General features: G+C 72.3%; 408 protein-coding genes, 1 tRNA gene, 1 other RNA gene, 3 pseudogenes and 1 riboswitch (2 of these 414 cut by a window edge). Of the genes and pseudogenes, 233 read left to right on the top strand and 180 right to left on the bottom strand.

All coding sequences use genetic code 11. The features are described 5' to 3' along the window. The 10 genes from ACFYUV_RS14275 to ACFYUV_RS14230 form a co-directional block, all read left to right on the top strand. Positions 1-192: the 3' end of an SIS domain-containing protein gene (locus tag ACFYUV_RS14275; RefSeq protein ID WP_357970290.1), read on the top strand. The gene continues 843 nt to the left of window position 1, outside the view; the window shows 192 of its 1,035 coding nt (coding positions 844-1,035); the start codon falls outside the window, past its left edge; its stop codon occupies positions 190-192. 51 nt (positions 193-243) lie between these two features. Beyond that, positions 244-480, top strand: coding sequence for a PTS glucose/sucrose transporter subunit IIB (locus tag ACFYUV_RS14270; protein ID WP_352349299.1), 237 nt, complete (start codon positions 244-246; stop codon positions 478-480). Positions 481-490: 10 nt separating this feature from the next. Beyond that, the gene (locus ACFYUV_RS14265; RefSeq protein ID WP_357970292.1) at positions 491-937 is read left to right on the top strand and encodes a PTS glucose transporter subunit IIA; all 447 of its coding nucleotides are present in this window, start codon (positions 491-493) and stop codon (positions 935-937) included. Between the two features lie 180 nt (positions 938-1,117). After that, on the top strand, positions 1,118-1,381 hold the full coding sequence (locus ACFYUV_RS14260; protein ID WP_352321677.1) for an HPr family phosphocarrier protein: 264 nt from the start codon (positions 1,118-1,120) through the stop codon (positions 1,379-1,381). Further along, positions 1,378-3,042 (top strand): phosphoenolpyruvate--protein phosphotransferase, encoded by a 1,665-nt coding sequence (gene ptsP, locus ACFYUV_RS14255; RefSeq protein ID WP_387668763.1) that lies wholly within the window; start codon positions 1,378-1,380, stop codon positions 3,040-3,042. Before ACFYUV_RS14260 ends, ptsP begins: the two co-directional genes overlap by 4 nt. Before the next feature lie 59 nt (positions 3,043-3,101). Beyond that, a complete protein-coding gene (gene nagZ / locus ACFYUV_RS14250) occupies positions 3,102-4,406 on the top strand; it encodes a beta-N-acetylhexosaminidase (RefSeq protein ID WP_387668760.1) in 1,305 nt (434 codons plus the stop codon). A gap of 59 nt (positions 4,407-4,465) precedes the next feature. Continuing rightward, positions 4,466-5,113 (top strand): HAD family phosphatase, encoded by a 648-nt coding sequence (locus ACFYUV_RS14245; RefSeq protein WP_357970302.1) that lies wholly within the window; start codon positions 4,466-4,468, stop codon positions 5,111-5,113. A 31-nt stretch (positions 5,114-5,144) separates the two neighbouring features. Next, positions 5,145-5,654 (top strand): DUF6912 family protein, encoded by a 510-nt coding sequence (locus ACFYUV_RS14240; protein ID WP_357990569.1) that lies wholly within the window; start codon positions 5,145-5,147, stop codon positions 5,652-5,654. 34 nt (positions 5,655-5,688) lie between these two features. After that, positions 5,689-6,315, top strand: a complete 627-nt coding sequence (locus ACFYUV_RS14235) for an HAD family hydrolase (protein ID WP_387668757.1) — start codon at positions 5,689-5,691, stop codon at positions 6,313-6,315. Positions 6,316-6,410: 95 nt separating this feature from the next. After that, complete coding sequence (locus ACFYUV_RS14230) at positions 6,411-7,118, top strand: HAD family hydrolase (protein ID WP_387668755.1); 708 nt, start codon at positions 6,411-6,413, stop codon at positions 7,116-7,118. Between the two features lie 53 nt (positions 7,119-7,171). Here the strand turns inward: ACFYUV_RS14230 and ACFYUV_RS14225 are convergent, their stop codons facing one another. Beyond that, entirely contained in the window at positions 7,172-8,680 is a 1,509-nt protein-coding gene (locus ACFYUV_RS14225) for a penicillin-binding transpeptidase domain-containing protein (protein WP_387668752.1), read from the bottom strand. Between the two features lie 185 nt (positions 8,681-8,865). Here ACFYUV_RS14225 and ACFYUV_RS14220 point away from each other — a divergent pair, with 185 nt between their 5' ends. The 3 genes from ACFYUV_RS14220 to ACFYUV_RS14210 are packed head-to-tail and all read left to right on the top strand — an operon-like array spanning position 8,866 to position 12,669. Further along, a complete protein-coding gene (locus ACFYUV_RS14220; RefSeq protein ID WP_387668750.1) occupies positions 8,866-9,795 on the top strand; it encodes a LysR family transcriptional regulator in 930 nt (309 codons plus the stop codon). After that, a complete protein-coding gene (locus tag ACFYUV_RS14215; RefSeq protein ID WP_387668747.1) occupies positions 9,792-10,649 on the top strand; it encodes a serine hydrolase in 858 nt (285 codons plus the stop codon). Before ACFYUV_RS14220 ends, ACFYUV_RS14215 begins: the two co-directional genes overlap by 4 nt. A 58-nt stretch (positions 10,650-10,707) precedes the next feature. Next, on the top strand, positions 10,708-12,669 hold the full coding sequence (locus ACFYUV_RS14210) for an acetoacetate--CoA ligase (RefSeq protein ID WP_387668745.1): 1,962 nt from the start codon (positions 10,708-10,710) through the stop codon (positions 12,667-12,669). A gap of 10 nt (positions 12,670-12,679) precedes the next feature. On the opposite strand, the gene ACFYUV_RS14205 is transcribed toward ACFYUV_RS14210, so the two are convergent. Continuing rightward, the gene (locus ACFYUV_RS14205; protein ID WP_387668742.1) at positions 12,680-13,315 is read right to left on the bottom strand and encodes a GNAT family N-acetyltransferase; all 636 of its coding nucleotides are present in this window, start codon (positions 13,313-13,315) and stop codon (positions 12,680-12,682) included. Between the two features lie 552 nt (positions 13,316-13,867). Here ACFYUV_RS14205 and ACFYUV_RS14200 point away from each other — a divergent pair. Next, positions 13,868-14,530, top strand: coding sequence for a L,D-transpeptidase family protein (locus ACFYUV_RS14200; protein WP_387668739.1), 663 nt, complete (start codon positions 13,868-13,870; stop codon positions 14,528-14,530). Between the two features lies 1 nt (position 14,531). On the opposite strand, the gene ACFYUV_RS14195 is transcribed toward ACFYUV_RS14200, so the two are convergent. The 4 genes from ACFYUV_RS14195 to ACFYUV_RS14180 form a co-directional block, all read right to left on the bottom strand. After that, positions 14,532-16,043 (bottom strand): FAD-binding oxidoreductase, encoded by a 1,512-nt coding sequence (locus ACFYUV_RS14195; protein ID WP_387668737.1) that lies wholly within the window; start codon positions 16,041-16,043, stop codon positions 14,532-14,534. Between the two features lie 86 nt (positions 16,044-16,129). After that, the gene (locus tag ACFYUV_RS14190; protein ID WP_387668734.1) at positions 16,130-17,737 is read right to left on the bottom strand and encodes an NADH-ubiquinone oxidoreductase-F iron-sulfur binding region domain-containing protein; all 1,608 of its coding nucleotides are present in this window, start codon (positions 17,735-17,737) and stop codon (positions 16,130-16,132) included. A gap of 31 nt (positions 17,738-17,768) precedes the next feature. After that, a complete protein-coding gene (locus ACFYUV_RS14185; protein WP_387668731.1) occupies positions 17,769-18,596 on the bottom strand; it encodes a ferric reductase-like transmembrane domain-containing protein in 828 nt (275 codons plus the stop codon). Between the two features lie 55 nt (positions 18,597-18,651). After that, complete coding sequence (locus ACFYUV_RS14180; RefSeq protein WP_387668729.1) at positions 18,652-20,049, bottom strand: DUF1996 domain-containing protein; 1,398 nt, start codon at positions 20,047-20,049, stop codon at positions 18,652-18,654. A gap of 150 nt (positions 20,050-20,199) precedes the next feature. Between ACFYUV_RS14180 and ACFYUV_RS14175 the strand changes: the two genes are divergently transcribed. The 3 genes from ACFYUV_RS14175 to ACFYUV_RS14165 all read left to right on the top strand — a co-directional run bounded on the left by ACFYUV_RS14175 (position 20,200) and on the right by ACFYUV_RS14165 (position 26,069). Next, complete coding sequence (locus ACFYUV_RS14175; RefSeq protein ID WP_364325670.1) at positions 20,200-20,745, top strand: sigma-70 family RNA polymerase sigma factor; 546 nt, start codon at positions 20,200-20,202, stop codon at positions 20,743-20,745. Beyond that, positions 20,745-20,942 carry a zf-HC2 domain-containing protein gene (locus ACFYUV_RS14170; protein ID WP_387668727.1) on the top strand — a complete coding sequence of 66 codons (198 nt, stop codon included), beginning with the start codon at positions 20,745-20,747 and terminating at the stop codon, positions 20,940-20,942. The genes ACFYUV_RS14175 and ACFYUV_RS14170 overlap by 1 nt, the downstream gene beginning before the upstream one ends. A 258-nt stretch (positions 20,943-21,200) precedes the next feature. Continuing rightward, on the top strand, positions 21,201-26,069 hold the full coding sequence (locus tag ACFYUV_RS14165) for an NAD-glutamate dehydrogenase (RefSeq protein ID WP_387668725.1): 4,869 nt from the start codon (positions 21,201-21,203) through the stop codon (positions 26,067-26,069). Positions 26,070-26,088: 19 nt separating this feature from the next. Here the strand turns inward: ACFYUV_RS14165 and ACFYUV_RS14160 are convergent, their stop codons facing one another. Then, positions 26,089-27,120 (bottom strand): hypothetical protein, encoded by a 1,032-nt coding sequence (locus tag ACFYUV_RS14160; protein ID WP_387668722.1) that lies wholly within the window; start codon positions 27,118-27,120, stop codon positions 26,089-26,091. A gap of 47 nt (positions 27,121-27,167) precedes the next feature. Here ACFYUV_RS14160 and prfB point away from each other — a divergent pair, with 47 nt between their 5' ends. From prfB to ssrA, 6 genes are all read left to right on the top strand, one after another. Further along, on the top strand, positions 27,168-28,286 hold the full coding sequence (prfB, locus tag ACFYUV_RS14155) for a peptide chain release factor 2 (RefSeq protein ID WP_387668720.1): 1,119 nt from the start codon (positions 27,168-27,170) through the stop codon (positions 28,284-28,286). A gap of 379 nt (positions 28,287-28,665) precedes the next feature. Beyond that, positions 28,666-29,355 carry a cell division ATP-binding protein FtsE gene (gene ftsE / locus ACFYUV_RS14150; protein ID WP_020541427.1) on the top strand — a complete coding sequence of 230 codons (690 nt, stop codon included), beginning with the start codon at positions 28,666-28,668 and terminating at the stop codon, positions 29,353-29,355. Positions 29,356-29,375: 20 nt separating this feature from the next. After that, positions 29,376-30,284 carry a permease-like cell division protein FtsX gene (gene ftsX, locus ACFYUV_RS14145; protein ID WP_352321716.1) on the top strand — a complete coding sequence of 303 codons (909 nt, stop codon included), beginning with the start codon at positions 29,376-29,378 and terminating at the stop codon, positions 30,282-30,284. A 23-nt stretch (positions 30,285-30,307) separates the two neighbouring features. Further along, on the top strand, positions 30,308-30,775 hold the full coding sequence (gene smpB / locus ACFYUV_RS14140; RefSeq protein WP_387668714.1) for an SsrA-binding protein SmpB: 468 nt from the start codon (positions 30,308-30,310) through the stop codon (positions 30,773-30,775). A 20-nt stretch (positions 30,776-30,795) separates the two neighbouring features. After that, positions 30,796-32,661 (top strand): penicillin-binding transpeptidase domain-containing protein, encoded by a 1,866-nt coding sequence (locus ACFYUV_RS14135; protein ID WP_387668711.1) that lies wholly within the window; start codon positions 30,796-30,798, stop codon positions 32,659-32,661. A 304-nt stretch (positions 32,662-32,965) separates the two neighbouring features. Next, positions 32,966-33,350, top strand: a transfer-messenger RNA (tmRNA) gene (gene ssrA / locus ACFYUV_RS14130). A 78-nt stretch (positions 33,351-33,428) separates the two neighbouring features. Here ssrA and ACFYUV_RS14125 read toward each other — a convergent pair. Genes ACFYUV_RS14125 through ACFYUV_RS14115 form a run of 3 tightly spaced genes read right to left on the bottom strand, consistent with a single transcriptional unit; the run spans position 33,429 to position 35,763 of the window. Beyond that, entirely contained in the window at positions 33,429-34,832 is a 1,404-nt protein-coding gene (locus ACFYUV_RS14125) for a hypothetical protein (RefSeq protein WP_387668709.1), read from the bottom strand. Further along, on the bottom strand, positions 34,829-35,290 hold the full coding sequence (locus ACFYUV_RS14120; protein ID WP_387668706.1) for a cyclase: 462 nt from the start codon (positions 35,288-35,290) through the stop codon (positions 34,829-34,831). The genes ACFYUV_RS14125 and ACFYUV_RS14120 overlap by 4 nt, the downstream gene beginning before the upstream one ends. A 47-nt stretch (positions 35,291-35,337) precedes the next feature. After that, a complete protein-coding gene (locus ACFYUV_RS14115; protein WP_387668704.1) occupies positions 35,338-35,763 on the bottom strand; it encodes a hypothetical protein in 426 nt (141 codons plus the stop codon). A gap of 98 nt (positions 35,764-35,861) precedes the next feature. Here ACFYUV_RS14115 and ACFYUV_RS14110 point away from each other — a divergent pair, with 98 nt between their 5' ends. From ACFYUV_RS14110 to ACFYUV_RS14100, 3 genes are all read left to right on the top strand, one after another. Then, positions 35,862-36,830, top strand: a complete 969-nt coding sequence (locus tag ACFYUV_RS14110; protein WP_387668702.1) for a GlxA family transcriptional regulator — start codon at positions 35,862-35,864, stop codon at positions 36,828-36,830. Positions 36,831-36,913: 83 nt separating this feature from the next. Next, positions 36,914-37,483 carry a lipoprotein gene (locus ACFYUV_RS14105; RefSeq protein ID WP_387668699.1) on the top strand — a complete coding sequence of 190 codons (570 nt, stop codon included), beginning with the start codon at positions 36,914-36,916 and terminating at the stop codon, positions 37,481-37,483. 16 nt (positions 37,484-37,499) lie between these two features. Further along, positions 37,500-38,006, top strand: coding sequence for an OmpA family protein (locus ACFYUV_RS14100; protein WP_387668697.1), 507 nt, complete (start codon positions 37,500-37,502; stop codon positions 38,004-38,006). Positions 38,007-38,053: 47 nt separating this feature from the next. On the opposite strand, the gene ACFYUV_RS14095 is transcribed toward ACFYUV_RS14100, so the two are convergent. Together ACFYUV_RS14095 and ACFYUV_RS14090 are read right to left on the bottom strand one after the other, a co-directional pair. Further along, positions 38,054-39,142, bottom strand: coding sequence for a S1C family serine protease (locus ACFYUV_RS14095; RefSeq protein ID WP_387668695.1), 1,089 nt, complete (start codon positions 39,140-39,142; stop codon positions 38,054-38,056). Positions 39,143-39,161: 19 nt separating this feature from the next. After that, positions 39,162-40,592: an AMP-binding protein gene (locus ACFYUV_RS14090; protein WP_387668692.1), complete on the bottom strand. Its 1,431-nt coding sequence runs from the start codon at positions 40,590-40,592 to the stop codon at positions 39,162-39,164. A gap of 767 nt (positions 40,593-41,359) precedes the next feature. Here ACFYUV_RS14090 and ACFYUV_RS14085 point away from each other — a divergent pair. From ACFYUV_RS14085 to ACFYUV_RS14050, 8 genes are all read left to right on the top strand, one after another. Continuing rightward, a complete protein-coding gene (locus tag ACFYUV_RS14085; protein ID WP_387668690.1) occupies positions 41,360-42,142 on the top strand; it encodes a hypothetical protein in 783 nt (260 codons plus the stop codon). A 70-nt stretch (positions 42,143-42,212) separates the two neighbouring features. Beyond that, positions 42,213-44,390, top strand: coding sequence for an acyl-CoA dehydrogenase (locus tag ACFYUV_RS14080; RefSeq protein WP_387668688.1), 2,178 nt, complete (start codon positions 42,213-42,215; stop codon positions 44,388-44,390). Positions 44,391-44,467: 77 nt separating this feature from the next. Beyond that, a complete protein-coding gene (locus tag ACFYUV_RS14075; RefSeq protein WP_387668686.1) occupies positions 44,468-45,976 on the top strand; it encodes a hypothetical protein in 1,509 nt (502 codons plus the stop codon). Positions 45,977-46,100: 124 nt separating this feature from the next. Then, on the top strand, positions 46,101-46,232 hold the full coding sequence (locus tag ACFYUV_RS14070; protein ID WP_260477562.1) for a hypothetical protein: 132 nt from the start codon (positions 46,101-46,103) through the stop codon (positions 46,230-46,232). An 82-nt stretch (positions 46,233-46,314) separates the two neighbouring features. Beyond that, positions 46,315-47,538, top strand: coding sequence for a glycosyltransferase family 4 protein (locus ACFYUV_RS14065; RefSeq protein WP_387668684.1), 1,224 nt, complete (start codon positions 46,315-46,317; stop codon positions 47,536-47,538). Then, the gene (locus ACFYUV_RS14060) at positions 47,535-51,674 is read left to right on the top strand and encodes an alpha-(1->3)-arabinofuranosyltransferase family protein (protein ID WP_387668682.1); all 4,140 of its coding nucleotides are present in this window, start codon (positions 47,535-47,537) and stop codon (positions 51,672-51,674) included. Before ACFYUV_RS14065 ends, ACFYUV_RS14060 begins: the two co-directional genes overlap by 4 nt. Then, positions 51,671-53,509, top strand: a complete 1,839-nt coding sequence (locus ACFYUV_RS14055) for a hypothetical protein (RefSeq protein WP_387668680.1) — start codon at positions 51,671-51,673, stop codon at positions 53,507-53,509. Before ACFYUV_RS14060 ends, ACFYUV_RS14055 begins: the two co-directional genes overlap by 4 nt. Next, positions 53,506-54,483 carry a DUF3068 domain-containing protein gene (locus tag ACFYUV_RS14050; RefSeq protein ID WP_387668678.1) on the top strand — a complete coding sequence of 326 codons (978 nt, stop codon included), beginning with the start codon at positions 53,506-53,508 and terminating at the stop codon, positions 54,481-54,483. Before ACFYUV_RS14055 ends, ACFYUV_RS14050 begins: the two co-directional genes overlap by 4 nt. On the opposite strand, the gene ACFYUV_RS14045 is transcribed toward ACFYUV_RS14050, so the two are convergent. Beyond that, on the bottom strand, positions 54,424-55,197 hold the full coding sequence (locus tag ACFYUV_RS14045) for a class I SAM-dependent methyltransferase (RefSeq protein ID WP_387668675.1): 774 nt from the start codon (positions 55,195-55,197) through the stop codon (positions 54,424-54,426). The two genes, ACFYUV_RS14050 and ACFYUV_RS14045, sit on opposite strands and share 60 nt — an antisense overlap. On the opposite strand from ACFYUV_RS14045, the gene ACFYUV_RS14040 reads away from it, so the two are divergent. Then, the gene (locus tag ACFYUV_RS14040) at positions 55,196-57,019 is read left to right on the top strand and encodes an ArnT family glycosyltransferase (RefSeq protein ID WP_387668672.1); all 1,824 of its coding nucleotides are present in this window, start codon (positions 55,196-55,198) and stop codon (positions 57,017-57,019) included. The two genes, ACFYUV_RS14045 and ACFYUV_RS14040, sit on opposite strands and share 2 nt — an antisense overlap. Here ACFYUV_RS14040 and ACFYUV_RS14035 read toward each other — a convergent pair. Next, positions 56,962-58,209, bottom strand: a complete 1,248-nt coding sequence (locus ACFYUV_RS14035; RefSeq protein ID WP_387668670.1) for an acyltransferase family protein — start codon at positions 58,207-58,209, stop codon at positions 56,962-56,964. The two genes, ACFYUV_RS14040 and ACFYUV_RS14035, sit on opposite strands and share 58 nt — an antisense overlap. A 120-nt stretch (positions 58,210-58,329) precedes the next feature. Here ACFYUV_RS14035 and ACFYUV_RS14030 point away from each other — a divergent pair, with 120 nt between their 5' ends. The 6 genes from ACFYUV_RS14030 to ACFYUV_RS14005 all read left to right on the top strand — a co-directional run bounded on the left by ACFYUV_RS14030 (position 58,330) and on the right by ACFYUV_RS14005 (position 63,762). Beyond that, complete coding sequence (locus ACFYUV_RS14030) at positions 58,330-59,250, top strand: DUF3068 domain-containing protein (protein WP_358282858.1); 921 nt, start codon at positions 58,330-58,332, stop codon at positions 59,248-59,250. Next, a complete protein-coding gene (locus tag ACFYUV_RS14025) occupies positions 59,247-60,134 on the top strand; it encodes a decaprenyl-phosphate phosphoribosyltransferase (RefSeq protein WP_358282860.1) in 888 nt (295 codons plus the stop codon). Before ACFYUV_RS14030 ends, ACFYUV_RS14025 begins: the two co-directional genes overlap by 4 nt. Further along, positions 60,131-61,450: an FAD-binding protein gene (locus ACFYUV_RS14020; RefSeq protein ID WP_387668666.1), complete on the top strand. Its 1,320-nt coding sequence runs from the start codon at positions 60,131-60,133 to the stop codon at positions 61,448-61,450. The genes ACFYUV_RS14025 and ACFYUV_RS14020 overlap by 4 nt, the downstream gene beginning before the upstream one ends. A 52-nt stretch (positions 61,451-61,502) precedes the next feature. Further along, positions 61,503-62,243 (top strand): SDR family NAD(P)-dependent oxidoreductase, encoded by a 741-nt coding sequence (locus ACFYUV_RS14015; RefSeq protein WP_387668664.1) that lies wholly within the window; start codon positions 61,503-61,505, stop codon positions 62,241-62,243. Between the two features lie 88 nt (positions 62,244-62,331). Continuing rightward, positions 62,332-63,438 carry a nitronate monooxygenase family protein gene (locus tag ACFYUV_RS14010; protein ID WP_352323097.1) on the top strand — a complete coding sequence of 369 codons (1,107 nt, stop codon included), beginning with the start codon at positions 62,332-62,334 and terminating at the stop codon, positions 63,436-63,438. Between the two features lie 24 nt (positions 63,439-63,462). Beyond that, positions 63,463-63,762, top strand: a complete 300-nt coding sequence (locus ACFYUV_RS14005; protein WP_387668661.1) for a hypothetical protein — start codon at positions 63,463-63,465, stop codon at positions 63,760-63,762. Positions 63,763-63,833: 71 nt separating this feature from the next. Here the strand turns inward: ACFYUV_RS14005 and ACFYUV_RS14000 are convergent, their stop codons facing one another. Further along, positions 63,834-64,307, bottom strand: coding sequence for a carboxymuconolactone decarboxylase family protein (locus tag ACFYUV_RS14000; RefSeq protein WP_387668659.1), 474 nt, complete (start codon positions 64,305-64,307; stop codon positions 63,834-63,836). A 106-nt stretch (positions 64,308-64,413) separates the two neighbouring features. After that, the gene (locus tag ACFYUV_RS13995) at positions 64,414-65,223 is read right to left on the bottom strand and encodes a crotonase/enoyl-CoA hydratase family protein (RefSeq protein ID WP_387668657.1); all 810 of its coding nucleotides are present in this window, start codon (positions 65,221-65,223) and stop codon (positions 64,414-64,416) included. Positions 65,224-65,349: 126 nt separating this feature from the next. Between ACFYUV_RS13995 and ACFYUV_RS13990 the strand changes: the two genes are divergently transcribed. Genes ACFYUV_RS13990 through ACFYUV_RS13970 form a run of 5 tightly spaced genes read left to right on the top strand, consistent with a single transcriptional unit; the run spans position 65,350 to position 71,558 of the window. Further along, positions 65,350-66,912, top strand: coding sequence for an acyl-CoA synthetase (locus ACFYUV_RS13990; RefSeq protein ID WP_387668655.1), 1,563 nt, complete (start codon positions 65,350-65,352; stop codon positions 66,910-66,912). Next, entirely contained in the window at positions 66,902-67,804 is a 903-nt protein-coding gene (locus tag ACFYUV_RS13985; protein ID WP_387668653.1) for a Zn-ribbon domain-containing OB-fold protein, read from the top strand. The genes ACFYUV_RS13990 and ACFYUV_RS13985 overlap by 11 nt, the downstream gene beginning before the upstream one ends. Next, the gene (locus ACFYUV_RS13980) at positions 67,801-68,820 is read left to right on the top strand and encodes a thiolase domain-containing protein (RefSeq protein WP_387668651.1); all 1,020 of its coding nucleotides are present in this window, start codon (positions 67,801-67,803) and stop codon (positions 68,818-68,820) included. Before ACFYUV_RS13985 ends, ACFYUV_RS13980 begins: the two co-directional genes overlap by 4 nt. A gap of 3 nt (positions 68,821-68,823) precedes the next feature. Then, positions 68,824-69,972 (top strand): thiolase domain-containing protein, encoded by a 1,149-nt coding sequence (locus ACFYUV_RS13975; protein ID WP_352323091.1) that lies wholly within the window; start codon positions 68,824-68,826, stop codon positions 69,970-69,972. Further along, positions 69,972-71,558, top strand: a complete 1,587-nt coding sequence (locus ACFYUV_RS13970; RefSeq protein ID WP_387668648.1) for an acyl-CoA synthetase — start codon at positions 69,972-69,974, stop codon at positions 71,556-71,558. The genes ACFYUV_RS13975 and ACFYUV_RS13970 overlap by 1 nt, the downstream gene beginning before the upstream one ends. Before the next feature lie 39 nt (positions 71,559-71,597). Here the strand turns inward: ACFYUV_RS13970 and ACFYUV_RS13965 are convergent, their stop codons facing one another. From ACFYUV_RS13965 to ACFYUV_RS13955, 3 genes are all read right to left on the bottom strand, one after another. Continuing rightward, on the bottom strand, positions 71,598-77,771 hold the full coding sequence (locus ACFYUV_RS13965) for a hypothetical protein (RefSeq protein ID WP_387668646.1): 6,174 nt from the start codon (positions 77,769-77,771) through the stop codon (positions 71,598-71,600). An 84-nt stretch (positions 77,772-77,855) separates the two neighbouring features. Then, complete coding sequence (locus ACFYUV_RS13960; RefSeq protein WP_387668644.1) at positions 77,856-78,485, bottom strand: LysE family translocator; 630 nt, start codon at positions 78,483-78,485, stop codon at positions 77,856-77,858. 21 nt (positions 78,486-78,506) lie between these two features. Next, positions 78,507-79,388, bottom strand: coding sequence for a LysR family transcriptional regulator (locus tag ACFYUV_RS13955; protein WP_387668642.1), 882 nt, complete (start codon positions 79,386-79,388; stop codon positions 78,507-78,509). A gap of 117 nt (positions 79,389-79,505) precedes the next feature. Here ACFYUV_RS13955 and ACFYUV_RS13950 point away from each other — a divergent pair, with 117 nt between their 5' ends. Beyond that, positions 79,506-80,027, top strand: coding sequence for a cysteine dioxygenase (locus ACFYUV_RS13950; RefSeq protein ID WP_387669268.1), 522 nt, complete (start codon positions 79,506-79,508; stop codon positions 80,025-80,027). Between the two features lie 7 nt (positions 80,028-80,034). Here ACFYUV_RS13950 and ACFYUV_RS13945 read toward each other — a convergent pair whose 3' ends face one another. Genes ACFYUV_RS13945 through ACFYUV_RS13930 form a run of 4 tightly spaced genes read right to left on the bottom strand, consistent with a single transcriptional unit; the run spans position 80,035 to position 84,133 of the window. Then, entirely contained in the window at positions 80,035-80,601 is a 567-nt protein-coding gene (locus ACFYUV_RS13945) for a TetR/AcrR family transcriptional regulator (protein WP_387668639.1), read from the bottom strand. After that, positions 80,598-82,862, bottom strand: coding sequence for a YhgE/Pip family protein (locus ACFYUV_RS13940; protein ID WP_387668636.1), 2,265 nt, complete (start codon positions 82,860-82,862; stop codon positions 80,598-80,600). Before ACFYUV_RS13940 ends, ACFYUV_RS13945 begins: the two co-directional genes overlap by 4 nt. Continuing rightward, positions 82,862-83,431 (bottom strand): ATP-binding cassette domain-containing protein, encoded by a 570-nt coding sequence (locus ACFYUV_RS13935; RefSeq protein WP_387668634.1) that lies wholly within the window; start codon positions 83,429-83,431, stop codon positions 82,862-82,864. The genes ACFYUV_RS13940 and ACFYUV_RS13935 overlap by 1 nt, the downstream gene beginning before the upstream one ends. Positions 83,432-83,488: 57 nt before the next feature. After that, positions 83,489-84,133: an alpha/beta fold hydrolase gene (locus ACFYUV_RS13930; protein WP_387668631.1), complete on the bottom strand. Its 645-nt coding sequence runs from the start codon at positions 84,131-84,133 to the stop codon at positions 83,489-83,491. A 169-nt stretch (positions 84,134-84,302) separates the two neighbouring features. Between ACFYUV_RS13930 and ACFYUV_RS13925 the strand changes: the two genes are divergently transcribed. Beyond that, positions 84,303-84,890 (top strand): helix-turn-helix domain-containing protein, encoded by a 588-nt coding sequence (locus tag ACFYUV_RS13925; protein WP_364325557.1) that lies wholly within the window; start codon positions 84,303-84,305, stop codon positions 84,888-84,890. Positions 84,891-85,143: 253 nt separating this feature from the next. Here the strand turns inward: ACFYUV_RS13925 and ACFYUV_RS13920 are convergent, their stop codons facing one another. Both ACFYUV_RS13920 and ACFYUV_RS13915 read right to left on the bottom strand, forming a co-directional pair. After that, positions 85,144-85,914, bottom strand: coding sequence for a phytanoyl-CoA dioxygenase family protein (locus tag ACFYUV_RS13920; RefSeq protein WP_387668628.1), 771 nt, complete (start codon positions 85,912-85,914; stop codon positions 85,144-85,146). 100 nt (positions 85,915-86,014) lie between these two features. Beyond that, positions 86,015-87,370 (bottom strand): dipeptidase, encoded by a 1,356-nt coding sequence (locus tag ACFYUV_RS13915; protein ID WP_358282938.1) that lies wholly within the window; start codon positions 87,368-87,370, stop codon positions 86,015-86,017. Between the two features lie 231 nt (positions 87,371-87,601). Here ACFYUV_RS13915 and ACFYUV_RS13910 point away from each other — a divergent pair, with 231 nt between their 5' ends. After that, complete coding sequence (locus ACFYUV_RS13910) at positions 87,602-88,984, top strand: aspartate aminotransferase family protein (RefSeq protein ID WP_387668625.1); 1,383 nt, start codon at positions 87,602-87,604, stop codon at positions 88,982-88,984. A 52-nt stretch (positions 88,985-89,036) separates the two neighbouring features. Further along, positions 89,037-90,146 (top strand): alanine dehydrogenase, encoded by a 1,110-nt coding sequence (ald, locus tag ACFYUV_RS13905; protein WP_387668622.1) that lies wholly within the window; start codon positions 89,037-89,039, stop codon positions 90,144-90,146. 33 nt (positions 90,147-90,179) lie between these two features. On the opposite strand, the gene ACFYUV_RS13900 is transcribed toward ald, so the two are convergent. From ACFYUV_RS13900 to ACFYUV_RS13875, 6 genes are all read right to left on the bottom strand, one after another. After that, positions 90,180-91,568: a tetratricopeptide repeat protein gene (locus ACFYUV_RS13900; RefSeq protein ID WP_387668619.1), complete on the bottom strand. Its 1,389-nt coding sequence runs from the start codon at positions 91,566-91,568 to the stop codon at positions 90,180-90,182. 56 nt (positions 91,569-91,624) lie between these two features. Further along, on the bottom strand, positions 91,625-92,512 hold the full coding sequence (locus ACFYUV_RS13895; protein WP_387668617.1) for a sulfite exporter TauE/SafE family protein: 888 nt from the start codon (positions 92,510-92,512) through the stop codon (positions 91,625-91,627). Between the two features lie 96 nt (positions 92,513-92,608). Continuing rightward, the gene (locus tag ACFYUV_RS13890; protein WP_387668614.1) at positions 92,609-92,845 is read right to left on the bottom strand and encodes an SHOCT domain-containing protein; all 237 of its coding nucleotides are present in this window, start codon (positions 92,843-92,845) and stop codon (positions 92,609-92,611) included. 140 nt (positions 92,846-92,985) lie between these two features. After that, entirely contained in the window at positions 92,986-93,759 is a 774-nt protein-coding gene (locus ACFYUV_RS13885; RefSeq protein WP_387668611.1) for a class I SAM-dependent methyltransferase, read from the bottom strand. Between the two features lie 59 nt (positions 93,760-93,818). After that, positions 93,819-94,292, bottom strand: coding sequence for a Clp protease N-terminal domain-containing protein (locus ACFYUV_RS13880; protein ID WP_352349439.1), 474 nt, complete (start codon positions 94,290-94,292; stop codon positions 93,819-93,821). Further along, complete coding sequence (locus ACFYUV_RS13875; RefSeq protein ID WP_352326953.1) at positions 94,289-94,486, bottom strand: helix-turn-helix domain-containing protein; 198 nt, start codon at positions 94,484-94,486, stop codon at positions 94,289-94,291. The genes ACFYUV_RS13880 and ACFYUV_RS13875 overlap by 4 nt, the downstream gene beginning before the upstream one ends. A gap of 57 nt (positions 94,487-94,543) precedes the next feature. Here ACFYUV_RS13875 and ACFYUV_RS13870 point away from each other — a divergent pair, with 57 nt between their 5' ends. Further along, positions 94,544-96,022 carry an FAD-dependent monooxygenase gene (locus tag ACFYUV_RS13870; RefSeq protein WP_387668607.1) on the top strand — a complete coding sequence of 493 codons (1,479 nt, stop codon included), beginning with the start codon at positions 94,544-94,546 and terminating at the stop codon, positions 96,020-96,022. On the opposite strand, the gene ACFYUV_RS13865 is transcribed toward ACFYUV_RS13870, so the two are convergent. Together ACFYUV_RS13865 and ACFYUV_RS13860 are read right to left on the bottom strand one after the other, a co-directional pair. Continuing rightward, positions 96,003-96,650, bottom strand: a complete 648-nt coding sequence (locus tag ACFYUV_RS13865) for a response regulator transcription factor (RefSeq protein WP_352349443.1) — start codon at positions 96,648-96,650, stop codon at positions 96,003-96,005. The two genes, ACFYUV_RS13870 and ACFYUV_RS13865, sit on opposite strands and share 20 nt — an antisense overlap. Continuing rightward, positions 96,647-97,756, bottom strand: a complete 1,110-nt coding sequence (locus ACFYUV_RS13860) for a sensor histidine kinase (RefSeq protein WP_387668604.1) — start codon at positions 97,754-97,756, stop codon at positions 96,647-96,649. Before ACFYUV_RS13860 ends, ACFYUV_RS13865 begins: the two co-directional genes overlap by 4 nt. Before the next feature lie 95 nt (positions 97,757-97,851). On the opposite strand from ACFYUV_RS13860, the gene ACFYUV_RS13855 reads away from it, so the two are divergent. Continuing rightward, positions 97,852-99,576 (top strand): gamma-glutamyltransferase family protein, encoded by a 1,725-nt coding sequence (locus tag ACFYUV_RS13855; protein ID WP_387668602.1) that lies wholly within the window; start codon positions 97,852-97,854, stop codon positions 99,574-99,576. Between the two features lie 211 nt (positions 99,577-99,787). Beyond that, positions 99,788-100,465 carry a glycoside hydrolase family 25 protein gene (locus ACFYUV_RS13850; protein ID WP_387668599.1) on the top strand — a complete coding sequence of 226 codons (678 nt, stop codon included), beginning with the start codon at positions 99,788-99,790 and terminating at the stop codon, positions 100,463-100,465. 10 nt (positions 100,466-100,475) lie between these two features. Here the strand turns inward: ACFYUV_RS13850 and ACFYUV_RS13845 are convergent, their stop codons facing one another. Together ACFYUV_RS13845 and ACFYUV_RS13840 are read right to left on the bottom strand one after the other, a co-directional pair. After that, positions 100,476-101,930 (bottom strand): flavin-containing monooxygenase, encoded by a 1,455-nt coding sequence (locus ACFYUV_RS13845; RefSeq protein ID WP_387668597.1) that lies wholly within the window; start codon positions 101,928-101,930, stop codon positions 100,476-100,478. Positions 101,931-102,122: 192 nt separating this feature from the next. Next, on the bottom strand, positions 102,123-102,296 hold the full coding sequence (locus ACFYUV_RS13840) for a hypothetical protein (RefSeq protein ID WP_357990759.1): 174 nt from the start codon (positions 102,294-102,296) through the stop codon (positions 102,123-102,125). Positions 102,297-102,402: 106 nt separating this feature from the next. Between ACFYUV_RS13840 and ACFYUV_RS13835 the strand changes: the two genes are divergently transcribed. Next, positions 102,403-103,185 (top strand): SURF1 family protein, encoded by a 783-nt coding sequence (locus ACFYUV_RS13835; RefSeq protein WP_387668595.1) that lies wholly within the window; start codon positions 102,403-102,405, stop codon positions 103,183-103,185. A gap of 2 nt (positions 103,186-103,187) precedes the next feature. Beyond that, a complete protein-coding gene (locus ACFYUV_RS13830; RefSeq protein ID WP_352349459.1) occupies positions 103,188-103,499 on the top strand; it encodes a DUF3817 domain-containing protein in 312 nt (103 codons plus the stop codon). Positions 103,500-103,524: 25 nt separating this feature from the next. Here ACFYUV_RS13830 and ACFYUV_RS13825 read toward each other — a convergent pair whose 3' ends face one another. The 4 genes from ACFYUV_RS13825 to ACFYUV_RS13810 form a co-directional block, all read right to left on the bottom strand. Continuing rightward, on the bottom strand, positions 103,525-103,716 hold the full coding sequence (locus tag ACFYUV_RS13825) for a hypothetical protein (protein WP_352322643.1): 192 nt from the start codon (positions 103,714-103,716) through the stop codon (positions 103,525-103,527). 105 nt (positions 103,717-103,821) lie between these two features. Beyond that, positions 103,822-105,240 (bottom strand): glycosyltransferase family 39 protein, encoded by a 1,419-nt coding sequence (locus ACFYUV_RS13820; RefSeq protein ID WP_387668593.1) that lies wholly within the window; start codon positions 105,238-105,240, stop codon positions 103,822-103,824. Beyond that, entirely contained in the window at positions 105,237-106,304 is a 1,068-nt protein-coding gene (locus tag ACFYUV_RS13815; RefSeq protein WP_387668590.1) for a protein kinase, read from the bottom strand. The genes ACFYUV_RS13820 and ACFYUV_RS13815 overlap by 4 nt, the downstream gene beginning before the upstream one ends. A 39-nt stretch (positions 106,305-106,343) precedes the next feature. Continuing rightward, on the bottom strand, positions 106,344-107,198 hold the full coding sequence (locus tag ACFYUV_RS13810) for an arylamine N-acetyltransferase (protein ID WP_387668588.1): 855 nt from the start codon (positions 107,196-107,198) through the stop codon (positions 106,344-106,346). Positions 107,199-107,270: 72 nt separating this feature from the next. Here ACFYUV_RS13810 and ACFYUV_RS13805 point away from each other — a divergent pair, with 72 nt between their 5' ends. The 6 genes from ACFYUV_RS13805 to ACFYUV_RS13780 are packed head-to-tail and all read left to right on the top strand — an operon-like array spanning position 107,271 to position 115,806. Further along, a complete protein-coding gene (locus ACFYUV_RS13805) occupies positions 107,271-107,954 on the top strand; it encodes a response regulator transcription factor (RefSeq protein ID WP_387668586.1) in 684 nt (227 codons plus the stop codon). Then, positions 107,951-111,553 carry a DUF4153 domain-containing protein gene (locus ACFYUV_RS13800; RefSeq protein ID WP_387668583.1) on the top strand — a complete coding sequence of 1,201 codons (3,603 nt, stop codon included), beginning with the start codon at positions 107,951-107,953 and terminating at the stop codon, positions 111,551-111,553. The genes ACFYUV_RS13805 and ACFYUV_RS13800 overlap by 4 nt, the downstream gene beginning before the upstream one ends. An 8-nt stretch (positions 111,554-111,561) precedes the next feature. After that, positions 111,562-113,091, top strand: coding sequence for an amidohydrolase family protein (locus tag ACFYUV_RS13795; RefSeq protein WP_387668581.1), 1,530 nt, complete (start codon positions 111,562-111,564; stop codon positions 113,089-113,091). Between the two features lie 42 nt (positions 113,092-113,133). After that, positions 113,134-114,210, top strand: a complete 1,077-nt coding sequence (locus tag ACFYUV_RS13790) for an alanine racemase (protein WP_364325493.1) — start codon at positions 113,134-113,136, stop codon at positions 114,208-114,210. Between the two features lie 9 nt (positions 114,211-114,219). Then, positions 114,220-114,600 (top strand): Rid family detoxifying hydrolase, encoded by a 381-nt coding sequence (locus tag ACFYUV_RS13785; protein WP_352349473.1) that lies wholly within the window; start codon positions 114,220-114,222, stop codon positions 114,598-114,600. A gap of 9 nt (positions 114,601-114,609) precedes the next feature. Then, positions 114,610-115,806 (top strand): hypothetical protein, encoded by a 1,197-nt coding sequence (locus ACFYUV_RS13780; protein WP_387668578.1) that lies wholly within the window; start codon positions 114,610-114,612, stop codon positions 115,804-115,806. Positions 115,807-115,818: 12 nt separating this feature from the next. On the opposite strand, the gene ACFYUV_RS13775 is transcribed toward ACFYUV_RS13780, so the two are convergent. Further along, complete coding sequence (locus tag ACFYUV_RS13775; protein ID WP_387668576.1) at positions 115,819-116,358, bottom strand: TetR/AcrR family transcriptional regulator; 540 nt, start codon at positions 116,356-116,358, stop codon at positions 115,819-115,821. Positions 116,359-116,361: 3 nt separating this feature from the next. Next, positions 116,362-116,976 carry a LysE family translocator gene (locus tag ACFYUV_RS13770; protein WP_387668574.1) on the bottom strand — a complete coding sequence of 205 codons (615 nt, stop codon included), beginning with the start codon at positions 116,974-116,976 and terminating at the stop codon, positions 116,362-116,364. A gap of 102 nt (positions 116,977-117,078) precedes the next feature. Here ACFYUV_RS13770 and ACFYUV_RS13765 point away from each other — a divergent pair, with 102 nt between their 5' ends. The 4 genes from ACFYUV_RS13765 to sigJ all read left to right on the top strand — a co-directional run bounded on the left by ACFYUV_RS13765 (position 117,079) and on the right by sigJ (position 123,265). Beyond that, positions 117,079-119,817, top strand: a complete 2,739-nt coding sequence (locus ACFYUV_RS13765; RefSeq protein ID WP_387668572.1) for an AAA family ATPase — start codon at positions 117,079-117,081, stop codon at positions 119,815-119,817. A 257-nt stretch (positions 119,818-120,074) separates the two neighbouring features. After that, entirely contained in the window at positions 120,075-120,860 is a 786-nt protein-coding gene (locus tag ACFYUV_RS13760) for a hypothetical protein (protein ID WP_387668570.1), read from the top strand. Positions 120,861-121,033: 173 nt separating this feature from the next. Beyond that, positions 121,034-122,326 (top strand): ArsB/NhaD family transporter, encoded by a 1,293-nt coding sequence (locus tag ACFYUV_RS13755; RefSeq protein WP_387668567.1) that lies wholly within the window; start codon positions 121,034-121,036, stop codon positions 122,324-122,326. Positions 122,327-122,383: 57 nt separating this feature from the next. Next, the gene (gene sigJ, locus ACFYUV_RS13750) at positions 122,384-123,265 is read left to right on the top strand and encodes an RNA polymerase sigma factor SigJ (RefSeq protein WP_387668565.1); all 882 of its coding nucleotides are present in this window, start codon (positions 122,384-122,386) and stop codon (positions 123,263-123,265) included. Here the strand turns inward: sigJ and ACFYUV_RS13745 are convergent. Then, positions 123,262-124,686: an MFS transporter gene (locus ACFYUV_RS13745; RefSeq protein ID WP_387668563.1), complete on the bottom strand. Its 1,425-nt coding sequence runs from the start codon at positions 124,684-124,686 to the stop codon at positions 123,262-123,264. The two genes, sigJ and ACFYUV_RS13745, sit on opposite strands and share 4 nt — an antisense overlap. Before the next feature lie 69 nt (positions 124,687-124,755). On the opposite strand from ACFYUV_RS13745, the gene ACFYUV_RS13740 reads away from it, so the two are divergent. After that, on the top strand, positions 124,756-125,244 hold the full coding sequence (locus ACFYUV_RS13740) for a winged helix-turn-helix transcriptional regulator (RefSeq protein ID WP_387668560.1): 489 nt from the start codon (positions 124,756-124,758) through the stop codon (positions 125,242-125,244). A gap of 34 nt (positions 125,245-125,278) precedes the next feature. On the opposite strand, the gene ACFYUV_RS13735 is transcribed toward ACFYUV_RS13740, so the two are convergent. Both ACFYUV_RS13735 and ACFYUV_RS13730 read right to left on the bottom strand, forming a co-directional pair. Further along, on the bottom strand, positions 125,279-126,127 hold the full coding sequence (locus ACFYUV_RS13735; RefSeq protein ID WP_387668558.1) for an NAD(P)H-binding protein: 849 nt from the start codon (positions 126,125-126,127) through the stop codon (positions 125,279-125,281). Then, positions 126,124-127,155, bottom strand: a complete 1,032-nt coding sequence (locus ACFYUV_RS13730) for a saccharopine dehydrogenase NADP-binding domain-containing protein (protein WP_387668555.1) — start codon at positions 127,153-127,155, stop codon at positions 126,124-126,126. The genes ACFYUV_RS13735 and ACFYUV_RS13730 overlap by 4 nt, the downstream gene beginning before the upstream one ends. A 67-nt stretch (positions 127,156-127,222) precedes the next feature. Here ACFYUV_RS13730 and ACFYUV_RS13725 point away from each other — a divergent pair, with 67 nt between their 5' ends. Further along, positions 127,223-127,825, top strand: coding sequence for a TetR/AcrR family transcriptional regulator (locus ACFYUV_RS13725; RefSeq protein ID WP_387668552.1), 603 nt, complete (start codon positions 127,223-127,225; stop codon positions 127,823-127,825). On the opposite strand, the gene ACFYUV_RS13720 is transcribed toward ACFYUV_RS13725, so the two are convergent. Continuing rightward, positions 127,811-128,365: a hypothetical protein gene (locus ACFYUV_RS13720; RefSeq protein ID WP_387668550.1), complete on the bottom strand. Its 555-nt coding sequence runs from the start codon at positions 128,363-128,365 to the stop codon at positions 127,811-127,813. The two genes, ACFYUV_RS13725 and ACFYUV_RS13720, sit on opposite strands and share 15 nt — an antisense overlap. A gap of 109 nt (positions 128,366-128,474) precedes the next feature. Between ACFYUV_RS13720 and ACFYUV_RS13715 the strand changes: the two genes are divergently transcribed. The 16 genes from ACFYUV_RS13715 to ACFYUV_RS13640 all read left to right on the top strand — a co-directional run bounded on the left by ACFYUV_RS13715 (position 128,475) and on the right by ACFYUV_RS13640 (position 144,526). Next, on the top strand, positions 128,475-129,815 hold the full coding sequence (locus tag ACFYUV_RS13715) for a lanthionine synthetase LanC family protein (RefSeq protein WP_387668548.1): 1,341 nt from the start codon (positions 128,475-128,477) through the stop codon (positions 129,813-129,815). Positions 129,816-130,162: 347 nt separating this feature from the next. Beyond that, on the top strand, positions 130,163-130,681 hold the full coding sequence (locus ACFYUV_RS13710) for a flavin reductase family protein (RefSeq protein ID WP_352349501.1): 519 nt from the start codon (positions 130,163-130,165) through the stop codon (positions 130,679-130,681). After that, positions 130,678-131,589, top strand: a complete 912-nt coding sequence (locus ACFYUV_RS13705) for a glutathione S-transferase C-terminal domain-containing protein (RefSeq protein ID WP_387668545.1) — start codon at positions 130,678-130,680, stop codon at positions 131,587-131,589. Before ACFYUV_RS13710 ends, ACFYUV_RS13705 begins: the two co-directional genes overlap by 4 nt. Continuing rightward, positions 131,586-132,908: an NtaA/DmoA family FMN-dependent monooxygenase gene (locus ACFYUV_RS13700; protein ID WP_387668543.1), complete on the top strand. Its 1,323-nt coding sequence runs from the start codon at positions 131,586-131,588 to the stop codon at positions 132,906-132,908. The genes ACFYUV_RS13705 and ACFYUV_RS13700 overlap by 4 nt, the downstream gene beginning before the upstream one ends. Continuing rightward, a complete protein-coding gene (locus ACFYUV_RS13695) occupies positions 132,905-134,074 on the top strand; it encodes an LLM class flavin-dependent oxidoreductase (protein WP_387668541.1) in 1,170 nt (389 codons plus the stop codon). Before ACFYUV_RS13700 ends, ACFYUV_RS13695 begins: the two co-directional genes overlap by 4 nt. After that, the gene (locus tag ACFYUV_RS13690) at positions 134,071-135,105 is read left to right on the top strand and encodes an LLM class flavin-dependent oxidoreductase (protein ID WP_387668538.1); all 1,035 of its coding nucleotides are present in this window, start codon (positions 134,071-134,073) and stop codon (positions 135,103-135,105) included. Before ACFYUV_RS13695 ends, ACFYUV_RS13690 begins: the two co-directional genes overlap by 4 nt. Next, on the top strand, positions 135,102-136,190 hold the full coding sequence (locus tag ACFYUV_RS13685) for an LLM class flavin-dependent oxidoreductase (protein ID WP_387668537.1): 1,089 nt from the start codon (positions 135,102-135,104) through the stop codon (positions 136,188-136,190). Before ACFYUV_RS13690 ends, ACFYUV_RS13685 begins: the two co-directional genes overlap by 4 nt. Before the next feature lie 144 nt (positions 136,191-136,334). Continuing rightward, a complete protein-coding gene (locus tag ACFYUV_RS13680; protein ID WP_387668536.1) occupies positions 136,335-137,957 on the top strand; it encodes a TIGR04028 family ABC transporter substrate-binding protein in 1,623 nt (540 codons plus the stop codon). Next, positions 137,954-138,883 carry an ABC transporter permease gene (locus ACFYUV_RS13675; RefSeq protein ID WP_358283006.1) on the top strand — a complete coding sequence of 310 codons (930 nt, stop codon included), beginning with the start codon at positions 137,954-137,956 and terminating at the stop codon, positions 138,881-138,883. Before ACFYUV_RS13680 ends, ACFYUV_RS13675 begins: the two co-directional genes overlap by 4 nt. 26 nt (positions 138,884-138,909) lie before the next feature. Continuing rightward, positions 138,910-139,668, top strand: a complete 759-nt coding sequence (locus ACFYUV_RS13670; RefSeq protein WP_387668533.1) for an ABC transporter permease — start codon at positions 138,910-138,912, stop codon at positions 139,666-139,668. Further along, positions 139,665-141,212: a dipeptide ABC transporter ATP-binding protein gene (locus tag ACFYUV_RS13665; RefSeq protein ID WP_387668530.1), complete on the top strand. Its 1,548-nt coding sequence runs from the start codon at positions 139,665-139,667 to the stop codon at positions 141,210-141,212. The genes ACFYUV_RS13670 and ACFYUV_RS13665 overlap by 4 nt, the downstream gene beginning before the upstream one ends. Next, positions 141,209-142,201, top strand: a complete 993-nt coding sequence (locus tag ACFYUV_RS13660) for a putative FMN-dependent luciferase-like monooxygenase (RefSeq protein WP_387668528.1) — start codon at positions 141,209-141,211, stop codon at positions 142,199-142,201. Before ACFYUV_RS13665 ends, ACFYUV_RS13660 begins: the two co-directional genes overlap by 4 nt. After that, positions 142,198-142,782 carry a CMD domain protein gene (locus ACFYUV_RS13655; protein WP_387668525.1) on the top strand — a complete coding sequence of 195 codons (585 nt, stop codon included), beginning with the start codon at positions 142,198-142,200 and terminating at the stop codon, positions 142,780-142,782. Before ACFYUV_RS13660 ends, ACFYUV_RS13655 begins: the two co-directional genes overlap by 4 nt. After that, entirely contained in the window at positions 142,779-143,345 is a 567-nt protein-coding gene (locus tag ACFYUV_RS13650; RefSeq protein WP_357990849.1) for an alkylhydroperoxidase domain protein, read from the top strand. Before ACFYUV_RS13655 ends, ACFYUV_RS13650 begins: the two co-directional genes overlap by 4 nt. Continuing rightward, a complete protein-coding gene (locus ACFYUV_RS13645) occupies positions 143,342-143,962 on the top strand; it encodes a VOC family protein (RefSeq protein WP_387668522.1) in 621 nt (206 codons plus the stop codon). The genes ACFYUV_RS13650 and ACFYUV_RS13645 overlap by 4 nt, the downstream gene beginning before the upstream one ends. 24 nt (positions 143,963-143,986) lie before the next feature. After that, a complete protein-coding gene (locus ACFYUV_RS13640; protein WP_387668520.1) occupies positions 143,987-144,526 on the top strand; it encodes an OsmC family protein in 540 nt (179 codons plus the stop codon). Positions 144,527-144,558: 32 nt separating this feature from the next. Here the strand turns inward: ACFYUV_RS13640 and ACFYUV_RS13635 are convergent, their stop codons facing one another. The 3 genes from ACFYUV_RS13635 to ACFYUV_RS13625 all read right to left on the bottom strand — a co-directional run bounded on the left by ACFYUV_RS13635 (position 144,559) and on the right by ACFYUV_RS13625 (position 146,816). Then, positions 144,559-145,656, bottom strand: a complete 1,098-nt coding sequence (locus tag ACFYUV_RS13635) for a YeiH family protein (protein WP_387668517.1) — start codon at positions 145,654-145,656, stop codon at positions 144,559-144,561. Further along, positions 145,656-145,790 carry a hypothetical protein gene (locus tag ACFYUV_RS13630; RefSeq protein WP_387668515.1) on the bottom strand — a complete coding sequence of 45 codons (135 nt, stop codon included), beginning with the start codon at positions 145,788-145,790 and terminating at the stop codon, positions 145,656-145,658. The genes ACFYUV_RS13635 and ACFYUV_RS13630 overlap by 1 nt, the downstream gene beginning before the upstream one ends. 129 nt (positions 145,791-145,919) lie before the next feature. Next, positions 145,920-146,816: a TauD/TfdA dioxygenase family protein gene (locus tag ACFYUV_RS13625; RefSeq protein ID WP_387668513.1), complete on the bottom strand. Its 897-nt coding sequence runs from the start codon at positions 146,814-146,816 to the stop codon at positions 145,920-145,922. Positions 146,817-146,936: 120 nt separating this feature from the next. Here ACFYUV_RS13625 and ACFYUV_RS13620 point away from each other — a divergent pair, with 120 nt between their 5' ends. The 9 genes from ACFYUV_RS13620 (at position 146,937) to ACFYUV_RS13580 (ending at position 154,413) form a co-directional block, all read left to right on the top strand. Beyond that, positions 146,937-148,091 (top strand): LLM class flavin-dependent oxidoreductase, encoded by a 1,155-nt coding sequence (locus ACFYUV_RS13620; protein ID WP_387668511.1) that lies wholly within the window; start codon positions 146,937-146,939, stop codon positions 148,089-148,091. Beyond that, positions 148,054-148,950 carry an amino acid ABC transporter permease gene (locus tag ACFYUV_RS13615; protein ID WP_387668509.1) on the top strand — a complete coding sequence of 299 codons (897 nt, stop codon included), beginning with the start codon at positions 148,054-148,056 and terminating at the stop codon, positions 148,948-148,950. Before ACFYUV_RS13620 ends, ACFYUV_RS13615 begins: the two co-directional genes overlap by 38 nt. Then, entirely contained in the window at positions 148,947-149,702 is a 756-nt protein-coding gene (locus tag ACFYUV_RS13610) for an amino acid ABC transporter ATP-binding protein (RefSeq protein ID WP_387668506.1), read from the top strand. The genes ACFYUV_RS13615 and ACFYUV_RS13610 overlap by 4 nt, the downstream gene beginning before the upstream one ends. A 15-nt stretch (positions 149,703-149,717) precedes the next feature. Next, positions 149,718-150,701, top strand: a complete 984-nt coding sequence (locus ACFYUV_RS13605; protein ID WP_387668504.1) for an ABC transporter substrate-binding protein — start codon at positions 149,718-149,720, stop codon at positions 150,699-150,701. Then, entirely contained in the window at positions 150,698-151,162 is a 465-nt protein-coding gene (locus tag ACFYUV_RS13600; RefSeq protein WP_387668502.1) for a GNAT family N-acetyltransferase, read from the top strand. Before ACFYUV_RS13605 ends, ACFYUV_RS13600 begins: the two co-directional genes overlap by 4 nt. Before the next feature lie 83 nt (positions 151,163-151,245). Next, a complete protein-coding gene (locus ACFYUV_RS13595) occupies positions 151,246-152,310 on the top strand; it encodes an ABC transporter substrate-binding protein (protein WP_387668500.1) in 1,065 nt (354 codons plus the stop codon). Between the two features lie 12 nt (positions 152,311-152,322). Beyond that, positions 152,323-153,129 carry an ABC transporter ATP-binding protein gene (locus tag ACFYUV_RS13590; RefSeq protein WP_358283036.1) on the top strand — a complete coding sequence of 269 codons (807 nt, stop codon included), beginning with the start codon at positions 152,323-152,325 and terminating at the stop codon, positions 153,127-153,129. Then, positions 153,126-153,989 (top strand): ABC transporter permease, encoded by an 864-nt coding sequence (locus ACFYUV_RS13585; protein WP_387668497.1) that lies wholly within the window; start codon positions 153,126-153,128, stop codon positions 153,987-153,989. The genes ACFYUV_RS13590 and ACFYUV_RS13585 overlap by 4 nt, the downstream gene beginning before the upstream one ends. Before the next feature lie 13 nt (positions 153,990-154,002). Then, positions 154,003-154,413 carry an Rrf2 family transcriptional regulator gene (locus ACFYUV_RS13580; protein WP_358283040.1) on the top strand — a complete coding sequence of 137 codons (411 nt, stop codon included), beginning with the start codon at positions 154,003-154,005 and terminating at the stop codon, positions 154,411-154,413. A 9-nt stretch (positions 154,414-154,422) separates the two neighbouring features. Here ACFYUV_RS13580 and ACFYUV_RS13575 read toward each other — a convergent pair whose 3' ends face one another. Further along, positions 154,423-155,070, bottom strand: coding sequence for a response regulator (locus ACFYUV_RS13575; protein WP_387668494.1), 648 nt, complete (start codon positions 155,068-155,070; stop codon positions 154,423-154,425). After that, complete coding sequence (locus ACFYUV_RS13570; protein ID WP_387668490.1) at positions 155,067-156,203, bottom strand: sensor histidine kinase; 1,137 nt, start codon at positions 156,201-156,203, stop codon at positions 155,067-155,069. Before ACFYUV_RS13570 ends, ACFYUV_RS13575 begins: the two co-directional genes overlap by 4 nt. A gap of 179 nt (positions 156,204-156,382) precedes the next feature. On the opposite strand from ACFYUV_RS13570, the gene ACFYUV_RS13565 reads away from it, so the two are divergent. The 3 genes from ACFYUV_RS13565 (at position 156,383) to ACFYUV_RS13555 (ending at position 159,141) form a co-directional block, all read left to right on the top strand. Beyond that, positions 156,383-157,429 (top strand): DUF418 domain-containing protein, encoded by a 1,047-nt coding sequence (locus ACFYUV_RS13565; RefSeq protein WP_387668488.1) that lies wholly within the window; start codon positions 156,383-156,385, stop codon positions 157,427-157,429. Positions 157,430-157,510: 81 nt separating this feature from the next. Beyond that, positions 157,511-158,020, top strand: a complete 510-nt coding sequence (locus tag ACFYUV_RS13560; protein WP_352349556.1) for a SigE family RNA polymerase sigma factor — start codon at positions 157,511-157,513, stop codon at positions 158,018-158,020. Continuing rightward, positions 158,017-159,141: a hypothetical protein gene (locus tag ACFYUV_RS13555; protein WP_387668486.1), complete on the top strand. Its 1,125-nt coding sequence runs from the start codon at positions 158,017-158,019 to the stop codon at positions 159,139-159,141. Before ACFYUV_RS13560 ends, ACFYUV_RS13555 begins: the two co-directional genes overlap by 4 nt. Here the strand turns inward: ACFYUV_RS13555 and ACFYUV_RS13550 are convergent. The 4 genes from ACFYUV_RS13550 to ACFYUV_RS13535 are packed head-to-tail and all read right to left on the bottom strand — an operon-like array spanning position 159,136 to position 163,052. Then, the gene (locus tag ACFYUV_RS13550; RefSeq protein WP_387668483.1) at positions 159,136-159,978 is read right to left on the bottom strand and encodes a TIM barrel protein; all 843 of its coding nucleotides are present in this window, start codon (positions 159,976-159,978) and stop codon (positions 159,136-159,138) included. The genes ACFYUV_RS13555 and ACFYUV_RS13550 overlap by 6 nt on opposite strands. Before the next feature lie 5 nt (positions 159,979-159,983). Beyond that, positions 159,984-160,820, bottom strand: coding sequence for a carbohydrate ABC transporter permease (locus ACFYUV_RS13545; RefSeq protein WP_358283051.1), 837 nt, complete (start codon positions 160,818-160,820; stop codon positions 159,984-159,986). After that, a complete protein-coding gene (locus ACFYUV_RS13540; RefSeq protein WP_358283053.1) occupies positions 160,814-161,701 on the bottom strand; it encodes a sugar ABC transporter permease in 888 nt (295 codons plus the stop codon). Before ACFYUV_RS13540 ends, ACFYUV_RS13545 begins: the two co-directional genes overlap by 7 nt. A gap of 28 nt (positions 161,702-161,729) precedes the next feature. Next, positions 161,730-163,052, bottom strand: coding sequence for an ABC transporter substrate-binding protein (locus ACFYUV_RS13535; RefSeq protein ID WP_387668478.1), 1,323 nt, complete (start codon positions 163,050-163,052; stop codon positions 161,730-161,732). Between the two features lie 286 nt (positions 163,053-163,338). On the opposite strand from ACFYUV_RS13535, the gene ACFYUV_RS13530 reads away from it, so the two are divergent. The 3 genes from ACFYUV_RS13530 (at position 163,339) to ACFYUV_RS13520 (ending at position 166,434) form a co-directional block, all read left to right on the top strand. Further along, positions 163,339-164,340, top strand: a complete 1,002-nt coding sequence (locus ACFYUV_RS13530; protein ID WP_358283057.1) for an SIS domain-containing protein — start codon at positions 163,339-163,341, stop codon at positions 164,338-164,340. 89 nt (positions 164,341-164,429) lie between these two features. Continuing rightward, on the top strand, positions 164,430-165,302 hold the full coding sequence (locus ACFYUV_RS13525; RefSeq protein ID WP_387668475.1) for a PfkB family carbohydrate kinase: 873 nt from the start codon (positions 164,430-164,432) through the stop codon (positions 165,300-165,302). A 43-nt stretch (positions 165,303-165,345) separates the two neighbouring features. Then, positions 165,346-166,434: a LacI family DNA-binding transcriptional regulator gene (locus tag ACFYUV_RS13520; RefSeq protein ID WP_387668472.1), complete on the top strand. Its 1,089-nt coding sequence runs from the start codon at positions 165,346-165,348 to the stop codon at positions 166,432-166,434. Between the two features lie 15 nt (positions 166,435-166,449). Here the strand turns inward: ACFYUV_RS13520 and ACFYUV_RS13515 are convergent, their stop codons facing one another. After that, positions 166,450-166,737, bottom strand: coding sequence for a DUF3040 domain-containing protein (locus tag ACFYUV_RS13515; RefSeq protein WP_357970689.1), 288 nt, complete (start codon positions 166,735-166,737; stop codon positions 166,450-166,452). 360 nt (positions 166,738-167,097) lie between these two features. After that, positions 167,098-167,706: a Dps family protein gene (locus ACFYUV_RS13510; protein WP_387668468.1), complete on the bottom strand. Its 609-nt coding sequence runs from the start codon at positions 167,704-167,706 to the stop codon at positions 167,098-167,100. Between the two features lie 184 nt (positions 167,707-167,890). On the opposite strand from ACFYUV_RS13510, the gene ACFYUV_RS13505 reads away from it, so the two are divergent. Continuing rightward, positions 167,891-168,025: a hypothetical protein gene (locus tag ACFYUV_RS13505; protein WP_352349578.1), complete on the top strand. Its 135-nt coding sequence runs from the start codon at positions 167,891-167,893 to the stop codon at positions 168,023-168,025. 96 nt (positions 168,026-168,121) lie between these two features. Here the strand turns inward: ACFYUV_RS13505 and ACFYUV_RS13500 are convergent, their stop codons facing one another. Together ACFYUV_RS13500 and ACFYUV_RS13495 are read right to left on the bottom strand one after the other, a co-directional pair. Further along, the gene (locus ACFYUV_RS13500; protein WP_387668465.1) at positions 168,122-168,562 is read right to left on the bottom strand and encodes a PPC domain-containing DNA-binding protein; all 441 of its coding nucleotides are present in this window, start codon (positions 168,560-168,562) and stop codon (positions 168,122-168,124) included. A gap of 37 nt (positions 168,563-168,599) precedes the next feature. Continuing rightward, the gene (locus tag ACFYUV_RS13495; RefSeq protein WP_387668463.1) at positions 168,600-169,139 is read right to left on the bottom strand and encodes a hypothetical protein; all 540 of its coding nucleotides are present in this window, start codon (positions 169,137-169,139) and stop codon (positions 168,600-168,602) included. Between the two features lie 98 nt (positions 169,140-169,237). Here ACFYUV_RS13495 and ACFYUV_RS13490 point away from each other — a divergent pair, with 98 nt between their 5' ends. Further along, on the top strand, positions 169,238-172,582 hold the full coding sequence (locus ACFYUV_RS13490; RefSeq protein WP_387668460.1) for a WD40 repeat domain-containing serine/threonine-protein kinase: 3,345 nt from the start codon (positions 169,238-169,240) through the stop codon (positions 172,580-172,582). Positions 172,583-172,693: 111 nt separating this feature from the next. Then, the gene (locus tag ACFYUV_RS13485) at positions 172,694-175,795 is read left to right on the top strand and encodes a BTAD domain-containing putative transcriptional regulator (protein ID WP_387668458.1); all 3,102 of its coding nucleotides are present in this window, start codon (positions 172,694-172,696) and stop codon (positions 175,793-175,795) included. Between the two features lie 106 nt (positions 175,796-175,901). Here the strand turns inward: ACFYUV_RS13485 and ACFYUV_RS13480 are convergent, their stop codons facing one another. The 5 genes from ACFYUV_RS13480 to ACFYUV_RS13460 all read right to left on the bottom strand — a co-directional run bounded on the left by ACFYUV_RS13480 (position 175,902) and on the right by ACFYUV_RS13460 (position 183,975). After that, on the bottom strand, positions 175,902-176,876 hold the full coding sequence (locus tag ACFYUV_RS13480) for a hypothetical protein (protein ID WP_387668455.1): 975 nt from the start codon (positions 176,874-176,876) through the stop codon (positions 175,902-175,904). Further along, entirely contained in the window at positions 176,876-178,276 is a 1,401-nt protein-coding gene (locus ACFYUV_RS13475) for a phenylacetate--CoA ligase family protein (protein ID WP_387668453.1), read from the bottom strand. Before ACFYUV_RS13475 ends, ACFYUV_RS13480 begins: the two co-directional genes overlap by 1 nt. Before the next feature lie 253 nt (positions 178,277-178,529). After that, entirely contained in the window at positions 178,530-179,909 is a 1,380-nt protein-coding gene (locus ACFYUV_RS13470) for an FAD-dependent monooxygenase (RefSeq protein WP_387668450.1), read from the bottom strand. 54 nt (positions 179,910-179,963) lie between these two features. After that, positions 179,964-183,077 carry a hypothetical protein gene (locus ACFYUV_RS13465; protein ID WP_387668448.1) on the bottom strand — a complete coding sequence of 1,038 codons (3,114 nt, stop codon included), beginning with the start codon at positions 183,075-183,077 and terminating at the stop codon, positions 179,964-179,966. A gap of 115 nt (positions 183,078-183,192) precedes the next feature. Further along, a complete protein-coding gene (locus ACFYUV_RS13460; protein WP_387668446.1) occupies positions 183,193-183,975 on the bottom strand; it encodes an SAM-dependent methyltransferase in 783 nt (260 codons plus the stop codon). A gap of 98 nt (positions 183,976-184,073) precedes the next feature. Between ACFYUV_RS13460 and ACFYUV_RS13455 the strand changes: the two genes are divergently transcribed. After that, positions 184,074-184,853 (top strand): hypothetical protein, encoded by a 780-nt coding sequence (locus tag ACFYUV_RS13455; RefSeq protein ID WP_387668443.1) that lies wholly within the window; start codon positions 184,074-184,076, stop codon positions 184,851-184,853. Positions 184,854-184,862: 9 nt separating this feature from the next. On the opposite strand, the gene ACFYUV_RS13450 is transcribed toward ACFYUV_RS13455, so the two are convergent. After that, a complete protein-coding gene (locus tag ACFYUV_RS13450; protein ID WP_387668441.1) occupies positions 184,863-185,462 on the bottom strand; it encodes a TetR/AcrR family transcriptional regulator in 600 nt (199 codons plus the stop codon). 72 nt (positions 185,463-185,534) lie between these two features. Here ACFYUV_RS13450 and ACFYUV_RS13445 point away from each other — a divergent pair, with 72 nt between their 5' ends. Then, complete coding sequence (locus ACFYUV_RS13445; protein ID WP_387668438.1) at positions 185,535-186,338, top strand: class I SAM-dependent methyltransferase; 804 nt, start codon at positions 185,535-185,537, stop codon at positions 186,336-186,338. A 71-nt stretch (positions 186,339-186,409) separates the two neighbouring features. Then, entirely contained in the window at positions 186,410-189,571 is a 3,162-nt protein-coding gene (locus tag ACFYUV_RS13440; protein WP_387668436.1) for a hypothetical protein, read from the top strand. Positions 189,572-189,665: 94 nt separating this feature from the next. Here ACFYUV_RS13440 and ACFYUV_RS13435 read toward each other — a convergent pair whose 3' ends face one another. The 5 genes from ACFYUV_RS13435 to ACFYUV_RS13415 form a co-directional block, all read right to left on the bottom strand. Beyond that, the gene (locus tag ACFYUV_RS13435) at positions 189,666-191,105 is read right to left on the bottom strand and encodes a cation:proton antiporter (protein WP_387668434.1); all 1,440 of its coding nucleotides are present in this window, start codon (positions 191,103-191,105) and stop codon (positions 189,666-189,668) included. 50 nt (positions 191,106-191,155) lie between these two features. Further along, positions 191,156-192,364, bottom strand: a complete 1,209-nt coding sequence (locus ACFYUV_RS13430) for a CynX/NimT family MFS transporter (RefSeq protein ID WP_387668432.1) — start codon at positions 192,362-192,364, stop codon at positions 191,156-191,158. A 71-nt stretch (positions 192,365-192,435) separates the two neighbouring features. Next, positions 192,436-193,323 carry an ATP phosphoribosyltransferase gene (gene hisG, locus ACFYUV_RS13425; RefSeq protein WP_387668430.1) on the bottom strand — a complete coding sequence of 296 codons (888 nt, stop codon included), beginning with the start codon at positions 193,321-193,323 and terminating at the stop codon, positions 192,436-192,438. 43 nt (positions 193,324-193,366) lie between these two features. Continuing rightward, positions 193,367-194,071 carry an SDR family NAD(P)-dependent oxidoreductase gene (locus ACFYUV_RS13420; RefSeq protein ID WP_352349610.1) on the bottom strand — a complete coding sequence of 235 codons (705 nt, stop codon included), beginning with the start codon at positions 194,069-194,071 and terminating at the stop codon, positions 193,367-193,369. Further along, positions 194,058-194,777: a phosphoribosylaminoimidazolesuccinocarboxamide synthase gene (locus ACFYUV_RS13415; RefSeq protein ID WP_387668426.1), complete on the bottom strand. Its 720-nt coding sequence runs from the start codon at positions 194,775-194,777 to the stop codon at positions 194,058-194,060. The genes ACFYUV_RS13420 and ACFYUV_RS13415 overlap by 14 nt, the downstream gene beginning before the upstream one ends. A gap of 224 nt (positions 194,778-195,001) precedes the next feature. Between ACFYUV_RS13415 and ACFYUV_RS13410 the strand changes: the two genes are divergently transcribed. The 5 genes from ACFYUV_RS13410 to ACFYUV_RS13390 are packed head-to-tail and all read left to right on the top strand — an operon-like array spanning position 195,002 to position 201,461. Further along, complete coding sequence (locus ACFYUV_RS13410; RefSeq protein ID WP_387668424.1) at positions 195,002-196,279, top strand: aminotransferase class III-fold pyridoxal phosphate-dependent enzyme; 1,278 nt, start codon at positions 195,002-195,004, stop codon at positions 196,277-196,279. Then, positions 196,272-197,327: a Gfo/Idh/MocA family oxidoreductase gene (locus tag ACFYUV_RS13405; RefSeq protein WP_352349616.1), complete on the top strand. Its 1,056-nt coding sequence runs from the start codon at positions 196,272-196,274 to the stop codon at positions 197,325-197,327. The genes ACFYUV_RS13410 and ACFYUV_RS13405 overlap by 8 nt, the downstream gene beginning before the upstream one ends. Before the next feature lie 28 nt (positions 197,328-197,355). Next, complete coding sequence (locus tag ACFYUV_RS13400; protein WP_387668421.1) at positions 197,356-199,179, top strand: ABC transporter ATP-binding protein; 1,824 nt, start codon at positions 197,356-197,358, stop codon at positions 199,177-199,179. A gap of 21 nt (positions 199,180-199,200) precedes the next feature. After that, positions 199,201-200,979: an ABC transporter ATP-binding protein gene (locus ACFYUV_RS13395; RefSeq protein ID WP_387668419.1), complete on the top strand. Its 1,779-nt coding sequence runs from the start codon at positions 199,201-199,203 to the stop codon at positions 200,977-200,979. Next, positions 200,976-201,461, top strand: coding sequence for an NUDIX hydrolase (locus ACFYUV_RS13390; RefSeq protein ID WP_387668416.1), 486 nt, complete (start codon positions 200,976-200,978; stop codon positions 201,459-201,461). Before ACFYUV_RS13395 ends, ACFYUV_RS13390 begins: the two co-directional genes overlap by 4 nt. On the opposite strand, the gene priA is transcribed toward ACFYUV_RS13390, so the two are convergent. Then, the gene (priA, locus tag ACFYUV_RS13385; protein ID WP_387668414.1) at positions 201,458-202,195 is read right to left on the bottom strand and encodes a bifunctional 1-(5-phosphoribosyl)-5-((5-phosphoribosylamino)methylideneamino)imidazole-4-carboxamide isomerase/phosphoribosylanthranilate isomerase PriA; all 738 of its coding nucleotides are present in this window, start codon (positions 202,193-202,195) and stop codon (positions 201,458-201,460) included. The genes ACFYUV_RS13390 and priA overlap by 4 nt on opposite strands. A gap of 183 nt (positions 202,196-202,378) precedes the next feature. Between priA and hisG (ACFYUV_RS13380) the strand changes: the two genes are divergently transcribed. From hisG (ACFYUV_RS13380) to ACFYUV_RS13330, 11 genes are all read left to right on the top strand, one after another. Next, on the top strand, positions 202,379-203,245 hold the full coding sequence (gene hisG, locus ACFYUV_RS13380; RefSeq protein WP_387668412.1) for an ATP phosphoribosyltransferase: 867 nt from the start codon (positions 202,379-202,381) through the stop codon (positions 203,243-203,245). Then, the gene (locus tag ACFYUV_RS13375; protein WP_387668409.1) at positions 203,242-204,048 is read left to right on the top strand and encodes an HAD family hydrolase; all 807 of its coding nucleotides are present in this window, start codon (positions 203,242-203,244) and stop codon (positions 204,046-204,048) included. Before hisG (ACFYUV_RS13380) ends, ACFYUV_RS13375 begins: the two co-directional genes overlap by 4 nt. A 148-nt stretch (positions 204,049-204,196) precedes the next feature. After that, positions 204,197-205,216, top strand: a complete 1,020-nt coding sequence (locus ACFYUV_RS13370) for a BMP family protein (protein ID WP_387668407.1) — start codon at positions 204,197-204,199, stop codon at positions 205,214-205,216. Further along, complete coding sequence (locus ACFYUV_RS13365; RefSeq protein WP_387668404.1) at positions 205,213-206,304, top strand: ABC transporter permease; 1,092 nt, start codon at positions 205,213-205,215, stop codon at positions 206,302-206,304. Before ACFYUV_RS13370 ends, ACFYUV_RS13365 begins: the two co-directional genes overlap by 4 nt. Beyond that, positions 206,301-207,521: an ABC transporter permease gene (locus tag ACFYUV_RS13360; RefSeq protein WP_352349634.1), complete on the top strand. Its 1,221-nt coding sequence runs from the start codon at positions 206,301-206,303 to the stop codon at positions 207,519-207,521. The genes ACFYUV_RS13365 and ACFYUV_RS13360 overlap by 4 nt, the downstream gene beginning before the upstream one ends. Further along, positions 207,521-209,623: a N,N-dimethylformamidase beta subunit family domain-containing protein gene (locus tag ACFYUV_RS13355; protein WP_387668401.1), complete on the top strand. Its 2,103-nt coding sequence runs from the start codon at positions 207,521-207,523 to the stop codon at positions 209,621-209,623. The genes ACFYUV_RS13360 and ACFYUV_RS13355 overlap by 1 nt, the downstream gene beginning before the upstream one ends. 1 nt (position 209,624) lies before the next feature. Beyond that, positions 209,625-210,536: a 6-phosphogluconolactonase gene (locus tag ACFYUV_RS13350; protein WP_387668398.1), complete on the top strand. Its 912-nt coding sequence runs from the start codon at positions 209,625-209,627 to the stop codon at positions 210,534-210,536. Continuing rightward, positions 210,533-211,462: a PfkB family carbohydrate kinase gene (locus tag ACFYUV_RS13345; protein ID WP_387668396.1), complete on the top strand. Its 930-nt coding sequence runs from the start codon at positions 210,533-210,535 to the stop codon at positions 211,460-211,462. Before ACFYUV_RS13350 ends, ACFYUV_RS13345 begins: the two co-directional genes overlap by 4 nt. Next, positions 211,459-212,184 (top strand): GntR family transcriptional regulator, encoded by a 726-nt coding sequence (locus tag ACFYUV_RS13340; RefSeq protein ID WP_387668394.1) that lies wholly within the window; start codon positions 211,459-211,461, stop codon positions 212,182-212,184. The genes ACFYUV_RS13345 and ACFYUV_RS13340 overlap by 4 nt, the downstream gene beginning before the upstream one ends. A 58-nt stretch (positions 212,185-212,242) precedes the next feature. After that, positions 212,243-212,938, top strand: a complete 696-nt coding sequence (locus tag ACFYUV_RS13335) for a response regulator transcription factor (protein ID WP_387668391.1) — start codon at positions 212,243-212,245, stop codon at positions 212,936-212,938. A 48-nt stretch (positions 212,939-212,986) separates the two neighbouring features. Next, complete coding sequence (locus tag ACFYUV_RS13330; protein ID WP_352349644.1) at positions 212,987-213,919, top strand: 2OG-Fe(II) oxygenase family protein; 933 nt, start codon at positions 212,987-212,989, stop codon at positions 213,917-213,919. A 42-nt stretch (positions 213,920-213,961) separates the two neighbouring features. Here ACFYUV_RS13330 and ACFYUV_RS13325 read toward each other — a convergent pair whose 3' ends face one another. Further along, positions 213,962-214,687, bottom strand: coding sequence for an alpha/beta fold hydrolase (locus tag ACFYUV_RS13325; RefSeq protein WP_387668388.1), 726 nt, complete (start codon positions 214,685-214,687; stop codon positions 213,962-213,964). A 185-nt stretch (positions 214,688-214,872) separates the two neighbouring features. Between ACFYUV_RS13325 and ACFYUV_RS13320 the strand changes: the two genes are divergently transcribed. Further along, on the top strand, positions 214,873-215,826 hold the full coding sequence (locus ACFYUV_RS13320) for an alpha/beta hydrolase (protein WP_364325251.1): 954 nt from the start codon (positions 214,873-214,875) through the stop codon (positions 215,824-215,826). Between the two features lie 11 nt (positions 215,827-215,837). Further along, positions 215,838-216,524, top strand: a complete 687-nt coding sequence (locus ACFYUV_RS13315) for an alpha/beta hydrolase (protein ID WP_387668384.1) — start codon at positions 215,838-215,840, stop codon at positions 216,522-216,524. A gap of 9 nt (positions 216,525-216,533) precedes the next feature. Here ACFYUV_RS13315 and ACFYUV_RS13310 read toward each other — a convergent pair whose 3' ends face one another. Both ACFYUV_RS13310 and ACFYUV_RS13305 read right to left on the bottom strand, forming a co-directional pair. Further along, positions 216,534-218,867 (bottom strand): ATP-binding protein, encoded by a 2,334-nt coding sequence (locus ACFYUV_RS13310; protein ID WP_387668381.1) that lies wholly within the window; start codon positions 218,865-218,867, stop codon positions 216,534-216,536. A 55-nt stretch (positions 218,868-218,922) separates the two neighbouring features. Next, entirely contained in the window at positions 218,923-220,122 is a 1,200-nt protein-coding gene (locus ACFYUV_RS13305) for a serine hydrolase domain-containing protein (RefSeq protein ID WP_387668379.1), read from the bottom strand. A gap of 144 nt (positions 220,123-220,266) precedes the next feature. Here ACFYUV_RS13305 and ACFYUV_RS13300 point away from each other — a divergent pair, with 144 nt between their 5' ends. Genes ACFYUV_RS13300 through ACFYUV_RS13290 form a run of 3 tightly spaced genes read left to right on the top strand, consistent with a single transcriptional unit; the run spans position 220,267 to position 223,690 of the window. Continuing rightward, entirely contained in the window at positions 220,267-220,608 is a 342-nt protein-coding gene (locus ACFYUV_RS13300) for a YciI family protein (RefSeq protein WP_387668377.1), read from the top strand. Continuing rightward, positions 220,601-221,845: an RNA polymerase sigma factor gene (locus ACFYUV_RS13295; RefSeq protein WP_387668374.1), complete on the top strand. Its 1,245-nt coding sequence runs from the start codon at positions 220,601-220,603 to the stop codon at positions 221,843-221,845. Before ACFYUV_RS13300 ends, ACFYUV_RS13295 begins: the two co-directional genes overlap by 8 nt. Positions 221,846-221,875: 30 nt before the next feature. Beyond that, the gene (locus ACFYUV_RS13290; protein ID WP_387668371.1) at positions 221,876-223,690 is read left to right on the top strand and encodes a glycoside hydrolase family 15 protein; all 1,815 of its coding nucleotides are present in this window, start codon (positions 221,876-221,878) and stop codon (positions 223,688-223,690) included. Positions 223,691-223,718: 28 nt separating this feature from the next. On the opposite strand, the gene ACFYUV_RS13285 is transcribed toward ACFYUV_RS13290, so the two are convergent. After that, positions 223,719-224,285 (bottom strand): YbhB/YbcL family Raf kinase inhibitor-like protein, encoded by a 567-nt coding sequence (locus tag ACFYUV_RS13285; RefSeq protein ID WP_387668370.1) that lies wholly within the window; start codon positions 224,283-224,285, stop codon positions 223,719-223,721. A gap of 266 nt (positions 224,286-224,551) precedes the next feature. On the opposite strand from ACFYUV_RS13285, the gene ACFYUV_RS13280 reads away from it, so the two are divergent. The 3 genes from ACFYUV_RS13280 (at position 224,552) to helR (ending at position 228,406) form a co-directional block, all read left to right on the top strand. Then, positions 224,552-224,824 (top strand): GlsB/YeaQ/YmgE family stress response membrane protein, encoded by a 273-nt coding sequence (locus tag ACFYUV_RS13280; RefSeq protein ID WP_387668368.1) that lies wholly within the window; start codon positions 224,552-224,554, stop codon positions 224,822-224,824. Positions 224,825-224,994: 170 nt separating this feature from the next. Continuing rightward, entirely contained in the window at positions 224,995-225,990 is a 996-nt protein-coding gene (locus tag ACFYUV_RS13275) for a sporulation protein (RefSeq protein WP_387668365.1), read from the top strand. 238 nt (positions 225,991-226,228) lie between these two features. Continuing rightward, complete coding sequence (helR, locus tag ACFYUV_RS13270; protein ID WP_387668362.1) at positions 226,229-228,406, top strand: RNA polymerase recycling motor ATPase HelR; 2,178 nt, start codon at positions 226,229-226,231, stop codon at positions 228,404-228,406. Between the two features lie 37 nt (positions 228,407-228,443). Here helR and ACFYUV_RS13265 read toward each other — a convergent pair whose 3' ends face one another. Both ACFYUV_RS13265 and ACFYUV_RS13260 read right to left on the bottom strand, forming a co-directional pair. After that, positions 228,444-229,640: an NAD(P)/FAD-dependent oxidoreductase gene (locus ACFYUV_RS13265; protein ID WP_387668360.1), complete on the bottom strand. Its 1,197-nt coding sequence runs from the start codon at positions 229,638-229,640 to the stop codon at positions 228,444-228,446. Between the two features lie 94 nt (positions 229,641-229,734). Beyond that, a complete protein-coding gene (locus tag ACFYUV_RS13260) occupies positions 229,735-230,679 on the bottom strand; it encodes an RNA polymerase sigma-70 factor (RefSeq protein WP_387668357.1) in 945 nt (314 codons plus the stop codon). Positions 230,680-230,755: 76 nt separating this feature from the next. On the opposite strand from ACFYUV_RS13260, the gene ACFYUV_RS13255 reads away from it, so the two are divergent. The 3 genes from ACFYUV_RS13255 to ACFYUV_RS13245 all read left to right on the top strand — a co-directional run bounded on the left by ACFYUV_RS13255 (position 230,756) and on the right by ACFYUV_RS13245 (position 235,154). Then, complete coding sequence (locus ACFYUV_RS13255) at positions 230,756-231,616, top strand: alpha/beta fold hydrolase (RefSeq protein WP_387668355.1); 861 nt, start codon at positions 230,756-230,758, stop codon at positions 231,614-231,616. Positions 231,617-231,756: 140 nt separating this feature from the next. Then, positions 231,757-232,317: a hypothetical protein gene (locus tag ACFYUV_RS13250; RefSeq protein WP_387668352.1), complete on the top strand. Its 561-nt coding sequence runs from the start codon at positions 231,757-231,759 to the stop codon at positions 232,315-232,317. Beyond that, positions 232,317-235,154: a M48 family metalloprotease gene (locus ACFYUV_RS13245; RefSeq protein WP_387668350.1), complete on the top strand. Its 2,838-nt coding sequence runs from the start codon at positions 232,317-232,319 to the stop codon at positions 235,152-235,154. The genes ACFYUV_RS13250 and ACFYUV_RS13245 overlap by 1 nt, the downstream gene beginning before the upstream one ends. 54 nt (positions 235,155-235,208) lie before the next feature. Here ACFYUV_RS13245 and ACFYUV_RS13240 read toward each other — a convergent pair whose 3' ends face one another. Both ACFYUV_RS13240 and ACFYUV_RS13235 read right to left on the bottom strand, forming a co-directional pair. Then, entirely contained in the window at positions 235,209-238,355 is a 3,147-nt protein-coding gene (locus tag ACFYUV_RS13240) for a BTAD domain-containing putative transcriptional regulator (protein WP_387668347.1), read from the bottom strand. A 144-nt stretch (positions 238,356-238,499) separates the two neighbouring features. Further along, positions 238,500-240,515 (bottom strand): CehA/McbA family metallohydrolase, encoded by a 2,016-nt coding sequence (locus tag ACFYUV_RS13235; protein ID WP_387668344.1) that lies wholly within the window; start codon positions 240,513-240,515, stop codon positions 238,500-238,502. Between the two features lie 1,690 nt (positions 240,516-242,205). Here ACFYUV_RS13235 and ACFYUV_RS13230 point away from each other — a divergent pair. Continuing rightward, positions 242,206-242,598, top strand: coding sequence for an NPCBM/NEW2 domain-containing protein (locus tag ACFYUV_RS13230; protein WP_387668342.1), 393 nt, complete (start codon positions 242,206-242,208; stop codon positions 242,596-242,598). Between the two features lie 316 nt (positions 242,599-242,914). Here ACFYUV_RS13230 and ACFYUV_RS13225 read toward each other — a convergent pair. Beyond that, positions 242,915-242,986: transfer RNA gene (locus ACFYUV_RS13225), tRNA-Arg, on the bottom strand. A 114-nt stretch (positions 242,987-243,100) separates the two neighbouring features. On the opposite strand from ACFYUV_RS13225, the gene ACFYUV_RS13220 reads away from it, so the two are divergent. The 4 genes from ACFYUV_RS13220 (at position 243,101) to ACFYUV_RS13205 (ending at position 245,234) form a co-directional block, all read left to right on the top strand. Further along, positions 243,101-243,487, top strand: coding sequence for a response regulator (locus tag ACFYUV_RS13220; RefSeq protein ID WP_352349704.1), 387 nt, complete (start codon positions 243,101-243,103; stop codon positions 243,485-243,487). Between the two features lie 122 nt (positions 243,488-243,609). Continuing rightward, positions 243,610-244,272: an AIM24 family protein gene (locus tag ACFYUV_RS13215; protein ID WP_358283169.1), complete on the top strand. Its 663-nt coding sequence runs from the start codon at positions 243,610-243,612 to the stop codon at positions 244,270-244,272. Positions 244,273-244,378: 106 nt separating this feature from the next. Continuing rightward, a complete protein-coding gene (locus ACFYUV_RS13210; protein ID WP_352349708.1) occupies positions 244,379-244,678 on the top strand; it encodes a winged helix-turn-helix domain-containing protein in 300 nt (99 codons plus the stop codon). Further along, a complete protein-coding gene (locus ACFYUV_RS13205; protein ID WP_387668339.1) occupies positions 244,668-245,234 on the top strand; it encodes a YbaK/EbsC family protein in 567 nt (188 codons plus the stop codon). Before ACFYUV_RS13210 ends, ACFYUV_RS13205 begins: the two co-directional genes overlap by 11 nt. Positions 245,235-245,324: 90 nt before the next feature. On the opposite strand, the gene ACFYUV_RS13200 is transcribed toward ACFYUV_RS13205, so the two are convergent. Together ACFYUV_RS13200 and ACFYUV_RS13195 are read right to left on the bottom strand one after the other, a co-directional pair. Then, positions 245,325-246,161, bottom strand: coding sequence for a universal stress protein (locus ACFYUV_RS13200; RefSeq protein WP_387668336.1), 837 nt, complete (start codon positions 246,159-246,161; stop codon positions 245,325-245,327). Between the two features lie 2 nt (positions 246,162-246,163). After that, a complete protein-coding gene (locus ACFYUV_RS13195; RefSeq protein WP_352349714.1) occupies positions 246,164-246,514 on the bottom strand; it encodes a hypothetical protein in 351 nt (116 codons plus the stop codon). A gap of 59 nt (positions 246,515-246,573) precedes the next feature. On the opposite strand from ACFYUV_RS13195, the gene ACFYUV_RS13190 reads away from it, so the two are divergent. Continuing rightward, entirely contained in the window at positions 246,574-248,817 is a 2,244-nt protein-coding gene (locus tag ACFYUV_RS13190) for a glycoside hydrolase N-terminal domain-containing protein (RefSeq protein WP_387668333.1), read from the top strand. Here ACFYUV_RS13190 and ACFYUV_RS13185 read toward each other — a convergent pair. Beyond that, positions 248,777-249,397 (bottom strand): class I SAM-dependent methyltransferase, encoded by a 621-nt coding sequence (locus tag ACFYUV_RS13185; RefSeq protein ID WP_387668331.1) that lies wholly within the window; start codon positions 249,395-249,397, stop codon positions 248,777-248,779. The two genes, ACFYUV_RS13190 and ACFYUV_RS13185, sit on opposite strands and share 41 nt — an antisense overlap. Positions 249,398-249,432: 35 nt before the next feature. Next, positions 249,433-249,545, top strand: a riboswitch (TPP riboswitch). On the opposite strand from ACFYUV_RS13185, the gene thiC reads away from it, so the two are divergent. After that, a complete protein-coding gene (thiC, locus tag ACFYUV_RS13180; protein WP_387668328.1) occupies positions 249,538-251,016 on the top strand; it encodes a phosphomethylpyrimidine synthase ThiC in 1,479 nt (492 codons plus the stop codon). Its footprint overlaps the riboswitch before it by 8 nt. A 9-nt stretch (positions 251,017-251,025) precedes the next feature. On the opposite strand, the gene ACFYUV_RS13175 is transcribed toward thiC, so the two are convergent. The 3 genes from ACFYUV_RS13175 to ACFYUV_RS13165 form a co-directional block, all read right to left on the bottom strand. Continuing rightward, positions 251,026-251,877 carry an SDR family oxidoreductase gene (locus tag ACFYUV_RS13175; RefSeq protein WP_387668325.1) on the bottom strand — a complete coding sequence of 284 codons (852 nt, stop codon included), beginning with the start codon at positions 251,875-251,877 and terminating at the stop codon, positions 251,026-251,028. Positions 251,878-251,992: 115 nt separating this feature from the next. Continuing rightward, a complete protein-coding gene (locus tag ACFYUV_RS13170; protein ID WP_387668323.1) occupies positions 251,993-252,826 on the bottom strand; it encodes a hypothetical protein in 834 nt (277 codons plus the stop codon). Between the two features lie 132 nt (positions 252,827-252,958). Next, entirely contained in the window at positions 252,959-253,756 is a 798-nt protein-coding gene (locus ACFYUV_RS13165; protein WP_387668320.1) for an SDR family oxidoreductase, read from the bottom strand. A 129-nt stretch (positions 253,757-253,885) separates the two neighbouring features. On the opposite strand from ACFYUV_RS13165, the gene ACFYUV_RS13160 reads away from it, so the two are divergent. From ACFYUV_RS13160 to ACFYUV_RS13140, 5 genes are all read left to right on the top strand, one after another. Continuing rightward, on the top strand, positions 253,886-254,251 hold the full coding sequence (locus ACFYUV_RS13160; RefSeq protein ID WP_387668318.1) for a hypothetical protein: 366 nt from the start codon (positions 253,886-253,888) through the stop codon (positions 254,249-254,251). An 18-nt stretch (positions 254,252-254,269) separates the two neighbouring features. Then, entirely contained in the window at positions 254,270-255,661 is a 1,392-nt protein-coding gene (locus ACFYUV_RS13155; protein ID WP_387668315.1) for an ATP-binding protein, read from the top strand. Then, positions 255,658-256,320: a response regulator transcription factor gene (locus ACFYUV_RS13150; RefSeq protein ID WP_387668312.1), complete on the top strand. Its 663-nt coding sequence runs from the start codon at positions 255,658-255,660 to the stop codon at positions 256,318-256,320. The genes ACFYUV_RS13155 and ACFYUV_RS13150 overlap by 4 nt, the downstream gene beginning before the upstream one ends. A gap of 87 nt (positions 256,321-256,407) precedes the next feature. Continuing rightward, the gene (locus ACFYUV_RS13145; protein WP_357991601.1) at positions 256,408-256,938 is read left to right on the top strand and encodes a DUF4956 domain-containing protein; all 531 of its coding nucleotides are present in this window, start codon (positions 256,408-256,410) and stop codon (positions 256,936-256,938) included. After that, a complete protein-coding gene (locus ACFYUV_RS13140) occupies positions 256,935-257,696 on the top strand; it encodes a polyphosphate polymerase domain-containing protein (RefSeq protein WP_387668309.1) in 762 nt (253 codons plus the stop codon). The genes ACFYUV_RS13145 and ACFYUV_RS13140 overlap by 4 nt, the downstream gene beginning before the upstream one ends. On the opposite strand, the gene ACFYUV_RS13135 is transcribed toward ACFYUV_RS13140, so the two are convergent. Further along, positions 257,691-258,914, bottom strand: coding sequence for an acyl-CoA dehydrogenase family protein (locus ACFYUV_RS13135; protein ID WP_387668306.1), 1,224 nt, complete (start codon positions 258,912-258,914; stop codon positions 257,691-257,693). The genes ACFYUV_RS13140 and ACFYUV_RS13135 overlap by 6 nt on opposite strands. A 68-nt stretch (positions 258,915-258,982) precedes the next feature. Between ACFYUV_RS13135 and ACFYUV_RS13130 the strand changes: the two are divergent. Continuing rightward, positions 258,983-259,159 (top strand): annotated as a pseudogene (locus ACFYUV_RS13130) (TetR family transcriptional regulator); the annotation flags it as partial. A gap of 447 nt (positions 259,160-259,606) precedes the next feature. On the opposite strand, the gene ACFYUV_RS13125 reads toward ACFYUV_RS13130, so the two are convergent. The 5 genes from ACFYUV_RS13125 to ACFYUV_RS13105 all read right to left on the bottom strand — a co-directional run bounded on the left by ACFYUV_RS13125 (position 259,607) and on the right by ACFYUV_RS13105 (position 265,466). Further along, complete coding sequence (locus ACFYUV_RS13125) at positions 259,607-260,602, bottom strand: acyltransferase family protein (protein WP_387668303.1); 996 nt, start codon at positions 260,600-260,602, stop codon at positions 259,607-259,609. A 73-nt stretch (positions 260,603-260,675) separates the two neighbouring features. After that, entirely contained in the window at positions 260,676-262,670 is a 1,995-nt protein-coding gene (locus ACFYUV_RS13120) for a DUF6807 family protein (protein WP_387668301.1), read from the bottom strand. Then, complete coding sequence (locus ACFYUV_RS13115; protein ID WP_387668299.1) at positions 262,661-263,710, bottom strand: mandelate racemase/muconate lactonizing enzyme family protein; 1,050 nt, start codon at positions 263,708-263,710, stop codon at positions 262,661-262,663. The genes ACFYUV_RS13120 and ACFYUV_RS13115 overlap by 10 nt, the downstream gene beginning before the upstream one ends. Continuing rightward, positions 263,707-264,579: a 5-dehydro-4-deoxyglucarate dehydratase gene (locus ACFYUV_RS13110; RefSeq protein WP_387668295.1), complete on the bottom strand. Its 873-nt coding sequence runs from the start codon at positions 264,577-264,579 to the stop codon at positions 263,707-263,709. The genes ACFYUV_RS13115 and ACFYUV_RS13110 overlap by 4 nt, the downstream gene beginning before the upstream one ends. Then, a complete protein-coding gene (locus tag ACFYUV_RS13105) occupies positions 264,576-265,466 on the bottom strand; it encodes an NAD(P)-dependent oxidoreductase (RefSeq protein ID WP_358283203.1) in 891 nt (296 codons plus the stop codon). Before ACFYUV_RS13105 ends, ACFYUV_RS13110 begins: the two co-directional genes overlap by 4 nt. A 192-nt stretch (positions 265,467-265,658) precedes the next feature. On the opposite strand from ACFYUV_RS13105, the gene ACFYUV_RS13100 reads away from it, so the two are divergent. From ACFYUV_RS13100 to ACFYUV_RS13075, 6 genes are all read left to right on the top strand, one after another. Next, complete coding sequence (locus tag ACFYUV_RS13100; protein WP_387668292.1) at positions 265,659-266,612, top strand: LacI family DNA-binding transcriptional regulator; 954 nt, start codon at positions 265,659-265,661, stop codon at positions 266,610-266,612. A gap of 206 nt (positions 266,613-266,818) precedes the next feature. Then, positions 266,819-267,778, top strand: a complete 960-nt coding sequence (locus ACFYUV_RS13095) for a carbohydrate ABC transporter permease (RefSeq protein WP_387668288.1) — start codon at positions 266,819-266,821, stop codon at positions 267,776-267,778. Next, positions 267,762-268,628, top strand: a complete 867-nt coding sequence (locus tag ACFYUV_RS13090; protein WP_387668286.1) for a carbohydrate ABC transporter permease — start codon at positions 267,762-267,764, stop codon at positions 268,626-268,628. The genes ACFYUV_RS13095 and ACFYUV_RS13090 overlap by 17 nt, the downstream gene beginning before the upstream one ends. A 45-nt stretch (positions 268,629-268,673) precedes the next feature. Next, positions 268,674-269,948 (top strand): ABC transporter substrate-binding protein, encoded by a 1,275-nt coding sequence (locus ACFYUV_RS13085; protein ID WP_387668283.1) that lies wholly within the window; start codon positions 268,674-268,676, stop codon positions 269,946-269,948. A 10-nt stretch (positions 269,949-269,958) separates the two neighbouring features. Continuing rightward, positions 269,959-271,239: a Gfo/Idh/MocA family protein gene (locus ACFYUV_RS13080; RefSeq protein ID WP_387668281.1), complete on the top strand. Its 1,281-nt coding sequence runs from the start codon at positions 269,959-269,961 to the stop codon at positions 271,237-271,239. Continuing rightward, the gene (locus ACFYUV_RS13075) at positions 271,232-272,332 is read left to right on the top strand and encodes a dienelactone hydrolase family protein (protein ID WP_387668278.1); all 1,101 of its coding nucleotides are present in this window, start codon (positions 271,232-271,234) and stop codon (positions 272,330-272,332) included. The genes ACFYUV_RS13080 and ACFYUV_RS13075 overlap by 8 nt, the downstream gene beginning before the upstream one ends. Here ACFYUV_RS13075 and ACFYUV_RS13070 read toward each other — a convergent pair. From ACFYUV_RS13070 to ACFYUV_RS13040, 7 genes are all read right to left on the bottom strand, one after another. After that, positions 272,304-274,088 (bottom strand): ABC transporter substrate-binding protein, encoded by a 1,785-nt coding sequence (locus tag ACFYUV_RS13070; RefSeq protein WP_387668276.1) that lies wholly within the window; start codon positions 274,086-274,088, stop codon positions 272,304-272,306. The two genes, ACFYUV_RS13075 and ACFYUV_RS13070, sit on opposite strands and share 29 nt — an antisense overlap. Positions 274,089-274,107: 19 nt before the next feature. Then, positions 274,108-274,371: a DUF2160 family membrane protein gene (locus ACFYUV_RS13065; RefSeq protein WP_352350473.1), complete on the bottom strand. Its 264-nt coding sequence runs from the start codon at positions 274,369-274,371 to the stop codon at positions 274,108-274,110. An 11-nt stretch (positions 274,372-274,382) separates the two neighbouring features. Then, positions 274,383-275,135 (bottom strand): carbohydrate ABC transporter permease, encoded by a 753-nt coding sequence (locus ACFYUV_RS13060; protein ID WP_364326154.1) that lies wholly within the window; start codon positions 275,133-275,135, stop codon positions 274,383-274,385. 62 nt (positions 275,136-275,197) lie between these two features. Further along, a complete protein-coding gene (locus ACFYUV_RS13055; protein ID WP_387668274.1) occupies positions 275,198-276,178 on the bottom strand; it encodes a carbohydrate ABC transporter permease in 981 nt (326 codons plus the stop codon). Then, a complete protein-coding gene (locus ACFYUV_RS13050; protein WP_387668271.1) occupies positions 276,175-277,305 on the bottom strand; it encodes an ABC transporter ATP-binding protein in 1,131 nt (376 codons plus the stop codon). The genes ACFYUV_RS13055 and ACFYUV_RS13050 overlap by 4 nt, the downstream gene beginning before the upstream one ends. Continuing rightward, positions 277,298-278,389, bottom strand: a complete 1,092-nt coding sequence (locus ACFYUV_RS13045) for an ABC transporter ATP-binding protein (protein ID WP_387668269.1) — start codon at positions 278,387-278,389, stop codon at positions 277,298-277,300. Before ACFYUV_RS13045 ends, ACFYUV_RS13050 begins: the two co-directional genes overlap by 8 nt. A gap of 116 nt (positions 278,390-278,505) precedes the next feature. Next, positions 278,506-278,934 carry a MarR family winged helix-turn-helix transcriptional regulator gene (locus tag ACFYUV_RS13040; RefSeq protein ID WP_387668267.1) on the bottom strand — a complete coding sequence of 143 codons (429 nt, stop codon included), beginning with the start codon at positions 278,932-278,934 and terminating at the stop codon, positions 278,506-278,508. A gap of 64 nt (positions 278,935-278,998) precedes the next feature. Between ACFYUV_RS13040 and ACFYUV_RS13035 the strand changes: the two genes are divergently transcribed. Next, on the top strand, positions 278,999-279,388 hold the full coding sequence (locus tag ACFYUV_RS13035) for a VOC family protein (protein ID WP_387668264.1): 390 nt from the start codon (positions 278,999-279,001) through the stop codon (positions 279,386-279,388). 14 nt (positions 279,389-279,402) lie between these two features. Here the strand turns inward: ACFYUV_RS13035 and ACFYUV_RS13030 are convergent, their stop codons facing one another. Next, positions 279,403-280,185: an SDR family NAD(P)-dependent oxidoreductase gene (locus ACFYUV_RS13030; protein WP_387669267.1), complete on the bottom strand. Its 783-nt coding sequence runs from the start codon at positions 280,183-280,185 to the stop codon at positions 279,403-279,405. Between the two features lie 106 nt (positions 280,186-280,291). On the opposite strand from ACFYUV_RS13030, the gene ACFYUV_RS13025 reads away from it, so the two are divergent. Then, entirely contained in the window at positions 280,292-281,866 is a 1,575-nt protein-coding gene (locus tag ACFYUV_RS13025; RefSeq protein WP_387668261.1) for a DUF4434 domain-containing protein, read from the top strand. Between the two features lie 15 nt (positions 281,867-281,881). On the opposite strand, the gene ACFYUV_RS13020 is transcribed toward ACFYUV_RS13025, so the two are convergent. After that, positions 281,882-282,559: a TetR/AcrR family transcriptional regulator C-terminal domain-containing protein gene (locus tag ACFYUV_RS13020; protein WP_387668258.1), complete on the bottom strand. Its 678-nt coding sequence runs from the start codon at positions 282,557-282,559 to the stop codon at positions 281,882-281,884. Positions 282,560-282,639: 80 nt separating this feature from the next. Here ACFYUV_RS13020 and ACFYUV_RS13015 point away from each other — a divergent pair, with 80 nt between their 5' ends. Both ACFYUV_RS13015 and ACFYUV_RS13010 read left to right on the top strand, forming a co-directional pair. Beyond that, positions 282,640-283,068, top strand: coding sequence for a hypothetical protein (locus ACFYUV_RS13015; RefSeq protein ID WP_387668256.1), 429 nt, complete (start codon positions 282,640-282,642; stop codon positions 283,066-283,068). Next, complete coding sequence (locus ACFYUV_RS13010; protein ID WP_387668254.1) at positions 283,065-283,589, top strand: nitroreductase family deazaflavin-dependent oxidoreductase; 525 nt, start codon at positions 283,065-283,067, stop codon at positions 283,587-283,589. Before ACFYUV_RS13015 ends, ACFYUV_RS13010 begins: the two co-directional genes overlap by 4 nt. Here ACFYUV_RS13010 and ACFYUV_RS13005 read toward each other — a convergent pair. Beyond that, complete coding sequence (locus tag ACFYUV_RS13005) at positions 283,575-284,456, bottom strand: arginase family protein (RefSeq protein ID WP_387668251.1); 882 nt, start codon at positions 284,454-284,456, stop codon at positions 283,575-283,577. The genes ACFYUV_RS13010 and ACFYUV_RS13005 overlap by 15 nt on opposite strands. Before the next feature lie 28 nt (positions 284,457-284,484). On the opposite strand from ACFYUV_RS13005, the gene ACFYUV_RS13000 reads away from it, so the two are divergent. After that, entirely contained in the window at positions 284,485-285,024 is a 540-nt protein-coding gene (locus ACFYUV_RS13000) for a CGNR zinc finger domain-containing protein (protein WP_387668248.1), read from the top strand. Between the two features lie 19 nt (positions 285,025-285,043). On the opposite strand, the gene efeB is transcribed toward ACFYUV_RS13000, so the two are convergent. From efeB to ACFYUV_RS12965, 7 genes are all read right to left on the bottom strand, one after another. Beyond that, positions 285,044-286,315 carry an iron uptake transporter deferrochelatase/peroxidase subunit gene (gene efeB, locus ACFYUV_RS12995; RefSeq protein ID WP_387668246.1) on the bottom strand — a complete coding sequence of 424 codons (1,272 nt, stop codon included), beginning with the start codon at positions 286,313-286,315 and terminating at the stop codon, positions 285,044-285,046. Positions 286,316-286,321: 6 nt separating this feature from the next. Continuing rightward, positions 286,322-287,461: an iron uptake system protein EfeO gene (gene efeO, locus ACFYUV_RS12990; RefSeq protein WP_387668244.1), complete on the bottom strand. Its 1,140-nt coding sequence runs from the start codon at positions 287,459-287,461 to the stop codon at positions 286,322-286,324. Between the two features lie 11 nt (positions 287,462-287,472). Further along, positions 287,473-288,306 carry an iron uptake transporter permease EfeU gene (efeU, locus tag ACFYUV_RS12985; RefSeq protein WP_387668242.1) on the bottom strand — a complete coding sequence of 278 codons (834 nt, stop codon included), beginning with the start codon at positions 288,304-288,306 and terminating at the stop codon, positions 287,473-287,475. A gap of 123 nt (positions 288,307-288,429) precedes the next feature. Next, positions 288,430-289,797 carry a glycoside hydrolase family 5 protein gene (locus ACFYUV_RS12980; protein ID WP_387668240.1) on the bottom strand — a complete coding sequence of 456 codons (1,368 nt, stop codon included), beginning with the start codon at positions 289,795-289,797 and terminating at the stop codon, positions 288,430-288,432. 2 nt (positions 289,798-289,799) lie between these two features. Then, positions 289,800-290,645, bottom strand: a complete 846-nt coding sequence (locus tag ACFYUV_RS12975; RefSeq protein WP_358283240.1) for a carbohydrate ABC transporter permease — start codon at positions 290,643-290,645, stop codon at positions 289,800-289,802. After that, positions 290,642-291,601, bottom strand: a complete 960-nt coding sequence (locus ACFYUV_RS12970) for a carbohydrate ABC transporter permease (protein WP_387668238.1) — start codon at positions 291,599-291,601, stop codon at positions 290,642-290,644. Before ACFYUV_RS12970 ends, ACFYUV_RS12975 begins: the two co-directional genes overlap by 4 nt. After that, complete coding sequence (locus tag ACFYUV_RS12965) at positions 291,598-292,890, bottom strand: extracellular solute-binding protein (RefSeq protein ID WP_387668235.1); 1,293 nt, start codon at positions 292,888-292,890, stop codon at positions 291,598-291,600. Before ACFYUV_RS12965 ends, ACFYUV_RS12970 begins: the two co-directional genes overlap by 4 nt. 152 nt (positions 292,891-293,042) lie before the next feature. On the opposite strand from ACFYUV_RS12965, the gene ACFYUV_RS12960 reads away from it, so the two are divergent. After that, positions 293,043-294,053 carry a LacI family DNA-binding transcriptional regulator gene (locus ACFYUV_RS12960; protein ID WP_358283246.1) on the top strand — a complete coding sequence of 337 codons (1,011 nt, stop codon included), beginning with the start codon at positions 293,043-293,045 and terminating at the stop codon, positions 294,051-294,053. 175 nt (positions 294,054-294,228) lie between these two features. Here the strand turns inward: ACFYUV_RS12960 and ACFYUV_RS12955 are convergent, their stop codons facing one another. The 3 genes from ACFYUV_RS12955 to ACFYUV_RS12945 all read right to left on the bottom strand — a co-directional run bounded on the left by ACFYUV_RS12955 (position 294,229) and on the right by ACFYUV_RS12945 (position 297,648). Further along, positions 294,229-294,942, bottom strand: coding sequence for an RloB family protein (locus ACFYUV_RS12955; protein ID WP_387668231.1), 714 nt, complete (start codon positions 294,940-294,942; stop codon positions 294,229-294,231). Continuing rightward, on the bottom strand, positions 294,894-296,168 hold the full coding sequence (locus tag ACFYUV_RS12950) for an ATP/GTP-binding protein (protein ID WP_387668229.1): 1,275 nt from the start codon (positions 296,166-296,168) through the stop codon (positions 294,894-294,896). Before ACFYUV_RS12950 ends, ACFYUV_RS12955 begins: the two co-directional genes overlap by 49 nt. Positions 296,169-296,271: 103 nt before the next feature. Then, the gene (locus ACFYUV_RS12945) at positions 296,272-297,648 is read right to left on the bottom strand and encodes an FAD-binding oxidoreductase (RefSeq protein ID WP_387668226.1); all 1,377 of its coding nucleotides are present in this window, start codon (positions 297,646-297,648) and stop codon (positions 296,272-296,274) included. 46 nt (positions 297,649-297,694) lie between these two features. Between ACFYUV_RS12945 and ACFYUV_RS12940 the strand changes: the two genes are divergently transcribed. Further along, positions 297,695-298,048 carry a nucleotide pyrophosphohydrolase gene (locus ACFYUV_RS12940; protein ID WP_364325070.1) on the top strand — a complete coding sequence of 118 codons (354 nt, stop codon included), beginning with the start codon at positions 297,695-297,697 and terminating at the stop codon, positions 298,046-298,048. Positions 298,049-298,071: 23 nt separating this feature from the next. On the opposite strand, the gene ACFYUV_RS12935 is transcribed toward ACFYUV_RS12940, so the two are convergent. Next, the gene (locus ACFYUV_RS12935; RefSeq protein WP_387668224.1) at positions 298,072-299,550 is read right to left on the bottom strand and encodes an MFS transporter; all 1,479 of its coding nucleotides are present in this window, start codon (positions 299,548-299,550) and stop codon (positions 298,072-298,074) included. An 89-nt stretch (positions 299,551-299,639) separates the two neighbouring features. Here ACFYUV_RS12935 and ACFYUV_RS12930 point away from each other — a divergent pair, with 89 nt between their 5' ends. Beyond that, complete coding sequence (locus ACFYUV_RS12930; RefSeq protein ID WP_387668221.1) at positions 299,640-302,765, top strand: BTAD domain-containing putative transcriptional regulator; 3,126 nt, start codon at positions 299,640-299,642, stop codon at positions 302,763-302,765. 63 nt (positions 302,766-302,828) lie between these two features. On the opposite strand, the gene ACFYUV_RS12925 is transcribed toward ACFYUV_RS12930, so the two are convergent. Together ACFYUV_RS12925 and ACFYUV_RS12920 are read right to left on the bottom strand one after the other, a co-directional pair. Next, the gene (locus ACFYUV_RS12925) at positions 302,829-303,281 is read right to left on the bottom strand and encodes an SRPBCC domain-containing protein (protein WP_358283260.1); all 453 of its coding nucleotides are present in this window, start codon (positions 303,279-303,281) and stop codon (positions 302,829-302,831) included. A 4-nt stretch (positions 303,282-303,285) separates the two neighbouring features. Next, the gene (locus ACFYUV_RS12920) at positions 303,286-304,494 is read right to left on the bottom strand and encodes an MFS transporter (RefSeq protein ID WP_387668219.1); all 1,209 of its coding nucleotides are present in this window, start codon (positions 304,492-304,494) and stop codon (positions 303,286-303,288) included. 107 nt (positions 304,495-304,601) lie between these two features. Between ACFYUV_RS12920 and ACFYUV_RS12915 the strand changes: the two genes are divergently transcribed. Together ACFYUV_RS12915 and ACFYUV_RS12910 are read left to right on the top strand one after the other, a co-directional pair. Beyond that, entirely contained in the window at positions 304,602-305,816 is a 1,215-nt protein-coding gene (locus ACFYUV_RS12915) for an amidohydrolase family protein (protein WP_387668216.1), read from the top strand. A 91-nt stretch (positions 305,817-305,907) separates the two neighbouring features. Continuing rightward, a complete protein-coding gene (locus ACFYUV_RS12910) occupies positions 305,908-306,606 on the top strand; it encodes a helix-turn-helix domain-containing protein (protein ID WP_387668213.1) in 699 nt (232 codons plus the stop codon). Here the strand turns inward: ACFYUV_RS12910 and ACFYUV_RS12905 are convergent. Genes ACFYUV_RS12905 through ACFYUV_RS12890 form a run of 4 tightly spaced genes read right to left on the bottom strand, consistent with a single transcriptional unit; the run spans position 306,572 to position 308,836 of the window. Next, positions 306,572-307,213, bottom strand: coding sequence for an alpha-ketoglutarate-dependent dioxygenase AlkB family protein (locus ACFYUV_RS12905; RefSeq protein ID WP_387668210.1), 642 nt, complete (start codon positions 307,211-307,213; stop codon positions 306,572-306,574). The two genes, ACFYUV_RS12910 and ACFYUV_RS12905, sit on opposite strands and share 35 nt — an antisense overlap. Beyond that, positions 307,210-307,653 carry a hypothetical protein gene (locus ACFYUV_RS12900; protein ID WP_387668207.1) on the bottom strand — a complete coding sequence of 148 codons (444 nt, stop codon included), beginning with the start codon at positions 307,651-307,653 and terminating at the stop codon, positions 307,210-307,212. The genes ACFYUV_RS12905 and ACFYUV_RS12900 overlap by 4 nt, the downstream gene beginning before the upstream one ends. Then, the gene (locus tag ACFYUV_RS12895) at positions 307,650-308,351 is read right to left on the bottom strand and encodes a 2OG-Fe(II) oxygenase (RefSeq protein WP_387668205.1); all 702 of its coding nucleotides are present in this window, start codon (positions 308,349-308,351) and stop codon (positions 307,650-307,652) included. Before ACFYUV_RS12895 ends, ACFYUV_RS12900 begins: the two co-directional genes overlap by 4 nt. Further along, positions 308,348-308,836, bottom strand: coding sequence for a methylated-DNA--[protein]-cysteine S-methyltransferase (locus tag ACFYUV_RS12890; RefSeq protein ID WP_387668202.1), 489 nt, complete (start codon positions 308,834-308,836; stop codon positions 308,348-308,350). Before ACFYUV_RS12890 ends, ACFYUV_RS12895 begins: the two co-directional genes overlap by 4 nt. 74 nt (positions 308,837-308,910) lie before the next feature. Here ACFYUV_RS12890 and ACFYUV_RS12885 point away from each other — a divergent pair, with 74 nt between their 5' ends. Continuing rightward, complete coding sequence (locus ACFYUV_RS12885) at positions 308,911-309,723, top strand: alpha/beta hydrolase (RefSeq protein ID WP_387668200.1); 813 nt, start codon at positions 308,911-308,913, stop codon at positions 309,721-309,723. A 132-nt stretch (positions 309,724-309,855) separates the two neighbouring features. Here ACFYUV_RS12885 and ACFYUV_RS12880 read toward each other — a convergent pair whose 3' ends face one another. Continuing rightward, a complete protein-coding gene (locus ACFYUV_RS12880) occupies positions 309,856-310,155 on the bottom strand; it encodes a hypothetical protein (RefSeq protein ID WP_387668197.1) in 300 nt (99 codons plus the stop codon). A gap of 841 nt (positions 310,156-310,996) precedes the next feature. Between ACFYUV_RS12880 and ACFYUV_RS12875 the strand changes: the two genes are divergently transcribed. Both ACFYUV_RS12875 and ACFYUV_RS12870 read left to right on the top strand, forming a co-directional pair. Beyond that, on the top strand, positions 310,997-311,887 hold the full coding sequence (locus ACFYUV_RS12875; RefSeq protein ID WP_387668195.1) for an SMP-30/gluconolactonase/LRE family protein: 891 nt from the start codon (positions 310,997-310,999) through the stop codon (positions 311,885-311,887). Positions 311,888-312,094: 207 nt separating this feature from the next. After that, the gene (locus ACFYUV_RS12870; protein WP_387668193.1) at positions 312,095-312,682 is read left to right on the top strand and encodes a TIGR03086 family metal-binding protein; all 588 of its coding nucleotides are present in this window, start codon (positions 312,095-312,097) and stop codon (positions 312,680-312,682) included. A gap of 196 nt (positions 312,683-312,878) precedes the next feature. On the opposite strand, the gene recQ is transcribed toward ACFYUV_RS12870, so the two are convergent. Then, the gene (gene recQ, locus ACFYUV_RS12865) at positions 312,879-314,717 is read right to left on the bottom strand and encodes a DNA helicase RecQ (protein ID WP_387668190.1); all 1,839 of its coding nucleotides are present in this window, start codon (positions 314,715-314,717) and stop codon (positions 312,879-312,881) included. Between the two features lie 64 nt (positions 314,718-314,781). Next, a complete protein-coding gene (locus ACFYUV_RS12860) occupies positions 314,782-316,002 on the bottom strand; it encodes an MFS transporter (protein ID WP_387668187.1) in 1,221 nt (406 codons plus the stop codon). A 75-nt stretch (positions 316,003-316,077) separates the two neighbouring features. Here ACFYUV_RS12860 and ACFYUV_RS12855 point away from each other — a divergent pair, with 75 nt between their 5' ends. The 3 genes from ACFYUV_RS12855 (at position 316,078) to ACFYUV_RS12845 (ending at position 317,507) form a co-directional block, all read left to right on the top strand. Beyond that, positions 316,078-316,839: an SDR family NAD(P)-dependent oxidoreductase gene (locus ACFYUV_RS12855; protein WP_387668184.1), complete on the top strand. Its 762-nt coding sequence runs from the start codon at positions 316,078-316,080 to the stop codon at positions 316,837-316,839. A 28-nt stretch (positions 316,840-316,867) separates the two neighbouring features. Further along, positions 316,868-317,113 (top strand): type B 50S ribosomal protein L31, encoded by a 246-nt coding sequence (locus tag ACFYUV_RS12850; RefSeq protein ID WP_364325023.1) that lies wholly within the window; start codon positions 316,868-316,870, stop codon positions 317,111-317,113. 154 nt (positions 317,114-317,267) lie between these two features. Continuing rightward, positions 317,268-317,507 carry a DUF3040 domain-containing protein gene (locus ACFYUV_RS12845; RefSeq protein ID WP_358283286.1) on the top strand — a complete coding sequence of 80 codons (240 nt, stop codon included), beginning with the start codon at positions 317,268-317,270 and terminating at the stop codon, positions 317,505-317,507. Here ACFYUV_RS12845 and ACFYUV_RS12840 read toward each other — a convergent pair. The 4 genes from ACFYUV_RS12840 to ACFYUV_RS12825 all read right to left on the bottom strand — a co-directional run bounded on the left by ACFYUV_RS12840 (position 317,415) and on the right by ACFYUV_RS12825 (position 320,135). Beyond that, entirely contained in the window at positions 317,415-317,807 is a 393-nt protein-coding gene (locus tag ACFYUV_RS12840; protein ID WP_387668180.1) for a DUF6343 family protein, read from the bottom strand. The two genes, ACFYUV_RS12845 and ACFYUV_RS12840, sit on opposite strands and share 93 nt — an antisense overlap. A gap of 12 nt (positions 317,808-317,819) precedes the next feature. Further along, complete coding sequence (locus ACFYUV_RS12835) at positions 317,820-318,521, bottom strand: maleylpyruvate isomerase family mycothiol-dependent enzyme (RefSeq protein ID WP_387668177.1); 702 nt, start codon at positions 318,519-318,521, stop codon at positions 317,820-317,822. 17 nt (positions 318,522-318,538) lie between these two features. After that, entirely contained in the window at positions 318,539-319,222 is a 684-nt protein-coding gene (locus ACFYUV_RS12830; RefSeq protein WP_387668174.1) for a DUF4344 domain-containing metallopeptidase, read from the bottom strand. Positions 319,223-319,394: 172 nt separating this feature from the next. After that, complete coding sequence (locus ACFYUV_RS12825) at positions 319,395-320,135, bottom strand: hypothetical protein (RefSeq protein ID WP_358283294.1); 741 nt, start codon at positions 320,133-320,135, stop codon at positions 319,395-319,397. Between the two features lie 190 nt (positions 320,136-320,325). Here ACFYUV_RS12825 and ACFYUV_RS12820 point away from each other — a divergent pair, with 190 nt between their 5' ends. From ACFYUV_RS12820 to ACFYUV_RS12810, 3 genes are all read left to right on the top strand, one after another. Beyond that, a complete protein-coding gene (locus ACFYUV_RS12820) occupies positions 320,326-321,198 on the top strand; it encodes a PfkB family carbohydrate kinase (protein ID WP_387668166.1) in 873 nt (290 codons plus the stop codon). 191 nt (positions 321,199-321,389) lie between these two features. Continuing rightward, the gene (locus ACFYUV_RS12815) at positions 321,390-322,379 is read left to right on the top strand and encodes a LacI family DNA-binding transcriptional regulator (protein WP_387668163.1); all 990 of its coding nucleotides are present in this window, start codon (positions 321,390-321,392) and stop codon (positions 322,377-322,379) included. Positions 322,380-322,427: 48 nt separating this feature from the next. Next, a complete protein-coding gene (locus ACFYUV_RS12810) occupies positions 322,428-323,063 on the top strand; it encodes a hypothetical protein (protein WP_387668161.1) in 636 nt (211 codons plus the stop codon). A 14-nt stretch (positions 323,064-323,077) separates the two neighbouring features. Here the strand turns inward: ACFYUV_RS12810 and ACFYUV_RS12805 are convergent, their stop codons facing one another. Continuing rightward, positions 323,078-323,950 carry a LysR family transcriptional regulator gene (locus ACFYUV_RS12805; protein WP_387668158.1) on the bottom strand — a complete coding sequence of 291 codons (873 nt, stop codon included), beginning with the start codon at positions 323,948-323,950 and terminating at the stop codon, positions 323,078-323,080. Between the two features lie 82 nt (positions 323,951-324,032). Here ACFYUV_RS12805 and ACFYUV_RS12800 point away from each other — a divergent pair, with 82 nt between their 5' ends. Next, entirely contained in the window at positions 324,033-324,794 is a 762-nt protein-coding gene (locus ACFYUV_RS12800) for an SDR family oxidoreductase (RefSeq protein WP_387668156.1), read from the top strand. Between the two features lie 24 nt (positions 324,795-324,818). On the opposite strand, the gene ACFYUV_RS12795 is transcribed toward ACFYUV_RS12800, so the two are convergent. The 6 genes from ACFYUV_RS12795 to ACFYUV_RS12770 are packed head-to-tail and all read right to left on the bottom strand — an operon-like array spanning position 324,819 to position 331,145. Then, a complete protein-coding gene (locus ACFYUV_RS12795) occupies positions 324,819-325,712 on the bottom strand; it encodes an aminoglycoside phosphotransferase family protein (RefSeq protein ID WP_387668153.1) in 894 nt (297 codons plus the stop codon). Beyond that, positions 325,699-326,694: a LacI family DNA-binding transcriptional regulator gene (locus ACFYUV_RS12790; RefSeq protein WP_358283308.1), complete on the bottom strand. Its 996-nt coding sequence runs from the start codon at positions 326,692-326,694 to the stop codon at positions 325,699-325,701. The genes ACFYUV_RS12795 and ACFYUV_RS12790 overlap by 14 nt, the downstream gene beginning before the upstream one ends. A gap of 32 nt (positions 326,695-326,726) precedes the next feature. After that, the gene (locus tag ACFYUV_RS12785) at positions 326,727-328,097 is read right to left on the bottom strand and encodes a GH1 family beta-glucosidase (RefSeq protein ID WP_387668150.1); all 1,371 of its coding nucleotides are present in this window, start codon (positions 328,095-328,097) and stop codon (positions 326,727-326,729) included. Next, a complete protein-coding gene (locus tag ACFYUV_RS12780) occupies positions 328,094-328,897 on the bottom strand; it encodes a carbohydrate ABC transporter permease (RefSeq protein WP_387668147.1) in 804 nt (267 codons plus the stop codon). Before ACFYUV_RS12780 ends, ACFYUV_RS12785 begins: the two co-directional genes overlap by 4 nt. After that, a complete protein-coding gene (locus tag ACFYUV_RS12775) occupies positions 328,894-329,853 on the bottom strand; it encodes a sugar ABC transporter permease (protein ID WP_358283311.1) in 960 nt (319 codons plus the stop codon). Before ACFYUV_RS12775 ends, ACFYUV_RS12780 begins: the two co-directional genes overlap by 4 nt. Beyond that, complete coding sequence (locus ACFYUV_RS12770) at positions 329,850-331,145, bottom strand: extracellular solute-binding protein (protein ID WP_387668144.1); 1,296 nt, start codon at positions 331,143-331,145, stop codon at positions 329,850-329,852. Before ACFYUV_RS12770 ends, ACFYUV_RS12775 begins: the two co-directional genes overlap by 4 nt. A gap of 190 nt (positions 331,146-331,335) precedes the next feature. Between ACFYUV_RS12770 and ACFYUV_RS12765 the strand changes: the two genes are divergently transcribed. Further along, a complete protein-coding gene (locus ACFYUV_RS12765) occupies positions 331,336-332,298 on the top strand; it encodes an alpha/beta hydrolase-fold protein (RefSeq protein ID WP_387668141.1) in 963 nt (320 codons plus the stop codon). Here the strand turns inward: ACFYUV_RS12765 and ACFYUV_RS12760 are convergent. Continuing rightward, a complete protein-coding gene (locus tag ACFYUV_RS12760; RefSeq protein WP_364324978.1) occupies positions 332,282-333,178 on the bottom strand; it encodes a serine/threonine-protein kinase in 897 nt (298 codons plus the stop codon). The two genes, ACFYUV_RS12765 and ACFYUV_RS12760, sit on opposite strands and share 17 nt — an antisense overlap. A gap of 38 nt (positions 333,179-333,216) precedes the next feature. Next, positions 333,217-335,064: a class I SAM-dependent DNA methyltransferase gene (locus ACFYUV_RS12755; protein WP_387668138.1), complete on the bottom strand. Its 1,848-nt coding sequence runs from the start codon at positions 335,062-335,064 to the stop codon at positions 333,217-333,219. A 75-nt stretch (positions 335,065-335,139) separates the two neighbouring features. Here ACFYUV_RS12755 and ACFYUV_RS12750 point away from each other — a divergent pair, with 75 nt between their 5' ends. Both ACFYUV_RS12750 and ACFYUV_RS12745 read left to right on the top strand, forming a co-directional pair. Next, the gene (locus ACFYUV_RS12750; protein ID WP_352349865.1) at positions 335,140-335,910 is read left to right on the top strand and encodes a protein phosphatase 2C domain-containing protein; all 771 of its coding nucleotides are present in this window, start codon (positions 335,140-335,142) and stop codon (positions 335,908-335,910) included. 115 nt (positions 335,911-336,025) lie between these two features. After that, a complete protein-coding gene (locus tag ACFYUV_RS12745; RefSeq protein WP_387668135.1) occupies positions 336,026-337,015 on the top strand; it encodes a CHAP domain-containing protein in 990 nt (329 codons plus the stop codon). Between the two features lie 12 nt (positions 337,016-337,027). On the opposite strand, the gene ACFYUV_RS12740 is transcribed toward ACFYUV_RS12745, so the two are convergent. After that, positions 337,028-338,080: a glucose 1-dehydrogenase gene (locus ACFYUV_RS12740; RefSeq protein WP_387668132.1), complete on the bottom strand. Its 1,053-nt coding sequence runs from the start codon at positions 338,078-338,080 to the stop codon at positions 337,028-337,030. A gap of 126 nt (positions 338,081-338,206) precedes the next feature. Here ACFYUV_RS12740 and icmF point away from each other — a divergent pair, with 126 nt between their 5' ends. Together icmF and tpx are read left to right on the top strand one after the other, a co-directional pair. Further along, positions 338,207-341,413 (top strand): fused isobutyryl-CoA mutase/GTPase IcmF, encoded by a 3,207-nt coding sequence (gene icmF, locus ACFYUV_RS12735; protein ID WP_387668129.1) that lies wholly within the window; start codon positions 338,207-338,209, stop codon positions 341,411-341,413. Positions 341,414-341,553: 140 nt separating this feature from the next. Further along, positions 341,554-342,054 carry a thiol peroxidase gene (gene tpx, locus ACFYUV_RS12730; protein ID WP_352324335.1) on the top strand — a complete coding sequence of 167 codons (501 nt, stop codon included), beginning with the start codon at positions 341,554-341,556 and terminating at the stop codon, positions 342,052-342,054. 21 nt (positions 342,055-342,075) lie between these two features. Here tpx and ACFYUV_RS12725 read toward each other — a convergent pair whose 3' ends face one another. Together ACFYUV_RS12725 and ACFYUV_RS12720 are read right to left on the bottom strand one after the other, a co-directional pair. After that, a complete protein-coding gene (locus ACFYUV_RS12725) occupies positions 342,076-342,975 on the bottom strand; it encodes a TIGR03619 family F420-dependent LLM class oxidoreductase (protein ID WP_387668127.1) in 900 nt (299 codons plus the stop codon). A gap of 9 nt (positions 342,976-342,984) precedes the next feature. Beyond that, positions 342,985-343,791, bottom strand: coding sequence for an SAM-dependent methyltransferase (locus ACFYUV_RS12720; protein WP_387668124.1), 807 nt, complete (start codon positions 343,789-343,791; stop codon positions 342,985-342,987). 142 nt (positions 343,792-343,933) lie between these two features. Here ACFYUV_RS12720 and ACFYUV_RS12715 point away from each other — a divergent pair, with 142 nt between their 5' ends. Then, positions 343,934-344,659, top strand: coding sequence for a helical backbone metal receptor (locus ACFYUV_RS12715; RefSeq protein WP_387668122.1), 726 nt, complete (start codon positions 343,934-343,936; stop codon positions 344,657-344,659). Here ACFYUV_RS12715 and ACFYUV_RS12710 read toward each other — a convergent pair whose 3' ends face one another. Genes ACFYUV_RS12710 through ACFYUV_RS12695 form a run of 4 tightly spaced genes read right to left on the bottom strand, consistent with a single transcriptional unit; the run spans position 344,660 to position 348,921 of the window. Continuing rightward, positions 344,660-345,805 carry an ROK family transcriptional regulator gene (locus tag ACFYUV_RS12710; RefSeq protein ID WP_387668120.1) on the bottom strand — a complete coding sequence of 382 codons (1,146 nt, stop codon included), beginning with the start codon at positions 345,803-345,805 and terminating at the stop codon, positions 344,660-344,662. 2 nt (positions 345,806-345,807) lie between these two features. Further along, positions 345,808-346,653 carry a carbohydrate ABC transporter permease gene (locus ACFYUV_RS12705; RefSeq protein ID WP_387668117.1) on the bottom strand — a complete coding sequence of 282 codons (846 nt, stop codon included), beginning with the start codon at positions 346,651-346,653 and terminating at the stop codon, positions 345,808-345,810. Further along, on the bottom strand, positions 346,640-347,554 hold the full coding sequence (locus ACFYUV_RS12700) for a carbohydrate ABC transporter permease (protein ID WP_387668114.1): 915 nt from the start codon (positions 347,552-347,554) through the stop codon (positions 346,640-346,642). The genes ACFYUV_RS12705 and ACFYUV_RS12700 overlap by 14 nt, the downstream gene beginning before the upstream one ends. Next, complete coding sequence (locus ACFYUV_RS12695; protein WP_387668111.1) at positions 347,551-348,921, bottom strand: ABC transporter substrate-binding protein; 1,371 nt, start codon at positions 348,919-348,921, stop codon at positions 347,551-347,553. Before ACFYUV_RS12695 ends, ACFYUV_RS12700 begins: the two co-directional genes overlap by 4 nt. A 448-nt stretch (positions 348,922-349,369) precedes the next feature. On the opposite strand from ACFYUV_RS12695, the gene ACFYUV_RS12690 reads away from it, so the two are divergent. The 3 genes and pseudogenes from ACFYUV_RS12690 to ACFYUV_RS12680 all read left to right on the top strand — a co-directional run. Next, positions 349,370-350,404 carry a zinc-binding dehydrogenase gene (locus ACFYUV_RS12690; protein WP_358283338.1) on the top strand — a complete coding sequence of 345 codons (1,035 nt, stop codon included), beginning with the start codon at positions 349,370-349,372 and terminating at the stop codon, positions 350,402-350,404. Beyond that, positions 350,401-351,186, top strand: a complete 786-nt coding sequence (locus ACFYUV_RS12685; protein ID WP_358283340.1) for a sugar phosphate isomerase/epimerase family protein — start codon at positions 350,401-350,403, stop codon at positions 351,184-351,186. Before ACFYUV_RS12690 ends, ACFYUV_RS12685 begins: the two co-directional genes overlap by 4 nt. After that, positions 351,117-352,361 (top strand): annotated as a pseudogene (locus ACFYUV_RS12680) (hypothetical protein); the annotation flags it as partial. The gene ACFYUV_RS12685 and the pseudogene ACFYUV_RS12680, both read left to right, overlap by 70 nt. 9 nt (positions 352,362-352,370) lie before the next feature. On the opposite strand, the gene ACFYUV_RS12675 reads toward ACFYUV_RS12680, so the two are convergent. Continuing rightward, positions 352,371-353,489, bottom strand: coding sequence for a zinc-binding dehydrogenase (locus tag ACFYUV_RS12675; protein ID WP_387668108.1), 1,119 nt, complete (start codon positions 353,487-353,489; stop codon positions 352,371-352,373). Continuing rightward, entirely contained in the window at positions 353,482-354,432 is a 951-nt protein-coding gene (locus ACFYUV_RS12670; protein ID WP_358283344.1) for a Gfo/Idh/MocA family oxidoreductase, read from the bottom strand. The genes ACFYUV_RS12675 and ACFYUV_RS12670 overlap by 8 nt, the downstream gene beginning before the upstream one ends. 98 nt (positions 354,433-354,530) lie before the next feature. Between ACFYUV_RS12670 and ACFYUV_RS12665 the strand changes: the two genes are divergently transcribed. The 3 genes from ACFYUV_RS12665 to ACFYUV_RS12655 are packed head-to-tail and all read left to right on the top strand — an operon-like array spanning position 354,531 to position 357,241. Beyond that, positions 354,531-355,505, top strand: coding sequence for a glucosyl-3-phosphoglycerate synthase (locus ACFYUV_RS12665; RefSeq protein ID WP_387668105.1), 975 nt, complete (start codon positions 354,531-354,533; stop codon positions 355,503-355,505). Further along, complete coding sequence (locus tag ACFYUV_RS12660) at positions 355,502-356,620, top strand: glycosyltransferase (protein ID WP_387668103.1); 1,119 nt, start codon at positions 355,502-355,504, stop codon at positions 356,618-356,620. Before ACFYUV_RS12665 ends, ACFYUV_RS12660 begins: the two co-directional genes overlap by 4 nt. Positions 356,621-356,632: 12 nt before the next feature. Then, complete coding sequence (locus tag ACFYUV_RS12655) at positions 356,633-357,241, top strand: response regulator transcription factor (RefSeq protein ID WP_358283350.1); 609 nt, start codon at positions 356,633-356,635, stop codon at positions 357,239-357,241. On the opposite strand, the gene ACFYUV_RS12650 is transcribed toward ACFYUV_RS12655, so the two are convergent. Both ACFYUV_RS12650 and ACFYUV_RS12645 read right to left on the bottom strand, forming a co-directional pair. After that, on the bottom strand, positions 357,182-359,284 hold the full coding sequence (locus ACFYUV_RS12650) for a sensor histidine kinase (protein WP_387668100.1): 2,103 nt from the start codon (positions 359,282-359,284) through the stop codon (positions 357,182-357,184). The genes ACFYUV_RS12655 and ACFYUV_RS12650 overlap by 60 nt on opposite strands. Before the next feature lie 10 nt (positions 359,285-359,294). Further along, on the bottom strand, positions 359,295-360,089 hold the full coding sequence (locus ACFYUV_RS12645) for a universal stress protein (RefSeq protein ID WP_352349903.1): 795 nt from the start codon (positions 360,087-360,089) through the stop codon (positions 359,295-359,297). Between the two features lie 79 nt (positions 360,090-360,168). On the opposite strand from ACFYUV_RS12645, the gene ACFYUV_RS12640 reads away from it, so the two are divergent. Together ACFYUV_RS12640 and ACFYUV_RS12635 are read left to right on the top strand one after the other, a co-directional pair. Next, positions 360,169-360,471 (top strand): hypothetical protein, encoded by a 303-nt coding sequence (locus ACFYUV_RS12640; protein ID WP_358283354.1) that lies wholly within the window; start codon positions 360,169-360,171, stop codon positions 360,469-360,471. Between the two features lie 86 nt (positions 360,472-360,557). After that, positions 360,558-361,106: a phosphatase PAP2 family protein gene (locus ACFYUV_RS12635; RefSeq protein ID WP_358283356.1), complete on the top strand. Its 549-nt coding sequence runs from the start codon at positions 360,558-360,560 to the stop codon at positions 361,104-361,106. Here the strand turns inward: ACFYUV_RS12635 and pip are convergent. Continuing rightward, positions 361,072-362,031: a prolyl aminopeptidase gene (gene pip, locus ACFYUV_RS12630; RefSeq protein WP_358283358.1), complete on the bottom strand. Its 960-nt coding sequence runs from the start codon at positions 362,029-362,031 to the stop codon at positions 361,072-361,074. The genes ACFYUV_RS12635 and pip overlap by 35 nt on opposite strands. Before the next feature lie 66 nt (positions 362,032-362,097). Between pip and ACFYUV_RS12625 the strand changes: the two genes are divergently transcribed. After that, on the top strand, positions 362,098-363,015 hold the full coding sequence (locus ACFYUV_RS12625) for a threonine/serine dehydratase (protein ID WP_387668095.1): 918 nt from the start codon (positions 362,098-362,100) through the stop codon (positions 363,013-363,015). Here the strand turns inward: ACFYUV_RS12625 and ACFYUV_RS12620 are convergent. The 5 genes from ACFYUV_RS12620 to ACFYUV_RS12600 form a co-directional block, all read right to left on the bottom strand. Then, positions 363,006-363,584, bottom strand: coding sequence for a hypothetical protein (locus tag ACFYUV_RS12620; protein WP_387668092.1), 579 nt, complete (start codon positions 363,582-363,584; stop codon positions 363,006-363,008). The two genes, ACFYUV_RS12625 and ACFYUV_RS12620, sit on opposite strands and share 10 nt — an antisense overlap. A 67-nt stretch (positions 363,585-363,651) precedes the next feature. After that, positions 363,652-364,071, bottom strand: a complete 420-nt coding sequence (gene mscL, locus ACFYUV_RS12615; protein WP_352349915.1) for a large conductance mechanosensitive channel protein MscL — start codon at positions 364,069-364,071, stop codon at positions 363,652-363,654. Positions 364,072-364,151: 80 nt separating this feature from the next. Continuing rightward, a complete protein-coding gene (locus ACFYUV_RS12610) occupies positions 364,152-364,367 on the bottom strand; it encodes a DUF397 domain-containing protein (RefSeq protein ID WP_387668089.1) in 216 nt (71 codons plus the stop codon). A gap of 164 nt (positions 364,368-364,531) precedes the next feature. Then, complete coding sequence (locus ACFYUV_RS12605; protein WP_352349919.1) at positions 364,532-364,735, bottom strand: DUF397 domain-containing protein; 204 nt, start codon at positions 364,733-364,735, stop codon at positions 364,532-364,534. 220 nt (positions 364,736-364,955) lie between these two features. Next, positions 364,956-365,804, bottom strand: coding sequence for a helix-turn-helix domain-containing protein (locus ACFYUV_RS12600; RefSeq protein ID WP_387668086.1), 849 nt, complete (start codon positions 365,802-365,804; stop codon positions 364,956-364,958). Between the two features lie 604 nt (positions 365,805-366,408). Here ACFYUV_RS12600 and glgX point away from each other — a divergent pair. From glgX to ACFYUV_RS12580, 4 genes are all read left to right on the top strand, one after another. Beyond that, entirely contained in the window at positions 366,409-368,502 is a 2,094-nt protein-coding gene (gene glgX / locus ACFYUV_RS12595; RefSeq protein WP_352349923.1) for a glycogen debranching protein GlgX, read from the top strand. Next, on the top strand, positions 368,495-370,645 hold the full coding sequence (gene treY, locus ACFYUV_RS12590; RefSeq protein ID WP_387668083.1) for a malto-oligosyltrehalose synthase: 2,151 nt from the start codon (positions 368,495-368,497) through the stop codon (positions 370,643-370,645). Before glgX ends, treY begins: the two co-directional genes overlap by 8 nt. Continuing rightward, positions 370,635-372,380: a malto-oligosyltrehalose trehalohydrolase gene (treZ, locus tag ACFYUV_RS12585; protein WP_387668081.1), complete on the top strand. Its 1,746-nt coding sequence runs from the start codon at positions 370,635-370,637 to the stop codon at positions 372,378-372,380. Before treY ends, treZ begins: the two co-directional genes overlap by 11 nt. Before the next feature lie 202 nt (positions 372,381-372,582). Beyond that, positions 372,583-373,566 carry a hypothetical protein gene (locus tag ACFYUV_RS12580; protein ID WP_387668079.1) on the top strand — a complete coding sequence of 328 codons (984 nt, stop codon included), beginning with the start codon at positions 372,583-372,585 and terminating at the stop codon, positions 373,564-373,566. A 116-nt stretch (positions 373,567-373,682) separates the two neighbouring features. Here ACFYUV_RS12580 and ACFYUV_RS12575 read toward each other — a convergent pair whose 3' ends face one another. The 9 genes from ACFYUV_RS12575 to ACFYUV_RS12535 all read right to left on the bottom strand — a co-directional run bounded on the left by ACFYUV_RS12575 (position 373,683) and on the right by ACFYUV_RS12535 (position 384,787). Then, positions 373,683-375,284, bottom strand: coding sequence for an FAD-dependent monooxygenase (locus ACFYUV_RS12575; protein ID WP_387668076.1), 1,602 nt, complete (start codon positions 375,282-375,284; stop codon positions 373,683-373,685). Between the two features lie 1,561 nt (positions 375,285-376,845). Next, complete coding sequence (locus tag ACFYUV_RS12570) at positions 376,846-377,136, bottom strand: MTH1187 family thiamine-binding protein (RefSeq protein WP_358283378.1); 291 nt, start codon at positions 377,134-377,136, stop codon at positions 376,846-376,848. A 241-nt stretch (positions 377,137-377,377) separates the two neighbouring features. Next, positions 377,378-377,707, bottom strand: a complete 330-nt coding sequence (locus tag ACFYUV_RS12565; RefSeq protein ID WP_352320347.1) for a hypothetical protein — start codon at positions 377,705-377,707, stop codon at positions 377,378-377,380. Positions 377,708-377,717: 10 nt separating this feature from the next. Further along, on the bottom strand, positions 377,718-378,395 hold the full coding sequence (locus ACFYUV_RS12560) for a uracil-DNA glycosylase (protein ID WP_387668073.1): 678 nt from the start codon (positions 378,393-378,395) through the stop codon (positions 377,718-377,720). 69 nt (positions 378,396-378,464) lie between these two features. Continuing rightward, positions 378,465-379,838, bottom strand: a complete 1,374-nt coding sequence (locus ACFYUV_RS12555; RefSeq protein ID WP_387668070.1) for a M1 family metallopeptidase — start codon at positions 379,836-379,838, stop codon at positions 378,465-378,467. 82 nt (positions 379,839-379,920) lie between these two features. Further along, on the bottom strand, positions 379,921-380,820 hold the full coding sequence (locus ACFYUV_RS12550; protein WP_387668068.1) for a carbohydrate ABC transporter permease: 900 nt from the start codon (positions 380,818-380,820) through the stop codon (positions 379,921-379,923). Then, positions 380,817-382,190, bottom strand: a complete 1,374-nt coding sequence (locus tag ACFYUV_RS12545) for an ABC transporter permease subunit (RefSeq protein ID WP_387668065.1) — start codon at positions 382,188-382,190, stop codon at positions 380,817-380,819. Before ACFYUV_RS12545 ends, ACFYUV_RS12550 begins: the two co-directional genes overlap by 4 nt. A gap of 12 nt (positions 382,191-382,202) precedes the next feature. Beyond that, positions 382,203-383,531, bottom strand: coding sequence for an ABC transporter substrate-binding protein (locus tag ACFYUV_RS12540; RefSeq protein ID WP_358283386.1), 1,329 nt, complete (start codon positions 383,529-383,531; stop codon positions 382,203-382,205). Positions 383,532-383,539: 8 nt separating this feature from the next. Then, a complete protein-coding gene (locus ACFYUV_RS12535) occupies positions 383,540-384,787 on the bottom strand; it encodes an ABC transporter substrate-binding protein (protein WP_387668062.1) in 1,248 nt (415 codons plus the stop codon). Between the two features lie 130 nt (positions 384,788-384,917). Here ACFYUV_RS12535 and ACFYUV_RS12530 point away from each other — a divergent pair, with 130 nt between their 5' ends. Genes ACFYUV_RS12530 through ACFYUV_RS12520 form a run of 3 tightly spaced genes read left to right on the top strand, consistent with a single transcriptional unit; the run spans position 384,918 to position 388,416 of the window. Continuing rightward, complete coding sequence (locus tag ACFYUV_RS12530; RefSeq protein WP_387668059.1) at positions 384,918-385,424, top strand: PadR family transcriptional regulator; 507 nt, start codon at positions 384,918-384,920, stop codon at positions 385,422-385,424. Then, positions 385,421-386,149 (top strand): ABC transporter ATP-binding protein, encoded by a 729-nt coding sequence (locus tag ACFYUV_RS12525; protein WP_352349946.1) that lies wholly within the window; start codon positions 385,421-385,423, stop codon positions 386,147-386,149. Before ACFYUV_RS12530 ends, ACFYUV_RS12525 begins: the two co-directional genes overlap by 4 nt. Beyond that, complete coding sequence (locus tag ACFYUV_RS12520; RefSeq protein WP_387646026.1) at positions 386,146-388,416, top strand: FtsX-like permease family protein; 2,271 nt, start codon at positions 386,146-386,148, stop codon at positions 388,414-388,416. The genes ACFYUV_RS12525 and ACFYUV_RS12520 overlap by 4 nt, the downstream gene beginning before the upstream one ends. Before the next feature lie 18 nt (positions 388,417-388,434). Here ACFYUV_RS12520 and treS read toward each other — a convergent pair whose 3' ends face one another. Beyond that, positions 388,435-390,129: a maltose alpha-D-glucosyltransferase gene (treS, locus tag ACFYUV_RS12515; RefSeq protein WP_358283394.1), complete on the bottom strand. Its 1,695-nt coding sequence runs from the start codon at positions 390,127-390,129 to the stop codon at positions 388,435-388,437. A gap of 264 nt (positions 390,130-390,393) precedes the next feature. Beyond that, positions 390,394-392,016 carry an asparagine synthetase B family protein gene (locus ACFYUV_RS12510; protein WP_387668056.1) on the bottom strand — a complete coding sequence of 541 codons (1,623 nt, stop codon included), beginning with the start codon at positions 392,014-392,016 and terminating at the stop codon, positions 390,394-390,396. Positions 392,017-392,132: 116 nt separating this feature from the next. Between ACFYUV_RS12510 and ACFYUV_RS12505 the strand changes: the two genes are divergently transcribed. The 4 genes from ACFYUV_RS12505 to ACFYUV_RS12490 all read left to right on the top strand — a co-directional run bounded on the left by ACFYUV_RS12505 (position 392,133) and on the right by ACFYUV_RS12490 (position 397,383). Continuing rightward, positions 392,133-393,944: a hypothetical protein gene (locus ACFYUV_RS12505; RefSeq protein WP_387668053.1), complete on the top strand. Its 1,812-nt coding sequence runs from the start codon at positions 392,133-392,135 to the stop codon at positions 393,942-393,944. Between the two features lie 16 nt (positions 393,945-393,960). After that, on the top strand, positions 393,961-394,593 hold the full coding sequence (locus tag ACFYUV_RS12500; RefSeq protein ID WP_387668050.1) for an anticodon-binding protein: 633 nt from the start codon (positions 393,961-393,963) through the stop codon (positions 394,591-394,593). 163 nt (positions 394,594-394,756) lie between these two features. Next, positions 394,757-396,097 carry a diaminopimelate decarboxylase gene (gene lysA, locus ACFYUV_RS12495; RefSeq protein ID WP_358283916.1) on the top strand — a complete coding sequence of 447 codons (1,341 nt, stop codon included), beginning with the start codon at positions 394,757-394,759 and terminating at the stop codon, positions 396,095-396,097. Continuing rightward, entirely contained in the window at positions 396,094-397,383 is a 1,290-nt protein-coding gene (locus ACFYUV_RS12490; RefSeq protein ID WP_364324867.1) for a homoserine dehydrogenase, read from the top strand. Before lysA ends, ACFYUV_RS12490 begins: the two co-directional genes overlap by 4 nt. Positions 397,384-397,399: 16 nt before the next feature. On the opposite strand, the gene ACFYUV_RS12485 is transcribed toward ACFYUV_RS12490, so the two are convergent. Genes ACFYUV_RS12485 through ACFYUV_RS12470 form a run of 4 tightly spaced genes read right to left on the bottom strand, consistent with a single transcriptional unit; the run spans position 397,400 to position 403,057 of the window. Further along, complete coding sequence (locus ACFYUV_RS12485) at positions 397,400-399,076, bottom strand: glycosyltransferase (protein ID WP_387668046.1); 1,677 nt, start codon at positions 399,074-399,076, stop codon at positions 397,400-397,402. Continuing rightward, positions 399,073-401,130 (bottom strand): glycosyltransferase, encoded by a 2,058-nt coding sequence (locus ACFYUV_RS12480; protein WP_387668043.1) that lies wholly within the window; start codon positions 401,128-401,130, stop codon positions 399,073-399,075. Before ACFYUV_RS12480 ends, ACFYUV_RS12485 begins: the two co-directional genes overlap by 4 nt. Further along, positions 401,127-402,623, bottom strand: a complete 1,497-nt coding sequence (locus ACFYUV_RS12475) for a glycosyltransferase (protein ID WP_387668041.1) — start codon at positions 402,621-402,623, stop codon at positions 401,127-401,129. The genes ACFYUV_RS12480 and ACFYUV_RS12475 overlap by 4 nt, the downstream gene beginning before the upstream one ends. Then, complete coding sequence (locus ACFYUV_RS12470; RefSeq protein WP_364324855.1) at positions 402,620-403,057, bottom strand: hypothetical protein; 438 nt, start codon at positions 403,055-403,057, stop codon at positions 402,620-402,622. The genes ACFYUV_RS12475 and ACFYUV_RS12470 overlap by 4 nt, the downstream gene beginning before the upstream one ends. 235 nt (positions 403,058-403,292) lie before the next feature. On the opposite strand from ACFYUV_RS12470, the gene ACFYUV_RS12465 reads away from it, so the two are divergent. Both ACFYUV_RS12465 and ACFYUV_RS12460 read left to right on the top strand, forming a co-directional pair. Beyond that, positions 403,293-404,363, top strand: coding sequence for a family 2 glycosyl transferase (locus ACFYUV_RS12465; protein ID WP_387668038.1), 1,071 nt, complete (start codon positions 403,293-403,295; stop codon positions 404,361-404,363). Further along, complete coding sequence (locus tag ACFYUV_RS12460; RefSeq protein ID WP_387668035.1) at positions 404,360-406,006, top strand: glycosyltransferase; 1,647 nt, start codon at positions 404,360-404,362, stop codon at positions 406,004-406,006. The genes ACFYUV_RS12465 and ACFYUV_RS12460 overlap by 4 nt, the downstream gene beginning before the upstream one ends. A 49-nt stretch (positions 406,007-406,055) precedes the next feature. On the opposite strand, the gene ACFYUV_RS12455 is transcribed toward ACFYUV_RS12460, so the two are convergent. After that, entirely contained in the window at positions 406,056-407,444 is a 1,389-nt protein-coding gene (locus ACFYUV_RS12455) for a glycosyltransferase (RefSeq protein WP_387668033.1), read from the bottom strand. Positions 407,445-407,680: 236 nt separating this feature from the next. Between ACFYUV_RS12455 and thrC the strand changes: the two genes are divergently transcribed. The 5 genes from thrC (at position 407,681) to ACFYUV_RS12430 (ending at position 414,211) form a co-directional block, all read left to right on the top strand. Beyond that, a complete protein-coding gene (gene thrC, locus ACFYUV_RS12450; RefSeq protein ID WP_364324843.1) occupies positions 407,681-408,739 on the top strand; it encodes a threonine synthase in 1,059 nt (352 codons plus the stop codon). 44 nt (positions 408,740-408,783) lie between these two features. Next, positions 408,784-409,689 carry a homoserine kinase gene (gene thrB, locus ACFYUV_RS12445; RefSeq protein ID WP_358283417.1) on the top strand — a complete coding sequence of 302 codons (906 nt, stop codon included), beginning with the start codon at positions 408,784-408,786 and terminating at the stop codon, positions 409,687-409,689. Between the two features lie 454 nt (positions 409,690-410,143). Further along, positions 410,144-412,156 (top strand): transcription termination factor Rho, encoded by a 2,013-nt coding sequence (gene rho / locus ACFYUV_RS12440; protein ID WP_387668030.1) that lies wholly within the window; start codon positions 410,144-410,146, stop codon positions 412,154-412,156. Positions 412,157-412,299: 143 nt separating this feature from the next. Next, positions 412,300-413,565 (top strand): sensor histidine kinase, encoded by a 1,266-nt coding sequence (locus ACFYUV_RS12435; RefSeq protein ID WP_387668027.1) that lies wholly within the window; start codon positions 412,300-412,302, stop codon positions 413,563-413,565. Between the two features lie 10 nt (positions 413,566-413,575). After that, positions 413,576-414,211 carry a response regulator gene (locus ACFYUV_RS12430; RefSeq protein WP_387668024.1) on the top strand — a complete coding sequence of 212 codons (636 nt, stop codon included), beginning with the start codon at positions 413,576-413,578 and terminating at the stop codon, positions 414,209-414,211. Positions 414,212-414,251: 40 nt separating this feature from the next. Here ACFYUV_RS12430 and ACFYUV_RS12425 read toward each other — a convergent pair whose 3' ends face one another. Next, positions 414,252-415,331, bottom strand: coding sequence for a hypothetical protein (locus tag ACFYUV_RS12425; protein ID WP_387668021.1), 1,080 nt, complete (start codon positions 415,329-415,331; stop codon positions 414,252-414,254). A 220-nt stretch (positions 415,332-415,551) separates the two neighbouring features. Between ACFYUV_RS12425 and rpmE the strand changes: the two genes are divergently transcribed. The 19 genes from rpmE (at position 415,552) to ACFYUV_RS12330 (ending at position 432,528) form a co-directional block, all read left to right on the top strand. Next, complete coding sequence (rpmE, locus tag ACFYUV_RS12420) at positions 415,552-415,770, top strand: 50S ribosomal protein L31 (RefSeq protein ID WP_352320396.1); 219 nt, start codon at positions 415,552-415,554, stop codon at positions 415,768-415,770. Between the two features lie 85 nt (positions 415,771-415,855). Further along, the gene (prfA, locus tag ACFYUV_RS12415) at positions 415,856-416,908 is read left to right on the top strand and encodes a peptide chain release factor 1 (protein ID WP_358283426.1); all 1,053 of its coding nucleotides are present in this window, start codon (positions 415,856-415,858) and stop codon (positions 416,906-416,908) included. Beyond that, positions 416,905-417,759 carry a peptide chain release factor N(5)-glutamine methyltransferase gene (gene prmC, locus ACFYUV_RS12410; protein WP_352320399.1) on the top strand — a complete coding sequence of 285 codons (855 nt, stop codon included), beginning with the start codon at positions 416,905-416,907 and terminating at the stop codon, positions 417,757-417,759. The genes prfA and prmC overlap by 4 nt, the downstream gene beginning before the upstream one ends. 10 nt (positions 417,760-417,769) lie before the next feature. After that, positions 417,770-418,417: an L-threonylcarbamoyladenylate synthase gene (locus ACFYUV_RS12405; RefSeq protein ID WP_364324825.1), complete on the top strand. Its 648-nt coding sequence runs from the start codon at positions 417,770-417,772 to the stop codon at positions 418,415-418,417. A gap of 88 nt (positions 418,418-418,505) precedes the next feature. Next, positions 418,506-420,884, top strand: a complete 2,379-nt coding sequence (locus ACFYUV_RS12400) for a hypothetical protein (RefSeq protein WP_387668017.1) — start codon at positions 418,506-418,508, stop codon at positions 420,882-420,884. Further along, positions 420,884-421,258 (top strand): hypothetical protein, encoded by a 375-nt coding sequence (locus tag ACFYUV_RS12395; RefSeq protein ID WP_352349993.1) that lies wholly within the window; start codon positions 420,884-420,886, stop codon positions 421,256-421,258. Before ACFYUV_RS12400 ends, ACFYUV_RS12395 begins: the two co-directional genes overlap by 1 nt. Positions 421,259-421,595: 337 nt before the next feature. Continuing rightward, positions 421,596-422,861, top strand: coding sequence for a serine hydroxymethyltransferase (gene glyA / locus ACFYUV_RS12390; protein WP_387668014.1), 1,266 nt, complete (start codon positions 421,596-421,598; stop codon positions 422,859-422,861). 57 nt (positions 422,862-422,918) lie between these two features. Continuing rightward, a complete protein-coding gene (locus tag ACFYUV_RS12385) occupies positions 422,919-424,208 on the top strand; it encodes an MraY family glycosyltransferase (protein WP_358283433.1) in 1,290 nt (429 codons plus the stop codon). A 131-nt stretch (positions 424,209-424,339) separates the two neighbouring features. Then, on the top strand, positions 424,340-424,762 hold the full coding sequence (locus ACFYUV_RS12380; RefSeq protein ID WP_387668012.1) for a hypothetical protein: 423 nt from the start codon (positions 424,340-424,342) through the stop codon (positions 424,760-424,762). Between the two features lie 65 nt (positions 424,763-424,827). Continuing rightward, a complete protein-coding gene (locus ACFYUV_RS12375; RefSeq protein WP_229824207.1) occupies positions 424,828-425,043 on the top strand; it encodes an AtpZ/AtpI family protein in 216 nt (71 codons plus the stop codon). Positions 425,044-425,110: 67 nt separating this feature from the next. Further along, a complete protein-coding gene (atpB, locus tag ACFYUV_RS12370) occupies positions 425,111-425,908 on the top strand; it encodes a F0F1 ATP synthase subunit A (protein WP_358283435.1) in 798 nt (265 codons plus the stop codon). Positions 425,909-425,977: 69 nt separating this feature from the next. Beyond that, entirely contained in the window at positions 425,978-426,208 is a 231-nt protein-coding gene (gene atpE, locus ACFYUV_RS12365) for an ATP synthase F0 subunit C (protein ID WP_132595523.1), read from the top strand. A gap of 33 nt (positions 426,209-426,241) precedes the next feature. Next, on the top strand, positions 426,242-426,793 hold the full coding sequence (locus tag ACFYUV_RS12360; RefSeq protein WP_352320415.1) for a F0F1 ATP synthase subunit B: 552 nt from the start codon (positions 426,242-426,244) through the stop codon (positions 426,791-426,793). Next, positions 426,793-427,602 carry a F0F1 ATP synthase subunit delta gene (locus tag ACFYUV_RS12355; RefSeq protein ID WP_364324810.1) on the top strand — a complete coding sequence of 270 codons (810 nt, stop codon included), beginning with the start codon at positions 426,793-426,795 and terminating at the stop codon, positions 427,600-427,602. Before ACFYUV_RS12360 ends, ACFYUV_RS12355 begins: the two co-directional genes overlap by 1 nt. Before the next feature lie 40 nt (positions 427,603-427,642). Then, positions 427,643-429,292, top strand: coding sequence for a F0F1 ATP synthase subunit alpha (atpA, locus tag ACFYUV_RS12350; RefSeq protein WP_387668008.1), 1,650 nt, complete (start codon positions 427,643-427,645; stop codon positions 429,290-429,292). Between the two features lie 3 nt (positions 429,293-429,295). Further along, entirely contained in the window at positions 429,296-430,198 is a 903-nt protein-coding gene (locus ACFYUV_RS12345; RefSeq protein WP_358283441.1) for a F0F1 ATP synthase subunit gamma, read from the top strand. Between the two features lies 1 nt (position 430,199). Next, positions 430,200-431,648: a F0F1 ATP synthase subunit beta gene (gene atpD, locus ACFYUV_RS12340; RefSeq protein ID WP_358283443.1), complete on the top strand. Its 1,449-nt coding sequence runs from the start codon at positions 430,200-430,202 to the stop codon at positions 431,646-431,648. A 68-nt stretch (positions 431,649-431,716) separates the two neighbouring features. After that, a complete protein-coding gene (locus tag ACFYUV_RS12335; RefSeq protein ID WP_080042501.1) occupies positions 431,717-432,118 on the top strand; it encodes a F0F1 ATP synthase subunit epsilon in 402 nt (133 codons plus the stop codon). A gap of 29 nt (positions 432,119-432,147) precedes the next feature. Further along, a complete protein-coding gene (locus tag ACFYUV_RS12330; RefSeq protein WP_358283445.1) occupies positions 432,148-432,528 on the top strand; it encodes a DUF2550 domain-containing protein in 381 nt (126 codons plus the stop codon). Here ACFYUV_RS12330 and ACFYUV_RS12325 read toward each other — a convergent pair. Continuing rightward, on the bottom strand, positions 432,525-433,115 hold the full coding sequence (locus ACFYUV_RS12325; RefSeq protein WP_364324800.1) for a cob(I)yrinic acid a,c-diamide adenosyltransferase: 591 nt from the start codon (positions 433,113-433,115) through the stop codon (positions 432,525-432,527). The two genes, ACFYUV_RS12330 and ACFYUV_RS12325, sit on opposite strands and share 4 nt — an antisense overlap. Positions 433,116-433,242: 127 nt before the next feature. On the opposite strand from ACFYUV_RS12325, the gene ACFYUV_RS12320 reads away from it, so the two are divergent. From ACFYUV_RS12320 to ACFYUV_RS12305, 4 genes are all read left to right on the top strand, one after another. Continuing rightward, on the top strand, positions 433,243-434,139 hold the full coding sequence (locus tag ACFYUV_RS12320; RefSeq protein WP_387668004.1) for an ABC transporter ATP-binding protein: 897 nt from the start codon (positions 433,243-433,245) through the stop codon (positions 434,137-434,139). Continuing rightward, complete coding sequence (locus ACFYUV_RS12315; RefSeq protein ID WP_387668002.1) at positions 434,136-435,245, top strand: ABC transporter permease; 1,110 nt, start codon at positions 434,136-434,138, stop codon at positions 435,243-435,245. The genes ACFYUV_RS12320 and ACFYUV_RS12315 overlap by 4 nt, the downstream gene beginning before the upstream one ends. Further along, positions 435,246-436,415 (top strand): sensor histidine kinase, encoded by a 1,170-nt coding sequence (locus tag ACFYUV_RS12310; protein ID WP_387667999.1) that lies wholly within the window; start codon positions 435,246-435,248, stop codon positions 436,413-436,415. A gap of 63 nt (positions 436,416-436,478) precedes the next feature. After that, positions 436,479-436,796 carry an STAS domain-containing protein gene (locus tag ACFYUV_RS12305; RefSeq protein ID WP_352350014.1) on the top strand — a complete coding sequence of 106 codons (318 nt, stop codon included), beginning with the start codon at positions 436,479-436,481 and terminating at the stop codon, positions 436,794-436,796. A 168-nt stretch (positions 436,797-436,964) separates the two neighbouring features. Here the strand turns inward: ACFYUV_RS12305 and ACFYUV_RS12300 are convergent, their stop codons facing one another. The 5 genes from ACFYUV_RS12300 to nucS form a co-directional block, all read right to left on the bottom strand. Continuing rightward, the gene (locus ACFYUV_RS12300) at positions 436,965-437,507 is read right to left on the bottom strand and encodes a TetR/AcrR family transcriptional regulator (RefSeq protein ID WP_387667996.1); all 543 of its coding nucleotides are present in this window, start codon (positions 437,505-437,507) and stop codon (positions 436,965-436,967) included. Positions 437,508-437,651: 144 nt separating this feature from the next. Then, positions 437,652-439,124: an aldehyde dehydrogenase family protein gene (locus ACFYUV_RS12295; RefSeq protein WP_387667993.1), complete on the bottom strand. Its 1,473-nt coding sequence runs from the start codon at positions 439,122-439,124 to the stop codon at positions 437,652-437,654. Positions 439,125-439,156: 32 nt separating this feature from the next. Beyond that, positions 439,157-439,717, bottom strand: a complete 561-nt coding sequence (locus tag ACFYUV_RS12290) for a GNAT family N-acetyltransferase (protein WP_387667990.1) — start codon at positions 439,715-439,717, stop codon at positions 439,157-439,159. 3 nt (positions 439,718-439,720) lie between these two features. Beyond that, positions 439,721-441,022, bottom strand: a complete 1,302-nt coding sequence (locus ACFYUV_RS12285) for a carotenoid oxygenase family protein (protein ID WP_387667987.1) — start codon at positions 441,020-441,022, stop codon at positions 439,721-439,723. Between the two features lie 106 nt (positions 441,023-441,128). Beyond that, entirely contained in the window at positions 441,129-441,791 is a 663-nt protein-coding gene (gene nucS / locus ACFYUV_RS12280; RefSeq protein ID WP_387667984.1) for an endonuclease NucS, read from the bottom strand. A 36-nt stretch (positions 441,792-441,827) separates the two neighbouring features. Between nucS and ACFYUV_RS12275 the strand changes: the two genes are divergently transcribed. The 3 genes from ACFYUV_RS12275 to ACFYUV_RS12265 are packed head-to-tail and all read left to right on the top strand — an operon-like array spanning position 441,828 to position 444,278. Next, entirely contained in the window at positions 441,828-443,276 is a 1,449-nt protein-coding gene (locus tag ACFYUV_RS12275) for a 3-hydroxyacyl-CoA dehydrogenase family protein (protein WP_387667981.1), read from the top strand. Further along, complete coding sequence (locus ACFYUV_RS12270; protein WP_387667978.1) at positions 443,273-443,563, top strand: ATP/GTP-binding protein; 291 nt, start codon at positions 443,273-443,275, stop codon at positions 443,561-443,563. Before ACFYUV_RS12275 ends, ACFYUV_RS12270 begins: the two co-directional genes overlap by 4 nt. Before the next feature lie 10 nt (positions 443,564-443,573). Then, positions 443,574-444,278 (top strand): alpha/beta hydrolase, encoded by a 705-nt coding sequence (locus tag ACFYUV_RS12265; protein WP_352324290.1) that lies wholly within the window; start codon positions 443,574-443,576, stop codon positions 444,276-444,278. Here the strand turns inward: ACFYUV_RS12265 and ACFYUV_RS12260 are convergent. Together ACFYUV_RS12260 and ACFYUV_RS12255 are read right to left on the bottom strand one after the other, a co-directional pair. Further along, a complete protein-coding gene (locus ACFYUV_RS12260) occupies positions 444,241-445,368 on the bottom strand; it encodes a sensor histidine kinase (protein WP_387667976.1) in 1,128 nt (375 codons plus the stop codon). The two genes, ACFYUV_RS12265 and ACFYUV_RS12260, sit on opposite strands and share 38 nt — an antisense overlap. Positions 445,369-445,412: 44 nt before the next feature. Beyond that, positions 445,413-446,063: pseudogene (locus tag ACFYUV_RS12255) on the bottom strand (response regulator transcription factor); the annotation flags it as partial. 112 nt (positions 446,064-446,175) lie between these two features. On the opposite strand from ACFYUV_RS12255, the gene ACFYUV_RS12250 reads away from it, so the two are divergent. Beyond that, positions 446,176-446,511 carry a hypothetical protein gene (locus ACFYUV_RS12250; protein WP_352350034.1) on the top strand — a complete coding sequence of 112 codons (336 nt, stop codon included), beginning with the start codon at positions 446,176-446,178 and terminating at the stop codon, positions 446,509-446,511. A gap of 75 nt (positions 446,512-446,586) precedes the next feature. Beyond that, positions 446,587-447,348 carry an SDR family NAD(P)-dependent oxidoreductase gene (locus ACFYUV_RS12245; RefSeq protein WP_387667972.1) on the top strand — a complete coding sequence of 254 codons (762 nt, stop codon included), beginning with the start codon at positions 446,587-446,589 and terminating at the stop codon, positions 447,346-447,348. A gap of 20 nt (positions 447,349-447,368) precedes the next feature. Here the strand turns inward: ACFYUV_RS12245 and ACFYUV_RS12240 are convergent, their stop codons facing one another. Then, the gene (locus tag ACFYUV_RS12240) at positions 447,369-447,812 is read right to left on the bottom strand and encodes a CAP domain-containing protein (protein ID WP_387667969.1); all 444 of its coding nucleotides are present in this window, start codon (positions 447,810-447,812) and stop codon (positions 447,369-447,371) included. 175 nt (positions 447,813-447,987) lie between these two features. Here ACFYUV_RS12240 and ACFYUV_RS12235 point away from each other — a divergent pair, with 175 nt between their 5' ends. Beyond that, on the top strand, positions 447,988-448,740 hold the full coding sequence (locus ACFYUV_RS12235) for an alpha/beta fold hydrolase (RefSeq protein ID WP_387667966.1): 753 nt from the start codon (positions 447,988-447,990) through the stop codon (positions 448,738-448,740). Here ACFYUV_RS12235 and ACFYUV_RS12230 read toward each other — a convergent pair. The 3 genes from ACFYUV_RS12230 to mce all read right to left on the bottom strand — a co-directional run bounded on the left by ACFYUV_RS12230 (position 448,700) and on the right by mce (position 451,867). Next, the gene (locus ACFYUV_RS12230; protein ID WP_387667963.1) at positions 448,700-449,839 is read right to left on the bottom strand and encodes an AI-2E family transporter; all 1,140 of its coding nucleotides are present in this window, start codon (positions 449,837-449,839) and stop codon (positions 448,700-448,702) included. The two genes, ACFYUV_RS12235 and ACFYUV_RS12230, sit on opposite strands and share 41 nt — an antisense overlap. A 124-nt stretch (positions 449,840-449,963) precedes the next feature. After that, a complete protein-coding gene (locus ACFYUV_RS12225; protein WP_352350042.1) occupies positions 449,964-451,253 on the bottom strand; it encodes a DivIVA domain-containing protein in 1,290 nt (429 codons plus the stop codon). Between the two features lie 191 nt (positions 451,254-451,444). Further along, positions 451,445-451,867 carry a methylmalonyl-CoA epimerase gene (gene mce, locus ACFYUV_RS12220; protein ID WP_352350044.1) on the bottom strand — a complete coding sequence of 141 codons (423 nt, stop codon included), beginning with the start codon at positions 451,865-451,867 and terminating at the stop codon, positions 451,445-451,447. A gap of 86 nt (positions 451,868-451,953) precedes the next feature. Between mce and ACFYUV_RS12215 the strand changes: the two genes are divergently transcribed. After that, positions 451,954-451,962: the start of an acetyl-CoA C-acetyltransferase gene (locus ACFYUV_RS12215; RefSeq protein WP_358283483.1), read on the top strand. Its footprint extends 1,173 nt past the window's final position; the window shows 9 of its 1,182 coding nt (coding positions 1-9); it begins with the start codon at positions 451,954-451,956; its stop codon lies off the right edge, out of view.

Here is a 451,962-nt window from a genome sequence, read left to right as displayed (position 1 = left end):
TACACGATCGGCGGCGGCGACGCGCTCGCGCAGGCCGGCACGGCCGCGCTGAACGGCCCCGACCTGCCCGAATGGGTGGCGCCGATGGGCCTGATCATCCCCGGCCAGCTCCTCACCGAAGCGCTGGCCCGGCGCCTCGGCATCGACCCCGACTCGCCGCGCGGCCTCAACAAGGTCACGCAGACGGACTGAGCGAGGCACCTCGTTTAGCCTGGTCACGGAGTTGGAACGAGGGAGGACCGGATGGCGGCGGATGTGAATGCGATCATCGCCGGTCTCGGCGGTGCCGACAACATCATCGAGATCGAGCCCTGCATCACCCGGTTGCGCACCGAAGTGCACGACGCGTCCAAGGTCGATCAGGCCGCCCTCAAGGCGGCGGGGGCGCACGGCGTGATGGCCGCGGGGAACGTGGTCCAGGTCGTCGTGGGGCCCGAGGCGGACACGATCGCCAGCGACATCGAGGACATCATCGGCTAAGGGCGAGACCATGACGACTGTTCTCGCCCCGGTCGAGGGGGCGGCTGTGGGGTTGGCCGCCGTGCCCGATCCGGTCTTCTCCGCGGGCATGGTGGGACCGGGAACGGCGATCGACCCGCTGCGGGGGCCCGGCAAGGCCGTAGCCCCCATAGCGGGAAAAATCATGAAACTGCATCCGCATGCCTACGTCATCGTGGGGGACGACGGCAGGGGCGTGCTGGTGCACCTGGGCATCGACACGGTCCAGCTCAAGGGGAAGGGGTTCCAGCTGCTGGCGGCCGAGGGCGACAGGGTCAGCGCGGGGCAGCCCGTGGTGGCGTGGGACCCGTCCGTCGTCGAGGCCGGCGGACGGTCCCCGGTCTGCCCCGTCGTGGCCCTGGACGCCCTCTCGGAGTCGGTGACCGGCATCGTCCAGGGGGCGGTGCACGTGGGGGACGAGCTGTTCACATGGATGTAGACAGCGTCGGCGCGGTCCCCGAGACCGGCGTACGACGCCTCAGCGGCACGGTCGTACCGGCAGAAGACGTCACAATAGGCGTGCCCCCAGCCACGCCGGCGCCCGGCCCGACCGCGAGCGGCCGGCCGCCATTCACGCAAGGGTCCAGCTGGTCTGGACCGGGTACAGAAGGAGAGGCTCATGGGTGAGCGCAAGGTCACGGTCGCGGCGGAGGTGGGTCTGCACGCCCGTCCCGCGGCGACGTTCGTGAAACGGGCCCAGCTGGCCCCGATGGACATCAGCGTCGCCAAGGCCAGCGGCGGCGGCGCCCCGGTCAACGGCAAGAGCATCCTCGCCATCATGGCGCTCGACGTCCGGCAGGGCGAGACCGTCGTGATCACGGCGGAGGGCGACGGCTCCGAGGAGATCCTGGACGAACTGGCCACGATCGCCGGAGCGCCATGAACCTGCGGGGGGTTGGGGTCAGCCCGGGAATCGGGCACGGCCCCGCGTACGTTCTGACCGCCTCTGTGCCCGAACCCCCCGAGGGCAGCACCTACACCGGTGAGGCGGAGCAGGAGAAGGAGCGGGCCTCGGCCGCGCTCTCACGGGTCGCGGGCGAGCTTGAGGCCCGCGGCAACCAGGCGGGCGGCGAGGCCGGGGAGATCCTCAAGGCCCAGGCGCTGATGGCCGAGGACCCCGGTCTGGTGGTGAAGGTCAGGACCCTCATCGACCGGGGCCTGGCCGCTCCCCGGGCGGTCTTCGAGGCGTTCACGAAGTACCGGGACGTGCTCAGCGGGGCCGGCGGCTACCTGGGCGAGCGGGCCGCCGACCTCGACGACATCAGGGACCGGGTGATCGCCCTGCTCACCGCGCACCCGATGCCGGGGCTGCCGGCCGCCCCCGAGGTGCCGTACGTGCTGGTCGCGACCGACCTGGCGCCCGCCGACACGGCCCTGCTGTCCAGGCGGGACGTGGCCGGGTTCGTCACCGAGCAGGGCGGGCCCACGAGCCACACCGCGATCATGGCCCGGGCGATGGGCGTGCCCGCCGTGGTCGCCTGCCCGGGGGCGACCGGCATCCCCGCCGGCGTCCCCGTCCTGGTGGACGGCACGACGGGTGAGGTGAGCCTGGAGCCGTCCGACGACCACGTGGCCGGGGCGCGGGACGCGGCGGCGGCGAAGCAGGCGGCGATCGGCGCGGCCAAGGGACCGGGCCGGACCGCCGACGGGCACGCGGTGCCGCTGCTGGCCAACGTCGCCGGCCCCGCCGAGCTGGCGGAGGCGCTGGCCGCCGGGGCGGAGGGCGTCGGGCTCTACCGGACCGAGTTCCTCTTCCTCGACCGGGCCGAGGCCCCCGCCGTCGAGGAGCAGCGACGGGCCTACCGGGCGGCGCTGGAGGCCGTGCCCGGCGCCACCGTGGTCGTGCGCACGCTCGACGCGGGCGCCGACAAGCCGCTGCGGTTCCTGCCCGCCCCCGCCGAGCCGAACCCGGCGCTGGGGGAGCGCGGGCTGCGCCTGTTCAGGCGCTTCCCCGAGGTGATGGACGCGCAGTTGCGCGCGCTGGCGGCGGCGGCCGAGGACGCGCCGGCCGAGCTGCTGGTGATGGCGCCCATGGTGGCCACGGCCGAGGAGGCCGGATGGTTCGCCGACGCCTGCCGGGCGCGCGGGTTGTCCAAGGTGGGCGTCATGATCGAGATCCCGTCGGCGGCGCTGCGGGCCGGTCAGCTGGCCGGGGTGGTGGACTTCGTCTCGCTCGGCACCAACGACCTGGCCCAGTACGCCTTCGCCGCCGACCGCCAGCTCGGCACGGTGAGCGGGCTCCAGGACCCGTGGCAGCCGGCGCTGCTCGACCTGATCGCCATGTCCTGCGGCCACGGCAAGCCGGTGGGCATCTGCGGTGAGGCGGCCGCCGATCCGGCTCTGGCGTGCGTGCTGGTCGGGCTGGGGGCGACCACGCTGTCGATGGGGGCGGGGGCGCTGGGGGCCGTACGGGCGGCGCTGGCCGCGCACACGCTGGAGCAGTGCAGGATGGCGGCGCGCACCGCGCGGGCCCAGGTCACGGCGGCGAACGCGCGCGCGGTCGCGCGCACCCACCTGCCGGGGCTCGCGGCGCTGGGGCTGTGAACGGGCCGTTTTCGGGTCGCCGGACTCGTGCGGGCCGCGGCATGGATACCTTGGAAGGCATGTTCAGACGGATCGGCCCGGCAGGGCTCCTGGTGTTGGCGCTGACCGCGTGCGGCGGCGGCGGTGGCGCCCCGGCGAGCGCGGCCCCGGCGGACGACGGGGCCACCCCCGCCGCCACCCCCGCGGCCAGCACGACACCACAGAGCCCGCCGCAGGCCGAGTCCGACCCGGTGCTGCGGGCTCTGCGGCGGATGACGCTGGAGGAGAAGGTCGGCCAGCTGTTCATGCCCGTCCTGTACGGCACCGCCGCCGACACCGTCTCCGGCGAGAACCAGGCCCGCTACGGCGCCCAGACCCCGGCCAAGGTGATCGCCCGCTACCACCTGGGCGGCGTGATCCTCTTCCCGGCGAACGTCAAGTCCACCGCCCAGGTCGTGCAGCTCACCAACGGCCTGCAGGAGGCGTCGAAGAAGGTCCCGCTGCTGGTCGGCACCGACCAGGAGAACGGCCTGGTCTCCCGCATGTCCGCGCTGATGACCGACTTCCCGGGCGCGGCCGAGATCGGCGCCACGAAGGACCCGGCGAACTCCAGGGCCGTGGCCAGGGCGACCGGCGAGGAGCTGCGGGCGCTCGGGGTCAACCTCGACTTCGCGCCGGTCGCCGACGTCAACGTCAACCCGCGGAACCCGGTCATCGGCAGGCGGGCCTACGGCGACGACCCGGCCGCGGTGGCGAAGATGGTCGCGGCGGCGGTCAAGGGCTTCGGCGACGCCAAGGTGGCGGCCACGGCCAAACACTTCCCGGGCCACGGCGACACCTCCGTCGACAGCCACACCGGCCTGCCGGTGATCAAGCACACCATGGCCCAGTGGGAGAGGATCGACGCGCCGCCGTTCAGGGCCGCCGTCGGCGCCGGGGTCGACGCCGTGATGAGCGCCCACATCGTCTTCCCCAAGCTCGACCCGTCGGGCGACCCGGCGACGTTGTCCAAGCCCATCCTGACCGGCCTGCTGCGGCAGAAGCTCGGCTTCAAGGGCGTGATCTCCACCGACGCGCTCAACATGGAGGGCGTGCGCAAGAAGTACGGCGACGGCGAGGTGGCGGTGCGCGCCGTGCTGGCCGGGGCCGACCTGCTGCTCATGCCGTACGACCTGGGCAAGGCGTACCAGGCGGTGCTGGCGGCGGTGAAGTCGGGGCGCGTCTCCGAGGACCGCCTCGACCAGTCGGTGGTCCGGCTGCTCAGGCTCAAGCAGAAGAGGGGCCTGCTGTCGGCGGCGCCCGTCGCGTCGGCGCAGCAGGCGGCCGGCGTGCTGCGCTCGCCCGAGCACCGCAGGCTGGCCGCCAAGGTGCGGGCCGCAGGGTAGGCGCGAAGGCTGATTCGCGGGGTTCTATCCTAGAACCGGATTCGAGCGAGGAGGCGGTCGTGGTCGCAGGGGTGCTCATCGACTGGGGTGGCGTGCTCACGACCAGCCTGACCGACTCCATCGCCCGGTGGCTCGCGGCCGACCGGATCGACGCCGAGCACTACCGTTCGGTGATGCGCGAGCTGGTCGACCACGCCTACCGGGGCGGCGAAGGGCAGAACGTCGTGCACGCGCTCGAACGCGGCGAGCTCGACGGCCCGGCCTTCGAGCGCGACCTGGCCGCGCGGCTGCTCACCGTGGACGGCGTGCCGCCGGTGGCCGAGGGGCTGCTGGAGCGCATGTTCGCGGGCTTCGAACGGGTTGACGCCATGTACGACATGCTCCGCGACGTACGGAAAAATGGTGTTAAGACGTGTTTGTTGTCTAACTCCTGGTCGAACACCTACCCCCGCCACGAATGGGACGGCCTCTTCGACGCGGTCGTGATCTCCGGCGAGGTCGGCATGCGCAAGCCCGAGGAACGCATCTTCCGCCACGCCCTCGACCAGGTCGGACTGCCCGGCGAGCAGTGCGTCTTCATCGACGACATCGAGGCCAACATCCTGGCCGCCCGCGCGCTCGGCATCACCGGCATCCACCACCGCGACGCCGACACGACCCTCACAGAGCTGGAGACCGTACTCCGGCTCACGCTGCGACGGGCATGATGGTGCCCTTGCGATTTCGGAAAGGTTCGTGATGCGCGTCTATCTGCCGTGCACCCTCCCCGCCCTCGCCCGCGCGGTCGAGGCGGGGGAGCTGGGTCCGGCCCCCCTGACCGGTTACGCGGTGACCCCCGCGCTGACCGAGTGGTACGCCTCGGGCGACACCGAGGAACTGGAGTACGTCGCGCTGACCGAGGCGGCCCGCGCCTCGCTGCGCATGCTGGCCGCCGATCGCGCCGACGGCGTGGCCGCCGCGCACCGGCGGGTGGTGGTGGCCGCCGAGGTGCCCGACGGCTCGGTCTCGGCCGGCGTCGACCTGGAGGAGCGGGCCCGCGTGCGCCTGGCCGCGGCCGTCCCGATGGCGAAGGTGGCCGCCGTGCACGTCGACGACCACGACGCCGTCGGCGACATCGAGGCCGCCGTCGAGGCGCTGCCCGCAGCCGACGACGGCGACGACGACGCCCGCTTCACGGTCGACGGCGCCGAGGCCCACGAGCTCATGTGGTACGCCACCCAGGAGATCCCGGACCTGCTGGGTTCATAGGATCGTCACCCTTGTCGAATAAGCTTGCTGGGACATGACAAAACACATCATCTGGGATTGGAACGGGACGCTCTTCCACGACGTCGAGGCCGTCGTCGGCGCCACCAACGCCCTGTTCAAGCCGTACGCGCTGCCTGAGCTGACCGCCGACGGGTTCCGTGCGGTCTACACCCGCCCCATCTGGGTCGCCTACGAGCGGCTGCTCGGCAGGCCGCTGGCCGAGGGGGAGTGGGAGCTGCTGGACGACGGGTTCCACGAGCACTACTTCAGGCTCAGCGCCGCCTGCGGGCTGGCCCCCGACGCCGAGGTGGTGCTCGGGGGCTGGGGCGGCACCCAGTCGCTGTGCTCGATGGCCCCGCACGCCCATCTCGTGCCGATCGTCGAGTCCTTCGGCATCACCCGGCACTTCACCCGGATCGACGGCCTGCTCGGCACCACGGGCGGCGAGAAGGCCGTGCACATGACGGCGCACATCGAGGCCCTCGACCTCGACCCCGGCGAGATCCTGGTGATCGGCGACAGCGTCGACGACGGGCTCGCCGCGCGGCACGTGGGTGCGCGGGCGGTGCTCTACACCGGCGGCATGACCACGCGGGCCGAGCTGGAGGGCACCGGCCTGCCCGTGGTGGACACGCTCGCCCAGGCGCTCCAGTACGCCTGAAGGGGGACATGCCGGATCCGCCGGGGGGCAGCCCCGGCCGGGCCGGGGCCGTACCCTTGCCGGGAACCCCTCAGGAGGTCGCCATCAACCGCCTTGTGCTCTGGAACGTCGATCTCACCCTGGTCGACGTCGCCATCGTGACCCGGGACGCCTACGCCGAGGCGTTCCGCGCCGTGACCGGCCGGCCGCTGGTCAAGCTCGTGCCGCCGCTCGGCCGTCCCGACTCCGAGATCGTCTTCGAGACGCTGGCCGTCAACGGCATCGCGGCCGAGGACGACCACCTGCCGAGATTCCTGGCCGCTCTCGCCCTCGCCTTCGCCGACCGGCGCGGCCGGCTGGCCAAGGAGGGCCGGATGATGCCGGGGGCCAAGGACGCGCTGAAGTCGGTGGCGCGGCTCGACGGCGTCGTGCAGTCGGTGCTGACCGGCACGATCAAGGGCAACGCCGTGCACAAGCTCAAGGCGTTCGGGCTGGACAGGTACGTCGACTTCGAGCTCGGCGGCTACGGCGAGGAGGTCTACCCCAAGGCGACGCTGCTGCAGGTCGCGCAGGGGAGGGCCAAGCAGCGGCTGGGCACGCCGTTCACGGCGGCCAACACGGTGGTGATCGGCGACTCCACGCGCGACGTGCAGGCCGCCAGGATCGGCGGGGCCGCCGTGATCGGGGTCGCCTCGGGGCGGTCGACGGCCGCCGAGCTGCGCGAGGCGGGCGCCGACCTGGTGCTGCCCGACCTGTCGGACGCCTCGGAGGTGGTGGCCGCGGTGGCCGGCCTGACCTCCCCGCTGGACCGCAAGACCGGCTGACTCCCTCCTCCCGGCTGACCTTGCCCGGCTCGCGCGCGCCCTCGTGCGGCCCGTCAGGGCAGGGCGGTGAGGAAGCGGGCGGCGACGGGGGCCGCCACGGCCGAGCCGGCGCCGCCGCCCTCCACGATCACCGCGAACGCCACGTCCCCCTTGTAGCCGATGAACCACGAGTGCGCGGGCGGCTCCTTGCCCGAGCCGTACTCGGCCGTCCCGGTCTTGCCCGCGGTGCCCGCGGGGAAGTGCGCGCCCTTGGCGGTGCCGTCCGTGACGACGGCGGGCATGAGCTTGCGCAGGGCCGACACCACGCCCCGCTCCAGCGGGCGCGGACGGTCGTCGGAGGCCATCTCCTTGGACACGATCCGCGGCGGGATCCAGGCGCCCGAGGCGATGGCGGCGGCGACGGAGGCCATGTTGAGCGGGCTGGCCAGCACCCGGCCCTGGCCGATGGAGGCCGAGGCCAGGTCGGTGTCGTCCTTGGGGTCGGGGAACTCGGCCCGCACGGCGGGCACGCCCGGCTTGATCGGGGTGCCGAAGCCGAAGCTCCTGGCCACCTCGGCCAGCCTGCCGCCGTTCAGCTCGGCCACGCTCATCTCGCCGAACGTCGTGTTGCACGAGTGCGCGAAGGCGTCCTGGAAGGAGAGCGTGCCGTAGTCCTTGAAGCCGGCGTTGTGGAAGGGGAAGCCGCCGATGTTCTTCTCGGCCGGGCAGGTGACCGTCCTGCCGGGCTCGACCCCGTCCGCGACCAGCGCCGAGGCCGTCACGACCTTGAACGTCGAGCCGGGCGGGTACTTTCCGAGCAGCGCCCGGTTGAAGCCGCCGGGCTTGTTGACCACGGCCAGGATCTCGGCGGTCGAGGCGCGCAGCGCCACCAGCGAGGCCGGCTTGGTGACGCCTTCCAGCGCCGCGGCCCCCGCCGCGTGCACCTTCAGGTCGATGGTGGTGCTGAACGGCTTGGTGCCGCCCGGCTTGGCCAGCGTCTCGACCAGCTCGTCACCCTTGTAGAGGCCGATGATGGAGTCGCCGCCCAGGTCGAAGCGGTCAGGGTAGGTCTGCTTGATGCCCTCGACCAGCTGCTGCACCGAGCCGGGGGCGTCCGCGCCGCCGATCTCGGTGCCGTCGGCGGCCAGGACGCGGGTGGAGTCGCGCTTCTGGGCGACCAGGCGCAGCGAGAGGCCCTTCCTGAGCTTGGGGTGGATGGTCGCCGGGGTCCAGGCGACCTTCCAGGCGCCGTCCCGCTCGACCAGCTTGAGCCGGCTGCCGTACGTCCAGTCCCGGGGGCCGGTCAGGCTGGCGTTGAAACCCAGGTAGCCGTCGTCGTCCGGGCCGTCGTCGGCGAAGGGGCCGGTCGAGCGGGAGCGGGCGAAGGTGGCCTGGTCGACCTTGAGGTCGGTGCGGAAACGCCGGTGCCAGGCCTCGAAGTCGGTGGGCGGGTCGGCGACGAGCGCCCGCATCTTCGCATAATCCTGGGCGGACCAGGCCGAGAGGTATTCGTCGGTCGTCTGCTCGGGTGAGCCCTTCGTGCGCAACAGCCAGACCGTGGCCCCCGCCGCCACGATCAGCACGACAAGGACGGTCAGGACCAGCGGCCACCTGCGCCGCCGTCCGCGACGTGGTCCTTCCGGCCGGGCGCGCCCGTACAGTGTCCCCGTTTGTGATGCCATGGCCCGAGAACACCAGAGACGGAGGAGCCCCGTCCAATATTGATATGACGGCTATATAGATATAAATCTGGATATAGTGGCTGGTCATGGACTTGGTCCGGCATCTCCGCTACTTCGTCGTCGTGGCGGAGGAACTGCACTTCGGGAACGCCGCGATCCGCCTCGGCATGGCGCAGCCGCCGCTCAGCCAGCGCATCAAACGTCTGGAGGAGGAGCTCGGCGTGCAGCTCTTCGACCGCTCCGCCCGGCAGGTACGCCTGACCGAGGCCGGACGGCTGCTGCTCGGCGAGTCCCGCGAGATCGTCTCCAGGGTCGAGCGGCTGCGCGAGCTGGCCCGCCGCGGCGACGGCGGCGTGCTCAAGATCGGGGTGCCGCCCGACCTGGCCGCCTCCGTGATCGCCGCCCTGGTCGCGGGCTTCCGCGCGGTCAATCCGGACGTACGGCTCGTCCCCGTCGAGACCTGGACGGCCGACCAGGTGTCCGCCCTGGCCGGAGGCACGATCGACGTCGGGCTCGTCCGCCATCCGGTCGCCGCCCCCGGCCTGGACTTCGGCCAGGTGCTCGTGCAGCCCCTGGGCGTGCTGCTGGCCGGGGACGACCCGCTGGCCGGGGCCGGCGAGGTGCACCTGACCGATCTGGCCGGGCGCGAGCTGCTGATGCCGCCCAAGGAGGGCGAGCCGGGCTGGCACGCCGAGACGCTGGCCGAGTGCCGCCGCCACGGGTACGTGCCCGGCCAGGTGCACCAGGGCGCCGGGCTCGGCCTGGTGCTCGCCGGCCAGGCGGTGGCGTTCGGGCCCAGGGCGGACGTCCCTGGGCTGGCCTGGCGGCCGCTGCTAGGCTCGCCGATCGCGTGCCGGGTCTCCACGGCCTGGCGCGCGGCGACGGGCCCGAAGCAGGACTGGGTCGCCGAGTTCTCGGACGTCGCCGTACGCACGTTGAAGGAGAGCGCCGGGATGACCGACGAGGGCGCCGCGCCCGCGCGGCGGATCAGCCGGAGGCCGGGGATGCTGGCATGAGCGATCCCGACTACGCGGCGCTGTTCCGGATGGCCGGGGTGACGGGCTGGCTGCACGCCTGCGACATCGACTCCGGACGGCAGTCCGGCCACGGCGCCGACGAGCCGATGCCCCTGGCGTCGGTGTACAAGCTGCCACTGCTGGTCGAGTTCTGCCGGCAGGCCGACGCCGGGCGGCTGGACGCGACGGCCCGGACGACCGTGACCTCCGGCCAGCGGGTCTCGGGCCCCACGGGCCTGTCGGCCATGCTCGACGACGTGACGATGTCGCTGCGCGACCTGGCGTACCTGATGATGGCGGTGAGCGACAACACCTCGGCCGACGTGCTGCTCGACCGGGTGGGCATGGACAACGTCAACGCCATGCTGGACGCCTTCGGCCTCGACGGCACCCGGATGCTGCAGAGCGGCCGCGACCTGTACGAGACCATGGAGCTGGACACCGGCCACGGGTGGCCGTACCTGGATCCCGACGACATCTCCCGCATGCGGGCGCTCGACCCCGCGCACACCAACCGCAGCACCCCGCGCGAGATGACCCGCCTGCTGTCCATGATCTGGCGGGACGAGGCCGCCTCGCCGCAGTCGTGCTCCTGGATGCGCGGCGTGCTCAACATGCAGGTGTGGCCCCACCGGCTGGCCTCGGGCTTCCCGTACGACGACGTCGAGGTCGGCGGCAAGACCGGGTCGCTGCCGACGCTGCGCACCGAGGTCGGCGTGGTCGAGTACCCCGACGGCGGCCGGTACGCGGTGGCGGTGTTCACCCGCTCGTTCAGCACGGCGGTCATCCAGCCGCGCGCGGACGCGGTGATCGGCACCGCTGCCCGTATGGCGGTGGACCACCTACGGAGGTAGCAAGTTATGGGGGAGGTCAGGTATGACTTTCCACCTGACGGGCGACAGGATGGGGCACATGGTTGCTGAAGGTGCGCTTCTCTGGGAACCGACCGGCGAGGTCGTGTCCGCCGCCAAGCTGACCCGCTACCTGGAGTGGCTGGGGCGGTCCGGCGCGAGCTACGAGGAGGTGTGGCAGTGGTCCGTCGACCGTCCTGAGGAGTTCTGGACGTCGATCTGGGACTACTTCGACGTCGTCGGGGAGCGTGGCGACGGGCCGGTGTTGTCGGGGGAGATGCCGGGCGCGACCTGGTTCGCGGGCGCCGAGGTCAACTACGCCGAGAACGCGTTGCGGCGCACCGAGGGCACCGCCCTGGTCTTCGTCTCCGAGGACGGCGCCCGCCAGGAGCTGACCCACGCCGAGCTGCGCGACGAGGTGGCCCGCGTCCGCACCGGCCTGGCCAGGCTCGGCGTCACCAGGGGCGACCGCGTGGCCGGCTACCTGCCGAACATCCCGCAGGCCCTGATCGCCTTCCTCGCCACGGCCTCGCTCGGCGCCGTCTGGTCGGCCGGCTCGCCCGACTTCGGGGTGCCGAGCATCGTCGACCGGTTCCGGCAGATCGAGCCCAAGGTGCTCATCGCGGTCGACGGCTACCACTACAACGGCAAGAGCTACGACCGTTCCGACGCCGTGAACGAGATCGCCGCCGAGCTGCCCACGCTGCGCGCCACGGTCTGGATCCCCTACCTGTCGGCGGCCGGCGAGGGCCGCGCCCCCCAGGAGGCCGAGCCGGCCGCCGCGCACGCCCGTTCGGTGCCGCACGGCGAGGTCATCGGCTGGGAGGGGCTGCGGGCCGAGGCGGGGCCGCTGGAGTTCGAGCGGGTGCCGTTCGGCCATCCGCTGTGGATCCTCTACTCCAGCGGCACGACCGGGCTGCCCAAGCCGATCGTGCACGGGCACGGCGGCGTGCTGCTGGAACACCTCAAGTCGCTCGCCTTCCACCAGGACCTGGGCGAGGGCGATGTGTTCTTCTGGTACACCACCACGGGCTGGATGATGTGGAACTACCTCGTCGGCGCCCTGCTGGTGGGGGCCACGCCGGTGCTCTACGACGGCTCGGCCACGCATCCCTCGCCCGCCGCGCTCTGGCGGATCGCCGCCTCGGAGAAGGTGACGTACTTCGGGGTGGGGGCGCCGTACATCATGGCCTCGCTGAAGGCCGGGCTGCGTCCGGACGGGCTGGAGCGGCTGCGCGGCATCGGCTCGACCGGCTCGCCGCTGCCGCCCGAGGGCTTCGCCTGGGTCGCCGCCGAGCTGCCCGGCACGCCGATCGGGTCGTTCTCCGGCGGCACCGACGTGTGCACGGGGTTCGTCGGGGCCACGATGCTCCACCCGATCAGGGCGGGGATCATCCCGTGCCGGTCGCTGGGGGCCAAGGTGGAGTCGTACGACCCCAAGGGCGAGCCGGTGGTCGGCGAGGTGGGCGAGCTGGTGCTGACCAAGCCGATGCCCTCGATGCCGGTGATGTTCTGGAACGACCCCGACGGGCGGCGCTACTTCGACAGCTACTTCGACGTCTACCCGGGCGTGTGGCGGCACGGCGACTGGATCAAGATCAACGAGGACGGCAGCTGCGTCATCTACGGCCGCTCCGACTCGACGCTCAACCGCGGCGGCGTGCGCATGGGCACCAGCGAGTTCTACCGGGTCGTGGAGCGGTTCGACGAGATCGCCGACAGCCTCGTGATCGACACCGGGCAGCTCGGCCAGGAGGGCAGCCTGCTGCTCTACGTCACCCTCGCCGAGGGCGCCGAGTTCGGCGAGCCGCTCGAACGCGCCCTGTGCGCGGCCCTGCGCCAGGAGCTGTCGCCCCGGCACGTGCCGAACGAGATCCGCGTCGTGCCCGGCATCCCCCGGACGTTGTCCGGCAAGAAGCTGGAGGTGCCGGTGCGCAAGATCCTGCTCGGCACGCCCGTCGAGGAGGCGGCCAACCCCGACGCCATGGCCAACCCGGAGGTGCTGCGGCACTTCAGGCCGTGACGGGGAGGGCTCAGGGCTCCAGGCCGAACAGGGGCAGGCAGGCGTCGAGGTTGCGGATCTCGACGTCGGGGGACGGCGACCAGTCCTCGCGGGCCATGCGGAAGCGCCGGGTGACGACCGGCTCGCCCTGGCGCGCGTGGACGGTGACGCCGTCCTCGCGGTAGCCGAGCTTCCTGGTCACCGCCAGCGAGGCGTGGTTGTCCTCGAACGCCTCCGTCACGGCGTGCCGCGCGCCGAGGCCGGCGAAGGCGAGGTGCAGGACGGCCCTGCGCATCTCCGTGCCGATGCCGCGGCCCTGGAACCGCCGGCCCAGCCAGGAGCCCGTCTTGACCTCGCGGGTGACGGGAAAGCTGGCCGCCATGACGCCCTGGGTGCCGACGACCTGGCCCTCGTGCACCACGACCAGCTCCAGCGACCAGTCGTCGGCGGTGAACCCGGCCCAGTTGCGGAAGTGGTACTGCACCGTACGGCGGGCCCGCTCGGCCGGGGGCGCCTCGGTCCACGGGAACATGAACGGCATGAAACCCGCCTCGTGGACGCCCTCGGCCGCTCGGTCGGCCAGGTCGTCGAGGTCGTCGAGGGTGGGATGCCGCAGTTCCAGCCGCGGCGTGGTGATGGAGAGCTCAAAGAGCGGCCAGTTACGCATATTCCGGCATACTTCCAGGCGTAGCCCCGCGTGCGCGACTCGTTTTTTGCCCGGCCTCGAACTTTGCCGGAAAGGATTTGCCGAACGGTGTGCGTTCCAGGTCTCGCCTTGGCTAAGGTTGGGGCTGTTCGGAGGGGTGAACAGAGGCCGGGCGGGTGAACGCGCAGCTCGCTCCCCGGCCTCTGGAGAAAAGGCGGATGCGTCCATGGCGCATCCGCCTTTTCTTTGTTCCGCTGATTTCGCGCGGGTCTCGCCTCGGTCCACGCTTGCTAAAGGTTTGACCGTGCCGTCGCATAAAAGCGATATGCCGGTTTTTAGTGGGATTTGCCAGTGTCGTGAATTGTCGGCGATCTGGGTAGGCGTTGACCTATGATCACAAAGGTTCGGAGAGCGGTTGTTTTCGCCGCTCTCGGGTGTGGTGGGCTTCCCTTCCTGGCCGGTACGCCCGCCGTAGCGGACACGCCGGACAAAGCGGACAGGGCGGACGCGGCGGACACGGTTGACATAGAAGACAGGGCGTACCGGCCAGACAGGGTGGACCGGGCAGAAACGGTGGACCGGGCAGAAAGGGTGGACCGGGCCGACAAGGCGGACAAGGCGGTGCCCGGCGGGGGGATCGTGCTGCGGCCGGGCGACCGTGGCGAGACCGTCAGACGCCTCCAGGAGCGGCTGCACCGGAACGGCTACTACTACGGCAGGCTCAACGGCGTCTACGACGAGCAGACCAAGTTCGGCGTGTGGGCCTTCCAGAAGCACCGGCACCTGCGTCCCCAGGGTGCGGTCGGGCCGGAGGTGTGGCGGGCCTTCGACCGTCCGGTGCGGATGAAGCCGCTGGTCCCGCGCGGCGAGGCGGACCGGGTCGAGATCAACCTGCGCTACCAGCTGCTCATCGTCTACCGCCACCGCCGCCCGGCGCTCATCTCGCACGTCTCGACGGGCGCGCGGGTGAACTACTGCGAGAACGGCCACTGCGGCAACGCGATCACCCCGACCGGCGACTTCCACGTCACCAGCCGCGCGCCGGGCTGGACCGAAGGCCCGCTGGGCACGATGTACGACTCGCTCTACTTCGTCGGGGGCATCGCCATGCACGGCTCGTCGAAGGTGCCGCTGCGGCCCGCCTCCCACGGCTGCGTCCGCCTGCCGCTGCCCACCTCGAAGCGGCTGTTCGACATGGTGAAGATCGGCGAGCCGGTCTATGTGCGGGAGAAGTAGGTCAGACGCCTTGCGGCAGGCGGAACAGCCGGTCGGGGTCGTAGGTGGCCTTCACCTCGGCCAGGCGGGCGGCGTTGGGGCCGTAGTAGGCGCCGCGCCAGCCGGTCAGGTCGGGGTCGACGTAGTTCACGTAGGCGTGCTCGCCGAAGTGCGGGGTCAGCTCGCCGTGCAGCCGGCGCAGCCACGTCCGGTCCGTGCCCTTCGCGTAGTACTGCACGCTGTAGAGCGCGGCCCGGTGCGGGAACGCCGTGGCCGCCGGCTTGACCCGGCCCACCGCGCCGCCGAGCGCGTCCAGCAGCACGGCGTGCCGTCCGCCGCGCGCCACCCCGTCCACCAGGCGGCGCACGCCGTCGGCGGGGAGCTCGGCGTAGGCCAGGTGCGACTTGGCGGCGAACGCCTCCCGCCGCGGTCGGCGGCACTGCGCCACCGGCCGTGACGCGCATCCCGCCATGATCATCATGGCCTCCCGGTACGACGTCGTCCGCACCGACCTCGACGACGGCGCGCCGACCCGCGCGACCAGCGGGGCGAGCAGGCGGTCCAGTGACGCCTTCGTGCCCTCGTACGTGCCGACGAGGAGCACGTCCAGGTCGCGTTCCTCGCGCGCCAGGTGCAGCGAGGACCACAGCTCGTCCGGCGCGGACGGGGCCCACGACTGCCAGGCGCGCACCGCGGCCCCGGCCCTGGACCACGGCCAGTGCAGGAAGAACACGGTCAGGTCGCGGGTGGCGTGGGTGCGGAAGGTGAAGGAGACCGCGACGCCGACGTTGCCGCCGCCACCGCCGCGGCAGGCCCAGTAGAGGCCGGAGTGGTGGGTGGCGTCCGCGGTCAGCAGGCGGCCGTCGGCCGTGACCACGCGTACGGACTCCAGCGTGTCGCAGGTCAGGCCGTACTTCCTGGACACCACCCCGATGCCGCCGCCCAGCGCCAGCCCGGCGATCCCGACCGTGGGGCACGAGCCCGCGGGGATGCTCACGCCGTGCCGGGCCAGCCCGTCGTAGACGTCGACCAGCTTGGCGCCCGCCCCGATCGTGGCCCGTCCGGCGGCGTAGGCGACCGTGTTCATCCGGGACACGTCGATGACCAGGCCGGTCCCGGTGGACCAGCCCGCGTAGGAGTGCCCGCCGGAGCGGGGGGTGACCGCGACGCCGCTCGCGCGGGCGAAGGCCAGGCACGCCGAGACGTCCGCCGGGCTCGCGCAGTAGGCCACCCCGCCGGGTCTGATCCGGTCGTAGGCCGGGTTGACCAGGCGGCGGGCGGCGTCGTACCCGGAGTCGCCGGGCAGCACCAGCGTGCCGGCGAGCCGCCCGCGCAGCCGCGCCCAGTCCGGCGGCGGCGCCGACCGCCCGGCGCCGAGCGCGCCGATCAGCTCAGCGCCGCGCGTGCCGGTGCCGTGGGGACCCGGGCCGTACGGTCCGGCGCCGGACGGCCGGGCGCCGGTGGCCGTCTTCGCGTCGGCGGCCAGCGCCAGCGGCGCGAGGGCGGTGAGGTGGAGAAAGTCGCGGCGGTCCATGGGCGTCCCCCGTCGGTCGTGTCGAACCGATCGATGAGACGCCCGGCCCTCCGGACAAGTTCGTCACAACTACATCACTACCGACATCACCCCGCTGTCCCGCCAAATCCGAAGATGTTGGTACTGGCCCCCACCCGCGTCAGCCCGGGAGCCTTCCGCAGCACGCCGTCCTTGACCAGCCGCAGCGGCGACGCGGGCGGCTTCGGCGCCTCCCCGCTCGTCTGGACGACCCGCAGGGCCAGCGCCGGGCACATCTCGACCGCCCGCCGCGCGTCCTTGACCATCCACCCCGGCACGTTCCGGAACGACGGGAACCCGTAGTCGTCCAGGTCCACGAACTCCGGCAGCAGGTGCGCGCACAGGCCGTGCCCCTGGCAGCGGGTCCAGTCCACCTCCAGCCGGTACTCGGGCTCCACCTCCGGCTCCGGCATCGGCAGCACGCCGCGCACCGGCCGGCCGCACGAGCCGTGCTCCAGGTGCAGCGCGATCTCGCTCTCGAACGCGTCCAGCGCCGACAGCACGAACTTGGCCGTGCCGTCGGGATGGAAGCACGCCCCACGCCGCTCGACGGCCCGCACGCACCGGCGCACGGCGTCCACGGAGCCGGTGCCCTCGGCGATCGCGCACAGGGCCCGCGCCACGTCGGGCAGCCCCAGACGGCAGGGCCCGCACTGCCCGGCCGACTCGGCGGCCAGGTACGAGGCCACCCTGGCCGCCTCGCCCAGCGGGCAGGTGCCGTCACCGAGCGGCACGATGATCCCCGCGCCCAACGTGGCGCCCGCCAGCTTCATGCCCTCCCGCGAGATCACCGCCGACCCGGCCACCTCGGCCGACAGCCACGCGCCGTGGTAGCCGCCGACCAGCACGCCGTCCCCGGCCTCGGCCTCGCACAACGCGAGCACGTCGGCCAGCAGGACGCCGGTCGGCGCCTCGATCACCGCGCCGTTGGCCGCGCCGCCGCTCACCGTGAGCAGGATGGTGCCGGGCTCCTTGCTGGTGCCCACCTCGGCGTACTTCTGGGGGCCGTACTCGGCCAGCAGCGCGAACTGGGCGTAGGTCTCGGTGTTGGACAGCAGGGTCGGCAGCCCGTCCACGCCGCTCGTCGCGGCCCGCCGCTTCCTTCCCGGCGGGATGGCCTCCTCGCCGTTCACGCCGCGGACGAGCGCACCGCCCTCCCCGCTGATGAACCTCTCCGCCAGCCCGACGACCCGGATGGGGATGCGGCTCTCCGAACCGCCCGACACGTTCGCGGCCCGGCGTTCGGCCACGGCCGCCGCCACGGACGACTCGGCCACCTCGCCCTCGACCGTGGCCACGACCACCTCGCGGGCGCCCAGCGCCTCCGCCGCCAGGATGGCGCCGTCCAGCACGAGGTGGGGGTTGCGGGTGAGCAGCATGGCGTCCTTGGAGCTGGCCGGCTCGCCCTCTGCGCCGTTGACCAGCACCACGCTCTCGCCCGTGCCCGCCGCGTCGGCCACGGCCCGCAGCTTGCGGGCGAACGGGAAGGCGGCGCCGCCCCGTCCGCGCATGTCGACCTCGTTCACCATGGAGATGAGCTCGGCCAGTTCGCGCGGCCGCGGCTCGCCGTGCAGCGTCCGGTGCGCGGGCAGGTCGAGCCGCCGGCAGTGGTCGAGCCCGGCGGTCAGCCGCGCCGGGCCCATCCGCAGCACGCGCGGCACCCGGTGCGGGATCACGACCGGCTCCCCTGGGTCGTGCGGCGCGGGTTCATCCGGCCTCCCGGTACCTGCGCCGTGCGTCGGCCAGGCTCACCGGCGCGTCGGCCATTGCCGTGGCAGCCGCTGTGGCCGCGGCCGTCGCCCGCGGCCGCTCGACGGGCACGTCCGCCGCCACCCCGGCCGTCACGGCGGGCGCCTCGACCCTCTCCGGTACGACGGGCGGCCTGCGCAGCGTGGCCAGCACCCGCACGATCAGCGCGGACCCGACCGCGGCCAGGCACGCAACGTACGACCAGGCCACCCAGCCGGCCGGCGACCGGCCGGCCGTCAGCCCGTGCATGATCGCGATGGGCCAGGCCAGGTAGGCGGCCGAGTGCAGCAGCCGCCACAACCACGGCGTGCCCCGCACGGCGAAGCGGCCCCTGAGCATCCCCGTGGCCACCGCCACGACCATCAGGTCGAAGGCGAGCGCGCCGAACCCCACGTAGATCCCGGCGACCGGCACGATCGCCGCGCCCGGCGGCGCGTGTCCCAGGCTGATCATGAGGACGATGTGCGTGACCAGGTAGGCGAGCCCGATGAGGGCGGTGGCGCGGTGCGCGAGCTGGGCCCTGACCCGGTTGGGCGGGGACAGGAACACGCGTTCGGTGGTGACCAGGCCGAGCGCGACCGTCGCGGTCAGCAGCACCAGGGCGAACACGCCCGCGTAGAACTCTAGGAAACTCACTCCTCGGCCGAGCAGCGCGACGCCGCGTTCTGTCCTGGCCAGCGCGAACACCGACAACAGGACGGCCGTCAACGAGGCGCTCGCCCCCAGCCGGACGTTCCTTGTGTCCAGCTTGGTGGGGGCGTGCCGGGGGTGTCGTCTGTGGAGCATCTATTTCCCTCCAAGGTCGGGTGAGGGTACGACTCGGAAGGCTGATGGGGACGTGTCAGCAGCGGCGACCCCGGTTGATGCACGAGACGACGAACTGCATCAGCCGTTCGGGCATGACGTTGGCGAAGTCCGCGTGGTCGGTGACCGGGTTGTGCTTCTGTTCAGGGAACGCGTCCACGGCGAACGACGGACCCTGTGGAACCGTGTAGGCGAGGAGCATGCGCAGTTGCGGAATCGCCCTGGTGCCTTGCGGACAAGCGCCGTTCTGCCCGGGGAAGACCACGTGCGTGCGGTGATTGGCGCTGTCGGTGTTCTGACCGTCCCAGCAGCTGGGGAAATCCAGAATACGAAGAACCTGACTTCCGCGCGGGCAAAGCGGATATTTATCGGGACTTATGCGATTTGTGAATCCTGTGCAGCTCCAGCGGGCGCGGGCGTTCGCGGCGCCGTTGGTGCCCGCCTTGGCGTCGCCGGTGATCAGGCGCAGGAACCTCGGCATCGCGACGACCCTGGAGGTCGCGTTGCCCCGGAACTGCAGGCTCACCGTGCCGGCGCGGATCACCCGGCCCACGTTGCCGTCGGGGTCCTGGGTGTTCGCGTCCACTTTGCGGTCGCGCAGAACTGGCCAGAAGTAAGTGGATTTATCCCCTAGGCGGCAGGTGGTTCCGGCGGCGGCCAAACTCTCGTCGGTGGAGAAGCCGTCCGTGGACAGGTTGCCGACGTAGTCGTGGAGATGGTGGGCGCCGTTGCTCACACCGGGGGCCACGATGAAATTGTCGGGGTTGTTGTGACCATTGCGGTTGGTGCCGCATTGAGCGACGAACGTGCCACGTGAGCCGTTCCTGCCGATACCGGCGTCGAGCCTCAGGGGCTGGACCTGACGGATGTCCACGAAGTCGGTGACGAACGGGCCGAGGTCCTTGCAGTCGTCGTCCTGGGAGGCCGTGGGGGAGGGGGAGGCGGTCCGGGTCGGCCGGGCGCGCCGGTCCTGCGACTGGTCACCGGGGTCCTGCGGGTTCTGGGGATCTTGGGGATTCTGGGGGTCTTGGGGGTCCTGGGGTTCGGTCGTGGGGGTGCGGGGCGAGCGGTCGCGGCGGAACAGGGCGTCGCCGGGGTCCTCCGGCTCCGGCGACTGCGCCGGGTCGCGCAGCACGATCCCGCCGCCCTGCACCTGCTGATCCCCGTCCTGCCCCTGCCGGTCGGGCGCCTGCTGTTCAGGGACCTGCTGGTCCGGCACTTGCTGGTCCGGGACCTGCTGGTCGGGTGCCTGCTCGTCAGGCGCTTGCTGGTCCGGGGCCTGTTGGTCGGGGGCGCGGTCGCGCTGGCGGCGGGAGTCGTCCTGGCTCGCCTGGGCCGGGTCGCAGTGGTCGGCCCGCGCCGGGGCCACGCCGATGACGGCGGCGGACACCAGGCCGCCCGCCGCCACGGCAAGAGCGGTCATGGCCGCGGCCATGCGCCCGGTTCTCATGGTTGTCAGCCGTTGCATGGTGGGAGGTACGCGGGCTTACACCATCAGGTTCACCCATGACCGGAGATAGTTAGAAATAACTGGAGTTATCGGAGTGGCTGCCGGACCGATAACGAAGGTGTAAAGATGTGCCCCGTGCTAGGTCACCTCGACGGCAGGTTCGAGAGTGCGGATGCCGAGGCGGAACATCGCATCGCGGTGCTCTACCAGGAGTTCGGCGGCCCTCTGCTGCGCCACGTACGCAAATCGACCGGAAACGATCTGCAATGGGCCGAGGACGTCGTACAGGAGACGCTGGTCAGGGCCTGGCGAAACTCGGCAAGACTGCAATGGGAACCGAGCCTTTTATGGGCGTGGCTGCTGACAGTGGCCCGCCGCATCGTCATCGACGGACGCCGACGGAAGAGCGCCCGGCCTCACGAGGTCGAGCCGCCCGAAGTCGACCAGATGTCGGTGCCGGACGGCTCCGAACGCGCGCTGTCGGCGATCGTCGTCGCCGACGCGCTGCGCAGCCTGTCCGCCGAACACCGCGAAGTCATTGAGCAGACTTACCTCCGAGACCGTACGATAAGTGAAGCGGCGGAGATTCTGGGGATTCCGCCGGGCACGGTGAAGTCCCGGCTCTACTACGGGATCCGGGCTCTCCGCGAACAGCTGCGTGACAAGGGGGTAGCCGGCTGATGCACGACGGGGTGGCCGCCTACGTCCTCGGCGTCCTCGACGAGGAGGAGCACGAGGCGTTCGAACGCCACCTCGACGCGTGCGAGCGGTGCCAGGCCGAGCTCATGGAGCTGGCCGAGCTTCCCGGCCGGCTCGACGATCTCAGGACCGCCCCCTCGGCCTCCGGCGACGATCCCCCCATGTCGATGTCACGTTGACGTCTATGCCCTTTTCGGGTGATATCGGTACGGCGAGGCACACGCCCGGAATCAGGGCCGGGCGTTCAGGGGGAGGTGTTCGGTGGGCATCGACGGTGATGCGCCCGTTCCCCCCGCGCCGGCGGTCCGGCGAGGAAGGCGACCGGCTGTCGCCCATCTCCCCGGACGTACCCGTCTGCACTACTTCCCCTCGCTATGGGAACGAAGAGCCTGGCTATGAACAGCCATGGCAAACCCTCACAAAGGAGTGAGAGCGAAATGCCGCTCGACGAGGCCAAGGATGAGCTGCTGCAAAGAGCCGCGGAAAGTTGCGCGGTCGGCAGCGAGCACATGAGCGCGGAGGAGGCCCTCTCCTTCCTGCGGTTCTACTACCGCCATGTCGCGCCCGAGGACCTGCTCGACCGCAACCCCGTCGACGTGTACGGCCCGGCGATGTCCCAGCGGCAGCTCGCCGAGGTACGCCCCCAGGGCCGGGCCGTGGTCCGCGCCTACACCCCCACGCTGGAGGAGAACGGCTGGGACCCGGGGCACTCGGTCGTCGAGGTGGTCACCGACGACATGCCGTTCCTCGTCGACTCGGTCACCATGGAGCTCGACCGGCAGGACATCGGCACCCACCTCGTGGTCCACCCCCAGATGCGGGTGCGCCGCGACATGACGGGCCGGATGCTCGGCCGCGGCCAGGAGGACGTCACCGGCCAGATGCTGGTCGAGTCGTGGATCCACATCGAGATCGACCGCCAGGGCGACCCCGCGGTGCTCAGGCGCGTCGAGGCCGACCTGCAGCGGGTGCTCGCCGACGTGCGGTACGCGGTCGAGGACTTCAGGAAGATGCGGGCCCTGGCCGTCCAGACGGCCGAGGACCTCAGCATGAACCCGCCGCCGCTGGAGCCCGCCGAGGTCGAGGACAGCCTCGACCTGCTGCGCTGGCTCGCCGACGGGCACTTCACGTTCCTCGGCTACCGCGAGTACCGGCTGGAGCACACCGACCAGGGCGAGATGCTGAAGGCACTGCCCGGGGCCGCGCTCGGCATCCTGCGCGACGACAAGGTGGGCTCCGACAGCTTCTCCGCGCTGCCCGCGGAGGTGCGCGCCAAGGCCCGCGAGAAGCAGCTCGTGATCATCACCAAGGCCAACAGCCGGGCCACCGTCCACCGCGCGACCTACCTCGACTACATCGGGGTCAAGCTGTTCTCGCCCGAGGGCGAGGTGATCGGGGAGCGCCGCTTCCTCGGCCTGCTCACGCACGTGGCCTACAACGAGTCGATCTCCAGGATCCCCGTGCTGCGGCGCAAGCTGGCCGAGGTGCTCAACGCCGCCGGCCACGCGCCCGACAGCCACGACGGCAAGGACCTGATCGAGATCCTGGAGACGTTCCCGCGCGACGAGCTGTTCCAGACCTCGGTCGCCCAGCTCCTGCCGATCGCGCTCGGCGTGCTGCGGCTGCGCGAGCGCAAGCAGGTCAAGCTGTTCCTGCGGCGCGACGACTACGGCCGTTACATCTCCTGCCTGATCTACCTGCCCCGCGACCGCTACACCACCAAGGTGCGGCTGAAGATGCAGGAGGTGCTGCTCAAGGCGCTCGGCGGCAGGTCGCTCGACTACAGCGCGATGATCGGCGAGTCCGTGCTGGCCCGGCTGCACGTGGTCGTGCGCGGCGAGCGCGGCAAGCAGCTCCCCGCGCCGAGCGTCGACGTGGAGGAGCTGGAGGCGCGCCTGGCCGCGCTCACCCGCTCCTGGGAGGACGACCTGGCCGCCGCCCTCGACGAGATGACCTCCGAGGAGGAGGCCCCCGGGCTGGCCAGGAGGTACGTCTCCGCCTTCCCCGAGGGGTACAAGGCCGACTTCCCGCCCAAGGTCGCCGTGGTCGACCTGCGCCGCCTGGAGCAGCTCGTCGCCGACGGCGAGGAGGTGGCGATCAACCTCTACGAGCCGTACGACGCCGCCGAGGGCGAGCGGCGGCTGAAGATCTACAAGGTCGGCTCGCCGATCTCCCTGTCGGAGGCGCTGCCCCTGATCCAGCGGCTCGGCGTCGAGGTCGTGGACGAGCGGCCGTACGAGATCGACCGGGACGGCGACGCGAGCACCAAGAACGCCTGGATCTACGACTTCGGCCTGCGCTACACCCCCTCCGGCGAGGTGGACAGGAACGACTTCAAGCGGCTCTTCCAGGACGGCCTGAGCGCCCTGTGGCAGGGCCGCGTCCAGGCCGACAACTTCAACGCCCTCATCCTGCGGGCGGGCCTGACCTGGGAGCAGGTCGAGATCCTGCGGGTCTACGCCAAGTACCTGCGGCAGGCCGGCAGCACGTTCTCGCAGCTCTACATGGAACGCGTGCTGCTGGGCAACGTGCGGCTGGCCCGGCTGCTGGTCCGCCTGTTCGAGGCCAAGCTCGACCCGAGGCGCGGCGACGACGTGCGGGTCGACCTCGTGGAGGCGCTCAACGAGGAGATCCTGGGCGCCCTCGACGAGGTGGCCTCCCTCGACGAGGACCGCATCCTGCGGGCCTACCTGGAGATGATCCAGGCGACCCTGCGCACCAACTACTTCCAGACGGTCGACGGGCAGCGCAAGCCGTACATCTCGCTGAAGGTCGACCCGCAGGCGATCAGCGTGCTGCCGCTGCCGCGGCCGAAGTACGAGATCTTCGTGTACTCGCCCCGCGTCGAGGGCGTGCACCTGCGCTTCGGCAAGGTCGCCCGCGGCGGCCTGCGCTGGTCCGACCGCATGGAGGACTTCAGGACGGAGATCCTCGGCCTGGTCAAGGCGCAGATGGTGAAGAACACCGTCATCGTGCCCACCGGGTCCAAGGGCGGGTTCGTGGTGAAGCAGCCGCCCGCCTCCGGCGCCCGCGAGGACGTGCTGGCCGAGGGCGTGGCCTGCTACCGGATGTTCATCTCCGGCCTGCTGGACATCACCGACAACCTGGTCGACGGCAAGGTGGTGCCGCCGGCCGACGTGGTCAGGCACGACGGCGACGACACCTACCTCGTGGTCGCCGCCGACAAGGGCACCGCCACCTTCTCCGACATCGCCAACAGCGTGGCCAAGGAGTACGGCTTCTGGCTCGGCGACGCCTTCGCCTCCGGCGGCTCGGTCGGCTACGACCACAAGGCCATGGGCATCACCGCCCGCGGCGCCTGGGAGTCGGTCAAGTACCACTTCCGCACCATGGGCGTGGACGTGCAGACCACCGACTTCACCGTGGCCGGCATCGGCGACATGTCCGGCGACGTGTTCGGCAACGGCATGCTGCTCTCCCAGCACATCCGGCTGGTGGCCGCCTTCGACCACCGGCACGTCTTCATCGACCCCACGCCCGACGCGGCCCGCTCGTTCGCCGAGCGGCAGCGCCTGTTCGACCTGCCGCGCAGCTCCTGGGACGACTACGACCCGTCGCTGATCTCCGCGGGCGGCGGCGTGTTCCCGCGTACGGCCAAGTCGATCCAGATCACCCCGCAGATGCGCGAGGCGCTGGGCATCGAGGCGGGCGTCAGCTCGCTGGCCCCCAACGACCTGATCAGCGCCATCCTGCGGGCCCCCGTCGACCTGCTGTGGAACGGCGGCATCGGCACCTACGTCAAGGCCGGCTCGGAGTCCCACGCCGACGTCGGCGACAAGGCCAACGACGCGCTCCGGGTGGACGCCGGCGACCTGCGCTGCAAGGTCATCGGCGAGGGCGGCAACCTGGGCTTCACCCAGCTCGCCCGCATCGAGTTCGCCCTGAACGGCGGCCTGGTCAACACCGACTTCATCGACAACTCGGCCGGCGTGGACACCTCCGACCACGAGGTGAACATCAAGATCCTGCTCGACCAGGTCGTGCGCGACGGCGAGCTGACCGACAAGCAGCGCAACCAGGTCTTCACGTCGATGACCGACGAGGTCGCCGACCTGGTGCTGCGCGACAACCACGCCCAGAACGTGGTGCTCGACGCGACCCGCGCCCAGGCGGTCGACATGCTCCACATCCACGCCCGCTACCTGCGCAAGCTCGAACGCGACGGGCTGGTCAACCGCGAGCTGGAGTTCCTGCCCTCGGACAAGACGCTGGCCGAGCGGCGGCAGGCCAGGCTCGGGCTGACCGCGCCGGAGTTCTCGGTCCTGCTGGCCTACACCAAGCTGGTGGCCGACGCCGAGGTGCTGGGCTCCGAGCTGCCCGACGACCCGTACCTGGCCTCCTGGCTGGTGTCGTACTTCCCGTCGGACCTGCGCGAGCGGTTCCGCACGTACATGGACGCCCATCCGCTGCGGCGCGAGATCATCACGACCTGCGTGGTGAACGAGCTGGTCAACGCCATGGGCACCACGTTCATGTTCCGCTTCGCGGAGGAGACCGGCGCCTCCACGTCCGACATCGTGCGGGCGTACCTGGTGGCGCGGGAGGTCTTCGACCTGCCGAGCTTCTACCGGGCCGTGGAGGCGCTGGACAACGAGGTCGACACCGCCACGCAGATCGCCATGCTGCTGGAGGGGCGCAAGCTGGTCGAGCGCGGCACCCGCTGGCTGCTGGTCAACCGGCGTCCGCCGCTCGACCTGGCCGGGTCGGTCGGCTTCTTCCTCAAGGGCGTCAACGGGCTGTCCGCGCACATCCCCAAGCTGCTCACCGGGCCCGACCTGGCCGCCTACGAGGAGCGCCGCGACTCCTTCGTGGCCCGCGGGGTGCCGCAGGAGCTGGCCGAGCGGGTGGCCGCGATGGTGCCCGCGTACTCGACGCTGGACCTGGTCGAGGTGGCGTCCCTGACGGGCCGTCCGGTGAACGAGGTGGCGGAGGTCTACTTCGACCTGGCCGACCGCCTGCAGCTGGCCCGCCTGCGCGAACGCGTCATCGCCCTGCCGAGGGACAACCGGTGGAACTCCATCGCCCGCTCGGCGCTGCGCGACGACCTGTACGCCGCGCACGCGTCGCTGACCCGTGACGTGCTGGCCCACAGCACGTCCGGGCTGCCGCCCGAGGAGCGGCTCGCCCGGTGGACCGACGGCAACGCGGCCGCCGTGGGACGCGCCCGCCAGACGCTGTCGGAGATCTGGGAGAGCGACCACTTCGACCTGGCGACGCTCTCGGTGGCCCTGCGCGCGATCCGCACGCTGGTGGCCGCCAGCAACCTGCCTCACACGGAGGCGTAGGAACCGCCCGGAGGGGCCCTCACTCGCCGCTGGCGCGGGTGAGGGCTCCGTCGTGGGCGACGACCCGGGCGGCGGCCGGGGCCGACAGCGGGGGCACCGCCGTGGCGTACTGGTGGACCTCGGTGAGCTTGAGGCTGCGGCGCACCGACGAGGTCGAGATGGCCCAGCCCGCCTCCGGCGGCACCGGGATGATGTAGGTGTTGTTGGCGACGGTGCGGGTCGAGGTGTTGCGCGACAGCGAGTACTGGATCAGCGCGCCGCCGTCGGCCGTGCGCAGCGCGTAGACCGGCCAGTTGTCGGCGCTGAAGATCGAGTCGTAGCTGAACCCGTCCTTCTTGGCCTTCTCGCGGTCGGTGGCGATCTGCTTGGCCACGTCCGTCGTGTACGGCCCGTCGGCGAGCAGGCCCGCCGTCATCCCGGCCGCCCCGGTCTCGGCCACGCTGGCGTGCACCGGGCCCATGTACTGGGGGCTGATCGTGACGGTCTTGTCGTCGGGCGTCAGCGCCGTGGCGTAGCCGTCGGCGTCGAGCCGCACCCGCGGCAGCTCCTGGCCCGGCAGCAGTTGCGCGGCCGAGCTGAGCAGCCAGTCGTCGCCGCTCTTGGCGAACGTCAGCAGCGTCGGCTGCCCGTTGCGCGTGGCCAGCGCGCTGAACCAGGGCGCCCGCTCGCCCTGGGCGAACCTGGGCACGTAGAGGGTGGGCGTGCCCCAGGCGTAGCGCGGCGGGCGGTCGCCGGTGGACTCGAAGGCGGCCTGCGTGAGCGCCAGCTGCCCGCCGGTGACCAGGTCGGTGTCGAGGAAGAGCCGCCCCGTCACGGGGTTCTCCACGCGCAGCACGTCGTCGGTGGGCAGGATCTCGGCGACCGCCTCGGCCGCCTCCTGACGTGTGACGGCGGGCGGCGGCGCGCTGGGCGAGGGGCTCGCCGCGCCGGTGGCGCCCGCCTTTCCCTGGGGCACCGCCGGGGACGTCTGAGCAGGGCCTGTGCACGCGGTCGCCGCGGCCAGCACGCCGACGGCGAGCGCCAGCATCTTCCCCCGACCGTATGCACGCACCTCGCCATGTTATTCGTGCACGCGAGGGTCGCGTACCCTAGGGAGACGTGGCAGGCATCGATCCGGCAGAAGAGATCAACGAGCTCGCGAACACGCTCCGCAGCATCCAGGACGTGCTCGACCTCGACGCGATGCGCAAGCAGATCGAGGAGCTGGAGCAGCAGGTTGCCGCCCCAGACCTGTGGGACGACCCCGAGCAGGCGCAGAAGGTCACGAGCAAGCTCTCCCATCTCCAGGGCGAGCTCAACCGCGTCGAGGGCGTCGCGCGCCGTCTCGACGACCTGAAGGTGCTCTACGAGCTCGCGGCCGAGGAAGGCGACGACGACACGCGCCTTGAGGCCGACAAGGAGCTGGAGTCGCTCAAGACCGACATCGGCGCCCTTGAGGTGCGCACGCTCCTGTCGGGCGAGTACGACGCCCGCGAGGCGCTCGTCACCATCAACTCCCAGGCCGGTGGCGTCGACGCCGCCGACTGGGCGGAGATGCTGCTGCGCATGTACCTGCGGTGGGCCGAGCGCAAGGGCTACTCCACCGAGGTCTACGACACCTCCTACGCGGAGGAGGCCGGCATCAAGTCGGCCACGTTCACCATCAAGGCCCCCTACGCCTACGGCACGCTGCGCGGCGAGCACGGCACCCACCGGCTGGTCCGCATCAGCCCGTTCGACAACCAGGGCCGCCGCCAGACCTCGTTCGCGGGCGTCGACATCGTGCCGGTCGTCGAGCAGACCGACCACATCGACATCAACGAAGACGACCTGCGGGTCGACGTCTACCGGTCCTCGGGCCCCGGCGGCCAGGGCGTCAACACCACCGACTCGGCGGTGCGCATCACCCACCTGCCCACCGGCATCGTGGTCTCCTGCCAGAACGAGCGCTCCCAGCTCCAGAACCGCGCCTCGGCCATGAACGTGCTCCAGGCCAAGCTGCTGGAGCGCAAGCGGCAGGAGGAGGCGGAGAAGATGTCGGAGCTGCGCGGCGCGACCACCACGTCATGGGGCACGCAGATCCGCAACTACGTGCTGCACCCGTACCAGATCGTGAAGGACCTGCGCACGGGCACGGAGGCGGGCAACCCGTCGGCGGTGCTCGACGGCGACCTCGACGGGTTCATCGAGTCGGAGATCCGCTGGATGCGCAGGGCGGAGTCAGGCGCCACCGACTAGGTGCCTGAGCACCAGCGTCGCGAAGAGCAGCACGAGGAGCAGGACGACGACGAGGGCGGGTGACAGTCCGGCGAAGCCGTGATTGTGCATCCGCTCCCTGTTGGCTCGGCAGAGGGGGCAGCGGCCCTCGATCACGGGGTGGGCGCACTGCGCGCATACGAGGTGTTCACAACTCATGACAGCCCCAAGTCTAGCCGCACAATCGTTTTGTTTCCGTTATGGACGTTCCATGCCAGTCTTCCCCCTAGACTGTCGTCTGGCCAATCGGAACGTCGATCATCAGTAAAGACGGCGCCCCCGATCGGCCGGCGGCGGGAAATGGGCATGTGCCACCCTCGCTTCCGTCCTGACCCCTAGACTGGCATGCCGTGATGCTCTCGTGATCCATTTCGATAATGTCACCAAGGTCTACGCGAACCAGAACCGGCCCGCTCTCGACCACGTCTCCGTCGACGTGGACAAGGGCGAGTTCGTGTTCCTCGTCGGCCCTTCGGGGTCAGGCAAGTCCACGTTCCTGCGTCTGGTCCTGAAGGAGGAGCGGCCCAACTCCGGGGCGATCCACGTCGCCGGCAAGGATCTGGCCCGCCTCTCCAACTTCAAGGTGCCTCACCTGCGCCGCCGCATCGGCTGCGTCTTCCAGGACTTCAGGTTGCTCCCGAACAAGAACGTCTACGAGAACGTGGCGTTCGCCCTAGAGGTGATCGGCAAGCCCAGGCGGTTCATCCGCAAGGTCGTGCCCGAGGTCATCGAGCTGGTCGGCCTGGAGGGCAAGGCCCATCGCATGCCCGACGAGCTGTCCGGCGGCGAGCAGCAGCGTGTCGCCATGGCCCGCGCGTTCGTCAACCGGCCGATGATCCTGCTGGCCGACGAGCCCACGGGCAACATCGACCCCGCGACGAGCATCGGCATCATGAAGGTGCTCGACCGCATCAACCGAACTGGCACCACGGTCGTCATGGCCACGCACGACGCGGCCATCGTGGACTCCATGCGCAAACGCGTCGTCGAGCTGGAGGACGGGAAGATCGTCCGTGACCAGTCGCGTGGCGTGTACGGCCAGGCGTACTGACAGGGAGCGGCAGACACAACATGCGGGCGAACTTCATCTTCTCCGAGGTCTGGATCGGCCTCCGTCGCAACCTGACCATGACGATCGCGGTCGTCATCACCGTGGCAGTCGGCATGGCGATGCTGGGCGTCGGCCTGATGATCAACGCCCAGGTCTCCATGCTCAAGTCCTTCTGGTTCGACAAGGTCGAGATCTCGGTCTTCCTGTGCACCAAGGGCACCGCGATCCCCGAGTGCAACGGCAAGGCCGTCACGCCGGCCCAGACGAAGGCGTTGAAGACCCGCCTTGAGAGCCTCCAGGGCGTCAAGGAGGTCTTCTACGAGGACCAGAGCACGGCGTACGAGAACTTCAAGACGGCCTACCAGGCCAGCCCGACGCTCGTCCAGGCCACCAGGGTCGAGGACATGCCGCAGTCGTTCCGCGTGAAGCTGGTCGACCCCGACAACTACCAGCCGGTGATCGACGCCGTGAAGGGCCAGCCGGGCGTGTCCCAGGTGATGGACCACAAGCAGCTCATCGGCAAGTTCTTCGACCTGCTCGACAAGCTGTCCTTCTACGCGCTGGCGGTCGCCATCGTGCTGGTGCTGGCCGCGGCGTTGCTGATCGGCAACACGGTGCGATTGTCGGCGTTCAACCGGCGCCGGGAGACGGGGATCATGCGCCTGGTGGGCGCCTCGAACCTCTACATCCAGCTGCCGTTCGTCATGGAAGGCGTGATCGCCGGTCTGATCGGCGGCGTCTTCGCGGCCATCATCCTGATCGTGACGAAGGTCCTGCTGTTCGAGGAGATCGCCGGCTACTTCGGCAGCGGCATGGCCCAGCTCGGCTGGGACGCGGTGGCCCAGACCATCACGCTCACCATGGCCATCGGCGTCGTGATCTGTGTGCTGGCCTCGTTCGTGACGCTCCGCCGATACCTCAGGGTGTGAGGAATCGCCGGTAAGGTCGAAGCATGCCACGTGAGACCGGGCGGAAGGTCATCGCCCAGAACAAGCGGGCCCGGCACGACTACCACCTTGAGGACACCTTCGAGGCGGGGCTCGTGCTCCAGGGCACGGAGGTGAAGTCGCTCCGCGAGGGCCGCGCCTCGCTCGTCGACGGCTACGCCAGCATCGACAATGGCGAAGCGTGGCTGCTCAACGTGCACATCCCCGAATACATGCAGGGCACGTGGACCAACCACGCCGCCAAGCGCAAGCGCAAGTTGCTGCTGCACCGCAAGGAGATCGAGAAGCTGGCCGCCATGACCAAGGAGGGCGGTCTCACGATCGTCCCCACGGTCCTGTACTTCCAGGACGGCCGGGCCAAGGTCGAGATCGCCGTCGCCCGGGGCAAGAAGGACTGGGACAAGCGGCAGTCGCTGGCCGAGCAGCAGGCCAAGCGGGAGATGGCGCGGGCCCTGCGGCACCGCAACCGATGAGAGCGGCGGCACTCTAACCGATGACACGCGCGCGCCGCACCCTTGCCGCGACCGTCACCCTGGCGGTCGCGAGCATGACGCTGACCGGCTGCTTCGAGGAGTCCTCGCCGCACGACGCGGTGCGCGACTTCCTCGTGGGCTGGCAGTCCGAGGACTACGCCCTGGCCGCGGGCCGCACCGACGGCGACCCCGCCAAGGTGGGCAAGGCCCTGGCCAACGCCAAGCTGGAGCTCGACGCGGCCTCGTTCCGCTTCAAGATCAAGAGCGTGAGCGTGAACGGCGAGGAGTCCAAGGCCGACTTCCGCGCCGAGGTCGACCTGGGGGAGAACACCCCGCTCTGGGCGTACGACGGCTCGCTGCCGCTGCACCTGGTCGACGGCAGGTGGAAGGTGCGCTGGTCGCCGTCGGTGCTGCATCCGCAGCTCAAGGAGGGCCAGCGGTTCGCGGTCGAGACCAACCCCAAGCCGCGCCAGCCGGTGGTCGACCGGGCCGACGACCCCCTGCAGAACGAGCTCTACGTCTACGTCGTGGGCGTGGTGCCGTCCGCGCTGGGCGACCGGGCCGAGGACGTCGTGGCCAAGCTGTCGGCGATCACCGGCTACGCCCAGGACCGGCTGCTGAGCCGGATCAGGTCCTCGCCGCCCGACAAGTTCGTGCCGCTGGTCACGTTCGGGCGCTCGCGTTACCTGTCGATGAAGTCGAAGCTGGCCGGCATCTCCGGCATCCAGACCGATCCGCAGCCGCAGCCCATCGACCCGGCCGCCCCCAAGCAGATCGTCGGCAAGGTCAGCGCGCTCACCCCCGAGGACGAGCAGAAGCTCGGCGGCCCCCAGCGGGCCGGCGACTCGATCGGCCAGAGCGGCCTGCAGCAGGCGTACCAGGACTATCTGACCGGCTCCACCGAGACCAAGGTGATCACCCTCGATCTCAAGACCGGCCGGCAGGTGGCCAAGCTCAAGGAGTGGCTGGGCCGCCAGAACGTCTCGGTCAAGACCACGATCGACAGCCGCGCCCAGGCGGCGGCCGAGCGGGCGGTGGCCGAGACGGCCACCAGCGCGCTGGTGGCCGTGCAGCGTGACACCGGCCAGATCCTCGCGGTCGGCACCAGCGGGCTCAACCAGGAGAAGGACGCGCTGGCGGGCAGGTTCCCCGCGGGCACGGCCTTCTCGATCGTGGCGGCCGACGCGCTGATCAAGAGCGGCGTCAGCACCAAGCAGCGGCTGGCCTGCCCGGCCGAGCGCACGGTGGGCGGCGCCAAGTTCGTGCACACCAGCCAGACCGCCGGGGTCACGTCGTCGGCCACGTTCCAGGACAACTTCGCCAAGGGCTGCGTGACCGCGCTGGCCTCGCTGGCCCGCCGGGCCAGCGCCGGCGGCCTGGCCGCGAGCGCCAAGGCGTTCGGCATCGGCCAGCCGTGGCGGCTGCCGCTGAAGTCGTTCAGCGGGGCGATGCCCGAACTGTCCAGCGACGCCGACAAGGCCAGGGCCATCGCGGGGCAGACCGTCGAGGTCAGCCCGCTGTCGATGGCGCTGGTCGCGGCGGCCGTGGGGTCGGGCACCTGGCGGCCGCCGGTGCTCGTGACCTCGCCCGCGTCGCCCGATCCGGCGGCGGAGGTCGTCCCGGCCAAGCAGCCGGACGCCGTCCCGATGGATCCGAAGGTGCGCACCGCGCTGACCGCGATGATGCGCGCCGGAGCGGTCGGCAGCCCCGCCCAGGCGGGCCGGGGCAGGGTCTACGGCGTGCGCGCGACGGCGGGCACCCAGGACAAGCCCATGACCTGGTTCGTCGGCTGGCAGGGGGACGTGGCGATCGCCGTCCTGGCCAAGAACTACGACGCGGCGGCCGTCGCGGGCAGCTTCTTCTCGGGCCTTCGTGACTCTGCGTGAAAATCTTGTGACGGCGAGCAACCGTTCCTGGTCGTGGCTGCGTCTTACTGAATGACTGGGCCCGCTCGGGGGGTTGCGGACTCAGTCGCCGTGATGAGATCAGGACTTCATCTCGGGGGAAGTCCTGCCGTCCGGACCGGCTCGACCCTGCCGGTCGGCCCCCGGGAGCGCGTGCTGCTGTGCCACGCTCCCGGGGGTTTCGCCATGCTGGAATTAAGTTGGCGTTGGGGGCGTTGTCCCCTGTAGATTCAGTGTTGCTCGTCTCTGCGTGATGATCAGCGTGAGGCGTGTTGACAACTGCACAGGGGGTGACTGGCTTCGACTTCGATCTTGCAAGCCAGGTGAAGCGGGCCGAGGACTGCGGACATAACCTCGTTAATCCTGTGACCGCAAAACAATAAGTGCCAATTCCAAGCGCACTGAGGTCGGCCAGGGTTCCCTGGCCCTCGCTGCCTAAGTAGCGAAACCTCTGTCAGCCCGGGAGTGCCTTCGGCCCGGTGTCTGGCATCGTTAGAAGGCTCAACCGATCGACCCGGCCACGGGGGAGATCGGGAAATCAAACAGTGGCTGAGCCCGTCGGCGACTCGCCTGCGTGATCGCCGGGGCTGAGAAAAGCACAGCAGGCTGCGCCCGGAGAAGCCCTGACTTGGGATTGAAGGACGCGGGTTCGATTCCCGCCACCTCCACGTGATCAAAAAGCCTCCGACCTGCCGATTACTCGGCGGGTCGGAGGCTTTTCGCTGTCCGGGAGACGTGGGCGTCCCAGCTCAGAACGTGCGCAGCCAGCGGCGGAGGCGGTCGAGGGGGGTGCGCGGCTCCAGCGGGGGCAGCAGGCGGCGCAGCTCGTCGTCGGTGGCCGGGCGGGCGTCGAGCGCGGCCTGGCGCAGCGGCTTCGCGTCCACCCGCAGGCCGCCGAGCACCTGGACGGTCACCGTGCCGCGGCGCACCGCGTAACCGTGCGTGTCCTCGCGGCGGACATAGGTGAGGCCGGAGCCGACTGGGGTGCACTTCTCGGTGAGATAGCACAAGTCGTCGTCGGCTTGGCTCACGGACAACGTGATGTGGACGCTCTGGCCGCCGTTGCCGGTGTGGTCGGAGGGCGTGTAGACCAGGCCCGCCGGGATGCCCATGAGCTGTGGGGTGTAACCCGGGACGCGGGCCGCGTAGTAGTCCCCGGTCTGTTCCTGGTCGCCCAGTTCGCGGGCGGTGGCCGGGCGCAGGCTCCGGGCGGCCGACCGGAGCAGGTCGCGGGGGACGGCGGTGCTGCCCACCACCGTGACGTACCGGCGGCCCACCCGCACCTGGTAGCCGTGCTCGACCGGGCCCTGCCGGTGGACCAGGCCGCCGGGCTCCGCCGTGCAGGATCCGGTCGGCAGGTCGGCGTCCTGCGCGGTGGGCTGGCCGCACACGGCGGCGCCCGGCAGGAGCCGGTCGTAGGCGACGATCCTGACGTACCGGTCGGGCGGGATGGCGGCCGGGTCCGCCGGAGTGAAGCCGGAGCCGCCCAGTCCGCCGCCGTAGTCCCGGTCGTCGGGCCGGTAACCGGGGACGGCGACCACGTACGCGGTCTCCCGGTGGAGGTCGCCCGCCGCCAGGCGTGCCTCCAGGTCGTCCGGCGGCTCCTGGCGCAGCACGGCCACGCCCGCCCCCAGAAGCGCCACGCCCAGCCCGAGCGCGACGCCCTTGTGGCGCCACCCGCGCAGCAGCGTCCCGGCCACGAGGGCGTACGGAACGCCGCCGAGCACGGCCGTCAGCAGCAGGTCGCGGCTCACCCCGAGGCCGGCGACGTCGGTCACCACCCAGCCGAGGGTCCAGCCGGCGGTTCCCAGGCCCAGCACCAGCAGCGCCCACAGGAACCGGCCGCCGCGCGTCGCGCCGAGGACGGACACGCCGCGGGTGGCCCTGATCACGATGACCAGGTAGCCGAGCAGGGCCGCCACGCCCAGTGCGGCGGCGGCGAGGAGCACCGCCTCGTCGCCGGCGAACAGCACGGCCAGCAGGACCAGCCACGCCGTCGGCAGGAAGACCGATCCGGCCGCCCAGGCGGCGACGAGCTGGGCCAGGACCAGCAGCGGCCGCGACGCGACCCCGCCGGGCGGACGGTCGGGCCCGATGTCCGTCAGGTTCTGCCGCTGCTTTCGACGGCCGCCGGGCGGCGCGGGTTCGGTCAACGGGACGGTTCGAGGATCGTCTTGATGTGCTGGTTGCGCATGTTGATGAGGTGGGCCATGTGGCGGCGCAGGACCAGCAGCTCGGCCAGGCGGCCCAGGGGGCCGGCGGGGGCGGAGAAGTCGACGACGTCGGTCATGAGAGTGGCGCCCGCGTGCGGAGCCGCCTCGAAGCGGTGTTCGTGCCGCCAGTGGCGGAACGGCCCGGACACCTGCTCGTCCACGAAGTACGCGGGCCGTTCCCAGGCGCTGATCGTGGAGGTCATCCGCCAGGTGAGGCCGAAGTGCCGGGCCTGCCAGGTGACCTGGTCGCCGAGGCCGAGCAGGCCCGTGGTGACGCCCGCGACGGCGCGTTCCGACGAGCCGGCCATGGACGCGGTGTGGGTCTCGACCGACAGCGACGTGTCGAACAGCACGTCGGGGGGAGCGAAGACCAGGGTCACGGTCTCGAAACGCGCCATGGCGGCATCTTAGGGATCCCCGTGGGCGCGGGGCCGAGGGGGGCGGGCTAGTGGGCGCAGCCGGCGTACTCGTCGAGGCGCCGGAACATGGCGGCCAGCATGAGCGGGAACATCGCGACGTGCGCGACGAGCATCAGGACGCCGCCGTCGATGACGCCGAGCCAGAGCAGCGGATAGAGCGGCACGATCGGGACGAACATCGCCGCGCACATCTCCAGCGTCGCCGGCCAGCGGTGGCCGCGGAAGCGCATCCACACGGCCATGCCCACCGACATGTCGACGGCCATGATCAGGTACGCGAGCTCGGGCGACTCGTCGTGGGAGACGGAGAGGCCGAGGGCCGACTGGAGGGCGCCGAGCGCGAACATGCCGACGAACATGGCGACGATCATCTCCACGTAGTGGAGGGCGAACTTCGACCAGCGGCGTCCGGTCGCGGAGGGGGTCGCGGGTGCAGGGGGCGTCGGTGTCATGGCTTCGACTGTGGCCGGGTGGGGGGACGGGGGCGAGGGGCGAAGCCGTACATGTCTGGAAACTTGGGTTCTTGGTCTTCCGGACCTACAGTCGTGCCATGGAGTACCGGCGGGTCGTGGTCGTCGCCTACGAGGCGGCCGAGCTGCTCGACATCGCGTGCGTCAGCTCGACGCTGGAGAACGCGAACTGGCACGGCGCCTCACCGTACTACCAGGTACGGCTGGCCACCCCCGGCGGTCATCCCGTCACCACGGCCGGCGCGCTGGTGCTGCAGGCCCAGCTCGCGCTGGAGCGGATCACCGGGCCGCTCGACACGCTCATCGTCTCCGGCGGCACCGGCCACGTGGACGCCGCGGCGAACCCGCTGGTCGTCGGCCATGTCCGCAGGCTGGCGCGGGAGAGCAGGCGGGTCGCGTCGGTGTGCACCGGCGCGTACGTGCTGGCCGCCGCGGGACTGCTCGACGGCAGGCGCGCCACCACCCACTGGCGGGAGGCGGCCGACATGGCCGCCCGCTACCCGCGCGTCACCGTGGACCCGGCCCCGATCTTCGTCCGCGACGGCGAGGTGGCCACGTCCGCGGGGGTCACCGCCGCGCTCGACCTCACGCTCGCCCTGGTCGAGGAGGACAACGGCGCCGAACTGGCCAGGACGGTGGCCCGCGGCATGGTCACCTACCTGCAACGGCCGGGCAACCAGGCCCAGATGAGCATGTTCGTCAGCCCTCCGGCGCCCGCCGACGGCCTGGTCAGGCGGATCGTCGAGCACATCAGCGCGAACCTGGCCGCCGACCTCACCGCGGCCACGCTGGCCGCCGCGGCGGGCGTCAGCGAACGCCATCTCACCCGGCTGTTCCTCCGGCATCTGGGGCAGACGCCGGGCAGGTTCGTGCGGCGGGCCCGTACCGAGGGGGCGGCTCAGCTGCTGGTCTCGACCTCGTTGCCCATGTCCGCGATCGCCGTACGGTGCGGGTTCGGGACGGCCGAGACGTTGCGCCAGGCGTTCGTGGACCGGTACGGCATCCCGCCGTCCCGCTATCGGCTGACCCAGTCGTCCGTGACCGGCTGATCGCCATTTATCCCGCCCGAAATGGGCAATCCGGGCTAGGGTGTCTGACTTGAGCCTTTTCTGAGCATTAAGGTGACCAGCAGATGCGAAAGACGATCGTGCTCATCGGGGCGGCCGTCGTCCTGGCAGGGTGTGGCATGTCACCCGGCGGGCAGCCGCAGACCGCCGCCAAGGAGGCGACCACCACCGCTCCCGCGCCGCCGCGGACCGCGCCCGCGCAGACGGCGCCGCCGCAGGCGGACGTGGTCATCGCCACCCGTGAGGCCAAGGTCGGCTCCGGCGACCAGTACGGCAAGGCCCGCGTCGAGATCACCGCCCTGCTGCGCCAGGGCAAAACCGCCACCCTCAACTGGACGATCACCGCCGTCGAGGGCAAGGTCAACGTGCACAACGGCCTGGGCGGCGGCGCGCTCGACTACACGGTCTCCAACGTCTCCCTGATCGACCCGGTGAACGCCAAGCGTTACCGCGTCGCCCGCAACGGCACCGACGCCGACGCCACCTGCGTGTGCTCCGGCACGCAGGGCCAGTTCCTGGAGGCGGGGGAGTCCAGCACGCTGTACGCGGTCTTCGCCGCGCCGCCACCGGAGGTCACGAAGGTCAACGTCGAGATGCCGATGCTGGGCGTGCTCACCGATGTTCCGCTCTCTTAGCCTGGCGTTGGCCCTCGTGCTGACGCCCACGCCGGTCCCGGTCCCGTCCGACGCCGCGGGCCCGGTGGAGGACCTGGTGCTGCCGGTCGAGGACATCGTCGGCGAGGTCGAGTCCATGGACGGCGCGCAGAGCGAGACCAGGCAGGGCCGCGAGGTGACGGTCGCGCTGACCAGCGACGTGCTGTTCGCGCTGGACAAGTGGCGGCTCACGCCCAAGGCCAGGAAGCGGCTGGCGGACGTCGCCGCGAAGGTCGAGGCGGAGGGCGCGGGCGGCGTCGTCAGGATCGAGGGGCACACCGACGACCAGGGGAGCGACGCGTACAACCTGGCGTTGTCGCGGCGGCGGGCGCAGGCCGTGCGCGCGGCCCTGGAGAGCCTGCTCGGCGGCGGGAACGTGACCCTCCAGGCGGCCGGATACGGCGAGCGGCGGCCCAAGCTGCCCAACCTGGTCGGGGGCAAGCCGGTGGAACGGAACCGGGCGAAGAACCGGCGCGTGGAGATCGTCTTCACGGCCCGGCAGTGAGGGGTTGAGGGGTCGGCCTGGCGCTGGCACAGCGGCCGGTGGGGCCGTCACTCGGCCTTGAGCTCGCCGAGGGTCACCGTGACGGTCTGGGTGCCGCCGTCGGGGCGCAGCACCTCCACCTTGACCTGGTCGCCGGGCTTGTAGGCGGTGATCTCCTCCGCCAGCGCGGCCATGGTCGTGGTCTTCTTGCCGTTGATCGAGAGGATCACGTCACCGGCCCGGATCCCGGCCTTCTCCGCGCCTCCGCCCTTCTCCACGCTCGCCACGCCCACACCGCTCGGCTGCCCGGTGGCGCCGATGACCGTGCTGCCGCGGATGCCGAGTGCGGCCCGGTGGCTGTTGGTGACCTTGCCGTTCTTCACGATCTGGGCCGCGATGTCGGTGGCCGTGTTGCTCGGGATCGCGAACCCGATGCCGGGCGCGGCCCCGCCGCCGAGCTGCGGGTCGGTGGCGGCGAGGGTCGGGATGCCGATGACCTCGCCGGCCAGGTTCACCAGCGCGCCGCCGCTGTTGCCGGGGTTGATCGCGGCGGAGGTCTGGATCGCGCCGCTGATGGTGGCGCCCGGTGACTCGGGGCTCTGGGGCTCGCTGACGGTACGGCCGAGCGCCGAGACGATCCCGTTCGTGACGCTGCCCGACAGGCCCAGCGGGTTGCCCATGGCCAGGACGATCTGGCCCACCCGCAGCTTGCCCGAGTCGCCGAACCTGGCCGGGCGCAGCCCGTCGGGCCGATCGACCTTGATCACCGCCAGGTCGCCGGCGCCGAACGCCTTGACCAGCTTGGCCGGCCGGGGAGCGCCGCCGGTGGCGATCGTGACGTTCATCTCGGTCGCCTCGCCGACCACGTGGGCGTTGGTGACGATGTGACCCGCCGTGTCGTAGACGATGCCGGAGCCGAGGCCCACCTTGGTGTTGATCTGCACGATCGACGGCAGGACGTCCGTGATGACCCGCTCGTACGCGCTCTCCAGCGACTGCGGCGCGCTGCCCGGCGCCTCCGCGGTGGCGGTGGGCGAGCCCGGCGTGGTGGTGGCCGGGCTCGCGGTGGCCGTGGAGGTGGACGCCGGGATCGACGGGGACCGCCCGCAGGCGGTGAGCAGTACGACGGCTGCCAGTCCGGCGACGATCTCCCTCATGGGGAGATGTCTGCCCAGCTCAGCGGGAAAGATACGCCTCCCGGACGTCCCGTCTGCTGAGTTTGCCCGTGGGGGTGCGCGGCAGCGACTCGCGGTACTCGATCACCCGGGGGTGTTTCATCCTGGCCAGCCGGGGCGCGCAGTGCCGCAGCAGCTCGGCGGTCAGCTCCGCGCCGCCCGTCACGCCCGGCACGGGCTGGACCAGCGCCACGACCTTGTGCCCCCACTCGGGGTCGGGCACGCCGATCACCGCCACGTCGGCCACCGACGGATGTTCGAGCAGCGCGGCCTCGATCTCGGCGGGGTAGATGTTGACGCCGCCCGAGATGATCAGGTCGGTCCTGCGGTCCAGCAGGAACAGGTAGCCGTCGGCGTCGAGGTAGCCGATGTCGCCGGGGGTGTAGGCGGCGCCGCGCATGGCCGAGGCGGTCTTGCCGGGGTCGCGGTGGTACTCGAAACGGTTGATGCCGCCGATGTAGACCGTCCCGGGTTCGCCGGGGGCCGCCTCGTGGCCGTCGTCGCGGATGATCGTGAAGGCCATGCCGTCGAGGGCCCTGCCGACCGTGCCCGGCCGTTCCAGCCACTCCTGGGACGACACCATCGTCGCCACCGCGGCCTCCGTCGAGCCGTAGTACTCCCACAGGACGGGACCGAGCCAGTCGATCATCGCCTGCTTGGTGGCGGGCGGGCAGGGGGCGGCGCCGTGGTAGAGGTGGGTGAGGGAGGACAGGTCGTAGGTCTTCCGGTCCGGCACGGCGAGCAGCCGGTGGAACATCGTGGGCACCATGAACGCGTTCGTCACCCGGTGCCGTTCGATCAGCGCCAGCGCCTCGGCGGCGTCGAACCGTTCCGGCGCCACGATCGAGTGGCCGAACTGCAGCGCCATCATCGCCTGGCCGTAAGGGGCCGAGTGGTAGAGCTGCGAGCACACCAGGTGCACCCCGTCGGACGGCAGGCCGAAGTGCCGCCAGCTCTTGCGCATCAGGATGGGGTAGAGGTCCTCGGGCGTGAGGTCGAGCAGCCGGCGGCGCACGCCCTTGGGGCGGCCCGTGGTGCCGGAGGTGTAGAGCATCATGGAGCCGGCCCGGCGGTGCTCGGGCGCGGTGTCGGGCCGGCCGTCGGTCAGGTCGGCGACCGTGAGCGCGCCGGGGGAGACGACGACGTCGGCGCCGCAGTCGGCGACGATGTAGTCGATCTCCTCGGCCGTGTAGTGCCAGTTGACCGGCACCAGGTAGGCGCCGATCTGGTAGGTGGCCAGCATCATGGTGAGGGCGTCGAGCCCGTTCTTCAGCACGGTCACCACGGCGCCGCCCGGCCGGACGCCGCGTGCGACCAGGCCGTGGGAGGCTCTGTTGGCGCGGGCGAGCAGCTCGCCGTAGGTCGCGCCGTCGTCGCCGAGCAGGGCGGGACGGTCCGGGTCGGCGGCTGCGATCTCGTAGAAACCCCTCATGTCCGCAGACCATACAGAATTAGATTCTGCTGGGGGAATAGAGGAATTATCCTGCTCTTCGGTGACGTAACCTCAAGGCCATGGCGGACGTCGGCGACGAGAGATCAGCACAGGACACCCAACCTTTTCGCAAGGTCGTCGTGCCGCCTGCCGAGCAAGTCGTGCCGCCCGCGGAGCAGACGGTCAAGATCCCGCGTCCGCCGCGGCCGGGTGCGTCCCAGCCGGTGCGACCGGCTCCTCAGCCGCCGTCCGGCCCGCAGCCGCCGTCCGGCCCGCAGCCGCCGTCCGGCCCGCAGCCGCCGTCCGGCCCGCAGTCGCGTCCCTACCCCGGGGCGCCCTCGGGTCCGCAGGTGCGTCCGCAGCCTCCGTCCGGCCCGCAGGGGCGCCCGCCGCACCCGCCGCAGTCTCCGGGTGGGAACCAGCAGCTCCAAGGGGCCGGCCGGCAGGGGCCGGGCCCGGGGGCCGCGCAAGGGCCAGGACAAGGGGCGGGGCAAGGGCTCGCGCAGGGACCGGGGCCAGGGCCTGCGCAAGGGCCAGGGCCTGCGCAAGGGCCGGGGCAGGTCAACGCGCAAGGGCCTGGGCTTGTGCAAGGGCCAGGGCAGGTGCACGCGCAAGGGCCTGGGCCTGGGCCTGGGCTTGCGCAGGGGCAGGGGCAGCGGCCGGGGCCGGGGAGGGCGTCGCAGCATCAGCCTGTGCAGGTGTGGCCGCCGGGAGCGCCCAGGTCGTCCCAGCCCCAGCCCCAGCCCCAGCCGGGCGCCGTCGGTCCCGTGACGCCGCTCGTCACCAGGCCGCACAAGCGCGGCATCGGGGACATCCCCATCCGCGCGATCTATCTGGCGGGCGCCATCCTCGTCACCGTCACGGCGGTGCTGCTGATCTTCGTCGTGTTCTCCGGCGACGTGCCCACGACCGGCGACCCCGCCGGGACGACGGTCTCCGTCGCCCCCGTGCCGGCCGCGACCGCCACCCCGACCGCCTCCCCGACCCCCAGCGAGACGCCGGTCGCGCTCCCCTCGGTGCCGGCGAGCAAGGCGTTCCCCACGCTGCCGGGCAAGGCGTCCGTGGTGAGCGGGATCATCTCCGACAAGACGAGCGGCATCAGCTACCCGCGCCTGGCCGCGCCCTGGGACGCCAAGTCGTTCGCGCCGTTCACCGTCGCCCAGCGCATCGGCAAGGTGGCGGTGCCGCACACCGTGATCGCCTCGGCCATGTTCCCCGGCGACGCCCCGGAGAAGAAGCCCTCCAAGGACGCCGACTACCGCGAGATGGCCGTCCGCGCGGCCCGCTGGGCGCTGCGCACGCAGTATCCGGCGGGCGCCGAGCTGACCTCCTGGACCGGGTCCGCGAAGGTGCCGGTCGGCAAGGGCTGGTCGCTGGGCTACAAGGTCACCTACGTCTCGGGCGGCAAGACCGAGACCGCTCAGGCCCTGGTGACGGTCGTCGAGGTGGGCAAGACCAAGCCGGCGATGCTGCTGGCCTCGATTCCCGAGAAGAACAAGGCGCGATGGGCTGATTTGAACACACTCGTCCAGCAGGTACGGCCCCTCTAGGCCAGAAGCATGCTCTAGAATATGGTTCTGGGCATCGGGCACTGACTTTGACCTGGCTGGAGGATGAGCAATGGCGATCGGATTGAGCGAGGAGCACGAGGCGCTCCGCGACTCGGTGAGCGGCTGGGCCGAGCGGAACATCCCCTCGGAGCTGCTGCGATCCGGGTCGGACGAACGTCCGCCCTTCTGGCCGGGCCTGGCCGAGCAGGGGCTGCTCGGCCTGCACCTGCCCGAGGAGTCCGGCGGCTCGGGCTACGGGCTGCTGGAGGCGGCCGTCGCCGTCGAGGCGCTGGCCGAGAAGCTCGCCCCGGGCCCGTACGTGCCGACCGTGCTGGCCAGTGCGGTCATCCACGCCTCCAAGCGGCACGACCTGCTCGAAGCCCTCGCCGACGGCACGCTGACGGGCGCCGTCGCGCTGTCCGGCTCGCTCACCGGCTCCCGTGCCGACGACGGCTCGCTGGTCGTGTCCGGCACGGCCGACCCGGTGCTGTCCGGCTCGCTGGCCGACGTGCTGGTGCTGCCGGTGACCACGTCCGAGGGCGAGGAGTGGATCGCCGTCGACGCCTCGGCCGTCACCGTCACGCCGGTCCGGTCGCTCGACCTGACCCGGCCGGTGGCCAAGGTGGAGCTGTCGGAGGCGCGCGTCCCCGCCGAGCGCGTGCTCGACGGCGTGCGGAGCCCCGACGTGCTCAATCTGGCCGCGATCCTGCTCGGCGCCGAGGCCGCCGGGCTGGCGTCCTGGTGCGTCACGGCCGCCGCCGCCTACGCCAAGGTACGCGAGCAGTTCGGCCGCCCGATCGGCCAGTTCCAGGGCATCAAGCACAAGATCTCCCGGATGCTCGTCGCCCTTGAGCAGGCCCGCGCCACCGTCTGGGACGCCACCAGGGCCGAGGGCCGCGAGCTGGAGTACGCCGCCGCCGTCGCCGGGGTGATGGCCCCCGACGCGGCCGTCCAGTGCGCCAAGGACGCGATCCAGACGTTCGGCGGCATCGGCTACACCTTCGAGCACGACGTGCACCTCTACTACCGGCGCGCCCTCACCCTGCGCGCCCTGCTCGGCTCGTCGGCCGAGTGGGCCGCCTCGGTGACCGCGCTCGCGCTGCAGGGCGTCGGCCGGGAGATGGAGATCGACCTGCCCGAGGGCGCCGAGGAGCTGCGCGAGGGCATCCGTGCGGAGATCGCCGAGATCGCCCGCCTTGAGGGCCAGGAGCAGAAGCGGGCGCTCGCCGACCGCGGGTTCGTCATGCCCCACCTGCCCAGGCCGTGGGGCCGCGCGGCCAAGCCGCTGGAGCAGGTGCTCATCGCCCAGGAGCTCAAGGCCGCCAAGGTCAGGCTGCCCGCGATGATCATCGGTGCCTGGGTGGTGCCGTCCATCGCCGTGTACGGCACGCCCGAGCAGCAGGAACGTTTCCTGCCCAAGACGCTCAGCGGCGAGATGATCTGGTGCCAGCTCTTCTCCGAGCCGGGCGCCGGGTCCGACCTGGCCTCGCTGCAGATGAAGGCGGAGAAGGTCGAGGGCGGCTGGCGGCTCAACGGCCAGAAGATCTGGACGTCGGTCGCCCACGTGGCCGAATGGGGCATCTGCATCGCCCGCAACTCCTCCGAGGGCACCAAGCACGAGGGCATCACGTACTTCCTGGTGGACATGAAGGCGCCCGGCGTCACGGTCCGGCCGCTGACCGAGATGACCGGCGAGAACCTGTTCAACGAGGTCTTCCTCGACGACGTCTTCGTCCCGGACGACCTGGTCGTGGGCGAGGTCGGCGACGGCTGGAAGGTCGCCCGCAACACGCTGTCCAACGAGCGCGTCTCGCTGTCGTCGGGATCGGGCGGCACCGGCGCGTCCGTGCCCGACCTGCTCGGGCTGATCGGCCGGCTCGGGCGCGAGCTCACGCCGGCCGAGGAGCAGGAGGTGGCCGGGGTCGTGTGCGAGGGGCACTCGATCAACGCGCTGTCGCTGCGGGTCACGCTCAAGCAGCTGGCCGGGAACGAGCCGGGCGCCGACGCGTCCGTACGGAAGCTGCTGTCCACCTCGCACGCCCAGCACGTCTCCGAGACGGCCGTCGGCCTGCTCGGCGCCCAGGCCGTGGTGGCCGCCGACATGAAGCTCGGTGACGCCGGCTACTGGAACCGGGCGGTGCTCGCGACCAGGGCCATGACCATCTACGGCGGCACCACCGAGGTGCAGCTCAACATCATCGGCGAGCGCATGCTGGGCCTGCCCCGGGACCCCGAGCCCGGTAAGTAACACATGTGAGGCGTCGGCGGCTAATCTCCCTTGTGCCCGGACTGCCGGTCCTGGCACGAGGGAGAGGCGGTGTCACGGTGCGCGAAGGCCGTGCGGGCCGCTGGGGGCCGGCGGCGCTGGGGCTGGGGCTGGCGGTGCTGGCGCTCGGCCCGGCGCTGGGCTGGGGGCTGGTGCTCCGGTACGACCTGCTCTTCGTACCCGATCCGCCCCTGTGGCCCGACCGCGGCGGCTTCCCCCGGGCGGTGCCCAGCGACCTGGTCGTGGCGCTGCTGTCTCGGGCGTGGCCCGTGGAGATCGTGCAGAAGGCGGCCCTGGTCGCCGTGTTCGTGCTGGCCGCGACCGGGGCGGCGGCGCTGGTTCCGCCGGAGCGCAGGCTCGCCCGGCTCGTGGCCGCCGCGTTCTACGCCTGGAACCTCTACCTCGCCCAGCGGCTCATGCTCGGCCAGTGGGCGCTGCTCCTGGGCGTGGCCGGGCTTCCGTGGGCGATCCGCGCGCTCACGCGGGAGCCCCCCGGAGGGTTCGCGCGGTTCGGGCGGCTGGGGGTGGCGTTGCTGCCGGCGGCGGTGGGCGGGTTCCAGGCGATGCTGGTGTCCTGGCTCACCCTGATGCCGATCGCCGTCGCCCGGCGCAGGGTGCCGGTCGCCGCCGGGGTGCTGGTCGCGTACAGCCTGCCGTGGGCGGTGCCCGCGCTCGGCTCGGGCGCGGTGACCGACCCGGCGGGCGTGGACGCGTTCGCGGCCCGCGCCGACGGGCCCTTCGGCGTACTGGGCAGCCTGCTCTCGCTCGGCGGCATCTGGAACGCCGAGGCCGGGCTGCCGGGCCAGGAGGCGTGGTGGACGGCGACCGCCCGGCTCCTCCTGGTCCTCGCCGGTCTGTACGGCTACGCCCGCCTGCGCGCGGCCCCCGAACGGCCCGCCTGGTGGGGCGGCCTGGCGGTGGCGGCGGCCGCCGGGTTCTGCGTCGCCGGGCTGGGCGCGTTCCAGCCGGGACGCGAGGCGCTCAAGTGGCTCATCGCCCTGTGGCCGGGGTTCGGGCCGCTGCGCGACGGCCAGGTGTACCTGGCTCCGCTGGCCCTGCTGACGGCGGTCGGCCTGGCCTCGGTCCTGCGGTCGGGCGCGCTCGCGCTGGTCGGGGTGCTGGCCCCGGTGCTGGCGATGCCGACGTTCGCGCTGGGCGCGTTCGGCCGGCTGGAGGCGGTGACGTACCCGGCGGAATGGACGGCGGTCCAGCGGATCGTGGACGGCGACCCCGCGCCGGGCCCGCTGGTGTCGCTGCCGTGGGGCGCCCATCGGGCCTTCGCCTGGAACGGCGGCCGGGTGGTGCTCGACCCGGCGACCAAGCTGTTCCGGCGCCGGGTGCTCTGGGACGACACGTTGCTCGTCGGCCTGCCCGGCGGCGGCCGGCTGCGGGTGCGCGGCGAGGACCCGCTGAACCGCCTGACCGGTGACCTGCTGGCCGCCGGCGCCTACGGCGACCTGCCCGCCAGGTATCTCCTCATGGCCGCGGGCGAGAACGGGTTCCCGTCCGCGCCGCCCGGCTGGAGAACGGTCTTCGACGGCGAAGAGCTGCGCTTGCTGCGGCGTTGACCGGCTGTTTCATGATGTACCGGAGGGTAACTTGCTTTATCACGGTTTGACCAATGTTATGGATTCAAGACGAAACACGTTCTAGTCTCGGCACACCGCGTCACCGGAAGGAAGGGAGAGCTTCGTGTTGCGACTTCTCGTGGCCCTGGCGATAGGAGCCCTGCTGGCGGTCGGAGCCTCCGTCGCGGTGGTCAACGTGGCCTCACCGTCGCTCACCCCGCCCAACCAGCCGCTCTACAACTACGGCACCAGGTGATCCATCCCGCTTGACGCGGGGCCATACACAGCGAGCACGGAGTGTGGCTCCGCCATGCCCGCATGCCCGCCGACGAGGAGTGATGGTGGTCTTTACCGGTGAGCGCAAGGCGGACACGGCACGGCTGATCGAGCCGCGGACCAACGACGCGACGGCGGGAGAGCGGCCACTCGCGGGCGTCCGCGTGGCGATGCTCAACTTCCGCGAACCCTGCCAGTCCACGGCCGGCGGCGCCGAGGAGTACGCCTGGCAGGTCAGCCGGTTCCTGCTGACCCAGGGGGCCTCGGTCGTGTTCCTCACCGGCCGCCAGCGCGGGCAGCGCCGCGCCGAGAGGCTCGACGGCGTCGACCTGCGCAGGATGGGCAACCCGTACCTCGTCTACCTGCTGGTCCCGCTCTGGCTGCTGATCCACCGGCGGCGCGTGGACGTCGTCATCGACACCATGAACGGCATCCCCTTCTTCTCCCCGCTCGTCGTCCGCCGCCGCACGCCCGTGATCAGCCTCGTGCACCACGTCCACGACCGGCAGTTCCACGCCTTCCTGCCCGCCTGGCTGGCCCGGATCGGGTGCTTCGTGGAGGGCGAGGTGGCCCGGCTGGTCTACCGGCGCTGCCTGACGGTCACCGTCTCGGAGTCGTCGAGGCACGACCTGGCCGCGAAGTTGCGCTGGCTCGCGCCGGTCACCGTCGTGCCGAACGGCTGCGCCGAGCCCGCGCGCAGCGAGCCGCCGGCCGCCGTGGGCGAGCCCGCCCTCGTGTACGCCGGCCGCCTGATCGGCCACAAGCGCATCGAGCGCGTCGTGGACCTGGCCGCCGAGCTCGGCGACGCCTGGCCGGGCCTGCGGGTGCACGTCGTGGGCCGCGGCCCCGAGCGCGACGCCCTGGCCGCCCGGATCTCCGGCCGGGGCCTGGACGGCCGGGTCGAGCTGCACGGCTTCCTGCCCGAGCCGCGCAAGAACGCCCTGCTGGCCGCCGCCCGGCTCAACGTGACGGCCTCGGAGTTCGAGGGCTGGGGGCTGACCGTGATCGAGGCCGCCGCGCTCGGCGTGCCGACCGTGGCCTACGACGTGGCCGGGCTGCGCGACTCCGTGCGGGACGGCGTCACCGGCTGGCTCGTACGGGACGGCGAGAGCCTGGCCGAGGTGGCCGGCCGCGCGCTGGAGGAGCTGGCCGACCCGCGGCGGCGGGCGGAGGTGGCCGCGGCCTGCCGCGCCTGGGCCGGGGAATTTACGTGGGCCCGAACTGGGGCTAACATGACCGGACTTATCCTGGCGAAACTCCAAGATTGCGGCGGAGCCCCTCAGTGACCCAAGCCTCGCCTGGACCCCCGGGGGAACGCGGGGACTCCACCGTCGAGAGCTACGAGGCCCGGATCAGGCACAGGCTGCGGCTGCTCGCCTCCTGTCTGCTGCTCGGCGCCATCGCGTTCAACACCTCGACCGAGAAGATCATCCCCGAGACGAAGCTCGACATGGCGGTCAACCCGCTGGGCTTCCTCGGCCGGGCGCTGCACCTGTGGGACGGCGCCTACTTCGGCCACCTGCAGAACCAGGCGTACGGCTACCTGTTCCCGATGGGCCCGTTCTACGCGATCTTCCTCAAGCTGGGCATGGAGTCGTGGGCCGTCCAGCGGCTGTGGATGTCGCTCGTGCTGTGCGTCGCCTTCCTCGGCGTGGTCCAGCTCGCCCGCGCGTTCGGCGTCGGCGGCCCGCACACCCGCGTCCTGGCCGGCTTCGTGTACGCGCTCGCGCCGCACGCCCAGGCGCTGATCGGCATCAACTCCTCGGAGTTCCTGCCCAGCGCCGTGCTGCCGTGGATCCTGCTGCCGCTGGTCAAGGGGGCCAAGGGCGAGCTGACGCCACGCCGGGCGGCGGCGCTGTCGGCGTTCGCCTTCCTGTTCTGCGGCGGCGTCAACGCGGTGGCCGAGGCGGCCGTGCTCGTGGTGCCGATGGTCTACCTGCTGACCAGGCGCGGCGGGCCGGTCAAACGCCGCCTGATCGCCTGGTGGCTGCCGCTGGTCGCGCTCGCCTCGCTGTGGTGGGCCGTGCCGCTGCTCACGCTCGGCGGCTACATCTTCTCGTTCCTGCCCTACATCGAGACCGCCACCGCGACGACCGGCGTGACGTCGCTGGTCAACGCGCTGCGCGGCACGTCGAGCTGGCTCAGCTTCCTGACCGTGGACGGCCAGACCTGGCTGCCCGACGCCCACCAGCAGTCCACCGTCCCGTGGCTGATCGTGGTCACCGCCGCCGTGGCCGCGCTCGGCCTGGCCGGGCTCACCCTGCGCCGGCTGCCCGAGCGGCCGTTCCTGCTGATCAGCCTGCTGTGCGGGATCGCGATCATCACCACCGGCCATCCCGGCACGCCGCACGAGCAGGTGATGGTCGGGCTGCTCGACGGCCCGCTCGCCGCCTTCCGCAACCTGCACAAGTTCGACGCCCTGATCAGGCTGCCCGTCGCGCTCGGCCTGGCCGGGCTGCTCTCACTGGCCCGCCCGCGCCTGCGCACGCCCCTGACCGTGCTGGCCGCCGGGCTCGTGACCCTGTCGGGCCTGCCCGTCCTGTACGCCGGTCTCGCCCCCGCCGGCGGCTTCACCGCCATCCCCGACTACTGGCGGCAGGCCATCACCTGGCTCAACCGCAACGCCGGCGACGGCATGGTGCTGGCCGTGCCGGGCGCCAAGCGCGGCGAGTACCTGTGGGGCCGCCCCCTGGACGAGCCGCTGCAGGCGCTCTCGCAGGCCCGCTGGGCCACCCACACGATCGTGCCGTGGGGCTCGGCCGGCATCTCGCGGCTCATGGCCGCCGTGGACGACCGCCTGGCCACCGGCAAGGGCTCGCCGGGGCTGGCCGCCACGCTGCGCCGGATGGGTGTGTCGTACCTGGTCGTCCGGAACGACCTGGACCGGGCGACGATCGGCACGGCCTGGCCGGCCCGGGTGCACCAGGCGCTGGAGGACTCGCCCGGCGTCTCGCTCGTGGCCCAAATGGGGCCGGGCGTCGGCATCGCCCAGTACGGCCGGGCCGCCGCCTGGCTGGACCAGCCCTACCCGGCCGTCGAGATCTACCGCGTGGCCGGCGCCGCGCCGCTGGTCGGCACCGTGGACGCCACCCGCCCGCTGCGCGTCGGCGGCGCGCCGGAGTCCGTGCTCTCCCTGGCCGAGCAGGGCCTCCTGGACGACGACCGGCCCGTCCTGCTCAACGACGACGCGGGCGTGGTCAAGGTGCCCGCGCACGACACGATCCTGACCGACACGCTGCGCCGCAGGGAGGTCGCCTTCGCCGACCTGCGCCGCAACGCCAGCGCCACGCTCACCGCCGACGAGCCCCTGCGCGGCAGCTCGCCCTCCAGCGACCTGCTCGACCCCGGCTGGGCGCGGTACGTCTCCACGGCGGGCCTCACCGGCGTCGCGGGCCTCACCGCCTCCAGCTCCGAGGCCGACGTCGGCGCCGCGGCGAACAGCCGCGAGCCCGGCCACCAGCCCTTCGCCGCCCTGGACGGCGACCGCCGCACGAGCTGGCGCTCCACCGGCTGGAACGGCGCCGTCGGCGAGTGGCTGGAGGTGACCTTCGCCGAGCCGCTGACGATCCCCACGATCCAGGTGGCGTTCGAGAACTCGCCGATCGGCCCGCCGCCCAGCGAGGTCGTCGTGGAGACCGGCGCCGGCTCGCTGCGCCAGAAGGTGCGCGCGACCGCCGACCCGCAGGAGCTGGCCGTGCCGAAGGGGCCGGTCGAGCGGCTGCGGGTGAAGGTCGTCGCCACCGCGTACGAGCCGGCGAACCGCCTCGGCGGCCGGGTCGGCATCACCGAGCTGGCCATCCCCGGCGTCCGGCCCGGACGCTCGATCGTCGTGCCCGACCCGCGCGAGGACACCGGCGAGCCGGCCACGATCGCGGTCGCCAGGACCGGCGACGTGCCCGGCTGCGTCCGGGGCTCGGCCGCCTGGAGCTGCGCCAAGGGCCACGAGGTGCTGGGCGACGACGGCAACGGCTTCGACCGCTCCTTCGTCACCGGCAAGGACGGCGCGTACGGCATCTCGGGCCGCGCCACGGTCACCGACCGCGCGACGATCGAACGCCTCAGCACGCTGCCCGGCGACTCCCTGACCGTGCGCGCCTCCTCCACCGCGGTGGACAGCGGCGCGGCGGGCGGCCGCTGGGCCTTCGACGGCGACCCGAAGACGGCCTGGTTCGCCGACCCGCTCGACCCCAGGCCCACGCTGAACGTCGAGCTGGCCCGCGAGACGAAGCTGTCGCGGATCCGCGTCATCACGCCCGACTCCTACCTCGGTGCCCCTCCCGTCCGGGTGACGATCCGCGCGGAGGGCGGCGTCCGGCAGAGCTGGGTCGGCACGGACGGGCTCGTCCGCTTCCCCGAGATGAGGGCCAGGAAGGTCGCGCTGGAGTTCGGCGCGTCCGGCGGCCGGCCGATCGAGATCAGCGACGTGGCCTTCCCCGGCGTGCGGCCGCTCGGCGCGCTGACCGGCTTCAAACTCACGCTGCCGTGCGGCTTCGGGCCCACGCTCACCATCGACGGCAACGAGGTGCACACCGCCGTCACCGGCGGCACCCTGCACGACGTGGTCACCGGCCGGCCGGTGACCTTCGAGACCTGCGAGCGGCTCCAGCTCGTGGCCGGTCCGACCCGGCTGTCGGTGCGGCCGGGGGAGTCGTACCGGGTCGAGTCGGCGATCGTGCGGCACGAGCCGGGCAGCCCCGCGGCCGGGCCCACCGTCATGCGGCGCACGCCGGTCACCACGTGGGCGGCCGGCGAGCGGGTCGTCCAGGTGAACGTCCAGGACGACGCCTACCTGGTGGTCAACGAGAACTTCAACGCCGGCTGGAAGGCCACGCTGGGGGCCGCGGCGCTCAAGCCGGTCCGGCTCGACGGCTGGCGGCAGGCCTGGTTCCTGCCCGCCTTCACGGCCGGGACGGTGACACTCACCTACGAGCCGGACGAGCCGTACCGGGCGGGGCTGGCCGCGGGCGGGGCGCTGGCGCTGCTCGTCGCCGGGCTGGCGCTGGTGGGCAGGGGTCGGCCGGGACGCCATCTGGCGCCCGTCCTGGCCGCCCGGCCACGGATCCGGCACGTCGCGGTGTTCGCCGTGGCGCTCGGCTACTGGGTCGGCGGGCCGGCGGGGGCGGGCGTGGCCGGGGTGGCGTTCGTGCTGGGCGCCTGGTCGCGTCCGCTGCGGGAGGCCGAGCACCTGCGCGGGCGGCGGCGCTGGACCCTGCTGCTCGGGCCGCCCGGCGGGCTCGCGCTCTACCTGGCCGCCACGGTCGCGGTGGCGCTCGGCGCGGGCGGCCTGTGGGCGCAGCTGCTCTGCCTGCCGCTGCTCGGGCAGCTCCTCGTCGAGGTGGCGGCCAGACGCGCGCCGGCCCGGCAGACCACCGTACCGATCACCGTCGCCGCAGGCGGCCCGACCATGACGAGTGTTCCGTGACCGACACGATCAAGCCGCGTCCGGGGACCGTCATCACGGTTCCCGGCCCGGTGGCGCGTGCCGCCCGGTGGGCCCGCCGCCACGGCGTCCTGCTGGCCGGGCTCGTGCTCATCGCCGCCTCGGTGGCGGGCAAGGCGGCCGTCGTCCAGGAGGCGTACTTCAAGGAGGACGACTACGAGTTCGTGGCCAGGGCGATGGAGGGCGGCCTGTCCTTCGACTACCTGACCCGGATCCATTTCGGCCAGTTCATGCCGGGCGGCTTCCTGGTGGCCTGGCTGGTCTCCCGGCTGCACCCCTTCGACTGGGGCTGGGCGGCCGGCACGGTGCTGGCGCTGCACGCCCTGGCCGCCCTGGGCGTGCTGCGCATGCTGCGGGTGGTCTTCGGCAGGCGGCCGGCGACGCTCGTGCCGCTGCTGGTCTTCCTGCTCGCGCCGGTCACCGTGCCCGCGCTGGCCTGGTGGGCGGCCGGGCTCAACACCGTCTTCCTCCAGGTCGCGCTGCCCATGGCGGTCGCCTCGCACTGGCACCACCTGCGGACGGGCCGGCTGCGGCACGCCGTGGCCGCGGCGCTGTGGGTGCTGGTCGGGCTGCTGGGCTTCGTCAAGGGGTTCGCGCTGCCGCTGCTGCTGTTCGCCCTCACCGCGATCTACCACGGCGGCCTGCGCGCCGCGCTGCGCCGCCACCTGGCCGCCTGGGCCATGTACGCGACCGTGCTGGTGGCCTTCGGCGCGCTCTACGTCCAGCGGTCGTTGTCGGCGCCGAACACCGGGGCGCTGCCGATCTTCGACCAGGCCCTGGGCTTCCTGTGGGAGCTGCTGGGCAAGACGTTCGCCACCACCGTGCTCGGCGGGCCGTGGCGGTGGTTCGCGGGCGGCGACTGGGGGGTGGCCTCGCCGCCGCTGCCGCTGGTCATCGCCTCCCTCGTCGTCCTGGCCGCGCTGGTGGTGGTCACCAGCCGGTACCGCAGGCGGGCGGTCCTGGCCTGGGCCACGCTGCTGGGCTACCTGCTCGTCGCGGACGCGCTGCCGGTGTTGTGGGGACGCGTCCACCTGCTGGGCTCGTTCGTGGGCACCGACACCCGGTACGTCGCCGACGCCGTCCCGCTGCTCGCGCTGGTCGTGGGCCTGGTGCTGCTGCCGCTGCGCGGCGAGGAGGAGCCGTACCGCAGGGCGCTGCCGGCGCGGGAGCGGGTGACCGGGGCGGCCGGCGCGATGCTCGGGCTGTTCGCGGGCGCGTCGCTGGTCACGGTGACGCTCTTCGCCGGGTACCTGGGAGCCGAGCGGCGGCACGGCTACATCGAGACCGCCCGCGCCGAGCTGGCCAGGGCGGCCCCCGACAGCGTGATCTACGACCGGCTGGTGCCGACGGAGGTGCTGCCGAACTCGTACGGGACCTACAGCCTGACCTCGCGGGTGCTGGGCGCGCTGGCCACGCCCGCGCTCAGGGCCAGGATGCAGGCGCCGCCCGCCGCGCTCGACGGCCTGGTCTTCGACGACCAGGGCCGCCTGCGGCCGGTGGACGTGCAGGGCATCCCGCTCGTGCCCACGACCCGCGACAGGTGCTGGCCGGTGACCGGCGGGACCGTCCAGGTGCCGCTGGACAACCGCGTCACCCGGGTCGAGGGCACCCTGGTCAGGCTGGGGTACGCGGCCCGCTCCGACACGACGGTCACCCTGTGGATGGGCGACCGCGCCACCGACATGAAGCTGCGCGCGGGCTTCGGCCGGGTCTTCGTGCTGGCCGTGCCCGGCGCGGACCGGATCGTCGTGCACGACGTGCCGCCCGGCCTGTGCCTGGGCGACGTGACGCCGGGACAGGCGGTGCCCCGGCCGTGACCGCCCCGAGCCGAAGGAGCCTCGCGCTGGTGCTGGCCGCCGTGGGGGCCTTCCTGCTGACGCTCATCCCGCTGAGCCGCCTGTACGTCTACGACCGGGTGCTCAAGGCCCCCCTGGAACAGCAGAGCATGACCAGGGCGACCGCCGAGTCGGCCACGTACGTGGACCCGGCGACCATGCGGCAGACGACCGGCGACCTGGTCCAGACCCGGTGGCTGATCGGCGACGTGCTGGCCGGCGACGACGACCGCGCGGTGTGGGGCGAGTCGGTCTCCCTGGCCACCCGCGACGGCCACCGCCTGGACTACCACGAGCGCCGCCTGGCCTTCGACCGGCGTACCGGCGAGATCGTGAACTGCTGCGGCGAGTACCTGGACGAGGACGTCTCCGTCCGGCAGACCGGGCAGGCCTTCCGCTGGCCGTTCAACGCCGAGCGCCGCGACTACCCGCTGTTCGACCTGCGCCTGCGCCGCCCGGTCACGGCCGTCTTCGACGGGGTCGAGCGGGTGCGCGGCGTCGAGACCTACCGCTACGTCCAGCGCACGCCGCGCCGGCTGGTGCCCGGCGAGACGCCGCCGCTGCCGCGCCGCCTGCTCGGCCTGCCCGGCAAGGGCGACGTCGGCCTCGGCCGCTACGCCGAGATTCGGCGCACGTACTGGGTCGAACCGGTCAGCGGCCTGCCCGTCAGGACGCTGGAGGAGGTGACCGAGACGCTGGTCACCGCGGACGGCCGGGGCCGCCTGACCGCCCTGGACGCGGACTTCCGCACCGCCGAGCCGGACGTCGTCGCGGCCCTGGCGACGGCGGCCGCCTACAAGCGCTGGATCCTGCTGCTCGGCACGGTGGCGCCGGTCGGCGGCGGCCTGCTCGGCGCGGGCTGCGTGGCGGCCGCCCTGTGGTTGTCGCGGCGGCGCTCACCTGCGGCGCAGGACGAGGAGCAGGTTCCAGGTGACCAGCTCGCGGATGCCAGGTAGGTGGACGACGTGCCTGGCCCAGCGTGGATGGTAGCGAGGGATCGCGTCGAGGACCTCCACGTCGCCCCTCCTGCGCGCCCAGGCCAGCGGCTTGGCCACGCCGATGGCGTACATGCTCTCGCCGAAGACGTTCTTGGGCGGCTTGCCGTGGGTGCGGGCGTAGCGGCGGGCGGCGTAGTGGCCGCCGAGGTAGTGCCAGGGGGAGGTCTCGTGGCCGCCCCAGGGCGAGAACCAGATCGTGTACGACAGGTAGACCACGCCGCCCGGCCGGGTCACCCGGACCATCTCCTCGGCCATCCGCAGCGGGTCGGGCACGTGCTCCAGCACGTTGGAGGAGAAGCACACGTCCACCGAGCCGGTGGCGAGCGGCAGGTCGAGCGCGCTGCCGAGGACGGCGTCGCGGGGCGGCACGCCGTCGCGCAGGCGCATCTCACCGGCGTCGCAGTCGACGCACAGCGGCCGCGCGCCGACCGCGCGCAGGGCGTCGGCGAAGTAGCCGGGGCCGCCGCCGATGTCGGCCACGGTCGCGCCGGCCAGGTCGGTGTAGGTGGCGAGCTGGGCCACCGTGTCCCTGGCCAGGGTGCCGTAGAAGAAGTCGGGGTCGCTCTGCTCCAGGCGGAAGGCGCGCAGCAACCGGACGGATCTGCCGAGATCCGCTCGGAACGGTTCGGTGTCCACGGCGCGGAGCTTACTGCAGTGGAGGGATACGTCCATGGCTGAAGACGTCAAGCGAGCCGAGCCCTTCCAGATCACCATCCCGGCGGTGCGCACCGGGCCGGTCATCGGCGTGGGCCTGCTGATCGTGCTGATCTCGCTGGTGTTCCGGGCGAGCCTGCTCAGCAAGGCCTACTTCGTCGAGGACGACTTCCTCTTCGTGGCCGGGGCCGGCGACAGCGGGCCGACCTGGGAGTACCTGATGAGGGTGCACAAGGGGCACCTCATGCCGGGCGCGCTCGGCCTGGTGTGGCTGCTCACGTCGGTCGCGCCGTACAGCTGGGCGCTGGTGTCGTTCGTGACCGTCGCGATCCAGGGGGCGGCCTCGGTCATGTTCCTGGTGCTGCTGCGGCGGCTGTTCGGCGACCGGGCGGCGGTGCTCGCTGCGCTGACCGTCTACGCGTTCGCGCCGCTCACCGTGCCCGCCATGAGCTGGTGGTCGGCCGCGCTCAACGCGGTGCCGCTGCAGCTCGCGCTGATCGCGGCGCTGGCCGCGCACGTCAGGTACGTACGCGAGGGCAAGGGCCGCTGGCGGGCCCTGGCCTGGACCGCCGTCGGGATGGCCTTCTCCACCAAGGGGGTGTTCATCCCGTTCGTGGTGCTCGGCGTCAGCAGCGCCTACCTCGGGCGCGGCCTGTGGGCCCGTGCCCTGCTCGCCGAGCTGCGCCGGCCCGTCTGGTGGGCGCACGGCCTGCTGCTGGCCGGGTACGCGCTGCTCTACTGGCTGCGCCGCGACACCGCCGGGGCCGACGCGCTGACCGGCCCGAAGGCCGAGGTGGTCCCGGGGCTGCTGCGCAGGCTGCTGGGCGAGACCTTCCCGACGGGGGCGGTGGGCGGGCCGCTGCGCTGGGGCGGCGTCACCTCGACCGGCGGGCTGGCCGACCCGGCCCCGGTGACCGTGGCCGTGGCGTGGGCGGTGCTCGCCGCGCTGGTCGTGGTCACCTGCGTGTACCGCAGGCGGGCCTGGCGGGCGTGGGCGATCCTGGCGGCCTACGTGGTGGTCGCCGACGCGGTGCCCACCGTGATCGCGCGGGCCACCGCCTGGGACCTGGTCGGCGCCGAGACCCGGTACGTCGCCGACGCCGCGGTGCTCTTCGCGCTCTGCCTGGCGCTGGCCGTCATGCCGGTGGAGGACGAGCCCGACGTCCTGCGCCGGCCGGTGCCGGCGAGCATGCCGGCCGTCGGCGGCGCGCTGACCGCCGTCTTCGTCGTCGTGTCGCTGATCTCGATCAACACCTTCGGCGACACGCTCACCGGCGACCGGGTCAGGACGTACCTGGAGAACGCGAGAGCCTCGCTGGCCGCGGCGGCGGGGGAGGCCGACATCTACTCCCGTCCCGTGCCGCCGGAGATCGTCCTGCCGTGGAACGGGGAGCGCCGGATGACCTCGTACGTGCTGGCGCCGCTGGCCGACGACGCGACCAGGGAGCGTATGCGCGACCCGCGGCCCTCGGCGGAGCCGTACGTGCTGGACGACACGGGCAAGCTCGTCCTGGTGGGGCGGGTGGTGCCGTTCTTCGACGCGGTCAAGGGGCGCAAGTGCTACCCGGCGGGCAAGGAGTTCCCCGTCGAGTCCTTCGGCGGGCCCGGCGTGGTGGTGGCCATGTCGTACGTCAGCCCGCGGCCCGTGCAGGTCGTGGTGGAGGTCGGCGAGGCCCAGCGGGCGGCCACGCTGCCCGCGACCGGCGCCATGGGCGCGCTGTTCTACGTGCCGCACGACGGGCCGGGCAAGGGCATGCGGATCACCGCGGCCGGGGCGCAGGGTCAGGCGTTCTGCCTCAGGGCGGTGGCCTTCGGCGAGCCGGGCCCGGCGGCGCGCTGAGGCACCAGGCGGATCAGCCGCCTGGCCGGCTCCTCGACGTAGCGGTGGGTGAGCCCGGCCATGGTGACCGTGATGGCGGTGACGGCGACCAGGTTGACCAGGAGGTTGCCGGTCCACGGCCGCTGGCCGGTGAAGTCGTACCAGAGGTAGAGGATGACGAACTGCCACAGGAAGACGCCGTAGGAGATCTGGCCCAGGTAGCTCATCACCCGGCCGCCGAGCAACTCGTGCACCCGCGTGGGCCGTCCGGCCGCCAGCGCGGCGGGGGCGACCAGGCAGAAGGCGACGAGCGTGTAGAGGCCCTGCTCGGTGAACGCGGTCCAGATGCTGCCCAGGCCGACCGCGCGCGGCCCGGTGAGCGGCGTGGCGGCGATGAGGTAGGCCAGGCCCGCGATGACCCACAACGTGCCCCAGGAGGAGGCCAGCGCGGCGCTCAGCCGCCGCGCGCGGCCGTCCTCGGCCCTGGCCCAGACGGTCAGCACGGCCAGCGCCATGCCGGGCACGAAGAACGTCCAGGAGCGCGGCAGCCACACGTTCATCCAGGGCCGGTAGTCGGGGAAGTACTCGAAGACCGTGTACACGTAGGACAGCGCGCCGAAGGCGGCCAGGCCGATGAGCAGCCGCCGTCCCCTGGTCCGCAGGTCGGGGTCGCCGCGCAGGGCGAACCTGCGCAGCACCGCCGCCATCAGGGGGAGCGTGAGGTAGAAGGTCAGCTCGACCGCGAGGCTCCACATCTGGCCGAGCCCCTTGGGGCCGAGGCCGTACCACCAGGGGGTGATGTCGTAGGTGTGCACGAGGAACAACATCTGCGCCCACGTCCAGGGGTCGGCGCGGTGCGCGTCGCCCCACAGCAGCAGCGCCACGGCGACCACCAGCCAGTACGCCGGCATGATCCGGAAGAAGCGTTTCCACAGGTAGCGGCGGGTGTCCGGAGCCCGGTCGCCGAGCAGCGCCTCAGCCGCCCACGGCCGGTACAGCAGCAGGCCGGAGAGCGTGAAGAAGATCGGCACGCCGATCTCACCCCTGGACAGCACGCCGCCCAAGAACCCCGGGTCCAGCGCCGTCCCCGCCTCCATGGACACGTGGAACAGCAGGACGGCGAAGGCGGCCACGGCGCGCACGCCGTCGAGCGAGGTCTGGTGTCCTGAGACCACCGACACCCCGCCCGAAGTAGAACCTGTTTCGGTCACGTTTCCGCATCCCTGGTGACGTCGGTCACTCGTCGCAATAACATACCGGCGAGTAGGTAGTTCGTTTCAGTACTTAACCACCCAAACAGGCGTCAGTGCACCTGCGCACATGGAGGGTCCATGAACCGGGTCGTCGTTGGCAGCGTCCTCATCGCCGTCGGGGCATTCCTCATCGTTCTGGCTCCCCTGGTGCGTCTCCAGGTCGCGCCCGCCTTCATGGCCGCCAAGGGCGACCAGTACAGCATCAGCAAGCTGCACGCGACGGGCGCCCAGTACTTCAGCATCCCGGACGGCAAGGTGCTGACCGCCGACCTCGACATCATCGTCACCACCCGCGGCGACGTGAAGGAGGCCAACGACGACCGCGTCGTCTGGGACGAGTTCACCGCCGTCAACGACGTCACCAACAGCAAGCCGGGCATCAACTTCAGCGAGCGGCGCAGCGCCTTCGACAAGCGCTCCGGCGTCGGCCTCAACTGCTGCGGCGCCAGCATCGACAAGGCCCCGGTGCAGCTCCAGGGCCAGATCTACAAGTTCCCGTTCGACGTGGAGAAGAAGACCTACCAGGTCTTCAACGCCAGCGCGGGCAAGGCGTTCGACGCCAGGTTCGTCGGCGAGGAGCAGGTCAACGGGCTGGCCACGTACAAGTTCGAGCAGACCGTCCCCGAGACCAGGACGCAGACGCTGAACGCGCCCGCCGCCTGGTTCGGCATGGGCACCTCGGGCGACGTGCAGCTGAACCGGTTCTACTCCGGCACCGTCACCTACTGGATCGAGCCCACCACCGGCGCGCCCGTCAAGCAGGAGCAGGTGCGCAACGAGGTGCTCAAGAGCCAGGACGGCATCGAGCGCTCCAAGGCGTTCGTGGCCACCGCCAAGATGACCGACGACACGGTCAAGGGCCTGGTCGACAGCGCCTCCGAGGGCAAGAGCCAGATCAACCTGATCAGGACCACGCTGCCGATCGTGCTCGGCGTGGTCGGGGTCGTCCTGCTCCTGGGCGGCCTGCTGCTCGCCCTGCGCGGCCGCCGGTCCGCATGAGCCAGGGCGTGGTCGCCCGGCCCTGGTCGCCCGCGCCCGCGCTGGCCCTGGTCAGGGCGGCCCGGCCGCGTCAGTGGCTGAAGAACCTGCTCGTCCTGGCCGCCCCCATGGCGGCCGGGGTGCTCGGGCAGCCGGGCCGCCTGCTCGCGGCGCTGCTCGTCCTGGCCGCCTTCTGCCTGGCCGCCAGCGGCTCCTACCTGCTGAACGACGCCTCCGACGTGGAGGCCGACCGGCTGCACCCGCGCAAGCGCCGCCGGGCCGTCGCCTCCGGCGCGGTGTCGGTGCGCACGGCCCGGGTGGCGGGCGTCGTCCTGCTGGTCCTCGCGCCCGCGGTCGCCGCGCTCACCGGCGGCTGGCAGTCGCCCGCGGTCGTCGCCGGGTACGTCGCCCTGACCCTGGCCTACACGACCTGGCTCAAGCACCAGGAGGTCGTGGACCTCATCGCGGTCGCCGGATGCCACGTGATCAGGGCCTACGCCGGAGCCGTCGCCGTCGGGGTGCCGGTGACCGGCTGGTTCCTGGTGGTCGTCTCGCTGGCCGCGCTGCAGCTGGTGGCCGGCAAGCGCGAGGCCGAGCTGCGGTCGCGAGGCGTGTCGGGGACGCGGGCCACGCTGGCCGCCTACCCGGCCGCGTACCTGACGCACGTGCGGATCATGGCGTCCGGGGCGATGATCGTCACGTACTGCCTGTGGGCGCTGAACGCGCACGAGAACGTGTTCTACGGGCTCAGCATCGTCCCGTTCCTGCTCCTGGTGCTCCGGCACAACCTGCTGGTCGAGCGGGGCGGCGGCGAGGAGCCCGAGGAACTGGTGATCCGTGACCGGCCCACCCTCGTCTTCGCCGCCGCGCTGGTCGTCCTGGTGGGGCTCGGGATCTACGCGTGAGCACGTTCCTCACCGGCTGGGGCCGCACCTCGCCCACCCCCGCCGTGCTGCGCCGCCCGCGCTCCCTGGACGAGCTGCGCGACCTGGTCGTGGCCGCGCCGGGCCGCGGCGTCGTCGCCCGCGGGCTCGGCCGCTCGTACGGCGACGCCGCCCAGAACGCCGGCGGCCTCGTCCTCGACTGCACCGGCCTGGACGCCTGGAGCTTCGACGAGCGCACCGGCGTCGTGACCGCGGCGGGCGGGGTCAGCCTGCACGAGGTGATGACGGCGCTGGTGCCGCGCGGCTGGTTCGTGCCCGTGAGCCCCGGGACCAGGCACGTCACGGTCGGCGGGGCCGTCGCGGCCGACGTGCACGGCAAGAACCACCACCGCGACTCCTCCTTCGGCGCGCACGTGCGCTCGCTCACCCTGGTGACCGCCGACGGCGCCGCCAGGGTGCTGCGCCCCGGCGATCCGCTCTTCCGGGCGACCCTCGGCGGCATGGGCCTGACCGGGGTGGTGGCCGAGGCGACGTTCGGCTGCGTGCCCGTCGAGTCGTCCCGGATGCGGGTGGACGTGCGGCGCACCGCCGACCTCGACGAGACGCTCGACGTCATGGCCCGCACCGACGACCGCTACCGCTACACGGTGGCCTGGATCGACCTGCTCGCCCGCGGCCGCCGGATGGGCCGCAGCGTCCTGACCAGGGGCGACCACGCGCCGCGTGACGGGGACAAGGTGCCGTCGGTCTTCGCGCCGCGCGCCCGGCTGCACGCGCCGCCGTGGGCGCCGGACGGGCTGCTCAACGGGCTCAGCGTGCGCGCCTTCAACGAGCTCTGGTACCGCAAGGCGCCCGCGAGCGCGACCGTCACGCAGGGCATCGCGCCGTTCTTCCACCCGCTCGACTTCGTCGCGGGCTGGAACCGCATGTACGGCCCGCGCGGCTTCGTGCAGTACCAGTTCGTGGTGCCGTTCGGCGCGGAGGAGACGTTGCGCGGCATCGTCGGGTCATTGTCGGCGCACGGGACGGTGTCGTTCCTGACCGTGCTCAAGCGGTTCGGTCCCGGTTCGGGTGGTCTCCTGTCCTTCCCCGTGCCCGGCTGGACCCTGGCCCTGGACATCCCGGCCGGTCAGCGCGGCCTGAGCGGGCTCCTGCGCGGCTTCGACGAGCGCGTCGCGCAGGCCGGAGGACGGGTGTACCTGGCCAAGGACGCCCGGCTGCGCGCCGACATGATGGCGGCGATGTACCCCGAACTGGAACGATGGCGGAGCATCAGGGACGAGGCCGACCCGGAGGGCCTGTTCCGCTCGGACCTGTCCAGGAGACTACGACTGTGACCACCACTTCTGACGCGACCCGGGCGGCCGCCGCTCCGGGGCGTGGGGCGTCGTGAGGAACGCGCTCGGGGCCGTCGACAGCGTGCTGCTGCTGGGTGGGCGGAGCGAGATCGGCCTGGAGATCGTCCGGCTGCTGGTCGGGCTGGGCGCGACCAGGGTCGTGCTGGCCGCCAGGGGTGAGCTCACGCCGCCGGCGGACCTCGCCGCCGAGGTGCACGTCCTGCCGTTCGACGCGCTGGACGTGGGGTCGCACGCCGCCGTCCTGGCCGGGGCCGTGGAGCTGGTGGGCGACCTCGACGTGGTGATCTCCGCGTTCGGCGTGCTCGGCAGCCAGGACGACTACGACGCCGACCCGGCCGCCGCCGCCGCGGCCGTCGCGGTCAACTACGGCGGCCACGTCTCCGTGGACCTGCACGCCGCCAGGGTCCTGCGCGAGCAGGGGCACGGCACCCTCGTGGTGCTCTCGTCGGTCGCCGGGGCGCGGGTGCGCAAGGCCAACTTCGTCTACGGCTCGGCCAAGGCCGGGCTCGACGGGTTCGCGCAGGGGCTCGGCGACGCGCTGCACGGGTCGGGCGCGCGCGTGCTGATCGTCCGGCCGGGTTTCGTGATCGGCCGGATGACGAAGGGCCTGCCCCCGGCGCCGCTGTCCTCGACGCCCCGCCAGGTGGCCCTGGCCACCGTGCGCGCGCTGCGCGAGGGCGCGTCGTCCGTGTGGGTGCCGCGGGCGCTCGGCCCGGCGTTCGGCCTGCTGCGCCTGCTGCCGCGGCCGCTCTGGCGGCGGCTGCCGCGCTAGAACGCGTTCCAATCCGGAAGCCTACCGACGAAAGGTTCTAGAGTAGAACACGTTGCAGTTCGGCTGCGGCGGGGCTTATCGTCGGGCCATGCGGACACGGGTCACGGACATGTTCGGAATCGAGCTCCCGATCTTCGCCTTCAGCCACTGCAGGGACGTGGTCGCCGCGGTCAGCCGCGCGGGCGGCATGGGAGTGCTCGGCGCGCTGTACTTCACCCCGGAAGAGCTCGAAATGGAGCTCAAGTGGATCGACGACCACGTCGACGGCAGACCGTACGGCGTGGACGTGGTCATGCCCGCCTCCTACGAGGGCGCCGACTTCGCCCCCGAGGAGCTGGTCGGCCGCCTGCAGGCGATGATCCCCGAGGGGCACCGCGCGTTCGTCGAGAACCTGCTGGGCAGGCACGGCGTGCCGCCCCTGTCGTCCGACGCCGACCCGGGCCGGGTGCTGCTGGGCTGGACCGACGCCACCGCGCGTCCCCAGGTCGAGGTCGCGCTCCGCCATCCCATCGCCCTGCTGGCCAACGCCCTCGGGCCGCCCCCGGCCGACGTCGTGGACCTCGCCCACCGGCACGGCGTCAAGGTCGCCGCGCTCGCCTCGACCCCGCGGCACGCGCTCAAGCAGGTCGAGGTCGGCGTGGACGTCGTCGTCGCCCAGGGCACCGAGGCCGGCGGCCACACCGGCGAGATCTCGACCATGGTGCTCATCCCGCAGGTGGTGGACGCCGTGGACGTCCCCGTCCTGGCGGCGGGCGGCATCGGGAACGGCCGCCAGATGGCGGCCGGCATGGCGCTGGGCGCGGAGGGCGTCTGGACCGGCTCGCTCTGGCTCACCGTCGAGGAGGCCGACACCCCCGAGATGGCGAAACGCCGCATCCTGGAGGCCACCTCGCGCGACACCGTGCGCTCCCGGAGCTGGACCGGCAAGCCCGCCCGCCTGCTCAGGAACGAGTGGACCGAGGCGTGGGAGTCGCAGGAGTCGCCGGGCACGCTGCCGATGCCGCTGCAGTTCATGCTCGTCTCGGACGCCCTGCGCCGGATCGGCCGCTCGGACGCCTCGGAGCTGGCCACGTTCCCCGCCGGGCAGGTCATCGGCCTGACCAACCAGGTGCGCTCGACGAAGGACGTGGTGTTCGGGCTCGTGGAGGAGTACGCGGAGGCCCTGGAACGCCTCGACCGCATCACCCGGGACTGATCGTCCGCCTGTTACCGTGGGCACGTGCCGGTCCTGTACGTGCCGTACCACCTCGACGAGGTGACGCCCGAAACCCTGCCTCCCGGGCCGCTGCTGCTCAACCTCGACCTGGACGTCCTCGGCCCGTCCCGCCTGCCGGGCCTGCGCTACCCGGCGGCCGGCGGGCCGGACGTCCCGGCCCTGCTGCGGGCCGTGCGGGTGGTGCTGGACAGCGGCCGGCTCGCCGCGCTCAACCTCGCCTGCACGTGGCATCCGGGCCGGGACGACCCCGGCGGCGTCCGCGAGCGCCTGGTGACGGCGGTCCTCGGCGGCCTGCGGGACTGACTCCTTCCCGCAGGCCGCGGTTCTCCGCCGGCTCTGTCCCGGCTCTCCCTGGGCTCTCCGTCAGCTCTCCGTCAGCCGAACATGCCGGGCACGTAGTCGCCCGCGGGCTGCTGGATGATGACGTTCACCCGGTTGAAGGTGTTGATCAGGGCGATCAGGCACACCAGCGCCCCGAGCTGCTCCTCGTCGTAGTGCTTGGCGGCGTTCGCCCAGACCTCGTCCGGGACGCCGCCGGCGCCGTCGGCGATGCGGGTGCCCTGCTCGGCCAGCTCCAGGGCGGCCCGCTCGGCCTCGGTGAACACCTTGGCCTCGCGCCAGGCGGCGACCAGGTTGAGCCGGATCGGGGTCTCACCGGCGTGCGCGGCGTCCTTGGTGTGCATGTCGGTGCAGAAGCCGCAGCCGTTGATCTGGCTGGCCCGGATCTTCACCAGCTCCTGCGTGGCGTGGGGCAGGCCCGAGTCCATGATGACCTTGTTGGTGCCGATGAGGTGCTTCATGACCTTGGCCGCGACCTGGTTCTCGAAGAGGTTGAGACGGGCTTCCATGACGCGCTCCTTGTCGTCGTCGACTGCTTCCACCTCTCGGACGGGGCAGCCGGACGGGATGTGACAGGAACGGATGTGACGTGCGTCTCTCCTCCTGGGCGAGTGGTCAGCGGCCCTCGTAGCGGGCCGGGCGCTTCTCGCGGAAGGCCCGGGTGCCCTCCTTGGCGTCCTCCGAGCCGATCACCGGCCAGCCCAGCTCGTCCGACACCTTCAGGGCCTCGGGCTCCGGCATGCCCAGGGTGTCCCGGTACGTCCGCAGAATGGCCTGGACCGCCAGAGGGCCGGAACCGGCGATGTCCGCTGCCAGCTCCCGGGCCGTCTCCAGCGCCCGCCCGTCCGGCACGACCCGGTTGACCAGCCCCATCGCCAGGGCCTCGGCGGCGGTCACGGAACGGCCGGTGAGCAGCAGGTCCATGGCGTGGCAGTACGGGATCTGGCGGGGCAGCCGGACCGCGCAGCCGCCCATGGGGAAGAGTGCGCGTTTGGCCTCGAACAGCCCCAGGGTGGCCGATTCCGCCACCACTCGCAGGTCCGTCCCGACCAGCAGCTCCGTGCCGCCGGCGACCGCGTACCCCTCGACAGCGCTGATGATCGGCTTTGTCGGCAAGTCCTCCCTTAAGAGCCCCTTCCAGTGAAAATTCGAGATCTGGGCGGCTCTTGCTTGAACCTCTGGATCGGTCGAGGGTTGGCCCATGGCCTTGAGGTCGGCCCCGGCGCAGAACGTGCCCTCCGCCCCGGTCAGGATCGCGACCCGGATCGAGGGCTCCGCCGACGCGTACGCCCACGCCGAGGCCAGCCCGATCAGCATGTCCGAGGAGAGGGCGTTGCGGGCCTCCGGCCGGTTCATCGTGACGGTCAGGACGTGGCCGTCGCGTTCCACCCGGCAGTGCGGGGTGCTGATCGGCAGAAGCTCCATGTACGCCTCCCAAGTCCCAGAAGCTACTGAATCAAGCGCTTGCTACGAACTTTACCCGCGGGATACGCTCCCCACAGCAAACGAGAACAAGTTCCTGTTTTGCTACGCCTGAGCTGAGGAGATCAGATGGGCACGCTCGGTTTCTGGAGGCTGGCGCAGGCGGATCCCGAGTGGATCGCGGCCGTCGACCCCGACGGCACGGAGCACCGCGCGGGTGACCTCCTGGCCCGTTCGAACCGCCTCGTCCACGGGTTACGCGAGCTCGGCCTGGAGCCGGGCGACGGGATCTGCGGCCTGGTCCCGAACGGCGCGGACGGCCTCGTCCTCTACCTGGCCGCGCTCCAGGCCGGCTGGTACTACACGCCGATCAACTGGCACCTCACCGGCCCGGAGATCGGCTACATCGTGTCCGACAGCGAGGCCAAGGCGTTCTTCGTCCACCCCCGCTTCCTCCAGGAGGGCGCCAGGGGAGCCGAGGCGATCGAGCCGCACCGGCGCTTCCTCCTCGGGGACGGCGGCGGGGACGGCGGGCAGGACGGCTTCCGCCCGGCGGGCGAGCTGACCGCCGGGCAACCGGACACCGCGCCGCCCGGCCGCACGGCCGGCGCCACCATGCACTACACCTCGGGCACCACCGGCCGGCCCAAGGGCGTCCGGCGCACGCTGAGCGGCCTCGACCCCGACGACGGCGCCGAGCTGATGACCTTCCTGCTCGGCCTGTTCGGCATCACGGCCGGGCCGCCCAACGCGCACCTGGTCACCTCGCCCAGCTACCACACCGCCGTCACCCAGTTCGGCGGCAGCGCCCTGCACATGGGCCACACCCTCGTCTACATGGACAGATGGGACGCCGAGGAGACGCTCCGGCTGTGCGAGCGCTACCGCGTCACGAACTCCCACATGGTCCCCACGCACTTCAAGCGCCTGCTCGCGCTCCCCGAGGCCACCAGGGCCAAGTACGACCTGTCCTCGCTCAAGTGGATGATCCACGCCGCCGCCCCCTGCCCGGTCCCGGTCAAATGGGCGATGTTCGAGTGGTGGGGCGACTGCATCTACGAGTACTACGCGGCCACCGAGGGCGGCGGCACCCTGGCCACGCCCGAGGGCTGGAAGGCGCACCCGGGCACGGTCGGCTCCGCCTGGCCGATCAGCGAGCTGCTGATCGCGGACGACGAGGGCGAACCCGTACCGACCGGCACCCCCGGGACGATCTACATGAAGATGATGGGCGTGCCCTTCGAGTACAAGGGCGACCCCGACAAGACCGCCGCGAACCGGCTCAAGGACTACTTCACGGTCGGCGACATCGGATACCTGGACGAGGACGGCTTCCTCTTCCTCTGCGACCGCAAGGCCGACATGATCATCTCCGGCGGGACGAACATCTACCCGGCCGAGATCGAGAACGAGCTCATGATCCACCCCAAGGTCGCCGACGTGGCCGTGTTCGGCATCCCCGACGACGACTGGGGCGAGCAGATCAAGGCCGTCGTCGAGCCCGCGCCGGGCGTCGCGCCGGGCCCCGAGCTCGCGGCCGAGCTGATCGCCTCGCTGGAGGGCCGCCTGGCCCGGATGAAGTGGCCCAAGAGCGTCGACTTCATCGCCGAGATGCCCCGCGAGCCCAACGGCAAGCTGCTCAAGCGCAAGCTCCGCGCACCGTACTGGGAGGGTCACGACCGTGCCATCTGACGATCCGCTGGTCGCCCAGCACGTCCTGGAGTTCCCCGGCGGCTACACCCGGACGACCGGGCCGGTGATCGGGCGCTTCCTCACCGAATTACGCGGCCGCCGCATCGTCGGAGTGCGCACGAAAGAGGGCAAGGTGCTCGTGCCGCCACTCGAATACGACCCGGCCACCGGCGACCCCGTCACCTCCGAGTACGTCGAGGTCGGCCCGGCCGGCACGGTGACCTCCTGGGCCTGGGTGCCCGAGCCCCTGCAGAACCACCCGCTCGACCGGCCCTTCGCCTGGGCCACGATCCTGCTGGACGGCGCCGACACCGCGCTCGTGCACGCCGTCGCCGCCGACGACCCCAGGGCGCTGTCGAAGGGCTCCCGGGTCTGGCCGGTGTGGCGCGACCGGCCCACGGGCCACATCACCGACATCGCCCACTTCGCGCCCGAGGTCACGAAGATCGTGTCCCATGTGCGGGCCGAGTACCGCCTCCAGGCGGGCGGCTCGCTCCGCGTCTTCCTGGAGGGCGTCGAGCGCGGCGTCTTCCTCGGCGGACGTTGCGAGCAGTGCGACCAGGTGTACGTGCCGTACCGGATGTCCTGCCCCCAGTGCGGAGGTCTCATCCCGGAGACGCTCGAACTCCCCGACACCGGGACGATCACCACGTTCGCCATCAACAACCTGCCGGATCCGCGCGCGCCGGAAGTGCCGTTCGTCTCCGCCTACATCCTGCTCGACAACGCCGACATCCCCATGATCGCCCTGATCGGCGACGTACCCGCGCACGAGGTGCGCCAGGGCATGCGGGTCAGGGCCGTCTGGGTGCCCGAGGAGGAGCGGAGCAAGTCCATGGCGAACATCCGCTGGTTCGCCCCCACCGGCGAGCCCGACGTGGAGCTGTCATGAGAGACGTCGCGATCGTCGCGTTCGCGCAGACCGTCCACACCGACCACGACACCGGGCTCACCGAGCCCGAGCTGATCCTGCCGGTGATCAGCGAGGTCAAGGAGCGGACCGGGCTGACCAGGTTCGGCTTCACCTGCTCGGGGAGCTGCGACTACCTGGCCGGGGCGCCGTTCTCGTTCGTCAGCGCCCTGGACGCGCTCGGCGCCTGGCCGCCCGTCTCCGAGAGCCACGTCGAGATGGACGGCGCCTGGGCCCTGTACGAGGCGTGGGTCCGCCTCCAGCACGGCGACATCGACTCGGCCCTGGTCTACGGCTTCGGCAAGTCGTCGCTCGGCGACCTGCGCACCATCATGACCCTCCAGCTCGACCCCTACTACCTGGAACCCCTCGGCCTCGACCAGCTCTCCCTGGCCGCACTCCAGGCGAACGCGCTCGACGCGGACCGGAAACAGCTCGACGAGATCGTCCGCAGGTCCAGGGCGGACGGCAGGAGCAACCCGTACGCGCTCGACCTGCCCGAACCGGACGGCGAGGAAGTCGCGGTCGAACCCCTCAGGAAGACGGACGTGCCGCCCGTCACGGACGGCGCGGCGGCGATCGTGCTGGCCACGGCGGAACTGGCCGGACGGCTCACCAGCCGCCCCGCGTTCGTCAAGGGCATCGCCCACCGCATCGAGCCCCACTACCTGGGCACGCGGGACCTGGCCAGGTCGGTCTCCGCGGCCGACGCCGCACGGGCCGCCGGCGTCGGCAAGGGCCCGGTCGAGGTGGCCGAGCTGCACGCCCAGTTCCCGCACGAGGAGCTCATCCTGCGCGAGGCGCTCGAACTGGGCGGCGACACGCTGATCAACCCGTCCGGCGGCCCGCTCGCCGCCAACCCCGTCATGGCCACGGGGCTCATCCGCATCGGCGAGGCCGCGCGGCGCATCCTCGACGGCGGCGCGAGCCGCACCGTCGGGCACGCCGCCGGCGGCCCCTGCCTGCAGCACAACCTCGTCACGGTCCTGGAGGCGTGAATCATGGGCAACCGCTGCGCGGTGATCGGGGTCGGGCAGACGCACTACACCACCAAGCGCAGGGACGTCTCCATCGCGGGCCTGGTCCGCGAGGCGGCGCTGCGGGCCCTGGAGGACGCCGGGCTGACGTTCAAGGACATCGACGCCGTCGTGGTCGGCAAGGCGCCCGACCTGTTCGAGGGCGTCATGATGCCCGAGGCGTACCTCGCCGACGCGCTCGGCGCTGCGGGCAAGCCGATGATGCGGGTGCACACCGCGGGCAGCGTCGGCGGCTCGACGGCGCTGGTCGGCGCGAGCCTGATCCAGGGCGGCGTGCACGAGCGGGTGCTCGTGGTGGCCTTCGAGAAGCAGTCGGAGTCCAACGCCACCTGGGCGCTGTCCACGCACCTGCCCTTCAGCGCGTCGCTCGTGGTCGGCGCGGGCGGCTACTTCGCGCCGCACATCCGCGAGTACATGCGCAGGTCCGGCGCGCCCGGCCACATCGGCACGCTGGTCGCCGTCAAGGACCGGCTCAACGCCCTGAAGAACCCCTACGCCCACCTCAGGATCCCCGGCATCGACCAGAAGATGGTCGAGTCCACGCCGATGCTCTGGGAGCCGATCCGCTACCTGGAGACCTGCCCGTCCAGCGACGGCGCGTGCGCGATGGTCCTGGCCGCCGAGCACAAGGTCACCGGCACCCCCGCCTGGGTGCACGGCACCGCCATGCGCTCGGAGCCCATCTTCCGGGCCGGCCGCGACACCGTCAGCCCCCAGGGCGGCAAGGACTGCGCCGCCGACGTCTACCGCCAGGCCGGCGTCACCGACCCGCGCCGCGAGATCGACGTGGCCGAGGTGTACGTGCCCTTCTCCTGGTACGAGCCGATGTGGCTGGAGAACCTGGGATTCGCGGCGGAGGGCGAGGGCTGGAAGCTGACCGAGTCCGGCGCCACGGCCCTCGACGGCGACATCCCGTGGAACGCCTCCGGCGGCGTGCTGTCCAGCAACCCGATCGGGGCCTCGGGGCTGATCAGGTTCGCCGAGGCCGCGCTCCAGGTGCGCGGCCAGGCCGGCGAGCACCAGGTGGACGGCGCCCGCACGGCGCTCGGCCACGCCTACGGCGGCGGAGCCCAGTTCTTCGCGATGTGGATCGTCGGACGGGAGAGACCCTGATGGAGTTCAACCACGCGGACCTGTTCGAAGCACTCGCCGACGCGATCGGGGACCGCACCGCCGTCATCTGCGGCGACCGGCGGCGCACCTACGCCGAGCTGGACGCCGAGGCCAACCGGCTCGCCCACTACCTCGCCGACCTGGGCGTGCGGCCGGGCCAGCACGTCGGGCTGCACCTGTACAACGGCGTGGAGTACCTGGCCGGGCTGCTGGCCGCGCTCAAGATCCGGGCCGTGCCGATCAACGTCAACTACCGGTACGTCGAGGCCGAGCTGCTCTACCTCTACCAGGACGCCGACCTGCGCGCGCTGGTCTACGACGTCGAGTTCGACCCCCGCGTGGCCGCCGTCGCGCACCAGGCGCCGCTGCTGGAGCACCTGATCGCGGTCGGCGGCGAGTCGTCGATCGCCTCGGCGGTGCCGTACGAGGCGGCGCTGGAGCGCGGCGATCCGGAACGCGGCTTCGCCCCGCGCACCGGCCAGGACGTCTACATCATCTACACCGGCGGCACCACCGGCATGCCCAAGGGCGCGATGTGGCACGTCGAGGACCTGTTCATGGCCTTCGGCGGTGGCAACCCGTACGGCGACCCGCGCACCACCCCGCAGGAGGTCGTCGACGAGGCCGTCAAGGCCACGCCCATGATCATGATGGCCACCTCGCCGCTCATGCACGGCGCCGCGCAGATGGCCACCTTCATCAGCTGGTGGGCGGGCGGGACGATGGTGCTCGTCCCCAAGTTCGACGCGGACGAGGTGTGGCGGGCGGTCGAGCGCGAGCGCGTGCTCACCATGAGCATCACGGGCGACGCCATGGCCAGGCCGCTGGCCGAGGCGCTGGAGACGGGCACGTACGACCTGTCGTCGCTGTTCGTCGTCAGCTCGACCGGCGCGATCCTGAGCGGCGCGGTCCGCGACCGGCTCCAGGGCCTGCTGCCCGACGTCATGATCGTGGACAGCTTCGGCTCGACGGAGTCCGGCTACACCGCCTCCGCGCTGCCCGGCTCCACGCCCGAGACCGGGCTGCGCTACCAGCCCAACCCGTCGGCCAGGATCAGCGTCCTGGACGAGCGGGGACGTCCCGTTCCGCCCGGTTCGGGGCAGATGGGGACGGTGGCCAGGTCCGGGCGGGTGGCGTTCGGCTACTACAACGACCCGGACAAGTCGGCGCGCACGTTCGTCACCGACCCCGACGGCACCCGCTGGCTGCTCACCGGCGACCTGGCGACCGTGGACGCCGACGGCACCGTGCACGTGTTCGGCCGCGGCTCGCAGTGCATCAACACCGGCGGGGAGAAGGTGTTCCCCGAGGAGGTCGAGGCCGTCCTCAAGGGCCATCCGGCGGTGTTCGACGCGGTGGTGACCGGCGTGCCGGACGACCGGTGGGGGAGCAGGGTGGCGGCGGTGGTCGAGCCGCGTCCCGGCGTCGAGGTGACCGCCGCCGAGCTGGACGTTCACTGCCGGGCGTCATTGTCGGGGTACAAGGTGCCGCGTTCGTACGCGTTCGTGAAGGAGATGGTCCGCTCGCCCGCCGGCAAGGCCGACTACCGCTGGGCCAGGCAAACCGCCGAAGCCGCCACCCCCTGACCACCCGGTCGTCGCTCGTGGGCTCCGGCCGCGCGGTGGCTAGGTCGTGCGTAGTTCGGCCTCCACCTGGGCCGCCTCCTCGCGCCTGCCGGACTTCTCCAGCAGCCGCAGCCGGCCGCGCAGCACGTCGCGCAGCAGCTCGGTGAGCTCGCCGTTCCCGCCGTTCGGGGCGGTGGCACCGGCGGTCAGGAGGCCGCGCAGCAGGCCGTGCGCGACCCGGAGCGCGGTGTCGGCCGCGTCGTCCCTGCCCAGCTCCTGCTGGCAGAAGCCGAGCCGGGCGTGGGCGACGGCGGCGGCCGGCTCGTCGTCGATGACCTGGGCGCCGCGATGGAAGACCAGGCCGGCCTCCAGCGCCCGGCCCGACTCCATCAGCGCGTCGCCCAGCATGAGCAGGGCGCGGGACAGGATGCCGCCGAGCAGGGGGTTCGCGGGGGCGTGGCGTTCGAGCACGGCGACGGCCTCGCGCAGCGGTCCCACCGCCGCCGCCGGCTGCTCGCGTAGCCGGAGCGCGGCGGCCAGCGTCAGCCCGGCGCCCGCCCGGCTGACGTGCAGCGCCTCGGCGTTCATGCCCGTGGTCAGCAGCTCGTCGTAGATCGCGATGGCCTCGCGGGCCCGCTGCTCGGCCTCCGCAGCCGCGCCGGGCCGCAGCAGGGGCAGCAGCTCCGAGCTCTGCGCCAGCGAATCGGCCAGGATCGCCCGGTACGTCAGCTCGCCCGGCGACCGCCTGGCCAGCCGGATCAGCTCCTCGGCCAGCGCGCCCGCCTCCCGCGCCTCGCCCAGCATCATGTGGCACCTGACCAGGCGCTGGGTGGCCAGGGCATGCCTGAGCGTGCGCGGCGGCAGGCCGGTGACGGCGATCCTGGCGTACTCGGCGGCCTCCTCGGGACGCCCGGCGGCCAGCAGGTCGTCGGCGACCGTCCCGGCCACCTCGGCCGCCGCCGCGGGCCGGGCGAGCCGGACGTGCAGGCGCATGGCCTCCACCAGGTGGGCCAGCGCCTCCTGCGTCCGGCCGGACGCGCGCAGCACCTGCCCGCGCACCTGGATCGCCTGCGCGCGCACGCCGAGCAGCCCGGCCTCGCCGCCCCGCGCCTCCGCGGCGCGTTCCTGCTCGGCCAGCGACCAGGTCACCGCCTCCAGCGCGGCCTGCGGACGGTCGAGGGCGGCCAGAGCGGCGCCGAGCTGGGCGTACGTGACGGCGGCGACCGCGGGCTCGTCCAGCTCGTCGCAGAGGTCGGCGGCGCGTTCCGAGTGGGCCAGCGCCTCCACCGGCCGACCGGCCTCCAACAGCCTGACCGCGTACCTGTTCAGCGTGTCGGCCAGCGCCCTCCCGTCCTCGGACAACAGGTCCACGGCCTGCTCAAGGACGGTCAGGTCGGCGTCGCCGAGCGCGGCCAGCGCCAGGCCCAGGGAGTGCCGGTGGCGGGCGTCGAACGCGGCCAGCCCCTTGAGGACGCGTACGGCCGGAGCCGCCGTCGCGCCGCCGAGCATGAGGCAGTGGCCGAACCGCTCGTGCAGCAGCGGGTTCTCGCTGACCGGGGCCTCGCGCTCCAACGCCTCGGCGAACGCCGTCAGCAGCGGCAGCAGCCTGGCGGCCGTCCTCGGGGTGGCCGCGCGCAGGTGGGCGGACAGCTCGTCCACGGCCGTGGTGAGCACGTCGGGGTGCGGCAGCGGGCGTACCCGGAGGATCTGGGCGTACAGGTCGGTTCCGGCGGACGGGCCGTGGCCGGTCACGCGGAGCCGGGCCAGGCGGGCCAGCGCTCGGACGTGCACGCCGGCCAGGTCCCGGGTGAGCGGGCCCTCCTCGGCCATCAGGGCGACGCCCTTGGCCAGCTCGGCGGCGGCGAGGTCGCGTTCGTCCAGGTCGGCGTGGCACAGGCCGCTGAGCTCCAGGCAGGTGGCGGTGAGCAGACGGGTGCGCTCGGGCGGCTCGGGCACGAGGATGTCCAGGGCGCGGGTGACCGATTGGAGCGCTCCTGCCACGTTCCCGGCGGCCAGCCGGAGGCCCGCGTGCAGACGCAGCGCCCCCGCGAGCACGACCGGGGACTCCAGCCGCTCGGCCACCAGCCCCTCGCACACCGCGACCAGCCGCTCCGCCTCGCTGTCGGCGACCTCCAGGCGGCCCGTGGCCTCCAGCGCCACGACCTCCAGGACGAGCAGCTTGGCCAGCTCCTGCTGCACCACGAAGCTGACCTCGGCCTGCGGCCCACACGCCTCCACAGCACCCCGCAGATACGGCACCGCCTCCGAATACCGCCCCAACCCCACAAGCGCCCGCCCAACCGCCCCCACAACGGCCCCACCCACAACGGCCCCACCCGCGCCCACCCCACCGGCGCCCACCCCACCGGCGCCTACCCCACCCGCGCCCACCCCACCGACTCCAGCCCCCTGGGTGCTCCCGTCGCCGGGGTCGTCAGGTGTCGCGTGGCGTCGTAGCAGGTCGGCGGCCTGGGTTGCGAGGCGGAGGGCGTCGCGGGCGCGTCCGGTCTCGGCCCAGGCGCGTGCCAGCGCTGCCTGGGCGGCGGCGTACGCCTGCACTCGCGCGGCTTGCGGCCCGTCCGGAGTTTGCGGCCTGTCCGCGGCCGGTGGCCTGTCCGCGGTTCGCGGACCGTTCGCGGGCGGCGGTCCTGCGGGGACCTGCGGGTCTTCCGCGACCCCAGGTCCGCCCATGACCTGTGGCCCCTCCAGGACCGCAAGGTCGTCGGCGGATGCGGGGCTGTCCGCGGGCTCCAGGGCGGCGCGGGGTTCGATCAGGGTTCGTTCGGCTCTGGCCACGTCGGGTGGCGGGGTGATCAGGGTGGTCATCCAGGGCTGTTCGGGTTCTCCGGCCCCGGCGGCGGTGGGGTCGGTCGTCGACTCCTGCCAGGCTCGGATCTCCTCCCGGTGTCGCCGGTAGGACGCGTCTTCGGTGCTCAGGGCGTCGTACAGAGCGGCCGCTGCCTCCGCATGGGCTCGGGCGTCGGCGGGGCGGTCGAGTTCGGCCAGGCAGAGGGCGAGCAGGTGTCTGGAGCGAGCCCTGACGGCCCTGTGCCGTTCGTCCAGTTCGGAGGCGAGGATCGCGGCGTCCTGGAGCGGGTCGAGCGCGTCGCGGGGGCGCGCGTCGGTCAGCAGCAGTTCGCCCAGGTCGAGGAGCTGGACGGTCAGGGCCGGGCGGTGCTCGTCGGGTTCGAGCGCGACCAGCGAGCGCAGGTTCCGCACCGCCTCGGCGGCGAACCGCTCGGCCTGGTCCAGGTCGTACAGCTCGCGGTGCAGCCCGGCCAGCAGGCCCGCGGCCTCGGCCAGCATCAGCCGCAGGCCCGGCTCCTCGTCCGCCAGGCCGCGCAGCCGTACGACGGCCTCTGCGGCGGGAGCGACGGCCTCGGCCGCCCTGCCGTGTTCACCGAGCCACCCGGCCAGCAGGCACAACCGTTGAGCCAGATCCCTGTCGGTCGGCGCCGCGCCCGCCACGCCGGCGGTGGCCGCGACGGCAAGGCAGGCGGCCAACTCGGGCAACGCCCCCGGCTCGGGTCCGGGGAAGGCGAATGGCGGGACAGGCGTGGGGAGCTGGGGCGGGGGAGCCGGGGTGGGGCTTGTGGGGGAGGCGTGCGCTGTGAGGACGTCGGTCAGGGCTGCGGCGACCTCGCCGGCACCGCCCGCCGCCGCGAACGCCTCCACCGCCTCGGCCGTCCGCCCCGAGTCCAGCAGCGCGCACGCCAGGTTGTGGTACGCCTGCCCGGCCCGTCCCGCGTACCCGGGATCGTCCTCGGCCAGGATGCGGAACCGGGTCGCCGCCTCCTGGGCGGGCCTGAGCGCGCTCCCGGGTTCGCCCGCGAGCAGCAGGCACGCCCCCAGGACGAACAGCGCCTCCGCCTGCCCGGCCGCCTCCTCGTACGGGGGAGCGGCCGCGAAGATCTCCACGGCCTCGGCGGCGGCCACCACCGCCTCACCCACCCGGCCCACGGCCGACAACCGGGACGACAGCCGGGCCAGCGCCCCCGCCAGCGCCGTCCGCCTGCCGCCTGCGCGGAAGTGCCGTACGGCCAGCTCGGCCAGCGTCACCTCAAGGGCCCGCACCCCGAGCGGCGGCCCAGCAATGGACGGACCCCATGAATCCGCTCGGGAATCCACCTGCGCATCCGCCTGCGGTTCGAAGGGCAGCGCGGCCACCGCCGCGGTCGTCGCCCGGTCGGCCGGCAGCTGCGTGAGCGCGGCGTTGAGCAGGTCGCCGAGCCGGGTGGCGGGGTTCGCCGCCGCCTCCGCGACCAGCGCCCCGATCCTGGACGTCACCAGCGAACGCAGCGCCCGCCCCACCTCCGCCCGCTCCGCGCCCAGGCGGAGCACGTCGAGCAGGCGTGCCAGGTGCCCGGCCGTCCGCCGCTCGTGGTCGTGCACGGCCAGGACCAGCGCGTCCAGGTCCTCGGTCTCGGCGAGCGCCTGCTCGGCCACCAGGTCAGGCCCGAGCGGGCACAGCCGGTCCACGCCGGGGAAGACGCGTCCCAGCCAGTCGGCGACGACCGCCGCGGCCTGCGGATCGCCGTGCAGGGCGGGCACGGCCGACAGCAGGCCGGGCAGCTCGGCGGGGGTGGGGGCGGTGAGCGTGAGCAGGGCGACGGACTGCCGGGCGGTGGTCTCGTCCACCTGGGCGCGGCCGGCGGGCCAGACGGTGGCCCACTGGTCGCGTTCGCGGTCGAGGAAGCGGCTGAGCAGCTCCTCGCCGACGGTCACCGTCGCGCGCGTCCGGGTTCCGCTCCGGCCGCCGGGACGGAAGGCGTTCCAGGACGTCCCGGGGCGGGGGTCGGGCGCCGTCCGGTAGGGCGGGGCGCCGATCCCGCCGCCGGGCAGGGCGTCCGGGACGGTGGGCGCGGGCAGGACCTCCGTCTCGCCGCCGCGCAGCCGCAGCAGGGCCGCGAGGTGGACGCGGAGCGGCAGGCCGTACTCGGGGTCGTCCAGGCGCGGGGGCGTGGGGAGCGCGGCCCGGCTCGGCGCGAACGCCTTCATCGCCGTGAACGCGTGCTCGGTGCGCTCGTTCAGGGTGAGCGGGTGCTGGTTGAGCTGCACGGTCGTGGTGTTGAGCCGGCGCAGCCAGCCGCCCGCCGCCGTGTCCAGCCGCCGCCACCACTCCGCCTCGCCGGGCTCGCGGGCCAGCAGCAACACCCGTACGCGGGGGTTGTGCCCGTGCTTGGCCAGCCGCCGTACCAGCTCGCCCACCAGCGGAGCGGACGGCTCCGGCGACTCCACGACCACCAGCGAGGGCCGCACCGCCTCCAAAGACACCGCCGCGCGCCCGGACAGGGCGGCGAGCGCGGCGTCCAGGGCCAGGAAACCGGCGTCCCAGCCCGCTTCCCGCAGTCCCTCGCACAGCTCCCCGGCCAGCCGGGTACGGCCCGCGCCGCTCCGCCCGGTCACCACCGCGACCGACAGCGCGGCCGGCTCCCCGGCCCAGGCCCGCAGGGCGGCGAGCTGCCCGTCCCGCCCGGAGTACGGCACCACGGCGTGCCGCGGCAGCAGCAGCCGCCAGTCCGGGCAGTCGGACGGCAACGGCTCCCGCGCCGGCAGCAGCAGCCCGGACAGGACCACCCGCCCGTCCCCGGCCGAAACCCTCTCCAAGGGGCCCGGCGCAGCGCCGGTCAGCTCGCGGAACCGGTCGTCGCGCAGCAGCACGCCCACGGGCACCGCGTCGAGCCGCCCCCGGGCGTGCCCGGCGGCCGAGGCCGTGACGACGGCGGCGACCTGCCCGGCGGGCTCGGCCAGCAGCGCGGCTCCGGTCAGGCCCGCCCACACCTCCAACGGAGGCGGCGGGCCGGGCACGTCCATGCTGAGCGTCCGCGACGCCGGGCCCGTGGGGGCGGCGGCGGTTCCGGACAGCACCCGGACGTCCCTGAACCCCGACCGCCGCCGCGCCCGCGGGAACCCCATGGCCAGGCACGGCACTCCTTCTCCGGACAAGGCGGCCCATCGAAGGTGCCCGATGCCGGGCACGTCGGCCCAGGGCGGTCCGGGCACCCGCAGCAGCACCGCGCCGTGCCCGCGCCAGACCTGCTCGGCCGCCGCCCACCGGGACGACCACGGCGGGCGCACCTGGCAGGGCGTGTCGGGATCCACCACGGGGGACGCGGTCAGCACGAGGTCCGTGCCGATCACATGGCCGGTCCCGGTCACGCCGACCACGTCGTCGTGACCCGAGTAGACCTCGACGACTCGTTCGAGGCCGAGGCGGTGCGGTGGCGCGTCCATGGGTCCGCCTAGCTGCTACGTCCCGGCTTTTCGTCCCCCGATCGATCTCACTATCGCATTAAGAGCGGGAAATTTCGCGGCTTGTCATGCCTTCTCGGTTGTGAGCCACGCGGCCAGCCCGAGGTAGACCAGGCCGCTGCCCACGTCGAGCCGCCGCCGCGCCCGTACGGACCCGCGCAGCCGTCCGGCCAGCGTGGACGACAGCAGCGCGTACATGCCGTCACTGGCCATCCCCAGCACCAGCCACAACCCGCCGAGCATCAGGATCTGCGGTCCCACCGGCCCCGCCGCCGGGACGGTGAACAGCGGCAGGAAGGTCAGGAAGAACACGGCCGTCTTCGGGTTGAGCACGTTGACCACGAACCCCTCCCAGAACAGCCGCCGCCTGGACTGCACCTGCAGCTCGACGACCTCCTCGGACTCCCCGCCGCGCTTCATCAGCTTGCGCAGGCCGAGCCAGAGCAGGTACGCCACGCCCACGTACTTGACGACCGTGAACGCGGTCGCCGAGGCCGCGATCAGCGCGCTGAGGCCGAGGGCCGCCGCGCCGATGTGGACCAGCGAGCCGGCGTGCACGCCCAGCACCGAGACGAACCCGGCGGACCGGCCCTGGGAGACGCTGCGGGTGACGATGTAGAGCACCGCGGGGCCGGGGACCACGAGCAGTCCCAGCGTGGCCGCGCAGAACAGCGCGATATGCGTGATGTCCGGCATGTGCTCATCGTAAGGACGCCGTCAACGGTTTTCCCCGGCGGGCGGCAGGCTCGCGCCGAGCGCTTCGAGCAGGGCGCCGGTGGCCGGCGGGTGCGGCGGGTCGCCGTAGACGGCGGCGTACACGTGCCTGGTGGAGCCCGGCACCTGGGCCGCCGCGACGTCGGGGTTGCGGTGGGCGCTGAGCGCCAGGCCGGGCAGCACGGTCAGGCCCATCCCGGCCGCCACGAGCGCCTGCACGGCCACGATGTCGTCGCTGGTGAAGGAGATGCGCGGCTCGAACCCGGCCTTGGCGCAGATGTCGAGCAGGTGGCTGCGGCAGCGGTCGCAGCCGGCGATCCAGGGGGAGTCGGCGTGGTCGGCCAGCTCGCCGCCCGGCTCGGGGGAGACCAGGTAGCTGGGGTCGTCGAGGAGGTGGATCAGGTGCAGGCCGGCGTCCTCGGGGGCGGTGTCGTCGTACCGGAACATGACGGCGACGTCGACCCGGCCGGCGCGCAGCAGCCGGAGGGCCTCGGGCGGCTCGGTCTCGGTGAGCTCCAGCCGCAGCCCGGGATGGGCGGCCGCCAGGCGGCGGACGGCGGACGGGATGAACGTGCCGAGCGCCGACGGGAAGGCGGCCAGCCGCACGCGGCCCTCGCGCAGGCCCACGTGGGCGGCCAGCTCCTCGGCGGTGGCGTCGATCCGGCCGATGATGTCGGCGGCGCGGTCGGCCAGCAGCCGGCCCGCCTCGGTCAGCCGGATGCCGCGCCCCACCCGCTGGACGAGCTTGGCGCCGGTCTCGGCCTCCAGCCGGGCCAGATGGTGGCTGATGGACGGCTGGGAATAGTGGAGCTCCTTGGCGGCCGCGGTGAGCGACCCCTTGCGGGCCACCGCGACCAGGACGCGGAGCCGGGCGACGTCGAGCATTCATCAATCGTATCTATCAATAGGCCAGAAGACTTCTGTTGGACCTATCGATCGCCATAGGTCACCGTAGAGAGGGAGGACAAATTGCCGCATTTTCCCTAGGGGGACACCGTGAACATGGTCGCGACCACCACCAGGCCAGGGCTCGACGTTCTGGTGTCCGGCATCTCCGAGATCGTGGCCAGGAAGCTCGGCGCCCGCGAGACCGCGTTCGCCGTCGCCGACCTGCTGCGCGACCGGCTGCCCGGCATGGACATCCTCACGCCCGAGGAACGCCTCGGCACGCCCGACCGCTATACCTCCCACCTGCTGCACGCCCAGGACGAGTTCTCGATCGTGGCCGTCGTGTGGCGTCCCGGCCAGTACACGGTGATCCACGACCACGTGTCGTGGTGCACGTTCGGCATCCTCAGCGGCATCGAGCACGAGACGCTCTACCGCGACATGGGCGACCACCTGCTGGAGATCGGACGCGCCGACAACCGGCCGGGCGAGGTCAGCGGCTTCGCCCCGCCCGGCGACATCCACATGGTGCTCAACACCAGCGACGAGGTCGGGGTGTCGCTGCACGTGTACGGCGCCGACGTCGGCAAGCTGGGCAGCAGCGTGCGCCGCGTCTACGAGCTGCCGGTGCGCTGAGCCCGCCTCACCTGATGCGGCCGTGGAGCAGCTCGACCAGGGTCTGGTGGGTCTGCTCGATCGGCCGCTCGGGGTAGAGGGCACGGCGTTCGATGGCGACCGTCAGGACCATGCCGAACAGGGCGGTCGCCGCCGTCTCCACGTCGAGGTCGGCGCGGATCTCGCCACTGGCCGCCGCCCTGCGCAGCACGTCCGCGTACACGCCGAGCGCGCTCTCGCGCAGCCGCGCCACCGCCTCCTGCCAGGCGGTGCGCCACATCTCGGCCAGCAACACCCGGGCGAACGGGCCGTGCTCCTCGAAGAAGCGCAGCTGGCCGAGCACGACCGAGTCGAGGGCGGCCACACCGCTCTCGCCGGTGTCGGCGGCGGCCAGCGCCCCCGCCAGCCGCTCGATCGAGTGCTCCAGCAGCGCGGAGAACAGGCCCTCCTTGCTGCCGAAGTTGTAGAACACGGTGCCCTTGGCCACCCCGGCGCGCTCGGCGATCGCGTCGACCGCGGTGGCCGCGTAGCCCTGCTCGGCGATCAGCTCGACCGCCGCCGTGAACACCTTCGCCCGGGTGTCCTGCCTGCTCACAGCGACAGCTCGGGGTGCAGGCGCTTCATGGACCAGATGCGGCCCCGCTCCACCGCGAGGGTGGTCAGCGCGAGCCCGAGCACGAGGAATGCGGACAGCACGCCGCAAGCCTGCCACACCACGGTCAGATCGCCGCCACTGATCAGCCTGCGCAGCGCCGAGACGACCCAGCTCATCGGCAGCCACGGCGAGATCGTCTGGAAGAACCCGGGCGAGGTCTCGATCGGGTACGTCCCCGCCGCCGAGGTGAGCTGGAGCATCAGCAGCGCCAGCCCCACCACCCGGCCGGGCGGCCCGAGCAGCGCGTTGACCGCCTGCACCACCGCCAGGAACGCGGCCGCCGCGAGCAGCAGCAGCCCGATCACCCCGAGCCAGTGGGCCGCCTCCAGGCCGAGCGCGAACCGCAGCACCGCCGCCAGCACGCCGACCTGGGCCGCGCCCAGCGCCACCGCGGGCAGCCAGCCGGCCAGCGCGATGCGCACCGCGCCCTGGGTCCCGGCCAGCCGCCGCTGGTTCAGCGGCTTGAGCACCATGAAGGTGATCATCGCGCCCACCCACAGCGCCAGCGGCAGGAAGAACGGCGCGAAGCCGGTGCCGTAGTTGGGGACCTCGTTGTCGACCGTCTTGGCCAGCCGCACCGGGTCGCTCATCACGTCGGCGCGGGCGGCCCGCTGCCGGGCGTCGTAGTCGGGGATCTTCTCCGCGCCCTCGCCGAGCCCGCCCGCCAGGTCCTTCGAGCCCTTGGCGAGCTGGTCCATGCCCTTGTCCACCTGGCCCGCGCCGTCGTGCAGCCGGCCGACCCCGGTGCGCAGGGTGCTCGCGCCGTCGCTGAGCTTGACCAGCCCGCCGCCGAGCTGTCCGAGGCCGCTGGTCACCTGGGCCGAGCCGTCGTGCAGCTTGGCCGCGCCCTGGTAGAGGGTGCCCGCGCCGGTGCCGGCCTTGGCCAGGCTCGCGTCCACGGTCGCCGCGCCCGCGGCCAGCTTGGCCAGGCCGTCGTCCAGGGCGTTCACCTGGGTCCTGACCTGGTTGACCTTGGGGCCGATCTGCGGGGCCACGGCCGCGATCTTCCTGGCGTTCCTGGCCAGCTCGCGGGCCTGGGCGGACAGGGCGGAGGCGCCGCCCGTGCCGCCGGTGCCGCCGGTGCCCGCCGAGCCGGCCTGCTCGGCGGCGCGTTCGGCGGCGTTCGCCGCGCTGCGCAGCAGGGAGCGCACCTCGGGGTCGGCGTCCGCGCCGAGGCGGTCGAGCGCGGCCTGGGCCTGGGAGGCGGCCTCGCGGGCGCTGCCCGCCGCGCGGGTCGCGCCGGCGCCCGTGCCGGAGCCGTCCGCCAGCCGGTCGGCGGCGTCGGCCACCTGCTCGGCGGCGTCGGCGACCTTCGGGCCCCACTCGTTCAGCACCGGCACGTACTTGTCGGCGAGCTGGTTGACCGCGCGCGTCTGGGTGTGGACCTGGTCGGCCGCCTTCCGGGTGCCCTTCCGCAGCTCGGAGGTGCCCTCGCTGCGGAGCTTGCGCAGGCCGTCGCGCAGCTCGCCGATGGCCTGCTGCGCCTTGCCGATGCCGCCGGTGACCTGGGCCGAGCCGTTCCGCAGCTTGCCGGTGGCGGTGTTGGCGCTGTTCAGGCCGACGGAGAGCTGCTGGGCGCCGTTCTCGGCGGTGCCGAGGCCGGAGTTGAGCCGGGAGACGCCGTCGCCGGCCTTGACCGCGCCGTCGTGCAGCTTGCCGGCGCCGTCGGCGGCCTCGGTGGTGGCGTCGTGGATGTCGCCGATCGAGACGAAGACCTTGTCGAAGTAGTCGTGGATGGCCGTGCGCTCGGCCGCGGCGCGCACCTCGTTGAAGACCGCGTCGGAGATGCTGCCGACGATGTAGCTGCGGCCGGTGTCCACGCGCAGGCCGAGCTGGGCGGGGGTGGGGGTCGTCGTGTCGTCGGACGGCGAGGCCAGGCGGGCGCTGAAGTCGGCGGGCACGGTGAGCGACAGGTAGTAGCTGCCGTCGGCGACCCCGTCGGCCGCCTGCCGGGGCGTGGCCTCGTGCCAGGCGAACGTCCGGCGCTCGCGCAGCTCGTCGGCCAGGTCCTGGCCCGCGTGCAGGGTCTTGCCGTCGACCGTGGCCGGGCGGTCCTCCATGACCAGCGCGACGGGGACCCGGTCGAGGTTGCCCTGGGGGTCCCAGAACGACCACAGGTACAGTCCGGCGTACAGCAGCGGCAGCACGATCACCGCCGCCAGCGCAGCCCGGGTCAACCGGGACCGCAGCATGCCCTTCATCACAGCTCCACGAGGTGGTCGTAGCGGGCGGGCGGGCGCACGCAGCTCGCGACCACGGCCGTGCCGAGGCCGGCGCCGAGGTCGCGCAGGAGGTCCCAGAGCTCCCGTACGCGGTCGTCGGGCAGGCCCGCGTCCACGTTGTCGGCGAGGATCACCGCGGGCTCGTCCAGCAGGGCCAGGGCGACGCCGAGGCGCACCTGCTGCTCGCGGTCCAGCTCGCTCACCGGCGTCGTGTCCGGCGCCGCGAGCCCCGCCCGCTTCAGAACTTCCTGGTACGGCTTGCGCCTGCGCTCGCGCAGGTGCTCCTTGACCGTCAGCGCTCTGTCGAGATCCGTCACGCCGTCGACCAGCGCGAGCGCCGCCGCCTTGCGGATGGCCCGCGGCCTGGTGTGCCCGGCGACGGAGAGCGTGCCCGTCGTCGGCTTCATCCGCCCGGCCAGCGTGAGCAGCAGGCTCGTCCGTCCGCTGCCCGCCGGTCCGGCGACCGCCGTGAGCGTCCCGGGGCCCGCCTTCAGCGAGACCGCCGGGTACACCCCCTCGATCGACAAGCCCTCCGCGACGATCACCACAACCCCATCTCTTGAACTGACTGGTCAGTACAAAAGATTACCTCGTGATGCGGTGCGTCACACTGTGAGATACGCCTCGAACCGCTCGGCCAGCTCCTTCGGCCGCGACAGCATGACCATGTGACTGCCCCCGATCTCGTCGGGCATGACACCGAGCCGCTCCCGGACCACCCGCCGCATGAACTCGGGCGGGAAGAACCGGTCGTCCCGGCAGAGCAGGAACCGCGTCGGCACGTCGGGCCACGCCGCGCCCGGCCACGGCTCGACGGACGACTTCTCCGCCTGCGGACGCCCCCGGGACAACTCCTCCTGCGCCAGCTCCTCCGGGACGTCGTGCATGTACTCGGCGATCGTGTCCAGGCCCTCGGCGCCTCGATAGCCGGTGTTGGCCCACCACTCGCCCGGTGGCTCGCCCGGGACCGGGATCATGGCCGTGACCAGCACGAGCAGCTTGACGGGCAGGCGGTCGCAGACCAGCGGGGCGACGAAGCCGCCCCACGAGTGGGCCACCACGACCAGCTCGTCCGCCTCGCCGACGGCCCGCGCCACCGTGTCGGCGTAGTCGGTCAGCCCGGCCGACTCGTCCTCGATCGGCAGGTCGACGGCCACCGTGCGGTGGCCCCGGGCGCGCAGCTCGGCCTCGACCAGATGCCAGTCCCAGGCGGAGCTGCCGCCGCCGTGGATCAGCGCGAACGTCGCCATCCGCCTCACCTCCGCGCCGTCGTGCCGGAAACGCCCCGAGATGCCTCGCTCATGGCTGGTGCTCCCCTCGTCGTGTCCCTGTTCCCGACGCAGTATGGCGAGCGGCTGAGACAGAAAATATCTCGCAACTTTTATTGCGCAATTTTCCTTTTGTATCTAGCGTGAAGGCATGGCAAGCTCCGATCGGCCGCGCGTCCAGGACGTCGGCACGCTCAAGGCGCTGGCGCACCCGCTGCGCATGAAGCTGTACCGCGCGCTCAAGGTCGCCGAGCTCGCGACCGCCTCGCAGCTCGCCGAGCAGGTGGACGAGGCGGTCTCCCTGGTCAGCTACCACCTGCGCAAGCTGGCCTCGCACGGCCTCATCGAGGAGACGCAGGGCGGCCGGGGCGACGCCCGGGAGCGCTGGTGGCGGACGTCGGCGGAGAGCTTCTCCACCCGCAACTCCGACTTCCGCGACAGCCCCGAGGGCGTCGTGGTTCACCAGACCCTGTCCCGCCTGCACGCCCGTCAGCTCGCCGAGATGTACGACGGCTACCTCGACGCGCAGTGGGCCTGGAGCGAGGCATGGCAGGACTCGTCCTTCGGGTCGGAGTTCCTGCTGTCGCTGACCGCGGAGGAGTTGCGCGCCCTCAGGCAGGAGATCGACGACGTGGTCGTGAAGTGGACGGCCCGCGGCAGGGCGGCCGGCGAGGCGGGGGACACCGAGGGCCGCGAGAACGTGGCCGTGCACCTGTACGGGTTCCCGTTCACGACGTGAGGAGAGAGCAGGATGATTCCCGACTTATACCTACTTGTCGAGCGAGTGCGCGGGCAAGAACTGCGCGCCGCCGCCGCCCGGACACCCCGTCGGACAGCCCGGACGCACCCGGGGACGGTCGCCCGCGCCTGGGAACGGCGGCTGGGCTGGGCCCTGGTGGAAACCGGCCTCCGCCTGGTCAGCCGCGGGACGACCAATCAGACACCCCGCCTGGCGGACCACCACGCCTGACCCGCCCGCACCGCCGGGCGTTCTAAGCCGGAGCGGTCCCGTTCAACCCCTTCAGGACCGCGCGTTCGACCGGCGTCGGCGCGGTGCCGGTGAGGTCGAGCAGGCCGGTCGGCATCAGCGGCGGCTGGGCCATGAACCGCGGCACGCTGCCGCGATGCGGCTGGGCCGAGTGGATCAGGAACGGGTGGCACAGGAAGACGTCGCCGGGGGAGCCGGTGACGGTGGCCTCCCGGCGCCCCTCGCTGAGCGGCACGGCCTCCCCGCACAGCGGGAACCATTCACGCCCTTCATCCCCGGAATCGGCGAGCAGGGCGGGCGCGTCCAGATGTGAGCCGACGCGTACCCGGGTGGGGGCGTCGTCGGGGCCGACCTCGGAGAACAGGAACAGCATGAGGAGGGCCCGGCCGCGCGAGCGCAGGTTCACGCGGTACTCGCCGGCGGCACCGGCGAAGCTCGCCTCCAGGTGCCAGCCGTCGTCGCCGGGCTCCTCGTCGCTGGGGAAACGCAGCGGGAAGGTGCCGAGGCCCATGGGCGCGGTCCACCGCCCGGCGCCCACGAGCTGGTCGTAAGCCTCGTGCAGCGCCTGCGTGTTGGCCGCCGCGCGGAACGGCGGGGTCGCGATCCAGCCCAGCCGCACGACCGGCCGGGTCCAGCTCGACGGGTCGTCGGGGTCGCAACCGCTGGCCGCCCACAGCTCGGCCCGGCACTGCTCGGCCGTCTCCGGGGGAACCGCGCCGGGAAGCCGGACGAACCCGTCCTCGACGAACGACTCGATCTGCTCGTCGGTCAACATGCGCAGCCCTTCCCGGCGGTTTCCGCGGAACGTCGTGCAGTCTGACGAACGGCGGCCAGGAAGGGCAACGCAATTTCCGCCCGGGGGGGAGAGTCGCGGCTCAGACGCCGAGCGCCGACGGCAGGCTCAGCTCCTGCAGGAACAGCGCCTCGGCGGTGGCCACCCGGCGCAGCTCCTCAAGGTCGACCCGCTCGTTGGGGGCGTGGATGGCGGCGTCCTCGTCCTCGGCGCCGAACAGCAGGATCTCGGCTGCCGGGTACTGCTTGAGCAGCGTGTTCACCAGCGGGATCGACCCGCCCGCGCCCACGTCGCGCGGCGGGCGGCCGAACGCGCGCTCCATCGCCCGGTTGAGCGCCGCCCGCGCCTTGCCGCCGGAGTCGGCCTGGAAGCCGGACCCGACGGTGAAGTCGTCGAACGACACCTGCACGCCCCACGGCGCCACCTGGCGCAGGAACTCCACCACGGCGTTGACCGTGGTCTTCGGGTCGCCGGACGGAGGCACCCGGACGGTCACCCGGGCCCGCGCCGCCGGCTGGACCGCGTTCACGGCGCCCGACACGGTCGGCACGTCGAGGCCCGTGACGGTGATGGCGTACGAGGCCCACAGCCGGTCGGCCAGCGAGCCGGAGCCGACCAGCGAGACGCCGTCCGCCACGCCGGCGGTCTTCCTGAACTCCTCCTCCGAGGGCCCCTGGCCGAGGAAGCTGCCGCGCGGCAGGCCGGGCACCCGGATGTCGCCGTTCTCGTCGTGCAGCGCGGTCAGCATACGCATCAGGGCGGCCAGCGCGTCGGGGGCGGCGCCGCCGAACGAGCCGCTGTGCACGGCCTCGCGCAGCGTGCGCACCTCGATGGTGAAGGCCGCCATGCCGCGCAGCGACGTCGTGACCGCCGGGTCGCCGACGCGCGGGTTGCCGGTGTCGGCGACCACGATGGCGTCGGCCCGCAGCAGCTCGGGGTTGCGCTCGACGAAGGCCTCCAGGCGCTCGCCCGCGTACTCCTCCTGGCCCTCGATGATGACCTTGATGCCCACCGGGAACCGGCCCTGGAAGGCGCGCAGCGCGGCGATGTGGGAGATGATGCCCGACTTGTCGTCGGCGCAGCCGCGGCCGTACAGCTTGCCGTCGATCAGGGTGGGCTCGAACGGCGGCGTGCGCCAGGCGGCCAGGTCGCCGGCGGGCTGCACGTCGTAGTGCGCGTACAGCAGGACGGTGGGCGCGCCGGGAGGGGCCGGGGCCTCGCCGTAGATCGCGGGGAAGCTGCCTTCGACGGCGACCTGCTGCACGTGCGGCAGGCCCGCCGAGCGCACGAGCTCCTCCGTCGCCGCCGCGGCGGCGTAGACCGGCTCCTCCGGGTGCCCGGGGAAGGCCACGGAGGGAATGGCGGCGAGCCGCTTGAGCTCCTCGATGGCTCGGGGCATCGCGGCGGCGACGGCGCTCTCGATCTGGTCAGGAGTCACGGGACGGTCCCCCGGGGGTCGTTCTGGGCAGTTTGGTCTCATTGGATCACAGAAGGTTCCACAGTATGGAAACGGGCATGACCCGCGCGTTAATCTACCTGCGGATTTCGTTGCTGTTACACAACGGTTCTGCGGATCTCGATTTTCTTGCATAGTGCTGCGACCGATTCGCTTGGCAAACCGCAGGTGAAGATGCACACTGTGGGGAGTTCGACACAAGGGAAGATAACCATGACGCAGCCGGAAAACGACGTCCTGAAGGCCGCGCAGGACAACCTGTGGTTGCACTTCACGAGGCACAGCGCCTACCAGGAGAACGAGATCCCGACCATCGTGCGCGGTGAGGGGTCCTATATCTACGACATCCACGGCAAGCGTTACCTCGACGGCCTGGCCGGGCTGTTCGTCGTCCAGGTCGGGCACGGGCGTGGCGAGCTGGCCGAGGCCGCCGCCAAGCAGGCCCAGGAGCTGGCCTTCTTCCCCTTGTGGTCCTACTCGCACCCCAAGGCGGCCGAGCTGGCCGCCCGCCTGGCCGAGCAGGCGCCGGGCGAGCTGAACCGGGTCTTCTTCACCACCGGCGGCGGCGAGGCCGTCGAGACCGCGTGGAAGCTGGCCAAGCAGTACTACAAGCTCGTCGGCAAGCCGCTCAAGCACAAGGTCATCAGCCGCCAGATCGCCTACCACGGCACCCCGCAGGGCGCCCTGTCGATCACCGGCATCCCGGCGTTCAAGCAGATGTTCGAGCCCCTCGTGCCCGGCTCGGTGCGGGTCCCGAACACGAACCACTACCGCGCCGACGAGATCAGCGGCATCCCCGGCATGTCGCCGGAGGAGTACGGCATCTGGGCGGCCGACCGCGTGGCCCGCGCCATCGAGATGGAGGGCCCCGACACGGTGGCCGCCGTCTTCGCCGAGCCCGTCCAGAACGCCGGCGGCTGCTTCCCGCCGCCCCCCGGCTACTTCCAGCGCCTGCGCGAGATCTGCGACGAGTACGACGTGCTGCTCGTCTCCGACGAGGTCATCTGCGCCTTCGGCCGCCTCGGCACCATGTTCGGCGGCCAGAAGTTCGACTACGTGCCCGACATCATCACCTGCGCCAAGGGCATGACCAGCGGCTACTCGCCCATCGGCGCCATGATCGCGCACGAGCGGCTGTTCGAGCCGTTCAAGCAGGGCGACAACATGTTCGCCCACGGCTACACCTTCGGCGGCCACCCCGTGTCGGCCGCCGTGGCCCTCGCCAACCTCGACATCTTCGAGCGCGAGGACCTGCTCGGCCACGTCACCAAGAACGAGCCCCTCTTCCAGGCGACCCTCGACGACCTGCGCGACCTGCCGATCGTCGGCGACGTGCGGGGCTCGGGCTACTTCTGGGGCATCGAGCTGGTCAAGGACAAGGCCACCAAGGAGACGTTCAACGCCGAGGAGTCCGAGCGGTTGCTGCGCGGATTCCTGTCCAAGGCGCTGTTCGACGCCGGACTCTACTGCCGGGCGGACGACCGCGGCGACCCCGTGATCCAGCTCGCGCCCCCGCTGATCGCGGGGCAGAGGGAGTTCGACGAGATCGGATCCATCCTGCGGGGTGTGCTCTCGGAAGCGTGGGCGCGCCTCTAACACCCTCCCCACCCGGTACGACGAAGTGCCGGTCTCCGAAAGGATCCCTACGATGAAGATCGGCGTCCCTGCCGAGGTCAAGAACCACGAATACCGTGTGGCGGTCACCCCCGCCGGTGTTCACGAGCTGGTGCGGAACGGCCACGACGTCACCGTCCAGCGGGGTGCCGGCCTCGGCTCACACATCACCGACGAGGAGTACCTCGCCGCGGGCGCGAAGATCCTCGACAACGCCGACGCCGTATGGGCCGGGGCGGACATGGTCCTGAAGGTGAAGGAGCCCATCGCCGAGGAGTACCACCGCCTGCGCGAGGGCCTGGTCCTGTTCACCTACCTGCACCTGGCCGCCTCCCGCCCGTGCACCGACGCCCTGCTCGCCGCCAGGACGACCGGCATCGCGTACGAGACCGTGCAGGTGGGCCACACGCTGCCGCTGCTCGCCCCGATGTCGGAGGTCGCGGGCCGGCTCGCGCCGCAGGTGGGCGCCTACAACCTCATGCGCTTCAACGGCGGCCGGGGCGTGCTGCCCGGCGGGGTGCCCGGCGTGGCCCCGGCCAAGGTCGTCGTCATCGGCGGCGGCGTCTCGGGCCTCAACGCGGCGCAGATCGCCGTCGGCATGGGCGCGGACGTGACCGTGCTCGACACCAACATCGACCGGCTCCGCCACATCGACGCCATCTACCAGGGCCGGCTGAAGACCCTCGTGTCCACCTCGTACGCGATCGAGCGCGAGGTCCTGCAGGCCGACCTGGTCATCGGCGCGGTGCTGATCCCCGGCGCCAAGGCCCCGACGCTGGTCTCCAACGACCTGGTCGCGCGGATGAAGCCGGGCTCGGTGCTCGTGGACATCGCCATCGACCAGGGCGGCTGCTTCGAGGACTCGCGGCCGACCACGCACGCCGAGCCGACGTACACGGTGCACGGCTCGATCTTCTACTGCGTGGCCAACATGCCGGGCTCGGTGGCCAACACCTCCACCTACGCCCTGACCAACGCGACCCTCCCGTACGCGGTCAAGCTGGCCAACCTGGGCTGGCGCGACGCGCTGAAGGCCGACCAGGGCCTCGCGGGCGGTCTGAACACCCATGACGGCCTGCTCACCAACGAGCCGGTCGCCCAGGCGCTGGGGCTGCCGTACACGCCGGTCGCCGACGTTCTCTGATCCTTTCCGGGGGCGCGGCCGGCGGTCGCGCCCCTAACGCACTCCCAGGCGGCGCCGCAGGTCACGGGCGGTGGCGAGGACGTGCTGGATCTCGCCCGTGCCCGGCCACGGCGCGCTGCCGGGGCGCAGCAGCGTGCCGCGCACCGACGCCAGGTGCTCGACCGCGCTGCGGTGCACCCCGCTCCGCTCCACCAGCCAGCCGATCACGTCGGAGTGGTCGTGCAGCGGCCTGGTCACCAGGTCCCAGGTGCCCAGCACCTCCGTCAGGTCGGGCACCGACAGCGGCACGCCGCCCCTGCGGCCGGTGGCCGCGGCCGCCAGCTCCGCGCGGGCGGCCAGCTCCGGCTCGGCGGTGCGCGCCCACGTCTGCGGTGGCGGGTCGGCCAGCCACTCCTCGGCCTCGCCCAGCTCGCCGGCGACCGTCAGCAGCCCGCCCAGCTCGACCGCCGCGCCGTGGTGGCCCGCCCGCGCCGCCTGGCGGAACCAGTGGCGGCCGCCGGCCAGGTCGCCGAACTCGGCGATCAGCAGCAGGCCGTAGTTGAAGGCGGACTCGGCGTCGCCGCCCGCCGCCGCCCTGCCGAACCAGTGGCTGGCCGCCGGGGTGTCGCCGAGCTCCACGCAGACGAACCCGGCCATGCGCTGGTCCTCCAGCCTTCCGGCGGCGGCCGCCCGCTCGTACCAGGCGCGGGCCGTACGCAGATCGCCGCGGGACAGGGCGATGGCGCCGAGCCGGGAGGCGGCGCCCGGGTGCTCGTTCTTGGCGGCCAGCCGGTAGTAGGCCTCGGCGCCCTCCGGGTCGCGGCTGGCGTGCAGGTAGAGGCCCATGCAGTGGGCGGAGTCGGCGTGGCCGCCCCTGGCGGCGTACTCCCACCAGCGCACGGTCTCCTCGTCCTCGCCGGCGGAGTAGGCCAGGAAGCCGAGGTCGTGGGCCGAGGCCATGTCGCCGTCGTCGGCCGCCCTGCGGTGCCACTCGCGGGCCACGCCGGTCTCGCCGGTGTCCTCGCACAGCAGCGCCAGCCGCCGGGCCGCGGCGCGCGACCCGGCCAGGGCCGAGCGTTCGAACCAGGCCCGCGCGGCGCCGGCGTCGCCGCGCTGTTCGAGCAGGAGCGTGGCCAGGTTGGCGGCGGCCTCCGCGTCGCCGGTGGCCGCGGCGGTCTCGTACCAGATGACCGCCTCCTCCAGGCTGCCGTGCTTCTCGTGCCAGACGCCCAGGTTGTACGCGCTGTCGACGTTGCCGCCCGCCGCCGCCAGCTCCCACCAGAGCCGGGCCGCCGCGCGGTCGCCGCGCTGGGCGTAGAGCTTGCCGAGCCGGTGGGCCGCCTGGGCGTCGCCCTGCTGCGCGGCCACCAGCAACTCCGGCTCGTCACCCACCCGTGGCGCCGGAACGGCCGGCGTCGCCACCTCTCCCTGCCACCAGGCCATGGCGACAGAGTGGCACGTGATCATACGATCGCGAACCGTAATCGCCGACAACGGCCCTAGGAGAACCTGATGAACCCGGAATACATCCCCATCCCGCACACGTAACGCAGCGAGCCGGGGCGGTGGGGCGGCAGCCGTACGGTGGCGGGCAGGGCCACGTCGCGCCCGTCGATGGTGACGGTGCCCGTGCAGCCCGGTTCGACCAGTTTGAAGATGACCTCGACCGGTACGTTCGCCGGGACGGACACGGCGGCGGGCCGGTAGCCCTCGCGGGTGGCGTAGACCGTGACGGTCCGGGCGGCGGGCCCGGCGGGCCCGGCGGCGGCCGGTGCGGCCTCACCCGTCCAGCCGCCCAGGTTGAGCCCGGCCACGACGGTCCAGAGCCCGGCGGCGACGGCGACGACCCCGGCGAACCTGGCCAGCCGGGTGCGGGAGATCCGCCGCAGCACGTAGCCGAGCAGCGCGAACGCGGGCGCCGTGCCGACCACGAACCCCGCCATGGCCGCCGCGCCCGACAGCGGCGAGCCGCTGGAGACGGCGAGCATCTCCATGCCGATCGTCACCCCGCAGGGCACCAGGACGGTGGCCGCCCCCAGCAGCGGCGCCTGGTACCCGGACGGCCGGACGGGCTCGGCGCACGCGTGCCGCCCGCCGCGCATGAGCCGGATCGCGAACACGATCACGGCGCAGCCGGCCGCGACCAGGAGCGCGGCCCGCGCCCGCGGCGGCAGGCCGACCGCCGAGCCGAGCAGCCCGAGCAGCGCTCCCACCAGCGTGTACGCCGCCAGCCGGCCGGCCAGGAACCAGGCCACCAGCGCCGGGTCGCGGCCGGGGCGGTGGCCGACCAGGCCCACGAGCAGCCCGCCCTGGGCGGCCGTGCACGAGGCGGTGCCCGCCACCAGCCCGGCTGCCACGCCCCCGGCGAACAGGGTGACCGCCTCCACGCTCAGCCCTCCCCGGTCGCGCGCGATGCTTTCGGGGGAAACGTAACGCGGCAGGCTGGATGCGGCCAGTGACAGTTCTTGTACCCTTAGTGATGTTTAGGTGGTTGCGCCCTTGAGCACGGACATCTTCTCGAAGAACTCGTCGTCGCCCAGCTCGCCGCGGGCGTACCGCTCGGCCAGGATCTGCTCCGCCGACGCGGTGGGCCGGTCGGGGACGGCCGCCGGGCGACGCCCCCACCAGCCCTTGCGACGGGCGGTGACGGCGAGCGCGATGAGCGCGACCCAGAACAGGCCCCAGAAGACCGGGAAGACCGGCCAGAGATGCGGATGCATGACTTCCTCCTTCGTCCTGCCTCCAGGGTCCGCCTTCGCGCGGCGCGGCGAATCGCCCCCCGGGAGCCGCCGCCGCTGCGCCCCGGGGAGTGCTCAGGCGGGCCCGGCGTACGCCTGAGGCGGTAGCGCGCCGGTGCGTTTCATCGGCCGAAGGACGGGTGCGCTGAGGGCCGCCGGGCCTCGATGAGGAACCTGGACGAATGGGCGACGAACGGGCCCTCGGCCTCGATGAGCTCGTGCAGCTCGCGCAGCCTGTCGCCGTAGCGGGCGACCGAGAAGCCGGGCACGATCCAGATCACCTTGCGCAGGAAGTAGATCACCGCGCCGATGTCGCGGAACTCCATGCGCAGCCGCTCGGCCCGCAGGTCGACCACCTCCAGCCCGGCCGCCTCCGCCTCCGCCTCCGCCTGGCGCGGGTCGCGGGCCGAGCCGTCCTGGGGGCCCATGAAGAACTCGGTCAGCTCGAACACGCTGCGCGGGCCGACCTGCTGCGAGAAGTACGCGCCCCCGGGACGCAGCACCCGGGCGATCTCCGCCCACCAGGTCGCCACCGGATGGCGGCTGACCACGAGGTCGAAGACGCCGTCGCGGAACGGCAGGCGCGGCTCGTCGTCGTCGGCCACCACGTACGCGCCGCGCGGACGCAGCCGGGCGGCGGCCAGCGCCAGGTTGGGCGGCCACGACTCGGTCGCCACCGTAACCTTCGGCAGCGTGGGCAGCCCGGCCAGGATCTCGCCCCCGCCGGTCTGGACGTCGAGCGCCGCCCGCGCCCCCGCCATCCGCCCGGCCAGCAGGCGGGAGTAGCCCCACGAAGGCCGCTCCTCGGTGGCCCGGCCCTCCAGCCAGGAGAAGTCCCAGCCGGCCACGGACACCGTGTCGGCCTCCTCGACCAGGTCATCGTATGTACGCCGCATCCTTCGACCATGTCAGCGCCCCGGCCGCGGCTTCAACCGGATTTCTCCCGTGTCGCCGATCAGGCGACCCGGGCACGGACGGCCGCGCGGTCGATCCCGAGCTGGTCGATCAGCCGGGCCACCGGGTCGTGGCGGTCGCGCTCCAGGAGGGCGAGCAGGAGGTGGCGGGGCGCCTGCGGCCTGGTCTTCCGCCGGGTGGCCCCGATGGCGGCGTTGATCACCGCGCGGGCGCTCGACGTGAGCGCGGTGCCGGGGACCGGCGGATGCCGGCGGGGCGTCGCGCGCGGGGCCTGGCCGAGGTCGAGGCCGATCGAGCGCAGCGCCTCGCGGTCGAGCTCGTCGAGCGCGGCGCGCGCCCCGGCCAGGTCGACGCCGAGCGCCCGCGCCGGCTCGGCGGCGGGATCGTGCAGCAGGCCGAGCAGCAGGTGCTCGGTGCCGAGCCGCCGGTCGCCGCGCTGCCTGGCCTCGTCGAGCGCCGCGCTGACGACGGCCGCGAAGGGGCTCTTCTCCTTGCCGAACATGGCGATCCTCACTTTCCGTATCTGGCGTGCACGGACTGCCGCGACATGCCGAGCGCGTCGCCGATCTGTTCCCAGGTCCAGCCCTGCTCCCTGGCCGCCGCCACCGACGCCGCCTCGACCTGCTCGGCCAGCCGGTGCAGCGCGCCCACCGCCCGCAGGCCGAGGGCGGGGTCGTTCGACCTGATGCGTTGAGACAGCTCTTCCATGTCCACGTTGTCAGGCTAGATTGACAGACGGGATTTTGTCAATCTAGCCTGACAGGCATGGACGACGTGATGATCGTGGGAGCGGGCCCGGTCGGGCTCATGCTCGCGGGCGAGCTGGCGCTGGCCGGATTACGCCCGATCGTGCTGGACAAACGCCCGGAACCGAGCGAGCTGCCCAAGGCCAACGGGCTCGCCGGGCAGATCGTGGAGCTGCTCGGCCACCGCGGCCTGCTCGGCCTTCTCGCCGAGGGCGGCGGCTTCGCCGGCCCCGCCCCGGGGTTCCCGTTCGGGCAGGTGCCGCTGCGCTTCGCCGGGCACGACGACATGCCGCTGCGGCTGCTGCTGATCCAGCAGCCCCGGCTGGAACGGCTGCTGACCGAGCGGGCCGTCCGGCTCGGGGCCGAGATCAGGCGCGGCCACGAGGTCCTCGGGCTGGCCCAGGACGAGGAGGGCGTCACGCTGGACCTGTCCACCGGCCGGGCCCGCGCCCGGTACGTGGTCGGCTGCGACGGCGGGCACAGCACCGTCCGCGCCCTGGCGGGCATCGGCTTCCCGGGCACCACCGACGACGAGGTGCTGCGGCTCGGCCACTTCGCCTGCGAGGAGCAGGGCCCGTTCCAGGCGCCGCGCGTCGAGGGCCTGGAACCCGGCTGGAACCGCACCCCGGCCGGCCGCCTGCTGCTCACCTCGCTGCGGCCCGGCGTGCTCATCGCGGGCGTGCGCGAGCGCGGCACGCTGCCCGGCGGCCCGGTGACCCAGGACGACTTCCGCGCGGCCGTACGCCGGGTGATCGGGCGGGACCTGCCGCTGGGGGAGCCGATCTGGCTGTCCGGCACGGTCGCCCAGGCCCGGCTCGCCGAGCGTTACCGGGCCGGGCGGGTGTTCCTGGCCGGGGACGCCGCCCACCTGTTCCCGGCCGGCGGGTCCGCGCTCAACGTCGGCCTGACGGAGGCGGCCAACCTGGCCTGGAAGCTGGCCGCCGTGCTGCTCGGGCGGGTGCCCGCCGGGCTGCTCGACACCTACGAGGAGGAGCGCCGTCCGGTGGCCGCGCGGGCGCTGGCCCAGACCCGCGCCCAGGCGGCGCTGGAACGGGCCCCCGGCGAGGACGGCGACGCCCTGCGCGCGCTGCTCGCCGAGCTGTTCGCCGACGAGCAGCCGCTGCGCCGGCTCGCCGCGCTCCTGCACGGCTCCGACACCCGCTACCCGCCCGCGCCCGGGCTGGAGCACCCGCATCCGCTCGCCGGCCGGTTCCTCCCCGACCTGCCGCTGAGCACGGCGGCGGGGGAGCAGCGGACCGCCGGGCTGCTGCGGGCCGGACGCCCGCTGCTGCTCGACCTCCGCGACGGCCCGGACCCGGTGCTGCCCGAGGGCGGCTGGATCGACGTGGTGCGGGCGCGGTGCGCCGAGCCGCCCGCCGACGTGCTGCTCGTCCGCCCCGACGGGTACGTCGCCTGGGCCGGGGCCGGCGGCCTGGCCGAGGCCGCGCGGGCGTGGTTCGGCCCGGGACCGGCCGCCGTCAGAGCCAGCCCGGCTTGACCAGGCCCGACTCGTAGGCGATGACCACGAGCTGGGCGCGGTCGCGGGCGTGCAGCTTCATCATGGCCCGGCTGACGTGGGTCTTGGCCGTGGCCGGCGACATGAACAGCTTGGCGGCGATCTCGTCGTTGGTCATGCCCGTGCCGACCAGGGAGAGCACCTCGCGCTCGCGTTCGGTGAGCTGGTCGAGGCCCTGGGTGGCGACCGGCTCCTTGGCGCGCGAGGCGTACTCGGCGATCAGCCGCCGGGTCACGCTCGGCGACAGCAGCGCCTCGCCCGCCGCCACCACCCGCACGGCCTGGATGAGCTCGGCCGGCTCGGTGTCCTTGACCAGGAAGCCGGACGCGCCGCCGCGCAGCGCCTCGAAGACGTACTCGTCCAGCTCGAAGGTGGTCAGGATGATGATGTGCGGCCCGGGCGGCATCAGGCGGGTGGCGGTCAGGCCGTCGGTGCCGGGCATGCGGATGTCCATCAGCACGACGTCCGGGGCGTGCTCGCCGGCCAGGCGCACCGCCTCCGCGCCGTCGGCCGCCTCGGCCACCACGGTCATGTCGGGCTGGGCGTCCAGCAGGGCCTTGAAGCCCGCCCGGACCAGCGCCTGGTCGTCGGCGAGCAACACCTTGATCACGTTGGGTTCTCCTCGGGTAGGGGCAGACGGGCCTCGACCTGGAAGCCGCCGCCCGACGGGCCGGCGACGAGCGTGCCGCCCAGTGCGGAGGCGCGCTCGCGCATGCCGGGGATGCCGTTGCCGCTGCCTTCCTCCGACAGCACGGCGGGCTTGGTCGCCCCCGTGTCGGCGACCACGATGACCAGCTCCCCGGCGCCGTACTCCAGGCGCACCGACACCCGCGAGCCGGGCGCGTGGCGGGCGGCGTTGGTGAGCGACTCCTGCACGATCCGGTACGCGGCCCGCTCGACCTGCGGCGGCAGCGGCCGCGACCCCACCCGCCTGAGCGAGACCTCCATCCCCGAACGCTGGACGAGGTCGTCGAGCCGGTCGAGCCCGGCCGTCGGGGAGCGCGGGGCGCCGTCGCGCAGCACGTTGAGCACCGAGCGCATCTCGCCCAGCACCTCCTTGGACGCCGTCTTGATCGTGGCCAGGGCCGAGCGGGCCTGCTCGGGGTTGGCGTCGATGAGGTGCAGCGCGGTGCTGGCCTGCACGTGGATGAGCGAGATGTTGTGCGCGAGCACGTCGTGCAGCTCCTGGGCCATGGTCAGGCGCTCCTCGCTGGCCTGCCGCCTGGCCTCCTCCTCCGCGACGCGCTCGCGTTCGGCCCGGCGTTCCCTGACGATCCTGACCAGCTCGGCCACGACCATGAACAGCAGGATGAACGCGAGGATCGACACGCTGTGGAACAGGTCGCGGTTGCCCACCCACCAGGCGTAGCTGAGGAGCGAGGTCACCGTCATGGTCGCCATCGTCCAGGCCATCAGCCGTCTGCCGCCCGTGACCAGGAGGAACAGGAGGACACCTGGGCTGAGGAAGGCGGGGCCGTAGGCGTAGCCGCCGATGAGGAACAGGTCCATCGCGCCGAGCGCGACGGCGACCGTCAGCAGGGGGAACCGCCTGCGGAAGAGGATGGCCAGCGGCCCGACCAGCAGCAACGCGTACGCGTAGGGGTCGAGTTGCTCCCTGAGGAGACGCTGTCCCCACGTCGCGCCTTGGGCGATCACCAATTGGGCGACCGCCACGATGAGGGCGAGATAAGGGTCGAAACCGGACTTCCAGCGCACGCCTCCACGCTAGGCCACCGGCGGCGCGCGCGACATCATCCCCTTGTCCGAGGGGGCCCTACCACGACGGGCGTAGCTGGGTCATCGTGGACACCATGCGCCGTGTGATCTTCTCCGCAGCAGCAGTCCTCATCTCACTCCTGCCCGCCGCGCCCGCGTCCGCGGGCCCCCAGCAGAAGGCCCCGGTCGCCGAGGGGTACGGAGGCGCCGTCGCCACCGTCGACCTCGACGCCAGCAAGGCCGCGATCTCCGTGCTGAGACGCGGGGGCAACGCCGTCGACGCGGCCGTGGCCGCCGGAGCCGTGCTCGGGGTGACCGAGCCGTACTCGGCCGGCCTGACCGGCGGCGGCTTCATGGTGTTGTACGACGCCAGGCAGCGCAAGGTCGTCACCATCGACGGCCGCGAGACCGCCCCGCGCGCGATGACCGCGACCAGCTTCGAGGGCATCCCGTTCGACGAGGGCGTCACCAGCGGCCTGTCGGCGGGCGTGCCCGGCACGCTGGCGCACTGGGACCTGGCCCTGCGCCGGTTCGGCACCCTCTCGCTCGGCCAGGCGCTCCAGCCCGCCATCGAGGTGGCCTCCCGCGGCTTCGTCGTGGACCAGACGTTCCACGACCAGACCGCCGCGAACGCCGGCCGCTTCAAGGACATCGCCTCGACGGCCCGGCTCTACCTGCCGAACGGCGCCCCGCCGCCGGTCGGCTCGGTGTTCCGGAACCCGGAGCTGGCGAACACGTACCGGGAACTGGCCCGGCGCGGCCCCGGCTGGCTGTACGGCGGCCGGCTCGGCGCGGAGATCGTCGCCACCGTGAAGAAGCCGCCGGTCACCCCCGGCAGCACCCGCAACGTCCGGCCCGGCCTGATGGAGCTGTCGGACCTGCGGGACTACCGCGCCCTCCTGCGCGAGCCCACCAAGATCTCCTACAACGGCATGGACGTCTACGGCATGGCCCCGCCGTCGTCGGGCGGCTCGACCGTCGGCGAGGCGCTCAACATCCTCGAAGCCCTGCCCAAGGTGGGCCTGCACGAGTACCTGGAGGCGTCCAGGCTGGCCTTCGCCGACCGCAACGCCTACGTCGGCGACGTCCCCGGCGTGCCGCTGCGCGAGCTGCTGTCCGACGGGTTCGCCAAGGAGCGCGCCTGCCTGATCGGCGACAGGGCCCTGACCAGCCCGGTCGCCCCCGGCAGCCCCGACGGCACGTACGGCGCCTGCGCCACCCCGACCGGCACCGCGACCCCGATCGCGGACGAGGGGCCGGAGACCACGCACCTGGTCGTCGCCGACCGCTGGGGCAACGTGGTCGCCTACAACCTCACCATCGAGTCGACCGGCGGCAACGGCATCGTGGTGCCGGGCCGCGGCGTGCTGCTCAACAACGAGCTGACCGACTTCACCTTCGGCCCCGCTCCCGGCGACCCCAACCTGCCCGGCCCCGGCAAGCGGCCGCGCTCGTCGATGGCGCCCACGCTGGTGTTCGACCACGGCAGGCCGGTGCTGGCCGCGGGCTCGCCGGGCGGCTCGACGATCATCACGACCGTGCTGCAGATCCTGGTCAACCGGTACGAATTCGGCATGAGCCTGCCCGACGCCCTCGCCGCGCCGCGGGCCACGCAGCGCAACACCGCCCAGACGCAGGCTGAGCAGGCGTTCCTCGACAAGTACCGGGCCGAGCTGGAGGCCAAGGGGCACGGCTTCGCGCTGAACCCCGAGATCGGCGCGGCCACGGCGCTTGAACTGCGCGGCCACGGCCTGGTCCAGGCCGTCGCCGAGCCCGTACGGCGGGGCGGCGGCAGCGCCCTGGTCGTCGACCCGCGCTGAGCGCGCACGGCGGCGGCCCCCTCGCGGGCCGCCGCCACTCGCCGGCTTGACCCCGGCATGAGGGAATGTTTGCCCAGGTCACGGGGTTGTAACGGGCATCGCGACGCGCCATGCCGCCGGGCGGGAACCGCCTGCCGCAGCTCATCAGCCGCCGTCGCGGCATCCGACAGACACCCGTGGGCGGCTGCCGCCTGCCCTCAGGAGGAACCCCGTGAAGCCGAACGTCAAGAAGCTGTACGCGAGCGCCCTGCTGGCCGCCACCGCCGCCGTGTCGGGCCTCGGCCTGACGTCCGCCCCCGCCCACGCCGACGGCCTCACCTACGGCCAGGACGTCTCCCACTACCAGCCGGACCACGACTGGGCCGCCAGCGGCGCCGCGTTCGGCATCGTCAAGGCCACCGAGGGCGCCACCCGCGTGGACGCCTCCTTCGCCCGCCACTGGGCCGACCTGGGCGCGAAGGGCAAGGTGCGGGGCGCCTACCACTACGGGCACCCGTCGAACGACCCGATCGCCGAGGCCGACCACTTCCTGTCCGTGGTCGACCGGCAGCCGGCCGCCAAGGGCGACCTGCTCGCGCTCGACCTGGAGACCACCGACGGCCGGTCCGTGACCGAGGTCAACGCCTGGGCCAAGAAGTGGCTGGCGCACGTCCAGGCCAGGACCGGCGTCACGCCGCTGTTCTACAGCGGCTGGAACTTCGCCGACGAGTACGGCCACGGCCTCCAGCAGTATCCGCTGTGGGTGGCCCGCTACGGCAAGGGCCCCGGCCAGGTGACCGCCCCCGCCGACTGGAAGACCTGGACCATCCACCAGTACGCCGACGCGCCGGTGGACCAGAACGTCTCCGCGCTCACCCCCGTCCAGCTCAAGGCGCTGGGCCGCAGGTGACCCGCCGTCCTCAGTAGATGAGCTCGTACGCCTCCGGCCGCACCTTCCGCGTACGGGCCCAGTACTCGAAGGTGAAGCCCGGCCAGATCGTCCGGTTCACTCCGTGCTCGTCCAGATACCAGGAGCGGCAGCCGCCCGCGTTCCACACGAGCGGGTCCAGGCGCGCGTGCAGCCGGCGGTTGAAGGCGTCCTGGGCGTCCTTCCTGACGTCCAGCGCCCTGGCCTGGGTCCTGGAGAGCAGGCGCAGGCACTCGATGACGTAACGGACCTGCGACTCGATCATGAAGACGACCGAGTTGTGCCCGAGCCCGGTGTTCGGGCCGAGCAGGAAGAACAGGTTCGGGAAGCCGGTGGTCGTGATGCCGTGGTAGGTCTCGATGCCGTGCTGCCAGGCGTCCTGGATCTTCAGGCCGTTCCGGCCGGTGATGCGCTGGTCCTGGAGGGCCTCCACGACCTTGAAGCCGGTGCCGTAGACGATCACGTCGGCCGGGTGCTCCGCGCCGGTCGTGGTGACGATCGAGCGCGGCCGGATCTCGGCGATGGCGTCGGTGACGAGGGTGACGTCCGGCCTGGTCAGGGCCGGGTAGTAGTCGCTGGAGACGAGCACGCGCTTGCAGCCGATCGTGTAGCCGGGCGTCAGCCTGCGGCGCAGGCCGGGATCGGGCACCTGCGCCGCCAGGTGCCTGAGCGCCAGCACCTCGTGCGCCTTCATCAGGCGCGGGTGCACCGCGAAGCCGAGCGCCCGGCTCTCCAGCGCCCAGTAGATGGCTCCGCGCAGGGCCCGCGCCATGCCGGGCAGGGCCAGGACGCGCCGGGCGGCGGGGGAGAAGGCGAAGTCGGGCTTGGGATGGATCCAGGGCGGCGTGCGCTGGAAGACGGTCAGCTCGCGCACCCGGGGGGCGAGCTGGGGGACGAACTGGACGGCGGACGCGCCGGTGCCGACGACGGCGACGCGCTTGCCGGTCAGATCGACCGAGTGGTCCCATTCGGCGGAGTGGAAGGAGGGGCCGGCGAAGGATTCCCTCCCCGCAATTTCCGGAGATTTCGGGATGTGGAGGGCGCCGATGCCGGAAACGATCGCGTTCGTCCGCATGGTTGCGCCGTCGTCCGTGGTGACCGTCCAGGACCGGTGGTCGTCGTCGTACTCCAGGGACGTGACGTGCTTGTTGTAGCGGATGTGGGGGGTCACTCCGTACTTGTCCGCGCACGTGCGCATGTAGTCCTGGATCTCGGCCTGCGGGGCGAACATCCGCGACCAGCCGGGGTTCAGCTCGTACGAGTAGGAGTACATGTGCGACGGCACGTCGCACGCGCACCCGGGGTAGGTGTTGTCCCGCCAGGTGCCTCCGAGGTCGGCGGCCTTCTCCAGGATCACGAAGTCGTGGTAGCCCGCCTCCTTGAGCTTGATCGCCATGCCGATCCCGGCGAAGCCGGTGCCGATGATCACCACTCCTGGCTCAGCCACTGAACCTCCTGACCGGCTCGATGTCCGGTGTATTGGACATGTCGTCCAATGTAGTCAGCCGCCGGTCGCCGGTCCAGAGGTGTCCAGATATGAGCCCGCCAAACCGACTGGCCGGTATGTCCAGCATGTGCGGAAACGGCAAAGACCCGCCACGGCGTCGGGGCGGGTGGGGTGTCCGTATGCGGTTGGGTGCTAGCGGAGCAGCAGGAAGGCGGCGACGCCGATGATCACGATCACCACGGCGACCGCGAGGATCGGCAGCAGCGGCGACTTCTTGGGGGCCGCCGCGGCCTCCTGCTCCTGGCGCTGCGCGAAGGCGCGGAACTGCTGGGTGTTGCCCGCGGGATCGATATGCTGGTCAGACATGGCCAGCAGCCTAGCGCGATGGCATGGTCCATTTGCACCCCTTTGCCACTACCTATAGGCATGGGCTGATGAGGGGACCACTCCACCCGGCGGATAGCTTTGAGGCATGCTCCGGACCCTGCTCTCACCCCGCGTCGTGGGGCTGCATCTGCTGACGATCGGGGTCCTCGTCGCCTTCATCCTGCTCGGCCGCTGGCAGCTCGGCGTGTTCCAGGACTCCGGCAAGCCGCACGCGGCCGTCGATCCGGCCCCCGTGGGCGTCGCCATGCTGGCCCAGGTGGGCGGGCAGATGGACGGCGAGGCCGTCGGCCGCAGGGTCGCCGCCGAGGGCACGTACGAGGCCGCCCGGCAGCTCCTGGTCGCCGACCGGCGGCCCGACGTCGACGCCCCCGGCGGCAACGTCTCACGCGGCCACGGCTACTGGGTGCTCACCCCGATCAGGCTCGACGACGGCACGCTGATGCCGGTCGTGCGCGGCTGGGCGGACGAGGCGGACGATCCGGGCGTCGCCGCCGTGCCGCAGGGCCGGGTCACGGTGCACGGGCGGCTGCGGGGCCAGCAGGGCACCGACAGCGTCCAGCGGCGGGCGGAGGGGCTGCCTCCGGGGCAGGTGCAGACCGTGTCCACCGGCGAGCTGATCAACCTGTGGACCGGCCAGAAGCTGCGGACCGGTTTCCTGGTGGCCCAGCCGCCGTCCGGCTCGCTCACGCAGGTGAAGGTCCGGCCGCCGGAGGTCGGTGGCACGCTGACCTGGCGTAACCTGGCTTATGCCGCAAACTGGTGGATCTTCGCTGGATTCGCCGTCTTCATGTGGTTCCACTTCGTACGCGATGCCGTGCGGGCGGATCGGGACCGCGACAAGTCCCCCGAGATGGTTCTGGAAGGTTAACGGTGGAATCGGCTCTCAAGCCCTTCCGGGTGCTCGCCTACGTGGTCGGCGTCATGCTGCTCATCCTGTGCGTCGCGATGGTGCTGCGCTACGGCTTCGGCGCCGCCGAGCTGTCGAAGATCGTCGCGCCCATCCACGGCGGCCTGTACATGATCTACCTCATCACCGTCATGAACCTGGGCATGAAGGCGCGCTGGAGCTGGCCGTACATGCTCGGGGTCATGCTCGGCGGCACGGTCCCGTTCCTGTCGTTCTACGTCGAGCGCAGGGTGCACGGCCGGGTGCGGTCGGAGCTGAGCGCGGCGAGGGCCTGACGACCCCCGCCGCGGCCCGCGGGCCTCAGCCGCCGATCCCGCGCCTGCGGGCCCGCTTGAGCCGCTCGCGCTGCGACGGGTCGAGCATGAGGTAGCCGACCACCGGCGCCGCGACCGCGCCGAGCACCACCAGCAGGGTGATCCAGCCCGGCAAGAAGATCAGCGAGAGCAGAACCGCGGCGCCTGCGCCGATGACGTACTTCTGAACTGGCGACATCCCTGGCTTCCTCCGAACGCGGAGCCCGCGCCCCGCCTCTCCCACATTCTGCGTCGCCCGTTCAACGAGTGGACCCGTGCCTGAGGTTCCATGACGCGATGTATCTCAATTGTTGCGGGACCAGAGGGTGAGGTGGATCGAGCCGTATGTGCGGGTCTGTCCTGGGACGAGCGTTCTTTTGAGGGTGCGGTAGCGCTCGTCGTCGGCGTACTTCGTCCCGATCCTGGGGGAGATGAGCCAGACCCGGTCCACGCCCTTGAGGGCCGCGTCCAGTTCGGCGGCCGTACGCGGGCCGGGCGCGCCGGGCGCGCGGGTGAGGTCCGTCAGGCGGTCGTACGGGGCGCCGTACACGGCCACGAACAGCCGGAAGCGCTGCGGCACGAACAACACCCGGTCGCCCGGACGTTCCTCCGCGGCCAGCGTGACGGCCAGTGCGCGCAGGTCGTCGGGACGCGCGGCGGGCAGCCTCATCGCCGCCTGCGCGGGAGACACGAGCACGGCGAACAGCACCAGGACGGCGACCGGCACGGCCCGCCACCGCACCCCGGCCAGGCCGATCCCGGCGAGCACCGCAAGCAGCGGGACCGCGAAGAGCACGTAACGCGGATGGTAGACGGGCTGGACCTGGGAGATCGCGAACGACAGCGCCACCGGCAGCACCGCCCACACCGCCACGGCCGGGGCGCGTACGGCTCCCCACAGCGCGGCGGCGAACAGCACGACCGCGCCCGCCCCCGCGACCTCGCCGGGGAAGGCGGCCAGCTCGGCCCAGCCGGGGGTCCTGAGCCAGAAGACCTGGGCGTCCCGCTGACCGGCGGCCAGGACGAGCAGCGGCACGAGCGCCGCGCCCGCCGCGCCGACCGCCACCGACGACCGAACGACGGCGGGCATCGGGTTCGCGGTGAGTCGGCGGCGGAGGGCGGGCAGCCAGGCGGTGAGCAGGTGTGCGGGGACGAGCAGCAGGGCGTACAGGTGCAGCCAGCCGAGCAGCGCCACGCTCGCGCCGTAGGCCGCGCAGACCCCCGCGCCGGGACGGTCGAGCAGCTTGACCAGGAGCCACGTGGCCAGCACGGCGACCGCGCTCACCAGGGCGTACGAGCGGGCCTCCTGGGCGTACCGGGCGGCGATGGGGGTGAGGGCGTACAGCAGGCCGGCGTACAGGCCGGCGGGGGTGCCGGCCAGGCGGCGGCCCAGGGCCGCGACCCCGAGCGCGGCGGCCGTGAAGGCGAGCACCGAGGGCAGCCGGACGGCGATCTCCGGCGGCCAGGGAAGCGCGGCGAAGGGCCGCAGGAGCAGGTAGTAGAGGGCGTGGACGGCGTCGAGGTCGGCCAGGAAGCGGCGCAGCTCGCCGAACGGCATGCGCGCGACCAGCGCGCTGACCGACTCGTCCCGCCACAACGACGGCCCCGAGAGCCCCCAGAACCCGGCCGCCGCGGCGACGGCCGCGGGCACGACCGGCCACCACCGGCCGGCGTCCCGAGTGGCGGCGTCGACGGGACGCGGCAGGACGGGCACGCGGGTCATCGGCGCGGGCCCATGACCGCCCGCAGCTCGTGCCGGAGAAGTTCGGGGGCGGGACGGTCGGCCGGATTGCCGGACAGGAGGCGCACCAGGACGGGAGCCAGCGCCCCCGCCCGCGCCAGCGACGCCCCCGGCGCGGGCGGCACCCCCTCCACGGCCATGAACAGGGTGGCCCCCAGGGACCACAGGTCGGCGGCCGGGCTCGCCACCCCCTCCGGAGCCGTGTACGCCGGGACGGTGCCCGACCGCAGCGGCGCGACCAGCGTGGCCCGCCCCTGGTCGGAGATGAGCACGCCGCTCGGCTGCACCGCCCCGTGCCGCCCGCCCATGGCCTGGAGCTGGTCGAGCAGGGCAAGCCCGATCTCGGCCACCTCGGCGGGCGGGAGCGGTCCAAGGGCGCGGACGACCTGGTCGAGCGGCTGGTCGAGAGCCAGCCTCTCCAGCGTCTCGCGGACCACCTCCACCGGCGGCGACCCGGCGGGATGCAGCATGGCGCGGATCAGCGACCGCAGCGGGTCGGCGCCCTCGGCGGGCACCTGGCCGGGCGGGCGGCCCTCGACGGCGAAGTGCAGCGTGGCCGCCAGCGACCACAGGTCGGCCGAGGGCCGCATGCTGAGGCTCGGCACCCCGAACCCGGTGAGCACCGCCCTCCCGGTGCCGGTCAGCAGCACGTTCCCGGGGCTGACCTGCCCATGGACGATCCCGGCCGCGTGCGCCACGGACAGCGCCGACAACACGCAGACGCCCATCCTGGCCACCTGGACGACAGGCAGCGGCTGCCGCGCGCGTACGGCCTGCTCCAGCGACACCCCCGAGACGAACTCCATGACCAGCCAGGGCACCCGGTCCTCGACCAGCACGCCGAGCACCCGGGCGATCGAGGCGTGCCGCAGCCCCGCGGCCCTGCGCGCCTCGTGCAGCGCGGACTCGCGCAACTCGGGCGGGATGCGCAGCTCCCTGACCGCGACGTCGCGGTGCTCCGTCTCGTCGAAGGCCAGCCGTACGGACCCCGCGCCCAGGGGGTTGAGCAGCCGGTAGCGCCCGGCCAGCTTCCTGGTCTCAGCCATGTCGAGTGCACGATAGCGCTCGCCCGGCCCGCCCGGCCATCACGCGGTCCGGCCGGTCAGCCACGCCTCGTGGGCGTCGTGCAGCCTGCTCCACAGCCGCTCCTCGTCCTGGTCGGTCAGGTCGTCGAAGGTCAGCGAGAACACGTCGGCCAGCGCCGCGAAGTAGTCGCGCGCCGTGTCCAGGGTGATCGAGTGGCTGCCGGCGCCGACGCGGGTCAGGACGAGCCCGCGCAGCGTGTCCACCCCCGAGGCGTCGCGCCTCTGCACGACGGCGGTGCGCACGAACCCTGACGACGGTGACGTCGACAAATGGCTGTGCATATCAGCGAAAGCGGACATCTCTGTCGGGGCCCGCTCGAAATCCATCCCCACGAACGAACCGCTCGGGTCATGGTCGAACCGCCACCCGCCGGGCGCGACCTGCGACGGCCGCAGGACGTACGTGAACGGCCCCTGCCGGTACGCGCCCGCGACCAGCGGCAGCGGCTCGTGCACCCCGTCACCGAGGCCGAGGTCGGCCAGCCACTCGCCGCCCGGGTTGTCCTGGCTCGGCAGGCCCCGCACGGTCAGCACGAGGTGGTTGCCGGTGACGCCGGGCTCGCTGCCGGGGTTCTGCACGCCGCCGACGTGCCTGGTGACGTCGTAGCCGAGGGCCCTGATCAGCTCGGAGAAGGCGCCGTTCAGGTGGTAGCAGTAGCCGCCGCGGCCCCTGATGATGCGCTCGGCGGACTCGACGGGATCGAGGGAGGTGGGACGGCCGAGCCAGATCTCCAGCGCCTCGTAGGCGACCTTCTCGACGTGCGCCACGTGGAGCGCGCGCAGGCCCTCGGCGCTCGCGGGGGCGTCTATCAGGTGGGACAGGCCCAGACGGCTGAGGTAGCCAGCGGTGTTCACGCGGCAAGTCTGCACCAGATGTGCACAAATTATGGAGTGTCGTCTGCACAGCGCACTTCTAGGCTTTCGTACGTGGCAGAGCAGCGGCGTGTCCTCGTGGTCGAGGACGATGTGACGATCGCACTGGCCGTGCGGAACAGGCTGGCCGCCGAGGGTTTCGACGTCCGGGTGGCGGGCGACGGGCAGGACGCCCTCGTCCAGTACGGGAAGGCGGAGCCCGACCTGGTGATCCTCGACCGGCTGTTGCCCGGTCTGGACGGGCTGGAGGTGTGCCGCAGGATGCAGGCGGCGCGCCCCGTGCCCGTCCTCATGCTGACCGCGCTCGGCGAGGAGACCGACGTGCTGGTCGGGCTGGGGGTGGGGGCCGACGACTACCTGGCCAAGCCGTTCAGCATGCGCGAGCTGGTGGCCAGGATCCACGCGCTGCTGCGCCGGGTCGAGCGGGCCGCCCAGCTCGCCGTCGAGGACACGGTGATCAGGGTGGGCGAGGTGGAGATCGACACGGCCGCGCGCCGGGTGTTCGTGGGCGGGATCGAGGCCCAGCTCACCAGGACCGAGTTCGACCTGCTGCGGCGGCTGGCCGAGCGCCCCGGGCAGGTCTTCGAGCGCGACCGGCTGCTGTCGGACGTGTGGGGCTTCTCCGAGGCCGCCGCGACCAGGACCGTGGACAGCCACGTCCGCGCGCTGCGCCGCAAGCTCGGCTCCGACGTGGTGCGCACCGTCCACGGCGTGGGTTACGCCCTGGTCCGGCAATGAGGCCGCTCGACTTCCTCGGCCGCATCAAGGTCAAGCTGGGCATCGTCATCGTGCTGGCGGTGGGCACCGCGTTCGTGGTGAACGAGGTCGGGCTGAACGCCGGGTTCACCCGGGACGTCCGGATCGTGGTCGCGGTCATCCTCGCTCTGATCATGGTCCAGGTGCTGGCCATGGGCATGACCAAGCCACTGCGCCAGATGGCCAGGGCCGCCCAGACGATCGCCAAGGGCAGCTACGGCCTGCGGGTCAGCGCCACCTCGCGGGACGAGGTGGGCGAGCTGGCCAGGGCGTTCAACGCGATGGCCGCCGACCTCGGCGAGGTGGACCGGCAGCGGCGCGAGCTCGTCGCGAACGTCAGCCACGAGCTGCGCACCCCCATCACCGGCCTGCGCGCGGTGCTGGAGAACGTCGTGGACGGCGTCTCCGCGCCCGACCCGGTCACCATGAGGACCGCGCTCGCCCAGACCGAACGGCTCGGCCGCCTGGTCGCCCAGCTCCTCGACCTGTCCAGGCTGGACTCCGGCGTCCGGCTGATCGAGCCCGAGGCCGTCGCGCTGGCGCCGCTGGTCGAGCAGGCCGTGCGGGAGGCGTCGCTGGCCCGTGAGGACGTCACGATCGAGGCGTCGGTGCCCGCCGGGCTGGGGGTGCGGGCCGATCCCGACCTGCTGGCGCAGGTGCTGGCGAACCTGCTGGACAACGCCGTACGGCACAGCCCTCCCGGGGGCGTGGTGACGGTGGCGTGCGGCGCGGAGCGGGACGGGGCTCGGCTGGTGGTGGCCGACCAGGGGCCGGGCATCCCGGCGGCGGCCCGGGGGCGGGTGTTCGAACGGTTCTCCCGGCTGGACGCGGGGCGCGCGGCCGACTCCGGGGGCGCGGGGCTGGGGCTGGCGATCGTCAAGGAGGTCGTGGAGCTGCACGGGGGGTCGATCCGCATCGACGAGTGCGCGGGGTGCCGCATGGTCGTCGATCTACCAGGAAGGACGACGATGACGGACACACCGTTCGACACGGGGGCGAACCGGAGCCACGACGACCACCTGAGAGACCCGCTCCCCCCAGCCGCCGCCCCCCACGCAGGCGGCGCCGTCCACGCCGCCCCCACCCCGGCTCCCGGCCCCCTGGCGCCCCAGATGGCGGCTGAAGGCACGACGGCGGCTGAAGGCACGACGGCGGCTCAAGGCGCGACGGCGGCTCAGGGCACGACGGCCGGTCAGGGCGCGACGGCCGGTCAGGGCGCGATGGGCACGCAGCGCGCGACGGCGGGGGAGGGCGCGACGGGCGCTCACGGTGCGACGGCGGAGGAGGGCCCGACGGCAAGGGAGGGCGCGGCTGCCTCGGGAACGCCGGTCCGGCCGGCCACGGCCGAGAACGCGCCGCCCGCGCCGGCAATGACGGACCCCGGCCCGCTCCCGGCGTCCGGCACCCCCAGAGGGCTCGACGCACCCGCAGGGTCCGGCGCCCCCAGAGGGCCTGGGGCCTCCGCAGGGGCTGGGGCGCCCACGGGGGACAGCATCCCTATAGGAACCGGCATCCCCACAGCGGCTGGCGCCACCGCAGCATCTGGTGCCGCCACAGGCTCCGGCATCCCCGCAGACTCCGGCATCTCCACAGGGGCCAGCGCCACCACGGGGGTCGGCGTGCCAGCGGGGGTCGGTGCCTCCACAGGGGCCGGCGTGCCTGTGGGAGGCGGGGCCCATGAGGCGGGCGGTCCGGCGCAGCCCACGTCGGCGGGGGCGGCTCCGGCGGGGGTTGGGAGCGGGGGGCTGGCCAGGATGGTCGGTGGCGGGGTCCTCGGGCTGATCGTCGGGTTCCTGGGCGGTCTGTTCGCGGCCGTGCTGGTTTCGATGACCGTCGGCGACGGCCTCGCGCTCGTCACCCTCGTCATGGTGACCGCCCTGGGCGGCGCGCTCGGCATGGCGCTGGGCGCGGGCTCAGCACGCAGGACGGCGGCCTACCAGGCCGCCTACCAGACCGCGACGCACCAGGGTGCCGTCTATCAAGGCGCCGCGCCCCAGGGCGCCGCTCATCAGGGGGCCGCGCACCAGGGTGCCGCCCATCAAGGGGCAGCGCATCAGGAGGCCGCCTATCAGGGGGCCGGGCGGGCAGGGGGCGGGGGTGGGCAGGCTTATGTGCCGCCGCCGCTCTTTCCCAGGCCCGAGCTGCCCGCCCCGCCGCGCTGGCTGCTGCCGGCCGCCGCGGGCGCGGGCGTGTTCGCCGCCGTGGCGCTGCCCGACGCGCAGGTCGGGCTGGGGATCGTGCTCGTCGCCATGGTGCTCGGCGCGGCGGCGCTGCCGGCCGTGCTGCGCAGGATGACCCCCTGGACGCTGGCGTTCGGGATGACGGCGTACTGGCTGATCTCCATGACGGCCGTGCGCGACGCGGACTGGCTGGTCGCGATCCTGCTCATGGCGGGGGCCGGGCTGGGCGCGCTGGCGGTGTCCGGGGCGGGGGCGGGATGGCTGGGCGTGATCAGGGGCGGCATGTCCGTGGTGCTCGCGCTCGGCCCGGTGCCGTGGTTCCTCGCCGGGCCGTTGCGGAAGCTGACCGCCAGGCGGCGGATCCTGCCGGTGCTCGCGGGGCTCGGCATCACGGTCGTGCTGGTGCTGGTGTTCGGGCTGCTGTTCGCCTCGGCCGACGCGGTGTTCGCCGCGTACGTCGAGCGCCTGACCAGCACCCCGGCCTGGGCCGACTCGGTGCCTTCGCGGATCTTCGTCTTCGGGTTCGTCGCCGTGCTGCTGGCCGCCACGGTGCTGGTCGCGCTGCGGCCGGTGATCGACCCGGTCGGTCCTGAGCACAAGTTCGGCGTGAGCAGGAGCGTGTGGCTGGTTCCGCTGGTCGCGGTGAACCTGCTGTTCACGGCGTTCGTGGCGGTCCAGATCAGGGTGCTGTTCGGCGGCGACGGCTGGGTGCTGCGGACGGCGGGCCTGACCTACGCCGAGTACGCCAGGCAGGGGTTCTTCCAGCTCGTGGTGGTCAGCGTGTTCGTGCTGGGCATCGTCGCGGTGGCCGGGGGGCTGCTGCGGACCGAGCGCGGCGAGCGCTGGCTGCTGGCCGTCATGCTCGGCGTGTTGTGCGGGCTGACCATGGTGGTGCTGGTCTCGGCCCTGCACCGGATGAGCCTCTACACCGACGCCTACGGCCTGTCACGGCTGCGGATCTCGGTGCAGGCGACGGTGTGGTGGCTGGGCGCGCTGTTCGCGCTGGTGCTGCTGGCCGGGGCGGTACGCCTGGCGGGCCGCGGCTCCGGCTGGCTGCCGCGCACGATCGTCCTGGTCACCGGGCTCGGCCTGGGGGCGTTCGCGATGGTGAACCCCGATCTGCAGGTCGCGCAGACCCAGGTCGAGGTGCGCGGCGTGACCAACATGGACTCCGACTACCTGGGCGACCTCGGCGCGGAGGCCGTGCCCGCGCTCGACCGGCTGCCCGAGCCGCAGCGCAGTTGCGTGCTGGCCGACGTGGTCCGCGCCAACGGGCTCGACCGTCCCGACCCGTGGAACGGCTGGAACCTCGCCCGCGCGCGGGCCAGGGACCTGCTGGCCGAGCGGCCCGTCGTCCGCTCGGTCACGTGCCCATCGGCGTCCTCGCGCGGCTCTGATTGAATCTTGGTGTGAGGTTCGACGTAGTCATCAGCGGCGGCCGGGTGCTCGACGGCACGGGCGCGCCGCCGTACCGGGCGGATGTGGGCATCGCGGGCGACGAGGTCGCGGCGGTCGGCAGGCTGGGCGGCGCGCAGGCCGGGACGGTGATCGACGCGACCGGCCGGTTCGTCGCGCCGGGCTTCGTCGACTGCCACGCGCACGGCGACGCGGCCGTGTTCGACCCGGCCGTGCAGCTTGCGGCGTTGCGGCAGGGGGTGACCACGTTCGTCCTGGGACAGGATGGTCTGTCCTTCGCGCCGGGGTCGGCGGAGACCGTCGCCTACGCCTCCCGCTACTTCGCCGCCGTCAACGGCGCCCTGCACGAGGGCCCGCTGAGCGTGGCCGAGCTGCTCGACGGCTACGACCGCGCGGTGGCGCTGAACACGGCCTACCTGCTGCCGCACGGCACGATCCGCTACGACGTCCTCGGGCCGTCGCCGGAATCGGCCTCGCGGGCGGAGCTGGCCGCGATGGTCGAGCGGGTCGAGCGCGGCCTGTCCGAGGGCGCGGTCGGGCTGTCCAGCGGGCTGGAGTACCTGCCGGGCCGCTACGCCGACGCCGCCGAGCTGGCCGCCCTGTGCGCGCCGCTCGGCGGCCTGCCGTACGTCACCCACATGCGGGCCTACGGCGCGAACGCCGGGGTCGGCATGGCGGAGGTCGTGGACATCGCCGGCCGTTCGGGCGCGGCCGTGCACGTCTCCCACCTGCACGGGCCGGCCGACGTGCTGCTGCCACTGGTCGGCAGGGCCCACGACGACGGCGTCGATCTCACCTTCGACACCTACCCCTACCTGCGCGGCAGCACGATCCTGGCCATGGTGGTGCTGCCGCCGTCCGTGCCGGGCGCCGACACCGACGCGGCACTGGAGATGATCGCCTCGCCCGAGCTGGACGACTGGTGGGCGGGGCTCGGCGAGGTCTACCCCCGGCTGACCGTCTCCCACGCGCCCGGCCTGGAATGGGCCGAAGGGCTCGCCCTGCCGGACGCCGCGGAGCGGGCCGGCATGACGCCCGCCGCCTTCTGCCGCCACCTGCTGGTGGCGACGCGGCTGGAGGCCGGGTGCGTCTCCGCGCGTCCCGACGAGGGCCCGGCGGGTGAGGAGTCCGTACGCCGGATCCTGCGCCATCCCTCCCACACCGGCGGCTCCGACGGCATCTACGTGGGCGGTCATCCGCATCCGCGCGGGTTCGGGGCCTTCGCCAGGTTCCTCGGCCGGCACGTCCGCGAGCTGGGCGACTGGACGTGGGAGCAGGCGGTCGTGCACCTGGCCTCCCACCCGGCCCGGCGGTTCGGGCTCGACCGGCGCGGGCTGGTACGCGCCGGACACGTCGCCGACCTGGTGGTGTTCGACCCGCTCACGGTGTCGGACCGGTCGACGTACGCCGATCCGCGCACCCCCGCGCACGGCGTGGACGACGTGCTCGTCTCCGGTGTGCGGGTGCTGATCGGCGGCGAGCTGACCGGAGCCAATCCCGGACGGGCGCTTCGATCACGCTGATCCCGCCTGGGATAAGGTCAGACGCGGATAAAAGGGGGTGTCGTGCAGGTGATCCTTGGGCAGTCCGTCCTCGACGGCGAGCTCGGCTTTCCGCTGATGATCGTGCACCGCGACGCGCTGGAGCACAACGTGGCCACGATGGCGGCCTTCGCCCGCGACCACGGCATGGAGCTGGCTCCGCACGTCAAGACGCACATGTCGCCAGAGATCTCCGCGATGCAGCTCGAAGCGGGCGCCTGGGGGCTGACGGTCGCCACGACCCGGCAGGCCAGGATCGCCCGCGGCTACGGCGGCGACCGGATCATGGTGGCCAACCAGGTCGTCGACACCGCCGGGCTGACCTGGGCCGCCGGAGAGCTCGACCGCGACCCCGCCTTCGAGTTCCTCAGCTTCGTCGACTCCGAGGCCGGGGTGGACATCCTCGCCCGGCACGCCTCGACCCGGCCGTTCCGGGTGCTGGTGGAGCTCGGGCACGAAGGCGGACGAGCCGGCTGCCGCACCCTCGACGAGCTGCTGAAGGTGGCCGCGTACGCGCAGGAGACGCCCGGCGTCGAGCTGGCCGGCGTCGCCGGGTACGAAGGGGCGCTGAAGAGCGCCGACGAGGTGCGGCGGTACCTGGGCGGGCTGCAGGAGGCCGTCGAGCACGTCCGCGTGCGCACCCCGATCCTGACGATCGGCGGCAGCCAGTGGTTCGACGTGATCGGGCGCGAGCTGGTCACCACGCACGCCAGGATCCTGCTGCGCAGCGGCGCGTACGTCACCCACGACGACGGCTACTACCGGGAGCGCACGCCGTTCAACCGGATGGAGGGCGAGCTGCGGCCGGCCCTTGAGGTGTGGGCGCACGTGTTGTCCACGCCCGAGCCGGGTCTTGCGATCGTGGGCATGGGCAAGCGCGACGCGCCCTACGACGAGGGCCTGCCGGTGCCGCGCCGCAGCGGCGTCACGATCACGAAGATGCAGGACCAGCACACCGTCGTCCGGGCCGACGGGCTCAAGCCGGGCGACCTGCTGGCCTTTGGCATCTCACACCCGTGCACCGCGTTCGACAAGTGGCGCGTGCTGCCGTTGGTGGACCGGGATTACCGTGTCGTCGGCACGATTCACACCGATTTCTAGGGAGATTCCGTGAAGAAAGAGCTCAAGACCACCGAGGGCGCCGCGCCGGTCGGGGCGTACTCCCAGGGGCTCGTGGTGGGCGACTTCGTCTTCACCTCCGGCATGGGCCCGCTCGACCCGCACACCGGCGAGATCGTCGGCGACGACGTGGCCGCCCAGACCCACCAGGTCATGAAGAACCTCGGGGCCATCCTCGCCGCCCACGGCCTCGGCTTCGACGACGTCGTCAAGTCGACGGTCCACCTCCAGAACGTGAAGGAGGACTTCGCCGCGTACAACGAGGTGTACAAGTCGTACTTCACCCAGCCGTACCCGGTGCGGACGACGGTGGGCTCGCAGCTCATGAACATCCTGGTGGAGATCGACTTCGTCGCGCACAAGAGCGCGTAAGGTCTGCACGTGGACAGTTCGGTATACGTCTTCGCCGAGGACCTGCACGGTGAGGGCGTCGAGCGGGTGCTCGACAGGATCGGCGCGTACGGCGTGGACGGGGTCACGGTCGGCGCCGTCCACCACGCCGCGCGCGACGTCACCCCGCACGGACTGTCCCGGCTGACCGTCAGGCACGACGGCGCTCACTTCACCCCGCCGGCCGAGCTGTTCGACGGGCTGCGGCTCGCCCCCGTGCCCGGCCACGTCCACGCCCTCGACGGGCTGCGCGAGGCGTGCGCCGGGCGCGGCCTGAAGCTCCACGGCTGGACGGTCTTCCTGCGCAACGCCACGCTCGGCAACGAGCACCCCGACGTGACCGTGCGCGACTGCTTCGGCGACCGCGGCTCGCTCGTCGACCTGTGCCCGGCCCATCCCGACGTGCGCGCATACTCGGTCGCGCTGGCCAGGGCGGTGGCCCGGCTGGGCGTCGCGAGCGTGGTCGCCGAGGCGCTGCACTTCACGCCGGTCCAGCCGCAGCGCTCGTTCGTGCAGCTCGGCCCCATGGACACGTTCCTGTTCGGGCTCTGCTTCTGCGACTACTGCATGCGCCGGGCCACCGACCTGGGCGTGAACGCCGAGGTGGCGCGCGAGGAGTGCGCGCGGATCGTGGGCGGCGTCTTCGACGGCGACCCGGCCGCGCAGGGCGAGGTGACCAGGGCGGCGCTCACCGCCTACGCCGGGCCCGAGGTGGTGGCGTACGCGCGGGCGCGCTCGGAGACCGTCACCACGCTGGTCTCCGAGGTGTCGTCGGCAGTCGCGGAAGAGGGCTCCAAGCTGGTCTTCATCGACTCCACCGGCGCGGTGAAGGGCTACCGCGACGGCCTGCCGACGCCGGGCCTGGCCGCCCACGACGCCTGGCAGCTCGGCGTGGACCTGGTGGCGCTGGGCGACCTGGTGCCCGCCTTCGGCGTGCTGGCGTACGCGCGGGACGCGGCGCGGGTGGCCGACGACGTGGGCGCGTACCTGCGGTCGGTGGGCAAGGACCGCGAGGTGCGGGCGGTGCTGCGGCCCGGCTACCCCGACAGCGACTCCACCGACCGCCTGGTGGCCAAGGCCAGGGGCGCGAAGGCGGCGGGCGCGCTGGCGGTCGACTTCTACGCCTACGGTCTGGTGCCGCACCCGGTGCTCGACCGCATCCCGGCCGCCCTCGCCGCCGCCGGCTGACCTGCCAACTGCTCAGAAGGCGTCGAGCAGGGCCGAGACGGCCTTCTCGGCGAAGCCGCCGGGCAGCGGCAGGCCGCGGAAGACCGTGCGCATCCACACGGCCCCGGCCAGCAGATCCATGATCAGCAACGGGTCGGCGGACGCGCTCAGCTCACCGCGCCGCACCGCGCGCTCGAACACCACGCGTTCCCGCGCGAACCGGTCGGCGAAGAACCGGCGGACGTCGAGCTCGGGATGGCGCACGACGGCGGCCAGCGCCGCGACCGCGATGTCGCTGCCGGGCGGCTCGGTGAGCAGCCGCCCGACCTGCTCGACCAGCGTCACCAGGTCACCGCGGAACGACCCGGTGTCCGGCGGCTCGAACGCCAGCACGTCCGACTCGACCAGCGCGGCCCCCAGCAGCGCCGCCTTGGACGGCCACCACCGGTAGATCGTCGTCTTGTTGACCCCCGAGCGCTCGGCGACCCCCTCGACGGTGAGCCCGTCGTAGCCCTTCTCCGCGACCATCCACAGGGTCGCGTCGAAGATCTCCTGCTGCTTCCTCGGCGCCATAGGTCATTTTCTCCCGGCGAACGCCATGGCCACGCCGAGCCCCAGGTAGACGACGCCGCTGACGTACCGCAGAGCCTTGGCGCCCCTGGTCAGGCGGGTGCCGAGGGTGCCGGCGGTGAGGGCGTACACGACGTCGGAGACGAACCCCAGGAGCAGCAGCGTCAGGCCGAACACGACGATCTGCAGCGCCGGCGAGCCGGCGCCGGGGTCCACGAAGTGCGGGAGGAACGCCACGAAGAACAGCGCCACCTTGGGGTTGAGCACGTTGACCAGGACCCCTTCGAGGAACACCTTGGCCAGCGGCTGCACGGGCGGCGTCCCGGCCTGCGCCTCCTTGGCGGTGAAGGCGCGCACGCCCAGGTAGACGAGGTAGGCCACGCCGGCCCACTTGACGACCGCGAACAGCGTCGCCGACCGCGAGATCACGTACGAGAGCCCGGCCGCGGCGGCGGCGATGTGCACCAGCGTCCCGGTCTCCACGCCGAGCGCGCTGGCCAGCCCGGCGGCCCTGCCCTGGGCCAGGCCCCTGGCGGCGATGTAGAGGTGGTTGGGGCCGGGGACGAGCACCAGGGCGAGCGAGGCCGTCGTGAAGAGCACGAAAGTCGTCAAGGAGATCACGAAAGAGCAGCGTAGAGCGGGTCCGGTTCGACGATGAGGGCCAATCCCGCGGCGGCCGGGCGGACCAATGGAATGTCACAGGCCCATGGCACACTTGCTGGCGTGAACGGTCTTCTCGTCGGGCGCTCGGCCGAGCTGTCCAAGCTCGTGCGTGTGCTGGAGTCCGCGGCCGACGGCACGGCCGGGGTCGCGCTCGTCGGCGGCGACGCGGGGATCGGCAAGACACGCATGGTCGGCGAGCTGGTCGCCGAGGCGCGCGAGCGCGGCTTCCACGTCATGGTCGGCCAGTGCGCCGAGCTGGGCGACGCGCTGCCCTACCTGCCGCTGGCCGACGCGCTGCGCGGAGCCGAGCCCGGCGTGCGCGAGGCCGTCGCCGCCCATCCCATGCTGGGCCAGCTCCTGCCGGGCCGGGAGAGCGGGGCGCCGTCGGCCGGGCTCACCCAGCAGCGGCTGTTCGGGTCGCTGCTCGGGCTGCTGGCCGACGTCCAGCCGGTGCTGTTCGTGATCGAAGACCTCCACTGGGCCGACCGTTCCACCCGCGACCTGCTGGTCTTCCTCAGCCGCATGCTCCAGAGCGAGCGCGTCTGCGTGGCCGGCACCTACCGCACCGACGACCTCCACCGCCGCCATCCGCTGCGCGCGGTGCTGGCCGAGCTGAAGCGGCTGCCGTCGGTGACGAACGTGGAGCTCGGCCCGCTGGAATCGGGCGAAATGTCGGACTATGTCACCACCTTGGGGCAGGTGGACGCGCAGGAGCTCGGGCTCATCGTCTCGCGCGCCGAGGGCAACCCGTTCTACGCCGAAGAGCTGTTCGCGGCCATGTCCGAGGGCGACAGCCTGCCCGACGGGCTGGCCAGCCTGCTGCTGTCGCGGGTGGAGGTGCTGTCCGAGGCCGGGCAGCGGGTGCTGCGCGCCGCCGCGGTGGCCGGCCGCCGGGTGGAGGACGACCTGCTGCGCGAGGTGGCGGGGCTGCCGCTGGCCGAGTTCGAGGAGGCGGTCAGGGAGATCGTCTCGCGCGGCCTGCTCAAGGTGCAGGGCCACGGCTACGCCTTCCGCCACGCCCTGCTGCAGGAGGCCGTCTACACCGACCTGCTGCCCGGCGAGCGCACGCGGCTGCACGCCGACTTCGCCCGGCTCCTCACCTCGCCCGCCGAGCTGGCCCACCACCACCTCGCCAGCCACGACCTGGCCGGGGCGCTGGCGGCCTCGGCGCAGGCGGGCCGCGAGGCCGAGCGGCTGGGCGCGCCCGCCGAGGCCCACAACCACTACGACCAGGCGCTCGGCCTGTGGGACCGCGTCGAGGACGCCGCCGGGCTGGCCGGGGAGAGCCGGGTCGCGCTGGCCTTCCGCAGCGCCGTCGCGGCGGCCGACAGCGGCGACAACCACCGCGCCGTCCACCGGCTGCGCGCGCTGCCCTCGACCTCCGAGGTGGCGGAGCGGCTGGCGTACTACCTCTTCGAGACCAACGACCCGCCCGGCGCGATCGCGGCGGCCGAACGCGCGGTCGAGAGCGCCGAAGACGAGCCGAGCCTCGCCCGTGCCCTCGCCACGCAGGCCCGCACGCTGCTGTGGACGCCGCGCCACCACGAGGTCGAGCCGCTGACCGCGCGCGCCCTGGAGACGGCCCGCGCCTGCGGCGCCGTCGACGCCGAGGTGGGCGCGCTGCTCACGCTGGCCAGCTACGTCGAGCAGCGGGGCGACGTCGCCCGCGCCCATTCGCTGGTCGAGAGCGCCTCCGCCCGGGAGACCGGCGACCTGGCGATGGACCTGCGGGCCCGCTTCCACCACGCCCGCATCCTCTACGAGCAGGGCCTGCCGGCCCAGGCCGCCGAGGTCGCCGACGACGGCATCAAGCTGGCCGTCCACACCGGCCTCAACTGGAGCACCTACGGCACCGACCTGCGCTTCCTGCGCCTGCTCATCCACTACGTCGCGGGCGAGTGGGACGCCGCGGAGGCGGTGGCCGCCGGGTTCGGCGCGCGGGTGGGCACGTTGCCGGAGGCCATCCTGTCGTCCTTCGCCCTGTTCATCGAGGTGGGGCGGGGGTTGCCGGCGGTCGAGGCGCGGCTGGGGTGGCTGCGCCCGTTCTGGCACGACCCGCTGGCGACGTACATGTCGCGGGGCATGGCCGCCGAGCACGCCCTGTGGAACGGCGACCCGGCCGCCGCGCTCGACCACGCCCACGCGGCCATGGCCACCCTCGACGAGGGCGAGTCGGGCACGCTGCGGCTGGCCGCCGTCAGCCTGTGGGCGATGGCCGAGCTGGGCACCACCGAGGGGGCCGACGACCTGCTGGCCCGCGCCCGGTTCGCCGCCACGAGAGGGCCGACCGGCGACGGCGGCCACCTCGGTCCCGAGGGCCAGGCGTGGGCGCTGCGCGTGGAGGCCGACTGGCACCGCCTCCACGGGCGGCTCGACGTCGGGCTGTGGCGCCAGGTGGTCGCGGCGTTCGACTTCGGCTTCGTCTACGAGGTGGCCAGGGCGCGCTGGCGGCTGGCCGAGGCGCTGCTCGCGGCCGGTGAGCGGGAGGCGGCGCAGGAGGAGTGGTCCCTCGCCAAGGAGGCGGCCGGCCGGCTGAGGGCCGCGCCGCTGGAGGCCGCGCTGGCGGAGTTCGGCAGGCGGGCCAGGTTCGGCGGCGGGCAGGCCGAGGGCGGGCTCACCGCGCGCGAGGTCGAGGTGTTGCGGCTGGTCGCCGAGGGGCTGACCAACAAGGAGATCGCCGGGCGGCTGTTCATCGCGCAGAAGACGGTGAGCGTGCACGTCTCCAACATCCTGGCCAAGCTGGAGGTCTCCACCCGTACGCAGGCGGCCGCCGCCGCCCGCGCGCACGACCTCCTCTGATCGCCTGCTCCGGCTGCCGGGCTTCCGCGCCTGCGCTGCCGGAGCGGCCGAGGGCGGACAGGCAGGGGTGAGTCCGTACATCTGGGACGCCACGGGCGGCCATTTGGGGCGATGTTTGCGGTTCGCCTCGTAGCGTCCGAGATCGGGACCTCTCACCGGAGAGCGATGGCGGGCCCGGCCGGCTCGCGTCGACCCGTCCTGTCGTGACAGGCCGGCCCGATGCGCCGACCCGTCCTGCCTCGAAAAGGAGCAGTCTCATGCCTACTCTCGCCACGTCACTGCCCGCCCTGGCCGCCGCCGGGTTGACCGTACTGGCTCCGGCCGTCGTCCCGAGGGCCGCGCACGCCGCGGCCGTGATCTCCTGCACCGTGTCCGGCCAGGCACAGTACCTTCCCGGGGCGCAGCGGCTGCTGCACCTGGACCGTTCCGTCAGCCGCCGGGAGCCGTGGAACTGCGTCGACCGCAGCGGCACGGGCGTCACCGCGGCACGGCTCAGAGCCAGCTTCAACGGCGTGAACCCGAGCTGCGGCGGACGCACCATCACCAGGGGACGCCCGTCCGGCGAGGGCAACGCCTTCGACCGCGTGTTCGGCGACCGCGACGCCGAGGACCGCAGCCTGTCCAACCGCATCGTCTACAACCGCGAGGGCCGCAGCCTGGCCGACCGCATCGTCCACGACCAGGACGAGCGCAACCTGGCCGACCGCGTCGTCTACGACCGCGAGCGCTGGGGGCAGTCCGACGGCGTCATCCGCGACCGCGCCGCCGCCGCCGGGACCGCCGCGCCCGCGGGCGCCGGCACGGTCACCATCGACTGGACCATCAAGGGCGCCAGGCAGACCAGCAAGGCCAGCGCGCGCATCGTCGAGGTCGTGCACGACACGGCCAAGGTGTCGGGGACGATCCAGTCCGGGCCGTTCAGGGGCAGGACGTTCACCGGCCGGTTCGACACGTACCTGCTCGGCGGTTCGGGCACGTGCGTCACGGGCTCGTCCGGCAGCGTCCTGCACGCGGGCTTCAAGGGGCAGTTCAACGTCGGCTGAGCAGCCACCCCACCGGGCGCGACCGGCGCCTGGCCCCGTACGGGCGGCCAGTCCGCCGGTCCCGTCCGGCCGCGCCTCTTGGTAAGTTGTCCTGAGGTGTGCCGGGAAGTCTGGTCGGCGATTCTGCCGTCGATCGTGGAGTTCTCCTTGAAGGCTTTCCCGGGTGGTCCGCCGTGACCGTCACCGCGTGGCTGGCGGTCGCCGTCTTCCTCGTCTCGTACACGCTGATCGCCACCGAGAAGGTGCACCGGGTCGCCGCCGCGCTCGGCGGCGCGGGGATCATGCTGGTGCTGCACGCCACCGACGGCGGCGCGGCCTTCTTCGACGAGCACACCGGCATCGACTGGAACGTCATCTTCCTGCTGCTCGGCATGATGGTCATCGTCGGCGTGCTGAAACAGACGGGCGTCTTCGAGTTCCTGGCCATCTGGGCCGCCAAACGGGCCAGGGGGCGCCCGTTCCGGCTCATGGTGCTGCTGATCCTGATCACCGCGGGCGCGTCGGCGCTGCTGGACAACGTGACCACCGTGCTGCTGATCGCGCCGGTGACGTTCCTGGTCTGCGAACGGCTGGCGCTGCCGGTGGCGCCGTTCCTCATCGCCGAGGCGATGGCCTCCAACATCGGCGGCACCGCCACCCTGGTCGGCGACCCGCCCAACATCATCATCGCCAGCCGCGGCGGGCTGACCTTCAACGACTTCCTCGCGCACCTCGCCCCGCTGATCGTGGTGCTGCTCGTGGTCTTCATCGGGCTGTGCCGGGTGATGTTCCGCCGGTCGTTCCGCTACGACCCCGAGCTGGCGGCCGAGATCATGACGCTCGACGAGCGCGAGGCCATCGCCGACCGCAGGCTGCTGTGGCAGTCGCTGACCGTGCTCGCGGTGGTGATGGCGGCGTTCGTGCTGCATCCCGTGCTGCACTACGAGCCGTCGGTGGTGGCGCTGCTCGGCGCGGGCGTGCTGGTGGCGCTCACCAAGGTGACCACCGAGGAGGCGATCGCCGAGGTCGAGTGGCCCACGCTGGTGTTCTTCGCGGGGCTGTTCGTCATGGTCGGCGCGCTGGTGGAGACCGGGGTCATCGCCCAGGTCTCCCAGGCCGCCGCGCAGGCCACGCACGGTCAGCTCGGGCTGACCACGATGGTCCTGCTGTGGGCCTCGGCGGGCCTTTCCGCCATCGTCGACAACATCCCGTACGTGGCCACCATGAGCCCGATCGTCGCCGACCTCGTCCAGGCCAACGGCGGGGAGGGGCCGGCGCAGGTGTTGTGGTGGGCCCTGGCGCTTGGCGCCGACCTGGGCGGCAACGCCACCGCCGTGGGCGCGGCGGCGAACGTGGTCATCCTCGGCATCGCCGCCCGCAACGGCACCCCGATCAGCTTCTGGCAGTTCACGAAGTACGGTCTGATCGTCACCGCGACGACGGTCGCGCTGGCGACGCCGTACCTGTGGCTGCGTTACCTGGTGTGACGCAGTTCATGTCACACCCGGGGGCCACAAAGGCTCTCAAAGGACATGATGCCTGGAATGACGGACGTTTTCGGCGGCCACAGGGAGCTGCTGTTCTCCATCGTCTACAACATGCTCGGCAGCGTCTCCGACACCGAGGACGTGCTCCAGGACACCTGGCTGGCCTGGTCGTCGCGGGACCCGGACGAGATCGGCAACCCGCGCGCCTACCTGGTGCGCATCGCCGTGAACCAGGCGCTCGCGCACCAGTCGGCGCTGCGCCGCCGCCGCGAGACCTACGTCGGGCCGTGGCTGCCCGAACCCCTGGTCACCGCGGCTGACGGGGCGGAGGACGTTGTAAGGGGCGAGTCGGTGTCGCTGGCCCTGCTGGTGGTGCTGGAGACGCTGACCCCGCTGGAGCGGGCCGTGTTCGTCCTGCACGAGGTGTTCGCCTTCCAGCACACCGAGATCGCCGGCATGCTCGGCCGCAGCCCCGCCGCCGTACGCCAGCTCGCGCACCGGGCCCGCGAGCACGTGCAGGCCCGGCGTCCGCGTTACCGGGTGGACGCGCACGTCCAGCAGGAGGTGACCGAGCGGTTCGTGGCGGCGGCGTTCGGCGGCGACCTCGACGCGCTGATGGAGCTGCTGGCGCCGGAGGTGACCCTGTGGGCCGACGGCGGCGGCAAGTCCGTGGTGGGCGGGCCGCGTCCGGTCCGGGGCCGCGACAAGGTGGCCCGGCTGCTCGTCGCGCGCACCGCCCAGCCGATGGAGGGGCTGGACATCCAGTACCGGGAGACCAACGGGGACCCGTCGGCGGTGGTGTTCGTGGAGAACGCGCCGTTCGCCGTCATGGTCGTCGATCTGACCTCCGACGGGTCGCAGGTGCGCGACATCTACACGGTCGCGAACCCCGACAAGATCTCCCGGGTGCGCAAGGAGCCGGGGGCGGACCCGTCCTAGCCGACGGTCTCGGGCACCGGGCTCTCCACGGGCGCGGCGGCGGCGCGGGCACGCAGGCCGAACGCGGTCACCAGCACCGCCGCCACCGCGACGGCCAGCGGGACGGCCAGGGCGACCCGGAGCGAGTCCAGGGTCGGCGCGGCGCCGCCGCCGAGCGCGGCCACGTTCACGGCGGTGACCGCCGACAGGCCGAGCGCGGTCCCGAACTGCATCGCCGTGTAGAGCAGGCCGCCGGCCAGGCCCTGCCGGTCCTCCGCCACGCCCTCGGTCGCGGCCATGGTCAGCGGGCCGTAGGTCAGCGAGAAGGCCAGGCCGAGCAGGAGCATGGTGGGCAGCATGGCGGCGTACGTCCAGTCCGGGCCGACCGGCAGGAACAGCGCGTACGCCAGCGCCGACAGCACGATCCCGGCGAACAGCACGCGGGCGTTGCCGAACCTGTTCACCAGTCGCGGCGTGAGCGTGGGGGCCAGCACCGTGTCGATGCCGATCACCAGCATGGCCAGGCCGGTCTGCAGGGTGCTCCAGCCACGCACCTCCTGCAGGTAGAGCGTGGCCAGGAATTGGAACCCGGCGAACGAGGCCAGGAAGAGCAGCGCGCCGAGGTTGGCCCGGACGAGCGGCCCCGAGCGCAGGATGTCCAGCCGGACCAGCGGGTTGGACGAGCGGCGTTCGATCAGCACGAACAGGGCGAGCAGCAGCAGCCCGGCGGCGAACGTCGCGACGGTGGCGCCGGAGCCGTCCGCGGGCGCCTCCAGGCGGACCACGCCGTACACGAGCAGCAACATCGAGCCGGTGATGGTCAGCGCCCCGGCCAGGTCGAACGAGCCCCGCACCCGTTCGCCGGAGTCCTTGACCAGCGGGACGGCGGCCAGCAGGATCACCGCCGACAACACCACGGGGGCGAAGAACACCCAGCGCCAGCCGATCGAGGCCAGCAGGCCGCCGGCGACCAGGCCGAGCGAGAAGCCGCCCGCCGCGGTGCCGGCGTACACGCCGAGCGCCTTGGTGCGCTGCGGGCCCTCGGGGAAGTTGCCGGTGACCAGCGCCAGCCCGGCGGGCGCCATGAACGCGGCGGCGACCCCCGTGACGAACCGGGCGACCAGCAACATCCATCCTTCGGTCGCCAGGCCGCCCAGCCCGGAGAAGAGCAGGAACACCGTCAGCCAGGTCAGGAACATGCGGCGGTGGCCGAGCAGGTCGGCGGCCCGGCCGCCCAGCAGCATGAAACCGCCGTAACCCAGCACGTACGCGCTGACCACGCCGCTGAGCGTGCCGGTGGACAGGCCGAGATCGGCGCGGATCGACGGCAGCGCCACGTTGAGCATGGCCACGTCGATGCCTTCCAGGAAGACGGCCCCCGCCAGGACGAACAGCGCGCTCCACGCGCGCGCCCCCATGCGGGGGTGGTTCGAGGGAGACATGGTGAATTCCTTCCATAATGGTCGGTTCCTTCTTGTAACCAGCAGCATTTTTGGTCACCATAAGGAGCCATGGAAGACGGAACTTCGATGTCCCTCGGTCACTGCGGGGATACCGACTACGACGTGCTGCAATGGGACCAGCGGGAGGACTGCGAGGTCAGGCAGATCCTCGACCGGATCGCCGACAAGTGGTCGCTCCAGGTGATCGCGCTGCTCGACCGGCGCAGCCTGCGCTTCACCGAGCTGCGCCGCATGATCGACGGCGTCAGCCAGCGCATGCTGACCAGGACCCTGCGTCACCTGGAGCGCGACGGCCTGGTGAGCCGTACCGTCCATCCGACCGTGCCGCCCCGCGTGGACTACGCGCTGACGCCCCTCGGCGGCACGTTGCACGCCACCATCCGCGCCCTGGTCACCTGGACCGAGGAGCACCAGAGCGAGATCGCCACGGCCCGCGCCGCCTACGACGTGCGGATGGCGGCCGAGCAGGCGGCGGCGGCCGAGGAGGAGGCCGGGCGGGAGGCCGTCGCCCGCGGCGTGCTCGCGGGCCTGCGCTGACCGACCTGGTGGAGGCGGGCCGGCCATGACGGGATCAGCGCCGGGCGGCGGCGAACTCCCCGATCGTCACCGGACGACGCCCGCCGACGCGCTCGATGCTCTCGGTGACCCGGTAGAGCGGGTGGTCGCCGGAGCCGATGAAGCGGAAGATCGCCCACAGGTGGCTCAGGTGCTCGACGGCGTACGGGTCGCGGTACACCTCGTGCGCCCGCCGCTCCCACTCCTCGGGCGGCAGGTCCGTATAGCGCACGCCGAGGGCGTCGGCGGCCTCGGCGGCCGTCGCCATCTGGCCCGTCACCAGGCACACCGGGTCGGCCGGCGCCGGGTCAAGCAGCAGGCCCGCGCCCACCCGCGCCACGTCGGCGGCGGCGACGAGCGGGATCAGCGTGTCCGGCGGGCCCAGCGGGAGGGCCAGCTCGCCGTACGCGTCCGCCACGACGGCCAGGTTCTCGAAGAAGACCGCCGCGCGCAGGTGCACCGCGCCCACCCCGGCCCAGTCGAAGACCTGCTCCGACAGCCAGTGGCGGCGCATGCGCGGCGTCCCGGCCTCGGGCTGGGCGTCGAGCTGGGAGACCTCGACCACCCGCTCGACCCCCTCCTCCCTGGCCGCCGCCGCGAACGCGCCGGTCGCGTCGAGCAGCCCGGCCGTCACCGGATAGGTGAAGTACGCCCGCCGCACCCCGCGCATCGCGGGCCGCACGTCCCTGATCTCGCGCAGGTCGCCGACGACGACGTCCGCGCCGAGCTTGCGCAGCTCGCCGGCGCGCTCGTCGTCGGAGTGCACGAAGGCGCGCACGGCCTGGTCGCGCTGGAGCAGCTGTTCGGCGACCTGCCTGCCGGTGCCGCCCTGGGGGCCGCCGGCCGCGCCCGTGACCAGGATCATCGCCCGCTCCTTCCCGGGAGGGTGAGCCTGAGCAGCCCGAGCGCTTCGAGGTCGCGCAGGAACGGCTCGGCGGGGAACGCCTCGGCCGGGGCGAAGACGCCGGGCCCCGGCCCGTGCCCGCCGGCCAGCCGCACGGCGGCCTCGACCGAGGCCAGCGCGCTGAGCCGCCACAGGTCGCGGCCGGTGATCCGGCCGGCCGCGCCGCCGTCCTCGGTGACGACCTGGACGGCCACGGTGAACTCCGAGCCCGCCCTGGTCTCCGGGTCGACGGCCTCGCCGGTGAACGCGCCCTCCTCCTCGAAGGTGTGCGCGGTGAGCTGCGCCTCGACCCAGCGGGCCGGCACGTGCCTGGGCACCGTGACGACCTCCGACGACGGGATCGGCGCGATCATCGTCCGCGGGCCGAGCGGCGGCGGGAAGGGGAAGACGGCGTTGCGCGGCTCGACGTACCCGACGTGCTGGGCGCCGTCGCTGAAGGTGATGCGGCGGGTGTCGGCGAACAGCAGCTCGGCGGTCCTGCGCGCGCCGGTGGTCAGCCGCCAGCCGGACACGGCGTACGCGCTGGTCACCCGGTCGATGCCGGTCAGCCCGGCGGACACGGCCGCGGCCAGCAGGTCGCCCATGCCGCCGTAGAAGCTCATGGCCGTGATCATCGTGATGCCCGCGGCCGCGGCGGGCTCGGACATGGTGTCGAACATCCACTTGGTGTGGTGCTGCTCCAGGGCGTGGTCGACGTAGTGGCAGCCGGACGCGGCGGCGGCGCGGGCCACGGGCCGGCCGGTGTCGGTGAAGGGCCCGGCGCAGTGGACCAGCACGCCGGCCTCGGCGGTGAGGGCCCGCAGGGCGTCGGCGTCGTCGAGCGGGGCCTCGTGCACGCGGGCTCCGCCGAGCTCGTCGGAGACGGCCTTGAGGCGGGCGGCGTCGCGGCCGGCCAGGATCACCTCCAGGCCGCGGGCGCGTAATTCCGCCGCCACCAGGCGTCCGGTATGACCACTTGCTCCGTAGACGGCGATGGGTTCTGCGGACACGATCGGCCTCCATGTTCCATACTTCTGGTACGTGATTCGAACATACGTACTAGGAGTATGGAAGTCAATGAGCCGCCGTACCCAGGCAGAACGCACGGACGAGACGACGGCGCGGCTGGTGGGCGCCGCGCGCCGGCTGTTCGGCGAGAACGGCTACGCCGACACCTCGATCGACGCCGTCGCCGCCCGCGCGGGGGTGACCAAGGGGGCCGCCTACCACCACTTCGGCGGCAAGCCGGCGCTGTTCCGGGCGGCGTTCACCGGCGAGCTGGCCGAGGTCGCGGCGGCCCTGGAGCGCGCCGGGGCCCAGGAGGACGACCCGCTGGCGGCGCTGCGCCGGGGCCTGCGCACCTTCCTGGAGCACTGCCTCGACCCGGGCTTCCGGCAGATCGTGCTGCTCGACGCGCCCTCGGTGCTGGGCTGGGAGACCGCCCGCGAGATCGAGTACGACCACCTGCTGCGGGTCCTGGCCGGCGGCCTGCGCCGGGCCGCCGAGGACGGCCGGATCGAGGGCGGGAACGCGCCCGCCCGCGCGCAGCTCGTGTTCGGCGCGGTCTGCGAGGGCGGCATGCTGCTGGCCCGCTCCGCCGACCCGGACGCCGACCTGCCGCTGATCGCCGCAGAGCTGGACCGGCTGCTGTCGGCGCTGCGGCCGTCAGTGGCCGGTTGAGTGGCCGGTCCGGTGACGGGGCGCGTGGGGCGGGGCGTGGCCCGGCGCCGCCGGAGTGGTCGCGGGGCCGGGCGAGCCGGCGGGGGACTGGGTCGCGTTCTGCTTCACGGGCACGTACACGCGCACGGCCCCGGCGTCGCGGAAGGTGAAGGTCATCGGCACGGTGGCGCCGCGTACGCCGGTGACCGTGCCGAGCGGCTGGTCGCCCGCGCCCACGGGCTGGCCGGGCCGGATGTCGGCGGCGGCGCCGGAGAGCTGCACCGAGCCGCCGCCGTCAACGGTGATCCGCTGGAGCTGGTCGGGCTTGTGGCCGTCGTTGATCAGGACGGCGTAGAGGTTCTGCTCGGCGGCGGGCGAGGTCGGGGTGGCCGCCTGGCCGGCGGCGGCTCGCAGGTGGGCGTTGCGCACGTGTATGACGCCCTTGGCGTCGGCGTTCGCGCCCTCGTTCTGCGGCAGGTGCTGCCCTGTGTCGTATCCGGTGTTCGTGCAGCCCGTGACGCCCAGGGCCAGGATCGCGGCACAGATGATGGGACGCTTCACGACGCCCTCCCGTTCGATACTCCACGTCACCGTTCCGTTACCCGCGATGATGGAGGCGAACCCTTGAGAAAAGGCCGATTTTCCTACCGGAAGTGTGGGAGAATGGAGTATGGGCTTGGACCGGACCCGCTCGCCGAGTGAACGCGCCGAGACTCCGCTGACCGCCGCGATCATGGCGGGCCGCTGGATCCGCACCGCCGCCGTCGACGACGGCAGAGGCCGCCACTGGCGCGCCAACCCCGACCCCCGTGGCAGGTCGGCCGCCGCCGGCGACTCCGCCTCCCTGTACGCGGGCGCGGCCGGCATCGTGCTGTTCTTCCTGGAACTGGCCGCCGCCACCGGCCACGAGGCGTACCTGGACGACGCCCGCAGAGGCGCCCGCTACCTGGCCGCCACCTGGCGCGAACGCGCCGACCTGACCCTCTACCACGGCCTGGCCGGCACGCTCGTCGCGCTGATCGAGGCCGGCTGGGCCCTCGGCGACGGCGTCTTCGAGGAGGAGGCCGTCGCGGTGGCCGACACGATCGTCCGCGCCGCCCGCCCGCTGGACGGCGGCCTCGGCTGGACCCGCGAGCCCGCCCAGCGCGGCGACGGCGGGATCGTGCTCGGGCTGCTCCAGGCCGCCGCCGCGCTCGGCGTGCGCGGCTACGAGGAGACGGCGGTGGCGGCGGGTGAGCGCATCGCCGGGCTCGCCGTGCCCGGCCATCGTTTCGGCGACTGCGCCGACCTGCCGCTCGACGCCGTCACCCCGGGCTTCCTGTCCGGCACGGCGGGCACCGCCTTCCTGCTGGCCAGGCTCCACGGCGTCACGGGCGAGCGGCGTTTCCTGGAGGCGGCCGCCCGTGGTGCGGGCTTCGTGCGCGAGGTGAGCGCGGTGGCGGGCAGGTGCGCCGTCGTCCCGCATCACGTGCCGCAGGGGCGCGAGCTGCACTACCTGGGCTTCTGTTCGGGCTCGGCGGGCGTCGCGCGGATGTTCTACGAGCTGTACCGGGTCACCGGCGACCCCGGCCACCTCGACTGGGTCGAACGGCTCGCGCACGGCGTCGTCGAGAGCGGCGCCCCCCTTCGCCAGACCGACGGCTTCTGGAACGTGGCCTGCCAGTGTTGCGGCGCGGCCGGGCTGCTCGAACTGTTCGTCGGCCTGTGGGCGGCGACCGGCGACGAGGCGCGCCTCGCGCAGGCCCAGGTGCTCGCCGGGCACCTCATCGGGCGCGGCGACAACCACGACGGCCAGGGGTTCCGCTGGTACCAGGCGTACCGGCGGCTGCGGCCGGGCGAGGTGAGCGCGGACACCGGGTACATGGTCGGCGCGGCCGGCATCGGGGCCGCCCTGCTGCACCTCGACGCCGCCATGCAGCCCCGGCAGGCGCGCCGGGTCATCCTGCTGCCGGACAACCCCTTCCCGGCGATCCCGGTGCCACCCGCCAAACTTCGCGATTCATCCCAATAAGGTATTCCCTTTAAAACCAGTAGGGAATATTGACTTGAGGCTCGCGGCGGCCTAGCGTCGTTGGCATGAGCCAGGGCACTCTCCTGACCAGGCGCCCGCACGTGGACTTCGGCCACGTCGCCAGCGCGCAGTGTCGTTGATCACGGACCAGCAGCCGCCCGCCTTCCCCTGAGCGCTCCAGCGTGGCCGACGTCGTCCACGCCTCCGCTGACGAACCCTTGCGTGCCCCCTTCCCGGCGCTCCCGGCCCGGCCGCCGGGAGCGGCGTGAGCACGCCCTCTCTCCCGTGAGGAGCCTTTCCGTGATCGCAAACAGAACCGTCCGCCCGTACCGAGCGGAGGCCGGCGCATGACCGACACCCTGCCCGACCAGCAGGCCGTCGGCGCTGACGTGTTCCGCCAGGCGCTCGCCGTGCACGCCAGCGGAGTGGTGGTGATCACCGCGCAGAGCGAGGGCATCCCCGTGGGGCTCACCGCCACCTCGTTCTCCTCGGTCAGCCTCGACCCGCCGCTCGTCTCCTTCTACGTGGACCAGTCCTCCACCACCTGGCCGTGGTTGCGGGGAGCCGACCACTTCGCGGTCAACATCCTGGCCAGCGACCAGGCCGAGCTGGCGGCGCGGTTCGCGCGCAAGGGGGTGGACAGGTTCGCCGCGCCCACGCGGTGGCGGGCGGGGCCGCTCGGCGCGCCGCTGCTCCAGGACGTCTCCGCCCACCTGATCTGCCTGCCGTACGAGACCGTCGAGGTCGGCGACCACGTGCTGGTCGTCGGCCTGGTGGCGGAGGCGGCCACGCACAACGCCGGCCGTCCGCTGCTCTACCACCAGGGCCGCTTCGGCCGCTTCCTACCCCACCAGGAGAACCTGTGACCGCCACCACCGGCACGCCGGTCTACGCCGGCCCGCTCGACCGCATCGCCTACGGCCGCTACGGCCCCGGCCGCCTGCACCTGTCGGCCGGCTGGGACCGCCCGGTCTACCCCTTCCAGGACCGCGTCACCGCCGACGGCACCAGCGGCTACCGCGCCGAGCCCGGCCGCTATCACGTCTATGCCGCCTGGACCTGCCCCTACGCCCAGCGCGTCGCGATCGTCCGCAAGCTCAAGCGCCTGGAGGACGTCGTCTCGCTGTCGTACGTGGACGACGAGCGCGACGGCCGGGGCTGGGCCTTCAGGGAGCGCAGGGGCCCGGACCCGGTCAACGGGTTCGCCTTCCTGGAGCAGGCCTACGACGCCACCGAGAAGGGCTACCCGGGCCACATCTCGGTGCCCGTGCTCTGGGACAGGGCACGGCGCAGGATCGTCAGCAACAACTTCCCCGACATCACGATCGACCTGGCCACCCAGTTCGAGAAGTGGGCCGACACCTCGGTCGACCTCTACCCCGAGCACCTGCGCGCCGAGATCGACAAGCTGAACGCGTGGATCTACCACGACGTCAACACCGGCGTCACCCGGGTGGCCCCCGCCGGCACCGAGGCCGCCCGCGAGGACGAGCGCCACCGCGTCGTCGCGGCCCTGGAACGCCTGGACGAACGCCTGGCCGAGCAGCGGTTCCTGACCGGCGACACGATCACCGAGGCGGACGTGCGGCTGTGGGTGACGCTGGCCAGGTTCGACGCGCTGCACAACCGCGAGCACCTCATCAGCGAGCGCGAGCTGCCCGACTTCGAGCACCTCTGGGGCTACGCCCGCGACCTCTACCAGCGCCCGGCGTTCGGCGAGACCATCGAGGGCCTGCCCGCCGCCTGGGACAGGCCGCACGGGCGGGGCCGGTGACGCGCAAGAGGCAGGTGCACCTCGCCGCGCACTTCCCCGGCGTGAACAACACCACCGTGTGGGCCGACCCCCGGTCGGGGAGCCAGATCGACTTCGCCTCGTTCGTCCACCTCGCCAGGACGGCCGAGCGCGGCACGTTCGACTTCTTCTTCCTGGCCGAGGGGCTGCGGCTGCGCGAGCTCAAGGGCCGCATCCACGACCTGGACGTGGTCGGCAGGCCCGAGGCGCTGACCGTGCTCAGCGCCCTGGCCGCGGTGACCTCGCGGCTCGGGCTCGCGGGCACGGCCAACGCCACCTTCAACGAGCCGTACGAGCTGGCCAGGCGGCTGTCCACGCTCGACCACCTGAGCGAGGGCCGGGCCGCCTGGAACGTGGTGACCACCTCCGACGCCTTCACCGGCGAGAACTTCCGCCGCGGCGGCTTCCTCGACCCCGCCGACCGGTACCGGCGGGCCGAGGAGTTCGTCCGGCTGTCGCGCGAGTTGTGGAACTCCTGGCAGCCGGACGCCGTGCTCGCCGACCAGGGCGCGGGCCGCTTCCTGCGGGAGGGCGCGATCGGCACGGTCAGCCACCGGGGCACGCACTTCACCGTCGAGGGCCGGTTCACGCTGCCGCGCTCGCCGCAGGGACACCCGGTGATCATCCAGGCCGGCGACTCCGACGACGGCCGCGAGTTCGCCGCCGCCCACGCCGACGTGGTCTTCACCCCGCACGGCGGGCTGGAGGACGGCAGGCGCTTCTCCGCCGACGTCAAGGGCCGCCTGGCCCGGTACGGCCGGGAGCCCCACCAGCTCAAGATCATGCCCGGCGTGACGTTCGCGCTGGGCGACACCGACGAGGAGGCCGCCGAGAACGCGGCCAGGATCCGGCGGCAGCAGGTCGGGCCGCAGACCGCGATCGCGTTCCTGGAGCAGGTGTGGGGGCGGGACATGTCGGCCTTCGACCCCGATGGACCGTTCCCCGACGTCGAGCCGGACCTGTCCCAAGGCGTCTCACAGGGACGGGTGCCGATCAAGGACCGCGCCGAGGTGGCGGCCAAATGGCGGGCGCTGGCCGCGGAGAAGGGGCTGAGCATCCGCGAGCTGGTGATCGAGGTCACCGGGCGGCAGACGTTCGTCGGCACCCCCGAGGGCGTGGCCCGGCAGATGGACGAGCACGTGCAGGCCGGCGCGGCCGACGGCTTCATCCTCGTCCCGCACCTGACCCCCGGCGGGCTGGACGAGTTCGTCGACCGGGTGGTGCCGGCGCTGCGCGAACGCGGCGTCTTCCGCACGGAGTACACCGGGACCACCCTGCGCGAGCACCTGGAGCTGTCATGACGCTGCACCTGGCCGTGGCCCTGGACGGCGCCGGCTGGCACCCCGCCGCCTGGCGCGCGGCCCCCGGCACGCGGCTCTTCTCGGCCGGTCACTGGGCGGGGCTGGTCGCCGAGGCCGAGCGCGGGCTGCTCGACTTCGTCACCTTCGAGGACGCCCTGGGCCTGCAGTCCACCCGGCCCGACGGCCCCGACGACCGCACCGACCAGGTACGCGGCCGGTTCGACGCGGTGCTGCTCGCGGCCCGGCTGGCGCCGCTGACCACCCGGATCGGCCTGGTGCCGACGGCCACCACCACGCACACCGAGCCGTTCCACGTGGCCATCGGCATCGCCACCCTCGACCACGTCAGCGGCGGCCGGGCGGGCTGGCGGCCGCAGGTCTCGGCGCGGGCGAGCGAGGCGGCCCACTTCGGCCGCCGCCGGTTCGCCCCGCTCGACCAGGTGCTGAACCGGCCCGGCGGGGTGGACCTGTCGGCCGACCCGCACGTCCGCGCCCTGTTCGCCGAGGCCGCCGACGCCGTGGAGGTGGCCCGGCGGCTCTGGGACAGCTGGGAGGACGACGCCGAGATCAGGGACGTGGCCACGGGCCGGTTCGTCGACCGCGGCAAGCTCCACCACATCGACTTCGAGGGCGGGTTCTTCTCGGTGCGGGGGCCGTCCATCACGCCCAGGTCGCCGCAGGGGCAGCCGGTGGTGGCCGCGCTGGCCCACGCGCGGCTGCCGTACGAGTTCGCGGCGGGCGGCGCGGACGTCGTCTTCGTCACGCCGCGCTCGGCCGAGCACGCGCGGGAGATCGTCCAGGAGGTCCGGGGGCTCTCCGGCGACCTGCGGATCTTCGCCGACCTGCTCGTCTTCCTGGGCCCGGACGCGGCCCGGCGCAAGGCGCGGCTCGACGAGCTGGACGGGGCCGAACTGACCTCCGATGCGGCGGTCTTCACCGGCGACGCGGGGGAGCTGGCCGATCTGCTGCTGGAGTGGCGGCGGGCCGGGATCGAGGGCTTCCGGCTGCGGCCGGGGGCGGTGCCGTACGACCTGGAGCGGATCAGCCGGGAGCTGACGGCCGAGCTGCGCGGGCGCGGGGCCTTCAGGAGCGGGTACGAAGCCCGGACGTTACGCGGGCTGCTCGGCCTGCCGCGCCCGGCGAGCAGGTACGCGGAGGTGTCATGAAATTTCTGGGCATCACATTGATCGTCCACAGCGACGGCCGGTCACCCACGCAACGATTCCGCGAGGTCGTCGAGACCGCCGTGCTCTTCGAGGAACTGGGCTTCGACGGCTACGGCGTGGGCGAGCGGCACGAGCGGCCCTTCATCTCCTCCTCGCCCCCGGTCGTGCTCAGCCACATCGCCGCCAAAACGTCCAGGATCAGGCTGTTCACCGCGGTCACCACGCTGAGCCTGCTCGACCCGGTCCGCGCCTACGAGGACTACGCCACGCTCGACCACCTGTCCGGCGGCCGGCTCGAACTGATCGTCGGCAAGGGCAACGGCGCGGCGCAGGCCAGGCTCTTCCACGTCACCGCCGCGGACCAGTGGGAGCGCAACCGCGAGTCGTACGAGCTGTTCCGCCGCCTGTGGCGGGAGGACCGGGTCACCTGGCAGGGCCGCTTCCGCCCCGCGCTGACCGACGCCGAGACCTGGCCGCGCCCGCTGCAACGGCCGATCAGGGTCTGGCACGGCAGCGCCACCAGCAAGGAGTCGGTCGAGCTGGCCGCCCGCCACGGCGACCCGCTGTTCTCGGCCAACGTCACCAACCCCATCGAGCCCTACGCCGAGCTGATCGACCACTACCGCGAACGCTGGGCCCATCACGGCCACGACCCCGCCGACGCCCTGGTCGGGGCGGGCAGCGCGGGCTACTACGCGGCCCGCACCTCGCAACGGGCGCTGGCCGAGTACCGGCCGATCTACCAGGCCCGCCTGGAGACGTTCCGGCGGGCCGGGGTGCGGCCGGTCTTCCCCACCCTGGAGGACGCCGTCGAGCGCGGCTCGATCCTGGTCGGCAGCCCGCAGCAGATCATCGACAAGGTGCTGCGCTACCACAAGCGGTTCGGGCACGAGGTCATGCACCTGCCCGCCGACGCCGACGGGCTGACGCCGGGGCAGCACCGGGAGACGCTGGAGCTGTTCCAGACCGAGATCGCGCCGGCACTGCGCGCGGAGATCCCCAGCCGCCCGTTCCCGGGGAGCGCGTCATGAGCCTGTCCGTCCTCGACCTGGCCCCCATCAGCTCGGGCGGCACCGCGGGCCAGGCGTTACGCGACACGATCGAGCTCGCCCGGCGCGCGGAGGAGTTCGGCTACGCCCGTTACTGGCTGGCCGAGCACCACTTCGCCCCGGGCGTGGCCGGCTCGGCCCCCGCCGTGCTGATCGGCCTGGTGGCGGCGGCCACCTCGACGATCAGGGTCGGCTCGGGAGCCGTGCAGCTCGGCCACCGGACGCCGGTGTCCGTGGTCGAGGAGTTCGGGATCATCGACGCGCTGCATCCGGGCCGGCTCGATCTGGGCATCGGGCGCTCGGGGCGGCGCGGGGCCGAGCCGGCTCCCGCACGTCCCGCGAGCACGGAGGCCAGGGTGGTGGACGGGCTGCTCGTCCCGCCGCCCTTCGACTGGTCGCGGCTGGCGAAGATCCCCCGCCTGGCCTTCCAGGCGATCCTGCTCCAGCAGCCCGGAGCGGTGACGCCCGACTTCGCCGACCAGGTCGACGAGGTGCTGGCGCTGCTCGGCGGGACCCACGAGGCGCACGTGACGCCCGGCGAGGGGGCCGACGTCCAGGTGTGGATCCTGGGCAGCAGCGGCGGGCAGAGCGCCCGGGTCGCGGGGGAGCGCGGATTGCCGTTCGCGGCCAACTACCACGTCAGCCCGTCGAGCGTGCTGGAGGCCGTGGAGGCGTACCGCGAGGCGTTCAAGCCGTCGGACGAGCTGGCCGAGCCGTACGTGATCGTGTCGGCCGACGCGGTGGTGGCCGAGGACGAGGCCAGGGCGCGTGAGCTGGCCTCGCCGTACGGGTTGTGGGTGCGCAGCATCAGGACGGGGGCGGGCGCGATGCCGTACCCGACGCCGTCGGAGGCGGCCCGGCACGTCTGGACCGAGGCCGACCGCGCGCTGGTCAAGGACCGGATCGACACGCAATTCGTCGGCACGCCGCGGGCCGTGGCCGAGGGGCTGCGCGTGCTGCGCCGGGTCACCGGGGCCGACGAGTTGCTGGTCACCACCATCACCCACGACCCCGCCGACCGCGTGCGCTCCTACGAACTGCTCGCCGAGGCCTGGGCGCGTCCGTGACCCGGAGACGCCCGTGACCTGGGACCGCCCGTGACCCGGAGACGCCTCTGACGCCGCGACCGAAGCCCTGGTGGCTTCGGTCGCGCGTTTGCTGTAGCCTTTTCCTACTTTTTAGGTATGTTTTGTCTGAAAGGCAGTACCCCCATGTCCTCATCCAGCCTGCGCACCGCAGCCGTCATGCTCGCCGTCGTTGGGCTCCTCGGCGCCTGTGGCGGCCAAGGGGGTGCTGCCGGCGCGGCGCCGTCCAGCGGTCAGCCGGTCTACGGCGGCACGCTGACCTACCTGGAGCACCAGCCGCCCACCTGCCTCTACCTGCCGGCCGCCGGCTTCTATCCCAACGGCGGCATCCTCCACCAGATCACCGACAAGCTGACCTGGCAGAACCCGCAGACCCTGGAGATCGAGCCCTGGATCGCCACCAAGTGGGAGGTGAACGACGACGCCACCGAGTACACCTTCCACCTGCGCCAGGGCGTGACCTTCAGCGACGGCAGCCCGCTCGACGCCGCCGCCGTCGCCGCCAACTTCGACGTGTACGGCCTCGGGAACACCGAGCTCAAGCTGCCGGTCGCCGAGTTCGTCAACAACTACGAGCGCAGCGAGGTCGTCGACCCGCTGACCGTGAAGTTCCACTTCAAGAAGCCCTCTCCCGGCTTCCTCCAGGGCACCTCGGTCATCGGGGCCGGGCTGGTGTCGAAGAAGACGATCTCGCTGCCGTACGAGCAGCAGTGCCAGCTGAAGAACATCGTCGGCTCGGGCCCCTTCACGCTGAAGAAGCAGATCGTCGACAAGGAGGTGGACCTGGCCGCCCGCAAGGACTACGACTGGGCGCCGCCGTCGTCGAAGCACCAGGGGCGGGCGTACCTGGACGAGATCAAGATCATCGTGACGCCCGAGGACAACGTCCGGGTCGGCGCGCTGACCTCCGGGCAGGCCGACTTCGTGCGGTACGTCCAGGCGTACGACGAGAAGACGGTCAAGGACGCCGGCTTCCAGATCTACGCCGAGCCGACCAGGGGCGTGAACAACGGCCTGTACCTGCGGCCGTCCAACAGCATCCTGAAGGACCTCGACGTGCGCAAGGCGCTGCAGGCGGGCACCGACGTCAAGGAGGTCGTGGACACCCTGTTCACCGCGAGCTACCCGCGGGCCACCTCCGTGCTCAGCCACCTCGCCCAGGGCTACCTCGACCTGTCCAAGGACCTGGCCTACGACCCGGCCAAGGCCAACGCGCTGCTCGACAAGGCCAGCTGGACCAGGGGCGCCGACGGCGTGCGCGAGAAGGACGGCGTCAAGCTGCGGCTGGGCGTCTTCGTCGCCGGCCCGCAGCCGCTGTCCAAGCAGACGCTCGAACTCGTCGGCCAGCAGTGGGCCAAGCTCGGCGTGCAGCTGGAGATCCGCCCCGCCGACGCCGGCACCCAGGCCGTGGACATCAAGGACGCCGAGAAGACCGCCGTCGCGCACAGCATGGTCGGCCGCGCCGACCAGGACGTCATCAAGAGCCACTTCCACAGCCAGAACCGCGACGTCATCCTGTCCAAGGACAAGAAGCTCGACACCCTGCTGGAGGAGGAGTCCGCCGAGCCCGACAACGCCAAGCGCAACGCCAAGGTCGGCGAGATCCAGCGGTACGTGATCGACCAGGGCTACGCCATCCCCCTGTTCGAGGAGCCCCAGGTGTACGGCGGCGCGCCGTACGTCAAGGGCGTGGCCTTCGAGGCGGTCGCCCGGCCGTGGTTCTACTCGACGTGGAAGGCCCAGCAATGACCAGGTATCTCCTGACGCGGGCCGGGCAGGCGGTGCTCGTGCTGTGGGCCGCCTTCACCGCGAGCTACGTGCTGCTGCAACTGCTGCCCGGCGACTCGATCCTGATCAAGTTCCAGAACCCCGAGCTCGGCCTGTCGCCGCAGCAGATCGCCGACATCCGGGCCTACTACAGCGGCGGCTCGCCGGTCGGCGAGTACCTGCGGACCCTGACCGGCTTCCTGACCGGCGGCTTCGGCTACTCGATCGACACCGGCACCCCGGTGGTCGAGCGCCTGGGCGAGGCGTTGCCCGAGACGGCCCGGCTGGCCTCGGCGGCGTTCGTCCTGGCTGTGCTGCTCGCCGTGGTGATCGCGTTCGTGGCGAGCTACAGCAGGACGTCGTGGCTGCGCGGGGCGCTGCTGTCGGTGCCGTCGCTGTTCATCTCGGTCCCGGCGTTCTGGCTGGGGATCCTGCTGATCCAGGTCTTCTCCTTCCGGCTGCGGCTGGTGCCGGTCATCGGCGGCGGCGAGCTGCAGCAGCTCGTCCTGCCGGTGCTGACGCTGGCCGTGCCGATCTCGGCGCCCATCGCGCAGGTGCTGGCGCGCGGCATCGACCAGGTGTACGCGCAGCCGTTCGTGCCGGTGATCGCGGCCAAGGGCGCCACCCGCTGGTGGATCCTGTGGCGGCACGTGGCGCGCAACGCCGTCCTGCCGACGCTGACCGTGGCCGGGCTGACGTTCGGCGAGCTGATCGCGGGCTCGGTCGTGACGGAGACCGTCTTCGGCCGCAACGGCATCGGGCGGCTCACCGAGCAGGCCGTGACCGCCCAGGACACGCCGGTGATGCTGGCCGTGGTGGTGCTCGCCGCGGCGGTGTTCGTCCTGGTCAACTTGGTGGTGGACGTGTTGTTCCCGGTGCTCGACCCGCGGCTGAAGGCGGCGTCCTGAGGGCGGGCCTGATCCTGGCCTGGACGGTGATCGCCGTGGCGCTGCTGTGGGCGGTCGTCCCGGGGCTGTTCACCGGGTACGACCCGATCGCCGGCGTGCCGGTCGAGAAGCTTCAGGCGCCGAGCGCGCAGCACCTGTTCGGCACCGACGCCGTCGGGCGGGACGTGTTCGCGCGGGTGGTGCACGGGGCCGTGCACTCGTTGTCGGGGGCGTTCGTCGCCGTCGCGGTCGGCCTGCTGCTCGGCACGCTGCTCGGGCTGCTGGCCGGCTCGCTCGGCGGGGTGCCCGACGCCGCCGTCATGCGGGTCGTGGACGTGCTGCTGTCGGTCCCCGGCCTGCTCCTGGCCCTGGTCGTGATCATCCTGCTCGGCCCGGGGACGGTGAACGTGGCCGTCGCGGTCGGCGTCGGCTCGGTGGCCGCGTTCGCCCGGCTGTCGCGGTCGGAGGTCGTCCGGGTGCGCCGCACCGACTACGTCGAGGCCGCGTTCGGCAGCGGCGGCCGGTTCACCGCCGTGTTGTGGCGGCACGTGCTGCCCAACTCGCTCGGTCCCGTCGTCGCGCTGGCCGCCCTGCAGTTCGGCGTGGCCATCCTGGCCATCTCGACGCTCGGCTTCCTCGGCTACGGCGCCGAGCCGCCGACCCCCGAGTGGGGGCTGCTCATCGCCGAGGGCCGCAACTACCTGGCCACGTCCTGGTGGCTGACCACGCTGCCCGGGGCCGTGGTGGTCGCGGTCGTGCTCGCCGCCGGCCGGATCAGCCGGTCCATCGCCAAGGAGTCCTCGTGAGCCTGCTCGACGTCCGCGATCTCGCGGTCTCCTACGACGGCCGCCCGGCGGTCCACGGCGTCTCCTTCACCGTCGAGCCGGGCGAGGTGGTGGCGGTCGTCGGCGAGTCGGGGTCCGGCAAGACCACGACCGCGCACTCGATCATCGGCCTGCTGCCGCGCAACGCCTCGCTCGACCGCGGCAGCGTCCTGCTGGGGGAGAACGACCTGGCGACCTGGTCGCCGCGGCGGATGGAGTCCGTCCGGGGGGCCCAGATCGGGCTGGTCCCGCAGGACCCGTCCAACTCGCTCGACCCGGTCAAGACGGTCGGGGCGCAGATCGCCGAGGTGCTGCGCATCCACAAGCGCGGCGACCGGGCCGCGGTCCGGCGCCGGGTGGTCGAGCTGCTCACCCGCGTCGGCCTGCCCGACCCCGAGACGCGGGCCCGCCAGTACCCGCACGAGCTGTCCGGCGGCATGCGCCAGCGCGTGCTGATCGCCATCGCCGTCGCGCTCGAACCCCGGCTGATCATCGCCGACGAGCCCACCAGCGCCCTGGACGTCACCGTGCAGCGGCGCATCCTGGACCTCATCGACGACCTGCGCGCCGAGTTCGGCACCGCCGTGCTGCTGGTCACCCACGACCTCGGCGTGGCCGCCGGCCGCTCGGACCGGCTGGTCGTCATGAAGGACGGCCGCGTCGAGGAACAGGGCCCGACCAGGGGCGTCCTGGCGGCGCCCGGCGCAAACTACACCCGCAGGCTGCTGCACGACGCCCCCGCGCTGTCGGCCCGCCCCTTCCGCGAGCCGGTGGCCGCCGAGCCCGCGATCGTGGTGCGCGACCTGGTCAAGGAGTTCCGGTCGGGGCGGCGGGCCTTCCGGGCCGTGGACGGCGTCTCGTTCGAGGTGCCGCGCGGCACCACGCACGCGCTCGTCGGGGAGTCGGGGTCCGGCAAGACCACCACCGCGCGCATGGTGGTGCGCTTCGCCGAGCCCACGTCGGGCACGGTCACCGTCGCCGGGGCCCCCGACGGCCGCGGCTTCCGCCGGCACGTCCAGCTCGTGCACCAGAACCCGTACGGGTCGCTGGACCCGCGGCAGTCGGTCGCCGACATCGTGGAGGAGCCGTTGCGCAACTTCCGGCTCGGCGACCGCGCCGCCCGCCGGGCCCGCGTCGCGGAGCTCCTCGACCGGGTGGCGCTGCCCGCGGACGTGTCGTCGCGCCGGCCGCGCGAGCTGTCGGGCGGGCAGCGGCAGCGGGTGGCCATCGCCCGCGCGCTGGCCGCGGGGCCGGAGGTGCTCGTGCTCGACGAGGCCGTCTCGGCGCTCGACGTCACGGTCCAGGCGCAGATCCTCGACCTGCTCGGGCAGCTCCAGCGCGACCTCGGCCTGACCTACCTCTTCATCTCGCACGACCTGGCGGTGGTGCGGCAGATCTCGCACACCGTCTCCGTCATGAACAAAGGACGCATCGTGGAATCAGGATCCACCCGGCGGGTCTTCACCGACCCGGCCGACGACTACACCCGCGAGCTGCTCGCGGCCATCCCGGAGCCGGTGCGATGAGGCTCGGCTTCTTCACCCGCGTCCTGGACGAGGCGCCCCCGGCGGAGCGCTACCGGCTGGCGGCCGAGCAGATCGCGCACGCCGAGTCGCTCGGGTTCGACACCGCCTGGGTGGCCCAGCACCACTTCGACGGCGAGGAGGGCGGGCTGCCCGCGCCGCTGGTGTTCCTGGCCCACGTGGCGGCCCGTACCAGCCGCATCCGGCTCGGGACCGGCATCATCACGCTGCCGCTGGAGCACCCGGTGCGGGTGGCCGAGGACGCCGCCGTGCTCGACCTGCTCACCGGCGGGCGGCTGGAGATCGGGGTGGGCAGCGGCGGGACGCCGTCGTCGTTCGGGCCGTTCGGGCACGACAGCGGCGACCGCGCCGCCCTGTACGCCGAGCACCTGTCGATCCTGCTCAGGGCCTGGTCGGGGGAGGACCTGGGCGGCGGCAACCGGCTCTACCCGCCCGCGCCCCGGCTGCCCGGCGCGATCTGGGAGGCGACGTTCTCGGCCGCCGGCGGAGCGCGCGCCGGCCGGGCGGGCAACGGGCTCATGCTCTCGCGCACCCAGCCCCGGCCGGCCGACGACCCCCAGGCGACGCTGGCCGACCTGCAACGGCCGATCGTGGACGCCTACCACGAGAACCTGCCCGCGGGCGTCGTCCCGCGCATCGTGGCCTCGCGGACCGCGTTCGTGGCCGACAGCCGGGCAGAGGCGCTGCGCTGGGCCGAGCGGGGCCTCGGGCGCGGCCGGCTGCCGTGGGAGCTGCCCGGCGGCGACCTCGACAGCCGCATCGCCGCCTTCGACGTGCACGTGGGCACCCCGCAGGACGTCATCGACAGCCTGCGCGCCGATCCGACCCTCGAACGGGTCACCGACCTGGTCTTCCAGGTGCACTCGGTGGACCCGCCGCACCCGCTGGTCCTGCGTTCGACCGAGTTGCTGGCGACCGAGGTCGCCCCCGCGCTCGGCTGGCTCCCCTCCACCGAAATGAGCTCCACATGATCAACGACGTCATCGACCACCTGGCCGGGATAAGACCGGGCTCCCGTCTCGACAAGCTGCGCGACCTGCGGCCCGCCGCCCGCGAGCACGCCCAGCGCGGCTTCGACGCGCTCTTCACCCCCGACGAGGAGGGCGAGGTCACCCTCGTCGAACGCGACGCCGTCGCGGCCTTCGTGGCCGGGCTGCACCGGGACGCCGTCGTCGCCGGCTTCTACGCCGACCGGCTCGCCGAGCTGGCCCCCGGCCTGCTGAAGGCCGTCGAGACCGAGGTCGAGGCGGGCGCCACCACCGGCCCGTACGGCGTCTACCCCGCGCCGCTGGCCGCCGAGAGCGACGAGGGCCTGCGCTACCGGGTCCGGAACCCGGACGAGCTGGGCGTCCGGCTCACCGCCGCGTTCGAGCACGCGCACCTGCTGGTCTTCCGGCCCCGCGAGGCTGATGAGAAGGCCCTGGAGGCGCTGGCCGCGGCCGGCTGGAGCCCGACGGGCGTGGTGACGTTGTCGCAGCTCGTCGCCTTCCTCGCCTTCCAGGTCCGGGTGGTCGGCGGCCTGCGGCTGCTCAACGCGGAGGTGGCGGCGTGAGCACCGGCTTCACCCAGGAACAGCTCGGCTGGCGGCCCTGGCTGCCGCCGCTCGCGCCGGAGGAGCTGACCGAGGCCCACTACGAGGCGCTGGTGGACCGGGCGCGGGCGTCGTCGCCGTACTTCCTGCTGCTGGCCCGCGACCCCGAGATCCTGCACGCGCGCACCAAGACCGACAACGACATCTTCTACAACGCCGACGGCGGGCTGCCGCGCGCCGAGCGCGAGCTGGCCGCGACCGCGACCTCGCGGCGCAACGGCTGCGTGTTCTGCGCGTCGGTGCACGCCCGCTTCGCCGCCCACCACTCCAAGCGCCCGCAGGACGTGCAGCGCCTGCTCGACGAGGGGGTGGACGCGCCGCAGGACGGCACCTGGCGGGCGGTCGTCGACGCCTCGGTCGCGCTGGCCGCCACGCCCGTGGAGTTCGGGCCCGAGCACATCGCGGCGCTGCGCGCGGCCGGGCTGGACGACCTGGCGATCAGCGACACCATCCACGCCGCCGCCTTCTTCAACTGGGCGAACCGGCTCATGCTCTCACTCGGCGAACCGGAGGACCACCGATGACCGACCGTCACCTCGACCACCTCGTCTATGCCGTTCCCGACCTGCTCGCGGGGGTCGAGGACTTCGCCGCGCGCACCGGCGTGCGGCCCGTCCGGGGCGGCAGCCATCCCGGGGGCACCGCGAACTACCTGGTGCGCTTCGGGCCGACCGCGTACCTGGAGATCATCGGGCCGGACCCCGAGTCGGAGGTGCGGCCGCGGGCGTTCGGGCTGGCGACGCTCACCGAACCACGGCTGGCCGCCTGGGCCGTGCATCCGCAGGACCTGGACAAGACCGTGGAGCTGGCCCGCGAGCGCGGCTACGACCCCGGTGACGTACAGCCGCTGTCCCGGCGCACCCCGTCCGGCGAGCTGCTGGAGTGGCGGCTCACCCGGCGCGAGGACCCCGCCGCGATCCGTCCGGTGCCCTTCCTCATCGACTGGGGGACGACCACCCACCCGGCCGCCACGGACCTGCCGCAGCTCGGCCTGGTCTCCTTCGCCGCCGTCCATCCCGACCCCGGCGCGCTCCGCCGCGACCTGGCCGCCCTCGACGTGACGCTCGACGTCACCGAGGGGCCGGAGCCCGGCCTGCGGGCCGTCGTCGACACCCCGCTCGGCCACGTGACCCTGAGCTGAACCCCGTTCGAGAGAGAAAGGCCCATGAGCACCCTTCGCGAGTACCTGTCGCACAAGCGCGCCGCCCTGCTGGCCCGCCGGGAGGCCCCGGCGGGCGGCCCGGTGCCGCTGCACGCCCACGTCACGGCCGAGGGCCGCAGCGGGATCCGGCGCATCAGGATCAGGGACTTCCAGATCATCAGCGACAGCGGCCCCGACTTCGCCGGCTACGACCTCGGCCCCGGCTCGCCCGAGCTGCAGGCCGGCGTCCTGGGGAGCTGCGTGACGCACATCTTCCTGATCAAGGCCGCCGAGCTGGAGGTGCCGATCGACTCCCTGGAGGTGGACGTCCGCGCCGAGTACGACCCGAAGGCCCAGCTCCCGGGCGACCAGGGCGTCCCGGTGTACCCGCACAACTTCCGCTACGAGGTGCAGATCGGCTCGCCCGCCTCGGACGAGCAACTGGCCGGGCTGCACGCCGAGGTCGAGCGGGTCTGCCCGATCCTCAACCTGATCCGCAACCCGCAGCAGATCAGCGGCTCGATCGTCCGGGTGGCGGATCCCGCCCAGCAGCCCGTCGCGTAGCGGGACGGTCCCGCCCCCCGAGGGCGGGACCCTCAGCCGGCCGTGAAGCCGGAGAACAGGGCCAGGGCCAGGGCCAGGGCGACGACCACGTTCACCACCGTCGCGGCGGCGAACACGGCGACCGGCCGCCAGCCGGCCGCCCGCAGCGCGGCCACCCGGAACTCCAGCCCGATGCTGACGAACGCCAGGATCAGGAACCAGGTCCGCAGGTCGTTGGCGACCCCGACGACCGCCTTGCCCTGGCCCGCGGGGACCGTCGTGAGCCACCAGGTGGCGATCACGGACGCGGCGACGAACCCGAGCACGAACTTCGGGAAGCGCCGCCACAACTCGGCCGCCCCCGGCCGTTCGGCGTCCGCCCGCCGCTCGACCCGGAAGGCGAACCAGGCGGTCAGCGCGACCACGACGACGCCGATGAGCGCGTTCTGGGTGACCTTGACGATCGTGGCGATGGCCAGGGCGTCCTCGCCCGCGATCGTGCCGGCGGCGGTGACGGCGGCGGTGGTGTCGATGTTGCCGCCGATCCAGGCCCCCGCCACCTCGGGCGGCAGCCCGAACGCCGAGGCCAGGGCGGGCAGCACGAAGATCGACGGCAGCGCGAACGCGATCACCAGGCTCGCGCTGTAGGCGAGCTGCTCCTTCCTGGCCTGGACGGCCCCCGCCGCCGCGATGGCCGCGCTGACCCCGCAGATCGACACGGCCGACGACAGCAGCGCGCGCAGCCGGTCGTCGAGCCCGAGCCGCCCGCCGAGCCACCAGGTGAACAGGAACACCGTGCTGATCAGCACGATCGCCTGGAGCACGGCCGGCCCGGCGGCGGTCACGATCACCTTGAGGTTGATGGAGGCGCCGAGCAGCACCAGCCCGGTCTTGATGAAGAACTCGGTGCGGAACCCGCCGGCCAGCCGCTCGCGCAGCCCGGCCGCGGTCAGCAGCGCGTTGCCGAGCAGCCCCAGGGCGATCGCGTAGACCGGGAACTCGACGGCCTTGGCGAGCCCGGAGTCCGGGAGCCAGCCGGGCACGCCCTTCTCCAGGAACCGGGTCGCGGCGGCCAGCACGAGGACGACCAGGACCCCGAGCGCCGTCCCGCGCCAGGTCGCGCGGTCGGCGGTGACGGTCGCGGCGCTCATCAGGGCACCAGCCCGACGGGGATGACGCCGGTGAGGACGAGGACGAGCAGGACCAGGCCGACGACCGTGGCGGCCCAGTCCTCGTTGACGGCGACGCGGCTCTCGCGTCCGGTGGGGGATTCGCCGGTGCTCATGGGCGTGCCTTTCAGGTGGGGGATGGGAGGTGCGGGCGGGGCCCAGCCAACCCCGCCCGCACTGGCTTCGGCCGCTCCGCGAGGCCCCGGCCACGGCGACGTTCGTGGCCGGGGCGGCCCCGGGGAGGGTCAGGCGGCGATCGGCGAGTAGGTCGCGGCGTCGCCGCTGAGGGCGGTGCTGGTGCGGCCGTCCACGCCGACCGGCACGTCCCCGGCGATCGTGACCCGGTGCAGGCGGCGGGGACGGTCGCCGAAGTCGTGCACCACGCGGTGCTGGGTGGCCCGGTTGTCCCAGATGGCCACGTCACCGGGCGACCAGCGCCAGCGGACGGTGTTCTCCACCTCGGTGACGTGCTCCTGGACCAGCCGGATGATCGAACCGGAGGTGTGCCCGGACAGGCCGCTCAGCCGCTTGGCGAAGTCGCCGAGCAGGATCGAGCGCTCGCCGGTCTCCGGATGCACGCGCACGACCGGGTGCTCGGTCTCGAACAGGGTGGAGGCGAACACCTCGGCGTGCTCGCGGGCGCGCTCGTCGATGGTGGCCGTGCGGACGTAGTCGTACTGGTTGGTGTGCACGGCGCGCAGCCGGTCGAGCAGGTCGCGCAGCTCGGCGGGCAGGTTCTGGTACGCGCTGACGGTGTTGGCCCACAACGTGTCGCCGCCCGCCTCCGGCACGACGACCGCGCGCAGCACCGAGGCCAGCGGCGGCCGGTCCACGAAGGTCACGTCGGTGTGCCAGCGGTCGACCTTCTGGCCGTTGCTGTAGTCGAGGTCCAGGATGTGGGCGTTGCCGTGCAGCGCGGGCACGGTCGGGTGGGCGGCGGTCGGCTCGCCGAGCAGCCGGGCGAAGCCCACCTGGCTCTGCTCGTCGAGGTGCTCCTGACCGCGCAGGAAGATCACTTTGTGGGTGAGGAGGGCCTGGCGGAGCTCGGCCACGACGTCGGGGTGCAGATCGGGCGCGAGCCGCACACCGGTGATCTCGGCTCCTACACGGCCGGCGACGGGGGTGATGGTCAGGGATGGCATGGTGTCCTTCCTTCCGTACGCCTCCACCGTAGATAAAAACCAACTAAATTGGTAGGGCTTGACGGAATAAGATCGCCGTGCTGGGGTGAAAGGCGTTCACGACGCCAGAAAGGCCGCGACATGCCTGTGGAGTTCCTCGGTATCGGTGGCACCAACGACGGCTCGGAGACCTCGCCCCGCTCGGGCCCCTCCTTCGACAAGCAGTACACGCTCCGGCTCGCGCGGGCCCACCAGGAGCACGGCTGGGACCGGGTGCTGTTCGCCTACGGCTCAGGCTCGCCCGACCCGGCCCAGGTGGCGGCGTACGTCGCCGGCCGGGTCGAGGGCCTGGGCATCCTGCTGGCCCACCGGCCGAACGTGTCGTACCCGACGTACGCGCTCAAGACCTTCGCCACGCTCGACCAGATCAGCGACGGCCGCCTGACCGTGCACTTCATCACCGGCGGCAACGACCATGAGCAGGGCAGGGAGGGCGACGTCCTGACCAAGGACGAGCGGTACGCCAGGACCAGGGAGTACATCAGGATCGTCAAGAAGGGGTGGACCTCCAGGGAGCCGTTCGACCACGAGGGCGCCCACTACTCCTTCCGGGACTTCGTCTCCGACGTCTTCCCGGTCCAGCGGCCGCGGCCCCAGGTCTCCTTCGGCGGCTCGTCGCCCGCGGCGTACGCGGCCGGCGGGGCCGAGGCCGACGTCTACTGCCTGTGGGGCGAGCCGCTGGCCGAGACCGCGCAGCAGATCGCCTCGGTCAAGGAGGCGGCCCGCGCGGCCGGGCGGGCCGACGTGCCGCGCATCCAGGTGGCCTTCCGGCCGATCATCGCGCCCACCGAGGAGCTGGCCTGGGAGAAGGCGCACCGGATCCTGGGCGAGCTGCGACACTCCCGGGCGAACCCGCGGCGGCGTCCCGGGGGGCCGCCGCAGAACGCCGGGTCGCTGCGGCTGCTGGAGGTGGCCGCCAGGGGAGAGCGGCACGACCGCGCCCTGTGGACGCCCACCGCGGCGGCCACCGGCGCAGCCGGCAACTCCACCGCCCTGGTCGGCACCCCGGAGACGGTCGCGCAGGCCCTGCTCGACTACTACGACCTGGGCGTGGAGATCCTCTCGGCGCGCGGCTACGCGATCCTGGAGGACGCCGTCGACTTCGGCCGGCACGTCATCCCGCTCGTCCGCGCGGAAGTGGCCCGCCGCGACGCCGCCCGCGCCGACGCCGCCCGCGAGGGAGCCGCACGTTCGGGCCGTGGCGACGACGTGCGTGCGGGCCATGGCGCTGCGTGACACGGCCGAGGCGGTGCCCGCCGCCGGGCTGGAGGAGCCCGCGCCGAAGGTCGTGACCGCCCGCCACCCGTCACGGGCGGTGGCCGCGCTCGTCGTGCTGGTGCTGCTGGCGATGGCGGTCAACGCCCTGGTCACCAACCCCGCCTGGGAGTGGGACGTCGTCGGCATGTACCTGTTCGCGCCCTCCGTCCTGCGTTCGGTGCTGCTCACGCTGGAGCTGACCGCGCTGGGCATCGGGCTCGGGTTCGCGCTCGGCACCCTGCTCGCCCTCATGCGCCTGTCGGCCAACCGGCTGCTGGCCTCGGTGGCCTGGGGCTACGTGTGGCTGTTCCGCTCGGTGCCGCTGATCCTGCAACTGCTGTTCTGGTACAACCTGGCGCTGCTGTACCCGAGGTTGTCGTTCGGGGTGCCGTTCGGGCCGGCCTTCTTCGACGTCGGCACGATGGACCTGATCGGGCCGGTCACCGCCGCCGCGCTCGGGCTCGCGCTGCACCAGGCGGCCTACGCCGCCGAGATCGTCCGCGGCGGCCTGCTGTCGGTCGATCCGGGGCAGCGCCTGGCCGCGGCGGCGCTGGGCGTGCCGCGCGCCCGCCGGTTCTTCCGGATCATCCTGCCGCAGGCCATGCGGACGATCGTGCCGAACGCCGGCAACGAGATCGTCAGCCTGGTCAAGGGCACCTCGGTGGTCTACATCATGGCCCTGCCCGAGCTGTTCTACCAGGTACAGGTGATCTACAACCGCAACGGCAGGGTGATGGCGCTGCTGCTGGTGGCGACCGTCTGGTACCTCGTCCTGACGACCACGCTCTCGGTCGGCCAGCACTTCCTGGAGCGCCACTACGGCAGGGGCCGCTCATGATGGTGGAACTGGCCGGTGTGCACAAGAGCTTCGGCGCGCTGCACGTGCTCAAGGGCATCGACCTGCGCGTACGCCAGGGCGAGGTGGCGGTGGTGCTCGGGCCGTCCGGCTCGGGCAAGTCCACCCTGCTGCGCGTGATCAACCACCTGGAGAAGGTGGAACGCGGGACGGTCACGGTCGACGGCGAGCTGCTGGGCTACCGGCGCGCCGGCGACCACCTGTACGAGCTGCCCGAACGCGAGATCCTCCGCCAGCGCACCAGCATCGGCTTCGTCTTCCAGAACTTCAACCTCTTCCCGCACCTCACCGTCAGCCAGAACATCGCCGAGGCCCCGCTGTCGGCCCAGCGCCGGCCGCGCGCCGAGGTGGCCGAGCTGACCGCCCGCCTGCTCGACCGGGTCGGGCTGGCCGGCAAGGCGGCGGCCTATCCGCGCACGCTCTCCGGCGGCCAGCAACAACGCGTCGCCATCGCCAGGGCGCTGGCCCTGGAGCCCAAGGTGGTGCTGTTCGACGAGCCCACCTCCGCCCTCGACCCGGAGCTGGTCGGCGAGGTCCTGGAGGTCATGAAGGACCTGGCCCGCAGCGGCACGACCATGATCGTCGTCACGCACGAGATCGGCTTCGCCCGGGAGGTGGCCGACACCGTCGTGTTCATGGACGACGGCCGCATCGTCGAGCGCGGCCCGGCCGCCCAGGTCCTCGACGCCCCGCGCCACGAGCGCACCCGCGCCTTCCTCGGCAAGGTCCTCTGATCACAAGGAACCCCCATGCGTCTCACCGCCGTGCCCGCACTCCTGCTGATCGTCTCCACCACCGTCACCGCCTGCGCGGCCGAACCCGCGCTCGTCCAAAGAGCCGGCGAGGGAGCCGGCGCCGACGGCGCGGTCGCCGGCCGCGCCGTCGACACCGGCCCCGACCAGAAGCGGGTGCGCACCGGCAAGGTCGCGAGCATCGCCGCCCGGGTGCCCGCCGCGATCGCCCGGGACGGGCGGCTCACCGTCGGCTTCAGCGTTCAGAGCTCGCCGCCGCTGGTCTTCCCGGCCAGCGACAACGTCACGCCGATCGGCGTGGAGACCGACCTGGCCCAGCTCGTGGCGGACGTGCTCGGCCTGGAGCTGGAGCCGGAGAGCTCCTCCTGGGAGAACCTGTTCCTGGGCGCCAGATCCGGCAAGTACGAGGCCGTGTTCAACAACGTCACCGTCACCGAGGAGCGCAAGGACGTCTACGACTTCGCGACGTACCGGATCGACCAGCTCGCCTGGCAGGTTCCCGGCTCCAGCCCGATCAAAAGGATCTCCGGGCCCGCCGACGTGGCCGGGCTGCGCGTCTCGGTCGGCTCGGGCACCAACCAGGAGAAGATCCTGCTCGACTGGGACGCCCAGAACCGGAAGGCCGGCCGGAAACCGGTCGAGATCCTCTACTACCAGAAGTACGGCGACGTGCTGCTCGCCCTGAAGTCGGGGCGTGTGCAGGCGTACTTCGGCCCGAACCCGACCATCGCCTACAACGTCGCGGTCAGCGGCGGCTCCAGGATCGTGGGCACCGCCTCGGGCGCCGGGCCGGGCCTGCAGGGGCTCATCGCGGCGATGACGAAGAAGGGCGACGGCCTGGTCGGGCCGGTGCACGACGCGCTGGCCACGGTGATCGGGAACGGGACGTACCGGCAGGTGCTCGACCGGTGGGGGCTGGGCAACGAGGCGGTCGCCGAGTCCAGGGTCAACCCGCCGGGCCTGCCGAGGCAGAGCGGTTGAGCGCGCCCGCCTTCGAGGTCCGCCTGGTCGCGCCGGACGATCCCGCCGTCCGGCCGCTGCTGGCGGACCTCGCGCTGGAGTACACCAGCCGGTACGGCGCCAACGACGAGCTGAACCGGTACCCGGCCGAGGAGTTCGCGCCGCCGGACGGGGCCTTCCTCGTCCTGGTGGTGGGCGGCGAGACCGTGGCGGGCGGGGCCTTCCGCCGCTACGACGCCGACACGGCCGAGCTGAAGCGGGTGTGGACGCATCCCGGCCACCGCAGGCGCGGCCTGGGCGCGGTCGTCGTACGGGAGCTGGAACGCGAGGCCGCCCGCCGCGGCTACCTGCGCGTTCACCTGACCACCGGCCCCCGTCAGCCCGAGGCCGTCGCCCTGTACCTGGCCGGCGGCTACACCCCGCGCTTCGACCCGGACGACCGTCCCAAGCGCGGCCCGCTGCCTTTCGTGAAGAGTCTGTGACCCAGAGTGGGATTGACGAGCGCCCTCCCTTGCTCCTATAAACACTCTAAAGCCACTAAATAAGTGGGAAATAGGGAGAAGAGATGAACGCTCGCAGGGTTCGCGTAACGGTGGCCACCCTGGCCGCCCTGGCGCTCACGACCATGGCGGCCGCCTGTGGGGGCAGCGGCAGCCCTGCGGACAGCGGCGCGAAGAGCGGGGGAGCCGGCGCCACGCAGGTGCGTCTGGGCTTCTTCCCCAACATCACCCACGCCACCGCGCTGGTCGGCGTGGAGAAGGGCATCTACGCCAAGCACCTCGGCACCGCGCCCAGGACCAGCACGTTCAACGCCGGGCCGGCCGCGATCGAGGCCGTGTTCTCCGGCGCCATCGACGCCACCTACGTCGGCCCCAACCCGGCCATCAACGCCTGGTCGAAGTCGAAGGGCCAGGCCATCAAGATCGTCGCCGGCGCGGCGTCCGGCGGCGTGTTCCTCGTGGTCAAGCCCGGGATCAACTCGGTGGAGGACCTCAAGGGCAAGAAGATCGCCACCCCGCAGCTCGGCAACACCCAGGACGTCGCGCTGCGCTACTGGCTGACCGAGAAGGGCATCAAGACCGACACCAAGGGCGGCGGCGAGGTCTCGATCGTGCCCCAGGAGAACTCCCAGACCATCCAGACCTTCGCCACCGGCGACATCGACGGCGCCTGGGTGCCCGAGCCGTTCGCCAGCCGCCTGATCAAGGAGAGCGGCGGCAAGGTGCTGGTCGACGAGCGCGACCTGTGGCCGAACAAGCAGTTCGTGATCACCCACCTGATCGTCCGCCAGGAGTGGGCCAAGGAGCACCCCGACCTGCTCAAGAAGCTGATCGAGGCGCACGTCGAGGCCAACGACGTCATCGCCAAGGACCCGGCCGGCGCCGCGCAGACCGCCAACGCCGCCCTGCAGAAGCTGACCGGCAAGGCGCTCAAGCCCGAGGTGCTGGACAGCGCGTTCAAGAACATCACCTTCACCAACGACCCGATCGCCTCGTCGCTGGTGGGCAGCGCCGAGCACGCGACCAAGGTCGGCCTCCTCGACCCGGTCGACCTGAACGGCATCTACGACCTCAAGGTCCTCAACGAGGTCCTCGCCGCCAAGGGCCAGCAGGCCATCTCCGACAAGTAGGAGGCGCACGCGATGTCCGCTCCGCTCACGGAGCAGGTCACCGGCCGGGTCGACGGGCAGAGCCCCGCGATCCGGCTGGAGGCCGTCTCCAAGCTCTACGGTCAGGGCCGGACGGCCCTGCAAGCCCTCGACCAGGTCTCGCTGTCGGTGGCGCCCGGCGAGTTCGTCTGCCTGCTCGGCGCGTCCGGCTGCGGCAAGAGCACGCTGCTGTCGCTGGTCGCCGGGCTCGACCGGCCCACGGCCGGCCGGATCGACGTGGACGACGCCCGCGTCGCGCTCATGTTCCAGGAACCCGCGCTGTTCCCCTGGCTGACCGTCTCGGCCAACGTCGAGATGGCGCTGCGCGCCAAGGGCGTGAGCAAGCGGGAACGCCGGGACCGGGCCGCCGAGTTCCTCGACATCGTCCACCTCAGCGGGTTCGGCAGGAAGCGGCCGCACGAGCTGTCCGGCGGCATGCGCCAGCGCGTCGCCCTGGCCAGGGCCCTCGCCCAGGACGCCGACGTGCTGCTGATGGACGAGCCCTTCGGCGCCCTGGACGCCATGACCCGCGACCTGCTGCACGACGAGCTCGAACGCATCTGGCGGGAACGCGCCCTGTCGGTCCTGTTCGTCACCCACAACGTGCGCGAGGCCGTCCGGCTCGGCGACCGGGTCGTGCTGCTGTCCAGCAGGCCGGGGCGGGTGGTCGAGGACTTCCCCGTCGCGCTGCCGCGGCCCCGCCGTACCGACTCGGGCGAGGTGGCCGAGCTGGCGGGGGAGATCACCGGCCGCCTCCGCCAGGAGGTCCTGCGCCACGCCCGTCAGGAGGAGCCCGCATGACGACGACGGACACCCACGCCCAGCAGCTCGCCGGGCTCGACGCGCTGGAGCTGGGCACCGGCCACCGCGCCGGCCTGGCCTCCCGGCTGTGGGCGGGGCTGTGGCCGATCGCCTCGGCCGTGCTCATCGTGCTGGCCGTCTGGCAGGCCGTGGTGTGGGCGGGCTGGTGGCCCGAGTACGTCTTCGCCGGGCCGGTCACCACGCTCGCCGAGCTCGGGCACCGGCTCGGCGACCCCGAGTTCTACACCGCGCTGACGGTCACCATGCGCCGCGCGGTCACCGGGTTCGCCCTGGCGATCGCCGTCGGGCTGGTCGTCGGCGCGCTGGTCTCGCGGATCGGGCCGCTGCGCCGCGCCACGGGCTCGCTGATCACCGGGCTCCAGACGATGCCGTCCATCGCCTGGTTCCCGCTGGCCATCCTGCTGTTCGGGCTGTCGGAGAGCGCGATCCTGTTCGTGGTGGTGCTGGGCGCGGCGCCGTCCATCGCCAACGGCCTGATCACCGGGGTGGACTACACGCCGCCGATCCTGCTGCGCGCCGGGCACATGCTCGGCTTCCGCCGGATCGCGCTCTACCGGCACGTCATCCTGCCGGCCTCGCTGCCGTCGTTCCTGGCCGGGCTCAAGCAGGGCTGGGCGTTCGCCTGGCGCTCGCTGATGGCCGGTGAGCTGCTGGTCATCATCGCCAACCAGGCCTCGCTGGGCGAGCAGCTCCACTACGCCCGCGAACTGGCCGACTCGCCCGGCCTGCTCGCCACCATGATCGTCATCCTGGTCATCGGCATCGTGGTGGACCGCGTCTTCGGCCTGGCGGACGACGCGCTGCGCCGCCGCTGGGGCCTGCACCAGGTGAGCGCCTGAGCAGTAGACGGTCATGCGGATCTCCGCCAGAACCCAGTACGCCCTGCGCGCCGCGGCCGAGCTGGCCGCAGCGCCGCCGGGCCCCATGCCCGCCGAGAAGATCGCCACGGCCCAGGGCATCCCCCGCAAGTTCCTCGACAACATCCTGCTGCAGCTGCGCCGGGCGGGCCTGCTGCACAGCCAGCGCGGCCCCGAGGGCGGCTACTGGCTGGCCAGGCCCGCCGGCGAGATCACCCTCGCCGACATCGTGCTGATCGTCGAAGGCGTCTCCGAGGGCGGCGACCACGGCGGCTATCCCGGTGTGGCCAGCCCGCTCGCCGAGGTGTGGAGCGCGCTGCGCGACCACGAGGAGATGATGCTGGCCGACATCACGCTGGCCGACATCGCCCGCGCGAGCGTGCGGCTGGGCGACGAGTCGCGCTGAGGGACGTCCCTAGCCCGCGACCCCGTTCTCCCAGGCCCACGCGATGATCTCGACCCGGTTGCGTATGCCCAGCTTGTCGAGGATGGCGGAGATGTGGCCCTTCACGGTGCTCAGCGAGATGTGCAGGGCGGCGGCGATCTCCCGGTTGCTGCGTCCGGCGGCCACGGCGCGCACCACGTCGGTCTCCCGCTCCGACAGCGGGTGCACCGCTCCCGTCGCGCGCGGCGCCCGCCTGGCCAGGCGGCCCAGCAGGCGCGGCGTGATCGACGGCGAGATCAGGGCGTCCCCGGTGCTGGCCGCCCGTACGGCCTCGGCGAGCAGGGCCGGGCCGGCGTCCTTCAGCACGAACCCGGCCGCGCCGCAGCGCAGCGCGTCGTAGACGTACTCGTCCAGGTCGAAGGTGGTGACCACGACCACCGGCAGCGGGTCGGGCACGCCGGCGCCGGCCAGGGCGCGGGTGACCGCGATGCCGTCCATGCCGGGCATGAGGATGTCCACCAGGCAGACGTCGGGGCGTACCCGCCGGGCCAGCTCCACGGCCTCCGCGCCGTCCCGGGCCTCGGCCACCACGCGGATGTCGGGCTGGTCCTCCAGGATCAGCCGCAGGCCCCGGCGGACCATCGCCTGGTCGTCGGCCAGCAGCACGCCGATCGTCATCGCCGTCCCCCTAGTGGCAGGGTCGCGTGGACCGTCCAGCCGCCCTCCGGCCGGGGGCCCGCGCGCAGGGTGCCGTCGAGGGCCTCGACGCGTTCGCGCATGCCGAGCAGGCCGTAGCCGCCGCGGCTCCGGGACGGCGGCGCGGGCGGCGCGTCGTCGGCGACCTCGACCACGACCGCGCCGTCCCGCCCGGTGACCGTGACCTCGACGGTGACCGCGCGGGCCGCGTGGCGGGCGACGTTCGTCAGCGACTCCTGGACGATCCGGTAGACGGTGCTGTTCACCTCCGGCGGCCAGCTCTCGGCCTCGCCGGGGACGCGCAGGGTCACGGGCGGGCCGTCGAAGCCGCCGACCAGGTCGGTGAGCCGGCCGGGCGGGCCGGGCACGTCGTCGGCGGCATCGCGCAGCAGGCCCACGACGCGGCGCAGCGCGGCCAGGGCTCCGGCGCCGGCGTCCTCGATGTCCTCCAGCGACTCCTCCAGCGGGCCCGACCCCCTGCGGGCCAGCAGCCGGGCCGCCTGGGCCTGCAGGACGATGCCGGTCAGGTGGTGCGCGGCCACGTCGTGCAGCTCCCTGGCCAGCCTGCGGCGCTCGTCGTGCCGGACGCGATCGGCGGCCGACAGGCGGCGCGCCGACAGCAGCCGCAGACCGCCGCCGACGCCCAGGGCGGCCAGCCACCAGGCCACGTTGAGCCCCACCGTGGCCCCGTTGTGCGCGCCGGGCACGCTCGCCGCGGCGACCGCGAGCCCACCGGCCGCGACGGCGCAGGCGGCCCGTACGGGAAGCGTCCTGACCGCCGACCCGACCAGCACGGACAGGCCCAGCGCCATGGCCGGTCCCGGCTCGTTCGGCAGCCCGGCCCACGCGGCGACCAGGACGGCCACGGCCGCCACCGCCAGCCCGCCCGCGGCCGTCCACGCCGGGGCCAGGCGGCGCGCCAGGGCCAGCGCGCACACCGCCGCCCCCGCCGCGCAGTCGAACACCCAGTAGCCGCCGCCCCAGCTGCCGGCGATCAGGCCGGCCCAGAAGACCAGCACGGCCACGGCCGCCACCGCCAGCGCGGCCTGCGCCGTCACGGCCGCGGCCCGCCGCCCGAAGGGCCAGGCGAGCTCCGGCCGGTTCCGCACGTTCACGCACCCAGGCTAGGGAGGCGGGCCCGCCCGGCACACCGGCCGAAAGTACGGTCGCCGCGCGCACTCCAGGCCAGGGAGGCCGGTCCGCCCCGCACACCGGCCGAAAGTACGGTCGCCGCGGCCCGAACCCTGCTTTGGACCCTCCCCGCGCCCCGCCGCCCGCCGCAGGATGAGGCTTCATGCCCCATGACGACCCGCGGCCCGCCCGCGCCCTGCCCCAGGACACCACACCCCGCACCACACCCCCGGCCGCCCCCGGGCGGTCGCGCATCATCGCGCTCGACGTCGTGCGCGGCTTCGCCCTGTGCGGGATCCTGCTGGCCAACGTCCAGCCGATCTCGCACGTCGGCACCGACCCGGTCACCGCGCAGCAGGCGACGCTCGACGACACCGCCCGCTGGCTGGGCCTGCTCGTCGAGCAGCGCTTCTTCCCGATCTTCTCGCTGCTGTTCGGCGTCGGCTTCTCGCTGCTGCTCGACTCCGCCGCCGCCCGCGTGCCCCATCCGCGGGCGTTGCTGCTGCGCAGGCTCCTCCTGCTGGCCTGCATGGGCCTGGCGCACATGTTCCTGCTGTGGCGCGGCGACATCCTGACCATCTACGCGGTCGTCGGCCTGGTGGTACTGCTGCCCTCGACATGGTTGCCGCGCTGGGCCGTGGCCGGGCTCGCCGCCGTGCTCGTCGTCGCGGCGCTGGTCGTCTTCGGGGGCGGCACGATGCTGGTGCCCGGCCTGTTCCTGCTGGGCTCGGCCCTCACCAGGTACGGCGTGATCGACCGGATCGAGAGCTCCACCCGCGTCCCGGCGCTGCTGGCCCTGGGGCTCGCAGCGGCCACCGTCCCGGCGCTCATGTGGCAGGCCGCGAGCACGGGCGTCCCCCTGCCGATGGCCGCGTCCGGGCTGCTCATGGCCGGTCTGTACGTGTGCGTCCTGCTCGTCCTGCTCAGGACCCCGCTGCGCCCGGTGTTGCGGGCCGTCTTCGCCCCGCTGGGCCGCATGGCGCTGACCAACTACCTGAGCGCCACCGCCCTGGTCCTGGTCCTCGGCAAGCTGGCCGGCGGCCCGCCGGAGGGCTGGACGCTGACCACGATCGTGGGGATCGCCGCCGTCATCCTGGCTCTGCAGTGGGTGTGGTCCACCCTCTGGCTGCGCCGGTACCGCTTCGGCCCGCTGGAATGGTTGTGGCGCTGGGCCACCTGGGGCCGCCGTCCCGACCGGCGGGCCCGGTGAGGCCGTAGAGAATTCTGCGACGAACCTGCAACCCTCCGCCCGGCCGGCCGCGTTGGGAACGGGCGAAGGGAGATCACCACATTGGACGCTCACGACGGCTTCCGCGAGTTCGTCATCGCCCGGCAACAGGCGCTGATGCGGACCGCCTACCTGCTCGTGGGCGACCCTCACCAGGCCGAGGACCTGCTCCAAAGCGTGCTGGTCAAGGTCGTCCGGCACTGGCACAAGCTGGCGCGGGACGGCAACCCGGAGGCGTACACGCGTAAGGCGCTGGTCAACCAGTACATCTCGTGGCGGCGCCGGCCGAACCCCGAGCTGCCCAGCGCCGACCCGCCCGAGCGCGCGGTCACCTACGACGACGACGCGCTCGACCGGATCGTGCTGCGCCAGGCGCTGGACAAGCTGACGCGCAAGCAGCGCGCGGTGATCGTCCTGCGCTTCTGGGAGGACCTCACCGAGGCCCAGACCGCCGACGCGCTCGGCTGCGCGGTCGGCACGGTGAAGAGCCAGACCCATCACGCGCTGGCGCGCCTGCGCGCGCTGGCCCCCGACCTCGTGGACTCGCGAACCCCTCAGGAGGCGGCCCGATGACCAGACTGCGTGACGCGCTGAACGGCATCGCCGAGGAGGCGCCCCCGGTGAACCTGGCCGACCTCGCGGTGGCGGGGTACCGGCGCAGACGCCGCGCCTCGGCGACGCTGGCGGCCGCCGCGACGATCGCGGTGCTGGCCGGGGTGACGGCGGCCGTGCTGGTGGCCGGGCCGCGACGGGTGCCCGCCGCCGCGCCGCAGGCCGCGGCCGCGGCCGTGCCCGTCCTGCCCGAGGGGAAGGTGGGGACGCTCAGCCACGCCTACCGGCAGAGCTGCCTGCCTCCCAAGGGGAAGAGCGCGCCGCCCGGCTGCCTGGACGGCGAATGGCGGGTGGTCACCGCCGACGGCAGGACGTACCGGGTGCCCCAGGCGCTCGCGAGGACCGCCAGGAACGACCGCGTGCCCGTCGCCCTCAGCCGCGACGGGCGCATGTTCGCCTACTACGACGAAGACGCGGGGGCGCACGTCGTCCGGGACATGGTGACCGGCGCGGAGACGGTCTCCGCCGCGAAGGTGGCGGAGGAACGTCTCGGCACGGGCTCCATGCTGGTGCTCTCCGACGACGGCCGCCACCTGGCGTTCGACCCGCGCGAGGGCACCAAGGACCCCGGCCTGCTGATCGACGTGCGGACCGGCGGGACGGTGTCCGTCCCCGGCGTGTACGAGCCGGTCGCCATCAAGGACGGCGCCGCCGAGCTGGTCCGCTACCGCAGGACCGACCTGCTGTTCATGCCGGTCACCGGCGGCGGCCGGCCGGTGCGCTTCGACGGCGTCTTCATCATGTTCAGCGAGCTCGCCCCGGACGGCCGCACGGTGGTCGCCTTCGAGTTCCCGCCCGGCAAGAAGGCCCAGCCCGAGTACGTCACCCGCAGGCTCACGGTGCTCGACACCAGGACCGGCCGCACCCTGCGGAAGGTCTCCGTGAAGGGCCTGCCGACGGGGGCGGGCATCCACGACGCCACGATCTGGCGGAGCCGGTCGGAGGTCACGCTCGCCGTCGAGGCCGGGAAGGACACCCGGGCCTACGCGGTGGACGTCCGCACCGGCAGGTCCAGGCTGGTGGCCAAGTACCCCGGCCAGGGCAGGGGGCTGGTCATGCCCGGAGCCGTCGGCGGGCTATGAGGCTCCCGGGAGCGCTGCCTGTACGGAGGCCAGGCAGCGCTCCACCACGGGACGCGGGTCGAAGGCGTAGTCCCCGGCCCCGAACAGCTCGAACGTCATCGCCCCCCGGTAGCCCCTGCGGTCCAGCGCGGCCAGGTACTCCGTGAGCGGCAGCTCGCCGTCACCCCAGGCCAGGTGCCCGGTGGGGGAGCCGTCGACCAGGTGCACGTGCCTGACCCGGTCGCCGAGGGCGTCGAAGTAGTCGTCCACGCCCTCCCCGGCCGCCGCCATGGCCACGGTGTCCAGCACCGCGCCCAGGTTCGGGGCGTCCACCTCGTCGATCATGCGGGCCAGCGTGGGCGCGTCGTTGACCAGGTTGGACTCCACCCGCTGCAACGCCTCCAGCACGCACGACACGCCGAGCGTGCCGGCGTAGGCGCAGATCTCGCCGATCGCGTCGGCCGAGCGCCGCCAGGCGGCGGCGACCGGCTCGTCCTCGAAGCCCCGGCCCGGGGTCAGCAGCAGCAGCTCGGCCCCCAGCTCGGCGGCCAGTTCGGCGGCCCGGCGGAACATCGCCACGCTCGCGGCCCGCAGCCGGCTGTCCGGCGAGGCCAGGTTGACGGGGTAGGCCACCTGCTCGGGCGTCAGGCAGCGGACGGTGAGCCCCCGCCCGGCGGCGCGCCGGCGGATCGCCCGCGCCTCCGCGTCGCTCAGCCACGGCACGTGCAGCTGCGGCGCGACGCCCCACAGCTCCAGGTGCTCGCGCCCGAGCGCGGCGGCGTCGTCGAGGAAACGGCCGAAGGGCAGGTGCTGGTAGGCGAAGTTCGAACCGGTGACCTGCCGCAGTGACAACGACATCAGACTCACTTCCCGACCCCGTCGGCGAGGCCCTTGACGATGTAGCGCTGGCCGAGGAAGAACAGCAGCACCACGGGCAGCGCCGCGATCACCATCCCGGCGAAGACGACGGGGAAGTCCGTGCCGTGCTTGCTCATCAGGCCGGTCAGGCCGACCGGCAGCGTCTGCACGCCGGCGCCGCTGGTGAAGACCATCGCGAACAGGTACTCGTTCCAGGCGAACAGGATGTGCAGCAGCACGGTCGAGGTGAGGATCGGCTTGCACATCGGCAGGATGATCCGCCAGAACGCGGTCCAGCGGCCGCACCCGTCCATCTCGGCGGCCTCGTCCACCTCGCGCGGCAGGTCGATCATGTACGCCCTGATGAGGAACGTCGTGAACGGGATCCGGAACGCGGTGTAGAGGATCAGCAGCGCCCAGAAGCTGTTGTACAACCCCATGGCCTGGAACATCTTGACCAGCGGCACGAGCGCCACGGTCGGCGCCAGCATGAGCCCGCCCAGGATGGCCATCGTGACGAACCGGTTGAACGGGATGTCCACCCGGGTCAGCCCGTAGGCCGCCCACGCGCTGACGAACACGGTGGCGACCGTGGAGGTGAGCGTGACCAGCACGCTCGTCGTCAGGTAGTCGCTCACCCCCCGGTTCCACGCCTTCTGGTAGCTCTCGAAGCTCCAGCTCGACGGCAGCGCGAACGGGTTGCCGAACAGCTCGCTGTTGGACTTGAACCCGTTGAGCACCATCCACAGCAGGGGATAGAGCACGACCACCGCGAGGCAGAGCAGGAACGCCCAGAGGAACACGCGCGCGATCACGCCGAGGAAGCCGCGGCGACTCACCATTCCACCCTTCTCTTACGGGTGACCCACATCTGTCCCACGGCGATGCCGAGCGTGATGACGAAGATCACCGTCGCGATGGCGGCGGCGTAGCCGAAGTTGTTGCGCACGAAGCCGCTGCGGTAGAGCCAGGTGCCCAGGACCTGGCTGGAGTTGTCTGGGCCGCCGCTGGTCATCACCATGACCTCGTTGAACACCTGGAAGGCGCCCGAGACGGTGACCATCATCATCAGCCCGGTCATCTCCCGCACGAGCGGCACGGTCACGTGGAAGAACCGCCGGACCGGGCCGGTGCCGTCGATGGCGGCGGCGCCGTAGATCTCGCGCGGGATGCGCTGGATCGCGACCGCGAACAGCAGCGTCGAGTAGCCGAAGCCCTGCCACTGGCTCATCGCGATGATCGCCGACATGGCGGTGCTCTCCTGGCCCAGCCACGCCTGGGCCAGGCCGTCCAGGCCGATCGCCCTGAGCAGGTGGTTGAGCGGGCCCAGGTTGGGCTCGTAGATGAAGTAGAAGAGCAGGCCGGCGACGGTCATCGAGATCGCCGACGGGATGAAGTACACCGCCCGCAGGCCGCGCTGCCACCGCTCACTGCGGACGCCCTCGATCAGCGCGGCCAGCAGCAGCGCGCCGAACACCTGGAAGACGATCGAGACCACCGCGTACAGGACGTTGTTGCCCAGCGAGGACCAGAAGACCGGGTCGTCGATCAGCTTGCGGTAGTTGTCGAGCCCGACGTACTCCTGGGTGCCGCGGTAGATGTCCCATTTGAGGGTGCTGAACTGGAAGTTCTGCACCAGCGGCAGGTAGACGAACACCACGACCAGCGCGAGCGCGGGAGCCACCCACGCCAGGCCGAGCGCCCGTTGACGTATGGCACGCACCGGCATGCTCTCCCTCCGGCCGCCCGGCCTACTTCGCCGACTCCGACGCCTCGCGGACGCTCGCCAGCACCTTGTCGGGGGTCGAGCCGCCGCTGATCAGCGCCTCGCCGCCGGCCAGCCAGGCGTCGGCGACCTCGGGCACGGTGACGGTGTCGAGCCACGCGGCCAGCCGCGGCGCCTTGTTGACCTGCTCCATGCCCTCGTAGACGGCCTTGCTGGAGGTCTCGGGGCTGACCGCGCCGACGACCGTGCTGGGCTGCCCGTACGGGGGCGCCGACAGGGTCTTGGCGTTCTGCGTGGAGGTCACGAACTTCATGAAGTCGACGGCCAGCGCGGCCCGCGGCGACCTGGCGTTGATCAGGTAACCCTCGGGAGCGCCCTCGATGGTCTTGGGGTCGCCGGCCGCGTTCTGGGGGGCGGGGAGCTGGAAGATGCCGAAGTCGTCCGGCTTGAGGCCGTTCTTGTCGGTGGCGTTGTCGAACTCCAGGACCTCCTGGTAGTACATGGCCGCCTTGCCGTCGTGGAAGGCCTGCTGCGCCGAGCTGTAGAGCACGCCGTTGGTGCCCTTGCCGGTGTCGGTGCAGGTGTCGACCAGGGTCTTGAACCGGTTGAGCGCGGTCACGTAACCCGGGTTGTCGAGCTTGGCCGTCTTCGGGGTGAAGTCGGCCTGCAGGACGTCGGCCGGCACGTCGTAGGCGAAGAGCTGCTGGAGGTAGTGCAGGGCGGGCCAGCCGTCCTTGTTGCCGAAGGCGATCGGCTCGTAGCCCGCCTTGCGCAGCGCCGCGCAGCTCCCGACCAGCTCCTCGAACGTGCCGGGCACCTTGACGCCGGCCTTGTCGAAGGCGGTCTTGTTGTAGCCCATGAACTTGCCGTTGCCGTACAGCGGGATGCCGTAGTACTTGCCGTCGTAGGCGAAGGCCGACAGCGAGCCGGGGCTGAACGTCCTGCCCCACTCGGTGTCCGGGCCGATCACCTTGCTCAGGTCGGCGGCCCGCCCGCCGCGCACGAAGTTCTCCGCCCAGTTGCCGCTCCAGGTGAAGAAGACGTCCGGCAGCGCGTCGGAGGCGGTCAGCGTCTTGGTCTTGTCCTTGATGCTCTGGTCGGTCTCCTGGATGAGCTCGACCTTCACGCCCGGGTGCTGCTTCTGGTACGCCGCGGCCAGGTCCTCGAAGTACGGCTGCAGCGGCTCGCCGGCGAACTTGGTGAGGATGCTCAGCGTGCCGGAGAAGTCGGGCGTGGCGGACAGGTCGGCGGCGGGGGCCGTGGCCGCTCCGTCGCCGCCGCCGGAACAGCCGGCCAGGGCGAGCGTCCCGAGGAGCGCCGCGAACGACGTCATTGCGCGAGGGCGCATGGGCTTCCTTTCTCTCGGAGGGAGAGGGGGACCTGCCGGTCCGCGGTGGGGGTGTTGGCTGACTGTACAGATGAACTGATACCGGTACCAGACCGCGAAGCAAGATTTTCTTTTCGAGCGCCTGCCTGTGGGCTTTTTCCTGCGACGAAACAGCAGTAAGAAGCGGGTTCTCGCAGGTGGGGTGTTGACGCGCGGCCGGATCCTGTGTCAGCGTGACCTCCGCGTGATACCGGTATCAGGCCGCTGGACGCCGCCGGCCCGCAAGCTTTCCCGAAAGGACGCGAAGATGCTCGGATTCAACGAGCCGGAATTCCTGTCGCAGCTGGCCAGCACCGTGGCCCTGCGCCCCCAGATCGAGGAGCTCGTCGATCGGCTCGTGGACCAGGGGTTCGACACCCTCCTGCTCGTCGGCGCCGGCGGCACGTACGCCCAGATGTGGCCCTACGAGCACCTGGCCAGGCGCAGCTCGACGCTCGACGTGCGCGCCGCGATCGCGGCCGAGCTGGTCGTCTCGGGCGACGCCCGGCTCGGCGAGCGCACGGTCGCGATCTTCACCTCGGTCTCGGGCACCACCGAGGACAGCTTGCGCGCGATCGAGTACGTCAAGGACAAGGGCGCCTACACGGTCGGTTTCACCGGCTACCCCGACTCGCCGATCGCCAAGGCCGTGGACGCCGTGCTGGTGTCGGAGCCGAAGGCGTGGCCGTTCGACCAGCAGATGTTGCTGTTCATGGGCCGCCTGCTGTCCCGCCGCGGCGAGTTCGAGGGCTACGAGAAGCTGGCCGGCGAGCTGGCCGGGCTGCCCGGCGTGATGCTGGAGGTCGCCCGGCAGGCCGAGCCGGTGGCCGCCGCGTTCGCCGAGGCCCACAAGGACACCGACTACCACTTCCTCATCGGCGGCGGGAACCTGTGGGGATTCACCTACCTGTACTCGATGTGCATCCTTGAGGAGATGCAGTGGCTGCGCACCACCAGGGTGCACAGCGCCGAGTTCTTCCACGGCTCGCTGGAGCTGCTGGAGGAGGACACGAGCGTGCTGATCTTCCAGGGCGAGGACGAGACGCGCCCGCTCACCGACCGCGCCGAAGCCTTCGCCCGGCGCATCTCCAAGGACGTCACCGTCTTCGACACCCGCGACTACCCGCTCGACGGCATCAGCCCCGAGTTCCGCGGCCTGCTCGCGCCGCTCGTGCTCGACACGGTGCTGGGCCGGGTCAGCAAGCACCTGGAACGCGTCCGCGACCACTCGCTCGACCTGCGCCGCTACTACCGGGTCATGGACTACTAGGCCGCCGCCACCCCCGCTCCCGCTCCCGCCCGCCGGGACGGGAGCGGCCCCGGCCTGCCCATCCCGAACCCCCTCGGCACAGGAGAAACATGAGAGTCCTCGGCTTCGGCGACAACATCGTCGACCGGTTCGTCGATCGGGGCATCGACTATCCGGGCGGCAACAGCGTGAACGTCGCCGTCTACGCCGGCCGCCTCGGCGTCGAGGCCGCCTACCTCGGGGTCTTCGGCGACGACGACCTCGGCGGCTTCCTGCGCGAGGCCGTCGCCGCGCAGGGCGTCGCGGTCGACCGCTGCGTGGTGCGTCCCGGCGAGAGCGGCGTGTCGCGGCTGCGCGTGGACGACGGCGACCGGGTCTTCCTGGGCTGGAACGGCGGCGGCGTCACCGTGCGGGAGCCGCTGGCGCTGACCGGCGACCTGCTCGCCTACGCCGGCTCGTTCGACCTGGTGCACTCCAGCGTCTACTCCGGCAGCGAGGACGAGCTGCCCGGGCTGGCCGGTCTGCGGCCCCTGGTCAGCTTCGACCTGTCCAGCGAGGACGACTACCGCGCCCCCGCCTACCTGGACCGCGTCTGCCCGCACGCCGACCTGGTGCTCCTGTCCTGCTCCCACCTGGACGCGGCGGGCACCCGGGACCTGCTGGCCCGCGCCGTGGCGAGCGGCGCCCGCCTGGCCCTCGGCACCAGGGGCGTGGACGGCGCGATGGCCTACGACGGCCACGACCTGGTCGCCGCCCCCGCCCGGCTGGTCGAGGACCCGGGCAAGATCGTCGACACCATGGGCTGCGGGGACGCGTTCCTGGCCGGGTTCGCCGTCTCCCTGCTGCGCGACGGCTGGCGCAAGGGCGCCGCGCCCGGCCGCGGGGCGGTCCTGCGGGCGCTGCTGGCCGGCGCGGAGACCGCCTACGACCAGTGCTTCGTCGAAGGCGCCTTCGGCTTCGGCAGGCCCGCCCCGCGCGGCTAGCATGGGCGTGCCCGCGACCCCCCAGAAACGAGGAACCCGTTCGATGGCAGCCGACCGGAGCCAGTCGGGCCGGCCGACGATCTCGGAGGTGGCCGCCGAGGCCGGCGTCGGCCGCGCCACCGCGGCCCGCACCCTCGGCGGCTACGGCTATGTCAGCCCGGAGCTGCGCGAACGGGTGCTGGCGGCGGCCGAGAAGCTCGGCTACCGCACCAACGCCCTGGCCCGCAGCATGTCCACCGGGGTCAGCCACACGCTCGGCGTGATCCTCGCCGACATCGGCAACCCGTTCTTCGCGGGCGTCATGCGCGGCATCTCCGACGCCTCGCGCGCCCGCGGGTTCGACACGATCGTGCTGAGCACGTACGAGCGGCTCGACGAGGAGGTGGCGGCCACCGACGTGCTCATCGACAAGCGGGTCGACGGCGTCATCATCGCCTCGGCGGCCGTGGGGCGCGACGAGGTCAAGCACATCAGGGCGGCCATGGGCCGGGGCATCCCGATCGTGCTGGTCGACCGCGCGGTCGCGCCGCTCGACCTCGACACGGTCGTCATCGACAACCGCGGCGCGGCCCGCGAGGCGGTCGAGGTGATGATCGCGGCCGGCCACCGGCGCATCGGGTTCGTGTGGGGGCCGTCCTCGGTCGATCTGCCCGTGACCAGGCGGGCGCTGCTGGAGAAGGCCCGCAACGTGTGGACCGACGGCGAGCGCCTGCGCGGCTACCTCGACGCGCTCGACGACGCCCGCATCCCCTTCGATCCCGAGCTGGTCATGACCGGCCCGAAGACCGAGGAGTGGGCCACCCAGGAGGTGGCCCGCATGCTGGCGCTGCCCGACCGCACCACCGCCCTGTTCTGCACCGAGACCGACGCCGTGACCGGGGCGCTGCGGGCCGTGCGCGCCGCCGGGCTGTCCTACCCGGCCGACATCTCGCTCATCGGCTTCGACGACAGCGCCTGGGCGGCCGTCATGGACCCGCCGCTGACGATGATCGAGCAGCCGGTCCACCAGCTCGGCGCGAAGGCCGCCGAGGTGCTGCTCGACGTGCTCGACGGCGCCGAGCCGCGGCACGGCGTGCACACGCTGCGCTCGCGCCTGGTCACCCGCGCCTCGGTCGCCCCGCCGCCGTCCTGAGCGGGCGGCCGGCGGTCATGGATGGGTGACCTGCGGCGAGGTGGTCACCACCTCGCGGGTGGGGCGCGGCGCGGGCGGGGTGCGCGGACGGCCTGCCGCCACGAACACGACCGCCGACAGCAGCGTCATCGCGACCACGATGACCAGGATGAACGCCATCTCCCTGCGGGTCACCGGGCAGCGGCGGCGGCGGGCTGGTTTGGCGTTGAGCGCGTCGATGCGGCACGCGAAGTCGCGGTCCTGCCAGCGCAGATCCTGCTCGATCTCGGCCAGGATGCGGCGTTCGCGGTCCGACAGGCTCATGGCCGCCGCTCCCGTCCCGCGACGCCGTGGGCGGGGGCGGGCGGTGAGGTCAGCGGTTGGGTCATGTCGTTCTCCGTCGCTCCCGGTCAGAAGTAGCCCCCGTCAGGGCGGCCCGGTCGGGGCCGGCCCTGGTCAGAGGGCGTCCCGCTGGTGAGGCACGCCTTCGTGGCGGCGCGCTCTGGCGGGTCGCCGGCGGCCCCGAAGGCCCGCGATTCCTGGCGTACCCGGCGGTGCGGGCTCGATGCGGCGCCTTACTGCGCCCGGTATGAACCGTTACGTCCGGTGTGCGATGTCCGACTAAATCCAGACATTTCCTTCACCTGGCGTCGATTTCCGGCTTACCGGACATCGGGTGGCCGGTCAGCTGTCCGGCTTCTCCACCAGCGGGGTGTCCACCAGGTGCTCGATCAGGAACCAGGTCTGGAGCTCGTTCGTCCTGATGACGTCGGAAACCAGCAGGTCGTTGGTGCCGTCGTCGCCCATCTCCTGCGCCCGGGCGGCCGCGTCGTGGGCGGCCACGAGGATGGTCTCGTGCGCCTCGATCAGGCGCGAGAGCATGGCGGGCACCTCCTCGCAGCCGTTCGGCGGGCGCGGGATCACGGTGATCTCGGCCACGTGCCGGGGGTCGCCCACCGCGACGCCGCCGAGGGTCTGCACGCGCTCGGCCATCTCGTCCACCAGCGCGATCTGCTCCGAGGCGTGCTTGTCCAGCAGCAGGTGGAGCTGGTAGAAGGTCGGGCCGCGCATCAGCCAGTGGTGCTTCTTGTACAGGCTGTAGAGGATCTGGGTGTCGGCCAGGATCTGGTTGAGGCGCTGGCAGGAGTACTCGCGCGCGTCGCGGGAGAGGCCGAGCGGGAACATCCGCACGGTGCCGTACTCCTGGATCTCCACGCCGTTCACGTGCAGCCACGGCTGGCTGTCGGGCTTCGACCGGGTCGGCTTGGCGGAGCGTTTGGTGGGCACGTACATCTCCTCAGATAGTCGGAACAATCGCCCGGAAACCTCCCCTTCGGCGCGCCAAGCGCCCCCACGAGCCCGCACAAGAGCCGGTCAACATCCGGCGTCCGCGATCGTTTGCCCGCAGGTCAGAGGGGTAGCCGGAGCGATGGGCGCGGGGGAGCCCCGTGCCCGGTCCGCCGGGAGGGGGATGAGCATGCGACGCAAAGAGCCCGAGGACGAAGAGACGCCCGCGGCCGACCTCGAAGGCCCCGCAGGCGAGGAAGACTACGACGAGGAACGCGAGCGCTTCGAGCACATGAAGGAACTGAACCCGGACGACTTCGAGTGACCGCCGCCGCCCGGCGACCGGACGGGAGCGGGCCGGGCCGGCGACCGGGCGAGGACAGTGCAGGAGGAGAGGTCGGCGGCGGCGCAGGCCGTGGGGTCAGCGCAGGTCGATGAGGGCCAGGCCGGTGGCGGGGTCGTGGCGGCGCCGCAGGTAGCTGGGGGACTGCGTGACGATCACCTCCAGCGTCGGCCACACCTCACCGCCCAGCAGGTGGCCGCCGCGGGTCGTGCCGTCGGGCAGGCCCACGACCGCATGGGCGTGCAGGGTGGGCCGCACGTCGTCGTCGGGCATGGCGAAGTCGCCGATCAGGGAGAGCACCTCGGTCTGGCGGTCGACCGGGATCGGGTCGTAGCGGAGCGCCTCCGGGTCGAAGAAGCCCAGCGTGACCTGCCGGAACCCGCCGATGCCGGTCAGCCGGGCGGCGCGGACGCCGTTGTCGGCGGCCCACGCCGTCAGGCTCTCGACCACCTCGTCACCTGGGTCGAGGACCACCGCGTACGTCTGCTCCTCGACGGTGGAGAGCCGCTTGCTGCGCATGACGATCTCCTGCCCGCACGGCGCGCGGGCAACCCGGTCACTTCCAGACGGCCTTGGCCAGGATGTTCCCCAGCCCGGGGGTCTTCCACTGGTCGACGACCAGCACCTTCTCCTTGCGCAGGTACCAGATGCGCTGGGTGAAGGACACCGGGACCGGCTTGCTGGTCTTCGTCTGGCAGCCCAGCCGCCACTCGGTGAACCGGGCCCGGTGCCCCGCCCCCACCTGCACGGTCGCGGCGCGGGACGGACGGACGGGCGGGACGCCCTCGAAGTAGCGCCGGTCCGGGACGCACTCCACGACCCCGGTGCTGGGGTGGTACGGCTCGCCCGGCCGGTACGTGCCTCCCTCGGAGGCGTAGGAGATGGCCCGCGGCCCGCCGAGGGAGAAGCCGGGGCACTCCATCGCCCGCTTGGAACAGGCCCCGGTGACCACGTCGAGCCCGCCGACCGGGTCCTTCTTCACCTTCCAGGAGACCGGTATCTGGATGGTGAACCCCCGGAACGACACGGGTTTGGTGGCCTGCGCAGGCGTTCCGGTCAGGACGAGCGCCGCGCTGAGCGTCAAGGTCATGAGCACGGCGGCGATCCTAGGTCCTGACGCCGATGGAATGTCAAGCGCCGATGAACGGGAAAAATGACCGCAACTTTGCCGGCGATCACCGCATCCAACCAGCCGTGAACGCGTTGACCGCTGACGACCCGCAACGCCTGGGCGGCTACTGGCTCGCCGGACGGCTGGGCGCCGGCGGTCAGGGCGTCGTCTACGAGGCCTACGCCGAGGACGGCGCCCGGGTGGCGATCAAGGTGCTGCACGGCGACGAGGCCGGACGGCTGGCCAGGGAGGCCGAGGCGGCGCGGCGGGTCGCCTCGTTCTGCACCGCCCGCGTGCTCGCCGCCGAGCTGGACGGCCCGCGCCCCCACATCGTCAGCGAGTACGTCGCCGGGCCGAGCCTGCGCCAGGCGGTCGCCGCCGGACGCCGCTTCCTCGGCGGCGACCTGCACCGCCTGGCCACGGCGGTGGCGACGGCGCTCACCGCCATCCACGAGGCCGGCGTGGTGCACCGCGACCTCAAACCGGACAACGTGCTGCTCGGCCCGGACGGCCCGCGGGTCATCGACTTCGGCATCGCGCGCACCGCCGAGATGTCGCTGACCGCGACCGGCCTGGTGACCGGCACCCCGACGTACATGGCGCCCGAGGTGTTCGGCGGCCAGCGGGCCGGCGCGCCCGCGGACGTGTTCGCCTGGGGCTGCGTCGTGCTGTACGCGGCCACCGGCGCCGACCCGTTCGAGGCCGAGAGCCTGGGCGGGGTGATGCACCGGGTGTTGTCGGCCACGCCCGACCTGGCCGCGCTGCCCGACTCGCTGCGCCCGCTGGTGTCGGCGGCGCTGAGCAAGGAGCCCGGCCGGCGTCCCGAGGCCCGCCGGCTGCTGCTCGCGCTGGTCAGCGGGGACGGCGGGCTCGACACCGCGCGGCTGCTCGAACGCGGCCGACAGGCCGCCCACGTCGCCGGGACGGTCGCCGACCCGTCGCTCGGCACGCTGGCCGAGGACTCCTACACCCTGCTGTCCCCCGCGGAGCGGGAGCTGGCGCCCGAGGTGTTCCTGCGCCTGTTCACCGTGGACGGCATGGGCGAGCTGGCCACCCGGAAGGCCGCCCTGGACGAGCTGGTGGCCGGACGATCGGCGGCCGAGATCCCGGCGGTCACCAGGATCCTGGAGGTGTTCGCGTACCTGCTGGGCCGCGACGGCCACGAGGTCTGGCTGGCCCGTCCGGCCCTGCCGCACGCCTGGCCGCGGCTGCGCCGCTGGATCGAGGCCAACAGGGAGGGGCTGGCCGTCCACGGCCCGATCCTGGCCGCGGTCCGGCGCTGGGACGACGGCGGCCGCAGGGACGGCGGCCTGTTCCACGGCACGATGCTGGAGGAGGCCCTGAGCTGGGCGGCGACCGCCCGCCGCGACATCAGGCTGTCCCAGGCCGAGCGCGACTTCCTGGAGTCGTCGGCGCGGCTGGCCAAACGCCGGGCCCGCCGCGCCCGGCTGCTGACGTTGAGCCTGGCGGGGCTGCTGGTCGTCGCGCTGGTCGCGGGCGGCGTGGCCGTCCAGCAGAGCAGGCTCGCCGCCGCCCGCGCCGACGAGCTCCAGGACCGGCTGACGACGTCGGAGTCCACGCGCCTGGCCGCGCGCGCCGAGGCGACCAGGCGCAGCGATCCGGTGCTCGCCGGGCTGCTCGCCGTGGCCGCCTGGCGGCTGCGGCCCACGCCGCAGGCCAGGGCGGCGCTGACCGCCGCGCTCGCGCAGCGCGAGCGCGGCATGTTCCGCGACCCGGCCGCCGCCCGCAGCACCCTGCGGGCGCTGGGCGCCGACGGCCGCACCCTGCTCAGCGTCGGCCAGGACCAGGCGCGGCTCTGGGACGTGCGCACGGGCCGGCGCGTCACGCTGATCTCCGGCCTGGGCCTCGGCCGCGAGCGGGTGTCCGACATCGGGCTGTCCCCTTCAGGCCGCACGCTGGTCGCCGCCACCGGGCGCCGCGCCCGCGCCTGGGACGCCGGCACCGGCCGCCCGGTCGGCGACTGGCCGGTCCACCGGACCAGGGACCTGGTCGAGGGCTGGCAGGACGCCGTCCGCCGGCACGAGGGCCGCAAGGTGATCGTCAAGCCGGACGACAGCGAGCAGTGGGACGTCACCGACCCCGCCGCCCGGCGCGGCACGCTGAGCCCCGACGGCCGGTGGCTGGCCACGTCCGGCGACGGGACCCTGACCCTGAGGCAGACGGAGGAGGGCTGGACCGAGGAGGTCGGCGAGGGCACGGAAGGCGCCTGGAACAAGGGCGATCCCGTCTTCGACCACACGGGCCGGCTGCTGGCCACCGTCACCGACGCCACCGTCCAGCTCTGGCGGCTGCCCGACAGCCACCTGCTGAGCGCCGTCCCGGTGCGCGGGGACGTGGACGCCGGAACCCGCCCGGCCGCCGCCTTCGACGGCACGACCTTCCGCTACCTCGTCGGCGACCAGGTGTTCGCCGTGGACGTCGCCGACCTGGTGAACGAGCCGGTCGAGGGCCCGCCGTACGAGCGGGCCGACCTCGCCGAGGACGGGCTGCACCTCGTCGTGGACGGCGCGCTCCGCCAGGTCGGGGGCGGGACGTCCGGCCGCCTGCCCACCGCGCACGCGCTCGCCTTCAGCCGCGACGGCCGGAGCCTCGCGCTGCTGTCCGGCCACGACGTCAGCGTCCTGGACACCGCGACCAGGCAGCCTGCGGGCGGGTTCGCCGCCGGTGCCGGGCGGGCGCAGCCCGAGCTCGTCCGGTTCAGCCCGGACGGCGGCCGGCTCGCGCTCGTGCTCGACGCCCCCGGAACCGGCGAGGACGCGGTCGAGCTGTGGGACTGGCGGTCGCGCCGCCGCCTGTGGAGCACGCACCTGAGCCAGGTCGTGGACCTGGCGTTCGCGCCCGACGGCGGACGGCTGGCGGTGACCGGCCTGGACGTGCGCGTGTTGCGGGCGGCCGACGGCCGGGTCGCGGGCCCGCCGTTCAGCGTCTTCGGCAAGGACGTCCTGGGCTCCTGGGTGCGTTTCACCCACGCGGGGGACGGGCTGGTCGTGTTCGACTCGCGCGGCCGGCTGAGCATGTGGGACGCGGGCGGCCGGCGGCTGACCGAGGGGACCGAGGGCTTCTCCTTCCTCGGCACTCCGGCGTACTCGCCGGTCGAGGACCTCGTCGCGGTCAACGCGGGGCAGGGCCGCGTCCGCCTGATCGACCCCAGGACGGGCGGCGACCTCGGCCTGTCCGCCGACCCGGGCGGCGGACTCGACCGCGACGAGGGCGAGTTGCTGTCGATCGCCTTCGCCCCCGACGGCTCGCACGTCCTGACGGTGGACGCCGGCGGGACCGTCGGGCGCGTCCCGGCCGCCGCCGAGCTGGTGGCGAAGACGGTCTGCGCGCGCGTCGGGCGGGCGCTGACCGAGCGGGAGTGGCGGACGTACGTGCCCACGCTGCCCTACCGGCCCGTCTGCGGCTGACCGCGCCGGATCAGGTCAGGGTCCCTCACCCGGGATTGTCAAAACGCCGTCGCGGGGGATGTACTGCCGTCCGGAAAGCCGATCTTTCGGTCCGGCCACGAGGGAGGCACGGTGGACTTCGCGATCCTCGGCACGATCCGGGTCAACGGCCCCGGCGGGCGGGTGCACCTGAGCCGCAAGCAGCGGGCCGTGCTCGGCGTCCTGCTGCTCCACCCGAACGCGACCGTCTCCAGAAAGCGCCTGATCTCCGCCGTCTGGGACGATCCGCCGCGCTCTGCCCTGGCCAACATCCAGACCTACGTCCACCAGCTCCGGCGGTCCCTGGCGGGCGGCGGCCTGCTGGTGCGCACCGAGGGCTCGGGCTACGTCTGCGAGGTCCCGCCGGGCAGCCTGGACCTGCTGGTGTTCGAGGACACGCTGAGGCTGGCCCGGCGGGAGCGGGCGGCGGGCGACCTGGCCGCGGCCGAGCGCGCCTACGCCGAGGCCGTCGCCCTGTGGCGCGGCGCGCCCGCCGAGGACGTGCCGCTCACCGGCGCGATGGCCCCCCGGCTCCTCGAACTGGAGGAACGCCTCGCGGTCGCCCGGTCGGAGTGGATCGACGCCCGGCTCGCCCTCCGGCAGGACGACCTCGTCGCCGAGCTGCGCGCCCTCATCGCCGCCCACCCGCTGCGCGAGCGGCTGTGGGAGCAGCTCGTGATCGCCCTGCACCGCGGCGGGCGGCGGGACGAGGCGCTGGAGGCCTTCCGCGAGGCCCGCGAGCTGCTGGTCGCCGAGCTGGGCCTGGAACCCGGCCCCGAGCTGCGCCGCCTGCACGCCGCGCTGCTGGCCGGCGATCCCGACCTCGACCGGCCGCCGGGGGCGACCGCGGCGGCCGATCCGCGCTTCCCGGCGGCCGGGCCGGCCGACCAGTGGCCCGGGGCGGCCGTGCCGCTACAGGCGTTGTGCCAGCTTCCCGCCGACACCGCCGACTTCGTCGGCCGGGAGCCGGAGATCGCCGAGCTGCTGCCGCTGTTACGGGCGCGGCCGGACCGGCTCAGCCCGCCGATCGCGATCCTGTCGGGCCTGCCCGGCATCGGCAAGACCACGCTCGCCGTGCACCTGGCCCACCTGCTGCGCGCCGACTACCCGGGCGGCCAGCTCTTCGTCCGGCTCGGCCAGGACGCCCGCGGCCCGCGCGACCCCGGCGAGCTGCTCGACGTGCTGCTGCGCTCCCTCGGCCTGGACGGCGCCATGATCCCCGCCTCGGCCGAGGAACGCGCCGGGCTGCTCCGCCAGCGGCTGGCCGACCAGGCGGTGCTGGTCGTCCTCGACGACGCCGTGGACGAGGCGCAGCTCCGCCACCTGCTGCCGGGCACGCCGCGCGGCGCGGTCCTGGTGACCTCCCGCTCGCCGCTGCCCGCGCTGGAGGGCGCCGTCCGGATCCGGCTCGACCTCCCCGGCGAGCGGGACGCCCGGCTGCTGCTCGAACGCGTGGCCGGCCGCGACCGGATCGGCGCCGCGCCGGACGCCGCCGAGGAGATCCTGCGCTCCTGCGGCCGGCTGCCGCTGGCGCTCAGGGTCGCCGGCGCCCGCCTGGCCATCCGCCCGGTCTGGCCGGTACGCGAGCTGGCCACCCGCCTGGCCGGCCACGACCTGGACGAGCTGGTCGTCGGCGGCCTCGACGTCCGGGCGACGTTCGAGCCGGGCTACGCGGCGCTGCCGGAGTGGGCCAGGCACGCCTTCCGCCTGCTCGGGCTGGCCGGGCTGGACAGCGTCGCCGAGTGGACCACCGCCGCCCTGCTCGGCCTGCCCGCGCGGGAGGCCGACGCCGTCCTGGAGACGCTGGTCGCGCGCGGCATGCTCACCTCCACCGAGATCGACGCCGCCGGTCAGCCCCGCTACCGGCTGCACGACCTGCTGCGCGTCTACGCCAGGGAACGCGCCGAGGCTGAGGAGCCCGCCGGGCAGCGGCACGCCGCGCTGACCCGGCTCGCGCTGGAAAGCCTCCGCAGGACCAGGGCCGCCGCCCGCGGCCTGCCCATTCCACTGTCCCCGCCCTACGAACGCGGAGACCCCGGCCCCGGCACGCCCGCCGACCCGGCTTCCGGCACGACTGCCGACCCGGCTTCCGGCACGACTGCCGACACGCCCGCCGGCACGGTGTGGTTGTCGGCCGAGCGGCGCACGCTGGTGCTCGCCGTCACCACCGCCGCCGAGCTGGGGCAGGTCGCCACCGCCGCGGAGCTGGCCCACCACCTGACCGGCTACCTGACGATGGAACGTTTCCTGACCGACGCCGAGCGCGTCCAGCACGCGGTGATCGCGGCGGCCACCGCGGCGGGCGACGAGCGCACGGCCCTGCGGTCCAGGCTGCTGCTGGTCAACATGGACATCGAGCGGGGCCGCTACCCGGCCGCCGACGCGGCGTGCGGGGAGCTGCTGGCCGCCTTCGAGCGGGTCGGCGACCCGCACGGGGCCGCGTACGCGCTGATCAGCCGGGCCGCCGACCGCCACGGCTCGGGCCGGCTGGACGAGGCGCTGGCCGACGCGTACGCGGCGATCGAGCTGCTGGCCGCGCACTACGACGCCGCCGGCCTGGCCTACGCCTGGACGTGGCCGATCTGGATCCATATCGAACGCGGCGAGCACGAGCAGGCCGTCAAGATCGCCCGTGCCCGGCTGGCGGAGACCGGCGAGGAGGACCACGGCACCCGCGGCAACCTGCTGCGCGCCCTCGGCACCGCCTGCTACCAGGCGGGCGAGACGGCCGAGGCGGTCGCGTGCTACCGCGAGAGCCTGCTGACCGCCCAGGCCGTCGGCGACCGGGTCGAGATGAGCAAGGTGCTGCGCAGGCTCGGCGAGGCACTGGGCGCGCTCGGCCGGTTCGAGGAGGCGGCCGAGACGCTGGCGGCGAGCCTGCGGCTGTTCGTGGAGTGCGGCGACGTCCTGGGCGAGGCGCTGAGCGGGCACGCACTCGGCGTCGTCCGGCTGCGCCAGGGCGACCCGCGCGAGGCGCTGCGGCACCTGGCCGCCGCGCTGGACCGGCTCGGCCGCGACGGCCCGCAGGTGTGGCGGGCCCGCACGCTCACGGAGATGGGCCGGGCCCACGCCCGCCTCGGACGGCACGAGGAGGCGGCCACGGCCTGGCGGCAGGCCCTGCCCCTGTTCGGCGACACCCCGGAGGGCCGCCAGGTCGCCGCCTACCTGAAGGACCACCCCCGCGACAAGCCGTGACGGTCACCGTCCGGCGAGCCGCAACGGTCGCCTCTCCGGCCAGCCGTGACGGTCAGCCTCCCGGCCGCCGTGACGATCACCTCCGGGCCGGGCGCGGGCCTGTGGCTCAGTCCTGGAGCCATCGCACGACCGGGGTGCCGGTCGCGCCTGCCAGCCGGGCCTCGCGGCGGGCCTGGCCCGGGGTGGCGCCCTCGCCGACGAGCGCGCCGCCGTCGTCCAGCGCGGCCCACACCCCCTCCGGCGCGCCGGCCGGGACGTCCAGCGCCAGGTTCACCGCGGGCCGGACCGGCGCGGGCGTGCGCCGGGCCGACCACCGCCGCCAGTACAGCCACTGGACGAGGATCAGCGGGCCGAGCGCGGTCAGCAGCGGGATCGGCCGCCCGCCGCCCAGCACGACGGCGATGGAGACCGCCAGCAGCACCGCCTCCAGCCCCGCCGCCCACCAGGCGGCCGCCTTCCCGTACGCCCGGACCGCCACCGCCGGCCAGAGCGACAACATCAGGCAGTCCCCGAGGCCGATCAGCGAGGGGTTCTCGCCGTAGGAGGTGGCCAGCACGGGAGCGAACGGCAGCCCCTGCATGCGCTGCACGAAGTCGAGGGTCAGCGAGGACAGCCCGGTGGCCAGCGTGTCGTAGCCGGTGAGCGCCACCGCCAGCGCGGCCACCTGGCCGGGCGTGACCGCCGCCTGCACCCACAGGTTCACCGCCCCGACGACGAGCAGCATCAGCAGCACGTCGTTGACCACCAGCACCCCCGCCGGCCATCCGGCGAGGTGGACGGCCACGTCGGCGGCGCACAGCAGCAGCACCGCCGCCGTCGCCCACCGGCCGCCCAGCACGGGCGCGAGCGTGAGCTGCCCCAGCGTCAGCACCACCAGCCCGAAGACCGACACCACGACGCCGGTCGGCAGGTGCAGGTACGCGAACGGCATCACCACCAGCGCGACGACCATGACCGCGATGTCGGAGCCCACCATCCGGCCGACCGGCGGCCTGGCCATGACGTAGCGGCCCAGGTAGGCGGCGGTCAGCGCGACGGTCAGGGCGACGAGCGCGTACAGCGCCGGCACGTACGGGGTCATCACAGTCCTCGCTCGAAGCTGAGCTCCAGCAGGTCGGCGCGGAGCCGGCAGGGGGTGGGCAGGTCGTCGGCGGTCTCGACCAGGACGATGCCGTCCAGGGGCAGCCCGTGCGCCCGCTCCTCCAGGCGGCCGAGCAGGCCCGCGTCGGACTTGCCGGCCACGACGTACAGCAGGGAGCCCTCCAGCGACCAGCGCGTGGGCAGCGGCAGCGCGTGCTCGGCCTGCAGCACGTCCAGGACGTCGCGCGTGGTGAGCCCGCCGGGCGACACCCGCCCGAGCACGCGCGAGGTCGCGGGCAGCGCGGCCAGCGCGCACGACGGCTGCTCGTCCGCGCGCAGGACCCTGACCAGGTCGCCGGTGACGTACCGGAGCAGCAGGGTGGTGTCGCGGTAGGTGGAGTACGGGGTGACCACGATGGTGCCGACGGCCCCCGGCTCGGCGGGCCGCAGGGTGACGGGGTCGAGGATCTCGACCAGCCCCTGGTCGGCCGGCAGGTGCAGGTGGCCGTCGGCGCAGACCCGGCCGCCCACGGGCGCGATCTCGGTCATGGAGTAGCCGTCGCGGACCTGCGCGCCGAACGTGTGCTCCGCGCGCACGCGCAGCGCGTCGGTCAGCACCTCGCCGCCCGACCAGATCGTGCTCAGGCCGAAGTCGCCGGCCTGCCAGCCGCCCCGCTCGGCCTCCTGGACCAGGGCCCCCAGGTAGGAGGCGGTCACGTTGAGCTGGGTGATCTGCGGGTGTTTGCCCGGCACGTGCATCGGGGTGGCCAGCCGGTCGAGCGCGACGGCCGGATCGACCGCGCCCAGGTGCACGAACGCGGCCCCGGTCCGCGTGACGGCCCGCTCGGTGAGGATCTGGGCGATGGACCGCGAGCTGATCGCGTTGGCCCACAGGTCGGCGGAGCGCAGGTTGCCGGCGAGCATGAGCGCCAGCGCCGACATCGAGGACATCAGCTCGATCTCGTACGCCGAGAACCACACCATGGTCGGCGTCCCGGTCGTCCCCGTCGTGTGCGCGAGCACGACCGGGCGGGCGCGGTCGGAGACGAACGCGGCGGGCATGCCGCGCAGGTCGGCCTTGGACGTGGGCGGGATCGTGGACAGCGTCGCGGGCGTGATCGAGCCGGGGTCCACGCCGTTCGTCTCGAACCAGCGCCGGTAGTAGGGGCTCTCGGCGGCCGCGTGGCGGACCGTGCGCCGCAGCCGCCGCCGGGTCAGGTCCTCCTGGAGCTCGGGGTCGCTGCCCGCGAGCATGTCGTCGGCGCCCTCGCCCGGGGACCCGAACGTCTCCAGGGTCACGCGCATGTCGTCGGCCAGCGCGTTCACGTCCCGCAGGCGGAACCTGCGGCCCGACATCATCGACCAGGCATAACCGAGCTGGCGTACCGCGGTGCCGAACACGCCTCGTCCTTCCGCTCGTGTGGGGGGTGGCCCCCCGGGAGACGCGGTCCCCCGGGGGTGCACGCGAGGGTGATCAGCCGTTCAGCACGAAGATGGCGGTGGACAGGGCGCTGACGGCGTACTTGGCGTAACGGCGAGCGGTCTTGACCATGAGGATCTCCCTGGTTGCTCGGGGCGCACGGGTGGCGCCCGCTGAGATCCAAGGATGTGCGGGGGCGCAAGAGAGCCACTACAGGTTCACTACAGAGGGCCCTCACACCAGCGTCAGGTAGTGGGCCAGCTCGGCGGCGGAGTCCGTGGCGATCCCGACGTGGCCGTCCGGGCGCACGAGCGTGTGCCGCGCCCCGCCGTACGGCTCGGCCGGCGCGTACGCCACCACCTGCGGGCCGCCCGGCACGTGGGGCGCTGGGTCCGGCGACAGCAGCGTGAAGTGCGGGCCGCGCAGCAGGTCGAACAGGCGCGCCCGGGAGCCGCCGGCCAGCCGCAGCGGCCCGTCGGGCATCCGCTCACCGCCCGCGCGGGCCAGCGAGCCGCCCCGGTAGCCGACCCGGAGCTGGTAGGTCTCCTCGTCCCGCTTGTACGACTTCCGGTCGTGCAGGTCCGTGCTGAGGCCGAGCACGCGGGCGGCGACCGGGCGGCGCTCCTCCTCGTAGGTGTCCAGCAGCGACGCCGGCCCGCCCGTCAGCGCGCGGGCCAGCTTCCAGCCCAGGTTGTAGGCGTCCTGGACGCCGGTGTTGAGCCCCTGGCCGCCCGCCGGGGAGTGCACGTGGGCGGCGTCCCCGGCCAGCAGCACGCGTCCGGCGCGGTAGGCGTCGGCCAGGCGGATGTTGACCCGGTAGAGCGAGGACCACAGCAGCTCGGTGACGCGGGCCGCGCGCAGCATCGAGCGTTCGGCGAAGAGCCGCTGGAAGCCGGCCAGGGTCAGGTCCGGCGTCGCGCCCGGCCTGAGCGGGGCCATGAACTGGAAGGCGTCGGTGCCGGCCATGGGATGGAGGGCGACCATCCCCCTGCCCGGCCGCACCCAGGCGTGGATGTGCTCGCGGTCCAGCCCCTCGACGCGCACGTCCCCGAGGACCATGCGCTCCTCCTCGCGGGTCTGGCCGGTGAACCCGATGCCGAGCGCCTTGCGCACCGTGCTCCTGCCGCCGTCGGCGGCGACCAGGTAGCGGGCCCGCAGCGTCGTCCCGGTGCCGAGCCGGGCCGTCACGCCGTCCGCGTCCTGCTCGAAGCCGGTCAGCTCGGCGCCGTGCTCGACCGCGCCGCCCAGCTCGGCCAGCCGTTCCCGCAGCAGCGCCTCGGTGCGCCACTGCGGGTGCATGCGCACCGTCGGGTACGGCACCTGCTCGCTCGCCGCCGCCGGCCGGTGCATGCGGCCCCGGTAGACCGGCAGCCGCCCGATCCTGACCCGGATCGGCGGGTAGGGCGTCGTCCCGGCCAGGACCCGGTCGACGATCCCGAGGTCGTCGAAGATCTCCAGCGTGCGCGGCTGGAGGCCCTTGCCCTTCGAGCCCGCCGAGGGCGCCGCCGCCCGCTCGACGACGCGGTGGGCGATCCCGCGCCGGGCCAGCTCCACGGCGAGGGTGAGGCCGGTGGGCCCGGCGCCGACGATGAGCACGTCCGTCTTGTCCGTCATGGGAGGACCGTGCCAGGAGCCGCTGCCAGATCTCTGTCAGCGCCCTGCCGGGGGTCACGAGCAGGGCGGACGGTAGGGCAGGTCGTCGAAGTAGCGCCGCCACTCGGCCCGGGTGAGCGGCATCCCGGCGGCCTCGCAGACGCGGCCGGCCACCGACTCCGGCCGCAGGTCCCACAACCGCAGATCGTGCCCGGCGGCCGAGACGAGGGTGTGGTCGTCGGCGTACAGGACGGTCCCGAGGTCGGGGTGGGACAGCTCGGCGACCGGCCGGCGGGAGCGCAGGTCCCACAGGCGGGTGGTGCGGGAGGCGTCCGTGGTGGCCAGGGCGGCGCCGTCGGGGCTGAACCCGGCGACCAGGACGGTGCCGCCGTGCCCGCGCAGGACCGCCGGACGGGGGGCGCGGCCCGGGTCGGCGATCCGCCAGACGCGGGCGGTCCGGTCGTGGCCGGTGCTGACCAGCACGTCGCCCTTCGGGCCGAAGCGCACGCCGGCCACCGCGTCGGCGTGCTCCTCGTGGTGGGCGACCTGGTCGAGGGCGCGGCGGCGCACGTCCCACAGCCGTACGCCGCGGTCGGCGCCGCCGCTGGCCAGCAGGCCGCCGCCGGGGCTGAAGTCGAGCGCGCCGACGTCGCCGAAGCCGTCGCGGGCGGCCAGGCGGCGCGGCGGGCCGGTGACGTCCCAGAGCAGCAGCCGGCCGCCGTGGTCGCCGGTGGCCAGGACGCGTCCGTCGGGGCTGAGCGCGGCGACCGCGAGGCCGCGCACCGGCAGCCGGACGTGCCGGGCCGGGCGGTAGGGGTCGCGGATGTCCCACACGGTCACGGCCACGCCGCGCTCGACGGTGGCCAGGCGGCGGCCGTCGCCGCTCAGCGCCGGAGCGGCGGCTGCTGGAACGTTCCAGCGTGACAGCAGCACGCGGTGGCGGGGATCGCGGACGTCCCACAGAGCGCCGCCGCGCGCGCCGGTCGTGGCCATGAGCGTCCGGTCCCGGCTCAGGACCAGCCCGGTCACCGGGTCGGGCACGCGCACCGGATGGCGCCACTGGTAGAAGGCGCCGGCCGCCGACCCGGTGGCCAGCGCCTGGCCGTCGGCGGTGAAGGCGAGGCCGAGCACGCGGTCGGGGTGCGGGAACGAGGTGACCTCCGCGCGGGTCGCGACGCTCCACAGCCGGACCGCGCGGTCGTCGCCGGCGGCGGCCAGGACGGTGCCGTCCGGGCTGAAGGCCAGGGCGCCGGCGGGGTCGCCGTACCGGACGGGCCGGTCGCAGCGGCGGGCGCGCAGGAGGCAGAGCCAGGTGCCGCGGGCGGGCGCCGACCAGGCCAGCGCGCCGCCGTCGGGGCTGATCGCGAGCGCGGCGGGGCCGTCCTGGAGGCCGGTCGCGATCGTGTCCGCGGGGGAGGCGGGCCGCGCCGGGTCCCACAGGCGCACGCTGCCGTCGTCGTGGCCGGTGACCACCGTGTCGTCGCCGACGGCGAAGCGGGTGACCTGGGCGGAGGCGCGCACCGGGGGCAGGGCGACCGGACGGCCGGCGAGCCGCCAGCGCCGGACGCCGTGCGCGGCGGCGGCCAGCACCGTGCGGCCGTCCGGCGTGAACGCCGCCGTCGCCGCGCCGGGCAGGGCGGCGACGTGCCGGGGGCGGGCGGGGTCCACGACGTTCCACACCTCGACCCCTTGCCCGGTGGCCGCCAGCAGGACGCGGTCCCCGCCGGACGGCCGGAAGGCGAGCGCGCCGACCGGCCCGGCGGCCCGCGGCAGGGTGGCCAGCGGGGTGCGGCGGCGCGAGTCGGTGGCGTCCCACAGCTCGACCACGCCGTTGTCGGCGCCGGTCGCGAGCAGGGCGTGGTCCTGGCTGTAGGCGATCGCCCGCAGCCGGTCGCCGGCCGAGCGCAGGCGGGTGGCGTACGGCTCGGCGGTGTCGAGCAGCGTGCCGCGGGTGCCCGGGGTGTCGGCCAGGCCCTGGGCGGCCACCGCCACCTGCATCGCCAGCGCCGGGTCCGTGGCCCGCAGCGCCCGCGCCTGTACGGCGGCCCGCTCGGCGAGCGCGGTGACGCGGGCGGCGCTCGCCCGGCCGCTCTTCTGCCACGCCAGCCCCGCGCCCGCCCCGGCGACCACCACCAGCACCACCAGCGCCACGACCAGCCCGCGCACCCTCCGCCCGACCGGGCACCCCCTGCCGCCCCCACCGAAGCCGGAGGAGAGTGCCGCGGGCCCCCCGCCAGAGGCGGAACCCGCCGCCTCCGGGCCAGGAGAGTGCCCAACGGGCTGCCCCAGCGGAGGGGGCTCCTGCCGGTCAAGGGAGGGGAGAGCGGGTTTCTTCCGGCCGAGGGAGAGCAGAGCGGGTTTCTCCCGGTCGGGGGAGGGGGAAGCGGGCGCGGGGCCGGGGGGGAGGGGTGGTGCGGTGGCGTGCCGGTAGGCGGCGTGGGTGAGTGTGTCGCCGTCGCGGCGGTGCCAGGTGGCGCGCATCGCGTGTGACAGGCGCGGCAGCGCGTCGGCCGCCGCCGGGGCGTCGTCGCGGACGCCCAGGTCGTGCAGGATCGTCTCGGCCAGCCCCGGCTCCAGGGACAGCCCGGCGGCCCGGGCCGGTTCGGTGATCGCGCGGCGCAGTTCGTCGCCGGTCATCGGGCCGAGCGGCAGCGACCGCGTCCGCAGCGCCTCGACCAGCGGCGGAAACCCCAGGCACCGTTCGTAGCAGCCGGCCCGCATCCCGATCACCACCGGCAGCCCGCCCGCCGCGAGTGCGCACAGCTCCTCGACGTACGCCTTGCCCCCGGATCCCGCCCGAGCCGTGAACAGCTCCTCGAACCGGTCGACCACCAGCAGCGCGCACTCCTCCACCGGCCGCCCCCCGCCCCGGACCGGCGAGCCGGGCGTACGCCACAACACCCCGGCGCGACCCCGCTCCGTCGCCGCCGCCGGCGAACCCGCCAGGACGGCCGGCACCAGCCCGGCGGCCAGCACCGACGTCTTGCCCGACCCCGCCGCCCCGGCCAGCACCACGGGATGGGCGGCGCGCGGCTCCCCCAGCAGCCCCACCAGCTCGGACACGACCCGCTCGCGCCCGAAGAACCACCTGGCCTCCCCGGTCGTGAACGGCCCCGGCGGCCAGGGGCACGGATCCCGCGCGCACCGGTCCCGCTCGCTCCCCAGCCCCGCGCCGAGCCCGTCGTCCATCCCGCTCCCGTCACTCGGTGAAGTTGATCGGGGACTCAGGGTACGCGGGCCCGCCAGGCGGCGTACGCCGGTCGGCAAGGCGGCATCGCCCGGACCGGCGCGAAGCCGGGGACGGTCAGCGCTTGCGGCCGACGCCCGCGCAGTAGACGGCCTCGCGGTCGGCGTACAGCGTCTCGGGGACGGGACGCCAGCGCGGCAGCGGCACCACGCCCGGCGCCAGCAGCTCCAGCCCGTCGAAGAAGCTCGTGACCTCCTCAAGGCTGCGCAGCGTCATGGGCGCCCCGCCGCTCTCGTTCCAGTGCCGCACGCCCTCTTCGAGCCGCCTGCCGACCACGCCGTGCGAGATGGCCAGGTGGCTGCCCGGCGCCATCGGCTCCAGCAGCTCGGCGATGATCGAGCGGGCCTGGCCGGTGTCGGGGAGGAAGTCCACGACGCCGAGCAGGGTCAGCCCGATCGGCCGGTCGAAGTCGAGGTGCTCTGCGGCGGCGGCCAGGATCTTGCCGGGCTCGCGCAGGTCGGCGTCCACGAAGGCGGTCGTCCCCGCGGGCGCGGCCCGCAGCAGCGCCCGCGCGTGGGCCAGGACCATGGGGTCGTTGTCGACGTACACGACGTGACTGTCCGGGGCCACCGACTGGGCGACCTGGTGGGTGTTGTCCGCGGTGGGGATGCCGGTGCCGATGTCCAGGAACTGCCGGATGCCCGCCTCCCCGGCCATGTACCGCACCGCGCGGCCGAGGAACTCCCTGTTCGTACGGGCCAGCACCGGCAGGTCGGGCACGGCGGCGAGGATCTGCTCGCTCACCATCCGGTCGATCTCGTAATTGTCCTTGCCGCCCAGCCACAGGTCGTAGATACGGGCGGGGCTCGGAACATCGGTGTTCAGCGAACGTTCGCTCATCGCGACGCCTTCCGGACGAAAGGGGCTACGCAGGAGATCGTAGCCCCAAGATCCCTATAGCGGGCCACGTCCGGGCGGCCGGGCCTAGGCTTCCGGGGATGATCCACTTACCTCCCGCCCGAGCCAGGGCCGACGTGCACGTCACCTGTCACCAGATCGTGGTCGGCGAGCCGGGCCGCGCCCATCCGGGAACCGTCCCCAACGGACTGACCGCCTCGGCGCCCGGCGCCGCCGTGATCCGGACGGGCATCCACACCGGCGTCGTGGACGTGACCGTACGGCTGGCCGAGACCGCCCCGCCCCTCGACCCCGAGGGCTGGGACGAGAGCGAGGAGGTGGAGCTCGTCACCTTCACCGGCGAGGTGCGCCTGTCCGGCATGACGCACTCCCCGCCGGACGCCCAGCGCGGCCGCAAGGCGTCGGGCCGGGACGAGCGGCCCGCGCTGCCGCATCCGGTACGGGTCACGGTGGGGACCGCCGACCACCGGATCCGGATCGTCAACCCCTTCCAGGACACCGCCGTCCCGCCGCCGCTGCCGGACGGGCTGGTCGCCGCCGCCCCCGACTCGCTGCTCATCCGTACGGCCAAGCGCGCCGGACGCGTCGGCCTGCACGTGAACTGGCAGGACGGCCCGCCCGTGGCGGCCGCCCGAGGCTGGGAGGAGAGCGAGGAGGTCGAGTTCGTCACCACCACCGGAGTGATGCGCGTGCAGGGCGTCGCCGACGAGCCGATCGACCTGACGCCCCAGGGCGCCGGGCGGTACGGCCTGCGCGTCCACGGCCGTCGCCGGGACCGGCCGACGCCGTCGAACCAGCCGTCGGAGGCGTACCTGCTGGTCGTGTGGCCCATCGCCCTGGGGGCGGCCGCGGCCCGGTGAGGCGGGGGTTCAGAGCAGGCGGCGCTGGACGGCGTCGGCGATGGCCGTGGTGACGATCCACTCGACGACGGCGGCGTCGGGCGGGTCGTCCTCGCGGCCGGCGAACAGCAGGTGGGCGCTGCCGATCAGGGTGAGCGCGAGGGCGTCGACGTCGGCGTCGACCGCGATGCGGCCCATCTCGCGCTCGGCGGCGAGGTAGCCGGCGATCATGGTCGTGGCCTCGCCGAGCAGCGGGAGGCCGGCCGACCCGGCCTGGCGCAGGCGGGCCCGCAGGCCGTCGCGGGAGATGACGAGGCTGACGACGGCCACGGCGACCGAGCCGAACAGCTCCAGCAGCGCGAGCGTGAGGTTCCCCGCGACGGTGCCGGTGCCCGCGCTCGCCCGCAGAGCGGCGGACTGGGCCTCGACGCGGCGGATGCGGTCGGTCACCAGCTCGGCGAGGAAGGCGTCGAAGTCGGCGAAGTGGCGGTGGAGCACGCCCTTGGCGCAGCCCGCCTCGGTGGTGACCGCGCGGCTGGTCAGGGCGTTGGGCCCGTCGCGGAGCAGGATGCGCTCGGCGGCGTCGAAGAGCTGTTCGCGCACGTCGCGGAGGGCTATGCCGGTGGGCACCGGGCCGGTCTCCTTTCTCGGCGAATCCCGTTCAGGGTAGACGAGTGGGCACGTGCCCATTAGAGTGGGCGCATGCCCACTAACACCTCCGAGAACGAGCCGCACCTGCACCGGCGGATGGCCGAGTCCTTCGGCGCCGACGCCGACCGCTACGACCGCACCCGCCCCCGCTACCCCGAGGAGATGGTGACCCGGATCGCCGAGTCCAGCCCCGGCCCCGACATGCTCGACGTCGGCATCGGCACGGGCATCGCGGCCCGCCAGTTCCAGGCGGCCGGCTGCCGGGTCTCCGGCGTGGACGTGGACCCGCGCATGGCCGCCCTGGCCCGGCGCGACGGCATCGAGGTGGACGTGTCCGCCTTCGAGTCCTGGGACCCGGCCGGGCGCACGTTCGACGCGGTCGTCGCCGGCCAGACCTGGCACTGGATCGACCCGGTCGCGGGCGCGGCCAAGGCGGCCCGGGTGCTGCGGCCCGCAGGCAGGCTGGCGCTGTTCTGGAACGTCTTCCAGACGCCGGACGCCCTGGCCGAGCCCTTCGCCGAGGTCTACCGCCGGGTGCTGCCCGACCTGCCGGCGCTCGGCCAGGCCGGCCCGGCCGTGGGCATGTACACGTCGCTGCTCGACAAGATCGCCGACGGCGTCCGCGCCTCGGGCGCGTTCGGCGAGCCCGAGCGGTGGGACTACGCGTGGGAGCGCGACTACACCCGCGACGAGTGGCTGGCGCAGGTGCCCACGCACGGCCCGGTCACCGGGTTGCCGCCGGAGCGGCGCAGCGCGCTGCTGGCGGGCATCGGGGCCGCGATCGACGCGGTGGGCGGCGCCTTCACCGTCCACTACGACGTCCTGGTGCTCACCGCCGTCCGGCGGGCTGAGTAGCGGTTACTCATGCGGTCATGGGAACGCGCGCGGACGATCCTCCTCAGAGCGACACCCCAGGAGGAACCACCGTGAGCGTCACACATGGCATGAGAACCGGGCGGAAAGGGCCGGCGCGGTGGCGCGGGCGGCTCTCGTTCGCCGCGATCGGCGTGCTGGTCGCCGCCCTGATCCCGGCGCTGGCCACGCCGGCGTCGGCCGCGGTCCCCGGCTTCTCGCTGACCTTCTCCATCGACTATCTCCGCCAGATCGAGGACCCGGACAGCGGAGGCGTCGGCGACGGCGACTACTACCCGAAGGTCAGGATCGCCGACGGCCCGCTCGAAACGGGCCCGCGCATCGAGGACGACGAGTTCGAGCCCCTCGGCCTGCCCGAGGCTCCGGGCGGCTGGGTCTTCACCAAGTCCGACCTGCCCGGCGACCAGCCGACCGTGAACATCACCGTCGCCCTCTGGGACTATGACGGCGGCCTCAACACCAACGACGACCGCATGGACATCAGCCCCCAGAACGACGACCTCGACCTCGACCTCGTCTACGACGTGCGCTCGGGCACCCTGTCGGGCGACGGCGTGCAGTTCGGCACGCCGTGCGTCGACTCCCAGGGGCGGCAGAAGGGCCAGACGTGCGCCGAGGGCGACGGCGACCACGGCTTCCCCAGGGACAACGACGGCAGGAAGACCAGGATCGGCTTCACCGTCTCCACCGTGATGCCCGACACCGACCACGACGGCATCCCCGACCTCGTCGAGCTGTCCGGGATCCGTGACCGGAACGGCGGGGTCATCGCCGACCTCCCGGCGCTCGGCGCGGACCCGTGCCGCAAGACGATCGTGCTGCAGGCCGACTACATGGCCGACACCAGGCACTCCCACCGGCCCAAGCCGGACGCGATCACCCTGGTCCGGAACGCCTTCGACGCCGCGCCGGTCAAGGCCGAGAACCCGTGCCCGTACCCTGGGACGCACCGGGACGGCGTCGACTTCGTCTACCTCCAGGGCACGCAACTGCCCGAGCAGGCCGCCATGGGCCTGGCCGACGACAGCGACTTCCGCGACGCGCGCACCGCCGACTTCCCCGCCGAGCTGGCCCGGTACGCCCATTACGCGATCTTCGCCCACGACCTCGTCGTCACCACCGCGACCGGGAGCTCGACGTCGCCGGGCACGTCGGGGCAGTGCTGCGAGCCCACCAGGGACAACAACAAGGACTTCATCGTCACCTTCGGCTCGTGGCGGACGATGTGCGTGGCCGACTTCGGCGTGGACTACGGCGGCGACGGCCGGCTCCAGACCACCGCGGCGGGCGACGACGTGGTGATCGGCACCCAGATCCACGTGGGCCCGGACCGCACGTGCGACACCACCAGCGCGGACCCGACCGACCGGCAGGTGCTCACCGTCGGGACCGGCCGGGACGACGCCGAGGTCGGCACCGTCCAGGACCAGGCCGGGACCATCATGCACGAGCTCGGGCACGCCCTGGGCCTGCGGCACGGCGGCGACGTCAACGACCAGTGGAAGCCCAACTACCTCAGCGTCATGAACTACTTCTTCCAGTCGGGCATCCCCACGGGCCCGCCGCCGCTGCTGGTCAACCAGCTCAGGGACTGGAAGATCGGCGCGATCCGGGTCGGCTACTCCAGCGGCCGCCTGCCCCCGCTCGCCGAGGGCACGCTGGACGAGTCCGCCGGCATCGGCGACGGCACCGACCACACCTTCTGGTGGACCGACAACCTCGCCAACCCCACCAGCACGTTCCGGCCGCTGCGCTCGGCCGCCGGCAACGCGCCGATCAACTGGAACGACAACACCGCCCCCGGCACCGGCGCCCCGCTCATCGACACGGGGACGGTGAACGTGGACGTCAACGCCAGCGGCGGCAGCACGACCCTGCGCGACCACGACGACTGGGCCGCCGTCAAGTACCGGGCCGCGCTCTCGCCCGACGCCAAGGGCTGGGCCTGCAGCAGCTTCCCCGTCTCCGCGCCCACCTGCAGCGGCTCGGGCGGCGAGCCGGAGAAGGAGCTCGACTTCACCGCCGCCGTACGGCAGGAGATGTCGTTCTTCAACCTCTACGACCCCGACATCGTCACCGCCAAGAGCGTCGACAAGCGGGACGCCGAACCCGGCGACACCCTCACCTACCAGGTGAAGCTGGACAACGTCGGCACCGGCCCGGCGGCCTCCGTCGGCGTGACCGACACCCCGCCCACCGGGCCGGCCCAGGCCCGCCAGGTCCCCTACCTGGGCGCCGGACGGTCCACGACCGAGACGTTCACCTACACGGTGCCGTGCGACACGGCCGACGCGGCCGTCCTGACCAACACGGCAACCGCCACCGCGACGGACACCGCCGGCGGCCCCGAGGCCGACACGGGCGACAACACCGCCAAGGCCGCCACCACCGTGCACGCGCCGCGGCTCACCCTGACCAAGACCGCCCCGGCCACGGTGAACGCCGGCGAGGCGATGACCGTCGGGCTGCGGGCGGCCAACGTCGGCAGCGGCAGGGCCACCGGCGTCGTCCTCACCGACACGCTGCCCAAGGAGGTCTACTACAGCAGCGCGCTCGACCGCGGCACCGGCCCCCGGCCCGGCGGGGTCACCCGCAACCCGGACGGCACCACCACCCTGACCTGGACGCTCGGCCCCCTCGACCCCGGCGCGGACGTGTCCGTGGGGTTCACGGCCCGGCCCGGCCTGCTGTTCACGAAGGGCGCCGAGCTGCCCGACACGGCGGCCGCCGCGTACCGGAACGCCAACGGTTGCGTCTACGAGCCTGCCACGGCGTCCGCCACGACGACCGTCACCGAGGTCGCCCCGACCCGCGACCCGCGCTCGCACGGCTACTGGAAGACGCACCAGGAGGCGCGCACCGCCGAGTTCCTGGCCCGCGTCCAGGCCACCGACCAGCGCTTCGACAGCCAGGCGGACGGCGAGCTGGCCGACGCCGAGGCCGTCGCCGCGCTGTCGGCCGGCGGCCCGCAACCGGGGCCCGTCCGGTTCCAGCTGCTGGCCACGCTGCTCGACCTGGCGGCCCGGCAGGTCAACGCGAGCACCCGGCTCGACTCGCCGCTCGTCCGGCGGCTCGGGGTGCGCACGGTCGGCGAGGCGGTCAGGTACGCCTTCGCCACCCTCGCCCTGCCGCCCGGCGGCGCGGCGGCCGGGCGCTACTCCGACACCACCTCGATGCTCGACGAGCTCGTGAACAACCGGAGCGAGGTCTACTGACCCCGCCATGAGGGCCCCGCCATGAGGGCCCCGCCATGAGGACGCCGCCATGAGGGCCCCGCCACGACGCCGCCATGAGGACGCCGCGGCCGGCTCAGGCCGGTTGCGGCGTCCGCGGCTCGGCCCTGGCCGGGGCGTAGAGGCCGAGGCGGCGCAGGGCCGGCGCGGTCATCATGGTGGTGATCAGGGCCATCAGCACGAGCACCGTGAACGTGCCGGGCGCGATCAGTCCCATGCCGAGCCCGGTGCTGAGCACGACGATCTCGGTGACGCCGCGGGCGTTCATGAGCACGCCGAGGCCGAGCGCGAGGCGCCCCGGCATGCCGCCCGCCCAGGCGATCACCCCGGCCGCGCCCAGCTTGCCGAGGACGGCGGCCACCAGCAGCACCGCCCCGCCCAGCAGCACCACCGGATGGCCGAACGCCAGATGCACGTCGGTGCGCAGCCCGATCGAGGCGAAGAACACCGGCAGCAACATCGCGCGGTTGAGCGAGCCCAGGCGTTCGGGCACCGCGCCGAGCACGGGGGCGTCGCGGGGGAAGGCCACCCCGGCCAGCAGGGCGCCGAAGATGGCGTGCACGCCGATGGCGTCGGTCGCCGCCGCCAGGGCGAAGATCAGGCCCAGGACCAGCGCGAGCGCGGCCGGGGCGGGCAGCCGGCGGGCGGCGTGCCGGGCCGCCAGGGCGGCGAGCGCGGGGCGTACGACGAGGGTCACGGCCAGGACCAGGGCGGCGGCCAGCCCCAGCGAGGTCAGCACGCCCGCCGGGGAGCCGGCGTGCGCGAGGGCGATCACCGCGGCCAGCGCGCACCAGGCGAGCACGTCGGCCAGCCCGGCGCACAGGATCGCCAGCGAGCCAAGCCGGGTGACGGTCAGCCCGGCCTCCTGGAGGATCCTGGCCAGCACGGGGAACGCGGTGACGCTCAACGCCGTCCCGGCGAACAGGACGAACGCCGTGCCCGACGCCGACGGCCCGGCGAGCGCGCCGGCGAACGGGACCGCCGCGACCGCTCCCAGGGCGAACGGCACGGCCGTCATCGCCAGCGCGGCGACCCCCACGACCACGCGCTGGCGGCCGAGGGCGGCCGGGTCGAACTCCCGCCCCACCGTGAACATGAAGACCGCCAGCCCGGCCTGGGCCAGCAGTTCGAGCTGCGGCGCGACCCAGCCGGGCAGGATCAGCGCGGACACCCCCGGCGCCAGCGAGCCCAGCGCGGACGGTCCGAGCAGCAGCCCGGCCACCATCTGCCCCACCACGGACGGCTGGCCCGCCCGGCGCGCCAGGACGCCGCCCAGCGAGGCCAGCCCGCCGATGACCGCCACGGCGAGGAACAGCCGCAGGATCGACTGGGCGGGCGGCACCCCGGCGGGCGCGGCCGGCGCCGCCGGATGCCCCGGCTGCTGCGCGCCGGGCCCGAACACCAGCACCATCGACACGCCCGCCACGGCGATCAGCAGCAGCGCGACCGCCAGTCCCCGGGCCGGGGCGGGCAGCAGGGCCTGTTCGGTGTCGTCGAGCGGGTCGTGTCCGCGCATGGTCGCACCTTCCTGCGTGTCCCGCGATGGGCTCCCGGCCCTTCGCCGGGTCAGTCGGCGGCTGGGAGCGGCCGGGCCGCCCGCCGGCCGATCAGCAGCAGGGCGCCGACGGCGGCGACGATGCCGACGGCGATGACGGGGATCAGGGCCCGATAGCCGAGCTCGCTCGCCACCAGGCCGAACAGCGGGGGACCCAGCAGGGAGCCGAGGCTGCCGGCCTGGGCGATGACGCCGTTGCCGACGTCGGCGTGGTCGAGGCGCTCCAGGATGAGGGGGAGCGCGGCGAAGACCAGGGCGCCGAGGAAGCCGTTCTCCATGGAGATGACGCCCGCGCCGGTGAGCGCGCCCCCGGCGGAGCCGCCGGCGTACAGGATCCAGGCGGCCGGCACGACGAGGAAGCCGGACAGGGCCAGCACGCCGACCCGTACGCCCCTGCGCAGCAGGACGCCCACCGCCAGCCCGCCGGCCACGCCGAGCAGCGAGATCACCGAGGTGAGCGCGCCCGCGGCGGCGGCCGAGCGGCCGTACTGCTCGATGAGCAGCGTGGGCAGCAGCACGATCACCGGGATGGTCACCAGCGCGGTCAGGCAGAAGGCCGCGGCCAGCACGCCCGGCCAGGTCAGCGCACGCGCCCGGGGCACCGGGCCGGCCGCCTGCGCCCCGCCGCCGCGCGGCAGCCGCGCCCACGTCACCGCGGCGACCAGCAGCGTCAGCCCGGCGATCAGGCCGGTCCAGCCGCGCCACCCCAGCGCGTCGCCGGCCGCGCCGCCGGCCAGCGTGCTGGCCCCCAGCCCGACCGGGACGAACGTCGCCCAGACCGACAGGGCGGTGCCCCGGTCGCGCTCGTGGGCCAGGCGCAGGATCAGCGCCGGGCAGGAGATGGTGACCAGGACGTAGCCGACGCCCTCGACGCCGCGGGCGACGAGCAGCCAGGCGAAGTCGTTCGCCGCCATGCTCGCCGCGCCCGCCGCCGCGATCAGGACCAGCCCGGTGACCAGCGACCGCCCGGTGCCGAAGCGGCGGACGAGATAGCCCGCCGGCAGGCCGACCGCGGCCCCGACGCCGACCACCGCCGAGATCACCCAGCCCAGCTCCGACAGCGACAGCCCGAGCTGGGCCGCCATCGCGGGCCCGACCGAGGAGAACTTGCCGAGGCTCATCGCGCCGACGACCCCGCCGACGTAGACGAGCAGGATCGTCAGCCAGGGGGAGCGCCGCGGGGACGCCTCCGTGATCTTCGCCGCCGACCGGGGGTCCATGAGTCTCCTTCGCACTGCGCTCCGCGGGCCAGGGTTCCCACGTCCGATCTTCGCCATGCCGGCGGCGCCGATCAACCCGCTTCCCCCGTGGCGAAGATGCCGATGCCCGACTCGGTGACGTTGACGGCCCCGGCCGACAGCAGCGCGTCGATCGTCTCGGGCACCTCCCGCCTGGGCAGGACGCCCTGGAGCACGACCATGGTCCCGTCCGCGAGGTCGGCGCCCGCGCGCCACGACCGGTCCGGCATCGCGGGCACCACCTCGGCCAGCCGGTCGGCGGGGGCGCGCACGGTCAGCAGCACGTGGGCCGGGCCCACCCAGGCGGCGCGCAGCAGCAGGGCGAGGTTCCTGATCACGCCGCGCCTGGCCGGGTCGGCGTAGGCGGCCGGGTTGGCGACGAGCTGCGCGCCGCAGGTCCGCACGGTCTCGATGACGCGCAGGTCGTTCTGGCGCAGCGAGTGGCCGGTCTCCACGACGTCCATCATGGCGTCGGCCAGCTCGGGGATCTTGGCCTCGGTCGCGCCGTAGGAGACGACCACCTCGGCCCGGCGTCCCGCCTCGCGGAAGAAGCGGCGGCCGATGTTCGGGTACTCGGTGGCCACCCTGACCCCGTCGTCGAGGTCGGCGGCGCTGCGGGCGGGGTGGCCGGACGGCACCGCGAGCACCAGCCGCCACGGCCGCTCGGTGTTCCTGGAGTAGTCGAACGACTCCACCACCTCGACCTCGGCCCCGGTCTCCTCCACCCAGTCGGCGCCGGTCAGCCCGAGGTCGAAGGTGCCGTCGCCGACGACCAGGGGGATCTCGCGCGGCTTGTAGAAGGCCACGTGCGACACGCCGGAGTGGTCCACCGTGCCGCGGTAGGAGCGGTCCGAGCGCCGCCGTACGGGCAGCCCCGCGGTCGCGAACAGCTCCAGGGCCCGCCGCTCCAGCGAGCCCTTCGGCAGGGCGAGCGAGATCATGATTCCTCCTGACAGGAGCGGCGGGGACGGCGGGGCGGCGGGGTCACACGTGCAGCAGCCGGTCGATGCCGACGACGGGCGGCTCGGGCAGGGAGGACGGCCGCACTTCGATCTCGCCCACCACGAGGTCGTCCGGCCAGGAGTCGACGATGGTGGCCACGCAGCGGGCCACCGACCGGGTGCTCATCTTGTGCGGCGAGCCGTCGCCGTCGAGGTTGGCGATGGCGCCCGGCGAGACCAGGCAGGCGCGCACCCCGTTGCGCCGCTCCTCCAGCAGCAGCGTCTCGACCAGCGCTTTCAGCCCGGCCTTGGTGGCGCTGTAGGCGGCCCCGCCCTCGAAGTACCGCGTCCCGGCGTGGCTGCCCATGGCGACGAACATCCCGCCGGCGGCCCGCAACGCCGGCAGGACGGCTTTGAGCAGGTGGAAGCAGGCGCTCAGGTTGATCGCGACCAGCCGCTCCCAGTCCTCGGCGCGCAGGTCGGCGATCGGGTCGAGCACCCGGTCCACCGCATTGGACACGCAGACGTCGAGCCGGCCGGCCGCGCCGAGCACCTGGGCGGTCGCCTCCGCGATCTGCGCCGGGTCCGCCAGGTCGCACCTGTGCTCGCCGAGCCAGTCCTCGCCCGCGAGCGAGCGGTTCAGGGAGAAGACGCGGTAGCCGCGCTCGCGCAGCTCCTCGGCGATGGCCCGCCCGCTGCCCCGGTTGCTGCCGGTGACCAGCGCGGCCGGGGTCTCATGTGATGACATCGAGGACGCGGCTCCACTGGTTCACGATCTCCTCGCCCGCCACGCCGTCCCGGAACAGGTCCTTGTCCAGCGGGGAGCCGTCCTGGTGGCGCAGGCGCATGCAGTCCTGGGAGATCTCGGAGATGACGGTCAGCCCGCCGTCGGCCGTCTTGCCGAAGATGAGGCAGAAGTCCCACACCTCCAGCGGGCGCAGCCAGGACCGCAGCACGTCGTTGACGGCGAGGGACAGCTCGCGCATCTCCTCCACCGGCAGGCCGAGCGCGCGCAGGTAGTCCTCGCCGATCGGCTGGTCCTCGGGGTCGGTCCGGTAGTCGAACTTCACGACCGGGCGCGGCAGCGGGGCGCCGTCCTCGAACAGGCCGGGGTACTTGCGGGTGGTCGATCCCGTGGCCCGGTTCTTCACGATCACCTCGAACGGCGGCGCCGGGCAGTAGTCGGCCACGTACGAGTCGGCCGAGACGCGTTCCCGGAACGCGCACGGGACGCCGGCGTCGGCCAGCCGGGCCGCCGCCCTTTCGTAGAAATCGAGCCGGAGCGGCCCGGTGCGCTCGACGATTTCATCGCGGTGGTACGTGAAACTGCGCAGGCTGGGGATTATCTGCACCAGGCACCGCCCCTCGGGCAGCAGCCACAGACGCTTACTGCGCCCGACGATATCCGGCTCGCCCCGGCCGACCGGAGTTGCCGGATCTGATCCGTTATCCACGCCGCCTCCATCCGCCGACAATGGCCCACACAACTTGATATTGCGGGCACCTCGCTGTCAAGGCGGCGTGACCCTGGAAAAAGGAGCACTTGACGTGGCTCTCGCGGTCTTGATATGTCGCCCGCCCTTGCCTGGAGCACTGGAAGAAAGAGTACTTGACGGGTCCCGGCGACCGGACGGTACTGTCTTCAGAAATTGAAATTCCGAGCCTAATTAGAATCCCAATGGGGGGAGGATCGTTGTCGGAATATGAGCGCATAGCTCACTCGAAGATCACGCGTAAGTTCAGGTCCGCGGGGCAGCAGCTCTTGTTCTCGCGGGGGCGGCGGGGCGAGGTGTCCGACGCGAACGGCGTACCGTACATCGATTTCGTCATGGGTTATGGCCCAGTGATAATCGGTCACGCGGACGCCCAGTTCAACGAAATTCTCTGTGGTTATCTCGGCAACGGAGTCATGCTGCCGGGCTACACCACGTTCCACCAGGAATACCTCGACCGGCTGCTCGGCGAGCGGCCCGGCGACCGCGGCGCGTTCTTCAAGACCGCCTCCGAGGCGGTCACCGCCGCCTTCCGGCTGGCCGCGATGCGCACCGGCCGGCTCGGCATCATCCGCAGCGGCTACGTCGGCTGGCACGACTCCCAGATCGCCGACTCGCTCAAGTGGCACGAGCCGCTGCACTCCCCGCTGCGGGAGAAGCTGCGCTACACCGACGGCATGCGCGGCGTCGGCGAGTCCGAGCCGGTGGCCAACTGGGTGGACCTGCGCCTGGAATCCCTCGCCGAGCTGCTGGAACGGCACCGCGGCCGGCTGGGCTGCTTCGTCTTCGACGCCTACCTGGCCTCCTTCACCACGGCCGACGTGCTGCGCCAGGCCGTCGAAATGTGCCGCGAGGCCGGCCTGCTCACCGTCTTCGACGAGACCAAGACCGGCGGCCGGATCTCGCCCCTCGGCTACGACCACGACAACGCCCTCGGCTCCGACCTGATCGTGATCGGCAAGGCGCTGGCCAACGGCGCCCCGCTGAGCATCCTGGCCGGTGACGCCGACCTGCTCGCGCTGGCCGAGAAGGCCCGGCTGAGCGGCACGTTCTCCAAGGAGATGATCGCCGTCTACGCGGCGCTGGCCACCCGCGACATCCTGGAGAAGCCCGTCGGCGACTCGCCGGACGGCTGGGCCGAGCTCGGCCGGATCGGCACGCAGGTGGCCGCCGCCTTCACCGCGGCCGCCGCGGACGCCGGGGTCGAGGCCCTGGTGGGCGCCCGTCCGGTGCTCGGCGGCGGCATGTTCGAGCTCGTCTACCACGACGTGGGGCTGCTGGGTGACAAGGAGCGGCGCGAGTCGCTGCTGGCCGAGCTGGCCGGGGTCGGCATCCTGCTGCTCGAAGGGCACCCGTCCTTCGTGTGCCTGGCCCACCGCGACATCGACTGGGGTGACCTGCGCGACCGGGTGCGGCAGGCGTTCCAGGCGTGGAGCGCGCCCGCGGAGGCCGGCCGTGGCTGACCTCCTGCGCCTCGCCCTGGTCGGCTGCGGCCGCCAGATGCAGCAGAACCTGTTCCCGTTCCTGCAACGCATCCGCGGCCACCAGGTCGTGGCCTGCGTCGACCCCGACCTGTCGCTGGCCGCCGACGTGCAGTCGCTGGCCGGCGGCGCGACCTGCGTCTCCTCGGTGGACGAGCTCGACCTGGAGATGGTGGACGCCGCCGTGCTGGCGGTCCCGCCGGAGCCGTCGTACCTGCTGGTCCGGCAGCTCGCCGAGCGCGGGGTGGACTGCTTCGTCGAGAAGCCGGCCGGGCCGTCCACGCCCGCGCTCCAGGACCTGGAGCACGTGGTGCGGCGCAGCGGGCGGCACGTCCAGGTGGGCTTCAACTTCCGCTACGCCGAGACCCTGCAGCGGCTGCACGAGCTGAGCGAGGAGATCCGGGCCACGCCGTGCTCGGTGACCATCGACTTCTACAGCCGCCACCCGTCCGCGCCGCAGTGGGGGGTGGACACCACCCTGGAGGCGTGGATCCGGCACAACGGGGTGCACGCCCTCGACCTGGCCCGCTGGTTCGTGCCGTCGCCGGTCGTCCAGGTGGACGCGCACGCCATCGCCAGCGACGCCGACCGGTTCCAGATCAACCTGTTCCTGCGCCACCACGACGGCTCACTGTCCACGCTGCGCATGGGCAACCACGTCAAGCGGTTCATGGTGGGCGTCACCGTCCAGGGCATGGACGGCAGCCGGTACAGCGCGCCGTCGCTGGAACGGGTGACGCTCGAACTGTCCGACGGCGTGCCGTACGGCCAGGAGCTGCACGCCACCCGCAACCTGGACCACGGGTGGGGGCGCAGCGGCTTCGGGCCGGAGCTCCAGGCGTTCGTGGACGCCTGCGCGCAGCGGTCGGCCGAGCCCCAGACGGGCGGCCGTCCTCCGGTCAAGGGCGTGCCGTCGGTCTCCGACGCGCTGGCCGCCTCCGCCCTGTGCGACCGGGTGATGGCCGAGCTCAACACCGCCGCGACGAACGGCCTCGGCCTGCTGACCGGGTCCGTGCGGGCCTCGGCCTAGGCCGGGCCGCCGACGAGGAGGGGGAGGAATGACCGAGCGGGCGCGACCGGCCGCGGGCGGGCGGCCGGTCGCGTCGCGGGATCCGGCCGGGTCGCCTGATCCGGCCGCCACGCGGGATCAGGCCGCCGCACGGGATCGGGCCGGGTCGCGGGGGGTGGGCCGGTGGATCGCCGGTCACCTGCGCCGGCACCGGCCGTCGCTGCTGCTGTTCACCGTGGCCGCCGCGGCGGCGAGCCTGTGCTCCACGCTCGTCCCCGTGCAGATCGGCGCGGCGTTCGCCGAGGCCACCGGCCCGCGCCACGACCTCGGCGCGGTCGGGGTGGCGGCGCTGGCGGCCGCGCTGCTGGCGGCCGGCCGGTTCGTCGCCGACCTGCTGTCGAACGGCTCGATGGAGGTCGTCGCCCAGCGCGTCAAGCGGGACGTGCGCGACGAGCTGTACCGCAGCCTGCTCACCAAGCGCATGGCCTTCCACGACCAGCAGCGCATCGGCGACATCCTGGCCCGCGCCATCAACGACGCCAGGCTCGTCGACTACATGCTCAGCCCCGGGGCCGCCACCGCCGCCAACGGCGTGCTGGCCCTGCTGGTGCCGATCCTGTTCATCGCCTCGCTGGACCCGCGGCTGCTGCTGGCCCCCGGCGTGCTGGTCCTGGTCTTCGCCTACGCGCTGCGCTACCACCTGCGCCGGCTCTACCCGCTGGTCATGCGCACCCGCGAGACCTTCGCCGACCTCAACGAACGCTTCTCCACCACGCTGTCGGGCATCGCCACCGTCAAGGCCGCCACGCAGGAGGACTTCGAGCGGCACGCCCTGAGATCGGCCGCCGCCGCCTACCGGGACGCCTTCGTCCGGCGCGGCCGGGCGCAGGCGGTCTACCTGCCCGCGCTGAGCTTCGCCCTGGCCATGGTGACCGGCTCCCTGCACTCGCTCTACCTCTACTCGCAGGGCGAGCTGGCGCTGTCCCAGGTGGTGACCTACCTCGGCTGGCTGCTGCTGTTCGCGCAGCCCGTCACCATGTCCGAGCAGGCCGTGCCGGTCATCCAGGAGGGCTTCGCGGCCGCCGCGCGCATGCGGCAGATCATCGACGGCGCCCCCGGCGAGCGCGAGGACACCCGCGGCGGCACGGCCGCCGTCGAGGGCACGATCACCTTCGACCGGGTGTCGCTGCGCCACGAGGGCCGCGACATCCTGCGCGAGGTCTCCTTCCACCTGCCCGCCGGCCGCACCCTCGCCGTCGTCGGCCCCACCGGCAGCGGCAAGAGCATGCTGATCAAACTGGTCAACCGCATGTACGACGCCACCGAGGGCCGGGTGCTGATCGACGGACGTGACGTGCGCGAGTGGGAGCCGGGCGCGCTGCGCCGCCAGATCGGCCACGTGGACCAGGAGATCTTCCTGTTCTCCAAGAGCGTGCTGGACAACATCGCCTTCGGCGCCCCGCACGCCGCCGGGTACGAGGACGTCCTGCGCGTCGCCAAGCAGGCGTGCGCGGACGAGTTCGTCCAGGGGATGGCCGACGGTTACGCCACCGTGCTCAACGAGGGCGGCACGACGCTGTCCGGCGGGCAGCGGCAGCGGCTGGCCATCGCCAGGGCCCTGCTGACCGAGCCGCGCATCCTCACCCTCGACGACGCGACCAGCGCCGTGGACGCCCGTACCGAATCGGCGATCACCGAGGCGATCGAGCGCGCGACGGCGGGCCGCACGACGGTGCTGGTCTCGCACCGCCCCGGCCAGATCCGCCGCGCCGACCTCATCCTGCTGCTGGACGGCGGCCGGGTCGTCGACCAGGGCTCGCACGACGAACTGATGGCGCGCTGCGCGCTCTACCGGGAGATCTACAGTGGCTGACGCCCAGGATCGGCGGCGCCCGTGAGCGACCTGTTCGCGGGCCTGCACGCCGACGCCTACGACCGCGTGTACGGCAACCGCCGCCTGCTGGCCCGCATCCTGCGGCAGCTGCGCGCCCACCGCGCCGGCATGATCGGCTCGGCCCTGCTCGTCGCGGGCTCGGTGCTGCTGACCGCCTCCGTGCCGATCGTCGTCTCCCGCCTGATCGACCAGGCCGGCGGCGGCAGCGGCCCCGGCCTGCTGCTGTGCCTGTTCGTGGTCGCGGCGGCGGTGCTGGCCTGGGCGATGAACTGGGCCCGCCAGGCGATCACCGCGCGGCTGGTGGGCGGCATGGTCTACCAGTTGCAGTGCGAGGCCGCCGACGCCGCGCTCGCCAAGGACGTCGCCTTCTACGACGAGAACTCGGTCGGCAAGGTGCTCAGCCGGGTCACCGGCGACACCGAGGGCTTCGGCTCGGTGCTCACCCTCACCCTGAACCTGATCAGCCAGCTCTTCCTGGTGGTGCTGCTCGGCGGCGTGGTGTTCTGGATCGACCCCGGCCTCGGCCTGGTCATCCTGGCGGCGCTGCCGTTCCTGCTGGGCACCGCCCTGGCCTTCCGCCGGGTGGCCCGCACGGCGGCGGCGGCCACGCGGCGGGTGATGGCCAAGGTCAACGCCAACGTGCACGAGACCATGCTGGGCATCGCGGTCGCCAAGAGCTTCGGCCGCGAGCGGGCCGTCCACGACGACTTCGACGACGTCAACCGGCTGTCGTACCGGGTCTACGTCCGGCAGGGGCTCATCTACGCGGTCATCCTGCCGGTGCTGACGCTGCTGGCGGGCCTGGCCACGGCGGTCGTGCTGTACCAGGGCGGGCGGTTCGCGGTGATCGGCAGGCTCTCGGCGGGCGAGTGGTACTTCGCCCTCCAGGCGCTCGGCATGCTCTGGCAGCCGGTCACCCAGGCCGCCTCGTTCTGGAGCCTGTTCCAGCAGGGGCTGGCCGCCGCCGAGCGGGTGTTCGCGCTGATCGACAGCGACCACGCCGTCGTCCAGAGCGGCAACGAGCCGGTGACCGAGCTGGCCGGCGCGATCGAGGCGCGCGGCCTGCACTTCCGGTACGGCTCCGGCGCCGCCGTGTTCCGCGACTTCGACGTGCGCCTCGCCGCCCGCGAGACGGTGGCGGTCGTCGGGCACACCGGCGGCGGCAAGTCCACGCTGGCCAAGCTGATCGCCCGCGCCTACGACTTCCAGGGCGGCGAGCTGCTGGTGGACGGCCGCGACATCCGCACCCTCGACCTGCGGGCCTACCGGCGGCGGGTGGGCGTCGTCCCGCAGCACCCGTTCATCTTCGCCGGCACGCTCGCCGAGAACATCGCCTACGGCCGCCCCGGCGCCGGCCGCGACGACGTCGTCCGGGCCGTCGAGCGGATCGGCCACCGCGTGTGGGACCGCAGCATGCCGATGTCCCTGGACGACCGCCTGGCCGCCGGCGGTCAGGGCGTGTCGGTCGGGCAGCGGCAGCTCATCGCCCTGGCCAGGATGTTCGTCCGCGAGCCGGACATCCTGCTGCTGGACGAGCCGACCGCCAGCGTCGACCCGCTGACCGAGCGCGGCATCCAGGACGCGCTGGCCCGGCTGTGCGCCGGCCGCACGGTCGTGGTGATCGCCCACCGGCTGTCCACCATCCGGCGCGCCGACCGCGTCCTCGTGCTGCACGGCGGCGAGATCGCCGAGCAGGGCCGGTTCGACGAGCTGCTGCGCCGCGACGGCCCGTTCGCCGAGCTCTACGCCACCTACTACGCGCACCAGGAGACCGCATGACCTGCGCCCCCCATCCGGCGGAGTTCGAGCCGATCCAGCGGGAGGCGTCCGCCACGGGCGTGCGCTGCGTGGTCGGCGCCGTGCTGTTCAACCCGCTCGGCGAGGTGTTCCTGCAACGGCGGGCGGCCCACGTGCGGCTCTTCCCCGGCTGCTGGGACATCGTCGGCGGGCACGTCGAGCGGGGCGAGACGCTGTGCGCGGCGCTGGCCAGGGAGATCGCGGAGGAGACCGGCTGGCGGCTGCTGCGGGTGGGCGGCCTGGTGGACGTCTTCGACTGGACCGGCGGCGACGGCGGCCTGCGCCGCGAGATCGACGTGCTGGCCACGGTCGAGGGCGACCTGACCCGGCCGGCGATCGAGCACGACAAGTTCGACGAGGCCCGCTGGCTGGACGGCGACGCCCTGCGCCGCCTGGCCGCCGAGTCGCCCGGCTCGGGCATGGTCGAGCTGGCCCTGCGCGCGCTGGCCATGCGGCCGGTCTAGGACTCCGGTTTGCGTACCGCGTCCAGGGCCTGTCGCAGGGTGAACCGGCCGGCGTACAGCGCCTTGCCCACGACCACGCCCTCGACGCCGAGCGGGGTCAGGGAGGAGACGGCGCGCAGGTCGTCCAGGCTGGAGATGCCGCCGGAGGCCACGACGGGCCGCCCGGTGGCGGCGCAGACGTCGCGCAGCAGCTTCAGGTTGGGGCCGCCGAGGGTGCCGTCCCTGGCGATGTCGGTGACGACGTACCGGGCGCAGCCGGCCGCGTCGAGGCGGGCCAGGGTCTCGTACAGCTCGCCGGCGTCGCGGGTCCAGCCGTGGCTGCGCACGGTGGTGCCCCAGACGTCCAGCTCGACGGCCACCCGGTCGCCGTGCCGGGCGATGACCTCCGCCACCCACGCCGGACGCTCCAGCGCGCCGGTGCCGAGCACCACCCGGCCGCAGCCGGTGGCCAGCGCCGCCGCCAGGCTCGCGTCGTCGCGCACGCCGCCGCACAGCTCGACCGGGATGTCCAGGGCGCCGACGACCTCGGCGATCCGCGCCCGGTTGGAGCCGGTGCCGAAGGCGGCGTCCAGGTCCACCAGGTGCACCCAGTCGGCGCCCGCGTCCTGCCAGGCCAGCGCCGCGTCGAGCGGGTCGCCGTACCAGGTCTCGGATCCGGACTCGCCGCGCAGCAGGCGGACGGCCCGGCCGCCGCGCACGTCGACGGCGGGCAGGAGGGTCAGGCATGTGGACACTCGTCGTTTCCTCTCCCGTGAACCCCCCTTTTCCATCATCGCGAACACTGGTCAGGAAGCGAAGTCAACCTTCGGCCACCACCATGGTTCACTTGCCGCCGCCCGCCCGGACGGGAACGCTTGCCGGTGCGCGCCGCACGCCCAGTCGCCGGGGGCCGGTCCCCCTGTTCCGAGGAGGACTGCATGGTCTCGCTCGCGCTGCCCAAGGGCACGTTCCTGGAGCGTCCCGTCCTCGACCTGTTCGCCGCGGCCGGGCTGGAGGTGCGCCGGCCGTCCGAGCGCAGCTACCGGGCGAGCATCGCCTACGACGGCGGCGTCGAGGTGGCCTTCCACAAGCCGCGCGAGATCCCGCTCGCCGTGGAGCGAGGCGTCTTCGACTTCGGCGTGACCGGCACCGACTGGATCGAGGAGACCGGCGCGAAGGTCGAGCTGGTCGAGGCGAGCGGGTGCGTGCCGCCCTGGCGGCTGGTGCTCGCCGTCCCCTTCGGGCATCCCGCCGTGGACGCCGCCGGCCTGCCCGCCGGGGCCCGGGTCGCGACCGGCTTCCCGAAGATCTCCCGGCAGTTCTTCCAGAGCGTGCCGCTGCCGGTACGGATCGTCCCGTCGTTCGGCGCCACGGAGGCCAAGGTCCCCGAGCTGGCCGACGCCGTCATCGAGACCGACGGCCCCGGCTCCGCCCTGGACGAGCACGACCTGCGGGTCGTCGCCACGTTGCGCACCTGCTTCCCGCAGGTCGTCGCGAGCCCCGCCGCCTGGCGGGACGCCCGCAGGCGCGCCGCGATCCAGCGGGTCGCGCGGCTGCTGGCCTCGGTCGACGGGGGAGCGGCCCACGTGCTGCTGACCGTGCGCACCACCATCCGCGACCTGCCGCGGGTGGCCGGGTCGATGCCGGCACGGTCCTGGCGGGCCGGCACCGGCCTGACCGAGAGCCTGGTGGTCGTGCAGGGGCTGGCGGCCCGGCGCGGCCTGGCCGAGACCATCGGCGGCATCCTGGCCGCCGGGGCGCTCGACGTCATCGAGTCGCGCGTCGGGAAGGACGTCACGCCGTGAGCCGCCGGATGATCGTGTGCGACCTCGACGGGACGCTCCTGGACTCCCGCGGCCAGGTCTCCGAGCGCACCAGGACCGCCGTGCGCCGGGCCCGCGCCGCCGGGCACGTGTTCGTCATCGCGACCGCGCGGCCGGTCCGCGACACCCGCCCGGTGGCCGCGGCCCTGGACCACGCGGCCGTCGCCGTCTGCGGGAACGGCTCGATCACCTACGACTTCGGCAGCGAGGAGGTGGTCGACTACCGCCCGCTGGACCGGCAGCCGCTCGCCGCGACGCTGGCGCTGCTGCGCGACCGGTTCCCCGGCGTGCGCCTGGGCGCCGAGTGCCGCCTCGAACTGCTCCTGGAGGACGCCTTCCACCTGCCCGAGCCGCTGGCCCGCGACGCGCGCCGGGTGCCCCGCCTGGACCACGAGATCGACCGGCACGACGTCGGCAAGCTGATGGTCCAGCTCGAAGGCGCCGCCCGCCAGTACTACGAGACCGTGCGCGGGCTGCTGACCGGCTGCGAGGTCACCATCTCGGCCGACGTGTTCTGCGAGGTCATGCGGTCCGGCGTGACCAAGGCCGCGGCCCTGGAGTCGATGGCGTCCCGGCTCGGCCTGGGCAGCGCCGACGTGATCGCCTTCGGCGACATGCCGAACGACCTGCCCATGCTGACCTGGGCAGGAACCGCGGTGGCGGTGGCCAACGCCCATCCCGCCGTGCTCGGCGCGGTGGGCGAGGTGACCGCCTCCAACGACGACGACGGCGTGGCCGCGTGGCTGGAACGGCACGCCACGGACGATTTCTCAGAGAAGTATTGACGCTTGTCTGACGACTATTCATGATGGTCGCTGGAGCCGGGAACGCACCGGCCAGGATCGGCCTGCGGAGGCAGGCCGCCAGGGCCCGCGCCGGGCGCGGGCGTCCCGTCTGAGAGGTGCCCCAGTGCCCCGATTAGCCGTTGCCCCTGTGCTCGTCCGCGTCCTCGCCGTCCTCGCGGCGCTGTGCTCGCTGGCCGCCTGCAGCGCCGTCAGTCCCGCCGCCGGGAAGAAGGGCGCCACCTCGGTCGGCGTGGCCTTCAGCCGCGGCGGGCGCGGCGACAGATCCTTCAACGACTCGGTGGGGGCCGGCGTCGACCGCGCGAAGGCCGAGCTGGGCGTCGCGGCCAAGGAGCTCAGCCCCAACGCCGCCGGGTCCGACCTGGAGGAGATCCTGCGGCTGCTGGCCCAGACCGGCCACAACCCGGTGCTGGCCGTCGGCTTCTTCTACGCCCAGCCGCTGGCCAAGGTCGCCCCCGCCTTCCCCCGCACCCAGTTCGTCATCATCGACGACGCCACCGTGAAGCTGCCCAACGTCACCAACGTGGTGTTCCGCGAGGAGCAGGCCAGCTACCTGGTCGGCGCGGCGGCCGCGCTCAAGTCCGCCAGCGGGAGGATCGGCTTCGTCGGCGGGGTGCAGACGCCGCCGCAGGAGAAGTTCCTCGCCGGGTACGCGGCCGGCGCCCGCGCGGTGAAACCCGGCATCCAGCTCTCCAGCGTGTTCATGTCCCAGCCGCCCGACTTCAGCGGCTTCTCCGCCCCCGACAAGGCCCAGGAGGCGGCCCGCGGCATGTACGACGGCGGCGCCGACGTCGTCTACCACGCCGCCGGGGCGTCCGGGCTCGGCGTCTTCCAGGCGGCCAAGGCGGCCGGCAAGTGGGCGATCGGCGTCGACGTCGACCAGCGCAAGACGGTCGATCCCGGGCTCGCCGGGGTGATCCTGACCAGCGCCACCAAGCAGCTCGACGTCGCGGTGCTGAGCATCGTCCGGGACGCGGTGGCGGGGCGGCCGATCGCCGGGGTGCGCGAGTTCGGGCTCAAGGAGGGCGGGGTCGGCTACGCCACCAGCGGCGGCGAGCTCGCCGACATCCAGCCACGGCTGGAGGAGCTGCGCAAGCGGATCGTCTCGGGCGAGATCAAGGTGCCCGCCAGGCCGGCGGAGAGCCGGTGAGCCGGGCGCGGGCGGCGGGCCGGGAAGCGCTGGGCGTGCTCGCCGTCCCGGCGCTCGCGCTGCTGATCGCGCTCACCGTCGCCACCGCGCTGCTGGCCGCGGTGGGGGCCGCGCCGGGGCGGACGTACCTGACGATGCTGGAGTTCGGGGTCCGGCCGGACTCGCTCGTCTCCGCGGTGAACCGGGCGGCCGTCTACTTCTTCGCCGCCCTCGCCGTGGCCGTCACCTTCCGGATGAAGCTGTTCAACATCGGGGTCGAGGGCCAGTACCACGTGGCCGCGCTGTTCGCGGCGGTCGCCGGGGCGGCCGTGCGGCTGCCGGGCCCGCTGCACCTGGCGTTCGTCTGCCTGGTCGCCGTGCTGGCCGGAGCCCTGTGGGCGGGGATCGCCGCGGTGCTCAAGGTGTGGCGCGGGGTCTCCGAGGTGCTGTCCACGCTGCTGCTGAACTACGTCGCCACCGCCGTCGTCGCCTACCTGCTGGCCGAGGTCTTCGCCGCCGGCAGCACCTCGGGCTCGACGCGGGAGCTGCCGCCGTCGGCCCGGCTGCCGCAGCTCACGCTGCCGTCGGGCGACCAGCTCGGCTCGGCCACGCTGGGCGCGGTCGTGCTCGGGGTGGCGGTGCACGTGCTGCTCACCCGCACCCGCTACGGCTACGAGCTGAGGGCCGGCGGCCTGAACCCGGTGGCGGCGCGCGTCCAGGGCATCGACCCGCGCCGGATGATCCTCGTCACGATGCTGCTGTCCGGCGGCCTGGCGGGCCTGGCCGGGCTGCCCGACCTGCTGGGCCAGACCTACCGGTACGGCATGGACTTCCCCTCCGGCGCGGGCTTCACCGGGATCGCCGTGGCCCTGCTCGGCCGCAACACGCCCGCGGGCATCGCGCTGGCCGCCCTGCTCTTCGGGTTCCTGGAACGGTCGGCGCTGATCCTCGACATCGAGGGCATCCCCAAGGAGATCGTCACGATCATGCAGGGCGTCATCGTGCTCAGCGTCGTGGTGGCCTACGAGGTGGCGCGGCGGATGGAACGCCGGCGGGCCGAGCGGCTCGTACGGGAGCAGGCGTCCCCGGCGCTGGAGCCGACCGCATGAGCGCCGGACGGTACCGGTGGTGGCGGGCCGCGCTCGTCCTGCTGCTGGCGATGTCGGTGGTCAGGGTGTTCACCGGCGCCGACGAGCTCACCGGGTCGGGCGTCGTGGGGGCGGCGCTGCGGCTGGCGGTCCCGATCGGGCTCGCCGGGCTGAGCGGCCTGTGGAGCGAGCGCGCGGGCGTCGCCAACCTCGGCATCGAGGGCATGATGATCATCGGCACGGTCTGCGGGGCCTGGGCCGGGTACGGGTTCGGCGTCTGGGCCGGGGTGCTGGCCGGCACGCTCGGCGGGGTCGCGGCCGGGCTGCTGCACGCGGTCGTCACCGTCACCTTCGGGGTCGACCAGGTGGTGTGCGGCATCGCGATCAACATCCTGGCGGTGGGCGTGGCCCGGTTCATGTCGGTCATCGCCTTCAGCGGCCTGCCGGGGGCGGGGGCCACCCAGTCGCCGCCGGTGAGCGGGTCGATCGGCACGGTCAGCGTGCCCGTCCTGGCGGGCGGCGGGGGCACGGCCGACCTGCTCGGCGCGCTGGAGCGCGGCCGGTTCTTCCTGGTGTCCGACCTCGCCGGGATCGTGCGGGGCTTCCTGCACGAGGTCTCGCTGCTCACCGTGGTCGCCGTCGCGCTGGTCCCGGTCAGCTTCGTGCTGCTCTGGCGGACCGCGTTCGGGCTGCGGCTGCGGTCGGCGGGCGAGCACCCGGCGGCGGCGGACTCGCTCGGCGTCCCGGTGCTGCGGATGCGGTACTACGGCGTGCTGGTCTCCGGCGGGCTGGCCGGGCTCGGCGGGGCCTACCTGGTCACCGTCTCCTCGACGGTCTACCGCGAGGGCCAGACCGGCGGCCGGGGCTTCATCGGGCTGGCCGCCATGATCTTCGGCAACTGGCGGCCGTCCGGCACGGCGGCGGGGGCGCTGCTGTTCGGTTACGCCGACGCGCTGCAACTGCGCCAGGCGAGCGCGGTGCACGTGCTGCTGCTGCTCGGGGCCGTGCTGGCCTGGGTCGCGGCGGTCGCGCTCGTCCGCACGCGGCTGCGCCCGGCCGCGACGCTGGCGCTGCTCGGCGCCGCCGCCTTCGCGGTCTTCCAGGGCACCGACTCGGTGCCCACCCAGCTCGTGTACGCCACGCCGTACCTCACCACGCTGCTGGTGCTGGTCACGGTCGCCCAACGGCTCCGCATGCCGGCCTACGTCGGCATCCCCTACCGGCGAGGAGACGCGTGATGGCCGTCGACCGGGAACCCCGCCTGATGGGGTACGCCGACCGCTGGTCCGCGGCGCCCGGGGAGCCGCTGGCCGTGCACGCCTCCGGCCCCGACGGGGACGCCGACGTCACCCTGGTGGACCTCGTCCGGGAGGGCGACCTGACCCCGGCCGTGCCGGTGACGATCGCGCCGCGGCCCCTGCGGCCCGGCTCCCGGCTGGAGGCGGCCTCGGTGCCGACGCCCGCCAGGGGCGGCCTCGCCCTCTGGATCCGGCCGAAGCGGCTCGGGCCGCGCCAGGTCGTGGCCCGGCTGGGGGCCGCCGGATGGCGGCTGCTGCTCGCGCTCGACGAGGAGGGCCGGCCGGAGGCGACCGTGCTGACGCCGTCGGGGAGCATGGGCTGCCGGCTGCGCTCGGCCGTCCCGGCGGGGGAGTGGTCGCTGCTGGCCGTGGCGTGGGAGGCGGCGCCGCTGATGACCGTGCTGCATCTGAACGACTTCCGCACCACGGGCGTGAGCGCCGGGCGGGCCCGCCTGCCGCTGCCGTCCCCGTCGGGCGAGCTGCTGATCGGGGCGGGCGACGAGCATCCGTACGCGGGCCGGATCGCCCTGCCCATGCTGACCGAAGGCCCGCTCGCCATGCCCGGCCGCGTTCCGCTGACCGACCTGACCACCGGTCCGGAGCTGGTCAAGCACCTCGGCCCCGAGCTGCTGGCCCTGTGGGACCCGTCCGCCGGCCCCGGCGCGCCCGTCGTCCCGGACGTCAGCGGCAACGGGCACCACGCGAGCGCCGTCAACCGGCCGCTGGCCGGGCTCCTCGGGCCGGGCGGCGACGCCCGCACCGCGCTCCAGGTCAGCCCGGAGGACCTGGACGACGCCCGCTGGCCGGTGACGTGCGAGCTGACCGTCCCGCAGGACGCCGGCTCCACCGTGCTCGGCGTCCGCCTGCGGACCGGGGGGCAGTCGTGCGTGCTGCCGGTGGTGGCGCGCACGGACGCGACGCGCAGGAGCCCGGTGGCGGTCGTCCTGCCCACCTTCACCTACCTCGCCTACGCCAACCACCGGCAGTCCAGCGAGGCCGAGTACTTCGGCGACTACCGGCAGGTCACCGACCGCGTGATCACGCTCTCCCCGGTGGACGCCTACCTCAACGAGCACCGCGAGCTCGGCCTGTCCCTGTACGACCAGCGGCGCGAGGGCGGCCACGTCACCCACTCCTCCAGACGCCGCCCGGTGCTCAACCTCACCCCCGACTACCGCTGGTGGATGACCGGCGCGCCGCGCCACTTCGCCGCCGACCTGCTGCTGCTGCGCTGGCTGCGCTCGGCGGGCTTCGCCTTCGACGTGCTGGCCGACGAGGACGTGCACGAAGGCGGCGCCGACCTGCTGTCCGCCTACCGCGTCGTCCTGACCGGCAGCCACCCCGAGTACGTCACCGCCCCCGAACGCGCGGCCTTCGCCGCGTACGTGTCCGGCGGCGGCCGGCTCATGTACCTGGGCGGCAACGGGTTCTACTGGGTGACCGGCGTCGACCCCCGCCACCCGCACGCCATCGAGGTCCGCCGCGGCCACGTCGGCGACTGGTGGGACGACGAGCCCGGCGAGGACGTGCTGACCTCCACCGGCGAGCCCGGCGGCCTCTGGCGGCACCGCGGCCTGGCGCCGCAGGAGCTGCTCGGCGTCGGCTTCGCCGCCCAGGGCTGGGGGCCCGCCCCCGGCTACACCCGCCTGCCCGACAGCCGCCGGGAGGAGGCGTCCTGGGTGTTCGAGGGCGTCGGGACCGACCCGGTGGGCTGCTGCGGCCTCGCGCTCGGCGGGGCGGCGGGGGACGAGATCGACCGGGCCGCGCCCGAGCTCGGCACCCCGCCGGACACCCTGGTGCTCGCGACCTCCGCGGGCGGCCACGGCCACCACTACCGGCCTCCTACCGAGGAGGCCGGTTCGGGCGCGCGGGCCGTACGCGCCGACATGACCCTGCGACTGCTCGGATCCGGCGGCGCGGTGTTCGCCGCCGGATCCGTCAACTGGGTGACCAGCCTCGCCTGCTGTGACGGTGACATCAGGCGAATCACCCGGAACGTCCTGTCCCGATTCCTGCAACCCGCAGCTTGTGAGGAGGAGTGACGTGACCACCGCGAGCGCGAGGCACCTCGACTACCCCTATCCCCGCACGTCGGCCGAGCTGACCGACGAGATGTTGTCCATGCCGGCCGAGGAACTGGCGGCCATCGCCCGCCACCCGCTGACCGTCTACCCCGACACCACCGAGCTCTACTACCGGCTGGCCCGGGAGATGGCCGACGAGTTACGCGCCCGCAACATGCGCGGCGAGCCCACCCGCTGGATCCTGCCCGTGGGCCCGAAGGCGCAGTACCCGATCCTGGCGCGCATCTGCAACGAGGAGCGCATCAGCTGGGCCGACGTGTACGCCTTCCACATGGACGAGTTCCTCGACTGGCAGGGCCGGCCGGTGGACCCCTCGCACCCCTTCAGCTTCCGCGGCTACTGCGACCGCAACCTCTACCAGCTCCTCGACCCCGACCTGCGGCCCCACCCCGGCAACGTCGTCTTCCCCGACGTGTTCGACCCCGACGCGTTCGGCGAGCGCCTGCGCGGCGAGGGCGGGGCCGACACCTGCTACGCGGGCTTCGGCTACCGGGGGCACCTGGCCTTCAACGAGCCGCCGTCCACGCGCTGGCACCAGTACACTGCCGCGGAGTTCGCCGCCTCGACCACGCGCGTCGTCCCGCTGCTCGACGACACGATCGTGGCCCACTCCCACCGGGTGACCGGCGGCTACACGCAGGCGATCCCGCGGATGGCGATCACCGTCGGCATGTCGGAGATCCTCTCCGCCCGCCGGCTGCACCTGATCACCGACGGCGGCGCCTGGAAGCGGTACATCGTCCGGGTGCTGCTGCTCACCACCGAGCCGGACGTGCTGCTCCCGGTGACCTTCGCGCACCACCACCCCGACGTGCGGGTGACCGTCGACGCCGACAGCATCGCGCCCTGCGCCCTGGGGCTGGGCTCGTGACCGTCGTCGCGGTCGGGGCCTACATCGTCGACCTCTACATGTTCGGCGACCGCCTGCCGGAGCCGGGCGAGAGCGTCAACGCCGCCGACTACGCCACCGCGCACGGCGGCAAGGCCGCGAACGTGGCGGTCGCCGCGGCCCGGCTGGGCGCCGCCGCCCGGTTCGTCGGCTGCCTCGGCGACGACGCCGCCCGGCCGGTGGCGCTGGCCGAGCTGCGCGCCGAGGGGATCGAGGTCGGTGAGTGCACCACGGCCGTCGGCGTCGCGACCGGGCGCAGTTTCGTCTACGTCGACGCGGCCGGCGGGCAGCTGGTCATGACCTGGCCGGGGGCCGCCGACCTGCTGCCGCCCGCCCAGGCGGCCGCCGTCGCCGCCGGCCTGCCCGCCGGGTCCGTGCTCGTGCTGCAGGGGGAGATCCCGCTGGAGATCTCGTACGCGGCCGCGACGGCGGCCCCGCCGGGCGTGCGCGTCCTGCTCAATCCGAGCCCGGCGGGACCGTTCCTGGAGGGGACCGGGAAGGAGCTGCTGGCCCGCGCCGACGTGCTGGTGCTCAACGAGGGCGAGCTGGCCGCGCTGGCCGGCGAGACCCCCGGCGACCTGGACGACCTGCGCGGCAGGACCAGGGGACGCACCGTCGTCGTCACCCGCGGCGAGCACGGCGCCGAGATCGCCGACGACGGCGGCACTATGCTGATCGACGTCCCCAGCGTGCGCGTTGTGGACACCACCGGCGCGGGTGACGCCTTCACCGGCGCCCTGGCGGCCGCCCTCTGCGCCGGCACGGGCCTGGTGCGCGGCGTCCGGCTCGCCTGCCAGGTGGCGACCGTCTCGGTCACGCGCCGGTTCTGTGCCCCCAGCTACCCATCGGCCGCCGAGCTCGGCATCGCCCCGCTCCGCGGTCCGTCCGTGCAGGAGAGACCCGCGTGACACGACGTCATCCCACCCTGGCCATCCAGATCCGTGACCGGCTGCACGCCCTGATCGTCGAGCAGGGGCTGCGCCCCGGTGACAGGCTGCCGTCCGAGAACGAGCTCATGACCCTGTTCGACGTCGGGCGCACCAGCATCAGGGAGGCGTTCAAGCTCCTGGAGCAGGAAGGGCTCATCCAGGCCAGGCACGGCGACGGCCGCTACCTCACCTCGCAGCCCAGCCTGGACCGGCCGCTGACCCGCCTCGAAGGCGTCACCGAGATGCTGGCCAGCCGCGGGTTCACCGCCGACAACACCGTCCTCGACGTCATGGCCACCGAGCCGGACCGCCACCAGCGAGAGCTGCTGCAACTGCCCCCCGGCGAGGCCATCGTCCGGCTGGAACGCCTGCGCCGGCACCGGGACGACGCGCTGCTGTACTCGATCGACCTGTTCCCGCGCTCGCTCATCGGCCGCCCCATGGACGAGGTGGACTGGACCGGCTCGCTGTTCCAGCTCCTCACCGAGCACGGCCACACCATCGCCTACGCCGTCGCCCAGGTGCGGGCGGTGACCCTCAGCCACGCCCAGGCCGAGCGCATCGGCACCCACGAGGACGGCGGCGCCTGGCTGCTGCTCCTCCAGACCCACCACGACAGCGCCGGACGGCCGGTGCTGTATTCGCAGGACTACCACAGGGGCACCGACTTCTCCTTCCACCTGGTGAGACGCCGCGACTGAGTGAGCCGCCGCCGCGTACCGACCGACCGCCGTTCGCCGACGCAGAGAGGATCATGCGATGAGTGCCATCACGCTGGAGGCCGGCCACCCCATCCCGGCCTCCCCTTCCAGCCTCCGGGCGAGGTGCACCAGGCTGTCCGTCTTCTGGCTCGCCGAGGACGAGGTCTCCTTCTACGGGCTCCCGCCGCTGCTGATGAAGGTGTCGAACGTGGCCGGGGTCGCGGTCGTGCGCAGCTGCGCGGAGGCCCGGCTGCTGCTGGCCGGCGAGGACTTCGACGTGGCGGTGATCCCGCTCGCGGTCCTGCCGGACGTGCTCGGCGGACGCCCCCACCGGGCCCGCCCGCAGATCCTGGCCATGGTGCGTCAGGGGGAGGAGCTCGCCCCCTGCGTCGCCCAGCGGTACGGGCTGGCCGGTTGCCTGCTGTGGGACGAGATCAATGTCGCCGGCTTGTCGGGCACCTTCGATCGGCTGCTGCGCGGCGACGCGCCCGTCCCGTCCAGGGGCGGGCCCGACCTGCTCGGCCGCCTGACCGAGCGCGAGCACATGGTGCTGGCGCTGCTGCTGCGCGGCATGAGCAACCACCAGATCGCCCGCTCGATGGGCATCTCCATCCACGGCGTCAAGCGCCACATCTCGAACCTGCTCGTCAAGTTCAACTGCTCCAACCGCACCGAGGTCGCCCTGGTCGCCCAGCGGCTCGGCCTCGACCCCGCCGCCCGCACCCCGCGCCACCTGAGCAGCACCGGCACGTAGCACGTACGACGAACCATCCCCGAACGGTCATCGAGAAACGGAGTGACAATGGACGTCCCTCTCATGGAACTCAGCGGCCGCGCCCCCGTCGTCAGGCTGCATGACATCGAGGCCGACATGGCCGCCGCCACCGACGCCATCAGGTCGCAGCTGACCGGATGGGGCTTCATGGCCGCGGAGGTGCCCGGCATCGGCGAGCGCGTCGAGGCCATGATGAACGAGTTCGCCGCGGCCTGCCGGGCGACCGGGCCGAGCCTGTCCGACTACGCCTACGACGTCGTCCCGCAGCTCGCCGTCGGCGGCACGCACGGGTTCTTCCCGTACAACTCGGAGATCCCGCGCCTGGCCAACGGCGTGCCCGACCCGAAGGAGTTCATCCACGTCAGCGGCGCCATGATCGGCGACCAGCCGCCCGGGGCGGGTGACGTGCTGCGGGCCTTCCCGGCGTTCGGCGCCCGCGCCGCCGAGGTGTTCGACATCGCCTTCCGGCTGATCTCGCTCTTCGGCGAGGTCGTGCGGGGCATGATGCCGCCCGGCACGCCCGAGCTGGACCTCTCGCACGACGCGACGAACCTGCGGGTGATCCACTACCGGGACGTCGGCGACCGCGAGGTGCTGGCCCACGAGCACTCCGGCATCCAGATGCTCGGCCTCCAGCTTCCCCCGTCCGACCAGGGCCTGCAGTACGTGCTGCACGACGGCACCTGGGTCGAGCCGGTGATCGCCGGGACCGACGTCGTGCTGTGCAACATCGGCCGGATGCTCACCAGCGCCTCCGACGGGCGGTTCCGGCCGTCCACGCACCGGGTGCACACCAAGCCGATGCCCGCCGGCTACGAGCGCCTGTCGTCGGTGCTCTTCGCCTACCCGCAGCACAAGGCCCGCCAGTGGAAGATGGTGGACGGCGAGCTGATGTCGCTGAACGCCACCTGGGGCGACTTCATCGACAGCCGCTTCCAGGGGCTCGGCAAGCAGTCCTGACCGCCCGGCCTCCTGGCGGCCGGGCAGGCCGTCAGGAGGCGATCAGGAGGCACTGGCCCGGACGGCCGCCCGGATCACGTCGGCGACCTCCTTCGGCCGCGACACCGCGACCGCGTGCGAGGCGCCGGCGACCTCCACGGCGGTCGCGCCGGCCCGCTCGGCCCCGAACCGCTGCACGTCGGGGTTGATGGCCTGGTCGGCGTCGGCGATGACGGCCCACGACGGCTTGGCCCGCCAGGCCGCCGTGGCCGCGCCCTCGGTGAACGCCCCGGCCGCCAGCGGCCGCTGCGCCACGGCGAGGACCCGGGTGACCTCGGCCGGCACGTCGGCGGCGAAGACCTGGGGGAAGGCGTCGGCGGCGATGGTGAACTCGACGGCGGCGCCGCCGTCCGCCAGCGGGTAGGACGCCTGCCGCAGGCTCGCGCCGAGCGGCGGCTCGGGGAAGCGGCCCTGGAGCTCGCCCAGGCTCTCGCCCTCGTCCGGGACGTACGCGGCGACGTAGACGAGGCCGACGACGTTGTCCGCCGCGCCGGCCACGGTGATGATCGCGCCGCCGTACGAGTGGCCTGCCAGCACGACCGGGCCGTCGATCTGGGCCGCGACGGAGGCGACGTACGCCGCGTCCGAGGCCAGGCCGCGCAGCGGATTCGGCGGGGCCACCACGGGGATGCCGTCCCGCTGCAGCTCGGCGATGACGCCGGACCAGCTCGCCGCGTCGGCGAACGCGCCGTGCACGAGGACGACCGTCGGGGTGGTGCTCTCCGTCATGGGAAAAACTCCTTCTCGGGGCGAAAGGGACCGGTCGGCCCCGGTGGCGATCCAACAGCCGGGCCGCTCGCGCGCACGAGGCGGAAACGTACTTCTGCCTGTGGTTCCGCCTCGTCTTTCCGCGGGCCGGTCGTTTGGATGGGTGACGGCCCCCCTGCTTCCCACCCCTTCTTCCTGGAGCGATCATGATCAAGCCCGTCCTGGAACCAGCCGCTCAGGCGTTCGCCGAGGCCACCGCCGAGCCGCCGTACCTGTTCCAGCTCCCGCCGGAGGAGGGCCGCAAGGCCGTGAACGAGGTGCAGTCCGGCCCGGCCGAGCTGCCCGCCGTGGACGAGGAGTGGGTGACGGTCCCCGGCGGACCCACCGGCGAGGTCAGGGCCCGCATCGTGCGGCCCGCCGGCAGCACCGGCGATCTGCCCGTGATCATCTACATCCACGGCGCCGGCTGGGTCTTCGGCAACGCCCACACCCACGACCGGCTGGTCCGCGAGCTGGCGACCGGCGCCGGCGCCGCCGTGGTCTTCCCCGAGTACGACCTGTCGCCCGAGCACCGCTACCCGGTCGCCATCGAGCAGAACTGGACGGTCGCCCGCTGGATCGTCACCGACGGCGCCGCCAAGGGCCTGGACGCCACGCGCGTCGCGGTGGCCGGCGACTCCGTGGGCGGCAACATGACCGCCGCGCTGACCATCATGGCCAAGCAGCGCGGCGGGCTGTCGCTGCGCCGCCAGGTGCTGTTCTACCCGGTGACCGACGCGTCCTTCGACACCGAGTCCTACCGGCAGTTCGCCGAGGGCTACTTCCTGCGCCGGGACGGCATGCAGTGGTTCTGGGACCAGTACACGACCTCGGAGGCCGAACGCGCCGAGATCACCGCGTCCCCGCTGCGGGCCACCGTCGAGGAGCTGGCCGGCCTGCCGCCGGCGCTGGTCATCACCGGCGAGGCGGACGTGCTGCGCGACGAGGGCGAGGCGTACGCCGCCAAGCTGCGCGCCGCCGGGGTGCCGGTGACCGCCGTGCGTTACCAGGGCATCATCCACGACTTCGTCATGCTGAACGCGCTGCGCGGCACGTACGCGGCCGAGTCGGCGATCGAGCTGGCCGCCGGCACGCTGCGCCGGGCCCTGCACGAGAGCTGACCTGCCGCGCCATGCCCTCCGCCTACGACCTCGACCAGGTGCGGCACGCCAACGCCACCGGGCGGGTCCCGGTCGTCTTCGTCCACGACCCGTGGTTGCTGGCCGAGAGCTGGGAGCCCTGGGCCGAGGTGTTCGGGCAGGCGGGGTTCGTCCCCGTCATCCCGGCCTGGCCCGAGGACGGCGAGGCCGCCGGGCATCCCGCCGGGCACTTCGCCGGGTTGATCGGCGGGCTGGCGCGCCGGCCCGCCCTGGTCGGCCACGCGGCCGGCGGCCTGGTCGCGCAGATCCTGGCCGGGCGCGGGCTGGCCTGCGCCTGCGTGGCGATCAGCCCGGCGCCGTTCCGCGGGGCGCTCACGTACGGGCGCTTCCGGCACGCCGTGGCCAACGCCGTCGGCGAGGAGGAGGCCAGGCGGTTGTACGAGACGTACGCCGTCCGGGCGGCGGAGGCGGGCGACCCCGCGGGCCTCGACGGCGCCGCGCCGGACCGGGGGCCGCTGCTGCTGGTCGCCGGCGAGATGGACCGCACGGTCCCGTGGGCCGCCGCGCACGCCGCCTACCTGTGGCAGGCCCGCAACCGGCACCATCTGACCGAGATCGTCGAGCTGCCGGGGCGCGGGCACTCGATGACCGTGGACAGCGGCTGGCGCGAGGTCTGCGGCACCGCCCTGACCTTCATCGAACGGTTCGTGGACCCCTGACCGGCCCGCTCAGCGAGCGCCTTCCGGGGTCGTCACAGTGGTCTCGACCGGGGCCAGGCGGGTAAGCTCGGCGGTCACGCGGGCCGCCCGGACGGCGTCGGCGGAGGCTTCGTACAGCTCCAGGGCCTCCTGGAACGCCTCGCGCGCCGCCTCCCGCCGTCCCAGCTCGACCAGCGCCCGGCCCAGGTTCGTCAGCGTCTGGGCCGTGGCCCGGTTGATCGGGCGCTTGCGCAGCTCGACCAGCGCCTCGCGATAGTGGTCGGCGGCCTCCTGCCAGCGGCCGAGCGCGAAGTAGCCGTCGCTCAGCAGGTCCAGCGCCGCCCCGACGGCGTGGGCGACGATGACCGGCGTGCCGCCGAACGCCGGGTCGCGCAGCCGTTCCAGCAGCTCCAGCCCGTGCCGTACGGCCTCCTCGATCCGGCCCAGCCGGCGCAGGCCGTTGCCGACGCTGAGCATCGCCTGGGCGTAGCCCTCGGGGTCGCCGGCCTGCCGGAAGCACTCCGCCGCCCGCCGCGCGTGCTCCAGGCCGGTCTCCGTGGCGCGCCGGTCGTCGCGCCCCCACAGCGCCCAGGTGGCGTAGGTCAGGGCCCAGCCCTGCTGGCGCACGTCCCCGACCTCGCGGGCCAGCTCCAGCGCGCGCAGCGCGGTCCGCTCGCCCTCGTCGTAGCGGCCCTGGCAGTGCGTGCGCGCCCAGGACAGGTAGTTGAGGTGCACCGCCTCCTGCAGGCGGTCGCCCGCCTCGCGGGCCGCGCCGGACGACAGCTCGAACACCTCGGGCCAGTGCCCCCAGTGCATCCACAGGTCGGAGAACCAGTGCATGGCCTCGGCCACCTCGACGACCCGCGCGTGCTCGCCGGCGCGGGCCGCCTGCCGCAGCGCGGCCAGCCACGCCGCGCCCTCGGCCTGGAGCCATTCCTGCGCCTGCCGCGCGCTGTCCAGCTCGACCAGCGAGCTCCACCCGGACGGCGGCGCGCCGTAGCCGGGCTCGAACCAGCGCCCGGCGACGGTCGCGACCTCCAGCAGCCAGTCGTCCATCCGCCGCCGCGCCTGCCGCTGCGCCGTCATGGGCTCCTCGTCGGACAGCCGGGCGCGGGCGAACAGCCGTACCAGGTCGTGGAAGCGGTAGCGGCCGGGGTACGGCGACTGCAGCAGCCCGAGATCGACCAGCTCCTCCAGGGCGTCCTCGGCCTCGTCCGGGCCGAGCTCGGCGAGGACGGCCGTCATCGGCGCCCCGAAGTCCGGCGCGGCGGCCAGCGCCAGCCGCCGGAAGCCGCGCCGCGCGGGCGCCGACAGCTGCCGGTACGACAGCGCGAAGGCCGCCGCCACCGACAGGTCGCCGGCGGCCAGCGACTCCACCCGGCGTCCCTCGTCGCCGAGGCGGGCGGCCAGGTGCCCGGCGGTCCAGCCGGGCCTGCTCTGCAGCCGGTTCCCGGCGATGCGCAGCGCCAGCGGCAGGTTCCCGCACAGGTCGGCGACCTGGGCGACCCCGTCCGGGTCGGCGTCGGCGCGCTCGGCGCCGACGATCGCGCGCAGCAGCGCGGCCGACTCCCCGGCCGCCAGGTGCGCCAGCGGCACCTGGTGCACGCCCTCCAGCCCGGCCAGCGGGCGGCGGCTGGTGACCAGCGTCATGGACGGGCCCTCGGCGGGCAGCAGCGGGCGCACCTGGGCCTCGTGCGCACCGTTGTCCAGGATGACCAGGCAGCGCCGGCCGCGCAGCAGGGCGCGGTACTGGCCGGCGCGGTCCTCCTCGTCGGCCGGGATGCGCCGCTCGGCCACGCCCAGGGCGGTGAGCAGCCGGGACAGCGCCGTGCCCGGGTCCAGCGGGACCGGGTCCATGCCGCGCAGGTCCAGGTAGAAGCGGCCGTCGGGGAACAGGTCGGCCAGGTGGGCGGCGGCGCGCACGGCCAGGGCGGTCTTGCCGATGCCGGCGGCCCCGGAGACGGCCGCGACGACGGCGGGCGCGTCCTCGGCCCCGGAGGCGGCGGCGACGGCGGCGGGCGCGTCCTCGGCCGTGCGGGCGGCCAGGTCGCGCAGCAGGCGCAGCTCCCGTTCGCGGCCGGTGAAGTCGCCCACGCCGCGGGGCGGCTGGCAGGCGCCCGGCGCGGCGTCCTGGCGCGGGCGGCCGGCGCGGGCGGCGTCGGACAGCGCCGTGCGCCGCGGCCCGTCCAGCCGCAGCGCCTCGGCCAGGGCCTCGACGGTGCGCCGCTGCGGGCCCCGGCTGGCCCCGCGTTCCATGTCGCCGATGGCGCGCACGCTGACGCCGGAGGCGTGGGAGAGCTCCTCGATGGTCAGCCCGGCGGCGTGTCTCAGGCTCCGCAGCATCGTGCCGAACGACTCCGCCACCCGTCCCCCTCAGCATTGTGAGCGGCGAAATCCCCCGAAACGCCGCCTACCCACCTTATCTGCCGGAAATCGGGGTGAGGTGCTGGTCGATCGAGGTGTACGTCACGGTCCAGAAGTCCTCGAAGACCTTGGGCGCCACCGGCGACGTCATCGCCACCTGGGTGAACAGCACGCCCACCAGCCCCTCCGACGGATCGGCGTAGGCCGTGGTGCCGAGCCCGCCGGTCCAGCCGAACCGGCCCGGCCGGGTGTAAAGGCGATCGGCCCGGGTGTCCACCTGCATCCCGAACCCCCAGCCGCCCGACCCGAGGAACGTCTCGGCGCCCGCCTTCTGGGCCGGCGACAGATGGTCGGCCGTCATCAGCTCGACCGAGGCCCGCGACAGGATCCGGCCGCCGTCGTGCCGCCCCCTCTCCAGCAGCATCCGCAGGAAGGCGGCGTAGTCGAGGGCGGTCGAGAGCAGGCCGGGGCCGCCGCCGCCGGACGGGAAGGCCGGCGGCTCGTGCCACACGCGCGGGTCGGGCCTCGGCGTCACGCCGCCCGAGCCGTCCGGCCGGTAGGAGGCCGCCAGGCGGTGGAGCCTGTCCGCGGGCAGGTGGTAGCCGGTGTCGCGCATGCCCAGGGGCTCGAAGACGCGCTCGGTCATGAAGTCGGGCAGCGGTTTCCCGGCGGCCCGCGCGACCAGCACGCCCAGGACGTCGGCGCTCGTGTGGTAGGTCCACCGCTCGCCCGGCTGGAACATCAGCGGCAGCGCGCCCAGCCGGGCGAGCCACTCGTCAGGGCCGCTGCCGGGGCCGTCGGGGCCGCGGTCGATCCGCGGGTCGCGCATCGCGCGCACGATGGGCAGCTCGTCGCCCTCCACCAGGAGCTGTCCCGTGCCCGGCCGGAAGGTCAGCAGGTCGCGTACGGTGATCGGCCGCGTGGCGGGCACCGTGTCGTCCAGCGGCGCGTCCAGGGCGCGCAACACCCGGCGACCGGCCAGCTCGGGGACCAGGTCGTCGATCGGGTCGTCGATCCGCAGGACGCACTCCTCCACCAGGATCATCGCCGCCGCCGCGGTGACGGCCTTGGTCAGCGACGCGATCCGGAAGATCGAGTCCGCCTCGACGGCCGCCCCGCCGCCGCGCTCCAGCGTGCCCATCGGCACGACGTGCGTCTCGCCCCGATGACGGACGAGCCCGACCAGCCCCGGCACCTCGCCCCGCGCCACGAACCCGCCCAGCACGCCCCGCATCCGCTGTTCCAGTACGCTCATCGGTCCTCCTGAAGTGACGTGTCGTGACAATGACCGGACGGACCCGGAAAACTCATCGTCATGGCGTGTCCATCCGGGCGGGTCCCGTTCGTGGTGAAGGCGTACGGCGGCCCCGCCGTACGCCGACCGCGAAGGGGAACACCGATGAAGTACATGCTGCTGATCAACGCCGGCACCTCCGACGAGCAGGAGCCGGGCGACTTCCAGGAGTGGATGGCCTACGACAGGTCCGTCCGGGAGGCGGGCATCCTGGTCTCCGGTGAGTCGCTGGCCGACCTGGTGACCGCCACCACCGTACGGGTGAGCGCCGACGGCACGCCGACCGTCACCGACGGCCCGTACGCCGAGACGCGCGAGGTGCTGGGCGGCTTCTACGTGATCGACGTGCCGGACCTCGACGCCGCCCTCGACTGGGCCGTGCGCTGCCCGGGTGCGCGCGGCGGCGGCTCGGTGGTGGTCCGCCCGGTCGCCGACTTCGATGCGTGAGATCGAGGCCGTCTTCCGTGAGGAGCGCGGCCGGCTGCTGGCCGCGCTCGTCCGCCGCTTCGGCGACCTCGACCTCGCCGAGGAGGTCACCTCCGACGCCGTCGAGGCGGCGCTGAGGCACTGGCCCGCCGAGGGCGTGCCGCCCAATCCGGGCGCGTGGCTGATGACCACCGCGCGGCGCAAGGCGGTCGACCGGCTCAGACGCGAGCAGGCGCTGGCCACCCGGCTGGCCGTCCTGGCGGCCGAGGCCGAGCGGGCCGCCCCCGAAGCGCCCCCCGGCGAGGACGGCGGCCTGCCCGACGAACGGCTGCGGCTCTTCTTCGCCTGCGCCCACCCCGCGCTGCCGGCCGAGGACCGCGGGGCGCTGACGTTGCGCTGCCTGGCCGGCCTGACCACCCCCGAGGTGGCGCGGGCCTACCTGGTGCCGGCCCAGACGATGGCCAAGCGCATCGTCCGGGCCAAGAAGAAGATCAGGGAGGCGCGCGTCCCGTTCCGCGTGCCCGAGGCCCACGAGCTGCCGGAACGGGTGCCCGGCGTGCTCCAGGTGATCTACTCGATCTTCACCGAGGGCTACGCGGCCAGCTCCGGGCCCTTCCTCCAGCGGCTCGACCTGGCCGAGGAGGCGATCAGGCTGGCCCGGATCCTGCGCCGGCTGCTGCCCGCCGAGCGGGAGGTCGCCGGGCTGCTGGCGTTGCTGCTGCTGGTGCACGCCCGGCGCGACGCCCGTACCGGGGCCGAGGGGGAGCCGGTGCTGCTCGGCGAGCAGGACCGCGGCCTCTGGGACCGGGCGATGATCGAGGAGGGCTCGGCGCTGGTGGTGACCGCGCTCAGCGGCGGCCCGCCCGGCCCGTACGCCGTCCAGGCCGCGATCGCGGCGCTGCACGACGAGGCACCGGACCTGGCCACGACGGACTGGCCGCAGGTCGTGGCCCTGTACGACGTGCTGCTCGCGCTCGACCCCTCTCCGGTGGTGGCGCTGAACCGGGCGGCGGCCGTGGCCATGCGCGACGGGCCCGAGGCCGGGCTGGCGCTGCTGGAGGAGCTGGCCGGGGCGCGGCGGCTGCGCGACTACCACCCGTACCTGCTGGCCCGCGCCGACCTGCTGCACCGGCTCGGCCGGCTGCCCGAGGCCGCCGAGGCGTACCGCGCCGCGCTCGGGGCGGCCGGGAGCGAGCCCGAGCGCACCCACCTCCGCCGCCGCCTGGCCGCGCTGGAGGAGGCCGGGCGCGAGGTTTGAGCACCGCCCTGACCAGGGAGAACTGCTGCGATGGGTGGAGCAGACGGTGACCGCTACCTGCCGATCGCCGAGCACGGCCTCATCGGCGATCTGCGCAGCGTGGCCCTGGTCGGCACCGACGGCACCATCGACTGGTACTGCTGCCCGGCCTTCGACTCGCCCAGCGTGTTCGCCTCGATCCTCGACGCCGACCGGGGCGGGGCGTTCGAGCTGGGCACCGACGTGCCGGCGCGGACCAAGCAGTTCTACTTCCCCGACACCAACGTGCTCATCACCCGCTTCTTCACCGAGAGCGGGGTGGGCGAGATCCAGGACTTCATGCCGATCATCGGCGAGCCGGGCGGCCGCGGCCGGCAACGACTGATCCGCCGGGTGCTCTGTGTGCGCGGCTCGCTGCCGTTCCACGCGCGGGTGGCCCCCCGCTTCGGCTACGGGGCCGACCCGCACGTCGTGCGCGAGGTCGACGGCCTGACCGTCTTCGAGTCCGACCGGCTGACGCTCGGGCTGAGCGCCACCGTCCCGGTCGAGTGCGACGGACGCGACGTGCGGGCGTGCTTCACCCTCGTGGAGGGCGAGTCGGAGGTGTTCGCGCTCGACCGGATCGAGGCCGAGATCCCGCCCCTCGGCTGCCCGCACGTCGAGGCGGAGGAGGCGCTGACCGCCACGGTCGCGTTCTGGCGTAAATGGCTGTCGGCCTCCCGCTACCGGGGCAGGTGGCGGGAGATGGTCCACCGCTCGGCCCTGACGCTCAAGCTGCTGACGTACGCGCCGACCGGCGCGATCGTCGCCGCCCCGACCACCAGCCTGCCCGAGCTGATCGGCGGCGAGCGCAACTGGGACTACCGCTACCTCTGGGTCCGCGACGCCGCCTTCTGCGTCTACGCCCTGCTCCGGCTGGGCTTCACCGGCGAGGCGGAGGCGTTCATGTCGTTCCTGACCCGGCACGTCAGCCTGTGCCCCGCCGGACCCAACGGCCCCCTCCAGATCATGTACGGCATCGACGGCCGCACCGACCTGCCCGAACGGCAGCTCGACCACCTGGAGGGCTACCGCGGCTCGGCCCCGGTGCGCGTCGGCAACGCCGCCGCCGGTCAGCTCCAGCTCGACATCTACGGCGCCCTGCTCGACTCCGTCTACCTCTACGACAAATGGGGCAAACCCATCTCCAGCGACCACTGGGACGCCGTCTGCGCCCTGGTCGACTGGGTCTGCGACAACTGGGACCAGCCCGACGAGGGCGTCTGGGAGACCAGGGGCGGACGCAAGAAGTTCCTGTACTCCCGGCTGATGTGCTGGGTCGCCATCGAACGCGCCATGCGCATGGCCGCCCGCCGCGGCCTGCCCGCCGACATCCCCCACTGGCGCGGGGCGCGCGACGACCTCTACCGGCAGATCATGGCCCACGGCTGGTCCGACGTGCGGCAGGCGTTCGTCCAGCACGAGGACGGCGACGTGCTCGACGCGGCGCTGCTGATGATGCCGCTGGCCAAGTTCGTCTCGCCCACCGACCCGAAGTGGCTGTCCACCCTCGACGCGCTCACCGCCGACCTGGTGTCCGACTCGCTGGTCTACCGCTACGACCCGGACGCCAGCCCCGACGGCCTGCGCGGCCAGGAGGGCACGTTCTCCATCTGCTCCTTCTGGTACGTCGAGGCGCTGGTCCGCGCCGGCCGGGTGGAGGAGGCCCGCCTGGCCTTCGAGAAGATGCTGACCTACGCCAACCACCTCGGCCTGTACGCCGAGGAGATCGGCCGGACGGGCGAGCAGCAGGGCAACTTCCCGCAGGCGTTCACCCACCTGGCCCTGATCAGCGCCGCCTTCAACCTCGACCGCGCCCTCGGCTGACCGCGGGAATCCCGGCGCTCCTGAGCGTTCAGGACTCGCCGGACAGCACGGCCGTTCCCAGGGACGCGCCGGAGATCACCCTCGCCGCGGTCGTCGTGGACGAGCCGGAGCCCAGTTCGGTCAGGGCGGCCCGGTCGAGGGCGTGCACGGTGAACTGGTAGGTGTTGACCGACCAGGGGGAGCACGGCCCCTGGTAGCCGTACAGGCTGGCGCTGCCGCGGTAGTAGATCTGCCGGGCCCCGGCGGGGGCCGTCGGACGGTAGGCGTGCTCGACGTTCTGCGGCAGCGAGGTCACGTCCGCCGGGATGTCGTAGATCACCCAGTGGATGAGGTTGTTGTTGTCCAGGTCCCGCATCACCAGGGCGTAGCCGCGGGTGCCGGCGGGGCCGCCGCTCCAGGTCAGGGGCGGTGACTCGTTGCGCCGGCCGGGGTCGGTCTGGCCGCCGCTGGTGCACTCGTGCACCTTCGGGATGATCCCGCCCTGGGTGAAGGCGGTGCTGGTGAGGGTGAAGGCGGTGGCGTTCGCGGGCGCCGCGGCGGTCACGGCAGTCGTCGCCGCGAGCAGGGCGTGCAGCACGATTCGTCTGACGGTCACAAAGGGCTCCTGAGAGGGGTTCGGTGCGCCGTTCGTTCGCGTCTGCTGTCGTGGGGTGTGCCCGCAGTGTAGGCACCGCGGGGGCGCCTCCGCCACCACCGCGAACGGCACACCCGCATGGAACCTGTCCGCCATGAACCGATATCAGGCTGAATGGTCCGGTTTCTTTGTGATGCTGCTGGGAAGCAATGGCGCTGTCAGGCCGGAGGCACTCCTCCCCCACGAGGGGTGGCGACATCCGGCGCGGCAGAACGGGAGTGTGAAGCGTGGCAGTCACCGGCATCATCTCCGCCCTCATCATCGGGCTCGTCATCGGCGTCCTCGGCCGGCTGGTCGTGCCGGGCCGTCAGAGCATCCCCATCTGGCTCACCATCGTGATCGGCATCGTCGCGGCCCTCATCGGCACCGCGATCGCCGCCGCGGTCGGCGTCGCGGACACCCGCGGCATCGACTGGATAGAACTGGTCATCCAGGTGGTGCTCGCCGGTCTGGGGGTGGCCCTGGCGGCGGGCCTCTACGGCAGGCGCAGCGTCCGGTAGAGCGGAACGCGCCGGGATCCCGGAGTGCGGCGAACGCGCCGCACTCCGGGATCCCGCCGTTCCCGCCCTTTTTACGGCAGACGTTTTCGGCATGGCCGGAACCGGGGCCGGACGGAGATCGTTGTGCGGGTCGGCTGCACACATTCGATCTTCGACAGGGAGAACAAGCCGTGGTCTTCAAACGCATGCTGGGTGCCTTCGGCGTCGGCGCGCCCTCGGTGGACACCGTTCTGGCGACCCCGCGCGTCCAGCCGGGCGGCACGCTGTCCGGCGAGGTGCGGCTCAAGGGCGGCGACTTCGACGCCGAGATCGAGCACGTCACCCTCGGCCTGGTCGCCCGCGTGGAGTTCGAGCACGGCGACGGCGAGCACGCGGGGGCCGGGGAGTTCTCCCGCGTCCAGGTGTCGGGGCCGTTCGTGCTGCGCCAGGGCGAGGAGCGCACGATCCCGTTCCAGATCGGCGTGCCGTGGGAGGCGCCGATCAGCCAGATCGGCGGGCAGCCGCTGCACGGCATGGCGCTGGGCGTGCGCACCGAGCTCGCCATCGCCAAGGCGGTCGACAAGGGCGACCTCGACGAGGTCGCGGTCGAGCCGCTGCCCTCGCAGCTGCGCATCCTGGAGGCGCTGCTGCAGCTCGGCTTCGCGTTCAAGTCCGCCGACCTGGAGGCCGGTCGCCTGTACGGCGTGCGCCAGGAGCTGCCGTTCTACCAGGAGATCGAGTTCTACCCGGCCGGCCGGTACGCCGGCGTGCTCGGCGAGCTCGAAGTGACCTTCGTGGCCGACCCGGCGGGGCTTGAAGTGGTCCTGGAGGCCGACAAGCGCGCCGGCCGCTACTCCGGCGACGCGATCGGCCGCTTCACCGTCAGCCACGCCGACGCCCTGCAGACCGACTGGGCCGCCGAGCTCGACCGCTGGCTGTCCGGCCTGGCCGCGCACGCCCACGGCGGCTTCGGGCACGGCGACCACCACGGCCACGGCGACCACGGGTACGGTGACCACCACGGTCACCACGGCTACGGCCATCACGAGCAGCACCACGGCGGGCCGGGCTGGGGCGCGGTGGCCGCGGCCGGCGCCGCCGGCGTGGTCGGCGGCCTGGTGGCGGGGGAGATCGTCGAGGAGATCTTCGAAGGCGACGACGACGAGGGCGGCGACGGCGACTGGTGACCCTCGACCGGTGATCCGCCCGTCACGGGCGGGTCACCCCGGTTCCGCTGTGCTGTGAAGCGAAGCAGGGCCTGTGGCGCGGAGCAAAGTGGCAGAAAAAGGAGCTTCTACTCCTTTCCACTCTTAACGTATAGCGCACCGGGGGGCTTGCGGCAAGACCCCCGTCGTGGCGCAGAATCGTCCGCCGAGGCCAGAAGCCTTGCCACGCGAAGACCGACCTCGTAGCGGAGCCACATACATGAATCCCCTGACCACCGGCGTGTTCGACCTGCCCGGCAACCTCGCCGCCAAGGCCGACCCGGCGCTGATCGCCGTAGACGAGCGACACTTCGCGGCCCTCGCCGAGAGCCTGGAGCAGTCGATCGCCGACCTGTCCGCCCGCCTCGACGCCGAACGCATGGCCCCCGGCGGCAAGGGCCGGCAGGCGCTCGACCGGGACCTGGAGATCCACCGCCTGTCCGCCCGCCTGCGGACGCTGCGCCGCTTCGGCCTCGACCTGTGCCTCGGCCACATGGTCACCGCCGACCACCCCGAACCGGTGTACATCGGACGGCTCGGCCTCACCGACAAAGACGGCCGCCGCCTGCTGCTCGACTGGCGTTCGCCCGCGGCCGAGCCGTTCTTCGGCGCCACCCACGCCAACCCCATGGGCCTGGCCAGCCGCCGCCGCTACCGCTGGACCCGCGGCCGGATCAGCGACTACTGGGACGAGGTGTTCACCGCCGACGGCTTCGAAGGGCACGCCGCGCTCGACGACCAGTCCGCCTTCATCGCCAGCCTCGGCGGCAACCGTTCGTCCAGGATGCGGGACGTGCTCGGCACCATCCAGGCCGACCAGGACGCCATCATCCGGGCCGGCTCCCGCGGCGCTCTCGTCGTGGACGGCGGCCCCGGCACCGGCAAGACCGTCGTCGCCCTCCACCGCTCGGCCTACCTGCTCTACTCCGACCCCCGGCTCGGCCACAACAAGGGCGGCGTGCTGTTCGTCGGCCCGCACCAGCCCTATCTGGCCTACGTCGCCGACGTGCTGCCCAGCCTGGGGGAGGACGGCGTGCGCACCTGCACCCTGCGCGACCTCGTGCCCGAGGGGACGGCGGCGGTCCCCGAGCGGGACCCGGAGGTGGCGCGGCTGAAGGCGTCCGCGGACATGGTGAAGGCGATCGAGCCGGCCGTCAGGTTCTACGAGAACCCGCCCGCCAAGGGCATGGCGGTCACCACGCACTGGTCGGACGTCTGGCTGAGCGCCGAGGACTGGGCCGAGGCGTTCCAGGCCGCCGACCCCGGCACCCCGCACAACGAGGCCCGCGACCAGATCTGGGAGGAACTGCTCACGATCCTCATCGACAAGCACGACCCGCAGGACCAGCACGGCGACCACGAGGTGTCGCCGGAGCTGCTGCGCAGGTCGCTGCGCGCGAACCGGGAGCTGCTGGCCGCCTTCAACCGCGCCTGGCCGCTGATCGAGCCCACCGACCTGGTCGGCGACCTGTGGACGGTCCCCGCCTACCTGCGGCTGTGCGCCCCCTGGCTCGGCCCGGACGAGATCCGGCGGCTCCAGCGCGCGGACGCCCAGTCCTGGACGGTCTCCGACCTGCCGCTCCTGGACGCGGCCCGCCAGCGGCTCGGCGACCCGGAGGCGTCCCGCCGGCAGCGCAGGCAGGAGGCCGCCCTGGCCGTCCAGCGCGAGCGCATGGCCCAGGTCGTGGACAACCTGATCGAGGCCGACGACGACGGCGAGGGCCTGGTGACCCAGCTTCGCCGGGCGGACCTCCAGCGCAACCTGGTGGACGAGTCGGAGCTGCCCACCGTGGAGCCGGACCTGCTCGCCGGGCCGTTCGCGCACGTCGTCGTGGACGAGGCCCAGGAGCTGACCGACGCCGAATGGCAGATGTTGCTGCTGCGCTGCCCGTCCAGGAGCTTCACCATCGTCGGGGACCGCGCCCAGGCCAGGCACGGGTTCACCGAGTCGTGGGCGGAACGGCTGGGCCGGGTCGGCATCGACCGCGTCGAGCTGGCCGGCCTGAGCGTCAACTACCGGACCCCGGCGGAGATCATGGCCGAGGCCGAGCCGGTCATCAGGGCCGCCCTGCCGGACGCCAACGTGCCGGTCTCCATCCGGGAGAGCGGCGTCCCGGTCACCCGAGGGCCGGTCGCCGAGTTGGACGCGATCCTCGACGCCTGGCTCGCCGCGAACCCCGAGGGGATCGCCTGCGTGATCGGGGACCCGGCCTTCCGGGAGCGGCCCCGGGTCCGGTCGCTGACGCCGGAGCTGTCGAAGGGGCTGGAGTTCGACCTGGTCGTCCTCGTCGATCCGGACCGGTTCGGCGATGGCGTCGAGGGGGTCGGGGGCGCGGTCGACCGTTACGTGGCGATGACCCGGGCGACCCGGCAGCTCGTCGTCCTCACGACCCCCTGACGGGGGCGCGCCGCCGGGTGCGCCACGCCGGCCGTCGTCATGCACGCGCCCTGGCGGCGGCGGGGCCGGCCGGGGCGTTCGCGCGGGTGACGCGGCGCCGCCGGGCCGGCTTGCCCAGCATCGGGTTGGCGACGCCCCAGGCGGCGCTCTTGCAGATCAGCTCCTTGTAGACGGCGGCGACCCGCCCGGTCAGCACCCTGGGCAGGGCGCGGTCGTCGGCGGTGACGAACTGGATCAGGCCGTTGCCCCGGCCCAGCGAGACGCACTGGTTGAAGTAGCGCGGCGTGGTGTTCGGCAGTTTCCCGCCGGTCAGCCGGGCCGCGATCGAGTCGGCGGCCTGACAGGCGGTCGGGATGCCCGACGCGCACGACATGCGCAGCGGCTTGCCGCCGGGGCCCATCGCCATGGCGGCGTCGCCGACGGCGTACACGTTCGGGTGCGAGACCGAGCGCATGGTCCCGTCGACCACGATCTGGCCGGTGCCGGCGACCTCCAGGGTGGTCGCCCGCGCGATCGGGTGCACGGCGAAGCCGGCCGTCCAGACGGTCACCTCGGCCGGGATGGGCTCGCCGTCGGTGGTGACGCGGTCGGCCTCGACGCCGGTGACGACCGTGTGCTCGTGCACGCTCACCCCGAGCCCGTCCAGGACCTTCCGCACGTGCGCGCGGCCCTTCGGCGAGAGCCAGTCGCCGAGAGCGCCGCGGGCGGCGAGGGCGACGTCGAGGTCGGGACGGGCCTCGGCGATCTCGGCCGCGGCCTCCAGCCCGGTGAGCCCGCCGCCGACGACGACCACGCGCTGACCGGCGTCGAGCCGGGCCAGCCGCTCGCGCAGCCGCAGCGCCCCCGGCCGGCCGGCGATGTCGTAGGCGTGCTCGGCGGTCCCGGGCACGCCCTCGGCGTTCCAGCCGCTGCCGAGCGCGTAGACCAGCGTGTCGTAGGCCAGCTCCTCGGCGCCGCCCGCGCCGGTGACGGTGACGGTCCCGCGGTCGGCGTCGAGGCCGGTGACCGTCCCGAGCCGCAGCTCGACGCCGGTGCCGGCGAACATCTCGCGGAACGGCCGGGGCCTGAGGTCCTGCCCGGTCGCCACCTGGTGCAGGCGGACGCGCTCCACGAAGTCGGGCTCGGCGTTGACGAGGGTGATGGCGACGTCCTCGCGGCTCAGCCGCCTGGCCAGGCGGCCGGCGACGACGGCTCCGGTGTAGCCGGCTCCGAGGACGATGATGCGGTGCTGCATTTCCTCGCTCCTGTCTGACGCGGGTTCGCCACCTGAACCGGACGGCCCGCGTTTTCCTGACAGGATCACGGTGTGAAGCGCGTCACACCGTGTCTCAGAAGGCTCTGAACACCGGCTCCCCGTGGTCGGTGGCCGCCCAGCGCGCGGTCGCCCGGCCGAGCTTGTCGGGGTTGACCTGGTTGCGGAACGCGGCGATGCCCTCGGCGGTGACCTCCAGGCACATGACGCCGACGACCCGGCCGTCCAGGACCGCCACGACGGCCGGCTCCCCGTTGGCCGTCCAGGGGTAGATCTCGGGCGAGCCGCCGATGATGGCCTGCTTGGCCTTGCCGGGCTTGACCAGGCCCCACAGGAACTTCGCGACCGCGACGGCGCCCTCGAACGCCTTGGCGCGGGCCGGGACCTTCCCGCCGCCGTCGCCGACCGCGATGGCGTCCTGGGTGAGCAGGCGGACGAGCGGCTCGGTCTGCCCGCTGGTGGCGGCGGCCAGGAACTCCTCGACGATCCGCCGGGCGGCGGCCTCGTCGACCTCGGTGCGGGCCCGGCCGTCGGCGACGTGCTTCTTGGCGCGGTGGAAGATCTGCTGGCTGGCCGATTCGGTGATGTCGAGGATCTCGGCGATCTCCCGGTGGGAGTGGTCGAAGGCGGCCCGCAGCACGTAGACCGCCCGCTCGTTCGGGGACAGGCGCTCCATCAGCGTGAGGACGGCGTACGAGACCGATTCGCGCTGCTCGGCGGTCTCGGCCGGGCCGAGCATCGGGTCGCCGGCGAGCAGCGGCTCGGGCAGCCACTCTCCGACGTACGTCTCGCGGCGGGCCCGCGCGGAGCCGAGCTGGTTGAGGCACAGGTTGGTGAGCACCTTCGTCAGCCACGCCTCGGGCACCTCGACGCGGTCCGCGTCGGCGGACTGCCAGCGCAGGAACGTCTCCTGCACGGCGTCCTCGGCCTCCGCGGCGGAGCCGAGCAGGCGGTAGGCGATGGCCTCCAGGCGGGGTCTGGCGGCCACGAACCGGTCGACGTCGTCCGCGGTCAAAGGCATGGGCCGATCCTAGAACGTCCCCTGATGCGGCGGAACGCCGGTGTTGATCCAAGACGGTCCCGGGTAGAGGGGGCCGATGTTCGACGACTTCGAGACCGGCGTGATCGACGTCGGCGAGACCGAGCTGTTCGTCCGGTACGGCGGTTCCGGCACGCCCCTCCTGCTGCTCCACGGCCACCCCCGCACCCACGCGACCTGGCACCGCGTCGCACCCCTCCTGGCCCCCCACCACACGGTGATCTGCCCCGATCTGCGCGGGTACGGCCGCTCGGGCAAACCGCCCACCACCCCCGACCACGCCCCCTACTCCAAACGGGCCATGGCCCGCGACATGGTCGCCCTCATGCGCTCGCTGGGCCACGAACGGTTCGCCGTCGCCGGCCACGACCGCGGCGCCTACGTCGCCCACCGCCTGGCCGCCGACCACCCGGCGGCCGTCACCCGCCTGGTCGTGATGGACGGCATCCCCATCGGCGAGGCGCTGGCCAGGGCCGACGCCCGCTTCGCGGCGTCCTGGTGGCACTGGTTCTTCCTCGGCCAGACCGCCAAACCCGCCGAACGCGTCATCAACGCCGACCCTGACGCCTGGTATCAGGGCAGCCCCGAACAGATGGGCCAGGAGGCGTACGAGGACTACCGCCGGGCCATCCACGACCCGGACACCGTCCACGCGATGTGCGAGGACTACCGCGCCGGCCTCACCGTGGACCGCGCGGCCGACGACGCCGACCGCGCCGCCTCCCGCCGCCTCACCTGCCCCACCCTGTTCCTCTGGACGTCCAAGGACGACATGGAGGACCTGTACGGCGACCCGCTGGCGATCTGGCGCACCTGGGCCGACGACGTGACCGGCCATCCGATCGACAGCGGCCACCACGTGGCCGAAGAGGCCCCGGACGAACTCGCCGCCTCCTTGCTGGCCTTCCTGCGCGAATGACGCCCTGACGGGGGCCGTCCCGGACATCTGATTCATGCCGTTTTCCGCGTTCACCTCCATCGCCGGACCTCTTCCGTGAGGATGGGGCTCCTGCACAGCGTGGCGAGTGCGTCACAGAACGCGATGTGGAGAGGGGCGTCATGAGTTCCGGAGCGGCTTCGCCCAGCGGCGGCGGTCCTGCGAGCAGGGCGACGACGACCAGGGTCCGCGACGTCGTGCGCGATGTGGTGGCGGCGACCGCGCCGGAGGAGCTCCTGCTCGTGGACGGGCTGGCCGGGCTCGGCGACGACGTCGTGATCCGGCGCCTGGGCCGGCGGGGCGCCAGGCGTGAGCCGTTGGGGTTCGGTCTGGGGGAGATCGCGGCCCTGGTGACGCCGGTGGTGTGGCTCATGGTCGACGAGGCCGCACGGCGGGTGGGGACCGCCGCCGTGGACGGCGCGGCGGCGCGCACGAAGGCCGTGCTGCGCAAGGTCTTCCGGAGGCCGGCGGCGGCCGTCCTCGTCCCTGACCTGACCCGGGACGAGCTCGCCGAGGTCCACCGCAGGGTGCTGGAGACCGCTGTGGAGCACGGGCTCGGCGACAGCCGTGCCCGGCTCATCGCCGACGCCGTGGTGGGCCGGCTCGCACTGGCCGCACCGGAACCCGACGCGCGGGAACCGGACGGCCCGGCCGACGGCGCCCCCCTGACGAAGAACCAGTGATGACGGCCACGGCCTCCGCCCCGCGGATCGACGAGCGGACGATGGGCGCGGGCACGACCGTGCGCTTCGTGCTGCTGCTCACTCTGCTGCTGGTGAGCAGCGGTTCGATGATGCAGGTCGTGGCCCGCGGATACCACGGCGGCTACGGATACGGCTGCCTGCTCGCCGCCGGCGGCGATCCCACCCAGGGCACCGACCGGGGCATCTCAGCGCGGATCATCGCCAACCACGACGCCTACTGGGCCTGCGTGGACCGCTACGAGCCCGCGGCGCCCTGGTGGCTGCCCCTCCTGGGGCTCGTCCTGGTGGCGGCGGCGGCCGTGGCGCTGTTCCTGGCCCTGCCGCACTGGAAGGTCCGGCGGCGCCGCCTCGTACCGCTGGACGTGATCGACCACGACGGCGAGATCGGCCGCAGGATGGCGGAGCTCGCCGCCGTGGCCGGCCTGGCCCGCGTGCCCAGGATCGTCGTGGACCTGACGGCGGCCACGACCGACGCCGTGGTGTTCGGCAGCGACCGCCGCCCGATCGTGTGCCTGCACGGCGGGCTGGTCGCCCGCAGGACCGCCGATCCCGGCGGCTTCCGCGCGCGGGCGATGCACGAGTTCGCCCACATCCGCAACCGCGACCTCACCATCACCTACGCCACCGTCGTCGTGTGGCGGGTGTTCGTCGTCCTCGTGCTCCTCCCGTACGTCGTCTGGTACCTCACCGCGATCCCCACCTCCGCGCGGTCGCCGTTCTGGCCCGGCGAGACGGCGTTCACCACGCGGGGCCTGCTGCTTCCGGTCTGCATGATCCTCCTGGTCTACCTCGCCCGCTCGGACGTCCTGCGCAGCCGGGAGATCCACGCCGACCTCGCCGCGACGCGCTGGGGCGCCGACCTGCGCTCCCTGGCGTTCACGATGCCCGCCCCGGTCACGGGCCGGCTGCGGCGGGCTCTCGGCTCCTTCGTCGAGCTGTGGCGCATGCACCCGCGCTGGACGCTGCGCCGGGACGCCGTCACCGACCCGGCGGCGCTGTTCGGCGTGCAGGCGCTGCCCATGTTCCTGACCGGGGCCGCCGCTCCGCTCATCGACGTCCAGGTGGCGGAGTACCTGCCTCCCGCCGCGAGCGGCACCTGGCTGGGCCGGCTGCCGGCCCTGCTGGTGGCGGGTCTGGTCACCGGCGTGGCCGGGATCGCGCTGTGGCGTGCCGTGGTCCATGCGGTGCTGACCGGGCGTCGCGCGCCGTCCGGCGTGCGCGCGGGGCTGTGGCTGGGAGCCGGCGCGGTGGCCGGCGAACTGGTGCTGAACCGGGTGACGGTCCTGCGGTGGTTCCCGGACCACCCGGTGGTGCTGGCGCTGGTGCTGTTCGCCGGGGTGGCCTTCGCCTGGTGGACCGCGCAGTGCGCCGAACTGTGGGTCAGGGCCTGGCCGGGACGTACGATCCGGCCGGCCATGCTGCTGGGGCTCGCGGCCGCGTGGCTGGTGCTGTTCTCGTGGTTCGTGTGGTGGCAGAGCGAAGGCGCGCTGCTGGCGAGCACCGGAACGGTCGACCCCGCCGGGATGCAGGTGATCCTGCGGGAGCTGTACGGCGCCTCACCGGAGGAGCATCCGGCCGTGCAGTCCGCGATCGGCGCGGTGTGGCCGTTCCTGACCAGCCTCGACACGCCGCTCGTCCTCTCCGCGGTCATGGCCCTGTGGGTGGTGCCACTGCTCACCTGGACGTTCCGCCCGACCACCGCTCCGCCCCCGTGGACGCTCGGCTCCTTGCCCGAGACCAGCCGGTGGGAGGCCCTGGGCAAGGAGGTCCCGCTGCAGCGGCGGGTGCTGCCGGTCGTGCTGCTGGGGATACCGGCGAGCTGGGCCGCCGTCGCCGTCGTGATGGGCTACATGCACACCTGGCAGCCCCCGCCCGCGGATCGAGCAGGTTTCTACGCCCTGGTCTACCAGGCGTGGACGCTCGTGGCCCTGGTGACGGCGGCCGCGGCGGCAGCCGTCGTCGCGAGCGTGCCGGCGAGCCGTCACCGGCTGCTCGTCGCGCTGATCACCGCCGAGGTCGTGGCGTTGGGCGGCCTGGCCGGCCGCTTCGTGTTCGCCGCCGCGGACGGCTGCTTCCAGCCGCTCAACACCTTGGCGGTTCGCTGCCACTGGCTGCCGGATCCGGCTTGGACGCTCGTGCAGAGCATCATGGGCTACGTTCTCGTGCTCGCCGCGGTCGCCGCCGTCCTGGCGGCCGGCATCGTGTCGGCGGCCCGGAGGCCGCGGCCCAGGACCGGGCGCGCGACCCGCGACCTCCCTCCCGGCCCGCGTCCGACCGGCCGGCTCGCCGCGCGACGAGCCGCCACGGCCGTGCTCTGCGCGGCGGCGGTGGCGGCGCCCCTCGTGGCGGCTGCCCAGCAGGAATCGCCCGGACCCGCCACCCTCTCCCAGGTCCAGCGGGTGGTGGGCCTCGACGATGCGGTGGTGTCCGCCGAGATCAGGCAGCTGCAGGTGAAGGCCTGGTGGGCACACGGCGGGTGGGATCTGCGCGAACGCTACAGGACCGATGTCGTGCGTCTCTCCAAGAGCCTGAACGACGCCGCGCAGGCCGGGCGCGGCTCCGTCGAGCCGGCGATCTTCGGCCCCCTGTGCGCCCACATGGGGGAGATCGCCCGAGACGCGGGCCGCTACTTCGACGCCCCCGACCAGGAGACCCGGGCCTTCTGGCGGACGTTCGTCACCCAGGCCGGCAACGGCGGCCGAAACTGCCGGAAAAGCCTGGCGGACGAGAACGGCGACCTCTTCATCACGTCCATGAACGAGCTCATCGAGGCCGGGAAGGCGCTCGAAGCGGTCACCGCCAGGATGCCGAGGTGACCTCCGCGCGGCGGGCGGCGCCGAGCCGACCGGCGACCACCGCGCCTCGCCCGGTCAACTCCGCCCGGGACGCGGAAGGTCACCCGGGGGAGCGGACCCGGCCGGATCGGCGCAGTGGGTCATGAGCCGGTCGATCGCCTCCTGCCGCGGCAGGTCCGCGCCACGCCGGTACGCCTCCCGGTAACCCGCGTCGCCGAGCCGCCCCGCCAGGACGGGCACCAGCCGCCGCAGATCGGGGTCGCCCTCGTCGAAGACGCCCCTGATCACGTGGCTCATGCCGAGCGCCGTCGCGGCCCCCGCCGGATCGCCCTCCAGCCCGAGCAGCCTGGCCAGCAGCTCCGCGGCGCGGGCCAGGGCGTTGGCGTTGGTGTGCCCGAGCACGCCGCGCATCGCGCGGGGCAGCAGCTCGCGCGCCCGTTCCGCCGCCCCCTCGGTCACCAGGACGGCCATCCGGGAGGACACGATCACGTCGCCGTTCAGCTCGGGCGGGCCGGGCAGCCGGTGGACGACCGTCTCCAGCTCGTCCACGACCTCATGGGCCCGGCCCAGGTCGCCGGCGTGGCGGTGCACCTCGGCGAGCGGGAACAGCATGCTGGCCGCCAGCCGCCGGTGGCCGTGTTCGCGGCCCACGCGTCGCGCGGCGCGGATGTCGTGCAGCGCGCCGTCCAGGTCGCCGCCGCGCATGCGGTTCTGGGCGAGATGCGACTTGGTGATGAACAGGTGTTCCTCGGTGCCCAGCTCGGCGGCGATCGCGACGGCGCGCTCGCAGGCCGCGACCGCGTGTTCGTGCTCGCCGCGCAGGCCGTGGACGCGGCTCTGCCGTACCAGGCTCATCACCAGGCCCCAGCGGTCGCCGACCTGCTCGAACAGGCGCAGCGCCTCGTCCCTGTGGCGGGCGCCGGTCTCCTGGTCGCCCTGTTCCGTGAGCAGGAAGTCGTAGGCCCAGCGGGCGCTGGCGCGCACCCACGGGTCGGGGGAGTCCAGGGCCTCCAGGTCTCCGGCGTCCTGGGTGGTGAGCCTGGACAGGCGGAGCAACGGCAGCGCGTTGTGGATCTTCGTCACCCCGGGACGGCTGAGGCTCTCCCGGACCTCCGGCCCGCCCCGCCGGCCCGCCGTCGCCCGTACCACCTCGAAGGCGGCACGGACGTCGTCGGGCAACTCGTCGCCGAAGGCCAGCACCTCGCTCAGGAACGCGTCGGACTCGGTGGACATCCCGCGCATGCCCCAGTACCAGATCATGGACCTGACGAACCGGGCGGCCGTGGCCGCGTCGCCCGCCCCGATGGCGGCCCGCAGCGCGGCGACCAGGTTGTCGTGCTCGGCGTCGAAGACCTCGACGGCGCGCAACTGGTCCCGGGTGCGCAGCAGCGGCTCGTTCTCCTCGGCCAGCGCCAGGAAGTACCCGCGGAAACGGTCGCCGACCGGCGGCTCGGCGAGCCGGGCCGCCGCGTAGGCGCGGACGGTCTCCAGCATCCGGTACCTGTCGCCGACCTGCTGGATCATGGACTTCTCGACCAGCGCGCCCGCGACGTACACCATGTCCTCGGCGGGCAGGGACGCGTCGGAGCAGATCGCCTCCAGCGCGGCCAGGTCGGCTCCGCCGGGGAAGGCGGCCAGGCGCGCGGCCAGCACCCGCTCGGGCTCCTCCAGCAGGTCCCAGCTCCACTCCACCAGCGCGAGCAGCGTGCGCTGGCGCGGCAGCGCGGTCCTGCTGCCCGAGGTGAGCAGGCGGAACCGATCGTCCAGGCGCTGGGCGATCTGCGTCACGGTCATCGCCCGCAGCTTGGCCGCGGCCAGTTCGAGCGCCAGCGGCATGCCGTCCAACCGGCGGCAGATCTCCACCGTGGGCCCCAGGGTGGCCCGGTCGAGCGCGAACCCCTGGCGCACCCTGCCCGCCCGCTCGACGAACAGCCGCACGGCGTCCGACTCGGCGGCCTCGGCCAGGTCCGCGTCCGGCACGGGCAGGCCGAGCGGGCCGAGGTGGCACAGGGCCTCGCCGTCGATCGCCAGAGCCTCCCTGCCGGTGGCCAGGACGCGCAGCTGCGGAAGCCGGCCGAGCAGCTGCTCGGCGAGCTCGGCGGCCGCCTCCACCAGGTGCTCGCAGTTGTCCAGCACCAGCACGGCGGGGCCGACGTCGAGCTGGGCGGCCAGCCGGGCGGGCGCGGGAGCCTGCGGCTTGAACCCGCCCTCGAACAGGCCGCCGCAGGCGCTGAGCACCGCGTCGGCGATCTGGTCCGGACGGGTCACCCCGGCGAGCGAGACGAACCACGCCCGGTCCCCGACGCGCTCGGCGGCCTCCAGCGCCAGCCTGGTCTTGCCCGCGCCGCCCGGCCCGACGATCGTCACCAGCCGCGCTTCGGCGAGCAGCAGGGTCAGCTCGCCGAGCTCACGCTCCCGGCCGACGAAGGTGGTCAGCCTGGCCGGGAGCCGGTTGGACGCGGCCTGCGGCCGTACGGCGGGCCGGCTCAGCTCCCCGCGCAGGAGGGCGAGGTGGACCGCGCGGAGCTCGGGCGAGGGGTCGATGCCCAGCTCGTCGCCGAGCCTGCCGCGGACCTCGTCGTACACGGCCAGCGCCTCCGACTGGCGTCCGGCGGCCGACAGGGCCCGGATCCGCAGTTCGGCCAGGCGCTCGCTCAGCGGCCGGGCGACGGCCGCGACCCGCAGGTCGGCCAGCACCTCGGAGTGGCGGCCGAGCCGCACCTCCGCGTCGAAGAAGTCCTCGGCGACGGTGGCGCGCAACTCCTCCAGCCGCGCCGCCACGTTACGGGCGAACGCCGCCTCCAGCACGTCCGCCAGCGCGTCGCCGCGCCACTGCTCCAGGGCGGCGCGGAGCAGGGAGGAGGCCTCCCGCGGCCGGCCTGCCGCGAGCTCCCGCCTGGCCCGCCCGGCGAGCTGCTCGAACCGGTGGGTGTCCACGTCCTCGGGACGCAACGGCAGCCGGTAGCCGCCGGCCACCAGCTCCACGGACTCCGGCCCGCCCAGCGTCCTGCGCAACCGGGAGACCAGCCCGTGCAGCGCGTTGACGGCCCCGGCCGGCGGCTCCTCGCCCCAGACGCAGTCGATCAGCGCGTCCGCCGACACCGGCCGGCCGGCCTCCAACGCGAGCCGCGCCAGCAGCACCCGCAGACGCACGCCGGGAATGTCGATGGGGGAGGCGTCGTCGGACGCGGCCGCGACCGGGCCGAGGAGGGAGATCTGCACCCAGCCACCTTCCCACCCAACCCTCCACACACCACCACCGCACCCCGCCACCCCGGTCGCCCCGCCTGCTTTGCGCACCGCCGCCGGACCCCGCCAGTCCGTCGCCCCCGCCCCCTCGCTGCACGACCGGCCGTGGGGCGGGGGTCAGGGCAGGCGGGTGCAGTAGATGTGCCTGGCCTGCTCGTACAGGGCCAGGTGGTCGTCCACCTGGGCCGAGGTGTCGAAGCGGCCGGACTCGCGCAGGATGGACTCCAGCCGGTCCAGCCAGGCCAGGCACCAGCGCACGTCCGCCTCCCTGGCCACGCGGCCGCCCGCGACGTCGAGGTACACAGGGCTGGTGTGGGCGTAGGCGCCGCGCCGGTGCTGGGAGCGCGGGTGCGGCCCGCCGGTCGCCACAGCCACCACGTACGTCGGTTCGTCCGCCGCCATCGTGGCCACCAGCCGCCCGGGAGGCCCCTGCGCGAGCACGCCCGCAGCGGTACGGATCTCCAGCTCCTCGACCTCCGGCCCGATCGTGGAGACCACGATCTCCACCTCCTGGCCCGGCGGCAGCTCCAGCGTGTCGCCGGGGCCGTGCCCGTTCACCGTGAGCTCCAGCCACGGCCCGGTGGTGGCGAACGTACGACCGTGCAGGATCGCCTCGGCGTAGGACTCGGCGGTGAGGGGGCCGGCGACGTTGGCGTACACACGCTCCCAGCCGGGCGGGGCGGAGGCGGTGCCGCGGCGGCAGAACGACAGCACGGCGTCGGTCCCCGCCGTCACCGCCAGCCTGTTGCCCGCGCCGATGAGACGGCGGTACACGGCCGCCGTGGCCAGGACGGAGGAGTGGTTGAGCACATCGAGCGAGTCGATCAGACCCAGTGCGGCGTCGGCCACGATCTCCCTGGCCGCGCAGGACCGTCCGCGATCGAGTACGACGTCCGGCGGGTCGTCGTCGCCGAACGCGGTGTGGAACGGGTGACCGTAGGAGACGATCCCGCCGAGTGCCCTCAGCTCCTCGCACGCCGCCGCGTTGGGCGGCCAGTCCGCCGTGCCGCCGAAGCCCGTGTGGTAGCGGCTCGGCAGCCCGCGCAGCCCGAACGCCGTGCAGTGGCCGAGCACGTCGTTGCGGAACTCGACGCCGATCCTGGCCAGGTGCCGGTCGTCGGACCACGGCAGGTCCTTGCCCACCCACTGCTCCAGCGCCTCCGCGTCGTAGACGCGCTCGCTCGCCACGTTGCCCGCCACCAGGTTGAGCACGTGGAGGTCCTCGCCGTGCTGCGCGGCGGCGGCCAGCTCGGGCGCGGCGGGCTCCTCGCCCATCCAGTTGAGGTGGACGTGCAGGTCGCCGCCGTACCAGCCGCGGGCGGCCGCGTCGTACAGCCGTTCGGGCGTCAGCTCCACCAGCGTCTCCGCGCCGGCCTGCGGAGTGACGGTCACTTCGGCGGTGCCGTACTCCATCCCCCTGGCCACGGTCACGGTGACGGGCTCGGCGGGGACGCGGACCACGAGGTCGTCGCCGTGGAAGAACGGCCGGCGGTGCGCGTCCAGCTTGGGCGGCGCGCCTTCTGGGTACCAGCCCTGGCCGCTCGCGCTCGTCACGCTCCACCGGCACGGGAACCCCGCGCGCAACCGCACGCCGGCCGCCGCCACCCGCCTGCTCAGCGGCGTCAGGTCGACCGGCTGCCCCTCGACGACGACGGACTCGGCGACCTCGACCACCTTGGCCCCGCGCGCCTCCACCGTGCAAGGGGTGTCGTCCACGAGCACGGTGACCGGTTCGTCCCTGCTGGAGTCGAGCAGCAACGCCGTACGAAACGGCTCGTCCTCCAGCACGATTCGCGTGACGGCCGCCACCGCGTGACCGCCGGGCGTCAGGCGCAGCACGGGCAGGTTGTCCACGACGTCGCCGGCGAGCGCGTCACGTACCACCCGGTCGGCGTCCACCTCGCCGAGGTGATCCTCCAGCTCGGCGGCAGGCAGGTCGGGGTGGCGCTCGGCCAGTTGGCGCAGTCCGGTGGTGTAGAAGTTGTAACGGCGGTCGAGGAAGACGGTCGCCCATGCCTGGACGACGTAGGACAGAGACGGCTCGCCCCAACAGGGACCGTGCGCGTCACGGAGCGCACGGTAATCGGCCAGGGCGGCGGATACGGGACCAGGAAGTAACACATCGTCACACATTGGACACTCCTTGGAGGGGACCCATGGTCATACTGACACGCCCCTCCCGCTGTGTCCCGCTTCGCGGCAAAGCGAGAAAGTCATCCCCCAAACCGACCGCGCGCCGAATCCAGCATGTCCACGGACCCGCAAGATGCTGCAGAGCCTCGTCGGTAGAGGGGCACGCCGGAGGGATTCACTGCCGGGCCTCACCCTGACTCATCTGGCTGCGCGCAGCCGCGTTCAGTGCACAGAACGGAGCTGCTGTCGTCGACGGTTCGACCCGGCCTGATGGGCGCTGCCCGCCCTGGCTCACCTGCGCAATGGCGATACTCACGTGCCATACCCGCGCAGCCTCGGGAAGGGCGGCCTGGCCGGCTAACGTGGCGGGGAACCTCATCTGCCCATTGGTGGCGTTCTCACAAGGCGCCGTACGGTAGCGCCGGACAAAAGCAACACGGTGTGACCATGCTTTCCTGCCCGGCCTTCAGGTTGGCTGGTGTCGGCCTCGCCAGATCTGCCAAGCACCCGGCTCCTGAGAGGAATGCGGATGTAGCGGAGTGTGCGCTGTTCACCTGCAGATATACGCCGGGTGCTGCCCAACGCGAGCTGGTTGGTCCACGGCCGGTCCACGATGGCTGGGACGCCCCTCCCCCTCAACGTCCGCTTGGGTGGGTGTCGCTGCGATCCCTTCGCCTGGTGTCGCCTGTCGTGGTCTCAGTGCCGGTCAGATGGTCATCGCTGGGTAGGCGCACCCGATGATCTGCCGGACGGCACAGATGGCCGGGGTGGTTGACGGATGCGGTTGCGGTTGTAGCGCTGGCATCGCTAATCCCCGCGCATGTGGTCATCTACCTGCTGATCGCGATGTGGCTTAGACGCCAGCCGCCAGGAAACTGACGGACATGCTGCCGCTGGTGCCAGGGCGCGCTGGCAGGCGTCGGCTCGGGTGGATCACCTATGCTGGCCGGCCCTGGGCCTGGGCTTCGATCAATGGCAACTCCGCCCACCAGGGCATTGACCCGCTTCGATTCGCCACGACTCGGACGAAGATGCTGTCGCTGCTGCGCTCCCGGGAACCCGCATTGCTTCAGATGCATGAACACGTCATCAACCTGGCTGCGTCTCCTCCATGGACCTGGCGCGGGCGGAGACGGTGTGGGCTCGGTCATCGCTTGGCTCCCTCATCGGAAGCCCTTGCAGCGTGCCCCTGTCCGTAGTTTTGATCTAACGGACTACCGCTACAACACCCAGCTCTAATCGGTCATCCGGTGTCGGACATGTAGATCTATCTACATATGAGGACATAAGGCATCTATATCACTTTGAGCGACTTGGTGATTTGGCAGAAGGCCTTTGCTACCCTGTCGCCGTGAATCAGCATCCAACTAGTCCTTCTGATCGCTCGACAGATGAGGCGGAACGGCGAAAGAACCGCCTGGCGTATTGGACGGCGGGAATTGGATTCGCGGGTACCGTTGTCACAGCATTAGGCGCAATGGCTACGGGATGGATACAAGTTGGAGCCCAGGCTTCAACTCCAGCTGCTACGGTGACGGTTACCGCGCCAGTCTTGAGCGATCCCCACTCGAGTAGGGATTCGAATTCTCCTGTGGAGGACCACTCGAATGAGCCTGCTAGCTCTAGCTCCGCAGTGCCTAGGGTTAGCGCGACTGCTTCGCCGGCCGTACCCCTCTTGGGGCTTACCCCAGTGCAGGAGGCGTTTGGGATCGGATCGGCCAATTTGAACGCTCAGTCATACGAACAAGCCCTGCTCGTCCCATTCTGCTTCGAATTAGGTCGGCCGGTATTGCAGGCATATGTCATAGGCCGAAAATATGAGCGACTTCGCGTATTGGCGGGTCTCGCCGATGATTCTCCCGAGGAGATTCCGCTGACATTTGCCGTATATGGCGACGGGAAGCGTCTATTCAGCAAGGTGGCCGAACGGGCTGGGAAGGCAATCCCTATTGACATATCTGTCAAGAACGTCCTCCGGCTGGAGCTTGTTATTTTTGCAGCCGAAGGCAGTGAGCAGGTTTGTAATCCGGACTTGGAAACCTTTGTGTGGGCATCGGCGCAGCTAGATCCGATCTCCCGCTGAGCCTCGCCGCGGTCGGAGGCGAACGCGGACGGACCAACATGCCACATGCGTAACAAGTGGTTGATGGCCTCTGGAGCAGTTGAAGGTCACTCCGGGCGTGACTGGCCATGATCACGGTGGCGACGAGCGATCAGCCGCTGGGTGACATGGACTGCCTTACCGCGGGCGGGCTGATGGAAGCTCGATCTGGTCCACACTTAGTCCCCGGATGGCGAGCTGCAACGCGAACAGACGGGGGACCTCGTGAGACGGGAGGCCCGCCCGTACTCATGATGTTCGCCCTGGTCGGCGGCCTGAGCCGCCGGTCAAGATCTTGTGCCCCCTGTAGGATTCGAACCTACGCACCCGGCTCCGGAGGCCGGTGCTCTATCCCCTGAGCTAAGGGGGCGACGAGTGATAAGGCTATCAGCATCCGGGGACCACTCGGCACCAGATAACGCTCCTTGAACGCATCCCGCGAAAACCCCACGTGACCGGCCCGCTACGGGCTAGCTTTGCGCCCGTGAGCGACGTTCTTGGCAAAGTACTGGTCGTGGATGACGACGAGGTCATCCGGCAGCTCATCGCGGTCAACCTGAACCTTGAGGGGTTCGAGGTGTCGACCGCCACCGATGGGCAGGACTGTCTGGATCGCGTGATGGACGTCATGCCGGATGTGATCACGCTGGACGTGATGATGCCCTGCCTCGACGGGTGGGCGACGGCGGAGAAGTTGCGTACGGAGGAGGCGACCAGTCACATCAAGGTCGTCCTGATCACCGCGCGGGCGCAGGACGACGACCGGAGGCGGGGGCTGGGGATCGGGGTCGACGCGTACCTGACCAAGCCGTTCGATCCGGCCGAGCTCATTCAGGTGGTGCGGGAACTCGCGTCCGGGGCGCCGAGTTGATGGGGTTGTAGAACGGCGCCGGAGTGGTGTGCCGGAGGTGGTGGGAGCGGCGGAGATGACGCCGCCCGGGCCGGCTCCGGATGCACGTCGGCGGCGACGACCATCGACGTGAGAGGCGCGACGTGCGTAGTTCGATCTTCGGCAACCTGGCCGGCCAGCCGCTTCCCGGCGGGTTCGCGCTGGAGAACAGCAAGATGCTGCGGGTCCAGTTGCCGCACGAGGTGCTTGCCAAGCAGGGGTCCATGGTCGCCTTCCAGGGGCAGATGGACTTCGACTACGAGGGTGGCGGGCTCGGCAGGCTGCTGAAGAAGGCCGTGACGGGGGAGGGGGCCTCCCTGATGCGGGTACGCGGCCAGGGGCAGCTCTATCTGGCCGACAACGCCGACGACATCCACCTCTTCTACCTGGAGAACGAGGGGCTGACGGTCAACGGGCGGAACCTGCTGGCGTTCGGGCCGGAGCTCAGATGGGACATCCAGCGGGTGCAGGGGGCCGGAGTCGCGGCCGGTGGGCTGTTCAACACCACGGTGACGGGTACGGGGTGGGTGGCGGTGACCACGCACGGCACGCCGGTGTTGCTGGACGTGGCGCGGATGCCGACGTTCGTGGACGGGCAGGCGGCGGTGTGCTGGAGCACGGGGCTGCAGGTCGGGGTCAACCGCACGATGAAGGTCGGGGCGTTGATCGGGCGCGGCAGCGGCGAGGCCATGCAGCTGGCGTTCCGGGGGCAGGGGTTCGTCCTGGTGCAGGCCAGCGAAGGTGCGCCGGTGGTGCAGGCATCCTGAGGTCGTACGGGCGGTGGTGCAGGCGTCCGGGGCCGTACGGGTGGGGGCCATGCGGTCCAGGGGGCCGGGCGTGGACAGGTAATTAGCTTATTGCCATACTGGCTCGGTGGATGTGGATCTGGTCAAGGCGCTGGCCAGTGACAAACGGCTGCTCATCCTTGAGTGGCTGCGCGACCCCGAGCGGCACTTCGGCCCGCAGCGTGACGGCGATCTCGTACGCGACGGCGTCTGTTCGTTGTTCATCGCCGAGAAGCTGGGCGTGAGCCGGCCCACGTGCGGCGAGCATCTCAAGGTGCTGGCCCAGGCGGGGCTGATCCGGGGCACGAAGATCAAGCAGTGGGTGTTCTACCAGCGCGACGAGGGCCGGATCGCCAAGGCCAAGGAGATGTTGAGCAGTGACTGGTGACGCGGCTGACGCCTACGAACGTCCCGACGCCGACGAAGGCCCTGACGCCGACCGGCGGCCGGACGCCTACGAGCGGCTGATCGCCGATCTCGATGCCGGTGGGGCGCGGTACCGGGTGATCGACCATCCGGCGGAGGGGCGTACCGAGCAGGTGAGCGCCCTGCGCGGGCACGGCGTCGAGCAGGCGGCCAAGTGCCTGATCGTGATGGTCAAGATCGGCAAGAAGCGCACCCGGCACGTGCTGGCCGTCGTGCCGGGGGACGCGCGGCTGGATCTGCAGGCGGTCAAGGGGCTGCTGGAGGGCACGTACGTGGCCTTCGCCGACAAGGACCGGGCGGAGGAGTTGGCGGGCAGCGTCAGCGGAACGGTGTTGCCGTTCAGCCATGATCCCCGCCTTGAGCTGGTCGTCGATCCTTCGCTGCTGGAACTGCCGGAGATCTACTTCAACGCCGCGCGCCTCGACCGCTCACTGGCGCTCGCCACCGACGACTACGTGCGCCTGGCCGCGCCCCGCGTGGCCGCCATCGTGGCGGCGGCGGTGCCGGCCGCCGGTTAACCACCGGCGGGCGTCCGGAGCAGGGCGTCCGGAGGCAGGGCGGCCGGAGGCAGGGGGGACGGTGAAGGCGGTGGCCTGCGGGAACGTCCGCTAGGCGGAGGTGGCTTTCACGATCGCGAGCGGGCCGGGCGCGTGGTGCAGCATGGCCTGGCTGACCGAGCCGATGAGCATGCCCTTCAGCGTGCCGTGGCCCCGGCTGCCGACGACCAGCAGGTCGGCCCCGGCCGCCACCTCGCGCAGCACCTCGACGGGATGGCCGTGCACGACGTCCTCGATCACCTCCACGCCGGGATGGCATTGGCGGGGTATGGCGAGGAAGGTCCGCAGGGCCTCGCGGGTCTCGCGTTCGGCCTCCGGATCAGCGGGCCCGAAGCCCGAGGGACGCGGCCAGGCGAACGCCTCCACCGCGCGCAGCCTGGCGCCGCGCAGCTCGGCCTCGGCGAAGGCGAACTTCAGCGCGCGGAGGCTGCCCTCGGAACGGTCGACGCCGACGACCAGCTCACCGCGCGGAACGGCGGGCGGATCGCGGACCAGGACGACGTCCGTCTGGGCGTGCGCGGCCACCCCGTGGGCGACCGAGCCGAGCAGCAGCCCGCGTACGCCGCCCAGGCCACGACTGCCGACGACGAGCAGGTCGGCCTGCTCGGCGGTCTTGATCAGCGCGGCGCGGGGATCGCCGGGCACGAGTTCCGTGGTCACCTCGGCGCCCAGTTCGCGGGCCCGCCGTTCGGCGGCCGCGAGCACCTCCTTGGCGCCGTCGCGCATCCACTTGCCCACCTCCGCGTACCGGCCGGAGATCGGGCGGCAGACCCAGTCGGGCACCACGTGGGCCACGGTCAGCGACACCCCGCGCAGCACTGCCTCCTTGGCGGCCCAGTCGACGGACAGCAGTCCGGTCGGCGAGCCGTCGACACCTGCGACGATCATGGTCAGGCCACGTAACATTCCACTTCGGCGCGGCGATAGGCCAAGCCCTGTCTGGTGGACTCGTCGATGCACGCGCGCTCGGTCTTGCTGAGGAGCAGTTCGCCGCAGACCGTCACGCCGGAGTACGTCCGGCAGTCGAGTGAACGGTTGCGCCGGCCGATACGGTAGTTGTCCTTGACCGCCTGCCTGCACTTCTGGCGCAGGGCCGGTGTGTCGGCGTAGCGGCACTGGGCGGTCAGCGTCCGGTATTGCTGCTTGCTCACTTCCTGCTGCTCGATGCCGTCCCCAGAGGCGGCAGCCGGTCCGATCGTGGCGAGAGCCACGATCGCGGCCACAGCGGCGATCTTCATCATAGTTCCCCTGAGGGAGTCCGTACCGCCAGGGGCGATCGCCAAACCTTAGGCTGATCGCCATGCTGACGCTCCGGTACGACGAGCCCGCCCCCCGTTGGGAAGGACACGTCCTGCCGATCGGCAACGGAGCACTCGGCGCCTGCGTGTTCGGGACGCTTGAGACCGAGCGCGTCCAGCTCAACGAGAAGTCGTTGTGGACCGGCGGTCCGGGCAGCGCGGAGCCCGGTGGATCCGGCAACTGGCCGGCGGACCGTCCCGGCGCTGTGGAGGCGGTGCGGCGGGTCATCGACGAGCGGGGGTCGATGGCGCCGGAGGAGGTGGCCGCGATCCTGGGGAACCCGTCCTACAGCACGGTGGGGCACATTCCCGGCTTCGGGGCGTACCAGAACTTCGGCGAGCTGCTGCTCGACGTGACCGGCGGTTTCTCCGGCGGCTACCGGCGCACGCTCGACCTGGAGACGGCGGTGGCCGCCGTGACGTACGAGGACGCCGACGGTGTGGTCCTCACCAGGGAATATTTCGCCTCGTACCCGGCGCACGTCATCGTCGGCAGGCTGACGGCGGGACGTCCGGGACGGGTGGGGTTCACGTTGCGCTTCGGCACCGCGCATGACGGCGGGGAGGAAGTGACCGCCGAAGCCGGACGGCTGCGCGTCCGGGGCGTGCTCGCCGACAACGGGCTGGTGTACGAGGGCCAGGTCCAGGTGCTGACCGAGGGCGGCACCCGTACGGACGAGGGCGACCGCGTCGTGGTGACGGGCGCCGACAGCGCGGTGTTCGTCTTCTCGGCGGCCACCGACTACGCGCCCGTCCACCCCGGCTACCGCGGCCCGGACCCGGCGGCGCGCGTCACGGCGGCGGTGGACGCGGCGGCGCGGCGGCCGTACGCCGAGCTGCGGGCCGAGCACGAGTCCGACCACCGGGCGCTGTTCGGCCGGGTCCGCCTCGACCTCGGCCAGCGCATGCCCGACCTGCCGACCGACCGCCTGCTGGCCGCCTACGAGGGCGCCGGAACCCCGTCCGACAAAGCCCTGGAGACGCTGTACTTCCAGTACGGCCGGTACCTGCTGATCGCCTCCTCCCGCCCCGGCTCGCTGCCGGCCAACCTCCAGGGGGTGTGGAACGCGTCCAACTCGCCGCCCTGGGAGTCCGACTACCACACCAACATCAACCTGCAGATGAACTACTGGCCCGCCGAGCCGGCGAACCTGGCCGAGACGGCGGTGCCGTACCAGGAGTTCGTGGCGGGGCTGCGCACGCCCGGACGCGAGACCGCGCGGTCGATGTTCGGCTCCGCGGGGTGGGTGGTGCACTCCAACACCAACCCGTTCGGGTTCACGGGCGTGCACGACTGGCCCACGTCGTTCTGGATGCCGGACGCCGCCGGCTGGCTGGTGCGCCAGCTCTACGAGCGTTACCTGTTCGACGGCGACGAGCGCTACCTGCGCGGGCACGCCTATCCGGCGATGCGCGAGGCCGCCAAGTTCTGGCTGGCCAACCTGTGTCCCGACGCGCGCGACGGCAGCCTCGTCGTCTCGCCCGCCTACTCGCCCGAGCACGGCGACTTCACCGCGGGCGCGGCCATGCCGCAGCAGATCGTCCGGGACCTGTTCGCCTGCACGGCCGCGGCCGCGCGCACGCTCGGCGTGGACGCCGAGTTCGCCGGACGGCTGCGCACGGCGGCCGACCGGCTCGATCCCGGGCTGCGGGTCGGGTCCTGGGGGCAGCTCCAGGAGTGGAAGGCCGACCTCGACGACCCGTCCGACCGGCACCGGCACGTCTCCCAGCTCTACGCCCTGCACCCCGGGACGCAGCTCACCGCCCCCGAGCACCTGGCCGCGGCGCGCACCACCCTCGAAGCGCGCGGCGACGGCGGCACGGGCTGGAGCATGGCCTGGAAGGTCAACTTCTGGGCCCGGCTCAAGGACGGCGACCGCGCCCTGAGCATGCTGGGCGGGCAACTGCGCGCCAGCACGCTGCCCAACCTGTGGGACACGCATCCGCCGTTCCAGATCGACGGGAACCTCGGCGCGACCGCCGGGGTGGCCGAGATGCTGCTCCAGAGCCACGCCGGCGTCATCGAGCTGCTGCCCGCGCTGCCGGCCGCCTGGCGCGCGGGCTCGTTCGACGGGCTGCGCGCCCGCGGCGGCTTCACCGTCGGGGTGACCTGGGCGCACGGCGTGCCGGTCGAGGTCAGGCTGTCGTCGGCGCGCGGCGGGACCGCCCGGCTGCGCGGCCCCGGCTTCGCGCTCGACCTGGAGACTAGGGCTGGGGAGAGCTGCGCGCTGTCGCCAGCACGCTGAACCACGTGCGGTGGGTGACGTTCGTCTCGTGCCAGGCGACCGCGAACCCGGCCGCGTCCAGCACCGCGAGCAGGTCGCCCGCGTCGCGGTGGACGAACCAGCGCTCGTACTCCGTCCGGTACGGCACCGGCTCCCAGCCCTCGCCGTCGCCCAGGGCGGTGATCAGCGCGAGCACCCCGCCGGGGCGCAGCGCCGCGTGCCAGGCGCGCAACGTCGCCTCGGTCTGCTCGGACGGCACGTGCACGAGGGCCGCGGCCGACCAGACGCCGTCCAGGGACGCCGGCGACAGCGGCGGGCGTCGCAGATCGCCCAGGACGGTGGGCACGCCGCGCCCGGCGGCGAGCCTGGCCATCTCGATCGACAGGTCCACGCCCACGGTGGTCAGGCCGCGTCCGGCGAACCAGGCCGACTCGCGCCCCGGGCCGCATCCCAGGTCGGCGACCGTGGCCCCGGCGGGCAGGGCTGAGGCGAACCGGTCGCGGACGGCCACGATCGAGGGTGACGGATCGGCGACCTGCTCGTCGAACTGGCGCGCGATGCGGTCGTAGGTGGCGGTCGTGTGCGCAATGGGATCGGACATCCCCTTGATCCTGCCACGCGCGGGGTTATGATCGCGATGACCAACGCGGGAGCCCGGTGCGGACCGGGCTGAGAGGACGGCTGTCAGCCGCCGACCGCCAGAACCTGCTCCGGATAATGCCGGCGAAGGGAGTTTGCGCGATGAGCGACGCGCGCTTTTCCAAGATCTACATCGGTGACCTTCAGGTGCCGATGCGCGAGGTCAGGCTGTCGAACGGCACGTCGGTGCGGCTCTACGACACCTCGGGGCCGTCGCGTACCGACCGCTCGGCGTGGGGGTCGCCGGTCACCCAGCTCGGCGCGGCGCGGCGCGGCGTGGTGACCAAGGAGATGGAGTTCGTGGCCGTCCGGGAGGGGATGACGCCCGAGTTCGTCCGGCAGGAGGTCGCGGCCGGGCGGGCGGTCATCCCCGCCAACGTCAACCATCCGGAGTCCGAGCCGATGGCGATCGGCCGGAACTTCCTGGTCAAGATCAACGCCAACATCGGCAACTCCGCCGTCACCTCCTCGATCGAGGAGGAGGTCGAGAAGATGACCTGGGCCACCCGGTGGGGCGCCGACACCGTCATGGACCTGTCCACCGGGCCGAACATCCACGAGACCCGCGAGCAGATCATCCGCAGCTCGCCCGTCCCGGTCGGCACCGTGCCCATCTACCAGGCGCTGGAGAAGGTGGGCGGGCGACCCGAGGCGCTGTCGTGGGAGGTCTACCGCGACACCCTGATCGAGCAGTGCGAGCAGGGCGTCGACTACGTGACGGTGCACGCGGGGGTGCGGCTGGCGCACGTCCCGCTGACCGCCCGCCGCAAGACCGGGATCGTCTCGCGCGGGGGCTCGATCATGGCCGCCTGGTGCCTGGCCCACCACCGCGAGAGCTTCCTGTACGAGCACTTCGACGAGATGTGCGCCCTGCTGGCCCGCTACGACGTGACGTTCTCGCTGGGCGACGGGCTGCGCCCCGGCTCGATCGCGGACGCCAACGACGAGGCCCAGTTCGCCGAGCTGCGCACCCTGGGCGAGCTGACCAAGATCGCGCACGCGCACGACGTGCAGGTGATGATCGAGGGTCCCGGCCACGTGCCCATGCACAAGATCAAGGAGAACGTCGACCTGCAGCGCGAGCTCTGCGACGACGTGCCCTTCTACACCCTCGGCCCGCTCGTCACCGACATCGCCCCCGGCTACGACCACATCACCTCGGGCATCGGCGCCGCCATGATCGCCTGGTACGGCACCGCCATGCTCTGCTACGTCACCCCCAAGGAGCACCTCGGCCTGCCCAACCGCGACGACGTCAAGACCGGCGTGATCACCTACAAGATCGCGGCGCACGCGGCGGACCTGGCCAAGGGGCACCCGCAGGCCCAGGCGTGGGACGACGCCCTGTCGGACGCCCGGTTCGAGTTCCGCTGGGAGGACCAGTTCGACCTGTCGCTCGACCCGGACACCGCCCGCGCCTTCCACGACGAGACCCTGCCGGCCGCGCCCGCCAAGACCGCGCACTTCTGCTCGATGTGCGGCCCGAAGTTCTGCTCGATGAAGCTCAGCCACGAGGTGCGGGCGGGCATGGCCGACAAGGCGGCCGAGTTCCTCGGGAAGGGCGGCTCGATCTACCTCTGACCTGCGCGGTCAGCCCGGGAGCGTCTCGCCGCCGATCGGGGCCAGCACCTCGCCCGTGTAGTACGAGGACAGCCGGTCGGCGGCGAAGAACACGTACGAAGGGGCGATCTCGTCGGGGTCGGCGGCCCGCTTCATCGGCACCTGATCGCCGAACTTCGCCACCTTCTCCTCCGGCATCGTGGCCGGGATCAGCGGCGTCCAGACCGGGCCGGGGGCGACGGCGTTGATCCTGATGCCGCGCTCGACCAGGTTCTGGGCCATCGAGTAGGTGAAGGCGTTGATCGCGCCCTTCGTCGCGGCGTAGTCGATGAGGGTCTTGTTGCCGCGCAGGCCGTTGATCGAGGAGGTGTTCACGATCGCGCTGCCCTTCCGCAGGTGCGGCAGCGCGGCCTTGGTGACGCGGTAGTAGCTGTGGATGTTGACCGCGAACGTGTGCTCCCACTGCTCGTCCGTCAGCTCCTCCAGGGAGTCGACCGGCGCCTGGTAGGCCACGTTGTTGACCAGGACGTCCAGGCCGCCCAGCTCGGAGACCGCCTGCTCCACGACCGTCGCGCAGTGGTCGCGGTCGCCCAGGTCGCCGGGCAGCAGCACGCACCGCCGTCCCTCCTGCTCGACCAGGCCGCGGGTGTGGTTGGCGTCGTCGTGCTCGTCGAGGTAGGCGATGGCGACGTCCGCGCCCTCCTTGGCGAACGCCACCGCCACCGCCCGGCCGATGCCCGAGTCGCCACCGGTGATCAGCGCCTTCTTGCCCGCCAGCAGGTCCCTGCCCTCGTAACCGCGCATCTCGTCGCGCGGCTCGGGGGACATCTCGTCCGTACGGCCCGGGTACGGCTGGCTCTGGGGTGGTGGTGTCTCCGACATGTCCGGCGATCTTCCCCTGACGGGGTATCGGTAACGTCATGCTTCGCCCAGATCCGTGGTCTCCTCGTCCGGCCTCCAGGTGACGGCCGTCGGGGAGGAAGCCGGGCGCAGGTGATCAGGGGAGCTTGAGGAGGCCGGCGTCCACCACTCGGCGGCCGAAGGGGCGGGCCAGGGCGGCGAGGCGTTCGCAGTCGGGTTCGCCCAGGGCGCCGTAGGCGGGCATGGCCAGGGTGTCGGTGCGGGTTTCGAGGTGGTGGCGCAGGGACTTGCCTTCGGGGGTCAGGTCGTTGTCGGCGGTCAGGAGGCCGCGGGCGCGGAGGGTGGTCTCGGCGTGGGCCCACTGGTCGGGGGGCCAGGCGCGGCTCATGGTGAGGAACGGCTTGGCGACCTCGCCGCTGGCCGCGTGCAGGACGAGGGCTTCGAGGCCGGTGATGCCCTCGGCCAGCAATGTCGCCACGTGGCCGTCGCCGCGGAACTCCCGCAGGAGGGTCTGGGCGTGCCAGAGCTGGAGGACGGGGTCGTCGGGCCAGGGGAGGGCGGCGTGGGCGGCGAACAGGGGGCGGCCCTGGGGGTGGTCGCAGGCGGCCTCGGCGGCGCGCCTGGCCAGGGTGAGTACGGGGACGAGGTCGGGCAGCTCGTGGACGGCGGCCCGGCGGAGCCCTTCGGCGGCGGCTTCGCGGCGGGCTTGCAGGACCTGGGCGGGGGTGACCTTGTCCCAGGGGAGGGAGCGGCGTACGAGGTCGGGGTTGAAGTTGTAGAACGTGGCGATGACGAGGTCGGCGGGGGCGGGGCCCAAGGGGGCGGAGCGTGAGGTGAAATATCCGGACATGCCGGTGAGGCCGAGGGCGGCGTACCGGGTGGTGGCCTCGGGGACGAAGTAGATCATCCCGTGGACGGGTTCCAGGCGGCGCCAGGCTTGGCGGGCGGTCCGGGTGAGCTGCTGGTCCATGGTCAGGTCGGGCCTTTCGCGAAGGGCGACGGCGAGGGGGAGTCCCTTGTGGGGTGTGGAGGAGGCGGCTCGTGGTCCGTCGGTTTGAGGGGGTCCGCCCGTGGTTGGTCGGGAGGTGGGAGGCGGGCGTGGTCAGTCGGTCGGGGGAGACTGGAGGGTGGTGATGAAGGTGGACATTCCGGCTAGCCATCTGTCCGGGGCCTCGGCCTTGCGGCGGTAGAAGTCGGCCACTTCGGGGTGGGGCAGGATGTGGAACCGTTCGGCGGCCAGGCCGTCGATCACGGCGGTCGCCACGTCGGCGGGGTCGAGGATGGCGCCCGCCGCCCCCACGGCGCGCGCCGTCAGGTGGTCCTCCTCGACGCCGCGTTCCAGCATCCCGGTACGCACGCCCTGCGGGCACAGCACGCTGACCTTGATGCCCTGGGCGGCGTAGTGGATGGCCACCCACTCGGCGAAGGCGATGGCCGCGGCCTTGGTGACGGCGTACGGCGCGTCGCCGGGGCAGCTCACCAGCCCGGCCGCCGAGCAGGTGTTCAGCAGGTAGCCGCCGCCGCGGGCGACCATGCCGGGGATGACGGCGCGGGCGGCGTGCACGTGGGCCAGGACGTTGACCGCGTACAGGGAGGTCCATTCCTGGAGGGGGGCGTCGAGGCCGGAGCCGCCGATGATGCCGGCGTTGGAGCAGAACACGTCCACCGGGCCGAAGGGGGTGGGCTCGGCCAGCGCGGTCACGTCGGACTCGACGGAGACGTCCGCGCGGACGGCCACCGCCCGGTCGCCGATCTCGTCGGCCACGGCCCTCGCGCCGGGCTCGTCCAGGTCGGCCAGCACGATCCCGGCGGCTCCCTCGGCGGCGAAGCGCAGGGAGAGCGCCCGTCCGATGCCGCCGGCCGCGCCGGTCACGACGATCACCTTGTCCCGCACCCTCATGAAGACCTCCTGACCGACCAGCCGGTATCAGAACATGATTCTAATGGCGACGGGCTGGATGGGAAGGGATGAGAGGTTCCTCATCCTGGCCTCAGGATGGTCTCCTCCGCGCGGCAGACGCTCTACCTCATGAAACGCGTGATGCTCATTCTCGTGGCGCTGACGGCGGCAGGGTTCCTCTCGGCCGGGTGGGTACGGGCGGCCGGCGACGGGCCCGATCTGGGGGAGTCCGTCACGGTCTCGACCTCGCCGGGGACGTCGGCCGGCGACGTACGGCCGTTCACGTCGCCGGGAACCGAGGCGGAACCCGTCAAGCCGCCCGCGCCGAAGCCCGGCGGCGGCGATGATGATGGCGACGACGACCACCATCGCGCCTGGACCGGCGGAGACGACGACGATGACGACCGCGACGACGATGACGACGATGACGACGACGAAGACGACGAAGACGACGAAGACGACGAAGACGACGAAGACGACGATGGCGACGACTGAGCGGGGAGCCGGATGCGGGTGAGTGCCCGCGCCCGGATCGTGGGCTGGATGCTCGCCGTCGTCGGCCTGGCCCTGGCGGTCTCGATCTTCGCGACCTGGACCGTCCTGCTCGCCCGCCTCGACGACCGGATGAACCTGGAGTTCACCAACGAGGCCGAGAAACTGCGCAGGTACGCCGCCACCGCCCACGACCCCCGTACCGGCCGGCCGGTCTCCGACGTGCGGGAACTGCTCACCGGCTACCTGGCGATCAACGCGCCCGACCGCTGGGAGACCTTCTTCACCATGGTGGGCGGCAGGGCCGACCGGATCACCGCCGTCACGCCCCCGGCCCGGCTCGACACCGACGAGAAGCTGGTCAAAGTGCTGGCCGCGGCCACCAGGCCCGCCTACGGCGACACCGAGAGCGTCGAGGGCACGGTCAGGTACGCCGTCATCCCGGTGAGGGTGGCGGCCGACCCCCGTCCCGGCCATTTCGTCGCCGCCGTCTTCTACGACCGCCATCGGGGTGAGATCGTGGACGCGGTCGGCGTGCTCGGGCTGTCGGCGCTGGCCGCGCTGGCTCTGGCGGGGGCGGCGGGCTGGTTCGTGGCGGGGCGGGTGCTGGCCCCGGTGCGGCTGGTGAGCCAGACGGCCGAGCAGATCAGCGACTCGGCGGACCTCACCCGCAGGCTCAAGGTGACCGGCGACGACGACGTGGCCGCGCTGGCCGCCACGTTCAACCACATGCTCGACCGTCTGGAACGTTCCTTCGCCGTCCAGCGCACGTTCGTGGACGACGCGGGGCACGAGCTGCGTACCCCCATCACGGTCATCCGCGGGCATCTGGAGCTGATGGGGGACGACCCGGCCGAACGGGCGGAGACCCTCGCCCTGGTCACCGACGAGCTGGACCGGATGAACCGGATCGTGGACGACCTGCTCACCCTCGCCAAGGCCGAGCAGCCCGGCTTCCTCGCGGTCGAGGAGGTCGAGCTGGCCGACCTGACGGTGAGCGTGGTGGCCAAGGCCCGGCCGCTGGGCGACCGGCGGTGGCGGGTCGACCAGGTGGCCGAGGCGCGGATCCCGGCCGACCGGCAACGGCTCACGCAGGCGCTCATGCAGCTGGTGGTGAACGCCGTCCGCCACACCATGGACGACGATCTCATCGCGGTCGGGTCGGCCGTGCGGGACGGGCGGGCCGAGCTGTGGGTGCGCGACAGCGGGCCGGGCGTCGCGCCCGCCGACCGGGAGCGCATCTTCCGCCGGTTCGTCAGGGGCGCGGGACGTACGGGCGGGCACGACGGGGCAGGACTGGGGCTGGCGATCGTCAGGTCGATCGCCGAGGCGCACGGAGGCGGTGTGAGAGTGGCGGACGTCCCGGCGGGGGGCGCTTGTTTCGTGATGACGTTGCCGCTGGCCAGGACATGAACCGGATCCTGATCGCCGAGGACGAGAGCAGGATCGCGGCCTTCCTGGAGAAGGGCCTGCGCGGCAACGGCTTCGTCACGGCCGTGGTCACGGACGGCGTCGCGGCCTACGACCTGGCCGGTTCGGGCGGGTTCGACCTGTTACTGCTCGACATCGGGCTGCCGCTCAGCGACGGGTTCACCGTGCTGCGGCGGCTGCGGGAGGCGAAGGTGGCCATCCCGGTGATCATCCTGACCGCCCGGGGCGGCGTGACCGACACGGTCGCCGGGCTCGAAGGGGGCGCCGACGACTACATCGCCAAGCCCTTCGCCTTCGAGGAGCTGCTGGCCCGGGTCAGGCTGCGGCTGCGGGCCGACCGCGCGCCCGAGCCGACCGTGCTGCGCGTCGGCGACCTGGCGCTCGACCTGCGGACCCGCCGGGCGCACGTCGGCGACCGCGTGGTGGACCTGTCCACCAGGGAGTTCGCGCTGGCGGAGATCTTCTGCCGGCATCCCGACCAGGTGCTGACCCGCGAGCAGCTGCTCAGCCACGTCTGGGGCTTCGACTTCGACCCGGGCTCGAACGTCGTGGACGTCTACGTCCGCTACCTGCGCAGGAAGATCGGGCCGGACCGCATCGAGACCGTGCGCGGCACCGGCTACCGGATGAGAGCCGCCTAATGGGCGCCTCACGGCTCCCTCACCGGCGAGCCGCAGGGTGGTGGACATGAGAACGAGGGGCAAGACACCGTGACGGCCGGACTGGCGATGGACCTGGCGGCGATCACCGTCCTCGCCTACGGCCTGTACTACCGGCGACATCACCGGCGCGACCTGCTGTTCGCCTACGTGGCGCTGAACGTGGGCATCTTCGCGGTGGTCTCCCTGCTGCTGGTCCAGCGGGTGGACCTGGCGGTCGGGTTCGGGCTGTTCGGGGTGTTGTCGATCATCCGGCTGCGGTCCAGCGAGATCACCCAGCAGGAGATCGCCTACTACTTCGTGGCGATCGTCCTCGGGCTGGTGAACGGCATCGCCTCCCAGCTCCCGCTGACCGCGCTGCTCCTGGACGGCGTGCTGCTGGCCGTCGTGCACGTCGCCGACCACCCCCGCCTGCTGGGCCGCACCAGGCAGCAGGTCGTGACGCTGGACGTCGTGCACGCCGACCCCGAGCTGCTCAGGGCCGACCTGGAGAGCCGGTTGCGGGGCCGCGTCCTGCACTGCGTCGTCACCCAGGTGGACTACGTGCGCGACGTGACCGTGGTGGACGTGCGCTTCCAGATCGCCGAGGTGGCCCGATGAGGGACGCGGGCGCGCTGATGGCGGGCGTCGCGGCGGGGCTGCCGCCGGTCGGGCTGGACGACGTGCCGGAGCTGATGAGCCGGGTGGACCGCAAGTACGTGGTCAGCGTCCCGGCCATGGCCGAGCTGGTGGCCGAGCTGGGCGACCGGTTGTCGGTCCTGCGGATCGGGGCGTTGCGCCAGTTCCGCTACACCTCGACCTACTTCGACACGCCCGATCTGCTGACCTTCCGCCAGCACCGGCAGGACCGGCGGCGCCGTTTCAAGCTGCGCACCCGTACGTACCTGGACGGGGGCGGGCGATGGCTGGAGCTGAAGCTGAACGGCACCCGCGGCAACACCGACAAACACCGCATCCCGTACGACGCCGCGGCGGCCGGCGAGCTGACCAGCGAGGCCATGGAGTTCGTCGGCGAGACGCTGAGCAGCGAGCTGAGCGTCGTCGTGCCCGACGCGCTCGGGCCCGTGCTGTCCACCGACTACCGGCGGGTCACGCTCGTCGACCGGACCGGGCAGGCCCGGCTGACCTGCGACACCGGCCTGCTCTGCCACGACGGCGGCCGCCGGGTGCCCGCCCGACGCGACCGGGTGCTGCTGGAGTCGAAGTCGGCCGACGGGCGGGCGCTGGTGGACCGGGTGCTGCGCGGGCTGGGGGTGCGGCCGGTCAGCGTCAGCAAGTACTGCCTGGCGGTGGCCGCGCTCCGGGGCGTCCCGGCCAACCGCTGGCAGCCCGTCCTGCGGGGATATCTTGCGCTATAGCGGCAGGCCGCCGGTCGCCGCGCTCGTCGAACCGGTCGCCTGGTAGGCCGCGATCGTGCGCTCGGCGATGCGCATCTGGTGGATCTCGTCGGCGCCGTCGGCGAAGCGGGCCCAGCGGGCGTGCTGGAACATGCTCGCCAGCGGCGTGTCGGTGGAGTAGCCGAGCGCGCCGTGCACCTGGATCGCCCGGTCGACGATGCGGTTGAGGCTGTTCGCCACGAAATGCTTGGCCATCGACACCTCCGTACGGAAATCCTCGCCCCGGTCGATCTTCGAAGCGGCGTGCAGCACCATGAGCTTGCACTGGTAGAGCTCCATGGCCGAGTCGGCGATCAGCCACTGCACGCCCTGCTTCTCGGCCAGCAGCGAGCCGTGGCTGTAGCGGTTGAGCGCCCGGTCCACCATCATGTCCAGCGCCGTCTCGGCCTGCGAGATCCACCGCATGCAGTGGGCGAGCCGCGCCGGGCCCAGCCGGTACTGGCCCAGCCGGTGGCCGTTGCCCCGGCCGCCGAGGATCGCGCTGTCGGGCACCCGCAGGTCCTCGATCACGATCTCGCTGTGGCCGGTCGAGCCGTGCATCGTCTCGACCTCGCGCACGTCCTTCCAGCCGGGGTTGGGCAGGTCCACCAGGAAGGCCGTGTTCGCGCCGCGCGAGCCCTCGGGCACGTCCTGCTCGGTGCGCGCGATGAGGATGGCGAAGCTCGCCCGGCGGGCGTTGGAGATGAACCACTTGTGGCCGTTGATCACCCACTCGTCGCCGTCCTTGACCGCCTCGGTGCGGATCAGGGTGGGGTCGGACCCGGCGACCTCGGGCTCGGTCATCGCGAAGCATGACATCTGGACGCCGTCCAGCAGCGGCCGCAGGTACTTCTCCTTCTGCTCGTCGTCCGCCCAGTGGAGGAGTGTGTGCATGTTGCCCTCGTCGGGGGCCTGGCAGTTGAGCACCCACGGGCCGATGCGGGTCTTGGCCGCCTCCGACTGCACCATGGCCAGCTCGACGTGGCCGAGGCCCATGCCGCCCCACTCCTTCGGCATGTGCGGCAGCCACAGGCCCTCGGCCTTGGCCCGGCGGCGGAGCTCGAAGATCGTGCGGAGGTAGGCGTCCCGGTCGCCCTCCTCCACGCCGTACATCGCGGGGATCACGGTCTCCTGGACGAAGGACCTGACCCGCTTGCGGATCTCCTCGTGCTCGGGGGCGAGAGTGAAATCGATGGCCATGACTCTCCTTCGGCAATTTCACCGATAGTACTATCGGTGAAATCAGACACAAGTCCCGTGAGGCGATCGTGACCAGCACACCGCTCAGCAGGAGCGAGGCGAAGGACCTGACCCGGCGCAGGCTGATCGAGGCCGCCCTGACCATCCTCGACGAGGAGGGCGAGACCGGCCTGACGACCGGCAAGGTCGCCAAGGCCGCCGGCATCGCGCAGTCCAGCTTCTACGTGCACTTCAAGGACATGCAGGAGCTGCTGCTGGTGCTCGCGGAGGAGGGCGGCGACCGGCTGCGCGGCGCGATGCGGGAGGCCCGGCGCAGGGCCCGCGAGGCGCCCGGCGACCTCGAACGCCACCGCGACACCTTCCGCATCCCGCTGGAGGCGATCTGCCGCCACCCCGAGCTGCTGCGCATCCAGCTGCGGGCGCGGCACGACCCGTCCTCCTCGCTGCGCGACTTCGCCGCCCGTACGGCCGCGGCCTACCGCGAGCACCACGCGGCCGACCTGGCCGCGCTCGGCTACACGGCCGGCGACGAACGGGACCGGCGCCGCCTGGAGATGATCGCCGAGGGCGTCAACGCGGCCACGAACGCCCTGGCCATGGGCCACCTCGAAGGCCGCTACCCCGACCTGGACGAGTGCGCCGACATCCTGGTCGCCCTGTCCAGGGGCGCGCTGCGGCTGCTCAGGCACGAGTCAGGCGGGACGGCGGAGCGGGGTGAAGGCCCAGGTCATGCGGGGCTCGACGGCCCATCGGAACAGCCGGCGCACCCAGGGCGTGCACAGCAGGGTGGCGGTCAGGACGCCCAGCAGGAGTGACAGCGGCAGCCCCAGCCCGAGCCGCTCGGCGCCCTTCACCACGAACCCGTGCAGCAGGTACGCGTACATGGTGGCCGAGCCCAGCCCGCTGAACCAGGTGCGCCGGGCCGGGGTGACCGCCAGGAAAGCGGCCACCAGCACCGCCCCCGCCGCCAGCAGCCCCAGCCTGATCGCGGTGCCGGTGAGGTCGTCCACGCCGATGGCCGCGTTGGAGTGCCGCCACCTGATCCACTCCGTCGGCACCCGCTCGTGCACCAGCAGCGCGACCGCGAGCCCCAGCCCCAGCACGCAGAACCCGGCCAGCCGCACGGAGGGCCGCCGCAGCAGGGCGAAGTGCTCGGGCCGCACCATCAGGCCGAGCACGTAGAACGGCAGCAGCGCGAACGTGCGGTTCATGGCCAGCTCGCCGGGCAACCGGTCGAGCCCGGTCAGCAGGGACAGCGCGACCGCGACCGCGAGCGGCCACTTGAGCTGCTGCCACACCGGCGTGGACAACCGCCACAGGAACAGCGAGAGCAGGAACCAGGTGAGGTAGTACGGGTCGAGCAGGCTCAGCTCGAACTCGCCGTACAGGATCGGGCGGGGGAGCGAGTAGGCCAGCTCGAAGATCAGGTAGGGGACGGCGAGGGTGGAGAGAAGTTTGCGCGCCTTGCCCCCCGAAAACGTGAAATTTCGGGACAAATAGCCGCTAAGCACGATGAACAGCGGCATGTGGAAGACGTACACGTAGAAGTACAGGGCGTGGGCGAGCGGCGCGTCGCGCTGGTCCTCGATCAGGTGACCGCACACGACCAGCACGATGGCCAGGTACTTCGCGTTGTCGAAGAACGGGTCCCTGGCGGTGGCGGGCCGGGCGATGACGGGTGCGTTCACAGACTCCGCACCCTAGCCGCGGCCCGCCGAACCGCCGGGAAACCGGGAATGAGGGCTTACCGAAGAGCGGGTGTCACGTGCGCTCCCTGATCGCCGTCTCCCCGTTCGCCGTCTCCACGATCGTCGCCTCCACGGTGGCGGCCAGCGCCGAGACCGACGGCCCGTCGAGCCGTCCGTCGGCCACGACCGTGACGACCCGCCTGCTCAGCGTGTCCTCGACGACGAGCGGACGGTCCCACGCGAGCGCCTGCCCGACCCCGGGATACTCCGCCACCCGCACGAACCAGGGGTCGTCGCTGGCCTGCACGAACACCAGCGTCCAGTCCCGCCCGTCCGGGCCGGTCCCGGCCATGGCCACCCAGCGGCCCCGGCTGCCGTGCACGGCCTCCTCGTCCCCGGGAAAGGTCACCCGGCCGGTCGAGGCGCCGGGCGCGCGCCAGAAGAACCCGCCGTAGCCCGCGCCGGGCCGGCCCTTGGTGGCCGAGCTGTTGACCTCCAGCGGCGAGCCGGTGAGGTTGGTCAGCGTGAACGCGAGATCGAGCGCCCACGCGTCGCCGACCGGCCGGGCGGTGACCGTGCGCCGCTCGCGGGCGATCAGCCGGTCGCCGGGGCCGATCCACTCCAGCTCCTCGGTGAAGCCGTCGTCGGCCAGCCGGGTGAACGCGACGTGGCGTTGCCTGCCATGGTCGTCCAGCCAGGCCGGTCCCCGGCCCTTGACGTAGGTGCGGCCGCCCCAGAAGTTCGCGCCGCCCAGGTCGGCGATCGCGACGCCGGCGCCGAGGTGGTGCACGTGGTCGTCGGGCCGCACCTCGGTGACGGTGACGCCGCCCAGCGTGCGCACCGGATGCAGGTACGGCCGCGGCGAGTCGGTGACGGGCAGGTCGGGCCGCCACTCGTAGGCCGCGACGGGCGCGCCCGCCACCTGCAGCTCGACCTCCGTCCAGGGCGCGCCGAGCTCGGAGTAGAGCGCCAGCTCCGCGGCGCTGCGCGCGGTCAGCTCGGCGATGCCGGGCAGGTACCGGTGGGTGACCGCGCCGCCGCCGTCGCGCTCCACGACCTGGTGCCGTTCGGCGATGGGCAGCGGCTCGGGGGCGAGTCGCACCGCGTCCAGGACCTGGGTGAACGTCTCGGTGCGGGAGAGCGGGACGAGCAGCTCGGCCCCCGTGCGGATGTGCGCGACGAGGTTCTCCAGCAGCCCGTCGCGCTCGTGCACGGTGGTCTCCACCGAGCCGTCGGCCCGCTCCACCCGCAGCTCGTCCAGCGTGTACGTGAGCCTCGCCCGTGCCGCCTCCCCGTGCACCACCAGGTACGGCTCGCTGCGGCCGGTCGCGCACAGCGACACCGCGATCGTGATCACCGGCCCGCCCGCGATCCGGACGCGCAGGCAGGAGGTGTCGTCGGCCTCGATCGGATGGGCGTGGTACAGCTCGGTCTCGACCGCCTCGATCGGGCCGTCCACCAGGGCCAGCGCGGTCGCGACGGCGTGCGCGAAGGGGTTGGTGAGCGCGCCGTCCACCACGTCGGCGCCGTGCAGCCTGCGCCGTCCGGCCCAGGACGAGCGGGTGAAGTACGACGCGGGCCGCTCCCACGCGCCCGCGCCGCCGATGCCGCGGACGCGGCCGAGCGCGCCGCTCGCCATCAGCTCCCGCAGCGCCGGGACCGCCCGCGAGCCGAGGCTCTGGAAGCCGACCTGGCAGGCCAGCCCGGTCTCGGCCACCGCCGCGGCGATCCGCGCGTGCGCCTCGGGGCTCGCCGCGGGCGGCTTCTCCAGCAGCACGTGCGACCCGGCGCGCAACGCCGTGACCGCGAGGTCGGCGTGCGTGTGGATCGGCGTGCAGACGATCGTGATCTCCGCGCCGGTGGCGGCGACGAGCTCGCCCAGGTCCGCCGACTGCGGCAGGGGGCCGCCACCGAACTCCACGTCGAGCTGCACCGGCCGCACGTCGCAGATCCCGGCCGGCTCGACCAGCCCGGTGGCCGCGAGCCTGCGCAGGTCGTCCAGGTGATGCCGCCCGTGCCCGGTCGCCCCCGCCAGGACGACCTTCACGGGGTCCGTGCTCACGCCCATCGCAACCCCAGTCCCGCGTGGCCGCCGACGCGCAGCACGCCGTCCTCGATCCGCACCGGGTACGGCTCGGCCAGCAGCCCCAGGCGGGCGAACGAGGCGTCCTCGACGTCCTCGGCCAGCGGCGGCAGCGGCAGCGCCAGGGCGAGCTGCCCGGACACCTCGCCCAGCAGGTGCGGATGGACCGGCACGTCGAACGCCCTGGCCAGCTCCGCGATCCGCAGGAACGGCGTGACGCCGCCGACCCGCACCACGTTCGGCTGGACGACGTCGCAGGCCCCCGCGGTGAGCAGGTCGCGGAAGCCGTAGACGGTGTAGACGTTCTCGCCCACCGCGACCGGCACGTCGGTCGAGCGGCGCAGCTCGACGTGCGCGGCCACGTCGTCGGCCGGCAGCGGCTCCTCGATCCAGTGGAGGTCGAACTCGCGCAGCGCGGACAGGGCGCGCCGGGCCCGGTGCAGGTCCCACCGCTGGTTCGCGTCGATCATCAGCAGCCGGTCGGGCCCGATCACCTCGCGTACGGCCGCCACCCGGGCCACGTCGTCGGCCAGGTCGGGACGGCCGACCTTGATCTTGACGCCGCGGTACCCGGCGGCCACCCAGCGCCGCGCCTGATCGGTCAGCTCCTCCAGGGAGTAGTGCAGGTTGACGCCGCTGCCGTAGGCCGGGACCTGCTCCCGGCGCCGGCCCAGCACGTCGGCCAGGCCGCTCGCGCCGCAGCGCAGGTCCCACAGCGCCAGGTCGATCCCGGCCAGCGCGACCGTGGTGATCCCGCCGGGGCCGGCCTCTCGCAGGTGCCGCCACAACCGGTCCCAGACCAGCTCGGGATGGGCGGGCAGGCCGATCAGCGCCTCGCGCAGGTCGTGCTCCAGCAGGGCGTGCACGGCGTGCGCGCCGATCTGCGGAGTCCAGGAGAACCCGGTGCCGGTGCGGCCGTCCGCCAGCGTCACGTGGCAGACGATCACGTGGTTGGCCGGCACGTCCGGGCCCCACGGGCGGGGCAGGGGGACCGTCCGCAGCTCGGTGCGCAGGCCGATGATCACGAGGCCGCCAGGGCGAGCCCGGACCTGATCAGCGCGTCGAGCTCGGCCAGGTGGTCCTCGGCCACGTCGACCAGCGGCGGGCGCACCGGGCCGACGTCGAGGCCGCGCAGCCGTACGCCGGCCTTGACCAGGGCCACCGGGTAGCCGGGCGCCTTGTCGCGCAGGCGGACCAGCGGCGCGTAGAACTCGGTCAGCAGCCGCTCGTCGCCGTTCAGGTACGCCACGGCGATCTCGGGGGCGAAGGCGAAGACCGCGCTGGAGTACAGGTCGACGCCGATGCCGCGGTAGGCGGGCATGGTCAGCTCGGCGGTCGGCAGGCCGTTGAAGAACAGGAAGTCCGGGTGCTTCTCGCGGACCGCGAGGACGGTCCGCTGCATCCGGTCGATGTCGCCGAGCCCGTCCTTGAGCCCGATCACGCCGGGCACGCCGGCCAGCTCGACCACGGCGTCCGGGGCGAGCACGACCGGGCCGCGCTGGTAGACGATCACCGGCAGCTCGGCGGCGACGGCGGCCACGTACGCGGCGAAGCCGCTCGCCGGACCCTGCGTCAGGTAGGGAGGCATGAGCAGCAGGCCGTCGGCGCCCGCCGCGCGGGCCGCCCGGGCCTGGTTCAGCGCCGCGCCGATCGGGCCGCCCGCCCCGGCGAACACCGGCACCCGCCCGCCCACCACCTCGGCCGCCACCCGGACGGCCCGCGCGTGCTCCGCCTCCGACAGCGCGGAGAACTCGCCGGTGCCGCAGGCCACGAACACGCCGCCGGGGCCGTGCGCCATGCCGCGCCGGATGTGCTCGGCCAGCACCTGCTCGGCGAGCGCGCCGCCGGCGTCGAAGGGGGTGACGGGGAAGAACAGCACACCGCTGAGATTCATTCGGATTCCTTGAGTTCGGTTCGCCAGCTTCGCTTGGGCTCCCAGCCGAGCAGGCGGCGGGCCTTGTCCGTGGAGAAGGCGGGAGCGGTGCCGGTGAGGGCCGCTGCCAGCTCCTCGGTGCCCGGCACGGCCTGCGGGAGCAGGTCGGCCAGCGGCTCCCTGGCCAGGGCGTCGGCCGCGCCGGCGAAGAACACCTCGCCGCCCGGCAGCTCGGGCAGCGCCGCGACCAGCACGGCGAACAGCTCGCCCGCGTCGCGCGCGTCCAGGTAGTTGAACAGCGAGACGCCGCCGATCTCCGGCTGGTCGAGCCGCTCCCTGACGGTGTGCCCCGACTGCGTGGGCGCGCCCGCCCACTCCTCGGGCGGGATGACGAAGCACGGCCGGACGGCCGCCATCCTCGTCCGGCCCGCCCGCGCGAACGTCCGCATGGTCTGCTCGGCCACCAGTTTGGACAGGTTGTAGGCGTTCCAGGGCAGCGCCGGGTGCTCCTCGTCGATTGGCAGGTACGACGGCCGCCAGCCGCCGGGCGCGCCGTAACCGATCACCGTGGGGCTGCTGGCCACCACCACGCCGGACACGCCCAGCTCCACCGAGGCCGCGCAGACGTTGAACGCGAGCCGGGTGTTCACCTGGAAGATCACTGACTCCGGCCGGCTGAACGGCGTCGCGATGGCCGCCAGATGGATCACCGACTCCGGCCGGAAGCGGGCGACGACCTCGTACGCCTGGCCGGTGTCGGTGAGGTCGGCCGGTGACGTGGCGGCGGCCTCGACCGGCGTGCCGGGGGCCTGGTCCACGCCGATCACCTCGTGCCCGGCGGCGGCGAGCGTGGTGACGACGCTGCGGCCGAGGCGTCCGGCGCTGCCGGTGACGAGCACTCTGCTCACCGTGGGGGACTCCTTCAGGACTGCAAACAGTTGCACCAAACCTATGGGCCAGGCAGGGCGAGGCGTCAAGAGCCGATTTTCGACCATGGCGTCTACCTGGGCAAACATGTGAGCGACCAAGGGCCGGTCGGTCGGCAAGCGCTTTCATCGTCGCCACGGTGCCTGCAAGCGGTTGCGTTAGGGTGAGTGGCTGTGACAGTGACGATTCGTGATGTGGCCCGCGCTTCCGGTGTGCACGTATCGACCGTGTCGCGGACGTTCTCCGCGCCGCACATGGTGAACGCCGCGACCCGGACCAGAGTGCTGACGGTGGCCGAGGAGCTGGGGTACCGGCCCAACAGGGCGGCCAGGGCGCTCACGACCGGGCGCACCCACAACCTGGGCCTGATCGTGGCCGACATCGCCAACCCGTTCTTCCCGCCGCTGATCAAGGCCGCGCACGCCGCGGCCCGGCAGCGCGACTACCACCTGTTCGTGGCCGACACCGACGAGGAGCCGGCCGCCGAGGAAGAGCTGATCCAGGCGTTCTCCAAGCAGGTGGACGGCGTGGTGCTGTGCAGCCCGCGCTCGTCGAACAAGACGCTGGAGCGGCTGGCCGAGCGGGTGCCGCTCGTGGTGGTCAACCGGCGGCTGCGCGGCGCGGCCACGGTGCTGATGGACGTCGGCCACGGCGCGCGGCTGGCGGTCGAGCACCTGGCCGGGCTCGGGCACCGCCGCGTGGCGCTGCTGTCCGGCCCGCCGGGCTCCTGGACGAGCGGCGAGATCCGGACGGCCGCCGAGCGGGTGCCGGGCGTCGAGCTGGTCGTCCTCGGGCCGAACGCGCCCACCGAGCAGGGCGGCCTGGCCGCCGCCTCCGCGGTGCGCGAGGCCGGGGTGACCGGGGTGCTCGCCTACAACGACCTCATGGCGATCGGCCTGGTCGAGGGGCTGGGCGAGCTCGGGCTGAGCGTGCCGGAGGACGTCAGCGTGGTGGGCATCGACGACATCGTGCCGGGGCGGCTGAACCGTCCCAAGCTCACCACGGTCGCGATGCCCACCGCGGCGGCCGGGCGGCTGGCGGTCGACCTGCTGATCCAGGAGGTGAGCGCCACGACCTCGCTGGAGACCCGGCTGGTGGTGCGGGAATCGACAGCGCCGCCCCGATGACCTGCAAACGGTTGTACTAAATCGCAGCAATATTCGTCCTACCTCTACCTGGTAAGCGCTTGTCACCAGGTAAAACACAATGTCGATATATCGATAACGGCGATGTAACGCCTGCAAAGGGTTGACGGAACTTTCCCGGCAGCTATAGGAAAGCGCTATCCATTCACATCTCGCCGGAAGGTCCGTGATGACGAATGAGTTCCGTCATGGCTGACTCGGTGGCGGTGAGACTCCCGGACGCCGCGACCCCGCCCGAGCGGGGAGACCGTCGCGCGTCCAGACGTTCCCGCCGCGAGGCGCGGGCCGCCTACCTGTTCCTGGCGCCCTGGTTCGCCGGTCTGCTCGTCATCACGATCGGTCCCATCGTCGCCTCGCTCTACCTGTCGTTCACCGACTACAACCTCCTGGAGGAGGCCACGTGGGTCGGGTTCGACAACTACGTCAAGATGTTCACCGAGGATCCCCGTTACCTGAACTCGCTGAAGGTGACGACGATCTACGTGGTCGTCTCCGTGCCGCTGCAACTGGCCTTCGCGCTCGCGCTGGCCCTGGTGCTCGACCGCGGGCTGCGCGGCCTGTCGCTCTACCGGTCGATCTTCTACCTGCCCTCGCTGCTGGGCGGCAGCGTGGCGATCGCGATCCTGTGGCGCAAGGTCTTCGGGGCCGAGGGCCTGGTCAACGCCGTGCTGGCGGTCTTCGGGATCCAGGGCCCCGGCTGGGTCAGCGACCCCGACACCGCCCTCGGCACGCTGATCATCCTGCACGTCTGGACGTTCGGCGCCCCGATGATCATCTTCCTGGCCGGGCTGCGGCAGATCCCCGCCAGCTACTACGAGGCCGCCGCGGTGGACGGCGCCGGCCCCTTCCGCCGGTTCCGGTCGATCACGCTGCCGCTGCTGACGCCGATCATCTTCTTCAACCTGGTGCTGGAGATCATCAAGTCGTTCCAGTCGTTCACGCAGTCGTTCATCGTGAGCGGCGGCTCGGGCGGGCCGGCCGACTCCACGATGTTCAACACGCTCTACCTCTACCTCAAGGGCTTCAAGAGCTTCGACATGGGCTACGCGGCCGCCATGGCGTGGGTCCTGCTGCTCATCATCGCCGGCCTCACCGGGGTGAACTTCCTCGCGTCCAAGTATTGGGTCTTCTATGGCGACACCAAGTAGGCCGCTGCCCGTCCTGTTCCGCCCGTTCAGGGGCGGCCGGGTGGTCAAGCACGTGCTGCTGATCGGGTTCGGCCTGGTCATGCTCTATCCACTGCTGTGGATGATCTCCAGCTCGCTCAAGCCCGAGGAGCTGATCTTCCGGCAGCCCGGCCTGTGGCCGAGCGAGGTCACGCTGGAGAACTACACCGAGGGCTGGACCGCGCTGAAGCACCCCTTCGGCTACTACCTGTGGAACTCCGCGGTGATCACCGTGCTGTCGGTGGTGGCGAACCTGGTGGCCTGCTCGCTGGCCGCCTACGCCTTCGCCCGGCTGAACTTCCCGCTCAAGAAGCTGTGGTTCACCCTCATGCTGGGCACGATCATGCTGCCGCACCACGTGCTGATCGTGCCGCAGTACGTCATGTTCTCCAAGCTCGGGCTGATCAACACGATCTGGCCGCTGGTCATGCCGAAGGTGCTGGCCACGGACGCGTTCTTCGTGTTCCTGATGGTGCAGTTCATCCGCTCGCTCCCCAGGGAGCTGGACGAGGCCGCCGAGATCGACGGCGCCGGCTACTGGCGCACGTTCGTCAGGGTGATCATCCCGCTCTGCACCCCGGCGCTGGCCACGACGGCGATCTTCACGTTCATCTGGACGTGGAACGACTTCCTCAGCCAGCTCCTCTACCTCAACAACCCGGACAACTTCACCGCTCCGGTGGCGTTGCGCACCTTCCTCGACGCCAGCAGCGACTCGTCGTGGGGCCCGATGTTCGCCATGTCGATCGTCGCGCTCGGGCCCATCTTCGGCTTCTTCCTGGCCGGCCAGAAGTACCTCATCCGTGGTGTGGCCACCACGGGACTGAAGTAGTTCCCCCGCCCCCCGACACAGACGAATCCCACAGGAGGTAGAGCCGTGAGCTCTGGCAAGAAGACGTGGTCGGCGGCCCTGCTCGCCACCGCCGTGCTGGCGGTCACCGCGGCCTGCGGCAGCGGCGGCGACGACGGCGGGAAGGTCAAGCTGCGCTTCTCCTACTGGGGCAGCGACGCGCGGCAGAAGATGACCGAGGAGGCCATCAAGAAGTTCGAGGCCAAGAACCCGGGCATCGACGTCGAGGGCGAGTTCTCCGACTTCGCCAACTACTACGAGACGCTGTCCACGAAGGTGGCCGCGAGCGACGCCCCGGACGTCATCACCCTGGAGATCCGCGGCCTTCGCGAGTACGCCGACCGCGGCACGCTGGCCGACCTGACCGGCAAGGTCCAGACCGCCGACATCGACCCCAAGCTGCTCGGCACCGGCGGCATCGACGGCAAGCAGTTCGCCGTCCCCACCGGCGCGAACGTCTTCTCGGTGGTGCTCAACCCGGCCCTGGTGGAGTCGGCCGGGCAGAAGGTGCCCGACGACACGAAGTGGACGTGGAAGGACTACGTCGACCTCAGCTCGAAGATCACCGCCAAGGGCGGCGGCACGGTCTACGGCACCCAGCTCAACTGGAACCCCGCCTTCCTGCAGATCTTCGCCGCACAGCGCGGCGAGCCCTTCTACCAGGGCAACAAGATCGCCGTCACGCCGGAGACGATCGTGGCCTGGTGGCAGGTCATGCTGGACACGATCAAGGCCAAGGGCAGCCCCGACGCCGCCAAGACCGCCGAGGTCGGCGCGACCAGCGTGGACCAGTCGCTGCTGGCCACCAACACCGGCGCGTCCGGCATGTGGTGGAGCAACCAGCTCGGCGCGGTCGCCAAGGCGTCGGGCAAGGAGATGAGCCTGCTGCGCCTGCCCAAGGCGGAGGGCGCCACCACCGGCGGCATGTTCCTCCAGCCGGCGATGTTCTACACCGCCTCCGCCAAGAGCGAGCACGCCGCCGAGGCCGCCAAGTTCATCGACTTCATGATCAACGACGCCGAGGTCGGCGGGATCGTCCTCAGCGACCGCGGCCTGCCCGCCAGCTCGAAGGTCCTGGCCGCGGTCAAGGACAAGCTGCCGCCCGCGGACCAGAAGACGCTGCAGTTCGTCGACTCCATCAAGGGCGAGCTGGCCGACCCGCCCACCGCGCCGCCCAAGGGCGCCAGCGCCCTGGAGGACATGCTCAAGCGGTACACCGAGGAGGTCATCTTCGGCCGGATGGCCCCCGACGTCGCCGCCCAGAAGTTCCTGACCGAGGCCAACGCCGCCCTCGGCGGCTGAGAGGACGACCATGAGGTACGCGTTCGTCGGGCTCGGGCACCGCGCGCAGCTGTACGTCGACGCGCTGCTCGGCGAGTGGCGCGACACCGGCACCGTCGTCGCCCTGTGCGACACCAACCGGACCCGCATGGACTACTACGCCGAGCGGATCGGCCACGAGGTGCCGTGCTTCGCCCCCGCCGAGTTCGGCAAGGTGCTCGAACTCGCCGACGCGGTCGTGGTCGCGACCGTGGACGCCGCGCACGCCCGCTACGTGTGCGCGGCCCTGGACGCGGGCCGCGACGTCATCGTGGAGAAACCGCTCACCGTGGACGCCGGGAGCTGCGCGGCCATCGCCGAGTCGGCCCGGCGGAGCACCGGCAGGCTGATCGTCACCTTCAACTACCGGTACTCGCCGCGCAACTCGGCCGTGCGCCGCCTGCTCATGGACGGCGCGATCGGCGAGGTGACGTCCGCGCACTTCGAGTGGACGCTCGACACCATCCACGGCGCGGACTACTTCCGCCGCTGGCACCGCGACCGGGCCAGCTCGGGCGGCTTGCTCGTGCACAAGTCCACCCACCACTTCGACCTGGTCAACTGGTGGCTCGGGGCGGCGCCGGAGACCGTCTTCGCGCAGACCTCGCTGCGGTTCTACGGCTCGGCCAACGCGCGGTCGCGGGGGCTGGCCGACCGTCCCGGACGCGGCCGGGGCGCGCCCGGCCTCGGCAGCGACCCGTTCATCCTGGACATCGCCGCCGATCCCCGGCTCAAGCGCCTCTACCTGGACGCCGAGCACGAGGACGGCTACGTCCGGGACCAGGACGTCTTCGGCGACGGCGTGACCATCGACGACAACATGGCGGTGCTGGTCCGGTACGACAACGGGACGCTGCTGACGTACTCGCTGAACGCCCACGCGCCCTTCGAGGGCTACCGGGTGGCCTTCAACGGCACGGCCGGACGGCTGGAGCTGGAGGTGGTCGAGCGGGCCTGGACGCCGCCGCACGCGGCGATCGACCCGAGCGCCGCGTCCAAGGAGCACGCCGCCGGGGCGTGGGAGCGGCTCACCCTGCGCCCCCACTGGGCCGAGCCGCGCGAGGTGCCGATCGAGGTGGGCGCGGGCGGCCACGGCGGCGGCGACCGGCTGCTGCTGGACGACGTGTTCCGCGGCCCGACCGGCGACCCGCTGGCCCGGCAGGCGGGCTACCTGGACGGCATCCGCAGCGTCCTGACCGGCGTCGCGGCCAACCTGTCGGCCGCCTCGGGCGCCCCCGTGCGCCTGGCGGACACCGGCACCCGCCTTGCCTGACGGATCCGCCCCGGCGGTGTTCGGGGAGCTGGCCGAGGTCGTCGGCGGGCAGTGGGAGCTGTTCCCGTCCCTGCCGGGGCCGCAGTTGCGGGCGGCGGCCCGGCAGGCGATCGGGGTGCCCGCCCTGACCGCCGCGGACGTGCGGGTCGAGCGCACGTGGACCGACGGCGACCTGCACGGCGAGGAACTGTCGTGGACGGTCGGGTTCGGGCCGCGGACCCGGGCGTACCTGCTGAGACCGCGCGACCATGACGGCCCGCTGCCCGGCCCGCTGCCCGGCGTGGTGGCGCTGCACTGCCACGCGGGCATGAAGTGGGCGGGCAAGGAGAAGATCGCCGACGGCCCGGAAGGGCCGTCGCCCGAGGTGCGGCGGCTGCGGCGGGACGTCTACGGCGGCCGCGCGTTCGCCGGCGAGCTGGCCCGCCGCGGCTTCGCCGTGCTCGCCCACGACGTGCTGACCTGGGGCAGCCGCCGCTTCGCGCTCGACGTCCCGGAGGGGGAGGGCGGCCTGCCTGACCGGTACGACCGCGCGGCGGCCCGGCACGAGCACGTCGTGGCCAAGCACTGCGCCCTGCTCGGCACCTCGTTCGCCGGGGTGGTGGCGGGCGAGGACCTGGCCGCCGCGGCGTACCTGCGCTCCCGGCCGGACGTCGGCGAGGTCGGCTGCGCCGGCGTGTCGGGCGGCGGGCTGCGGGCCGCGCTGCTCGGCGCCTTCGATGCGCGGGTGCGGGCGGTCGTGGTCGCCGCGATGGTCTCGACCTACCCGGACCTGCTGGCCGGCGGCCACGTCGAGCGGCACACCTGGATGTTCTACCCGCCGGGCCTGTCGCGGCTGGGCGACTGGCCCGACCTGGTGGCCGCCCGCGCCCCCGCCCCCCTCATGGTCCAGTACGCCCTGCGCGACGACCTGTTCCCGCAGGCCGGGATGCGCCGCGCGCACGCCCGCATCGGCGCGCGCTACCGCGACGCCCCCGGCCGCTACGAGGCCGTGTTCGCGCCGTCCCCGCACTGCTTCGACGTGCCCATGCAGGAGCGCGCCTTCGACTGGCTGGCGCGGGAGCTGGTCAGCCGCCCGCCTTCCACCGGGCGATGAGCTTGTCGTAGTCGAGCGTGGCCGGCTCGCCGCGCTCGTCGGCCAGCTTCGGCGCGGGCGCGCCCGGCTGGTCGAACCAGTACTGGGCCGGACGCTCGGGGTTCAGCTTGGGCGCGCACTGGCCGCCGTAGCCCTGGCGTTCGCGCGACAGGCGTTCCAGCCGGGCCAGGATCTCGTCCTGCTGCCTGGCCAGGTTGTCCATCGACTGCTGCGGGGTGGTCTCGCCGGTGACGGCGGTGGCCACGTTCTGCCACCAGAGCTGGGCCAGCTTGGGGTAGTCGGGCACGTTCGTGCCGGTCGGGGTCCACTGCTTGCGGGCGGGGGAGTTGTAGAACTCGATCAGGCCGCCGTACTTGGCGGCGTTGTCCTTGAAGTAGTCGCTCTTGATGTCGGAGTCGCGGATGAAGGTCAGCCCGGTGATCGACTTCTTCAGCGACACCGTCTTGGACGTGACGAACTGGGCGTAGAGCCAGGCCGCGGCCCTGCGGTCCTTCGGGGTGTTGTTGAGCAGCGTCCACGAGCCCGCGTCCTGGTAGCCGAGCTTGTTGCCGTCCTTCCAGTAGACGCCGTGCGGGCTGGGCGCGATGCGCCACTTGGGGGTGCCGTCGTCGTTGACGACCGGCAGGCCCTTCTTGGTCATGTCGGCCGTGAACGTGGTGTACCAGAAGATCTGCTGGGCGATGTTGCCCTGCGCCGGGACCGGGCCCGCCTCGCTGAAGTTCATGCCGGCGGCCTCGCGGGGCGCGTACTTCTTCAGCCAGTCCACGTACTTGGTGAGCGCGTACACCGAGGCCGGGCCGTTGGTGTCGCCGCCGCGGGTGACCGACGAGCCCACCGGACGGCAGTTCTCCACCCGGATGCCCCAATCGTCCACCGGCAGGCCGTTGGGGATGCCGGGGTCGCCGTTGCCCGCCATGGACAGCCAGGCGTCGGTGAAGCGCCAGCCCAGCGAGGGATCCTTGCGGCCGTAGTCCATGTGGCCGTAGACCTTCCGGCCGTCGACGGTCCCGTTGCCGTTGACCTTGTTGCTGAAGAAGTCGGCGATGTCCTCGTAGGCCGCCCAGTTGACCGGAACGCCCAGGTCGTAGCCGTAGGCGTCCTTGAACTGCTTCTTGATCGCCGGGGCGGTGAACCAGTCGTAGCGGAACCAGTAGAGGTTCGCGAACTGCTGGTCGGGGAGCTGGTAGATCTTCTTGTCGGGGCCGGTGGTGAAGCTGATGCCGATGAAGTCGTTCAGGTCGAGGGTGGGGGAGGTGACGTTCCTGCCCTCTCCGGCCATGTAGTCCGACAGCGGGAACACGTACGTGCCGCGCGAGTGGGTGCCGATGAGGTCGGAGTCGTTGACGTAGGCGTCGTAGATGTTCTGGTCGCCCTGGATCTGCGTCTGGAGCTTCTCGATGACGTCGCCCTCCTGGATCAGGTCGTGCTTGACCCTGATCCCGGTGATCTCGGTGAACGCCCTGGCCAGCTTCTGCGACTCGTACTCGTGCGTGGTGATCGTCTCGGACACCACGTTGATCTGCATGCCCCGGTACGGCGCCGCCGCCTTGATGAACCAGTCCATCTCCGCCAGTTGCCGGTCCTTGGACAGGGTGCTCGGCGTGAACTCCTCCGACACCCACCGCTGCGCCGCGGCCCTGCCGTCGGCCTCCTTGAAGTCGCTCTTCGGCTTCTCCTCGCCGCCGCCCGTGCAACCGGCCGCCACCAGGGCCAGCGCCGCCACGACCGCCGCCGCGACACCCACCGCATGCCTCATCGCCTGGCTCCCCTTCCTCTCAGCCCCATATCCCGATCACGACCATGACCAGCAGCGCGACGCCGAGCGCCGCCCACATGGACAGGTCGGTGACTGCGATCCACAGGGCCAGCACGACGGCCGCGCTGATCAGGCCGATGTACAGCCGGTCGCCCCGGTCGGTCTCGATCCGCAGGAACCCGCGCCTGGCCACCGGAGGCGAGATCCGCCCCCAGACGGCCATCACGCACAGGAGCAGCGCCAGCCCGGCGAACACCAGGGCCGTGGGGGCGGTCCACACCATCCACTGCACGGTCAGACCCTCCCCAGGGCGAACCCCTTGGCTATGTAGTTGCGCACGAACCAGATGACGACGGCCCCCGGGACGATGGTCAGCACGCCGGCCGCGGCCAGCAGCCCCCAGTCCACGCCTGCCGCGCTCACCGTCCGCGTCATGGTGGCCGCGATGGGCTTGGCGTCCACCGATGTGATCGTCCTGGCGATCAGCAGCTCCACCCAGCTGAACATGAAGCAGAAGAACGCGGTGACGCCGAGCGCGGACCGGATCATCGGCAGGAAGATCCGGACGAAGAAGCGCGGCAGCGAATACCCGTCGATCGCCGCGGTCTCGTCGATCTCCCGGGGGATCCCCGACATGAAGCCCTCCAGGATCCAGACCGCCAGCGGCACGTTGAACAGCATGTGCGCGATCGCCACGCCCAGATGCGTGTCGAACAGACCGACCGCCTGGTAGATCTGGAAGAACGGCAGCAGGAACACCGCCGGCGGCGCCATCCGGTTCGTCAGCAGCCAGAAGAACAGGTGCTTGTCCCCGGCGAAGCGGAACCGCGAGAACGCGTACGCCGCCGGCAGCGCCACGACGAGCGACATGACCGCGTTCATCGAGGTGTAGACGATGGAGTTGAGGTAGCTCGAATACCACGACGGGTCGGTGAAGAACGTGACGTAGTTGTCGAAGGTCACCCGCTGCGGGATCAGCGAGAAGCTGCCCAGGATGTCCTCGTTCGGGCGGATGGACATGCCGAACATCCACAGCAGCGGCAACATCAGCGTGGCGGCGTACAGCCAGAAGACCGTGCGCGCCCACGGCAGCCGGTGGCGCGTGGGACTCACCTCCCCGACCTGGTCAGCACGGTGAAGAAGACGTAACAGGCGATCTGCACGAGCAGGAAGTACAGCAGCGAGAACGCGCCCGCCGGGCCCAGGTCGAACTGGCCGACGGCGATCTTCGACAGCAGGATGCTCAGGAACGAGGTCGCGTTCCCCGGCCCGCCCCCGGTCACCACGAACGGCTCGGTGTAGATCATGAAGCTGTCCATAAACCGCAGCAGGATCGCGATCGTCAGCACCCCGCGCAGCCTCGGCAACTGGATGTGCCGGAACGTCGCCCACGCCGACGCGCCGTCGATCTGCGCCGCCTGGAAGTACGGCTCGGGGATCGACCGCAGCCCCGCGTAGGCCAGCAGCGCCACCAGCGGCGTCCAGTGCCACACGTCCATGACCAGGACGGTGATCCAGGCGTCGGCCGAGTCGAGCGTGTAGTTGAAGTTGACGTGCAGCAGGTTGTTGACCGCCCAGCCGCCGAGCCCGATGTCGCCGCGGGCGAAGATCTGCCAGATCGTGCCCACGACGTTCCACGGGATGAGCAGCGGCAGCGCCACCAGCACCAGCGCCACCGACACCCAGAACCCGCGGCGCGGCATGCAGACCGCGATGGCCACCCCGAGCGGGACCTCCACCAGCAGCACCTGCGCGGAGAACAGCAGCGTGCGCACGAGCGCCGCGCGCACCTCGGGGTCGCGGGCGATCTGCCGGAACCAGTCCAGGCCGACGAACACCCGGTCCACCGGGCTGAAGACGTCCTGGACGGAGAAGTTCACGACGGTCATCAGCGGGATCACCGCGGTGAAGGCCACCGACACCACGACCGGCAGCACCAGCAGCCAGGCCCGGTTGTTCCGCGGACGGGGATCGGCGCGCGGCCCGGCGGCCCCGTCGGCCCCGTCGGCCTCCGCGGCGGCGGGCGCGGCGGCGGCCGGTACGACCTCGCCATCCGCCTGGCTGCCCGCGACGGCGGTCCGGTCGCTCATGCCTGCCCCCTTCCGTCCAGGGGTGCGAGCGAGCCGCACCTGACCTCGTCGCGGAACAGGAACGTCCGGTCCGCGGGGAAATGCAGGAACTCGACCGCGCCCGGCGTCCAGGACGAGCCCGCCTCGGTCCTGGCGATCACCGGATGGCCGCCGACCTCGGCGCGCACCAGGTCGTGCGAGCCCATGCGGTCGATCCGGGTCACCCTGGCCGCCACGCCGGGCCCGGCGGGCGGCCCGCCGACCCGGACGAACTCGGGCCGCACGCCGATCCGCACCGGCCCAGGCGGCAGCGCGCCGGCCCCCGCGCCGGCCACCGTGCCGACCACCGTGCCGACCACCGCGCCGACCACCGAGTCACCGATCCTGACCACGTCGCCGTCGATCTCGGCGGGCAGCACGTTCATGCCGGGGGAGCCGATGAAGTGCCCGACGAACTCGTGCGCGGGCGACAGGAACAGCTCGGCCGGCTCCCCGGCCTGCACGATCTCGCCGTCGTTGAGCACGACCACCTCGTCGGCGAAGGTCAGCGCCTCGGTCTGGTCGTGGGTGACGTAGACCAGGGTGTGGCCGGTGTCGCGGTGGATCTCCTTGAGCTTGCTGCGCAACGTCCACTTCAGCGCCGGGTCCACCACGGTCAGCGGCTCGTCGAGCAGCACGGCCGCCACCTGCTCGCGCACCAGGCCGCGGCCCAGGCTGACGATCTGCTTGCGGCCCGGGTCGAGCCGGCGCGCCCGGCGGCGCAGCACGTCGTCCAGGCCCAGCATGGCCGAGACGCGCAGCACGCGCCGGCGGACCTCCTCGGCCGGGACCTTCCTGTTGCGCAGTGGGAAGGCCAGGTTGTCGTAGACGGACATCTCCTCGTACAGGACGGGGAACTGGAAGACCTGCGCGATGTCGCGGCCGGCCGTGGGAACCCCGGTGACCTCGCGGTCGTCGAACCAGATCCGGCCTGCCGTGGGCGTGAGCAGCCCCGAGACGATGTTCAGCAGCGTCGTCTTGCCGCAGCCGCTCGGGCCGAGCAGGGCGTAGGCCCGGCCGCCGCGCCAGGTCCAGGTCGTCGGCCTGAGCGCCCACGTGCGGCCGCCGTCGTAGCTGTGGCCCACGCCCTCCAGGCGGATGTCAGCCATGCCGTCCCGCCCCCGCCGCCGGGGCGACCGGTAATCGGCCGCCGGCCTCGTCGAACACGAAGACGTGCCGCGGGTCCACGTACGCGGTGGCCGCCTGGCCCGGCGTGAACGGGCGGGTGCCCGGCAGGTGGGCGACCAGGTGCCGGCGTCCCGCCAGCAGCAGGTGCAGGAACGTCGCGCCGCCGGTCACCTCGGCCAGCCTGATCTCGGCGGGCAGCTCCAGCAGGCCGGGGCCGGTCCTGGTGATCGTCACCTGATGGGGGCGGATGCCCAGCACGACCCCCTGGCCGGAGGCGGTCGCGGCCGGCGCGGGGAAGGAGGTGCCCATGACCTCGATCCGGCCGTCCCTGACCGTGCCGGGCAGCAGGTTCAGCGGCGGGTCGCTGAGCGTGGCTGCGACGGCGAGCGTGGGCGGCTCGGCGTACATGGTGGCCGGGTCGCCGACGTGCCGCACGCGGCCCTCGCCGAGCACCACGGCGGGCGCGGCGAAGGTCAGGGCCTCGTTCGGGTCGGCGGTGGAGTAGAGGACGACGCCCGGCGAGCCGGTGAACATGCGCCTGAGGTCCTCGCGCAACTGCTCGCGGAGCTTGAAGTCGAGGTTGGCCAGCGGCTCGTCGAGCAGCAGCACGTCCACGGGCCGGGCCAGCGCGCGGGCGATCGCCGTGCGCTGCTGCTGGCCGCCCGACAGCTCCGCGGGCCTGCGGCCCAGCAGGTCGCCGAGGCCCATGACCGCGGCCACCTCCCGCACCCGCCGGTCGATGCCGTCCTTGCGGTACGACCGGTCCAGCCGCAACGGCGAGGCGATGTTCTCGTAAACGGTGAGGGACGGGTAATTGATGAATTGCTGATAGACGAAGGCGATCGAGCGCTTTCGCACGGAAATCGAGGTGACGTCATTTCCGTTGACCAGCACCCGCCCCGAATCCGGCGGCTGCAAACCGGCGGCGACCCGCATGAGCGTGGTCTTTCCCGAGTTCATCGGGCCGACGAGGGTGGTCAGTCCGTGAGGTAGTTCCAGGTGGATGTCGTCGAGCCAGGTCTCCCCGCGCTGCCGTACGCGGACGCCATCGAGGATCAGCGTCACAATGCCCGGTCCTCTCTCCCGGAGCTTGCCCTCCATCTAACATGATCTGATTCTTTGTGCAAAGAGGGCAGTTGTTGTGACAGTTGTTCGTCAGTTGACGTGAGTTATGGGATTTGTCAGGGTGAGAAGAGTTTTGTGACCAGGCTGTGGAGGTCCCGGCGCTCGGCGTCGGTCAGCGGGGCGAGCGTCTCCCTTTCGACGTCCGCGACCACCGCGCGGGCCCGTTCCAGGGCGTCCCGGCCGGCGGCGGTCAGCGAGATCCGGTAGCGGCGGCGGTCGGCGGGGTCGCGCTCCCGGGCGGCCAGCCCTTCGGCCATGAGGCCGTCCATCAGGCGGACCATGTCGCTCGGGTCGAGGCCCAGCCGGTCGCCGACCTCCCGCTGGGCGGCCGGGCCGAAGTCGTCGAGCGTGGCCAGCGCCGCGAACTCCCACAGGCTCAGCCCCGTGTCGGCGGTGAGTCGCGTGGCCAGGGCGCGCCGGCCCGCGACGCCGACCTTGTGCAGCACGAAGGTGGTCGTCCCGAGCAGGGTGGGTGGCAGTTCCATCTCGTCGAGAAGTGTAGGTTGTTCCCAATAGTTGGTGACCACCCACTAATTTCGGAGGATCAGGATGGACGCTCTCTACCCTCGGCTGCTGGTGCGCGACTTCCCGGCGAGCGTCGCCTTCTACCGGGCCGCCCTCGGGCTGGAGCCGGTGAAGGTGCTGACGGAGGCCGCGTACGCCAACTGGGACATCGACGGCCAGGCCGGTCTCGTGCTCTTCGGCCGCGACTGCGTCGCCGAGGTCGTCGGCACGTCCGGGCTGCCGGTGGCGGGCGCCCAGGACACGGTGATGCTGGTGATGCGGGTCGACGACGTCGACGGCGAGGCCGACCGGCTCGTCGGGCTGGGCGCCACCGTCGCCGCGCCGCCGCAGGACCGGCCCGCCTGGGGGCCCGGCCTGCGTACCGCCCACCTGCGCGACCCGGAGGGCAACCTGATCGAGCTCCAGTCGTACTGAGCGCGGGCGGGCGGTCAGGGCAGGATGGCGTCCACGTAGCCGCCGTCCACGCGCAGGGCGCCGCCGGTGGTCGCCGAGGCGAGCGGCGAGCTGAGGTAGACGACCATGTTGGCGATCTCCTCGGGCTCGATCAGCCGCTGGAGCAGCGACTGCGGACGGTGCTCGCGCATGAACGCCCGCTGCGCCTCCTCCCACGGCAGCTCCCGGTCCACGAGCTGGTAGACGAACTCCTCCACGCCGCCGGTGTGCGTGGGCCCGGCGATCACCGAGTTGACCGTCACCCCGCTGCCGGCGGCCTCCTTGGCGAACCCGCGCGAGACGGCCAGCAGCGCCGTCTTGCTCATGCCGTAGTGGATCATCTCGGTGGGCGTGACGATGGCCGAGTCGCTGGCGATGTACTGGATCCGGCCCCAGCCGCGCTCGATCATGCCGGGCAGGTAGGCGCGCGTGAGGCGCACCGCCGACAGGACGTTGACCTCGAAGAAGCGCCGCCACTCCGCGTCGTCGATCTCCAGCGCCGGCCTGGCCTCGAAGATGCCCAGGTTGTTGACGAGGATGTCCACCTGCGGCAGCGAGCCGAGCACCCGCTGGAGCCCTTCGTCGGTGGCGACGTCGCCGGGCGCGGCGACCAGGCCGCGATGGTCCATGCGCTCGATGGCCGCGGCCACCGAGCGTTCGCTGCGGCCGTTGACGCCGACGCGCGCGCCCGCCTGTGCCAGACCGGTCGCGATGGCCGCCCCGATGCCCTGGGTCGAGCCCGTGACCAGCGCCGTCCTGCCACTGAGGTCGATGCTCACCATGACTCCATTGTCCGTGCCGCCCCGCGGCCGGCCGGCACCGGGGCACTACCGGCCGCGGATCGGGTAGATGCCTACTCTGGTCGGTACGTCGAGGGGAGCATGGGTGCGCCGGTTACGGTGGCTGGTCGTGATGGCGGTCCTCGCCGTCCTCGTCGTGGTCCCGGCCGGGCCCGGCGCCGGCGACGACGGGTGCCCGCCCAGGGACCCGCGGGTGACCTCGCCGTACGCGATCACCGGCTACTGGGTCATGCCCCGGGCCGACGTGTGCGTCACGCGGCGGACGGTGGAGGCGATCCACTCGCTCGGCGGCGACACGCTCGTCACGTTCGGACCGCGGTTCGACGCCGGGCCGATGGAGCCGGAGTTCGCCGCCTGCCGGGTGGACGGACGGCCCTGCGCACAGGTGCCCGGCAAACGGATCCGGCACGTCTACACGTACGTGACCAGCGAGGAGTTCGGGCGTTCCGTGCTGCGCTGCCCGGGGCTCGACCGGCGGATCGACAGCGGCGGGCGGGTCTTCTACCGCGTGTCGCTGGCCGCGTCGTGCGCCGCGCGCGTCCAGGACGTGGTGCTGGTCTCCACCGACGGCGACGGGCTCGGCAACCTGGTCGAGGAGGCGGCGGCGTACGGGATGAAGGTGTTCCCCGGGCTGCCCGCCGCGCCGCAGCGGCGGGGCAAGCCGTGGGAGCCCGACCTCGCGCACCTCGCCGCGCTGAACGCCTTCACCGCGCGGGTGCTGGCCGGCTACCGCGAGCGGTTCGGCGGGTCGGCCGCCTTCGGCGGGGTCTACCAGTCGTTCGAGCTGGCCATGCGCGAACGGGGGCCGCGCGACCCCGTCCTCGCCCTGTACGCGGCCCAGCACGCGGCCGTCGCAGCCGTGCTGCCCGGCCGGAAGATCCTGGTCAGCCCCTACATCGACGCCCGCAGGGGCCGCGGTTTCCCGCCCGGCCAGGTGCCCGGCGGGCTGGCCGACATCGCCGCCACCCGCGCCGGCGCGCCCATGGCCGTCGCCGTGCAGGACGGGCGGGGCACGGGCAAGGTCCCCGTGCACGGGATCGAGGAGGGCGGGTCCATGGTCGCCCCCCGGCTCGTCCCGGTGGTCGGCCGGGTGCGCAACGCCGACGGCTACTACGGGCCCACCAGGGACTACATCGAGGCGGCGGCCAAGAGTGTGCCCGCCGGGGTCGAGCTGTGGGTCAACGTCGAGGGCTTCGAGCCCGCGCCCGCGGACGGCGAGTGCGGGCGGGTCGAGCCGCTGCCGTTGCGGGGACGCACCAGCAAGGCCCGGCTCGACCAGCAGATCATGGCGACGGGCGGGCACGCCTCGAAGATCATCTCCTATGGCTGGGAGCCCTTCTTCACCTGCCAGGCGAGCCCGTCCACCCCGTCGCTGGCCGACGACATCGCGAACGGCGGCCGGGAGCCGATCATCGTGAACGCCTACCGCGAGGAACGGGACGGCCGGCCCGGGATCACCGTCGAGGGCTACAACCTGCGCGGCGGCACCCTGCGCTTCGCCTCGCCCGGCGGCCGTGAGGTCGGCGTGGCCCAGCGGTGGCACGGGCCGGGCCGCCCCGAGTCGGCGTGGGCCCCGTACGTCCCGCCGGGCCCGTGGACCTCGGTCACCGCCACGAACGCCGCCGGCCGCACCAGCACGAGCGGGTACGTCTTCCGCTAGCGCTCGCCGCTTCCGTCAGGGTTCGCCGCTTTCGCTGGGTTCGCCGAAGCCGCGCAGCATGGCTTCGAGCGCGAAGACGAAACGGCGGTCGGTCCCCGAGGACGGCTGGGCGCGCCGCGCCCGGGTGGCCTCGGCCAGCAGCGGGGTCTCCACCAGGTCCGGCTCGGGGATGTCGCGCATCGCGGGCGCGGCCCGCTCGGCCCCACCGGCGACCCCACCGGCGGCCAGGACGGCGACGTGGCCGACGACGAAACCGGTCACGGCGTAGAGCATGTCCAGCGCGCGGTCCGGCGGCAGCCCCGCCGCGCGCAGCACGCGCAGCCCCTCCTCCATCAGGCGCAGGTTCCCGGGCGTGATCGCGGGACGGCTGACCACCAGGGGGACGACGTTCGGATGCGCGAGCAGCGCCCGCAGCAGCGCGTGGGCGTACTCGCGCAGGCCCTCCTGCCACGAGACGGCCTCGGTCAGCAGCGGCGCGGCCTGCGTGACGACCTGCTCGACCAGGCCGTCGAGCAGCGCGTCCTTGCTGCCGACGTGCTGGTAGAGGGACATGGCCTCGACCCCGAGCTCCTGGCCGATGCGGCGCATGGACAGCGCCTTCAGCCCTTCGCGGTCGGCCAGCGCCAGAGCCGCCCGCAGGATGGCCTGCCGGGTCAGCCCGGCGTTCTGGCCGCGGGTGCGTTTCGGGGACATGGTGCCCTTTCTCGATTCTTACGTGGTAAGTATAGTCAAAACATACTTTGTAAGAATGTCGTCCAGAAGGGACTCATGTCATGACAGGGAAGCCGCGCGGAGCCTCCGCCCTGCTGTACGGCGGCGCCGCGCTCACGGTGCTGGTCACCCTCTTCGCCTTCGCCTACCGCTCCGGGCTGGCCGAGTACCTCAGGGCGGGCTATCCGGAGCTGGGGCCGGGGAGGATCGACGAGGGGGTCACCGCGTACACGGTGATCCTCTCGGTCGTGGGGGCGCTCGGGCTGGCCGGCTGGCTCGTCACCGTCCGGGCGGCCGGGGCGGGCAGGGGGTGGGCCCGATGGATGGGGGCCGGGCTGTTCGTGGCGGCTTCGTGCATCGCGCTCGCGGGCCTGACCGTCCGGGACAGCAACGGCGAGGTCGGCCTGGCGCCGCTGCTCGGCTGGCTGCAGGTCCTTCCGCTGGTCCCGGGGCTGGTGGCGGTCGTGCTGCTGTGGAGGAGGGCGCGGTGATCCACGTCGCCCGGTGGCCGGGGGCGCTCAAGCGCCTGATGTACCGGGGCGGGCGGCCCAACGCGCTCACGCGGGCGATGAACCGGCTCGACGCGCTGACCTACGCCTCCCGGTGGCTGCCGCTGCCCCAGGGGGCGGTGCTCCAGGTGGTGGGACGCCGCAGCGGGGCGCTCACGTCGGTGCCCGTCGCGGTCGCCAGGCACGACGGCGGCGAGTACCTGGTCTCCATGCTCGGGCCGGAGGCGAACTGGGTGCGCAACGTCCGGGCCGCCGGCGGCCGGGCCGTGCTGCGGCGTCGCAGGCGGGCGGCGCCGATCCGGCTGGCGGAGGTCCCGGTCGAACGCCGCGCCGAGATCCTGCGCCGCTACGCCGCCGTGGCGCCCGGCGCGCGGCCCCACCTCGGACTCGGCCCGAAGGCGCCGCTGGACAGTTTCCGCCGGATCGCGGCTGGTCATCCCGTCTTCCGCATCCTGCGGGCGGACGGCTCCGCCCCGGACGGCCACGGGTCAGGTCAGGGCTGAGACGAGGATGTCGGTCAGGGCGGCCGCCTGGCCGCCGTCCTCGTCGAGGTCGGGGTCGAAGATGGTGAACTCGATCCCGGCCGCCCCGGGCAGCGCGAGCAGCCCGCGGAGCAGGCCGGCGAGCTGGTCGCCGGTCAGGCCGCCGGGGGTGGGCGAGTCGACGGCCGACAGCACGGACGGGTCGAGCACGTCGGCGTCCACGTGGATCCAGAAGCCGTCCAGGTCGTCGCGCACGAGCACGCGCTCGGCGGCCTCCAGGGGGATGTCGTCCCCGGCGACGAAGGCGATGCCCTCGGCGGCGAGCTCCTGGACGTCGTCGCCGTCCCGGACGCCGAGCACGATGACGTCCTCGTCCCGGACGTACGGGCGCAGGCCGTCGATGTCGGTCAGGTAGTCGTCGCCGCGGCCGGTCACCAGGGCCAGGTCCTCGCCGGCCGCCGCGCCGACGTGCGGCGAGTTGCCGAGGTGGCGGAAGTCGGTGTGGGCGTCGAGGTAGGCCACCCCGTAGCGGCCCGTCCTGCGCAGGGCGAGCGCGGGGCCGAGCAGGATCGAGCAGTCGCCGCCGAGCAGGACGGGGAAGCCCCCGCCGGCCCTGATCCCGGCCACGCGGTCGGCCAGCCGCCGGGTGTAGGCGGCGATGGCCGCGCCGTTGCGCACGCCGTCGCCGGGCTTCCAGGTGGCCACGTAGCGGGGCGGGACCAGCGCGCCCGCGTCGGCCGCGCCGATCCGGGCGACCAGCCCGTTGTCCCGCAACGCCCAGGGAGCCTTGTAGCAGCCGGGGATGACATCCTCGGCGAGTGGACGCAGGCCGAGGTTGGACGGCGCGTCGAGGACGGTCAACTTTCTGTCAGGGGTTATAGTGCTCATAGTCGTGACGGTAGCAGGAGGGTGAGGGATGCGCCAGTTCATCGAGACGGGTCTCGTGGCCGTCGATCTGGCCAACACGTGGGACGAGTACCTGGACGATCCCGAGCGGCTGCCCGACGTGGCGGAGCTGCGCCGCTTCTGCCGCGAACTGGGCGAACCGCTTGAGAACGACCACGGGCTCGGCGAGGAGGACCTGCGGGAGGTCAGGGAGGTGCGCGAGCGGCTGCGGGCGGTGCTGGCCGCCGAGCCCGGCGGCCGGGCGGGGGCGCTGGCGGAGTGGGTGGCCCGGCTGCCGGCGCGGGCGGCGGTGGAGCACGCGGGCGGCGTGCCCCGGCTGCGGCTGGTCGCGCCGGACGGGGCGACGGCGGCGGGCCGGCTCGCCGTGCGGGCCGTCACCGAGCTGCTGGAACTCGCGGCGGCCGGCGACTGGGAACGGCTGCGCCAGTGCGCGGCCACGCCGTGCGCCGACGCCTTCGTCGACCGCAGCCGGCCGGGCAAGCGGCAGTTCTGCTCGACCCGCTGCGCCAACCGCGCCCACGCCCAGGCCTCGCGCGCCCGCCACCGCTGACGGCGGGCGCTGAGCAGGGTCAGGCGAACAGGGTGCGGCCCCAGTAGTCGCCCGCGTCCTGGACGCCGGGCGGGCAGGCGAACAGGCCGCTGGAGACGTGCTTGATGTACTCGTTGAGCGCGTCGTGCCGGGCCAGGTTCATCTGCACGGGCACGAACTGCTTGCGCGGGTCGCGCTGGTAGGCGATGAAGAACAGCCCGGCGTCCAGGCGGCCGAGGCCGTCGGAGCCGTCGACGAAGTTGTAGCCGCGGCGCAGCAGGTGGGCGTTGCCGTTGTTGCTCGGGTGCGCCAGCTTGACGTGCGAGTCGTCCTTGATCAGCGGCTGCCCGTCGGGGCCCTTGGCGGCGAAGTCCACGGGGTCGAACTCGGCCTTCCTGCCCAGCGGCGCGCCCTCGCCCTTGTCCCGGCCGAAGATCTGCTCCTGCTCGGCGAGCGAGGCGCGGTCCCAGGTCTCGATCGTCATGCGGATCTTCCTGGTGACCATGTACGTGCCGCCCGCCATCCAGGCGGGACCGTCCGAGCCGCTCGCCCACAGGTGGTCGCGCAGCAGGTCGGCGTCCTCCAGCTTCATGTTGTTGGTGCCGTCCTTGAAACCCATGAGGTTGCGCGGCGTGGCCTGGGCCCGCGACGTGGACGACGTACGGCCGAAACCGAGCTGCGACCAGCGCACCGAGACCTTGCCGAAGCCGATCCTGGCCAGGTTGCGGATGGCGTGCACGGCCACCTGGGGGTCGTGCGCGCACGCCTGGACGCAGATGTCCCCGCCCGAGATCTCCGGGATGAGCTGTTCGCCGGGGAACTTCGGCAGGTCGGCCAGCGCGGCCGGTCGTTTGCCCGCCAGCCCGAACCGGTCGTCGAACAGCGACGGGCCGAACCCGATCGTGAGCGTCAGCCCCGAGGCGGGCAGCCCCAGCGCCTCGCCGGTGTCGTCGGGCGCCGCCTCGGCCGCCCCGCCCACCGCGCCGAACGCCCCGGCCTCCTTGCCCTGCGTCAGCCGGGCCGCCGCGGCCGTCCACTCCTGGAGCAGGTCGACCAGCTCGGCCTTCTTGTCGGTGATGACGTCGAAGGCGACGAAGTGCAGCCGGTCCTGGGCGGGCGTGACGACGCCCGCCTGGTGCTGCCCGTAGAACGGGAACGGATCGGACGTCGATGCGGCGTGCGCGACCGGCGGCTCCTCCAGCAGCGACCTGGTCGTCACCGCCCCCGCCCCGAGCACGGCCGCGCCCGCGGCGCCCAGCCCGAACAGCTTGCGGCGGCTCATCCGCCCGCCGGCCTGCGACAACGCCCCCACCTCCCGTTACTTGGCGATGACCGGTGCGATCTTACTGATCGGCTCGGCCAGCGCGTTGATCGCGTCGGACAGCGCCTTCAGCTCGGCCTTGGACAGCTCGTCGTGCAGCTTCCAGCCGTCGCCCTTCTGGTGCGCGCCCAGCGCGGCCTCCGCGGCGGCGAACTTCTCGTCCAGCGTCTTGACCAGGTCGGGGGAGCGCTGCTCCAGCACCGGGCGCAGCGACTGCACGGCGGCCTTGGAGCCCTGGAGGTTGGCGTCGAAGTCCCACAGGTCGGTGTGCGACCAGATGTCCTCCTCGCCGGTGATCTTCCCGGAGGCCACCTCGTCGAGCAGTTCCTTGGCGCCGTTGGCCAGGTTGAGCGGGGTCAGCTCGGCGGCGTTGGACTTCTGGACGATGGTCTTGACGTCGGCGATCAGCTTGTCGGCGACCGGGCCGTCCTTGCTGATGTCCTTCTTGATCCACAGATCCTTCTCGATCCGGTGGAATCCGGTCCACTCCTCGCCGTCGGCCAGGTCCGCCTCGCGGGCGTCGATGGCCGGGTCGAGGTCGCCGAAGATCTCCGCGACCGGCTCGATGCGCTCCCAGTACGTCCGCGAGACCGGGTACAGCTCCTTGGCCTTGTCGATCTCGCCGGCCTTGACGGCGTCCACGAACTCCTGCGTCTTGACCAGCAGCGTGTCGCTCTGCGACTTGATGTAGCGCTTGTAGCTGGCGACGGCGTCGGCGAGCTGGGCGTCGGAGGTGAGCGCCTTGTGCTCGCCGGTCACCTTCAGCGCGTTGCGGATGCCCTTGCCCACCATGCCGGGCTTGCAGACGGTCTCGTACGCGCCGGCCGGCAGCTCGGCGACCAGCTCCCTGGTCAGGCCGGGCACGATGTTCTCGACCTCGGCCATCACCCGGTCGCCGGGGGCGTACACGTAGAACTCGGTCACCTTGGAGCCGCCGTTGGTGATCGTGAACGTGCTCGTGCCCGCCGCGATCTCGGCGGTCGCGACCTTGCACTCGGTGTCCGACGCGGCCACGGTGATCTTGCCGGGTGCGGCGGCCGGGCCCTTGGCGGTCTCCGTGGCGGTGGTGCCCGAGCCGCACGCGGTCAGGCCCGCGAGGGCGAGCGCGCCGAAGGACAGGCTGATGGCGGTACGCATGATGCTCCTGTTCAGGCCGCGGGTGCGGTGGAGGCGGGAGTGGTCTTCACCCGCTGTGGCAGCAGGAAGAGGAAGAGAGTGGGCGCGAGGTAGACGATCCAGGCCACGGCCTCGGCGATGCTCGGCTGCGGCGTGATGTTGAGCATGCCGGAAAGCAGCGCGCCGTACCAGGAATCGGCGGGCAGGACGGCGCTGATGTCGAAGGCGTAGGAGCTCAGGCCGGGCAGGATGTTGGCTTCCTGGAGGTCGTGCACGCCGTACTTGAAGATGCCGGCGGCGACCAGGATGAGCAGCAGGCCCGTCCAGGTGAAGAACTTGGTGAGGTTGATCTTCAGCGCGCTCCTGTACAGCCCCCAGCCGATGACCACCGACGTGAGCAGCCCGAGCGCGATGCCGAGCAGGGGGTCCACGGTGGCGGTCGCGCCCTGGACGGCGGCGAAGAACAGCAACGCCGTCTCAAGCCCCTCGCGGGCCACGGCCAGGAAGGCCATCACGACCACCGCGAGCGAGCCCATCTGCAGCGCGTCGGAGAGCTTGCCCCGCAGCTCGCCGGAGAGCGCGCGGGCGGTGCGCCGCATCCAGAAGATCATCCACGTGACGAACGCGACGGCCAGCAGCGAGGTGATCGCGTCGAACAGCTCCTGCCCCATGTGCCCGAGGTTGGCGGCGGTGAAGGTCAGCAGCGCGCCGAAGCCGACGGACAGCGCGACCGCCGCGGCGACGCCCGTCCAGACCTGGGGAAGCTTGTCCTTCCTGTCGCTCTTGACGAGGAAGGCGATGAGGACGGAGACGACGAGCGTCGCCTCCAGTCCCTCGCGCAGTCCGATGAGGTAGCTGGCGAACACCGTCACTCCTGCTGGCTGAGGAAAGGCTTACCTAAATTAGGGCAGCCGAAGCATACCTAGCGCAAGCAGTGATGGCGATAGTTTGCCCGGTGGTGTGACGCACCCGACTGTATGAGCGGTTTGTCACCCGGTGAGATTGGCGGCCAGCAGGTCGAGCAGCGGCTCACGCCGTACGCACTGCTCCAGCGTGAAGGAGTCGGCCAGGGCCAGCAGCTCGTCGTCGCCGAGCCCCCTGAACAGCCCGGCGTACTCGGGCAGCAGGGCCTGGGCGAGGAGGATGTGCCTGATCAGGTCGTCGGTCTGGTAGCGGGCGCCCCACGGGTAGGGCGTCCAGTCCGGGAACTCGGTCTCGACCAGCCGGTGCAGCGGGGCGAGCACGTCGGCGCACTCCTCCATGGTCGAGCCCCACCGGTCCGCGCCGAGCCGCCGCTTCTTGCCGATGAACGCGCCGAACCGGTCCAGGTACGCCCCCGACGCGTGCACCAGGCCCTGGAGGCCCACGTCCTTGTACGTCCAGAGCGACCAGCCCGCGTCGTGGGCGTCGTAGATGTCGAGCTGGTCGCGCAGGACCTGGTAGCGCTGCGCGTCCCGGTCCGGGTCGCCGGTGTAGACCGGGCCGAACTCGCCCACCCACAACGGCGTGCCGGTCTCGCGCTGGAACCGGGACCGCCGGGCGAAGGTCTCCTCCAGCTGGCCGCGGTCGCACCACTCGCCCCTGGTGAGCCCCGGGTACGGGCCGCCGTGGGCGAACCCGGCCAGGGCGTAGTCGTGCATGACGAACACCGTGTTCTCGTACATCTCCCGGAACATCGAGAAGTCGGTGGCGTAGGTGTTGCCGTCCAGGAACAGGACGTGGTCCGGGTCGGCGGCCCGTACGGCCTTGACCAGGCGGTCGTAGAACGGGCCGACCACCTTGCCCGAGACGTCGCCCGGCTCGTTCACCACGTTGTACCCGGCCACCCACGGATGCCCGCGGTAGTGGTCGGCCAGCGCCTCCCACAGGTGCACGGCCCGGTCCTGGAAGTGCCGGTGCTGCCAGAACGCCGCCACGTGCGTGGGGTTGTCGCTGTGCCAGTGCTGGTTCTGGGAGCCGGGCAGGGCGTGCAGGTCGATCACGCTGTAGAGACCGCGCTCGCCCAGCAGGCCGATCACCCGGTCGAGGTGCCGGAAGCCCCTCGGGTCGATCTCCATGGGCCGGTCGTCGGACTCCCAGTGGTGGTAGTTGACCGGGATGCGCACGCAGTTCATGCCGAGCCCGGCCAGCAGCCCGGCGTCGCTCCCGGTGAAGAACGAGGTGAGCAGCCGGTCGAAGAAGAGCTCGGCCCGCTCCTCGCCCAGCACGCCGGTCACCGCCGCGCGCATCGAGGTCTCGTTGGCGGGATAGCCGGTGATGAAGTTCTCCATGTTCATCCAGCCCCCGAGGCCCACCCCCCTGAGCCGGACGGGCGTGCCTTCGGGGGTGAGGAGCCGGCTTCCTGAGACGTGGAGCATGTTCACCCTTTCGTCGCACCCGCGGTGAGCCCACCGACCAGGTGACGTTCAGCGATGGCGTAGAACCCGAGCGCCGGCACCATGGCCAGGATCAGGTAGGCGAGGACGCGGGCGGTGTCGGTGGCGTACTGGCCCTGGAACTGCTGGATGCCGAGCGGCAGCGTCCAGCTCGACTCGTCGCTGAAGACCACCAGGGGCAGCATGAAGTTGTTCCAGCTCCCCACGACGGCCAGCACGGAGACCGTCGCCATGGCCGGGCGGGCCATCGGCAGCAGGATCCGCCAGAAGAACCCGAACGGCGAGCAGCCGTCGATGATCGCGGCCTCCTCGATCTCGCCCGGGATGCTCCGGAAGAACCCCCGCAGGATGATGATCGTCAGCGGCAGCCCGAAGGCGGCCTGCGTCAGGATGACGCCGAGCGGGTCGTCCAGCAGCCCGAACGCGCGCAGCAGCACGAAGATCGGCAGGATGGCCACCGCGAACGGGAACATCAGCCCGGCGGTGAACAGCGTGAACAGCGCCTCCCTGCCGCGGAAGGCGAACCTGGCGAAGACGAACGCGGCCAGCGCCGCCAGCGCGACCATCACCACGGTCGTCGCGACCGCGATGAACGTGCTGTTCCACACCTGCCGCCAGAACGACCCCGAGCCGAGCACGTCGGTGTAGTTCGCGGTGACCCACGGATCGGGCAGGCCGAAGGGGTTGCCGGAGAGCTGGCTGTTGCTCTTGAACCCGCCGAGCAGCGCGTACACGATCGGCGCCAGGATGAACGCGCCGACGATCCAGGCGATCGCGTGCAGGGGCAGGGTGGGACGGCGCCGCCGCGCGGGCGGCCTTCCGTGGTTCATCGGCGGCCTCCCATGGACGTCGTCGCGCCCGCCAGGTCCCGGCGCATCACCACGCGCTGGTAGACGAGGGCGAAGACGAGGCTGAGCGCGAACATCACGACGCTGATCGCGTTGGCGTAACCCACCTGGGAGCGCTTGAAGCCGAACTCCATCATGGTGACGGCCATCGTCTCCGAGGAGTGCGACGGGCCGCCGCCGGTGAGGATCCAGACCAGGTCGAACAGCTGGATGGTGTAGATGACCGACAGGAACACGCTGATCCTGATCGTCGGCCCGAGCAGCGGCAGCGTGATGTGCCGGAACGTCTTCCAGGGCGTCGCGCCGTCGATCTGCGCGGCCTCGATCAGCTCGTTCGGGATGCCCTGCCGTCCGGCCAGGTAGATCATCATGTGGAAGCCGAAGTACTTCCACGTCATGACCAGGAAGAGCGCGGGCATCACGGTGTCCGGATCGGCCAGGAACTCCGACTCCAGCCCGAACACCGACAGCAGCTGGTTCGCCATCCCGCCGTCCGGCGCGAGGATCAGCGAGAACAGCACGCCGGTGATCACCTCGGACAGCACGTACGGGGCGAAGAACACCAGCCGGTAGACCGCCCGCCCCCGGATGCGCTGGTTCAGCAGCATCGCCACGGCCAGCGAGAACGGCAGCTGGACCAGCACCGACAGCAGCACCAGGACCGCCAGGTGCCACAGGTCGGTGGCGAAGATGCCGGACGACAGCAGCCTGGTGAAGTTGTCCGGCCCGACGAACTCGGTGGGCAGCCCGCCGAACCCGTTCCACTTGAACGCGCTGGCGTAGACCGCCACCAGGATGGGCGCAACCACCAGCAGGACGAAGAGCACCAGCGCGGGCAGCAGGAACAGCGCGATCGTCACCGCGCGCCCGCGCCGCCGGCCCGGCGGGGCGGGGACCGGCGGCGCGACCGCCGCCGGCCCTCGGGTCAGCGTCGTCATTCGCTCTTGGCCACTTCGCTGATGTCCTGGCCGATCTGCTCCGGCGTCTTGGTCCCGGCGATCAGCTCGGCCACGCTGTCGTTGACCTGCTGGCCGACGGCCGGCGGGTAGGCCTGGTCCAGATAGAGCTGGTAGCCGGAGGCCCCGGCCAGCAGGGTCGCGACCTGCTTGAGGTTGGCGTCCTTGACCGCGCTCTCCTCGCCCTTGAGCACCGGCAGCACGCCGCCCGCCGCCACGGCCTTGGTGTGCTGGTCCATCCGCGTCATGAACTTCACGAACTCCACGGCCTGCGGGGGCGCGTCCGCGCCCACCGACAGGCCGTTGCCGCCGCCGAAGGCGTCGCCGATCGAGCCCTTGCCGCCCTCGACCGCGGGGAAGGGGAAGAAGCCCAGGTCGTCGCCGAGGCCCTTGCCGGAGTCCTTCTGCACGGCGGGCGCCCACTGGCCCATCAGCTCCATGGCGGCCTTGCCGTTGGAGACCGTGGCCGCCTGCCCGTCGGGGGTGCCGTACCCCGCGCCGAGGAAGCCCTTCTGGAACGGCTGGAGCTCGGCCAGCGCCTTGACCTGCTGTCCGGCGGCCACGAAGTCGGGCTTGGTGAAGTCGTGGTCCACGCCCGCCTGCGTGAGCGCGGGCAGGCCGGCGATGCGCATCGCCAGATAGGCCCAGTAGTAGTGGCCCGGCCACTTCTCCTTGCCGGCCAGCGCGATGGGGGTGGTGCCGGACGCCTTCAGCTTCTTGACGTCGTCGAGGAACTCCGCCCAGGTGGCGGGCGGGGCCGTGATGCCGGCCTTGGCGAAGAGTTTCTTGTTGTACCAGAAGCCGACCAGCCCGATGTCCGTCGGCAGCCCGTACGTCCTGCCGTCGAACTGGTACGCGCTCAGCGCCGCGGGGGTGAACGTGCCCAGCACGGGGGCGACGTCGGCGGAGACGTCCTTGACCAGGCCGGCGTCGATCTGCTGCTTGAGCACGCCGCCGCCCCACGTGACGAAGACGTCGGGGGCCTTGCCCGACTGGGTGATCGTGGTCAGCTTCGCCTTGTAGGCGTCGTTCTCCAGCACCGTCGCCTTGATGGTGACGTCGGGGTGCGCGGCCTCGAAGTCCTTGGCCCGCTGCGCCCACAGGGACTTCAGCGGTTCGGCGGTGGACAGGTGCCACCATTCCAGCGTCACCTTGGCGGGCTTCTGGCCGGGCTGCGAGCCGCCGGGCTGCCCGCCGCTCTCGCCACTCCCGCCGCTGCCGCATCCGGCGACGAGCACGGCGGTGGCCATGAGGATCAGACCGCGTTTCATCCAGGGGTCCCTTCATCGGGCACGAGCGGTATGAAAGTTTCGTGTAGCCCCCGATAATTTCGTTGATCGGAGCATAGGTATGTGCTGCGCAGGGCGTCAATAGCTGTCTTGGGAGCGATCCCAGTCCGAAACTTTCGGATACACTCCCGAACGTGTCAGCTAAGAGGCGCGTGACGATCGCACTGATCGCAGAAGAGGCCGGGGTCTCCATCCCCACGGTCTCCAAGGTCATCAACGGCCGGCCCGAGGTGGCGCCGGCGACCCGTCACAAGGTCGAACGGCTGCTCCAGGAACACGGCTACCAGCGGCGCGTCAGCCAGGACGACACCCCCGCCGGTCTGGTCGACCTGGTGTTCGCCGAGATCGAGTCGCCGTGGGCCATGGAGATCGTGCGCGGCGCGGAGAGCGCGGCCCACGAGGCCGGGGCCAGCGTCGTCATCTCCGTGCTGCACACCCACGCCGGTCCCGGCCGCGACTGGCTCGAACGCCTGGCCGCCCGCCGCACCGACGGCGTGGTGATCGTCGCCTCGCGCCTGTCCACCGGCGTGCAGGCCCAGCTCAGCGCGCGGTCGCTGCCGTTCGTGGTGGTCGACCCCGAGGGCGAGCCGGCCCCCGGCATCGTCTCGGTCGGCGCCACCAACTGGAACGGCGGCCTGGCCGCCACCCGCCACCTGCTCGAACTCGGCCACCGCCGGATCGGCATGATCAGCGGCCCGGCCGACATGCTGTGCAGCCAGGCCCGCGTCGACGGCTACCGGGCCGCCCTGGAGACGGCCGGCGTGCCGCTCGCCCCCGAACTCGTCCGGCGCGGCACCTTCCTCGTCGACTCCGGCCACGACCAGGGCCACGAACTCCTGTCACTGGACGAGCCGCCCACGGCCATCTTCGCCGGGTGCGACCTGATGGCGTTCGGCGTGTTCGAGGCCGCCAGGCAGCGGGGGTTGCGCGTTCCGGAGGACCTGAGCGTCGTGGGGTTCGACGACCTGCCGCTGTCGAAGTCGGCCTGGCCGCCGCTGACGACCGTGCGCCAGCCGTTGCAGGAGATGGCGGCGCTGGCCACCCGTACGGTGCTGGGGATGGGGAAGGGCGAGGTGCCCGACACGAAACGGGTGGAACTGGCTACGGAACTGATCGTCCGCGAAAGCACGGCCGCCGTGGAGTGAGGTGCGCTCCAAAGGTCTTCGCCCTCCGGGCTCAGGCGCCCTTCCCCAGGCGCCTCCGGCGCCTTGGCGCCTCGCCTTTGACCTGCGAGACCCCTTCACATCCGCCGGTCGACGGCCCTGGTCGTATATGCGGCAGTTCGTTGCTCGGTCGCCGAGCCAGTTCCCACCGGCCGCCTCAGAGGAATGGCGGGATGCCGAGGCTTTCCAGAAGGCGCCACATGCCGCTGGACGGGTCCTGGTCGAGGAGGTCGCAACGCGGTTCGGAGCCGCGCGGATGGGAGCACCCGCCGGAGGCGCAGCGCCTGTCCAAGCTCCGCGCGTTGTCGAACGCGGTCTTGAGACGAGGCATGAGGTGGTCGGCGCGGGCTTTGGTGATCCTCTTGTCTCTCGCCCCGAAGCCCGCGAAGCCAGGCCGCTGCGACAACAGCTGGTGGACCTGGTGGTTACGGCCGTCCTGCGGTTGGTCGTAGAGGCCGTAGTGCAGGTAGAGCCAGAAATCGAAGGACGGGTGGGACAGGGCCACCCTGATCTTGGAGTGCTCCTTGAGCGCGCTCAGGGCGTCGTCCAGGTCACCGTGCTGGTCGCGGTCGAAGAGTGCCCAGATTTCCGCGTACTGCTCGTTGTCCGGTCGAAGAGCGTCTTCCTCGGCCACGGTCAGGGCGCGCTGGGCGACTTTCCACGGCTTCATGTCGTCGGGCCGGTACTTCGGCATGTCGATGCGGAACGAGCACTGCCGGGAGAACGCGTTCTGCAGCATCGTGAGGTAGTCGTACTCGGTCACCGCGCCCTCGGCGACGGCGTAGAAGATGCGATTGGCGGCGCGGGGCGGCGGCTGGGCCGTCAGGCTGGAGCCGCGTTGGCGCTTCTTTCTGACCTTGTCGGGGCACATGTGAGGGCCTCTCCCGCCTCGCGTGCCAGCTCGCCGGGGGCGACCCGTGGCACGCCGCCGAAGCGGCCGAGCAGCCAGCCGCGTTCGAGGTTCTCGTTCGGACGGGGCGGTGGACGCATGCTCGACAGCGGATACAGCTCCGTCGAGCCCCTGGGGTCCTTCTCCGCCATCCAGACCACGTCACGGTCCAGGATCCGCTCCCCGCCCGCGAGCGGACGCAGCAGCGATGCGTCGTGCGTCGTGAACACCATCTGCGCCCCTCGGGCGTTGACCTCGGGGTCTTCGAACATCCTGATCACCTCGGCCGCGAGCGCGGGGTGCAGGCTGGCGTCCAGTTCGTCCACGAGCACCGTGGTGCCGTGCTGGAACGCCTCCAGCAGGGGCCCCAGCATCGCGAACCAGGCGCGCGTGCCCATGGACTCGTGCGCGAAGTCCAGAGAGGCCGTGTGATCGCCGGCGCGGTGGAGCAGCCGGACGTCGCCGCGCGCCAGAGTGTCCTGGTCGAAACCGACGATGCCGAGGTCGGCCCGGGTCAGGAGGCGGCCGACCTGCTCCCTGAACCGTTCGTCCGCAAGGGCCCTGGCCTTGGTGAACTCTTGGCGCTGGGGCAGGTCGTGTTCGGGGCTGATCAGCCACAGATTGTCGCGGAACCACTCGAACACGGGCAGCAGTTGCTCGTTGTTCCACTCGGCGGCCACCGTGAGGAAGAGGGAGTCCGGGCGGGTCTTCCGCGCCAGGTCCTGCTTCTCGCCGCGCAGCCCTTCCCCGGCGAAGCGGATGTCGTCGCCGTCGCGGTCGAACCAGACCTGACGCCGGCCCTTGGGATAGGCGTGCAGCCATTCGGCGTGGACGCGTTCGTCGTCCAGCTCGAATCCGTAGGTGTAGCGGACACCCGCCAGTTCGAGGTCGATCTCGACGAAGGAGGCTTCGTCCGCGCAGCCCGGGTCGAGCGCGAAGGGGATCCGGCGAGTCGGCTTCTCCTCGCTGATCCACGCCACCGAGTGCAGCACGGCCTGCCGCATCAGCCGCAGGCCGGCGAGCGTGTTGCTCTTTCCCGAGGCGTTGGCTCCGTAGATCCCCAGGACCGGGAGCACGGACAGGGGCCGCCCTCCCTCCCGGACCGGGATGGGGCGGGCGGTGCCGTCGTTCAGCTCCGTCGCGATCAGTGAGAGACGCTGGTCGTCACGGAACGACAGGACGTTGGCCAACCGGAAGTTGAGAAGCACGGTGTCTCCCTTGTCAGGATCACCATACCCATTTGAAGCCGTCTGGCGTGCCTTTTGTTCGCCAGACGCGGCCAAATGGGTGTCACGGGCCTGGCGGTGCCCGTCAGAGGAACAGGTTGTCGGGGTCGTGGGTGGTTTTGAGGGAGGTGAGTCTGGTCCAGGCGGACGGGGTGTACGCCTCGGCGGCCAGGGCCGGGGCCTGCGGGCCGGCCAGGAAGTTGCGGAAGCGGAGGCCCGTGCTCGACGGGTCGGCGGGGTCCAGGGGTGGTTTCGGGTTCGTGCCCGCGAAGGCGATCGTGGTCAGGCTGTAGGCGGCCGTGCGGTGGTCGATCGCGTTCGGGACGTCCGGGGCGGCGGCCAACGCGCCGCCGAGGCGGCGGATCTCGACCATCGCGAAGTCCGGGTCGGCGCGGTCGAACAGATCGGCGTCGAGGGTGTGCAGCATCAGGGAGAGCTCGCGGTAGGCGGCGGGTTCCGTGGGGTCCTCGTGGACGGCGGCGATCTCGGTGTAGGGGCGGTCCCTGACGGTGTCCTCGGCCGGGTTCAGGGCGCGGAGAGGGGCGATCAGCTCCTCGGGCGTGAGGTGCGAGGGAGCGGGGCTCAAGGAGGCCGGGTTCGAGCGGGTGAGGTTCGAGAGGGAGCGGGCGGGTGGAGAGAAGGGGGTGGCGTGGGCGAGGCGGACGGCGGTGAGGTGGGCGTTCGGGAGGCGGAGGAGGGCGATGGAGGTGTTCATCGTGTCCGGCAGGTCGCGGCTCCAGCGCAGCCAGGCGGCCAGCAGCTCGGACGCCCGTTCGGCCGGGAAGCGCAGCATGCCGCCGTGGAAGCGCGGGACGGCGGCCAGCTCCAGCTCCATCGCGGTCACCACGCCGACGCCCGGACGGCCGCCGCGCAGGGCCCAGAACAGCTCCTGGTGCTGGTACGGGCTCACCGTGCGCAGGGTTCCGTCGGCCGTGACCAGTTCCAGGGACCTGACCCGGTCGGCGGCCCAGCCGAACGTGCGGCCGAGCACGGGCAGGCCGCCGCCCAGCGTGTAGCCGACCGCGCCGACCAGGGGGGAGGAGCCGTTCGGCGGGGCGAGGCCGTGTCCGGCGGCGGCGTCGATGACCTGGCCCCAGCGCACCCCGGCCCCGACGCGGGCCGTGCGGGTGGCGGGGTCGACGGACAGGCCGGTCATCCGGCGGGTGTTGATCAGCAGGGTCCCGTCCACCGAGGCCGACAGGCCGTGGCCGGTCGCCTGGACCGCCACCCGCAGCCCCGCCGACCGGGCGTGGTCGATCGCCTTCCGGACGTCGTCCGCGTCCCGGGCGCCGACGACCACGGCGGGGCGGACGGGGCCGGCGACGGTGTTGAAGCGGGCCGTCTCGTCGTCGTACCCGGGGTCGCCGGGGACGAGGACAGGGCCGTTGAAGTGGGAGAACACGGACGCCAGTCGATCGCGGAAGCGGCCGGGGAACCAGACGGGGTTCGCCCGGACTGTCATCACCGGTCGTGATGAATCGGCCGGCGGGCCAGTAGGGTCGGGTGGCGTGAGCGAGGAGCTGGAAGGGCTGGCCGTACGGCTGCGGGAATTCGCGCGGGCCCGCGACTGGGAGAGGTTCCACACGCCGAAGAACCTGGCGATGGCGCTGGCGGGGGAGGCGGGCGAGCTCGTCGCGGAGTTCCAGTGGCTGACCGCCGAGGAGTCCGCGAGCCCCGACCCCGACACGCTCGCCCGCATCCGCGCCGAGCTCGGCGACGTGACCCTGTACCTGGTCCGGCTGGCCGACGTCCTGGGGGTCGATCTGGTGGCGGCGGCGACCGCCAAGCTGGCCGACAACGAACGCCGCTACGACGCGGCCGGCTACCGCGGCTCGGCCAGAAAGGCGCCGCCGTCCGCCTGACCGGGCGAGCGGGCCGGAGGGGGTCAGGGCGTCGGGCGGTGGTGGCGGAGGGTGAGGAGGGCGAAGACGGCCAGCCCCGCGAAGACCACCGCGCTCACGGCCCCCACCGTGTTGAGCCCCGCCGTGAACGCCGCCCGCGCCACCTCCAGCAGGCCGGGCAGGTCCTTGGCGGCGGTCACCGCCGCGCTGATGCTCTCCCGCACCGCCTCCACCGGCAGGTGCTCGGGGAGCCGCCCGCGGTAGACGGCCGTGCCGAGGCTGCCGAGCGCGGCCACCCCGACCGCCACCCCGAACTCGCCGCTCGTCTCGGTCAGCGCCGCCGCCGACCCGGCCTTCTCGGCGGGCGCGGCCGTCATGATCACGCTGTTGCCCGCGCCCATCGGCAGCGCGATGCCCGCCGAGGCCAGCACCAGCCCGGTGACGACCAGCCCGGTCCCGCCCACGCTGGGGACCTGGGTGTGCAGGAACAGCCCGACGGCGCCCAGCGCGAGCCCGGCGGCCATCACGTACGCGGTGCCGATCCGGGCGGCGAGCCGCGGCGCGACCGACAGGGCCACGATCATCGCCACGTTCTGCGGCACCAGCCACAACCCGGCGCCCAGCGGCGACAACGACTCCACGGTCTGCAGGTACTGGGTGGTCATGAGCGTGGTCCCGGCCATGACGATCCCGCCGAGCGACATGATCCCCAGCGTCGCCGCGAACGCGCGGTTGCCGAACAGCCGCAGGTCCAGCAGCGGGTTGGCGAGGTCGCGCTGCCGCCTGACGAACACCACGCCGAAGGCCGTCCCGGCGGCGACCGCGATCAGGGGGACGGGCTGCCAGCCGCCGCGCGCGACCTCCTTGAGCCCGTAGACGACCGGCAGGATGGTCGCCAGGGACAGGGCCACGCTGGCCGGGTCGAGGCGGCCGGCGTGCGGGTCGCGGTACTCGGGGAGCAGCAGCCGTCCGGCGACCAGCACGGCCGCCATGAACGGCACGCCCATCAGGAACGCCGACCCCCACCAGAAGTGCTCCAGCAGCAGCCCGCCCACCAGCGGGCCGACCGCCATGCCGAGCATGAAGCAGCCGTACCAGAGGCCGATCGCGGTGCCCATCTGCCGGCCGTCGGTGAACATCGTGCGGATCAGCGCCAGCGACGACGGCAGCAGCGTCGCCCCCGAGACGCCGAGCAGCGCCCGGCACACGATGAGCATCTCCGCGTTCACCGAGTACGCGGCGGCCACCGAGGCCGCGGCGAAGGCCACCGAGCCGATCAGCAGCAGCCTGCGCCGCCCGATCCGGTCGCCCAGCGTCCCCATCGTCACCAGGAAGCCGGCCAGCATGAACGAGTAGATGTCCAGGATCCACAGCTGCTGCGGCGCGGAGGCGCCGAGTCCGGCGCTCAGGTGCGGCAGCGCCAGGTAGAGCACGCTCAGGTCGATGGAGAGCAGCAGGGCCACCGAGGCGAGGACCGCCAGGCCCGTCCATTCGCGACGTCCAGCGAGGGTGCCGGTCTTCATGTCGTTTCCCCTTTCGTCGCTCTCACCGTGCCGGAGGGCGCTTCCGGTGCGCTTCTCGTGGGCTTACGGCGGCACATAAGGTGACGGACATGCGTTTTGGGGTGTTGGGCTCGCTGGCCGTGTGGACCGACGCGGGGGAGCCCGTGACGATCCCCGGGCTCAAGGTCCGGGCGCTGCTCGCCGACCTGCTCGTCCACGAGGGCCATCCGGTCTCGGCCGACCGGCTGGTGGAGGACCTGTGGGGCGAGGAGCCGCCGGGCAACCCGGCGGGCGCGCTCCAGGTGCGGGTCTCCCAGTTGCGCAAGGCGCTGGAGGACGCCGAGCCGGGTGGCAAGAACCTGGTGGTCTCGCGGGCGCCCGGCTACCTGCTGCGCACCGATCCGGGAGCGCTCGACGCGGACCGCTTCGCCGGCCTGCTGGCCCGTGCCGAGGCCGCCGACAGCCCGCGGACCAGGGCGGGGCTGCTGGCCGACGCCCTGGCGCTGTGGCGGGGGGCGGCGTACGCCGACTTCGCCGACGAGGAGTACACCAGGTCGGCGATCGTCCGGCTGGAGGAGCAGCGGCTCACGGCGCTGGAGCAGCGCGCCGAGGCCCGGCTCGAACTGGGCGAGCACGGGCTGCTCGTGGGCGAGCTGGGCGACCTGGTGGCCCGGCATCCGCTGCGGGAGCGGCTGCGCGCCGTGCACATGCGCGCCCTGTACCGGGCCGGACGGCAGAGCGACGCCCTGGCGAGCTTCGCCGAGCTGCGCGAGCGCCTGGCCGACGAGCTGGGCCTCGACCCCGGCCCCGAGCTGGTCGCGCTGCACCAGGCGATCCTGGCCCAGGACCCGGCGCTGAGCCTGCCCGCCGAGCGGCCCACCACGAACCTGCCCGCGTCCGTCAGCAAGCTCGTCGGCAGGGACGAGGCGCTGACCGAGGTCTGCTCGCTGGTCACCGCCGAGCGGCTGGTGACGCTCACCGGCACCGGCGGCGTCGGCAAGACCAGGCTGGCGCTGGAGGCGGCGCACCGGCTGCTGGACGGCTTCGCCGACGGCGCCTGGCTGGTCGCGCTCGACGGCGCCACCCACTCGCCCGCCGAGGCGATCATGGCCGCCCTGGACATCCGGGAGGACCCGTCCGGCGGCGACGTGCCCGAGCGGCTGGCCGCGGCGTTGCGGCCGAGGCGCGTGCTGCTCGTGCTGGACAACTGCGAGCACGTGGTCGAGCAGGTCGCCGAGGTGGTCGACGCGCTGCTGGCCGCGGCGCCGGGCCTGACCGTCCTGGCCACCAGCCGGGAGCCGCTCGGCGTGGACGGCGAGGTCCTGTGGAGCGTCCCGCCGCTCGACCTGCCGGCGGGCACCGACCTGACGGAGATGGCCCGTTCGGACGCCGTCCGGCTGTTCGTCGCCAGGGCCGCCGCCTCGGCCCGCGGGTTCGCCCTGGAGGCGGGCAACGCGCAGGCGGTGGCCCAGCTCTGCCGGCGGCTCGACGGCATCCCGCTGGCCCTGGAGCTGGCCGCGACGCGGGTGCGGGCGCTGGGCGTCCAGGGGGTGGTAGACCGGCTGGACGACCGGTTCAGGCTGCTGGCGTCCGGGCGAAGGGGCGCGCCCGCCCGGCAGCAGACGCTCACCGCCGTGATCGACTGGAGCTGGGACCTGCTGTCGGACGAGGAACGGGTGGTGCTGCGCCGCCTGGCCGTGCACGCCGACGGCTGCACCCTGGAGTCGGCCGAGGCGGTGTGCGCCGAGCCGGGGCTCGACGTGCTCGACCTGCTGGCCCGGCTGGTCGACCGCTCGCTCGTGGTGGTCACCGAGAGCACGACGGGCGTCAGGTACCGGCTGCTGGAGTCGGTGTCGGAGTACTGCGTGGGCCGTCTGGCCGACGCCGGCGAGCTGGCCGACGTGCGCCGCGCCCACCTGCGCCACTACCTGGAGCTGGCCGTGGCGGCCGAACCCGGCCTGTACGGCGGCGAGCAGCGGGACCGCCTGCTGCGCCTGGACGCCGAGTCGGCCAACATGCGGGCCGCGCTGGACACCGCGATCGCCGAGGGGGCCGCCGACACCGCCGCGCGCCTGGTCAACGCGCTGGCCTGGTACTGGTTCCTGCGCGGCCGGCTGGCCGAGGGCAGGCGCTCGCTGGGCGCGGCGCTGGCCGTCGCGGGGCCGGACGGCCCGGCGAGGCACCGGGCGGCGGCCTGGCACGCCGGGTTCGCGCTCCTGCTGGGCGAGCAGGTCGCGTGGGAGCCGCTGCTGGAGCGCGTCGCCGACCCGGGCGAGCGGGCCAGGGCCGAGCTGTTCGCCGGCATGAGCGTGCCCGACATGGTCACCGGCCAGGAGCTGACCGGACGGGCGCTGGCCGCCTGCCGCGCCCTCGGCGACACGTGGGGCGTCGCCGTCGCGCTGGCCAGGCGGGCGCGCGACGCGTTCACCATGCGCGACACCGAGGCGCTGGAGCGGGACGCGGGGGAGAGCGCGCGGCTGTTCGGCGAGCTGGGCGACCGCTGGGGCATGTTGCAGGCCACCGAATGGCTGGCGGGCGCGGCCGAGATGGCCGGCGACCACGAGCGGGCGCGCCGGTTGTTCGCGGAGGGGCTGCGCATGGCCGAGGAGCTCGGCCTGTGGCCCGAGGTGGCCGGGCGCATCGCCTGGCTGGGCTGGACGGCCCTGCACGACGGCGCCTACGACCAGGCCATGGAGCTGTGCGGACGGGCGCTGAAGCTGGCGCTCGGCCAGGGCTACAAGATGGGCGAGACCATGGCCGAGATGGGCCTGGCCTTCGCCGCGCGCCGCGCCGGGCTGCTCGACCTGGCCGAGTCGCACCTGCACCACCTGCTGGCGGGCCTGCCGCGCGACCCCGCCGTCGAGCCGCCGCTGCACCTGCCGGACCTGCTGGTCGAGCTGGGCCACGTCACCGAGCTGCGCGGCGACCCGGCCGCGGCCCTGGAGCTGCACCGGGAGGCGCTGGCCGCGGCGGTCAGGGTCGGCGACCCGCGCACGGCGGCGGCGTGCGTCGCGGGCGCGGCGTCGGCGGCCGGGCCGACCGAGCGGGCCGCGGTGCTGCTGGGGCTGGCCGCCGCGGTCCGCGAGCAGATCCGGACCCCGGCCAACGCCGCCGAACGCGAGGAGGAGGAGCGGGTCACGGCCCGGGTCCGGGACGCCCTCGGTGAGCACGCCTTCGCCGCGGCGTACGAGCGGGGCGGCACGTACAAGCTGGACGACGCCCTCGGCCTGTTCTGAGGATCGGCGTGTCGAGGGGCGGCGTGCACGGGGTCGGCGTGTCGAGGGCCGGCGTGTCGGGGGTCAGCGGGCGACATGCTCGGCCAGGCGGTCGAAGAACTCGTCCCAGCCGGCCCTGGCCTGCTCGGCGTGCTCCTGGTCGGTGTTGACGCCGAACTGGTGGAAGCGCATCTCGGTGCCGCCGTCCCGGTCGAGCAGGTCGAGCGTCACGACCGAGGCCGGGCCGTCGCCGGGGTTGTCGGGGTCGCCGGTGGTGAACACCAGCCGGGCGGGCTCCCGCACCTCGCGGTAGGAGCCCTCCAGCGTCGCCTCGAACCCCTCCTCGCCGACGAGCGTCGCGCGCCACCGGCCGCCGGGACGGGCGTCGAGGGTGATCCGGCCGACCGGCGTGGCCAGCATGCGGGGGCCGAACCAGCGGGAGAAGCGCTCGGGCTGGGTCCAGGCGGCGTAGACGTCCTCGCGGGGGGCGTCGAAGGTGCGGACGATCTCGTACTGCGCGGTCTGCGTCGTTGTCATGCCTCTACGATGCGGGAGCGGCCTTACGGTCCTCTTCCCGTGGCCTTACGGTGATCTGCCGCACCGGCCGCAGGGACAGCAGCGCCAGGCAGCCGGCGACCGTGACCAGCGCGGAGAAGCCCAGCACCTCGCGGGAGCCCACCAGGGCGGCCACCGGCCCGGCCAGCGCCTGGCCGATCGGGAGCGACATGGTCGAGCCGCCGATCTCGTACGCGCTGACCCGGTTCAGCGCCTCGGCCGGCACCAGCGTCTGCACGCTCGTCGCCCACATCACCGACCAGAACGCCCACCCCGCCCCGCCCACCACGTGGCAGGCCATGATCACGCCGAGCGGCACGCCGGCCGCGAAGCTCAGCGGCTCCAGCGCGAACAGGAACATGCCGATCCCGCCCGCCACCAGCGGCCTGGCCGGCCTGATCCGCAGCGCCACCAGGCCGCCCACGATCGTCCCGGCCCCGCTCGCCGACATGACCAGCCCGTACGCGGTCTGCCCGTACGCGTCGGTCACCAGCACCGAGCCCAGCGGGATCAGCGGCCCGAACAGGGCGATCCCGAAGACCACCCAGATCAGGATGACGCTCCACATCCACGTGCGCGACCGGAACTCCCGCCAGCCCTCCCGCAGCCGCACCAGCACCGGCTCCTCGCCGGAGCCCGCCACCCGCACCCGCATGAGCAGCAGGCACGCCGCGCTGATCGCGAACCCGGCCGAGTCGGCGGCGAACACCACGCCCACCCCGGCCAGCCCGACCAGCGCCCCCGCCAGCCCCGGCCCGAGCAACTGCATGATCGCCTCGGACATGCGCAGGGTGGCGTTGGCCCGCTGCACGTCGGCCGCGATCCGCGAGATGGTGCCCGCGACGCCCGGCGTGTACATGGCGGCCGCCGCCCCGGCGACCGCCGACAGCGCCACGACCTGCCACAACTCCGGCCGGCCCAGCCCGAACAGGGCCGCCGTGCCCGCCTGCGTCGCCGTCCTGGCCAGGTCGGCGCCGACCATCATGCGGCGGGGCGTGAAGCGGTCCATGAGCACGCCGCCGAACAGGATGAGCCCGGCCATCGGCACCATCCAGGCGGCCAGCGCCAGGCCGACGCCGGTGGCGCCGTAACCGGCGTCGTGCATGCCGAGCGCGGTGGCCACCGGCATCATCGCCGAGCCCAGCATCGACACCGTGCGGGCGGTGAAGAAGAGCACGAAGTCGCGCGTCCACATGGACGGCCATCATGCCGTAATAAGTAAACCTTCCTATCAATTGGGGGCCGTGTTCCCGGCGCCCGGCGGGGCGGGCGTGGCGGGGCCGCGTGTGGCACTGTGGAGGCATGCGGATCATCCGTGCCGGCACGGTGCTCACCGGGCGTCCCGGAGAGGCCATCACGGACGGCGAGGTGCTGATCGACGGCTCGCGCATCGTCTCGGTGGGCCCCCGCGGCAGCGCGGGCCAGGCCGCGGAGACGCTCGACCTGCCCGGCCACACCTTGCTGCCCGGTCTCGTCGACGCGCACGTGCACCTCGGGTTCGACGGCACGGTCGACCCGGTGACCCGGCGCAGCGCCGTGAGCGACGGCCATCTGCTGCTGCGCATGGCCGAGAACGCCCGCAAGCTCGTCTCCGCGGGCGTCACCACGGCCCGCGACCTCGGCGGGCGCGGCTTCCTCGACCTCACCCTGCGCGACGCGATCGAGGGCGGCCTCGCCGTCGGGCCCCACCTGATCGCCGCGACCCGGCCGATCACGGTCACCGGCGGCCACTGCTGGTACATGGGCGGCGAGGCCGACGACGAGCCGTCCGTCCGCCGGGTGGCCAGGGAGAACCTGCGGGCCGGCGCCGACTGCCTCAAGGTGATGGCCTCGGGCGGCGAGATGTCGCCCGGCTCGGTGCCGAGCTGGCGGGCCCAGTACCCGGCCGCGCTGATCAGGGCCGCCGTGGAGGAGGCCGCGACGCGCGGCAGGACCGTCGCGGCCCACGCCCACGCCCCCGAGTCGATCGGCAACGCGCTGGAGGCCGGGGTCACCACGATCGAGCACTGCACGTTCCACACCCCGGCGGGCCCGGCCTACGACGCGAGGCTGGCCGACCGCATCGCGGCAAGCGGCACGTACGTGTGCCCGACCGTGCACGGCCAGTTCTGGAACCTGCGCGCGCTCGTCGGCGCCGAGCCGATGGACCGCTGGCTGGGCAACCTCGCCGCCATGCGCGAGGCCGGGATCAGGCTCGTCGCCGGGACCGACACCGGGTTCGCCATCGCCGGGCTCGACAAGCGCACCGACGACTACGTCTCGGGGCTGGAGGTCTTCGCCGAGGCGGGGTTCGGCAACGCCGAGATCGTCGAGCTGGCCACCGTACGCGCCGCCGAGGCGTGCGGGGTCGGGGCCGAGACCGGCAGTCTGGAGGCCGGGAAGCGGGCCGACGTCATCGCGGTCCGCGGCAACCCGCTCGACCGCCTGGCCGACCTGCGCGCGCTCGACCTCGTGCTGGTGTCGGGGCGTTCGGTCAGCCAGAAGCACGTCGACACCGTGACCTCGTCCGTCGGCTGAGCCGGAGGGGAGGCCCGGCCGCTCCGGTTCCTGGCGTGGCTCGCCCGCGGCCTGTCCGCCTGACGGGACGCCGGGCGCTAGGCTGCCGCGTGTGGAGTTGAAGGATCAGGTACGCGAGCTGCGCGCCCAGGGCAGGTCTCCCAAGGAGATCGCGCGGGCGCTCAAGGTGTCGCCGTCGGTCGTCGCGCCCCTCGTGCGCGCCATCGCCGCCGAGAACGTGACGTCGGCCGAGCCCGAGGTGGTCGGCTGCTGGATGAACGTCGGCTGGAGCGCCGGGCTGGGCGTCGACCCGTCCAAGGGCTGGGTCGACGAGGCCCCGGAGTCGGGCGCCGGCGGCATGGTGTGCGTGCTGGTCGCCCGGCGCCACACCTGGGACCGGATGACGGTCTGCGGCTACCTCGCCGACGTCTACTGCCTCGGCATCAAGAACACCATCGGCCCCGACGTGCTCGACGAGCGCGACCTGCGCAGGTTCCGCGAATACTTCTTCGGCGAGTACGCGGGCTACCAGGAGGTGCCGATCGAGCTGGCCCAGCACCTGGTCTTCGGCTCGATCGACTACGCGCGCACCCTCGGCTTCGAGCCCCACGAGGACTTCTCGCCCGTCAGCGACCTGCTGGGCAAGTGGGAGGGCGGCTCGGCCATCACCTTCGGCCGCGACGGCAAGCCCTTCTACACCCCGGGCCCGCACGACGACCCGGGCAAGGTCCTGCGCATCCTGCGCCGCACCCTCACCGACGACCAGTTCGACTACTTCATCGAAGACCAGTCACCCGCATCGTCACGTTGAGGCGCCCGGCGGCCAGGCCCGTGGCCGGGTCGCCGGTGCCCGGGTAGACCTTCGGCACGCCGTGGTAGGCGAAGCGGGACGCGCCGCCGAACACGAACAGATCGCCCGAGGCCAGCTCGACGTCCGTGTACGGCTTCCCGCGCGTCTCGGTGTTGCCGAAGCGGAACAGGCACGTGTCGCCGACGCTCAGGGACACCACCGGGGCGTCGGAGCGCTCGTCCTTGTCCTGGTGCATGCCCATCCTGGCCTGGCCGTCGTAGAAGTTGACCAGCGCGGTGTCGGGGTCGTAGCCGTCGTCCGGGCGGCCGTAGGCGTCGGCCAGCGCGCGGCGGCCGAGGTCGCCGAGCCACGTGGGGGACGCGGCGACCCGCCGCCCGTTCACGTCGTGGGCCAGCCGCGTGTACCGGTACGGCTGCCAGTGCCAGCCGACGCACACCGTCCGCACCGACATCACGCCGCCGCCGGGCAGCACGGTGTGCCGGATCGGCACCGGGCCGGTCGCCCACGCGCGGCAGGCGCGCACCAGGTCCTGCTGCTCGGCGAGGGACAGCCAGCCGGGGACGTGCACCGCGCCAGGGGCGATCTCCCGCATGGGAAGGGGGATCATGATGGTTCCCGATAAATCAGGTTTCGCCCTATTCGCCATGTCGTGCCGTCGGCGTCGGCTCCGCGCATGCCTTCCAGTGTCCCAGGGGCGGCCAGGGCGACCGCGCGGGCCGTGGCCGCCGAACCGTACGTCCGGCGCGGATCCCAGTCGGTGCTGCGGCGCAGGCGCTCGCTCATCCCGGCCCATCCCGCCGGCGCGCCCGCGACCACCCAGGCGTCCGGTTCGCCCGCCGTGAACCGTCTGGCCTGGCGCAACCACGACGCCGCCGTCTCCGGCCAGGCGACCACCGCGAGCACCGTCCCGTCCCAGGCGTCGGCGAACGCCTCGGCCAGGCGGGCGCCGTCCCGGCCGTGGCCGACGACGACGGCCCGCGCCCGTGGGCGCTGGGCCCGGACGAGGGTGAGCAGCGCGTCCAGCTCCGCCGTTCGCACGCTGGTCATGCCGCGTCGTGCAGGACCAGGCCCAGGGTGTGCCGCAGCCCCGAACGCACGGTGCTGACCCCGTGCCGCACCGGCGAGGCCGACCAGCCGCGCGAGGAGCGCACCGGCCGGTCGCGGGTGGTGAAGATCAGCCCGTGACCCTGCGGCAGCGCGGTCACCGTGCCCCGCGACTGGGCCCGCGGCCGCTGCTCCACCAGCAGGAACTCGCCCCCGGTGTAGTCCTCGCCGGGCCGGTCGAGCCCGATCACGACCTGCAGCGGGAACACGAGGTCGCCGTACAGGTCGCGGTGGAGCGCGTTCCAGTCGTTCTCCCGGTAGCGCAGCAGGATGGGGGTCGGCTTGGTCTGTCCCGCCGCGTGGCACATGTCCAGCCACTCGGCGAAGTCGTCCGGCCAGGGCGCGGGCTGCCCCAGCCGGGCCGCCCAGTCGCGGGCGATCGGCAGCAGATGCGGATAGAACGCCGCCCGCAACTCCTCGACCAGCGGCGGGAACGGCCGGCGGAAGTACCGGTACTGGCCGGAGCCGAACCGGTGGCGGGCCATGTCGACCGTCGAGCGGAAGCGTCCGGCCTCGTCGTACAGGCCGGAGATCTCCGCGCACTGCCCGGGCGAGAGCAGCCGCGGCGTCAGCGCGCAGCCGTGGGCGTCGAGCTCACCGGCCAGCCGCTGCCAGTCGGCCCCGTCGACCTGCGGCGTCATGACGACACGCTCCAGAGCTGCGGCTGCAGGACGCCTTCGAGGGTGAGCAGGTCGCACTTGCGTTCCAGGCCGCCCGCGTAGCCGGTCAGCGCGCCGTCCGCGGCGACCACCCGATGGCAGGGGACCACGACGAGCAGCGGGTTCGCGCCGATCGCCGCGCCGACCGCGCGGACCCGGTCCCGCGCCACGCCGGCGCGGGCGGTCAGCTCGCCGTAGCTGGTCGTCGTCCCGTACGGCAGCGCCGCCACCTCCGCCCACACCCGCTGCTGGAACGCCGTCCCGCGGGCGGCCAGGGGCAGGTCGAACGAGGTACGCCCGCCCGCGAAGTACTCGCCGAGCTGCCGTTCGGCCTCCCCGAAGGCGGCCGGCTCCCGGCGTCCGGGCGGCGCGCCCACGTCGAACGACACGCGGGTCAGCCGTCCCGCGCCGTCGCCGACGAGGAGAATCTCGCCCAGCGGACTGTCGATGATGGTGTGGATGTCCATACTCTCTACAACACCGGCGCGCCCGCGGAAGTCAGCGGTTTTCGGACGTCGTGGCTGGATGGGAGAGGAAGTTCATGGCCGAGTCGCGAGAGCACACCTTCACCGGCACGCGGGGGCTGAACGTCGTCCGCGAATGGCCGCACGACCGGCCCCGCTACCTCGCCCTCCTGGTCCACGGATACGGCGAGCACATCGGCCGTTACGAGTACGTCGCCGACCGTCTCGTCCGGCACGGCGCCGCCGTCTACGGACTCGACCACATGGGCCACGGCAGGTCGGCGGGCGAACGCGTGCTCGTCGAGGACTTCGAGGACGTCGTGACCGACGTGCACACCGTCGAGGAGCGCGCCAGGGCCGACCACCCCGGCGTCCCGGTCGTGCTGATCGGCCACTCCATGGGCGGCATGATCGCAGCCCGATACGCCCAGCGCTACGCCGAGGGCCTGACCGCGCTGGTGCTGTCGGGCCCGGTGATCGGCGAGTGGGCGGTCATCCCCGCGCTGATGGCGCTCGACGAGCTGCCCGACATCCCCATCGACCCGGCCACGCTCTCCCGCGACCCGTCGGTGGGGGCGGCGTACGCGGACGACCCGCTGGTCTGGCACGGGCCGTTCAAGCGGGCCACGGTGGAGGCGTTCGCCGCGATGCTGGACACGATCGCCAAGGGCGGCACGTTCGGCGCCCTGCCCACGTTGTGGGTGCACGGCGACGACGACCAGCTCGTACCGCCGGCCGGCAGCCGGGTCGGGGTGGAGGCGGTCAGGGGCACCGACCTGACCGAACGCATCTACGCCGGCGCCCGCCACGAAGTCTTCAACGAAACCAACAAGGACGAGGTCCTCACCGACCTCCAAACCTTCGTAGACCGAGCCCTGAGCAACCGGTAACGAGGGCCGCAGCGCCTGGTGAGCCCCTGGCGGCTGGGCCACCGACAGCCAGGGCGGGGCGTGCAGCGGCCCGCTGGGCGCTGACCGGCCGGTAGCCAGGCGTGGCTCGTGGGGGTGGGTTGCCGGGTGGTGTCAGGCGACCGGTAGCCAGAGGTGACCCTTGCCGTGGGGGCGGCTGAGTTCGATCTTCCAGCAGCCGGGCTTGGGGAAGACGAGGCCGGTGCCCCATTCGTCCCCCGGCCGGTGCCAGGACGACCCGCCGTGCTCCTCGGGCCCCCAGGCGAGGCGGGCGGCGGTGCCGTCAGGAAGGGACGCCCTGACCGTCAGCGGCCCGTCCCCGGTCATCCGCCACACGATCTTGGTCGTCTCCTTCCGGCGAAGCGGCAGCTTGGACACGAACAACAACCCCCACACCTCGGCGTCCGCCGACACCCCCCGCACCTCCGGAAACCCACCCCCGCCGACCACCAACGCCCCCCGGCACCCCACCCGCTCACCCTCCGCACTCGTCCTCCCCCTGTCACCAAACCCCACCCCAGCTCCAGGGCTCGGGCGGCCGCCGGTGCTCAGGGGGGCGGCGGGGCTCAGGCTTGAGCCAGGAAGGGCGCCGGCATCGGTGCTCAGTCCAGAGCCCGAGTCCGGGGCCGGGCTGACGTCGGGGCTCAGGTTGGGGACGGAGGTCGGCTCGGAGTGGACGCCTGCGCTGGGGGCGGGCGCCGGGGCGGCATCGGCGGTCGGGCTTGGGCTCCCAGCCTCGCTCCGTGTGATCCCCGAAGCCCCGCTCGCCGAGGAATCCGCTTCGCTCCCCGCACCTCCGAACGAGGCCCCGGCACCACCACTCGCGCCCACCCCCTGCCCAGGACCGCCACCTCCGGCACATCCAACCCCTGCCAGCAGCACCGCCACCGAAATCACCGCCATCTTCCTCATGCCCTCACCTACCCCTCACCCGCCCGAAAGGTTCCAGCGGGACATACGCCCCCACGTCACCCGCACTCCGAGCTCCCCCGCGCGGTAGCGATCCAAGAGCACCAGGCCCGGCCGGCGGCACTCGCTCGCGCCGGTCCAGGACGATCCGGCCCGCCGCAGCGAAAGCCCGCACGCGCGCTGCTCTCGGCGTCCTCCGGACCATGTCAGCGTGCCGCCGCGGGTGCGCCCTGTGAATGTGACGGATCTCCTCCAAAGAAGCACTTGCCGAACTGCTTCCTGTAGAGGCAGTGATCTCCAATATGGTGTCCAGTGAAAGTCGGTTATGTCCAAAGGTGGTTCGGTGATGGACAGGTTCAAGGCGCGGTTCGAGGTCGTGGACGAGCGGTTCGGGTTCGACGGTGGTGACGAGTATGTGGAGGTGCTGCATCGGGGCAGCCGTAAGGCCGAGGGGCCGGCCTACTTCCCGGCCGGGCGCTACCTGGTGTGGAGCGACATCCCCAATGACCGGCTACTGCGCTGGGACGAGACGACCGGCGCCGTCGGCGTGTTCAGAAGCCCGGCGGGCAACGCCAACGGCAACACGGTCGATCGCGAAGGCAGGCTGGTCACGTGCGAGCAAGGGGCGCGCCGGGTGACCAGGACCGAGCACGACGGGTCGATCACCGTGCTCGCCGCAAGCTATAGGGGCAAGCGGCTCAACAGCCCCAACGACGTCGTCGTCCGATACGACGGCACCATCTGGTTCACCGACCCGCGCTACGGCATCACCGGCTACTACGAAGGCAGCCCGGCCGAGAGCGAGATCGGCGCGGACAACGTGTACCGGCTCGATCCGGAAAGCGGTGAGCTGACCGTCGTCGCCGACGACCTCGTCCGCCCCAACGGGCTGGCCTTCTCACTTGACCAGAGCCGGCTGTACATCGTGGACACCCGCGAGCGCCACATTCGAATCTTCGACGTCGGTGACGACGGCACGCTGTCGGGCGGCAAGGTCTTCGCCGAGGACTGGTTCGACGGGATCAGGCTCGACTGCTACGGCCGCGTCTGGGCCGCCGCCCTGGACGGCCTGCACTGCTACCACCCCGACGGCGCCCTGCTCTGCAAGCTCCTGCTGCCTGAGTCGGTCTCGAACCTGACCTTCGGCGGCGCCAAGCGCAACGACCTGTTCATCACCAGTTCGGCCGGCGACCTGTACTCCATCCGGGTCACCTTCGCCGGGGCCGGCGACCGCTAGAGGGCCCGTCCGGACCGTGGATCGGCGGAGGGTCCGCGGGACTGCCGGACGGGCTCCTCGGCACGACGGACGGCGAGTCGCGCGAAGCGGCCACCTGTGGCCGGAAGGCATGCCCATCCGCTCTGCTCGCCGGGCGCGAACGGCACCCCGTCCCAGGGCCGATGATTTTCCGCTTCCCTCAAGGTCTATATGGGTCGAGGAGGCGACATGGACGAACGGGCGCGGGCGTTGACGGCAGGGGTGGCGTTGCTGGAGAGGGCCATCCACTACACCTTGGGCAGCCTGCGCGTGGTGAGCCCACACGTCCTGTGCCGGCCCACCCCGTGCTCCCGCTGGAACCTCCAGGAGCTCCTGGACCACATGCAGGACTCCTTCGAGGCCCTGAACGAGGCCGCGCTCGGCCGCATCGCCCCCGCCCGCAGGCCCGTGCCGGTCGGCGGGCCGGTGTGCGGGAACCCGGCGCTGCTGCTCAGGGACGGCGCGACGGAGGTGCTCGGCACGTGGACGGGCACCATCCAGGCCGGGATGGTCGCGGTGGGGGACGTGCCCATGACGACGCCGATGGTGGCCGCGGCGGGCGCCATCGAGATCACCGTGCACGGCTGGGACATCGCGCGGGCCTGCGGTGAACACCGCCCGATCCCGCACGCCCTCGCCGAAGAGCTGCTGGACCTGGCCCATCTCTTCGTCACCGACGAGGACCGCCCGTCCCGGTTCGGCGCCCGGCTGCGGCCGCCCCCATTGGGCACCGCCCAGGACCACCTCCTCGCCTACCTCGGCCGCCGGCCGAACTGACGGCGTGACCGGCCCCCCACCCGGCGGTGGCACCCCGTACGATCAAAGAGGGACACCGGGGCCCGGCATCCGTCCGGCCGGTCGCGGGCCACGCGCCTCGACCAGGTCGGCCAGCGTGATGGCGACGACCGTTCTTCGTGCGGCCGTCGCCATCACCCCGAACCGTGGCCCTCCCGGAGCGGAGCAGGGGACGGCGTCAGGCGTCTTCGGTGGCCGCCGACGCGACGACCTCCAGGACCTGGTCCCCGTATTTGGCGAGTTTGTTCTCCCCGACCCCGTTGACCCTGCTCAGCTCAGCCAGCGAGGACGGCGACAACGTGGCGATCTCCCGCAGCGTGGCGTCGTGGAAGATGACGTACGCGGGCACGCCCTGCTCCTTGGCGACCGCGCCCCGCCAGGCCCGCAGCCGCTCGAACAGCGGCGCCGCCTCGGCGGGCAGCTCGGCGGCCGGCTGGCCCTTCGCCCCGGACGACCCGGACGACGACCTGGACGGCCGGGACGCCGGACGGGCCGTGTCGCGGCGCAACGGCACCTCCCGCTGCCCGCGCAGCACGTCGGCGCTGGCGTCGGTGAGCACCAGCGTGCCGTGGTCGGACTCCACCGCCAGCAGGCCCTGCGCCAGCAGTTGCCGGGCCACGCCGTGCCACTCGGCGTTGCCCAGGTCGGCGCCCACGCCGAAGACGCTCAGCGAGTCGTGGCCGTGCTGGAGCACCTTGGCCGTCTTCTTGCCGAGCAGGATGTCGACCACCTGCCCGACGCCGAACTTCTGGCCGCGCTCCCGCTTCAGCCGCAGCACGGTGGACAGCACCTTCTGGGCGGCGATCGTGCCGTCCCAGGACTCGGGTGGGCTCTGGCAGGTGTCGCAGTTGCCGCAGGGCTCGGCGCCCTTCTGCCCGAAGTAGTCGAGCAGCATGACCCGGCGGCAGCCGGCCGTCTCGCACAGCGCCAGCATGGCGTCGAGGTGCAGGACCTGGCGGCGGCGGTGGGCCTCGTCGCCCTCCAGGGCCATGCGCCGGTGCTGGACGACGTCTTGCAGGCCGTAGGCCATCCAGGCGGTCGCGGGCAGGCCGTCGCGCCCGGCGCGGCCGGTCTCCTGGTAGTAGCCCTCGACCGACTTGGGCAGGTCGAGGTGGGCGACGAAACGCACGTCGGGCTTGTCGATGCCCATGCCGAACGCGATGGTGGCGACCACGATCAGCCCGTCTTCCCGCAGGAAGCGGGACTGGTGGGCGGCGCGGGTGCGGGCGTCGAGCCCGGCGTGGTACGGCACCGCCGCGATGCCGTGGTCGGCCAGGAACGCGGCGATCTTCTCCACCGACGAGCGCGACAGGCAGTAGACGATGCCGGAGTCGCCGGGGTGCTCGGTGCGCAGGAAGTCGAGGAGCTGCCGCTTGGGGTCGCTCTTGGACGTGATGCGGTAGTGGATGTTGGGCCGGTCGAAGCCGGCCACGAAATGGCGGGCCTGGTCGAGGCCGAGCCGGGTGGAGATCTCGGCGTGGGTGGCCGGGGTGGCGGTGGCGGTCAGCGCGATGCGCGGCACCTGCGGCCAGCGCTCGCGCAGCTCCGACAGGGCGAGGTAGTCGGGGCGGAAGTCGTGGCCCCACTGCGCCACGCAGTGGGCCTCGTCGATGGCGAACAACGAGATCTCGCCCTTGGCCAGCAGCCGCATCGTGGCCTCGACGCGCAGCCGCTCGGGGGCGAGGTAGAGCAGGTCGAGCTCGCCGGCCAGGAATTCGGCCTCCACGAGCTGGCGCTCGTCGAAGTCCTGGGTGGAGTTGAGGAAACCGGCCCGCACGCCGAGCGCGCGCAGCGCGTCGACCTGGTCCTGCATGAGCGCGATCAGCGGCGAGACGACGACCCCCACCCCCGGGCGCACGAGCGCCGGGATCTGGTAGCACAGCGACTTGCCGCCGCCGGTGGGCATGAGCACCAGCGCGTCGCCGCCGCCGACGACGTGGTCGATGATCTCCTGCTGACCCGCCCTGAACGAGTCGTAACCGAAGACGCGGTGGAGAGCCTCGGTGGGGGTATCCATGCGGCTACCTTACGTGGTCGTCGGTCGACGTTCCGTCAGTTCAGCCGACGGCGGACCGCGGGTCTCAGGTCGGCTCGGCGGGCAGCGCGGCCTGTCGCTCCGGCGCCCGCCCGTACCGATCGTAGGCCACCAGCGAGAGCGCTCCGAGCACGCAGGCCGCCGCCACCGAGGCCATCACCGCCGGGTATCCGGCGACCTGCGCCACCGCCGCCGACAGCAGCGGGGCCACGGCCTTGGACACCGTGACGGGCAGGGCGAGCGCGCCGCTCAGCGTCGCGTACGCGGCCGTGCCGTACCGGTCGGCCAGCAGGGCGGGACGGGCGATCGTGGCCACCCCGAACCCCAGCCCGAACAGCACCACCCCCGCGATCGCCCCCGCCACGCTGTCGCCCGCCAGCGGCAGCAGCAGCGCCGCCACCCCCTGGACGGCGAACATCGCCGCCGTGACCAGCGCCACCGGCCACCGGCCCTGCAGCCCTGTCGTGACCAGCCGCCCGGTCACCGACAACACGCCGAGCAGCCCGGCCACGCTCGCCGCGAACAACGGCGGATGCCCGAGCGCGATCAGGTACGTCACCAGCAGCACCCCCATGACCGCCACCGCGCCCGTCTGGGCCAGGAAGGCGGCCACCAGCAGCCAAAACGGCCGTTCGCGCAGCGCGGAGCCGACGATCGCGCGACGCCGGGCCGGCGGCGCGGACGCCCCCCGCCCCCGCACGGCCAGCGCGTGCAGCGGCACGGCCGTCAGCGCGTACCCGGCGGCCAGGACGACCAGCGCCTGCCGCCAGCCGTACCGGTCCACGAGGAACCCCGTCAGCGGCAGGAAGATGCTGGAGGCGAACCCGGCCACCACCGTCACGGCGAGCAGCGCGCGCGCCCGCCGGGCCGGGTCGAAGCAGGCGACGATCACCGCGAAGGCGGCCTCGTAGAGCACCATGGCCGAGGCGATCCCGAGCGCCGCGCACACCAGGTAGAGCTGCGTCACGGTGCGCACCTGCGACCAGGCGAGCACCGCGAGCCCGCCCAGCAGCGACCCGGCCGTCATCAGCGCGCGCCCGCCGTGCCGGTCGAGCCAGCGTCCGACGAAGGGGGCCACCAGCGCGGACACCAGCACCGACACCGTGATCGCGCCGGTGAGCTGGGCGACCCCGGTCCGCAGGTCACGGGCCATCGGCGGGATGAACACCGAGAACGCGTAGTAGAGCACGCCGTAGCCGGCCGTCTGCGTGATCGCGAGCGCCCCGACCACGCGGGCCGGCGACCTCGGACCGGGTATGGCGATCACGCATTGGTTCGTTCCCGTTCACCAGCCGGAAATACGGTGACAAGGGTCACTCCGGGACGGAGTAGCGTCGGACGCATGAGTCTTTCCTACGTGGTGACCGGCGGCGGGCGTGGCATCGGGAAGGCCGTGGTCCAGCGGCTCCTGGGGGAGAAGGACACCGTCGTCGTCATCGACCGCGACGGCGGCTCGCTGTCCTGGACGGGCCCCCGCGTCATCCCCGTGGTGGGCGACGCGGCCGACGAGGAACTGGTCTCCTGGGCCGCCGACCGGGCCGAGGAGGCCGGCACCCTGGCGGGCTGGGTCAACAACGCGGCGATCTTCCGTGACGCCTCCGTGCACGACGCCCCGATCGCCGAGGTCAGGCAGCTGATCGCGGCCAACCTGGACCTGGCGCTGGTGGGCTGCGCGGTCGCCGTCCGCCGTTTCCTCGCGGCGGGCACGCCGGGCGCGATCGTCAACGTCACCTCCCACCAGGCCACGCGGGCGGTGCCCGGCAGCCTGCCCTACGCCACCGCGAAGGCCGCGACCGAGGGCCTGACCAGGTCGCTGGCCGTCGAGTACGGCCGGTACGGCATCAGGGTCAACGCCGTCGCGCCCGGCTCGGTGGCCACCGAACGCTACGAGGACTTCCTGGCCTCCAGGACCGCCGACGAGGTGGTGGACGTCGAGCGCCAGATGGCCAGGGTGCACCCCCTGGGCCGGGTCGCCTTCCCCGGCGAGGTGGCCGCGGTCGTGGCGCACCTGCTCTCGCCGGACGCCTCGTTCGTCAACGGCGCGACGATCCCCGTGGACGGCGGCCGGACCGTCCTCGGGATGGACCCCGAAGCGAGGGAATGAAAACCATTGCCATCCGGTTGAGAGGGGCATGAAGAAGAACCTGCACCCCTCGTACCGTCCGGTCGTCTTCCGCGACCCGAGCGCCGGCTTCGCCCTCCTCACCCGCTCGACCCTGACGAGCAGCAGGACCGTCGAGTGGGAGGACGGCAGGACCTACCCGGTCGTGGACGTCGACGTGTCGTCGGCCAGCCACCCGTTCTACACCGGCCGCAGCCGCGTCCTCGACACCGAGGGCCGCGTCGAGCGCTTCAACCAGCGCTACGGCAAGAAATGACAGCCAAGGCTTGACCCGCCCCCGTCCGTTCCGCGCCTTCCGGCCGGAACGGCCGGGGGTTTCGGCATGTCACGCCAAGGAGGCGCCGGGCGGGCATGCTGGGGCTACTGGTGGGTACAAGGCTTTCACCGGCGTGGGAGCAATGGTGATCGCGATGGGTCTCTCTGGAAGGGAACGCCGCATCCTCGCTGAGATCGAGCAGGGCCTCGAACGGGACGACCCCGAACTTGCCCGGCGCGTGGCGGCGATCAACAGGATCGAGTCCGACGGTATCGACTACCCGCAGGCCTGCGGTGACCGGCTACGGGTGTGGGCGCTGACCCATGTCTGGATCATCTTCGGGGTGGCCGCCGCGGTCATCCTGCTGCTCCTGCTGGCCGTGCTCACCACCTGACCCGCCGTGCTCACCGCCTGACCCTCCGTGCTCACCGGTCGGCCGAGCGTGCCCGCCGCCTGACGGCCCGGCGCGCCGGCGTCTGAGCACCGCCAGGTCCACGGCGGCCACCACGGCCACCGCGGCGGCCAGGGCGGCCTCCCAGACCCACACCTGCTGTCCCGTGGCCATCGCGCGGGTCACGAAGAAGACGGCCGCGGCCGCGGCGACGACCAGGGCGATCCACGACAGCACCCGCCTCGCGCGCAGCGGGCTGCGCGCCGTCACCGGCTCGGTGCCCGCGCGGTTGCGCAGCCACATCCCGCTCTCCTCTCAGGCCAGGCACCGCAGCGCGGCGGCGACCCGCGGGTCGAGCCCGTCGGTCGGCAGCCGTCCCACGGTGGCCTCCACGAACTCCGGGTACGACAGCGACGCGCTGCCCTGGTCGACGCTCACCCAGATCTGCTCGGCCGTCTGCTCCACCTGCGCCCTCGACTCCTGCTCGGCCAGCACGAACCGCCCGACGGCGACCCGCCAGAAGGTCCGGTCGTCGATCTCCTCCGGCGCCACCGGCGCGCCGACGTCGTCGGCGTGGGTGGCGTACTCGGAGTCGTAGTGGAAGGTCTGCAACCCCACCGGGTACGGGCCCGCCGTCGTGTCGATCAGGGCGTCGGGGCCGAGGGCGCGCATGCGCTCGCGCGTCTCGCCGTTCTTGGTGCGCCACTCCTGGAGCACCTCCTCGACGGGCAGGTCGCGGCGCTGCCGTACGGACCACTCGTTGAAGTCGTTGAACCCGGTCACCCCCTCGGCGGCCACCCGGGTCAGCAGCTCCTGCACGGTGCCGTCGAGACAGGCGTGGTTGTACGCCTCCTCGCCCGCCAGATGGGCCAGCACGTCGCGCACCGACCACCCGTCGCAGCGGGACGGACGCGCCCAGCCCGCCTCGTCGAGCCCGTCGAAGAACCGGTCGAGCCGGGCCGCCTCGGTGTCGAAGATGTCGAACGGGTCGAAGTCTCTGAGCAGCTCCTCAGCCATACATCCGGACGTACCCCTCAGGCCCCGACTTTCACTGCCAGCGCCCCCAGTTCCGCCCTGGCCCGCTCGTACTCGGCGCGGCACGACGGGACACGCTCGGCCGGCACCCAGCCGCCCTTGGCGATGCGGGCGTATTTGACGGGGTCGGCGCCGTACAGGAGGCAGGCGAACGTGGCGGAGGCGGCCGTCCCCGGCAGATGGTCGGCGTGGGTGTGGGCGGCCAGCAGGTGGCGGGCCTCGGCGGCGGCCACCACGTGGCCGCCGTCGCGCGCCGCGAGCGTCAGCGCGGCGAACCGGTCGGCCTGCGGCTCGTCGGCGGGCAGGCCGTTGAGCGCGGCCAGGGCGTGGCCGAGCTGGTGGTGGTAGAGGGCGGCCAGGGCGCCGTCCACGCGGGCGGCGGCGGTGCGCCGGTCGGCCTCCTCCGTCTCGGAGACGCCGGTGAGCGTGCGGTCGATCTTGGCGACCAGCGAGTAGCAGATCGTGATCCGCCGCCGGTCGCCGTTCCAGGTGGCGCGGGGCGCGTCGCAGCCGCGGGCGACGACCTGGACGCCGCCGAGCCGGGTGCGCAGCACGCCGCTGTCCTTCAGGAGCTTTCTGGCGTGCTGCTCGCGGGCCGTGCCGGCGGGTTCGTAACGGACCGAAGGGGCCGCCCCCAACGTGCTCGTCAGGCTCAGGACGAGGGCGATCAGGGGGTGGGGCATATGGGGGCTCCTGTCGGATCGACGCGGTGTCCGCGAGGCGGCGGGCCGCCTCCTTTGCAAATGGGACAGTCCATGCGGCGATCGGCTGATCGATAAACCTCTCCGGCGGCAAAAGAATCCGGAAAAGCCGGAGGCCCGGCTCCCACCAGGGGAACCGGGCCTCGGCGATCAATCAGCGGTGGTGCCAGGAGCGGTAGACCTTGACGTAGTCGCGACGGCTCTCGGAGCTGTTGAGCTCGTCGTCACCCTCGAAGACGGCCTTGAACGTGCCGCTCTTCCAGGCGCGGGTCTTGGTGGCGAACTTGCCGCCCCAGGAGGTCTTGGCCGAGGCGACCCACTTCCAGCCGCTGGAGCCGTTGGCGCGGTAGTAGACGCTCACCTTCTCGCCGCGCAGACCCTCCCAGCCTTCGTCATCGACCTGAAGGCGACCGGAGAAGTAGATCGAGCGGCCCTGACGGACCTTGTAGGGGTCGGCCGTGAAGCGCGTGATGCGGGTGTCGGCCTTGCCCTTCTGGATCTCGACGTTGAAGAACGCGGAGTCGGTGGCGACCTGCTTGTTGTCCTTGTCGAAGGCCACGGCGGTGGCCTTCCACTTGCCGGCGAAGTCGCCCTCGTTGAACGGGACGGCGAAGCGCCAGCCCTCGAGGTCCTTGACGTCCTTGGCACGGAAGGTGCGGACGTCGCCCTCCGGCGACACGCTCAGCGTGACCTTCTGGACGTCGGAGCTGGCCCCGATGTCGAAGTACGCGGTGGTCTCGCTGCCGGCCTTCACCACGACCGGGTTGGGGGTGATGTCACGGATCTTGAGCTCCGTGGCGTGCCTGGTGGCGGTGGCGGAGGCGGCGCCCGCGCCGGAAACCAACATGGCCCCGCCCACGAAGGCGGTGATGATTCCTACTGCGATCTTTCTCATGAGGGTGCTGATTCCTCTCCCCGTATCGACTCGAAGCCGGCGCCGGGGCGCGCCGGCTTCCTCTACTACTTTGAGGCACGAGTTGGGGAAAAGGTTCGCTAAAGATACAGAAAATATTTGATCACGGTCCTAACCAGGACTTATGCGAAAAAATCATTCGGCGTAGTCGTGACCAACTACAGTCTGGCTCATGACGGACGTCTACGCGCTGGGAGAGCCGCTCGGGGTGGTCTCCAGCGGCCGGGTGCGGCACGAGAACGAGGCCAGGCTGGACGTCTGCGGCCCCGAGTTCACTCTGGTGGTCGCCCTGTCCAGGCTGGGCCACCGATGCGCGTACGCCGCCCGGGTGGGGGACGACGAGCTGGGCGCCAGGGCGCTGACCGTGCTCAGGGGCGAGGGCGTGGACGTCGAGGACGTGCGGGTGGTCGAAGGGGCGCGGACCGGGATGGTGCTCAGGGAGGTGCGCGTCGGCCGCGAGCCGGTGACCGCCCAGTACCGCACCCGCTCGGCCGGGTCCCGGCTGTCGCCCGGCAACGTGCCGATGGATCGGGTGGGCGCCGCCAAGATGCTGCACGTGACCGGCGTCACGGCGGCCCTGAGCAGGGACGCCCTCGACGCCGTGCACGCCGCCATGAGCGCGGCGCGGACGGCCGGGGTGATGATCTCCTTCTCCGTCGACTACGTGCCCGAGCTGTGGCCCTCGGTCCGGGAGGCCGAGGAGGTGCTCGGCGAGCTGGCCTGCCGGGCCCACCTGCTCTTCCTCGCCCAGGACGAGCTGGACCTGGTCAAGCCCGCCCTCACCCCCGAGCGCGAGGTCGTGGTGGATCGGGGCGCCAAGGGCGCCAGCGTGCGCGCCGACCGCATGCGTTACGACGTGGCCGTCCCGCAGGTGCCCGTCGTGGACATGGCGGGCGCGGGCGAGGCGTTCGCGGCCGGTTACATCAGCGCCGCGCTCGACGGCCTGACGCCGCAGGAACGGCTGCACCGGGGTGCGCTGCTGAGCGCGGCGGCGATGACGAGTGTGAGCGACTGGCAAGGCTTGCCGTCCAGGGCGGAGCTGTGACGCATAATTTCGCAACCGCTTGACGTGATTGCGCAAACATTTGACTGGCCATTGTCGTGCGGCACCCCGCATTTCCGCCGTCCGATGCGCCGAAATCGCCGGGAAGGCCGTCCTGGGCGGGAGCGGGAAGGGACGGCGGAGGCTACGTAAGTGATCGCAAGCGCTTGCGCGCAAGGCCGTATAGTTTGCGCATGACGCGACGACTCGCAGAGGTGGCGAAGAAGGTCGGGGTGAGCGAGGCGACGGTCAGCCGCGTGCTCAACGGCAAGCCGGGGGTCTCCGACGCCACCCGCGAGGCCGTGCTGACCGCGCTCGACGTGCTCGGCTACGAACGTCCCACCCAGTTGCGCGGCGACCGGGCCCGCCTGGTCGGCCTGGTGCTCCCCGAGCTGCAGAACCCGATCTTCCCCGCCTTCGCCGAGGTCGTCGGCGGCGCGCTGGCCCAGCAGGGTTTCACCTCCGTGCTCTGCACCCGCACGGTCGGCGGCGTCTCCGAGGCCGACTACGTCGATCTGCTGCTCCAGCAGCAGGTCAGCGGCGTGGTCTTCGCCGGCGGCCTCTACGCCCAGGCCGACGCCTCGCACGACCACTACGAGCTGCTGCACGAGCGCAAGCTGCCGACCGTCCTGGTCAACGCGGCCGTCGAGCGGCTGGACTTCCCGCAGGTCTCCTGCGACGACGTGGTGGCCGCCGAGATGGCCCTGTCCCACCTGCGCGCGCTCGGCCACGAACGCGTCGGCATGGTGCTCGGCCCGAAGGACCACATGCCCTCCCGGCGCAAGCTGGAGACGTTCCAGGCCCGGGGCGGCGACCCGGGGCTCGTCGAGCACACGATGTTCTCCCTGGAAGGCGGGCACGCGGCCGCGTCCAGGCTGGTCAAGCAGGGCGTGACCGGCGTGATCTGCGCCAGCGACCTGCTCGCGCTCGGCACAGTCAGGGCGGCCAGGCGGGCCGGCCTGGCCGTGCCGGGGGACGTCTCGGTCATCGGCTTCGACGACTCAGCGCTGATGAACTGCACCGAGCCGCCGCTGACCACGGTCCGCCAGCCGATCGACGCGATGGGCCGGGCCGCCGTCGACCTGCTGGTGGCCCAGATCGACAAGGCCGTGGTGCCCGCCGACGAGCTGCTGTTCGAGCCGGAGCTGGTGGTCAGGGCCTCGACGGCGCGGGCCCGCGGCTGACCTCGCCCTCACGTGCGCCGGGCCCCCACTTCCCGTACATTCGGGCGAATGTGGATCGAGCGGGCCAAAGGGCTCTACGAACGCGGGATCTACGCAGGGGACGACGCCGCGCTCGCCGCGTCCGACCGTGAACTGGACGCGGTCGAGGCCGCGTTGTGCCTGGCCAGGGGCCGGGTCCTGCACGTGCGCTTCGTGCAGGGCGGCGAGGCGGACCCGCGCGAGCTGCCGCTGTTCGAACGGGCCGGCGCGCTGTTCAGGGCGGTCGGCGACCGGCGCGGCGAGGGGGAGTCGGCGTTCTGGGAGGGCTGTTACCACCAGGTCGTCGCAGGCGATCTCGACCGCGCGCTGCCCCTCTTGCGGCGTGCCGGGGAACTGGCCGCCGAGACGGGGGACCTGGTCACGCTCGCGGAGGTGCTCAGGCATCAGGGGATCGCGGCCCACCGGTCCGGGCGGCTCGACGAGGCACGCGAGAGGCTGACGGAGTCGTCGCGGCTGCGCCGGGAGCTCGGGTCGCCGGCCGGGGTCGCGTCCAACCAGGTCGGGCTGATCCACATCGCGGTCGCCCAGGGGCGGCACGACGAGGCCCTGGCGCTCGCCGACGAGGCCCGCGCCCTGGCCGAGTCGTGCGGCGCCGACCGCGTCGCCGTCCACGTCGAGGAGGCCCGCGCCACCATCCCGACCTGACCCTGGGCGCCGTGTCACGGGCACAGGCAGCGGACGAACTCCCGTACCAGCGCGCGCACCGACGGCCTGCGGTCGTCGCGCCGCCAGACGATGGCCAGCCTGCTCGGCGGCAGCCCGGTCACCGGCCGCGCCACCACGTCGTCGCGCCGGTAGAGCTCGGCGTTCCCGGCCGAGACCAGCGCGACGGCCCGCCCGGACGCCACCACCTCGAACGCCTCCTCCGCCGTCTCCGCCTCCGCCCCGACCAGCGCCGGGCCGGTGCGCCGGTCGGCGGCCAGCCAGAAGTCCCGCATCGGCCCCGCCGTGCGCGGCAGCGCGACGAACGGCTCGCCGGCCAGCTCGGCCAGCCCGAGCTCCGCCCGCCCGGCCAGCCGGTGCCCGGCGGGCAGCGCCACCCACCGCTCCTCGGTGCTCACCACCGTCCAGTCGTAGAGGCCGTCGCCGGGGACGGGCAGCCAGGCGACGGCGACGTCCACCTGCCCGTCGCCCAGCCCCACGGTCGGGTCGGCCCAGGTGATCTGGCGGAAGCGCAGCTCCCACCCCGGCAGCGCCTCCACGATGGACGGCACCAGCCCCCGCCCGATCCGCGTCTGGAACCCCACGGTCAGCGTGCGCTCCTCGCGCGCCGAGGCCACCGCGCGCCGCGCGTCCTCCCACTGCTCGATGATCCGCCGGGCCAGCGGCAGCAGCGCGGCCCCGGCGTCGGTCAGCGCGACGGTCCGCCGGTCGCGGTCGAACAGCCTGGCCCGCATGGACAGCTCAAGCTGCCTGATCTGCCTGCTCAGCGAGGGCTGGGAGATGAACAGCCGTTCGGTGGCCGCCCGCGTGAAGCTCAACTCCTCCGCGACCGCCACGAAATACCGCAGATCCCGGATATGGGCATCCATAGCAAGAAGCTATAACAGCCGGTCTTGGACGCCCGTGACGTCCCCGCCGCACGATGGAGCTCCACCGATGAAGGAGCACGTCATGAGTGAGTTCGCAGGCAGGACCGCGCTGGTCACGGGGGCCTCGCGCGGGATCGGACGGGCCGTGGCGCGCCGCCTGGCCGCCGGCGGCGCCCGGGTGATCGTCCATTACGCCACCAACGACGACCTGGCGAAGGAGACGGTCGCCGAGATCGAGACCGCCGGCGGACAGGCGTACGCGGTCAAGGCCGCCTTCGAGGACGGCGTGGACGCCCTGTTCGACGGCCTGCGCGACGACCGGCTGGACATCGTGGTGAACAACGCCGCCATCCTGGGCGGAGTGCTGAACTCGGTCACGCCCGAGCAGTTCGACCGGGTGTTCGCGGTGAACGTGCGGGCGCCGTACTTCGTCATCGAACGGGCGCTGCCGCTGCTGAACGACGGCGGCCGGATCATCAACGTGTCCTCGGCGGTCGTGCGCATCGCGCTGCCCGACGTCGTGTACTCGATGACCAAGGGCGCGCTGGACACGCTCGGCTTCACCCTGGCCCCGCTGCTCGGCCCGCGCGGCATCACCGTGAACACCGTCTCCCCGGGCGTCACCGAGACCGACATGAACGCCTGGCTGCGCGAGGACCACGACGGCGTCGCCGAGCGGCGCGTCACCGAGGTCACCGCGCTCGGCCGCATCGGCCGTCCTGAGGACATCGCCGACGCCGTGGCGCTGCTGGCCCGGCCGGACGCCGGGTGGATCACCGGCCACGTGCTCGACGCCACCGGCGGCTACTTCCTCGGCCCGGCGCAGGGCGTCGTGCCGGTCTGACAACGGGTCTGAGCACGGGCCCGGTCAGCGAGAACGGCCGGTGGGGTCGCGCAACCAGCCGTCGAGGACGGCGCGGGCGGCGGGCCGCTCCTCGGGGAAGCGCCGCGCCCTGACCAGCGTCCACAGGACGGCCTGCAGGGCCCGCGCCTCGGCGAACACCGCCAGGGCCGGGTCGCCGGGGTCGGCCCCGTAGGCGCGCACGGCCGCGCGGCCGTCGAGCCGCACGGTGCCGAGCAGGCAGGCCAGGTCCCAGCCCACGGGCCCGTACGTGGTCTCCTCGAAGTCGTTCCACAGCAGGCCGGCGGGCGTGACCAGCAGGTTGCCCGGATGGGCGTCGCCGTGCACGGCCTGCCCGCCGTCCGGCAGCCGGGCCGCCAGCCCGGCGCGGGCCTCGGCGAGCCGGGCCGACACCGCGGGCTCCAGGTCGGCGGAGAGCACCCGGAGCAGGTGCCCGGTCTCGTCGAGGACCGGCCCGAGGCGCGGCAGCGCGCCGGGATAGCCGCGCAGCGCCTCGTGCAGCTCGCGCAGCGCCCGCCCGAACACCTCGGGCGTCACCGGCCGCGACCCGTCGTGCTCGACGTGCCGCCAGAACGACACCAGCGCCCCGCCGTGCTCGTGCACCCGCGCGGGCAGCAGGTCGCTCGGCGGCACGACCGGCGCCCCCAGCTCGTGCAGGAACGACACGACCGCCAGCTCCCGCCGCATCGCCTCCTCGGGCCGGAGCCGGGCCAGCGCGGTGACCGTGGGCACCCGCGCCACGACCGGCGCCGGCCGCAGGTGGATCCGCAGGTTGTAGGAGTCCTTCAGCACGACGGGCTCGCGCACCGTGACGCCGTGCGCCTCGGCCACCGCGACGGCGGCGGCCACGGCCTCGCCGGCGGAGATCACCCGGGCGGCGGCGGGCTCAGGCCGACTCACGGACCACCAGCTCGGTCGGCAGGATCACCGGCTCCCGCGAGCCGCCCTCGAACAGGCCGAGCAGCAGCCGGACCATGGCCGCCGCCTGCTCGGCGATCGGATGGCGCAGCGTGGTCAGCGGCGGCTCGGTGTACTTGGCCGCCTCGATGTCGTCGAACCCCACCACCGCGACGTCGTCGGGCACCCGCCGCCCGGCCTGGCGCAGCGCCTGGAGCGCGCCGACCGCCATCAGGTCGTTGCCCACGAACACGGCGTCGAGCGCGGGGTCGTCGCCGAGGAGCTGGCGCATCGCGATCGCGCCCGACTCCCGGGTGAAGTCGCCCACGGCCACGATCGAGCGGCGGTCGGAGTCGCGCAGCACGTTGCGGTAGCCGGTCAGCCGGTCCTGGCCGGCGATCATGTCCTGTGGGCCGGCGATGGTGGCGATCCTGCGCCGCCCGGACTCGACCAGGTGCCGGACGCCCGCCTCGGCCCCGCCCACGTTGTCGTTGTCGACGAACGGGATGTCGACCGGCACGGCCGGCCGCCCGTAGGAGACCACGGGCACGCGCAGGCGCGACAGCGCGGCCGGCAGCGGGTCGGCGCCGTGCATGGAGATCAGCATGACGCCGTCGACGTGGCCGCCCGAGATGTACCGCTCCACCCGGGCGTGGCTCTTGGGCGAGGAGGCCAGCATCAGCACGACCTGCTTGTTGACCGCCTCCAGCTCGTAGCTGGCCGACCTGATCGCCGTGGAGAACATCGGGTCCTCGGAGAAGACCCGGGTGCCCGGCTCGCTGACGACCAGCGCGACCGAGTCGGTGCGCTGGGTGACCAGGCTGCGCGCCGCCGAGTTGGGGATGTAGCCCAGCTCGTCGATGGCGCGCTGCACGGCGTCGCGGATGTGCGGCGCGACGGTCGTCTGGTTGTTGACGACCCTGGAGGCGGTCGCGCGGGAGACGCCCGCGCGGGCGGCGACCGCCTCCAGCGTCGGGCGTCTCATGACTGCACCAAGAGGGAGAGCACGGAAAAAATCTACAGGCCGTTCCTGCTGATCACGTCGCGGTACCACAGGGCGCTGTCCTTGGGCACCCGGGTCTGCGTCGCGTAGTCCACGTGCACGATGCCGAACCTGCGCCGGTAGCCCTCGGCCCACTCGAAGTTGTCCAGCAACGACCACACCAGGTAACCGCGCAGGTCGGCGCCCGCCTCGACGGCCCGGTGCAGCTCGCGCAGATGCCCGTCCAGGTACGCCACGCGCTCGTCGTCGTGCACCCGGCCGTCCTCGACCAGGTCGTCGAAGGCGGCGCCGTTCTCGGTGACCATGAGCCCGACCTGCGGATAGTCCTTCGAGAGCCGGATGAGCAGCCGGGACAGGCCGTCGGGCACGATCGGCCAGCCCATCGCGGTGACCGGGGCGTCCGCCGTGGTGAAGCGCACGCCGTCGGAGCCGGGCCAGGCGGCGTCGGCGGGCAGTCCTGGGCCCGACTCGACCACGCACGGGTTGTAGTAGTTGACGCCGACCAGGTCGATCGGCGCGTTGATCAGCTCCAGGTCGCCGTCGTGGACGTGCGCCGTCCCGCCGTTGCGCGCCGCCGCCGCCAGGACCTCCTCCGGGTACCTGCCGTGCACCGCGGGGTCGAGGAACTGCCTGGTCAGCAGGGCGTGGACGCGTTCGGCGGCGGCCGCGTCCGCCTCGCCGGCGACCGCCGTGGGATCGTTGACCTGGGCCGGGGTGAGCACCGGCGCGGAGTTGACCACGAGCATGATGCTGCGCGCCCCCGCCGCCCGCAGCCGGCGCGCCGCCAGGCCGTGGCCGAGCAGCAGGTGGTGGGCCGCGCGCATGGCCTGGCCCGGGTCGCGGCGGCCGGGCGCGTGCACGCCGTTGCCGTAGCCGAGGAAGGCCGACACCCAGGGCTCGTTGAGCGTCGTCCAGTGGGTCACCCGGTCGCCGAGCCGGTCGTGCACGGCCTGGGCGTAGTCGGCGAAACGGTAGGCCGTGTCGCGGTTCGTCCAGCCGCCGTGGTCTTCGAGGGCTTGGGGAAGATCCCAGTGATAAAGCGTGACATAGGGCGAAATTTCGGCGGCTAGTAGTTCATCTACGAGCTTGTCGTAGAAGGCGAGGCCGAGTGGGTTGATCGGCCCCGCCCCCTCCGGCTGCACGCGCGGCCACGCCACCGAGAACCGGTAGGCCCGCAGCCGCAGCTCGCGCATCAGCGCGACGTCGTCCTTGTAGCGGTGGTAGTGGTCGCAGGCCACGTCACCGGTGTCGCCGCCGGCGACCTTCCCGGGGGTGTGGGAGAAGGTGTCCCAGATCGAGCGGCCGCGCCCGTCCTCCTTGACCGCCCCCTCGATCTGGTAGGAGGCCGTGGCGGCTCCCCAGACGAATTCCTCGGGAAACTTCATCCCTTAACAGCTCCTTGCATGATTCCACCGATGATTTGCCTGCCGAACAGGGCGAAGACCGCCACGAGCGGCAGGACGCCGACCGCCGTGCCCGCCAGGCCCAGCACGTAGTCGTTGACGTAACCGCTGGCCAGCGTGGACAGAGCCACCTGGACGGTCGGGTTGTCCGGGTTCAGCACGACCAGCGGCCAGAAGTAGTCGTTCCACGCCGACATGAACGTCAGCATGCCGAGCACGGCCGCCGCCGGCCGCGCGGCGGGCAGCACGACGTGCCAGAACAGGCCCCACGTCGTGCACCCGTCCACCCGCCCGGCCTCCAGCAGCTCGTCCGGCAGCGCCCGGGTCAGGTACTGGGTCATGAAGAACACCCCGAACGCGTTGACCAGCGCCGGCACGATCAGCGCGTAGTCCGTGCCGGTCCACTCCAGTTTCACCATGAGCAGGTAGAGCGGGATGATGCCGAGCTGGGCCGGGACCATCATGGTGGCCACGGTGATCACCAGCATGGCGTTCCTGCCCCGGAACCTCAGCTTGGCGAAGGCGAACCCGGCCAGCGTCGAGAAGAACATCACCGCGACCGCGATCGAGCCCGCCACGATGACCGAGTTCAGCAGCGCCAGCCCGAAGGGCACGGTGTCGAACACGCGGGCGACGTTGGCGAGGAGGTTCCCGCCGGGCAGCAGCGGCGGCGGGACCTCGGCCAGCGCCGAGTTGTGCCGCGAGGCCACCACGACGCTGTAGTAGAGCGGGAAGGCGGAGAAGAAGGCGACCGCGATGAGGGTCAGGTAGCGCAGTCTCATGTCGTGCCGCCCTTCACCCGGCGGCTGATCAGGAAGTTGATCCCGGCGGCGACCACCACGACCAGGAACATCAGCCAGGACGCCGCCGAGGCGTACCCGAAGTCGAACTTGGTGAAGCCCTGCTCGTAGACGAACAGCGCGAGCGTCTGGTACTGGCGGTCCGGGCCGCCGCTGGCCGCGCCGCCGCCCGCGCCGCTGCTCTGGCCGAACAGCAGGGGCTCGGCGATGATCTGCATCGCGCCGATCGTGGAGACGATGACGACGAAGATGATCGTGGGCCGGATCATCGGGATGGTGATCCGGCGCAGCTGGGTGAAGCTGCTCGCGCCGTCGAGGGTGGCGGCCTCGTACAGCTCGCGCGGTACGGCCTGCATGGCGGCCAGGAAGATGAGCGCGTTGTAGCCGGTCCAGCGCCACATGATCATCACGGAGAGCGCGATGTGCGAGGTCGCGGTGCCGGCCGCCCAGTCGATCTTCCCGATGCCGACCCAGGACAGCACCCAGTTGATCAGCCCGAAGTCGCGGCCGAAGAGCTGGCTGAAGATCACCACCACGGCCACCACGCTGGTGACGTTGGGCAGCAGCATCGAGATGCGCAGCAACGTCTGGAAGCGCAGCCGCCGGTTCAGCAGGTGGGCCAGCCAGACGGCCAGCAGGAGCTGCGGCACGGTGGACAGCACGCCGATGGACAGCGTGTTGAAGGTGGCGTTCCAGAAGTAGCCGTCGGCCAGCAGCGTCTGGAAGTTCTTCGCGCCGACGAACGTGTGCTCCTCCGACAGCAGGGTCCAGTCGTGCAGGCTCACCCAGGCCGTGTAGATCAGCGGGAACAGCCCGAAGGCGCAGAAGAGCAGGAAGAAGGGGGCGACGTAGGCGTACGGCGACACCCTCACGTCGAGGGTGTGCCGCACGCCACGCCGCCGGTGCCGGGCCGGCGCCGACAGCGGGAGCGTACTCATTTGATCTTCTGGACGTCCTGGAGGACCTGTGCCCACGCCTCGTCGGGCGTCTGCTTGCCCTGCTCGACCCGGCCCAGCCCGTTGCCGATCGCCACCCGGACGTCGGCCTCCTTGGGGCCGAGGTGCTGCGGCTTGAGCGCCTTGGCGGCGTCGGAGTAGATCTTGCCGATGGGGGCGTCACCGAAGAACGGCTTGGTGAAGTTCTGGATCGAGGGATCGTCGTACAGCGACGGGATCGACGGGAACGTGCCCTCCTCCTTGAACACCTTGGCCTGGTTCTCCTTGGAGGTCAGGAAGTCGATCAGCTCGGCCGCCTCCTTCGGGTGCTTGCTCTGCTTGGGCACCATCAGGTGCGATCCGCCGCTGTTGCCCGAACCGCCCGGCACGGTCGCGATGTCCCACTTGCCGGAGGCGTCCTTGGCCTGCTCCTGGATGAACCCGGTCATCCAGGCAGGGCAGATGATCGTGGCGAACGAGCCCTTGGCGAAGCCGGTGTTCCACGGCGGGGTGAAGGCGGCCAGCTTGGCGGTCAGGCCCTCCTGGGTGAGCTGGTTGGACAGGTCCCACGCCTTCTTCACGTCGGGGTTGCTCTCCACGATGATCTTGTCCTGGGCGTCGTACAGGCCGGCCGGGGCCTGGTTGACCATGGCGCGGAAGATCTCGCCGGGGGAGTCGACGAACTTGGCGCCGGCGACGTTCGCGGCGCCGAACTTCTTGCCGGTCTCGATGTACTGTTCCCAGGTCGGCCAGAGAGCGCTCACCGCGGCCCGGTCGCTCGGCAGCCCGGCCTTCTTGAACAGGTCCTTGCGGTAACACATGGCCAGGCCGCCGACGTCGGTGCCGAGGCCGAGGAGCTGCTGCCCGTCCTTGCTGAGGCCCTGCTGCCACTTCCAGTCGAGGTAGTCGCCCTGGCGCTTGTCCAGCCCGTACTGCTTGAGGTCGACGAACTTGCCGGGCTGGGAGGTGAACGTGCTGATGTAGCCCACCTCGACGGCCTCGACGTCAGCCGCGCCGGCGTTCGTGGCCAGGCGCTTGACCAGGTTGTTGTGGTGGTCGTTGAACTGGGTGACGGCCTCGGTGATCTCGATGTTCGGGTGGGTCTTCTTGTACTCCTCGTAGAGCGGCTTGAAGCCGAAGTCGCCGAAGAGGCCGATGGACAGCTTGATCTTCTCGCCGGGCTTGGCGCTCGCCTCGGTGGTGGGGCTGCCGCCGCCGCCACCGCAGGCCGTCGCCAGCGCGAGCAGGGACGCGGTGAGCACGGGCAGGGCGAGCCGCCGGACACGAGGGGTCATGGAAACCCTCCTGGGGGAGAACGGGGGATGTGAGAGAGCGCTCTCTCGCCAGATTCGCGGCCGTTACGCCGCCCTGTCAACGGGGTCTGCATAACGATCGGCGGTACCAAGAGAGCGCGTTCAAGGCTGGTTGAGAGCGAGTGGGGTAGGGTGCTGCAACGTCCCCGACCGGACTGAGGAGCGGCCCGCCTTGACGAGCGACCTTCCGCCCGAGACCCTGCCGGGTCCGCGCCCCGGCGCGACCGTCACGCCCGTCGTCACCCGGCTCGACGACGAGCACGACACGGTCACGTTCCTGTGGCACGGCCCCGCCCGCGAGGTGCGCGTCCTGGCCGGCAGGCTGCGTCCCGACGGCGACGACGCCCTGCTGGAGCGCGGGCCGGGCCGGTGGAGCCGCACGTTCCGCGTGCGGCGCGGCTGGCGCGCCTCCTACCACCTCCAGGTGGACGGCGCGCAGGTCGCCGACCCGCTCAACCCCCGCCTGTGGCGGGGCTTCTCGATCGCCGAGACGACCCCGTCCTCACCATGGCTGGTCCCCGGCCGGCGCCGCCACCGGCTCGTCCGCGAGCCCGCCGGGTTCCGGTACGAGCCCGCGCTCCCGCCGGTCGGCTCGCTGGTCGCGCTCGACGGCGAGGAGTGGACCGAGGACCTGCCCGTCATCCTCGACAACCTCATAGCGGCCGGCCGCATCCCGCCGGTGCGGGCCTGGCTGGTCGAGTCGGGTCCCGAGCGCGTGGCCCGGCTCACCTGCGACCCCGGCTTCGTGGACGCGCTGCCCCACGACGGCTTCACCGTGATCGCCGGTCAGAGCCTCGGCGGGCTCACCGCCGTCTACGCCGCCCACTGGCATCCCGGCAGGTTCGCGGCGGCGGTGTCGCAGTCGGGCTCGTTCTGGTGGCCGGACGGCCCCGAGCCCGAATGGCTGACGGGCGAGCTGGCCAGGGGCCCGGTGCCGCGCGTGCACCTCCAGCTCGGCAGCCTGGAGGACGACGACATGCACGGCCCGACCGAACGGCTGCGGGCCGTCCTCGGCACGGCGGCTGACTACCGGGAGTTCGAGGGCGGCCACGACCGCTACTGCTGGCGCGACCGCCTGGGAGACGGCCTGATCGCCGCCTTCGCCGGGCTCCGGGGCACTACGTCCGGCGGCTGAGCACGCGGCCCACCATGCGGGCGTACATGCGGCCGGGGCTCGGCGCCTCGGTCAGGAAGCCGGGGAGCATCGGCAGCTCGACGGCGAAGGGGGCCAGCCGCTCGTACAGCTCGTCGGCGTCGGCCGGACGGTTCTCCGGCTGCTTCTCCAGCAGCTCGGCCAGCAGCGCGCCCAGCTCGTCGGGAAGCCCGGGGATGGCCGGCGGACGCTCCTTGACCTGCTGCTCGAACACCACGTAGTCGGTCGGCCCGGTGAAGAGCTGCCGCCCGGTCAGCATCTCGTGCAGGACGCAGCCGAGCGAGTACAGGTCGCTGCGCGGCTCGGCCACGCCGTGCTGGATCTGCTCGGGGGCCATGTACGCCGGCGTGCCGAGGATCTGGCCGATGCGGGTGAACGTGGTGACGTCGGCGTCCCGCAGCAGCGCCAGCCCGAAGTCGAGCACCTTGACGCTGCCGTCGGGGCAGAGCATGAGGTTGGTCGGCTTGAGGTCGCGGTGGCAGATCGCCAGGGCGTGGGCCGCCGACAACACCGCGCACGCCTGGGCCGCGATGGCCGCCGCCCACGGCACCGGCAGCGGGCCGTGCTCGCTGACCACGTCGGCCACGGTGACGCCCTCGATGAACTGCATCACCTGGTAGAGCCGCTGCTCGTGGGTGCCGAAGTCGTAGAGCACGGGCGCGCCCGGATGCTCCAGCCTGGCCAGGATGCGCGCCTCGCGGATGAAGCGGCGTTCCAGCTCGTGGTCGGGGCCGCTGGGCAGCCTGAGCAGCTTCACCGCCACCCTGCGGTCGAGGTGGCGGTCGTGCCCCGCGTAGACCGCGCCCATCCCGCCCTGCCCGAGGGGGAGGTCGTCGAGCTCATAGCGGTCGCCGATGACCATTCGCCCCTCCACGCAGCCTTTCGGGAAAAACTACACCGTCAGGACTGCGGGTGCAGATGGCCGTCGGCCAGCCCGTCGAGGCCGAGCCTGATCAGCGTGCGGCCGAGGGTCGAGGTCTCGCGCAGCGCGTCCTCCAGCACGGCCAGTTGCCTGAACGCCTCCCCGTACGCCTTCTGCTCCTTCAGCGACAACCGCGGCACGCGGGTGCGGCGCACGTCGAACCTGCTGGACCCGGTGGTCACCCGGCCGCCCGCGGCCCGCAGGAAGCCGGCCAGGAAGTCGGGGTCGAGCCGGCGGGCGTCGACCCGGTAGAGGGTCAGGTGGGGGCCGAGCACCGCGCCGCCCTCGGCGATCACCCGCACCCCGGAGTAGGAGGCCACCACGTCGCCAGGACGGATCACGATCAGGCCGGGCTGCATGGTGGTCAGGCCGGAGGGCGCGCCGCCGCTCAGCACGTCGTCGGCCGTGAGCACGGCCACGTCGCCCCCGTCGGCGGCCATCTTGGGCGGCGCCTGGGACGTGCTCACCAGGCCCTCCTTGATCAGGTCGCCCAGCGTCGTGGACGGCTGGTCGAGCGGCTGGTCGAGCACCTTCAGGTCGGGCGGGACGGCCGCGGCGGCCAGGAACCGGTCGCGGGCCTGCGCGAAGGCCCGGCCGACGTCGTCGCGGCGCTGGTGGCGGGCCGGGGTCATGTCGACCTCGTCGGCCAGCAGGTCGATGATGCGCACGGTCTGGTCGGAGCGGTCGTCGAGGTAGGCCAGCCAGGCGGGCTCGACCGGCGTCAGGTCGGCCGTCGCGTCGAGGATGAGCACCTCCGACGGCGGCCGCTCGCCCGCCTTCGGCCGGCGCAGCAGCCACAGGTCGGAGCCGGGCAGCGCCACCACCGCGCGCAGCGCTCCGGCGCGCAGCAGGTTGGCCCTGATCCGGCGGCCCGCCTTGCGGCTCGCGGCGGCCGGCGGCATGAGCACGGCGACCAGGCCGCCGGGCCGGACGTGGGTGAGGCAGTGCTGGACCCAGGCCAGCTCGGGCTCGCCGCGCGGCGGCAGGCCGTGCTCCCAGCGCGGGTCGCCGGTCAGCTCCTCGTAACCCCAGGCCCGCTCGTTGAACGGCGGATCGCACACCACGGCGTCGGCCTTGAGCTCGGGGAAGCCGTCGAGCCGCATGGAGTCGCCGGCCACGATGTCGGCCTCGATGCCGCGCAGCCGCAGGCGGGCGGCGGTGATGGCGGCCGAGGTCTCGCTGAGCTCCTGCCCGAGCACCCGGGCGGGCCGGCCCGGCGGCGGGTCGTCGCCCGCGGCGGGCGCGGGGTCGCCGGGAACGGCTCCGGACCGTTCCGCCCCGCCGGGCAGCGCGGCGGGAAGCGCGGCGGCCGGCGGCAGGAGCAGGGTGCCGACCCCGCAGGCCGGGTCGAGGACGGTGGCGCCCTCGGCGCGCACCAGCCGCAGCATCAGTTCGGCCACGTCGTGGCGGGTGACCGAGAGCTGGCGGGAGTGGGCCTCCAGGTATCGCTCGCAGAGGAACTCGTAGGCCGTCAGCGCGCCGTGGCGCTCGGCCAGCTCCGACACGAGCCCGGCCAGCTCGGGCTCCAGCTCGCTCTTCCCGCTGGTCAGCAACGTTCCAGCCTGGGCGACCAGGTGGCCCAGCCGCAGATCGCCGGCGGCTTTCAGGCGTTGCCACACCCGATCTCCCAGCGAGACCTGGTAGGACTTCCCATAGCGGCGCAGCCAGGACTCGACCTGCCGCAGCGAGAACAGCGGCTGGTTCGCGGTTCCGCCGATCGGCTGGGGGAAGTCGTCGTGGCGGCGGCGCCAGTTGCTCACCGCGGCACGCCCGACACCGGCGAGCCGGGCGATGTCCCCGGCGTTCACGGTCGGGTCGTGGCTCATGAGGCCACAGTAGTTCACAAGAGTCTTCAGCGCATCTGCTTGTGAAGTCTTTCAACCAATGATTTACTGCTGGGTATGAAGCACAACATCCGCTATGCCGCCGGATCAGACGTGGGCCGTCGCAGGGAGCAGAACGAGGATTCCGGCTATGCGAGTGGCCGGTTGCTCGTGGTTGCCGACGGCATGGGCGGGCACGCGGCGGGCGAGCTGGCGAGCTCGGCGGCGATCGCCGTCATGCGCGAGCTGGATGCCACGCTTCCCGAGACCGGCTCGGACCTGGAGGCGGCCCTGGAGGGCGCCGTGCACGAGGCGGCCCGCAGGCTGGTCGAACTGGCCGACATCGACCCCGCCCGCCGGGGGATGGGGACCACGGTGACCGCCATGCTGTGGGACGGCTACCGGTTCGCCCTTGCTCATCTGGGTGACTCCCGCGGATACCTGCTTCGTGATGGTGCGCTCTATCAGATGACCAAGGATCACACACTTGTGCAGTCGATGGTGGACGAAGGGCGGATAACGGAGGATCAAGCCGCCGTGCACCCCCGGCGGTCCATGGTGCTGCGCGTCCTGGGCAGCGAGGGCAGGGCCGAACCGGACATGGCGCTGCGCGAGGCCGAGCCTGACGATCGTTACCTCCTCTGCTCCGACGGGCTCACCACCGTGCTCGGGCCCGAGGTCCTGCACGAGGTGCTGACCACGGTGGCAGACCCGGCGGCGGCCGTCCAGCGGCTCATCGACCTGGCGAACGAGGGCGGCTCGCCGGACAACGTCACCGTGATCGTGGCCGACGTGGTGGCGCCGGGCGCGGGCGAGGTGAGCGTCTACCGCGTGGGCGCCGGAGCCTGACGAGGGACGCACCACCCGTCACATGCGTCCCAATGCCGAAATTTGGGCCCATAAATAGACACTTTCTGAATGATTCGAGCAATTTCGCGATGGCGCTACTACAGTCCATCGTGATTTGTCGGTTTTTCGGGGAGGAGTCACCCTGGACCCGATCGCGGACGCGCTGCTGAAGCAGGTACGGCAGGAACTCGGTTACAAGGAGAAGAGCGGCCAGAGCACCAAATTCGGCCAGTGGTACGCGGATCGCGTCCAGGACACCCAATACCGCAACGCGCCCTGGTGCGACATGTTCATCGCGTGGGCGGCCGACAAGACCGGCCTCGGCCCGTACGTCGGGCAGTTCGCCTGGACGCCGTCCCACGCCGCCTGGTTCATCAAGCAGAAGGCCTGGGCGCAGCGGCCCGAGCCCGGCGCGCTGGTCTTCTTCGACTGGGGCGGCGGGAAGAGCTACAAGGGCGTCGACCACGTCGGGATCGTGGAACGGGTCGAGGGCAGGAAGATCCACACCATCGAGGCCAACGTCGACCGCGTCTGGCTCAAGCGCAAGGTCAGGGACACCGACAAGGTCGTCGGCTACGGCCTTCCCCGGGTGGTCAAGGCCGCGGCCGACCAGGCGACCGAGATCCGGTCGACCGAGCGGCCGTTCGTGCCCGCGCCGCGTACGGACGCGGGCCGGTCCTCGCCGCTCGACGTCCTGGGCACGCCGCCCGCGTTGCTGGTCGCGATGGTGCTGGTGACCGTCGTGCTCTCCTTACGGGTGACCGGCCGCCGTCGTGGCGTCCACCGCCGCTTCGGCTGGCTGCGGTTCTGGAACGCGCCAGAGGGCCGCGGCGCCGGCCGGACGAGGGACGCCGAGGAATGGGCGCCGCGCGTGACCGTGCTGACCCCAGCCGCGCCGCCGCGCGAGGCCGCCGGAATCCGCGTGGGCAGCGCCCCCGCCGCGCCCGCCGCCTCTTCCGCGCAGTCCGGGCCGTCGTCCTCCGCCGTGCTCCGGTCCCGCGCCGTCCGGGCGGCGGCGCCCGAGGTGCCCGCACCGCGCGACGGCCGGACGGGCGCGGGCCAGGTGCCCGCCAACCGCCGCAGGCCCTACACCCCGAAGAGCTGAGGCCGCGGGGGATCAGGAGGTCAGGTCGAGGACCACCTTGACGTCGCCCGGCTCGTGGCTGAAGGCGTCCTTCGCCTGGCTGAGGGGGACGCGCCGGGTGACCAGGCGTTCGAGCCAGCTCCGGTCCGCCTGGGCCAGGGCGGTCGCGGCGTCCCGGAAGTGGCGGAGGTTGGCGTTGACGGTGCCGAAGACCGCGTCGTTCTCCAGGACGATGTCCCGGTTGATCTCGCTGACGTCCAGCCGGTGGGTGCGCCCGCCCGCGCCGAGCCCGGCCAGGCAGACGATCCCGGCCGCGGACGTGCAGGTCAGCGCCTCCATGACGAGCTGTCCCACACCAGTGCCCTCGATGATGATGTCCGGTTTGTCGTCGGTGAAGGCGTCCAGGCCGGAGCCCACGTGGTACGTCGCCCCCAGGTCGGCCACCAGCGCGGGCTTGGCCCCGCCCGCCTCCCGGTCCAGGACGTGCACCTCCAGCCCGCGCTGCCGGCCCAGCAGCGCAGCCAGCAGCCCGATCGGCCCCGCGCCGGTCACCAGCACCGTGCGCGGCTCGAACCAGGCGCGCGAGCCGATGCGCTCGATGTGCTCCCACGCCTTGGCCACCACGGACGTCGGCTCGACGAGCATGCCCACGCTCTCCAGCGACGGGTCCAGGCGCACGGCGTACCCGGCCTCGACCGCCCACTGCTCGCTGGCGTAGCCGTCGATCTCCTTGATGCCGCGCTCGGTGTAGCGGCCGTTGCGGCACATGTCGAACTCGCCCCGCGCGCAGGCCCCGCACGGCTCGGGATCGGGCCGGCGCACCACGCCCACGACCAGGTCGCCGGGGGAGAAGGCGGACCCGTCGGGCACCTGGAGCACCCGGCCGAGCGACTCGTGGCCGATGACCATGCGGCTCCTGCCGGGCGGCGCCCAGCCGTACTCGGCCGCCGCCAGCTCCCTGTCGGTGCCGCAGACCCCCAGGGCCAGCCCCTGCACGAGCAGCTCCCCTGGCCCCGGCTCCGGCTCGGGCACCTCTTCCACCTCTAGCGTCCCCTGCCGGCCCGGCTCGAACGTCAACGCGCGCATCGGCGTCACCCCCTGGGGCAGTCCTTACCCAGACCGGAAGGAGCTACGAGGACGTCCTACTATCGAAATAGTTGGACGTCCTAGTATCTTTCGCAGGAGGGTCCCCTCACAAAGGAGTGATCAGGCGTGCACGTTCCGGCGTACCCTGTTCGTTTCGTGACCGCCGCGGCGCTGTTCGACGGCCATGACGCGGCGATCAACATCATGCGGCGCATCCTCCAGACGCAGGGGGCCGAGGTGATCCATCTCGGCCACAACCGGTCCGTGGACGAGATCGTCACGGCCGCCGTCCAGGAGGACGTCCAGGGCGTGGCCATCAGCTCCTACCAGGGCGGCCACGTCGAGTTCTTCACCTACCTGGTCGAGCTGCTGCGCGAGCGCGGCGCGGGCCACGTCAAGGTGTACGGCGGCGGTGGCGGCGTGATCGTCCCCGAGGAGATCGAGCTGCTGCACGAGCGGGGCGTCACGCGCATCTTCTCGCCCGAGGACGGCCAGCGGTACGGCCTGCCCGGCATGATCAACAAGCTGATCGAGGAGTGCGACCACGAGCTCGGCGACCCGCCGTCGGTCGAGGCCGTGCTCTCGGGCGACCAGGCGGCGCTGGCCCGCGCGATCACCTTCATGGAGTCCGGCCGCGCCTCCGCCGAGCTGGCCGAGGGGCTGAAGGCGGCGGTCGCCGTCCAGGAGCGTCCGGCGCGGGTGCTCGGCATCACCGGCACGGGCGGTTCGGGCAAGTCCTCGCTCACCGACGAGCTGGTCCGCCGGTTCCGGGTGGACAACGACGACAAACTGCGCATCGCCATCCTCGCCATCGACCCCACCCGCCGGCGCGGCGGCGGCGCGCTGCTCGGCGACCGCATCAGGATGAACAGCCTGGGCCCCCAGACCTACTTCCGCTCGCTGGCCACCCGCGGGGCCGCCAACGAGGTCCCGGCCTGCCTCGACGACGTGGTCACCGCGTGCCGCGCGGGCGGCTACGACCTGGTGATCGTGGAGACCCCCGGCATCGGCCAGGGCGACGCCGGCATCGTCCCGCACGTCGACGTGCCCATCTACGTCATGACCCCCGAGTTCGGCGCCGCCTCCCAGCTGGAGAAGATCGACATGCTCGACTTCGCCGAGGCCGTCGTCATCAACAAGTACGAGCGCCGCGGCGCCGAGGACGCCCTGCGCGACGTGCGCCGCCAGCTCGTGCGCAACCGGGAGGCGTTCGGTCAGTCGCCCGAGGACATGCCGGTCTTCGGCACGATCGCCGCCCGCTACAACGACGCCGGCGTCACCGCCCTCTACCAGCACCTCAAGGGCCTGCTGCTGGAGGACGTCGGGCCGGGGCTGCTGCCCGTCGTGACCGAGCGCACCTCCAAGGCGGCCGCGGCCATCGTCCCGCCCGCCCGCGCCCGCTACCTGTCCGACATCGCCGACTCCGTCCGGACCTACCACGCCGAGACGCTGGCCCAGGCGGAGGTCGCGCGCCGCCGTCAGCAGCTCGCCGCCGTGCGGGAGCTCCTGGACGGCGAGGACGCCCGGCTGGCCGGGCTCGCCGAGCAGGCCGAGAGCGAGCTGAGCGAGGAGAGCCGCCGCCTGCTCGACGGCTGGCCCGCGATCAAGGAGGCGTACCGCAGCGACGAGCTGGTCGTGAAGATCCGCGACCGGGAGATCCACACCCCGCTCTGGCGCGAGACGTTGTCCGGCAACCGCATCCCGCGGGTGGCCCTGCCGCGCTTCAGCGACCACGGCGACCTGCTGCGCTTCCTGCGCTCGGAGAACCTGCCCGGGTCGTTCCCGTTCACCGCCGGGGTCTTCCCGTTCAAGCGCGACGACGAGGACCCGACCAGGATGTTCGCCGGCGAGGGCGACCCGTTCCGTACCAACCGGCGCTTCAAGCTGCTGTCGGAGGGCCAGCCCGCCACCCGGCTGTCCACCGCCTTCGACTCGGTCACCCTGTACGGCCACGACCCCGACCTGCGTCCCGACATCTACGGCAAGGTCGGCACCTCGGGCGTGTCCATCGCCACGCTCGACGACATGAAGGTGCTCTACGACGGGTTCGACCTGGCCGCGCCCAACACGTCGGTGTCCATGACGATCAACGGCCCGGCGCCCACGATCCTGGCCTTCTTCCTCAACGCCGCGCTCGACCAGGCCCTCGACCGCTTCCGCGCCGAGCAGGGCCGCGAGCCCGACGAGCAGGAGGCCCGCGACCTGCGCGCCCGTACGCTGGCCACGGTCAGGGGCACGGTCCAGGCCGACATCCTGAAGGAGGACCAGGGGCAGAACACCTGCATCTTCTCCACCGAGTTCTCCTTGCGGATGATGGCCGACATCCAGGAATGGTTCATCCAGAACGGGGTCAGGAACTTCTACTCGGTCTCCATCTCCGGCTACCACATCGCCGAGGCGGGGGCCAACCCGATCAGCCAGCTCGCGTTCACGCTGGCCAACGGGTTCACGTACGTGGAGGCGTACCTGGCCAGGGGGATGCGGATCGACGACTTCGCGCCGAACCTGTCGTTCTTCTTCTCCAACGGCATGGACCCCGAGTACAGCGTGCTCGGCCGGGTGGCGCGCCGGATCTGGGCGGTGGCCATGCGCGAGCGTTACGGCGCGGCCGAGCGCTCCCAGAAGCTCAAGTACCACATCCAGACCTCGGGCCGGTCGCTGCACGCCCAGGAGATGTCCTTCAACGACATCCGCACCACCCTGCAGGCCCTGATCGCCATCTACGACAACTGCAACAGCCTGCACACCAACGCCTTCGACGAGGCCGTCACCACCCCGTCGGCCGACTCGGTGCGCCGGGCGATGGCGATCCAGCTCATCATCAACCGCGAGTGGGGCCTGGCCAGGAACGAGAACCCGCTGCAGGGCTCGTTCATCATCGACGAGCTGACCGACCTGGTCGAGGAGGCCGTGCTGGCCGAGTTCGAGCGGCTGTCGGACCGGGGCGGCGTGCTCGGCGCGATGGAGACCGGCTACCAGCGCGGCAAGATCCAGGACGAGTCGATGCTGTACGAGATGCGCAAGCACGACGGATCCCTGCCCATCATCGGCGTCAACACCTTCCGCAACCCCGGCGCCGAGCAGTCCGACCCGCACAAGCTGGAGCTGGCCAGGGGCACCGAGGAGGAGAAGCAGTCGCAGCTCGACCGCCTGCACGCCTTCCACGAGCGCAACCGGTCGCAGGCGCCCGCGGAGCTGTCCCGGCTGCGCGAGGTCGCGATGTCCGACGGCAACGCGTTCGCGGTGCTGATGGACGCGGCCCGGGTCTGCTCGCTCGGCCAGATCACCGAGGCCCTGTTCGAGGCGGGCGGCCAGTACCGCCGCAACGTCTAGGCACGGCGACGGACGACGGCCCGGCGGGCGGCGGCCGCCGCTTCCGGGCCGCCGCTGTGCCGGGCCCGAGCCGCTACGGCGTAGTGGAGATCGCGCCGCTAGGATCGCTGGTCGGGGAACATCGCTATCAGGAGGCTTTCATGTCCGACGTCACTTTCAAGGGCAACCCGATCACCGTGGGCGGCGCCTTCCCGAAGCCCGGCGACGCCGCGCCCGCCTTCAAGCTGGTCGGCACCGACCTGTCCGACCGCACGCTGGCCGACTTCGCCGGCAAGACCAAGGTGCTCAACATCTTCCCGAGCGTCGACACCGGCGTCTGCGCGGCCTCCGTGCGCCGCTTCAACCAGGTCGCGTCCGAGCACCCCGACGCGGTCGTGCTCTGCGTCTCGGCCGACCTGCCCTTCGCCCAGAACCGGTTCTGCGGCGCCGAGGGCCTGGACAAGGTGACCATGCTGTCGCTCATGCGCGGGCGCGAGTTCCTCGCCGACTACGGCGTGGCCCAGGAGTCGGGCCCGCTGGCCGGCCTGGCCGCGCGCGCGGTCGTCGTGATCGACGCCGACGACAACGTGGTCTACTCCGAGCTGGTGCCCGAGATCACCCAGGAGCCCGACTACGAGGGCGCGCTCTCCGCGCTCAAGTAACCCGCGCTCAAGCGGCCCCGCTCAGGTGGCGCGAAGGCGCTCACGGAAGTCGGCGGCCAGCTCCAGCAGGTGGTCGTCGTCGGCGGCGGTGTGCTGGAGGTCCAGGATGACCTCGTGGACCCCGGCCTCCGCCGCCTGCGCCAGGTACGCCGCGATCTCGGCCACCGTGCCGCTCCGCGGCGGGGCGCCGTCGGCGGTGATCACCGGGTTGGAGCGCAGGATCATGCGCAGGGCATCGGGGTCGCGTCCGGCCTGCTCGGCGCTTTCCCTGACCGTCTCCCACATCGACAGGAGCACGGGCACGGGCAGCGCGGCCGTCAGCCAGCCGTCGCCCCTGCGCCCGATGCGGCGCAACGCCTCCGGGGCGAACCCGGCCAGCAGCAGCGGCGGGCGGCGGGCCGGCTTGGGGTCGATGTGACTGGGCGCGATCGTCCACAGCTCGTGCTCGAACGTCACGGGGTCCGCGCCCCAGATCGCCTCCAGGGCGTCGAGGGTGGCCTCGTAACGTTCGGCCCGGCCCTTCCACGGCACGCCGACGGCGGCGTACTCGTCGGAGGACCAGCCGAGGCCGAGGCCCGCCGCCAGCCGGCCGCCGCTCAGGTGGTCGATCGTGGTGAGCGAGCGGGCCAGCACCGGCGGGGGGTACCAGCAGGCGTTGAGCGCGCTGGTCCCGAGCCGGACCGACGAGGTCACGGACGCGGCCACCGCCAGCACCGCGAACGGGTCGAGGAACACCCGATGAGCCTCAGGCACGCTGCCGTCGCCCCCGGGATAGCGGTCCTTGGGCCGCAGCGGCGTCAGCAGCCGGTCGCCCGCCCACAGGCCGGCGAACCCCATCGCCTCGGCCTCGCGGGCCACCCGCGTCACGCTGCCCAGCGCGGCGAACCTGCCGTACTGCGGGACGGCGAGGCCGAGGTCCATGGGCGCGTCCTAGACCTTCCTGGCCACGCCGCACACGATGAGCGACGACTCGGGGCGGTCCATGAAGTCGATCGTGTCCGCCTGGTCGGGATGCCATTCGGGCAGCCACACCAGACCGGGCTCCACCAGCTCGAACCCCTCGAACAGCTCCCTGATCCTGGCCCGGCTGCGCAGCGCCAGCCGCGCGGTGGCGTTGCGGTAGACCTCGGTGCCCGCGCTGACCGCGTCAGGACGGGCGTCGCTGGTGCCGTGGGACATGACCAGGTAACTACCCGGCGCCATGGCCTCACGCAGGGTCTTCAGGATCCGCTCCGGGTCGTCGGACTCCTCGATGAAGTGCATGATCGCCACCAGCAGCACGGCGACCGGCCGGCTGAAGTCGATGGTCCGCAGCACCTCCGGGTCGCTCAGGATGTCGCCCGGGTTGCGCAGGTCGCCCTCGACCACCGTGGTGTCCTCGCCGTGGCCGGTGAGCAGCGCCCTGGCGTGCACCAGCACCACGGGGTCACGGTCGACGTAGACGACGCGGGAGCCCGGGGCGACCTTGGCGGCCACCTCGTGCACGTTCCCCTGGGTCGGCAGCCCCGTGCCGATGTCGAGGAACTGCCTGATCCCGGACTCGGCGAGGTGGCGTACGGCGCGGCCGAGGAAGGCGCGGTTGGCCCGCGCCGCCGCCCGTACCTCGGGCGCCACCGCGAGGATGCGCTCGGCCGCCTGGCGGTCGACCGGGAAGTGATCCTTGCCGCCGAGGTAGTAGTCGTAGAGCCGTGCCACGTTCGGCGTGTTCGGATCGAAATCCGATGCCTCGTGCTCCAACCGTCGAGCCCCCGATCACAGAGTTTTAACGATCTTTACCGGGATTCTACGGATCTATACCGACATAAGAGTGGTGCTACGCATATTTCAGGAAAACGCAACCTAAGGTGGTGCCGTGGTCCACGATGACACAGGGATCCCTGTGGAGGTACCCCAGACCGTCCGGCGGATCGTGTCGCTGGTGCCGTCGCTGACCGAGTCCGTGGCGGCGACCGTCCCGGAGGCGCTGGTCGGGGCGACGGACTGGTGCACGCACCCGGCCGACCTGGACGTGGCCCGGGTCAGGGGCACCAAGAACCCCGACCTCGACGCCGTCCTGCGCCTGCGCCCGGACGTCGTCCTGGCCAACGCCGAGGAGAACCGCGCGCCCGACGTCGAGGCCCTGCGCGAGGCGGGCGTGGCGGTGTGGGTGACCAGGATCGAGACGCTGGAGCAGGCGTTCGCCTCGCTGGAGCGCATGTTCGCGCACGCCTGCCGGACGGACCGCCCGGACTGGCTGGCGGAGGCCCGCTGGGCGTGGGGAGCCCCCGCGGACGGCCCGCGCCGCACCGCGATCGTCCCGATCTGGCGCCGCCCCTGGATGGTCGTGGGCCGCGACACCTTCACCGGGGACGTGCTGCGCCACCTCGGCGTGGACAACCTGTACGCCGCCCACCCCGACCGCTATCCGAAGATCCCCCTGCCCGAGCTGACCGGCAACCGCCCCGACCTGGTCGTCCTGCCCGACGAGCCCTACGCCTTCAGCGCGGACGACGGCCCCGAGGCGTTCCCCGGCCTGGACTGCGCGCTGGTCAGCGGCCGCCTGCTGACCTGGTACGGCCCCTCGCTCACCGAGGCCGCCACCGCCCTGCCGCGCGCGCTGGCCTGATCAGCCGACGGCGGCCAGGGCGGCGTCCACGGCCGCGGGGGAGAGCACGTGCTCCATCACGATCACCGCCATGCCCACGATCCCGGCCCGGTCGCCGAGCCTGCTGGTGACGATCTCCAGGTTGCGCGTCGTGTACGGCAGGCTCCGCCGGTAGACGATCTCCCTGATCCCGGTCAGGTAGTGCTCCTCCGTCTGGGCCATGTCCCCGGCCAGCACCAGCACGCCGGGGTTGAGCAGGCTGACCGCGGTGGCCAGCACCACGCCGAGCGTGCGGCCCGCCTCCTGGACGCGCGCGATCGCCGCCGGGTCGCCGGCCTGCACCAGGCGCACGACGTCGCGGCTGGTCTCCCGGCCCAGGTCGGCCGCGAGCGCGTGCCCGCTGGCCAGGGAGGCCACGCAGCCGCGCGAGCCGCAGGTGCACACCCGGTCGTCGGTCTCCCGGATGCGGACGTGCCCGATGTTGCCCGCGGCCTCCTCGACGCCCCGGTAGATCCGCCCGTCGAGGACGATGCCGGTGCCGATGCCGGTGGACACCTTGACCAGGATCAGCGAGTCGGTCTCCCGCCAGGACGACCACCACTCGCCGAGGGCCATCGCGTTGGCGTCGTTCTCCACCAGGACGGGCACGTCGTACGTGCGCCCGACGGCCTCCCTGATCGGGTGGTCGTCCCAGCCCGGCATCAGGAACGACCTGATCACCCGTCCGCCGGTGTGGTCGACCGAGCCGGGCAGGTCGAGCCCGATGCCGCACACGTCGCCCGCCGGCCGCCCGGCCCTGTCCAGCAGGCGCTGGAACGCCTCGCGCACCCACGTCAGCACGGGCTCGGGCCCGCGGTCGATGCGCATCTCCGCGCGTTCCTCGGCCATCGGACGGGCGGCGAGGTCGGTGAGCGCCACCCTGGCGTGGGTGGCGCCCAGGTCGGCCACGAGGATCAGCCGCCGGGCGGCGTCGACGTCGAGCACCGAGGGCGGCCGGCCGCCGCCCGAGGCGCCGACGCCGGACTCGTGCAGGTAGCCGGCGGCGATGAGCCGGTCGACCCGGTCGGTGACGGTCGACCGGGACAGGCCGGTGAACTCGATCAGGTCTTTGCGGGTACGGCAGGAGCCATCGCGGATGAGCTGGAGGACCTGCCCTGCCGTCAGCATGTCTATCCCTTCTCCGCTCCTGCCGTGAGGCCCTCCGTCAGCAGGCGTTCACTGGCGAAGAACACGATCACGATGGGCAGCGTCAGCACCACGGATCCTGCCATCAGCACCGTCGTGGGGATCTCTATGCTCCCCGCCAGCTGAGAGAGCCCCAGGGAGACCGTCCAGCTCTCCCGCCGCTCCACGAGGAACAGCAGGGCGAACAGGAACTCGTTCCACGCGATCATGAACGCGTAGAGGCCGGTTGCCATGAGCGCGGGCTTGGACAGTGGCAGCACCACCCGCCAGATGGTCGACAGCCGCGAGCAGCCGTCGATCGCGGCCGCCTCCTCCACGCTCTGCGGCACGGTCTCGAAGTAGTTGCGCAGCATGTATACCGTGACGGGCACGGTCTGCGCGATATAAACCAGGATCAGCCCGGCCAGAGATCCCCTGAGGCCCAGCATGGTGAACAGCACGAACAGGGGGATGGCCAGCACGATCGCCGGGAACAGGTAGACGGCGAGGAACAGGAAGTGCACCTGCCGCCGGCCGAAGAAGCGCAGCCGCGCGACGGCGTAGGCGCCGGGGATCGAGATCAGCAGCGTGGCGGCCACCGAGGCGACCGCCACGACCGCGCTGTTCCTGATGAACGTGAGGAACCCCTGCGTGGTCAGCACGTTCACGTACGTGTCCAGGGTGAAGTGCCGCGGCCACACCGAGCCGGGCTCCAGGATGAGCTCCTGGATGTCCCGTACGGACAGCGTCACCATGTACAGGAACGGCAGCCCGGTGACGGCGAAGAGGAACACGATGACCACGGGCCGCAGCGCCGCGAACAGCGCGCGCTCGAACCTATCCCTGCTCACGGTCGCCTCCCGAGAAGAAGCGCAGGTACACGGCCAGCAGGACGACGAGGACGACGGCCAGCACGATCGCCTGCGCGGCCGAGGCGCCGATGTCGTCGCGGGCGGTCAGGAAGTTGTAGACGCGCACGCTGACCACCTCGGTGCCGGCGCCGCCGCCGGTCAGCAGGTAGACGTCGTCGAACTTGGTGAAGGTGAACACGAACCGCAGCACCGCCAGCAGCGCCACGATGCGCCAGAGCTGCGGCATGATCACGTGCCGGAAGCGCTGGGTGGGGGTGGCGCCGTCCACGACCGCGGCCTCCTCCAGCTCGGCCGGCAGCGCCTGCAGCCGGGCCAGGATGAACAGGAACGCGAACGGGAAGTACCGCCACGCCTCGAACGCGATCACCGTGAGCAGCGCGACCGGCACCTTCAGCCCCAGGAAGTCGCCCTGGGCCTGGGTGAGGAAGGCGATCGGCTCCTTCAGCCAGGTGTTCACGATGCCGTACTGGGGGTTCAGCATGGTCTCCCACAGGAAGGCCACGGCCACCACCGGCGCCACGTACGGGATGAGGATCGAGGCCCTGACCAGGGTGCGGCCGGGGAACCGGTCACGCAGGGCGAGCGCGGTCACCAGGCCGATCGCGATCGACAACGCCGTGCCGGCCACCGTGTAGATCAGGGTGTTGACCAGCGACGCCCAGAAGCCCGGCTCGGACATCACGTACGTGAAGTTCTCCAGCGTGTAGTGCCCGAAGACGCCGGCCCGGCGGATGTTGATCAGCCGGACGTCCTGGAAGGCCAGCATGATCGCCCACAGCAGCGGCAGCACCACCACGACCAGCGTGATGACCAGCGTGGGCGAGATCAACGCCAGCCCGGCCCGCCCTTCCCGCTGCCGCAGGGTGCGGGGTGCGCTCATTGCCGGATCCCGCGCTTGATGGTCTCCACGTCCTTCTTGGCCTGGACGGCGGCGGCCTGCGGGGTCAGCGAGCCGTCGGCCACCTGGCTGAGGGCCTTGGGCACGGGCAGCTCGCCCATCGTGGCGCCGACCAGCTTGCCCTGGCCCTGCGGGATGCCCCAGCGGGCGAAGGTGTCGGGGCTCTTGCGCAGCGCGTCCAGCACGTCGGCCGGGTAGACCTCCGACAGCGGCTTCTTGGCGTCCACGCCCGCGGGCAGCTTCTTCCACGTGTCGGCGAAGCCCTTGCGGGTGGGGAACTTGCCCTCGGGCGCCATCCCGATCCAGCGCTCGTAGCCCTCGTCCATCATGTACCTGACGAACTTGGCGGCCGGATCGGCGGCGGCGCCGCGCAGCACCGCCCAGGAGACGATCTCGCCGTACTGGGCGGGCGCGCTCGCGCCGGGGCCCTTCAGCGCGGTGACCACGCCGGTGTTCTTCGCCAGCCACTCGGGGTCGGCGCGGCACTCGGCGCAGCTCGGCAGCGCGTCCTTACGCAGCCCCGCCAGCTCGTCGAGGATGAACGACGACCAGATCATCATGGCCGCCTTCCCGGAGAAGTACGTGGCCCTGGTGGAGTCGACGTCCTGCTTGCCCTTGACCGAGTAGTTCTTCGCCAGCTTTGCGTAGAAATCGAAGGCTTTCACGCACTGTGGGCTGTCTAGCGTGACATTTCCGGAATTGTCGACTAGTTGGCAGCCGTTCGCCAGCGCCACGTGCTCGAAGCTCTGCGCGGTGAAGGAGTCCTTGGGCGCGATCGCCAGCGTGATGCCCGCCACCCCACCCGCGTTCAGCTTCGCCGCCGCCGCCTCCAGCGCCTCGTAGGTGTCCGGCGGCGCCAGCCCGGCCTTGTCGAACAGGTCCTTGCGGTAGAGCAGGAGCTGCGCCCACCCGTCGCTGGGCACGGCCAGCAGCCTGCCGCCCGAGGAGTCCAGTTCGAGCGCGCGCGGCGAGAAGGAGTCCCTGCCGAGCCCGTCCACGATCCGGCCCGGCGTCTCGGTGTCCAGCAGGTCGTTGGCCTCCAGCTCGCGGACGGAGGCCAGCGGCAGCGCGCCGATGACGTCGGGGAGGTCGTCCGCGGCGGCGGCGGCCGTCACGGTCTGGCTGAACTGGTCCTCCCCGACGCCGACCAGCTTCACCTTGATCCCGGTCTTCCTGGTGAACTCGGCGATGATCTGGTTCTGCACGGCCATCCGGTCGCCGAGGTTCTCCTCGGTCCAGACGGTGATCTGGTTCGCGCCGGACTGCTGCTCGCCGCCGTCGCCGCAGGCCGTGAGGGCGGCCGAGGCCAGCAGTGCGACGGAGAGGACGGCGGTGACCCGGTTCGGCATGGCACGCTCCTCTGGTTGGGGATATGCCGCACTTACCCGTAGATAAGGGGCAGGCACCTGGCGTAGGCGAGAACGAGACCGGTCCGTTCTCTCGCCGTGCCGCCGCCGCACGTCACCAGGGCTTCGGTAAAAGGTTGCTCGGCGTTCCGGCAAATCTTCCCCAGAACCGATCACGGACGCCCACCTCGAAACGATCTGGTCTGATGTCATTTCGGTCATCCGGCTGCTGCCCGGGCAAGCACTTCTGGCGCTTCCGGATCAGGTGGACAGACGGGGCGTGACATGTCGGTAAGGTCTCTTTCCAGAACGCGCCCTACCGGAAACCTGGATTCCATCGGCCGCGATCGACGGAAGTCGTAGACTTACGAGTGTTTCGAGCGCAACTATGGTGTGCAAACAAACACTAAATCTCTGACTTTTGATTGATCAAAAAGCGTAAGTGTGGGGTATGCGCGTCATCACCTTCCAAGAGCCAGGCCGTGTCAGCGTCAGCCTGGAGTCGCCCGCCGAACTCGTGCCGGGCTCCGTCCGGGTGCGGACCCTCTATTCCGGGGTCTCCGCGGGCACCGAGCTGACCGCATATCGCGGCACCAATCCCTACCTCACCCGTAAGTGGGACACCGAGCGCCGGCTCTTCCTCGAAGGCCAGACGCACGCCTACCCCCTGTCCGGCTGGGGCTATCAGGAGGTCGGCGAGGTGGTGGAGGCGGCCCCCGACGTCGCCGAGCCGCCCGTCGGCAGCCTCGTGTGGGGCATCTGGGGCCACCGCGCCGAGGCCGTCGTCCCCGCCGAGAAGCTGGCCGGGCACATCCTGCCGCCGGGGGCCGACCCCGTCGCGGGCGTCTTCGCCCGGGTCGGCGCCATCGCGCTCAACGCCGTCCACGCCGCCGACGTGCACCTGGGCGACCAGGTCGCGATCTTCGGCCAGGGCGTCATCGGCCTGCTCGCCACCCGCATGGCGGTGCTCAGCGGCGCCCGGGTGGTGGCCGCCGACGCCATCCCCGACCGGCTCGAACTCGCCAGGAAGTTCGGCGCCGCCGAGACGTTCGACGTGCGGTCGGGCTCGGTCGCCGAGTTCCTGCGCAAGCGCATCGAGGGCGCCGACACCGCGATCGAGCTCAGCGGCAACCACCTGGGCCTGCAAGAGGCCATCAGGAGCGTGCGCAAGGGCGGCCGGGTCGTGGCGGCCGGCTTCTACCAGGGCGACGGCATCGGGCTGCGGCTGGGCGAGGAGTTCCACCACAACCAGGTGCAGCTCGTCTCCTCCCAGATCGGCGGCGTCGCCTCCTGGCTGGCCCACCGCTGGGACGTCGAACGCCTCCAGCGCACGTTCATGGAGCTCGTGCACCGGGGCGAGGTCGAGGTCGGCGACCTGGTCACCCACCTCGTGCCGGTCGAGCAGGCGGCCGAGGCGTTCGACCTGATCGACAAGCACCAGTCCGAGGTGCTCCAGCTCGTCTTCACCTTCGAGGAGTCACGATGAAGCTCGCCGCCCAGGAGCAGCTTCTGCCCGGCCGCAGCCTGCAGGAGAAGTTCGCGTTCGCGGTGGAGGCCGGGTTCGACGCGATCGAGCTGAGGGGGAAGGGCGACTTCCACTTCGCCGGCCGGCTGACCGAGCTCAAGCGGGCGCTGGCCGACGGCGTCGTGATGCCGACGGTGTGCGTCGAGATGCCGCACTTCATCGGCGACTTCGACCCGGCCAAGCGCAAGGACGCCATCCAGCAGCTCAGGTCGCAGCTCACGGTGATCGCCGAGCTGGGCGGCATCGGCGTCATGACCCCGGCCTCGTGGGGCCAGTTCTCGCTCCGGCTGCCGCCGTTCGAGCCGCCGCGCACCGCCGCGGACGACCGGGAGGTGCTGGCCGAAGCGCTCGGCATCCTCGGCGAGCACGCCCAGCGCAACGGCGTGCTGATCATGCTCGAACCCCTCAACCGGTACGAGAACCACATGGTCAACACGCTGGCCGACGCGGTCTCGTACTGCTCGATGGACTCGATCAGGATCGTCGGCGACACCTACCACATGAACATCGAGGAGGACGACCCCTGCCGGGCCCTGGCGGAGGCGGCCCCGTACCTCGCGCACATGCAGATCAGCGAGTCCAACAGGAACCAGCCCGGCACCGGTCACCTCGACTGGGGCGCGCAGCTCGCCACGCTCGACGCCGTCGGCTTCGACGGCTACCTCGCCCTCGAATGCCGGCTGCGGGGCGAGCCCGAGATCGTGCTCCCGCAGACGGCGGCCTTCATCAGGAAATTCCTATGATCCTCCGCGACGCCGTACGCGTGCTCGTCGCCAACTGGGACGGCAGCCACACGGTTCCCTCCCGTCGTCTGTACCCCCACCAGTGGAGCTGGGACTCCGCCTTCATCGCGATCGGCAACGCCCGCTGGTCACCGCGGCGGGCCAGGGCGGAGCTGCTGTCGCTGTTCGGCGCCCAGTGGGCCGACGGCCGGGTGCCGCACATCGTGTTCAACCCCGTCGTGCCCGAGGGCGCCTACTTCCCCGGCCCGCAGTTCTGGGGCGCCCGAGCGCCGTCCGGCTCGGCGACCTCCGGCATCGTGCAGCCGCCCGTGCACGCGCTGGCCGCCTGGAAGGTGCACCAGGCCGAGCCCGACCCGGCGTTCCTGGCCAGGATCTATCCCAAGCTCGTCGCCCAGCAGGAGTTCCTGCGCGCCTCCCGCCGCTCGCCCGAGGGCCTGATCTCGATCGTCCACCCGTGGGAGTCGGGCATGGACAACAGCCCGGCCTGGGACCTTCCGCTGCGGGCGGTCGAGACCGGCGCGACGGGCTTCGTCCGCCGGGACCTCAACACCGTCAGCGCCGACGAGCGCCCCACCGACCGCGACTACGAGCGGTACGTCGCCCTGGCCGGCGCCTACCGCGACAGCGGCTACCGGCGGGCCGGCTCGTTCGAGATCGAGGACCCGCTGTTCAACGCCGCGTACGGCGTGGCCGAGTCGGCGCTCGCCGAGATCGCGCAGGTGTGCGGCCACGACCCCGGCCCCCACCGGCGCGAGGCCGCCGCCGTCACCGCCGCCATGGTCGACCACCTCTACCAGGACGGCCACTTCCGCCCCCGCGACCTGCGCACCGGCCGGCTGATCCGCTCGGGCAGCGCGGCCGGCCTGGTGCCGCTCATGCTCCCGGGGCTGCCGCCGGAGATCGCCGAGGCGCTGATCGGCACGGCCCTGGACAAGTTCTCGCTCAAGGACGGCGTGCTGCCCAGCCACGCCCCGGCCACGGCCGAGTTCGACCCGGCCCGCTACTGGCGCGGGCCGAGCTGGATCAACCTGACCTGGCTGGTCTGGCAGGGGCTCCGGGACCGCCGTCCCGACCTGGCCGACCTGCTGGCCGAGGGCATGATCCACGCCGTCGCCCACTCCGGCTTCCGCGAGTACTTCAACCCGTTCACGCTGCGCGGCCACGGGTGCCGGGACTTCAGCTGGTCAGCGGCCCTCATCCTCGACGTCGTGGCTGAGCACGGCCTGGACGGCCTGCCGCCGTCGGGCCGCGAGATCGGTCAGAAGTTCGGGGGCCTCCCCGAAGCCGACGACGTCGGTGACCAGGTGCTCGCGTAGCAGCCTCCCGCGCTCCCTGAGCAGGCCGATCGTCTCGTGCGACAGGCGTTCCCGGTCCCAGGCGTGCGCGAGGCCGCGCGGCACCCGGCCGATCTGGGCGCAGCGCAGCGCCAGCCCGTTGTGGTGGAACTCCTCGCCGAGCCGCACCTCGTCGGCGCCCTGGGTGTAGAACGCCATATCGATCAGCGTGCCCTGCGGGCGCAGCAGCCGCAGCCCCAGGGCCAGCGCCCGCGGTTGACCGCGGCACTGGAAGACCAGGTCCGCGCCGCGGTCGTTCGGGGCGTGCCGCCAGCGGCGCTTCAGCGTCACCGCCGGGTCGTCGTCGGGCTCGGCCAGGACCTGCGTGCCGATCGCCTCGGCCACCGCGAGCCTGGCCCGGGTCTCGTCCACGACCACCACCTCGGCGGCCCCGCAGGACAGGGCGAAGGACGCGGTCAGCAGCCCCACCACGCCCGCCCCGACCACCGCGACGCGGCGGCCGCGCACGCCGTCGCCCAGGTGCTGGACGGCCGGGCCGTGCAGGTCGGCGGCCGCGTGCAGCAGGCCGTTGGCGCAGATCGGGCCCATGTGGGCGACATAGATGCCGAGCAGCGGGTCGAGGTCGCCGGGCAGCACGACGAACCGGTCGGCCATCGGGTCGGCCACGTACGCCGTGCGGTGGCCGTAGGCCATGGCGACCCGCGCGCCCTCGGCCACGGCCCGCGTGCGGGTCTCGGCGACCACGCCCACCTGCATGTAGCCGATGCCGCGCACCGGGTACGCCACCGACGGCGTGCCCGGCAGGAACAGCCCGAGCGCCGGGTCCCAGGCCGAGGTGAGGTAGGGGTTGGCGCCCTTGAGATAGGTCAGCTCGGTGCCCGCCGAGACGCCGCTGTGCGTGGTGGCGACCATGAAACCGCCGTCGGGCAGGCCGGCCAGCTTCTCCTCGACCAGGCGCACCTCGCCGGGCGCCTCGATGCTCAGGATCGTGCTCGTCGCCTCAGTCATCCAGCATCACCGGCCTCCGTTCCGCCGCGGAGCGCGCCAGCGCGACGGCCAGGCGGTGGGTTCGCAGGGCTTCGCCGTACGGCGCGCGCACGTCGGCGTCCTTCCCGCGCACCGCGTCGATGAACGCGCGGTCCACGAGGGTCTTGGCGTGCCCGCCGTCCTCGACGGCCTCCTCGCCGTCCACGAGCAGCCGGGTCTCGCTGAGCTCCAGCGCGATGCCGTCGGCGCACACCTCCAGCCCCACCCGGTGCTTGTGGCGCAGCAGGCAGGAGGTGGCCAGCAGGCCGGTCGCGCCGCCCGCGAAGCTCATGACGGCCGACGTGGCCCGGTCGATCTCGCCGTCCACCGCGTTCCCGGCCGGTACGGCGTGCACCATCGACACCTCGCCCACCAGCAGCCTGGCCAGGTCCAGGACGTGGACCGCCTGCTCCAGGATCTGGCCGCCCGACATGCTCGCCTTCAGCCACCAGCCGACCGGCGGGACCTTGTCCAGCCAGTGCCCGAGCGCGAGCTGCACGGGACGGCCGTCGAGCCGTTCTCGGGCCCGGTCGACGATGTCGAGGTAGCGCCAGTGGTGGCCGACGGCGGACGGCAGCCCGCGCCGGTCGATTTCGGCTGCGATGTTTTCTGCGGTTTTGAGGTCGAGAGAAAGGGGTTTTTCCACAAAAATCGGGAGATTGCACGACAAGACGTCGTATTCGGGGTTACCGTGCGCGAAAGGAGGCACACAGACGTAGACAGCGTCGAGACCGCCGGCCTCCAGCAGGCCGGCATGGTCGCCGTAGGCGGGGGCGCCGTGCGCGGAGGCCAACGCCTCAGCCTTGTGGAGATCGGTGTCGGCCACCCCGGCAATCGTCACATCGGGGAAGCCGGACAGGACATCTGCGTGGCGAGCGGCGACATTTCCGGCACCAATGATGCCGACACGGGTAATTGGGGACACAACCCGACATATGCCACGTCTAGGGGTTAACAAACAAGGATGTTCGAAGGCGCATAGATCGGGCAGGGGTCGTGCCCCTATGAGATGGGGCTGACTGCATGGAGACAGATGTGCGAGCCTTTGCCAGGGCCCAGGAGTGGTGCGGCCCGCATTCCAGTACGGCCGCGGAATGGCCGGTGGATGCCTTAATCGAGGCCAAGGGCAACACAACGGTGAGCGTCGTCCTGCCGGCGCGCGACGAAGAGCGCACGGTCGGGGACATCGTCACCGTGATCAGACGTGAACTGGTGGAGCAGGCGCCACTCGTCGACGAGATCCTCGTCGTCGACTCCGACTCCACCGACGCGACGGCGGAACGGGCACGCGCGGCGGGCGCGCGCGTCGTGGCGCAGAACGAGGTGCTGCCCCACCTGCCGCGCCTGTCGGGCAAGGGGGAGGCGCTGTGGAAGGGCCTGGCCGCCTCCCACGGCGACATCGTCGCCTTCGTCGACTCGGACCTGCTCAACTTCGGCGCGCACTTCGTGTCGGGGCTGGTCGGTCCGCTGCTGGTGAACCCGGGCACCCATTTCGTCAAGGCCACGTACGAACGGCCCTTCACGGGCGAGGACGGCGTGCCCCGGCGCGGCGCGGGCGGCCGGGTCACCGAGCTGGTGGCCAGGCCCCTGCTCAACCTGTTCTGGCCGGAGCTGGCGGGCTTTCGCCAACCCCTCGGCGGCGAGTACGCCGCCCGGCGCGACGTGCTGGAACAGGTCCCCTTCGTCACCGAGTACGGCGTGGAGTTCGGCCTCCTCGTCGACCTCCTCCAACTGGTGGGACTCGACGCGATGGCCCAGGTGGACCTGGGCTCCCGCGCGCACGGCCACCAGTCCGTGCACGCGCTCGGCCGGATGGCCGGGCAGATCATGCTCACCGCGTGGTCCCGGCTGGAACGCCAGGGCCGCGTGGCGTCGTCGGTGCCCCCGGCTCACACGCTGCTGCAGTTCGGCCTCGACGGGCGGGCCGGCCTGGTGGACGTGGGAGTGGCGGAACGGCCGCCGCTCGCCTCGCTCATGCTGGAGGAGGACGTCGCGTGAAGGTGCTGATCAACGCGGGACCGTGGCTGGCGGTCCCGCCGCCCGGCTACGGCGGAATCGAGAACGTGGTCGCCACCCTGGTCCCCGCGCTGCGCGAACGCGGTGTCGAGGTCGTGCTGGCCTCCGTGGCGTCGAGCACGCTGGAGGCCGACGAGCTGATCGCCGTCTACGACGAGGGCCAGTTCGCGGAGTTGCAGAAGCCGTACAACCAGGTCATGGGGATCGCGCACGCGCACCAGGCGCGGGTGGCCGCCGAGCTGCGCGGCCGCGACGACATCGACCTCGTGCACGACCACGTGGAGGTCGTCGGGCCGGCGGTGCTGGCCGCGCTGGGCGGGCCGCCGGTCCTCCACACCCTCCACTGGGACCTGCGCAAACACCCGGCGTTCTACGGCGCCTTCCCGCGCTCGATCGCGGTCAACGGGGTGTCGGACTCGCAGCTCGCCCGCGCGCCCGAGGCTCTGCGCGCGGCCTCGCTGGGCGCCGTCCACCTGGCCACGCCGCTGGCCGGCCAGGACGTCCGAGCCGAGCGCGGCGAGCATCTGGTGATCATGGGACGGATCTGCGGGCTCAAGGGCCAGCACGTGGCCGCCCGGATCTGCCAGAAACTCGGCCTGCCGCTGGTCGTGGCCGGCCCGGTCTGCGGCCGGGACAGCCAGGCCGAGCTGGACGTCGTCCTGCAGGACCCCTACCACCCGCTGCACAGCCACCCCGACGTGCGCTACCACCTCGACCAGGTGTCCCGCTACCTCGACGGCGACCTGGTCAGGTGGGTCGGCGCGGTCGGCGGCCAGGAAAGGGACGAGCTGTACGCCTCGGCCCGTGCCGCGCTCTTCCCCATCCAGTGGGACGAGCCGGGCGGCACGGCGGTCGTCGAGGCCCTGGCGCTCGGGGTGCCGCCGGTGGGCCTGCGCCGCGGCTGCCTGCCCGAGATCATCGATCACGGCCGCACCGGCTTCCTCGCCGACACCGAGGAGGAGCTGGCCGAGTACGTCCAGCGGGTGGACGAGATCGATCCGGAGGAGTGCCGCCGCGAGGCCATGCGCCGCTTCTCGCCCGGCGTGATGGCCGACCGCTACCTGGACCTGTACGACCGGGTGCTGCGCGCCGACTGATAGACATGTCCGATGATTCGCGTACTTCTGGCCGAGGACCAGGCCGTGATCAGGCACGCGCTCGCGACCCTGCTCGGCCTGGAGGCCGACTTCGAGATCGTGGCCGCGGTCGAGTCCGGTGACGCGGCCCTGGCGTCGGCCGCCGCGCACCGGCCGGACGTGGCCGTGCTGGACATCGACATGCCCGGCACCCTCGACGGGCTGGCCGCCGCGGCGGAGATCCGGGCCAGGGTGCCCTCGTGCCGCACGCTCATGCTCACCGCCTACGGCAAACCCGGCCATCTCAAGCGGGCCCTGACCGCCCAGGTGGACGGCTTCCTGCTGAAGACCGCGCCGCCGGAGGACCTGGTCGCGGCGATCAGGGAGGTCACCCGGGGCGGCCGGGTGCTCGACCCGTCGCTCGCGGTCACCGCCTGGGACCTGGCCGACAACCCGCTCACGCCGCGCGAGGCCGACGTGCTGCGGCTGGTGGCGGGCGGCGCCGAGGCCCCCGACATCGCCCGGCGGCTGCACCTGACCGCCGGGACCGTGCGCAACTACCTGACGGCCATCGTGGCCAAGCTAAACGCGCGCAACCGCACCGACGCCGTGCGCATCGCCACCGAGGCCGGCTGGATCTAGCGGGGCCCGCGCGTCGAGCCGGAACCAGCCGTCCACGGCGGCGGTCGTGAGCCGGCCGCCCAGCGTGGCCAGGCGGGTGGTGAGGTTGCCCAGCCCGGACGAGCCGCGACGGGCGGCCGCCGTGCCCGCGCCGTCGTTGCGGACGAGCAGCCCGACCTCGCCGCCGGCCACGGAGGTGGAGATCACGCAGGCCCGCGCGGCGCTGTGGCGCAGGACGTTCGTCACGGCCTCGCGCAGCACGGTGCTGAGCACGGTCTCGACCTCGGCCGGCAGCTCGGGGTGCGCGAGCCGCAGGGTGACCTCGACCCCGGCCGCCGCCAGCACCTTGCCTGCCGACTCGGCCTCGGCGGCGAAGGACAGCTCGCGCTGCTCGCCGGTGACCGAGCGCAGGTCGTCCTGGGCGTGCTCGGCCATGGTGACGACGTTCTCCAGCTCCCGGACGGGGTCGGGCAGGCGGCGGGCCAGCTCGCAGGTGAGCAGGATGGCGGCCAGGCTGTGGCCGAGCAGGTCGTGCAGGTCGCGGGCGGCCCGCAGGCGCTCCTCGACGACGGCCGAACGCGCCAGGCTCTCCCTGGCCGCGTGCAGCTCCTTGGCCAGCTGGGCCAGGCGCAGGAGGCTGTAGACCACCACGCCGGTGGTGAGCGTGCTCACCGTGATGTTGACGCGGCCGGGCAGCTCGTACAGGGAGGCGACCGTCCAGACCGCGGCCAGGATCGCGGCCGTCAGGGGCCAGGCCGTCCGCGGGCGGAAGGCGAGCAGCACCGGACCGGCGAGGAAGCCCGCCGTCCCCAGCCAGATCGGCCCGAACACCGGGATCGGGGCGAAGGTGAGCGCCGCCATCACCCCCAGCGCCACCATGTGGCGGCCGGCGACCGAGCGCAGCTGCATGACGACGATCACGGCCAGCGCCGCGGCCGCGGGGACCAGCAGCCCGGCCGGGATCTGCAGCAGCGCCTTGACGCTGAACCCGACCAGCACGGCGGCCAGCAGGACCACCGAGACGTCGGGCGGCTCGCGCCGGGCCGCCGCGGGCGGGCGCGGGGCGGGCAGCACGGCCTCCACCGTGTACCGGCCCCGGCCGGACAGGCCGCGGGTGAGCGTGCCGCCCGCCGCCGCCACCTGGCGGGTGAGCTCCGCCGGGCCGGCGAGCCCGCCGGCGTCGTCGTCCTCGGCCGTGCGGCGGCCGTCGTCGGCCACGCGCAGGTGCACCTGGGCTCGTTCCGGCTCCTCCCAGGTCTCGATCACGCACACCGTGGCGGTGCCGCGGCGGGCGACGTCCGTGACCGCCTCGCGCAGCACCGAGGCGAGCAGCGCGCCCGCCGGGCCCAGCGGCTCGGTGTGGGCGGCGCGCACCTCCACGCCGACGCCGGCCGCCTCCAGCAGGGCGCGGGCGGTGGTCAGCTCGGGGGCCAGGGACATCGCGCGGTAGCCGGCCGCCGCGGCGCGCGCCTCCGCCAGCGACAGCCGTGCCGTCGCGACCACCTCGCCGAGCGTTCCGGCCGCGTCCCACGGCGCGGCCAGCGCCCGCCGCGCGCCCGCGCCGATCGTGGCCAGGCCGCGGCCGAGGCCGTCGCTCAGCTCCGCGGCGATGCGCAGCCGCTCCTCGGCCACCGCCGCCGCGGCCAGCGCGGGACGGGTGGCCTCCATCTCGGCCACCCGCTCGACCAGCCGGATCAGGCCGAACACGACCAGCGACACCAGCACCGTGGTGATCGCGAGGTCCGTCGTGGAGACCGCGTCGCCCGCGTTGCGCCAGTGGTGGATCACGACGCCGCTGAAGGCCACCGCGGGCGCCAGCGCCCACCAGCGCGTCACCAGCAGCGACCCGGCGAGGAAGCCCAGGATCGCGACGGACGCGCCCTGCCCCAGCGTCACCGCGTAGACCAGCACGCCCTGGACGGCGAGCAGCCACCCCTTCCTGGCCCGCAGCGTGAAGGCGCACTGCACGGCCAGCACCGGCAGCGCCCCCCAGGCGCCGGCCACCACGTAGACGCCGGCCAGCGAGGCCAGCACCACGACGACGATCAATCGGGCGACACGCACGCCCAGAAGCTTAGGAGAACCCCCGCGGCAGCACGGTGACCGGGCAGGACGACGACCGCAGCACCTTCATCGCCAGCTCGCCCAGGAACACCCGGTGGGGCTGGGCGTCCTCGCCGGCGGCGCAGACCAGCAGCTCGCCGGGCAGCCACTCGACGTCCTTGAGCGCGGCCTGCACGTCGTGGCCCTCGGCCACCTCCGACTCGGCCTCGATGCCGGTGCTCTCCCAGGCCAGCCGTACGGCCAGGGCGAGGTCGTCGCGCAGCTTGCCCTGGTTCTCGGTGCGCAGGTCCAGGGTGATCAGCCGGAGCGGCACGTCGAGCCGCAGCGCCGCCTGGGCCACCCGCTCGACCGCCGCGTCGCACTGCGGCCGGTGGACGTAGGCCAGGGTGAGCCGGGCGGGCTCGTCGGGCGGCACGTAGCCCGAGGGCGCCAGCATCACCGCCTCCGGCGACAGGTGCAGCAGGTGGTCGGCGGTGCTGCCGACGGCGATGCGGCCGTACTGGCCGCCGCTCGCCGAGCCGACCACGATCAGGTCGGCCCTGATCCTGCTGGCCAGCACCGACAGCCCGCGGCCGGTGCCCCGGCTCTCGAACGCCATGTACTCGGCCGGGACGACGCCCAGTTCCTCACCCGCGTGCGCCAGGTTGGCCTGGGCCTCGACGGCCAGCCCCGGGCTGCCCGGGGGATAGATCGACGCCACCGTGAGCTCGCCCCCGGTCAGCCGGGTGATGGCGGCCCCGAGCGCGAGGGCGTCCCGCCCACCGGGGTCGTTGCTGTAGCCGACGATCACGTGCTCTCCGATCACGTTTGCCTCCTTACCCGCTCTGAACTGGGAATACGCGGTCTCTGTCGATGCGTTTGCAACGATTGGAGGCGTAAAAACAGTGAAGATCACCCTTGACACCCGTTTCAACGGGTCCCTCGGCCCGGTCACCCTTCGTGAAGCGGTTCAGCACCTCAAGGCGCACGACCTGACGTGCACCGTCCCCGCCGGCGTCGTCGAGCAGAAGGTCACCGTCTTCTCCGACTGCGTGGAGCGCGGCTTCACCCCGCTGCGCAGCGAGATCATGGCCGCGTACTACATGGCCGAGCGGGACGCCACCGCCGAGGCGTTCGACCGCGGCCTCATCACCGAAGGCGAGCTGGAGCAGAGGCGCGCCCTCCTCGTGCGCCAGTATCTTGGGTAAGGACCGGAATCGCCCTTTCGGTCGAAGCATTTGACGATCAAAGTTCATAAGGTCGTGTCCACTACCCGTTCACGGATTGGACACCTGTGTACCGCGACATCGTCGACTTCGCTCTGACCACGCCCGGGTGGCTGCACGCCCTCGCCGAGTTCGGCACGGACGCCGGCCTGTTCATCTTCGCGGCGCTGTTCCTCGTGTGCTGGTGGCGGGCCCGCCAGGCCCCCGCCCGCGACCTCGCGCTCGCCATCGCCGGTCCGGCCGGGGTGGTGGGCGCGTACATCGTGAGCGAGGGCGTGAAGCTGCTGGTCCGGGAGGACCGGCCGTGCCGCGGCGGCATCGCCACGATCGCGGCCTGCCCGCCCTCCACGGACTGGTCCTTCCCCAGCAACCACACCGTCATCGCCGCCGGGGCGGCGGGCACGCTCATCCTGGTCTGGCGCGCCCTGGCCTGGGTGGTGCTGCCGCTGGCCGCCCTGATGGGCTTCTCCCGGGTGTTCGTCGGCGTGCACTACCCGCACGACGTGGCCGGCGGCTTCCTGCTCGGCCTGGTGCTCGCGCCGCTGTTCGCGCTGCTGCTGGTCGGCGCGGTCACCCCCGCGGTCAGGCTCGCGCGAAGCCGTCTGTCGCCGCGATGAGCCGGTCGACGATGCCGGGCTCGGTCGCCGCGTGCCCGGCGTCGTGCACCACCTGGAAGTCGGCCTCGGGCCAGGCCTTGTGCAGGTCCCAGGCGGTGGCCATGGGCGTGCAGGCGTCGTAGCGGCCCTGGATGATCACGGCAGGGATGTGCCGGACGCGGTCGACGTCCCTGATGAGCTGCTCGGGCTCGAACCAGCCGCCGTGGTGGAAGTAGTGGTTCTCGATCCTGGCGAACGACACCGCCATCTTGTCCTCGCCGAACTCCGCCACCAGGCTCGGGTCGGGCAGCAGCGTGATCGTGGCGCCCTCCCACTGCGACCACGCCTTGGCCGCCGCCAGCCGGACCGCGTCGTCGTCGCCTTCGAGCCGGGCGCGGTAGGCGGCCATGAGGTCGCCGCGCTCCTCGACGGGGATCGGCGCCAGGTACGACTCCCACAGGTCGGGGAACAGGTAGCTCGCGCCCTCCTGGTAGAACCAGCGCAGCTCGTGCGGGCGCAGCGTGAAGATGCCCCGCAGCACCAGCTCGGTCGTACGGTCGGGGTGCGTCTGGGCGTAGGCCAGCGACAGCGCGCTGCCCCACGACCCGCCGAACACCTGCCACCGCTCGATGCCCAGGTGCTCACGCAGCCGTTCCATGTCGGCCACCAGGTTCCAGGTGGTGTTGGCGGCCAGCGACGTGCCCGGCGTGCTGGCGTGCGGCAGGCTGCGCCCGCAGTTGCGCTGGTCGAACAGGACGATGCGGTACAGCTCGGGGTTCCACTGCCGGCGGTGGTTGGCGCTGCACCCGGCGCCCGGCCCGCCGTGCAGCATGACGGCCGGCTTTCCGTCGGGGTTGCCGCAGACCTCCCAGTAGATCTGGTTGCCGTCACCCACGTCGAGCAGGCCGGACTCGTAGGGTTCGATGGGCGGGTACAGAGTTCTCATGTCTCGCGATCCTGCCATGGAGCAGGAGCCGGCCGAATTGTGCCGGTCCGCGCCTAGAGTGACCGTATGGACCTGGTGACGATCGACGACATCCGCGCGGCGGCCGGGCGGATCAACGGAACCGCGGTGCGCACGCCGCTCCTCAGGATGGGCGAGGCGTGGCTGAAGCCCGAGAGCCTGCAGCCGGTCGGGTCGTTCAAGATCCGCGGCGCCTACAACGCGCTGGCGTCGCTGCGTCCGGCCGGCGTCGTCACGCACTCCTCCGGCAACCACGGCCAGGCGCTGGCGTTCGCGGCGGCGCAGTTCGGCGTGCCGTGCGTGGTCGTCGTGCCCGAGGGCACCCCGGCGGTCAAGGCGGCGGCGATCGAGGGATGGGGCGCCGAGCTGGTGGTCGTGCCGCCCGACCAGCGCGAGGTGACGGCCGAGCGGCTGGCCGGCGAGCGCGGCCTGACGCTGGTGCCGCCCTACGACCACCGCGCGATCATCGCCGGGCAGGGCACGATCGGGCTGGAGATCGTCGAGGACCTGCCGGACGTCGAGGCGGTGCTCGTGCCGGTCAGCGGCGGCGGGCTGGCCGCCGGCGTGGCGGCGGCGGTCAAGGCGCTGCGGCCCGACGTCCGCGTGTACGGCGTGGAGCCCGAGCTGGCCGCCGACGCCGCCGAGAGCCTGGCGGCCGGGCACGTGGTCGCCTGGGAGACCACCCGCACGTTCCGGACCATCGCCGACGGGCTGCGCGTGAACCAGGTGTCCGAGCTGACCTTCGCCCACCTGCGCGAGCACCTCGAAGGCATCGTGACCGTCTCGGAGGACGAGCTGCGGGCGGCCATGCGGCACATCGCGCGCACGGCCCGGCTGGTGGCCGAGCCCAGCGGCGCGGCGACCACGGCCGCCCTGCTGTCGGGCCGCGTCCCCGCCGGGCGCACGGTGGCCGTGCTGTCCGGGGGGAACGTCGATCCGGAGCTGTTCGCCCAGGTCTACGCCTGAGCCCAGGCGTGGCGGGTGAGGAAGCCGCGCTCGCCGGTGGCGTACTCCTGGAAGGCCTGCTGCACCTCGGCCAGCTCGGGCACCACCGCGCGGACCATCGCGCCCTCCTTGTACTCCAGCTCGTAGCCGGGGGACACCTGGAGGAAGTGCCGGCCGAAGTTCACCAGGGCGACGAACGGGTTCTGCGGCGACAGGGTGGCCAGGACGTCCTGGACCAGCCCGAGGTCGGGGTCGTGCACGACCATCCCGTCGCCGGTGTGGAGCTGCATGCCCTCGTACACGCCGAGCGGGGCCACGTTGTGCACCAGGTCGCGCTGGGGGTCGTAGCAGACCAGGCCGTGCGCGCGGGCGGTGGTGAACACCTGGGCCGAGCTCTCGTCCATCGTGTCCAGGTCCATCGTCACCAGGACGTGCCCGGGGTACAGGGTGACCTGCCCGGGCAGCTCCTTGGCGACGTCGGGCACGTCCCCCTCGACGGGGTCGCTCCGCTTCACCGCCAGATACGTGGTCCGGGCCTGATCCCTGCTGATCGGCACGGGCTCGTCCCAGACCATCAACTCAACGCTCATCGGTCCATCTTGCCGAACGTCCACCGTGCCGGTGCGCCACTGGGGTCAAGAGTCCGTGATGTACGGTTCAGCGCGGTTTCTCGGACTGGGGCACCAGCTCCACCGTGCAATGGGCGCACCGGCTGGCCTCGGCGGGGATGTCGGACAGGCACTCGGGGCACTCCTTGGTCGTCGCCGCCTTGTCGCGGTCGAACAGGTGGATCAGCCGCGTCATCGGGGCCACGACCAGCCAGTAGACGACCGCCGCGATGACCAGGAAGGTCAGCAGGTGGTTGAGGAAGTCGCCGTACTTGAACTGGCTGCCGTTGATCGTGAAGGAGTATTCGGCGAAGTTCGGCTGCCGGCCGCCGGTCACCGCGCCGATGAGCGGGGTGATGAGATCGGTGACCAGTGCCTGGACGAGCCCGCTGAAGGTCGCCCCGACGATGACGGCGACGGCCAGCTCGACGATGTTGCCTCGGAGTAAGAACTTCTTGAAACCGCCCATGGAGTCGGCATATTGCCGGGGGCCGCGGCCTGAAACCCCGATGGCCCCCGACAGAGCCCGATGGAGAACGTCGTGGCCGGTCAGACCTGGGGCGCGAGCCGTTCGAGATCGAAGCGGCCGCGCCGCACGCCGTCGAGGAACGCGGCCCACTCGTCGGTGGTGAACGACAGGACGGCACCGCTGGCGTCCTGACTTCCCCGCACCCAGACCCGGTCGGCGAGCATGGTGACCTCGACGCAGTCGCCATTGTTGCACCGTTGCCAGCGTGCCTGGTCAAGGGCAGGTGGGCGTTTCATCCATTACCTCCTGAAGGCGGCTGTAGAGGTATTGAGCCGAAGGTGATTTTACCTTGACAGCAGAGGATGACCAGGCGACAAAAGGGGCAGTGCAACCGCCGGCGCCGGACAAAACAAAAGGCGGGCGTCCGTGGGGACGACCGCCGGAAAAAAGCGCCGCGCGCTCAGCCGGACTGACGTATTCCGTGCAGGAACGCGTCCCATTCCCGGGCGCTGAACGTGAGGACGGGGCCGGCCGGGTTCTTGTTGTCCCGCACGCCGATCTCGCCGGCGGACAGCAACGCGACCTCGACGCATTCTCCGTTGTTGCAGCGCGACGCGGCCCGCCACCGCGGACCCGCCTGGACGTCAGGGTGGTGGGACGTCATTGTCTCCCCCTCGTGCATCGACAATGGGCGCGGCGGCGGTCGGACCTCGCCGGGCGCGCTGGAACAGTGTTGGTCGGACACCGGCGATCTCACGTGGAGAGCGAAAGTGTCCCAATGGATGAACAGTAGCACCTGGCACTTGCCACGGGAGCGAGGTCCCGATGTGTCGGAGGCATCATGCCAGGTGACCGGAGAAAAGAGATGATCTCGTGACGAAGTGTTAAGCGAAGGTTGCGGCCATCTCGGTAATTCGCCGCTTCGATTCCTGGATGCCCAGGGCCTCGGCCCGCAGATGGTCGATGATCTCGCGAAATCGCCGGACCACCTTATCGGCCTCCAGGTAGAAAAGGCCCATTTGATGTTCCACGAAAATGGTGTCGGCGATGCCGGAGTCATGGTCGAACTCCATGAGCCGGAAGGTGCTGTCGAAACCCACGTGCGCCCCCGCCGTGAACGGGATCACCTGGATGGTGACGTGCGGCAGCTCGCTCAGCTCGATGAGCCGGTCGAGCTGTTCGCGCATGGTCTGCCGGCTGCTCACGTGCCGGTAGAGCACCGACTCGTCCAGCAGGACCCAGTAGCGCAGGGTGTCGTGCCGGTGCAGCCACTCCTGGCGTTTCATCCGCACCCTGACCCGATCGTCGAGCACGTCGGGCGCGATGCGGGGCAGCCAGCCGCGGATCACGGCGCGGGCGTAGTCCTCGGTCTGGAGCAGGCCGGGCACGGTGGTGATCTCGTACTCGGTGATGGCGCTGGCCTCCGCCTCCAGGCCGAGCATCTGCCGCAGCTCGCGGTTGTCGTAGAACTGCCACCACTCCTTCTGCCTGGCGTCCTTGGCCAGCGTCATGAGCTGGGCGGACTCGGCGGGGGAGACCTCGTACAGGCGGCACAGGTCGCGCACGTCGCGCAGGCTGACGCCGCGCTGGGCGGTCTCGATCCGGCTGATCTTGGCCGGGGAGCACAGGAGGAGCTGGGCGACCTCGGCGATGCTGAGGTTCTTCTCGTTGCGCAGTTCGCGTAAGCGCATCGCCAGTTGCCGCTGGCGGAGCGTCGGGTTGGGGATGGTCATCGCCGCACTCCCTTCCCGCGCGGTGGCCGGTTGCCCCGGAGCGTACCCCCGGGTTCGGTTTCGAAGGCATGTGCGGTAGGTAATCGTCACCGGCACGTTCCTATGGCAAGTGCCAATTCGGGGTGGGTTTCCGGTGTCGGAGGGTAAAAGTCAGCCAAGCCGTAAGAGAGGGGGATGCCCTGGGGCTGATTTGATCAAACCACCAGAGATCGAAATGCCGCGTTCATTCCCTGACGTGATGGCTCACCAGAGGCCGTCCGTCACATAAGGCTGGGCCGACGGGGGCTCGTCGGCCCGGCTGCGACGATCGTTCGCTCCTGCCAGAGCGAGGATCGACCGTCCTGATCGCGGGGGATCGGGGACGCAGCGTCGCGTCGCCCGATCGCGGGTGTGGATCCGGTGCGCGGGGGCCGCGCACCGGATCCGTGAACCTCGCCGCACCCCCACCGGGCCGAACACGTGAGCCGCCTTCGACACCGCGCCGTCGGAGGCGGCTCACTCGATTTTTCGGAGTATTCCGGACGGACGCGTGGGAAGGAACAGGGTGGCCTTGTCCGGCGGACCGGGGGAACGGAACATGGGGAGAGACCGCAAGGGAGCCTCGATGATCGAGATCTGGCCTGGAGACCCCTATCCTCTCGGGGCGACGTACGACGGCGCGGGCACGAACTTCTCGCTCTACACCGAGGTCGCCCAGGCGGTGGAGCTGTGCCTGTTCGACGAGGACAACGTCGAGTCGCGGGTGCCGCTCACGGAGGTCGACGGGTTCATCTGGCACGGTTACCTGCCGGGCATCGGCCCCGGCCAGCGTTACGGCTACCGCGTGCACGGGCCGTACGAGCCGGCGCGCGGGCTGCGCTGCAACCCCAACAAGCTGCTGCTCGACCCGTACGCGATGGCGATCGAGGGCGGCGTCGACTGGCACGAGGCGGTCTACGGCTACCGGTTCGGCCAGCCGGACACGCGCAACGACGCCGACTCCTCCCCGTACGTGCCGCGGTCCATCGTGATCAACCCGTTCTTCGGGTGGGGGCACGACCGGCCGCCGGCGACGCCGTACCACGACACGGTGATCTACGAGGCCCACGTGCGCGGGCTGACGATAAGCCATCCCAAGATCCCCAAGCACCTGCGCGGCACGTACGCGGCGCTCGGCCACCCCGAGATCCTCGACCACCTCACCAAGCTCGGCGTGACGGCGCTGGAGCTGATGCCGGTGCACCAGTTCGTCACCGACCACATCCTGGAGCAGCGCGGCCTGTCCAACTACTGGGGCTACAACTCCATCGGATTCTTCGCCCCGCACAACCGCTACTCCAGCACCGGGCAGCGCGGCGGGCAGGTGCTGGAGTTCAAGGCCATGGTGCGCAGCCTGCACGAGGCGGGCATCGAGGTCATCCTCGACGTCGTCTACAACCACACCGCCGAGGGCAACCACCTGGGGCCGACGCTGGGGTTCAGGGGCATCGACAACAGCAACTACTACCGCCTGGTCGAGAACGACAAGCGCTACTACGTCGACACCACCGGCACCGGCAACAGCCTGCTCATGCGCTCGCCGCACGTCCTTCAGATGATCATGGACTCGCTCCGCTACTGGGTCATCGAGATGCACGTCGACGGGTTCCGCTTCGACCTCGCCTCCACCCTCGCCCGCGAGCTGCACGAGGTCGACCGGCTGAGCGCGTTCTTCGACCTGGTGCAGCAGGACCCGGTGTTGTCGCAGGTCAAGCTCATCGCCGAGCCCTGGGACGTCGGCCCCGGCGGCTACCAGGTCGGCAACTTCCCCTCGCGCTGGACCGAGTGGAACGGCCGCTACCGCGACACGATCCGCGACCTGTGGCGCGGGCAGGCCGCCACGCTGCCCGAGTTCGGCTCCCGCCTCACCGGGTCCAGCGACCTGTACAAGGACGACAGCCGCCGCCCGGCCGCCTCCATCAACTTCGTGACCTGCCACGACGGCTTCACCCTGCAGGATCTCGTCGCGTACAACGACAAGCACAACGAGGCGAACAAAGAGGGCAACCGCGACGGCACCGACGACAACCGGTCGTGGAACTGCGGCGAGGAGGGCCCGGCGAGCCTGGCCATCGAGTCGCTGCGCGAGCAGCAGAAACGCAACTTCCTCACCACGTTGTTCCTGTCGCAGGGCGTGCCGATGCTCTCGCACGGCGACGAACTGGGCCGCACCCAGAAGGGCAACAACAACGGCTACTGCCAGGACAACGAGCTGACCTGGGTCGACTGGTCCGACATCAGGGAGAACTGGCTGCTGCTGGAGTTCACCCAGGAGCTCGCGGCGCTGCGGAAGAAACATCCGGTCTTCCGGCGCAGGAGGTTCTTCTACGGCAGGCCGGTCCGCGGGCTGAGCGACATCGCCTGGCTCACCCCGTCCGGGGAGGAGATGACCGACAGCGACTGGAACGTCGGCTACGCCAAGTCGCTGGCCGTCTTCCTCAACGGCGACGCCATCACCGAGCCCGACCGGCGCGGCCGCCCGATCCGGGACGACTCCTTCCTGCTGCTGTTCAACGCCCACCACGACACGATCAAGTTCACGATCCCCCAGGACTACGGCGAGATGTGGCACACCGAGATCGACACCGCGATGCCCATCAGGCTCGACGTGCGGATGGTGCGCGCGGGCGAGGCGATCGAGGTCCCCGGACGCAGCGTGCGGGTGCTGCGCCGTGTCTAGGCCGGCCTCGACGTACCGGGTGCAGCTCACCCCCGACTTCGGTTTCGCGCAGGTCGCCGAGATCGCCGGCTACCTGCGCGACCTCGGCGTCAGCCACGTCTACCTGTCGCCGGTGCTCCAGGCCACGCCCGGCTCGCGGCACGGCTACGACGTCGTCGACCACTCCATGATCAGGGAGGAGTTCGGCGGGGCCACCGGCTTCCGCGAGATGGCCCAGGAACTGGCCGCGCACGACCTGGGCATCGTCATCGACATCGTGCCCAACCACATGAACACGATGAACGCCCAGTTCTGGTCGGTGCTCAAGGACGGGCCCGCCTCGCCGTACGCGAACTGGTTCGACATCGAGTGGGTGGACGGGAAGGTGGCGCTGCCGGTGCTCGGCGACGACACCGAGCCCGTGGTCGACGGCGACGTCCTGCGCTACCACGAGCACGCCTTCCCCCACCCGGGCCACTACCGGCTGGTCGACTGGCGCGAGGGCCCCGGCTACCGGCGCTTCTTCGACGTCTCCTCGCTGATCGGGCTGCGCGTGGAGGACCCGGCGGTGTTGTCCGCCACGCACGAGGTGATCTTCTGGCTGCTCGACGAGGGCCTGGTCGACGGGTTGCGCATCGACCACCCCGACGGCCTGGCCGACCCCCGCGGCTACCTCGACCGGCTGCGCGAGCGGACCGGCGGCCCCTGGACGGTCGTGGAGAAGATCCTCATCGGCCCCGAGCGGCTGCAGCCCGACTGGGCCTGCGACGGCACGACCGGCTACGAGGTGCTCAACCGGGTCAACGGCCTGTTCGTCGACCCCTCGGGCAAGGAGCCGCTGGTCCGGCTGTTCAGCGAGCTGACCGGGCAGCCCGACGACTACCGTCCGGTCATGACGCAGGCCAAGCGCGAGGTGCTCGACCTGTTCTTCGGGGCGGAGATCGACCGGCTGGCCAGGGTCACCGGCTGCGCACCCGCCGCGGTGTCGGAGCTGCTGGCCGCGATGCCGCTCTACCGCGCGTACCTGGTGCCGGGGGAGGAGCCGCCGCCCGAGTCGGTGGAGATCGTCGAGCTGGCCGCCGCGGAGTGCTCGCCTGCCGTGCGGCCGCTCGTCCGGGAGGTCCTGTACGGCTCGCCGGAGGCGATCGTGCGCTTCCAGCAGACGTGCGGGCCTGTCATGGCCAAGGGCGTGGAGGACACCGCGCTGTACCGGTGGTTCCCGCTGTCGTGCCTCAACGAGGTGGGCGGCGAGCCGGACGTGTTCGGCGTGTCGGTCGAGGAGTTCCACGACTTCTGCGATGAGATGTCCCCGTACACGATGACGACCCTGTCCACGCACGACACCAAGCGGTCGGAGGACGTGCGGGCCCGGTTGTCGGTGTTGTCGGAGATGCCGCGGGAGTGGGCGTCCGTGGTGTCGGAGTGGTCGCGGGAGCTCTCCTTCGACCCCCATCTCGACTACCTGGCCTGGCAGAACCTCATGGCCGCCTGGCCGATCTCCGCGGAACGCTTCACCGACTACCTGCTCAAGGCGGCTCGCGAGGCCAAGACCGCGATCTCGTGGGTGCGTCCGGACGCCGGCTACGAGCGGCGGCTGCGGGAGTTCGCGCAGGCCGCGGTGCGGCTGCCGGTGGAGGAGTTCACCGAGCGCATCGAGCCGTTCGCGATGTCGAACTCGCTCGGGGCCAAGCTGGTGCAGCTCATGATGCCCGGGGTGCCCGACGTGTACCAGGGCAACGAGACCACCGACTTCTCGCTGGTCGATCCGGACAACCGGCGGCCCGTGACGTACCCGCGCAAGCCCGAGACCTCCTGGGACGCCGCCAAGCTCCTGGTCACGACGCAGGCGTTGCGGCTGCGCAGGCGGCTCGGGGGCGCGGCGCCGTACCTGCCGCTGCGGGCGGAGGGGGAGGCGGCCGAGCACGCGATCGCCTTCGCCCGGGGCGAGGGCCCGCGGGCGGTGGCGGTCGCCACCAGGCTGCCGGTACGCCTCGCGCGCCGCTCCGCGGTCGCCGGCCACTCGGTGTGGGGCGACACCACCTTGACGCTGCCCGGCGGATCCTGGCGCGACCTGCTCACCGGCGAGCCGCACTCGGGGACGGTTCCGCTGGCCCGGCTGCTCGATCAGTACCCCGTCTCACTGCTGGAGCGACATGATCTTTGAGGTCTGGGCACCGAAGGCCACGGCAGTCGAGGTCGACGTTCTGGACGGACGCCGGCCGATGTCCCAGGGGGAGAGAGGCTGGTGGTGGGCCGAGGTCGCCGAGGCCGGCCACGGCACCAGGTACGCCTTCGTCCTCGACGGCGGCGGGCCCTACCCCGACCCGCGCTCCCGGCGGCAGCCCGAGGGGGTGTTCGGGCCGAGCGCGGTCTACGAGCACGACCGCTTCACCTGGTCCGACCATGACTGGAAGGGCCGCGACCTGCGCGGTTCGGTGATCTACGAGCTGCACGTCGGCACGTTCACCGGCGAGGGGACGTTCGCCGCGGCGATCGAGCGGCTGGAGCACCTGGTCGAGCTCTGCGTGGACTTCGTGGAGATCATGCCGGTCGCCCCCGTCCCCGGCGGGCGCAACTGGGGGTACGACGGCGTCGACCTCTACGCGGTCAACGAGACGTACGGCGGGCCCGACGGGCTGAAGTCGTTCGTGGACGCGTGCCATCGGGCCGGGATCGGCGTCATCCTGGACGTGGTCTACAACCACCTGGGGCCGTCGGGCAACTTCCTCCACCCCTTTGGTCCGTATTTTTCCGGCTTTGCTGGTAGCTATTGGGGCGAAGCGGTCAACCTGGACGGGCCGGGGTCCGACGAGGTCCGCCGGTACTTCGTCGGCAACGCCGTCCAGTGGCTGCGCGACTACCACATCGACGGGCTGCGGCTGGACGCCGTCCACGCGCTGCACGACCGGCGCGCCCGCCACCTGCTGGCCGAGCTGTCGGAGGAGGTCGACGCGCTGGCCTGCTCGCTCGGCCGGCCGCTGTCGCTGATCGCCGAGTCCGACCTCAACGACCCGCGCATGGTACGCCCGCTGGAGGCCGGCGGCCTGGGGATGACCGCGCAGTGGAACGACGACGTCCACCACGCCCTGCACACCGCCGTGAGCGGCGAGAGCCACGGCTACTACGAGGACTTCGCCGACCCGTCGGCGCTGGCCAGGGTGCTGACCCGGGGCGTGCTGCACGACGGCGGCTACTCCAGCTTCCGCGACCGGGCGCACGGGCAGCCCTTCACCGGCGTGCCCGGCCACCGGCTGGTCGCCTGCCTGCAGAACCACGACCAGATCGGCAACCGGCCCGGCGGCGACCGCCTGCCCGTGTCCGCGCTCAGGCTCGGGGCCGGTTTGCTGCTGACCTCGCCGTTCACGCCGATGTTGTTCATGGGGGAGGAGTGGGGGGCCGGCACGCCGTTCCTGTTCTTCTCCGACCACGTGGAGCCCGAGCTGCGGGAGAGCGAGGGGACGCGGCGCGAGCGCGAGTTCGACGGCTTCGGGTACGCCTGGGACGCGCCGAACCCGTCCGACGAGGAGGCGTTCCTCCGTTCCAAGCTGGACTGGAGCGAGCTGAAGGAGGAGGAGAACTGGTCCCTGCTGTGCTGGTACCGGGACCTCATCGCGCTGCGCAAGGCGCTGCCCGAGCTGTCGGATCCGCGGCTGGACCGGGTGCGGGTGGAGGCTGACCCGGAGGGCAGGTGGCTGGTCATGTGGCGCGGGACGGTGTGCGTCAGCGTCAACTTCTCCCCGGAGACGCTGACGTTGCCGCCGGCGGGCGCCACCCTCCTCCTGGCCTCGGACGACCCGGTCGCCGCCGGCCCGGACGGCCTCCGCCTCCCCGGCCAAACCCTCGCCATCACCCGCACCCTCCCTGACCGAAGCCCCTCCGCCTCCCCCCTCGCCCCCTGACCGGACGGCCTTCGCCTCCCGGTCTGACCTCCGCCCTCACCCGCGCCAGCCCCTGAATCTCCTGTCTCCGCCTTCCCGGTGGTTGTCCACAGGGTGGGGGCCGGTCGGCGGGTTCGTCCCCAGAACCCCGTTCGGCCGCACCGTGGCCGGCCCGGTTCCGGATCCTGGGTGCCTCACCACGTTTTCGAAGGCGAGGCACCTCATGAAGATCGTTCTGCCGCTCCCCGCCATGCTGACCTCACTGTTCGTCGTAGCCGTGGAGCACCTGCCGTTCGACGTCGACACCTTCGTCCCCTGGCGCGTCCCAGGGCCGTACCGGAAGGCGGCCCGTGACGCGCTCGACACCCCGCCGTCCCTGGCCGTCACCCATGTCCCCGCCCCCTGGCGACCGGCCGGCCTCACCCTCACGGGCGACGAACGACGGCGGCTGCGCCGGGCCGGGCAACACGTGCTGGTGTCCACCACCGCGCCCCCACGCCGCCTGCCCGGCAACGTGCAGACCGCCAGAGCCGTCGCCCGCGCCCTCGCCCGCCAGTGCGACGGCCTGCTGATCGACCCGTCCACCGCCTCGGCCGTGCCCGCCTGCCCGAGGTCGCCGGGCGAGCCGGATGACTTCCGCCTCGGCGACGACTGGCTCACCTGGGACGTGCAGATGCGCGACGACGCCACCTGTCCGCCGTGGGACCCGTCCGAGACGGCCGCCTGCGACTGCCTGCGCGTCACCTCGCGCGGCCTGCGCCGCTTCGCGCTCCCGGAGATCACCCTCGACGGCGCCGCCTGCGCCCACAGCCTCTGCGCGACCGCCCTCCTCCGATCGGTGGCCCATCGCCTGGTCGCCGACCAGCTCGCCCACCTGCGGGTGCACCCGCTGGCCAGCTGCCACGAGATCGACGACCTCCTGCGGATCCAGCCGTCCGGCGCTCTGCGGGGCGTCCCGCCGTTCGGCGTACGGCTGACCCCGTGCGACGCCGACCTCGCCGACCTCGCCGGCCTTGGCGAGCCGGGCAGCTCGGGCGCCATCCGCCGCCTGAAGGTGGGCCCCGCCCCCGGCGGCGGCCGGCTCACCTGTCTCAAGGTGGGGCCGCCGTCCGGCTTCACCGGCTCGGTCAACGACTGGCTCCGCGTCGCCGGCAGCCTCGACCTGACCTCCGCCGACCACCCCGCACGCCCGGCCCTCGCCGTCTGACCCCCGCCCCCGCGAGACGGCCAGACCCATGGAGCACGTACGTGCCTCCCCGCCCATGCGCACGTTTCACGACCCCGGCGAGGGCCATCGGGCCCGGTCCGGCGAAAGGCAGGTGGTCAGCGATGCAGGATCCGGGTGAGGGCCTGGTCGAGCGTGGACAGGGGGTCCGACGTGGGGCGAGGGGCGCGCCAGGCCACGTACCCGTCGGGCCGCACCAGGACAGCGCCGCCTTCCCGCACCCCGTACCGTTCCCGCCAGCGGCCCTCCACGTCCACCAGCTCGTCGTCCACCAGGATGCGGGTGAGCTGCACGCCCAGGCGCTCCTTGACCACGCGGCCGGCGTCCATCCAGACCTGGCCGCCGCACTTGTCGGCCAGCAGGACGAAACCCGAGCCGAACAGGTCGATGGTCGAGATGCGCTGTCCCTCCCAGTCGAGCACGACGTGCGGGGCGCGGCTGCCGGGCCGGCCGCTCGGGAAGCGCGGGTCCTCCAGGAGCGAGCCGTCGTCGCCGGGCTCCTCCAGGACGGCGGCGGAGTGGTACCGGTAGCCGAGCATCGCCTGCAGGAAGTCCTCCAGGGGCTCGGGGTAGTCGGAGCGCTCGTCCACGGGCATCCGCACGCTGAGGTTGGCGAGCTGGGCGTCGGCGGTCAGGGCGCCGATCGGGCGGCGTTCGGCGTCGTAGGTGTCCAGGAAGCCGGGGCCGGCCTGTCCGCTGAGCACCAGCCAGAGGCGCCAGGCGATGTCGCAGCCGTCCTGGAGGGCGGTGCTGCCGCCCTGGCCGCCGGTGGGCGGCATGGTGTGGGCGGCGTCGCCGGCGAAGAAGACGCGTCCGGCGCGGAAGGTGTCGGCCACGACGTGCGCCAGGCTGAACGTCGCCGTGTCCAGCACCTGCACGTCCAGGTCCGGGATGCCGGTTCCGGCGCGGATGAGCTCGACGCATCGTTCCTCGGTGAGGGCCTCTGCGCCGCCGTCCGGGGAGGGGTTCTGGTTGATGCCGAGCACGTGCGCGCCGACGCCCGTGCCGGTCACGATGACGCCGGTGAACGCGTCGTTGTGGAGGTACCAGACGATGACCTCGCGCTCGTTCACCAGGCCGGTCAGATCGGCGTCGAACATGATCGAGCGCATCTGCACCAGGTCGCCCCTCCCGGAGGTGGGCACGGCCAGCCGCTCGCGCAGCGGGCTCCGGTGGCCGTCGGCCGCCACCACGTAGTCGGCCCGTACGACGCTCTCCTCGCCGTCGGCGGCGCGGATCACGGCGGTGACGCCGTCGTCGTCCTGGTCGAGGGAGATCAGCTCGGTGGAGAAGCGCAGGTCGGCGCCGAGCTCGTCGGCGTAGGCACGCAGCACCCGCTCGACCTCCGACTGGGGGGCGCCCACGCGGGGCACGGGGGTGAGGTCGGCCAGGGCGTCGAACTCGCCCGTGTCCTCGAAGATCATCTCCGGATCGGGGTCGGCCAGCGTCTTGGCGATCGCGATGCGCATGGAGTCGCCGATGCCGATCCAGATGTCGGCGAACGTCTGCTCGATCCCCGGCAGCGGCCGCAGCAGCTCGACGGCTCGCGGTCCCATGCCGAACGCCTTGGGCTGGATGGACGTGCTCGGGTGCCGCTCGACCAGAATGACGGGCACCTCGCGCCACGCCAGCAGCGCGGCAGCGCTCAGGCCCGCGTACCCGCCGCCGACCACCAGCACGGGCACTCGCTCTTGTCTCATTGCCTCCACCTCCGGGCACGAGTAGTATCGCGTTCTCCGATCAAGCGACACGATATGTCGCGTTTACGGAGACGGTCAAGACATATCGCGAATCCCGACATTCATCGGAGCTCTGCGCTCCCTGAAAGGAGCGCGCCGCCATCTGGGCGCGAGGCCAAACGGCCGCTGCCCGCCCCGCTCGCAAGCCCGCCCAGCGCCGACATCACCAGAAGGTCGAGCGGTTGCGCTTGAATCCAACCCTCGGTGCCACGTACCCGCTACGGGATTACTCGCCATGCTTGGCTACGAGGGCTCCCGGCCACGTCCGCTTCGGGGCTCCGGGCTACGTCTGCGCTTCGGGGCTCCGGGCTACGTCTGCGATACGGGGCTCCGGGCTACGTGTGCGCTACAAGGGCTCTGCGCCATGTGTCTGTCGCAGGGGCTGCTGTGCGCGGCGTGCCCGCTGCAGGGCTCCTCATCACGCGCCGGCTATGGGAGGTCTCCTGCCGTGTGCCGGCCGTGGGGGCCGCGCCGCGTGCCCGCTGTGCGGCTCCACGTCACGCGCCCGCTCCTGGGGGCTCCGAGCCCTGTGACCGCCGTGGGGGTTGTGCGCCGGGTGCCCGCCCCGACCATGTGCCGCCCCGACCATGTGCCGCCCCGCCCATGTGCCCGCTACGCGGAGGGGTGCGCGCCACGTCGTACTGCACGGCTCCTCGCCACGCCCTGCCATGGACGGCTCCGTGCCATGTGTCGGCTATGGGACGGGCGCGCGCCGCATGCCTGCTGCGCGGTCCTTCGCCACGTCTCGCCGTGGACAGTTCCGCGCCATGTGTGCGCCGCAGAGGCTGCGTGCCGCATGTACGCTGCGAGCCTCTTCACCCATGTGCCCGCTATGGGCGGTTTCCTGCCTTGTGCTCGCCGTAGGGGCTGCGCGTTGCGTGCCTGCTGCGGGGCTCCTCGTCACGTGTCCGCCACGGGAGGTTCCTGCCCTGTGCCCGCTATGGGGGATGTGCGTTGCGTGCCGGCTGCGGGGCTTCCCGTTGTGTGTCCGCGACGGGACGGTTGCGCGCCGCGTGCCCCTACGGGGTTCCTCGCCACATCCGACTGTGGGAGTTCCTCACTGTGTGCCCAGCTGCGTGCTCAGCCGGCATCCGCAGATCGTGGGCTTCACGGTACGAGGGTGCGGCCGGGAGTTCCTGTGCGGTGCGGGCTGTCGCAGTCGCAGGCCGATTATCGCCTTCCCGAACCGGATGGCCAGATGCCGATGGCATACCGCTTCTGGGGGGCTCAGCTGTCGAAGTGCAGGCGGAGTGTCAGCTTCGGGGCGGGCAGGCGGGCAGGCGGGCAGGCGGGCGGCTGCGGGTCGGGTGCGGGCCGGGTGTCGGTTCTCGGGCCGCCGCTCAGGCGCTGGCCGATGGGGGCGGCTACTGGGTCGGTGGTGGGGTGCTGGGCATGGGCCGGGGGCGGGCGGCTGTTGGGCGGCCGCGCTCAGGTCTCGGGGTGCTGGCTGCGGGCGGCCTGGGGGAGGCGCTGGGGTGAGGTGTCTTGCTTGGGGCTGGCGTTCTCTGCGTGGGAAAGCGGGTCAGGGGAGGTGGCGTTCGAGGCTTTGGAGTTTGGTGGTCATGCCGTCCGTCACGCCCGGGCGCAGGTCGGCCTTGAGGACCAGGCTGACTCTCGGGGCGACCTCGGCGACGGCGTCCACCGCGCGCCTGACGACGTCCATGACCTCGTCCCACTCGCCCTCGATCGTGGTGAACATCGCGTCCGTGCGGTTGGGCAGGCCGCTCTCGCGGACCACCTTGACGGCGCGGGCGACCGGTTCGGCGACCCCTTCGCCGACGCCCAGCGGGGTGATGGAGAAGGCCACGATCATGGCGACAGATCCCTCGGAGAACGGAAAAAGCCCGGACGAGACGATCGTAGCCGGGGCGAAGAGCCACGACGCGGGTGGGGCGCCGTGGCTGATCGCCGTACGTCAGAGGTCACGACGTGATGGGCGCCGTACGACGGAGCCGCGGCGCGGTGGGGCGTCGTGGCCGGTCGGCGTACGTCACGTCACGTCACGCCACACCACGTCAGGTCACGTCACGTCAGGTCACGTCACGTGCGAGAGGTCACGCGTGGTCGTGGTCGTGGTGGTCCTCGTCCTCGTCCTCGCTCGGCCCCTCGGACGGCTCCACCCCGAGAACGGCCTCACGCGGCTCGATCTCGGTGATGTGGTCCACGAGCTGCAGCACGTGGTCCGGCTCGATCAGCCACTGCAGCGCCGAGGCGCCGGTCTCGTCGGAGTTGACGAGGTCGGCCTGCTCGGAGCGCTCCTCGTCGCTGAGGTCGGCGTCGGGATGCCGGATCTCGGCCAGCGCCGCCGCCTGCAGCGCGTTCACGTCGAGCACCTCCACGGTCAGCTCGACCGTAAGGCGCAGGTATTTCGGTTCATCACTCATGGCGACGATGCTAGGGCAGCTTCCACTCGACAGGTGCGGCGCCTTGCTGGGTGAGCAGCTCATTGGCGCGGCTGAACGGCCGCGAGCCGAAGAAGCCGCTGCGCGCCGACAGCGGGGACGGGTGCGCCGACTCGATGCGCGGCACGCTGCCGAGCATGGGCGCGAGGTTGCGGGCGTCGCGGCCCCACAGGATGGCGACCATCGGCTTGTCGCGGGCCACGAGGGCGCGGATGGCCTGCTCGGTGACCAGCTCCCAGCCCTTGCCCCGGTGGGAGGCGGGCTTGCCCGGCATGACGGTCAGGACCCTGTTGAGCAGCAGCACGCCCTGCTCGGCCCACGGGGTCAGGTCGCCGTTGGCGGGGCGGGGGAGGCCGAGGTCGGACTCCATCTCCTTGTAGATGTTGAGCAGGCTCCCGGGGATCGGCCGCACCTCGGGCGCCACCGAGAACGACAACCCGACGGGGTGGCCGGGCGTGGGGTAGGGGTCCTGGCCCACGATCAGCACCTTGACGTCGTCGAAGGGCTGGCTGAACGCGCGCAGGACGTTGGGGCCCGAGGGCAGGTACTGCCTGCCCTCGGCGATCTCGTTGCGCAGGAACTCACCCATCAAGGAGATCTGCTCGGATACGGGCTCAAGAGCCTGAGCCCATCCGGCTTCGACGACTTCATGCAAAGGACGACCGGCCATGGCCGTGAAGCTTATCTAGGTCTGGTACGGCTTGCCGCCCAAACGGACGCGCAGGCCGTACCGGAATGATCACAACGACGGCTTGCCGGGCTGGAAGAGCCAGGCGTCGAAGAGGGTGTCGAGCTGCCTGCCGGACACGCGTTCGGACAGGGCGACGAAGGCGGCGGTGTCGGCGTTGCCGTACTTGTGGTCGTTTGCCCAGGTGCGCAGGATCGTGAAGAACGCGTTGTCGCCGACGGTCCGGCGCAGGACGTGCAGGGTCGCCGCGCCGCGGTCGTAGACGGGGTCGTGGAAGAGCGCGGCGGCGCCACCGGGGTCGGCGGTGGGCGTCTGCCAGAACTCGTCGTCGGCGGGCCTGGCGTAGACGCCGTCGAAGGACGTCTGCACGGTACGGCTGCCGATCTTCTCCAGCCAGAGCCATTCCGCGTACGTCGCGAAGCCCTCGTTCAGCCAGATGTCCCGCCATAAGGTGGGCGTCACCGAGTCGCCGAACCACTGGTGGGCCAGCTCGTGCGCGAGCAGCGACTCGCCGGGCACCACGGGGTAGATGGGCCGGGTCTGGGTCTCCAGGGCGTAGCCGACGTTCGGCTCGTGGTCCACGATCCCGCCGGTGGAGGAGAAGGGGTACGGGCCGAAGAGCGAGCTGAAGTAGTCCAGGACGGGGGCGTGACGGGCGGCGAAGTCCGTCGCCGTGCCGGCGAGCTTGGGGTCCACGGCGGTGATCACCCGGTAGCCGCCGGACCTGGTGTCGGTGAGCTGGAACTTGCCGATCGACACGGTGGTCAGGTAGCTGGCCATGGGCTCGCGGGCGTCCCACACGAAGGTGGTCCGGCCGCCGGCCGACGTCCTGGCCACCAGGTCGCCGTTGGCCACCGCGACCCTGGTGCTGGGCACGGTGACCGAGAACCGGTACGTCGCCTTGTCCGACAGGTGATGGTTGCCGGGGTACCAGGTCATGGCGCCCTGCGGCTCGTTGGCGTTGAAGACGCCGTCGCTGGTCCTGATCCAGCCGTCCCTGGAGCCGTCGGGGTCGAGGACGTGGGTGGGCCTGCCGTCGTACCGGACGGCGACGGAGAAGCCCTGCCCGGAGGCGAGCGCGGCGGCGGGGGTGACGACCAGTTCGTCGCCGCTGCGGGTGAAGGCGGCGGGCCGGCCGTCCACGGTGACCGAGCGTACGGACAGCGAGCCGGACAGGTCGAGGTCGAAGCGGCTGAGCGCCTGGGTGGCGCGGGCGTTGACGGTGGCGACGCCGGTCAGGACGTTGGAGGAGGGCTCGTAGTCGAGGGCGAGGTCGTAGTGGCCGGCGTCGTAGCCGCCGTTCCCCTGGCCGGGGAAGTACGGGTCGCCCGCCCCGGGCGAGCCCGGGGTGCCGCCGAGCGCGGCGGCGGGGGTGAGGGGGAGGGAGATGAAGGCTGCTGCGGCGAGGGCGAGAAGACGCTTCATGAACAATCATCGGAGGTCCGGAAGGACGTGTTACGGGCGCCCGCCTGCCCCCCTCGGGAGGCGGGCGCCCGCCGGGAATGGCCTACTTGACGGAACCGGCCATCATGCCCTGGACGAAGTACCGCTGGAAGGCGAAGAACAGCACCAGCGGGATGATCAGTGACAGGAACGCCCCGGAGGAGAGGATGTCGACGTTCGATCCGAACTGCCGCATCTGGGACTGCAGGGCCTTGGTCATCGGCTGGTTGTCGGTGTTGGCGAACACGAGCGCGATGAGCATGTCGTTCCACACCCACAGGAACTGGAAGATCCCCAGCGAGGCGATGGCCGGCTTGCCCAGCGGGAACACGACCTGGGCGAAGATCTTCCACTCGGGTGCGCCGTCCATCCTGGCCGCCTCCAGCAGCGAGGCCGGGATGCCGACGAAGAAGTTGCGCAGCAGGAAGATGGCGAACGGCAGGCCGAACGCCGTGTGGAACAGCACCACGCCGGGGATCGTGCCGAAGATCCCGACACCGCCGTAGAAGGCGGCGACGGGGATCAGCGCGATCTGGATCGGCACGATCAGCAGGCCCACCACGACCAGGAACGCCGTGTCCCGGCCGCGGAACTCCATCCACGCGAACGCGTACGCCGCCATGGCCGCGATGCCGATCACCAGGATCGTGGTCGGCACGGTGATGGCCACCGTGTTCCAGAACGACGAGGTGAAGCCGCTGGCCAGCAGGTTCTTGTAGTTGGCCAGAGTCAGCTCGGCGGGCTTGGTGAAGATCGTCCACCAGCCCTCGGCGTTGTTCACCTTCACCGTGCGCAGGGAGACGACCAGCAGGCCGAGCGTCGGCACCAGCCAGAACAGGCCGAGCACGATCATGATCACCTGGACGGCCCCGCCGCCGAGGCGGTCCACTATCCTGCTCGCCACGCCCCTGCGCGGCGCGCCCGACTCCAGCCGGTGAGACGCCTTCACGGTCGCGGTCGTCATGTGTCTTCCCTTCTGAACCGGCGGATGTTCATGATCATGAAGGGGAGGACCAGGATGAGCAGGAACACCGCGAGTGCGCTGCCGAGCCCCTGGTTGTTCCCGCCGCCGAACGACACGCGCCACATCTCCAGCGCGACCACGTTCGACTGCGGCTGAACCGAGGCCGGCGCGATGATGTAGACCAGGTCGAAGACCTTCAGCGTATTGATGATCATCGTCACGAAGACGACGAGCAGCACCGGCGACAGCAGCGGCACGGTGATCCGCCGGAACACCTGCCACTCGGTCGCGCCGTCGATGCGGGCGGCCTCCAGGGCGTCCCGCGGGATGGCGGCGAGGCCGGCGGCGATCAGCACCATCGCGAACCCGGCCCACACCCAGACGAACGCGCCGATGATCGCCGGCGTGATGAGCGTCTGGCCGAGCCAGGTCAGGCCGCCGTAGCTGGCCTGGAAGTTCGACTCCGGCAGCCGCACGACGTAGGAGCCCGCGGGCAGGCCGTCGAAGCGGAACGTGCCGTCGTCGGCGGTGGTGGCGGTGCCCGCCACCTTGCCGTTCTGGACCGCCTCGACGGTGATGCCGGGCAGGCCCTTCTCCGTCGGGTCGACCGCGCCGCTCTTGCCGCCGCCGCCCTGGGTGAAGTCGAACCAGACGGTCCCCGACAGGCCGTCGCCCGAGGGGGCGCGAGCGGTCTGGGCGTTGGACGGCATGGTCTGCGGCTTGACGCCGACGATCGGGATCAGCACCGGCCGGCCCGCCTGGGCGGGCTCCTTGGTGACGACCGCGCCGTTCTGCTCGGTCACGGGAGACTCGTCGCCGCCGCGCGGCCGGGCCTCGGGGTAGCCCTTGGAGGAGGAGAACGTGTCGTGCACGGTGGTGAGCACGGCGTTGGCCAGGCCCTTGTCGGGGCTCTCCTCGTACACCAGGCGGAAGATGACGCCCGCGGCCATCAGCGAGACCGCCATCGGCATGAACACGATCAGCTTGAACGCCGTCGCCCACTTGATGCGCTCGGTCAGCACCGCGAAGATCAGGCCGATCGTGGTGACCACGATCGGCGCCACGACCACCCAGATGAGGTTGTTGCGGATCGTGACCAGCATGCCCTGGTCGCTGAAGATCGTGGCGTAGTTGCCCAGCCCCACGAACCCGCTGCCCGAGGCGTCGAACAGGCTGCGGAAGATGGAGTAGACGATGGGGTAGACCACCCAGACGCCGAGCAGCAGGGCCGCCGGCAGGAGGAAGGCGATGGCGACCGCCGGCGATGGGCCGAGGCGTCGTCTCGTACGGGGGGTTTCAGCCGGTCCTGCGGAGGGCCCGCCCGCGATCTTCGCGGGCGGGGCCGCCGGGCCGTCCAACCGTTCGGTCACGGCCTTACCTCTTTACTTCCAGGCCTTCTTGGCCTCGGCCTCGAGCGCCTCCTGGGCGCCCTTGACGTCGCTCGGGTTGCGCAGGAAGTCCTGGAGGACCTTCCACTCGCCCTTGCCGTCGGTGCCGCCGAAGGCGCTCGGGGCCAGGTCCGACATGTCGTAGCGGACGGCGTCGCCGGCGGAGACGATCGTCTGGCCGAGCTGCTTGGTCAGCTCGTCGGGGTAGTTGTCGGGGGAGACGTTCTTGTTGGGCGACAGGTAGCCGGGGAGCTTGGCCCAGATCTCGCCGCCCTCCTTGGAGGCCAGGAACTGCACCAGGGCCATCGCGCCGGGGGAGTCCTTCATGACCACGGCCACGTCGCCGCCGAGCACGACCGGGGCGGTGTCGCCGGCCTTCGGGAACGGGAAGTACTTGGCGCCCTCGCCGACCTTGGCGCCGTCCTGGGTGGCCTGGGTGGCGACGAAGTCGGCCTCGATGACCATGGCGGCCTTCTTGTTGCCGTAGACCTTGGTCACGCAGGTCGGGAAGTCGGTCTGCAGCGCGCCGGAGGCGCCGTCGAGGACGAACTCCTTCTTGCCCGCGATCTGCGCGATCTTCTCCAGGGCGGTGGCGACGCTGGCGTCGGTCCAGGGGATCTCGTGCTTGGAGAGCTTGTCGTAGTTCTCCGGGCCGGCGCTGGACAGGTAGACGTTCTCGAACAGGTCGGTCAGCGTCCAGCCGGAGGCGCCGCAGAGGGAGAAGGGCGGGGTGCCGGAGTCGGCGATGGTCTGCCCGGCCTTGATCAGCTCGTCCCAGGTCGTCGGCACCTGGACGCCGGCCTCCTCGAACGCCTCGGAGCGGTACCAGACCAGCGACTTGTGCGCGGCCTTGATCAGCACGCCGTACACCTTGCCGTCGGCGGAGCCGAGCTCCTTCCAGTACGGCGTGTAGTTGGTGTCGATCTCCTGGGTGACCTCGGCGGACAGCGGCTTGAGCGCGTCCTGCTTGGCGTACTGCTGCACCAGACCCGGCTGCGGCAGGATCGCGACGTCCGGCGGGTTCTTGCCCTGGATGCGCGGGCCGAGGTAGGCGCCGGTGTCCTCACCCGTGGAGGCGTAGGTGACGGTGGCGCCGGTCTTGTCGGAGAAGGCCTTGAGCACCTGCTCGAAGTTCTTCTGCTCCGCGCCGGTCCACTTGGCCGCGACCTCCAGCTTGACGCCTTCGAGCGTCTTGGCGCCGGCGGCGGAACTGGCCGGCGCCGACTCCGAGGCGGTGGGGGTCGTCGTCGTCGGGGCGTTGCCGCAGGCGGCGACGGCTACCGCGAGCCCTGCCAGGACTACTGCTGCACTGGCTTTACGCATGGCTTGCCTCACTGGGTTCTGATGATCTCTTCGAGTTCTGACTTCATGGAGGCCGCGACGTCGTCGGCGGACTCGTTCTCGGGGTCGGCCAGGGCCTTGGCGACCGAGCTGGCGATCACCAGGCTCACCTGGTTGTAGTTGGCGCTCACCGGCCGTGGTTTGGCGGCGAGGATGCTCTCCTTGAGCACCGGCAGGTACGGGAACCGCTTGATCAGGGCCGGGTCGTCGTACAGCTCGGTCCACACGGGCGGGAAGGAGCCCTCGGTGAGGACGCGGCGTTCGTTCTCCAGGCTGGTGAAGTAGCGGATGAACTGCTGTGCGGTCTGCTGGTGCTTGGAGTAGGCGCTGACGGCCAGGTTGATCCCGCCGAGTGAGCTGGATCCCTGACCGTTGAGTCCGGGCAGCCGGGTCACCGCGAAGCGGTCGCCCAGCTTGGCCCTGGCCGGGCCGTAGGCGTGCGGCCAGTTGCGGGCGAAGGCCAGCTTCCCGTCCTGGAAGGCCAGCCGGGTCTCCTCCTCCTTGAAGGACAGGGAGTCGCCGGTGATCCAGCGCTCCCGCAGCCCCTGCATCAGGAAGTCGAGCGCGATCTTCCCCTTGGCCGGATCGAGGGTCACTTCCGTGCCGTCGTGGTTGAGAATCTGCCCGCCCGCCGACTGCACTGCCTCGGAGAAGTTCACGGTCAAGCCTTCGTAGGCCAGGAGTTGGGCCGCATAGCCTCCGATGTCCCGCTTTTTCGTTACTTCTCGCGCTTTATCGCGAAGTTCCGCCCAGGTCTGCGGCGGCTTCTTGATGAGATCGGTCCGGTAGTAGAGCAGTCCCGCGTTGCTGGTGTACGGGACGGCCCAGAGCTTGCCCTTGTAGACGGCCGTGTCCACGACGGGCGGCAGGAACCTGTCGAGCGGGAACAACCCGCGCTCCAGGGGGATGATCCAGCCGTTCTCCGCGAACTCGGCGGTCCACACCACGTCGAGCCCCAGCACGTCGTAGCGGTTGCTCTGGGCCTGGAGGTTGGCCACCATCTGGGCGCGTTGCTCGTCGGCGGCCTCGGGCAGCTCCAGCAGCGTCACCTTCTCGGCCGGGTGGGCCTGGTTCCAGCGGTCCAGCAGGGGTTGCAGGTACGCCGTGGTGTCGCGTCCGGTGGCGAAGGTGATCGGGCCTGTGCCGCCCGTCCCCTTCTCGCCGCTGCCCTCGTCACCCGCCACCGTGCATCCGGCCGCCAGTACGACGACCAGAGCGAACGAAAGCGGGCGCAGCACTCTGTTTCCTCCACAATCAGCGGGGTTACATACGTGTTAGGTAGATGCATTCATGTTATGCACACCTGTAATCTGATGGTCAACGGATACCTACGTAACGCTCACGTAACACAAAGCGGGGAGGTGAGGCGTGCGGCTTCACCTGCTGGCGCTCCTGGCCAAGGAACCGGCCCACGGCTACGAGCTCAAACAGGCCCTTGAACAGACGTTCGGCAGCGCCTACCCCTCCCCGAACATCGGGCAGATATACGTGACGCTCGGCCGGCTGGAGAAGGACGGGCTGGTCAGGGCCGTCGACGTCGAACAGTCCAACCGGCCGAACAAGAAGGTCTACTACCTGACCGCCAAGGGCCGCGACCTGCTCACCATCTGGGTCGACGAGCCCACCGAGGGGCCCAGGGTACGCGACGAGTTCTTCATGAAGCTCGTGCTCGCGCCGCTCACCGGCATCGCCGACCGGATGGCGCTGATCAGTCGCCAGCGCCGCCACTACCTGTCGCTCATGGGCGACCTCAATGACCTGCTCTCCCGTACGGAGCCTGCCGACCGGGTGGCCCTGCTGCTGATCGAAGGGGCCATGCTGCACCTTCAGGCCGATCTTGACTGGCTGGAGCGATGCCAGGAGGATCTGGCATGAGCTCGGTCCTAAAAACGGTCAATCTGGTCAAAATCTACCAAGATGGCGCAGTGCCGGTCCCGGCCGTGCGCGGGGTGGACCTCCAGGTCGAGCCGGGCGAGTTCGTCGCGGTGATGGGGCCGTCCGGCTCGGGCAAGTCCACGCTCGTGCACATGCTCGGCGGCCTCGACGCGCGCACCAGCGGCGAGATCTGGCTCGACGGGCAGCGGGTCGACACCCTCTCCGAGAGCGCCTGGGCGCTGCTGCGGCGCAAGAAGGTCGGCTTCGTCTTCCAGTTCTTCAACCTGGTCGCCAACATGACCGTCGGCGACAACGTCGAGCTGCCCGCGCTGCTGGCCGGGGCCTCGCCCAAGGTGGCCCGCGAGCGGCGCGAGAGCCTGCTCGGCGCGCTCAACCTGGCCGACCGCGCCGGGGCCTCGCCCGCCCAGCTCTCCGGCGGCGAGCAGCAGCGCGTCGCGCTGGCCAGGGCCCTGGCCAACAAGCCCAGCCTGCTGCTGGCCGACGAGCCCACCGGCAACCTCGACAGCCGCAACACGCGCGACGTGCTGCGCCTGCTCAGCGACGTGCACAAAGAGGGGCAGACGATCGTCATGGTCACCCACGACGCCCGGGTGGCGGGCCTGGCCGACCGGCTGGTGTCGCTGTTCGACGGCGAGATCGTCGACGACGGCCGCATCGCCCGCCGTCGCACCCGCACCGCCGGCGAGGTGATCGACCTCCGATGAGCACCACCCTGGCCGGAAGCCGGTGGATCAAGGCCGACCTGCGGGCCAGGAAGGGCCAGGCGGTGCTCACCGTGCTGGTCGTGGCCGGGATCGTGGCCGCCCTGATCACCGCGGCGACCCTCCTGGAGGACGGCACCAACCCGTGGCGCAGCCTGTCGGCCCAGACCGACGGCGCCCACGTCTGGGTCTACACCGACGACGACCCCGACGTCGCCCTGGGCGGCATCGACGGCGTCACCGGCACCGCGGGCCCCTACCGCTCGGCGCCCGTCACCGTGGCGCAGGAGGGCAAGAAGGAGCCCGCGTCGCTGCGCGCGATGCCCGCCTCGCCGCCCCGGGTGGCCCATCCCGTGCTGGCCGAGGGCAGGTGGCTCGACGGCTCGCAGCCCGACGGCGTGGTCGTCGAACACTCCTTCGCCAGGTCGCTGGGCCTGGCGATCGGCTCGCCGTTCACCGTCATCGCGCTCAACGGCGAGCGCCACACCCTGTACGTGCGCGGCATCGCCGACTCCGCCGACCAGGGCTTCTACCCCGAATGGACCCCCGGGCTGGCCTGGGTGCTGCCCGCCACGCTCGACCGCGTCGAGCCCATGCTGGGCCGCAGCGAATGGGTCACCGGGCTGCGCCTGTCCGACCCCGACGCCAGCCAGGTCGTGGCCCAGCGCGTCGTGGTGATGCTGGAGGACAAGCTCCAGCGCGTCTACACCTGGCGCGAGGTCAGGGCCGCGATGGAGCTGGACAACCGGCTGCTCGGCACGCTGCTCGCGCTGTTCGGCGTGGTGGGCATGGTCGCGGCGGCGCTCGCGCTGGCCAACGCCGCCGGCGGCCGGGTGCTCGGCCAGCTCCGCGACCTGGCCACGCTCAAGTCGATGGGCTTCACCGGCGGCCAGGTCGCCCTGCTGCTCCTGGTCGAGCACGGCGCGCTCGGCCTGCTCGGCGTCGGTCTCGGCGCGCTGGCGGGCTGGGGGGCGACGGCGGTGGTGCTCGGCACGTACTCGGCCGCGCCCGTGCCGGTGCTGGCCATCGTGGCGGGCACGGCGCTGGTCGTCCTGGGGGCGGTGGGGGTGCCCGCCTGGCGGGGGGCGCGCACGCCGCCGATCCCCGCCGTGCCGGCCTCGCCGCCGCGCGGCCACCTGTCCCGGCTGGCCCGGCTCGGCCTGCTCGTACGCCTCCCGCCCGCCCTGATCCTGGGCACCCGCGACGCCTTCACCAGGCGCGTGCCGGCGTTCCTGACGGCGTTCGGCCTGGCCGTGCCGATGATGATGATCACGATCGGTCTCGGCGTCTGGGCCACCCTCGACAACTTCCTCAGCCACCCCGAACAGGTCGGCCAGCACGCCGGCCTGTACGTCCGTCCCGGCAAGCAGATGGAGTCGGCCGAGGCCCAGCGCATCGCCGAGCGCGACCGCGACGTGCGCGCTGTCTACCCGGGCAGCGACGTGAACGCCCTGGCCCCGGGCGAGGCCCGGTCGGTCCGGGTGCGGGCGGTCGGCAGCTCGACCGACCCCTACCCGTTCCCCGTGATGGAGGGCAGGGGCTACGCCGAGCGCGGCGAGGCGGTCGCCGGGCAGGGGCTGCTCGACCTGCTCGGGGTCAGGATCGGCGACCGGGTGCGGCTGACCGTGGGCGGCTCGCCGCTGATCGTCCGGATCGTGGGCCGCACCGTCGAGCCCGACCTGGACGGCGAGGTGCTCTCGGTGGGCCTGGACAGCCTGGCCGCCAAGGACTCCGTGCCGCCCCAGTACTACGCGCTGGCCCTGCGGCCGGGCGCCGACAAGGCGGAGGTGCGCGCCAGGCTGCTGGCCGAGTCGGGGGAGAACCTCGACGTGCAGGCCGCGGTCAACCCGGCCGACCGGCTGTCGATCATCAGAGTGGTGATCGTGGCGCTGATCGCCGTGCTGGCCCTGATCGGCCTGGCCAACCTGCTCACCGCGAGCGCGATCGGCCTGCGCGACCACGCCTTCGACCTGGCCGTGCTCAAGGCCATGGGGCTGACGCCACGCCAGGTCATGGCCACGCTGGTGACCGGCACCGGCCTGCTGGTCGTGCTCGGCGTCGGCGCCGGCACGGCGGTGGGGGCGTCCGTGGTGGTGGGGCTGATCGACCTGCAGGGTCACACGAGCGGCGTGGGCGCGGGCATCGGCCGCGCGCCCTCGCCGGTGACGCTGGCAGTGGCCGTGGTGACGGCAGTGGGCACGGCCCTCGCGGTGGCGCTCATTCCCGCCCGCCGCGCGGCCCGTGCCCAGGTGCCCGTCACGTCACGCTGACCTGCTCGGGGGCTGTGCTCAGTCCCCGGGCTTCAGCGCGAACCAGTAGAAGCCGTGGCCCGGCAGGGTCAGCAGGTAGGGCAGCTCACCGATCTTCGGGAAGCGCACCCCGCCGCGGGCCTCGACCGGCACCATGCCCTCGAACCTGCGCAGGTCCAGCTCGACGGGCTGCGGGAACTTCGACAGGTTGTTGACGCAGAGCATCACGTCGTCGCGGTCCTCGCGCACGTACGTGAGCACGCACGGGTTGGAGGACCACATTTCGGTGTAGGCGCCGAGGCCGAACACCGGGTGGTTCTTGCGGATCTCCAGCATGCTGCGGGTGAAGTGCAGCAGGGAGCCCGCGTGGCGCTGCTGGGCCTCCACGTTGACCGCCTGGAAGCCGTAGATCGGGTCCATGACGGCCGGCAGGTAGAGGCGGCCCGGGTCGGCCGAGGAGAACCCGGCGTTGCGGTCGGGGCTCCACTGCATCGGCGTGCGGACCGAGTCGCGGTCCTCCAGCCAGATGTTGTCGCCCATGCCGATCTCGTCGCCGTAGTACATGACCGGCGAACCGGGCAGCGACAACAACAGCGCCGTGAACAGCTCGATCAGGTCCCGGTTGTTGTCCAGCAGGGGCGCCAGCCGACGCCGGATGCCGAGGTAGGCCCGCATGCGCGGGTCCTTGGCGTACTCCTTGTGCATGTAGTCGCGCTCTTCCTCGGTCACCGTCTCGAGCGTGAGCTCGTCGTGGTTGCGCAGGAAGATGCCCCACTGTGCCGTGTCGGGCAGCTTGGGGGTGCGGGACATGATCTCGGAGATCGGCTCGCGGGTCTCCTTCTTCACCGCCATGTAGATGCGCGGCATCAGCGGGAAGTGGAAGGCCATGTGGCACTCGTCGCCGCCGGTGGTGGGGTCGCCGAAGTACTCCACGACGTCCTCGGGCCAGCCGTTGGCCTCGGCCAGCAGCACCCGGTCGGGGTAGAGCCGGTCGACCTCCGAGCGGATCTTCTTCAGGTACGCGTGCGTCTCGGGCAGCCCGGAGCACGCCGTGCCCTCACGCTCGAACAGGTACGGCACCGCGTCGAGGCGGAAACCGTCGATCCCCAGGTCGAGCCAGAACCGCAGCACCTCCAGCATGGCCTCCTGCACCGCCGGGTTGTCATAGTTCAGGTCCGGCTGGTGGTGGAAGAAACGGTGCCAGTAGTACTGCTTGCGCACGGGGTCGTACGTCCAGTTGGACTCCTCGGCGCCGATGAAGATGATCGGCGCGTCCGGATAGCCGGTGGGCTCGTCGGACCAGACGTAGAAGTCCCCGTAGGGCCCCTCCGGATCGTGCCTGGAGGCCTGGAACCACGGGTGCCTGTCGCTGGTGTGGTTCATGACCAGGTCGGTGATGATCCGCAGGCCCCGCTCGTGCGCGGCCTCGATCAACTGGACGAAGTCTCCCAGATCGCCAAAATCCGGAAGGATCTTCATATAGTCCGAAATGTCATAACCGCCATCGCGCAGCGGGGACTCGTACAGCGGCAGCAGCCAGAGGCAGTCGACGCCGAGCCATTCCAGGTACCCGAGCTTCTCGATGAGACCGCGCAGGTCGCCCGTGCCGTCACCGTTGGAGTCCTTGAACCCCCGGACGAGAACCTCGTAGAACACCGCCCGCTTGTACCATCGCGGATCTTCCGAGACGAAAGCCTCAGAGATCGACTCAGGTGATGGGGATGCGTTGATCATGATGTCGCTCACAGGAAGAGATGTGGGCAGGACGAAGTCACCGGTTACCCCGGCGTTCTTAGCTGGTGACCGCGCCGCGTGGAGTCGTCATCCCTGCGAACTCCATGCCCTCGAACGAGACCGGATTTGTGATCTGGTGCCCGTTTGTTGCGGCGCTTACGGGCCGAACACTACCAGCCCGGTGGCTTTCCGGAACCCGCTTCTGCTGTGCGACGTGTAATACCCGCGAGATCCGTATGTAATCGCCCTGTTACCCAGAGTTCACTAAAAAGGTGCGGTGACGTCCGGGAGGTCGTTCTCGAAGTCGTTCAGCCAGAGCCCGAAAAGCACCAGTCCGCGCACCCAGAAACGGTCGTTCCAGCCGTTGAACCGGGTCAGCGCGTCCGGTCCGCCGGCGATCACCTCGTGCAGCTCGTCGGAGAGCATCGCGGGCACCCGCCGGGCCACGACTTCGAGCATGGCGTGGGAGTACGCCCGCGCCGGCGCGGCCGTGGAACGCAGGGGCACCCGCTGGAGCGGCTGCTTGACCACGTTCGTGGACGGCAGCGCGGCCACCCTCGGGTTGGCCGCGTGCAGCACCTCGCGGTAGAAGCGGCCCTTGTCCTTGCGCGCGACGCCGACGCTGAGCGCGGCGTCGAAGAAGGCGGGATGGATGAACGGCGCCGCGAACGACGCCTCCGGCCCCACCAGGTTGACCGCCGAACGCGCGATGCCGCGCACGGTCCTGGTGTGCAGCACCGACAGCGGCAGCTCGGCCCGGTGGCCGTGGAGCATCGAGGTGGCCGCCGCGAACTGCTCGCGCACGGTCTCCTCCATCCACTGCGCGGCCGCCTTGGACAGGAACGGCTGCGCGGGCGCGCCCAGCGACAGCGAGCCCAGCAGCGCCGCCGACCGCTCGGCCTGCGTCCTGGCCTCCAGCGCGGCGCCGCTGACCATGAAGTTCTTCAGCAGCGGGCCGCCGGCCAGGCCGTCGACCAGGATGCGGCCCGAGCCGTGCACCTCCTTGGCGAACGGCGCGTACCAGGCGTGGTGCGGCGTCAGGTACTCCAGCCGGCGGGCCACCTCGGCGGCGTCGGCGGGGTAGGCGGCGGCGTCCTGGGTGACGATCCGGTGCGGGATGCCCAGCTCGCGGGTGATCGCCCTGGCGAAGGCGATGTCGGTGTCGGTGCCGTCGTCGGGGCTGGTGGTCCACGACTCGACGTCGGCGCCGCGGGCCATGGCCACACTGGCCAGCAGGCGCGAGTCGTAGCCGCCGCTGACCGGCACGAGCAGCCTGCGGCCGTCGTAGTCCTCGTAGACGTGGTGCAGCAGCTCGACGATCTCCTCGGGGCTGGTCCACGCCTCGTACGGCTCGGTGCGCAGCCAGCGCGGCAACCGGCGCTCGGTGGCCAGGCGGCCGTGCTCGAACACCAGCGCGCTCGACCCCGGCAGCCGCCTGACCTCCCGGTACGGGGTCGCCTCGCCCAGCGGGAACGTCACCTGGATGATCGAGGCCCAGGCGGCCCAGTCGATCTCGATGGGCACCAGGCTGAGCAGCGGCTGGATCAGCGAGGAGAAGTAGACCGCGTCGCCCTGGCGCACGTAGTAGACGTCGACCAGGCCGAGCGCGCCCGCGTGCAGCGTCACCCGCGCGCCGTCGCCGATCAGGCCGGGCGCCTCGTACGTCTCCGCGACCGTCATCCAGTCCTCGGCGGCGGCGGGCTTGCGCTCGCCCCACGAGAACGCGAACGCGCCGCCCGCCCGGTGGTACGGCGGCAGCGGCGCGGAGCTGAACAGCGCGGCCTCGTCCGTCTGGAGCGCGGGCCGCACCTTTGGGCCCGCGGCGGTGAGTTTGCCCAGTATGGAGGTGTCGATCCGGCCGAGAGCGCCGCATACGTAGGGTCGCACGTTGAACTGCACCGGATCTCATCCCTTCGAGACGCTTCCTGCAAAAGAGTATCCTTTGCCGGGCTGAGAGAGCGGAGGTCCGGTTGTCTACCGAGCTGGAAAGCACGCGTCGGGCGTTGCGGGAAGCTGTCGCGCAGGCCGAGCGCGCGGCCGAACTGGCCAGGCTGCTGGACGCCGCGCAGTCCAGGCTGGCGGCCGCCGAGGAGAGCGCCGAGGAGGCCAGGAAGCTGGCCGAGCAGCTGAGCGAGACCGAGGAGCGGCTGGAGGCCGAGCGGGCCGCGGCCGACAGGCTGCGCAAGGAGCTGGCCGAGCAGCGCTTCCAGGCCGAGGTGGCCAACTGGAAGCTGTCCTCGATCAAGGTCGCCCGCTGGAACCGGCTCGGCGACGCCATCAAGAGCGGCAGGAACAACCCGATGCGCCTGGCCAAGGGGCTCAAGGGCGCGGCCAAGCCGGTCAAGCGGCCCAGCGCGCCCAAGCGCCGGCCGGTGGCCGTCCAGGGGGCCAAGGAGGCACGTCCTGGGGCGTCGTTCCAGGCCACCAGCACGACCAGGACGCTGGGCGGGGCCTCGTTCAAGCTCAAGCCGTACCGGATCCCCACCGGGCCCAACACCCGCCCGCACCTGACCGCGGCCGTCGTCGCCGATCCGCACGTCGAGGCGCTGCTGCGCTACGAGTGGCGTCAGACGACCGGGTTCACGCCGCGCGACTTCGCCCGCGTGCTGCCGCTGGAGGTGCCCCACCTGCTCGTGGTGGAGTCCGTCACGCAGGGGCCGTGGCTGGAGGAGCTGACCGGCGAGCCGGGCGATGGGCTCAGGGCCCTGCTGGCCTGGTGCGCCGAGCGTGGCATCCGCACCGTCTTCTGGCACACCCAGGGCGACGTGGCCGACTACGCCGCCGCGGCCGAGCTGTTCGAGCACCGCTTCACCACCGACATGACGGTCCCGTGGCCGCGCCTGCACTTCGGCGTGCAGCCCCGGGTGCACAACCCGCTGCCGCTGGCCGGCGGGCGGGTCGACCGGGTGCTCACGCTCGACCAGCTGCTGCCGCCGCACCTGGCCTATCCCGACGTGCTCACCTCCTACCGCTGGCCGGCCGCGGCCGACTGCCCGCCGGGCACGCCGCAGTGGCGGCTGGCCGAGATCGCCGCCTGCGGCACGCCGATCGGCACCGAGCCGGACTCGCGGCGGGCGCACGTGGCCCTGCGCCGGGCCTACGGCACGGGGACGATGACCGAGCGCGTGGACGAGCTGCTGGAGGCCATCGGCCTGCCCAGCGCCCGCGCCACCCTCGACACCTCCGTGCTGCTGCCGATCCTCGACCCGTCGCTCATGGAGCACGCTCTCGCCCAGGTGGCCAGGCAGTCCGGCGTGGCCCAGGTGATCGTCATCGGACCGCCGGAGGCCGAGCTGCGCGCCCGCGACGTGCTGATCGACGCCGAGGTGCTGTACCGGCGGCCCCACCCGGCCATGAGCGAGGGCGCGATGCTGGCCAAGGGCCTCGACCTGTGCGAGGCCGACCTGGTCGCGGTCATGGACCCGCGCGACGTCTACGGTCCGCACTACCTGTCCGACCTGCGCCGGGCCTTCCTGTTCAGCACGGCCGACATCGTCGGCAAGGCCGCCTTCTACGCCCACCTGCGCAAGCCCCAGGCGACCCTGCTCAAGCAGCCCGAGGCCGAGTACGCCTACCTCCCCGAGATCGCCGGGGCCACCCTGCTCGCCCGCAGGAACGCCCTGCGCGAGGTGGGCTTCGCCGACCTCACCGAGGGCTGGGACGAGGTCATGATGCGCCAGTGCCGCACCGACGGCGTCAAGGTCTTCTCCGCCGACCGGTTCGGCTACGTGCGGGTGCGCGACGAGGACCGCTGGCTGCTCGGCGCGGCCCACCTGGTCGAGTACGGCTCGGCGGAGCCGCACGCGCTGATCTGACGCCTACGCTGAGCCGATGACCGACCTGCTCGCCCAGTCGCTGGCGGAGGTGCTGGGGGAGCCGCCGGCGCCCGAGGGCACCTGGGAGCGGGAGGCCGTCTACGTGACGGCCGCCGCGCTGCGCCGCCGCGTCCCGCCGGCCGAGCTGGCCGCGCGGGTGCGGGCGGTGGACGGGGTGAGCGAGGCGTGGGCGCGGCCGAACGGCTTCCTGCGCATCGTCGTGGACGCGCCGGGACGGCTGGTCGAGTCCCTGGACCCGCCCGCCCTTCCCGAGCCCGGCTGGCCCGACTTCCCGCGCACGTGGGACAACCCGGGCTTCGTCGTCCGGTACGCCCACGCCCGTGCCTGCGCGGTGCGGCGGTGGGCCGGGGAGCTGGGGGTGCCGCTCACCGGCTTCCGGGCCGAGCTGCTCGACGGCCCTTACGACCGCCGGGTGCTGCGGGTGCTGGCCGAGCTGCCCGGACGCGCCCTCAGCCGCGACCCCGGCTGGGACGCCTTCTCGGTCCGGCTGGCGCTGGCCTACCACGACGCCCACGAGCACGCCCCCGCCGTCCCGATGGGGGACGAGCCGGTCCGGCCGGTGCACACGGCGCGGTTGCGGCTGGCGGAGGCCGTCCGGGGGGTACTGGTTGGGCCGGAAAGATTGTGATGGATCGTAAAATATCCGGCTAAAGCGCGAAAAATCGTGAAAATGTTGCTTGTGGACCTTGATCGCGTCTCGATACGTGGGCGGTGGTCCTGGAAGGGGCGGCGGTTCCGATAGCCTCGATCGGGTGAGCTTCGTCCATCCAGCCGGGGACCGGCACGCCGAGATGCTGCCCCACGAGCGCCCCCCGATGGCGCCCGCCGACCTCAACCGGATCGACCCCGCGATCTGGCCCCGAACGTCGACCCGGACCGACGGCACGCTCACGGTCGGCGGCGTCGACGTGCGCGACCTGGCCCGCGAGTTCGGCACGCCGCTCTACGTCCTCGACGAGGCCGACGTACGCTCACGCATGCGCGACTACGCCACGGCCTTCCAGGGTTCCGAGGTCCACTACGCGGGCAAGGCGTTCCTGTGCAAGGAGATCGTGCGCTGGCTGGCCGACGAGGGCCTCGGCCTCGACGTCGCCAGCGGCGGCGAGCTGGCGGTGGCGCTCAGCGTCGGCTTCCCGCCCGAGCGCATCACCCTCCACGGCAACAACAAGTCCACGGCCGAGCTGACCCGCGCCCTGGAGTGCGGCGTCGGGCACATCGTGGTCGACTCCTACGAGGAGATCGCCCGCCTCGGCTATCTCGCCGAGCAGCTCGGCAAGCGGCCCAAGGTGATGATCCGGGTGACCACCGGGGTCGAGGCCCACACCCACGAGTTCATCGCCACGGCCCACGACGACCAGAAGTTCGGCCTGTCGCTCAACACCGGCGCCGCCGCCGAGGCCGTGCGCCGCATCCTCGCGCTGCCGCAGCTCGACCTGGTCGGCCTCCACTCCCACATCGGGTCGCAGATCGTCGACACCGCCGGGTTCGAGGTGGCCGCGCGACGGCTGGCCACGCTGCTGGTGCAGATCAAGGACGAGCACGGCGTCGTCCTGCCGGAGCTCGACCTCGGCGGCGGCTACGGCATCGCCTACGTCGAGGGCGACGAGGCCCCCGACATCAAGGAGCTGGCCGACGGCCTGCGCGAGATCGTCACCAAGGTCTGCGCCGACGCCGGCCTGCCGGTGCCGCGCCTGACCGTCGAGCCGGGCCGCACCATCGTGGGTCCGGGCGGCATCACCCTCTACGAGGTCGGCACGGTCAAGGACGTCGAGGGGCTGCGCACGTACGTCAGCGTCGACGGCGGCATGAGCGACAACGTGCGCACCGCCCTCTACGGCGCGGAGTACACCGCCACCCTCGCCAGCCGCGCCAGCGACGCCGCGCCCATGCTCAGCCGCCTGGTCGGCAAGCACTGCGAGAGCGGCGACATCCTCGTGCGCGACTTCCACCTGCCCGCCGACCTGGCGCCCGGCGACCTGGTCGCCGTCGCCGCGACCGGCGCCTACTGCCGTTCGCTGGCCAGCAACTACAACTACCTGCCCAGGCCCGCCGTGGTCGCCGTCGCCGACGGCGCGGCCCGGGTGATCGTGGCGGGCGAGACCGAGGACGACCTGTTGAGGGGGCAGCTGTGAAACCGCTGAAAGTGGCTCTGCTGGGCTGCGGCGTCGTCGGCTCGCAGGTCATCAGGCTCCTGCACGAGCAGGCCGACGACCTGGCCGCGCGCATCGGCGCACCGCTGGAGCTGGCCGGCGTGGCCGTGCGCAGGCTCGGGCGCAAGCGCGACATCGAGGTCGACCCGGCGCTGCTGACCACCGACGCCGAGTCCCTGGTCACCCGCGACGACATCGACATCGTCGTCGAGGTGATCGGCGGCATCGAGCCGGCCCGCACGCTCATGGTGGCCGCCCTCGAACGCGGCAAGTCGGTCGTCACCGCCAACAAGGCGCTGCTGGCCGAGGACGGCTCGTCCCTGCACGAGGCGGCCCGCCGGGGCGGCGGCGACCTCTACTTCGAGGCCAGCGTCGCCGGGGCCATCCCGCTGCTGCGCCCGCTGCGCGAGTCGCTGGCCGGCGACCACGTCAAGCGCGTGCTCGGCATCGTCAACGGCACCACCAACTACATCCTCGACAAGATGGACACCTCGGGCGCGTCCTTCACCGACGCCCTGGAGGAGGCCCAGACGCTCGGCTACGCCGAGGCCGACCCGACGGCCGACGTCGAGGGCTTCGACGCCGCCGCCAAGGCCGCGATCCTGGCCGGCCTGGCCTTCCACAGCCGGGTCACCGCCGACAAGGTGCACCGCGAGGGCATCACCGAGATCACCGCCACCGACGTCGCCTCCGCCAAGGCCATGGGCTACGTCATCAAGCTGCTGGCCATCTGCCAGCGCTCCGACGACGGCCGCTCGTTCGGCGTGCGGGTGCACCCGGCGATGATCCCGCGCACCCACCCGCTGGCGGGGGTGCGCGAGGCGTACAACGCGGTGTTCGTGGAGGCCGAGTCGGCCGGGCAGCTCATGTTCTACGGCAAGGGCGCCGGCGGCGCGCCGACGGCCTCGGCCGTGCTCGGCGACCTCGTGGCCGTCGGCCGCAACCGGCTGGCCGGCACCCACGGGCCCGAGGAGTCCACCTACGCCGACCTGGCCGTCCACCCGATGGGCGACACGGTCACGCGCTGCCACGTGGCGCTCGACGTGGCCGACAAGCCCGGCGTGCTGGCGCGGGTGGCCGACCTGTTCGCCAAGCACGACGTGTCCATCCAGACCGTCCGCCAGGAGGGGCACGGCGACGACGCCCAGCTCGTCATCGTCAGCCACCGCGCCACCGACGCGGCCCTCACGGCGACCATGGAGGGGCTGCGCGAGCTCGACATCGTCCGCGCGGTCGCCGGCGTGATGCGCGTGGAGGGCGACGACTGACGCCCGCCCCGCCCGGTCAGTGGGCGGGGAAGGCCAGGTCGCGGACGCGGCGCACGGCCCGTTTCAGGACCGTGCGGTCCTGCTCGCGGGCCAGCCGCACCGCCTCGCGCCGCCAGCTCTCGGCCTTATCCCGCCAGCGGGAGGCGTCCCTGCCGTTCTTGGCGGCCTCCCGGCGCAGCTGGGCGATCTCGGCGCGCAGGGCGGCGACGCGCTTGCGGTGGAGGGTCAGCTCCTTCTCGTGGCGGGCGGTGAGCAGGGCGAGCTCCGCGACCGGCGGCCGGCGCGGCGGGTAGACGTCGGGGCGGCGGCGCAGGCCCCACGACGCGCCGTCCGCCCATTCCAGGCCGTACAGGGCGTCGATCAGGTCGTCCGGGTGGTCGCCGGGGGCGGCGACCAGGGCGGCTCTGGACAGGGCGGCCGTCCGGTCGAGGCGGGCGGCGACCACGCCCTGCGGGGTCTCGTCCAGGGCCAGGCACAGGCTGCCGAGGTCGTGCTCGTCCAGGTGCGCGATCAGGCGTTCCAGCGTGCCGGGGGAGAGAGTCCAGCCGGGCGGCACGGTCAGCCGGAAGGGGGCCGTCGTGCCGGTGGGTGGTTCGGTGGCCAGGGGGACCCGCGGGTCGTGTTCGAAGGTGGCCTTGAGCAGGCGCAGGTCCAGGTCGGGGTCGCGCAGGGGCGAGCGGCGTCCGGTGGGCAGCGCGGGCCAGGGGCCGGTGAGGGTCAGGCGCACGTCGGGGATGGAGGAGGCGAGCAGGGCGTCCGCGGTGGCGCGGGTGTCCTCGTAGCCGCCCGCCGGCACCACCGCCTCCACGTACGGCACCAGCCACTGCCGCCCCGGATCCCTCCGCAGATACCGCCGGTAGGGAACCCGGTCGGCCACGTAGGGGTCGTTGTACCGCTTCAACGCGGCGACGTCGCGCATCGCGGTCGGCAGGCCGACATGCCACGCCCGCGCCTGCGGGTCCGGGACGAACACCGCCCCCGCCTGGACGAGCCGGTACCCCAGCTCGGTGTCCTCGGCCAGCACCAGCGAGGTGTCCAGGCCGCCGATCGAGCGCAGCAGCGCCGCCGGGTACGACGCCGTGGCCCCCACGTGCACGCGGGCGGCCGTCGCGCCGGACGCCGTACGCAGGCCGTCGTGGTCGTGGATGATCTGCTCGGCCCAGTCGTGCCGGTGCGGTGACAGCGGGAACAGGCCGTCCTCGGCGCCCGCCTCCAGGGCCTGGACGACCTGCTCCGGCGCGGGCGGCTCGGCGCCCGAGGTGAAGTCGATCCAGCCCAGCACCACCACGTACGGGGCCAGGTGGTGCCACCGGAGCTGGGCCTCGACGTGCCGCCGGTGCGGGACCATGTCGGCGTCCAGCACGAGGACGACGTCGCCGGCCGCGGCGTCCAGGCCCGCCTGCACGGCCCAGGCGCGCCCCCAGCCGCCCGGCGGGCTGGAGATCAGCTTGGTGCCGCCCGGGGCGAGGGCGGGCAGGCGGATGGGGGTGGCGCTGCCGTCGTCCACCACGATCACGTCGAGCAGGTGCGCCGGGTAGCTCTGCGCGGACAGGGCGGCGAGCGTCAGGTCCAGGGTCTCCTGGCGGTCGTGCGCCGGGATGACGACCGTGACGGCGAGCTCCGGCTCCCAGGCCCCCAGCTCGGGCGGGTCGAGGACGCCGAAGTCGTTGCCACGGATGCGCGGGACGGTCATGGGCGGCTGCTCCCCTCCAGCTCCATCAGGGCGTTCGGGCGGAACCCGCGCCACTGGCGCCGGTTGCGGCGCAGGAACGTGCCGATGGGCTCCTGCCAGGTGTGGGCGGAGGCCGGGCCGCGGCGCAGGATGTAGCCCAGGCCGTGGGTGCGGTAGATCTGGCCGCCCGCCGCCTGGAGGGCCTCCTGGAACTGGGTGTCCACCGAGCGGCGCAGCGGCCGGAAGCCGCCCACGGCCTGGAACGCCGAACGCTCCACCAGGATCGTGCCGCCCGCCACGAAGCTGGTGATCTGCTCGGTGACCTGGCTGCGGTGCACGGTGACGTCGATCGATGCCAGATAGACGAACTCGGGCACCGTGCCGACCACCTGCGCCCCCGAGTAGGCGTGGGCGAGCAGCAGGTCGGCCAGGAAGTCGGGGCCGTACCAGTCGTCGTCGTCCATCTTGAGCAGGAACGAGCCGGAGGCCCGGGCGGCGGCCTCGTTCAGCACCTCGCCGAAGACGGCCGCGGGGTCGGCCTCGTACACGGTCAGCGGGCCGCCGAAGCCGGCCAGGGCGGCGGCGACGTCCGGGTGCTCCCGGGGGACGCCGTGCAGCGCGAGCACCACTTCGAGCTGGGCGTCGCGCTGGCGGGCGATCTGCCGCAGCGCGAACGGCACCATGTCGGCGCGCCGGGTGGCCAGCAGGACGGAGGTGAGCGGGGGAGCGGGGGCGGGCGCGCCGAGCTGCTCCCACCGCGCCGCCACGCCATGGGTGCGCAGGGCGGCCCGGCGCAGCCGGATGCTGTGCTCCTCGCGCCGCAGCTCGTCGGACAGGTCGGGGGCGGCGGGCAGCAGCGCGACCAGCTCGTCCCCGAGAGCGCCCGCCCAGCGCGGCACGGCTCCGGTGACCAGCGGCACCCCGGCGGCGGCCAGACCGGCCAGCACCCGCACGGCCGCCAGCGGGCCGCTGTGCGGATGTTGCCAGCTCACCTCGACGCCGCGGATCTGCCGGAGCCTGGCCACGTCGGCGTCGGTCACCCCGCCCGACTCGGCGAACGTCGTGACGACCTTGCCGTCGAGCAGCACCGACCAGCGGCCGTCGCGCTCGGCCAGCGCGGCCATGCCCCGGGACGGCGTGGTCACGAACCCCTGGGGGTTCACCAGCCGCTCGTCCACGGGCGGGACCATCGACGGCTCGCCGAGCACGTCGGGGTCGGCCAGCGGCGACCCCGCCCCGCCGGGACGCCCGATGCTCTCCCAGCTCGCGGCGACGATCGTGGGCCGCTCGACGGGCGCCTGATCCCCGGCCCAGCCGATCCCGCCCGCCTCGGCGGACCCGTCCGGCGTCAGGGCCGGGGACGCGTCCGGGGCGCGGCCGTCGCCCGGCGGGCGCAGGGCGTTGCCGGCCAGGCCGCGGAGGGCGACGTCGCCCAGCGTGCGGAGCACGACGTCGCTGCCGGGGGCGCCGACGCGTTCGGGGACCGGGCCGCCCACCTCGGCGGGCGTGGCGTTCGGGTCGCCGGGACGCCAGTCTGCCGAGCCGATCCCGGCGATGCCGGCGGCGGGCGCGGCGATCACGTCCAGGCGGTGACCGGCGAAGGCGCGGGCGGTGGCGGTCACCGTGCGGCCGGCGGGCGTCGCGGCCGAGAAGCGGGCGTCCACCACCCACACCCGGCTCCTGGGCTGGTAGACCCGCAGGTCCGTCAGCGACCGCCAGCGGTGCGCGGGGGTCGGCGTGGGCACGGGGGCCGGGTGCGAGGCGGGGGCGTCGAGCACGCACACCACCACCCGCCCCGCCAGCGGGAGCAGCTTGTGCAGGGTCGCCACCCTGCGCAGGTCGGCGGGCGTCCTGGCGAGCACGAGGACGTGGTCGGCCGACTCCGGCTCGGCGGGCGGCTCCAGCAGGTCCCGGTCCAGGTCCACGGCGCCGGCGGGCAGCCCGGCGCGGCCCTCGCCGCCCTCGCCGCCTTCGCCGTCGGCCGGGAAGGCGGGGCTCTCGATGCCGGCCAGGAACACCCGGGCGTCCGGCAGCTCAGCCAGCAACGCGGTGACCGTCCGCCGCTCGGCGCTCATCCGGCGCTCCGCAGGTGCCGGATCAGGGAGCTCAGCGGCCCGGGAGCGGGGTCCTCCTGCTCCTGCGCGCGGGACAGGCGCTCGACCTCGGCGGAGAGCCGGTCGACCTGGTCGCGCAGCTCCTTGGTCTCCGCCAGCCGCCGGGCCGCCAGGGCGCGCCACTTGGCCGGGTCGCCGCCCAGCGGCGGTGGGTCGGCGGCGGTGCCGAAGCCGTGCTCGCCGCCCTCGACCCACAGGACGCCGAACAGCTCGTCCACCAGGTCGTCGGCGGGGCCGTCGAAGCGCGCGGCGCGGGCGAAGGCGGCCGTGCGCTCCAACCGGGCGGCCACGACCCCGTCCGCGTCCTCGGCCAGCGCGACGCAGAGCAGGCCGAGCACGTCCTCGTCGGCCAGTCGCACCAGCCGGGCGAGAGTGTCGGCCCCGAGGACCCAGCCGGCGGGCAGCCGCAACAGGAACGGGGTGGGGGCGGCGGTGACCGGTTCGCTTTCCGCGAACGTGACGCGCGGCTCGTGGGCGTACAGGTTGTGCAGCAGCCGCAGGTCCAGCAGCGGGTCGTCGAGGCTGGAGCGGCGTTCGCCGGTCAGCCGGCCCCAGGGCCCGACGACGGTGACGGCGGCGTCGGGCAGCGTGCCCGCCAGCGCCGCGTCCACGCTCGCCCGGGTCTCCTCGTACGTGGTGGCGCTCACCACGACCCGCACGTACGGCACCCGCCAGTGGCGCCGGGGATGGCCGCGCAGCCAGCGCAGATCCGGCACCAGATCGCCCAGGTAGGACCAGTTGTGCCGGTGGACCTCCTTCTCCCGCAGCATCACCGTGGACGGCCCGACGTGCCACGCCCTGGCCTGCGGATCGGGCACGAACACCGCCCCCGCCTGGGCCAGCCGGTAGCCCAGCTCGGTGTCCTCGGCCATGTTGAGCGAGGCGTCCACGCCGCCCGCCGCGCGCAGCAGCTCGGCGCGCACCGACGTGGAGGCCCCCGTGTGCAGCAGGTACGCGCTCGTCCCCGCGTCCTTCAGCATCCGGGTCGACTCCAGCGTCTTACGCGTGTACTCCGGGCGCGTGCCATCCTCGCCGGGGGCCGTCACGAACCGGATGTCGCCGATCACCACCACGTGGTCGAGCAGGTGGTGCCAGCGCATGTGCGCCTCAAGGTGGTCGGGGGCCAGGATCATGTCGGAGTCCAGCCAGTGGATCACCTCGCCGATGGCGGCCAGCTGCCCGGTCTGCCGGGCCGCGCCGCGTCCCCAGCCGTCGGTCACCCGTACGACGCGGGCCCCCGGCAGCTCGATCGGCGGCGTGCTGCCGTCGTCGGCGACCACGATCTCGACGAGTTCGGCCGGGTAGGTCTGCGCGGCCAGCGCGGACGCCGTGCGCTCCAGCGCCTCCTGGCAGTCATAGGCCGGGATGACCACGGACACGCGCAGCTCGGGCGTCCAGTCCCCGATCGCGGGCGGGCGCAGCACCCCGTAGTCGTTGTGCCGGACGCGGATCATGCCAGGCCCTTGGCCAGCGCGCGAACCTCCTCGCGCAGCTCCTCGACCTCCCGGGCCCTGGTCATGGCGTTCACGCGGTCCTCGCCGAGCGAGGCGAGGATCGCCCCGATGTCGTCGGCCCGCCGCGCGGCCGACTCCTCGACCGCCTGGACCAGCAGTTCCAGCCGGGATTCGAGGTTCTTGACCGCGGTCGTCGCACGGGCGAGCTCGGCCTCGTGCTTCTTCATGCGCAGGTCGATCCGGTGCGCCTTGCCGTCCACGCGGCGGACGGTGAGCAGCAGCAGGGCGAGGGCGGCCAGCGTGACCGCGAACGCGGCGACGGCCGCCGCCGCGCCGAGGGTGAGCAGGCCGGCCAGGACGAGCAGGGCGAGCACCCCGGCGGCGACGACTGCGAGAAGTGCGGCGGCCGCTGCCAGTCGGCGGGGCGAGAGCATCCGCGCAAACCTTTCATAGTCACGACTAGTCGGGCATAGGAGGATGGGCGGGATTATTGCCACCCTAATAAACCCTGACCACTACCGTGCCATATGTTCCTGGAGGAAAACTGGGAACCCGGCCTCGGGGCTCATGCCGTCCGCCACCCGAAAGCTGCCTGTCTGTCTACTGACGTGTAAAAACGGGCGTAAGGTAGGCGCCGATCCAGTCCCGTCCGGTCGAGGAGCATCGTCCATGTCCGTCACCCCCTGCGGCTTCACGCGTACGCCGGGCAAGGGGTTCGCCCGGCTGCACTGGTCGGACGGCTGGCAGGTGGACGGCGGGCCGCCCGACGTGCCCGCGCTGCGCTCGCGGCGCGGATTGGAGATCGACTGGCCCGCCGCGCCGGTGCCGCTCGACGGCCTGACGGAGCTGGCCGGCGCCGGGATCCCGCTGACCGCCCAGGACGCCCCCGCGTGGGTGCCGGGCGACCTGGCCGCGCTGCTCACCGACCGCGACTGGCTCGCCGCGCCCGCCGACGGCACCGCGCGCTGCCTGGCCGACCTGCGGCGGGAGGAGCACAGCGTACGGCTGCGGCGCCTGGTCCACCGGCCCGCCCGCGCGACGGTCAGCATCGTCATGTCGACCAAGCGGCCCGCCCTGGTCGGCGCGGCGCTGGCGCAGATGGAGCGGCAGCGGGGCGTCGAGGCCGAGGTCCTGCTCGGGCTGCACGGGGTGGCCTTCGAGCAGGTGCGCGCGGCCGTCGAGGCGTGCTCGCTGCCCGTCAGGTGGGTCGAGGCGGCCGGGACGGTGCCGTTCGGCGAGGTGCTGAACCGGGCCGCCGCCCTGGCCTCGGGCGACTACCTCGCCAAGTGGGACGACGACGACTGGTACGGCCCCGGCCACCTGTCCGACCTCCTCATGGCCCGCTCGTACGCGGGGGCCGACGTGGTGGGCACGACGGCCGAGTTCTTCTACCTGGAGCCGTTGCGCGCCACGATCCGGCGGACGACGTTCGCGAGCGGAGCGGCGTACCCTAGCGAGGTTTGGGCGGATCACGTAGCCGGAGGCACCATTTTGCTCCAAAGCGCGAAATTTCGGGAAATTGGAGGATTTCCCGCTCTTCCGCGTGCGGTCGATCTTGAGTTCGTGAAAGCGGCGCAAAAGATCGGCGCGCGCGTCTATCGCACGCACGGCCTCGGCTACGTCCTGCGCAGGGGGTTCACCGAGGAGCACACCTGGCAGCTGCCCCTGGCCCATTTCGTCAGAATCGCCACGAACCAATGGCACGGCTTCCGGCCGAGCCTGCTGATGGAAACCGCATGAACAACGGCCAGACGCCGCCGGTGCGCGGCAATGACTACCGCGTGCTGCGGCCCGCCGAGGACCTCACCCCGTCGCTCACGGTCAGCGTGATCATCCCGGCCTACGGCGGCCAGGAGAAGCTGGACCTGGTGCTGGCCGGTCTCGCCCGCCAGACCTACCCGGCCGCGCTCACCGAGGTCATCGTCGTGGACAACGGCAGCGTGCCGCCCCTGCGGCTGCCCGACGTCCGTCCCGAGGGCGCCCGTCTGATCGTCTGCGACCAGCCCGGCCGCGCGAACGCCCGCAACGCCGGGCTGGCCGAGGCCACCGGCGACGTGATCCACTGGCTCGACTCCGACGTCGTCCTCACCCCGGGCGCGATCGAGGCCCACATGCGCTGGCACCACACGGCCCCCTACCTGGTGGTGACCGGCTACATCAGGTTCACCGACGCGGAGCTGCCCGCCGAGCTCCCCGCCGACCTGGAGGAGCACTTCGAGCCGGCCGAGCCGCACGCCTGGATCGTCGACCTCGTCGAGCGCACCGACGGCCTCACCGCCAACCCCCAGCGTCCCTTCAGCCTGCACGTCGGCGGCGCGACCTCGGTCGGGGCCCGCCTGATCGAGGCCGCCGGCCCCATGGACGACGAGCTGATCCTCGGCCAGGACACCGAGATGGGCTACCGGCTGAGCCAGGCGGGCGCGGTGTTCGTGCCCGAGCCGCGCGCCCGCGCCTACCATCTCGGCCCGACCATGCGCATGCGCGACAAGGAGTCCATCGACCGGGTGAGCCACGCGTTCGTGGCCGACCGCATCCCGGCGTACCGGTGGTTGCGCTCCCATCCGTCCCGCCAGTGGAAGATCCCGTACGTCACCGCGGTCGTGGACGGCACGGCCGGCTACGACAGCGTGCGCGCGACCGTGGACGCCCTGCTCGCCGGGACCGTTCCCGACCTGTCGGTGCTCCTGCTCGGCCCCTGGGACGAGGTGGGCCGCGAGCGCCGCTCCCCGCTCAAGGACCCCGGCCTCGACCTGGCCCTGGTCCACGGGCACTACCTGCACGAAGGACGGGTGCGCCTGGCCGCCTCCGAGGAGCTGGACCCGGCCACGCCGTTCGTGCTGCGCCTGCCGCCCGGCTGGATCCCGGGCGAGGACACCCTCGCCCGGCTGCTCGACCTGGCCCGCGACGAGGGCCTCGGCCTGGTCGCGGTGCTGCTGCGGGAGTCCTCGCACGGTGTCGTGGCGGCCCGCCTGGAACGCCGCTCGGCCTTCGCCAGGGCCCGCATGGTGGCCGGCGGCGAGCCCGGTGAGCCCGGCGACCTCGACGACGTGGTGGACGCCGTGTCCGGCGTGTCCTGGGTCGAGGGCGAGACCTACGGGTTCACCACGGAGGCGGCGCCGCTGATCGGGCGGCGCGGGGCGTACCGGGCGCGGCTGGAGGCCCGGGCCGAGGCCGAGCGGCTGGCGGCGGAGGCCGACCGCCTGCGCGCCCAGGTGACCAAGTGGCGGGACGAGGCCACCCGGTGGCGCAGGACGGCCGTCGAGCTGCGGCGCGACGTGAGCACCCTGCGCCGCCAGCTCGCCGCCGCGAACCGCGCCCAGCAGAGCCTGCGCACCCTGCTGTCGGCCACGATGAAACGAGCGCTGGGCCGCCGCCTGCGATGAAATGGGCGCTGGGCCGCTGGCGCGGCCGACCGCGTCCCGCGGGCGGCGGTCAGTTCGGGCGCAGGGCCGACTTCAGCCGCCTGAACAGGGTGGTCTCGGCGGACTCGGCCGGGACCGCGACCGTAGCGGGGATGGTGACCGGCTCCGGCTGCGGCGGCGCGGGCCAGTAGCGGTCCGGCGGCTCGTGACGCACGCCGTGCGTGGCGTCGATGACCTCGTCGAGATCGGCGCCTGGACCGGCGAGCAGCAGCGCCCGGCCCAGCGCCGAGGCGCGTTCGAGCCGGGCCGTGCGCCCGTCGGGCAGATCGACGACGAGCACCCCCGTCAGGTCCTTCTGCACCGACTCGACCATGCGCTCCAGCGTCGCCCGGTGCAGCGGCACGTCCACCGGCCCCCGGTAGCGGAACGGCGTGGGCGCGGGCGTCGGGGCGGCCTCGTCGATGAGCCGGATGCGTTCGTCGTGCGCGCACAGGTCGCGCATGAGCCGCAGCTCGAAGCACGGGTCCGACAACACCGCGCGCCGCCCGTCGTCGAGCCGCGACCACGGGCCCACCAGCGTCAGCACGACGTCCTGGAGCTTGCCGTCCAGGGCCGCCGTCACCGCCCGCCGCACCACCGACTCGGAGGTGTCGGTGACGTCCAGCACGATCTCCACGTACGGCACCAGCCACCGCCGCCCCCGGTCCTTGCGCAGGTCCCGGCGGAGCGGGATCCGGTGCGCCAGGTACGGCTCCACCGCCCGCACGGCCCGCTCCCGGTCGCGGTGCTGCGCCGGCAGCCCGAGGTGCACCGCCTGGGCGGCCAGGTCGGGCACGAACACCACGCCGTGCATGGCCAGCCGGTAGGAGAACTCGGTGTCCTCGCCGCGCACCACGGTCGGGTCGAGCCCGCCCACGGCGTCGAAGACCTCGCGGGGGAGGGCGAAGGTCGGCCCGGTGCACACGTGGTACGGGTTGCGGCTGCTGCGCAGCCCGTCGGTCTTCTCGATCGTCGCCTCGGTCGAGCTCGACACGGCCCCGGCCAGGTCGAACACCTCGTCCAGGCGCTCGGCGCGGAAGACCTGCCGCGCGGTGACCGGCGGCGCCTCGACGAACTTCTTCATCCCGATCGTGACCAGGTAGTCGGTCACGTGGTGCCAGCGGGCCAGGGCCTCGATGTGCTCGCGGCAGGCGACCATGTCGGCGTCGAGCCGCTGGATGATCTCCCCGTCGGCGGCCTTGGCGCCGGTGTTGACCGCGTTGGAGATGCCCCAGCCGTCGCGTACCGGGACGATCCTGGTGTTGACCGGCCGGATCTCCGGGAGCCGGATGGGCGGCGCGCTTCCGTCGTCGACGACCAGGACCTCCATGAGATGGTCCGGGTACGTCTGCGCGGCCAGCGCGGCCAGCGTCAGGTCGAGTTTGTCCTGCCCGCCGTGCGCCGGTATCACCACGCTCACGGACAACCCCGGCGACCAGGCCCCGAGCTCCGGCGGCACTACTGGTGAATAGTCGTTCTGCCTCAAAGCAGGACGCGCGTTCATGGTGACCCCCTGCCGAGACCTTATCGGGAGATGCTGAGAATTTCCTGAATAGTGGCGCTGTCCAACGACCTGTCCACTCAGTGGACTCGGCTCCGCGCCCGCGCCGCGCACCCCGTACACTCGGTGGCCAACACCGCAGGTAGGGAGTCATCATGGGCAGGTCGTGGCGTGGCCTCATCGAGGAGTACCGAGAGCGTCTTCCGGTCACCACGAAGACGCCCGTCGTCACTCTCCTCGAAGGCGGCACCCCGCTCGTCCCGGCGCACCGCGTGTCGGCGCTGACGGGATGCGAGGTCTATCTCAAGGTCGAGGGGGCGAACCCGACCGGCAGCTTCAAGGACCGCGGCATGACCATGGCCATCAGCAAGGCGGTCGAAGAGGGCGCCAAGGCGGTCATCTGCGCCTCCACCGGCAACACCTCGGCCTCCGCGGCGGCCTACGCCGTACGCGCGGGGCTGACCTGCGCCGTGCTGGTGCCGAAGGGCAAGATCGCGATGGGCAAGCTGGCGCAGGCGCTCGTCCACGGGGCCACGCTGCTGCAGGTCGAGGGGTCGTTCGACGACTGCCTGGAGATGACCCGCAAGCTGTCCTCCAGCTACCCGATCGCGCTGGTCAACTCGGTCAACCCGTTCCGGCTGCAGGGCCAGAAGACGGCGGCGTTCGAGATCGTCGACACGCTCGGCGACGCCCCCGACATCCACTGCATCCCGGTGGGCAACGCCGGCAACATCTCGGCCTACTGGATGGGCTACCAGGAGTACGCCGACGACGGCGTCTCGACGAAGCGTCCGCGCATGTTCGGCTTCCAGGCCAGCGGCGCCGCGCCGATCGTCGAGGGCGCCCCGGTGACCCACCCCCACACGATCGCCACCGCCATCCGCATCGGCAACCCGGCGTCCTGGAACCTGGCCACCGCGGCCCGCGACGAGTCCGGCGGCGTCATCCAGGCGGTGACCGACCGGCAGATCGCGGCGGCGTACAAGCTGCTGGCCCAGGAGGAGGGCGTGTTCGTGGAGCTGGCCTCGGCGGCGAGCGTCGCGGGGCTGCTCCAGGCACACGCGCAGGGGCTCGTGGAGGCCGGGCAGCGCATCGTCTGCACCGTCACCGGCAACGGACTGAAGGACCCCGACTGGGCCATCTCGGGCGCGCCCGCCCCGGTGGTCATCCCCATCGACGTGCACGCCGCCGCCGCGGCGCTCAACCTCGCCTGAGAGGCGCACGGGGAGTGAGCGAACGACGAGAGAACCGTGAATCGATGACGACGGTGCGAATCCGCGTGCCGGCCACGTCGGCCAACCTGGGGCCGGGCTTCGACGCGCTCGGCCTGGCGCTCACCCTCTACGACGACGTGGAGGCCACGCTCACCGCCGAGCCCGGCGTGCGCGTGAGCGTGGAGGGCGAAGGCGCGGGCGAGGTCGACCTCGGCGAGGGACACCTCGTCGTCCGGGCGATGCGCGAGGCGTACGCCCGCATGGGGGCGCCGCAGCCCGCGGGCATCGCCCTGCGCTGCGTCAACCGCATCCCGCACGCTCGCGGCCTGGGCTCGTCCTCGGCCGCCGTCTGCGCCGGCATCCTGGCCGCCCGCGCGCTGAGCGACGGCGGCCTGTCCGACGACGAGGTCTTCGCGCTGGCCACCGAGATGGAGGGCCACCCCGACAACGTCGCTCCGTGCCTGGCCGGGGGCCTGACGGTGGCCTGGACCGACCACGCGGGAGCAGCGCGTATGGTGAAGCTGGCCCCCGACGAGAGGGTCCGTCCGGTCGTCGTCGTTCCCACGACGCGGCTGGCCACGGAGACCGCTCGGGGGTTGTTGCCGAAGGACGTGCCCCACAAGGACGCCTCCTTCAACGCCGGCAGGGCCGCGTTGCTGATCGCCGCGCTGACCTCGCGGCCGGAACCAGAGCTGCTGCTCGCCGCCACCGAAGACCGTCTCCACCAGCCCTATCGCGCGCCTGCCATGCCGGAGAGCGCGCGTCTGGTAGAACGTCTGCGTGCAGTCGGCGTGCCCGCGGTCGTTTCGGGGGCGGGTCCCACGGTTCTTGCGTTTTCGTCACCGGATACGCAGGATTTGATCGCGCCAGAAGTGGGTAATGACTGGCACATCCAGCAAATGGACGTCGACCCGGTTGGTGCGAACGTTCAGTTCCCCGAGACACGCTGATGCCTCTTTAGACCTTCAGGGAATAGCCGTGTGCGCTGGTGATGTTAGGCTGATAGCCGCACCAGATGCCCCCTTGGTGGGTGCGTGCTTGTCAGCCATACATCGCTGCATCATGCTTCACGTCGCGAGGCGTGAGCAGCGCGGCTGTCTCCCCGGAATCCGTTGCCTCCGGTTGGCCCACACCCGGTTGGCCCAACGTGAGGCGGCGACGACGGGGACCTGCGCGTTCGACGCACATCGACATCTGGTTGGCGACAGCAATCTGGGGGGTGTCAGCCACGCGCCACGGTCCTGTGGCGGCCTGGACGAACCCCTCCCCAAGAGTGGCGGCCGTCCGCGACAGCCGAAGATCGCAACGTGCACCCCGACCCGGTCTGTCCCGCCGGGTCGCAAGCACCTCCGGGACGCCCGGCAGAACAAAACCGGCGCCCGACCCCTGGGAAGGACCTTTTAGTTGAGCGACACCACCGAACTCCTCTCCGACGCACCAGGCTCTCAGCCCGCGTCCGGCGACACCCCCACCCGCGCCGCGGCCAAGCCTCGTGCGCGTCGCTCCGGCACCGGCCTGTCCGCCAAGGTGCTGCCCGAGCTGCAGAAGATGGCCGCTGAGCTGGGCATCAGCGGCACCGGGCGCATGCGGAAGAGCCAGCTCATCGCGGCCATCCAGGAGAAGCAGGGTGGCGCCTCCGGAGACGGCGCTCCGGCGGCAGCCGCGGTTGAGGCGGCGCCCGTCCTGACGGAGGCCGCGCCTCCCGTGGCCGAGCGGCCCACCCGTACGCGCAGGGAACGTTCCCGCACCAAGCCCGCCGACGAGGCCGCACCGCAGGCCGCCGAGCCGGTGGCCGCGGCCCCCGAGCCCGTGGCCGCGCCGGCCGAGCCGGCCGTCGAGCAGCAGGCCCAGGTCGTGGACGCCGGTCAGGCCGACACGCGGGGCGAGCGCGAGAGCCGTCGCGAGCGGCGCAGCCGCGGCGAGCGCCGTGAGCGTGGCGAGCGCAGCGACCGTGGCGAGCGCGGTGAGCGCAGCGACCGCGGCGAGCGTGGCGACCGTGCCGACCGCGGTGAGGGCGGCCGTGCAGAGAGCAGCCGCGGCGACCAGCGCGCCACGGACGCCGGCGGCAGGGGCGACCAGCGCGGCGAGCAGCGCGGCGAGCAGCGCAGTGACCAGCGCGGTGACCAGCGCGGTGACCAGCGTGGCGGCGACCAGCGCGGCGACCAGCGCGGCGGCGACGACGACGACCGCGGGCGTGGCCGCAGGGGCCGCTTCAGGGAGCGCAACCGCGGCCGTGGCCGTGACCGCTTCGACAGCACCGAGCCCGTCATCGGCGACGACGACGTGCTCATCCCGATCGCCGGCATCCTCGACATCCTCGACAACTACGCGTTCGTCAGGACCAGCGGCTACCTGCCGGGCAGCAACGACGTCTACGTCTCGCTGGCCCAGATCCGCCGCAACGGCCTGCGCAAGGGCGACGTCATCACCGGCGCGGTGCGCCAGCCGCGCGACGGCGAGCGCCGCGAGAAGTTCAACGCCCTGGTCCGCCTCGACACCGTCAACGGCATGGACCCGGAGCAGGCCCGCAACCGGCCCGACTTCAACAAGCTGACGCCGCTCTACCCGCAGGAGCGCCTGCGCCTGGAGACCGAGCACAACATCCTCACCACGCGGATCATCGACCTGGTCTCGCCGATCGGCAAGGGCCAGCGTGGTCTGATCGTCTCGCCGCCGAAGGCCGGCAAGACGATGGTGCTGCAGGCGATCGCCAACGCGATCACCCGCAACAACCCCGAGTGCCACCTGATGGTCGTGCTCGTGGACGAGCGTCCCGAAGAGGTCACCGACATGCAGCGGTCGGTCAAGGGCGAGGTCATCCACTCGACCTTCGACCGTCCGGCCGAAGACCACACCACGGTCGCCGAGCTGGCCATCGAGCGCGCCAAGCGCCTGGTGGAGCTGGGCCACGACGTGGTCGTCCTGCTCGACTCGATCACGCGACTCGGCCGCGCCTACAATCTGGCGGCCCCGGCCTCCGGTCGTATCCTGTCGGGTGGTGTCGACTCCACGGCGCTCTACCCGCCGAAGCGCTTCTTCGGCGCCGCGCGCAACATCGAGAACGGCGGCTCGCTGACGATCCTCGCCACGGCCCTGGTCGAGACCGGGTCCAAGATGGACGAGGTCATCTTCGAGGAGTTCAAGGGCACCGGCAACATGGAGCTCAAGCTCAACCGCTCCCTGGCCGACAAGCGCATCTTCCCCGCGGTCGACGTCGACGCGTCCGGCACGCGTAAGGAAGAGATCCTCATGGCCAAGGAGGAGCTGCAGATCGTCTGGAAGCTCCGCCGGGTGCTGCACGCCCTGGACATGCAGCAGGCTCTGGAGCTTCTCCTGGAGAAGATGAAGGAGACCAAGTCCAACGCCGAGTTCCTTCTGCAGGTGCAGAAGACCACGGTGAGCAACGACCGCGACTAGCGGCCACGCGCCTGAAGGGGCGGCGGGGAGGTTCTCCCGCCGCCCCTTTCGCGTGCCGAGGCGCCGAGGGTGGGGTTAACCCCACCTGTGGATCGGACGTCTGCTCCATTCACCCCGTCCGCGGCGCCGGGCAGGCTGGGGGCATGCGATCGGTGAGGCTGAAGGACAGGGTGCGGTTCGGGCCGAAGGGGCCGTTAGGGGTGCTGGTCGACCCGATGACCTGGCGGGCGGCTCCGTACCTGCTGGTCAGCGCGTTGTTCGGGATGGTCTGGTTCGTCGTGGTGACCCTGGCGACGACGGTGGCGGTGCCGCTGGTGATCGTCTGGGTGGGGCTGCCGCTGACGATGGCGACCGTGCTGATGTGGCGCGGCGGGGCGATGCTGGAGCGGCGGCTGATGGGGGCGGCGTTCGGGGTGCGGATCGCCGACCCGTACCGGAGCAGGCCCGAGGGCGGGCTGCTTTCGCACCTCACCTGGCTGCTGGGCGACAAGGCCACCTGGCAGGACCTCGGCTACCTCCTCATGCTCCTCCCGCTGGGCCTGGTGGAGTCCGCGTTGTCGCTGGCGCTGTGGACGGCGACGGCGGTGCTGCTCCTCGCGCCCCTGGCCCGCGTCCTGTACGTCCTGAGCGACGGGCGCACCGGCCTGATCATCGACGACTGGGCGGGCGTGCTGGTCGCGGGCGCGGCCGGCGTGGTGCTGCTCGTCGTGACGGCCTATCTCGTACGGGGCATGGCCTGGCTGCACGGCACCCTGGCCACGGTGCTGCTCGGCGGCAGCGAGGAGGAGCGGCTGCGGGCCAGCCGGGCCAGGGGGATCGACGCCGCCGAGGCCGAACGCCGCAGGATCGAGCGCGACCTGCACGACGGCGCGCAGCAGCGGCTGCTGTCGGTGGCGGTGGACCTCGGACGGGCTCAGGCCAAGTTCGACACCGAGCCGGAGGAGGCCAAGGCGCTGATCGTCCAGGCCCACGCGGGCACCAAGGCGGCCATCGCCGAGCTGCGCGACCTGGCCCGCGGCATCCACCCGGCCATCCTCACCGACCGCGGGCTCGACGCGGCGCTGTCGGGGCTGGCCGCGCGGGCCCCGGTGCACGTGGACGTCTCCGTCGAACTGGCCGAACGGCCGCCCGCCGCGGTGGAGAGCATCGCGTACTTCATCGTCGCCGAGGCCCTGGCCAACCTCGCCAAGCACTCGGGCGCGACGGAGGCGTCGGTGGCGGTGTTCGGCGGCGACCGCGGCGTGGTCGTGGACGTGTGGGACAACGGCATCGGCGGCGCCGTCGTCACGCCGGACGGCGGGCTGTCGGGCCTGGCCGACCGGGCGGCGACCATCGACGGCGTGCTCGTGCTGCACAGCCCCGTCGGGGGGCCGACGATCGTGCGTGCGGAGCTGCCCTGCGAATGGTAGTCATGTGCACATGCGCGTGGTCATCGCCGAGGATTCCGTACTGTTGCGCGAGGGGCTGGCGCGGTTGCTCGCCGACGGCGGTTTCGAGACCGTGGCGGCGGTCTCCGACGGGCCCGCGCTGGTGGCCGCCGTCCAGGAACATGAGCCCGACCTGGCGATCGTCGACGTGCGCATGCCGCCCACCCACACCGACGAGGGGCTGAAGGCGGCACTGAGGGTCCGCGAGGCCAGGCCCGACTTCCCGATCCTGGTCCTGTCCCAGTACGTCGAGGAGCGCTACGCGGGCGAGCTGATCGGCAAGGCCGTCGGCTACCTGCTGAAGGAGCGGGTGGCCGACGTGGCCGAGTTCATGGAGGCGGTGCGCGAGGTGGCGGCGGGCGGCACGGTGATCGATCCGGAGGTCGTCGTGCAACTGCTCAGCCGCAGGCGCAGGGGCGCCCCGCTCGACCTGCTCTCCCCCCGGGAGCGCGAGGTCCTGGCCCTGATGGCCGAGGGCCGCTCCAACACCGCGATCGCCTCCAGGCTGGTCGTCACCGAAGGGGCGGTGGAGAAACACGTGTCCGGCATCTTCACCAAGCTGGCCCTCGGGCCCGCGCCCGAGGACCATCGGCGGGTTCTCGCCGTCCTGACGTATCTGGGTCGCTGATACGGCCTGCACCCGGGGTTGGGGATGCGGGCCGTACCCGCTACCTCACGTCCACGAACTCCTGCGGCGACAGGGAGGTGCGCGTTTTGCTCGTGCCGGGCACCTTGACCTGGAAGTAGCCGTCCTTCTTGCCCTTGAAGGTCTTGCTGTACTTGCCGGTCGAGGTGGCCTTGGCGTACCCCATGAACTTGTACGTCTTGGTGCCCTTGGCCTTGAAGTACACCTCGACGATCTTGTTCTTGTACGCCTTGGCGCCGCGGTAGACCTTGCCGTAGACCTTGAACGCGCGGCCCTTGGCGACCTTGTTCGGGGCCGAGATCGTCACCCTGGTCTTGGCCTTCTTGGACGCGCCGCCGGTGGGGGCGACGACCGAGAACGACGCCTCGCCCTTGAGCGTCTGGCCGCTGCGGGTGGCGTACACCTCCAGCGTCCAGGCGCCCTCGGTGGTGTCGTCGGTGAAGTACGTGACGCCGCGGTAGTAGCTGTCCGACTCCTTGGCCAGCTCACCGAGGTCGTAGTACTCGCTGGTGGTGTCGCTGACGAGCTTGGCCGAGACCGTGCCCGCGTCCTTCACCGTCGCCTCGACCGTGACCTTGGTGTCCCTGCCCTTGACGAGCTGGACGGGGTCGGGGGTGACGTTCGCGCCGGAGATGCCCTGCTTGCCGGAGACCTTGACGGTGAAGGTGCTCGGGCTGCTTCCCCCGCCCGCGCGGGCGACGTTGACGGTGAGCTTCCAGTCGCCCGCCGGGTCGTCCTTGGTGATCGTCCACTTGCCGGTGATCGTCTTGTCGGGAGCCGGCGACGGGGTGGCGGTCGGGGTGGAGGTGGAGGTGGAGGTGCTCGGCGTGAAGTCGAACGACACCGTCTTGGCCGACTTGCCGGGCGGCTCGATGGACCCGGTCACGCCGGTGACGGTGTCCGGGTTCTTGAGCTTGAGCGTGACGGTGGCGTCGACGTCCTTCTCCAGCGGGACGTACGCGCTCGCCGACGCGTCGCCCGTGAAGTCGTCCGCCAGCGCGTACGCCGAGGCCGACGCGCCGGTGGCCGAGAGACCGGCGCCTCCGAGGAGAACGGCGGCCCCCGTGGCGGCCGCGAGGAGCAGCCGCACCCTTCTCTTCATCAGTTGGGTGATCCTTTGGCTAAGTCCCATTTGTGGGAAAAGTGATGGTTTGTGCGAGGGAGCCTAGTGTGGCGCGTGCGGCCGCGTCATGAAGATCGCGGGAATGCCCCATGGCCTGGGCAGGTTGCACGATCTGGCACACTGGTAGCTGACCATTTTGCGGTTCCGGTTCACGCCATGCGTGAAGGCGACCCGGCGGCCGCAGCCCGAAAGGACAGCCATGAAGCCCGACATCCACCCCGATTACCACGTGACGCAGGTCTCCTGCTCCTGCGGCAACACGTTCACGACCCGCAGCACCGCCAAGAACGGCGTCATCCACGCCGACGTGTGCTCGGCCTGCCACCCGTTCTACACGGGCAAGCAGAAGATCCTCGACACCGGCGGCCGGGTGGCTCGCTTCGAGAAGCGCTTCGGCAAGAAGGCCACGGGCAAGTAGCTTCACCGACGCCGACCCGGCCGCACCACGTGCGCCGGGTCGGCGTTGTTGGTGAAACGGCATTCAAACCACTGAAGGACCCACGGTGAACCTCGACGAGTTGCTCAAGGAGTATTCCGAGCTGGAGCTGCAGCTTGCCGACCCCGCCGTGCACGCCGACCAGAACAAGGCCCGCACACTCGGCCGGCGCTACAGCCAGCTCACCCCGATCGTCAGCACCTACCGGGAGCTCGACACGGCCCGCGAGGACCTGACGGCGGCCAAGGAACTGGCCGGCGAGGACGAGGGGTTCGCGGCCGAGGCGGCCGAGATCGAGGAGCGCATCCCGCAGCTTGAGGAGAAGCTCAAGCACCTGCTCATCCCGCGCGACCCCAACGATGACAAAGACATCATCATGGAGATCAAGGCGGGCGAGGGCGGCGAGGAGTCCGCCCTGTTCGCCGGCGACCTGCTGCGGATGTACCTGCGCTACGCCGAGCGCCTCGGCTGGAAGACCGAGATCATCGACACCCAGCCCTCCGACCTCGGCGGCTACAAAGACGTCACGGTCGGCATCAAGGCCAAGGGCGACGAGGGCGTGTGGTCCAGGCTCAAGTTCGAGGGCGGCGTCCACCGCGTGCAGCGGGTGCCCGTCACCGAGTCCCAGGGCCGCATCCACACCAGCGCCGCGGGCGTGCTGGTCTACCCGGAGGCGGAGGAGGTCGACGTCCAGATCGACCCCAACGACCTGCGCATCGACGTCTACCGCTCCAGCGGTCCCGGTGGCCAGAGCGTCAACACGACCGACTCGGCCGTGCGCATCACCCACCTGCCCACGGGCGTGGTCGTCTCCTGCCAGAACGAGAAGAGCCAGCTCCAGAACAAGGAGTCGGCGATGCGCATCCTGCGTGCCCGCCTGCTGGCCGTGGCCCAGGAGCAGGCCGACGCCGCGGCGCAGGCCGAGCGCAAGTCGCAGGTCCGCACGGTCGACCGTTCCGAGCGCATCCGCACGTACAACTTTCCCGAGAACCGGATTTCCGACCACCGCGTAGGCTTCAAGGCGTATAACCTCGACCAGGTTCTCGACGGCGAGCTCAACGCCGTCACCCAGGCACTCATCGACGCCGAGATGGCGGAGAAGCTCGCACAACACTCATGACATTTCTGCTGGACGAGATCGCTCTGGCCACCGCCCGGCTCGCCGAGGCAGGTGTGCCTTCGCCGCGCACCGACGCGGAGGAGATCGCGGCGTTCGTCCACGGCGTGCGCAGGAGCGAGCTCCACACGGTCAAGGACTCCGACTTCGACGCGCTGTTCTGGGAGGGCATCGCCCGGCGCGAGGCGCGTGAGCCGCTGCAGCACATCACCGGCCACGCCTACTTCCGCTACCTGGAGCTCGCGGTCGGCCCCGGCGTGTTCGTGCCGCGGCCGGAGACCGAGGTCATGGCCGGGTGGGCGATCGAGACCCTGCGCGCCATGGACGTGACGGCGCCCCTCGTCGTCGACCTCGGCACCGGCTCGGGGGCCATCGCGCTGTCGATCGCCCAGGAGGTCGCGCTCGCCGAGGTGCACGCCGTCGAGGTCGACCCCGCGGCCTACACCTGGGCCAAGCGCAACATCTCCGAGCTGGGCCAGGGGCGTACGCACCTGCACCCGGAAGACCTCGCCGAAGCCCTTCCCGAGCTCAACGGCAAGGTCGACCTGGTGATCTCCAACCCGCCGTACATCCCGCCCGGCGCCATCCCGCGCGACCCCGAGGTCCGCGACTACGACCCCTCCCGGGCCCTCTACGGCTCCGGCGACGACGGCCTCGGCGAGGTGCGCGCGGTCGAACGCACCGCCCGCCGCCTGCTGCGTCCCGGCGGCTGGGTGGCCGTCGAACACGCCGACGAGCAGGGCAGGGCCGTCTATCTGACCTTCCCGGAGGACAACGGCTGGCGCGACGTCCGCCTGCGCCAGGACCTCACCCGAAGGGACCGCTTCGTCACGGCCAGACTCGGCCAGGACTAGGATGCACGCCGTGGGAAGACGCTTTGACTGCTCCGACCTCGACCAGCGCGCCGAGGGCCTGATCGAGGCCGCCACCGCCGTGCGCCGCGGCGAGCTGGTGGTGCTGCCGACCGACACCGTCTACGGCATCGGCGCCGACGCGTTCATGCCGCCGGCCGTCACCGCGCTGCTCGACGCCAAGGGCCGCGGCCGCGACATGCCGCCGCCCGTGCTCGTGGGCACCGTCAGAGCCGCCACAGCGCTCGTGGACGACCTCGGGCCCTACGGGCAGGATCTCATCGACGCCTTCTGGCCCGGGCCGCTCACGCTGGTCTGCAGGGCCAACAGGGCCCTTTCCTGGGACCTGGGCGACACCAAGGGCACGGTCGCCGTCCGCATGCCGCTCCACCCGGTCGCCCTCGACCTGCTCAAGGAGACCGGCCCGATGGCCGTCTCCAGCGCCAACCGCTCCGGCGCTCCCGCGGCGACGACGGCGGAGGAGGCCGAGGAGCAGCTCGGCGACTCGGTCGCGGTCTACCTCGACGGCGGCAAGACCACCGACAACACGCCCTCGACCATCCTCGACCTCACCACGGCGGTGCCCCGGATGTTGCGCCGCGGCGCGATCCCCGTCGAGAAGCTGCGCGGCATCATCGGCTACGTCGCCACCGACGACTGACGTATACCGTCTTTGCATCCCGGCTGCGGCGACGCCACGGCCGCGATTACCGTGAGTCCCGGAACGGCGACACGTCCGGGAGTGGCCCATGGGCAAGTTCGACGGCATGGATCCGCAGCTGGTCCGTGACCTGCTGACCGAGGTCAAGCACGCGTCCTCGGCGCTGCGCACGGCCGAGGACCAGGTCAGGGCGGTGCTGAGCCGTGCCGGGCTGTCCGCGCGGAGCACCCACCGTCCGGTCCAGGTGGCCGACTCCGCCGATCACATGGTCAAGGACGTCAACGCGCGGCTGGCCGTCCTGGAGAAGCGCGCCGACGGCAAGCTGGGCGACACGTCGAAGACGGGCGGCGGCGGCACGGCCGACGAGCCCAAGGAGTCGCCGGGCAGTCGCGACGACAAGTACGGCAACCCCCGCGCCGACGTCCCGCCCAAGCACACCGACCCCGCCCACCCCGCCGACCTGAAGCCCACGCACCCACCCACCCCGAAGGACCACGACCCGAAACCCACCGACCCACCCCCGAAAACCCCCGACCCCAAGCCCACGGACCCGCCTGCGTCGAGGGACCACGACCCCAAGCCGACGGACCCGCCCGCGTCGAGGGACCACGACCCCAAGCCGACGGACCCGCCGACGCCCAAGGACCCCGACAGCAAGACCGGCGACGACGGTGCCAAGGCCGACGGCGACGGGAAGGCGTGCGACGGCGCCGACAAGGACACCGGGACCAGCGGAAACGACACCAGGACCGACGACCGGACCGGTGAGCGGACCGGCGACCGCACAGACGGCCGCAGCGACGGCAGCACCGGCGACACCCCGGCCGCCGACGACCCCAAGGCCCCCGACCAGGACAGCAGACGTGACCGGGGAGCGGAGGCCGACACCGGCACGACCAACGTCCCCGCGAAGGACCAGCCGGACGACCCGCACAAGCCCCAGGTCGTGGTGGTCGACGGCGTGAAGGTCCTCCAGGTGCCCATCGACCCGCCCACGGCCGAACAACTGGAATCCCTGCTCAAGAACGTCGACAACGTGCAGCCCGCCGACATGCCGACCGTGCCCGCCGACGGCGGTGCGGCGACGGCGGGCGGAGGCGAAGGGCTGTCGGTGCCGACAGGAGAGGGCGGCACCGACCCCTCGACGACCACCACCGGCCACCACCCCGGCACCACAACCGCCACCGGCCACCCGTACGGCACCGCAACCGCGACCGGCCACCCCTACGGCGCCGCAACGGCCGCCGGTCACCCCTATGGCACGTCAGAAGGCACGGGCGCCCACTTCGGCACCGCAGGCGACACGACCTCCCACAACGGCACCCAAGGCGATACGGCCACCCACAACGGCACCACCGGAGACGCCTACGGCGGCCCCACCGGGGACAGAGGCGCCCACCAGGGCACCGCAGGGGACGCGGGCAACACCCACGGCACCCACGCCGACGGCGCCTCCTCCACCCCGACCCGCCCCGACGCCACCACAGGCACCGGCACCCAGCCCATCGGCGACACCGGCCGGGCCGACGGCGCAAATGGCCACACGGACACCGGCACAGGCCGGGCCGACGGCTCCAGCAGCGGCGCGAACAGCGACACCGGCCGCTCCGACAGCGGCACCACGGACACCGGCCGCACTGACGGCACCGCCTGCGCCGACGACAAGGCCACGAACGGCACCCGCATCGACGCGGACACCGCCAACGGCAGCCGCGACGCCGGCAGCGGCACCGGCGGCAACACCGACGATGGGCGCGCGGACGGCGGGCGCGCCGGCGCGGGGACCGGTGGTGGTGCGGCTGATGCCGGGCGTGCTGATGGCGGTGCTGTGAACGGTGGTCGTGACGTCGGTGGCGGGTACGGCGATGGTGGGCGTGCCGATGGCGGCGCGGGTAACGGGCGTGCCGATGTAGGGACCGGCGATGGGGCCGCTGATGCCGGGCGTGCTGATGGTGGCGTGGCGGACGCTGGTCGGGCCGGTGCGGACGGTGGAGCGGCGGGGCGGGGTGATGGGTCTGCTGGGGTGCGGATTCCGCCTACGGCGCCTGGGGGAGGGGCGGCCGTCTCTGCTGGAGGGGACGTCTCTGCTGGAGGCGACGTATCGGCTGGAAGGGACGTATCGGCTGGTGGTGGTGATACAGGGCGTCATGGCGCGGCTGTGCACGGCGGCGGGGGGCATGGTGTCGGGGGTCATGGTGATGGTGGGGCGCAGGGCTTGGACGGCGGGGGTGTCGGTGGGAAGTGGGTGAGTGAGGGGGACGGGGTTGTGGCTGTGGATGTGTCTGCGGCCGGGCCGGAGGCGATCAGGACTTTGATCGACGACGTCCGCGACATTCAGCCGCTCGACATGCCGTCCGTGGAGGTTCCGCCCGGTGAGTACGGCGAGGGCGACTGGGCGCCCAGGGACATCGGGCCGGACGGTCCATCGGGTGAGGCCGATCCCGGGACGTCGGGAAGGAGCGTGTGATGTACGTCGACCCGCCCGCCCCCAGGCCCAGGAGCAGGGACGAGATGCCGCCCGTCACCGCCGCGGGCCCGCTGGACAACCAGCCGCTGGCCTACGAGTTCAACCCCGACTACGAACGTCTGGTCACCGCCTGGAACACCGTCATGCCCATGCTGGAGAAGCTCAGCACGGCCCTCGACAAGGCGTACGCGCTGGCCAAGAGCCCGCAGACGTGGGACGCGCCGGTCGGCGATCGATATGTGCAGGACATCCGGGAATGGCGGTCGAAGCTGGCTCTCTACCGTCACGCCGTGCTCACCGCGATCAGCGACCAGGCCGACGACACCCCGAGGTGGATCCCCAGCCAGACCGGCGCACCACACGCCTTCCCCTGACCTCCGCCTTCCCCGGCGCTTCGCGGTTCCGGTGCTTCGCGCTCCTTGAGCTGCGTGCTCCGGTGCTTCCGTGGCCCCGGTGCCTCCGTGGTCTCGGTCGTTCCCGTGGTCTCGGTGCTTCCCGGTCGCGGAACATCACGGTCCCTGAGTTGCGCGGTCCCAAAGCTTCGCGGTCCGTGCGCTTCGCGCTCTCGGAGCTCCGCGATCGCCGCCCTCTGGCCTTCGCAGGTGAACGCCCTCATGGCTCTGACCGACACGGAACCCATGCCCTCGCAAGCGTCCGTCCTCGCAGCGCGACTATCTGGGCAAAACGGACACACGGTCGTACAGTGGAGAAATGGGTGGGGAGCCGTACTACGGGCCCGACTTCGGGCGGTTGCGGCGGCAGGATCCGGAGCTGGCGCAGGTGCTGCTCGACGAGCTCGAACGCGAACGCGCCGGCCTCCAGCTGATCGCCGGCGAGAACTTCACCTCCCCCGCGGTCATGGCCGCTCTGGGCTCCACCCTCACCAACAAGTACGCCGAGGGCTACCCCGGCAGGCGCTACTACGGCGGCTGCGAGGTCGTCGACCGGGCCGAACGGCTGGCGGTGGAGCGGGCGCGCAGGCTGTTCGGGGCCGAGCACGCCAACGTCCAGCCGCATTCCGGCGCGAGCGCCAACCTGGCCGCCTACGCCGCCCTGCTCCAGCCCGGCGACACCATGCTCGCCATGGCGCTCCCGCACGGCGGCCACCTCACGCACGGCTCGAAGGCGAACTTCTCGGGACGATGGTTCGACGTCGCCTCCTACGGCGTGCGGCGCGACACCGAGCTCATCGACTACGACGAGGTGCGCGACCTGGCGCTGCGACGCCGGCCCAAGGTGATCGTGTGCGGCGCGACGGCGTACCCGAGGCTGATCGACTTCTCGGTCTTCCGCGGCATCGCCGACGAGGTGGGCGCGTGGTTGCTGGCCGACGTGGCGCACCCGATCGGCCTGATGGCGGGCGGGGTGATCCCGTCGGCGGTGCCGTACGCGGACGTCGTGACGCTGACCACGCACAAGGTGCTGCGCGGGCCGCGCGGCGGCGCGATCCTGTGCACGGAGGAGCTGGCCGGCAAGATCGACCGGGCGGTGTTCCCGTTCGTGCAGGGCGGGCCGCTGATGCACGCGGTGGCGGCCAAGGCGGTGGCGTTCGGGGAGGCGCTGCGGCCGGAGTTCGCCGAGTACGCGGGCCGCGTCCTCGCCAACGCCCGCACGCTCGCCGGCGCGCTGGACGGGGCGGGCATGCGTCCGGTCGCCGGCGGCACCGACACCCACCTGGCCCTGATCGACCTGCGTGAGCTGGGCGTCTCGGGCGCCGAGGCCGAACGGCGCTGCGCGGCCGCCGGCATCACGCTCAACCGCAACGTCATCCCCTACGATCCGGAGCCGGCGGCCGTCACCTCCGGGATCCGGGTGGGCACGGCGTGCGTGACCACGCAGGGCATGGGCCCGCCGGAGATGGAAGAGGTGGGAAGTCTGCTGTCGATGTCCGTGCGCGACCCGGCCGTAGCGCCCGAGGTCAGGGAAAGAGTGGCGGCGCTTCTCGCCATCCATCAGCCATATCTCAGCGAATATTAAGCTGGTCTGTGTCGGTTTCCGGTCACAGCTGGCCGGAGCATCCGGGAAACTAGGTCCGTGCGCGAATACCTGTTCATGGCGCTCATCTCGGCAGCGGTGACGTATCTGCTGGTCCCGCTGGTGCGCCGCTTCGCCATCCGCATCGGCGCCATGCCCGAGGTTCGCGAGCGCGACGTGCACACCACGCCGACGCCGAGGCTCGGCGGCCTGGCCATGTACGGCGGCCTGGTGGTCGGCCTGCTGGTCGCCAGCCAGCTGAAACACACGGGCGCGGCGCTGTCGGAGTACGACGGCAAAGCCGTCACCGCGCTGATCGTCGCCGGCGGCCTGATCACGCTCACCGGCTTCCTCGACGACTGGTGGGGCATGGACGCCTTCATCAAGCTCGGCGGGCAGATCGCGGCGGCGGGCGTGCTGGTCTACTTCGACCTGCGGCTGCTCTACATCCCGCTGCCGAAGGACTGGGGCGGCTCCACCAGCCTCGACTACACGCTGAGCACGATCATCACCATCATGATCGTGGTGGTCACCATCAACGCCGTGAACTTCGTCGACGGCCTCGACGGGCTCGCGGCCGGCATCGTGTGCATCGCCGCCATGGCCACGTGGGCGTACTCGATCCTGCTGGCCCAGAGCATGAGCGTGGGGAACATCACCACGACGGCGGCCATCGCGGCCGTCCTCATCGGCACGTGCCTGGGCTTCCTGCCGCACAACTTCCATCCGGCCAAGATCTTCATGGGCGACACCGGGGCGATGCTGATCGGGCTGGTGCTCGCCTCCTCGATCGTCACGGTGACACCGCTCGACCCGGCCGCCATCGAGGACATGAACAAGGTCCCGGTGCTGCTGCCGCTGATGCTGCCGGCGGCGGTGCTGGTCCTGCCGCTGATCGATCTGATCACCGCCGTGGTGCGGCGCACGTCCCATGGCATGTCGCCGTTCGCACCCGACCGGGGTCACCTGCACCACCGGCTGCTGGACATCGGCCACTCGCACCGCCGCTCGGTGCTGATCATGTACGCGTGGGCGTTCCTGTTCGCCTTCGGCCTGGTGGCGATGTCCCGCGAGGGCGTGCCGGTGCTGCTGTTCGTGGTGGTCATCGTGCTGGCGCTGGCGGTGCTCGTCCTGATGGCCGCGCCGCGGTGGCGGGGGAGGGGCGGCGCGCACGCCGCCACGCGCGACAAGCAGCCCGACGACGACGGCCCGCCCACCGGCCCGATGCCGCCGATCGGCCCGGACACCCAGGTCAGGCGGCAGATGCCGCCGCAGGGCGGCCCTTCGGCGCAGGAACGCGCGAGCGCCGAGGGCAAACCGGTCATTCCTGCATTTCCGAGTCGTCCGTGATCGGGAACTAGAAACGGCAGGTAAAAGCGGTCTTCCGTGAGCTTGTGATATCTTTCACGAGCAGGGACCTCCAGACGCACATGTTCTGGAGGTAGCAAACGCTCGCTTGACAACATGCTGATGGAGCACCGATGCAGGCCAACGACGTGCGCGTACTCAAGAGCGCCGCTGTTCCGACCTTCGCGGTCGGGGTGGTCGCGGTCATCGTGGCGTTCCTCCTGGCGGGCGGCAAGGGAGCGCTCGGCGCGGCCCTCGGCACCTTGCTCGTCGGGGTTTTCTTCAGCATCAGCGTGGTAGCGGTCTCCTATGCCGCACGCGTCTCCCCGCAGATGATGGCGATCGCGGCGATGGTCAGCTACCTCGTCAAAGTCGTCGCCATCATGGTGGTGCTGTCCGCCTTCCGTGAGACCACCGCCTGGAACACCCAGGCCTTCGCGTGGTCCGTGGTCGGATGCACGCTCGTCTGGACCGGATTCGAGGTCCGCGCGTTCATGAAGACCAAGATGCTCTACGTCGACCCCGATGCCTCGGTCCCCGGAAAGGGCGACTCATGAGGCAGGTAAAGGGATGGGGTCCGATATGACTAGTCCTCCACTCGCCTGCTATCGTCGGGGCCGCGATGAGCGCACAGGAACGCCGGCCGGAACACGACGGTCGCGACTTCTCCGATGCCATGTGGTCAGTCCCCAGCTATCTGCTCGCCGGGATGGCGGTCTATGGCGGTCTCGGGTGGTTGCTGGACCGGTGGCTCGACATGTCCGCGTTCTTCCCCATAGGCGTGGTCCTTGGGGTCGTGCTCGGCGGCTACGCGGTCTACCGGAAGTTCGGTCGCTAACCCGACGCAGCGATCGCCTCGCTGAGGAAACCCTTGTGATCCACTACGACGTTGAAGGGAACGCCGCGTGATTGCGCTGACGGTCCTCGCCCCCGAAGACAACTTCCGGGCGCCATCGCCCGATGAGCTGTTCAATTCGTTCACGCCGATCATCCCCGGGGTGACCTGGTTCACCAAGCCGGTGCTGCTGGCGATGCTCAGCGCGCTCGTGGTGATCGCCGTGTGCTGGGTGGCCTTCGCCAAGCCGAAGCTCGTGCCGAGGGGCACCCAGAACGTCGTCGAGTACGGCTACATGTTCGTCCGCGACCAGATCGCCCGGCCGTTCCTCGGCAAGGACGCCGATCGGTGGATGGGCCTGCTGGTCACGCTCTTCTTCCTGGTCCTGTTCTGGAACATCCTCGGCGTGATCCCGCTCGCGCAGTTCCCGGTCGCCTCGCACATCGCGTTCCCGGCCGTGCTCGCGCTCTCGATCTACGCGATCAAGGTCTACCTGGGCGTCAAGCACCAGGGCGGCATCGGTTACTTCAAGAACATGATGTTCCCGCCCGGCCTGCCCAAGCCGATCTACTTCCTTCTGGCGCCGATCGAGTTCCTGTCGAACATGATCATCGCGCCGTTCACGCACGCTGTCCGACTGTTCGCGAACATGTTCGCCGGTCACATGCTGCTCGCGTTCTTCAGCATGGTCGGCTTCTGGTTCCTGTTCGAGAAGCTGACGCCCCTGGGCGCACCCGTCGGCGTGGTGGGCGTGCTCATGACGATCATCCTGACCGGGTTCGAGATGTTCATCCAGTTCCTGCAGGCGTTCCTGTTCGCGATGCTGGCGGCGATGTACATCGGCGGCGCGCTGCACCCGGATCACTGAGAACCACATACCGGAATATCCATGACCGGTGGGACTCCCTTCACCGGCCGTCCAGTAAAGGAAATAGCAATGAGCGTTCTCGCTGAGGTCTCCGGCAACGTCACCGCCATCGGTTACGGTCTCGCCGCCATCGGCCCCGGCATCGGCGTCGGCATCATCTTCGGTCAGGGCGTGCAGGCCATCGCGCGTCAGCCCGAGGCTTACGGCCTGATCCGCCAGAACATGCTCCTCGGCTTCGTCCTCACCGAGGCCCTCGCCCTGATCGGTCTGGTCGCGCCGTTCATCTTCCAGGCCATCTAAGACCAGAAGAATCCCTGACGAAAGGCTGCACCCATGATTAAGGCAGCTACGCTCCTCGCGCAGGAGGAGGGTGCGAACCCGCTCCTTCCGCACACGTTCGAGCTCGTCGTCGGTATCTTCTCGTTCCTCGTCGTCCTCCTCGTCGTCGGCAAGATTCTCGTTCCGCGCATCCAGAAGACTCTGGCCGAGCGGACCGACGCGATCGAGGGTGGCATCAAGAGGGCTGAGGAGGCCCAGGCCGAGGCGCAGAACCTCCAGCGGCAGTACGCGCAGCAGCTTGAGGAGGCCCGCCGCGAGGCCGGCCGGCTCCGTGAAGAGGCTCGCGAGCAGGCCGCGCAGATCAAGGCGGAGCTCCGCGAGGAGGCGCAGGCCGAGGCCCGTCGTCTCGTCGAGGCCGCGCACGCCCAGATCGAGGCCGACCGCGCCGCCGCGTTCGCGCAGCTCCGCACGGAGATCGGCCGTCTGTCCACCGAGCTGGCCGGCCGCATCGTCGGCGAGTCCCTGGAGGACGAGGTCCGCCAGAGCCGGATCGTGGACAGGTTCCTCGACGAGCTTGAGAGCAGCAACGCGCAGGCGGTGCGCTAATGCGAGGTCTGAGCAGGACCTCGTTGGCAGAGGTCGAGGAGCGCTTCAACGCGGTCGCGGGCAGCGCCGACCTCGGCGCGCTCTCCGACGAGTTGTTCGCCGTCGCGGATCTGCTCGACCGCGAGCACGGCCTGCGCCGCGCGCTGTCCGACCCGGCCAGGGCCGCCGAGCAGAAGGCGGGCACCGTCCGTGCCCTGCTCGGCGGCAAGGTCTCCGAGGCGGCCCTCGCCACGACCGAGGCCGCGGTCTCGGTCCGGTGGTCGCGCGCGGGTGACCTGGCCGACTCGCTCGAACGGCTCGGCGTCGTCGCCGCCGCCGCCGAGGCGGAGGGCCAGTCCAGGCTCGACGACGTCGAGGACGAGCTCTTCCGCTTCGGCCGTATCGTCGCCGCCAACCCCGACCTCCGACGCGCGCTCGCCGACGCGGCCGCGCCCGCGGAGGGCAAGCGGCAGCTGCTGAGCGACCTGCTCGGTGGCAAGGTGGCCCCCACCAGCCAGCGCCTGATCACGCAGCTGGCGGTGCACCCGCGAGGGCGTAGCCTGGAAGTGGGCTTGGAGGAGTTCGGCCAGCTCGTGGCCCAGCAGCGCCAGCGCCTGGTGGCGGTCGTGCGCAGCGCGGTCGAGCTGTCCGACGCGCAGAAGCAGCGACTGGCCGACTGGCTGCGCACCTCCTACGGTCGTGACGTGCACCTGAACGTCGAGGTGGACAAGCGAGTGCTCGGTGGGTTCTCGGTCCGCATCGGCGACGAGATGATCGACACCACGATCGTGGGACGAATTGAAGAAGTCCGCCGCCGGTTGGCCGGCTGAGGCGCAGTGAGCGCCGAATGAATAGGGAGACAGAGTAGAGATGGCGGAGCTTACGATCCGGCCGGACGAGATCCGGGACGCGCTTGAGCGCTTCGTCCAGGCGTACGAACCGGAAGGCGCCGCGCGCGAGGAGATCGGGACCGTCGTCGACGCCGGCGACGGCATTGCCCATGTCTCCGGCCTTCCCTCGGCGATGGCGAACGAGCTGCTCGAGTTCGAGGACGGCACGCGCGGCCTGGCCCTGAACCTCGACCCCCGAGAGATCGGCGTCGTGGTCCTGGGCGACTTCAGCAACATCGAGGAGGGCCAGACGGTCCGCCGGACGGGCGAGGTCCTGTCCGTGCCCGTCGGCGACAACTTCCTCGGCCGCGTGGTCGACCCGCTCGGCAACCCCCTCGACGGCAAGGGCGCGATCGAGGCCGAGGGCCTGCGCGCCCTCGAACTGCAGGCCCCCTCGGTCGTCCAGCGGCAGCCGGTGAAGCAGCCGCTGCAGACCGGCATCAAGGCGATCGACGCCATGACGCCGATCGGCCGCGGCCAGCGCCAGCTGATCATCGGTGACCGTGGCACGGGCAAGACGGCCGTCGCCGTGGACACGATCATCAACCAGCGCGACAACTGGCTCTCGGGCGACCCCGAGAAGCAGGTGCGCTGCGTCTACGTCGCGGTCGGCCAGAAGGGCTCGACGATCGCCCAGGTGCGTTCCCGTCTCGAAGAGGCCGGCGCCCTGGAGTACACCACGATCGTCGCCGCCCCGGCTTCCGACCCGGCTGGTTACAAGTACATCTCCCCGTACACCGGTTCGGCCATCGGCCAGCACTGGATGTACCAGGGCAAGCACGTCCTCATCATCTTCGACGACCTCACCAAGCAGGCCGACGCCTACCGCGCCGTCTCGCTGCTGCTTCGCCGCCCGCCGGGCCGCGAGGCGTTCCCCGGTGACGTCTTCTACCTCCACTCCCGCCTGCTGGAGCGCTGCGCCAAGCTCTCCAGTGACATGGGCGGCGGCTCGATGACCGGTCTTCCGATCATCGAGACGAAGGGCAACGACGTGTCGGCGTTCATCCCGACCAACGTCATCTCCATCACCGACGGCCAGTGCTTCCTGGAGACCGACTACTTCAACGCCGGTATCCGTCCCGCCATCAACGTCGGTATCTCGGTCTCCCGAGTCGGTGGCTCGGCGCAGATCAAGGCGATGCGCAAGGTGGCCGGCACGCTGCGTCTGTCGCTGTCGCAGTACCGCGACCTGGAGGCCTTCGCGGCCTTCGCCTCCGACCTGGACGCGGCCTCCCGCGCCCAGCTGGAGCGCGGTCAGCGCCTGACCGAGCTGCTCATCCAGCCGCAGTACTCGCCGTTCCCCGTGGAGCGTCAGGTCGTGTCGGTGTGGGCGGGCACGACGGGTGAGCTCGACGAGGTTCCGGTCGAGGACATCCGCCGCTTCGAGCAGGAGTTCCTCGACTACCTGCAGAGCAGCCACAAGGGCATCTTCGACAGCATCCGCGAGACCAACGAGCTGTCGGACGACGCGGTGACCAGCCTCAAGGACGCCGTCACGGAGTTCAAGAAGGGCTTCACCACCTCCTCGGGCGAGCTCCTGGTCAAGGACGAGCCGGTGGCGCCGCTCGAAGCCGGCGAGGTCGGCCAGGAGAAGATCAAGAAGGTCGTCCGTCCGGCGACGGAGAAGTAGCTCATGGGTGCCCAGCTAAGGCTGCTGCGGCGGCGGATCAAGTCGGTCAAGTCGACCGCCAAGATCACGCGTGCCCAGGAGCTCATCGCCTCCTCGCGGATCGTGAAGGCGCAGATGCGGATGCAGGCGGCGCTGCCGTACGAGCGTGAGATCACTCGCGCCGTCACCGGCGTCGTCAGCAACGCGGCCAGCGTCGACCATCCGTTGACCGTGGCGAAGGAGAACCCCGCCAAGGCGGGCGTCCTCATCGTCACCAGCGACAGCGGGTTCTGTGGCGGCTTCAACGCCAACGTCCTGCGCGAGGCCGAGGCCCTGCGCGGGCTGCTGGAGAGCCGCGGCCTGACGGTGGTGCCGTTCGTCACCGGCCGGAAGGGTGTCACCTGGCACACCTTCCGCAACCGTACGATGGGCGGCCAGTGGGTCGGCTTCTCCAGGAAGCCGGCCTACGCCGACGCCAAGGAGATCGCGCAGACGCTGATCGACTCCTTCAAGGAAGAGGCGGGGATCGACGAGATCCACATCGTCTCGACCGAGTTCGTCTCGATGCTGACCCAGAACGTCGTGGTCAAGCGCGTGCTGCCGCTGGAGGTCGAGGAGACCGAGGCGACGGCCAGCGAGACGATCCCGCCGTACTTCGAGTTCGAGCCCACCGCGGGCGACGTGCTCGAATCGCTGCTGCCGCGCTATGTGGAGTCCCGCATCTTCACGGCGCTGCTGCAGTCGGCTGCTTCGGAGGAGGCCGCGCGCCGCCGCGCCATGAAGTCCGCCACGGACAACGCCAACGAGCTGATCCGCGTGTTCACCATGCAGATGAACCAGGCTCGCCAGGCCGAGATCACCCAGGAAATCAGCGAGATCGTCGGTGGCGCCAACGCGCTGGCTGACGCCGCAGCGGGGAAAGAGTGAAATGACTGCAGAGGCTGTTGAGACTGTTGAGCCCACGTCGGCCGGTGCCGGTCGTGTGGCCAGCGTCAAGGGGCCCGTCGTCGACGTGGAGTTCCCCGTCGAGGCGATGCCCGACATCTACAACGCGCTCAACGTCGAGGTGACCCTCGGCGGCGAGACCAAGACCCTGACCATGGAGGTCGCCCAGCACCTGGGTGACAACCTGGTCCGCGCCATCTCCATGCAGCCCACCGACGGCCTGGTCCGCGGTACGGCCGTCACCGACTCCGGCCACCCGATCTCGGTGCCCGTCGGCGACGTCGTCAAGGGTCACGTGTGGAACGCGCTCGGCGAGGCGCTCGACGTGCCGACCGCGTCGCTCCAGGTCACCGAGAAGTGGGGCATCCACCGGCCGTCCCCGCCCTTCGACCAGCTCGAGTCCCGTACCGAGATGCTGGTCACGGGTATCAAGGTCATCGACCTGCTCACCCCGTACGTGCAGGGTGGCAAGATCGGCCTGTTCGGTGGCGCCGGTGTGGGCAAGACGGTTCTCATCCAGGAGATGATCCGCCGTGTCGCCCGCAACTTCGGTGGCACCTCGGTGTTCGCCGGCGTCGGCGAGCGCACCCGTGAGGGCAACGACCTCTGGCTGGAGATGGAGGAGGCGGACGTCCTCAAGGACACCGCCCTCGTCTTCGGCCAGATGGACGAGCCGCCGGGCACCCGTCTGCGGGTGGCCCTGTCCGCGCTGACGATGGCGGAGTACTTCCGCGACGTGCAGAAGCAGGACGTGCTGCTGTTCATCGACAACATCTTCCGCTTCACGCAGGCGGGCTCGGAGGTCTCCACCCTCCTCGGCCGCATGCCGTCCGCGGTGGGTTACCAGCCGACGCTGGCCGACGAGATGGGTGTGCTCCAGGAGCGCATCACCTCGACGCGCGGTCACTCGATCACCTCCATGCAGGCGATCTACGTGCCCGCCGACGACATCACCGACCCGGCCCCGCACAACGCGTTCGCGCACCTCGACGCGCAGACCGTTCTGTCCCGGCCGATCTCGGAGAAGGGCATCTACCCCGCGGTGGACCCGCTCGACTCCACCTCCCGGATCCTCGACCCGCAGGTCGTGGGCGAGGAGCACTACCGGGTGGCCCAGGAGACCAAGCGGATCCTGCAGAAGTACCGCGAGCTCCAGGACATCATCGCGATCCTCGGTATCGACGAGCTGTCCGAAGAGGACAAGGTCACCGTGCAGCGGGCCCGTCGCATCGAGCGGTTCCTGTCGCACCCGATGTACGCCGCCGAGGCGTTCACCGGCCAGCCGGGCGAGAACGTCCCGCTGGACGAGACGATCGCCTCCTTCAAGGGCCTGTGCGCCGGCGAGTACGACCACCTGCCCGAGCAGGCGTTCTTCATGGTCGGCGGCATCGACCAGGCCGTGGCCAAGGCCAAGGAACTCGAGCGTCGCTGATCGCCCTACGGTAGCGGCACGGGTGGGAGAACCCGTGCCGCTACCTGATCGGAAAGGAACCTGACGAAGTGGCGAAGCTACGCGTAGGGGTTGTCTCACCCGAGCGTGAGATCTGGTCGGGCGAGGCCGACATGGTGATTGCCAAGACCGTTGACGGCGAGATCGGTATTATGCCGCAACACGCACCCGTGCTCGGCGTCCTCGTCGAGGGCGGCGTGCTGCGCGTCAAGCGGGAAGGTGAGCCCGAGCTCGTCGCGGCCGTTCATGGGGGGTTCATCTCCGTGGCCGATGATGAGGTGTCGGTGCTCGCCGAGGTCGCCGAGCTCGGTTCCGAGGTCGACGTCGCGGCCGCCCGAGACGCTCTCGACCGGGCTCAGGCCTCGATCGAGGCCAACCAGGAGGACGCCGACGCGGCGATCGAGGCGAAGCGGGCCAGGGCCCGGCTGCGCGCGGCGGGCGAAGAGGTTTAATACATACAACGGGATTCAGGGGGGCGGCCATGGTGGCGACGGTTTCGGTTTTGTTGTTGCTGCTGGTCGCCCTCGTGGTCCTTAGAGGGGTGACGCTCGCCCGTTCGCGCGGCAGCGTACCCTGCCGGCTGAAAGTGGGCAGCCGAGGGTGGCAGAGCGGGGTGGCCCGCTACGCCGACGGTGAGCTCCACTGGATTCCGCTCATGGGCGTCCGACTGAGGCCGCGCCACGCGATCGCGAGGCGCGGCCTCGTCGTTTCCGCCCGGCGTGAGATCGACGGCGGCCTCTACGCCGTCGACTGCGGCGGCACGACGCGCGGGTTGTCGCTGGCGATGAGCGCCGACGCCCTCACCGGCTTCCTCGCCTGGCTGGAGTCGGCGCCGCCCAGCGCGTACCTCGACGTCGCCTAGCGGGTGCCGCCGGGCTTCCAGAGGATCTCGTTGCCGCCGTGGGCGATCCGGCAGGCGATGAAGAGCAGGTCGGAGAGCCTGTTGAGGTATTTGGCGGTCAGCGGGTTGACGTCGTCGTGGGCCTCGAGCGCCGCCCACGTGGTGCGCTCGGCCCGGCGTACGGTCACCCGGGCCAGGTGCAGCGCGGCCGTGGCCGGGTCGCCGCCGGGCAGGATGAAGCTGCGCAGCGGCTGGAGCTCGGCGTTGAGCCGGTCGCACTGCTCCTCCAGCCGGTCGATGTAGGACTGCTCCACCCGCAGCGGCGGGAACTCCGGCTCCTCCACCACCGGTGTGGCCAGGTCGGCCCCCACGTCGAACAGCTCGTTCTGGATGCGCACGAGGAGCGCCACGAGGTCGGCGGACAGGGTGCCGTGGGACAGGGCCAGGCCCAGGCAGGCGTTGGCCTCCTCGACGTCGGCGTAGGCGGCCAGCCGGGTGTCGGTCTTGGCCGCGCGGCTCATGTCGCTCAGGTTCGTGGTGCCGTCGTCGCCCGTGCGGGTGTAGATGCGGGAGAGGACGACGGGCTTGTCCTTGTCGGCACGCGTCATGAGCCCAGCGTAATGACAAATGTCATCCGAACGGGACGCGCTTTCCATGTCGCGTCCATGATTTCCACGACTACCAGGGCGAACGCCGCCAAAGCCACAATCTACCCATGACGAGAGAGAGGACCTGATGCTCGAGATCAGCGAGCTGCGCAAGCGCTTCGCGGGCGGTCCCGACAACCCCGGCGGCAAGATCGCCCTGGACGGGATCAGCTTCACGGTACGTCCGGGCGAGATGTACGGCTTCGTGGGCGCGAACGGTGCGGGCAAGACGACGACGATGCGCATCGTCATGGGCGTGCTCCAGGCCGACTCCGGCTCGGTGCGCTGGCGGGACCGCGCGCTGGGCTACGACGACCGTACGCGGTTCGGTTACATGCCCGAGGAGCGCGGGCTGTACCAGAAGATGCGGGTCAGCGAGCAGATCGAGTACTTCGGCCGGTTGCACGGGCTCGCCCCGGCGGCGGCGAAGAAGGCCGCCGACGAGCTCATCGAGCGGCTGGGGCTGACCGAGCGCAGGAGCGACGCGGTGCAGACGCTGTCGCTGGGCAATCAGCAGCGCGTGCAGCTCGCCGTGGCGCTGGTGCACGACCCCGAGGCGCTGGTCCTGGACGAGCCGTTCTCGGGGCTCGACCCTCTCGCCGTGGACGCCCTGGCCGGGGCGCTCCAGGAACGCTGCAGGAGCGGCGTGCCGGTGATCTTCTCCAGCCACCAGCTCGACCTGGTGGAGCGGCTGTGCGACTCGGTGGGCATCGTCTCCGGCGGCCGGATGGTCGCGACGGGCACGGTGGCCGAGCTGCGCGCCGCCGAGGGCGACACGTTGCGCGTGGAGGTCCGCGACCCGGCCCCGGGCTGGGCCGACGGCCTGCCGGGCACGGTGACCGTCCACGGCGACCTGCACACCCTGCGGACGACCGAGGGCGACGACCAGGAGATCCTGCGCCGCGCCATGAAGGCGGGCCGCGTCGAGCACTTCGGGGTCGAGCAGCCGACCCTCACCGAGATCTTCAAGGAGGCCGTGGCGTGAACGGACTGATGCTGGTCGCCCGCCGCGAGATCGTCACGCAGGTGCGCACGAAGACGTTCCTGGTCGGCCTGCTGGTGACCGCGCTGCTGGTGGCGGCCGTCTCCTTCGCGCCGAAGATCATGGGCGGGAACGACTCGTACACGCTGGGCACGGTCAACTCCCAGCAGCTCCCGCTGAAGGCCGCCGCGCCGGACGCCGAGTTCGAGTGGCGCTCCTTCCCCGACGAGGCCGCGGCCAAGAAGGCCGTGCTGGCCGGTGACGTGGACGCGGTGCTGGTCAACGGCGACAAGGTGCTCACCGACGGCGAGATCGACAGCAAGCTCGGCGTGCTCATGCAGAGCACCAACCGGGAGATGCGGCTCGGCGCGGCCGGGGTGACGATCCCGCCGCTGCAGATGGTCTCCGTGGGCGTGGACACCCGCTACCAGGCGGCCAGGACCGGCATCGCCGTGGTGCTGGTGCTCGTCCTGTTCATGTTGCTCATGGGCCAGGTCATGATGGTGGCGATGGGCGTGGTGGAGGAGAAGGGCAGCAGGATCGTGGAGATCCTGCTCGCGGCGGTGCGCCCGTGGCAGCTGCTCGGCGGCAAGATCGTCGGGCTGGGCGTGCTCGGGCTGATCAACCTGCTCACCATCCTCGCCGTCGGCCTGGTCGCCACGTCGGTGTCGGGGTTCGCCGCGGACTTCCCGCCGGGCGTGCCGGGGCTGGTGGTCGCCGTCCTGATCTGGTTCGTGCTCGGGTACGCCTTCTTCGCCACGCTCGCGGCCGCGTTCGCGTCGCTGGTCTCCCGCCAGGAGGAGGTGAGCAGCGTGATGTCGCCGCTGACCATGCTCATCATGGTCACGTACTTCGTGGCCTTCTACGCCACCAACGATCCCACGGGCACGCTGGCCACGGTGATGTCCTACATCCCGCCGTTCTCCTCGATGATCATGCCGGTCCGGATGGCGGCGGCCGACGTGCCGATGTGGCAGGTGGCGGCGTCCATGGCGGCGATGGCCGTGGCCGTGCTGGCGGTGTTGTCGTTCGGCGCCAAGGTCTACGAGCGGGCGGTGCTGCGCACGGGCGCCCGGCTGAAGCTCGGCGACGTGCTGCGCGCGGGCTAGATGGACGCGATCACGCGGGCGCGGCGGCTGGCCCGCGGGATGCTGAACTCGACGCTCGTGATCATGTGGCTGATCCTGATCATGGCGACGGTGTTCAGCCTCGGCTCGGGGGCGGCCGGCTGGCCGCGCCTGCTGCTCGCGACGATCGCGGCGCTCGCCTTCACCTGGCTCTACGTACGCGTCGTCGCCGCGGTCATGGAGCGCCGGTATCCCACGAGGGAGGTCGTGTGGACCGGCGCTCTGGCGTTCCTGGCGGCGGTGCTCGGCGGGGCCGACCCGATGGGCTGGGGGTTCGTGCCCATGGTCTGGCTGTCGGTGGTGGTGATCGGGCTGCCCGCGCGCCGGGCGCTGGCGCTGGGCGCGGCGACGTGCGCGGTCTGCGTCGGGCTCGGCGTGCTGTCCATGCTGACCGGGACGAGCCTGCTGGCGCTGGACGGTGACTCCTTCCTCGTCTCGCTGCTCGTCATCACCGTCCTCGACGTCTTCTGGGCCGCGGCGCTGCCCGGCACGAACAGGATGTGGGCCTGGATCTGGTCGCTGGCCGTGCAGGCCCACGACGGCCGCGAGGCGCACACCCGGCTGGCGCTGGCCGAGGAGCGGCTGCGCTTCGCCAGGGACCTGCACGACCTCGTCGGCCACCAGCTGTCCGCCATCGCCGTCAAGACCGAGCTGGCCGTACGCCTGGCCGACGCCGACGGCAAGGCCGCCAGGGACGAGATGGCGGAGGTGAACGCGCTGACCCGCAAGGCCCTGCGCGAGCTGCGCCAGGCCGTGCGCGGCTACCGCGAACTTGACTTGACCGCTGAGCTGAATAGCGTGAAGGGAGTGCTCGAAGCGGCCGGCGTCCGCTGCGAGGTGCGCCTGCCGCACCGCGAGCTGCCCCACGGGGTCGCGCCGGTGTTCGCCTACGCGGTGCGTGAGGCGGTCACGAACGTGCTGAAGCACAGCGCCGCGACCTTCTGCGACATCACCCTGCGCTTCACCGACCAGGAGGCGGAACTGGCGGTGCGCAACGACGGCGTGGCCCGCAGGCAGGCCGACGACCTGGGCAGCGGGCTGACCGGCATGGGCGAGCGGGTGGCCGCCGTGGGCGGGCGCATGACGGCCCGTCCCACCGGCGACGGACAGTTCCTGCTGACGGCTGTCGTGTCACTCCCGATAGATGGGTAGGGGAGGAGAGCGGGGGTTTCGATCCCGGCGACCACACGCCGTGTGCGTGATTGAGGAGGTGGCATGCGCGTCCGGCGCAATCCACGAGGCCAGACGGTGCGGATCGGTGCCCGGCTCGACGCCGGCACGTCGGCCGGCGTGCGTGAGCGGCTGCACGCCGCGCTCGACGCCGGCGAGGGCGACCTTATCCTCGACCTCTCCAAGCTGGAGATGATCGACGCCACCGGGCTCGGGGTGCTGGTCGGGGCGCATCGGCGCGCGATCAGCGTGCAACGCCGCCTCGTTCTTCGGGGGGTGCCCCCGCGGATCATGCGGATCCTGGCGGTGACCCGGCTGAATCGGGTCCTGCTCGTCGAGGTTCCCGCGGCCGCGGTGGCCTGAGGTCACATATCGGGGCCGGGCGCCGATCAGCCGTCGCCCGTGCCCTTTCACGAGCCGAATATAGAAGGAATGTAGATTTCGGCTGGCCCGCTATCACGGGCGTGGGCACTCGGAAAGAACTGTGAAAGTGATTATTCTGTGACCCCATCACTGCGGGTAATCGGTGGGTCACGACGGACTGAGGCTGCGGATGAAGATGTGCACCGCCACCTCGACCAGATCGTCGATGGCGGGCTGCTGGTCGGCCAGTATCCATTCGATCAGCAGCTCTTGCAGCGCGCCAATTACGCCAAGTGCCACCAGGCGCCGTTTCAGCGAGCGGGCCTGCGGGAAATCCGCCGACGCCTCCTCCACGAGCCGGGCGAAGGAGTCCACCGCCCGCTGACGCGAGGCTGTCAGGACGTCACCCGACCTGCGCACCTCCAGGTGCATGATGCGGGCCCGCCGCCAGTCGGCGGCGGCGAACTCGATATAGGCGCGAATCCCCGCCTTGACTCTTCCGTCAAGCGTGGCCGGCGCCTCCTGTAACGCTTTGGCCACAACCGCGAGGCTTTCCTCCACGCACCGCTCGTGCAGCGCCTGGAGCAACTCCTCGCGGCCGCCGAAACATTCGTAGAAGGCGCGGTTGGAGATCCGCGCCTCCGAGCACAATCTTTCGATGGTCGTCGCCGCGAAACCTGGTTTCGCGTATAGCGTGTAGGCGGCCGTCATCAGCCGCTCGCGTCTGTCCGCCAGCCTTTGCTCAGCCGACATTCCCCGGTAAGACCGGTTCACATTCCACCCGTCCAACATGATCGTGGCCCCCAGAGCACACAATTATGGACGGATGATCGGATTTGGGAAAGAGTGCGATGATTATCTTTTACGTCGTCCGTGCAAGAACGTGACAAGCCTGATCAGTCGCTCAAGCTCGTCGGGGCCCCTCCTGAACGAGGTCAGGTTCATGCCGGGCAGGGCGAAGCGCTGCCGGGAGACCGCCTTCGGCCTGGTGAACTCGCGTAGGCCGTCGGCTCCGTGGATGCGGCCGAACCCCGAGTCGCCGACCCCGCCGAACGGCAGCGCGGGCACCCCGGCGAAGGAGATGACCGAGTTGACGGCGGTCATCCCGGTACGCATCGCCCGCGCGAGCCGCGTCGCCCGGCGCGCGTCCCGCGAGAAGATCGTGCCCGCCAGCCCGTAGGCCGAGGCGTTGGCCAGCTCCAGCGCCTCCTGCGCGTCGCGGGTGCGCCGAACGGTGATCGTCGGCCCGAACGTCTCCTCGCGCACGGCCGGGGAGTCCTCGGGCACGTCCGCCACGATGACCGGGTCGACGAACGGCGCCCGGACCGAGCCTGGGCCCCCGGTCACCACTTTTCCGGACTTGGTGGCGTCGTCGATGTGCCGCCGGATGATGTCGATCTGGGCGGGCATGGTGATCGGGCCGTAGTCCTGGCCGGCCTTGACCTCGGCGGCCCGCTCCGACAGCTCCCGCATGAACGGCTCGTACACCGCGTCCACCACGTAGACCCGCTCGACGCCCGCGCAGGTCTGGCCCGCGTTCGACATCGCGCCCCACAGGCAGGCGTCGGCCGCGGCGGGCAGGTCGGCGTCGGCGTCCACGATGAAGGCGTCCTTGCCGCCGCACTCGGCCACGAGGGGCGTGAGGTTCTCCGCGCACGCCGCCATGACCCGCTTGGCGGTGGCGGTCGAGCCGGTGAAGGCCACCTTCCGCACCCGGGGGTCGGCGGCCAGCGCCGCGCCGGTCTCGCCGAGCCCGGTCACCGTCTGCAACACCGGCTGCTCGGGCACCGACTCGGCGAACAGCTCCGCCAGCCGCACGCCCACGCCCGGGGTGAGCTCGCTGGGCTTGAACACGACCGCGTTGCCGGCGGCCAGCGCGTACGCGATGGACCCCATGGGGGTGAACACCGGGTAGTTCCACGGGCCGATCACGCCGACCACGCCGAGCGGCAGGTATTCCAGGGTGGCGGCCAGGTTGAGCCCCAGCATGCCGGTCGCCACGCGGCGGCGGCCCAGCACCTTGGCGGCGTTGCGGGCCGCCCAGTCGAGGTGCGTGACGGCCAGCACGATCTCCAGCGTGGCGTCGCCCACCGGCTTGCCGGTCTCCTCGTGCACCAGCGCGGCCAGCTCCCGCAGGCGCCGCGTGAGGACCGCCTTGTAGTCGAGCAGGCGGCGCCTGCGCTCGCCCGCGGGCAGGGCCGCCCACCACTCCGCGGCCGTCTCGGCCCTGGTCACGGCCTCGCGTACGGCCTGGGCGTCGTTCTTGGGGTGACTGCCGACGACCTCGCCGGTAGCCGGGTTCAGTGAGTCGAACGTCAGCGTGGTCATGGCGTCACGATAAACCGGTAAGCCGTCGCTTACTAGCTCCGGGGCGGGCGCAGCATCCCCCACACCGGCGGCCCGTCCGGCAGGGTGAACCGCTCGGTGACCGCGAACCCGAACCGCTCGTAGAAGGGCACGTTCGACTCCTTGCTGCTCTCCAGGTAGACGGGCAGGCCGCCGCACCTGGCCAGGCCCGCGCGCAGCAGCGCGCCGCCCACGCCGGTGCCCTGGAGCTCGGGCACGGTGCCGAGCTGGGCCAGGTACCAGTAGGGACCTTCCGGCTTGTGCCGGGCGAACTCCTCCTCCAGCAGCAGGCCCTGACGCACCCGGTCGCCCATGGCCGCCACCAGGCCGGGCACGCCCGCCTCCGTGTCGGGCCGGTGGCCCGGCGGGTCCCACAGCGCGGCCCCCGCCACGGCGCCGCCCCCGCTGAGCGCCGTGTCGGTGAACGCGTGCAGGTGACGGGCGATCGTGGTGAACATCCCCGCCGCGCCGCGCCCGCCGGGCAGCAGCCAGCCGACCACCGGATCGTCGTGGAAGGCCCTGGCCAGCGCGTCGCCGGCGGCGGCGTCGAAGTCGTCGGACTGCCTGATCTCCACCGGTCAGCCCTCCGCGAACCACGAGCCGTGGAAGCCCGCCGGCACCCGCCTGGGCAGCCGCACCGACGCGACGCCGGACAGGTCGCTCGCGTCCAGCACCAGCAGCTCGGACGACTCCCCGGAGGTGACGATCGACAGCAGCCACCCCTCGTCCTCGCCCGCGGCGCCCTCGGCCGGCACGAACACGGCCTCGCCGGTGGCCCCGCCGGTCTTCCTGACCTGGGCGGAGCCGTCGCGCAGGTCGTACTTGACGACGGCGTCGGCGCCCACGGTGTACAGGTGGCGGCTGGGCCGGCCGAGCAGGTCCTCGTTGAACGTGGGGAACTCCACGCCGCGGTCGTCCAGCGCCTCCTCCGTGGCCGTGCCGGTGGCCGGGTCGAGGGTCCAGCGGTGCAGGGCGGCCGCGCCGGCGGCGCCCGCGTGCCGGGCCGGGTCGGCGGCGCCGCCGATCTGCTTCCAGACGGCCGACCACGCGCTGGGGGAGTAGCGGGCGGCGTTCAGGACGACGCGCCCCCGCTCGTCCTCCCAGGCGTTGCCGACGTGGAACACGTAGCAGGGATCGACGTCGAACCAGCGGGTCGGGCCGCCCGTCCGGGGGGTGACGCCGATCCTGGCGCCGTAGTCGTCCTCCCACGCGTACGGCATGCCGCGGCGGTTCAGGTCGAACACCACCGGCAGGTCCAGCCAGAGCAGGTGGTGCTCGGTGACGGCGAAGTCGTGCATCATCGTCGGCCCAGGCACCTCGATCTCCCTGCTCTCCACCAGCTCGCCGGCGGCCGAGAGCCGGTGGTAGGTGAGGAACGGCGGGAAGTAGCCGTAGCCGAAGAAGTGCAGCTCGCCGGTGAGCGGGTCGTGCTTGGGGTGGGCGGTCATCGCGGTGGTCAGCCGTCCGCCGAAGTCGCACGGGCCCACGGTGGCCAGCTCGGGCGTCACCTCGTGCGGCAGGCCGTTCTCCACGAGCGCCAGGATGCGCCCGGCGTGCCGGACGACGTGCGTGTTGGCGGTCACGGCGGCGAGATCGACGCCGGTGTCGGAGACGAACGGCGCGTCGTCGGTGAACTTGCTGGTCCGCACCCACCGGTTGCGGTACCACTCGGCCCGCCCGTCCCGCAGCCGGACGCCGTGCAGCATGCCGTGCCCGGCGAACCAGTGGCCGGGATCCTCGCCCGGCCGCGGGTTGGGCCCGTTGCGGAAGTAGCGCCCGGTCAGCTCGGCGGGCAGCGCGCCCGTGACCTCCAGGTCGTGCGCCTCGATCTCGTCGGGGACGGGCGCCAGGTCGCCGCTGAGATACGCGGGAACGTCCATGAACACTCCAATCTCGATAGGTCGAAACTAGAACGTCCAGAAGAGACGTGTCAACACAGGAATGTCAGACCATGGGAAGTCCCGGCCCGCTACGAGGCCGGGAGGGCTAGAAGAGGGTCGGGTTCTCCGGCTCGATGCCGCGCAGGGCGGCGTAGTCGAGGGTGACGCAGTCGATGCCCCGGTCGGCGGCCAGCACGCGCGCCTGCGGCTTGATCTCCTGCGCCGCGAACACCCCGCGCACCGGCGCGAGCAGCGGATCGCGGTTGAGCAGCTCCAGGTAGCGGGTGAGCTGCTCGACGCCGTCGATCTCGCCACGCCGCTTGATCTCGATGGCCACCGTCGCGCCCAGCGCGTCGCGGCACAGGATGTCGACCGGCCCGATGGCCGTCATGTACTCGCGGCGGATCAGCGAGTAGCCCTCGCCCAGGGTCGTGATGTGCTCGGCCAGCAGCTCCTGGAGGTGGGCCTCCACGCCGTCCTTGATCAGGCCGGGGTCGACGCCCAGCTCGTGGCTGGAGTCGTGGAGGATCTCCGCCATGGTCAGGACCAGCTTCTCGCCGGTCTTGCCGTGGGTGACCGTCCAGGTCTCGCCGTCCTCCTTGAGCTTGCACGGAGGGTTCATCCAGTTGAGCGGTTTGAAGGCGCGGTCGTCGGCGTGGATGCTGACGCTCCCGTCCGCCTTGATGAGGACGAGCCTCGGCGCCATCGGCAGATGCGCCGTGAGCCGTCCGATGTAATCCACGCTGCACCGCGCGATGACCAGCCGCATGACGGTCCACCTTAGCGGCTCTGGAAAACTGGTCGCATGGCGTTTGAAACGGTGGGAGTTGTCGGGCTCGGCACGATGGGCGCCGGGATCGCCGAAGTCTTCGCGCGTGCCGGGCTCCGGGTGATCGGCGTCGAGGCCGACGTCGAGGCGCTGGCCAGAGGGCGCGGGCACGTCGAGCGCTCCACGGCCAGGGCGGCCGACCGGGGCAAGCTGACGGACGGGCAGCGGGCCGAGATCCTGGGGCGCATCACGCTGACCACCTCGCGCGAGGACCTGCGCGAGGCCGACCTCGTGATCGAGGCGATCCCCGAGGTGCTCGACCTGAAGATCTCGCTGTTCCAGGACCTCGACCGGATCTGCAAGCCCGAGACGGTGCTGGCCACCAACACCTCCTCGCTGCCGGTCACCGCCGTCGCCGCCGCCACGGGCCGGCCCGGGCGCGTGGTCGGCATGCATTTCTTCAACCCGGCGCCGGTGATGCGGCTGGTCGAGGTGGTGGGCACGGTGGTGACCGCGCCCGGAGTGGTCTCCGAGATCTGCGAGCTGGCCGGGCGGCTGGGCAAGACCGCCGTACCTGCGGGCGACCGGGCCGGGTTCGTGGTCAACCGGCTGCTGCTGCCCTATCTGAACCACGCCGCCGTCCTGCTGGAGCTGGGCATCGCCACGCGCGACGGCATCGACGACGCGATGCGGCTGGGCGTGGGGCTGCCGATGGGGCCGTTCGCGCTGCTCGACCTGATCGGGCTCGACACCGCGTACGAGGTGATGGAGGTGCTGTTCGACGAGACGCGCGACCGCCGGCACGCGCCCTCGCCGCTGCTGCGCGAGCTGGTCACCGCCGGGCGGCTCGGCCGCAAGAGCGGCCACGGCTTCTACGGGCCGCAGGAGCCGCCCAAGGAGCCGGAGAAGTCCACGGTCATCACGTTCGGCATCGACGGGCCCGACGTCCACGGGCTCGGCGAGCGGTTGCGGGCCTCCGGGTTCGGGCCGTCCGACGCGCCCGACACCGTGCTGCGCTGCACCGACCGTCCGGTGATCGAGCACGCCGTGCGCCTGTCCGACCCCACCAGGATGGTCGGCGTGCACGTCGTCGGCGACAAGGTGGCCGAGCTGGCCGGCACCGCGCTCACCTCGCCCGGGGCCGCCAAGGCGGCGCGCGACCTGATGCGGGTCGCCGGGCTGGTGCCCGTCTCGTGCAAGGACCGGGCCGGGTTCGTGGCCGACGCCCTGCTGTTCCCCTACCTCAACGACGCCGTCCGCATGTACGACGCCGGCTACGCCTCCATCGCCGACATCGACGCCGCCATGCGGCTGGGCTGCGGCCACCCGGCCGGCCCGTTCGAGATGCTGGGCTACCTCGGCCTGGCCAGGGTCCGCGACGGCCTGCGGGCCCTGTACGCCGAGTACCGCGAGCCCGCCTTCGCCCCCGCCCCCCTGCTCGACCAGCTCGTCACGGCCGGTGTGAGCGAGTTCCCCCGCTCATGAGCCCCCGCCGCGCCCGCCGGAGGGACGACTCCCGCCCTCTCGGCCTTCCCACCGGCAACGACAAGGTGGAGCAATGGCCGGACGGCGACTGGAAGGTGCGCATGCTCACGGGCGCGTCCTCGACCAAGACCTACCGCTGCCCCGGCTGCGACCAGGAGATCCTGGGCGGCAGGCCGCACCTGGTCGCCTGGCCCGACTGGCCGGGCGGCGACGAGGAGCGCCGCCACTGGCACCCGGCCTGCTGGCGCAAGAGACTCGACCGCGGCCCCGGCCGCAGCCGCTACTAGGAGGACCCCCGTGGAGATTCGCGCGGCCACCGTGCTGCCCGCCAGGCGTGAACCGATCGAGCTGCAGACGGCCGACGGCCTGACCCTGGTCGGCGAGCTGGCCCAGCCCCTCGACCGGCCGCCCGTGGCGACCCTGGTGACCCTGCACCCGCTGCCCACCCACGGCGGGTTCATGGACAGCCACGTCTACAAGAAGGCCGCCAACCGGCTGCCCGCGCTCGCCGACCTCGCCGTGCTGCGCTTCAACACGCGCGGCACCAGCTCCGAGCGCGGCACCTCCGGGGGCGCGTTCGACGGCGGCGAGGGCGAGCGGTTCGACGTGGCGGCGGCGCTGGAGTACGCCGAGTTCAACGACCTGCCGCGGGTGTGGGTGGTGGGGTGGTCCTTCGGCACCGAGCTGACCCTGAAGTGGGCCCACGACCCCCTGGTCGAGGGGGCGATCCTGCTCTCGCCGCCGCTCCACAGGGCCACCGACGACGACCTCGACGCCTGGGCCCGGTTCGGCCGGCCGCTGGTGGCGATGGTGCCCGAGTTCGACGACTACCTGCGTCCTGAGGAGGCCCGGCGTCGTTTCGCCAGGGTGCCGCAGGCGGAGGTCATCGGGGTCGACGGCGCCAAGCACCTGTGGGTGGGCGAGCCCTATGTCCGGATCGTGCTGAACGAGATCGTCCGGCGGGTCAATCCGGCGGCGTACCCGCTGCCGACGGACATCTGACGGTCACCTCCAGCCCGCCCTGCGGCCGCGCGACCACCTCCAGCGTGCCGTGATGGGCCTGGACGACGGCGGCGACGATCGACAGGCCGAGCCCCAGCCCGTCGCCGACCGCCCGGCGGCCGCCCGCCAGCCGCTGGAACGGCTGGAGCAGCGTCGCGACCCGGTCGGGCGGGATCACCGGGCCGCTGTTGGCGACGCTGAGCGTGGCCAGGCCCGCCCGCACGCCGGTGGCCACCGTGATCCAGCCGTCCGGCACGTTGTGCCGTGTCGCGTTGTCCAGCAGGTTCACGACCAGGCGTTCGAGCAGGGCGCGGTCACCGGAGGCGGGCGCGGGCCGCAGCGCCGCCTCGACGCGCAGCGGGGAGTCCGGCCGCCGGTCGAGCGCCTGCCCGGCGACGGCCGCCAGGTCCAGCGGCTCCCGGTGGTCCAGCCCCTGCTGGCTCCTGGCCAGGACGAGCAGCGCCTCGATGAGCCGTTCCTGGTGCCGGCCGGCCGCCAGCAGGCGGTCGAGGACGTGGCGCAGCTCGGCGGCGCCGGCGTCCGGGTCGGCCAGCGCGACCTCGGCCATGGCGCGTTGCAGGGTCAGCGGGGTGCGCAGCTCGTGGGAGGCGTTGGCCACGAACCGGCGTTGCGCGGTGAAGGCGGCCTCCAGCCGGTCGAGCAGGTCGTCGAAGGTGTCGGCCAGCTCCTTCAGCTCGTCGTCCGGGCCGGAGGCGGCCAGCCGCCGGTCGAGCCGGTCGGCCGTGATGCGCCGGACGGTCGCCGTCATGTCCCGCAACGGGCGCAGCACCCGCCCGGCCGTCAACCGGCCCAGCACCACCGACGCGAACGCCATGACCACCAGGGCGATCACCGAGTTGACCAGCAGCCTGCGCAGCCCGGCCGCCTGCTGCTCGGCCAGGTACGCCACGTCCACCCGCGGCTGCGGCACCACCTGGCCGGGTCCGCCGGGCAGGACGGGCGCGACCGGCGCGGCCGGGAACGGCGAGTGCGCGACCAGCAGGTAGATCAGGGCGACCAGCAGCAGCCCGGCGGCCAGGAACAGGCCGCTGTAGAGCAGCGTCAGCCGCAGCCGTACGGTCCGCCGCACGCCGGGACACCTCCGTCCGGGCCCGGTGCCCGTGCGGGGCCGGCCATCCGGTACCCGGCCTGCGGCACGGTCTCGATCAGCGGCGGGTCGCCGAGCTTGCGGCGCAACCGGCTGACCGTGACCTTCACGGTCTGGGTGAACGGGTCGGCGAACTCGTCCCACCCGCGTTCGAGCAGCTGCTCGGCCGAGACGACCGCGCCGCCCGCCGACAGCAGCAGCTCCAGCACCGCGAGCTCCTTCGGGCTGAGCGGCAGCCGGCGCCCGTCGCGGGTGGCCACCCGCGTGGCCGGGTCGAGCCGCAGCCCGCCGTGGACCAGCACCGCGGGCAGCGCCGGACGCGCCCGCCTGGCCAGCGCCCGGATCCTGGCCACCAGCTCGGCGAACGCGAACGGCTTGGGCAGGTAGTCGTCGGCCCCGATGCCCAGCCCGCTCACCCGGTCGTCGATGGTCCCGGCGGCGGTGAGCATCAGCACGCGCGCCGGATGGCCGCCGGCGGCCAGGCTGCGGCACACGTCGTCGCCGTGCAGGCCGGGCAGGTCGCGGTCGAGCACGACCACGTCGTAGTCGTTGACGGACGTGCGTTCCAGCCCGGCGGGCCCGTCCAGCGCCACGTCGACGGCCATGCCCTCGCGGCGCAGGCCGGCGGCCACGGTGTGGGCGAGCTCCTCGTGGTCTTCGACGATCAGCACCCTCATGGTCCGCCCAGCATGCCCAGAGCGGGGTTACAGCGGGGTAACCGCCGTCGTTCCCGGGCGGTAACCGGGGGCGGGGTTCGCTGGGAGCGTCGGACGAGACGGAGGAGTCACCATGAAGGGTTCGACCATCAGGCGGGTGGCCCTGGCCGCCCTGGTCTTCGCCGCCGTGGCGGGCGGGGCGGCGGCGTCGTACGGGGAGAGCGGGCCGGGCGACGGCGGGAAGGCGTTCACCGCCTGCGTGCGCGCGCACGGGCTGCCGGACTTCCCCGGGGTCACCGTCTCCGAGGACGGGCTGATCAACCTCAGCATCGACGGCGAGCGGGTGGACGCGCTGTCGGCGACGTACGGGGCGGCGGTCAGGGCGTGCGAGTCGCTGCTGCCGCGCGGGGCGAGGCTGCCGGCCGCGCCGCAGGCTCCGGCCGCGCCCGCGGCGCCCGTCCTGTCGTGATTTGGGGCGGTACGGGCATAGCGCGGGCCGGGCAAGATTTGTAGAATCTTGTTCGGTTCCGAGCGAGGAGGCAGCGTGGGCGCGTTCGACCTGTCCGGCAGGACGGCTCTGGTCACCGGGGCGTCGAAGGGCATCGGGCGGGCCATCGCGCTCGCCTACGCCGCGGCGGGCGCCGACGTCGCCCTGGTCAGCAGGTCGGCCGAGCCCCTCGCCGAGGTGGCCAAGGAGGTCCAGGCACTCGGCAGGCGGGCCGTCGTGATCCCGGCCGACCTCACCGACCGCGAGGCGGCCGCCGCGGCCGTCGCCGCCTCGATCGACGGCCTCGGGCACCTCGACGTCGTCGTCAACAACGCCGGCGGCTCGAACTTCCTGGTCGAGTTCAAGGACCTGCGCCTGTCCGGCTGGGACAAGCTGATGCGGCTCAACCTCGACTCCGCCATGGCCGTCTGCCACGCCGTCGCGCCCCACCTGCTGGGCCGCGGCTCCGGCTCGGTGATCAACGTGGCCTCGGTGGCGGCGCGCGGCGCTCCGCTGCTCGCCCCGTACGCCGCCGCCAAGGCCGGGCTGGTGGCCCTGACCAAGACGCTCGCGGCCGAGTGGGCGCCGGCGGGCGTCCGGGTCAACGCCCTGTGCCCCGGCTGGACGGCCACCGACCTCAACCGCAACCTGTGGCAGGACGAGGCCGCCGCCGCGGCCACGGTCGCGGGCGTGCCCATGCGGCGCTGGGGGACGCCGGAGGAGATGGCCTCCCCGGCCGTGTTCCTGGCCGGGGAGGCGTCGGCGTACATGACCGGGCAGGTGCTGTTCGTCGACGGCGGGGCCACCGCGATCGGCTGATCCCTCGTGCGCCGGGGCCCTCAGACGGCTCCGGGCTCGCCCGGCGGCTCGAACACGAAGACGACGTACGTCTCGAACGACCGGCCGCCGTTGCCCGCCACGCGCCCGGCGCCCATCCTGGTAATGCCGGCCCGGCCGAGCCGGCCGAAGTCGCCGGCGGCCTCCGCCCGGCCGTCACCGGCCGCCCGGTCGTGCCAGGCGGCGACGGCGTCCCCGGCGGTGGCGTCCCCGGGGTGCCAGAAGAGGCTCTCGCCGGTGCCCGCGCGCAGGCCGTCGTGCCCGGCGCTCAGGCCCTCGTGCTCGGAGCGCGAGGCGGCCCTGGACCTGGCGTACCCGACCAGCAGCGGGTCCATCGTGAGCGGGGACGCGTGGTGCTTGGCCCGGTGGGCGTTGACCTCGTTCAGCGCCTCCTGCAGGAAGGCGTTGTTGGTGGCGTCGGGGAGGGCGGGACGAATTCCGGCCATCGCTATCACCTCGCCTGGATTGTGCGTGCTGGGACCGCCGCAGGGCAACGTCCGGAAGCGGTCGGGCTTATCCCGGTATACCGGCATAGGTCAATAAGTGAATGTCTCCGTGAACCCGGCTACCGTGTGGTCCGTGCAGCTCTACACGAGATCGGCCGGGAGCGGACTCCCGGTTGTGCTGCTTCACGCGTTCCCGCTGTCGTCGGCGATGTGGCTGGCCCAGCGCGAAGGGCTGTCGACGGTCTGCCGGGTCATCACCCCCGACCTGCGTGGGTTCGGCGGCTCCCGGCTGGGCGACGACGAGCCCTCCCTGGATCTGATGGCCGACGACGTCGCCCGGCTGCTCGACGACGAGGGCATCGACCGGGCGGTGGTCGGCGGGTTGTCGATGGGCGGCTACGTGACCATGGCGTTCTGCCGCCGGCATCCCGACCGGGTGCTTGGTGTGGTCCTGGCCGACACCAAGGGCAGCCCTGACCCGCCCGCCGCCAGGGACAACCGGGAACGCATCGCTCGCGCCGTGCTGGACGAGGGGAGCGAGGTGCTGGTCAGCGAGGTGCTGCCGGCGCTCATCGGGCCCACGACCAAGGAACGCAGGGCCATGGTGTTCGGCCGGGTCAAGGGCCTGGTGCAGTCGGCCCCGCCGGGGGCCGTGGCCTGGGCGCAACGGGCCATGGCCGCGCGTCCCGACTCCTTCGGCACGCTGGGCGAGCTGAAGGTGCCCCTGCTGATCGTCGTGGGGGAGGAGGACGAGCTGTCACCGCCCGCCGACGCCGAGGCCATGGCGCGGGCCGCGCCCGAGGGCAGGCTGGAGGTCATCCCCAAGGCCGGTCACCTGAGCGCGGTCGAGCAGCCGGAGGCGTTCAACGCGACGGTGGCCGAGTTCCTCAGGACCGAGCTTGGCGGGGCAGCACGATCTCCCGGATGATCAGCGCGATGGCGGCGGCCACCGGGATCGCCAGCAACGCTCCGACGATGCCGAGCAGGGCGCCGCCGAACAGCGCGGCGATCACCGTCACGGCGGGCGTCACGTCCACCGAGCGCTTCATCACCCTGGGGTAGATGAAGTAGTTCTCGATCTGCTGGTAGACCACGAAGAAGATGGCGCAGGCGATGCCGGCGGGCAGCGACTGCAGCAGCGCGACCCCGGTGACCAGCACCGCGCCGATCGTGGCGCCCACCAGCGGGATCAGGTCGGTCAGGGCCACGACGAGGGCGAGCGCGAGCGCGTACTGCACCCCGGCGATCGACAGGAAGATCCAGGTCAGCACGCCCGCGATGACCGAGATGAGCACGTTGCCCGCGACGTAGCCGCCGATGCCGGTGAGGATCTGCTCGGTGATGGCCGTCGTGCGCGGCCGGCGCGAGGCCGGGACGAGCTTGAGCAGGTACTCCTTGATCGTGTGCAGCGAGCCGAGGAAGTACAGCATGAGCACCAGCAGCGTCACCGTGGTGAACACGCCGTTGAGCACCACCAGACCCGCGCCCATGATGCCGCTGGCCAGCGCGGGCCCGAGCGTGCTGGTCACGAACTGACGCACCTGCGCCAGCACGTGGTACTCGGCCTCGATCTGGCGGACCGTCGGATGGTTGCTCAGGTCGGTGATGTAGCCGGGCACGGCCGCGATGAACTCCGACAACTGCTGGCTGACCGGCGGCACCACGGCCAGGCCGAACAGCGCGAAGGCCACGACCACCCCGGTGAACACGATCGAGATCGCCGGCCGCCTGCCCAGGCCGCGCCGCTGCAACGCCTCGACCGCCGGGTTGAGGCCCACGGCCAGGAACATCGCCACGACGATGAGGATGATCGTGCTGAGCGACTTCTCGATCATCTGCGCGAGCGCGATGGCGGTCAGCACGCCCAGCCCGCCCACCAGCCCGAACAGGAACGGCCCGCGGGCGAACGGCTTGCCCGGCAGCCCGTACGGCGCCTGCTCCTCGGCGGGCCCCTGCTCCTCGGCGGGACCGGGCTCCTGGGGCGCGTCGGCCTCCTCGGCGGTCCTGGGCTCGGCTTCTGCGGACACGGGGGGCTCCTAGGGGGACGGGAGGTGTCGGTGAAACAGAAAGAGAGCCTAGCGACCCAAGGTCACCAGGCTCTCTTTCCAGCCGTTCGCTGCCCCCGTGTGCGGTCTCCCGTCTAGCCCGCCGTCACTCCTGCCACCACTCCGCGTCGTCCTCGCTCTTGGCCTCGACCTTGGGAGCGGGCGTCGTGGGCGGCGCGACCGGCTCGGCGGCCGGCGCGGCGATGGCCGGCTTGGCCGGGGCCGCGGCGACCGCGGGCTCCGGCTCCAGGCCCGGCAGGGCGGCGCCGCCGAGCAGCTGGCGCAGCTGGGCCAGGTGGCTGGTGATGCTGTCGCGCTGCCTGGTCAGCTCGTCGACCTGGCGCTGCATCGTGGTGCGGGTGCGCTCGGCGTCGTTCTTCGCCTCGGTGACGATCGTCTCGGCGCTGGTCTTGGCCTCCGACATGATCGTCTCGGCGCTCTTGCGGGCGTTGGCGACGAGCTGCTTGGCGTGCAGGTCGGCCTCGCGGCGCGTCTGCTCGGCCTGCTGGGTGGCCTTCGTGGCGCGCGACTCGGCCGTGGCGGCCCGCTGCTCGGCCTCGGCGACCATCTTCTGCGTGTTGGCCTGGGCGGTGGCGTGGCGCTCGGCCTCCTGGCGCTCGGCCTCCTCCCGGCGGGAGGCGAGCTGGATCTCGAACTCCGCCTCGTCCTGGGCCCGCTTGGCCTCCGACTCCTCCAGCACCCGCTGAGCCTGCGCGCGCATCTCGTCGGCCTGCCGCTTGGCGGTGGTCAGCACCTCGTCGCGCTCGCGCTTGGTCGAGGCGCGCAGCTGCGCCACCTCGCGCTCGGTGGTGGTGCGCAGCTTGGCGATCTCGCGCTCGGCGTCGGCCCGCTTCTCGGCCACCTCGTGGTCGGCGGTGGCCCGCAGCTTGGCGGCCTCGCGCTCGGTGGTGTTGGTCAGCTCGTCGGCCTCGCGGCGGGCGGTGGAGCGGATCTCCTCGGCGTCCCGCTCGGCGGTGGAGCGCATGTCGTCGCTCTCCCGCGTGGCCTGGGCCCGCTTCTCGGCGGCCTCGGCCTCGGCGGCGGCCCGCAGGTCGGCGGCCTCGACCTTGGCGGCGGCCTTGATCTCGTTGGCCTCGGTCCGGGCGGCCTGCACGAGCTCGGTGGCCTGCTCCTCGGCCAGGCGCAGCAACTGCTCGATGCGGGCGCCGAGACCGGAGTACGTCGGACGCTCCTGCTCCTGCAGCTGGCGCTGGGAGTCGGACAGATCGCGCTGCAGGTTGGTGACCTGCTCCCTGGACTGGCGTAGCTCCAGGTCGAGCTGCTTGAGGTGGTCGTGCACCTGGTGCCGGTCGTAGCCCCTGAGCACGACGTCGAACTCGCGTGCCGGGGCGTCCTCGAAGAAGTTGTTGAGCTGGGCGTCGATGTCGGACTGCATGGAGGCTCGATCCTGGGTTGTCGAGACGGCTACACGGGCCGGACGGGGGGTTCGGGGCAGCCGAGCCAGGAGCCTGTGCCTCGCGGCAGGCTCCCTGTCCGGTGGGAAGCCAGCGTACTCCGCTGGTGCCACCTTCGGGCCCCGTCCAGCTTTCTGCGTGACTAGTTACTTATGTACGAAATTTCCGTTTGCTAGCGCGAGGCCGCTTGGACCAACTCGGTGAGCATTCCTCCCACATCTTTGGGGTGCAGGAACGCGATCTGCGACCCCATCGAACCGTGCCGCGGACGTTCGTCCAGCACCCTCACGCCCTTCTCGTTGATCTTAGTCATGGCCTCGGCGACGTCGGAAACCCCAAATGCCACATGATGGACACCTTCGCCGCGTTTGGCGAGGAATTTCCCCACCGGCGAGTCGTCGGAGAGCGGTTCCAGCAGCTGGATGTAGGAGCCCCCGCCCTCGCCGTCGGCGATGTGCAGCATCGCCTCCTTGACGCCCTGCGCCTCGTTGACCTCGCGGGCCACGACGGTCAGCTCGAACGTCTCGGAGAAGAACGCGATCTTCTCCTCCAGGTCGTGGCAGGCGATCCCGATGTGGTCGATGCGCATGAACATTGTGTGGCCTACCTCCATAGCGGGCGAGCTCCTACTCGTGGGTATGGTGTCAAAGAACCCCTCGTGAGCACAGGAGGCCGCCGCCAATGTCCAGT

The sequence above is a fragment of the Nonomuraea sp. NPDC003560 genome (assembly GCF_042878785.1).
Lineage (GTDB): Bacteria > Actinomycetota > Actinomycetes > Streptosporangiales > Streptosporangiaceae > Nonomuraea.
Note: the sequence above shows the minus strand (reverse complement) of the source record. Positions and strands in the feature narration are given on the sequence as shown.

Bases quoted from the DNA above. Each gene is read 5' to 3' on its own strand.
- ACFYUV_RS14270 (WP_352349299.1), top strand. From the start codon at position 244: ATGGCGGCGGATGTGAATGCGATCATCGCCGGTCTCGGCGGTGCCGAC.
- ACFYUV_RS14265 (WP_357970292.1), top strand. From the start codon at position 491: ATGACGACTGTTCTCGCCCCGGTCGAGGGGGCGGCTGTGGGGTTGGCC.
- ACFYUV_RS14260 (WP_352321677.1), top strand. From the start codon at position 1,118: ATGGGTGAGCGCAAGGTCACGGTCGCGGCGGAGGTGGGTCTGCACGCC.
- ptsP (WP_387668763.1), top strand. From the start codon at position 1,378: ATGAACCTGCGGGGGGTTGGGGTCAGCCCGGGAATCGGGCACGGCCCC.
- nagZ (WP_387668760.1), top strand. From the start codon at position 3,102: ATGTTCAGACGGATCGGCCCGGCAGGGCTCCTGGTGTTGGCGCTGACC.
- ACFYUV_RS14240 (WP_357990569.1), top strand. From the start codon at position 5,145: ATGCGCGTCTATCTGCCGTGCACCCTCCCCGCCCTCGCCCGCGCGGTC.
- ACFYUV_RS14235 (WP_387668757.1), top strand. From the start codon at position 5,689: ATGACAAAACACATCATCTGGGATTGGAACGGGACGCTCTTCCACGAC.
- ACFYUV_RS14220 (WP_387668750.1), top strand. From the start codon at position 8,866: ATGGACTTGGTCCGGCATCTCCGCTACTTCGTCGTCGTGGCGGAGGAA.
- ACFYUV_RS14215 (WP_387668747.1), top strand. From the start codon at position 9,792: ATGAGCGATCCCGACTACGCGGCGCTGTTCCGGATGGCCGGGGTGACG.
- ACFYUV_RS14210 (WP_387668745.1), top strand. From the start codon at position 10,708: ATGGTTGCTGAAGGTGCGCTTCTCTGGGAACCGACCGGCGAGGTCGTG.
- ACFYUV_RS14205 (WP_387668742.1), bottom strand. From the start codon at position 13,315: ATGCGTAACTGGCCGCTCTTTGAGCTCTCCATCACCACGCCGCGGCTG.
- ACFYUV_RS14195 (WP_387668737.1), bottom strand. From the start codon at position 16,043: ATGGACCGCCGCGACTTTCTCCACCTCACCGCCCTCGCGCCGCTGGCG.
- ACFYUV_RS14185 (WP_387668731.1), bottom strand. From the start codon at position 18,596: ATGCTCCACAGACGACACCCCCGGCACGCCCCCACCAAGCTGGACACA.
- ACFYUV_RS14180 (WP_387668729.1), bottom strand. From the start codon at position 20,049: ATGGCCGCGGCCATGACCGCTCTTGCCGTGGCGGCGGGCGGCCTGGTG.
- ACFYUV_RS14170 (WP_387668727.1), top strand. From the start codon at position 20,745: ATGCACGACGGGGTGGCCGCCTACGTCCTCGGCGTCCTCGACGAGGAG.
- ACFYUV_RS14165 (WP_387668725.1), top strand. From the start codon at position 21,201: ATGCCGCTCGACGAGGCCAAGGATGAGCTGCTGCAAAGAGCCGCGGAA.
- ftsX (WP_352321716.1), top strand. From the start codon at position 29,376: ATGCGGGCGAACTTCATCTTCTCCGAGGTCTGGATCGGCCTCCGTCGC.
- smpB (WP_387668714.1), top strand. From the start codon at position 30,308: ATGCCACGTGAGACCGGGCGGAAGGTCATCGCCCAGAACAAGCGGGCC.
- ACFYUV_RS14135 (WP_387668711.1), top strand. From the start codon at position 30,796: ATGACACGCGCGCGCCGCACCCTTGCCGCGACCGTCACCCTGGCGGTC.
- ACFYUV_RS14120 (WP_387668706.1), bottom strand. From the start codon at position 35,290: ATGGCGCGTTTCGAGACCGTGACCCTGGTCTTCGCTCCCCCCGACGTG.
- ACFYUV_RS14115 (WP_387668704.1), bottom strand. From the start codon at position 35,763: ATGACACCGACGCCCCCTGCACCCGCGACCCCCTCCGCGACCGGACGC.
- ACFYUV_RS14110 (WP_387668702.1), top strand. From the start codon at position 35,862: ATGGAGTACCGGCGGGTCGTGGTCGTCGCCTACGAGGCGGCCGAGCTG.
- ACFYUV_RS14105 (WP_387668699.1), top strand. From the start codon at position 36,914: ATGCGAAAGACGATCGTGCTCATCGGGGCGGCCGTCGTCCTGGCAGGG.
- ACFYUV_RS14095 (WP_387668695.1), bottom strand. From the start codon at position 39,142: ATGAGGGAGATCGTCGCCGGACTGGCAGCCGTCGTACTGCTCACCGCC.
- ACFYUV_RS14090 (WP_387668692.1), bottom strand. From the start codon at position 40,592: ATGAGGGGTTTCTACGAGATCGCAGCCGCCGACCCGGACCGTCCCGCC.
- ACFYUV_RS14080 (WP_387668688.1), top strand. From the start codon at position 42,213: ATGGCGATCGGATTGAGCGAGGAGCACGAGGCGCTCCGCGACTCGGTG.
- ACFYUV_RS14065 (WP_387668684.1), top strand. From the start codon at position 46,315: ATGGTGGTCTTTACCGGTGAGCGCAAGGCGGACACGGCACGGCTGATC.
- ACFYUV_RS14040 (WP_387668672.1), top strand. From the start codon at position 55,196: ATGGCTGAAGACGTCAAGCGAGCCGAGCCCTTCCAGATCACCATCCCG.
- ACFYUV_RS14045 (WP_387668675.1), bottom strand. From the start codon at position 55,197: ATGGACGTATCCCTCCACTGCAGTAAGCTCCGCGCCGTGGACACCGAA.
- ACFYUV_RS14030 (WP_358282858.1), top strand. From the start codon at position 58,330: ATGAACCGGGTCGTCGTTGGCAGCGTCCTCATCGCCGTCGGGGCATTC.
- ACFYUV_RS14025 (WP_358282860.1), top strand. From the start codon at position 59,247: ATGAGCCAGGGCGTGGTCGCCCGGCCCTGGTCGCCCGCGCCCGCGCTG.
- ACFYUV_RS14010 (WP_352323097.1), top strand. From the start codon at position 62,332: ATGCGGACACGGGTCACGGACATGTTCGGAATCGAGCTCCCGATCTTC.
- ACFYUV_RS14000 (WP_387668659.1), bottom strand. From the start codon at position 64,307: ATGGAAGCCCGTCTCAACCTCTTCGAGAACCAGGTCGCGGCCAAGGTC.
- ACFYUV_RS13995 (WP_387668657.1), bottom strand. From the start codon at position 65,223: ATGGAGCTTCTGCCGATCAGCACCCCGCACTGCCGGGTGGAACGCGAC.
- ACFYUV_RS13990 (WP_387668655.1), top strand. From the start codon at position 65,350: ATGGGCACGCTCGGTTTCTGGAGGCTGGCGCAGGCGGATCCCGAGTGG.
- ACFYUV_RS13980 (WP_387668651.1), top strand. From the start codon at position 67,801: ATGAGAGACGTCGCGATCGTCGCGTTCGCGCAGACCGTCCACACCGAC.
- ACFYUV_RS13975 (WP_352323091.1), top strand. From the start codon at position 68,824: ATGGGCAACCGCTGCGCGGTGATCGGGGTCGGGCAGACGCACTACACC.
- ACFYUV_RS13970 (WP_387668648.1), top strand. From the start codon at position 69,972: ATGGAGTTCAACCACGCGGACCTGTTCGAAGCACTCGCCGACGCGATC.
- ACFYUV_RS13965 (WP_387668646.1), bottom strand. From the start codon at position 77,771: ATGGACGCGCCACCGCACCGCCTCGGCCTCGAACGAGTCGTCGAGGTC.
- ACFYUV_RS13960 (WP_387668644.1), bottom strand. From the start codon at position 78,485: ATGCCGGACATCACGCATATCGCGCTGTTCTGCGCGGCCACGCTGGGA.
- ACFYUV_RS13955 (WP_387668642.1), bottom strand. From the start codon at position 79,388: ATGCTCGACGTCGCCCGGCTCCGCGTCCTGGTCGCGGTGGCCCGCAAG.
- ACFYUV_RS13950 (WP_387669268.1), top strand. From the start codon at position 79,506: ATGGTCGCGACCACCACCAGGCCAGGGCTCGACGTTCTGGTGTCCGGC.
- ACFYUV_RS13940 (WP_387668636.1), bottom strand. From the start codon at position 82,862: ATGAAGGGCATGCTGCGGTCCCGGTTGACCCGGGCTGCGCTGGCGGCG.
- ACFYUV_RS13930 (WP_387668631.1), bottom strand. From the start codon at position 84,133: ATGGCGACGTTCGCGCTGATCCACGGCGGCGGCAGCTCCGCCTGGGAC.
- ACFYUV_RS13925 (WP_364325557.1), top strand. From the start codon at position 84,303: ATGGCAAGCTCCGATCGGCCGCGCGTCCAGGACGTCGGCACGCTCAAG.
- ACFYUV_RS13920 (WP_387668628.1), bottom strand. From the start codon at position 85,914: ATGTTGACCGACGAGCAGATCGAGTCGTTCGTCGAGGACGGGTTCGTC.
- ACFYUV_RS13910 (WP_387668625.1), top strand. From the start codon at position 87,602: ATGACGCAGCCGGAAAACGACGTCCTGAAGGCCGCGCAGGACAACCTG.
- ald (WP_387668622.1), top strand. From the start codon at position 89,037: ATGAAGATCGGCGTCCCTGCCGAGGTCAAGAACCACGAATACCGTGTG.
- ACFYUV_RS13900 (WP_387668619.1), bottom strand. From the start codon at position 91,568: ATGGCCTGGTGGCAGGGAGAGGTGGCGACGCCGGCCGTTCCGGCGCCA.
- ACFYUV_RS13890 (WP_387668614.1), bottom strand. From the start codon at position 92,845: ATGCATCCGCATCTCTGGCCGGTCTTCCCGGTCTTCTGGGGCCTGTTC.
- ACFYUV_RS13885 (WP_387668611.1), bottom strand. From the start codon at position 93,759: ATGCGGCGTACATACGATGACCTGGTCGAGGAGGCCGACACGGTGTCC.
- ACFYUV_RS13875 (WP_352326953.1), bottom strand. From the start codon at position 94,486: ATGGAAGAGCTGTCTCAACGCATCAGGTCGAACGACCCCGCCCTCGGC.
- ACFYUV_RS13870 (WP_387668607.1), top strand. From the start codon at position 94,544: ATGGACGACGTGATGATCGTGGGAGCGGGCCCGGTCGGGCTCATGCTC.
- ACFYUV_RS13855 (WP_387668602.1), top strand. From the start codon at position 97,852: ATGCGCCGTGTGATCTTCTCCGCAGCAGCAGTCCTCATCTCACTCCTG.
- ACFYUV_RS13840 (WP_357990759.1), bottom strand. From the start codon at position 102,296: ATGTCTGACCAGCATATCGATCCCGCGGGCAACACCCAGCAGTTCCGC.
- ACFYUV_RS13835 (WP_387668595.1), top strand. From the start codon at position 102,403: ATGCTCCGGACCCTGCTCTCACCCCGCGTCGTGGGGCTGCATCTGCTG.
- ACFYUV_RS13825 (WP_352322643.1), bottom strand. From the start codon at position 103,716: ATGTCGCCAGTTCAGAAGTACGTCATCGGCGCAGGCGCCGCGGTTCTG.
- ACFYUV_RS13820 (WP_387668593.1), bottom strand. From the start codon at position 105,240: ATGACCCGCGTGCCCGTCCTGCCGCGTCCCGTCGACGCCGCCACTCGG.
- ACFYUV_RS13815 (WP_387668590.1), bottom strand. From the start codon at position 106,304: ATGGCTGAGACCAGGAAGCTGGCCGGGCGCTACCGGCTGCTCAACCCC.
- ACFYUV_RS13800 (WP_387668583.1), top strand. From the start codon at position 107,951: ATGAGGCCGCTCGACTTCCTCGGCCGCATCAAGGTCAAGCTGGGCATC.
- ACFYUV_RS13775 (WP_387668576.1), bottom strand. From the start codon at position 116,358: ATGGCGCCGAGGAAGCAGCAGGAGATCTTCGACGCGACCCTGTGGATG.
- ACFYUV_RS13760 (WP_387668570.1), top strand. From the start codon at position 120,075: ATGCCTACTCTCGCCACGTCACTGCCCGCCCTGGCCGCCGCCGGGTTG.
- sigJ (WP_387668565.1), top strand. From the start codon at position 122,384: ATGACGGACGTTTTCGGCGGCCACAGGGAGCTGCTGTTCTCCATCGTC.
- ACFYUV_RS13745 (WP_387668563.1), bottom strand. From the start codon at position 124,686: ATGTCTCCCTCGAACCACCCCCGCATGGGGGCGCGCGCGTGGAGCGCG.
- ACFYUV_RS13740 (WP_387668560.1), top strand. From the start codon at position 124,756: ATGGAAGACGGAACTTCGATGTCCCTCGGTCACTGCGGGGATACCGAC.
- ACFYUV_RS13735 (WP_387668558.1), bottom strand. From the start codon at position 126,127: ATGATCCTGGTCACGGGCGCGGCCGGCGGCCCCCAGGGCGGCACCGGC.
- ACFYUV_RS13725 (WP_387668552.1), top strand. From the start codon at position 127,223: ATGAGCCGCCGTACCCAGGCAGAACGCACGGACGAGACGACGGCGCGG.
- ACFYUV_RS13715 (WP_387668548.1), top strand. From the start codon at position 128,475: ATGGGCTTGGACCGGACCCGCTCGCCGAGTGAACGCGCCGAGACTCCG.
- ACFYUV_RS13710 (WP_352349501.1), top strand. From the start codon at position 130,163: ATGACCGACACCCTGCCCGACCAGCAGGCCGTCGGCGCTGACGTGTTC.
- ACFYUV_RS13695 (WP_387668541.1), top strand. From the start codon at position 132,905: ATGACGCTGCACCTGGCCGTGGCCCTGGACGGCGCCGGCTGGCACCCC.
- ACFYUV_RS13690 (WP_387668538.1), top strand. From the start codon at position 134,071: ATGAAATTTCTGGGCATCACATTGATCGTCCACAGCGACGGCCGGTCA.
- ACFYUV_RS13685 (WP_387668537.1), top strand. From the start codon at position 135,102: ATGAGCCTGTCCGTCCTCGACCTGGCCCCCATCAGCTCGGGCGGCACC.
- ACFYUV_RS13680 (WP_387668536.1), top strand. From the start codon at position 136,335: ATGTCCTCATCCAGCCTGCGCACCGCAGCCGTCATGCTCGCCGTCGTT.
- ACFYUV_RS13675 (WP_358283006.1), top strand. From the start codon at position 137,954: ATGACCAGGTATCTCCTGACGCGGGCCGGGCAGGCGGTGCTCGTGCTG.
- ACFYUV_RS13660 (WP_387668528.1), top strand. From the start codon at position 141,209: ATGAGGCTCGGCTTCTTCACCCGCGTCCTGGACGAGGCGCCCCCGGCG.
- ACFYUV_RS13655 (WP_387668525.1), top strand. From the start codon at position 142,198: ATGATCAACGACGTCATCGACCACCTGGCCGGGATAAGACCGGGCTCC.
- ACFYUV_RS13645 (WP_387668522.1), top strand. From the start codon at position 143,342: ATGACCGACCGTCACCTCGACCACCTCGTCTATGCCGTTCCCGACCTG.
- ACFYUV_RS13640 (WP_387668520.1), top strand. From the start codon at position 143,987: ATGAGCACCCTTCGCGAGTACCTGTCGCACAAGCGCGCCGCCCTGCTG.
- ACFYUV_RS13635 (WP_387668517.1), bottom strand. From the start codon at position 145,656: ATGAGCGCCGCGACCGTCACCGCCGACCGCGCGACCTGGCGCGGGACG.
- ACFYUV_RS13630 (WP_387668515.1), bottom strand. From the start codon at position 145,790: ATGAGCACCGGCGAATCCCCCACCGGACGCGAGAGCCGCGTCGCCGTC.
- ACFYUV_RS13625 (WP_387668513.1), bottom strand. From the start codon at position 146,816: ATGCCATCCCTGACCATCACCCCCGTCGCCGGCCGTGTAGGAGCCGAG.
- ACFYUV_RS13620 (WP_387668511.1), top strand. From the start codon at position 146,937: ATGCCTGTGGAGTTCCTCGGTATCGGTGGCACCAACGACGGCTCGGAG.
- ACFYUV_RS13610 (WP_387668506.1), top strand. From the start codon at position 148,947: ATGATGGTGGAACTGGCCGGTGTGCACAAGAGCTTCGGCGCGCTGCAC.
- ACFYUV_RS13605 (WP_387668504.1), top strand. From the start codon at position 149,718: ATGCGTCTCACCGCCGTGCCCGCACTCCTGCTGATCGTCTCCACCACC.
- ACFYUV_RS13595 (WP_387668500.1), top strand. From the start codon at position 151,246: ATGAACGCTCGCAGGGTTCGCGTAACGGTGGCCACCCTGGCCGCCCTG.
- ACFYUV_RS13590 (WP_358283036.1), top strand. From the start codon at position 152,323: ATGTCCGCTCCGCTCACGGAGCAGGTCACCGGCCGGGTCGACGGGCAG.
- ACFYUV_RS13585 (WP_387668497.1), top strand. From the start codon at position 153,126: ATGACGACGACGGACACCCACGCCCAGCAGCTCGCCGGGCTCGACGCG.
- ACFYUV_RS13580 (WP_358283040.1), top strand. From the start codon at position 154,003: ATGCGGATCTCCGCCAGAACCCAGTACGCCCTGCGCGCCGCGGCCGAG.
- ACFYUV_RS13575 (WP_387668494.1), bottom strand. From the start codon at position 155,070: ATGACGATCGGCGTGCTGCTGGCCGACGACCAGGCGATGGTCCGCCGG.
- ACFYUV_RS13565 (WP_387668488.1), top strand. From the start codon at position 156,383: ATGCCCCATGACGACCCGCGGCCCGCCCGCGCCCTGCCCCAGGACACC.
- ACFYUV_RS13555 (WP_387668486.1), top strand. From the start codon at position 158,017: ATGACCAGACTGCGTGACGCGCTGAACGGCATCGCCGAGGAGGCGCCC.
- ACFYUV_RS13550 (WP_387668483.1), bottom strand. From the start codon at position 159,978: ATGTCGTTGTCACTGCGGCAGGTCACCGGTTCGAACTTCGCCTACCAG.
- ACFYUV_RS13545 (WP_358283051.1), bottom strand. From the start codon at position 160,820: ATGGTGAGTCGCCGCGGCTTCCTCGGCGTGATCGCGCGCGTGTTCCTC.
- ACFYUV_RS13535 (WP_387668478.1), bottom strand. From the start codon at position 163,052: ATGCGCCCTCGCGCAATGACGTCGTTCGCGGCGCTCCTCGGGACGCTC.
- ACFYUV_RS13530 (WP_358283057.1), top strand. From the start codon at position 163,339: ATGCTCGGATTCAACGAGCCGGAATTCCTGTCGCAGCTGGCCAGCACC.
- ACFYUV_RS13525 (WP_387668475.1), top strand. From the start codon at position 164,430: ATGAGAGTCCTCGGCTTCGGCGACAACATCGTCGACCGGTTCGTCGAT.
- ACFYUV_RS13520 (WP_387668472.1), top strand. From the start codon at position 165,346: ATGGCAGCCGACCGGAGCCAGTCGGGCCGGCCGACGATCTCGGAGGTG.
- ACFYUV_RS13515 (WP_357970689.1), bottom strand. From the start codon at position 166,737: ATGAGCCTGTCGGACCGCGAACGCCGCATCCTGGCCGAGATCGAGCAG.
- ACFYUV_RS13510 (WP_387668468.1), bottom strand. From the start codon at position 167,706: ATGTACGTGCCCACCAAACGCTCCGCCAAGCCGACCCGGTCGAAGCCC.
- ACFYUV_RS13505 (WP_352349578.1), top strand. From the start codon at position 167,891: ATGCGACGCAAAGAGCCCGAGGACGAAGAGACGCCCGCGGCCGACCTC.
- ACFYUV_RS13500 (WP_387668465.1), bottom strand. From the start codon at position 168,562: ATGCGCAGCAAGCGGCTCTCCACCGTCGAGGAGCAGACGTACGCGGTG.
- ACFYUV_RS13480 (WP_387668455.1), bottom strand. From the start codon at position 176,876: ATGACCCCGTACGTGCCGGCGCTGTACGCGCTCGTCGCCCTGACCGTC.
- ACFYUV_RS13470 (WP_387668450.1), bottom strand. From the start codon at position 179,909: ATGACGGACAAGACGGACGTGCTCATCGTCGGCGCCGGGCCCACCGGC.
- ACFYUV_RS13465 (WP_387668448.1), bottom strand. From the start codon at position 183,077: ATGGACGACGGGCTCGGCGCGGGGCTGGGGAGCGAGCGGGACCGGTGC.
- ACFYUV_RS13460 (WP_387668446.1), bottom strand. From the start codon at position 183,975: ATGAGCGAACGTTCGCTGAACACCGATGTTCCGAGCCCCGCCCGTATC.
- ACFYUV_RS13455 (WP_387668443.1), top strand. From the start codon at position 184,074: ATGATCCACTTACCTCCCGCCCGAGCCAGGGCCGACGTGCACGTCACC.
- ACFYUV_RS13445 (WP_387668438.1), top strand. From the start codon at position 185,535: ATGCCCACTAACACCTCCGAGAACGAGCCGCACCTGCACCGGCGGATG.
- ACFYUV_RS13435 (WP_387668434.1), bottom strand. From the start codon at position 191,105: ATGCGCGGACACGACCCGCTCGACGACACCGAACAGGCCCTGCTGCCC.
- ACFYUV_RS13430 (WP_387668432.1), bottom strand. From the start codon at position 192,364: ATGGACCCCCGGTCGGCGGCGAAGATCACGGAGGCGTCCCCGCGGCGC.
- hisG (WP_387668430.1), bottom strand. From the start codon at position 193,323: ATGATCTCGCTCGCCCTGCCGAAGGGCTCGCTGGAGCGGCGGGCCCTG.
- ACFYUV_RS13420 (WP_352349610.1), bottom strand. From the start codon at position 194,071: ATGTCATCACATGAGACCCCGGCCGCGCTGGTCACCGGCAGCAACCGG.
- ACFYUV_RS13410 (WP_387668424.1), top strand. From the start codon at position 195,002: ATGGGGGGAGGATCGTTGTCGGAATATGAGCGCATAGCTCACTCGAAG.
- ACFYUV_RS13400 (WP_387668421.1), top strand. From the start codon at position 197,356: ATGACCGAGCGGGCGCGACCGGCCGCGGGCGGGCGGCCGGTCGCGTCG.
- ACFYUV_RS13390 (WP_387668416.1), top strand. From the start codon at position 200,976: ATGACCTGCGCCCCCCATCCGGCGGAGTTCGAGCCGATCCAGCGGGAG.
- hisG (WP_387668412.1), top strand. From the start codon at position 202,379: ATGGTCTCGCTCGCGCTGCCCAAGGGCACGTTCCTGGAGCGTCCCGTC.
- ACFYUV_RS13360 (WP_352349634.1), top strand. From the start codon at position 206,301: ATGAGCGCCGGACGGTACCGGTGGTGGCGGGCCGCGCTCGTCCTGCTG.
- ACFYUV_RS13355 (WP_387668401.1), top strand. From the start codon at position 207,521: ATGGCCGTCGACCGGGAACCCCGCCTGATGGGGTACGCCGACCGCTGG.
- ACFYUV_RS13335 (WP_387668391.1), top strand. From the start codon at position 212,243: ATGAGTGCCATCACGCTGGAGGCCGGCCACCCCATCCCGGCCTCCCCT.
- ACFYUV_RS13330 (WP_352349644.1), top strand. From the start codon at position 212,987: ATGGACGTCCCTCTCATGGAACTCAGCGGCCGCGCCCCCGTCGTCAGG.
- ACFYUV_RS13325 (WP_387668388.1), bottom strand. From the start codon at position 214,687: ATGACGGAGAGCACCACCCCGACGGTCGTCCTCGTGCACGGCGCGTTC.
- ACFYUV_RS13320 (WP_364325251.1), top strand. From the start codon at position 214,873: ATGATCAAGCCCGTCCTGGAACCAGCCGCTCAGGCGTTCGCCGAGGCC.
- ACFYUV_RS13315 (WP_387668384.1), top strand. From the start codon at position 215,838: ATGCCCTCCGCCTACGACCTCGACCAGGTGCGGCACGCCAACGCCACC.
- ACFYUV_RS13305 (WP_387668379.1), bottom strand. From the start codon at position 220,122: ATGAGCGTACTGGAACAGCGGATGCGGGGCGTGCTGGGCGGGTTCGTG.
- ACFYUV_RS13300 (WP_387668377.1), top strand. From the start codon at position 220,267: ATGAAGTACATGCTGCTGATCAACGCCGGCACCTCCGACGAGCAGGAG.
- ACFYUV_RS13295 (WP_387668374.1), top strand. From the start codon at position 220,601: ATGCGTGAGATCGAGGCCGTCTTCCGTGAGGAGCGCGGCCGGCTGCTG.
- ACFYUV_RS13290 (WP_387668371.1), top strand. From the start codon at position 221,876: ATGGGTGGAGCAGACGGTGACCGCTACCTGCCGATCGCCGAGCACGGC.
- helR (WP_387668362.1), top strand. From the start codon at position 226,229: ATGAATCCCCTGACCACCGGCGTGTTCGACCTGCCCGGCAACCTCGCC.
- ACFYUV_RS13265 (WP_387668360.1), bottom strand. From the start codon at position 229,640: ATGCAGCACCGCATCATCGTCCTCGGAGCCGGCTACACCGGAGCCGTC.
- ACFYUV_RS13260 (WP_387668357.1), bottom strand. From the start codon at position 230,679: ATGCCTTTGACCGCGGACGACGTCGACCGGTTCGTGGCCGCCAGACCC.
- ACFYUV_RS13255 (WP_387668355.1), top strand. From the start codon at position 230,756: ATGTTCGACGACTTCGAGACCGGCGTGATCGACGTCGGCGAGACCGAG.
- ACFYUV_RS13250 (WP_387668352.1), top strand. From the start codon at position 231,757: ATGAGTTCCGGAGCGGCTTCGCCCAGCGGCGGCGGTCCTGCGAGCAGG.
- ACFYUV_RS13245 (WP_387668350.1), top strand. From the start codon at position 232,317: ATGACGGCCACGGCCTCCGCCCCGCGGATCGACGAGCGGACGATGGGC.
- ACFYUV_RS13235 (WP_387668344.1), bottom strand. From the start codon at position 240,515: ATGTGTGACGATGTGTTACTTCCTGGTCCCGTATCCGCCGCCCTGGCC.
- ACFYUV_RS13200 (WP_387668336.1), bottom strand. From the start codon at position 246,161: ATGATCGTCGCAGGTGTCGACGGCTCGCCGACCGGACTGCTGTCCGTC.
- ACFYUV_RS13195 (WP_352349714.1), bottom strand. From the start codon at position 246,514: ATGATGAAGATCGCCGCTGTGGCCGCGATCGTGGCTCTCGCCACGATC.
- ACFYUV_RS13190 (WP_387668333.1), top strand. From the start codon at position 246,574: ATGCTGACGCTCCGGTACGACGAGCCCGCCCCCCGTTGGGAAGGACAC.
- ACFYUV_RS13185 (WP_387668331.1), bottom strand. From the start codon at position 249,397: ATGTCCGATCCCATTGCGCACACGACCGCCACCTACGACCGCATCGCG.
- thiC (WP_387668328.1), top strand. From the start codon at position 249,538: ATGAGCGACGCGCGCTTTTCCAAGATCTACATCGGTGACCTTCAGGTG.
- ACFYUV_RS13175 (WP_387668325.1), bottom strand. From the start codon at position 251,877: ATGTCGGAGACACCACCACCCCAGAGCCAGCCGTACCCGGGCCGTACG.
- ACFYUV_RS13170 (WP_387668323.1), bottom strand. From the start codon at position 252,826: ATGGACCAGCAGCTCACCCGGACCGCCCGCCAAGCCTGGCGCCGCCTG.
- ACFYUV_RS13165 (WP_387668320.1), bottom strand. From the start codon at position 253,756: ATGAGGGTGCGGGACAAGGTGATCGTCGTGACCGGCGCGGCCGGCGGC.
- ACFYUV_RS13160 (WP_387668318.1), top strand. From the start codon at position 253,886: ATGAAACGCGTGATGCTCATTCTCGTGGCGCTGACGGCGGCAGGGTTC.
- ACFYUV_RS13150 (WP_387668312.1), top strand. From the start codon at position 255,658: ATGAACCGGATCCTGATCGCCGAGGACGAGAGCAGGATCGCGGCCTTC.
- ACFYUV_RS13145 (WP_357991601.1), top strand. From the start codon at position 256,408: ATGGACCTGGCGGCGATCACCGTCCTCGCCTACGGCCTGTACTACCGG.
- ACFYUV_RS13140 (WP_387668309.1), top strand. From the start codon at position 256,935: ATGAGGGACGCGGGCGCGCTGATGGCGGGCGTCGCGGCGGGGCTGCCG.
- ACFYUV_RS13135 (WP_387668306.1), bottom strand. From the start codon at position 258,914: ATGGCCATCGATTTCACTCTCGCCCCCGAGCACGAGGAGATCCGCAAG.
- ACFYUV_RS13120 (WP_387668301.1), bottom strand. From the start codon at position 262,670: ATGGGCGTGAGCACGGACCCCGTGAAGGTCGTCCTGGCGGGGGCGACC.
- ACFYUV_RS13110 (WP_387668295.1), bottom strand. From the start codon at position 264,579: ATGAATCTCAGCGGTGTGCTGTTCTTCCCCGTCACCCCCTTCGACGCC.
- ACFYUV_RS13095 (WP_387668288.1), top strand. From the start codon at position 266,819: ATGGCTGACTCGGTGGCGGTGAGACTCCCGGACGCCGCGACCCCGCCC.
- ACFYUV_RS13090 (WP_387668286.1), top strand. From the start codon at position 267,762: ATGGCGACACCAAGTAGGCCGCTGCCCGTCCTGTTCCGCCCGTTCAGG.
- ACFYUV_RS13080 (WP_387668281.1), top strand. From the start codon at position 269,959: ATGAGGTACGCGTTCGTCGGGCTCGGGCACCGCGCGCAGCTGTACGTC.
- ACFYUV_RS13070 (WP_387668276.1), bottom strand. From the start codon at position 274,088: ATGAGGCATGCGGTGGGTGTCGCGGCGGCGGTCGTGGCGGCGCTGGCC.
- ACFYUV_RS13065 (WP_352350473.1), bottom strand. From the start codon at position 274,371: ATGGTGTGGACCGCCCCCACGGCCCTGGTGTTCGCCGGGCTGGCGCTG.
- ACFYUV_RS13060 (WP_364326154.1), bottom strand. From the start codon at position 275,135: ATGTTGCCGCTGCTGTGGATGTTCGGCATGTCCATCCGCCCGAACGAG.
- ACFYUV_RS13055 (WP_387668274.1), bottom strand. From the start codon at position 276,178: ATGAGCGACCGGACCGCCGTCGCGGGCAGCCAGGCGGATGGCGAGGTC.
- ACFYUV_RS13050 (WP_387668271.1), bottom strand. From the start codon at position 277,305: ATGGCTGACATCCGCCTGGAGGGCGTGGGCCACAGCTACGACGGCGGC.
- ACFYUV_RS13040 (WP_387668267.1), bottom strand. From the start codon at position 278,934: ATGGAACTGCCACCCACCCTGCTCGGGACGACCACCTTCGTGCTGCAC.
- ACFYUV_RS13035 (WP_387668264.1), top strand. From the start codon at position 278,999: ATGGACGCTCTCTACCCTCGGCTGCTGGTGCGCGACTTCCCGGCGAGC.
- ACFYUV_RS13020 (WP_387668258.1), bottom strand. From the start codon at position 282,559: ATGTCCCCGAAACGCACCCGCGGCCAGAACGCCGGGCTGACCCGGCAG.
- ACFYUV_RS13015 (WP_387668256.1), top strand. From the start codon at position 282,640: ATGACAGGGAAGCCGCGCGGAGCCTCCGCCCTGCTGTACGGCGGCGCC.
- ACFYUV_RS13005 (WP_387668251.1), bottom strand. From the start codon at position 284,456: ATGAGCACTATAACCCCTGACAGAAAGTTGACCGTCCTCGACGCGCCG.
- ACFYUV_RS13000 (WP_387668248.1), top strand. From the start codon at position 284,485: ATGCGCCAGTTCATCGAGACGGGTCTCGTGGCCGTCGATCTGGCCAAC.
- efeO (WP_387668244.1), bottom strand. From the start codon at position 287,461: ATGCGTACCGCCATCAGCCTGTCCTTCGGCGCGCTCGCCCTCGCGGGC.
- ACFYUV_RS12980 (WP_387668240.1), bottom strand. From the start codon at position 289,797: ATGCTCCACGTCTCAGGAAGCCGGCTCCTCACCCCCGAAGGCACGCCC.
- ACFYUV_RS12975 (WP_358283240.1), bottom strand. From the start codon at position 290,645: ATGAACCACGGAAGGCCGCCCGCGCGGCGGCGCCGTCCCACCCTGCCC.
- ACFYUV_RS12970 (WP_387668238.1), bottom strand. From the start codon at position 291,601: ATGACGACGCTGACCCGAGGGCCGGCGGCGGTCGCGCCGCCGGTCCCC.
- ACFYUV_RS12965 (WP_387668235.1), bottom strand. From the start codon at position 292,890: ATGAAACGCGGTCTGATCCTCATGGCCACCGCCGTGCTCGTCGCCGGA.
- ACFYUV_RS12955 (WP_387668231.1), bottom strand. From the start codon at position 294,942: ATGTGCCCCGACAAGGTCAGAAAGAAGCGCCAACGCGGCTCCAGCCTG.
- ACFYUV_RS12945 (WP_387668226.1), bottom strand. From the start codon at position 297,648: ATGACAGTCCGGGCGAACCCCGTCTGGTTCCCCGGCCGCTTCCGCGAT.
- ACFYUV_RS12935 (WP_387668224.1), bottom strand. From the start codon at position 299,550: ATGAAGACCGGCACCCTCGCTGGACGTCGCGAATGGACGGGCCTGGCG.
- ACFYUV_RS12930 (WP_387668221.1), top strand. From the start codon at position 299,640: ATGCGTTTTGGGGTGTTGGGCTCGCTGGCCGTGTGGACCGACGCGGGG.
- ACFYUV_RS12925 (WP_358283260.1), bottom strand. From the start codon at position 303,281: ATGACAACGACGCAGACCGCGCAGTACGAGATCGTCCGCACCTTCGAC.
- ACFYUV_RS12920 (WP_387668219.1), bottom strand. From the start codon at position 304,494: ATGTGGACGCGCGACTTCGTGCTCTTCTTCACCGCCCGCACGGTGTCG.
- ACFYUV_RS12915 (WP_387668216.1), top strand. From the start codon at position 304,602: ATGCGGATCATCCGTGCCGGCACGGTGCTCACCGGGCGTCCCGGAGAG.
- ACFYUV_RS12905 (WP_387668210.1), bottom strand. From the start codon at position 307,213: ATGATCCCCCTTCCCATGCGGGAGATCGCCCCTGGCGCGGTGCACGTC.
- ACFYUV_RS12900 (WP_387668207.1), bottom strand. From the start codon at position 307,653: ATGACCAGCGTGCGAACGGCGGAGCTGGACGCGCTGCTCACCCTCGTC.
- ACFYUV_RS12895 (WP_387668205.1), bottom strand. From the start codon at position 308,351: ATGACGCCGCAGGTCGACGGGGCCGACTGGCAGCGGCTGGCCGGTGAG.
- ACFYUV_RS12890 (WP_387668202.1), bottom strand. From the start codon at position 308,836: ATGGACATCCACACCATCATCGACAGTCCGCTGGGCGAGATTCTCCTC.
- ACFYUV_RS12885 (WP_387668200.1), top strand. From the start codon at position 308,911: ATGGCCGAGTCGCGAGAGCACACCTTCACCGGCACGCGGGGGCTGAAC.
- ACFYUV_RS12875 (WP_387668195.1), top strand. From the start codon at position 310,997: ATGGACAGGTTCAAGGCGCGGTTCGAGGTCGTGGACGAGCGGTTCGGG.
- ACFYUV_RS12870 (WP_387668193.1), top strand. From the start codon at position 312,095: ATGGACGAACGGGCGCGGGCGTTGACGGCAGGGGTGGCGTTGCTGGAG.
- recQ (WP_387668190.1), bottom strand. From the start codon at position 314,717: ATGGATACCCCCACCGAGGCTCTCCACCGCGTCTTCGGTTACGACTCG.
- ACFYUV_RS12855 (WP_387668184.1), top strand. From the start codon at position 316,078: ATGAGTCTTTCCTACGTGGTGACCGGCGGCGGGCGTGGCATCGGGAAG.
- ACFYUV_RS12850 (WP_364325023.1), top strand. From the start codon at position 316,868: ATGAAGAAGAACCTGCACCCCTCGTACCGTCCGGTCGTCTTCCGCGAC.
- ACFYUV_RS12845 (WP_358283286.1), top strand. From the start codon at position 317,268: ATGGGTCTCTCTGGAAGGGAACGCCGCATCCTCGCTGAGATCGAGCAG.
- ACFYUV_RS12840 (WP_387668180.1), bottom strand. From the start codon at position 317,807: ATGTGGCTGCGCAACCGCGCGGGCACCGAGCCGGTGACGGCGCGCAGC.
- ACFYUV_RS12835 (WP_387668177.1), bottom strand. From the start codon at position 318,521: ATGGCTGAGGAGCTGCTCAGAGACTTCGACCCGTTCGACATCTTCGAC.
- ACFYUV_RS12830 (WP_387668174.1), bottom strand. From the start codon at position 319,222: ATGCCCCACCCCCTGATCGCCCTCGTCCTGAGCCTGACGAGCACGTTG.
- ACFYUV_RS12825 (WP_358283294.1), bottom strand. From the start codon at position 320,135: ATGAGAAAGATCGCAGTAGGAATCATCACCGCCTTCGTGGGCGGGGCC.
- ACFYUV_RS12820 (WP_387668166.1), top strand. From the start codon at position 320,326: ATGACGGACGTCTACGCGCTGGGAGAGCCGCTCGGGGTGGTCTCCAGC.
- ACFYUV_RS12815 (WP_387668163.1), top strand. From the start codon at position 321,390: ATGACGCGACGACTCGCAGAGGTGGCGAAGAAGGTCGGGGTGAGCGAG.
- ACFYUV_RS12810 (WP_387668161.1), top strand. From the start codon at position 322,428: ATGTGGATCGAGCGGGCCAAAGGGCTCTACGAACGCGGGATCTACGCA.
- ACFYUV_RS12805 (WP_387668158.1), bottom strand. From the start codon at position 323,950: ATGGATGCCCATATCCGGGATCTGCGGTATTTCGTGGCGGTCGCGGAG.
- ACFYUV_RS12800 (WP_387668156.1), top strand. From the start codon at position 324,033: ATGAGTGAGTTCGCAGGCAGGACCGCGCTGGTCACGGGGGCCTCGCGC.
- ACFYUV_RS12790 (WP_358283308.1), bottom strand. From the start codon at position 326,694: ATGAGACGCCCGACGCTGGAGGCGGTCGCCGCCCGCGCGGGCGTCTCC.
- ACFYUV_RS12785 (WP_387668150.1), bottom strand. From the start codon at position 328,097: ATGAAGTTTCCCGAGGAATTCGTCTGGGGAGCCGCCACGGCCTCCTAC.
- ACFYUV_RS12780 (WP_387668147.1), bottom strand. From the start codon at position 328,897: ATGAGACTGCGCTACCTGACCCTCATCGCGGTCGCCTTCTTCTCCGCC.
- ACFYUV_RS12775 (WP_358283311.1), bottom strand. From the start codon at position 329,853: ATGAGTACGCTCCCGCTGTCGGCGCCGGCCCGGCACCGGCGGCGTGGC.
- ACFYUV_RS12770 (WP_387668144.1), bottom strand. From the start codon at position 331,145: ATGACCCCTCGTGTCCGGCGGCTCGCCCTGCCCGTGCTCACCGCGTCC.
- ACFYUV_RS12760 (WP_364324978.1), bottom strand. From the start codon at position 333,178: ATGGTCATCGGCGACCGCTATGAGCTCGACGACCTCCCCCTCGGGCAG.
- ACFYUV_RS12755 (WP_387668138.1), bottom strand. From the start codon at position 335,064: ATGAGCCACGACCCGACCGTGAACGCCGGGGACATCGCCCGGCTCGCC.
- ACFYUV_RS12750 (WP_352349865.1), top strand. From the start codon at position 335,140: ATGAAGCACAACATCCGCTATGCCGCCGGATCAGACGTGGGCCGTCGC.
- ACFYUV_RS12740 (WP_387668132.1), bottom strand. From the start codon at position 338,080: ATGCGCGCGTTGACGTTCGAGCCGGGCCGGCAGGGGACGCTAGAGGTG.
- tpx (WP_352324335.1), top strand. From the start codon at position 341,554: ATGTCCGACGTCACTTTCAAGGGCAACCCGATCACCGTGGGCGGCGCC.
- ACFYUV_RS12725 (WP_387668127.1), bottom strand. From the start codon at position 342,975: ATGGACCTCGGCCTCGCCGTCCCGCAGTACGGCAGGTTCGCCGCGCTG.
- ACFYUV_RS12710 (WP_387668120.1), bottom strand. From the start codon at position 345,805: ATGCTGACGGCAGGGCAGGTCCTCCAGCTCATCCGCGATGGCTCCTGC.
- ACFYUV_RS12700 (WP_387668114.1), bottom strand. From the start codon at position 347,554: ATGAGCGCACCCCGCACCCTGCGGCAGCGGGAAGGGCGGGCCGGGCTG.
- ACFYUV_RS12695 (WP_387668111.1), bottom strand. From the start codon at position 348,921: ATGCCGAACCGGGTCACCGCCGTCCTCTCCGTCGCACTGCTGGCCTCG.
- ACFYUV_RS12690 (WP_358283338.1), top strand. From the start codon at position 349,370: ATGCGCGTCATCACCTTCCAAGAGCCAGGCCGTGTCAGCGTCAGCCTG.
- ACFYUV_RS12685 (WP_358283340.1), top strand. From the start codon at position 350,401: ATGAAGCTCGCCGCCCAGGAGCAGCTTCTGCCCGGCCGCAGCCTGCAG.
- ACFYUV_RS12675 (WP_387668108.1), bottom strand. From the start codon at position 353,489: ATGACTGAGGCGACGAGCACGATCCTGAGCATCGAGGCGCCCGGCGAG.
- ACFYUV_RS12665 (WP_387668105.1), top strand. From the start codon at position 354,531: ATGGAGACAGATGTGCGAGCCTTTGCCAGGGCCCAGGAGTGGTGCGGC.
- ACFYUV_RS12655 (WP_358283350.1), top strand. From the start codon at position 356,633: ATGATTCGCGTACTTCTGGCCGAGGACCAGGCCGTGATCAGGCACGCG.
- pip (WP_358283358.1), bottom strand. From the start codon at position 362,031: ATGAGAACTCTGTACCCGCCCATCGAACCCTACGAGTCCGGCCTGCTC.
- ACFYUV_RS12625 (WP_387668095.1), top strand. From the start codon at position 362,098: ATGGACCTGGTGACGATCGACGACATCCGCGCGGCGGCCGGGCGGATC.
- ACFYUV_RS12620 (WP_387668092.1), bottom strand. From the start codon at position 363,584: ATGAGCGTTGAGTTGATGGTCTGGGACGAGCCCGTGCCGATCAGCAGG.
- mscL (WP_352349915.1), bottom strand. From the start codon at position 364,071: ATGGGCGGTTTCAAGAAGTTCTTACTCCGAGGCAACATCGTCGAGCTG.
- ACFYUV_RS12610 (WP_387668089.1), bottom strand. From the start codon at position 364,367: ATGAAACGCCCACCTGCCCTTGACCAGGCACGCTGGCAACGGTGCAAC.
- ACFYUV_RS12605 (WP_352349919.1), bottom strand. From the start codon at position 364,735: ATGACGTCCCACCACCCTGACGTCCAGGCGGGTCCGCGGTGGCGGGCC.
- ACFYUV_RS12600 (WP_387668086.1), bottom strand. From the start codon at position 365,804: ATGACCATCCCCAACCCGACGCTCCGCCAGCGGCAACTGGCGATGCGC.
- glgX (WP_352349923.1), top strand. From the start codon at position 366,409: ATGATCGAGATCTGGCCTGGAGACCCCTATCCTCTCGGGGCGACGTAC.
- treZ (WP_387668081.1), top strand. From the start codon at position 370,635: ATGATCTTTGAGGTCTGGGCACCGAAGGCCACGGCAGTCGAGGTCGAC.
- ACFYUV_RS12580 (WP_387668079.1), top strand. From the start codon at position 372,583: ATGAAGATCGTTCTGCCGCTCCCCGCCATGCTGACCTCACTGTTCGTC.
- ACFYUV_RS12575 (WP_387668076.1), bottom strand. From the start codon at position 375,284: ATGAGACAAGAGCGAGTGCCCGTGCTGGTGGTCGGCGGCGGGTACGCG.
- ACFYUV_RS12570 (WP_358283378.1), bottom strand. From the start codon at position 377,136: ATGATCGTGGCCTTCTCCATCACCCCGCTGGGCGTCGGCGAAGGGGTC.
- ACFYUV_RS12565 (WP_352320347.1), bottom strand. From the start codon at position 377,707: ATGAGTGATGAACCGAAATACCTGCGCCTTACGGTCGAGCTGACCGTG.
- ACFYUV_RS12560 (WP_387668073.1), bottom strand. From the start codon at position 378,395: ATGGCCGGTCGTCCTTTGCATGAAGTCGTCGAAGCCGGATGGGCTCAG.
- ACFYUV_RS12555 (WP_387668070.1), bottom strand. From the start codon at position 379,838: ATGAAGCGTCTTCTCGCCCTCGCCGCAGCAGCCTTCATCTCCCTCCCC.
- ACFYUV_RS12550 (WP_387668068.1), bottom strand. From the start codon at position 380,820: ATGACGACCGCGACCGTGAAGGCGTCTCACCGGCTGGAGTCGGGCGCG.
- ACFYUV_RS12540 (WP_358283386.1), bottom strand. From the start codon at position 383,531: ATGCGTAAAGCCAGTGCAGCAGTAGTCCTGGCAGGGCTCGCGGTAGCC.
- ACFYUV_RS12525 (WP_352349946.1), top strand. From the start codon at position 385,421: ATGAGCTCGGTCCTAAAAACGGTCAATCTGGTCAAAATCTACCAAGAT.
- ACFYUV_RS12520 (WP_387646026.1), top strand. From the start codon at position 386,146: ATGAGCACCACCCTGGCCGGAAGCCGGTGGATCAAGGCCGACCTGCGG.
- treS (WP_358283394.1), bottom strand. From the start codon at position 390,129: ATGATCAACGCATCCCCATCACCTGAGTCGATCTCTGAGGCTTTCGTC.
- ACFYUV_RS12500 (WP_387668050.1), top strand. From the start codon at position 393,961: ATGACCGACCTGCTCGCCCAGTCGCTGGCGGAGGTGCTGGGGGAGCCG.
- lysA (WP_358283916.1), top strand. From the start codon at position 394,757: ATGCTGCCCCACGAGCGCCCCCCGATGGCGCCCGCCGACCTCAACCGG.
- ACFYUV_RS12485 (WP_387668046.1), bottom strand. From the start codon at position 399,076: ATGACCGTCCCGCGCATCCGTGGCAACGACTTCGGCGTCCTCGACCCG.
- ACFYUV_RS12480 (WP_387668043.1), bottom strand. From the start codon at position 401,130: ATGAGCGCCGAGCGGCGGACGGTCACCGCGTTGCTGGCTGAGCTGCCG.
- ACFYUV_RS12475 (WP_387668041.1), bottom strand. From the start codon at position 402,623: ATGATCCGCGTCCGGCACAACGACTACGGGGTGCTGCGCCCGCCCGCG.
- ACFYUV_RS12470 (WP_364324855.1), bottom strand. From the start codon at position 403,057: ATGCTCTCGCCCCGCCGACTGGCAGCGGCCGCCGCACTTCTCGCAGTC.
- ACFYUV_RS12465 (WP_387668038.1), top strand. From the start codon at position 403,293: ATGTCCGTCACCCCCTGCGGCTTCACGCGTACGCCGGGCAAGGGGTTC.
- ACFYUV_RS12460 (WP_387668035.1), top strand. From the start codon at position 404,360: ATGAACAACGGCCAGACGCCGCCGGTGCGCGGCAATGACTACCGCGTG.
- thrC (WP_364324843.1), top strand. From the start codon at position 407,681: ATGGGCAGGTCGTGGCGTGGCCTCATCGAGGAGTACCGAGAGCGTCTT.
- thrB (WP_358283417.1), top strand. From the start codon at position 408,784: ATGACGACGGTGCGAATCCGCGTGCCGGCCACGTCGGCCAACCTGGGG.
- ACFYUV_RS12435 (WP_387668027.1), top strand. From the start codon at position 412,300: ATGCGATCGGTGAGGCTGAAGGACAGGGTGCGGTTCGGGCCGAAGGGG.
- ACFYUV_RS12430 (WP_387668024.1), top strand. From the start codon at position 413,576: ATGCGCGTGGTCATCGCCGAGGATTCCGTACTGTTGCGCGAGGGGCTG.
- ACFYUV_RS12425 (WP_387668021.1), bottom strand. From the start codon at position 415,331: ATGAAGAGAAGGGTGCGGCTGCTCCTCGCGGCCGCCACGGGGGCCGCC.
- rpmE (WP_352320396.1), top strand. From the start codon at position 415,552: ATGAAGCCCGACATCCACCCCGATTACCACGTGACGCAGGTCTCCTGC.
- prmC (WP_352320399.1), top strand. From the start codon at position 416,905: ATGACATTTCTGCTGGACGAGATCGCTCTGGCCACCGCCCGGCTCGCC.
- ACFYUV_RS12400 (WP_387668017.1), top strand. From the start codon at position 418,506: ATGGGCAAGTTCGACGGCATGGATCCGCAGCTGGTCCGTGACCTGCTG.
- ACFYUV_RS12395 (WP_352349993.1), top strand. From the start codon at position 420,884: ATGTACGTCGACCCGCCCGCCCCCAGGCCCAGGAGCAGGGACGAGATG.
- glyA (WP_387668014.1), top strand. From the start codon at position 421,596: ATGGGTGGGGAGCCGTACTACGGGCCCGACTTCGGGCGGTTGCGGCGG.
- ACFYUV_RS12380 (WP_387668012.1), top strand. From the start codon at position 424,340: ATGCAGGCCAACGACGTGCGCGTACTCAAGAGCGCCGCTGTTCCGACC.
- ACFYUV_RS12375 (WP_229824207.1), top strand. From the start codon at position 424,828: ATGAGCGCACAGGAACGCCGGCCGGAACACGACGGTCGCGACTTCTCC.
- atpE (WP_132595523.1), top strand. From the start codon at position 425,978: ATGAGCGTTCTCGCTGAGGTCTCCGGCAACGTCACCGCCATCGGTTAC.
- ACFYUV_RS12360 (WP_352320415.1), top strand. From the start codon at position 426,242: ATGATTAAGGCAGCTACGCTCCTCGCGCAGGAGGAGGGTGCGAACCCG.
- ACFYUV_RS12355 (WP_364324810.1), top strand. From the start codon at position 426,793: ATGCGAGGTCTGAGCAGGACCTCGTTGGCAGAGGTCGAGGAGCGCTTC.
- atpA (WP_387668008.1), top strand. From the start codon at position 427,643: ATGGCGGAGCTTACGATCCGGCCGGACGAGATCCGGGACGCGCTTGAG.
- ACFYUV_RS12345 (WP_358283441.1), top strand. From the start codon at position 429,296: ATGGGTGCCCAGCTAAGGCTGCTGCGGCGGCGGATCAAGTCGGTCAAG.
- atpD (WP_358283443.1), top strand. From the start codon at position 430,200: ATGACTGCAGAGGCTGTTGAGACTGTTGAGCCCACGTCGGCCGGTGCC.
- ACFYUV_RS12330 (WP_358283445.1), top strand. From the start codon at position 432,148: ATGGTGGCGACGGTTTCGGTTTTGTTGTTGCTGCTGGTCGCCCTCGTG.
- ACFYUV_RS12325 (WP_364324800.1), bottom strand. From the start codon at position 433,115: ATGACGCGTGCCGACAAGGACAAGCCCGTCGTCCTCTCCCGCATCTAC.
- ACFYUV_RS12320 (WP_387668004.1), top strand. From the start codon at position 433,243: ATGCTCGAGATCAGCGAGCTGCGCAAGCGCTTCGCGGGCGGTCCCGAC.
- ACFYUV_RS12310 (WP_387667999.1), top strand. From the start codon at position 435,246: ATGGACGCGATCACGCGGGCGCGGCGGCTGGCCCGCGGGATGCTGAAC.
- ACFYUV_RS12305 (WP_352350014.1), top strand. From the start codon at position 436,479: ATGCGCGTCCGGCGCAATCCACGAGGCCAGACGGTGCGGATCGGTGCC.
- ACFYUV_RS12300 (WP_387667996.1), bottom strand. From the start codon at position 437,507: ATGACGGCCGCCTACACGCTATACGCGAAACCAGGTTTCGCGGCGACG.
- ACFYUV_RS12295 (WP_387667993.1), bottom strand. From the start codon at position 439,124: ATGACCACGCTGACGTTCGACTCACTGAACCCGGCTACCGGCGAGGTC.
- ACFYUV_RS12285 (WP_387667987.1), bottom strand. From the start codon at position 441,022: ATGGACGTTCCCGCGTATCTCAGCGGCGACCTGGCGCCCGTCCCCGAC.
- nucS (WP_387667984.1), bottom strand. From the start codon at position 441,791: ATGCGGCTGGTCATCGCGCGGTGCAGCGTGGATTACATCGGACGGCTC.
- ACFYUV_RS12275 (WP_387667981.1), top strand. From the start codon at position 441,828: ATGGCGTTTGAAACGGTGGGAGTTGTCGGGCTCGGCACGATGGGCGCC.
- ACFYUV_RS12270 (WP_387667978.1), top strand. From the start codon at position 443,273: ATGAGCCCCCGCCGCGCCCGCCGGAGGGACGACTCCCGCCCTCTCGGC.
- ACFYUV_RS12250 (WP_352350034.1), top strand. From the start codon at position 446,176: ATGAAGGGTTCGACCATCAGGCGGGTGGCCCTGGCCGCCCTGGTCTTC.
- ACFYUV_RS12240 (WP_387667969.1), bottom strand. From the start codon at position 447,812: ATGGCCGGAATTCGTCCCGCCCTCCCCGACGCCACCAACAACGCCTTC.
- ACFYUV_RS12225 (WP_352350042.1), bottom strand. From the start codon at position 451,253: ATGCAGTCCGACATCGACGCCCAGCTCAACAACTTCTTCGAGGACGCC.
- mce (WP_352350044.1), bottom strand. From the start codon at position 451,867: ATGTTCATGCGCATCGACCACATCGGGATCGCCTGCCACGACCTGGAG.